Origin of the sequence: Paracidobacterium acidisoli (assembly GCF_003428625.2) — a bacterium.
GTDB classification, from domain to species: domain Bacteria; phylum Acidobacteriota; class Terriglobia; order Terriglobales; family Acidobacteriaceae; genus Paracidobacterium; species Paracidobacterium acidisoli.
In genome coordinates this window covers 459,436-903,810 of record NZ_QVQT02000001.1, presented here as the reverse complement: position 1 = coordinate 903,810, position 444,375 = coordinate 459,436, and the positions used below count along the sequence as shown (strand labels likewise).

Sequence of the window (444,375 nt, the reverse complement as noted above, 5' to 3'; positions counted from 1 at the left end):
CACCCTGCCCGACCGACCAGGCCTCGGATGGGAGCTCGATCAGGACTTCATCCAAAAATACCAAGTCAAATATGAACGGTAGCCGGGACGAAGAAGAAGCATGAATTCCGATCTGCGCTCCATCTCGCGGCAGCAGTGGAATACGATGAGCGCGGGCGCGCTGGCTTTCTTCTTCGATTCCTGGGATGCATTTCTGCTGATCTACGTGCTCAGCGATATTGCGACGGAATTCAAAATTACAATCGCCCGGGCATCGCTGGCCGTGCTGTTTACCTACGCCAGCCGATGGATCGGCGGATTGCTGCTGGGCAGCCTCTCTGCGCGTTATGGACGGAAGAAGAGCCTGCTCTTCGGCATTCTGCTGTGCGGCATCTTCACCATGCTTACCGGCTGCGCCCGCACCTTTCCCATGCTGCTGGGGCTGCGCTTCTGCTTCGGCATAGGGATGGGCGGTCTTTATGCGGCGGCAGGTCCGCTCGTGATGGAGAGCGTGCCGGCTGCGGTGCGCGGCTTTGCGTCGGGCTTTTATATGTTCGGTTTTTATGCGGGAAATGTGATTGCGCCGTGGACCTATTATGCTCTGGAGCCGCATTTCGGGTGGCGCGGGCTGTTTTACTTCGGCGGCGCATCGCTTCTTCTGATTCCGTATGTGCTTTTGACCGTCTTGGAATCGCCGGTATGGGAGGCCCATACGAACCGGCAAAGGCCGGTGCCCGGAGTTTTGAAGAGTGCGCGGCAGCGCCTCTCAATGTGGAGACTGTTTTCTCCTGCATATATCGGCGTCACGCTGGCGCTGCTGACGGTGGAGTTCGGAGTCTTCTTCGATGCTTTCCCGTTTCAGTCGCTGCTGCCGACTTACGTCAAACTGGAGCGGCACTTTCCCATTCATCTGGTCAGCCTTGCCGGCTCGATGATTGGCGCGGGAGCGCTGCTCGGTTCGGTGCTCGGCGGCATCGTCTCCGACCGCATCGGACGCAAGCGAACGTATTCCATCGCGTTTGTGCTGGCCATTATTCCCACGGCGGTCGGCGTACTTGCCCATCAGGCGAGCCTGGTGATTATCGCCAGCTTCATCAATGGGATGATCTTCGGCTCCATGGGCGGGCTGCTGACAGCCTTCGAGAACGAGCATTATCCGATCGATTTGAGAGCCGTAGGCAACGGGCTGCTGCATAATCTTGGAGCATTCGCCGGTTCTGTCGGCACAGTGATTGCCGCCACGCTGCATGCTCGCTTCGGCTATGCAGAGACCATTATGATCATTGCGGCTGCGGGAGCCGGCCTTGGCCTGCTGGGACTAAGCTTCACAAGGGAGACACGTAACGTCTCCCTCGACGATCCTGCCGAGGAGGCCGTGTCACCGTAGACTAGCGCGCGGGAACAGGCTTCGGGAGGATTCTGTGTTCGTGCAACGTCGTCGATAAGGACACCGGAAGAGTGCATGGAAGTATTTGGCAGCTATGACGTGGTGATTGCCGGAGCGGGCGTAAGCGGCACGGTGGCCGCGATTCGCGCTGCGCGGCAGGGCGCGAAGACGCTTCTGATCGAAGGAAGCGGCGTGATCGGAGGCCTTGTCACCGGCGGACGGCTGACGAAGCCGAGCGGCGTCATCAATGGCGGCGTCTTTGCCGAGCTGCTGGCGCGCTGCGCGGATTACGGCGCGGCCGACCGTTCTCTGCGCAGCTCATACTGGGGCGCTTATACCGGCTCCTTCGATGCGGAGACGCTGCAGCGGGTGATTCTTGAGGCCATCGATGAAGCAGGCGTCGAGGTGCTGCTGCGCGCGCAGATTGTCGGCACGGTGATGGAAGACCGCACTCTTCGCGGAGTCGAGATACAGACGAAGAGCGGAAGGAAGCTGGTCTTCGCCAAAGTATCTGTCGATGCGTCGGGAGACGGCGATGTGGCGGCGCTTGCCGGTGCGGAGTTCATGACGGGACGCTCCGCGGATGGCCTGACGCAGCCCATGACTTCCTACATGCGCATCCTCAATGTGGATATTCCGGCGCTGGTGCGGGACTGCCTGGAGCATCGCAGCGATCTGCGGGAGCTGACGCTTCCGGAAGAGGGCGGCGAGCGCAACGAAGACTATGCCATGATCCTGGTGGCGACCGGCTTTGCCGAGCGTATTGAGCAGGCGAAGTGCGAAGGCTTTTCCTGGATCATTCCCCGCAACGACATCACGCTGAAGGCCGGTCTCATTCCCGGCGAGCTGAACGTGAATGTTACCCGCTTTCACGGGAATGCTCTGGACGAGCGTGTTCTGAGCCGCGCCGAAATCGAGATCCGGCGCCAGGCATACTGCGCCTTCGACTTTCTGCGGCAGTATGTGAAGGGATTCGAGCGGTCCGTATTTCTGGAGGTTGCTCCGAAGCTCGGGGTGCGCGAAACGCGCCGCATCCGCGGCCAGTATGTGCTCACCGAAGACGATGTGCGCGGCGGCGCCCGCTTCCGCGATGCTATCGGCCTTTGCAATGCGCCGATCAGCTATCACGATCCCGACGGAGAGAAGGCGGTGATGCAGAGTGTGGGCCCTGGCTACGGGATACCGCTGCGCTGCCTTATTCCGCTGGGCATCGAAGGCCTGTTCGTGGCGGGCCGCTGCATCTCGGTGGATGAAATTGCCTTCGCCTCGACACGTAATGTTCCTGCCTGTGCCAGCACGGGAGAAGCAGCGGGAGCGGCGGCGAGCCTTTGCGCGGCGACAGGCAGCAGCACATCTGCTCCGCCTATCGCTCCCGTGCAGCAGACGCTGCAGCAGGCCGGTGTGGTGCTCGGCACAGCGGAGGATGGCGATCTGGAACGCATCCTCCATCCGGAATCCGAGAACAAAACAGGTTCCTGAGCCGGTTCACTCCATACTCCTGGGCCAGGCGGCCGGTTTGACATGCTTCGAGAGAACAGATTGTAAGCGGGAGATTGAGGTAGATATATTGAAACGCTCGTCATCGAGGCTCTTCGCGTAGTCTGAGCACGCCCTGAATAGATCGCTACACCTGATCGCTGACAAATACCGCACCCATAGGTGTTAAAGGGAACACTCGAACTGCTGTGGTTCGGTTGGTGCAAAGAGCATCGAGTAATCAGATCACGCCACCTGTTTTTTAGAGCCAGAGACGCAATGAATGAAGCGATAGTTCGGGAACCGCTTTATTTTTGGCGAACTCTGCGGTAGATTATTGCTACCTATGGTGCACAAACCATACTCGAGCATCATGCGAGGCTGTTGTTGCCGCGGATCAGTTCCTTCTGTTCCGGTAAGCATGTGTCTTTAGTAGTTCCTCACTCGAGCCGGATTTCCTGACTACAACACACATTTAGCCCCGCGGGACTCCCAGTCATACCTATCCCTGTGACGCCCTGCATTAAGGCTATTTGCGTCTGATTGCCCCAGGCAGCAGTCGTGAGAACTGCCATCGGCCTTATTTCCAAGGAGAAACAGATGATGCTCCGTTTGACGTCCCGTTCATTCCTCATTGTGTCGATCTGCCTGCTTACCCTTCTGCCGGCTGCAATGGCTCAAACCTTTCGCGGTCAAATGACAGGCACCGTCATCGACGCGCAGGGAGCCGTGGTCCCCAATGCTTCAGTAAAGCTGAAGAACCCCGCGACCGAAACCACTCTGGACACCGTCTCAAACGCTGCCGGGATCTTCAATTTTCCCGAGCTGCCGGCAGGCACCTATAACCTGATCGTGACGGTCCCCGGTTTTGAGACCAAAGAGATGGACGATATCACGATCGATGTATCGAAGGTCACTAATGAGGTTGTGAAACTGGCTGTGGGCAGGCAGAACACGGTGGTGCAGGTTAACGCAGATACTCAGACCGTGGACACGACGGCCAGCTCGCTGGTTTCGGTGGTCACTGACCAACAGGTCCAGAACATGCCTATCAACGGCCGCGACTTCACGCAGATGCTCAAGTTCACTCCGGGAGACAACCTGAGCGGATCGGTGAACGGCCAGCGCACGACCAGCATCAACTACCAGATCGACGGCACCGATAACATAGATGCGTGGCAGGATGAGGCCGCTTCCAACGAAGGCGGCGTCGAAAGCGTAGCCGGGGGGTTAGTGCCGATCGATGCGATCGACGAGTTCTCCATGCAGAGCGACGCCGAAGCCGACATGGGACGCAACTCGGGCGCAAACCAGAACATGGTGCTGAAGTCGGGGACCAACCAGATCCACGGCGACGCCTTCTACTACAACCGCAACGAGTTTTTCGCGGCGATCAGCCCAGTGGCCCCGGTGAACTCCCCAAAAGTACCGATCCGCAATAATCAATTCGGTTTTACGCTCGGCGGACCTGTCTGGAAGGATCACACGTTTCTGTTTCTTGCCAGTGAGGCGCAGATTGCCACGGCCGGCAACTCGGATTCCGATACAGTGCTGAACAACGCCTGGGTAACAGCGGGTCAAAATCTCCTGTCGTCCTACGGTCTTACAGCAAACAAGCTTTCGCTGGCGCTCTACCATACGCTTTACCCTGCGGTAGCCAACAATGCCGGGGCCGTGCTCAACAATTGGTTCGCTAACGCACCTGACAATTACAACAGCTACAACAACGTCATCAAGCTGGATCATCACTTTAGCGACAAAGAAACGCTCTCCATAGTTTTCCTCGGCACCACGGGCACGCAGACGGCCGCGACCAGCTCCTACTATCCGGAGTTCTTCCAGACCGCCCCGATGCACATTTTCAACTTCTCGGTCATCCAGGATTCGATTATAAGCAGCCATCTTCTCAATCAGTTGCACCTTGGAACCAGCTACTTCCTGCAGAGATTCAACGACAGGGACCAGAACTTTTATCCGGAGACGGCCGACGGTCTCGATCTCGGGCTGGCCGGCATCCTCGCCGCAGGATCGCCAAAGATCGCCATCGACGGCTTCGATGAGGTTGGCCCATCGGAGCCCGCCGGGCGCACCGACGCCACAGGGCAGCTCTCCGATTCGCTGCAATGGACGAAAGGCAGGCACGCATTCAAGTTTGGCGGCGAATTCCGCCACGGCCAGGTGGACCTGCTGGGCCTGGTCGCCGAAGTCCCGAGGGGCGCATTCACGTTCGATGGAACGCGGGGACCCTGGTCGGGTGAAACGTCGACAGACAACGCTAACTGCATGGCGGCCTTTGGCACGAAATGCAGCGAGCAGGACATCTCATTGGCGGACTTCCTGAATGGGGAGCCCTCGAATCAAACAGCGTCGCAGTTGGTGCAGGGAAACGACGAGCGCACCTACCTGGTGAACACTTTCGATTTTTGGGCACAGGACGATTATCAGGTTATGAAAAAGCTGACGCTGAACTACGGCGTGCGCTACTCATTGCCTGGAGCCGTGTACGACTCCGCGCACGACCTCTACAGCTTTGTGCCGGGCCAGGGTTTTGTTGGCCAGCTCTATAAAGACTACTACGGCGGTTTTGGTCCGCGCCTGGGGTTCGCCTATGCTCCGCGCGCCGACCGCAGCATGGCCATCCGCGGTGCCTTCGGCGTGTTTTACGACGTTCCCCCCATGACCAATATGGTAGAGGGCAGTACGGGAAATGGCGGCGACCTGCTTGTGCAAAACAATCCCGCTGGCCCCCAGCCCGCCTACGTGCTTGACGCTTCGAACGTTCAATGGGAGCAGAATGTGAACCCATTCAGTGGCGCAACGGTGCCGCAGCTCGGCGCCATGGGGGTTCAACCGAACTTTCGAATCCCCTACGCGATGAACTTCAACCTGAATGTGGAGAAACAATTCGGCAGGTCAATGATGGCTACAGTAGGCTATGTGGGGGCGCTGGGTCGCCGCCTGGTGGTTCTTCGAGACCTGAACGAGCCGATCGGCTATAACTTCACGACCAGGAGTTATAAGCGGCCCTACGATTCGGATCTGACCTTCCCCGGCCAGACAATCAGCACCGGGCAGCCGTTTGAGGGCATTAACCAGGTGCAGGCCGCCGCAAACTCGAATTTCAACTCGTTTCAGGCGGTGCTGCGTGAGGCGTACTTTCATGGATTCAGCGGCACGTTCAACTATACCTGGGCCCATTCGCTGGACGATGCCTCTTCCGGCGTGACCCCCATGAACAGCTACAATTTGAACCAGGACTACGGCCCCAGCACCTTTGACATCAGGCAAACATTCACCGGATTCGTCAGCTACACAGTGCCAAAGTTCACCAGCTTCGCGCCCAGGCTGACGCAGGGTTACCAGCTCAATTCCTTGTTCGACTATAATACCGGCACGCCGCTCAGTGTTCTCGTCGGCAAGGACTACAGCCTCACGGATGAAGGCCACGATCGTGTGAGCATCGTCCCTGGCGTTGCCCGTTACCTCGGCAGTACCATTACCACGACCTCCAGCGGCGCGCGCAATTATAACTACCTGAGCAAGGCGGCATACGCCTACCCGGTCTCGGGAGTATCAAGCCCAACGGTCTATGGCGTGTATGGGAACGAACAACGCGATGGCGGCGGTTACGGGCCGAAGTTTGGAGATATCGACTTCTCCATCTTCAAGCACACGCCGATCACCGAGAGGGTGAACAGTGAGTTCCGCGTCGAGATCTTCAATCTTTTCAACCAGCATAACTTCGCCAACCCGTCCGTCTCCAGCTTAGCCAGCGGAACCTTCGGTGAAATTACCAATACCAAAAACGGCTCCGGCGCGCCTGGTATTGGCTATGGCGAACCCTTCAACATTCAGTTCGCGCTGAAGCTCATGTTTTAGAGAGTCTCCCGGTTGCCCGAAGAGCCAGGCCAGATCTCGGCCAGCCGGTGAGATGCTGGATCGGAATCGAAGCCTGGCTAAAGATATTTGAATTTTTTGAAACCACCGGTCTCAGGAGGCCTCAATGCTTATCCGCCGCGGCAGCTTACTGCCCTGCCTCGCCATCCTTTTAGTGCTGGCCGCACCCCTGGGCTTTGCCCAATCCGCCGGAACCATTTCCCTTACGGTAGACGCCACGCAAACCGCGCGCAGGATACTGCACTCGCACCTGGTGATCCCCGTCAGGCCAGGACCGCTGACTCTTTATTACCCGAAGTGGATTCCCGGCGCTCACAGTCCCAGCGGTCCAATCAGCGACCTGACCGGGCTCAGGTTCGCGGCCGATGGAAAAACCATCCCGTGGCGACGCGATTTGCTGGATGTGTTCGCGTTTCACGTCGACGTTCCCGACGGCGCAACGCATCTGGATGCTTCCTTCGACATTATCGCGCCTCGTTCGGCCACGGAGAAGCTCCTGGTGCTGGAGTGGAATGAAGCGCTGCTGTACCCCGCCGGCACGCCGTCCGCGCAGCTCACTTATGACGCCAAACTCATCCTGCCCGAAGGCTGGAAGTACGGCACGGCGCTCCCGGTGGCCAACGAGTCGGGAGATCAAATCACATTTAGTCCCATCTCTCTTAATCTGCTGGTCGACTCGCCCGTGATCGCCGGCCAGTATTATCGCGCTATCGACATCACGCCGCCCGGCGAGCCCATCCATCACGAGATCGATATAGCTGCCGACAGCGAAGCCGCGCTGAACATGAGCCCCGCGATGCAGAAGGAAATGACTAATCTGGTGGCCGAGTCGGGGAAGCTCTTTGGCACGCGGCACTATCGCGACTATCATTTCCTTCTCCACCTGAGTGACCAGGGTGGGAGCGGTGGCCTGGAGCATCATGAATCGCAGGACAGCGGCGCGCCGGAGCGCGCGCTGCTCGGGCCCGATGCCGGTGCGCTGGTGGGCAGGCTGCTGGCTCACGAATTCGTGCACTCCTGGAACGCCAAGTTTCGCCGCCCCGCCGATCTGGCCACGCCCGATTTCGAGAAACCGATGGAGGATGACCTGCTGTGGGTCTACGAGGGGCTCACCGATTATCTCGGTCCTATCCTGGCTGCGCGCAGCGGCCTGTACACGCCGGAGCAGTATCACGAGTATCTGGCCAGTGTCGCCGCCATGCTGGGTCCGGGCCGGCCCGGACGCACCTGGCGCCCATTGCTCGATACCGCTGTGACCGTGGCCGGTGGTGAAGGCGGCCGTGGCGCCAGAGGCTGGACCGCCTGGCGGCGCACCAGTCACGACTATTACGACGAAGGCGGTCTGATCTGGCTTGAAGTGGCCACCATCATTCACGATGTCACGCACGGGCAGAAATCCATCGACGACTTCTGCCACGTTTTTTACGGCGGACCGAACAATGGTCCTCAGCTGAAGACTTATACCTTCGACAGCCTGGTGGAAACGCTCAATCAGGTTGCGCCTTACGATTGGGCAACGTTCTTTCATCAGCATCTTGATTTCACGTCGCCCGATATGCCCGATGGCGGCATTCTGAACGCCGGCTGGAAGGTGGAATTCAACGACAAGCCTCTGCACATGCCAGGCCTGCCGGCCCGCCTTGGCAACCCGGGAGACGTTTATACCATTGGCCTGCAACTTGGCCCCGACGGCACGGTCATGGACTCCGTGGTGAGCGGCCCCGCGTTCAACGCCGGAATCTCGTCGGGAATGAAGGTGGCCGGCGTGAATGGCCGCCTCTATACGCACGATGTGCTTGAAGATGCGATCAGGGCCGCGACAGACTCATCGGCGCCGATCACGCTGCTGGTGATAAACGACGATTACTATCGCACCAGCACGATCGAGTATCACGGTGGCGAGCGCTATCCGCACCTGGTGCGCGATGACGGCAAGCCGGATTATCTGGATGAGTTGATCAGGGCGCACGCGCAGTAAATTCAGAACTGCTCTCGTCTTAGGCTTCAGAGGCGGCCTCTGCAGTACTGTGGGACAGGCATCGGTTTGTTTGTCGCAAAGCACTTTCCTGAGGGGCCACTAAGGCAGCATCGAGATCGAGAGCAATCAGGGACGCGAAAGATATCGGTACCGCAGTTTGTGTTTTGCGCCCCTCCGCATAACGTATGACTATTCCGATTCCGGGGGCGAGGCCAGAGAGTGTGGGATCGCCCGGGACGGAGTTATGGGAAGCTATTAGCCACGATCGGTTTGATCGCACCATTTAAACAGAGAGAGAGTAGCTTTCCAGGCATCTGTAACGGCCGCCTGCGGCTGGAGGAACATGCTGAGACTGCAGATGCCGGTCTGGGACGGGGTGAGATTTGTCAGTCAGAGGCATAGGTTGCAGCGATTACTCTGGACAAGACGTTACCATTGCCCCGGCGCAAGTTTGGTAACTGATCCTGGTTTGAGTGAAATGGCCATAGCCTTTTTGGCCGTCGCGCCGCTCGCGCAGTGAGCCAGAATGAAGTTCACGACTGGGGGGGCTGCCAGACCATGAGGATGGTGATTACAACCCTCCTTGACGATCAGAACGAAATCTCCGCCCAGGGCCATATAGCGTTTGCGGATAATATCGGTATTCTCATAATCTTCACCATTGGAAGGAAATGGAGGCGGAGGGTCGACTACGCCAACCTCTCACCAGGTAACCAGTTCGGGATCGGTTACGCTTTCGGTCCACTAAAATGCGCCGATCTGCGACGGTATTCGTATTGGCTGCTTCGCCGTGCGGTCTCATTCATCGTTTGGAATCACACGATCAGAGATCGGCATCAGGGATCGTCAAAAAGACATCACCAGCTGTGCTCCTCAATTCGTTGCGGGCGCTACACCGCGGGACGTTCCCAATCTTCGCACGAGGATGCGCTCTCCCTGGCTGGTCTCGAACTTCAGCAGAGCGCCCCTCAGCTGCTCGGCCGGGCTGCTGTTCCGATAGAGGCGGACGTCATCGTCCGGGAATGGATTCCGCAGCCGGCAGACGGCTCCGGTATGTGATTCCAGCTCGGCATGCTCTATTTCTCCGTCACGCATGGTGGCCGTGACTGTAAATCCTCCGCGCGCGCGCAGGGTATAACGAGCATTCCATCGCCGCGGCCACGCAGGAAAGAGGTGCAGGACCGGGTCTTCACCGGGAGCAGGAGGATTGCTTTGCAGAAGGGAACGGTGCAGAGCCTCAGCAGCTCGCCCCAGATGCTCCGCATGCAGCGCCTGCGCGCCCTCACCGAGCGTCATGCGGTTTTCGAGCAGCCCCGACTTTTTGTACCAGAGTGAGCGCGGATCAGGCTGCTGTCTCATCTGATTTGGCAACAGAATCTCCACCGCGTCCGCTCGCCCCAAAGAAGCCGCCGCAACGGCGAGCATTGACAGAGTGCCCACCGGCGTCTTCGGATCGAGTCCGTTCCGCAGCAGCTGGTCAAAGGTGGACTGAGCCAGTGCGAAAGCTTCCCGATCCTGGGTCTCGATATTGCAGAGATCGAAGAACCAGATGGGCAGGCTGTTGATGTCCGGCATCCAGCCGGTTGGAGTGCGGTCCGCTTTGACAGCAGGCTTCAGCCCATTCACGAAGATGCGCGGCCCATGGTAATCCTGAGGATGCAGCGCATCCGTATCCGTGCTGGTGGGGAGGGGCGCCAGATGATCCAGAAACTCCCGCCATGTCTGTCTCATCTGTTGATCCGTGTTCAGAATCTCCGCAGCACGCAGCACCGCTGCTGTAACGCTTCGCATCGCGACCATATCTTCAAATGAATCACGGACCCCGAAGACCGGTTCTCCACTGTTGGACGAGTGCATGTGGTACCTGCCGTCTTCCTCTTTCCGGAGATTCGGATAGTTCCGATAGAACTCGACCGCACCACGCAGCACCGGATATGCGCGCTCGCGCAGCCACTCGGAATCGAGTGTGTATTCATAGCGCTGCCAGTAGAGCCACGCGATCTTTGCAGTACTGCTGAACATATGGCTGGTAGGACCGTATGGACCGGAGCCTCGTTCTCGGATCACATACTTCCCGTCCTTCCAGTCACCTACTGCGATCCAGTTCCAGCGGCTGGAGTAAGGATGTTTCCTCTGTGCGAAGTCCATGAACGTATCTGAGCGCTGCTCCCACGGTTTCCGCAAAAGATAAAGCTCCTTCATTTCAGAGGCAAGCTCATCCGGGAGCTGTTCCAGACCGTCGAAATAGCTCGTTTCCGGAATGTAAATGCCGGAGCTTCCCCACTGCTGGCGCGCCGCCTGCTCACATGCATCGAACATGCCCGAATACATCTCGAACGCCGGCTCCATCAGTTCGAATCGACCCGTGGCGGGCAGCGCTGCGTAGTAACAGCTCAGATTCGTAAACCAGTGCTGCGCACCCCACATGCGCAGGTCGCCTCCGGTATTCCAGAGCATGCCGTTGAACTTGGGCGGAAACTTTCCCCGGGATGCCGCCGCCATAAGATAGAGAAAATAATGATAGTTTTGCTGAATAAATTCAGCGGTGCCGTCCTCACTGTGCAGATCTATCGCGCCCTGCGCCCAGAAGTCATGCCACCACTCCTGAGACTGACGTTCAAGCTCTGCAACGCTCTGTGCCGAGACAGCGTCGAGCTGGCGGAAAGCAGCTGACACCGGATTCTCATCAGGGTCCATCGTCGCGGCTGAAACAACCAGGATGGTGACTGATCCGGCTTGGGCCGCAGAGAGACGGATGCCGGTATCGTTAAGGATCTCTGCGTCTGCGGAAGTTGCCTGGAATGCGACCGCCACGGCAGACTTTGCGCAGAAATCCCCTTCACTAAATTCCTGGGTCAGCGCAATGCGGTTGTTGTCCTCGATGAGCTGCGAAGTCGCAATTTGACTGCGATGCGGAACCCGCATCGCGTGCTCTTCCGTCAGAGCTTCTGTCTGCCTGCCGAAGAATTTTGTTTCGTAGCGCAGCATACGCAGCGTTGCGGAAACACGCTGCTCCGAAGCCTGATTCCCATCGATCACGATTGCGAAGGCATCCTGCTCCATACACAGCACGATGCGGATCGATACTCCTGCGCCATCGATCGTAAGCGTTCCGTCATAAACAGAAAGATGCTGGCGGAAGCCGGATTCGGGAAATGGATTGCCCTCGAATTCGATGTCCAGAAAGGCACACCCGCCGCAGTAGTCGTCATGGACCTCAACAAAGCTGTTCGTCCGGCAGTTGTTCGCGTAGACATCGACCCGGTTTATTTGAAGATGCAGCTGGTTGCTGCTCGTCCATACCAGGCTGCCCATTCGCCCGTTCCCCACCGGGATGCCTTCTTCGCTGCGAACCACGGGACGGGAATAAATAAGATCCGAAGCAGAGATCACCCGGCCGAGCTCACTCTCTGGCAGGCTTCGTTCCCGGGGCTTCGTGTTTTCAGCCATCGAAGGCGGTTCGAAACCAAAAGGCTGCGAAGCGATACCGCTCGCGGCGAGCCCGGCAGCTTTCAGGAATATGCGACGAGAGTAGTCCTTCAATTCTGCTCCTTCTGCTTTTGCATGGACAGGATCATCGAGAAAAGATGATTCACTTTTTCCGGCCGGTTCCGAAGGGAGTGGCTGGTCTTCGTCCAGGCGCCTGAACAGGCGCAACCTGCTGGCCGGCGGGTGCGGCGGGCGGCGGCAATGTCGCAATCTCATATTGAGCCAGCGCCAGATCGCTCATCGTGCTCGGCATCACCGGCGGCGCGGCGGGCTTATCGTCAAAACGGAAGGCCGATGTGAAATCACCAAACGCCTCCCTCCGCCAGTCGCTGATGTTAGGCGCCTTCACTCCGGTGACCTTCTCCAGAAGCTGCAGATTGGAAGTATGATCGAAGGGCTCGCTGCAGACCCAGCCTCCTGCCGTCCATGGCGAGACGATGATGCAGGGCACCCGGAACCCGCCGCCGATCGGGAGACCGCCACCGGGTATCCCTGTAGGCGAACTCAGCGTGACAAATTCATCGGGAGTGCCCGGAGGCGGAACCGGCGGCGGAACATGGTCGAACAATCCATCATTCTCGTCATAGACCAGGATGAAGACTGTCTTTGCCCACACCTCCGGGTTAGCCGCGATGGCATCGATTTTGGAGGCGATAAAGCGAGCACCCGCAGCCGGTATGGACTGGGTAGGGTGTTCGTTCTCCGCGATACCTGGATACAGCCAGCTTACGGTCGGCAGGCGATCGCGCAGTGCGTCGTATTCGAACTGCCCCATCGCAACCGGCTGCGTATTTCTATACAGCGGCGAAGTTGCGGGCAGATTCTGAAATGCTTCGAAATACCGGGCGCAGCTCTTCATGCCGTCGTGAAAGTGATAGTGTTTCCAGCTCACGCCGGCTTCGGTAAGGCATTCGGCATACATCTTCCACTTTCGTATCGTGACCTCGTCGCCCAGGATCGGACCACTGCCCATTCCATGGGGATCGATCGTGCCGGTCTCCCAGTACAGGCGATTCGGAGCCGTCGGCCCGAGCATCGAGCAGTGATAGCGGTCGCAGACGGTGAAGGCATTGGCGAGCGCACGATGGAAGGGAATATCCTGCTCCTCGTAATAACCCATCACGATCGGCACATTCTCCTTGTTACGGTCATAGCGGTAGTGGGCGGGAATCCAGTTATCCATCTTCCCCCCATTCCACGACGCGTGCTGTACCAGCCAGCCGTGGCCTGTCGACTCGATATACTGCGCCGAGGTTCTGCGGCTGTCGAGATGGAACGGAAGCAGATAGCCGTCCCGATTGGTATCCGTTGGCTGATAGAAAATGCTGCGGCCATTCGACAGGCGCATCGCCTGCGGATCGGAGAAGCCGGCGACGCCGGACATGGTCCCGAAATAATGATCGAAAGAACGGTTCTCCTGCATAAGCAGGACCACATGCTTAATGTTGCGCAGCGATGGTTGCGCACTCGGCAGCGGCGCGGCAAGGACTTTCTGGATATTGGGCGGCAGCGCCATCATACCCATGGCTGCGCCTGCCGCGCCCAGCACCCGCCGCCGCGTATAGATATTCTTCTGCGGAGAATTTTGCTTCTCGATCATTGGTGATTCGCTCCCTTTACCCGGCCTTTTCATATAAGTAACTTTGGCAATTACATATTCGCCCGGCTCATACCGTGATGAGCGGCCCGCCAGGCTATCTGAACAAAGAAAGATCAATCGCATCGGCCATGGCTTTGTAGCCGGCATCGTTCGGATGTACGTGATCGCCGCTGTCATAGGCCGGGAGCATAGTCTGTGGCGCCTGAGGATCGGCGATCACCTTGTTGAAGTCAACGACTCCGTCGAAAACATGGGAGGTCCGTACCCAGTCGTTGTACTGCTCGAGTACCTGTCGCGCTCGCGACTGGTCGGGGCTGGCGAGCAGCAGCTTCGGAGCAAACGGAAGCAGGGTCGCCCCAAAGACCCTGACTCCGTGCTGGTGCGCCCGGGTGACAAGCTGCGTCGCAGCGAAAATCAGTTCGTCCGCTGTAAGCGTGCTCTCCGGCGAAGTGGGCCTCAGAATCTGCCCGATATCATTGATTCCTTCCAGGTAGATGACATAGCGCACGCCGGGCTGCGCCAGCACATCCCGGTCGAAGCGCTGCAGAGCGCTCGGGCCGTGCCCTTCAAAGAGCACGCGTCCGCCCGATATGCCTTCGTTCAGCACGGAGAGATGAGCAGTCTTCCTGTTGGCATGCAGACGGACAGCAAGATCGTCCGGATAGCGGTGGTTGGCGTCAACAGTCGAACGGGCGCCATCGGTGATCGAATCCCCCAGCGTGACCACCGCCGCGGCATTCTTCTTTCCCGGCTGAACTTCGACACTTTGCAGGAAGCACCACGAGAGCAGCGTGTGGGCATCCTGCAGCTCGCTGCGATCCGCCTCGTTTCCCGCGGCAATATAGGTGGTTGACAGGCCATACTGATGGCATGTCGGATCAGCGACTGTCTGCGACGGAAGATACAGGCTGATGGCAAGGTCGGAAAAGTCTGCGACCGGCATCGGGATCGGATCGCTGAGCACATATGTACCAGCGGGAATCGTGACGGATGGCTGATGACCGAACGTAAGCTGGCGACTGGAGCCAGGCTGCGATTTGCCGCTGCCCGCCGACAGTGTGATGTATGCCGAGCCGATATGCAGAGGCGCCGTTCCGAACTGATTGGTCAGGGTAACGCGAACGGCCGTTCCTCCCAGGGTCAGATGAACCACGTCACGAATGGTGGAGTCGCTGAAAGGCTCCTTTACGCGCATCAGCAGCGGCGAAGCCGCCCAGCTGCCCACCCAGTGATCTTTCCGTTGATCCGCGGCGAAGCAGGCGCAGTTCATAGACAGGAACAGCGCAATCCAAAACAGAATCTTCTTTTTCATCCCGTGACCGTTCAGTTTGTATCTGTGCGTGGTCGCAGAAGAAGACCGGGCCTCACAGGAGTTGTACCTGGTACACCTGTGAAGCCCGGCTTCGCGTGAGAGTTAGAACCGCAGCCTGAGCGCAAACTGCAGAGAGCGAGGGCCTCCCTGCTGATAGAGAGAAGACAGGCCGCCGAGGCTGGCGGAGAGGGTACTCGTTGCCTGCCCCATGATCGAGTTATTGCAGGTAGTTCCTGCAGTGGTAACGCCGCAGGTCGTATTGACGGCGCCGAAAACCGGGTGATTGGCGATGTTGTATGCCTCGGCGCGGAATTCAAGCTCCGACTGCTCGTAGATTGGAAACACACGCTGAATGGCAACGTTCGCCTGGTTCTCTCCAAATCCGCGAAGGAAGTTGCGCGGAGCGTTACCGACTCCAAACTCTTCCGTCGTTACGCTGAAGATCGCCGGGTCGATCTGACGGCCGCCTGGAATTCCGGCCTTGTGCACGTATGGATACTTGCCGTTATAGTTGAGCTCCCCGTTGATAATGTCTCCCGTCACAGGGTCTGTGATGGAGGGACCAGTTGGCTCGTAGGGAAAGGCGGTGCGTGCAACGAACCAGAGATCGGTGTTCCAGTGCCCCAGAACAGCCGCTTCGAAGCGGTTTGGGTAATCCGATGGCAGGTTGTACACAAGAGCTGCGGTGAAGTTGTGGCGCACGTCGAAATTCGAATTTCCGCGCTGCAGAGGGTACAGGGCCGTGTACTCCTCGGTGCTGGCCGAATCGATCGCATGAGACCAGGTATACGACGCCAGCGCCTGCAGGCCATGCGATATCTGCCGCTCGTATTTCGCCTGCAGCGAGCTGTAATTCGAACCCGGACCATTTTCAAACAAATAGGCGTACCCGAATTCCGGATTCACCTTGGCGAGGTTGTATTCCTGGAAGTGAGTGAGATTTCTGCCGTGCGACCCGACATAGCCCATGGTCACTGTCTGTTTAGATCCAAGCGCCTGCTCGATGGTGACATTCCACTGGATCGCAGATGGAGGAACGAGATTGTTCGCGGCATAGAACTCGAGATTGTACGGTGGCGTCGGCGGGTTGGTGATCGGCACGAGGATCTGGCTGGCGCTCAGAGGAAAAACCGTTTTGCCCGTGCTCGTTGCCGATGTTCCCACACCGGTGCCATTTCCGAACATGCTTTCCGGCGCGAGCAGATCGTAAAACAGACCCGCTCCCGCGCGAAGAACCAGTTCGTTGCTCGGCGCGCTGCGAATGGTATATGCCAGTCCTAACCGGGGAGCGAAGTTGGTCCAGGTGGTCTTGTAGGTCGGACCGCCGGGCTTCGACGAAAGCGCCAGAGAAGACGGATCATTGATGTTGCCGGTGTAGGTGTATGCCTGAATCCCGGATACGGATGGCGGCGGGTTGAAATCCCAGCGAAGACCGAGAGAGAGACTGAGCCGTGGCTGGATGCGCCATTCATCCTGCGCGAAAAGGCCCAGGTTCTTGCTGGTCGGATCTACCCGGGGTTCGTTGCTCGCGGTGAAGCTCGGCGTGTTCGAGAGGATGGAATCCGCGGTGGTCCAGCCGTAAGCGACATAAGGACTGCGGGAGATGTTGCCGTTGTTGTAATACGCCGTGGTCTGGCGGTATTCTCCGCCAAATTTGAAGAGATGCCGGCCATGTGTCCAGGTAACGGTCTCCGTGGCGTCCGGCTGAAACTGCTGCGAGCCGAAATTCGTTTGATAAATGCTTACGGTATTCGGCAGTGAAATGTGAACGACACTCTCGCCGCTCAGTAACGGAAGACCCTCCAGCCCCTGGATATTGAGATTGCTGGTGGCGCCGTCGAGCTCGATGGGCATCACGTTAGCCGAGAATACAGCCGGGGAGTACTGAAGCCGCAGTTCATTGGAGATGGAAGCGCCGAAGGTATTGTCCGCTCCCAGTAGGTAGACGCGATCGCGGCCGATGTGCCGCGTCGTGGTAGCATCGCCGCCTGTGTCGGTATTGCTGGTCGCATCGTTATAGCGGGCGAAGACGCGCATCGAGGGCAGGAGCTGATAGTCGATGCGGGCAATGACGGAGTCGAGGACCCCTGTGGACGGAGCTGTCTGAAGGTAAGGCGAGCCTCCCAGTCCGTAATCCACACACTGCGGGTCCTGCGCGGTTGAGCAATTGGGCGCCGGAAACGCGTTGAGTACCGGCTGGAGTGCCGCGGGGGCGTACTTCCGAAGGTTTTCGTATTCGGGCTTCGCGTAGGTCGCGGTGTTAAATGTGCCATTGGACGGAACATAGTAGATGGTTGCCGCCTGAGGCTGAGTCAGGCGCAATCCCTCATATCCGAAGAAGAAGAAGGCGCGATCTTTGCCCGAATACAAATGCGGCACGAAGAGTGGACCGCCCAGTGTGCCGCCAAAATCATTCTGCCGCTCGGCCGGCGTGGGAGTTGGAGCGGTGCTGTAGGTATTGAACCAGTTATTTGCATCAAAGGCCGAGTTGCGAAGATAGTCGTAGAGCGTCCCGTGAAATTCATTGGTGCCCGAACGGGAGCGAAAGCTGACCTGTGCGCCTGGCTGTCTTCCGTATTCCGCCGAATAAGTCGATGTCGAAATACGGAACTCCTCCATGGCATCGATTGGCAGCATGGTCTGCGTTGTTCCGAGCATGGTTGCGCTCTCCAGCATGCCCGCAGATCCGGCTGCGCTGGTATAGCCTGGATTGTTGCTTGCGCTCGCGCCATCGACCATGAAATTGTTCGCATCGGTGCGCATACCGTTGACGCTGTATTCGCCCTGATCATTGGCGGGAGGCGTGCCGGCGCCAATCTGCGGGGTATTCGTAACGACGCCGGGAGAAAGCAGGATCAGGGTCTGAAAGCTTCTCCCGTTCATCGGAATGTTCTGCACAAACTGGCGGTCGATAACGGTACTCACCGCAGCATCTGTCGTATTGATATGGTTGTCTGCGCCGCTTACGGTCACCGTCTCGGAGGCAGAGCCAATGGCCATGTGGAAATTGATCTGCAGGACATCCTGAGTGTGCAGGAACAAGCCTTCTTTCAGGATGGTCCGGAAACCCAGCTTCTCAATCTGCATCCGATACGGTCCCACCGGCAGAGCAGAAAGGCTGTAGCTTCCGGCTTTATTCGTTTCCCCTTCAAACTGCTGATTTGTATCAGTATTGATGGCAGTTACTCGAACGCCCGGAATGAAGGCCTTGGATGAGTCCTGAATAAATCCTGTCAGGCTGGCGTTCCCTGCCTGTGCAAACAAATGACCGGCAAAAAACAAAACGCAGAGTAGGGTGATGGCTGCGCGGCGCATGAAAACTGGTTCCTCCTCGAAAGCACGGATAAGCTCGGCGGTTCTGCCCACTATTACGTGGCGCATTGCGCGATCTGTACCGTGCTCTTCGAAGATGTAACCGAAGCTTTACAGATGAGATCTACGGATGATTGGCCACACGCTGCAGCGATGCATAGAGGAAGGGTTTTCCGGTGGGCCTGTCCGTCTGCTCGTGGGGCTCGATGGTGACGAAAACAGAGTCGAGTCTGGCGAGTTGTTCAGGGCTGTTCACACGAAGCGTCCAGCGCCGGTTCGTTTCGCTGTCCATGTAGAGTATGCCAAGATTGATGGGCTTGCGGTCATTGGGGCTGGTGCGTCCCCAAACCTGAAAGGTGCTGGTGCGCCTCACGCCGGGCTGCCGATCCAGATCGTAGGCATAAAAGATCAACGATTTGGTTTTGGTATAGAAGACGCGGCCGAAAGGTTTTCTGGACTGACCGGTGTCATTTACATCCATGATGTCCGCAATATAGAGATTGCGCGCGCCGATCAGGTCCCGGATGTCTTTGTCGGCAGCGAGATAGTGCTCATCTGTTCCGGAGCGTTTGTTTTGCTCGCTGAGCTGGCCGTTAAGATTGTCGACACTGGTTTCGAGTGATGCCAGATGCACCTGATCCTGCTGATGCTGCGTCCGCAGCGTGTTCAGCTCGTACTGAACGGCCTGGTACATCTTCTCCGCATCGTGCAGCTTACCCGCAGTCACATCCCGCTCCTGCCGGAGAGCAGCCATCTGCGCATCCGACTCGCTCCTGGCTCTGTCCGCAGCAGCAGTCATCTGTATTACGTGCTGCGTGGCACCCTCGGTCTGCGTGCGAAGCGCCTCGATATCATTCTGCTCTGTGGCTGACTGCTGCTCCAGAGCTGCAATCCGGCGATTGTCTGCCAGAATCGTTCCTTCGAGCGTCTGTGTTTCCACTTTCGCTCGGTCCAGAGTAGATTGTGATCGCGCGCTGACTCCCTGCAGACGAGCATTCGCCGAGTGCGTGCCCGCCCAGTATGCTCCCACACCTGCACCGCACACGACACATGCCGCGACCAGACCGCGAGCCCAGGTTCTGTGTGGCACACGCGCTTTACTTACCACGGCGGCTGATGGCGCCGGCTGGGTTCCTTCCGGTTCGGCCGTCTGCATCAGACGCCTCAGAGCAGAGGATTCATCGAACCCATCCGCATCTGCATCCGCATGAACGCCAAACGTCTTCGCGAGAAAAGACATACCATCGGTTGCGACAGCCTGATATTGCTCCAGTGCCTCTCTGCACTCGGCGCAACTCTCCAGATGATCCGTCAGACGCTTTGACTCCGCGGGGCTGAGAACACCAGCGGTCGCCAGAGCGCACAGCTCCTCGTATTGATCGTGCTCCAGTGAGGGTCCGAATCCCATCATGACTGCTTCCTGCCTCTGAGCTTCTCTACGAACGCGTCTTTCCTGAGCTTCTGAAGCCCGCGATAGTAATGATGGCGAACATTTTCGAACGACTCATCCAGACGCGCCGCAATTTCACGAAGATCCAGGTCCTCAAAAAAGAACAGCTCCAGGGTCAGGCGCTGCCGGTCCGAAAGGCTCTGAAAGGCTTCTTTTAACCGCTCCCGGCTGAGCTTTGACGCAAGATCGTCTTCCACATCCTCCGTCCCCGTAAGAGTATCGGATAATGTGCTCACATCTGTACCAGAATAAAAGCTCCGCCGGTGCAGATACTCGCGGCGGTCCAGCGACCGGTGCCAGGCGATCTGAACAATCCACGCTTTCGCGCCGCCCTTTTTCTCATCGAAAAGCTCAGCCCTCTGAAAGAGAAAAAGGAAAACTTCCTGCACCAGATCTTCGGCTTCACCGGCATCGCGCAAAATTCGAAAGCCGATGCTGAAGACCAGCCGTGAATAACGCTGAAACACCTCTGCGAGCGCGTCTCTGTCCCTGCCCTTCAGCGCCGTCAGCAGATTTTCGTCGCTCAGGCACCGGGGTTGGGCACCATCCGGCAGCTCCACGATGCGAAGCTCTTCTCTCGTCCAGAGAAGTGGCACCGGCAGCATTCGTTCTGTGGGATTGCCTGAGGACAATGAGATATCTCGCAACAGCATCGGAAATGCGCCCACTGGAATTTGCGTGAGCGAGTAGAATCAGGTACTCCGACAGCCGCTGAACATGAAATTTACACGGTTCCTGTTAACAGTCGATGACCCGGAATTCCTGAGAATTCATTGGTACAAATGCAGGATCTCGGCCGTATTTAAATGTTTGATCTGTGCATTCGAGAAATGCAACTGGACGAGTGTTCCCGAGACGAACTTGCACCTCAGCCCATTCACGCGCATTCAGTAAGCTGGAAGCTGAAGGTAGTTGCTGTGAAGGCGACACGTTGCCTAAGCGGCACAACGCACGATGATGGTTCCTGCCATTCGTTGTCGGACTTGATCATCCGGGGAATCAACCGATGGTAAACAAACTGGATGTTTTCGCTGGTGCCCACGTGCAGCTAAGAGCCCGATTCGACTCCTGAACTCACTTCGGCTCCGGCGAGCTGAGCTGCAATCCTATGCGCATCGCCTGCGGGCGCTGTTCCTTTTTCATACGGCCGCAAAAGAATCATGTAGACCGCGCCGCATGCCAGAACAATGACGCTGGTCATGATCATTCCGTAGTTCAGATACCACGGATCGGACGGACTTCGGGGCCACATCATATTAATGATGGCCGCAATGCCGTAGGCGAGCGCCGCTATATTGACCGGCCAGCCCCATCCATTCAGCCGGAAGCGTCCCGTCGGCTTCCAGCCTTTGGATCTCGCGATTAAAGCACCCAGAACGACCATCTGGAATGCGACATAAATTCCCGCAGAGCCGAACACAATGATCGTGCGGACTGCATTCTCAAGGAAAAAGCCGATCATCACGATGATGGCAGGGATAAGGCCCGCGATGATCAGAGCCGCGATGGGCATGCGCGTCCGTTCGGAAAGCTTATTCAGGTACCTGCTGCCGACGATCATTCCGTCCCGGCCATAGGAGAACAGAAGGCGGCTTGTCGCTGCCTGCAGGCTCAGAAGGCAGGAGAAGAACGAGATCAGAACGATGGCCATCACGATGCGAACGCCGAGAGGCCCCAGAGCATTGCGCAACACGGTGACGACAGGGTCCGCGTCTTTGCCGGAAATAACGGATGGCATATCGGTAATGGCAAGCAGCAGAGCCAGGGTGACAAAGATGGCTGCGGCTCCTCCTATATAGATCGTCATCCGCATGGCCTTGGGAATGGCAACGCCGGGATTGGGTGTCTCCTCGGCCACATCGCCGCAGGCCTCAAAGCCGTAGTAGCAGAACATGGCCGCGACGCTCGAGGCTACGAAGGCATAGAAGTATGATCCGCTGCCTTCGACATGGAAAGTCTGAAACAAAATCGCAAAGTGCTGATGGCGTGCGAAGAGCAACAGATACGAACCCACGACGATCGCGCCCGCCAGCTCGCACACGAAGCCGATCATGGCAACACGGGCCAGAAGACGGGTGCCGCTGACATTCAGCAGCGTGGTAACGCAAACCATTGCTAACGCGATGAAGATATCTCCGGAGTGCGTCGACCGGATGCCGGCCAGCGCGGCGAGATAAGGAGCGCCACCGACGGCGACGGCTGCAATCGTCGTGCAGAGTGCCCACAGATAGACCCAGCCTGCCATCCATGCCCAGCGCTTGCCCACCAGGCGTCTGGACCATGGATAGATTCCACCGGAGATGGGGAACTGCGAGACGATCTCACCGAAGATCAGACAGACCAGCAACTGGCCGAGACCAACTAATATGTAGTTCCAGAACATGGGCGGCCCACCGCTGGTGACCGCCAGAGCGAATACGCTGTAGACTCCGACAACCGGTGAGAGATAGGTAAATCCGAGAGAGAAGTTCTCCCATACGGTCATCGTTCGCTCAAAGTTCGAGCTGTATCCCAGTGCCTGAAGCTGAGCAGAGTCCTGATCCAGTCTCTGACTGATCGTTTTGTCGGTCATGCACCTTCACCTGAAGAGCGTTTTCATTTTTCTTTGCCGCAGCGCGCCGGAGGGGATGAAGAGCGGGAATCGCGGCGCCGGATGTATCGTCTTTCCCGTTTCTTATCTGTGTGCCGCTCCGGTATTTCCCAGCGAACGAATATATTGCACGGCATCGGCGATCTGCTGCTGTGTCAGGGTTGTCTGAAAAGAGGGCATCTTACCTTTGCCGGCGCTGATGAAGTGAGCCAGGGCCTCGTTCGATTCCTTCCGAATAGCAGGAGATGTGAGATTCGCTGCGCCCAGAGCTTTGCCTGTCGGGCCGCTCGCTGTTCCGTCGTCGTCATGGCACATCGTGCAATTGGCCTTGAATATCTTTTGTCCTTTTGCGGTGTATGCTGTGGAATGCGTTTGTCCATTCGCTGACCAGGATGAAGCCAGAAAGACGAAGCTCGCCGCTATACAAAAAACCGTTACGCGGCAGACTGCGAAGAGTGTGGAAGACCGTTTTCCTGCCATGGTTCTGTCGCCGTTGTTCCTTTCACTGACATCTGTTCCTGTCATGAGCACAAATTATCTGAAGGCGGCGCGTCTCAATACCAGCCGAGCGGCTTCTCATTCAGATTGATGTGAACCTGCTTGGTCTCAAGGTATTGCTCAATGCCGCGTGGGCCGAGCTCACGTCCGATTCCCGACTGCTTATATCCGCCCCACGGGGCCTCAACATAAGTGGGCTGCATGTGGTTGACCCAGATCACGCCCGCGCGGATTTTCTTCAGGACGCGGAATACGCGATAGATATCTCTGGACCACACCGCGGCCGCCAGACCGAAGGGCGTGTCATTTGCAATATGAACTGCATCTTCTTCGTCATCGAAGGGAATGACCGCGGCGACGGGCCCGAAGATCTCTTCCTGCGCGATGCGGGCGCTGTTGCTGACATCGGCGAAGATGGTGGGCTCGATGTAGAAGCCTCGATCGAATCCACTGGCTCTGCCGCCGCCGAGTACCAGCTTTCCCTCCTGTTTGCCCAGCTCCTGATAGGCGCGCACGCGCTCAAACTGCCGCCTGCTCACGAGCGGCCCCATCTTTGTATCACGGGAGAGGGGCGGCCCGAGTCTGATAGTTGCAGCTTTTGCTGTCATGGCTTCGACAAACTTCGAATAGATCGGACGCTGCACGAGGATGCGGCTTCCTGCAGAGCAGACTTCTCCCTGATTGATGAAAACGCCGAACAGAGCCCCATCGACGGCGGCTTCAAAATCTGCGTCGGCGAAAAAGATATTGGGGGATTTTCCACCCAGCTCAAGAGTGACGCGCCGGATGGAGTCTGCGGCAACCTTCAGAATGCCTTTGCCAGTTGCGTTGCTGCCGGTGAAGGAGATCTTGTCGACTTCAGGATGCGCAACGAGAGGAGCGCCTGCATCGGCGCCGAGTCCCGTAACAATGTTGATCGCGCCTGGCGGAAAGCCGATCTCGTTGAAGCTTCGCGCCAGCTCGAGGATGGTGAGCGGCGTCTGCTCCGCAGGCTTCAGCACGCAGGTACAGCCGGCGGCCAAAGCGGGCGCTAGTTTCCATGCCGCCATCAGCAGAGGATAGTTCCAGGGAATAATCTGCGCGACGACGCCGATGGGCTCCGACAGAGAAAGGCTCAGAGCATCGTCGGGAACAGGGTTCACCTGTCCCAGGATTTTGGTGGCAAGGCCGCCATAGTACTCAAAACAGGTCGCAGTGTCAGCGATATCGAACTCTGCCTCGACAACAGGCTTTCCGCTGTTCCGCGCTTCGAGCTGAGCCAGCGATGCAGCGTGCTGCCGGATGGAATCGGCCAGGCGGAAGAGCAGACGCCCGCGCTCCTGTGCGGTGGTTCCCGGCCATGCACCTGAGTCGAAGGCGCTGCGAGCGGCCCGGACCGCGCGATCGACATCGGCAGAGCCGGCGGCTGGTACCTCTGCGATGATTTCTTCCGTGGAGGGATCGTAGACGGGGAATACGCTCGCATCGTGAGCGGGCACAAATTCACCGTCGATAAACATCGCATAACGTTCCATCAATCTTTTACGCCTCCCGAAGAGCAAAGCCGCCGCCGCCTGGTGACTTCGATCCAGACGAAGTCAGAGAGCGCACACCATGCTCCAAAACCCGGTCACCATACAAATTCGGTGGGGTTTACGACCTTACGATAATTAAATCGGGTAAAGCGTACGCCAGTTCCGAAGGCGCCGTCAACAGCTTTTAGAAAGTGGGCGGCGTATTGATCCACAGGACCGTTGCTTCCGTTTTTCCCGGATTGATCCAACGGTGCGGCGTCTTGCTGGCGAAATAGAAGCTGTCGGATGTTTCGAGCTGGTAGACCGTTTCCTGCAGATGGATGGTGAGCTGGCCGGCGATAACATAGATGAATTCTTCGCCGTCGTGCGAATAGAAATCGGGACTGCCGGCCTTGGGAGCAATGCGAAAGATGTGGGGTTCCATCATGATCTTGCCCCATGCAAGGAGTTCCATCCGAACGCCGGCGGTGCCGGAAAGCAGCTTGCGTTCCCTCGGTTTGACGTGGGGAATCGCGGTCTCGTTCGCCGAGGTAAACAGGTCAACAATATTGACCCCATAATGCTGCGCAAGCCTGCGCAGGACACCGATGGAAGCCTGCTCATGGCCGCGTTCGAGGTTGCTGAGGAAGCCGACCGAGATGCCCAGCTCCTGTGCGACCTGCACCAGAGACTGCTCGCTCGATTTACGAAGCCGGCGCAACTGGATACCGAGAGTCACGCTGTCGAGCGAGCTGGTGGGGGATTCGGAGAGAACGCCCTCCTGCTTCAGCTGATGAACGATCGCCTGGGCATTCAGGCCGAGTACCTTGCGCAGATATACGGCGCGCTTCAGTACTCGTATGTCTGCGGGAGTGTAAAGGCGATAGCTGCTGCTGGTTCTGAGAGGGCGGGCAAGTCCAAGCTTTTCCCAGGCCCGAATCATCGATGCGGAAATGCCCAGTAGCTGTGCGGCCTCGCCTACTTTAAAAAGCTTTGAGCCATTCGAATTACCGGGCGCTTTCTTGCCAGAAGAGTGTTCCATTGTTCTTTGTTGCTTCGATTCTTGTCCGCCTCTGCTTCTGATATGACGGGGAATGCAGAGGTTTTGCAGCTTTCTCAGGTTTCCTGAAGGTTATAAACCACAAAGGCCTAGCATACCAGTTCATATCCGGAATGGTCACAATCTCGACAGGCAGTTAAAACTCTCTGTCCACACTCTGGCACAGAGGCTGTGCTGCAGATTCGGTGCTCACATCCATAGGTAGTATTCGCGCATTTCACCGGGCTATGACCCCTGCTCTGCCTGTTCGCCGCCGAAAGCGCTCTTTCTGCCCTGGCTCTGAGGCAGCGTAAAAAAAGCAGCGGGGCAACTCATTTTTCTTCTTGACACAATCGCCGAATGTCACATAGCCTCTCGCATTATCGTATAGAAGTTATCGTAAGGTTTGCTTACTTCAGAGAGTGTGAGGCCGAGAATGACGAAAGCCGTACGTGTTTTTCTGGGTGCGGGCATATCCGTTGCAGCCCTTGTTGGACTTGTGGTTTCGTGCGCGCGAGCGGGGCAGCGATCTGCATCCGACCCGGCAGCCGCGGGAAATGTGACCGCGGAGCGAGTTCTCGATCAGACGGCGGCGAGTCCGGACTGGATGGTTGCGGGAAGAGGTTTTGGAGAGCAGCACTTCAGCCCCTTGAAGCAGATCAACGACCAGAACGTGAACAGCCTCGGCGTGGCATGGTATCTGCCCATCGACAGCGCGATGGGTATGTCATCGGAGCCGATTGAGGTCGATGGAACGCTCTATGTCACTGCGGCCCTCGACATTGTTTATGCGGTGAATGCCTCCACCGGAAAACAGATCTGGAGATTTGATCCAAAGGCTGAACGCGGCGTGAGCACGCAGAACTCCTACGCGGTGAGGGTGAATCGCGGCGTTGCGGTCTGGGAGGGGAAGGTTTATGTCGCGACGGGCGACTGCAGATTGTTTGCCGTGGATGCCGCGAGCGGCAGGCAGTTGTGGGCGTCGCAGGTCTGCGACCCAAAGTGGACGGGCAGCACCGGTGCTCCGCATGTGGCTCGGGGCAAGGTCTTCATTGGTTACAACGGCTCCGATGATGAATCGCGCGGCTCCATCGTCGCATTCGATGCGCAGACCGGCAAGGAAGCGTATCGCTTCTGGACGGTTCCTGGCGATCCCGCGCTGGGGCCGGAGCCGGCGGCGCTGGAGATGGCGCGCAAGACCTGGCAGGGGCCGGAGTACTGGAAGGTCGGTGGCGGAGACGTCTGGGATGCGATTACATATGATCCACAGACAAACCTGATTGTTTTCGGAAATGCCGGCGCGCATGCCGGCGAGGGCACGCGTCAGCACCAGACTCCCGCAGGGGATAAGTTGTACGCCGGCTCGATCGTCGCGATCAACGCCGATACCGGTCAGTACGTATGGCACTACCAGACGAGTGGCAAGTACCATCAGACCGAAAACTTCCACATCATCATCGCCGATCTCGTCATCAACGGACAGAAGCGTCACGTCGCGATGACCGCGCCGAAGAATGGTTTCTTCTATGTGCTCGACGCGACGAACGGAAAGCTGATCAACGGTGGCCCCATGGTGAACACGACCTGGGCGCACTCTCTGGATCTGACGACCGGGCGGCCGGTCGAGGTGACGCCTCCGGCTGGAAGGAAGGAAAACTTCCAGTGGACGGTGCACAACTGGTGGCCGATGAGTTACAGCCCGGATGCAGGCCTCGTCTATGTGCCGATCACGGACAGCCAGGACCCGCATCATGCGAGCACTCCGGACTTTAATACGCATCCCTCGGGGCGGTCCTTCTTCGGCCGTCTGATCGCGTGGGACCCGGTGAAGAACGAAGCGCGCTGGTCGGTGCAGGAGCCGATTGCCGTGAACGGATCACCGGTATCGACGGCGGGCAATCTGGTCTTTCAGGGTGAAGGTACCGGAGAGTTCTCAGCCTACACGGCCGACAGCGGAAAGAAGCTGTGGTCAGTAAAAACGGGCTCCGCGATCGATTCTGTACCGATTACATATAGTGCCGGCGGCGAGCAGTATGTTGTGGTGCCCATCGGCTGGGGGTCGGCGTCCAGAATATTTGGCCCTGCGAGCATGATGGTCACGATGGAGACGAAGTACGGCCCATCCGGACTGATTGCTTTTAAATTAGGCGGCACTGCCGCTCTACCCAATCCCCATATTGTTGTTCCCGAAGTTCCGAAACCGCCTGTTCAGACCTTCAGCAAAGAAGATATCGCCCAGGGCCGCATTCTGGCCGAGTCTCATCTCTGCGAAGGCTGCCATTCTCCGCATCTCGACGGGAGTGGAGCGTGGACAGATCAGGCGAGCGGCGCCGATGGAGATATCCCCGATCTGCGTTATATGCCCGAAAGTGTCCACCAGCAGTGGTACGCCATTGTGATGGCGGGCAGTCACGAAAAGCAGGGCATGCTGGGCTTCGGCGTGAAGGATCTGGAATATCCCCCGGTCACAAAGCTTACGACGAAAGAGGCGGACCAGATTCACGCATACATCATCGACGAAGAGTGGAAGGCATACAACGCACAACATTCCACCGCGAAGCCTGAAGCGAGCGCGAAATAGTTCATCGATGCCAATACCGGCTGGTCGCTCAGGTCGCACGGAGATACGTACTGCAGGCCCCTGTAAGTTTCCTGAGGTCAGGTAAAAGAGGGAGTCGGAATGTCGATAAAACATAACATACGAAATAGATGTACAAGGCTGTCGCATGTAGCACTTACCCTGATTCTGGCAACCCTGTCAGCGAGCGTCTCTATGGCACAGACCAGCACCGGACGGATCATCGGTGTTGTCACCGATACGCAGGAACACGTCATTCCTGGTGCGAGCGTTGCCGCTACCGATGTCGCCACAGGAGCGAAATCGAGTACGACGACCAAGGGAGACGGCTCGTACGAGATTCTCAACCTGCCTATCGGAAGCTACAGCATTCAGATTTCAGCGTCGGGCTTCAGCGATCTGGTGACGAAGCCTGCGCCGCTGAATATCAATCAGGCGCTGCGTATCGACGGCAAGCTGACGGTAGGATCAAGCACCACGACGGTGCATGTGAATACTGTCACCGAGCAGGTAGAGACGGTGAGTCCGACGGTAAGCGGCACAGTAACAGGTGCTCCAATTCAAAACCTGCCGCTCAATGGAAGAAACACACTCTCTCTTGCCACGACCCAGGCGGGCGTTACGCCGACGGAGGGAAAGCCCGGTGCCGCGCTGAGCTTCAGCATCGCAGGCGGACGGACCAACTCGGTCTCCTTCATTCTGGATGGCGGCGTGAACAACGACGTGGAGAGCAACAATGTCGTTGCGAATCCGAACCCGGATGCTGTTGCCGAATTCCGTATTCTGGCGAATAACTACTCCGCGGAATACGGGCGCAACGGAGGCGGAGTCGTTACAGTTGTGACCAAATCGGGCACAAACCAGATGCACGGCAGCCTCTTCGATTTTCTTCGCAACGACGCATTTAATGCGAACGATTTCTTTGACAACCAGAACGGGCAGCCGCGTCCGGTACTCAAGCGCAATCAGTTTGGCGGGACGATCGGCGGCCGCATCGTAAAAGACAAGCTGTTCTATTTCTTCGCTTACCAGGGGCAAAGGCAATCGCAGAAGCTGACCGAACCCGCAGTGACGGTATATACGCCTGCAGAGATCAATGGAGACTTCTCTCAGGCTGCGACGGATGCCAGCGGACAGCCGGCGCCCGATCCAGGGGTGGTATCGTTCCTGCAGTCTCACTCGTACTACCAGCCCGATGCGACGCTGGCATCGCAGGGCATTATCGATCCCACGCGGATTGACGGCATTGCGCATAACTACATTAGTGCCGGGCTGATTCCATCGTCTCCGAGCGGTACGATCTCTCCTCAGGCGGCGGCGCTGGATAACTTTGATGAATACGACGGCAAGGGGACGTGGTATCCCACGCAGAGCGATCACTTCGAGTTCACAGTCGCTTATAACTCCGAAAAGGTGGCCAACCCCTTTCTGGTGACCAATGTCCCTGGGTTCAATGGCGGCACCAACACGGTGAACGGCGCTTTAAATCTGGATTATACGAAGGTATTTACGGCCTCTCTGCTGAATGACGCGCACGGCACGGCGCAGCGGCACCAGTACCTGAACGTCATTCTCAACAACACGCCCTCGCCAACGGCGCTGGGGGTCAACATCAATGTCGATCGCAGCTATGGTCCTCCCATTCTTACCTTCACCAGCGGTATGAATGTGAGTTACAACGCTAACTGGCCGTCGAGCAAGGCGGATAACACCTATGGAGCCTCCGATGTGCTGACGTGGATTGTGAAATCTCACACGCTGAAGTTTGGCGCGGCCTTCAGCAACCTTCAGGAGAATACGGTCTACTCCTACAACGGCAACGGGTCATTCGACTTCGACAGTTATTTCCCGGTCGCATCGGGCAATGATCTGGCGGATTTTCTTCTCGGCGCGCCGGACAATTATATTCAGTCGGCGCGGTCCCCGAACAACGAACACCAGAGCCAGCTCGGGCTCTTTGCTCAGGACGAGTGGAAGGCCACCTCCCGGCTTGTGCTGACACTGGGGCTTCGCTACGACTACACCGAGCCGGAGACCGACACACACGGTTACACCTACAGTGTGATTCCCGGGCTGACGGATTCGTACTTTACTGACATGCCGCTTGGACTCGTGGTTCCCGGAGACAAGGGCGCGCCGAAGGGCTGGTATTTTCCTGATCGTACGGACTTCGCGCCACGGGTTGGATTTGCGTATGACGTATCGGGAAACGGAGCGACGAGCATTCGCGGCGGCTTCGGCAAATTCTATGACATGATCAACGGGACCATGTCCGACTGGGCGAATGGTTATCCGCCATGGTTCGCCTCCGTCAATTTCTTCTTCGTTCCGAATGAGCTCGCGAACGGCCCGAATCAGCTGCTGAGCAATCCTTATCCCTCGGCCTGTTCGAGCCCCGACCCGACAAGCACTTTCTGCGAAGCGCCGCTGGGCATCATCGATCCGTATCCGAGCAAGCCGACACCACGCGGAGCATCGTTTCTGTCGACAGGCGCGAGCTTTCCTTATGGAGGAAGCTACACCTTCGTCAATCCACATATGAAGGTGCCGTATATCTATCAGTACAATCTCACGGTTCAGAAGCAGCTGTCGGATGGTCTTGTGGGGCAGATCGGCTACGCCGGCAATCTGACGCGGCACGAAGAGATATGGGTTGACGATAACCCGATCATGCCGGGCGGTGCGGCAAGGCTGATCAACTCAGAGACGGGTGCTGTCGACAATGTGAATGGATTTGGTCCGTTGATCTCATTCGACAACAAGTCGAACGGGAACTATAACGGCCTGCTTGCAAGCCTCACAAAGTCGACGGGATCGGTGGGAAAGCTGGGTCCGATGTTCTTTACGCTTGCCTATACCTGGTCGCACATGCTGAATAACGGCGCCAGAGACGGCCAGAGCGCGGTGGTTCCTTACTACAATCCAAATCAGTTTTATTCGAATGCAGATTCGGATATGCGCAACCGCTTCGCTTACAGCGGCGGATGGACACCGGCCTTTGATCGTCTCTGGACGGCGGGACCGAAGCTGCTGATGCAGGGCTGGAACTTCTACTACGTGGGTTATGTGCAGTCGGGAACTCCGCTCGACCTGTACTTAAATCCGGCCATCGGATATCCGGCTTCCTCCACTTCGCCGGGGTCATCGGGATATGGAGACTCCGAGCTGGAACGGCCGAATGTCGTATCGCCCAATATCCACTACTTCAACCCGCACCGGTCGCAGACGATCGGCGGCAACACCGGCAACTTTTACTTCAGTCCTTCCGATTTTGCGATCGATCCGTGCATCGCAGCCAACACGTGCCCGCAGGGCTTTTACGGAACGTATCAGCGTAACTCCATGTTTGGTCCTGGCCGCTCTGACATCGACCTTTCTATCGAGAAAGTCATTCCGCTGGCAGGCGATCGAATGAGGCTCACTGCGCGCGCCGAGGCATTCAACGTCGTGAACAATGTGCAGTTCGTGGCGCCGAGTTATCGCTTCCACTCAAGCACTCTGGGGCAGGTTACGCAGACATATGATCCGCGCATTCTGCAGCTGTCATTGCGTATGTCGTTTTGACAGCAGTGCGGGAAAAGATATTCGCACCGGAAAGGATGGTCATGAACGATTCGAAAGGCCCTCGCAGAAAGAAGACAGTAGTTTGTTCGTGCATTCTGATGCTTGCCGCTCTTCTGATTACCGCGAGTGCACAGGCAGAAAAAGCGAAGAGCTGCTCGGCTCCGCCGCCGGACAAAACATATCTGCAGGAAATATGGAGCGGGTGGGAAAAGCTTGATGCCGGCCAGCAAACGAAGTTTTATGCGCAGGGGCCGCATGTGTTCTTTGATGAATCGCCGCTGAAGTACAACAGCTGGGCGGAGTTTCAGGCGGGAGTGAGCGGGATTCTGACTTCCATCAGAAGCGCAAAGTTCAGGGTGAACGATGATGCGGAGATTCATCCGGGCAAAGAGTATGTCTGGGCGACGGCGACGGTGGATCAAGATGCACTGCTCAGCGACGACAAGCACGACATCGCAACATTTCGATGGACGGTGATCTTTGCCTGTGAGCAGAACAAATGGCTGATCGTGCATGAGCATGTCTCCAGGCCAACGCAGTAGCAGCGATTGCCGGAAAGTGAGTCAGAAGCCGTGAGCCTGTTTGGGGAGAAGATTATCCGGATGAGCCAGAACAATTTCAGTATGACGGCTGCCAGAGAAGAGCGAAAAGAATCTCTCACCGACACTGGCCAGGAGATAGAGAGAAAGCTCCGCCTGGCTTCGAAGACGTTTCGCTCCTGGCGGCGAAGTGCTTTGGCCCTGCGTTCCGAAAGACTGCGAAAGGCAGCGGAGATTCTGGACGCGGAGCGAGAGGAAATCGCTCGGATCATGACCCGTGAGATGGGGAAGGTGTTCAGCGCGGCGAAGGATGAGGTCGCGAAGTGTGCCACGGTGTGCCGCTACTACGCGGACAACGGCGCTGGCTTTTTAGCCGATCAACCGATTGCAATGGGCGCTCACGAGGCAGTGGTTCAAATGCTTCCCCTCGGAGCGGTGCTGGGCATCATGCCCTGGAACTATCCCTTCTGGCAGGTATTTCGTTTCGTGGCTCCCACGCTGATGGCAGGCAACGTTGCGCTGCTGAAGCATGCGTCGAATGTTCCAGGTTGTGCGCGGATGATCGAAGACGTCCTGCTGCGGGCGGGCTTTGAGGAGGGCGTCTTTCAGGCGATCTTTGCCGAGCCTTCCATGATCAGCGACATCATTGCCGATGACCGCATTGCGGCAGTTACGCTGACCGGCAGCGAGAAGGCCGGCAGTGCGGTAGCGAGCGCGGCTGGCAGGGCGATCAAGAAGGTGGTGCTCGAGCTGGGCGGCAGCGATCCGTTCATCATCATGCCGTCGGCAAATCTGCAGGACGCAGTCGCGACGGGAGTACGCGCGCGCATGATGAACTGCGGCCAGTCCTGCATTGGAGCGAAGAGATTTCTGATTGCCGAGTCTGTTTACGAGCAGTGTGAGCGGGATATCGTATCGGCGGTGCGGGCGCTGCGTATCGGAGATCCGAACGATAAGGATACGGATATTGGCCCGATGGCGGACAGGCGCTTCGTCGAAGATCTCGATCGCCAGGTACGAGAGGCAATTCAGGCAGGGGCGAGAGCGCTGGCCGGCGGCCGCATAAGCGAAGCGGGCGCAAACTACTATGAGCCGACGGTGCTGGCGGGAATACCGCGTGATGCGCAGGTGGCGCGAGAGGAATTCTTTGGCCCGGTGGCGCTGCTGTATAAGATCACGGACATAGACGACGCTATCGAGCTTGCGAACGACACACCGTTCGGTCTCGGCTCCAGCGTCTGGACGAATGACGCATCCGAGAAGTCTCGCTTTGCTGAAGAGATTGACGCGGGGCTGGTATTCATCAACGCAATGACTTTTTCCGACCCCCGGCTTCCGTTTGGTGGTGTGAAGCGGTCTGGCATGGGGCGTGAGCTCGGAGCCTGGGGCCTTCGCGAATTCGTGAACGTCAAGACAATCTATTGCGGCAATTAGATACACACGGTGACCAATGTCTTCTATATCCCTTGTAACAACGATCCCAGGTCCGCGGTCGCAGGCATTAACGAAGCGGCGTTCACAGGCTGTTCCCCGGTCTGTGGCGCAGATCAATCCAATCTTTGTGAAGCGGGCGCACGGTGCGTTGATTGAGGATGTAGATGGAAATGTGCTGCTGGATTTTGCAGGCGGCATTGGATGCGTCAATGGCGGGCATGCCGATCCTGCCGTCATCGAGGCAATACAGAAGCAGTCGTCTCTCTTTCTGCATACCTGTTTTATGGCTGCGCCGTACGAAAGCTACGTCAGGCTGGCCGAGCGGCTGAATGTGCTGACTCCCGGAAGCTTTCCCAAGCGCACTTTTTTCGTGAACAGCGGCGCAGAGGCCGTCGAGAATGCGGTGAAGATCGCGAGAGAATATACGTCGCGTCCTGCAATCATTTGCTTTGACGATGCGTTTCATGGCCGCACCTATATGGCCATGTCTCTTACGAGCAAGATGAAGCCCTACAAGACAGGTTTTGGGCCCTTTGCGGAAGACGTTTACAGAATTCCTTATCCCAATCCCTATCGTGATGGAGCCTCGATATCTCCGGAGTATTGTGTCGAGCGAACACTGGACACCCTGAACGAGTTATTTGTGAATCGCGTTTCACCGGAGATGGTTGCTGCAATCATCATTGAGCCGGTACTGGGCGAGGGCGGCTTCGTTGTGCCGCCTCCGGCGTTTCTGCCCGAGCTGCGAAGAATCTGCGACGCTCACGGAATTGTCCTTGTTGCGGACGAGATACAGACCGGGTTCGGGCGGACGGGACGGATGTTTGCATGCGAGCACTTCGGACTGGAGCCGGACATTCTGCTGACGGCAAAGAGCATTGCGAGCGGTATGCCGATTGCGGGAATCACCGGGCGGGCTGAGATTATGGATCACTCGATGCCAGGCGCTTTAGGCGGAACGTTTGGCGGGAATCCGCTTGCGTGTGCGGCCGCGCTGGCGACTCTCGATCTCTTCGAGAGAGAACATCTGTGCGAGCGCTCTGTCAGGATCGGAGAAATCTTCAGCGCGCGCGCGAGGCAGTGGCAGGCGCGCTTTTCCTGCGTGGGAGACGTACGTGGTCTGGGAAGTATGCAGGCCATCGAACTGGTCAGAAACCGCAGCCTGAAAGAGCCTGCAACAGAGCTGACGAGAGAGATCACGCGCTATGCCTGCGAGCATGGAGTGATTCTGGTGACTGCCGGCACGCATGGAAACGTAATTCGCCTGCTTGCGCCGCTGGTGATTTCAGAAGGCGAGTTGAACGAAGGGCTGGATGTCATCGAGGCAGCGCTGCATGCGTTCTCTCCCCGCGAGACCGACCCATCGGATCAGCAGATGACCGAAGCCGCTTATGGAGCAGGCAAAGAGAAACATCGCCCAGACTGAAAATACGGTTCTCTTTCTGTCCAGGGAGAGAGCGTTCTCTTCAGGTGTATTCCTGATATCTTCCACAAGCATCGAACACTCTTCCAATGCTCCTCTTCGACCGGAAGCCTGTCGCAGACAATCAACCTGAGTCTCACTGTCCAGTAGTCGGAGACCGTCATGCATTTCCTCCAGGCCGGGAATTTACGGCCTGGAGGGTACTTCCCGCGACAAAATAACGCGGAATGAAGGAGTGGACAGTTTTACTTCGGCGCCCAGAAGGGTTCGCCGCTTCTGACGAGCTGAACGGGAACCTCCGGAGTGATCGATTTGACCCACTGAGCCATTTCGAGCATGCCCTGCTCTTCCGACACGTTGTGGCCCAGCATGATCCATCCTTTTGGAATTCCCAGTGTCGTGGCGTCGAGAACATAAGATGGGCTGTCGAGAAAGCCGTCGGTCTCCTGCTGCTCTCCGCTGATAACGACATCCACGTCGGGGCTGTTGATGGATGGCGTAGCGTAGCCCACGCCGAGATGCAGGCGGCTCACCTTCGCCGCCGGATCACCCACAACACGCAGCGCTCTGTCGCCGAGCCGCTTCTGGCACGTGGACGCCAGCTCGCCGAGTGTGATCGGTGGAAGGTTGAAGTGGTGCGACTGTGGCGCCGTCTCCCACTGGTTTTCGAGTCCCAGGGCGCGTGCGAGACCGACGTAAATAAAATCGGGCCGGCGCGCGTGCATGTGATCGTGCATGCGAAAGATGACAATGTTGTGCTCGCGCATGAAGTCGACCTTGAGCTTATAGGCCGGGTCGCCGCTTACGATCGACAGGTCGTCGCGATCGTTCCAGTACGTGTCCTCGTGCGGGATGAGCATATTGCAGCCTGCCTCGGAGGCGCTTTTGATCGCGTCGTACGAGCAGAACATGGTCGTCGCAATCCCGGTAACAACTGTTTCGGGGCCGCCGAATTTGAAGGTATCGCGGTAGGTCGTACTCCTCCACGGGAAGCCGAGATTGGCTTTGATGCGGGTAACGACTTCGCCAGCAGTCAGCGTGCTCATAAGGTTGGCCTCCAGTACGGATCGCCGACGGGAGCCCATGTCGATGCGACCTCGGGAACGATAGTCTTCAGCCACTGCGCGCAGACCTGCATCCCGGGATTCTCCGAGACGATACGGCCCACAAGGATCAGCGCCTTCTTTCCGCCGAGCGCCACGGTGTCACGCACATACTCAACGGATTCCCACTCGCGCACCTCGCCGGCAATGATCGTGTCCACGCCGGGAAGCGTCGCGATCGACGCCTGAATCGGAGTCGATCCCGGAAGGAATGCGACCTTCCGCACGCGCAGCTTCGAGTCGCCCACGATGCGCATGCCGCCGCGAGAGTTCAGGGATTTCTTCACGTGCGAAACAAGCGCATCCAGTGAGGTTTCAGGGATAGAAACATGTCCTGGATCGCCGGACCCGGCAAACTTCGACCAGCCGAATGCATCGACGAGTCCCTGCGAGTACGGATCGGGAGTGCGCAGGCGCCAGTGATCGGAGAAGCGCCACACGACGAGGTTGTGTTTCCTGAGGAAGTCGTCCTTGGCCGTAAAAACCGGATCTGGCGGAGGCGGAGCAGATGGGGTTTCAGGCGGAGCGCTGCGGCCGGGGCCGCCGAGTCCGAAGGGGCGTCTGACCGGAGGGGTTGGCGTGTCGGCTTTGGAAAAGAATGTCGGCTCGCAGGTGATGATAAGGTTTGCGCCAGTCTTTACCGCATGTCCAAGCACATCGAGCGATGCGAGCGCCGTGGTGACGATACCCGTCACAGGGGTTGAGGGATCGCCGGTCTTGAACGTGTCGACCGTTTCCGAAGTCCAGTCGCCGCCGATGTTCTTCTTGATGCGATCGACGACATCCTGCGCTGTAACCGCGCCGCCGATCGGGCGTGCCATCGCCGCCAGCGGTGTGGCCGCAATGCCGGCCGCCGTAAGCGCGACAAACCTGCGTCGTGAGATCTGGTGCATGAGCTCCTGCTTTCACCGGGTCAGAGGGATAACTGTCACTGGTTCGTGAGCAACAACATAATAATCTCTGCGAAACACGATATTCATAATAAATTTTGCTCTCAAAGTATTTTTCTTACTTCGGAGAATATGGCTCTCACGATTCGATACAGCTTCTTCCATGATGCAACCGGTATCACGAGCGGGTCTCAGTGCTGCGGCTTACAAACCGGCATAAAGTGCCTCGAAAGGCCTAAGCGCCGAACTGCCGAAGATGATGATCGAGATGCTTGTAGCCCATCATGGCCCACTCGTCAGGAGTCATGGAGCCGAAAAAGCTGTGTGGATGCTTCGTACAGCCCTCCCGGCCGTTCGCAGAAAAGCGATCGACCCAGTTCCGCAGGCGCACCTTCTCGTCTGCGAATGGCCGCTCATCCTCTATCAGCAGAATTTTGTCCGTGGGCATATTTTTGCGGACCGGTTCTTCCCCCAGAACCGAACGTTTTGCGAGATGTCCAAAGATGCGCCCGATCCGGCTGCGCGGCGAAGATTTCAATCCGGCTGCCAGCTCCATCCAGGCAGAGCAATGCGCCAGCATCTGCGCGACACTCATCTTTCCCCATCTTCTCTCGCTGTCGGGTCTGAGGCGCTCGATCCGCTCTTTGATTTCATCAACCGTGGTGGCTTCAAAAAGATTCTTCACCGATATACCTCCAGCATGGTTCCGGCAGGCACAGAGCGCGGTCGCTGAATCTGTGCAGGTTGACTCTCTCGGATACTACCGTGCGCGTATTTCTCGTTGTATATAAAAGTGGCCATAGTTAAGGCGGTCGCTTTCCGGATACGCACCGCGGGAGCCGATGCGGACGCGAGCGGCGCAGACATCTCCCGTTCATTGATATGCTTGTTTGCGATTTATGATTTATAGCTGCAGTGCAGGTCACTCTATGGGGAACGAGCACAGGATGAATCAGATCGACTTGAAGAACCGGATCGCCATTGTTACCGGAGCAGGCCAGGGAATTGGATTTGCCATCACCCAGCGGCTGATCCAGTCGGGAGCAACCGTCTCGCTGTGGGATCGCGATCAAAGCGTTCTGGAAAGAGCCATCTCGCAGCTCTCGCCCACCGGCAGCGTTGAGCCCCGAACGATTGACGTGACCGATCCCTCATCGGTCGATCGCGGAGCGCAGGCCGTGGTCGAAAAGTTTGGGCGGGTCGATATTCTGGTGGCCAACGCGGGCATTGCGGGCCCAAACCACACTACGTGGGAATATCCGGTCGAAGACTGGCATCGGGTGATCAACATCAATCTGAACGGCGTATTTCTCTGCTGCCGCGCTGTTCTTCCCCACATGCTTCGTCAGAATTACGGACGCATCGTCAATATCGCATCCATCGCCGGCAAGGAAGGAAATCCAAACGCATCGGCATACAGCGCCTCCAAGGCCGGCGTGATTGCGCTGACAAAATCCCTGGGCAAGGAAACAGCGAAGAGCAACATTGCCGTCAACTGCATCACACCGGCGGCAGCACGCACCGCAATCTTCGATCAGATATCCCAGGAGCACATCGATTACATGCTCGGCAAGATCCCTCGCGGCCGCTTTGTCGAGGTAGATGAAATCGCTGCGATGGTTGCATGGCTCGTGTCCGATGAAAACTCATTCACCACCGGCGCCGTCTTCGATGTAAGCGGAGGCAGAGCGACCTATTAGAATGCCGCGGCTCCGCTTTTCTCCAGCACGCTAAAACTGAATCTTCAGCGCAAACTGCATCTGTCGGGGAGTTCCCGTGCCGACCGGGCCGGCATTGACCACGCTGACGATCTGGCCGAAGGTGCTGGTCGAGGAGTCAGCCAGCGGCAGGCTCCACTGTGCGCGGTTGAACAGATTGAACGCCTCGCCGCGGAACTGTACCTGCGCACGGTCTCCCAGTGGAATCTCGCGCAGCACACCCAGGTCAGCCTGCCACAGGCCGGGTCCGCGGTCGACATTGCGCGGGGTATCGCCGTATTCGGAATCCGGCACAGGCACGAAGGCCGACGCATTGATCCAGTTGAGACGCGTGCGGCCGCCAGCCGGCGTGAGCGAAGTGCCGGCAACGCGATCGGGGCGCTGGCTCGTGGTATATCCCGTAGCGACGGAGCTGCTGGAGCGGTCTTCCGTGATGTTGATCGGCAGACCGGAGCGCGCCGCAACGATGCTCGTGAGCGACCACGATCCGAAGACAGTTCCGGCAAAGCCGGGTGTATTCAGAAAAGCGCGCCCTCGCCCGAAGGGAAGGTCATAGACCGCATTTACATTCAGACCATGACGCACATCGAAATCTCCCGAGGCCCGCTCGCACGAAGGACAGGCAGGGTTCTGCGGAAAGTCGGAATCACCGCCCCCGGCCGCATCCTGATCGATCTCATGTGACAGCGTATAGTTCGCCGAGACGAGCAGCCCGCGTGTAAAGGTGCGTCGCAGGCTGAGAACCACTCCTTCATACGAGCTGCTGTTGCGGTTGCCGCGCCCCTGTATCTGCCCGAAGACGGGGTACGGACGCAGCCCCGTCACCGGATCTTTAAGGTTGATGTAAGTCGTATCGAGCAGGTAGGTTCCTTTGCTGCCCACATACGAGAGCGTGCCGACAACGCTGCCCGGCATCGCCTGCTGAACAGACAGGCCCCACTGCGTGACATACATATCTTTGCGGTTGCGGTCGGCCTCTCGCGCCGCGACAATGCCCGGAACGCTGCTGAGAAAGGGCGTCACCGGATAGCTAAGTCCGGCAATGGAGTTGAGCGAGTACTGTTTGATCTCATTGCTGATCGGGAAGTTCTGATCGTCGAGCTGTCCGTCACCGTGATAGATGCCGAAGCCGCTGCGGATCACGGTTTTATTCGCGAAGCGCGCCGGTGCCCAGGCGATGGAAAGCCGCGGATCGATATCCAGCGTGTTTGGATTGCTGAAGCTCGCGCCGGCCGGGCAAAATCCCTGCGGCCCGCATGTGCTGAATTCGAAGGGAACAGCGCGGCCCAGCATTTCGTGGAAGACGTTATAGAAGGTGTAGCGCACGCCCTGGTTGAGCGTCAGGTTTGGGCGCAGCTTCCACTCATCCTGAATATAGGAGTAGACCTCCGTCTTGCGCAGACCATTCACGGGCAGCTCGGCTGCATAGGTCGCTGAGCTCACCGCGTTGTTCTGAAAAGAAGATGCAGAGCTGAAGGTGATGGTGCCGTTCGGCGTGTTTCCCTGGTTCAGCTGGATGCGCCGCACCTCTACGCCGCTCTTGAGCGTGTGGGTTCCTCGGCTCCATGTCAGGTTATCGATATAGGAAAACGAGTTGCCGACACCGAGTTTGTATTCGTTCCCGGAAAGCGTCGTGAAGCCGGAGACCGAGATGGCATAAGGGGTTTGCAGCACGCTTTGATCCGTGGTGTACACATTGCCGCGGTTGAAGCCGACTTTCGATTCGTTGATCAGGTGCATGGAAAAGACATGCAGAAACTCCGCCTCGCCGTTCACCGGGCGCGAAGTGACAAGCTGCCTGTCATTGAGATAGGTCGAGCTCTCCGCCATCGGCGCGTCGCTCGCGGAAGCATCGAAATTAAATCGCAGGTACGCCGAGTCACTCTCTGTAAAGCGATGATCAAGCCGCAGAACCGCCGAATCCTCATGATCGAGCTGGCGTCCTGAGCCGGTAAACACGGCCACCTGCGGATCGCTCTCCGACTCGATGCTGCCATGTGGATAAGCCCCCAGAATCGGGACCAGCGCGGGGCTGGTCTCCGAGACCTGCGCGCGAAATGAATCGCTCGGCACCAGGCCGGTGAGCGTCTGGCCCAGTACCTGGCGCAGTCCTTCATATGTGGCGAAGTAGAACGTCCGATTGTGGCGAACGGGGCCGCCGAGGCTGCCGCCGAACTGGTTCAGGCGAAATGCCGGTTTGCGTATTCCTGCGGGATCGAGCGGGCTGTGCGCGTCGAAGACATCGTTGCGCAGAAATTCGAAGAGCTCGCCGTGCAGCTCGTTTGTGCCCGTCCGCGAGACTACGGCGATCTGGCCTCCCGGCGTGCTTCCGTCTTCGGCGGTAAACAGCATCGTATCGATGCGAAACTCTTCAATCGCCGCTGTCGGAATCGCCAGCCGCACAAAAGGCTGCTGCGCCTGGTTCACGATATTCGTCGCATCGATGCCGTCGTACGTGAAGTTGTTATCGTCCAGCCCGCGCCCGGCGAAGCGGATGCTGCGCTGATTGCTGCCTCCCGTATCGACTGCGCCCGGAACCAGCGCCGTCAGCGTCGACCAGTTTCTTCCGTTCAGCGGAAGCTGCCGCACCTGCTGCTGCTCGATGCGCGCGCCAAGCGTGTCAGAAGTTCGGTCAAACTGGTCGCCCACGTCGGAGACCTGAACGTGCTCTGCGCCGCCGGAGACCGAAAGCATCACGTCCAGCGTCCGCGTGTGGCCCACCGTCTGCTCCACCGCATCGATCACGTTATCCCGAAAGCCGCGCGCGCTGTAAACCACGCGGTAGAAGCCTATGGGAAGCTCGGCAAGATCATAGGTGCCGCTGGCTGAAGTCGTCGTCGTGAACTGCTGCCCGGTGGCAAGCTGCGTTGCCGTCACCGTCACCCCGGGAATGTTTCGATCCGCGGGGTCTTTTACGGTTCCGGTAAGGCTGGCACGGTCGACCTGCGCAGCGCCACGTCCGGCAAAGCACGTCACAATGACGGCGATCAGAAAAAATATACGACGCGGCATATTGGTCTCTTTATTTACGATCTGTTCTCGTGTCGATTCGCGAAGCAAGTCGCCTGTACCGGGCATGCATGCGCTGCGCAAATCAACTCATGCAAAGATGCTAAGGAATGCTCTGGCCCATTGCGTTACGGACAGATAAAAGCTGTCTCGGTCCACGCTCTGGCCGCAATCCGCTTCAGCCATCATCGTCCTTCGTCGTGGATGGCACCTCCGGCGGAAATAGAACGCGCCGGAGCCTGACTCAAATCTGACTGAGGAAATGTGTTGCGATCCTGCTGTGTTATTGAGCGGGAAGGGAGCTATATTCCGTTGTGGCAGGTTACTCGTCTTCCTGCAGCGCGGCCAGAATCTCTCCTAACTTGATGGCTACATCGGAGACTCGTTCCGCGTTGATGCGGTTTGCTTCCGGCGTTACGCGAAGAATCGGCGCGGAGATGCCGATCGAGCCGATGATCTCCCCGCCCACGCGGATCGGTGCCGCAATGCAGCGCAGGTCCGGCGAAAACTCCGCATCGTCGATGGCGAAGCCCTGCCTGTTGATTACGGAAAGATCTTTGACGATCTCTGCAAGGGTCGACAGCGTGCCTTCTGTATATTTGCGCAGCGGACGCGTGCCGAACAGCTGCTTCAGCTCATGCTCATCCGCGTCGGCCAGCAACGCCTTGCCGTGCGCCGTGCAGTAAAGCGGCAGAAATTCGCCGATACGGCTTGAGACCGCGACCATATGGTTCGCAGCCGCGCAGTCCACGAACAAAGCCTGCTTGCCCTCGCGGATCGCGATGTGCGCTGTCTCCCTGGTCTGCGACGAGAGCTTCTTCAGCTGGTTGCTGGCCACCTTCACCAGCATCTTGTTCCAGTTGTAGTGATGATGAAGAACCCAGATCGTCGATCCGAGAATGTAGTCTTTCCGCCCCGCGGGCATCGCCAGAAATCCACGGCGTTTGAGGGTATGCAAAAGGCGGAATGCCGTGCTGCGATCGATATCCATCAGCTCGGCTACCTGGCCAAGTGAAACAGGGTGTTCGGTTGCCGCGATGGCCTGCAATATGGCAAGCCCCCGGTCCAGACTCTGCACCGTTGCCACCTGTGCGGTTTTTTTCTCAGGCATGTATTTCCCGGATAAAGTCGTACCGTGCTGTCCTGCATCGACGGTATTTTTGTCTGATTACACGGGGATTGTAGCATTTATATGGACTTGCTCAGACTTTATACGAAGCCGCGCGGCCCGGGCGCCTGCCGCAGCAGAGTAAATGGGCCATCGCCGAAAGTGCTCAGGAAGATATGTTCTCTCGGCGAAGACAGCATCCTCTGAACGTGTAACGATCGTTGGCACAAAAGAAAGAAGCACAAAGACGGACCAGGAGAGTGACGAATGCATCCGATTGTGACACCCGCATGGCTGGCGGAACATCTCAGTGATCGTGATCTTGCCGTCTTCGATGCGACCCTTCCGCCGGTCGGAGCCGTACCCCCTGCCGATACTCACGCGCGGTATCTTGCCGGGCACATACCGGGAGCGATCTTTTTCAATATCGAAGAATTGTCGGATCACTCCACATCGCTGCCGCACATGCTCCCCACGCCTGAGAGATTCTCCCTCAGCATGGCGTCTCTTGGCGTCAGCGATGCGATGTCGATCGTCGTCTATGAGCAGGAAGGCATGTTCTCCGCGCCCCGCGCCTGGTGGATGCTGCGCACCTTCGGTGTGCAGCACGTCAGCGTGCTCGATGGCGGGCTGCGTGCGTGGGTGGAAGCCGGTCTTCCCGTGCAGGCCGGCCCTGTCGATCGCGCGCCTGCTGCGTTTCATGCGCGGCTGAACAGCGCCGCGGTGAAAGACTTCTCCGCGATTCAGCAGATGATCACCGAGCATGCACAGATTCTCGACGCGCGTTCCGCGGGCCGCTTCACCGGAGCATCGCCCGAGCCGCGTCCTGGCCTCAGCTCCGGCCACATGCCAGGCGCGGTCAGCACTCCGTATACAGATCTGCTCGAAGCCGGCCGGTTAAAGCCCGCCGCAAAGCTCCGCGAATACTTCTTCTCCAAAGAGGTGAACCTGGAAGAGCCGATCACCACCACCTGCGGCTCCGGAGTCACAGCCGCCGTCGTCGCGCTCGGGCTTCAGCTTGCCGGAGCGAAGTACATCAGCCTGTACGACGGCTCATGGTCTGAATATGCGCAGCATCCCGAAGCAGTGATCGAAAAAGGTGAATAGCTGGGGCAGTATGCTTCTCTCGCAGACCTTATATAAGGTCTGCCCTTCGCGCTCCCATCTTCCTTCGCCGTCACTCATTGTGCAGATCCGTGTCAGTGGAACAGCCCGCTCTCTTTTCCTTCCAGATGGAGAAGATGAGCCTTCGTCTCCAGTCCGCCCGCAAACCCCGTAAGCTTTCCCGACGATCCGATCACGCGATGGCAGGGCACGATGATGGAGATCGGGTTTCTGCCATTCGCCGCTCCCACCGCCCGCGTTGCCTGAGGATTTCCCAGCCGCTTCGCCAGCTGCGCATAGCTTCGCGTCTCGCCGAAGGGAATAGCCAGCAGCGCCTCCCACACATTCTTCTGAAAGGGAGTGCCTCGCATATCCAGTGCAACCGAAAACGTCCTTCGCTTCCCGGCGAAATATTCCTGAAGCTGCCGCTCCGTTTCAAGAAGCACCGGATGCTGCCCATTCTCCTTAAGCTCATCGAGCCGCACCCGGTTCGGCCTGTCGTTCTGCCACAGCACCGCAACCAGCCCCTCGTCGCTCGCCACCAGCTTCAGCTTCCCCACGGGCGATTCCATCGTTTTGTAAGCAAGGCTCATCGGTTCCTCCTCTTTAATTTCACAGGGCTGCATCGCGCTGCGTCCCGCGCGTCAGCGCAATGCCGGCGTCTGGCTTGCTCCCGCGTTTCCGGCGGCGGCCCACAAGTGCTGCGCCGCATAGGCGCGCCACGGCCGCCAGGCCTCAGCGCGAGCCAGAAGATTCGCCGGCGTCGTCTTCTCTCCAACCACGGAAGCCACGCCGCGAAGCAGTCCGATATCCGCGGCCGGGAAGGCATCCATCTCGCGCACTGCGCGAAGAGCGATGTAGTGCGCGGTCCACTCACCGATTCCGCGAATCGCGCGCAGCCGCGTAACCGTCTCTTCAATGCCGCCGAAGGGGCGAAAGAGATTCGCGTCAGCCACCGATGCCTCGGCAACCGCCTTCAGAGCGGTAAGGCGCGCAGCCGGCATCGCCAGTCCGATCGACGAAGCCGAAGCCAGCGCCTTCGCCGCCGGAAAGGTATGAGACAGACCGGAATGGATACGGAATGGCTCCGGCACAGATTGTCCATGCAGGGCGACGAGCTGCCCGGCCAGCTTTCGCGCGGCCACCACGCTGATCTGCTGACCCAGTACCGCGCGGATCGCGGTCTCAAAGCCGTCCCATCCACCCGGCGCCCGCAGCCCCGGCCGCTGCGCCACCAGAGGCGCCAGCGCCGGATCGCGCGACAGATGATCGTCGATCATCCCGATATCCGCTCCCAGATCGAACAGCCGCCGCACCCGCGCAACGATTGCCGGAAGCGCGCGCACATCGGGGAAGCGGATTCTGACTCCAAGGCTCTGCCGGTCCGGCAGGTGCGTCACCTCCACGCTGCCCGCGGCTCCATCCACTTCTATGGCGCGAAGGTAGCGGCTGTCATCCACTACTTCCGTGCCGGGAATCGCCCGTGCCCGCAGAAAGGCGAGCATATTCTCCCAGTCATAGGGCGGGCGATAACGCAGCCGCAGAAGAACATCGTTCCCCGCGCTCTTTGAAGCGCTTTTCCTGCGCAGCGCGCTGGGAGGGCGCTGAAACAGCTCGCGAAAGGTCTCGTTGAATCGCCGCAGGCTGCCGAACCCGGCGGCCATCGCCACCTCCGTCATCGGCATGCTGGTTTCGTGAATCAGCTGCTTTGCGAAAAGCACCCGCCGCGTCTGTGCCACGGAGACAGGCGGCGCTCCCAGATGCTGAAGAAACAGCCGTCGCAGCTGCCGTTCACCCACCCCCAGACGCTCCGCCAGCCTGTCTACGCTGTTTTCGTCCCCATCCAGCGCCCCCTCAGCAATCAGCGCCAGCGCGCGGGAGACGGTATTCGATGTCCCCCGCCACGAGGCCAGGTCCGGAGCCGTCTCCGGACGGCAGCGCAGACAGGGGCGGAAGCCGGCATCCTGTGCCGCCGCCGCCGAGCCGAAAAACGCGCAGTGCTCAAATTTCGCCGTACGCGCCGGGCAGACCGGCCGGCAATAAATTCCGGTCGACGAGACGCCGACGAAGATCAGGCCATCGAAACGGGTGTCCCGGCTCTGCAAAGCGCGATAACAGACTTCACGGCCAGGCAGTTCCATATACGGATTCTCGCACCCGTAAAAGCAGGAAACTCGCGGTTTTCGGACATGGTCATTTATGCCTGTTCAGGCCTGACAGAAGAATCTCTTTTTCGCTCACAGGGTTTGAGGGGTATTACCATCGATCGGCGAATATTACTCCATGATGACGTAACTGAAATCTACCTCTCATCAGGCTGAGCTGGCAGGAGAAATCCGGAGGGATACTGCAGCAAATTGTTGCCTGGCGCTGTGTAGAAACGATACAGTTACCTCGAGAGTGAAAGGCAGTACCATAGTCACCAAAAGTTACACCGGGCTCGAGATCCGGCTCCATGGATTTGTGCTTGGAACAATGACGAGGATGCCAGGATGGGAGAAGATAAGCACACAGGATTGACGGAAGCCGATGAGCTTGCCCGCGATGTAGCGCGGCTTTATTCATGGGCTCATGTGGAAGACAGCCCTTACCGCAGCTTCTCCAGGAATCGAACCCTGCACCGGAAGGCCGCGATATTATCCCCGGAAAGCCTGGAGGTTGCCGAGTCTGCGGCGGCCACGGCGCTGATCGAAGATATTGATCTGCATCATGACCTGCCCGAGACGGGGAAATCCGTTACCCCATCCCCGGTAACTTGTGCAGATTCTGCCGCTTCCGAGGAAAAAGCTCCGGTTGCCCATGCGCATGCTGCATCTCAGCCTGCTCCCGAAAGGCCGCAGCCGCCTGCTGTGCCGGTCTTCTTTTCCGCCGCCGGCATTCATCCGGGCTCCACTCCCGTGCAGGAAAGCCCTCTGGCCGATGGCAGAATCTATCCTCCCGCCATGGCCATTTACTCGCTGGCCGGCGGAGTAGGGAAGACCACGATCTCCGCAAATCTCGGCCGCATTCTTTGCTCTATGGGCGAGCGCGTTCTCCTCGTCGACGCCTCCGGAAGCGGACTTTTACCCTTCTACTTCGGCTCCAGCGATCTTCGCCCCGGCATTCGTACCTTTGTGGACCCCGACGGGCAATACCCGCCGATGCGGGTCGTGGGCGAGACCGATGGAATCTCTTCGGCGTGGCTCGACGATGCCGTTCGCTCCGCCATGCAGTCGGCGCAGCGGGTTGTCTTCGATCTCGGCCCGGCATCGATGAGCATCCTGCCTCAGATTCTCTGCAAATGCAGTGTCCTGCTCGTGCCGCTGCTCACCGATCTGAACTCCATTCTTACGGTTTCGCGGATTGAAGCCTCCGTCAGCGCCATGCTGGCCAAAGGAATGAATGTTCCTCAGCCTGTATATGTCTTCAATCTGTTCAATGAGCAGAGTCCGAGAGACCAGCAGGCGCGGGAGCTGGTCTCCCGCCAGTGCGGAGATCGTCTTTTGCCCGTCACCATTCATTACAGCCAGGAACTGGATGACGCCATCGCCAGCAGAATGACCGCGGCGGATCATGCACCCGATTCGGAAGTCGTAAACGACTACAGCAGACTGGCAGCATGGCTCAGAAGAGTATCGCCCGTCCGCCAGGGAGCGAGATCTGTTCAGCGGTGGATGGAGCGGTGAAACAGGTACTGGAGCAGTGGAATTCTCTTGGAACCCGATCCAGCCTGACAGCGAGCGTCGCCCGCATCCTTGTTTACGGCATTCTCCTCTTTCTGGCATTTGAGTGCGTCACCATCAATTTCAGATGGCCGGAGCAGGGTGTCCTCGGCATCCTCACCATCCTCCTTGCGTATCTCATTCATCGCATCTCCGACTCCGAAGGCGTCACGCTTGCTCTGATGTTTGCCTCCATGCTGGCGACCGCGCGCTATGCCTGGTGGAGAATCTTTACCGTATCGGAGACCATCGCCTCGCAGGGCATCCTGCACATCGGGCTCGTCAACGTTGGATTCATGCTGCTGCTCCTGTCGGCGGAAGCATACGCGTTTGTCGTTCTGTATCTCGGCTACATTCAGACCATCCGTCCGCTCCACCGGCCGCCGATGCCTCTGCCGAAGAATCTTGAGGAATGGCCACATGTCGACGTTCTGATCCCCACCTATAACGAGCCGCTCTCCGTGGTGCGGTCGACGGCCTTTGCCGCGATGAACATCGACTACCCCGAAGACAAGCTCCATGTCTACGTGCTGGACGACGGACGCCGCGACGAGTTCCGCCGATTCTGCGAAGAAGCCGACATCGGCTACATCACCCGGAAAGACAACAAACACGCCAAAGCCGGCAACATCAATCACGCGCTGAAGGTTCTCGATTCGCCCTACGTCGCCATCTTCGACTGCGATCACGTGCCGACGCGCAGCTTTCTGCAGGTCACGCTCGGCTGGTTCCTGAAGGATGCAAAACTGGGCATGCTGCAGACGCCGCACTTCTTCTACTCGCCCGATCCCTTTGAGCGGAATCTGAATCAGTTCATGGTCATTCCGAACGAGGGAGAGCTGTTTTACGGCGTCCTGCAGGACGGGAACGACTTCTGGAACGCGACCTTCTTCTGCGGCTCCTGTGCCGTTCTGCGCCGCACCGCGCTGAATCAGGTCGGCGGAATTGCCACCGAGACAGTTACAGAAGACGCGCACACCTCTCTGCGCATGCAGATGAACGGGTGGAACACGGCATATATCAACATTCCGCAGGCCGCCGGACTGGCCACGGAGAGCCTGTCCAGCCACGTGGGCCAGCGCATCCGGTGGGCGCGCGGCATGGTGCAGGTGCTGCGGACGGACAATCCTCTCTTCGCGCGCGGTCTCAAATGGCCGCAGCGGCTCTGCTACTTCAACGCGATGATCCACTTCTTCTATGCCGTGCCGCGCCTTGTCTTCCTCACCGCGCCGCTGGTGTACATGCTGCTGGGACACATCAATATTCCGGGGCACTGGCTTGCCATTCTGGCCTACGCCATGCCGCATCTTTTTCTGTCCAACATCACCAACTTCCGGATTCAGGGCAAATTCCGGCACTCCTTCTGGAACGAGGTGTATGAGACGGTCCTTGCTCCGTACATTCTGGGGCCCACGGTTCTGGCTCTGGTCAACCCGAAGCTGGGTAAGTTTAATGTCACGGCCAAGGGCGGCATCGTGAACAAGAGCTACTTCGACTCCCGCATCGCCCGTCCGTATGTATTTCTCATCCTTCTGAACGTGCTTGCGCTGCTGATCGCGCCCATCCGCTTCCTCTACTGGGACGCAGGCCATCCCGGAACGGTCGCGATGAACGTCTTCTGGATTCTCTTCAATATGGTCATTATCGGAACGGCAAATGCCGCTGCCTTCGAAGCGCGGCAGGTACGAACCGATGTCCGCATCAATCTGCACATGCCGGTCGAGCTGCGGCTGCCCGACGGCAGAGTCATCTTCGGCGAATCGCAGGACATGTCGCTCGGCGGCTCGCTGATCCGTCTGGAAGAGCCGCTCATTCCCGCTCAGGACTCCCGCATCCAGGTTGTGTATCCTCTGCGACGCCAGCAGGCAGTCTTCCCGGCCATGATCGTGGGCTCGGACGGCCTCGAGCTGCGCATCAAATACGCGCCGCTCTCTCTCGAAGAAGAAGAGCTTCTCACCCTCGTTCTTTACTCCGGCGCCGATACCTGGCTGAGCCGTGGAGAGCACCGCGAGCCCGATCAGCCGCTGCGCAGCTTCGCGCGTCTCGTCCGCCTCTCCGTGCGGGGCGTCGGTTATGCCCTGGGCACGCTGATTCCGCGTAGAAAAGCGACCGGCATGGCCGCCGCCGGTGCAAGGGCCGCGATGGTTCTGTTCGCGGTGCTGCTTGCCGGCGTAACAGCTCTGCGCGCGCAGACGCCTCAGAGTGCGCCCGCACCGGCGATGGCCTCCGGCACCTTTCACTCCACCTTCTCGCTGAAAGATATCGGTATTCCCGAATCCATCGTCTTTCGCGGTGTCGCCGCCTCGCGCAACATTCCGTTTTCGCTGCCGCAGACGGATGTCGCGCAGCAGGCCACTCTGAAGCTGCAGTACGCCTTTTCTCCCGGACTGATCGCGCAGCTCAGCCATCTGAGCGTCTTTCTCAACGGCACGCTGGTGACGACCATTCCTGTTCCTCAGAACACGGGAAACATCCAGAATGAGTTGAACACCACCATCCCTCTGCCGGCCGAGCTGCTGGTGCGCAACAACGTTCTGGCCTTTGAATTTGTCGGCCACTACACCCAGCAGTGCGAAGACCCCGCGAACACCACGCTGTGGGGCCGCGTCGAAGATACGTCGAGCATCGACGTCAGTGGCTCGCTCCTCGCGCTTGGCGACGATCTCAAGCTGCTGCCGCTGCCGTTTTATGACGGCTCCGTCAGCAGTGCCTCCGCCTCCATTCCCTTTGCCTTTGCCGCCGCGCCTGGCCGTCACACGCTTGAGGCCGCCGGTGTCATCGCCTCCTGGTTCGGAGTGCTCGCAAAATCCAGGCCGCTGAGCTTTCCTGTAACCGTCGGCGGCACACTTCCCAGAGGGAACGTCATCCTCTTCGTGGACAATCCGTCCGCGATGCCCGCCGGCCTGAACATCGTGACCGCCGGACCCATCGTGGCCGTGCGTACCAATCCTTCCGATCCCTTTGGAAAGGTCCTCGTCCTTGCCGGAGAAGATCCGGACCAGCTTCTGACCGCGGCCCGCGCCATTGCCATGGGAAATGCGATGCTCCAGGGCAACACCGTCCTGATCAGCGATTTCCAGCTTCCTCCTGCGCGCCAGGCCGACGATGCTCCGCTCTGGCTGCATACGGATCGTGTCTCGTCGCTCTGGGACTACTCGCAGACCGCCGAGCTGCAGAGTGACGGCTCCGGCCCCCTGCCCGTCTACCTGCGTGTGCCGCCGGACATCTATTACGGCGATATGCAGAACCTGCTTCTGCATCTGGATTACCGCTACAACGCCATTTCGCTCGCCAATGCCTCGACCCTTCGTGTCAGCGCCAACGGATCGCTGGCGAACGAGCTGCCGCTGCCGCACCAGAACAACCCGAAGCGGACGCTTTCTTATAACGTCGAGGTTCCGCTGGTCGACATGCGGCCCTTCGCGAACACCTTTCTCTTCAACTTCTACTTCCAGATCGCCAAAATGGGGAACTGCCAGGACACCCCTCCCATCAATCTGCAGGGAGCCATTCTGCGCAGCTCGTTCCTCGATCTTCGCGGCTTCAAGCACTGGGCCGAGATGCCGAACCTGGAGCTCTTTGCCAATGCCGGATTCCCGTTCACCCGCTTCGCCGATCTCTCGCAGACCCGCATCGTTCTGCCCGCCGAACCTGACCCGGCGGAGACCGGGCTTTATCTGGCGCTGCTGGCCTACTTCGGCGAGCAGACCGGTTATCCCGCACTGCGCGTCACCGTTGCCGACCCCACCGGCCTCGCCGCCAACGCTGATTATCTGGTTATCGGCACCCCCGGCGATCAGCCCGCCTTCGCCCAGCTCAATCAGCATCTGCCGGTCGCGATCAAAGAAGACGGCCTCTCGATCAAGGACACCGGCGGCATCTTCTCCGCGATTCGGCATGCCTGGTGGCAGGTCGCGCAGATGCGTCCGAACTGGTGGTGGCGCATGGACGAGTCGAAGGAGCGCGACGGCCTGCTCGAGAGCATCGGCCAGTTTCCGGACGCGCTGCTCGAGGGCATCGAATCTCCCTGGAGCTCCAGCCGCTCCGTCGTGACCATCACTCTCCGCAGCCCGGACTCCGCCGCTCCCTTCGCGGCCGCCTTCTGGAAGTCCTCGATGTCCGGCGACATCGGCCAGTCGGTCAGCGTCCTGCACGGAAGCGAGTTCTCCTCATACCGCCTGGGCGACAAGGTCTATCACGTCGGCCGCCTGCCCTGGTGGTCGTATGTACGTTACTGCCTGCGGGCGTTCCCGTGGCTGATCGTGGTTCTCACCTTCGTTCTCGGCCTCTTCATCGTTCCCTGGGCGAAGATGTGGATCGACCGCCGTTCCCAGGCCCGCTTAAAGGCGCAGCAGATATGAGATCGCTTCTGCTGTCCCTGGCATGGATCGGCCTCCTCGGCGCGCCGCTCGCCCAGGCGCAGAGCGGCTGGCCGTACTGGGATCACTACGCCGCGCGCTTTCTCAACTCGCAGGGCCGTGTCATCGATCCCGACCGCAACTCCATGACCACGTCCGAGGCCCAGAGCTATGCGATGTTCTTTTCTCTGGTCGCCAACGACCGTGACTCCTTCGAGCGGATCGTCAGATGGACCGGGCAGAATCTGGCCGACAACGATCTGGCAAAGAACCTGCCCGCCTGGAGCTGGGGGCATAAGGATGACGGCTCCTGGGGTGTGCTCGATCCCAACTCAGCCGCCGATGCCGATCTCTGGATCGCCTACAGCCTGATCGAGGCAGGAGAGCTGTGGCATCAGCCGGACTACGATAAAACCGGCCGGGCGCTGCTGTCGCTCATCGTGCGTGAGGAAGTCTCGACTATCCCAAATGTCGGCACGGTCCTTCTGCCGGGCCGCACCGGCTTTCATACTGAGGCGGGCCGCTGGATTCTGAACCCGAGCTATCTGCCCCTTCCGCTGCTCACCGCCGCCGATCACTTTGCCCCGGGAGGGCCCTGGCGCCAGATGGCTCAGGCTCTTCCCGGCTGGCTGCAGCAGACAAGTCCTGCAGGCTATGCCATGGATTGGGTAGAATGCGGCGTGAAAAGCTGTTTCCCGGCAGGCGGACCGGCTGGAGGAACAGCGCGTGGCAGCTACGACGCCATACGCGTCTATCTCTGGGCTGGAATGACGGACCGGCAGACACCGGAAGCCGCTCGTCTCGAGAAGGTGTTTGCGCCCGCGTTTCAGTATGTGAAGACGCATCCTGCGCCGCCTGAAATCGTGGCCGCCGACGGCAATGTGGTCAGTGCGTCGGTCCCGGTAAGCTTCTCGGCCGTTTTTATACCTTTTTTCAGAAGTTCCGGAGACCGGGTGACTGTGAGCCGTCTGGAACAAAATGTTTTAGCTCAGTTCGACCCGTCAAGCGGGCTGCTCGGCACTCCGCCACGGTACTACGACCAGAATCTCGCACTCTTTGTCTTTGGCTGGCAGGAACAGAAGTTTCGGTTCGCTCCGGACGGAACACTGAGGGTCCCATGGAAAAAGTAAACCGCAACGTTTGCCGGAAGCTCCTGCTGGCCGTTGTTTCGGCAGGACTGATCCTTCCCTCTGCTTCGCTCTTCGCGCAGGGCCCCGCGGAAAGAATGCTGCTCGACAAAGCGCATTCGCTCGCCACCGGTGGTCACCTCGACATCGCCGTCCAGACCTGGCAGCAGGTGCTGCTCGCCGATCCGAACAATCGCGAAGCCCTGCTTGGCATCGCCAAAGCCGATATGCAGCTCGGCAAAACCGACGAAGCGAAAACCTACCTTGACCGTCTGCGCGCCGCCGGAGGCAATGCCGCCGATATCTCTCAGATCCAGGCCATGCCCAGCCTGAAGACGCAGTCGGCACAGGTCATCGAGGCCGGACGCCTGGCCCAGGCCGGCCGGTATGCCGATGCGATGCGCATCTATCGTAATCTCTTTGGCGACAATCCTCCTGCCGGAAACAACGCCCTCGCCTACTACGACACCGAAGCCGCGATTCCCGAGGAGCGGGCCCGCGCGATCGAAGGGCTGCGCCGGCTGTCGAAGCAGTTTCCCGCCGATTCTTCTTATGCCGTCACCCTGGGCCGCGTCCTGACCTACGACGCCAAGACCCGCACCGAAGGAATCGCCATCCTCCGCCGCTATGACAGCGTGCCCGCCGCGAAAAACGCCCTGCAGCAGGCCGAGGTTTGGAATGCCGGAGCGCAGAACGCCGCAGCGGCGTCCGAAACAGCCGGTGAGCGTGAACCCGCTCCGAAGGTTCCCGCCGGTGATCCGCTGGAGGCTGCGGCTTATCGCAATCTCAACGCCGGCCGCCTCGACGAGGCCAGGCAGCAGTTTCAAAGCCTGCTCGACCGGAAGCCCGGCAACGCCCGCGCTCTCAGCGGCCTCGGCTATATCGCCATGCGCCAGCAGAACTTTGCCTCCGCTGCCGATTACCTCGAGCGCGCTCAGGCAGCCGGAGAAAAAGGACTGGAAGGCGCGATTGGCACGGCTCACTTCTGGCAGAAGATGACGCAGGTCGGTGCCGCCCTGAAAGCCGGCGACACCGCATCGGCGACCGACGGTTATCGGGCCGCTCTTGCTCTCAGGCCTTCGAGCGCGGATGCTCTGGAGGGCCTCGCCGGCGCGCTGACGCAGTCGGGCGATTACGCCGAAGCAGCCGACACCTTTGAGCGAGCCGTACATGCCGCACCTTCGCGCCCGACAGCGTGGCTGGGCCTGTTCCTCGCGCAGTCTTCCGCCGGCAACGCCCAGGCGGCACTCGATGTCAGCGACCGCATGCCCGCCGCCGTTCGCGCGCAGCTCGCCGGCAGCAATCCGGATTATCTGCGCGCCCTCGCGCAGGACGACCTCGCGCTGGGCCGCAAGGCTGACTCCGATCGCGTTATCCAGAAGGCGCTGGCCCTGCCTTTCCCGAACGAAGGCCGTGATATGCCCGTGCAGAAGCAGATGCAGTACGCGGGCCTTCTGCTGACCGCGAAAAAATACGAGCCCGCCATCCGGCTCTACCGCCAGGTGGTCGCGCAGGACCCCGAAAACTCCGGCGCCTGGCTTTCGCTGATCGCCGCTCAGCATCAGACCGGCGACGATGACGGCGCGCTGGCCACCGTGGGCAGCATGCCCCAGTCCGTCTTCGACCAGCAGCAGAACAGCCCCTCCTTCCTCGTGCTCATTGGTTCGATCTACCAGTCGCACCAGGAGTGGAGCCGCGCGCAGAAATACCTTGAAAAAGCGATCTCTCTCCAGCCGCCGGCGCAGTCCGCCATCGAGCTGCAGCTCGCCGATGTCTATTCGGCCGAGGGCGATCAGCAGAAGGCCTCCGTCATCTATCTTCGCGAGATCAACCGGAACCCCGTCAGCCAGCAGGCATGGCGCGGGCTGCTCAATGCGCTGCATTCCATGAACCGTGACCGCGAGGCATTCCGTGAGCTCGCTTCTATGCCGGAATCCGTTCGCCTGCGCCTCGAAGAAGATCCTGCCTACCTGCAGACGCTCGCCTCCATTCAGTCCGGAATCGGCCAGACGCAGACGGCGCTGAAGACCTTTGCGCAGATCGCCCGCATCTACAGCGATCAGAATGCGGACGAGCCGGTCGACACGCAGACTCAGTACGGCTGGCTGCTGCTGAAGGCGGGTGATTATGCAAAGCTCTACACCCTCGTCTCCGGCCTCGCCGGTTTTCCCGACATGACCAACAGCCAGCTCGCGGAGTTTCACCGCCTGTGGAGCACCTGGAGCGTGCAGCAGGCCAATGCTCTGCTGGCCGCCGGAGATCAGCGCCGCGCCCTGGCCATTCTCGTCTCCGCCGCCGAAACCTTCCCCAAAAATCCTGATATCTATAACGCGCTCGCCGCGGTGTATCTCAAGGCCGGACAGCCGAAGCAGGCCGTGGCCATCTACGCCACCTTCGACATGGATCACGCCACGCTGCCGCAGTGCCAGGGAGCCATCGGCGCAGCGCTCGCCGCCCGCGACATGAATCACGCCCAGGCGTGGCTTCAGAGCGCGCTCGACCGCTTCAGAAGCGATCCCACCATTCTGAAGATGGCCGCTCAGTACGAGCAGGCGCGCGGAAACAACGACCGTGCCGCCGCCTATTACCGCGCGGCCCTGCAGGCCATGGGGCCTTCGTCGCCGGCGGATATCTTCATGCAGCCCGGCAATCCCGGCAATCCGGCTCTGCCTGGAAATCAGCCCTCCCCGGGCCAGCGGCTTATGCAGCTTCTGGCTCCGGGTGCGCACGCATCGCGTCTGAGCGAGCCGTCTGAGGGAGCACAGCCCGATCGCAATCTCGACATCTCCTGGCAGAATGCGCCCGAAGCACATGAGCCGACACTGGGTGACTTTGCCCAGTCCGGGCCGGACGCGCAGCCGCTGCGCACCTCCCAGGACCGGGTCTCTTCGCTCAGCGGCTATGCCTCCGAAGATCGTCTCTCCGAAGTTCGTCCCTCCCGGACGAATCCGCAAAGTGCCGGTACCGCCGGCGGCTTCAGCCGCTCCGATGCTCAGGCGCAGCCTGACGATCTCGGGCCTGCGGATGCTTCCGGAATCGAAAGCGCCGACAGCCAAACACGCGCCATGATGCCGGCCGATGAAAGCGGAGCCGATCGCGAAGACGCGCAGCCATCCTACGCGCAGCCCGGAGCTTCGATGCCCGTCGCTTCGATGGATGATATCCCCGCTCCTCCCCGCGCCCGCGCCGTGCAGGACACCGGCAGCGCACACCGCCTGGCCTATATTCCTCTGGAGCGTGACACCGTCTCTTCCTCCGTGGACTACCTCAGGCCGGTCTCCGTCCGCGTGCAGCCCGAGCATCTTCTCACATCGCAGGACAGCACGCCTCTGCCTCTGAGCCGCTCAACCGACGATGCGAACTCCGCCGGCCAGCTTCAGGCCGCCGTCCGCGGCATCAGCGGACAAAATATCAGCGGGCAAAACGGCAATCAGCAGGATGGGCTGCCCGATAATCTTCAGCCCCTGCCCGTGCTGCCTGCGCAGAGCGGCAGCTTCCTGAACGGCTCATCCGCAAACAGCAGCACGCTCTCGTCTGAGCTGCCGCCACTTACCGGTCCCGTCACTCCGGTGAAGCAGCCGAAGACCGAGCGCGAGCAGATTGAAGATCAGCTTGCCGTTCTCCAGGGCGCAGCCAGCGGATGGCTCGGCGGCTCCTCCGGTGTCGACTATCGCAGCGGACAGCCTGGGTATGACCGTCTCGCCATCTACACCGCGCAGATCGAAGGCTCGAACATGCTGGGTCCCGACATACGGACGACGGTGATCGCCCGTCCCGTCATCCTGAACTCCGGCCAGGCGATCAGCAACACAACCTTTCAGGAAGGCACGCTCACCGCAGACAGTGTGCCCTATCTTCAGTCCTCCGCCGGCATTGGTGGAGAGTTCCAGCTGAGAACGCCCTTCTTCGGAGCCAGCATCGGCTATACCCCGCACGGCTTCCTTATTGAAAATGTGACGGGCGGTCTCCTCGTTCATCCTCCGTCCTCGCACTTTACGCTCACCCTTGCGCGCGATCCCATCCTCGATACGCAGCTTTCTTACTCAGGACTGCGCGATCTGGGCAGCCAGTCCGCTACCTATCCTGGCAATGCCTGGGGCGGAGTGATGACCACCGGCGGCGATCTGCAGGTCGCCTTTGGAGACAACCGCTCCGGCTGGTACATCCAGGGCGGAGGCCAGTACATCACCGGTCTGCACGTGCAGGACAATCGCCGCATCGACGGCGATGCCGGTGCCTACTGGGCCGTGTGGCACCGGCCCGAATACGGCAGCCTCAGTCTGGGCATGAACTTCTTCGGCATGCACTACGACCACAACCTCCGCTACTTCACCTATGGGCAGGGCGGATACTTCAGTCCCGCCGCGTACATGCTGGCCGGCATTCCGTTCACCTTCAACGGCCATCGCGGCGTGAAGTTCCATTACCGGCTGACGGGCAGCCTGGGCGTGCAGGCCTTCCAGGAAGACTCGACCCCCTACTATCCGCTCGATCTGGTTCTTCAGACGGAGCGCGGCAACCCCTACTATCCCGAAGCGACGAATGTGGGCGGAAACTACACCCTCGATGCCGAGGGCTCTTACGCCATTGCCGAGCACTGGTACGCGGGCGCCTATCTCGACTTCAACAACAGCCGCGACTACGCCAGCAACAAGGTCGGCTTCTTCGTGCGGTATATGATCCGGCCTCAGCCTGCCAGCGAAGAGACAGGCCCCACCGGTCTCTTCCCCACGCAGGGCTTCCGTCCGCTGCAGGTTCCGTAAGCGCGCAGGCGCAGTGTCTGTTCGAAGCGCACTGCGCCTCAGTGCGACAGGTACACAGGATTGCCGATCAGCAGCCTGTGTCCCGCATCATTGCGCACCTCCAGCCGAATCCACATGTGCGCTGTGCTTCCGGCCACATCGAGGGCCGTCCGCACATCATTCCCGTGGATCGTCATCTCCGGAGTCGCCGGCTGTTCGACGCCATCGGCAATCAGCGCCAGGCGCGCGCCGTCTGCGCCTTTCACATGTACAGAGATGTGGATCGAAGCATTGTCTTTCACTTCCAGAGCATCGCCCATCATCGCCGTGTGGCCGCCCGCTGTGGCGGAGTACTCCAGCAGGCGATCTCTGGTCCCTTCGGTATCGACAAATACATGCCCCGCGCGGATGCCATCCAGAATGGCCGGCGTCGAGAGATTGTCAGCGTAAACGACCGTCGTCGGATAGCCGATGGAGCCCGGTCCCGGAATCGCGATATCGGCGTCGTGATTGTCGCTTCCGCCGATCGCCGTAAGATGGTTTCCCTCGTTCAGCAGCTTCTCCCAGAAGCCCACGCCGCTTCTGGCGCCATCGGCATTGCGCCCGTTCACCACCTCCACCGCCTGGATCAGGTGATAATCCACCGTGGACTCCGGCAGCCATCCGCATCCCATGCAGTTCTCTCCGCTCGGAGCGGCAGGATGATTGATCGAGATGATCCCGCCGAGCCCCGAGACTCTGCGCAGCATCGCATTCAGATTGGGAACCTCATCCGTCCCGATTCTGAAATCGAGAAATCGCGTCGTTCCGAAGAGATTGGCGTGTCCCTGATACGTCGTGATCTCGCGCCCCGGCATCAGCAGAACACGGTCGAAGTACGGCTGCAGCTCGCGCTCGTCGTCGTAATGCGATTCGGTGTTGTGATCGGTGATGGCGATGAAGTCCAGGCCGCGCGCCGCGGCGTCTTCCACGGTGCGAAAGAGCGGGCAGGGAACCATCCGTCCGTTCTGGCTTTTGCATGCGCCGTCGCTGTGCGCCGTGTGCATGTGAAGATCGCCCCGGTACCATCCTGGGCCGGATCGTACGCGGAGCTGCAGCAGCGGGTCGCGCATCTCCTCCGCAACGGAGCGATCGAAATACACCTGTGCGGAAAACTCCGAGACCACGCCCGGCCGGATATTCGGAACGCCGAGCAGGAGTCTCCATCTGCCGGGTGAGATTGGCCCAGGCAGATATGAGGGCGTCGCATCGGCGAGCGAGAGCGTGAACCCGTCCTTATCGCCGCCGCTCCAGCCGCGAAATCCCTCCGGCCCCTGGATACCCATATCCAGAGCGGTGCGCTGTTCCTGTCCGGTATACGAAAAGCGCATGCTGATGCGCACCGTGCCGGCAGGAACGTCGAATGGGATCGACATCAGATGGTGATAGTCGGTGTAGCGAATCGTCTTCCGAAGCACCAGGTCGGGTTTCGCCGCTGTGCCGGATTGCCCCGCTGCGGGCATGCCGAAGCCGAGGCCGGAAAGAAGGATCAGGATCGCAGGAAAGAATCGCAGCATATCGTCGGATAGCAACTCGGAGTGAAGTTATCGGGAAATGGAGGGAGTCACTTACAAAGTAAGCGGGCAAAGTATCCGCAGTAAGAACGGAAAAAGAAAATACATTCTGAAGAGAGTTCGCTTCGCCTGTTCGAAACGATCGGACAGGCGAAGCAGGGTTTTACATCAGCGATCAGAAGACGAAGCGGCCCGCCAGCTGTACGGTACGTCCGCCGCGGTCTGCCGTCAGGTTGCCGAAGTTGGCATTGCCCAGATAGAAGCCCGAAGGGCTGGTGCTTCCGCTGGTCGTCAGAAAGTTGGTGGTGTTGGTTGAGTTATAGGCTTCCATGCGCATCTGGAAGGTCATGCCTTCCCGCAGCGTGAACAGCTTGCCGAGCGAGGCATCGTAATTCCGGAACGCCGGTCCGGCCACCGTATTGCGGCGCAGATCGCCCACCGTGCCGTTGGCGGCCTGTGTAAACGCCTGAATGTTAAACCAGTGAACGGTGTTGTTGTTCGGATCGACCTTGCGGGGGCCGCGGTTGGCGTCCTGGCCGGGCACGGCATCGGGGCGCTGCTCGCAGGTTCCGCAGATAAATCCATTGTGAGCGCTGTCGTAGTTCTGGTTCACGGTGTACCACGGGCCGCTCTCCACGGTCAGAATGCCGCCGGTCTGCCATCCGCCCAGGAAGGCATCCGCCACCCGGTTCAGATTGCTGCCGAAGGCCCTGCCGCGGCCGAAGGGAAGGTCGTACTGAAACGCGGTGACCCAGCGGTCGGCGATATCCCAGTCCGAGTTGCCGTGCTGCAGTGTGAGCTGCTGATACGGGTAGCTGGCGCGTCCGTTATTGCCCACGCTCAGGCCCGAGTTGGTGATGTCGTCGATATCGTGGCTCCATGTATACGCGCTGATCAGCGTCAGTCCATTGCGGAAGTGCCCCTGGAACTTGATGCCGAGCGCGTTGTAGTTGCCCATTCCCTGGTTCGAAGGGCCCTGAATCGGGCTGCCCGCGATCAGGTTCCCGTTCGCGTCCACGCTCGGAAAGGGCTGCCGGTCTGCATACGGAACCGCTCCATCGACAGAAGGAGCGGGAATGTTCCAGTCGTTCGTGACATACATCGCCGTGGTCTTCGATCCCATATAGGAGACATCGAGCGAGCTGTCTTTCGTGACCTGCCGCTGCAGCGTCGCATTCCACTGCTGGAAGTAGGGCGTGCGGAAGCCAGGAGCCATCGCATACAGCGTCGGATCTCCCGGGTTGGTCAGTGCGTAAGACGGGAAGCCCGAATCCATGGTGACGGTATTGACGGTCGCCGGGTTCGAATCAGGCACCGTGAAGGTATCCTCCAGCAGAAACGGCGTGGAGAAGCCGGCGCTCGGCTGTCCGAACGGGCCAAGCTGCTCGGGGCCGAAGTACAGGCCGTAGCCTGCGCGGAAGACCGTATTCGACGTCATCAGATAGCTGAAGCCGAAGCGCGGTCCGAAGTCATGATGATCCGGCTGCACGCCGAAGTAGCGGTTGGAATGCGTGTTGAGGATGAGAATGCCCTTGTTGATCTGTGCCTGCGTCGCCGTCGGGAACGATCCCGTGTAACCGGGAATGTTCAGCACGTGCGTGACCGGGTTGAGCGCGGTTCCGTGGTTATGCGCCTCCCATACCGGCGTGACGTAATCCCAGCGCAGCCCGAAGTTCACGGTGAGCTTCGGTGAGAGCTTGTACGAATCCTCACCGAAGAGCGAGTAGGCGCGGCGCTGGTAGTCGTTGGTGTGAATCGCCGAGATCTGCGCCACCTGCGGCAGGTCCAGCAGAAAATCGGCGTAGGGATTGCCCGTTCCCGGATCGGCAACGCCATCGGTATAGTGCGCCGTGTAATGGCCGTCGAAGTTAAACTGCCCGTTCGGAGCGAAGGAGCTGGCGGAGCTCAGCAGAAAGACCCAGCGGTACATGCCGCCCAGCTTGATGGTGTGCCGTCCGGTGGTCCAGGTCAGCGTATCCGCGCCCTGGTACGTTCCGTTCAGATCCTGCTCCGAATAGCCGCCGCCGAAGCCGCTCAGGTTGCTGTTGGTAAATTGAATGGTGGCCAGGCCGCCGGCAAGACCGCCCTGCAGCGGCACGCCCGAAATGCCGACGCTCTGATTGATGTTCTGGTTTCCGTCTACCGGCGCAGTGATCCAGTTCAGCCGCGTCCAGCCAAAGCGGGCGTCGTTGATCATGTGCTGCCCGAAGATGTGCGTCCAGCCGGCAACCACGCCCTGCGCGCTGGCCGTGTTGCTCACATCGCCGGTAAGAATCGTCCCCGAGAAGAGACCCAGCGCCGGCTCGCTCTGGTGCTGATACTGGTACCGCCCGAAGATCGTATCGTTCGGCGACAGGTGATGGTCGATGCGCACGGCGACGCGATTGTCGTCGTTGCTGATGGGGTCGTTGTGGACGTAATTGAAACTCCCGTTGCCTGAGATATTGGGCTGAGGAATCGCCGCCGCAATCTTCTTCGCGACCGCGCTGATGCGGCCGGACGGAATGGTATTGTTCGCGAACGGCTGATTGGTCATCGGGTCGTAAATAGTCGCACCGCTCACAAAATCCCCGGATGCTTCATTCGCCGTGGGAATGAGTCCCTTATTCTGAGCGCCGGGCGAGCGGTAAGGCTGGCGCTCGAAATCGGCGAAGAAGAAGGTCTTGTCGTGACCGTCGTACATTTTTGGCAGCCATACCGGACCGCCGGCCGATGCGCCGAAGATGTTCTTCGTGTAGTCGGTCTTGCCGATGCTCTGTGCCTTGTTGAAGAAGTCGTTGGTGTTGAAGTCGCTGGTCTGAAAGTACTCGTAGCCCGAGCCGTGAAAGTTGTTGCTGCCCGATTTGGTGATGACGTTGACCACCGCGCCGCCGTCGCGTCCAAACTCCGCGGAGTACGCATTGGTCTCCACCCTGAACTCGGCAATGGCATCGAGCGAGGGCTCGATCGCGAAGGTCCGGCCCTCGTTCACATTCTGGTCATAGCTGTTGTTGTCCGTGCCGTCCAGAACATAGTTGTTCTGGTACTGCGAAACTCCGTTTGCGGCAAATGCGCCGCTCGCCGTATCGCGCGGGCCCGAGGGGGTCGAGTAATTCACGCCGACCGTCAGCACCGCCAGACGATTGAAGTCGCGATCGCTGACCGGAAGATCGTCTTTCAGTACGCCGCTGAGCGTCTGCCCCAGCGCAACGTTCTCGGTCTGCAGCAGCGGAGCCTGCGCCGTGACCACCAGGTTCTCCTTCACATTTCCTACCGCGAGCGAGACAGGTACACGGGTGTTCTGCTGAATCTCGACCACAACGTGGTCCACCACCGCGGTCTCGAATCCCGGCTGCGCCACTGTGACACGATAATCTCCAGGCGGTAACGGAGTAGCGGTCCACGTGCCGATACTGTTGGTGGTGCCGTGCAGATGGGCCTGCGTTCCGTTATTGGTAACATCGACCGCCGCGCTTCCGACCGTCGCCCCTGAAGCGTCGGTTACAGCGATAAGAATGCCTCCAGAATCCTGTTGCGCATACGCGCAGGCACCCGCGACGAGCCATGCACATACAACCCATGCATACCATCGGGGAAATTTTGCTTTGTGAGCTGACACGTTGTTCTCCTTGCTTTTCGTTGTCGAGCGTCCTGGTTGGTTGGGATAAAGATCCGCGGGGCTGCTCTTTTTTTGTGGCTGTTGGCGAGCAGAAACCGCTGTCCGGCAAATTCACCGCATGTTCATACACCGCATTTGTTTGCCTGGACAGCACATCAGGAAGGGGGAAGGCGTCCTGGCGAAACGCCTTCATCATCGGAGGTATGCCACAGCAGCGGAAGGTGTTTTCACCGTGGAGCACGCCCTCCGGCATCCACCGGGGTGGAAAGCCGAGTGTCTAAGCTCCGCAACGGAAGGAATGTCGGCAGGGAATATTTGGCCGATGCGGCAACTACTTTTTAACTGTGTTTAAACCTGTACACGCATAATAAAAAGCGTTCTTACTCGGTTGATTTGTGGCCGGATTCTGATTTTTCCGCATTTTCCGGAAACTTTATCGTCTACCGCAGGTGGAGTATGAGGGTGGCGGCGAGTTCTCCTGCATCACAATTTCCGGCTTCTGTGAACGGCGCGTTGCTGTCCGGCGATGCGCGCTGGCAGCTTGCGCAGCGCGTCGCGGCCAGCGATATCTTTTCCCGCTCCGAATTTCTTCCGAAATTTCTGCTCGATATCTGCGAGCTTTACCTGCTGGGCCGCACCGAAGAAATCAGAGAGCAGCAGATCGGCGTGCGCGTCTTCGGACGCTCACCCGGTTACAACCCGGGCGACGACAACATCGTCCGCAACTATGCGGTTCAGCTTCGCAAACGGTTAAATCTCTACTTCGAGAAGGAAGGGAAGGACGAGCCGTTCCGGATCGAGATTCCACGGGGCGGCTACATCCCTGTCTTTCATGCCCGAAAGACAAAGGAAGAGCCCTCGCCCGTCGTAACCGTAATCTCCGCCGCAAAAGAGCCGGAGACCGCCGCCGAGTCTCATCCCGATCTGCCCATCCCGGCCGCGCCGCGAAGAGCAGACTGGCGCATGTTCCTCGCCGGCCTCGCTATCGGTCTGCTGCTGCTCGGCGCAGCGGCCTTCCGCTGGAAGCTGCAGACCGCGCCGGCAACGGTTCACGCCGCTCCCGCCAATCCTCTCTGGTCCGCGATCTTTGTGCGCGATCGCGACACGTTCATTGTGCCGGCAGACAGCAGCCTCGGCATTCTGCAGAACCTGACCGAAGAGCCCGTCAGCCTGACCAGCTATCTGAGCGGCGAGTACCTCTCGAGCGTTAAGGTAAAGGGGATGGATCTGGGCAACCTCAACGATCTGCGCATCCAGCGCTACACCAGCATGGTGGATCTGAACATCACCTCCAGGCTCTCGCATCTGCCGGAGGTCGTTCCCGATCACCTGATCGTGCGATACGCCCGCGACCTGCGGATGGATGATCTGAAAAACGGCAATGCCATCCTGCTGGGAGCCATCCATACCGACCCGTGGGTTGGCCTGCTGCAAAGCAGCCTGAACTTTAAATTTGTCTGCGGCCGCCGCGTGAACGACTGCTACATCTCCAACGCCCATCCCGCTCAGGGAGAGTCCGCCGCATACCGCACCGATCCGAACGGTCCCTCCCGCGAGACCTATGCCATCGTGGCTCTGCTGCCCAATCTCGACCGCTCCGGATGGATTCTTCTGATCGAAGGCCTGAACATGGCCGGCACAGAAGCCGCGGCAAATATGCTGCTGGACAGCGCAGCGATGCGTCCCATGATCCGGCAGACGATGTCGCGCAACGGCACGCTCCGGCCATTTGAGCTGCTGGTCCGGACAGGCAGCTTCGACGCCGAAGCGCTTCCATCCAGAATCATCGCCTGGCGTTTTGGCGAATAATATCCGGCTCTTTCTACTTTCCATTCCCATTCTGTCTCGTTTTGCGACACACTCCGGCTTTCTTTATCTCTTCTGTATCTGCATTAAGCTGCGCAGCTAAGTTGCAGGTTATAGTTGGAAGATCGAGACAAAGAGAGGCAGCAATCGTCCTCCGGACGCCGCCGCTCTGTCTCGGTCCTCCCCGAATTCTGGTGCCGACCGTGTACCGAAGAGCCGGAGACCTATGCGAAGCGCAGTTGCAGTGACCCACGTTCCCTTTGAAGATTCAGGATCGCTTGAAATCGCGCTGACGCAGGCCGGTTATGCGATCGAAACAGCAGACGCATGTACTGCCGATCTGCGCACTCCATCGCTTGCGAATGCCGATCTGCTGATCGTCCTTGGCGGCCCGATCGGCGTCTATGACGGAGAAGCCTATCCGTTTCTTGATGTGGAGATCGATCTGATCCGTTCGCGCCTTGCGGAAAAGCGTCCGACGCTCGGTATATGCCTTGGCGCTCAGCTCATCGCTGCCGCTGCCGGTGCTGCCGTTTACCCTGGCTCAGAGGGGAAGGAGATCGGCTGGGGGCCAATCCACGCAGGTCCGGATGCCTTGCTCTACCCTGAGTTCGCCGAGCTTCTGGCTCCCGATCTGCATGTTCTGCACTGGCACGGCGACACATTCAGTCTGCCGCCTGGCGCCAGCCATCTCGCCGCGACTGCGCTTTATCCGAACCAGGCCTTCGCCATCGAGCAGCACACGCTTGCCCTGCAGTTTCATCCGGAGGTGACAGTCCGCGGGCTGGAGCGCTGGTACGTGGGCCACGCCTGCGAGCTGGCCGGCGTGGGAATCTGTGTGCCGCAGATTCGTCAGGAGAGCGAAATCTTTGCGCCGGTTCTGGAAGAGGCGGCTCTGCGCTTCTGGAACGGATGGCTGTCGCGGCTGTAACTGCGAGCAGCCATCCCGGCCTGCTCGCAGTCCATATATATCTACCGGCGGATTATCCCCGGCAGGCCTGCTGATAAGGCCGCAGCGCGGTGATGATCTGATCGAGAATCAGCGCCACGGGCGCATTCTCGAGCGATCCCTCGCGCACGCGCTCATACTGCACAGGCAGGTAGGCAGAGAGCAGCGTCTCCGGAATGCGAGCCTGCTCGAGGTTTTCGATCAGACGCGAGACCGAAGCGGCGATCTCCGCATCGTGCCAGTAATAGCGGACGCGGTCGCTGTAGCTGTGGATCAGAAGACGCTCCACGGTGAGCGCATCGCCGTGATAGTGATGCTCCCAGTTCTCCGGATGCGCTTTCATCACCCGCTGCAGCGTCTCTTCAAGATGCGACCTGCGACCTTCGGGAACCGTATATCGTTCGATCGCTTCGAGCGCCAGCAGTGCCTCGCGCATCGCAAACGTCAGCGCGGGGCCGACCTTCAGAATCGCAAAGCCGTCCCGCACCAGTTGCGCATAGGCTTCGGGCTTCTGGTAATCGGTCGAGTGGGCTTCGAAGATCAGCTCCGAATGCCTGCCGAGCAGCGTGCACAGCGTCTGCGCCTTCGCCGCGTCATAATCCACCACATCTTCATGCCCGAACTCGACTCCCGGCTGAACCACCAGAGCGATCACGCGCTTCCACGCGTCGTCGATACCGTCTGCGGAGAAGGCCTCGCGGTGCACAGAGAGCGCTTGTTCTGAGGCTTCGGGGCGCGTGACGGAAACCGACAGTTCTTCTACCGATCCGCCCGGAGTCGGCACCTCTGTACCGATCACATAGCGCAGCCGGTCATGCCCCGCGCTGCCTTCGGCCACCTTTGCCAGCGCCGCCGCGCGCTCTGCAATCACCTCATCCGGAAACGGTACCGGATCGCCTTCGCAGGGCATGCTCGTGTCGAGATGAATCTTGGTGAACCCTGCCTGAACGAAGTCGGCAACCAGGTCGGTCGCATTTTTCATGGCCTCTGCGGCCGGAAGGTGACGCCACGGATGCGGACCGAGATGATCTCCGCCCAGCAGCAGCCGCTCCGTCGGGAAGCCCACACGCTTTGCGATGGATTCGACATACGCGCAGAAATCCTTCGGCTTCATCCCGGTATAGCCGCCGAACTGATTCACCTGGTTGCAGGTCGCCTCGATCAGCAGAGGCTTTTCGTCATCGAGCGCGCTGCGCATCGCTGCTTCCAGCACCCACGGATGCGCGGAGCAGACCGAGTAAATGCCGGGAAACTTACCCTGCGCGCGTTCATGCGCAAGGTCCTTCAGATCGAAACCGGAATAGGTCGTCATACGGAGCTCGTCGCAGTCTTCTCAGTAAATTCCAATAGGCTGAACGACGCGGGTAATAGCGCCGTTAGGGCTTGGCGAGTCGGGCGTAAGTCCCCAGCGCAGGCTGAAGAAAAGCCCGAGCAGCTGCCCGAAGAGCGTATCGACCGCCGGGCGATAGAGGTCGGGAACAGACCAGTGCCCCTCCGGAGCCACGATCTGCGTAGCCTCGGGCTGCGGCAGCGGAGAAGCTCCGCACCCGAGTATGGCAAGCGATGCGCCGGTAAGCTGCTTCCGCTCGATCTCGCGCAGCAGGTCGATCTCATATCTCTGGCGCGTGTTCTGCGTCGACAAAAAGCTGACGAACAGCGTGTCCCTGTCGAGCGCCGCCATCGGTCCGTGACGCAGCCCGAGCGTGGCCTGCCACATCGTCTTGGTTCTGCCTGCGGAAAGCTCCAGCAGCTTCAGCGCCGACTCCATCGCCGTTCCCGTCAGCGTGCCCGATCCGATAAAGCACGCCTGCCGGTACTTCTGCTCTGCAAGATGCGAGGCGGTTTCGGCGGCCACGGGAAGAAACGCGTCGCCCGCAGCGGAGAGGGCTGCGATCACCGGCTCGTATTCTTCCGCTGACCATGCGTGCGCCAGCGCCTGGCCCGCAATCACCATGTTGGTGAACGAGCTGGTCATCGCCAGACCCTGATCGTTCGTCTCCTCTTCGAGCGTGATGCCGAAGCTGTTCGAGCGGCCTTTGATCATCTGGCTCATCTGCCCCGCTGCGTTGCAGGAGACGACAAGATGCGAGATGAGAGGACGCTCGGCAAGCGCGCGCTCCAGTACGGCAACCCCCTCCGGGCTGTCGCCGGAGCGGGAGAAAGAGATCCAGAGATACGGACGGTCTTCGAGAATGTAATCGGAGAAGTTGATCAGCAGGTCCGTGCTCGAAACCGGCGTGACTTCGCACTGCCATTTTTGCCGCAGAAGATGGTGCAGCGAGTGCCCGATGTAGTCCGATGTGCCCGCGCCCACAAGAAACACCGCCGGCCGCTCGCTGCGCGCAGCATTGATTCCTGCCGAGGCAAGAAAGGCGCGTACCTCTTCAAGGCGAGCCCGGATAAGGTTCCACGTACGAAGCCAGGTTGCAGGCTGCTGCGCGATCTCCTGCGGCGTATGAACGACGCCGAGCTTTTCTTTTTCTGCCGCGGTCAGATTCAGTAACGATGTGAGAGGATTCACGCTTTCCAGACTCCTGCTAAAAGTGGGGCCCGACGACCCGGTTCGTTCAAGCAATGCACACGGCCTGCGTAACGCATTCAGGGACGTGCGGTGGATGGTTCCGATTCAAAGGTGCGGACTTCAAACGGCTTCAGGTGCAGCACGACTGTCTTTTCAGCCTGCCAGTGCGCCGCGCTTCCACCCTGCGCCTGGAACGGCTCGCTGACGGTGAAGGAGCTTGCCGCGCCGGCGGGGAGTTCGAGCGCGCTTCTGAGGTTCAGTGAAAAATCCTGCGCGGCATTCGACGGGTTCCGTACCGTGATGATCCAGCCGCTCGGCGCCCACGCTGCCCAGCCGTATGCCTGCAGCCTGCCCGGATCGCCGCCGATCCAGTGCGTGTCTTTCAGAATCGCAGAATGGCTGCGTGACCACTTCGCTGCAAACGCAAGCTCGTTCCAGTCCGCATCGCTTAGCAGAGAAGGAGTGATGTACATTTCCTGCAGCTGCGTTCCGCTTCCAAAATACGATTCGACTTCGTCCGCAAAATCGTGCCCCGGATCGGTGCCGAGGTCCTTCGCCTGCTTCGCATAAATCAGCCCGTGCAGCATCAGCGAGTTCAGCGGAAAGAGCGGACCGCGCTGAACAATGTTCCGGTACGTCTGCTCGTCGCGATAGGTCATCCAGCGCTGCCGTGGCGTGCCCACTCCGTCAAAGGAGTGGTCTTCACCGGAGCGCCAGATCGAGTCGGCGTAAAAGAGCCAGAAGGGCGAAGGATACGTGCCCGTCGTGAGATTGATGAAGATGCCCTTCTTCTCTTCGCGAATGCGGTGAATCAGATGAATGGCGGCGTCGAAGTCGCTGTCGAAGGCCGAGCCCGGAAAGACACGGTCCGCGTTGCCGGTGCCGTCAAACTTGAACTGGTTTACGTTGTAGCGGTCCACCATCTCCAGGCAGGCCTTGGAGAAGTCGCGATAATACTTCGGACCGGAGAGCGCGAATCCATCCTTGATGATCTCGTACCCGTGGCTTCTGCCGAAGGCGACGCGCTCGCGCTTTTGTTCTTCATAACCGCCCCACGGCGAAAACCATACGCCGACACCGGCGTGAATCTCCTCTGCCGCCTTCGCCACATTCGTAAAGCCATCGGGAAAGCCCGGATTAAAGCCCCAGAAGGAGTTTGGATTATCCCATCCGTCGTCAAACAGAAACGAGTCCAGCTCCACATGACGCTTCTCGACAAGCTCACGCCCGAATGCGTGGATGCGGTCGAGCGCGTCCGCCTCGCTGTAGCGGTTCTCAAAGCCGATATCGTACCAGGAGTTGTAATGCAGAAAGGGCTTGTAAGGACGCGGCCGTTCGCTCTCGATGTATGCCAGAAAGGCGCGTCGCATCTGCCCCGGCTGCGCCGTTCCGATCACCGCCGAGTACGTAACGGACTGGTTCGCCTGCAGCGGAAGAACCCGCGTGATGCCCGCCTCAACATGACCGTCTTCGACGCGGCTCCATGAGAGCGGATGCTCGAAGCCGAAGAACATGCGATCGTCCGCGACCGGCGAGCCCTTCACCGATCCGGCGACATGCGCATCCGCATCGTGAAAGTCCAGCAGCCGCACCTCTGTGATGGCAAGATCGTGCGCCGGAGCGTGAATGGTGAGCCGCTCCCGCAGATAGTTGCTTTCAGGGCGTGCCAGCAGGCACCAGTGAAAATCCGCTTCACTCTTCGGATCGTGCAGATCGGCGCAGACAACCTTCTCGTCCGCGCCATCCGGGCTCTCCGCCGCAAAGGGATGCGTCCAGGTCAGACCGGAAGGCTGCAGAACGCTGCCGTCATGCAGCGTGACCGTGAACAGTCGCGGAATCTCGACCGTGCGATGAGCCGCGAGGTTGTCGATCACCAGCTCCGGCCTACCCTGAGAAGCGGCCAGATGCGCGGCCAGCGCTTTGTTGGCCACAGTTGTCTTCGCGGGAGCCTGCCCGAAGCAAAGCGCGGTCGAGAGAAGAGCAGCCGCAGCCACCCGAAGAAGATGCCGCTCAGAAGTGCGCAGCGCAGCACTCATGCTCTGACTGCCTCCGGATGATTGGAAATGGAAGAACGTTTCGCTGCGCGGCTTTGCACGGCTGGAAATCGGTGCTGCCGCAAAAACTCATCCCGCTTTTTGTGATCGCGAAATGCTTCGGTGCCCCCGGACTGCACGGTGGAGAAGGCTCCGGTGATATTGCCTGCCCGCGCGCTCTCTTCAAGAGAGCAGCCGGAGAGCCACGCAGCCAGAAAGCCCGCGTTGAAGCTGTCTCCCGCGCCGATCGTATCCACAGGCTGAACCGTAATGCCGGGAACCTCGATGCGGTCTTTGCCGCTCTGCACCACCGCGCCTTCGCTGCCGCGCTTCACCGCGACGATCGGCACAACAGAGGAGATCTCGGCAAGCGCCTCGTCGAGATTGCTCCGGCGCGTCATGCGGCACAGCTCATCCTTATTCGGCAGCAGAAGGTCGATATAAGGAAGAAGCTGCGGCAGCACGCCGTTCCATTTGTCTTCGGGATCGTCATTCGTATCGAGCGACAGAGTCAGCCCCCGCGACTTCAGCTCGCGGAACAGCTCCGGCAGATCGGCCTGCAGGGCCGGCAGCAGAAACAGTGACGAAAGATGGAAGTGCCGTGCCGAGGCAAGGTACTCAATGTCGAGATCGGCGCGCGTCATCTCGAACATCGTGCCGGGATAGGTGAGAATGTGCCGCTCGCGTCCATGCGCCAGCAGGATGGTCACTCCGGTCTTCGTCTCATTGGTGGCTTTGACGACCTTCGATACATCCGCTCCGCTTTCGGCCAGGCGATCGAGCGCCAGCTGGCCCAGCTCATCCCGTCCAACCCGGGTGATGAATCCCGTCGCCATGCCCAGGCTCGCCAGATTGTGAGCAAGGATCGCCGAGGAGCTGCCCAGCGTGACCTCGAAACCGGTTGCAAGCAGCTCGCGTTCCACCGGAATTTCTTTCTCAAGTCCGTAGAGAACCAGGTCGAGATTGATCTCGCCGGCAATCGTCACGTCAAACGAAAACATCCACCAGGCTCCAGAATGAAACTATCTTCCGCATAATTATCATTTATTACGATATTAAGCAACAAAGATATTAAGCGAAATGCAGTAGGGAAGACGCGCCCTCGGAGCATCTATCCAGCGCATGTATCCTGCGAGCCCTGAATTATAAGGAAGTTTGTGCGCAAAGAAGCAACGCCTCCCGCCTTATCTGTCCCTGATATACGCATTGCGATTAATTTTCTTTCATACAGGGCATTGAAAAAGCGTAATCATACGGAATCAGCACGGAAGGCCGTCTTTTCTTCGATATCCCATCCGCCGGGGCTCCGGAAACCCGCCCGCAGAATCGGGATTGTAACAGCGCCGGACAGGAGACTGCACGAAGAAGATGCACGCCGGGAAGCCGCTCTCATCATCACGAGAGCCATCGCCGCTGCTGCATCATTCGGATCGCCGTGAGCCGCGCGATGGCTGCGCGAGCACTTTTGCCTTTGGATACCTGCGGCCCAAAACCGTGGAATCCTTTCCGCCGTTCGTCTATGATCGTGTCTGCCTGAAAGGCGGCGTATCTCCGCAAGAAGAACGAGGTTGCTCACAGGGTCCATGCGAGGCAAAGCGAAGGTTCAATCCAGCGAAAAGCCGGATATGCTGATCGACGAGCGGCGCCAGCACATTCTGGAACTGATCCAGAAGCAGGGAAGAGTGTTGGTCGGCAGGCTCTCTCAGGAGCTGAAAATATCCCAGATCACCATCCGCAAAGATCTGGATTTCCTCCAGTCCAAAGGGCTGGTGCAGCGCTCCCACGGCGGCGCTCTGCGCATTCAGTCCAGCGCCCTGGTCGACCCCACGCTGCAGGAAAAGCAGAAGCACAACTATGCCGAGAAAGAGCGGATCGCCGCCGCCGCCACAAAGATGGTGGAAGAAGGGCACTGCATCATTCTCGACTCCGGCACGACGACGACCGCAATCGCCCAGGGGCTCAAGCGGTTTAAGCAGCTCACCATCATCACCAATGCGGTGAACATCGCGGCGGAGCTGGCCGGAACCGACTTCGAGGTGATCCTGGTCGGCGGAACACTGCGCAAGAACTCCTTCTCGCTGGTCGGCCCGCTGGCCGAAGACAATCTGGAAGAGATGCACGCCGACATTCTGTTTCTCGGCGTTGACGGATTTGACCTCGAGGTCGGCATCACCACCCCGAATTTCCTCGAATCCCGTGTCAATCGCGCTATGGTGAAGGCCGCGCGCCAGGTCATCGCCGTATGCGATTCAAGCAAATTCAGCCGCCGCAGCCTGTCGCGCATTGTACCGCCGTCGGCCATTCATCACGTCATCACCGATCGCAACCTCCCTCAGGAGACGGCGGACGCCCTGCGCGGCCAGGGAATCGTCCTCACACTCGTCTGAGTCCGCTCTCTATCCATCCCTTCGGGTTATCGAAAGTTTCGTTTCCTTTCAGTTCGTTTGACCGGAGCCTTCAGCGTTCATTACAGTGAGCTCTGCTGATGCTTTTCTACGGAAAGGCTTTCACTCGAAACAGAATGAGGAGAGAATGACTCCGCCGACCGAGCAGGATAAGTTCGTCGCCATGGTGACCGCCAGGGCAGAGGTAACCCTTCCACTGAGCGATTTTCAGCCGCGGTCGATGCTGACGGCGGAGGAGCATGAGATCGGCAAAGCGCGCTTCCCGGTCATCGACTATCACAACCATCTGGACGCAACCGAACCCGATGACGTGCTGCGCGTGATGGACGCCTGCGGCATCGAGCGCATTGTGAACATCACCATGCAGACCGGCGAAGCCGCGCTGCGCATGATCGAAAAATTCCATTCAGCCAGCCCCGAACGCTTCGCAACCATCGGCTGGATGGACTGGTCCGGCGTCGAGAAGACCGATTTCGCCTCCGTCACCTGCGACCGGCTGGAGAGGCTGGTCGAGCGCGGCGCGCAGGGCATCAAGTTCTGGAAGGATCTCGGTCTGATCGTGCGCGACGGCAGCGGCGAGCTGCTGCGCATCGATGACGAGCGTCTCGCGCCGATCTTCGACAAAGCAGCCGAGCTGGGCATTCCAGTCATGTTCCACACCGCCGACCCCGACGCCTTCTTCCTGCCGATCGACGCCCACAACGAGCGTTACGAAGAGCTGGCGGCGCATCCTGACTGGGGATTTCACGGCGCGCACTACTCCAAACAGCAGCTTCTCGACCAGCGCGACCGCGTGATTGCGCGCCATCCGAAGACGGCGTTCGTGGCCGCGCACGTAGCCGAATGCGGTGAAAACCTGGCCCGCGTCACCAGACTGCTCGAGACGTATCCCAATGTGTCGATCGATATCAGCGCGCGCGCATCGGAGCTGGGCCGGCAGCCATATTCGGCGCGAAAGCTCTTTCTGAGATTTCCCGACCGCATCCTCTTCGGCTCCGATCTGCTGCCCGAAGAGCACATGTACCGGCTCTACTTCCGCTTTCTGGAGACGGCGGACGAATACTTCGAGTATCCTTCTCACGCTTCGCGCCAGGGACGGTGGAATATTTATGGTCTCGATTTGCCTGACGACGTGCTGCGCATGGTGTACCGTGAAAATGCTCTCCGCCTGCTGCGCTGAAGAGGCCTTTCAGGCGGGGTAAACGAATAACGGCAGCAGCACCGGTTTCCTCTTTTTCTCATGGCTACTGAGCAATTGACATCAGGCGCCGGCCTCTACGGCCGGTTTGTGATCTTCATCGCCGGTCTGGGCGGACTTCTCTACGGCATCGATGTGGGCATCATCGCCGCGGCGCTGCTCTATCTGAGCAAGACCGTCAACCTGAACCTCGCTCAGACATCGCTGATCGTTGCCGCCGTGCTGGGCGGAAGCATGGTCTCGTCGCCGGTGGCCGGTGTGCTCGCCGACTGGTGCGGGCGAAAGAAGATCATGATCGTCAGCGGCTCGATGTTCGTCGCCAGCGTCGTTCTGATCGTCATCTCACAGGGATTCACCTCGCTCTTCCTCGGCCGTCTGCTGCAGGGTATGAGCGGCGGCGTCATTGCCGTCGTTGTTCCGCTGTATCTTGCCGAATCGCTCGGCGCAAACCGGCGCGGGCAGGGAACCGCCGTCTTCCAGTTCATGCTCACCTTCGGCATCGCGCTGGCGGCCTTCATCGGCTTCTTCTATACGCGGCAGGCTGAGGCGACGATTGCGCATGCCGCCGGTAATCTCGAGCTGATTCGTGCCGCGCAGAATCACGCCTGGCGCGGCATGTTTCTCGCCGTCATCTATCCCGGCCTCCTCTTTTTTGCCGGAGCCTTCTTTCTCACCGAAAGTCCGCGCTGGCTCATGCGCCGCGGCCGTCGTGAAGAGGCTCTGCGCGCTCTCCGCCGCTCCGCCTCTGAGCAGGATGCCGAGCTGGCGCTGCAGGAGATGGCCTCGGCCCCGGATCAGAGCCGGGAAGGGAAGGCCGCCGCCCGCGACGCCGGCTCGCTGCTGAAAAAGAAATACGTTCTCCCCTTCATCCTGGCCTGCATCGTGCTTGCGTTCAATCAGGCGACCGGCATCAACTCCGTCCTCGGCTTTCTCGTCGTCATTCTCCGCCAGGCCGGCATGACCGCCACGCATGCCACGCAGGGCGATGTCGTGGTGAAGCTGCTCAACTGCGTCATGACGCTCGTGGCCGTTGCCCTGGTCGAAAAAAAAGGGCGAACCTTTCTTCTTAAAATCGGCACCGCCGGAATCGTCCTGTCGCTGCTGGCCGGCGGCTTTGTCTTTCTCAGCTTTGAATCGCAGCGAGTCGACGTAAAGAGCCGCATCCAGGCTGCGGAGACCGGCAACCATCTGACCATACCGGTGAACGAGACCACGCTCGGTCCTTCTCCGCAGAAGCAAGCCATGGTGCTGACCGTGCTCTACTCCTACGGCGACGGCGATCACATCGCCACGGTCCTCAACGACAGCCGCGATGCCGCGCTCGACATTCAGCCCGATGCCAAATCCCAGCATGCTCCCCTCACCATTGAGCGGGCATTTTATGGGCCCGTGCCCGCGGAGCGAACCGGCTGGCTCATCACTATATGCCTCGCCATCTTTATCGCGTCGTATGCGGTGGGACCAGGCGTGGTGGTGTGGCTCGCCCTCTCTGAGCTGATGCCGATGCGCATCCGCTCCGTCGGCATGGGCATCGCGCTGCTGCTCAACCAGGGTGTCTCCACGCTGATCGCCGCGGTCTTCCTTCCGGCCGTCGGCAACTACGGATACTTTTCCATGTTCTTCTTCTGGGCCGGCTGCACGGTAATTTACTTCATCACCGCGGCATTCTTCCTGCCCGAGACCAAAGGAAAGACCCTCGAAGAGATCGAAATGTACTTCGAATGAGCTTTGGAAAGTGCCCTTCCGCCAGCACGTTTCTGAAAGCTTTGGCACGTTTCTGAAAGCTCCCTGCCGGTAAAGCATTCATATCGTAAGCAGACGCTGCAAAGCAACACATGTCGCGTGCATCTGCTGCTCTCCGGCCCATCTCCGGGCTCGGTAGTCCGGTTTACCTCCATACCTGAAAACACCGCGAAACACAGCCCTGTGGCATTGCGCGGCCCCCTCCGGCTCCTGCTGGTCCCGGCTTGCGAGACAGCGCAAAAATCTGATTCATTCCTTCCATTTCCCGCTTGACAGCCCCTTTTCCGGGCAATATAAACAGCCCACTGCGAAATAAATAAATAGAAAAAATATTAATTCGTAACATAAGTGCAATTCGCTTTGGAGGCCCTGAATGCGAATACCCGGATGGACCAGATTTCTGCTGGCGGCCGTCGCCATGCTTGCGTTAATTTCACCCGTTTTTGCTCAGTCCATAAATGAGGGAGTGCTGCGCGGCAACGTCAGCGACAGTGCCGGAGCACTGATACCGCGTGCGCGCCTCACCCTGACCGATGTCGCCACGAACGTTGCGCATAATGCGGTCAGTGATGCCAAAGGCGGCTACTCCTTTCGCGCGCTGCCGCCGGCCACCTACAAAATGTTGATTGAAGCGGATGGCTTCGGCCCCGTCGAGCAGGACAACATCACGCTCACGGTCAATCAGCAGGCCACGCTCAATGTCACGCTTCGTCCGGCCACCGTTACCGAGAGCGTCACCGTCAGCACCGTCCCTGTGCTGCTCGACTCAGAAGACGCGACCCTCGGCACCGATGTGGGCAGCAAATATCTGGTGCAGATTCCTCTCGTCGGCCGCGACTCCTTCGGCCTTACCTTTCTGGCCGGCGGCGTAACGGAGACCACAGGCTCCGGCGTCGCCGATTCCTATCCCGCCGGTACCAACTTCGTCTCCAACGGACAGCGCAACGCGACCGCGGAGATTCGCCTCGACGGCAATCTCACCAGCGCTCCGGAACAGGGCGAAGGCGGCACATCGAACGTCTACTACCAGCCCTCGGTGGAAGCGCTCCAGGAGTTCAAGGTTGAGAACAACAGCTTCTCGGCCGAGTACGGCAACAACGGCGGCACGATCGTGAACACGGTGATGAAGTCCGGCACGAACACGCTTCACGGCAGTGCATGGTGGTACGGCCAGCGCTCCGTCTTCGACGCGCGCGACTTCTTCAACTCAGGCCCCGTGCCCGATCACCAGCACGATCAGTACGGCTTTTCGCTCGGCGGGCCCGTCCGCAAAGACCGCACCTTCTTCTTCGTGGATATGGAGATCACCCGCGACCGCAGCCCCGTCAACATTACTGCGACCGTGCCTACGGCTGCCGAGCGCACGGGCGACTTCTCCAATACGATGTCCTACGATGTCAACGGCAATCTGGTTCAGAACCAGATCTTCGATCCGTTCTTCACGCAGCCCGACGGCAGCCGTCCCGCTTATGCCAACAACACCATTCCACAGGGTGAAATCGACCCTGTCGGACAACAGATTCTCAACTATTACCCGAAAGCGGACCTGCCGGGAGATCCGGGCATCGGTACAAATAACTACCGCAATGTGATTCTGTCGGGAGGCAATAACATCCAGTTCGATGCCAAGCTCGATCAGAACTTCAGCAGCCGCTCGCGCATCAATGCACGCTACAGCTATCTGCACAACAATGGCTCCACGCCGTCTCTGTTCTTCGACGACATCTTTAACGACGGTGACTTCTACACCACGGATGTCTACAACGACGGCCTCGAGTACACCTTTACGCCGACGCCGAATACTCTGTGGGTAAGCCACTTCGGCATCGACCGTGTGGCGTCACCGTCCTTCTCCAAGACTCCCGACCCCACATCCTTTGGCTTCCCCTCTTCTCTCGATCAGAACGGCATCTCGCGCATGCCCGCGATTCTGCCGAATTCAAACGGTGACTACTCCCGCTTCACGCCGCTCTTCAGCCAGTGTTGCGTCGACACGAAATTTGCTCATACTCTGCTGAATTACTCCTCGTCCTTCACCTGGACGCCCGGAAAGCACAGCATCAAATTCGGCGGCGAGCAGCGCCTTTTCTATAACAACTTCTTCCAGCCAAACTACCCCACCGGATACTTCAGCTTCGACCCGCTGGTGACCGCGGGCACGCCCTACGACACAGACAACGGCACACAGGGAAACTCCTTCGCAAACATCCTCATCGGCTACGGAGACACCGGCGGAATCAACGTAAGCCGCGCCGTTGCCGACCTCTCCCGCGAGACCGCTTTTTATGTGCAGGACGACTGGAAGATCACCGAAAAGCTCACGCTGAATCTCGGTCTCCGCTACGAGTGGAGCACGCCCTACACCGAACGCCACAATCTGGAACAGTTCAGCGATTTCACCGCGCAGTCAGGCATGTCCGTGCCCACACTCGGCCCCATTCTCGGGTCTACGGTCTTCGCGTCGAATTCGCAGCGCAATATTCCGGTCGATCGCAACAACATCGCGCCGCGCTTCGGCTTCGCTTACGCCGTCAGTGAGAAGACGGTAGTTCGTGGCGGCGCCGGAATCTACTACGGCATGAACGTAGCGACCAACTATCAGTATCCTGGTCCTGCCTTCAGCAGCAGCCCATCGGTCTTCTTCACCAAAAACAACTATGTGACCCGCTACGCCACGCTCGAAAATCCATTCCCCGCCGGCATTGAAGATCCACAGGGAACAAAGTACGGCAAGCTCGCTGAGTGGGGGCTTGGTAACGGCAACAATCTCGATTACGAAAAGGCGCGCAACGCTGAAATCTATCAGTGGAATCTCGGCGTTCAGCAGGCCTTTCCAGGAAAGATCGTTATTGGAATCGATTACTCGGCCAGCCGCAGCACGCATCTTCCGTGGGGCGGTTACTCCAGCACCAGCAATCGTAACTTCATTGCCTCCTCGGTGCGCCGTCAGTACACGAGCGATGAGCTCGCCAATCTCGTCACCAACCCGTTTCAGCCGTACTTCAGCGGAACGTCAGCCATCTTTAACGAGCCTGAATCCCGCTATGGCGACGACCAGATTCCGCAGATTAACCTTCTGCGTCCCTATCCGCAGTTCGACGGGTCCTTCCAGGGATTGCCGAAGCTTGCTGCGCAGACCTGGTATAACTCGCTGCAGGTCCGTTTCCAGAAGCGTGCCGGCAGCTATCTCTCCTTCGAAGGCAACTACACCTGGTCGAAGGCCGAGGATAACTCCTCCACCGGCTTCAATGCCTTCGTCGGAAACCTTGACAGCGGCAATCCGCAGGAGCTCGACAATCTGAAGGCCGAGTGGTCGGTAAGTGCGAACGATGCGACCAATCGGCTGGCCGGAGCTGTTGTCACGCAGCTGCCTGTCGGCCGCGGCCGTCTGATCGGCAGCAACATGAGCCGCTGGCTCGATACGATCGCCGGCGGATGGCAGGGTTCCACGCTCTTTACGTATCAGACGGGCCAGCCTATGCCGATCAGCATGTCGAGTCCGCGTATTGCCGACGGTAACCAGCGGCCCGACGTCGTCTGCTCTCAGGTGCTTACCGGCATCAGCGTGCACCGCGCCGCCTTTACCGATCAGCCATATCTCAATCAGAACTGCTTCGCCGATCCCGGCGATCAGCAGCCCGGCAACGCCCCGCGCTACTTCAGTAATATCCGCGCCGACAGCATCCATAACTTCGATGTCTCGTTCATGAAGAGCATTTCGCTTCCCCGCGAGAGCAATCTTGAGATTCACGCGGACTTCTTCAACTTCACCAATACGCCGCGCTTTGCCTTTCCGGCGTACGACTATGAAGACTCGGCCTTCGGCATTGTAAGCTCCACCGCCGCAGGCTATACGCCGCGCCATACGCAGTTCGGTGTGCGGTATCAGTTCTGATCCGGACGGTCACTCACCGTCTGCACATAGCGAGAGTTCACGATGAAACGTTTAGTTTTCTGGATCACAGGAGCCGTCTGCCTTTTTTCAGCGTGTGGTCTGTCTGGTCAGACCGCGCCCGCATCCACATCCTCCACACCCTCCGCCGAGCAGACATTCGGCGGCCCGGGGCGGGCATGGCTGCAGCATGTTCGCATTGCTGCATGGTCGCTCACGCCGCAGAACGCGGATACCATCGTCAGTCAGGCCGAAGCCGATGGCGTCTACGGCATCGAGGTCGACAATGACATCCCCGGCCGCTATGAAAGCCTGATCCATCCCGAAGAGAAGCTTGAGGCCATACGCCGCGCCGCCGCCGCCGCGCACGCGCACCACAACAAAGCCTATGTCTACATCGCCGGCACCGAGTGCATTACGGCTAATGGAGATGGCCCGCATACCGTTGCGAAGGAGCATCCCGACTGGCTGCAGCGAAAGATCGACGGCCAGCCCGCTGTCTTCGGCAACAAAGCCGCCTTCTGGATCAGAAAGGGCGAGGAAGATGTCTGGGTAAGCCCATACGCTCCCGACTGGCGCAAACTCTACATGCAGCGCATCCGGCAGATCGCCGCTACCGGCATCGATGGAATCTATATCGACATTCCTTACTGGATGACGCACTTCACCGGATGGGAAGACAGCTGGGCCAGCTTCGACGACGCGACCGTCGCAGCCTTCCGCCGCGAGACCGGCCTCGATGCAAGGCATGACGTGCATCTCGGAGACTTCAGCGATCCCGCCTTTCGCAAATGGGTCGACTTCCGCATCCGCACCATCACCGACTTCCTCATCGAGATTCGCGCCAACGCCACGCAGGTCAATCCCAACATCTCCATCATCCCGGAGATCTTTCCCGGCATCGAGGAGTCGGCTCCGCGCGTCGGCTCTGACGTCTATCAGCTCTATGCTCATGTAGACGCCATCGCTCACGAATACGAGTTCGGCGAAGGGGAAGACCACACCGCGGCATCGCGCACGCCCTTTGACTGGATGATGTATCAGGCGGGCATCCGCAGCTTCCGCGCCTTCGCCGGTGATCGTTCCACATGGATTCTGAACTACTCATGGGATGGCGCGCCGCACGTTCAGCCGCACGATGCCATGCTCAATCTCGCCATGTCCGAGCTGATGGCGGGCGCGAATTTCTGGGATGCGAAGGGCCATGTCATGTCCGGCTCGAACGATCCGCCGACACGCCGCGAGATCTTCCACTGGATCGCCGCGCACGACCATACCTTCTTCGATACGCGCACGCCGCTCGGCAATGTCGGCGTCTATTTTTCTGACACGACACGCAACTACGGTCCGAAGGATTTCGTTGCCGCCTATCGGGGTGTCATTCTGTATCTGCTGGAAAACCATATCCAGTTTCAGATCGTCACACCTCGCACCCTGTCGTCATTCCACGGCCCCACTCTTGTCCTGCCCGATGTCCGCTTCATAAGCGATGAAGAATCGGCAGCGTTCCATACCTTCGCACAGAGCGGCCGACTGGTCCTGACCGGAAAGCCCGACGAAAAGCTGCAGGATATTGCCGGAGCGATCCGTCTGCCTGACAGCCCCGAGCGTGCCTATCTCGACGCGGCAAGCAGCCACTTCGATGGCGAGCGCCCTGCCGATGCATCATCTGCGCTGCAGAAGGCCATCGACAATCACTTCGACATCAGCATCGAAGCTCCTCGCACCGTGGTGGGGCATGTCGCCCGTGTCAATAACAAAACGTATGTCTACTTCGCCAACTTCACCGGCCTGCAGGCGGGCGTTAACGCAACCCCGACTCCGCAGACAGAGGTAAGCGTCCTCGTTCCGTCGAGCCTCGGAACAAAGATGCACGTCCTGCCCTTTATGGGAAGCGAGAGCGAAATTACCGGCCGGAAACAGGGTGACGATGTGCGCTTCACGCTGCCTGCTGTGCAGCGCGGCACCGTGGTCTGGCTCGAGCGCTGAACCATTCCCTCATGTCGTTCCCGGCATAAAAAACAACGGCGGTCAGCTCTTCACTGGCCGCCGTTGCGCAATCGGCAGGACGACATAACGCAGTCGTCAGCACATCGCAGGCCGTCTTCTGAATCATCCGACCAACCTGTCCTTCGTCTGCACCGGCAGATCAGGTCTCCATTGCCGAGCGGTTACACTGTTCGGAAGGTATCGCCCGGAGGATCGGCCACTCGATGTTTCGTTCCAGCAGTATCATTCTTTTTCTGTCCATCGCCTCTCTGGCCGTCTACGGACAAAACAGCGGAACGTCCATCGCATCCATCGAATCGCTGATTCGCTCGCAACAATACGAGCCGGCCCTGCAGCAGATACGCTCCGGACTGCGCGCACAGCCCGGAGACTTCCGCCTCTGGACCCTGGAAGGAATCGTCTTTTCGATGGAAGGCAATCGTCCGTCAGCGCTCGATGCCTTCGGCCACGCGCTGAAGATCTCTCCCGAGTATCCCGCGGCCTTAAGGGGCGAGGTGCAGCTCCTGTATGCAGCGCAGGACACGCGCGCCATCCCTCTGCTCGAAAAGATCCTGAAGACTGACCCCGAAGATAAAACAGCGCATGAAATGCTGGGCAGCCTTGAAAGAAAGCAGGGGAACTGCAAAGCTGCCGTCGAGCAGTTCCGTCTCAGCGCCGGAGCCGTCGAAGCGCATCCTGATTCACTGGGAGCTTATGGCGACTGCCTCGTAAAGACAGGACAGACCGATACCGCTGTCGGCGTATTTCAAAAGCTCTCTGCGCTTCTCCCCGGCCAGACCTGGCCGAAGTACGACCTCGCCATCCTGCTGGTGGAAACAAAGCAGAACGACGCAGCCGTGCAAATCATCGAGCCGCTGCTCGCCTCCAGCCCCTCGGACCCCGACATTCTGAGCCTGGCTTCTGAAGCGTATGAGGCGGCCGGCAATACGCCGAAGGCTGTCCAGTTGTTGCGGCAGGCCATCGTCCTCGATCCCGCCAATCCGAATGACTACCTGAACTTCGCCTCGCTCTGCCTCAGCCACAGCTCCTGGCAGGTTGGAATCGACATGCTGAACATCGGTCTTCAGCGGATTCATGGAAACTCGTCCTTATATATCTCGCGCGGGCTGCTTTATGCGCAGATTGCGCAGTATGAGAAAGCCGAGGCCGACTTCAACACGGCGGAGCAGCTCGATTCCGCGCAGAGCCTCAGCGCCTACGCCATCGATCTGGCCGAGATGCAGCAGAACAAAGGGAGTAAGGCGCTGCTGCGGATACGCGCTCAGCTGAAGGCGCATCCTGAAAGCCCCTGGCTGCACTATGTGCTCGCAAGGCTGCTCGATACGGAAGGCCCGGGAGCCACCGCCGCCACTTCGGCGGAAGCGATTCAGTCCGCCCGGCAGGCTGTAAAGCTGAAGCCCGATTTCATCGAAGCAAGAGACTTGCTGGCCAGCCTCTACATGAACGCCGGCAACTATGACCAGGCAATAACAGAGTGCCGCCAGACTCTCCAGTTCGATCCATCCGATGAAAGCGCAATCTATCATCTGCTCATCGCGCTGCGCCGCTCCGCAAACGGCTCGCAGAAGGAAGAGGTACAGACGCTCGTTAAGCGCCTCTCCGCTCTGCAGCAGTCATCGCTGCATAAAGAGATCGAGCGGAACCGCTATAAGCTGGTCGAGCAGAAGACCGCACCCGCTCAGTAAAGTACCCTCCGTACAGGGTGGCCGCGCCGCCGCCATTCGCAGAAGACAGCGCGGCTGTGTATTACGCCTAGGTCTTCAGCGGCCACGTCACGCGGCCGTTGTGGTGATACGCCAGATTGCCAAGCTGGCCGGCCCGCGCGCAGGCCACTCCAGCCTCAACAGGAGCATTCGGGTCCTTGCGTGACCGGATGCACTCGAAAAAATTCTCCATGTGCGTGATCGTTCCGTCGCGATAGCTGTGCGCCTCGACGACCGGATTATCCTTCACTCCTTCGCGATACACCTTAAAGCCGCTGCGGTCGATCTTCAGAGTTGCATCGGTCCCGCGAAACTCCAGACCGCCGTCGTCAATCGATGAGCTCATCATCCCTTCGTAGACCACATCGAACCCCGGATAGCGAAACGCCGCCTGAATCGTGTCCGGGCAGTCCCACTGCTCGAAGATGTACCGGTCGCCCAGCATCTGCGCCTCGCGCGCCTGATCCGATTTCATCGCCCAGTGCACCACGTCGATCCAGTGAGCGAACAGATCCGTCATCGCGCCGCCGCCGAAGTTCCAGAACCACCGCCAGTGATTGTATTTCTCTTCGCTGAACGGCTGGTCCGGAGCCGAGCCCAGCCACTGCTTCCAGTCAAGCTGCTGCACATCGATGGGCTTCGGCACCCAGTTCAGGCTGTAGTTCTGCCACCAGTACGTTCTCACCTGGGTTACGCGGCCCAGGCTCCCGCCCTGCACCAGATCGACCGCATCGCGAAAGTGCGTCCAGCTGCGCTGCTGCATGCCGCACTGCAAAACCTGCTTTCCGGAGCGCACCGCATGCGTGAGCGTCGCGCCTTCTTCGATAGTGTGCGTCACCGGTTTTTCCAGATACACATCTTTGCCCGCGGCCAGCGCGTCCACCGCCATCCGGACATGCCAGTGATCCGGCGCGGCAATGAACACCGCATCGATATCCTGGCCCAGCACCTCGCGGTAATCCAGATGCGTCGTCGCCGTGCCGCCTGAGCGCTCCTTCACTGCATCGCGGTGCGGCGCATACACGTCGCTCACTGCGACAATCTGAAAAGGGCCCGCTTTATCGGCCGCATTCAGCAGGCTGTTCATTCGCCCGCCGGCTCCAATCACTCCAACACGAATCGTGTTATTCGCTCCCAGTACTCTCGTTGAGGCCAGGGCAGTAAGTCCGCCTGCGATGATAAAACTGCGGCGATTGAGCATCGTTGTCACGAGTTACAACCTCATTTCCTGATGAAATCCGGCTGGTGATTGTGAGTTGTTCGCCGGCTCTTTCCGGCGTAATGCCGCATGCCGAAGCAGTGCTGCTGCGGCGCATTTTGCAATCGGAGGCGAATTATACCCGACGAGTAAAGGATTACCAAAAACGGCGTTCTGCCGGGCAGAGGGCAGGATTTCGTGTGTTAGCATTCGCCCCGGAGGCAGTACGGATGAATCGCAGAAAATTTCTGGGCAGTTCGCTCTCAGCCGGAGCAGCCATCGCAGCCGCGCCACGCATCGCCGGAGCATGGCAAACACGCGAGGCGCAGAGCGAAACCTCTCCCCGGCCCGTCATCAAAAAATTGCCGATAGGTGTTTTCAATCCGCCCTTTCGCTCGCTGTCGCTCGATGCAATGCTCGATAAATATGTGAGCCTCGGCGCGGAAGCGGCAGAGATCGGCGCCGGCGGTTATACCGGCACGCCGCAGTGTCCCGTTCCCGAGCTGCTCGCCGATCCCGCGAAGGCGCGCGCGTGGAAGAAAAAATTCGACGACCGCGGCATTCCGATCATGACGATCAGCTGCCACGCCAATGCGCTCCATCCCGACCCGGTAAAAGGCGCGGCCTTCGCGCTGCAGTTTCGCCAGGCCATCCAGCTTGCAGGCATGCTTGAGATTCCCACCGTCGTCGGCTTCTCCGGCTGCCCCGGCGGATCACCCACCGACATCACGCCCACATGGGTTGTCTACGGCTGGCCGCCCGATCACAGCCAGGCGCTCGCATGGCAGTGGAAGGAGCGCGTCATCCCCTACTGGCAGGAGACGGTGAAGTTCGCGCGCGATCATGGCGTGCGCCGCATCGCGCTCGAGATGCACCCGAATTTTGTGGTCTACAATCCGCGCACGCTGCTGCGCCTGCGCGAGGCCGTGGGAGAAGAGATCGGCGCCAACTGCGATCTCAGCCATCTCTTCTGGCAGCAGTGCAATCCCGTGGAAGTCATCCGCTTCCTCGGCAAACAGGGCGCCATCTATCACGCTCACATGAAGGACACGGCCTTCTTCCAGGAGAATGTGGACCGCTTCGGCGTTCTGAACTTCGCCTCCTCCGCGCACGATCAGCAGGGGTCGGAGTTCTTCCGCGCCGTAGGCTACGGCCACGGTGCCAGCCTCTGGAAAGATGTGATCGCGGCCTACATGGAAGTGGGCTACGACGGTATGCTCAGCATCGAAAACGAAGATCATCTGCTGAGCGGAGAAGTCGGCGTAACGCGCTCTCTGGCCGTTCTGAAGAATGTTCGCGAAGAGCTTCTGGCCGGTCAGTTCAATCCCGGCGAGCACGTATAAGCCTCGCCGCATGCCCTCGCTGCCGGTGCAGCCTCCGCTGCGCCGGGGCGGCGGGACTAAAAAGCACGGCATGCTGCGATCCGCGATCGTGCCCGCAGCGGAAGCACAGAATCACCTGCCCGCAATGCCTGGGAAAACGCACATCTTTCGTGGCAGAATGGCGCCGGATGATCCCGTCCACCGGCATGCCCTCTGTATGCTTCCGCGTGTAAACAGCGCCAGCTAAAACGATTAGCTAGACCGTTACAGGTGAATATTCGTTGACACTCGCAACCGGGGGTGCATATAGTGACTATGCCTCGCTGTATGCATTCCGCAAGTCCCGTAAACACAGAGGATAGCGGTTACATCGACTACATAGAAAACGATTACGCAAAAGTTGGAAAACGTTTGCCAGGAGACAGCAAGAATGAGGTGGGTGACACGAACAGCATTAGTCCTGTTGTTTCTCGCAGGGCTTGGAGCATCATCTGCGTTCGCTCAGTTTCTGAGTGGTATTGAAGGCACCGTGCAGGACCCGTCGGGTGCGGCCATCCCCGGCGCCAAAGTAACCGTCACGAATACTCAGATCGGCGTATCGCGAACCATCACAACCAATCAGGCCGGCTACTTCCGCATCGACAGCATCGCCGCCTCCACCTATACCGTTCACATTGAGGCGAACGGCTTCAAAGCCTGGGACCAGAAGGACCTGGCGCTCCAGGTGGGAGAGATTCGCACCATCACGCCGGCTCTCGAAGTCGGCGAGGCGACCACCAGCGTCACGGTAAGCGCCTCCCAGGTCGCGCTCGACCTGGTCACTCCCACGACCGGATCGGTCATCGGATCGGAGACCGTACAGCAGACGCCGCTGCCTGACCAGAACGTCTACGGCCTCGCGTCCCTGACCCCGGGCATGACGGGAACCGCGGTCACCTCCGGCGATAACTACACGAACGAATACGCGATCAACATCAACGCTGCCGGTCTGCGCCAGGAGCAGAACGGATATCAGATCGATGGCGCATACACCAATACGCCATCCCGCGGCGGCGGCACTTCCATCTCGCCGAACCCTGAGATCGTGCAGTCGATCGACATTCGTACCAACGACTTCGATGCCTCGAAGGGAAGAAACGGCGGCGCCACGGTCGACGTGTTCACCAAGTCCGGCACCAACGACTTTCACGGAACCATCGACTACTACTTCCGCAACAACGACCTCGAATCCCGTACTGAGTTTGAGCCGATCGCCGTGCCCGCCTACAGCCGCAACGAGGTGAGCGGCACCTTCGGCGGTCCAGTCATTAAAAACAAGCTCTTCATCTTCGGCGCTATCGATGTGCTCCGCTCCAGCACCACCAGCGCGGGTTCCTACACCGTGGAAACGCAGGACTTCGACAACTGGGCCAAAACCAATCTGCCGAATACCGTTGCAACGCAGGTTCTGACCACTGCTCCACCACTCAACTTCCCGACCAGCGGCTTCAAAACAGTCGCTCAGTATGAGCAGCCCTCCTCTGACGGTGGAACCCCCGGCGCCTTCGCGCCGCCGGCGAATCTCCCCGCGAATCTGAATGTGGTCGGCACCTCCAACATCAGTTACTCCGTGCCCAAGAACGGCTATCAGTGGAGCGTTCGCGGTGACTACTACATCAATCAGAGCGACCGCGTGTATGTCGATGGTCTTCGTACCTACGACACCACCGAAGCCGCAACGCCGCGTCCGGTGCTGAATGCTAATCAGGCAAACAGCTCCGACTTCGTCAATGTCGACTGGACGCATACCTTCTCCGCGCATCTTCTGAACGAAGTGGGTGCGAACATTATCCGCCCATATGGCTCGAATCTGGCCGCCGACTCGATGGCCATTCCTTATATCAACGTCACCGGTCTGCAGGGCTTTTCCAACTGGGGCCCCGGCAATTTCACGCAGTCCACACTGGGCTGGCGTGACGTGATGACGGCGACCATCAAAACGCACACGCTCAAGTTCGGCTTCGAGCAGTTCAATATCCGCGAAAACGACTCGCAGAGCGGCGCGTTTGACCGTCCTACGTATAACTTCAACAGCCTGCTCGATTTCGTCCAGGACAAGGCATTCTCCGCCAGCTCCACACCGGTCAGCCTGCTCACGCACGCCGAGGCCCCCTACAACCGCCGCTATCGCGCGCTGTATACCGGCGTATTTGTTCAGGATGACTGGAAGGTCATTCCGCGCCTTACGCTGAATGCCGGTGTCCGCTATGACACGATGGCGAATTTCTTCTCCATCGAGAGCCCGCAGCTGACAAACTTCAGCTTCGGATCGGGCGCTACCACAGACGAGCAGATCGCGAGTGGCTCCGCCGGTCTGGCGAAGAACAATCATGTTCTCGGTCAGAACGTCTGGGGACTTACACCCCGCATCGGCTTCTCATGGGACGTCTTCGGCACCGGCCGCACCGCGGTGCGTGGCGGCGTCGGCATGTTCTCGGATCAGCCGCCGTACATCCACATCACTGATATCACTGCCGGCAACCTGCCCAACTTCTACACGCCGTCCATCAGCGTGCAGCAGGGGCAAACGCCGGACTTCCAGCTTTGCAGCGCGCCGTCGGGCTTCTCTGAAGTCTGCCCGGTCGTCGACACCAGCAACGTAGTGCTCAACCCCAGCGGCGGAATCGACGGTCAGAAGGCGAGCCTTGGCGGCTACTCTCCCAACTACAAGTTCACCTCCGTCACCGACTGGACGCTCAGCATTCAGCAGGAGCTGCCCGGCGGCTGGGTTGCTGAGCTGAACTACTCCGCCTCCGCGGCGCGTCATCTGCCCGTCTTCAATCAGGACATCAACCGCTTCGCTGGCGATCTGGTCGTCAATAACGGAGCCCTGGCGCGGCTGAATCCGAACTTCGGCCAGATACAGTACGCCACCTCCAACGGCAACTCCATTGGCAACTACGGTACTGCGATGCTGCAGCGCCGCCTCAATCATGGAGTCGCCCTGCGCGGTATCTACACCTTCGGCAAAGCGCTGGACGTGATCAGCCAGTCCGGTTCGCTCGACAGTGGCCAGATCACTCCATCCAGCGGCGCTGCGCAGAACATCATCCAGAATGGCAACCTCTCTGCTCAGCGCGGCCGGGCCGACTTCGACATCCGCCAGCAGTTCTCGGTCGACGGCACATGGACCGTGCCCAATGACTACGGCTCTCGCTGGAAGCGGAACGCCCTCGGCGGATGGCAGTTCGGCGGTGTGTGGATTATGCAGACCGGATTGCCGTTCACGGTATATACCAGCGCGGCCTTCAATCCGATCTATAACTCCTCCGGTCAGGTCATCGGAAATTCCGGCGGCGACTATAACGCGGATGGATCGAACTACGATGTGCCCAATGTTCCCACCTTTGGTTCGCATGTCGGTGGGCAATCCAGAAGAGCCTTCCTCAAGGGAGTATTTCCGGCGTCCGCATTCCCGGTACCCGCGCTCGGAACGGAAGGCGATCTCGGCCGCAATACCTACGACCAGCCGGGATACAACAATGTCGACTTCAACCTCGACAAGTTCTTCCACGTGCCGTGGTTCTTTGGCGAAAAGCTGCAGCTCGAGGGCAAGGGAGAATTCATCAACATCTTCAACCGCGCCAACCTCACCTCAGTTAACTCCGATCTGTCCAGCTCTCTGTTCGGACAGGCCACAAGCCAGCTGCCGCCGCGCCGGATTCAGTTCCACGTACGTGCCAGCTTCTGAGCCCATCCTCTCCTGAAGAGAGAACAGCAAAACGGCCGTCCGATTCTTTCGGGCGGCCGTTTTCATTTTGCGGCGGGCAGCGCTTAAAACAAAATCTCTTCGCGCAGGCTGACGTGTCAGTGCGAAAGCATAAGTATCCCCGTCTGGATCGCAAAGAACGCCGCTTCCGTTCTGTCGCTGACTTCCAGCTTCGAGGTCAGATGATTGATGTGGTTTCGCACCGTGAACTGGCTGATGTGCAGCGCCGCGGCAATCTCTTTGTTGGTGAATCCCTTGGCCACAAAGCCCAGAATCTCCCGCTCCCGCGGGCTCAGGTTGGCTCGCCGCTTTCTGTCTTCCAGGCGCTGGGCAATGCGCCGCGGAAAGCATAATTGGCCCTCGTACACTTCGCGGATCGCCTGCATCAGGTCGTCGCCGGACATATCCTTCAGCAGGTACCCCCTGACGCCGGCCTCCACCGCCTGGTAGATCTCTTCATCGAACTCGAAGCTCGACAGAACCACGATCTTCGTTCCGGGCGAGGACTGCCGCAGAGCGCGAATGGCCTCGATGCCGGACATGCCCGGCATACGCAGATCGAGAAGCACAAGATCGACCGGTGCATGCGACACAAAATCGACCATCGGGCTCGCGCCTGCAAACTCGGCAACGAGGGTCATGTCTTCCTGCCTGCTCAGCATGCTGCTGAGTCCGGCGCGGACGACGGGATGATCGTCGACGATGACGAGTCGAATCGGGGAGGATGCCAGTGCATGGTTCATGAAGTGTGTATCCCTGTTCGCAAAAGATATTTCACCGCTCTTCGCGCGTGCTCCGGAAGAGTAGGACGGGACGACAAATGTGCGGTCACCGTCACCGTCGTGCCCTTTCCGGCTCCGCTCGACAACGCAAACAGAGCGCCAATCCTGTCGGCGCGCTTCGCCATCCCGCAGATTCCGAAGCCCTGATGCTGCGCGTTCAGCTCGAATCCTGAGCCATCGTCTTTTACCAGGAGCGCCACGTCGTCTTTCCCGAAGTGAAGAGAGATATCCATGCGTGTGGCCCCGGCGTGGCGAATCGAGTTGCTGATTGCCTCCTGTCCAATGCGGAAAAACGTATCGGCCACGTTCAGCGGCAGATGGCGCGCCTGGCCGTCGATCGAGGCACGGATCGCGAGCGCTCCACCGTTGCTTAGCCTCTCCGCCTCCCGCCGCAGCGCATCGGCCATGCCGGAGCTCCCGCTGAGGCCGGGGCGCAGCGCCGCAATGCTTCGCTTCGCCTCTTCATGACCTCTCCGTACCATCTCCAGCGCGGTGTCTGCCTGTATGCGAAGCGATTCGCTCAGCCGCAGCTCATCGCGCATCGCCTGCAGCTGAAAGCCGATTCCCGCAAAGCTCTGTGCCAGCGTGTCGTGCATCTCCAGAGCCAGACGCTGGCGCTCTTCAAGAACCGCCCGGTCTCTCCATAACCGCAGGCGGCCGAGCACGAAATGAATCGCAGCAGCCATCAGCAGCACTCCCGCAATCATCAGGAGGATGTGCGGCGCGCTCCACCGGAAGGGAAGTGCGATCACTGCACCGCGGCTCGCCGAAGGCATAGGGGCTCCTGGATGCATCGGGTTCGGAGGTTACCGGCAGCTCGCGGACGGCAGGATTTTGCCGTCTGCTTTTACGCCGCCGTCCATAAATGTACGAATTGCAATTTGCGCAAGAGTTGTTGCGCATTCTGCAAATTGGAACATTTGTACCATTGTGACCCCTTGTTACGCATCCCTATATTCGCTACCGCAAGTAAACCATGAATTCAGTTCTTCATCAGGGAAGTAAACACTTGAAAAAAAAGGATTTTTCCGGATTATCCGTATCACTGAAACAAATTCGGGAGGCAAACATGAAAAATGATAAGGCGGCCGCGCCCGTCCGAAACGGGATCACCGCTCCCGATCGGTCTATGAAGGTTCTGCACTTCTTCCTGTGCATGACCTCCGTCCTGTTACTTATCCTTGCCGGATCATCCGCAGGCGCCCAAACCACCTTTGGCTCCATCCTTGGAACCGTTACCGACCCCAGCGGAGCCGCCGTTCCCGGAACGACCGTGACGCTGACCAACCTCGGTACCGCGGCCACCCAGCAGGTGCAGTCCGACTCCAACGGCAATTATCAGTTCGTGAACCTCATGCCGGACAACTACAGCGTCGACTTCCAAAAGTCCGGATTCACTCGCCTCAAGCGGGATTCGATCACCGTTACCGTGCAGGCCGCGGTTCGCGTCAATGCGCCGCTGCAGGTCGGCAATGTCAGTCAGACTGTGAACGTAACCTCGCAGGCCCCGATGGTCGAAACGCAGCCCGGCTCTCTGAACCAGCTTGTCGAAGGCCAGCGCGTGCAGCAGATGCCGCTCAACGGACGCAACGTGCTCAACCTGCTTGAGCTGGCTCCGGGCGTTATCCCGCAGGGCTCAGTCAGCGGCAACCCTCTGGGCAATCAGTCCAACGGCTCGCTGACCAACAACACCGGCTTCGGCAACTATCAGATCGGCGGCGGCATGGCCAACCAGAGCGCCTTTTATCTCGATGGCGTGCCGCTCAATACCACCTATATCAATAGTCCGGCACTGGTCCCCACGCAGGACGCGGTTCAGGAGTTCCGCGTGGACAGCAACGCGGTCAGCGCCGAGTTCGGCCGCTTCGCCGGCGGTGTTGTCAACATGGCGACGCGCTCCGGTACGGATGCCTTTCACGGCAGCGCCTATGAGTACATCCGCAACCGCGTCCTGAACGCGAATACCTACTTCAACGACCTTGGCCATGTGCCCACGCCGGCCTTCACGCAGAACCAGTACGGCGCCACCATCGGCGGGCCCATCAAACACGAGAAAGTCTTCTTCTTCTTCTCGTGGGAAGGATTTGCCTTCCGCAGAGGCAACCCCATCACCACCACAGTCCCCACGCAGCGCATGAGGAACGGCGACTTCGGCGAAATCTCGTCGCAGATCTACGATCCGACCACAACCTGCGGGGTCTCTGGAGCGCCGGCCTGCCCTCCAGGACAGACCATCCCTCGCCAGCCCTTCGCGGGTAATCAGATTCCGATGGACCGTCTGGACGTTACAGCAAAGCAGTTGATGACCTACTACGGGCTGCCGAATCTGCCCGGTACCATCAACAACTTCGCCACCAATGAAACCATCGGCGGCAATACCAGGCAGTACAACGCTCGTATTGACTGGACGGCCAGCGAAAAGCAGCGCCTCTTTGCCCGCTACACCTGGTGGAGCGGCACCAGCAATCCGGCCGATCCCTTCGGCACCCACTACGGTGGCCTGGCCAGCTACACCGGCAATCAGGATTTCGTCGTCGGCGATACCTATACCTTCAACCCCACCACCATCGGCGACTTCCGCGTCTCCTATGTGCGTGCTACCGACGGTTTTGTTCCGGAGCAGTTCGGCGATCCTCTGGCTCCGTTCGGCCCCAACTGGTCCGCTCTGGCCTCGCAGTTGACCATTCCGGTCACGCCGATCATGTCCATCTCCGGCTTCTTCGGCTTTGGCGGCACCTACAACCGCTCCTTCGTCAACGATTATTCGATCTCCGGCAGCATGACGAAGATCCTCGGACGTCATACGCTCAAGTTCGGTGGCGAGGTGCGGCGCAACGACTGGAACTTCGAGCAGGGCACCAGCTCCGGCGGCAGCTTCAGCTTCGATCCAGGATTCACTGCTGCAAGAAATTCAAACCTGTCCTCCTCAGCTCAGGGAGGATATGCCTTCGCTTCGTTCTTCCTCGGGTATCCGGCCACCGGTACCCTCGCGGGTGTCGCTCCTGTCGATTCGCTCCAGTATTATGGAGCCCTCTACCTGCAGGACACCTTCGCCGTCAATCGCCGTCTGACCATCACCCCGGGCATTCGCTGGGACTGGCCGGAGGGTTCTACCGAGAAGCATGATCGTCTGACCATCCTGCAGCCCAATGCGACCGATCCGCTCGGCGCCGCGGTTGGCCTGCCGCTCAAAGGACAGATCGCGCTGGTCAACAGCTCTGCCTATCCGGACCGCACGCAGCTTGCAGGGCATCACAAGCTCTTTGCTCCTCGTGTGAACGCGGCCTGGTCTCCGAACGACAATCTGTCCATCCGCGCCGGCTACGGTCTCTCCTGGATTCCGCCGGACATGATCAACTACAGCATCTCGCCCTTCCAGTCGCCGGTGAATGCGGCAACCACCTCGATGGTATCTTCCGTCGGCGGCACATCGAGCCTCATCCCGTCGGCTACTCTCAGCAATCCCTTCCCGCAGGGACTGGTTCCAACCATTGGTCACAATCCGGCCGAGCTGAGTGTCTTTGAAGGTCAAAGCGTCTCCTCGCCGATTCCCAATGAACCGTATGGATACGCGCAGCAGTGGAACTTCGAGCTCCAGCAGCAGCTGCCCGACGACTGGGCCTTTGACATCGCCTACGCCGGCTCCAAGGGTACGCATCTCTCCTATTCAACGGTCCAGTTGAATCAGTTGCCGGATGCGGACCTTGCTCAGACGTCGGCTCTTGACCAGCAGGTAACCAATCCCTTTTACGGCCACATCGCCAGTGGTCTGCTCTCTTCGACAACTGTGTCACGAGGGCAGCTTCTGCGTCCGTATCCACAGTTCCAGAACTTCCAGGATACGGCGGGCCAGCGTGGCGGTTCGCACTGGTCTGCGCTCGAAACAAGAATCGTGAAGCGATTCAAAAACGGAGGCGTCCTGCAGGGCTCCTACACCTGGTCCAAGCTCATCAGCAATACCGATACGCTCACCAGCTGGCTTGAAAGCCACGGCACAGCCGGCGTGCAGGACTGGAACAACCTGAAGGGCGAGCAGAGCCTCGCCAGCTTCGATGTGCCCAACCGCGCAGTGATCAGCTATGTGCTCGAGCTGCCCTTCGGACACAACAAGCGCTTCGCCAGTAATGTCGGACCGGTGATGGATCGCGTGATCGGCGGCTGGACGGTGAATGGCATCACCATCCTTCAGTCCGGATTCCCTCTCGGTCTCACCACCGCTACCAACCTTACGGATTCGCAGGGTGGCGGCTCGCGGCCGAACGTAAACGCGGGTGTTCAGAAAAAGATGAACGGCGGTGCCGTGCAGCGCCTGAACAAGTGGTTCAATACGAATGCGTTTGCGCCGCCTCCTCAGTGGCAGTTCGGCAATGAAAGCCGTCTTGACAGCACGCTGCGCGACGACGGAATCGCAAACTACGATTTCACCGTCAGCAAAAATATTCCTCTGGCGGAGCGATTGAACTTCGAATTCAAAACCGAATTCTTCAATCTCTTCAACCGGCAACAGTTTGGCGATCCCAATACGCAGCTGGGCAGTTCCACCTTCGGCATTGTGAGCACCACACTCGGCAATCCTCGCCTCATTCAGTTCAGCGGCCGCCTGACCTTCTGATCGCTTCAGAAGACACGGCCATAGCGCAGTACTCTGGACGCCGGCAACCTCGATCCTTCGGGGAAGCCGGCGTCTCAGCAGCAGCATGAAGTTCCCGCAGCAGCACAATCTCAGATCGTGAGGCGCAGCCCTTGCCCTCTGCAATGGAGCAGTCAATGAGCCCACTCTCCCGGCGTGAGTTTGTCGTGGCAGGAAGCGCCTTTCTCTCTCAGCTCGCCGTCGCGCAGACTCCCCAGCCGAAACTCACCGCAGGAGAGGTCGTCAAACGGATTCAGAAACAGGTGGGAATTCCGTGGCGCGCGACGACGGTGGATGTCATCGTCGCGGGCGATGAAAATACGCCGGTCAATGGAATCGCCTCCGTCATGATGGCCACGCAGGATGTGATCGAGCGGGCTGCCGCCGAAGGAAAGAACATGATCGTTAGTCATGAGACGCCCTTCTACCTGCAGCAGGACAAGACCGACGACATCCAGGGCAATCCTGTTCTGCAGTACAAGCTCGATTTCATCCGGAAGCACAACATGGCCATCTTCCGCTTCCACGATCACTGGCACGCGCGGCATCCCGATGGAATCGCCGCCGGCATGGCGCACGAGCTTGGATGGGATAAGAATGTCGACGACCCCTCCAACCCCAGACGCCTCACCTTTCCCGGCACGCCGCTTGCAAAATTTGCGCAGGAGATGCAGACTCGCCTTCATGCGAGAACCATGCGTGTCGTCGGCGATCCCGGCATGCCCGTCCATCACGTTCAGGCCAGCTGGGGCTATCTGGGCAGGGAGCCAGGTATCGCGATGATCTCCAGGCCCGACGTCGACGTGCTGATCTGCGGAGAAACCCGCGAATGGGAGCTCGTCGAGTTCGCCCGCGACTGCGTCACCGAGGGGCAGAAGAAGGCGCTCATCGTCGTGGGGCATGTTCTCTCCGAACAAGGGGGAATGATTCTCTGCGCCGACTGGCTGAGATCGTTCATCCCCGAAGTGCCCGTCGCCTATATCCCCACGCCTGAACCGTTCTGGAACCCGCAGCACCCCGTCAAAGGCTGATACTTCAATCGGGGATGGCTAAAAAGCGCGACAAACCTCGTCCACCCACCCGTCCCGCCGGCGGAAGAGGCGAAAATACGCCTTCGCATTTGCGAAAGCTGTGGCCCGTCGCCGCCGTCATAGCGCTTCTTCTGCTTGCGGTGCTGTGGGGCTTGAATCATCACCGTCGCGCCGCTTCCGTCGAGGCAGAAAACAGTTATGTCGATCCCGCAGTCTGCATCTCCTGTCACCAGGATGTCGAGCAGACCTTCAGCCATACCGGCATGGGGCGATCCATTCAGAGTCCCTCCGCTGCCGGAGTCATCGAGGATTACCAGCACAAAAACACGCTGTACAACCAGCGCTCCGATACCTGGTACACCATGGTCGAGCGGGACGGATCGTTCTATCAGCGCCGCCACCAGGTCGGTCCCGACGGCAAAGAAGCGAACGTCCTCGAAGAGCGCGTCGATTACGTCATCGGCTCCGGAGATCAGGCGCGCAGCTATCTGCATCGCGATGCCGACGGACGCATCATTCAGCTGCCCGTAAGCTGGTACTCCGAAGAAGGCGGCCACTGGGCCATGACCCCCGGCTACGATCAGCGCGATCAGGAGGACTTCCACGGCGCCATCTCCTACGACTGCATCTTTTGCCACGATGCCTATCCCCGCCCCGCCGTAAGCCGCGACATTCTGGAGAGCGGCGAGCCCATCTTTGAAAAGCCTCTCCCCGAAGGCATCGACTGCCAGCGCTGCCACGGCCCCGGCAAAGCACACGTCGACGCAGCGCGCTCCGACAAATCGACGATCCTTCAGGTGCGCAGCGCCATCGTCAATCCCGCGCGTCTCAGCCGCCAGCGGCAGATGGAAGTCTGCATGGAGTGCCACCTCTCGACCAGCGGCAGCCAGGGAGAGAACGTCAGCCGCCGCTACGATCGCGGCATCTTCTCCTATATTCCCGGCCGGCCGCTCTCCGACTACAAGCTCTACTTCGACCGCGCCGATAACGAGCAGCACAAAAATGACTTCAAGGTCGCCGACGCCGCCTATCGTCTTGTCTTTTCCGCCTGCTATCGCAAAAGCGGCATGACCTGCCTTACCTGCCACAACCCTCATGTCGAGAAGCAGGGCCCGGCGGCCATTCCCGGCTATACAAAAATCTGCGAAAGCTGCCATCAGTCGGTCAAACACACCGTGGCGTTGCCTGCCGGGCAGAACTGCATCTCCTGCCACATGCCGCAACGGCGCGGACAATACGCGGTGAACATCGTGCTGACCGACCACTACATCCAGCGTGAGCGCCCGCAGGGCGATCTCACGGCGCATCTGCAGGAGCCCGAAGAAGGAGCGCAGCCTGCCGAAAAGCTCGCCCTCTTCTACCCCTCCTCGCTGCCGAAGACGCCGAAGAATGCACTGTACCTGGCCGCCGCTCAGGTCGAAAGCAATCCCGGCAACGCGGACAACATCCATGCGCTGCGGACTGCCATCGGGCAGGACAAAACGGCTCCCGCCGAAATTCTCGCCGCGCTCGGCAACGCTTATGCCGCTGACGGAAATGCTTCGGAGGCGGAGCAGTGGCTGGAGCAGGCTCGATCCCGCAAGCCCGCCTCACGGCCCATCGTGAAAGAGCTTGCCGAGGTGCTCTTCACCGAAGGAAAGTATCAGCGCGCCGCGGAAGTCCTGCAGCAGGTGTCGTCCACGCCGCCCTTCGACAGCGCGCTCCTCGCCGATCTCGGCAATGCATACGCCCGCCAGGGCATGCTCGATCAGGCACAGGCCGCGCTTGAGCGCTCCATCGCCATCAATCCTGAAACCGCGCAGGCCTACAATCTGCTCGGTCTCATCTCCATCCAGCGCGGAGACGACGCAAAGGCCGGCGGCTACTTCCGCGAAGCGCTCCTCTATCAGCCCGGCCTCGCCGAAGCCGATGACAATCTTGGAAAGCTGCAGATGGGGAATCAGGACTTCACCGGCGCCGAATATGATCTGAAGCGAGCCATCGCATCCGATCCGAAAGATGCCGACTCGCATCACAGCTACGGTCTGCTGCTGATGCTGAAGAATGCTTACGGCCCTGCCGCCGATCAGATGCGCCAGGCCATCGCGCTCAACCCTGGCGACGCCCTGACCTTCAGCGACCTCGGCGATGCGCTCGCTGCCGGCCGTCAGTATGCGGCATCAGAGCAGGCATACAGAGCGGCGCTGCAGCGTGATCCGAATCTCGCTCAGGCGAACCTCGGTCTGGGAACGCTCCTTCACCAGACCGGAGACGATGCGGACGCGCAAAAGTACTGCCGGCTTGCGTCCGCCAGCTCCGACCCGTCCATTCGCTCCGCAGCACAGCAGTGCATGCACTGAGAGGCGTCAGTAAATGTCGCGCTGATAGCGCTTGTTATCTTTGAGCGCCTGAACGTAGCTCTCAGCGGCCTCTTCCGGCATCTTTCCCTGCGTCTCGATAATGCGGCGCAGCGTCCGGTCCACGTCCTTCGCCATTTTGGAGGCATCGCCGCACACGTAGAGAAAAGCGCCTTCCTCCAGCCATCCCCACAACTGCTGCCCGTTCTGCATCATCAGGTCCTGCACGTAGATCTTCTGCTCCTGATCGCGCGAGAAGGCCGTATCCAGCCGGCTGAGGTGCCCATCCGCCTGCATGCCTTCCAGCTCCTCACGATACAGAAAGTCGGTGGAGGCGCTGCGCTCTCCGAAGAACAGCCAGTTCTTTCCCGTTGCTCCGATCGCGCGCCTCTCATGAAGAAAGGCGCGGAAGGGAGCAATCCCCGTGCCCGGTCCGATCATAATCACTGGAACCTTCGGGTCCTGCGGCAGGCGAAATTTCTTGTTCGCCTGGATGTAAATCGGCAGCCGGTCTCCGATCTCGATGCGGTCGGCCAGCAGCGTGGAGCAGACGCCGCCGCGGTCGCGGTCATGCGCGCGCCAGCGTACGACCGACACCGTCGTATGCACTCGCCCTGGGTGCGCCACCGGACTCGATGAGATCGAATACAGCCGCGGCGTCAGCAGCGACAGCATCTTCACCAGATCCCCCGGCGTCTGCAGCGCGTCGGGGCACTCTCTCAGCAGATCGACCAGATCACGCCCGTGCAGATACTGCTCGAGATCCGTCTGATTCTCCGGAGCCAGCAGCGCCGTCAGCTTCGTGCACTGCGCCGCCGCGGCATACTGCGAAATTATTTTGCGGCTCAGCCGGGAGATAGCGAAACGCCGAAGCAAAGCCTCGTGCAGCGTCATGCTGCCGGCCCTCGGAATCTCCACCATCTCGCTGCCGCTGAACGGCAGCGACGCAAGAACGGCATCCACAAGCCTGGGATGGTTCTGCGGAACCACGCCGCATGCGTCGCCCGCCTCGTACTGAATCGCCGAGTCCTCGATGGCAAAGTCCAGGTGAATCGTCAGCTTGCTTGAAGAAGGATGCGTCAGCGCGCGCTTCTCCGCAAGCGGCGACAGATACGGATTATCCCGCGTATGCGCCGGTCCTGCGGCATGTCCGGCCGTCGCGCCTGGAGCAGGCGTTTCGCCTGTGGCGGCTACAGCCTCGCCACTCGCAGGCATGCCCGGCGGAGACGCCAGCTCGCGAAGCTTCTTCACTGCGGCATCCTTCCATCCCGTGAAGGGAGCATCCACATCCACATCGCTGTCCACGCGGGGCAGAATGCGCGTGCCGCCCAGTGTTTCCAGCTTCGCGTCCAGCTCTTTTCCAAACTGGCAGAAATGCTCATAGTGCGAATCGCCCAGCGCGAGCACGGCATACGAGAGGCCGCCGAGCAGCGGAAAGTGTTCGACGCAAAGCTGCTGGTAAAACGGCTGTGCTGCATCCGGAGCTTCGCCTTCGCCATACGTCGAGACGATAAAGAGTGCGTACGTCTCAGCCGCCAGCGTGGCCGGAACATATCCTTCGAGAGAGCTCATCGAAACCGTGTGGCCCGCGGCCTTCAGTTCCTTCGCCAGTCTGCGCGCAAGGCCCTCAGCCGTTCCTGTCTGCGAGCCGTAGAGCACCGCCAGCCGCAGTGCCTGCGGCGCTTCCGCCGCCGGTGCCGGAGCATAGGAGTAAAGACCGGCAACAAACCCGTTCAGCCAGGCGCGCTGTGCCGGCGTGAACGGTGCATCCTCGGGAATAAAAGGCACAAGTGTCTGCGACATAATTACGCCTGCTCCTCAACAGCCATCAGGTCTTTCAGTTGCTCGATAGGGTGTCTGCGCGTAAACGCGAGAAACGATTCATCTCCCGCGCGCTTTTCAAAAAAGCCCCGGAAGAGTCTTTCCATCAGCGGTGGCAGATCTGCAAAACGAACTGCGGAGATCAGCTCGCGGCCAAGCCCCTGCCGGTCATCGGAGCCGCCGCCGATCAGCACCTGATAACCCTCATCGCCGCCGACCTTCGCGCCCATCAGTCCGATATCGCCGATGTAATGCTGCGCGCATGAGTGCGGGCAACCGGTCACATGCAGATTGACAGGCTGCATGATCGGGAAGAGCTCATCCAGAAAGCCTGCCAGAGCGATCGCATGCGTCTTCGTATCCGTTGCTGCAAAGCGGCAGCCTTTGTTGCCGGTGCAGGCCACCGCTCCTGCCGTAAACGCGCCGGCGGCATCGCTCAGCCCCGCATCCGCAATCGCCTGCCGCGCCGCCTTCAGCCTGTCTGCTGCGATATGCGGCAGAATCAGATTCTGCCAGACGGTAAGACGAATCTCGCCTGAGCCGAAGGTCTCCGCGATCTTCGCTATCGCGCGCATCTGCTCCGCGCTCAGCCTTCCCACCGGCACCGCAACGCCGATATAAAACATTCCCGGCTGCCGCTGCGGATGCACGCCCAGATGCCCCTGCTGATCGACAGCGGCACGCGGCTCGCACTCTGCGAGAGGGAAGCGCAGCAGCGGAAAATCGAGCCGCTTCTCCGTCTCCTCCAGAAATTTCTCCACGCCCCAGCGGTCGATCAGATATTTCAGCCGCGCTTTTTTGCGGTCCGTGCGGTCGCCGTGATTTGTGAACACCCGAATCATCGCCGCCGCAACGGCTACCGTCTGGCCCGGCGTCAGCAGAAGACCGCAGTCTTCCGCGAACTGGCGATGCCCGGTGATGCCGCAAAGCTGCACGCGAAAATAAACGCCCTCCGGAACACTGCGTCCCGGCGGAACACGCGTCGCGATAAAGGCGATGTCGTTGGTGTCCGCCACAATGCTCACCGCGCCGCCGCTGTCGAAGGCCACGTTGAACTTGCGCGGCAGCCCGTAAAGATCGCGTGAGTTAAGAATGTAGAAGTTCAGCGCCTGCGCCAGCGGAGCCACATCGAAAAGCTCATGCGGATCGAGGCCGCTCGTCGGCGTAGCCGTAACGTTGCGGATATTGTCCGCGCCCGTGCCGCGCGAGCTCATGCCCAGGCTCTGCACCGTTGTCAGCACGCGGATTATGTCCTTCGGCTGAAACTCGCGGATCTGCAGGTTGCCGCGTGTGGTGACGTGCGCCTCGCCCGCGCCCCATGCCTCGGCCATATCGGCCAGTCCGCGCATCTGGTGCGCCGTCAGAATGCAGCCCGGCGTCCGCAGCCGCAGCATAAACGAGTCCTGCGCCGGAGCGACATAGAACAGCCCGTGAAATTTAAAGCGAAAAAGATCGGCCGCTTCCGGAAAGCGGTTCTCTTCCGCATGCGCCAGAAGCTTGTCCCACACATCGAGCGGATTCTCTTCGCGCTTCCAGCGCTCTTCCCTGCAAAGGTCCTCGACCGGCGTGCCGAAGTAAGTCTCTTCCTTCGCCGCCGCCTGGTTATCGGCGCCCGAAGCCGCATCGGCCGTAATCAGTCCATTCGCCGTGTGCCCGGCAAAGAAGGTCTGTCCCCGCTTTGCAGCAGCGAGAAGAAATCCATCCAGATACTCCTTCTGTTCGAGCGTGAAAGTGTCCTGTAGCTCTCTGGGAATCGAGTCCGCGGGCGATGCCATGTTGTGTACTCCTCCAGGCGAAGACTGCGTTTGGCCATTCCACAGGCACAGATGTGCAAAGGAAAGGGTGCCGGCCCGGCGTGGGCCTGACGTCCGTATGGCTCGTCCTGGAGCAGTGAAAGAGCAACCGCGCCGCATGGCGCAATCGCTTCAGAGAAATGGCACAGGCGGGGTGCCATGGTACGAAACCGGAGGGGTCGGTGCTTTTGGCAGACCATCCAGAACCGGGATTCCGAGGAGTTTCGTCCCTTCACAGAATACTGTGCCTCGCATTGCGAAAACAAGGGTCTTTGTCTTCGATCTTTGCACCGCCGCATATTTCACGGCCTCCGTTGTCTCAGCCTTTCCATGCGCGGTCTTTATGAATATTGCTTGAAATGTCGAAATGCCTGTGCTATTGCTGTTCGAAAGCAACAGCTCCAAAGGACACCATGCTGTGTCCGCTGTTTGACCCGCAGTGATCTCTTCCGCTCTCCGCTGAGCAGCTTCGACATCGCAGCCTGATCCGGGCTCGCCTCCGACGCCTCTGCGCCTGTGTGTCTTTCAGCACCCGACGCAGCCGAGGCCTGATCGCAGGCCGCAGCTCTTACCTGAGTTTTAACTCGTCCCCGCGCTGTTTCGCAGCCGGGCGTCAGGTGGACGTGTACCCGAAGCACGATGCCATGCGGTGTGCATTCGAAGCATGCATTCAATGTGTATTCGAAACACGACATTCAACGATGAGGAGAAGGAATGTTCAGAAAGTATCGCTTTGCTGTATCTGTAGCTGTTTCGCTGCTCTCCCTGATTTCTGTGCGGACCTCTGCGCGCGCGCAGACGCAGCAGCCGTCATCGGGCACTCTTCCCGTCAGCATCTCCGTGTACGACCGCACCCGTGTCAACGCCTGGCAGTGGTTCGCCGCGCCGCCCGAGACGGAGACCTACGGTTACGCCGAATCTCTCGTTCGTCTCGGCGTCGCCCGGCGCATCCATCACTGGGACTGGCAGCTTGAGCTCTCGCAGCCCGCTGTTCTCGGCCTGCCCGATGATGCCGTCTCGCCCGTCACCGCGCAGGGCCAGCTTGGTCTGGGAGCCACGTATTACGCCTCCAATGCCAGCGATACCGATCCTGCCGCGGCCTTTCTCAAACAGGGATTTCTTCGTTATCACTTCCACGGCGGCGATAAAAACCTTCGCATCGGCCGCTTCGAATTCATCGACGGGCAGGAGACCCATCCGAAAGACGCCACCCTCGCATGGCTGCAGACCAACCGCATCGCGCACCGCCTCATCGGCAACTTCGGATTCTCCAACGCGCAGCGCAGCTTCGACGGTGCCGATGGCCACTATGGCGCAGGCCGCTGGGACATCACCGCCATTGCCGCCCGCGCCGATCAGGGCGTCTTCAACATGAACGGCAATCCCGAGCTGAACGTCGATCTTCAGTACCTCGCCTTCACTCAGACCACGGCCCATCAGCATCTTCTGTGGCGTGCCTTCGCCGTCGGTTATCACGATGGCCGCACCGGCCTCACGAAGACCGACAATCGCGCGCTCGCCGTCCGCGCCGCCGATCACGGCAACATCCGCATCGGCACCTGGGGCGGCAATCTTCTCGCATCCGCGCCCGCTGGCCCCGGCCGTTTCGATTTCCTCTTCTGGGGAGCGCTGCAGAACGGAAGCTGGGGAGCCCTCAGTCACAGCGCAAATGCGGCAGCAGTCGAAGGCGGCTATCAGCTCAGCAGCGTCGCCAGCGCGCCTTGGCTCCGCGGCGGATGGTTCCGCAGCAGCGGCGACAACAACGCGGCCGACAACGAGCACCACACCTTCTTCCAGATTCTTCCCACGCCGCGCATCTACGCCCGCATCCCCTTCTACAACCTGATGAACAGCACCGACGAGTTCGTTCAGATCATCGACAGCCCCTCCAAACGGCTCGCTCTGCGCAGCGATCTGCACTGGCTGCAGCTCACCTCCGGCAACGACCTCTGGTATCAGGGCGGCGGCGCGTACGACAATAAAGTCTTCGGCTACACCGGCCGCCCCGGCAACGGACACACCTCCTTCGCCTCCGTCGCCGATGTCAGCGCCGACTGGCAGGCCGCCAAAGATGTCGCCGTCAACTTCTATTACGCGCACGTCTCGGGCAAAAGCGTGATCGGCAAAATCTACCCCTCCGATCGCGATGCGCAGTACGGCTACGTGGAGCTGGTCTATCAGTGGGGCAGAGCGCAAAAAGTCTCCGCCAACTGATCCGGTCCCGCTCCCATCAAGCGAATCTTCTGTATCTGCCGGACAGACCTGCCTTTCCGGCCGGTTCAGGAGATCCACAAGTCCGCGAGGCAACGTCTCCGCTCTGTGCGCGCTATCAGAAATAGTTATGTGCGCGATAGGCCGCGCAGCATGCTGCGCATTTCCCGTGGCACGCGGCGCAATTTCGGTAAAGAATAGAGAATGGCGTTTGGCAGCTTCAATGGGTTACGGGTTCTGGCGCTCGAGAATCGTCGCGCTGCGGAGATCGAAAAGCTGATCCGCACTTATGGCGGCGAGCCGGTCGTCGCATCCGCTCTGCGCGAGATTCCACTCGAATCGAACCACGAAGCGCTGGAGTTTGCCGGGCGTCTCCTCCACGGCGAATTCGATCTGATCATCTTTATGACCGGCGTCGGCGTCAGGCGGCTCATGGAGATCGTCTCCTCCCGCTACGACCGCGCCCGCATCATCGAATCGCTGCGCCACGTAAAGCTGGCGACGCGCGGCCCCAAGTCCAGCGCCGCCGTGCGTGAAATGGGTCTTCCCGTCGCCGTCACCGCGCCCGAGCCCTGCACCTGGCGCGAGATGATCGACGCTCTCGACGGCGCCTTCGGCCCCTCGCTCGAAGGTCTTCGCGCGGCCGTGCAGGAGTACGGCACTCCGAACCCCGAGCTGCTCGAAGCCCTCACCCGCCATCACGTGCAGTACACGCGTGTCCCGGTCTATCAGTGGGCCCTCCCCGACGACCTCGAGCCGCTGCGGAATTCCATTCGCTCCATCATCGCCGGCCAGCTCGATGTCATCATCTTTCTCACGGCGATTCAGGTCTCCCATCTCTTCCGCGTCGCCGAGCAGATGAACGCCGCCGATGCGCTGCGCGAAGGCATGCGCCGCACCGTCGTGCTCTCCATCGGCCCCAGCACATCGGAAGAGCTTGCGCGCCACGGCGTCGAGCCCGACTTCGAGCCGTCGCACCCCAAGATGGGCTTCCTCATGAATGAGGCATCGGAGTTAGCGGCAAAGCTGCTTGAGGAAAAGCGCGGGCCCGCCCCTCACAGCGCCGTGCTGGCGCGTCTCGACACCGCCGCGCAGGGAAGCCGTCCGGCTCTTGTGCCTTCGCCGCGTGCAGCCTCACCGGCTCCCGCGCCCGCCGCCCCGCGCGACACGGAAGCGGCGCAGCCGCCCGACACACGCCATCTGAGCGCCATTCAGCTCGTACACGATATCGGCCGCCGGATGGCCTCCTCCGATCCGCTGCACGCCGTGCTCAGCCAGATCGTCGGCTTTATTGAAACGCTTCTGAGCTGCGACTCCTGCTTCATCTACGTGCTCGAAGAGAATCAGCTCGTGCTGCGCGGCTCGAAAAATCCCCACCCCGACGTCATCGATCACCTCGGCCTGAAGATCGGGCAGGGAATCACCGGCTGGGTCGCCGAGCACCGGGAGCCGGTCTCCATCGACTCCGGCGCGCTGCGCGATCCGCGCTTTCAGTCCTTCCAGGATCTTCCTGAAGATTCCTTCGAAGCCTTTCTGTCCGTGCCCATCCTCGCCCGCGGCGGCCTCGTCGGCGTCATCAACGTGCAGCATCGCCAGCCGCATCACTACACGCCGTGGGAGGTGCAGACTGTCTCCACCGTCGGCTTCCTGGTCGGCGCCGAAATTGAAATGGCTCGTCTTGAGAGCGAAAAGAACGCGCTCTCCGGTCAGCTTGAATCCCGCAAACTGGTCGAGCGCGCCAAGGGCCTTCTGCAGCGCGATCACAATATCAAGGAAGAAGACGCCTATCGCATGATGCAGAAGGAGAGCCGTCAGCGGCGCAAGAGCATGCGTGAAATCGCCGAGGCCGTCATTCTCAGCGACGAGCTTCGCCGCGCCGCAGCTGTTAAGCCCTCCTGACGCTGCGGTGTCTGCGCTGCCGTGTGCTCGCGCTTACGCTGACGCTGCCTTCTCCACGCGCACCGCGCACTGTTTGTAATTCGGCTCCCGCGAAATGGGATCGAAGATATCCTGCGTCACTTCGTTGATGTTCCATTCGGCAAAGTGGAACGGCACAAAGACCTGACCCGGTGCAATCACCTCGGTCACGCGCAGCTCCACCCTGCGCACCCGCCCGCGTGTCGACACGATATCGACCAGATCGTGCGGCCGCAGCATCAGCCGCTTCGCGTCCACCGGATTCATTTCCAGCCAGGCGCGCGGTGCGATCTGCTCCAGAATCGCAATCGCTCCCGTCTTCGTGCGCGTATGCCAGTGTTCGACCGTTCTGCCGGTATTCAGCACAAATGGATAATCCTGAGAGGGCTGCTCCGGAAACGGCTCCCATTCCGCGCAGATCAGCTTTGCTCTTCCATCCGCCGTCTCAAAGACGCCATCGGTATAAAGCCGCCGCGCAGCCGTCGGCGCCGTGTCTGCGTTCTTCGGGTACGGCCACTGAATGCCGCCGTATGCCTCCATCACCTCATACGTCATGCCGGAGTAGTCGCAGAGCCTTCCCTCCGATACACGCTTCCACTCTTCAAATGCGTCGCGTGGCTCCTTCCATCCAGGAAACAGCTCTTCTCTGCAGCCCAGCTCCCCGGCCAGGCGAAGAAAGATATCGAAGTCGCTCAGCGCCTCACCCGGAGGCGGCACCGCCGCATTCACCTTGCTCACGCGGCGCTCGGAGTTGGTGTACGTGCCTTCCTTTTCGCCCCACGCAGCCGCCGGCAGCACCATATGCGCCAGCACCGTCGTCGGCGTGGGATGAAAGCAATCCTGCACCACAAGAAACTCCAGCTCGCCCAGCGCCTGCTTCAGCACATCGATATTCGGAAACGAGACCAGCGGGTTCGTCGCGATGATCCACAGTGCGCGAATCTTCTTCCGCAGCACCGCGCTGATGATGTCCGGATACGCCAGCCCCCGCTGTGTCGGAATGCGCTCGACGGCCACGCCCCACAGGCTCGCCAGCTCTTCGCGGTCTGTTTCGTTCTCGAACTTGCGGTACCCCGGCAGGCTTGAGGTGAAGCCGGTCTCGCGCGTGCCCATCGCATTGCATTGCCCGGTGATCGAAAACGGCGATCCGCCCACGCGTCCCACGTTGCCCGTCAGCAGCGCGAGGTTATTGATCGCATTCACCGTCTCCGTGCCCTTGGAGCTGTGATTCACGCCCATCGTCCAGCCGATGAAAGCGCCATTCGCTTTGCCGTAAAGGTGCGCCACCCTCTCCAGCAGCTCCGTGCTCAGTCCCGTAATGCCGCTCACGTACTCCGGATCGTACTTATCCAGAAAGCGGCACAGCTCGTCGAAGCCGTTCGTGTGCCGGTCGATATATTCCCGGTCGATCAGCCCGTCCCGGATGAGAATGTGCGCGATGCCGTTGACCAGCGCCAGATCCGACCTCGGCTTTACCGGCAGAAAAATATCGGCCATCATCGCCGTCTTCGAGACACGCGGATCGGCCACAATCAGCGTCTTCTTCGTATTCGCATCCAGATGCTGGCAGAGGATCGGATGATTCTCCGCAATGTTGGCGCCGATCAGCAGAATCACCTCGGCTTTGGTGAAGTCTTCATAAGCGCCCGGAGGCCCGTCGCTGCCGAACGAGCGCTTGTACCCGGAAACCGCCGTCGACATGCAGAGCGTTGTATTGCCGTCGAAATTCGATGTGCCCAGCCCAAGCTGCACCAGCTTGCCCAGCGTGTAAAACTCTTCCGTAACCAGCTGTCCCGTGCTGATGACGCCGATCGCCTGCGGCCCGTACTTCTCCGCAACGCGGCGGAATTCGCCCGCCATCGTGCCCAGCGCCTCCTCCCACGAAATCCGCTCGAGGCCGTTCTTTCCGCGAAGGTGAGGATAGCGCGCGCGATTCTCCGCGTTCAGAACGTAGTGCTCCGCCAGCCCCTTCGGGCACAGCTTGCCGCGATTGACCGAATGGTTCTGATCGCCCCGCGAAGTCACGACCTTGCCCTCGCGCACGCCGATCTGCATCCCGCAGCCCACCGAGCAGTAGCCGCACGTCGTCTTCACCCACGTGTCCGCTACCCTCTGCGCGGAGATGTGCCCCACCGCCGCATCTTTGGCGAACGCATACTTCTCCCGCGCAATATCCAGTCCCAGCAGGCGGCGGATCTTCATGCGGCGTGCCTCCCCCGCAGATAGGGTGCGGCCATATTCTTCGGTACCACGCTCACGAAAAACAGATACCGCCCCAGCAACTCGGCTCCAATCGCCGCTGCCAGGCACGCCGCGCGAATCCACACACTGCCGGAGGCAAAGATCAGCGCGAGCGCAATCGCCGCCAGGCTGCCGAGGCGAAGCGAGAACAGGGAAAGCAGCCGGTGACGAAGCAGATCACCGGAGGCCCGCAGCTCGAAGACCGCCGAATGCCGCAGCCACAGGAACTTCACCACCTGCTGTATCAGCAAAGCCAGCACGCCGCACGTGGCGGCATGAATCAGCGTGTGCCTCGGCTTCGTTGTAAACAGCGACGCCAGCAGCGGCCCGGTAAAAGCGGCGCATAAATAAAACTCGAAGACCGTGTGGATGCTGTTCCACGCCGGCCGCGCCGCCACCACATACAACCGCGCGCTCGCATACACCGCAATCGCTCCCAACGCCGCCGCCGCCACGCCTGTCATCAGGCTCGCCCGCGATCCAATCCACAGCAGCCCGGCGTAAGCGATGGCCGCATTCGCAAAAAGCGAGAAGAAGAGCACCTCGCGGCTCAGCCACGAGCGACGCCACATACTGAGCGCGCGAAAGGCATAGATCGGCCTTCCCAGGTGCAGCGTCGACGCGCCCAGCGCGAAGAGCGCGATCAGCACCACGCCCGCTGCGGGAACGCGCGCGATCGTCGTCCGCGCAATCGACTGCGCAGCCGACATCGACGCAATCGCGCCCACCGCCATCTGCGTAAAGACGGTCATGAAGATCAGCGTCCAGTGCGCATGCTCCGGCTCCACGCGCGAAGTATCCACGCGGCCGATATCGCGCGGCAGCTGGTGCCGTATCGTCACCTTCGTCGTCGAGATGCTGTCATCGGCATTCGGCAGCCCCGGCGCGTTGGCCTGCCCGGCATATTCGCGCCGCCACTCCTCCTGGTTCACGATCTCAATGCGAATCGCCGCTTCCGGACACGACGCCACGCACGCCGGCTCGCGCCCGTCGGTCAGCCGCCCGTAGCACATGTCGCACTTGCCCACCACGCCGCGCTCCGGATTGAACTGCGGCACGCCATAGGAGCAGTTCCACGTGCAGTACTGGCAGCCGATGCAGCGCTCCGCATTGTGCAGCACAATGCCCGTCAGCGGATCTTTCGTGTACGCATTCACCGGGCAGCCGATCATGCATGTCGGCTCAAGACAGTGGTTGCAGCCCATCGAGAGATAGTGACGCATCGTATCCGGATAAACGCCGCCTTCGATCTCGCCCACGCGCCGCCACTGGATCTCCGCCGGATTGCCGTTCTGCTCGTTGCACGCCACCACGCAGCACTTGCAGCCGATGCACTGCGTCATATCCAGGTGAAAGCGGAACTGTTCGCCGGGAAGAGGCATCCTGCCCGGCGTAAGCTGCACGGAAGGCCACGCGTTCTGCGCATCGGTGATCTGCGTCAGCAGAAACTGTTCTCCGGCATCATCTTCTTTTGCCCGGATCAGCAGAGGCAATTCCATATCCCCTCCACGCCTCGAAGGCAGGCGGCGGCACTCGCGTAACAGATGCGCGTGAATGAACGAAAAGTCGGTCCGTCGAAAGCAATCAGCTTTCGGGGCACAGGCTCATCGTGGAGAGATCCAGCCGGCACAGACCTGGTGCCGGCGAAGGAAGGTATTGCGATCATACTGCAGCACGGCCACCCACACAAGAGAACTCTGCGCAGGGCAATGGGTCAGCTGGAAGGGTACGGGCTCCAGCCCCGGAGGGACGATATTTCCGCAAGCTGATCCACCGCCTGCCACAAATGCATCCTCTGCGCGCACGCCGCAATCTTTCCTTGCCACGCAGGCGGCACTGCGATACTCTCGCCTGAACAGCTTCCTGTTTTTCGGCACCATGCCTGTGCCGGTTCTTCTCGCCGTGATCCGCGCGAGAGTTTACGTCGGAAAAAGATTCGCGCCCTGAACGCGCAAGCCTCGAACGAGCATCGGTCGATCCGCTGCGGCTGAGTGTGCCGTCTCATGAAGACATGCGCACGCCCACGCTGCATGAAGACACCGCTGCATGGAACAAACGTTCGCCGTGCCGATGCATGAGCCTCCGTCGCAGCCGCAGCGATGCACACACTGCGCTCGCGCAACAACCCGCTCCATCGGCAGGCCGTTTCAACTCCCTCACTGGAGAAGAGAAGCGATGACTACGCATAAGGTCGAGCAGCTCGTTATTGCAACGCTGGGTTTTTTCTGGTGCTTCCTCATGTGGTTCTCTACCGCCGCATTCAGCCCCGGCATCGCGGCGCATTACCACCTCAGCATCAAATCGCTCGGTCTGCTCGCCAGCTCCGCCATCTGGATGGCTCCCATCGGCCGCATCGCCGCCGGCTGGGCCTCCGACCGCTTCGGCGCGCCGCGCACCTTCGCGCTGCTTCTCGCAGGCTGCGGCCTCATGTCGATCGCTTCGGCATTCACCGTGGACTATCGTCTGCTCTTTGCCGAGCGCATCTTCGTGGCCATCGCCGGCGTTTCCTTCGTCGTCGGCATCCAGCACGTCGCGCAGTGGTTTGATCCTCATGAAATCGGCACCGCCGAAGGACTCTACGCGGGCACAGGCAATGCCGGCGCCGGCATGGGCGCCCTGGTGCTGCCGCGCCTCTTCGGCACGCATTATCAAAGCGCGTTTCTGTGGATGGGCGTCGTCGCTCTCTTCATCGCGGCGCTTTATCTGGTGCGCGGCCGCGCCGCCAAAACCACCGGGCAGCGCGATCTGGTGCGTGGTCGCAGCGGCATGCGCGACACGGCATTCGTATGGAGCCGTTACATCGCCATCGCGCTCATGCTCGCCTACGCCATGTCCTTTGGTCTTGAGATCTCACTCAACGCCTGGCTGCCCGGCTACTTCACGCGCGGCTTCCACGACGCCATCCAGTCCCTCGGCTTCACCGGTGTTGTCGGCCTGCAGATCGCTGCCGGAACCTTCGCCGCGGTCGAATCCTTCACCGCGTCGCTCTTTCGTCCCTTCTCCGGCTTCATGTCCGATCTCTTCCAGCGCAAAGGCTGGACGCCTCTGCCCTTTATCGCGCGCAACCTGCCCTACGCGCCGCGCCTGCACTGGCTGGGCACTTCACTGATCCTCATCACGCTTGCCACCAGCGCTCTGGCCATCGCCGGTCTCTCCGGCTCGCTGCATCTCTCCGTGGCCGTTCTCATCATCATCGGCATCACCATCTCGTGCGGAACCGGCGGCACCTTCGCGCTCGTGCCGCTGCTGTTTCCCGATCGCCCCGGCACCGCTGCCGGATTCATCGGAGGCCTGTCGACAGCAGCCGGCATCGTCTACCCGCTCGTCTTCGCCGGAGGCTCGAACATCCACATCGGCTACCTGCACGTCGCCATGTTTCTCTTCGTGCCCTTCGTGATCTTTTATTTCTGGGCCGCTCGCTGCGAGCGTCATCCCGAAGAGCACGGCCTTCTGACGCGTGTCTTTGCCGCTGACGAAGCCTGACCCGCGGGCCGCAGCACTGCCGCACACCCGAACCGGAAAGAGAGGACCATCATGCATACGGCCGGCTCATCCACCGAACCCGTCGCTCATCAGCCCTGGTACAAATACGGCGTGGCCATCCTGTTTGCTGAGATGGCGATCGCCATCGCCGTCAGCGGCTATGCGCTCTGGCTCACCTTCCACGGTGCGGGCGGCGCGCCGCGCATGCACTGACGCGAAGATCTGCCGCCCGCGTCCGCGCGGCATCGCTCAAAGCTGTGGCGGCAGAGTCGACGGAGGATAGCCCGCCGGATACACCCGCTGCGCCGGAACCACCTTCCACTCGGCAAAGGCCAGCACGTAGAGCATGATGATGCCCACCAGCGGAACAAACATCAGCAGGCTCAGCCACGGCGTAAAGCCGGCCTTTTTCCAGATCATCCAGAAGGGAAGAATCACGATCACGGCGACGATCAGTACAAAGATCGGCATAATCGCCAGCATCGCGGCTGCGGCGTGCATGGCGTTGGCGGCATTCGGGTCCATGGTTCACCTCGGCGGAATCAGTTCCGCCTCAGCTTAGCGAATGCCCGCCGCGAAACAAAGCGAATTCTAGGTAATGTCCTCGGTGTCGAAGGGCGGTCGCACCGCAATGCCGTGTGCCTGGCTCACCAGGTCTTTCACCACGTCTTCTTCCTGCCGCTGCTCGTCGATCGCCGCCGTGATCGCGCGCAGATCTGCCGGTTCTTCGATGCGCTCCAGCAGCACAATGGCATGCGCCTGGGCCACATGGTCGGCGTTCAGACCCTCCGGGGTCTTCGCCTTGATGCCCACATCCGCGGGCTTCAGGTTCAGCAGCTCGGCCACGCGCTCGCGCAGCTCTCCGGCAATCGGGCTGATCTTGGGAGCCGCCAGCACCAGCGTCGTATCGACATTCACAATCTGATACCCCGCCGTCTGTACTTCTTCCAGCGCCACGTTCAGAAAGATGGCCGAATCCGCATCCTTCCAGCGCGGATCGCCCGGCGGAAAGAAGCTTCCGATATCGCCCGCCGAGACCGCTCCAAGCAGCGCATCGGTAATCGCGTGCAGCAGCACGTCTCCGTCCGAGTGGCCGGCCAGTCCCTCCGGGTGATCGATGCTCAGGCCGCCGATCTTCAGCGGCACTCCTGGCCTGAATGCGTGTGAGTCCCAGCCGTATCCGATCCGCATGCTCATAAGTTTGTGTTTGCCTGTTTCAGCTTATCGTGTGCCGGGCCTTCGTGCGCCTCTCACACCTTCACGGCGCGCCGCGACAGATAAAACTCGGCCAGCTCCAGGTCGCCCGGCTGCGTAATCTTGATATTCGACGCCGATCCGGCGATTACCGCCACCTGCGCGCCGGCCCGCTCCACCAGACTGGCTTCGTCCGTGCCGGCAAACTCGTCCTGAGCCGCCTCCGCGAAGGCGCGCTTCAGCAGTCCGCAGCGAAAGCCCTGCGGCGTCTGCGCCTGCACGATATACTCCCGCGGAATCGTCGCCGTGATAATCGCCCCATCGGCCGTGCGCTCCACCTGCTTGATCGTGTCCACAGCGGGCAGGCCCACAATCGCCGCTCCATGCCGTTCCACCGCTTCGATCACCCGGTAAATAATCCCCGGCTCGATCAGCGGACGCACAGCATCATGCACCAGCACAATATCGTCCTCTTCGCAGTCGAGAGAATGCAGCGCATTCGACACGCTCTCCTGCCGCGTATCGCCGCCCTCCACCACGCGCACTTTCTTTGCCAGGCCGTATTCGGCAATCTGTGCCGCCAGCCGTTCTTTTTCCGTCGCCCGCACGGCCACGTACAGCTCTTTTACTTCGGAGATCTGTTCGAAGGCGCGCAGCGCGTGAATCAGAATCGGAACCCCCGCCAGTTCGAGAAACTGCTTGGGTGCCGCAGTGGAATGCCCGGCCGCCATGCGCGTGCCCAGGCCAGCCGCTGGAAGAATGACAAAAACCCGCATAAACAAAGGAGTATACAGCAGAGGAAGCAGCGCATCGACTCGCCCCGCCTCTCCGCGTTTTTAATTCGCGCATGCGGCTCGAAAATCACGCCTGCATATATCAACCGCTGCCGCTTCCGGTACACTGGGCGGCGTCTGTTTCCCCGGAGGTAGGATGCGCCGCTTTTCGCTGACCCTGTTCGCTGTCTCTCTCTGCCTTGCTGCTCTTCCCGCAGCCGCGCAGCGCCGTCCTTCGTCCGCGCTCCTGCCGCCCATGGGCTGGAACAGCTGGGACTCTTACGGTCTCACCGTCACCGAGGCCGAGTTCAAAGACAACGTGCAGTGGCTGCATCAGCACCTCCAGCCGTTCGGCTGGCAATACGTCGTCGTCGATGAAGGCTGGTACCTCACCCATCCGCAGACCTCCGCAACCACCGGCTACGTGCTCTCGCCCGACGGCCGCTACCTTCCCGCCGTGAATCGTTTTCCATCTGCCGCCGCCGGTGGAGACAGCTTCCAGGCGCTGGCCGATTACGTGCACTCCCTCGGCCTCAAATTCGGTATCCACATCATCCGCGGCATCCCCCGCGAAGCCGTCGAGAAAAACCTTCCCATCGCCGACTCCGGCTTTCACGCCGCCGATGCCGCCGATACGTCCGATACATGTGCCTGGAACAAGGACAACTACGGCGTCAAAGACAATGAAGCCGGCCAGGCATATTACGATTCGCTGGCAAAGCTCTACGCCGGTTGGGGCGTCGACTTCCTGAAGGTCGACTGCATCTCCCAGCCTTACCGCGCCGCCGAGATCCACATGGTCAGCGAGGCCCTCCGCAGAACCGGCCGCCCCATCGTGCTCAGCCTCTCGCCCGGCCCCACCCCGCTCGACAGCGCAACCGACGCGCGCCGCTATGCCCAGATGTGGCGCATCTCCGACGACATGTGGGATGTATGGGCGAAAAACCCGGGCGATCACTCCGGCTTCCCTCAGGCGCTCTCCCGCCAGTTCGCCGTGCTCGCCTCCTGGGCCCCTCACATCGGTGATGGCCACTGGCCCGATGCCGACATGCTGCCCATCGGCTACCTCGGCCCGCGCCCCGGATGGGGCACCGCCCGCCAGTCGCGCCTCACGCATGACGAGCAGCGTACCCTCATCACCCTCTGGTCCATTGCCCGCTCGCCGCTGGTCCTCGGCGCCAATCTCACTCGCATCGATCCCTTCACCGAATCCCTGCTCACCAATCCCGAGGTCATCGCCGTCGACCAGCACTCCCTCGCCAACCATCCCGTCCTGCAGACGCCGGACACCGTTGTCTGGACGGCCGATTCCGTCGAGGGCAGCCGCTATGTGGCCGTCTTCAATCTCAGCAACAGCGAAAAGACCCTGGCCTGGAAGTGGAGCGAGCTGAATCTGCCCTCCGGCAGCCATCCCGTCCGCGATCTGTGGCAGAAAAGCGACCTCGGAGCCTCAGAAGAGCTGCACGTAACGCTCGCGCCACACGCCTCGGCTCTCTTTTCCGTCTCCCTGCGCTGACGCCGGATATTCCGGCAGGGAACTCGCGCATTTTCCCCATGCAGGTTTCTGCGTGGAATTCGGGCGCCGACAGTCTAAAATGGCTCACACATGCCCGAGCACAAGCAGATTCGGGCACTGCTGGCTGTTTGCGACCTGCAGGCCGGCAGTGCTCTCCGCGCCCTTTTTCGCGCGCGCGGAGACAGGGCCGAGATCGTCCATCCGGAGGATCTTGCCGCCGAGGTGCGTGCCTCCGTCCCCCATCTCGTCCTGCTGCAGCTCCACGTTCCCGGCGGTCCGCTCGCCGTTCTGCAGCGTGAATTTCCCGACCTTCCCGTCGTCGTCCTCGTTCCTCCTCAGCCGGCCATCGCCTTTTATGCCGCCAAATGCGGCGCTGCTGAGATGCTCACCCTGCCGCTCAATTCCGCAGAGGCTGCGCGCCGTCTCCGCCCCGTTCTCGACGGTCTGAACGAGGGCATGCCCCCTCATGGAGGCAACGGCCGGTACCCGGAATCCGGAAGCCACTCAGGGCAGGCAGAGCAGACCGAAGGCGCCCGGCCAGCCGATATCGAGCGGACCGATGCCGAGCCCGTCCCCACCCTGCCCGGTCTCTTCAGCACCTCGCCCCGCATGGCGGCAGTGCGCTTCACCATCGACCGCGTCGCCTCCACCAGCGCCACCGTGCTCATCCGCGGCGAAAGCGGAGTCGGCAAAGAAGTCGTGGCGCGCACCATCTTCGCCCGCTCCGATCGCAGCCGCCGGCCCTTCGTCAAGGTCAACTGCGCCGCCATTCCCCATGACCTGCTCGAAAGCGAGCTCTTCGGCTACGACGCCGGAGCCTTCACCGGCGCAAACCGCTCCCGGCCCGGCAAATTCGAGCTGGCCAACGGAGGCACCCTCTTCCTCGACGAGATCGCCGAGATGCACCCGGCCCTCCAGGCCAAGCTCCTCCACGTACTGCAGGACGGCGAATTCGCCCGCCTCGGAGCCCGCCGCGACACCGCCGTCGACGTCCGCGTCCTCTGCGCCACCAACAAGCTCCTCGAGCAGCGCATCGGCGAAGGTCTCTTCCGCGAAGACCTCTTCTATCGCATCAACGTCGTCACCATTCACATCCCGCCTCTGCGGGAGCGGCGCGATGAGATTCCCGTTCTGCTGCGCCACTTCATCGAGAAATACGCCGCCGTCTACCGGCGCTGCGTCGTCATTCCCGGCGACGAGGTCATGCAGCAGCTCGCCGCCTACTCCTGGCCCGGCAATATCCGCGAGCTGGAGAACCTCTGCAAGCGCTACGTCATCGTCGGCGACGCCACACAGATCGTCCGCGAGCTGGCCCAGCATCATCTGCGCCGGGGTGCCGTCGAGTCTCCGGCGTCCCCGCCGGTGGACCTCCCCATCCCCGCCGTCGAATCCCTTCCGAATGGCGAGCCGGCCCTCCTGCCCGCTCTCGCCGAACCCTCTCTGCTCGAAATCGGCCGCCGGGCCGCGTGGCAGGCGGAGCGCCAGGCGATTGAGGAGATGCTGGTTGAGACCCGATGGAATCGCCGCGAAGCGGCACGGCGCCTCCGGGTGAGCTATAAGGCGCTTCTGAATAAAATTCAGCAGATCGAGAAAGAAAGTCCCGCCCGCAGTGAGCATTTGGAAGCCTAATGGTGGTATTTACATGCCACATTGGGGACTTCTGTTTACGCCGCTGCGGGTCAAACTCCCCGTTCACTCTGAACCGCTCTCCCGTTTTCGAGAAAAATCAGTGGGATACGAAGCATAAGAAAAATGAGGGCATTCAGGACAACATTTGGCCACTGAGTTGCTTCTTATATTAGCAATACTAGAGGCAACTTCAGACGTTTCACTCCACCATGTTGTGAGTCTTCTCTCAATTGCCGGAGTCCGCAAAAGGCGGATTCTCTTCTCGAATATCCAACGGCTTCCCCTCACCCAATGCCTCTAAAGCTGGCCCGCCGGAAGGCGGGCCTTATGCTTTCTGCCCACCCCTTATCGTTCCCTCCGCAGCTTCATCCGCATCCTCACCGCCCGATACAATACTTCTGCATGCCCACCCCTGCTGCTTCTGAAACCGATCCTTCATCCGGCCTTCCCGACCTTTCCCTTGCCGACCTTTCCCGGATCGACAATCTTCTTACCCAGGCCGGACTCCGCCGCAGCCCCCGCAAACATGCCTCTCTGCAGCCGGACAGGGCTCCGTCCGTCTCCGCGGCGCAGGCCAGCCCGACTCGCCCGGACGAGGATGCGCCATCGCAGGAGCTGCACGCCATCCCCGCCGCACTCGACGTTCTGCAGGTCCCTGCCTGGAGGGAGATCGGCTGGCTCCGTCACGGCTTCAGCACCCGAACCGGCGGCGTGAGCACCGCCTATACCCCGGGCCAGGAGCGCGGCGAGCTCAATCTTGGCTACACCGCCTCCGATCCACCGGAAAATGTCCGTGAGAATCGCCGCTGCTTTGTCGAGGCAGTGACTGGCGGCCCGGCTCTCTCGTCGTCCGCTGCGTCCCCCGTTTCATCTATGGTGACGCTCCGCCAGATCCACTCCCGCCTGGTGCGCGTCGTCGGCCGGGAGGACTGTGCCGGGACCGCGCGCTGGAAGGCCGACGGCATAATGACGAATCAGCCCGGCGTCCTGCTGGCCATTCAGACCGCCGACTGCATCCCGGTGCTCGTTGCCGACATAAAACAGCGCGCCGTCGCCGCCTTTCATGCCGGATGGCGCGGCACCTGGAAGCGCATCGTCGAAGCCGGCGTAGGCCGCATGCGCATGGAGTTCGGCAGCCGCCCCGAAGACCTCGTCGCCGGCATCGGTCCCGGCATCGGCCCCTGCTGCTATGCCGTCGGGGAAGAGGTGCGGGATGCCTTCGAGTCGCAGTTCGTCTATGCCGCCGAGCTCTTCAGCGAAGTCTCCGACTCCGACCCCATCCGCGAAAAGTATCCGCTTCTCTTTCTTACCGCGCGCGCGCCGGGGCACAGCCACCTTGGCCCCTCGCTGCATCTCGATCTGATCGAGGCGAACCGCCGCCAGCTTCTCGACGCGGGCCTCTCCGCGGCAGCCATCTCCGTGACCGGCGAATGCACCAGCTGCCGCAACGACCGCTATTTTTCGTATCGCGCCGAAAGGGGCTTCACCGGCCGGATGCTCTCCGTCATCGGCATCGCCTGACCGGCCGCCGTCTTATCCCAGCGTCCCCGCATTGACCGGCGACAGCTCCCGAAGATGGTTTACCACGCCCGGAATCACCTCCAGCGCGTAGTCGATATCGGCCTCGGTGGTCTGCTTCATCAGGCTGAAGCGCAGGCTGGCCCGCGCCCGCGCCGCCGGCAGACCCATGGCGCTCAGCACGTGCGACGGCTCCGTCGCTCCCGAGGCGCATGCCGAGCCGCCTGAAGTCGCCAGACCCTTCAGGTCCAGCGCAATCACCAGCGCCTCGCCCTCCAGCCGGTCGAAGTAGAGATTGGTCGTGTTGGGAACCCGCGGCTGTGCGCCGCCGTTCACGCCCGACTCCGCCACGCGGGCCAGCACGCCCGCCTCCAGCCGGTCGCGCAGCGTGGCCACGCGCTCCATGCTGCCATTCCCGAGCCCTTCCAGCGCGATCTCCGCCGCCTTGCCCAGCCCCACAATGCCCGCAACGTTCTCCGTTCCGGCGCGGCGCTGCCGCTCATGCGATCCGCCGAAGAGCAGCGGCTCCAGCCGTGTGCCCCGGCGGATATAAAGAATCCCTGTGCCCTGCGGCGCGTGCATCTTGTGGCCGGAGATGCTCAGCAGATGGCAGCCCATCGCTTTTACATCGACCGGAATCTTGCCCGCGGCCTGCACCGCGTCGGTGTGAAAGTACACCTCGGCCTCGGCGGCGATTTTGCCGATATGCTCCACCGGCTGGATCACGCCCGTCTCATTGTTGGCCATCATGATGCTGATCAGCTTCGTCCGCGGCTTCAGCGCGCGGTACACATCGTACGGATCGACGACGCCATCCGGGGAGACCGGCAGAAAGGTCACCTCCACGCCGCGCTCTTCCGCCTTCTCCGCCGCATGCAGAATCGCGTGGTGCTCGATCGACGAGGTAATCAGGTGATCGCCCGGCTTCAGCACGCCGAAGATCGCCATGTTGTCGCTCTCCGTCGCGCACGACGTAAACACGATCTCCGCCGGACGGCAGTTCAGCAGCGCCGCCACCTGCTCGCGGGCGTGCTCCACCGCGGCGCGCGCGTGCTGTCCGTGCTGGTGAATCGAAGAGGCGTTACCGAAGCTGTCGATGAAATAGGGACGCATCGCATCCAGCACCTCCGGCAGCAGAGGCGTGGTGGCATTCGCGTCCATGTAGATGCGGCGCATATCTCTATTTTAAGGGAGGCCGCCCGGCCGCGCTTTTATGCGCCTTCCCCGATCTCATACTCGAACTCGTACGAGTGTTTTCCGTCGGCGATCAGGATCGTGAACCTCCCGCGAATCCCCGTCAGCTCCTCGGTGCCCGAGTCGGGAACCACCGAGATCGCCATCTCCGGCACGCCGCGGTTCATCGTTCCGCTGTGCTGCAGAATGAAGGAGCCTCTCCGTCCCTGCAGCGTTCCCGTCACCAGCTCCATCGCCACGTATCCGGCCGAGCCCTTTACGGCCGTTCCGGCAGCCAGCATCTGGCCCTGGCTCACGCCCTCCAGATCGCCGTAGAGCTGCTTGTCCAGAAGCATGCGCCCCGGCACGCCATACTGGCCGCCGCTCTCCGCGGGCTGAGGAGTTACTTTCACTTCAAACGTTCCGGTCGCGCGAGTCGTCATGGCGGAAGGCCTTTCCTGCAGCGGCAGTCCCGGCCAGAATACAGCCTTCCTGAGCCTTTGTGCCGCCCGGCCCGGAAATCGGTCTTATCTCAGTTCGAATTCGCTTTGTATCAGGGCACGGCTTCAGCCGTGCCATAAGAGAGACAAAATGAGCGCGGCCTCAGCCGCTGAGGGATAGTTTGTTTTCTCCGCATCCGTAAATCGCCGCAAAAACCGGCCGAAAAACAGGGAGCCGGCATTTGCGCCCGCCTCCGCTATCATCGAAGCATATGTGGCGGCCTGTCCCTGCACTTTCTGCGGACCTGTACGAGCTGACCATGGCGGCTGCGTACTGGATGAACGGCATCCATGCCGGCGCGAGCTTTGAGCTCTTCGTCCGCAACATCGGAGAAAACCGGAACTACCTCATCGCCGCCGGCATCGAGCGTGCCCTCCGCTATCTTGAGGAGTTTCACTTCGAGCCCGAAGAGATCGAGTTCCTCCGGCAGCATCCCGCCTTTCGCCAGGTGGACAGCGGATTCTTCGACTACCTCGCCGCGCTCCGCTTCACCGGCGATGTCCGGGCCATGGCCGAGGGCACGCCCTTCTTTGCCGACGAGCCCATCCTGCGCGTCACCGCGCCCGTCATCCAGGCGCAGCTCTTTGAGACCGCGCTGCTCAGTATGGTCGGCTTTGAAACGGCGGTCGCCAGCAAGGCCGCGCGGGTCGTCGAGGCGGCGCAGGGCCATCCGGTCTCCGAATTCGGCAGCCGCCATGCGCATGGAACCGAAGCCGCCCTCTACGCGGCGCGAGCCGCGTATCTCGCCGGCTGCAACGGCACCTCGAACTCTGAAGCGGGCCTCGCCTTCGGCATCCCGGTCACCGGCACCATGGCCCACTCCTACATCATGACCTACAGCGATGAGCTCGAGAGCTTCATCGACTTCTCGCGTGTCATCGGGGAGCGCACCACGCTGCTGCTCGACACCTACGACACCATGCGCGCTCTCGAAAGCATTCTCGTCGCCGGTCTCCATCCCTCCGCCGTCCGCCTCGACAGCGGCGACCGCCTCACCCTGTCGAAGCAGGTCCGTGCCCGCCTCGATCAGGCCGGCCTGCACGACGTAAAGATCGTCGTCACCGGCGAGCTCAACGAGTGGCGCGTCGACGAGCTGCTCCGCGCCGGCGCTCCCATCGACAGCTTCGGAGTCGGCACCGAGATCGCGACCGCGAAGGACGATCCGGCCCTCAGCTGCGTCTACAAGCTCGTGCACATCGACCTCGGCGCCGGTCCGCGCTTCCGTGCCAAGCTCAGCGCGGAGAAGCACACCTGGCCCTCCTGCAAGCAGGTCTACCGCTTTCGCGATGCGCAGGGCCGCCTCGACCACGACGTGCTCGCCTCCGTCAGCGAGGAGATCCCCGGCGGCGAGCCGCTGCTCCGCCACGTCGTCTCCGGCGGACATCTTATCGAGCCGCCTCCGGCGCTCGAAGACCTTCGCGCCCGCTGCTCCGCCATGCGCGCCGAGCTGCCGGATCACCTGCTCCGCCTCGAGCCCGACCACAGCTACCGCGTCGAGGTCACCGGAAAGCTCAAAGCCATGCTCGATCATCTGCGCGAGGCCCAGGGTGTCGCCCGCGTCGCATCCACCGGCTGACCGCTCCACGCTCGTCACCTGAAACATCCGCTTCGTCCCCATCTGATACGCTTCCTGCTGCGGCGGCCCTGCCGCTGCTGAGGAGGTCGTATGCGATGTATGAATCTGCGCCGGCTGCTTCCCGCCGTGCCATGTCTTGCGTTAGCTCTTCTGCTGGCCGTGCCGGCCGCTCTGTCTGCTCAGGCGTCGTCCGCCGGCGAGAGCAAAACCATTGCCCCGGGCGATTCGCTCAACGCTCTTTTGGGCATGCTCGAACACGAGGTGGTCGGCGCAGCCGACGCCATGCCCGCCGACAAATATGACTTCGTTCCGCCCGCCACGCCCGGCGACTTCAAAGGCGTGCGCTCCTTCGGCAGCCAGGTCAAACATCTCGCCGAGTCGAACTATGAGTTCTTCCAGGGATGGGGCATTCCCGGTGCCGCCGATCCCAAAACCATCGAAGCGCTGAAGAGTAAGGAAGACATCATGAGGGCGCTGCGCGATTCTTATGCCTATGCCCACGCGGCCGTCAGCTCCATCACCCCGGAGAACGCCTTTCAGGCGATGCCGGGGCCTCCGAAGGGAAAGGCGACCCGTGTGTCGCTGGCCACCTTCTGCCTCGCCCACTCCATGGATCACTACGGCCAGCTCGTGGAGTATCTGCGCATGAACAGCATCATCCCTCCCGCCAGCCGCTGAGGCAACGGGCTATAGCTGCAAAGCGATTCCGTTCAGAGCTGTGCTGCGCGGCAAAAAACAAGGGCGTCCGTCAGGACGCCCTTCGTGTCTCTGCGCGGAATCCGCGCCTGCTTCTGTCGTCAGCCTCTCTGCGCGATCGGCACGTACTTCGCCGGATACTCCGGTCCGATGTACTCGGCGCGCGGACGGATCAGGCGGTTGTCGTCGAGCTGCTCGATCACATGCGCCGCCCATCCGGCGATGCGGCTGATGGCGAAGATAGGAGTGAAGAGATCGAGATCGATGCCGAGGGTGGTGTAGGTCGAAGCGGAGTAGAAATCCACGTTCGCGTTGAGCTTCTTTTCCGTCTTCACGTACTGCTCGATCTTCTGCGACATGTCGAACCACTTCGTGTTGCCCGAGGCGCGGCTCAGATCCTCAGACATCTTGCGCAGGTGCGTCGCGCGCGGATCTTCCGTGTGATACACACGGTGCCCGAAGCCCGAAATCTTCTTCTTCTGCGCCAGCATCTCGCGCACGTACTCCACCGGATCGGCCCCCGCCTTATCGATGGCGAAGAGCAGCTTCATCACAGCTTCGTTCGCGCCGCCGTGCAGCGGACCCTTCAGCGCTCCGATTGCTCCGGTGATCGCCGAATGCACATCGGAGAGCGTCGCTGCGATCACGCGCGCCGCAAAGGTCGAGGCATTCAGCTCATGGTCGGCGTGCAGAATAAGCGCCACATCGAAGGTGCGCGCCGCCGTCTCGCTCGGCTTCGCGCCGGTGAGCATCCACAGAAAGTTGCCCGCGTGCGAAAGCGACGCATCCGGCTCGATGACCGGCAGGCCCTTGCGGATGCGGTCATACGCGGCAACGACGATCGGAATCTGCGCCGTCAGGTCGAAGGACTTGCGCACATTCGAATCGTGATCGACGGCCGACTCCGCCGGATCGTACGAACTCAGCGCAGAGACTGCGGTACGCAGCGCCTCCATCGGCGAGCAGGTCTTCGGGCAGGAGCGGAGCAGATCGAGAATTTGCGGAGGGATGCGGCGGGACTGGGCAAGCCTTTGTGAAAAGGCGTCGAGTTCAGACTTCGTGGGCAGCGTGCCGTGCCACAGCAGATAAGTCGTCTCCTCGAAAGTCGATTTCTCCGCCAGGTCGTGAATATCGATGCCGCGGTAGGCAAGCACACCCGCATCACCGTCGATCCAGCAGATGCCGGAGTTGGCTGCAACAATTCCTTCAAGTCCTTTGGCCGCTACGGCAGTCGACATATATACCTATTTTCCTCCAGTTTTGTTCTCTTGCACGCACTGTTTCTGAGATGCTCTGAATATTTCGGGGATGCCGAAGCCGGCGCTGCGGCCCAGGTGTTGAGCCCGCGGCCAACGGGCGGTATAGCCGTGGTTTGCGCCGGCTCTGAATCGTTCATAACCGCTGTTCCGGCGCAGAAGGGTGAACTTTGTTTATAGCGTACGCGAAGCAGGCTTGTCATCCGCGCCGCTCTGCGCCTGCATGCGTCTCCGCGCTGTAAGCGCTTTCCGCTGCCCTCAGGCCTGGCCTGTCTCCGCGTCTTTCATTCCATCAAAACGGTTCGCCCGGAAGGCAGAGAGCTCGACCGCCGGCCGCCGCCCGCCGATCAGCTCGCGCACCGCTCTCGCCGTCGCCGGAGCCAGCAGAATGCCGTTCCGGAAATGCCCCGCGGCAACCAGAATCCCCGGAGCCACCCGGTCGATCACCGGCAGCCCGTCCGCCGTGCCCGGCCGCAGCCCCGCCCATGTCTCGACGATCCGCGCCCCGCGCAGCGGCGTCCACAGCGTGGCAGCGCTCGCCAGCAGCGCATCGATCTGCGCCGGAAAGACCTGCTTGTCGAAGCCGAGGTCCTCGACCGTCGCTCCGATCACGTAACGCCCTCCGCCGCGCGGAACAATATAGAGCTCCGGCGTGCGCAGCACGCATCGCAGCTGCACCTCTCCCGGCAGCTCCACCGCGAGCATCTGTCCCTTGCGCGGGGCCACCGGCAGCGAAGCGCCGGCCGAGGTCCCGGGCGATCCCGCCCACGCTCCTGCGGCGTTCACAAAATGCCGCGCCGTCAGCGGTCCGGCCGTGGTCTCCACTACGACGCCATCGCCTCCGCTGTGAACCGCGTTTACGGCAACGCCCTCGTGCAGCTCCACACCCGCGGCCCGCGCCGCCGCCGGCAACGCCTGACCAAGATCGCGCGGATCGAGGCTGTGCTCATCGAGCAGGGTAAAGCTCTGTCCGCCGGTCCTGAGTCCCGGTGCAAGCGCCTCAGCCTCGGCAGCCTTCAGCGCGCGCAGATCGAAGGGCAGATGATCCGTGCCCTGCAGCGTCTGCCGCGTGCGCAGCGGAATCGTCTCTCCCGAAAGCTCTTCGATCCTCGCCAGAAACTCCGGATACAGCGCCAGGCTCAGCAGCGAAAGCTCCCGCAGCGCCGCCGGATTCTCCGGATCGCATCCGGCCAGCATGCCCGCCGCCGCCCACGATGATTCCGACATCGCGGTGCCGCGCTCGAAGACCACCACGTGGAGTCCCGCATCGGCCAGCGCCAGCGCCGTGGCAAGGCCGATAATGCCCGCTCCGGCAATGACAACATCGGCACGCGTCGCAGTTTCGTTTCTCTGGATCACAATTTCTATTCTAAGGGTTTGCCACATGAGCCGCCGTCGCGCTACGCTCTGGCTCACCGGCTGCAGCGTAAAGGCCGGCAAAGACGTCTATCCATCAAATGACCGGGAAAGAAGGGAAGACACGGTATGAGTGACACGCCTGGAAGTGGAGAGCAGCGGAGTTTTTCAGGATTATTTCTGGGCCTTCTCGCGCTCGCGGTGCTTGCAGCCATCGCGGGCCTTGCATGGAGCTATCTGCTCACCGGCCGTCTCACTCACGCCGAAGCGCAGCTGGCCCTCGAGCAGCAGCAGAATCAGAAGCTCGCCTCTGCCGTCGATGAGACGAACGCGCGCCTTCGCGTCACCTCGCAGTCTCTCGGCCTCACCCAGCGTCAGCTCGATGAGCGCGCCTCCGATCTGCTGCGCCGTCAGCAGGCCGATGCCCACCGCCTCGAAAACGAGCAGGCCGCCGCGCAGGCCTCCACGCAGAAGCAGATCAGCTCCGTATCGAGCGATGTAACCGGCGTAAAGACCGATGTCGGCGGCGTGAAGACCGATCTCGGTCAGACCAAAACCGAGCTGCAGACAGCCGAAGCGCAGCTCCAGTCCATGAAGGGCGATATGGGCGTGCAGAGCGGCCTGATCGCGACCAATCACGATGAGCTCGAGATTCTCAAGCACAAGGGCGACCGGAACTACTACGAGTTCACCCTCGACAAAAACCACCGCAAGGCGATCTCGACCGTGGGCCTCGAGCTGAAGAAGGCCGATACGAAGCACAACCGCTACACGCTTGAGGTCTACGCCGACGACAAGAAGATCGAGAAGAAGGACCGCGGCCTGAACGAGCCCGTGCAGTTCTACACCGGCAAGGGCAACATGCTCTATGAGCTGGTCGTGAACAGCATCAACAAGAATCAGGTGCAGGGATACATCGCCACGCCAAAGAATGCGCCAGTGCCCGTCTCGACCTCGGGACAGTAAGGCGAGTAGCGAAGAAGCGGTCAGCTAAAGTCCGGTTAGCTAAAAATCGGTTAGCCGACCGCTTCACCAGCCGCATTCCTCATGGCAAATGCAGAGCAGCGCAATCTAAGAATGAATTGTCATCCCGACCGGAGCATAGCGGAGCGGAGGGATCTGCAGTCGTTGTTCTGCTGACCGGACTTTAGCTGCCCGCTTTTTAGCTGCTTTACCAGCCGCATTCTTCATGGCAAATGCAGAGCAGCCACAATCTAAGAATGAATTGTCATCCCGACCGGAGCGGAACGCAGTGAAGCGCAGCGGAGGGATCTGCAGTCGTTGTTCCACTGACCGGCTCTTAGCTGACCGGTTTTCAGCTAACCGGACTTTAGCTGGCCGTCTTATCGCTGACCGCTTCTCAGCTGACCGCCTCACCAGCTGCTGCCCGTCAGCTTCCGAAAACCGTTCCCGCCGGAGCCTGCATCACCAGGTTCTTCTGGTGCTGAAATTCAACGGAGATCGCAAAGTTCTTACGCTGGTTCCACTGATCCTTCGTGATCGGATAGTGAAAGATCATCTGCCCTTCCACCTGCTGTCCGGGCGTCAGCGTCATATCGCGCAGAATCGGTTCCTTCTTCTGCGGCGCCAGATCGCTGTAGGCGATAAATACTTTCTGAAAGTCCGACCGTCCCGCCGCCGTGCCGTGCTGCACCGAATCGTCCGCCATCGTCACATCGCCTGACATATCGTGCAGAAAGATCGGAATGTCCGCCTGGTTCCGGATGCGCACATCGGCCAGAACGATGACCTCGTCGAACGTATCTTTCTCGCCGTTCAGTCCGCCTATCCCCGATCCCGTCGACAGATCGCGATGAATCGGATACGCGGTGATCGACAGCACCTGCCCCGCGTGCACCGGCGGCTTGTTGTTGATCCACACATACGCCCCGATGGCGAGCACAGCGATCACCATCGCGGCAAGGACAACCACGATCGGGTGGTTTGCGGGGGAGGAGTCGTCAGACATAGCAGAGACTGCATTCTACCGCAGCCCCTGCCTGCCCGCCGCGCCAATTCGCCCCTCCCGTCCATTCGGAATTTTCTCGACAGTGCTCTGCCTCCCCGGCATACTGGCATCCGTTTCAGGACACAATCCCGTGGGAGGGTTCCATGCAGCAGGTTCTCGGCGTTGCCATCGGCATCGCTCTGGTCTGTCTTCTGCTCAGCATCATCGCATCGCATGTGCAGGAAGTAGGCGCCGCCTTCACCGCCCGGCGCGCGGCATCTCTCGAAGTGGCCATTCACGGCATGCTGCAGGACCCCGACCTTCTGGCGAAGTTCTACGGCCATCCGCTGATCCAGAACATCTCCTTTTCTCCGCTGAAGCTTCCCGTCTTTGGCCGCAAAGCGCAGAAGACGCCGAGACCCACCTACATCTCCTCGAAGCTCTTCAGCCGCGTCCTCGCGACCATCATTCAGGAGGCCCGCGATGTGACCGTTGCAGCCACCCAGCCCGCTCCACCCGCTCCGCAGCCCGAGATCGCCGTGGCCGTTGCCGCCGAGGTGGCGGCCGTCGTCGTTGCGAAGGTCCCCGACACCGATGCCGGAAAGGCCGCTGCCGTGGCAAAGGAACATTTGCCGCCCGCTCCGACCTTCGCGCAGCTCATCGCCGCTCTGCCCGACGGCAATCCACTCAAGCAGCGCCTGCGCACCCTCGTCCTCGGCATCGAGCATGACGCAGCGGCCTGCAACCTCGCCGTCGAAGAGTGGTACGACGGCACCATGGACCGCGTGAACGGCCTCTATAAACGCGATACGCAGTGGATTCTGCTCGGCCTCGGCCTCGTTCTCGCCATCGTCTGCAACGCCAACCTCTTCAGCGTCACCTCCACGCTGTGGCGCTCGCAGGCCGCGCGCGACGAGGTGGCCTCGGTGGCGCAGATGTACGCCTGCCCTCCCGAAAAAGCCTGTACCCCTGACGACATCGCCAGTTACACCGCCGCCCGGCAAAGCGTTGAAAACGATCTGAAGTCGCTGCCGATCGGCTATCAGCTCTCCAATGCAAAGCCGTACTGGGACTTCGTTCTGCACGGCAATCCCAAAGATCAGAAGATGGATGTCGGTGCCCACCTGAGCTGGCTGGCCGGAGACTGGTCCTACAAACTCTTCGGCTGGTTTCTTACCGCAATTGCCGTCTCGCTCGGAGCGCCCTTCTGGTTCGACATGCTGAACAAAGTCATCAATCTGCGTTTGAACGGAGCCCAGCCCGCCAAAGCGGACAAGCAGAAGACGCACTGATACCGCGCCCCGTCCTCAGGGGCGCGGGCGCAGCGCAGCCAGAAACGCATCCGCCGGCAGCGTGTTCAGCACGTCTTCCTTCCGCAGCCACGCGCGCCGCAGCTGGCGAATGCCGTAGCGCATCTTCTCCATGTGGCTGGTATGGTGCGAATCGGTATTCACCGCGATTTTGCAGCCCAGCTCCTTCGCCAGGCGCAGATCGCGGTCGCACAGATCCAGCCGGTCCGGATACGCATTGTGCTCGACGGCCACGCCCAGCTCCGACGCTTTGCGCAGCACCGCGGCCACGTTAATTTTGAAGGCCTCGCGGCGCAGCAGCAGCCGCCCCGTCGGATGGCCCAGAATCCGCACATACGGGTTTTCGATTGCGCGGAGCACGCGCTCCGTCATCTGCTCTTCCGGCTGATTGAACAGCGAGTGTACGCTGGCGATCACCACATCCATCTGCGCCAGCACTTCATCCGATAAATCCAGCTCGCCGTCCGCCAGGATATCGACCTCGATGCCCGGAAAAACGCGAATGCGCCCTTCCATCTCCTCATCGACCTCGCGAATGCGGCGAATATGCTCGAGCGCCCGCTCGTCGTCGAGCCCGTTGGTCATCGCCAGATTCTTCGAGTGATCTGTAATCGCGATGTATGCATATCCGCGCGCCAGGCCCGCTTCCGCCATCTCGCGAATGGTGTTGCGCCCGTCCGTGGCATTCGTGTGCATGTGCACATCGCCGCGAATATCTTCCTGCTCGATCAGCGCCGGCAGCCGGTGCGCCTCCGCCGCTTCGATCTCGCCGTTGTTCTCGCGCAGCTCCGGCGGAATCCAGTCCAGATCGAGCGCCGCGTAAATCTCCGTCTCCGTCGCCGCCGCGACCGGCGTGCCGTCGTCGACGCGGGCCAGCGCATACTCGTTCAGCGTGTAGCCATACTTCAGCGCCCGCTGCCGAATCGAGACGTTGTGCATCTTCGATCCCGTGAAGTACTGCAGCGCCGCGCCGTACGACGACTCCGGCAGCAGCCGCACATCCACCTGCAGGCCGTTGCGCAGCAGAAAGCTGACCTTGTTCTGCCCCCTGGCCAGCAGGCTGCTGATCGGCGGATACTGCGCCACATACTCTACTGCGGCTGCGACATTGTTCTCCGCGCACGCCGGCCCCGTGACCAGAATGTCCAGATCGCCCACCGTCTCGCGTCCGCGCCGCAGCGAGCCCGCGGGCGTAAGGATGTCGAGCCCTGGAAACTCGCGCAGATAGGCGATCAGCTTCTCCGCGGCCATCTCTCCATCGTCGATCAGAAAGCGTCCGGAGTTTTTCCTGTATTCCTCGATCCCTTTTTTCAGCTTTTCGATCTGCTTTTCGCCCATGCGCGGCAGGCTCTTCAGCCGGCCTGCGGTAATCGCCGCCTCCAGCTCGTCGATCGAGGCCACCTGCAGCGCCTCCCAGAACAGCGCCACGCTCTTCGGCCCCATCCCCGGCAGCTTCAGCAGGTCCAGCATCGTCGGACGGTACTTCTTCAGCAGCTCATCGCGAATGCCGAAGCTTCCCGTGCGCTCGATCTCCTGAATATTGGCCGCCATGCTCTTGCCGATGCCGGGAATCTCCAGCAGCTTCTTCATGTCGGAGGCGATCTCGCTCAGCTGCAGCGTGGTCGATTCCACCGCCTCAGCGGCGCGCCGGTATGAGCGGATGCGGAAAGAGTCTGCGCCGTCGATCTCCAGCAGATCGGCGGCCTCCGCCAGCAGATTGGTAATCGAGCGATTGTCCATCGCTGCTGATTATGGCATTTTCAGCAGACGGGCGGCGCAGCGCGCCAGGGTGTTTTCAGCGGGAAGACACACAGGTTTGCGGAGATACACAGATCCGGAGAAGGAGATCCCTCAGAAGGAGATCCGCAGAAGGGAACCGGGCTGCTGGCCACAGACACACAACAACAGGGGGAGACCTTGCAGCGGCAGGCTGCGGCCATAGTTATAAAAAGAGCATCTGATCCGGTTCGTGCCGGGCAGTTGTCAGGCGCTTTCGCGAAGTCGCATGACCTGATCTGCCTGAGGGCCCTTTTGTCCCTGAATGATGTCGAACTCGACGTCGTCCCCTTCTTTCAGACTCTTGTATCCGTCGATCTGAATGGCGCTGTAGTGAACGAAAACATCCGGCCCATCATCGCGACCGATAAAACCATATCCCTTCGCGTTGTTGAACCACTTCACCTTGCCTTTGTACTGAGCCACGAGCTCTCGACCTTCCTGTTCAGCAGAGTGCAGTTGGGAGAAAACCAACCTGCCTCTTTTAAAGACGCACCTTCCCTGGCTTTGGTTTCCCCCGAATCGTGGCTCCGGGTCCGTCTTTATCCTGATTTCTGCTTTGCGCCTCTTCAGCCGCGCCGCAGCAGCCGGTCGTAAAGCATCACGGAGACAAGCGTTTTGCCGTCGCGAATCTCTCCCGTATCGATCAGCCGCAGCAGCTCCGAGAGCGGCACAAACTGCAGCTCCAGCGATTCATCCTCTTCCGGCTGCGCCTTGCCCGGCGTCAGCTCTTCGGCCAGAAACACCTGCATCCATTCGCCCAGAAATCCCGGGCTCGCGAAGTACCGCACCAGCTTCGACCACTTCTTCGCGCGGTAGCCGGTCTCCTCCATCAGCTCGCGCTTCGCCGCGGAGAGCCGCTTCTCGCCCTTGTCCATCTTTCCGGCCGGAACCTCATACAGATACTGCCCCGCCGCGTGCCGGAACTGCCGCTCGATCAGAATCAGCGGATCTTTCCTGCTCTTCGAGCTGTCCACTGCCAGAATCACCACCGACCCGTTGTGGCGGATCACGTCGCGCTTTACCTGGTTGCCGTTCGGCTCGCGAATCTCCTCCGAGAGCACGCGAAAGAGCGGCCCGTCATAGGAGACCTTCGACGTCAGCACTTTGGCCTCTTTGCCCGGTCTGACCTTCAGCGTTTTTCTCACCGCAACCGCGGCCGTCTCTGCCTGCTCCGCCTGCTTCTTTTTCTTCGCCATGGAACGTCCTCACGTCTACGCTAACATTCGCCCGCTCTCCTGTTCCGGATACAGCCTGAATCTTTGCCCCCGTCCGCATCTCTCTGCATCTTCGCGCCTGCTCTCAGCATCCGATGGGCACGTGGGAGTCCTCCGCCCTGCATCACAATGAAAAGATCCGTACAGGACCGAAGACAATCATGGTGACCACCCGCGGCAAAGGGCGAAAATCGGACCCGGGCACGTGAGATACTTGCTTGATCCCGGTCCATCATCCTGCAGCACATCGGGAGCTCCCCGAAACGAAACGCCGGAACGGAACGCTGTGCAGACAGATTGTTACCCTATTTCGACCCTGCCGGGACTGAACCGGCTCTTCCTCGACTACACCGCCAGTCGCGAGCCGATGACGCCCTTTTTTCCGGCCAGCCCCTGTGGCCCGCACCAGTCTGCACCCACCCCCGCGCAGCAGCCCGCGCTTCGCGCCGCCGTCGCCGATCTGCTCAGAGAGCAGAATCAGAGCTTCGGAGCCGGCGCAAAGACCTTTGAGAATATCGAGCGTCTCCGTACCGGAACCGGCGCCATCGTCACCGGCCAGCAGGTCACGCTCTTCGGCGGTCCGCTCTTCACGCTGCACAAGATCGCCACCGCCATCCGCAAGGCGCAGGATACGGATTCGGTCCCGGTCTTCTGGCTCGCCAGTGAGGATCACGACCTCGCCGAAGCCGATCACCTCACGCTGCCCTCGCGCCATCAGCTGCACACACTGCGCCTCGAGTCCGGGCACAGCCACGCCGGACAGCCCGTCGGCGGCATCCGCCTCGGTGCCGGCATCGAGGCCGTCCTCGACAAAGCGGCCGAGCTCATCGGCGGCACGCCCGAGTTCGATCTGCTCGCGCAGTGTTACCGCTCCGATGCGACCTTCGCCCGCGCCTTCGCGCAATGGGCCGCCGCCACCTTCGCCGCTTATGGACTGGTGGTTATCGACGCCGCCGACCCCCGCTTCCACGCCCTCGGCGCTCCCGTCTTCCGTCAGGCCATCGAGCAGGCCGCCGCACTCGAGTCCGCGCTGCACATTCGCGATCAGGAGCTCAAAGACCGCGGCTATCATTCCCAGGTTCTGGTCGCGCCCGGCAGCAGCCTCCTCTTCCTCATCGAGGAAGCAAACAACGGTGAAGAAGCCGGCGCGCGCCTCGCGCTGAAGCGGAAGGACGCGCAGATATGGACCGCGGGAAAGCGCCAGTACGAGACCGCCGAGCTGCTCGCCCTGCTCGACCGCGCTCCGCACCGCTTCAGCCCCAACGCCCTTCTGCGCCCCGTCTTTCAGGATTACCTGCTGCCCACCCGCGCCTACATCGGCGGCCCGTCCGAGATCGCCTACTTCGCGCAGTCGCAGGTGCTCTATCAGGCCATCCTCGGCCGCTTCACGCCGATCGTGCCCCGGCTCAGCGCCACGCTCATAGAGCCCGCCGTGGCCACCGTGCTTGCGCAGCACGAGCTCGACCTGCAGCAGATCATCGCGACGCATCCCGACGAGCTGGCCCAGCGCCTCGGCGCGCGCGCCATCCCCATCGAAGGCAAAAAGAAGCTCGCCTCAGCCGGAAACGCGCTCGACGAAGAGCTGACCTCGGTCACCGCCTGGATGCAGTCGCTCGATCATGGCCTGGGCCGCTCGGCTGAGATCGCCGCGCGCAAAATGCGCTATCAGATGAACCGTCTGCGCCGCCTCGCCGCGAACTACCAGCTCCAGAAAGAGAGCAGCATCCGCCGCCACGTCGACGCGCTGTATCTGAACCTCTTTCCGAATCATCATCCGCAGGAGCGGGTCATCGGCGGCGTCGCATACCTCGCCCGCTACGGAGACGCCTTGCTCTCGACCCTCGTCGAGCAGGCCGCGCAGGAGTGTCCCGGCCACAAAGTCATTTATCTCTGATCTCCGCCTGGCATCCGTGCTTTCAAACGTGGGATGCCGGGTGCCCCGCATCTGCCTTCTTTCGGCAGATGCGGGATCGTACTCCCCTTAAACTTTGTCATCCCGACCGAAGCGGAACGGAGTGAAGCGCCGGGTGCCCCATCTTCGCCGCCCGTCTTTGGCGGCTAAGATGGGATAAGAGTTTTGCTTTGTATCATGCGCGGCTTCAGCTCTGGAAGAGAATCAGGCATGCTGCTCCGCATTGCAACGCCGCCCGCCGTGGTGTTACATTCACGCCCTGGAGCCCTGTGCGCGCGACCGCGCCGCAGGCAGCAACCAATATGGCAAACAAAGAGCATCAGACCATCGAAGTCGCATGTCCCGACTGCGGAGCGTCGCTGAAAATCGATCTCGACACCCGGTCCGTCATCGCGCACACCCCCGCTCCGCGCAAGCGCACCTTTGAGGATTTCGAAACCGCCGCCCGCGCCATGCGCGAGCAGGAAGACCGCAAGGAGAGCATCTTCCGCCAGTCCGTCGACGCCGAGAAGAACCGCAACGACCTGCTCGAAAAAAAATTTGCCGAAGCGCTCCGCAAAGCGAAGGAAACTCCGGACGAAGGCAAGCCGCTGCGCGACTTCGATCTCGATTAGGAACTGCACACCGGTGGAAAAGGCGCTGCGGCATCCATCTGCATCTCAACAGAAGAAGAGGAAAATACTGCGATGAGTCTGACCCCCATTCAGCGACAGATCGAGGCAAACCTTCCCGATAACCTCGCCGAGCTCTCCGCCCGGGTTCCCTGGACCAGCGCCTTTGCCGCCGGCACACTCGTCGCCAGCGCCATTCTGCTGCTGCGCGGAAAGAAAAAGCCCGCTCTCGCCGTCGCCGCCGCCGGAACCGTCGTCGCGCTTATTGATAACGCCGACGCCGCCCGCGAGCTGTGGGACAAGCTCCCCGGCTACGTCCGCTCCGGACAGGACATGCTGCTCAAGGTCGAGGATTTTGTCGAGGATCTCAGCAAGCAGGGCAACAAGCTCCGCGAAGTCATCGGCCGCCGATAGCCTCGTGCAGAATGTCGATTTATGAGGGAGTGCGCAGCCGTGTGAAGTTCTCCTTCACTCCCTCGTCGATCTCGTCACGCCATAAGCGAGGGAGCATCTTCAGATGCTCTCACCGGTGGATGCAGTGTACGACAGCTCCACAAAATCATTCCTGTAAGTGGCGACATTCTTCAGATCCCATCTCTCCTCCGGCAGGGAATCGCCGAAGAGCCGGAGTCCGTCACCTAACAGCACTGGGGCTATGGTCAGCCTGATCTCATCCACCAGACCGAGCTCGAGAAAGCGCCGGCACAGCATGGCTCCGCCCACCAGCCAGATGTTTTGAAATCGCGGCGCGAGCTTCACGTCGACGAGCGTTTCGAGATCGCCCGCATAGAACTCGACGCTCTTCCTCGCCGCAGGCCATTCTCTGCTGGTTACCACGACCGTTGGAGTGTCGCCGTATGGCCAGCCCAGCTCAAGAGCGAGTTCATACGTGCGGGAGCCGAGTACATAGCAGTCGATGGTCTGGACGAATGCTGCCGCCTCTTCCTCCGAAACGGAAGCTCCGGCTTCGTAGACGCTTCCACGGTCATCCAGCCAGGAGACGCTGTTGTCCTTCCTCGCGATAAAGCCGTCAAGGCTTGAAACCGCGTGCAGCGTTACGTTTGATCGTGCTGTCTGTCCTTCTCCCGGCCGATGCCTGCGCATAATCGTCACAAGTTCACGAAGTACTGCAGCCAGCGTTCTTCCGGCTTAATTCGTGCGGTCCACCAGATACTGCGCAACCGCCTTCAGCCCGTCCGCCGCCGCGCCGTAGGGCGCAAGCAGCGCGAAGGCCTCTGCGATCAGCCTGTCCGCATGCCGCCGCGACTCCTCGATCCCGAAGACCGCAGGCCACGTCGCCTTGTCGCTGGTCAGGTCCTTGCCGGCCGTCTTGCCCAGGTGCGCCGAATCCTGCGTCACATCCAGAATGTCGTCGACAATCTGAAAGGCCAGTCCCGCCTTGCGTCCGAACTCCGTCAGCCGCTCGGCATCTTCCGCCGTCGCGCCTGCGTATACGCCGCCCGAGACAATGCTCACGCGAATCAGCGCGCCTGTCTTTGCACGGTGAATGGCATCGACCGACTCCGCCGTGGGCCTGCTGTGCTCGCCTTCGAGATCCAGCACCTGGCCGCCGATCATCCCTTCCACCGTCCCCGTGGCATCCGCGATCAGGCGAATAATCTCCACCGCCGCCGGAGCCGCGCAGCGCAGCCGCGCCAGCGTCTGATACGCCAGCGTCTGCAGCGCATCGCCCGCCAGAATCGCGATGGCCTCGCCATACACCACATGGCACGTCGGCTTGCCTCTACGCAGATCGTCGTTGTCCAGCGCCGGCAGATCGTCGTGAATCAGCGAGTAGGTGTGCAGCATCTCGATCGCCGCGCCCAGGTCTTCCATGCCCTCCGGCAGGGTGCGCTCGCCGCGAATCGTGCGCGCCGCCTCCATCGCCAGCACCGGACGCAGCCGCTTCCCGCCGGCAAAGGTGCTGTGCCGCATCGCCTTGTGAATCGACGAGGGAGTCTGCGTATCGGGCGGCAGAAGCCGTGCGAGCGCGTTGTCCGTTCGCTCCACGCCCTCCTGCAGAATTTCTTTCACATCCAGCCGGGTCTGCACTTCGATCATGATACCTGAACCTTTCGCTCTTTCTTCCGGTACGCCGCGGCCAGCAGCAGCACCAGCGCCGCCGTCAGAGACGCGATGCGCCCCGCCCACATATCCGCCGTCGCCCGGTAACGAATCTCGATCCGGTTCTCTCCCGCGGTCAGCGGCAGCGCAATCAAACCATCCTGGCGCGTGGCTGAAGATAAGACGGGCTTCCCGTTCAGAAGGATTCGCCACGCCGGATAGTTCATCCGCCGCAGTACCGCCCACGCCGCCTGCCGCGTCCCGATCGCCAGCGAGATCCGCTCGCTCTGCCAGCGCGCGATGTGAATCGTCGCCGGAACCTCCTCGCGCGCGCTCGCCTGATAGTCCGGATTCACCGCCACCGAGCTGTCCGCCTCTTCCGCATCCGGCGCCGTCAGCACGCGCACCGGCGGCAGCCCCTGCTGAATCGCCTCGTTGTCCACCCCGCGCGGCGTGTACTCATCCGTCCCCTCAACGCCATCGCCGCGCAGCGCCGTCCGCTGCGCCTGCACGCTGTCCTGGTCGTCGCACGGCGACCAGAAAAAGGCCGAGGCCGCCCCCGCCATCAGGCACGCAAAAAGCAGCATCGAGATCGCGCGCAGCGAGATCGCCCGCCGCGTCCGCGCCTCGCCGCGCAGCGTTATCCCGGCCAGCGCCGCAAGCACAACGCCCAGCACCAGCAGCCATCGCCACGGAAACTGCAGAAACTTCAGCTCCGGCGCAAGCCTCCACAGAAAATCGCTGAAAGGGAGCTGAAGAAACGCAATCAGCGCCGATACGACGCAAAGCGGCAGCCACAGCGCTTTGCGCTTCCTCGCCGATCCCCACGCCGCCGCCGTCGTCGCGAGAAGCAGCGCCACCGCAATCCACGACACCGTCCGCAGCACCTGATCGTGATACGCATCCGTCGTGTGGCCGAACAGAAAGCTGTCCTCCACGCGCATGCCGTCGCCGATCGCTCGCGTGATCTCGACCCAGCGCTGCTCCCACATCGCCGGCACAAGATAAAACCCTGCCAGCCCCAGCCCCAGCGGCACCGCGCCCGCGCTGCGCCGTATCAGCCGCAGGCTGCGCTCTTCCGCCGCCGCCGCAATCACCAGCACTGCCAGCGCATAGCAGCCCATCACCGCCGCCGGAGCATCGGTCAGCCACACGCCCGCAATCGACACCGCCAGCGGCAGCAGCGCTGGCTTCCGGCGCAGGCCAAACAGAATCAGCAGCGGAATCCACGCCGCCGCCAGCAGCTCGCCATAAGCGGCCCGCTCATACGCCACGAAAAGCAGATAAGGCTGCAGCACGCACAGACACGCCGCCAGAGCCGCCTGGTCTTCGCTCATCCACTCGCGTGCCATCGCAAAAAAACTTCCGCCCAGCGCCAGCAGCGCGATCCCCGTAAACAGCAGCGGCGCCCACGACCACGGCAGCACCGCTCCCATCAACGTGCCCAGCAGCCACGACAGCGGCGGATAGAAAACGAAGCGCGGCTCGCCCGCTCCGTAATTAGCCGAGGCGTCCCAGTGCGGATACGCCACGCCCTCATGCCAGTGCCGCAGCACCTCAAGCCACGACTGCAGATGAAAATCGAAGTCCTGCCCGCACGACACGCCCCGCCACGCCAGCGGCAGCACCGCAATGCCCACGCACGCCAGCAGCAGCGAGCGCCGCCTGCGCGCCCGGGTCGCCAGGCTCGCCGCCGACGCCGGAAAGCGGAACGAGATCTTCACGGCGTCAGGCGCAGCGTGTGTGTTGCGGTCTTCGCGACCGCGGCATCGCTGAAGGGCAGGGCAAAGGTCGTGCCGTTGTACCAGTATGGCCACTGGTCGCGGTACCACGGGCTCAGCGGGTCTTCCGACTGGCCCACCACCATGTTCTCCGTCGCCCCGTCCACATCGTTCCAGTCGATCGTGAAGCGCTGCGACGGCCCGAAGGTGCGCCCCGCCTGCTTCACCGTCGTCGCATCGCCCGACTGCGGATGCACACCGATGCCGGTCCATCCGCGGAACCACGGCAGCAGCCCGAAGAGCGGCTGCTCCAGCTCCACCGGATGCGCATAGCCGTAGCGCCACCGGCTCAGATCCGCCGGCGCATGCTCTTCGTTCAGCCCCTGGCTCACGGCCGCGGCAAGAAACTCATCCCACGACGCGTACTGTTTCGGGAGCCACGCCGCGGGCTCATGCATCACGATCTGCTCCTGCGCAAACTGGCTCTCTGCCCACTCATACAGCGCCCAGTCGCCGCCCAGCTTCGGCTGCAGCAGCATCGGCCACAGCGCATGCTTCGTCGCCGCCACAATCGCCGCCGGAGCCGAATCGATGCCCACCACTCCATTCCACGTCCGCATCAGATCCGCCGCCTGGCGCAGCCGGCTGTTCGCCTTGCCCGCATGGTCGATCGCATACGCAAACCGCTGCGCAAACTCCTGGTCTACCTCCGAATACACATCGGTCTGCAGCGTCAGCATCTGCTGCGGCGTCAGCTTGTCCTTATCCGAAAGCCACTTCCAGATGCGCTCATTCCGGTACGGGTTCGCCCACTCGAGCGTCAGCGGATACGGATAATCGTCCGGCGTCACCCGCGCATTGGCCGTCGCCAGCAGTCCGTTCGCCGGGTCCAGCGCCGACGGCAGCTTGTCATACGGCACAAAGCCCTGCCACTCATGCTGCGTATCCGCGATCGGCACGCCCGAGATCCCCGTCGGCCGGTTCGGAATAAATCCCACCGCCTGATAGCCGATATGCCCCTGATCGTCGGCGTAAATCACATTCAGCGTGGGAGCCCACCACGTGCTCAGCGCCGCATGAAACTCATTCCAGTTGCCCGCCGTGTTGAGGCCGTAGAGCGGCAGCCCGCTGCTCGCCGGATCATACGCATTCCAGCGCAGCGCCAGCGCGCGCTTTTCATGCGGCACCAGCGCCGAAATAATCGGTCCGTGCGCCGTCCGCGCCACGTCGACCGTCACATCGCGGCCAAAGCGTACATGGATCGTCGAGCTCTCATGCTCGATCGGATGCCAGCTTCCGTCCTGCCCGAGATACTGGTCCTGCTGATTCACCTTCTCGACGTAAATATCCTGCGTGTCGCCGTAGAGCGACGTAAATCCCCACGCGATGTGCTCGTTGTGTCCTGCCACGATAAACGGCAGCCCCGGCACCGTTACGCCCGCCGCATGCAACCCCGGAGCCTCCAGGTCGCTCTCGTACCAGATATCCGGCATCTGGTGCGCCAGGTGCATATCGTTCGACAGCATCGCCTTCCCGCTCGCCGTATGCGCGCCCGAGACGGCCCACTCATTCGATCCCGGAGTACACGAGCGGCACGCATCATGCACGCCCGTCAGCGCCCGCAGCTGCTGCAGATCGGTATCCGGCGCTCCGGGCTGAAGCCCTCCGGTATCCGGCGCTGCAGACGGAAGCCCCTCGCGCAGCATCGTCTGCGACGGGTCCAGCGGAATGTCCGGAACATTCTGCTGCGGCGCCGTCAGATCGGGCTCCGTCTGGGTCGGCGGATGATCGCGCCACGATCCCGTCGGATACAGATCGGCGGCCAGCGTCGGTCCCAGCCTCGCAGTCACCTGTTCGCGCTCCAGCTTCTCCGGCCAGTGCTCGTCCAGCATCTGCACCATGCTCAGCGCCACCAGCATCGAGTCCGACGGCTGCCACGGCTTCGGCTTATACATCAGCAGCCGGAACTCTGCCGGCAGATGATCGCCGTTGTTCTCGATAAACTGATTCACGCCCCGCGCGTAATCCTCCAGCCAGCGCCGGTCGCGCTGGTCCAGCCCCGCCGTCAGCCGCTCCGCCGTCTGGCGAAAGGCCAGAACGCGCTGCATGCGGTCGTGTGCCACCAGCTTCGATCCCAGCAGTTCGGCCGCTTCGCCCGCTGCCATCCGCCGCGCCATATCCATCTGCCACAGCCGGTCCTGCGCCGTAACGTAGCCCTGCGCCTCCAGCAGATCGTCCACGGAAGACGCTTCGATATGCGGAACCCCGTGCGCGTCGCGGCGAACCGTCACCGGGCCCGTCAGCCCTTTCAGGCGAAGCTGTCCATCCACCTGCGGCAGCGCATCGCGCATCGAGCGCTTCAGCCAGAACGCGCCTGCCAGTACGCCCGCGGCCACCGCCAGCACCACCACCACAAGCAGGCCGGCCATGTATCGCAGCCAGGGCCGCCTGCGTTCCTCTTCCACGTCAACCGATCTGCCGAGAGCCATCTTCGGACCATTGTCTCATCGCAGCCCCTGCCCTCTCATGCCTCTCCATCGCTGCCGCCGGACAGCGCAGCACGCCCCTTCGGCCTCCATCCATATCCGGCAAAGGGAGAAACCGTCCTGCGTCCCCACCACGCATACATGGCAAGCATGGCCGCAGCGAGCAGCACAAACACCAGCACGCTGCCCTCCGGACCCGTCGCCCCGCCGCTCCACAGCAGCCCGCCCATCGGATGCTCGCTCAGCAGATGCCCCTGCACCGCCACGCCGCTGTCCGACGTGCCGTAGAAAAACGACTCGCCCCAGTCCCACGCCGCGTGAAAGCCCACCGCCCACCACAGCGAGCCCGTATACCAGAGGCTCAGGCAGAACATCAGCCCCACCGCTCCCGCCGCAAAAAGCCCCACCGGCGACTCGCCCGGATTGTGTCCGTGAAGAAACCCGAACAGGAACGAGAGCCCCAGCGCGCTCCACCAGAAGCCCAGGCCCCGTCCGATCGTGAATTGCAGATAGCCGCGCAGCACCGACTCCTCGAAGATGCCGACCATCAGAAACAGCACGCCCCACTCGGCCCCGTACCGCCACGCCGCCGCTCCATGCAGCAGCTGCCCGTCGAAGCGCAGCCAGCCCAGCTTCCACAGCGTGCCCACCAGCGCCGAGATCGCGGCGAATCCCCACACCACCCCGGAGAAAAACCGTACCGCGCGCGCTTTTCCCTGGTAGCCGTAGTACCCCGGCGCGCGTCCTTCAATCAGCGCCATCACCGAGGTCGGCAGCGCTACCAGCACCACCGACAGGCCCTCCTGGAACAATGCGAACTCCGGCGGCATCGCGCCCTTCGGCGGAGCCTGCGGATGTACCACCAGCCGCACCGCCAGGTTCAGCAGAAATTCCACCGCCAGCAGAACCGCCGCGAACAGCATCGCGCCCCATCCGGCGCGCAGCCCGTTCGGCCCGAAGAAGATCCACTGCGTGCCGCGATCCGGCGGCTCAGGCAGCGGAGAAAGTGGAGGTTTCGCAGAAAGGGAAGAGTGTTCGGCAGATTCGTCCAGAGCCGCCTCCGTTTGGAAGGGAAATGATTTCCGGCTGATTTCGGATACCGGCTGTTCAGCCTGCCTTCAGGATAGTCGTCCGGCCGGTCTTCGTTTTCGCAGTGAGAGGGTGCCCGCAGTAAGATGCCGGGTGCCCCATCCTTCGCGCCGATTTTGGTGCGAAGGATGGGAATGAAAAATCTCAACCCTTTGTCATCCCGGCCGAAGCCGCAGCCGTCAGGCAGCGGCGCAGTGGAGGGATCTGCTTTTTCTTTCCATCTGAAAAGTTCAGGCTGCTCCTATCCGTCTTTCCGGGCACAGGTTGGATCTCAGCCGCGTATCTTCTTCGCAGCCGTGCCAAAGGCCGCCAGAAACGCGTCCACCACCTGCTCCACAAACTCCCGCGGAGCGCGGTCCATCGACCGGTTCGTCACGAAGATGTTCCGGTACACCATCGGGCCCACCAGCAGGGCGATCGAAAGATCGACGCTGAGATCCCCGCGCAGCCTTCTCCGCGCCACGCCGCACTCCAGCAGACGCGACAACCCCTCCCGCTGCCGCTCCACCACGCGCTCGCGCCATGCCTTGCCGAACTCCTGATTGCGCGCCGAGTACGCAATCACATGCGGCATGATGCGGTTCTTCATCTCTCTGCGATGCTCCGCCGGCTGCCACGTCAGCGCGTCGATCAGGTCTTCGCGCAGATCGCCCGAGTTGAACTCCGGCCGCTCCTCGTCCAGTCCGAGCATCCACGACAGCACCTCGAGCGCCAGCCGGTCCTTGTCCGGCCAGTGCTTGTAGATCGTCGCCTTGCTTACGCCCGAGGCTCCGGCAATCGCGTCCATGCTCGTCGCGTCGATGCCCCGCTCCGAGAACAGCTCGAGCGACGCCTCCAGTACCTTGCGGTGAGCCTCCGCGCTGCGCGGCCTTACCATAGTCGGTTTTGCATCTCTGAAACCATTACAGCTGAATCCGCGAGAACAGCCACGCCCCCATGGTCAGAAACACCGCCGCCAGCCCGCACAGCACGGCCACATCCAGCGCATAGGGAAACGCCCACAGACCCGTCAGCACGCCGCGCAGCCCGTCCACTCCGTACGACAGCGGATCGGCGTTCGTGATCCACGTCAGCACCCGCGGCAGGTTCTTCAGCGGATACAGCGCGCCCGACAGAAAGAAGATGGGCATCACCAGAAAGTTCATGATCAGCTGAAAGCCCTGCATGTCCTTGATGATCGATCCGATGCCCGTGCCCAGCGCCGCAAAGACCACCGCGATCATCATCACGAAGACGAACGCCGCCGGCACCGCGATCCAGTGCTGCGGCCGGAAGCCCGCCACCAGGCAGATCACCAGGATCAGCACGCCCTGAATCATCGCCACCGTCGCTCCGCCCAGCGTCCGCCCGATCATGATCTGTATCCGCGGCACCGGAGCCACCAGCGTCTCCTTCAGAAAGCCGAACTGCCGGTCCCACAACATCGCAATGCCGGAAAAGATCGAGCTGAACAGCACCGTCATCCCGATCACGCCCGGAGCCATGAACTGCAGATAGCTCCCCTCGCCTGCCTTCTGAAAGACCGGCCCGAAGCCGAAGCCCAGCGCCAGCAGATACAGCGCCGGCTGCCCCAGCGACACCACAATCTGCACGCGGGAGCGGATATAGCGCTTCATCTCGCGCAGCCACAGAATGTAAATTGCGCCCATGCCTACCGTCCTCTCCACATTTTTGCGAACTGCCGCATCTGGTCCTTCGAGTCCGCGCCCTCGTCGCGCAGCGATTCACCGGTCAGCGCCAGAAACGCCCCTTCCAGCGAGTCGCTTCCCGTCCGTTCCTTCAGCTCCGCCGACGTGCCCTGCGCCACAATCGCGCCGTGGTCCATAATCGCGATCCGGTGCGCCACCCGGTCCGCCTCGTCCATGTAGTGCGTGGTCAGAAAGACCGTCGTCTGCTCCGTCTCGTTCAGGTGCTTCACATGCGTCCAGAGCTGGTTGCGGCTCTGCGGATCGAGCCCCAGCGTCGGCTCGTCCAGAAACAGGATCTTCGGCGTGTGCAGCAGCCCGCGCGCAATCTCCAGCCGCCGCTTCATGCCGCCGGAGAAGGTCTTCGCGTAATCGTTGCGCCGCTCCCACAGCTCGAAGGTGGTCAGCAGCCGCTCGATGCGCTCTGCGCGCACCTTTCGCGGCACGTGATACAGCACCCCGTGCAGCTCCATGTTTTCGTATGCCGTCTGCTCGTTGTCGAGGCTCGGGTCCTGAAAGACGATCCCGAAGCTCTGCCGCGCCTCTTTCTGCTTCACCCACGGGTCCAGCCCGTTCAGGTGAATCGCGCCGCTCGTCGGCCGCAGCAGCGTCGTCAGCATCTTGATGGTGGTGGTCTTTCCCGCGCCGTTCGGCCCCAGAAAGGCGAAGATCTCGCCCTGCTCCACGTCGAACGATATCCCCTTCACCGCGGTGAACTGGTCGAAGGTCTTCGTCAGATTCTCTACCCGGATCACGCATACCTCCCTGTATACGGAACAATGCGTATCTCGAATACTGAACGGTTTAGTTTAGATTGTCAAGAAAGAATGGAAGAACTTTACACGTCGCCATCCCGCAACGTCCCCGGCCGGCTCATCCCTTGACCCGGAAGTCGCCCCGATCGATCCCCTCGCGGATGCGCCGCGCCAGAGCCGCGGCATCGGCCTCGTCGTCGCAGATCTCGTGGCGCGCCGATCCTTCGAACATCGCATAAAAGTCCCGATACGCCCTGTAATCGGAGATCGCTCCCTCCGCCCGCGCGGCCGCCCTCTGTTCGCATACTTCGAGACTCGGCCGCAGCACCACAAAATCCAGCGGAATCTCCTTCAGAATTTTGCGGGCCGTCTCCAGAAAGTCCAGGGGAAAAGAGAAGTCCAGCAGCACCTCGTACCCGCCGCGCGTCAGCGGCACCGACGCCGCCGTCATCGAGCGCATCAGCAGCCGGAACCGCTCGTGGCGCGGCCCCGCATGCGGCTTTGCAAACATCGGCCAGAGCGTATCGCCCTCCAGATAACAGAGCGGCGCCGGAGAGATCGCCACCAGCTCCCGCGCTACCGTGGTCTTGCCCGAACCAATGGGCCCTGAAAGCATCACAACCGACATTGCCACTCTCCTCCGGGCCCGATTGTAGGCGGCAACTCTGACGCGATTGTGAATCGCAGGCCTTCGACAGGGCAGAGCTCTTCATGCATTCCTGGCCAGGATCGCTCACCGGAAAGCGTGCAGGCTGCATGGCAGCAGCTATATGGTGTCGACTTCGGTCACGGCCGTCGTCAGCTTGCCTCCGTATGCCAGTCGAACCAGCTCCCGGATCGACTGCTTCTTCGGCTTCTTCTGCTCGGGATGATTCGTGAACAGCGCCTTGCTCAGATCCTTCGCCGTATCCCACCGTCTCCGGAAGGCCTCATCCATCGCGCCCACGTCGGCGATCTGCGGCGTCTTCACTGTATTGGGAGCCGCAGCGAGAGGCGTCGTGGTGGTCCGATCGACCTTTGTAATCTCCGCGTCGCCGGTGTTGGCGCGTATATAAAGCCCTCCGTCTTTGGCCATCACATGCTCATCCCTCCGCGCCACCGATGCCGAGCTGACGATATGGATATCGACCTTCTCTCTCAGGTGATGCGCCTGATGATCGGCGCAGATCTCGATCCCCACTCTCAGACTGGCGACCGTAAACACGTTGTTCCCGTCTCCGGGAACGAAGATGGCGCCTTCGTCCTCTTCTGCAAGCTCTCCCGCATCCTCCATCTTGTGATACTTCATGATGCGGGTTCCCATGTAGAGATAGGCGGTGTTGTAGGCGGCATCCGCTTTCACCTTGCTCTTCCCGAACATGCCTCCCGAGGAAGGCTTCGGCAGGGTTCTTGCGCCGGTATAGGCGCCATCCAATGCGAGTCTTCGTTCCAGTCGTTCCGACGCTTTGGCATGCGCCTTTTTATCGAGCGGCTTCCTCCACGCCACCGTACCCGGAATCAGGAGCAGATTCGGCAATGACTGGGCGAGAATCGACATCGCGTCGCGCGTCCGGTCTCTCTCGTCCTTCGTCAGGCATCGCTGCGTCAGCGTGCGCTTGAAGTAGTACTCCGGCGCGACAAAGATAAAGAGCGGAGGAATGTTGGTATAGGCAAGGGACGCCTTTGCGTCGTTGTAAAAATCCGTCACGATCCGCGTCATCGTGCTGATCTTCGTGTCGAGCGAGAAGACGCCGGTCACATCCAGAGACTCGCCGGCGCGTGTCGCCTGATTATTGGTTTCAATCTGCCAGGTACCCGCCACCACGGTTCGTTTTGGCATCTTCCGCCTCCCTTGTCTCTGTCCGCATGCCGGAAGAACAACGGCCGTCCCCGGCGCCGGCAATCATGCCGTTAGCCATCTTACAGGTGCATTTTGTGGACAAATGACCGAAACCGTGAACGAATCCGCACTCCTTCCGGAGTTTGTCCCGGTTCCGGAGCCCCGGCATCACCTGCATATCCCGGCCGATGCGCGAGCATGAGCTTCAGACCGATGCAAAATCAACACACCCCTGTTCTGCCTTCATAGTCCCTGAGATCGATCGAGTTCCCGATCTTCAGAGGCACTTCGATCATCATGTTTTTCCATGGAGTGTAAGGAAGAATCTTCCACATCTGATGGCTCAGCCACAGCCGGAAGCGGGTTCGCGGCACAAACCAGTCGACGCCTCCATCGGCAATTCCCTGACACTTCTCCACGAATCTCCGCATCAGGCGCTCATAGCTCTCAAAGGCCACCCGATGGTTCCCGCCGGACTCCGCCAGTTCGCCGGCCAGAACGTAGGCTCCGACGACGGCCATCCCCGTCCCCATCCCCGAGAGCGGCGAGGCGCAGTACGCCGCATCGCCAAGTAAAACGCAGCGGCCCGCCGACCACCGCTTCATCTTCACCTGGCTGACGGAATCGAAATAGAAATCCGGCGCGCTCTCCATCCATTCCAGCAGACGCGGTACCTCCCATCCCTCCCGTCCGAAATGGCTGCGCAGAATCTCCTTCTGCTGCGCGCTGTCGTATCGGGCGCAGCAGAGCGGTTCTGTAGCGAAGAAGAACGATGCCTTCGCCTCCGCCGGATCGCCTCCACTGAAGATGCCGACCTTCCTGCCCGGTGTCCCGTAGTACAGTCCGGCGTGATCGAGATGCAGGTAGTTCGGAATGGTAAAGATGGAAACGTAATATCCCAGGTAACGGACGAAGTCCGCTTCCTCTCCAAACGCGACGGAGCGCACTTTTGAATGCAGTCCGTCCGCGCCGGCTACCAGATCGAACCTGCGCCGCCTGCCGCTCTGAAACAATACATCCACGCCGTCTTCGCTCTCTTCCATCGCGGCAATACTGTCATCGAAGATATATTCGGTCGTCTCCCGCGTGGCTTCGTGAAAAATGTCCGCTAGGTCGCCGCGCAAAATCTCGAGCTCGCCGCTGGTAAACCCATCGGGCATGCTGGCGACCTTGCTGTTGTTCCGGTCGACGATCGTAATGGCGCCGATGCGGGTCTGTTTCCGCTGCACCTCCGGCAGCAGTCCCATCCGTTCCAGCACGCGAAGCGACGCGCCGCGAAAGTCGATTGCGTATCCGCCCGGACGCACCGCCGGCGCGCGTTCCACGATGGTGGGCTGAAATCCGTAGCGATGGAGCCAGAAGGCCAGCGCCGGACCGGCCACGCTCGCGCCTGAGATGAGAATGTTTCCGTTTTTCACTGCGCCTCCCGTATTGAGCGGAGTAGAACAAATGTCTTATACAAATGTACTATACGAACGTCTGATACAAATGTTCCAGGGAGCCGGCTCAGATTTTTATGAACAATCGGGATGCTTTACTGCTGGCAGCGAAGCAATGTCTGCTGGAGAAGGGATATAACCGCACCACCGCCCGGGATATCGCCTCGGCAGCCGGGGTCAGTCTGGCCGCCATCGGCTATCACTTTTCCTCCAAGGAAGCTCTGCTGACGGAAGCTTTGCTGCTCGCGTTCGGCGAATGGGACCAGGATCTTCAGCAAGCGCTGCAGACCGCCATTCCGCCCGGCGTTGCGCCCGCGCAGCGATTTGAAGCCACCTGGGCAAAGATCATCGCCACCTTTGAAACCCATCGCGCGCTGTGGGTCGCCAACTTCGAAATCTTCGCGCAGATGGTGGGCCGGCCGGAGACCCGCGAGGTCATTGCGAGCAAAGTGCACCTCGCGCGCGCTGGTCTGGCGGCGATGTTTCTGAATCAGGACGAAAGCACGATCAGCGAGCAAACCGTGCGAACGATCGGCACCCTCCACCACGTGCTGCTCTCCGGACTCGTTCTTCAGTGGCTCATTGATCCCGCAGGCTCTCTGTCCGCCAAAGACCTGACGGAAGCCCTCTGTGCTACAGCCGAAAGCCTCAGGCCCGGCAGGAAGAGTTCTGAGAAGCGACCCGGGATGCAACCAGGGAACAGGAAGAGAAAAAAAGGTAGTGGGTCAGGTTGAATATTTGGGAAGGGCACGGCCTCAGCCGTGCCATCGAATGCTCCAGCATGCCGAGGCTTCAGCCACTGGGGGATGGTTTGTTTTCTCTGTGTTTCAAACTGACCCACGACGAAAAGAAAGAACGGTAACGCTCCGGTTCTGATAACTGCTCGAATCTCCGCAGACGCTGACCAGTCTGTCTCAGGACGGGCAGACTGAAAAGGCAGGCTGGACAGAACCAGTGTCCGCCGTCAGCCCTAACCCCGCGCCGGATGCCCGCTCAGAATCACCCGCGTCCGCGCCCGTGTCATCCGGATACGGCACCGCACAGGATTCGGTCCCGCGATGCATGCCGTATTGCGCACCTGCAGCCACGCCACCTCATCCGGCCCCGTCAGCATCCACGCCGTCGCGTTGGTCATGTAGTGCACCTGCTCCAGATACCCCGCCGCGTCCAGATCCACATCGGCGGCATTCGCATCCATCTGTTCGCAGATGCCCGGAGGGGGCGGCGCAGCCATCCCCGGCCTCGCCTCCGTCAGCGAGCAGTACTCCTCGTTATGCTCCAGCAGAATCCTCCGGTCCGATCCGGTCAGAAAATACCGCGTCGTCACCGGAGGAATCCGGTATGCCCACTGCCACTGGTACAGGTCCAGTGCAAACTCCGGCGGAAGCTGGCTCATCTCGATCACCTTGTCCTTCGTCCGCACCTGCTTTGAAAACACCGCGACCGTCGGCGTCGGCTCCCCGTTCGTCGGGTGAAAGTAAAACCCTCCCAGGCCGATCCCCGTTTTCATATCGATCCACAGGAACCCGCGCCCCGCCAGGTACGGGCCGCTCGTGCCTGAGAGCGTCACGTAGCGTCCGTCGCGAATCACAACCGGCGCCGGCGAGTGCTCCAGCACCATCTCCAGAGCATCCCAAAGCGGTATATCCCGCCCGTAGTGAAACTCGCAGCCGGGAACGACGCTGTGCATCACTTTTTTGAGCTGCTTATCTTTGATCGCTTTGCCCGACGGCATCCCGGCGAGGGAAGTGAGAAAAGAAAGCTGGTCGGCCGGAAGCGGGTTCTCAAAGATCGAGGGATCAAACGGCGGAGCTTCCTGGCCGGAGTCTGCCTGCCCATCCGGCGGCGGCGGAGCCTGTGTCTGAGGGTTATTCTGCCCGGTCTGTCCCGGTCCATACCCGCCGGCAGAGGCGGACTGCGCCGCAGCGCAGGTCAGAAAGAGTACTGCCAGTAAAGGGGCCCAAAGTCTCTGCAACGGCATGGCTGCCCGCCCTTCATTTTTCCGTCCGGTTCTTGTTTTATTCCGGCTCGCGCGCGTCTTAAAACGACCTTCCCTGGCTCGCATTCTATCGTTGCCCGCTCGAAGCGCGAAGACCCTGCCGTGGAATTTCACAATCGGCTTCCACGCCTCTTCCGCGCTCCCGGAATCGGCGCCGGAGGGGATCGTTTTACCTGTCAAGCTCCAATAGATGGTTCTTTCGTCAAGTGTCTCAAATAAAATGACTTAATGAAGCGGCAATTTGGCATGGAATTTCTGCTGTTTTTCTACAATGGAAGTGGAGGAATCAGCGCTCAGATCATCGGGCCGGGCTTCCTTCCGCAAAGGAGGATCGATACAAAGTGAATCCGGCAGGCACACTCAAAACCTTCCTGGCCCTAAAGATTCAAACTCATATAAATCAAGGAGATAGCTGGGGATAACCGAAGTAATCCTTCGATAATATGTTGAAAGGAAAGGCTTTGCGGGAACCACCCCCCAATAAATTCAAAACCTGAGCTTTTCCCGTCCGCCTCCGCAGCTCTCGGCTTGACACAAAGCTCGCTCCCGGCAATGCTAAAGAATTCCTGAATCAACAATATTGCGGCGGTGGGAGTCTCTACGTTTGAAGGTCCGGGTCTTTTATCACGATAAGTGTTTCGACGGAGCCTGCTCGGCTTCTCTTTTCAGCCGCTTCCATCGCGAGTGCATCCGCCAGGACGCGAGCTACGAGTTCTGGGGCCTGGTCCATCGCGCCGGAGCCCTCTTTAACGAGGCCGACTTCATCGGCGACGAAAACGCCATCGTCGATTTCAAGTACTCCGCCTCGCCGAAGATCACCTGGTGGTTCGATCACCATCTCAGCGCCTTCCTCACCCCGGAAGACCATCAGGACTATCTCCGCGGCATCGCCGACGGCCGCTACGCCGAGCGCCGCTTCTACGATCCCAAATTCATCTCCTGTACCAGCTTCCTCGCAAAGATCGCCTCGACGCACTTCGGCTTCAACGCCGAGCCGGTGAAGGATCTGATCCGCTGGGCCGACATCGTCGACGGCGCGCTCTACGAGAGCCCCGAAGCCGCCGTCGAAATGGCCGCCCCGGCGATGAAACTTACTCTGGTGATTGAATCGACCCAGGACCCGGCCTTCGTGCCGCGCCTCATCCCGCTGCTCACCGAGATGCCTCTCGCCGAGGTCCTGCAGCAGCCCTTCGTGGCCGAGCTGCTGCCCCCTCTGCTCGAGCGCCATCAGCAGGCGCTGTCGCTCATCCGCGAGCGCTCCGAGTCGAAGGATGGAACCATCTACTTCGATATCTCCGACCATCAGCTCGAGGGCTACAACAAGTTCATCCCCTACTACCTCCATCCCGAGGCGACCTACTCCATCGGTCTGTCCAAATCGAGCTTCCGCACCAAGGTGGCCGTCGGCTCGAATCCCTGGACAAAAGCCGATCCGGCGACTATGGTGAACCTCGCCGCGATCTGCGAACGCTGGGGAGGCGGCGGACATGCCCGCGTCGGTGCCATCTCTTTTCCGCCCGACCGCTCCGATGAGGCACGCGCGGCTGCCGTCGAGATCGTTGCAGAGCTGAGAGCGCACAATCCCGAACAGAAGTAGGCCATGCGACTGGCAACGATACTTACGGCGGCGGTATTCATGGCGGCTGGCTGGCAGCCGCTTTCTCATGACGCATGGGTGATCGGCCCGTTCTCCCGTCCCGCTGCCGGAAATCCGGTCATCACGCCTGATAAGGCATCCGTCTTCACCGACCCGATCCGCAAAGCGCCCGTTCACTGGGAGGCGCTGCACACCTTCAACCCGGCAGCCATCGTGCGCGACGGCAAAATCGATGTGCTCTATCGCGCCGAGGACGACACAGGCGCGATGGTGATCGGGATGCACACCTCGCGGCTCGGTCTCGCCGAAAGCTCCGACGGCATTCACTTCACCCGCCTGCCCGAGCCCATCTTCTACCCGGCGAACGACGGCCAGAAGGACCGTGAATGGCCCGGCGGCGTCGAAGATCCGCGCATCGTCGAGTCTCCGGACGGGACCTACGTTCTCACCTACACGCAATGGAATCGCCAGACCACATCCGTCGGCATCGCCACCTCCCGCGATCTGCAGCACTGGACAAAGTACGGCCCCGCTTTTCTGACCGCTGCCGGTGGCAAATACGCGAACCTCAAATACAAATCGGCAGGCATCCTGACCGAAGTGCACGATGGCCGGATGATCGCCGCGCGCCTGAACGGAAAGTACTGGATGTACTGGGGTGAAGGCGCAATCCATCTCGCCACCTCGGACGATCTCATTCACTGGATGCCTGTCGAGGACGCCAGCGGCCAGCCGGTCGAAGTGCTGAAGCCGCGTCCGGGGCATTTCGACAGCACATTTCCCGAGACCGGTCCGCCGCCGGTGCTGACGAAGGCCGGAATCGTGGTGATCTACAACGGCAAGAATGCCGTCGAAGGTGGTGACCCGAATCTCGGCCCGAATGCTTACGCCGCCGGTGAAGCGCTCTTTGACGCGCATGACCCATCGCATCGTCTGGCACAGACCTCGGAGCCGGTTCTGAAACCGGAGCTGCCGTACGAGAAGACGGGACAATACGCCGCCGGAACCACCTTCGCCGAAGGATTGGTGCTCTTCCACGGCCACTGGTTCCTCTACTACGGCTGCGCCGATTCGCTCGTCGCGGTCGTCATGGCAGACGGCAAATCCCTGTAGTCTGTGCTGGTCATCGGACCATCGCATTCGCGCCGATAGTTGTCTGATTTCTGCATCCGCGTGCTGCGCCGTCTCATCCACTGTGTGCGGCGAGCTCCGCCTCGGAGAAGGTTTTATGAACATTGTTTTGTATGGCGCCAGCGGTATGATCGGCAGCCGTGTTTTGACCGAACTCGTGCAGCGTGGTCATAAAGTCACGGCAGTCGTGCGCGATCCTTCGCGTGTGCCTTCAGGCAGCGCGGTAACAGTGGTCAAAGGCGATATGACCGATGCCGCCGATGTGGCGGCAAAGCTGAAGGGCGCGGATGCTGTCATCTCTGCATACAGCCCGGGAGCCGGGACGGAGTCCCTGCTGCTGTCCGCGACCCATGCGCTGATCAATGGGGCGAGACAGGCCGGAGTGAAGCGCGTACTGGTCGTCGGCGGAGCCGGCAGCCTGTTCGTGGCTCCGGGCATTTCACTGATTGACTCCGGTCACCTTCCGGAAGAGTACAAAGCGATCGCCATTGCACATGCCGATGCGCTGGACATTCTTCGCAATGCCGCCTCCGATCTGGAGTGGACTTATCTCAGCCCGGCTGCGTTCATTCAACCCGGAGAACGCACCGGCACGTTCCGTCTGGGCACCGATTCACTGCTTGCCGACGCTCAGGGCAACAGCCGTATTTCCGCCGAGGATTATGCCATCGCACTGGTCGATGAGCTGGAGCACCCTCAGCACATCCGGCAGCGGTTTACCGCTGCGTACTGACACCTGGAAAGCCGCTGCTACACCTTCTCCAGCTCTCGCTGTGAAGGCCACTGCGGCGGCCGCTTCTCCAGAAACGACCGGATACCTTCCTTGAAGTCCTCGGTGGTGCGGGCTTCCGTATTGGCGCGAATCGCCGATTCGATCTCTTCCAGCAGATGATGGTTGGCGTGCTCACTGAGCAGGCGTTTGGTGGCCTGCACCGCGGCCGGGCTGTTGCGCAGCAGACTGTGGGCGAGTGTGCGCGCTTCGCGCATCAGGTCCTGCTCGGGAATCACCCGGGTGAGCAGTCCCCACGCTTCGGCCTCTTCGGCATTCATCAGGCGTCCGGTCATCAGCAGGTCGCGGCAGCGCTTGTCGCCGACCTGCCCGCGCAGAAACGCGGAGACGATGGCCGGGACAAAGCCGATGCGGACCTCGGTATAGCCGAACTTGGCTTCGGGGACCGATAGCGTGAAGTCGCAGATGGTGGCAATGCCCATGCCTCCGGCAATGGCGGCGCCGTTGACGGCGGCGATGGTGGGCTTGGGCGTGTGATAGAGCGTCATCAGCAGGTTCGCCACACGCTCGGAGTCGGTCCGGTGTTCTGCCGTGGTGCGGGCATTGAGGGTTTCCAGGTGATCGAGATCGAGGCCGGCGCAGAAGGCCGATCCGGCGCCGGTGAGAATGATGACGCCGCAGGCCGGACTCTTCCCTGCGGTTTCGAGCGCGTGCGTCAGTTCCTCCATCATCTGCGGGTTCAGGGCGTTCCGTTTGGCGGGCCGGTTGAGGACAATGGTGTGAATGCCGGTATCGGTATGTGCGTGCAGTGTCTGATAGTGGTTCATATCATGTTCGTTCCTGACGAAACTCTGCATCGTACCGCAGTCAGAAGAAACCCACAATCACCGGACGCTCCTTCGCGCAGAACGCGCAGTCGTTGGTACCATGCCGGGGGAGACTGGACGATGGCGGAGAGTGTGACGGCGGCGGCAGAAGACCGGTTTGCCCGGTATCCGAGCCTGCAGGAGCGGGTGGTGCTGGTTACCGGCGGCGGTTCGGGGATCGGCGCGTCGCTGGTGGAGCATTTTGCGCACCAGGGCGCGAAGGTTGCGTTCCTGGATATCGCCAGGGAGGCATCGGAGGCGCTGGCGGCGGGGCTGGCCGGCGAGGTGAGGCATACGCCGCTGTTTCTGCCGTGCGACATTCGGGAGATTGCGGCACTGCAGCGGGCCATCGGCGAGGCCGCGGAGCGGCTGGGGCCGGTGGGCGTGCTGGTGAACAACGCAGCGCGCGACGACCGCCACACGTGGGCCGAGGTCACGCCGGAGTACTGGGACGAGATGATGGCGGTGAATCTGCGCCATCACTTCTTCGCCATCCAGGCGGTGGCGCCGGGCATGAAGGCGCTGGGCGGCGGCTCGATCATCAACCTCAGCTCGATCTCGTGGCTCATTCCCTCGACCGGGCTGCCGGCGTATGTCGCGGCCAAGGCGGCTATCGTGGGCCTGACGCGGACGATGGCGCACGAGCTGGGCGACAGCAACATCCGGGTGAACGCGGTGCTGCCTGGAGGCGTGCTGACCGAACGGCAGCAGAGGCTGTGGCGCACGCCGGAGTACGACCGGAAGATTCTGAACAGCCAGTGCATCCATCGCGATCTTCTGCCCGAGGATGTGGCGCGGCTGGTGCTGTTTCTGGCCGCGGACGACAGCTCGGCGATCACCAACCAGACGCATGTGATCGACGCAGGCTGGATCTGAGCGCTTACTGAACCGGCAGTCCGAACTTCTGCCGGATGGCGGCGGTGGCAGCGAGCAGACCGTCGAGCGGGCGCAGCGGAGGCAGCGCGGCTCCCAGGCGCTCAAGCTCGGCGAGGGCCAGCTCGGTGGCGATGTTGCCGACGAGCGCATCCTGCGCGAAGGGACAGCCGCCGAGGCCGCCGATGGCCATATCGAAGCGGCGGCAGCCGGCGCGGTATGCGGCAGCGATCTTCGCAGCCACGTCCTCGGGTCGGGCGTGAAGATGCACGCCCAGCTCCGTGTCCGGGTCCAGACCGCGGAGCACGGAGCCGGCCAGCTCTTCAATCTGTTGCGGCGTGGCGAGGCCGACGGTGTCGGCGAGCGAGATCTGTGTGATTCCGGAGTCGGTGAGCAGCTCACAGGCGGAGAGAAGCTCGTCGGCGTCCCAGGGATCGTTGTAGGGATTACCGAAGGCCATGGAGATGTAGACGACGGTCTCGAGTCCGGCCTTGTAGGCGGCCTCTCCGATGGTTTCGAGCGCTTCGAGGGATTCTTCGGGGGTCTGGTGCTGATTGCGGCGCAGGAACTCGGGTGAGATGGAGTAGGGAAATCCCAGGGTGGAGACGGCTCCGGTGGCGATGGCGCGCTCGGCTCCCTTTGCATTAACGACGATGCCGATGATGTCGACGTCGTCGGGCGGGTCGAGGTATTCGAGCACCTGCTCGGAGTCGGCCATCTGCGGGATGGCGGCAGGAGAGACGAAGGAGACGGCGTCGATGTGTTTGAAGCCGGTCTCGATGAGGACGCGGAGGTAGTCGGCCTTGACTTCGGCGGGGATGGCTTTGGGCAGTCCCTGCCAGGCATCGCGCGGACATTCGACAAGCTTCATTTATTACGTCCTATGGTTTCTGTAACCTGTTTTGATTCATCATTTTACGAGTGGATTACCATGGTTATCCTCTCGTAAAGTATTGATTTTACTGGAAAAGAGGGTGCGCCGCTTCGATAAGGCTGATTCGTTCTTTTCCATTTCGCTCTCCATCCTCTGAGGATAGCGGATCGGGAGAAATTTCATGCCAGATTTCTGTTTCCGGAAGATGTCTGGAATCAGTGGGTTGCGAGAGTTACTTCATTTCGGGCCTTGACATGCGATCGAGAGAGAAAAAGCGTGTTCCGGCGGCCCCGGGGTTTCTATCGATCTCACTGGCGCGAGACGAGAAACGACTGCAGACCCCTCGACTTCGCTCGGGATGACAAGGGAGGGATTTGGGAAGGCAACCAGGAAAGATCTTTCATTCCCATGTCCGAAAATCCGGACATGGGGCGCCCGGCATTCCCACCTTAGCTGCGCGAAGGTGGGGCACCCGGCAGATTCTCGACTTCGCTCGGGATGACAAAGGGAGGGATTGGGATGGCAACGGGGATTGGGGATGGCAGGGTCGATGCGGCCTAGGGGTTGGCGTGCAGCCAGGCGAGCGAAGCGACCCCGACCACTCCGAAGAGGTGGACGATGCCGGCGGTGAGCAGGGCGGTGACCCAGCCTTTGGAACGGAGGACGAATTTCATGACCAGCCCATAGAGAGGGAACTGGAGGTACATCATGAGCTGCGCGAGAGTGTTGGCGAGCCCGCCGGAGAGGCCGAGCGACGGCTCCCGGAGCAGCAGCACGTAAGGATAGAGGAGTGTGAAGCCGCGGGGGCCTTCGAGCGCGACGATGCTGGCGGCGCGGACGGCGAAGGGCGTGACCAGAATGCCGAGAAGGACGGGCAGCCAGGTGACCAGGCCGGGACCGGATTTCTTTTTCTTTCGGGCAGAGGACTTCCTGCGAGGCTCGGCAGAAGAGGCTGAGGGCATGTGTTGAGGATACCCCGGGAGACGGGCTGCGTGCGGCGGCAACTCCCGGGTTGTTCCATTGGAAGAAGCTATGTAGCTGACGGGTGGGCCGGAATTACTTCCGCTGTGCCGACTCCTCAGGACCGATCGGGCAATTGAGACGTTGACTCGCAGAGGTCTGCAGGCAGGACTCCAGGCGAGGCGCTCCACAGACGCGCCGGCAGTTACGAAGCGGAGGTTCGTAACTGTTTAAATCCGCACCCGCAGGCGGGGTTGAGCGTTAACCATAGGTGAGGGTGGTGCTCTGTCCGACCTCGATAAGATAGCCGTCGGGGTCGCGGATGTAGCAGCGTATCTCGCCGTATTTGGGAATCGGCTCTGTGATGAACTCGGCCCCTCGACCTTTCCATAGTTCATAGCACGCCTGAATATCCGCGACGCGGAGGTTCAGAAAGCTGTTGATGTGATTCGGGTCGGGAACGCTGAGGGTGACGGTCGGCTTGTCCGGTGTGGGCCCTCCCCCGACGTTCAGGATCATCCAGATATTCGCGAGCAGAAGGTAGGCGGGCGCGTTGCCGTCACCCATGCTCAGAATGCGAGCGCCGAAGACCGTTTCGTAGTAGCGGGCCGACCGCTCGATGTCGGTGACGGTGAGAAAGTGCGCGATGCTGATCCCTTCCTTCGGGGGCATCTCATAGCTCTTCTGCTCGATTTGTACGCTGTTCATAGACAACTCCTTTTCCGATACAGAACCCGGCGGTGATGAAACGCCCTGAATCCGTCGTATGGCACCCCGTTTCGTTGCCTCGCGACAACGTGAAGCCGCGAACATCGGTTAAGTCGAATTTGATTGTCCACTCCTGGGAATAGTCAACGGCCCCTCGAATACCTGTCGTTTGCGACAAGATAAGGTTGGATCGGTAACGAGAAACGCGCCTAGCGGAAGTGATGGGCGCTCACCTGCGTCGCTTCCTATAAGACGACTTGTCAATACCATTTCCCCGTTAAAACTGGCGTTGAATGAACTTCTGCTGCAAAGACACAAGCATCTGCTCATTTGGATCATTCCAGTTGTACAGTTCGAAAATCCGTCTTACGATCTTCCGGGCAATAGCTTCAGGATCGGCTCGCAAATCTGAGATGGTTGCTGTTTCTTCAATCTTGAAACATGGCACAACTGTTTGTAAGTCCCCATATAAGAGCACTGTCGGATCAGTGGATATCAGCCTGCGCCCCCGAACGCCTGATGCTTTAACGATCAAATGGACGCTTTCATCGACCGTAAGAAACGACTCAAAGAAACGCCTGGCAAAGAGAAGCCACTCAGTGGTTGCATAGATCAGCCCAATAAACGAGGTGACTTTGTCGTTCGCAAAAGCCTTCCAGTGATCTTCCCAGGCTCCTGAACGCCAGACAACGAGACCACTCTTATACACTCTGAGCGCCTCAGGACTACGCACTCTGTCTTCATCTACCGATTGAGATCCCCCATCGAAGTTCGCCCACCTTGCAGCGCCCACTCTCCCGGCATACGGAAACGTCCACCCACGGAGGTTTATGGCTGATTGCTGCACGAGAGATTGAATCTCTGCAGCGGATTGCATCCTACTTGGGATGTAAGTTCCCGGTCGCATCTCCAGGGTCCAATGGGTCACCTCGCCCGTCAATCCGGGGAATTCTGAAAAGTAATTCTCCGCTTCCTGGAACTCATCCTTGAATTCCTCGCCCGGTTCGGTTGGCCGATTGTATTCGCTCGGCTGAATGATCTGTTTGAATGCTTTCAGCAATTCATCCTGGCGACGTAACAAGCCACGGTTCAGGAGTTCACGCATTTCCTGGGCATCTTCGATTACCTGCGACGTCGCGCGGTCTGTTCTCTTGTACAGTGCGGCCTTCCTGAGAATCATCCTGCGCGAATCGACCGAACTATTGGCATCTCGCGCACAGAGGATCGGAATTTCAGAGAATTCCGGAATGTCTATCACCACGAGCCGCTTTTCGCCGATCTCGATTCGATGTACGTTGGCTGTATGGCGGGGATCGGTGTACTTCTGCACAAAGTTGTTGAACTTTGTTTGATCGAATGATAGAGCCTGCTCTTCGGTGAGCCCTTCGAGAGCGCCGGACTTGTCATCAACGCCAATCAGGATCACCCCGCCATCACGTGTATTTGCAAAGGCCAGAACATCCTTGGTGATCTCGCACTTTTCGTCGTTATTTGCGTCAGACCACGAGAATGCGCACTTATAGTCTAGGTTACGGTTCTCGTTCCCCAACTCGATTAGTTCCTGAATTCTCTCTTTCGAAATCACCTGCCAATAGTAAATCAGGACCGTTGACAACTCCTGCTTCTAAACGCTGATGGCACTTACGCGTTTATCCCGCCACGAGCTGCTGGCCTCCGTCTATGTTGTACGTCGCGTAGAATTCCTTCGCGCGATCGATATCGGAGACAGGGATCACGACGATTTCAAACTTCATGTCGACTTTGGCTACGCCTGCCTCGCCGGCAGCGTTGCTGCTCTGCACTTCAGGGGTCGCATTTGCCATGTTCCTTCCTCCTTTGTGGCCTATAAGGAGCTTCCGCGGAACGCCTTGTTCGCTGAAATTGTTCCGCTGAAAAGTTCATCCGCTTCCTCTTTACTCAGAGAGGTACGAATGACCGGAGCTGACGCGCTTTGCCGGTGATGATGCTCTCGACGCTGATGTCCCGCAACGTGCCTTCTTTACGGGGCGATCCGGGTGAAAAGGTCTTGCCTGGAAGAGATCTCAGGGAATCGGGCCGGCCGATCTCTTTGCCTGGGGCCTGTGCCGCTGAGCTTCATCGACGCGCACGGAAGGCCGAACGCGGCAAGTATATACCCGCGATCCACAGGGAAATCTGTAAATCCATGATGAATCCGGCGGCGTTCCCACGGCATGAAATGGCCTGTGCGGCATCAGTGCAGCTCGGCGCGTATTTCGCGCACTCCGCGTCCAAGCCGCTGGCGCAGGAGCGTCCGTAACGTCGCGCCGTCGGCATAGCCGACCTCGGCTGCAATGGCTTCGATGTTGTGGCCGCTGCGGCGCAGAAGCGACTGAGCGTGCTCCACGCGCAGGTCCTGGAAGTAGGCAAGGGGCGACTTGCCGAGCACCGCATCGCAGCGGCGCTGCAGCGTGCGAGCACTGGTGGCCAGAGCCCTTGCGGCCTGCTGCAGCGAGAAGCCTTCGCGAAGGTGTTCTCTGGACCACCGCTCGAAGCGCAGAATCAGCGGATCGGCCTGCGCCAGATGATTGGGAATGATATAGGGGGCCTGCGAAGAACGTATGTCGGCGAGCAGGTAGCGCGAGACGGTTCCTGCCAGCTCGGGACTGGCCTGCCGTATCAGCCACAGCGCAAGATCGAGATGCCCCATCGCGGCTCCGGCTGTCACGCCCCGGTCGAATGGCACGAGCATCCGGGACTCGTCGAGCCGGACATGGGGGTAACGCTGCCGAAAGAACGGAGCGAGCGACCATGTGGTCGTCGCTTCCTGCTGATCGAGAAGGCCAGCTTCGGCAAGCAGGAAGGTTCCGATACAGGAAGCGCCGATCTGAGCGCCTTTGGCGGTCCACTTCAGCAGCTGAGAGATTGCCTCACGCACGTCGGGCCGGCTGAGAGCAGGCAGCAACGCCGCGGGTGTCGTAGCCCTGAGCGCCGGAACGATGACCCAGTCGGGCCGCAGACCGGGCGTAACAGGCTTCACGGGCACGGTGAGCCCCTGAGCGGTCCGAACCCTTCGCCGGACACCGGCGACCGTCAGGTCGAAGCGAGGCGTTCCGCCGAAGAGCCTGGCGGAAAGAGCGCTGGCGGTTGAGAAGGCGTCGAGCGCTACGGTAAGCCCGGTGTCGAATACTCCATCGAGGGCGAGTACTACAATCCGCATGGCGTAACTGACCTTAAAGTTGGCGTTTACGACTCTCCTATTTTACCCTGCCGGCGGCTAGATTAGTCCTTGTCGGACATCGTGACGATGCGACAAGGAGATGACTCATGAAAGTTATGGCTATTGGAACGCTCGACGCTCCCATGACCCCGGAGCAGCGGCAGGAGATTATGCCGAAGGAAGTGCCTCACACCCTCAGGTTGTATCTCGAGGGTAAGATCGAGCAGTTCTGGTTCCGCGCGGACACCGGGCCGATCTTCCTGATGAACGCTGAATCGGTGGAAGAGGCCAAAGCGATCGTCGATGATATGCCGCTCGTAACCGGCGGCCTGATGAAATATCAACTCTGGCCGGTGGGCCCGCTCGCGCCACTGGGTCTGCTGATCCAGGGCAGGTAGGGCAGCGGTGATCGCGGAAGAATTTTTCTCTGCAGGGCGCTGAAGAAGGAGTGACGGAATTCTGCACGTGGATATCGACACGCGGGCCGGAGCAACAGCATCTCGCCGCTCCGGCCGCTGTCCCGTCTCAGGCAGCTTCCGAAGAGGATACCTTCGGGAAGTCGATGTCCACATCCGCAGCTACATTGAAGTAGTTGGTAAAAACGTTCAGGGCGACATGCGCAATGATCTCCGCGATTTCACCTTCGGAGAATCCGGTATCGCGGACGGCGGAGAGATCGGATTCGCTGACCTGGCCCTTCGTCTCCAGAACGCGCTTCGCAAAGGTCAGAGCTGCCGTGGTTTTCGCGCTGCCGCCGTCGCCTTTGCGGCTAGCAACGATCTGCTCGTGGTTCAGGCCAACCATTCTGCCGATTGCGGTATGCGCCGAGAGGCAGTAGTCGCAGTGGTTTTGCTGCGCCGTGAGCAAGGCAAGCTGTTCGCGGGTTTTGGCGTCGAGCAGGCCATCGGCGAGCGCGCCGCTGAAGCCCAGGTAGGATGCGAGCACTGCCGGTGAGGCCGCCATCACTCTGGTCATATTCGGCACGATACCGAGCCTGCCCTTCACTGCATCGAGCAGTTCTCCGGCGTTTCCGGTGGCGGTGGAGGGATCAACAGCGTGTAAACGGGACATGTCTTTTGCTCCTGAGTGGCCTTTCAGGCCGGATGGGTGGTGCATCTATGTGATTACCGATCGTTCGGTAGGGATTCAGGGAAGTTTTATGCTCTTATGTGAATCCCTGCCGAATGTTCGGCATATATAAAGAGAGAACATCTATGGCACACCGAACCATCAGTGATGAGGCCTTTCTTGCCACGGCGCTGGACCTGTTCCGTACCTACGGATTTGAGGGCGCCAGCCTGAAGCGGCTTGCGGATGCGACGGGCCTTGAAAAGGCGAGCCTTTACTATCGCTACCCGGGCGGTAAGGACGAGATCGCGATGGCTATCGCCAGGGATGTGGTGATCTGGTTCCAGGCCAATGTCTTCGATCCGCTTGCGAGCGGCGGCTCCACGCGGAAGCGTGTTTCCTTTGTAGCCGAGCGGCTGAAGACGTTTTATTCAGGGGGGTCGAAGGCCTGTCTGATGGATGTGCTCTCGATTCCTGGCGGTTCTGAAGAGCTGCAGCTCGCTCTGCGGGGAGCGATGCAGGCCTGGGTGGGAGCCTTTGCGCAGGTGGCGAAGGAGAGCGGTCTGGGGATTGCTGCAGCACGCCTGAGGGCTGAGGAAGCGATCGTCAGGATCGAAGGCTCGCTGATTCTTGCCAGAGTTCTGGGGGACACCGCGGGATTCGAGCGCGTACTGAAGTCATTGCCTGATCTTCTGACCACAGCCTGACGCGTCTCGTACGCATTCGACTGATGCCTGCTGGTAATCAGTCCGATGAGTTCTTGCCACGCAACGTTGACGGCTGCCGGCAATCTACTCCACTAGTTCAGTTTGGTTCTGCGTGGTGGGACTCAACAGTTTCCGCGCTCGAACTGACAACTCACTGGAGGATTCGTCAGGATGTCAAAGCCACTGGAAAATAAGCTCGCTCTCGTCACTGGATCGTCACGAGGCATCGGAGCCGCGATTGCAGCTCGTCTGGCTGCCGAAGGCGCTCACGTTATCGTCAACTATGCCGCAAGCCCGGCCCGCGCCGAGCAGGTGGTGTCAGAAATCGTCAGTGCCGGAGGTCATGCCGAGGCGGTTCAGGCTGACCTGAGCACGGTGGAAGGCACCAAAGCGCTTGCCTCGTCTGTAGACAAGGTCTTCGGCGGCAGGTTTGGCGGACGCCTCGACATTCTCGTCAACAATGCGGGCACCGTGGAGTTTGGGCCGTTCCTCGAATCTTCAGAGAGCTCCTATGACAGGCACTTCAACCTGAACGTGCGCTCGCTGATCGCATTGACCAGAGATCTTGCTCCGCGCATGATCAGGGCGAAATGGGGCCGGATCATCAACATTGGCTCCTGCCTTGGTGAAGCTGCGCCTCTGCCTGGCGTAACACTGTATGTTGCCACCAAGTTTGCGGTGCGGGGCTTCACACGGGCACTTTCGCGCGAGCTTGGCGCTACAGGAGTGACCGTCAATAACGTGCAGCCGGGCGCGATCGATACGGAGCTGAGTCCGGATGATGATGGCCCCGCTGCCCAGATGATGAAAAAGCTGATGAGCGTCGGCCGCTTCGGCCGGACGGAGGAAATTGCATCCGCGGTGGCCTTTATCGCCAGCCCGGAATCGGCATTCATCAACGGCGAAAGCCTGACGGTAGATGGCGGCTGGAACGCGTAATCAGGCGTTGCGTCACGCTCGGGCGTGCCGCATCGATCAGCTCTTCGCGCGGCCGGCTGATTCGAGCAGCTGCCGCGCATCGCTTCGGATAGCTTTGCATTCCTTATCGACGAGCCTGATGAAGCTCTGGAGCGTGGATGGCTGAGAGTCTTTACGCCATGCCAGTATCAGGTCGGCCCGGTAGTCATCGTGCTGCAGGCGAAGGAAGCGAACTCCCGGAGGACGCTGATTCATGGCGCATGCGGGTATCAGTGCGATGCCTTGCCCAGCCGCCACCAGCGTGAACAGCGTCTGCATAAAATCGGCTTCGCTCGCTATTCTGGGGGCGAAGCCTGCCTTTTGGCACATGCCAAGGATCGCATCATAGACAGTGGGAGCGCCGTTGCGCTGAAGAAGAATGAACTGTTCTTCAGACAGGTCTTCGATCTTGAGCTTCCGGCTCGCAAAGCGGTAAGCCGCGTGAACCGCAACCACCAGCGGTTCACGAAGTATCGACTTGACCTCAAGATCAGGAGCGAGCTTCTTTGAGAAAGGCAGCCGCGTGATGCCTGCGTCTATCTCTCGTTGCAGAAACGCGAGCTCCTGCTGAGGGGGATTCATCTCCCGGAGCAAAATCTGAACACCAGGCTGGAGCTCCTTATATTGCTGCACCAGCCGCGGCAAAAAGCCATAGGTGGCCACACTGCAAAAGGCGAGCGTCAATGTTCCAAACTCGCCGCGCGCCGCGCGCCGGGCGGCTTCAGCCGCGTGATCGGCCTGCTGCAGGGTCAGCAGCGTCTGCTTATAGAAGACTTCTCCCTGTGCAGTCAGCCGGACCGTCCTGCCGGAACGCGCGAAGAGTGCGACGCCAAGCTCCTGCTCTAACTGAGTGAGAGTTTTGCTGATCGCCGGCTGAGAGATGTGGAGAAACCGCGAGGCCTCCCGAAAGCCTTTCCGATCGGCCACAGCAACAAAGTAACGCAGATGCCTCAACTCCACTGAAAACCTCTGCGAATCATTCGACCCGCATTATGAATATATTCGAATCGTTCGCCAACGCGGCTATTCGCGCAGATGCCGGCGCGGCAGCCGCACCACTCAAACGGATACCTTTGATTTTTTTGCATTCGCAGCATGCATGTCACGAAATGCTCCTCTGCCAGGTCTTTACTGGTAGATGAGCCTGTTCAGCATCAGCAGCTGCTTCGGGCGATACACTCCTTTCCGGGAAAACCGGCTTTACAGCGTGCTCGATGCGGAGCACGGCGAAAGGATGGGTCATGAAAATCGTAGTGATCGGCGGTAGTGGACTTATCGGATCAAAGCTCGTTCCACAACTTCGTGAACAGGGGCACGAAGCGATCGCGGCATCCCCAAAGTCCGGCGTCAATACGGTGACGGGCGAGGGGCTGGCCGAAGTGCTGAAGGGTGCATCAGTCGTCGTGGACGTATCCAATGCTCCGTCATGGGAAGACGCGGCTGTGATGCATTTCTTTGAGACGTCGACCCGCAATCTCCTCGCCCAGGAAGCGGCCGCAGGCGCGGGGCATCACGTGGCATTGTCCGTCGTGGGAACGGAACGCCTGCTCGAGAGCGGCTACTTCCGCGCCAAGATCGCTCAGGAAAATCTGATCAGGGCTTCCTCCATTCCTTACTCGATCGTTCGCGCGACGCAGTTCTATGAATTCGTGAAAGGCATCGCCGATTTTTCCACCCGGGGCAACGAGGTACACCTGCCGTCTGCACTGATCCAGCCTATGGCCGCGGACGATGTCGCCAGTGCGGTAGGCCGCGTCGCCACGGGCTCACCGGTGAATGGCATTGTGGAAGCAGGGGGACCGCAGCAGTTCCACCTCGATGAACTTATCCGGCGAGGTCTGGCCGCATGGAAGGATCAGCGGAAGGTTGTCGCCGATCCACAGGCGACTTACTACGGCGTGAAGGTGACCGAGCGCGCACTGGTTCCCGAAGACAACGCACGGCTCGGAACGATGCGATTCGACGAATGGCTTGGCCAGACTGCTTAGCTCGAGTCTGTTTAGCCTGGGAACAGTAGGCCGCCAGGGCCGGCGTCGTCATCCGCTCATGACTGGTTGCGCGCCGGCCACGAAATGAATCGCCCGCTGCGGTTGTCGAGTAAATTCCCTAATACGCTTTTGACCGGGCCTGACGGATGACATCCTGTATGGCGTCGGCGATGGCATCCGGCCTTTGCTCGTGCATGCGATGACCTGAACCGGGAACGATTCTGAGCTGACCGAACTTCGACCGGCCGGCAAGGTCAACCTGAAAGTCGTGCCATGCCGCATTCATGGCGTCCACCTGCTGCTGTATCAGCCCTGGAAAGGCAGACAGAGGAGCTTTTTCCGAGCGCTCCAGATCAATGAGCGGAATATCCGCATGCCATGTGAGCTTTTGATGATTCGGAAGAAATCCATTTTCCCGCAGGAATACGGGATTGTTCCAGTTGGGATCGGTCTGCGGGGAGATGGCTGCATCGCGCCACTCCATTTCCTCGTGCGCCGAATCGACGAAGACGAGACCGGCGATTTCGTGCGGGTACTGTTGCTGATAACGCCGCACCAGAATCCCTCCGGCCGAAGCTCCAACGAGCACGAAGGGCTGCTTCAGCTGCGCAGTCAGGAAAAGGCTGTGCATTTCTGAGATGACCTGATCGATGGGATGGAACTGTGGGGGGCCCTGCACGCGGTCGCTGCGTCCGGCGCCCATCGCATCGTAGCTGCACACCCGAATCGATGGAATCACCTTACGCTGCACCTGCGCCCATGAATCGGCCGTGCCAAGGCCTCTGCCGTTTGCCAGAATCACGGTGGGCACTGCATTCGCATCCCCGGAACATTCAAGAAACATGTGACGCCCGTCCGGAAGCTGTACGAGGCTGCCCGATGTTCCGCTTTGAGCAGACGGCTGAGCGCCGGGCTGCTCCTGAGGGCACGCATGGACAACAGGCGTGGCGCCGAGGGTACAGAAGCCGAGCGCAGAACCAATGGTAAGAACGCTTGCCAGAGCAGTGGCCGCAAAAACGAGGCGCAGATGTGCAAGACAGCGAGGCGTCACAAGCGCGATTGTTTCGGCGATAACGTCAAACCAAACTCCAAGAATGGCAGAAAGACCATCCTTCCATGCATCGCTGAGCTGGTCCCGGAAGACCGAGCGTATCTCATCGCCGTATCGAGCCATCAGATCGTCGCTCTGAACGCTCAGAAGGCAATCGAACAGATGGCAATGGAATCGATAGATGCGATTCATTTCTGCTCTCCGATTTTAAGAACCTTCATTCTTCTTGCGAGATCAAGCAGCTGTTGCTGGCGATGAAATTCGGCACCGAGCAGGCGTCTTCCACCTGAAGTCAGGGCGTAGATTCTGCGCCGTTCGTCCCCACTCGACTCTGAGGTCTCACTGATCAGTCCCTGATCCGAGAGTTTCCTGATTGTCGTGTATAAGGTTGCCGGACCGAGGGAAACCGTTCCTCCGGAGAGTTCACGGATGTCCTGCATAATCCGGTAGCCATGCTTATCGGCATCGGCCAATGCGAAAAGAACGAAGAATGATGCCGTCGGCAGCGGCAGATTTTCCAGCAGATCATCGTCGAAGGGGTATTTCCTGATCATGCGGCCAGCCTCTCTATCGAACCATGATATATCTAAAACGGATAGAGTCAAGTCCGATCGGAACTGCCGGCATCCATGCGTAGCCGTAAACACTTCTTCCAACCGCAAACACTTCACCGCAGCGGTGCGTATGCGCAAACCGTCTGCGTCCGCTCATAGGCGGCGACGACTCCGGCGCTTTTTGCTCAGGGAATCTTCTGCACCCATTGACTGCGCCACGCCGGAGCCTCAAAGGGGTCCGCGAAATACTGTGTCTCGTGCGCAACTTTGTCGCCCCTGAACTCCATGATGCTCACGGTGTAAGACGGTTTGCCGTCATAGGTCAGGGTGAATTCGGTGATCCAGAGATCACCACTGCCAAGGATTCGCCGGACAGCAAATCGCTTTTTGCTCGGCTGACCGGCGCGCTGATTCTGTATGTTGCGCCGGCCGCTGGTTCGCTCGCCTGACTGCGGGTAATCGAGCACCGCGTCCTCGTGATAGATGCGGTGCTCCGCTTCAAAATCGTTGGCATCGGACGCCGCCCAATGCTGATCCAGAGCCTCACGTATCTGTTCTTCCTGCATAGACCGCCTCCGGTGTTATCCGGCTTTTATGCCGGTTTCACGCGTGGAATGAAGCCTGGGCTGCCGGTATTCACAACGTCATTGAGCCGCTGCCGGGTCTGAATCCGATTGATCTCGTCCAGCGCGTCTTCGGGAAGAGAAGAGATGCTGAAGTTTTCATGTGCGCGAGCCGCAGATCGCGGCGTGGTGAGAAAAGCGGTGCCTCGCTGCACCGCCCAGGCCAGCAGCACCTGTGCCGGCGTCTTTCCTACTCGCGCCGCAATGGCCGTAATGACGGGATCTTCGAGCGGGCCCGGTCTGGTTCCGTGACCCAGCGGCGCGAAGGCCAAAAATACAATGCCCTTCTCTCTGCAGAAGTCCAGAAGCTCCGTTTCCGGCAGATACGGGTGCGACTCGACCTGGACCACAGCCGGCTTGATCGTTGCCGCTTCATAGACCGGCAACAGTTTATCCAGGGTGATGTCCGACAGTCCGATGGCCCGGCATTTGCCATGGTCCACGAGAGTCTCCATCGCCTTCCAGGTATCGAGCAGCGTCACCCCGCTGTCGTAAAGGACGTTGCCGTTCTGATCGCGCGGGTCCTGATTGTCTCCCGGCTGAAAGGCAAACGGAGTGTGGATGAGGTAGAGATCCAGATAGCTGAGCCTGAGTCTTTCGAGGCTCGCCTCGAATGCCGGTTCGACACGCTCAGGCCGGTGATTGGAGTTCCACAGCTTCGTGGTGACAAAAAGGTCTTCGCGCGCGATTCCTCCGGCGGCAAGGGCCGCCTGCAACGTCTCGCCGACCTCGCGCTCGTTCCCGTATCGCTCCGCACAATCGAAGTGCCGAAATCCGGCCTCCAGCGCGTCCCGGGTCGCAGTGATCGTCACGGCCCGGTCGGGAATGAGAGTACCGAAGCCAACTGCGGGCATATTGCCGCTTTTGTTGTTGAGCGGCATTCTCTTCATGCGAAGCTCAGAAGATTCAGTCATTGGAATACCTCGGCAGTCCTTTGCGTTCCGGATCAGGCCAGAGCCCTGAAGACAGATGCCTCAGCGAGGAAACAGGAGACCTATAAAAGGTATTCCGAAGCACGGCTCCACGTACATGTGTTCTGTTCGCCGTGGATGAGTCCTGTGAAACGCGCTACCGGCAACGGCCTGTGCGGCCAGCATAACCGACCTGGCGGCATTAAACCAGGGAAGCAGCGGGCTCTTTTCGGCGGAGGAGAGCGAAGACGGCGACCAGGGCAGCGGCGAAGGCCGCGCCGGCACCCACGGCGAGCGACCAGCGCGGGCCGAAGCGGTTGGCGACCCAGCCGACGATGGGAGCGCCGATCGTCATTCCCCCGAGTGCAACGCCGACCCGGAGGGCCATCACCCGGCCCCGCATGGAGGGTCCTGTCGAGAGCTGCATGATGCTGTTCGTGCCGTTGGTCAGGGTCAGGGCAGCCGCGCCGCTGAGCGCGAGAGCGGCTGCAAACCACCAGTATCCGGGCGCGAGTGCGGCCAGAGTACAGCCCAGCCCGAAGACACCGGCGCCGATCGACAGAGACGCAAGGCCTGGTCTCTTTCGGCCAGCGGCAAACAACGCTCCCGAGAGCGAGCCCACGGCCATGATGGAGGAGAGCAAACCGAAAGCACGCGCGCCGGAGTGGAAGACATTCACGGCCATCGCAGAGATGAAGATCGGAAAGTTCAGCCCAAAGGTGCCGATCAGAAACAACATGACCAGGATCGCTCTGAGGTCCGGTCTTCTGCGCACATAGCGAAACCCCTCCGCGAATCCGGATGCGGTGCGATGCGCTCTGGCGCTGGTACGCAGCTCAGAGAGACGGAAGAGCGACATGGAGAGCAGCACTGCCGCGAACGAGAGCCCATTGAGAAGGAAGGCCCAGCCGATGCCAACCTTTGCAATCAGCAGGCCTGCAACGGCGGGACCGATCATCTGGGCAGCATTGAACGAGGTGGAGTTCAGTGCGACGGCATTGGGAAGATCTTCATCGCCGACCATCTCCGCAACGAAGGTCTGCCGCACCGGTGCGTCGAGCGCGGCGGCGGAGCCTGACAGGAAGGCGAAGACATACACGTGCCAGAGCCGGATGACGCCTGCGATTGTGAGCACTCCGAGGAGGAGCGCAAGCACGCCCATCGTTGCCTGGGTGAGCATCAGGAGCCTGCGCTGATTGAGGCGGTCCGCAGCCGACCCCGTCCAGGGCAGGAGCAGAAGCTGCGGAGCGAACTGCAGGCCCATGACAATGCCCAGCGCCGACGCATTGTGATGGGTAAGCTGCGTCAGCACAAGCCAGTCCTGTGCGACGCGCTGCATCCAGGTGCCGACGTTGGAGATCAGGCCGCCGACCGTCCATAAGCGGAAGTTGAAGCTTCTCAGAGATCGAAAGGTGCCGGACACTCGATGCTTCACGTACGCGACGGCGTGTTGCCCCCATGGAACTGGCCGAAGTGACGCGCCGAAAAGATGCCGATGAGCAGCGCGCCCAGGCCGAACGGGAGGATATGGGCTGTCGCGCGCGGATCGAAAGCGCCGACGTGCGCGACGAGCAGATAGCCAGCCACCGCGTTGAAGAATCCCCAGACGACGTTGACCGTTGCAGAGGAGAGCCCCTGGCCGGGCGGCTTTGCAAAGGGGCTTTGAAAGGGGCGTCCCATCATGCCCGCGACAAAGTGAGGGACAGCATTCGCGGCAAAAGCGCCTCCAAAGAAATACGACACAAGCCAAAGCCAGTTCATAATGCGGAGCTCCTTCTCTCAAGCAGCGAAATGATTTCCTGTGCGGGCCCTGTCTCTCCGATACGAGGGAAGACGTTTCTGATGCTGTACTCGTGCGCCTCTTCGCGGATATCGGTCATTGCATCGAGTGCGAGGGTTACGTGGAAGCCCTGCTCCCAGGCCTGGCGGGCGGTAGCCTCGACGCCACCCGATGTCACGACTCCGGTCACGACCACCTGGGTAACGCCTCGCTCTCTTAGCCGGCGTTCAAGATCTGTTGTCGCGAAGGCGCCCCAGCTTCCCTTGGTGACGACGATATCGCCCGGTTGCCGATCGAGCTGCGGCAGAAGGTCGGTCCATCCCTCGGAAAACGATATGCTGCTGCGCGGACCCTGTTCCGTCCGGCCCGGCGCTCGTCCTGCCACATTGACCAGTACGACGGGGAGGTTCTTCGCACGGAAAGCATCAATTAACGCGCGCGTCCGGTCGATGACTTCGCCGATGGGAGAGATGAAACTTCCGTTGACGATGCCCTTCTGCAGGTCAATGACGATCAGCGCGGTGTTGAGATCAAGCGTAGTCAGCGGCATCGGCTCTTCTCCTCAGATACAAAGCTGGCATGGGTTAAGAAGCAGGGAAGCAGTGGGCTCAGTCCTCAACGAGCCGCGTAAGCAGTGCGAGTGCGGCCTGAAGCTTCTCCTGCTCCTGAACGGAGAGCTTCTGCGAGATCCTCATGGTGAGCCAGTCCTGTCGCGCGGCCCTGCCCTCCTGAAGCAGCTTCAGGCATCGGGGCGTGAGAGACATCAGCGTCTGGCGTCCGTCGCCTGGGTCAGGTATGCCTCTCACAAGGCCCGACTCCTGCAGCGGAGCGACTACAGCGCTCATGGACTGCGGACGCATGCCTTCCGTTCGCGCGAGGCTTGAAACGGTGGTGGAACCGTCCTGCTCGAGGCGAAGAAGAACGGAGATCTGGGATGGCGTGAGGTCGCCGGGGACCCCATGCTCGCGCAGGCGCAGCTTGATTCTGCGAAAGACTGTGCGCAGCTCGGCAGCAAGCGTCGAAGCGAGCCCGGTTTGCGGAGAAGACTTTGGACCGCTCACCCGATCAATATCTCATATATACAGGTAATCTGTAAAGTTTAACTGTATATATGCCTGGACTGATTTGCGGAGCTCTCGCGCATGCCGGTCTTCTCAGACCAGGCGCTCTTCGCGTTATGCGCTCCCGGTCTGGTCGCGGCGGAAGCGGCGGAGATAGTCGCCGGCGGTGACGCCGAGCACGCGGACGAAGCTGCGGCGCATGGAGTCGGCGGAGCCGAAGCCGCACTCGCCGGCGATCTGCTTGAGGCCGAGGGCGGAGCTGCCGATGAGCTGCTGCGCGGCCTCGACGCGCATGCGCTCGACGAACTGGCCGGGGTTCATCCTTGTTTCGCGCAGGCAGACGCGGGTGAAGTGGCGCGAGCTCATGCTCATGCGCTCGGCGAGTCGGTCGATGGTGAGGTTATCGCGGAGGTGCCCGCGCATCCAGACCTGCAGCTCGCGCAGCGGCTGCGAGGTGATGGCCTGGCGCGAGAGCATGTGGCTGTACTGCGCCTGGCCGCCGGGGCGCACGAGAAACATGACGAGCTGCCGCGCGATGCGAAGGGCCTCTTCGTGTCCGTGATCTTCTTCGACGAGGGCGAGCGAGAGATCGATGCCGGAGGTGATGCCGGCGGAGGTGTAGATGGCTCCGTCCTTCAGAAAGATCGGGTCGGGCCGGACCTTCACGGCGGGATATTCACGGGCGAGGCGGTCGCAGAAGCTCCAGTGCGTGACGGCCTCGCGGCCATCGAGCAGGCCGGCGGCGGCGAGAACGAAGGCTCCGGTACAGATGGAGGCGATGCGGCGTGAGCGGCGGGCAGCCTGGGTGATCCACTGAAGAAGAGCCGGATCGGCGGGGCCGTCTTCAGCGCCGGGACCGCCGGCGATGATGAGCGTGTCGATGGGACCGGTGAGATGCCGCAGCGGGATGGCTTCGGTGAGAGAGAGGCCGCGGCTGGTGCGCAGCGCGTGGCTGTCCTCGGGCGTGGCGACGCGGACCGAATAACCGGGCGCGGAGGCGAAGACCTCGAGCGGGCCGGTGACGTCGAGCACCTGCACGGGAGGGGGGCCGGTGATGACGACCGTACGCATGGCTTTTATTTTACGAACGGCGAGGCGGCATGTTCGATGTCCGAATCTGACGGATTTGTGTCGTGGCGGCAGCGCATGCGGCTGACTAGTGTGAGAGGGGAAGGAGCAAACCATGACAACCGCTTTCACCTCTGCAAACCGGATTCCGGACACGAAACTTGCCCGGGAGGCGACGGAGATTCTTCGCGAGCACTCGACGGAGCTGCTCTACAACCACTCGATGCGCGTCTTTCACTTTGCCTCGACGCAGGGAAGGCAGGCAAAGATGAAGTTCGATGCCGAGCTGCTGTATGTGGGTGCGGCGTTTCATGATCTGGGGCTGATCCGGAAGTTTTCAAGCGAGACAGAGCGCTTTGAAGTGGACGGCGCGAACGCGGCGCGGCAGTTTCTTGCGGCGCACCAGGTGCCGGAGGAGCAGATTCAGACGGTGTGGGAGGCGATTGCGCTGCATACGACACCGGGCGTGACGCAGTATATGCGTCCGGAGGTGGCGCTGCTCTTCAGCGGAGTGGGACTGGATGTGCTGGGCGAGGGATACGATGCATTCCCGGCGGAGGAGCGCGAGGAGATTGTGACGGCGTATCCGCGTATTCACTTTAAGGAAGGCATCGTGAAGGCCTTCTTTGGCGGCTTTGCGCACAAGCCGGGATCGACGTGGGGCACGGTGAAGGCCGATGTGTGCGAGCGGTTCATCGAGGGATACCGGAGCCCAAACTTCTGCGATCTGATTGCGCATTCGCCGTTTGCGGATTCGGCTGTGAGATAGAAGCGGCGACGGCTTTTGTCATGAAGAAGCCGGAGATGGATCTGACGGCTTCTTTGTGCGGAGTCTTTTCGGAGCGGGCGCTGCCGATTTTTCCCGGAACCTCTGAGCCGCTGCTTCCGTATGTTCCGCAGAGGCTTGTTTCATGCAGACTTTGCGGCAGGATATTGCCTACGCGCTTCGCCAGATGCGCCTGTCTCCTGTATTTACGCTGACGGCGATGCTGACGCTGGCGCTCGGCATCGGCGCGACGACGGCGATCTTTTCACTGATCGACACGGTGATGCTGAAGTCGCTGCCGGTGGCTGATCCGTCAAGCCTGTACCGGGTCGGCGAGGGGCGGGACTGCTGCATCGAAGGCAGTCCGCAGGATAACTGGGGGATGTTTTCGTACCCCTTTTATCAGCGGATGAAGGAGAATGCGCCGGAGTTTGCGGAGCTGGCGGCCTTTGAGGCGGGCGGCTATGAGGTGAGCGTGCGGCGCAGCGAGCGCGACCGCATGGCGAAGCCGCTGCGCGGCGAGTTTGTTACCGGAAATTATTTTTCGACCTTCGGCGTGAGCGCGTTCGCGGGACGGACGCTGGCTCCGTCGGATGACGAGGCCTCTTCAGCGCCGGCGGCGATGCTGAGTTATCGCGCATGGCAGCAGGAGTATGGATCGGACCCGGGCGTGGTGGGATCGACGTTCATTCTGAGCGATCATCCATTCACGATTGTGGGCATCACGCCGCCGGGATTTTTCGGCGAGACGCTGCGCAGCGATCCTCCGGAGGTGTATCTGCCGGTGCAGCAGGAGCCGCAGTTCCGCGGAGAGAATTCGCTGCTGCACCGCTTTCCGGCATGGCTGCGCGTGATCGGGCGGCTGAAGCCCGGAGCTTCGCCGAATGCGCTGCCGGGGCGGATGACGAATCTGCTGCGGGCATGGCTGGTGACGGACAGCGGCATGCCTTCGGAGTGGATGTCCGGCGTGAAGGCGCAGCTTTCGAAGCAGACGATTCGGGTGATTCCGGCGGGCGGAGGCGTAGCGGCGATGAAGGCGGATTATGCGGTCAGCCTGCGGATTCTGCTGGCGGTGTGCTGCCTGGTGCTGCTGATTGCGTGCGCCAACATTGCGAACCTGCTGCTGGCCCGCGGAGCTTCGCGGCGGACGCAGACTTCGGTGCGGCTGGCGCTGGGCGCGTCGCGCAGCCGGCTGATACGGCAGTCGCTGACGGAGAGTCTGGTGCTTTCGGTGATGGGCGGCGCGGCGGGTCTGGCGGTCGCGTATGTGGGCGTGAAGGCAGTGGTGGCGCTGGCCTTTCATGGCGCGAAGTATGTGCCGATCGGGGCGGCTCCGTCGCTGCCGGTGCTGGGCTTTGCGTTTGGGCTGTCGCTGGTGACGGGCATGCTGTTCGGAACGGCTCCGGCATGGCTGGCGACGCATGCCGATCCGGCGGAGGCGCTGCGCGGGGCCAACCGCAGCACGCGGGACCGGTCGTCGTTCTCGCAGAAGGCGCTGGTGGTGGTGCAGGCGACGCTGTCGGTGGTGCTGCTGGCGGGCGCGGGCCTGCTGACGCGAAGCCTCGATAAGCTGCAGCATCAGGACTTCGGCTATGCGCTGGATCACAGAGTGACGATCAGCCTGACGGCGCCGTTCTCGACGTATTCGCAGCCCAGGCTGGATGCGATGTATCGCGAGCTGCAGGACCGGCTGACGCACCTGCCGGGCGTGGAGCACGCGGCGCTGGCGCAGTACACGCCGCTCGAGGACAACTGGGGCGAGATCGTCATCCGCCAGGGGCATGGGATGCCGAACATGAACGACGACATCGGCTCGTCGTGGGACCATGTAGGCCCCGGCTATCTGGAGACGCTGGATGAGCGCGTGATCCGCGGGCGAGGGCTCACGGAGGACGACACGGCCTCGACACAGAATGTCGCGGTGGTGAATCAGACCTTTGTGAAGCGGTTCTTCAAGCCGGGCGAAGATCCGATCGGCGCACACTTCGGACTGGATCTGCCGCAGTACAGCAGCACGTATGAGATTGTCGGCGTGGTGCCCGATGCGAAGTATATATGGGGAAATCTGACAGGAAGCGAGCCGCCGCGGCCGCTGTTCTTTGTGGCGCTGGCGCAGCGGGCGCATTACGACAATCCGCTGATGCAGTCGATCGACGACAGCACGCACTACATCGAGGGCGCGGTGCTGCAGGTGCATGGCGGCATGGAAGGGCTGGAGCCGCAGGTGCGGCAGGTGCTGAGCGATATCGATCCGAACCTTACGCTGCTGAGTCTGCAGACGCTGGAAGACCAGGTGGACGGGAACTTCGATCAGCAGCGCGCGGTGGCGCGGATGACGGGCCTGTTCGGAATTCTGGCGCTGATTCTGGCGGCGGTGGGGCTGTATGGCGTGACGGCCTATACGGTGGAGCGGCGGACGAGCGAGATCGGTGTGCGCATGGCGCTGGGAGCGAACCGGGTGAATGTGGTCCGACTGGTGCTGCGCGGGGCGTTTCTGCAGATTCTGGTCGGGCTGCTGATCGGGATTCCGATCTCGATCGGATGCTCGCGGCTGATTGCCTCGCAGCTCTACCAGGTGAAGGGATGGGACCCGCTGGTGCTGGGAGGCGCGGTGCTGGCGCTGGCCGTGTGCGCGCTGATTGCGTCGATCATTCCGGCGCAGCGCGCGGCGTCGATCAATCCGGTAAAGGCGCTGCGGACGGAGTGACGCGAAAAAGCTGTTCGTGATCCCGGAGCGGTACGGCATCATCGCGCAGCAGCCGGCCGACAGAGACGTTCAGCTTACGAGGCTTTGCCGCGAAGCTCCTGCTCGGCGCGGTGCCAGTCCTGCTCGGGCGATCCGTGCTGATGGCCGCGCTCGATCCAGAAGCGGTGGGCGAGCTTTGAAATGTCCTCGTGCGTGACCTCACGCTTTGCTTCCGTCTTTACCAGGACCGGTTTCGATGCTTCCACTACCGGCGCGGTCTTTGCGGCGGTCTTGCGGGGCTTTGCGGGGGCTTTTGCTTTCTTTACTGTCTCTGCCATCGGAGTCTCCTGGGACAAAATGGTTTCAAGGGGCGCCATCGTGCTGGGCCAGCGTTTTTAGAATAGGGAAGAGTTAGCAATTGATAAATAGCAAAAGCGGGCGATGTATCTCCATAGGTACTGTTGGATGCTGTTTGCGAAGACAGTGTTTGATGGCGGGGGGAAGACGAGGGTCGCGGGCTCTCCAGGATTCTGACCAGAACGACTATAATTCTGGTCAGGAGGTGCGGAAGATGGCAGTGTGGCAGGTTCAGGATGCGAAATCGCGGCTGAGCGAAGTGATTGAAGAGGCGCACAGCGAGGGGCCGCAGATCATTACGAAGCATGGCACAGAGCGCGCAGTCCTCCTCTCCATTGCGGATTACCGGGCTCTTACGGCGCACAAGCCCGATCTGCGGGAGTATCTGCTGGGCGGTCCGAAGGTGGACAGCTTTGAGGTGAAGCGCGAGCGCGATACCGGGCGGAAGATCCGCCTGTGAGTGCGCAACGCTATCTGCTGGATACGAATGTGCTGTCGGAGACGCGCCGGAAGCAGGCGGACGAGGGTGTCATGTCGTTCCTGTCCTCGACCGATTCGTCGGCTTTTTACATCAGCGTGCTTACACTCGGAGAGTTGAAAAAGGGAATCGCGCTGAAGCGGCAGTCCGATCCGGATGCGGCGCGGCGGCTGGCAGGATGGGTGGACGGGCTGGAGCAGAGCTTCGCGGACCGCATTCTCGGCATCGATGCTGCTGCGGCCACACACTGGGGCGAGTGGTCGGCACAGCGTCCGCGTCCGGTGATCGATACTCTGCTGGCGGCGACCGCGGTGGCGCACGGGCTTACGCTGGTGACACGCCATATCAGCGACGTGCAGGATCTAAAGGTAAAGGTGCTGAACCCCTGGGCGAAGCAGAAATAAAGGTACCTGCGGGCGGCCTTATGCAGATTTTCTTCGTGCCGCTTTCGGTACGAGACGGATATCGAGATTCATGCCCACGGCTTCCGCGTAGCGCATCAGCGTGCGCATGTTTACATTTTCCGGGCGGCGTTCGGTGCGGCTGAGTTGCGGAGCGCTGGTTCCGATCTTTTCGGCAACCTGAGCCTGTGTCATGCCTTTCCGCCGGCGCTGACTGGCGAGTTCCAGCCCGATGCTGAGTACTCTCGTTTCTTCGTCGTAAGCCTGCTGCACTTTTGGCTTGCGGAGTTCCTGTTTAAGGTAGTTGTCCCATGCAGTCTTCATCTGCTTTTCCCTTCTGTCTGTTTTAGCTTTGCTTTGGCCGAAGATAGTTTATTTAACCTGCTTTCATGTCTGGCCATGCGGTCTCTGCCGACGCGTTTGTCCAGCTCTTCCACGGAGGCAGTGTCTTTTGTGAAACCGTGCAACAGGATGGCTGTCCGGTTTTCATCAAAGAAGTACAGAACCCGGTAACGTGTCTTTCCCATGCGAAGCCGTGCCTCGCGCAGCTTTCCTTCAATCTGGGAGGTGTAGGGATAATCGAGAGTCGGGCCGCCCTTTCGCAAAAGATCGATACGGGCAAGAACTTTACCTCGAACACCTTCCGGCAAACCGTCAAGCCAGTTTCGGACCGGAAAGCTGCCATCTTCCTCTTCAAAGAAATCAATTTTCCATGAAGCGGAAGCATCGCGGCTCATCCGACTATCTTACCAAATTTGATATATGCTGCGCGGCGCGCTTATGTCTGCAGGATGCCGGGATTGAACTTCGGCACGTCGGGGTTGAGGGCGGCGGCTTCGAGGGCGGTCAGCAGGGCTTCTCGGGTTTTGGCAGGGTCAATGATCGCGTCGACCCAGAGGCGAGCAGCGGCGTAGCGGCAGTCGGTCTGCTCTTCGTAGGTGGATTTGATGGAGGCGATGAGCTCCTCTTTTTCCTGGTCGCTTAACTTTTTTCCGTCTCGCTCGAGCTGGCGGAGGCGGATCTCGGCGAGGGTGTTGGCTGCCGAGGCTCCGCTCATGACGGCGTAACGCGCGGTGGGCCACGCGAAGAGGAAGCGCGGGTCGTAGGCCTTGCCGCACATGGCGTAGTTGCCGGCTCCGAACGAGCCGCCGACGATCACCGATATTTTCGGCACGACGGAGTTTGCCACCGCCGTCACCATCTTGGCGCCGGAGCGGATGATGCCGCTCCACTCGGCGTCGCGGCCGACCATGAAGCCGTTCACGTCGTGCAGGAAAATGAGCGGGATCAGGTTCTGGTTGCAGTCGAGGATGAAGCGGGCGGCCTTGTCGGCGCTCTCCGAGTAGATGACGCCGCCGAACTCGATGCGCTTTTCGCCGGTGTGGCTGGTCTGGGGCTGAGGCAGCTTCTGGTTGGCGACGAGGCCGACGGCGAAGCCGCCGATGCGGGCGTAACCGCAGAGCACAGTGCGTCCGTAGTCAGGGCGGTATTCGTCGAACTCGCTGCGATCGACGATGCGGGCGATGACTTCGTGCATGTCGTAGGCGGAGGGTCTGGCCGGATCGGGATCGAGCAGCGCGCAGAGGCCCTCAGCCGCATACTTCGGCGCGTCTTTCACCGCATCGTACGCAGCGCGGTCGAAGGGCGCGCGGCCCTTGTCGCCGATTCTGGAGACGAGCGAGCGCAGGCGGGCGATGCAGAGGTGGTCGTTCGGCTCTTTGAAGTCGACGGTGCCGGAGATTTCGGCGTGCATGGTGGCGCCGCCGAGCTCTTCGGCAGAATATTTTTGCCCGATGGCGGCCTGCACCAGCGCGGGGCCTGCCAGAAAGAGTCCGCTGCCTTCGGTCATGAGGACGTGGTCGGTCATGACGGGCAGATACGCGCCTCCGGCGACGCACATGCCCATGATGGCGGTGATCTGCGGAATGCCCTGCGCGGACATGACGGCGTTGTTGCGGAAGATGCGGCCGAAGTCGTCCTGATCGGGGAAGACGTCCTCCTGCAGGGGCAGAAAGACGCCGGCGGAGTCGACCAGATAGAGCGTGGGGATGCGGTTCTCCATGGCGATGTGCTGCGCGCGAAGAACTTTTTTGGCTGTCATGGGGAAGAAGGCTCCGGCCTTGACGGTGGCATCGTTGGCGACGATCATGCAGAGCCGTCCGGAGACGCGGCCGAGGCCGGTGACGACGCCGGCGGAGGGTGCTCCGCCCCACTCCTCGTACATGCCGAAGGCGGCGAAGAGGGCGAGCTCGAACAACTCTGTATCGGGATCGAGGAGCAGCGCGATACGCTCGCGGGCGGTGAGGCGCTTTTTGCCGTGCTGCGCCTCGATGGCCTTTGTGCCGCCACCCTGGCGAATCTCTGCCTCCTGCGCGCGAATGGCGGCGAGGAGAGCGAGCATGCCCTGGGTGTTGCGGGCAGCGCGGGGCTGAGCGGGATCGAGCGTTGAGGGAAGCTGCGTGTTGAGGGCGGTGGGATCGGCTGCGCTCATAGGAAACTGGTCAGCATAGCACGCGGAGGCGATGGGCGGACGGCGCGGCGCGTGAGCCTGCCCGAATGATCCGCGCAGGTCAGAGATGCGCGGAGATGCTTTTTGCAGGGCGGCTGGTGAGCGAGCGGGGATCGGTCACCATGGCGTCGACCTCGGGCTGCAGCAGCGGAGCGAGCGTGAGCGCGAAGCTGACGGTGAAGTGGCTGGTGTCGCGATAGACGACGGTTCCGTTCTCGTAGGGGCTGCAGGCGAGGCGGTGGCAGAGATCGCTGGTGATGTTCCACCGCTGAACATGGGGAAGGCCCTGGACGGCCTGGCGCTCTGCGGCCTGGATGGGCGCGTCCGCTGTAAGGTCGCGGCGATAGGTGCAGGTGGCGAAGCTGCGGCCGATGCGGGCGGCGCGGGCAAGGCAGGTATCGGGGTCTTCTTCGGGCGCGGGAGGGTCGTGGAGCAGCAGCGTCTGCACGCCGGCGTCGTTGAGCCGCGAGACGGTGGTGCGGAGGCCGCTGCCCCATTCCGGCACGCTGAGGCCTTCGGAGAGATAGAGGGTGGTGTAGTCGGTGAGAATGACCAGCGCGGGGTGCATGGCGGCGATGCGCTTCAGAGCGCTGTCGCGCCAGTCGGAGCACTCGGTGTAGGTCTTGTGCAGGGCCTTGTCGATGATGGGGGTCGAGGAGATGGTGCAGGCCGATTTGGTGAGGGAGACGAGCCGCCAGTGATTTTCATTGGCGATGCGCTCGATGGCAGGAAACCACTGCGCGGCGTGCGAGTCGCCGAAGAGGACGACGGTGGTCTTCGAGGCGGTATCGGCGAAGGAGCAGTCGGGGGAGGCGGAGACGGTATAGGTAAGGTGGCATCCGTCGCTGTAGACGACGGGCAGAGCGGCGATGGTGGCGCTGATGTAGCGGCTGCGCGGCGTCTGCAGATGGTGCCGGAGATACGCGGTTGCGGCGCAGGCGCTGAGCGAGATGCCGGTGACGCAGACCGCCATGGCCAGCGAGCGCCAGGCATGACCCATGAGCGCGGGGTGGAAGCGTATGGGGTTCTCAAGAAGCTGATACGTGAGCGCGGCCATAAGCAGCGAGGCGAGGGCGCAGACGAGACGGTCGGTGAGAGTCAGCGTCCACAGGGCGCTCGAGAGCACGAGCACGGGCCAGTGCCACAGATACCACGAATAGGAGACGCGGCCGAGGAACTGGCTCGCGGGGTTTTCAAGCAGCCAGCGAACGCCCTGCTGCCGGGTGTGGAAGTGGAGAAGGACGGCCGATCCCAGGACGGGAACCAGCGCGGCGAAGCCGGGAAAGCGGGTGGTGGCGGAAAAGACGGCAGAGCCGGCGATGAGCGCCAGCAGGGCCAGCACCGGCAGCGCAGCGCAGATACGGGGATAAACGCGCCGCACGCCGAACTGGGCGAGGCCGCCGATGGCGAACTCCCACGCGCGGGTGGGCGAGGAGAAGAATGCCCAGGGCTGCGCGGTATACGTAAGCCAGAGGCAGGCGGCAAAGGATGCGACGGCGATGGCTCCAAGCAGCAGAGGCAGACGCCGGACGGCCTTGCCGGGCCAGGCGCGGAAGGCGAGCCAGATGACGAGCGGCCAGACGAGGTAGAACTGCTCTTCGACGGCGAGCGACCACATGTGCAGGAAGGGATTGGTCTTTGCGTCGGGGGCCAGATAGTCGGTGGCGTGGTGCGCGAAGTAGATGTTGCAGCTGTAGAGCGCGGCGGTGATGGCCGTTTTGATGATGGGGAGCTGCTCGTACGCGGCGTAGATGAAGTATCCGGCGGCGATGGTGACGAGGATGGTCAGCGAAGCGGCGGGCAGCAGGCGGCGGGCGCGGCGGGCGTAGAACTTTGCGAAGTGAATCCGGCCGGTTTCCGAGGCCTCGCGGATGAGCAGGCCGGTGATGAGGTATCCGGAGATGACAAAGAAGATGTCGACCCCGATGAAGCCGCCGCCCATGAAGGGAACGCGGGCGTGATAGAGGACGACCAGCAGGACGGCTATCCCGCGGAGCCCTTCAATATCTGCACGAAAACCGTCGGAGGGACGATGCGACTGCGAACCTGGCAACAAAGTGTCAGCCCCTGAGGTGAACTGAGAGCATCACGACCGGGGAGGGGAGCGCGGTTCGCGACACGGCCGAAGCCGTGCTCTGGTACGGGTCATTTTAACCCAGTTCCGCCGCCGCGGCGAGAGGATTCAGAGGCTGAGATCCGGGATTCCTCTGAGGCCGAGAGTGTCGGCGTTCTTCTGCATGGCGGCGATGCAGAAGGCGATGTGGTCTTCGAGCGAGACGCCGAGCTCGGCGGCGCCTTTGGTGATGTCGTCGCGGTTGACGCCGCGGGCGAAGGCCTTGTCCTTCATCTTCTTTTTCACGCCGGCGACCTCGACATCGAAGATGGATTTTGTGGGCTTGACGAGGGAGCAGGCGGTGAGGAATCCGGCGAGCTCGTCGCAGGCGAAGAGCGCTTTCGCGAGGTGCGTCTCGCGCGGGACGCCGGAGTATTCGGCGTGGCCGAGGATGGCGGTGTGGATCTCCTCGGGCCAGCCCTGCTCAGCGAGAATGCGCACACCGACAAAGGGATGCTCGTCGAGGCTGGGATGCTTTTCGTAATCGAAGTCGTGAAGCAGAGCGGTGACGGAGTACGTAGTGAGGAGTGCGTCACGCCCTGTTCCGGTGAGCGAGAGAGCGTCGGCCTCGCGCTCGCCGCAGGCGCGAACGCAACTTTCAACGGCGAGCGCGTGTTTAAGAAGACTGGCGGATTGGGTGTGCTCGTTGAGCAGCGCCCAGGCGCGCTCGCGGGTGTAGCCGTCGCTGAGGCTCATGCGTGATTTTGCTCCGTAATGGATATGGTAATGCGGGGTACGGCGATTTTCGGTTTTCTTCGGGTTTTCCTGGCTTTTTTCGGTGAGACTCATCGTTTTCACTTGACAACCAGGGTACCCCGACTGCAAGGTAATACTCAGTTGACGTGAAGAAGCGGGTACAATCCGCCGATTCAGTCAATGGAAGCGCCCGCTCTGGTGCTCCGTTACAACTTATGGCGACTACCTTAGCAACTGTTGAAGCACGCGAGGTACTTCGTTGCGACCACTGCAGTCTGGTGCAGTTCAGAACATCGAATTCGCTCTGCAGACGCTGTCACAAGCCCCTCGAAATGGAAGAGCCTGAGCCGCTGTCTCCGCAGCTGGTGGTGACCCCGCCGCAGAGCGAAGAGAGCGAAGGCATCAACGTGGCGCGCGCGGTGCGCGAGATTCGCCGTGGACGCCGGCTCAGCCAGAGGCAGCTTGCGGGAAGAATGCAGGTGCCCCGCACGTACATCTCGAAGATCGAAAACGGCAAGGCGGTTCCGACGCTCTCGTCGCTCGAGCGGCTGGCGCGCGCGCTTGAAGTGAATATCTGCGAGCTGCTGCGGGATGGCCATAGCCGGAGGGAGCATGAGACGGCGGCGGTGCTGGCCGATCCGTTCCTCGCGGAGATTGTGCCGCTGGTGGCGCAGCTCGATCCCTTTCAGCGCTCGATGTTTCTGAACCAGGTGCGTGAGATGGCGATGGGCCGGAGGCGGCTGGCGTAACACAGCCAGCCAGCGGTCAGCAGCCAGGGATAGAGCGGCCGGCTTCTTTTGCGGAAGAAGCATCTGTGGATGTCTGATCGCCGCGGGGTAAGAAGAAGCTCAGCCCATACAATAGCCGTGGAGAGTCCGTCTCCACGGAGCGAGAATGCGCACCTTCATCCCTGGGGAACATGCTCCCGGCGATATTTATAAGCTGATGATCGGCATGATTGTGCCGCGGCCGATCGCCTTTGTGTCGTCGGTCGATGTGCAGGGCGTGAGAAATCTGGCGCCCTTCAGCTACTTCACCGGATGCAGCACGAATCCGCCGGTGGTGTGCTTCTGCGCGGCGGTGCGCACGGGAGCTCGTCCTCACAAAGACACGCTCGAAAATATTCGCGCCACGGGCGAGTTCGTGGTGAATATCGTCTCGGAAGAGTTCACGGAAAAAATGAATGCCACGTCGGCGGAGGTTGCGCCTGAAGTGGACGAGTTTGCGCTGGCCGGGCTGACGCCGCTGGCCAGCGATCTGGTGAAGCCGGCGCGCGTGGCCGAGAGCCGCATCCACATGGAGTGCCGGCTGCGCGAGGTGGTGGTGGTGAGCGAGCTGCCCGGCGGCGGAAGCCTGGTGCTGGGCGACGTGCTGCGCTTCCACATCGCGGAAGAGGTTCTTCTCGACAGTTACAAGATCGATCCGGAGAAGCTGAAGGCGGTGGGGCGCATGGGCGGGCCGACATTTGTGCGGACGCATGACCGCTTCGATATGAAGCGGCCGTAATCCAGCGGACAGGACGAAGGGTACAGGGCACAGGGCCGTATGAAAGAAATATCCTCTCATTCGCCGGACTGCGTCAGACCAATACCTCGCGGGTTTATGGCTGATACTTCCACAAATCGTTGAGTAAGCCCCGAATCCCTTTGGCGCCATTACCGGTGCCGCCGAAGAGCCACAGATTGCCGGAACGGTCAGTCCAGGTTGCGGCTGAGGAGCGCGAGCCGGGAATGCTGGAGGAGGAGGCGGTGCCGAGGGTTCCGTAGCTTCCGGGCGAGCTCGATTGCGAGCCGCTCACCCACGTCCACTGGCCGTTACTGTACTTCCACAGGTCATCCGGTGAGGTGGTGAAACCCATGCCGCCGAAGAGCCAGAAGTTGCCAGAGCTATCGACCCAGGCGGCTGCGCCGGAGCGGGCTCCTGGTATGTTTGCCGCAGATGCCGTGCCCTGTGTGCCGTAGGCACCGGGCTGATCGGGTTGATCGGAGCCGCCCATCCAGGCCCATTCGCCGTTGCTGAACTTCCAGAGGTCATTCAGCAGATGAACCGTTCCGAAAGACTGGCTGTTGCTTAGGCCACCAAAGAGCCAGAGGTTACCGGAGGCGTCCACCCAGGTAGAGGCGCCCTCACGTCCTCCGGGTACATTTGCAGAGTTTGGAGTACCCTGGGTGCCGTAGACGCCGGGCTGATAGGCTTGATCGGAACCGCCCATCCAGGTCCATTCGCCGTTGCTGAACTTCCAGAGGTCGTTCAGGTAGCCTGAGTTGACGAGGGAGCCATTACCCGTGCCGCCGAAGAGCCAGAAGTTGCCGGAGCTATCGGTCCAGGCAGCGGCTCTCTCACGTCCTCCAGGGAGATTTCCTGCTGCTGCCGTGCCTTTGGTGCCGTAACTGCCCGGAGTTCCGAAGAGCGTGGGTTGAGATCCGCCCATCCAGGTCCACTGGCCGTTGCTGTACCGCCAGAGGTCGTTCAAGTAAGCACTGTATCCTGAGGTATCGAGCCCTAAGCCGCCGAAGAGCCAGAAATTGCCGGAGCTGTCTGTCCAGGTGACCGCGTAGCGGCGTGCGCCGGGGATATTGGCAGGTGCGGCAGTGCCCAGGGTGCCGTAGATGCCGGACTGGTTGGTGGAGTTCGAACCGCCCATCCATGTCCACTGGCCGTTGCTGAATTTCCAGAGATCGTTGAAATACATATCGGATGCGATAGTGGGTTCGGTGGCGCCGCCGAAAAGCCAGAGGTTTCCGGAGGCGTCTGTCCAGGTAGCCGCGCCATAACGGGCGGGCGGAGCATTGGTGGAGGCGGAGACTCCCTGCTGACCATAGGAGCCAGCCTGATTAGCGAGACTGGAGCCGGAGACCCAGGTCCATTGATTGGCTGCTGCCAGCGGTGCCGGAGGATTGGAGCCGGAGCTTCCACAACCCGCGATGAACATGAGGCAGAGGAGAGAAATGGCAGAAGTAGCTCGATGAGTCATCTGCGAAAAATCCTTCAGGTGTGGTGAGCGAGGCAAAAAGAGTCTAGCACTCTGATTTTGAACGCACCTGAGTGATGCTGTTAGCGGAGGTATCGTAGTTTGAACAGGTTCACTTTCAATTACTGCGCAAATTAAAACCGGAACACTATCCCGCGTGAGATGAATTGCGGCTCCGCCAGTGTGCGTGCTACGGTCGATGAGAGGAAGCTACTTGGGTCTGGATACCAGCCGCGTACATCTGCTGCCGCCGGAAGAGATGGCGATCTATCGCCGTCTTGACCCGGAGCGGCTGCCGCATCATGTCGCCATCATCATGGACGGAAACGGACGCTGGGCGGGCAAGCGCAGCCTGAAGCGTTTCCTGGGGCATCAGCAGGGCGCCGAGTCCGTGCAGTACGTGGTCGAGACGGCCTCGCGCATCGGGCTGCCGTGGCTGACACTGTACGCCTTTTCGCTTGAGAACAATCTGCGGCGGCCGAAGTCGGAAGTGAACTTTCTGATGCGGCTGCTGAAGATGTATCTGAACAACAATGTCCGGCGCATGAACGACAACAACGTGCGCATCCAGTACATCGGGCGGACGGACGATCTGCCGGACGAGGTTCGCGAGCGGATGCAGTGGGCGGCGGAGGCGACACAGCGCAATACGGGCACGGTGCTGACGCTGGCGCTGAACTACGGAGCGCGCTCGGAGCTGATGGATGCCTTTCGCGGACTGTGCGCCGAGGTGCAGTCGGGGCAGCTGAAGCTGAACGATGTGACGGAGCAGGATATCCAGCGGCACCTGTACACGGCGCACATGCCGGACCCGGATCTGCTGATCCGGACCTCGGGCGAGATGCGCATCTCGAATTACCTGCTGTGGCAGATCGCGTACACCGAAATCTATGTGACCAGCCGCCTGTGGCCGGACTTCCGCGGCATCCACATGCTGGAGGCGATCGAGGACTACCAGCGGCGCGAGCGGCGTTATGGCGGGCTTGCGGACGGGACCGAGTCGGACGATGTGGCCTCGCTGCCGGCGAATCAGCTCGTAGGCTAGGTGCTGCGGGACTGGTCGTCCCGGCAACTGCGCCTTCAGCGCGTGCTGCGCGCACGGCGGGACGCGCCTTCGGCGCCATTCCCCGCTGATGCAGCCGAAGTCAGGAATGTAAGTCCTTAAATGTGTCATCCCGGCAGGAGTACGCACGGCGGGACGGTTGCGTTTTCACGCTGCCTTCATGCAGCATCTCCGCGCATAACGATCTACTAAGCGAAATGAACGATTTGTCATTTCGCTTTTTCCGCCGCGTCTTTCTCTGCATCGTTCTGCCTGCCGTATGCGCCCTCTGCGCAGCCTGCTCTGCATGGGCCGCGCCGGTGCTGATGATTTCCATCGACGGGCTGAAGCCGGAGTACGTGACGCACGCCGATGAGCATGGGCTGAAGGTTCCCACGCTGCGGCGGTTTCTGACCGAAGGCACGTACGCCGATGGAGTGCAGGCGGTGCTGCCGACGGTGACCTATCCCGACCACACGACGCTGATCACCGGCGTGTGGCCGATCCGGCACGGCATTCTGAACAACCCGCTCTTCGATCCGGAGAGGAAGTTCTCCGGCGCATGGTACTGGTATGCGTCGAGCATTAAGGTACCGACGCTGTGGGATGCGGCGCATGCGGCGGGCATTCGGACGGCGAGCGTGAGCTGGCCGGTGAGCGTGAATGCGACGAGCGTGGACTGGCTGATTCCGGAGTACTGGCGGTCACTGTCGCCGGCGGGCGGCGGGAATCCGCAGGACCGGGAGCTGATGGCGGCGATCTCGCGACCGGATGGCGCGCTGGCGGAGATGGAAAAGCGGCTGGGTCCTTACATGATGGGCAACGAGACGACGCTGGAGGGCGATGCGACGCGCACACGCTTTTCGCTGGATATTCTGCGGCGGGAGAAGCCGGGTTTCATGACGATTCACCTCAGCTCGCTCGATGAGGCGGAGCATCTGACGGGGCCGTTCAGCGAGGAGTCGGACAAAACGCTCGAAGCCATTGACGGGATGGTAAAGGAGCTGATGGATGCGGCGCTCGGGAACGATCCGCAGACGCGGGTGGTGATCGTGTCGGATCACGGCTTCGTGAAGGTGGACCATCTCTTCAATCTGTACATTCCGTTTTTGCAGGCGGGGCTGATCGAGACAGGGAAGGATGCGTACTCGGGCGCGGCGACGGTGACGGCATGGAAGGCGGAGCCCTGGCCGGCGAGCGGACTGGCGGCGATTGTGCTGCACGATCCGGCGGACGCGAAGACGAAGGAGCAGGTGCGGACGCTGCTCGACAGGCTGGCGGCGGACCCGGCGAACGGCATTGCCAGAATTCTGGACGCGGACGAGGTGAAGCGGGACGGAGGGTTTCCGGACGCGGCGTTTGTGCTGGCGATGAAGCCGGGATACGCAATCGGGACCGCGCTTTCCGGCGCTCTGGTGACGGATCATTCGCCGGTGAAGGGCACGCACGGCTATCTGCCGTCGTTTCCGGAGATGCACTCGTCGTTCTTCATGATGGGTGAGGGCGTGGCAAAGGGACGCGACCTGGGAACGATCGACATGCGGCAGATTGCGCCGACGGTGGCGGGGGTTCTGGGCGTGAGCCTGACGGAGGCGAAGCAGCCGGCGCTGCGGATTATGCCCTGACGGCGGGAAACCCCACGCCGAAGATCCGGGTGCTGGCCGCACGGGCAGACGCGCCTTCGGCGCGGGATCAATCTCAGATTTTGTGCTTTCCGATTCCTCGCGCCAAAGGCAGGCGCGAAGGATCGGGCATCTGCGTTGTTATTGTCCGGCGCTGGCGGGGGCGACGAAGACCTGCTCCGGCGCGGTGACTTTAATGGACGGGGCGCTGATCTTCAGCCGCAGCGTCTCCGTCTGCGGCTTGCCGTTGCTCTTCGCGGCGAAGCCCAGCTCGTACTGATTCTGCAGGCGGCGGTTGAGATCGTCGAAGAAGGGCTGGAAGGTGACGGGGTTGCCGAAGCCCTGCCAGTACGGGATGCCGCCGGTGGCCTGGGTGAGCTGGCTGAGAAGGTTCTGACCGCTGTTGTTCGCATACGTGCTGCGGTCGAAGCGGCCTTCGTCGCGCCAGTAGATGGAGTAGACGACGAGGCCGGCGCGGACCGAGTCGGTGATCGCGGCCTGGACGTAGGGGTCCTGCGGATCGTAGCGGCGCTCGTAGTTGTCCACTCCATCGGTGATCATGACGACGATGCGGCGCGCGCTGCGGTCCTGCGAGGGCCAGCGCTTTGCCAGATCGGAGAGGCAGAAGTAGGGGCTGGCGTTTTCTCCGGGTGCTCCGACGGGAATGTGGAGCTCATGGGCAAGCCGCGCGTGATCGGCGGTGAGGGGACCGGCGAAGTCGGCGCGGCCGTTGAGCATGTATGCGATGCCGGCCTTCGCGTCCGGGGGCAGCGCCTGGAGGTAGTTCGCGACCTCATTGAACTGGCGGCTGAGGCTGGTGCGGGCGGAGTCGTCGATGAGGAAGACGAGCTCGAGCGGCGTCTGCGGGCTCTGGAGGCGATCCCAGCCGGTGACGGTGGCGTATTTGCCGTCGACCTGCACTTTGATGTCCTGCTGGGTGATGGCGGGAGTGCTCTCGGCACTTTTGCCGAGGACGGTGACGATGGCGCGCCCCTGACCCTGATTTTCGCTCTGCCCCAGAAAGGTGAGGGGCAACAGCATGACTGCGGCGGCCAGGATGGCCAGGGATCGAGAGAGCTTCATGTTTTCTCCTTCCGCGCGGAACGAGCCGAGGGCGCGCGGCGATGAGTCGTGGGACTCTGTACAGATTTAGACGCGCCGCCGGAAGGAAAGGGCGCATAGGCAGCGGATGAAGAGGGTCAGTCGATTTTGACAAACACCCCAGTGGGCAGAGTGAACGGATGCGGAAGACGTTCGCTCTGCCGGACGCTTAGTATCTTGGCGTAAAGATGCCGAGGCTGGTCGCACAACGATATTCTTCGCCGGCACCCAATACCTTGACTCCTTTTTTATTGACGGGGATCGGGTGATCGATCGGGCAGGCATAGACAGAAACGGAAGTATTCAGACGCAATCCATAGGTGGCAATGGTATCTCCCCAGGCGTGGATAGCTTTTTCGTTCGCGACAGGGCTATGGCCGAAAAACCAGACCAGGTTCACATCTGCAGCGCAGATGCTGTGAAACCAGAGGTCCTGGTTCGTGTCCGAGTACTGGTTCGGTTTCCATTGCGGCTCGATAGTGCCCGGGCATGGGGAGGAGATCGAATTTTTTCCGAAATCGTCACTGTCGCCGATGGCAGTCGGGTTGCCAGCGCCTGCGGCGAAGCCGTAAGTGACCGGCGCCTCCGGAGCCTGCGAGGGCTGTGGCGTGGCTGCGGTATCGCCAGCCGAGGGTATCTGTGATGTGGAAGCGGGGACGAGGCCGGTGGTCCCTGTGCTGTTGCCGCCTCGACTGCCGACCGGTGTGGTCGTGGTTTGGGTTTCAGCCTGCTGACTGCGCTGCTGATGTGCCTGGGTTTGGGCGCGGGCCTCAGCAGCCTGAGCCGCGTTGTTTATTGCCGGCCCTGAGATCGCGGCATTCTCTTCTGCGCCCTGCTGCATGCCCTGATTTACAGCGTCAAGGAGTCCATTCAGGCCGTTCAGGAAACCGCCTCCACCGGATTGCGCTGCCGGGGGTGGAGTGTTCTGCGCTTCTTCCGCTGCGCGTTCGGCAGCAGCTCTGCGCTGTTCTTCCTCTTCCACTCTGCGCCTGGCTGCTTCTGTTTCATTCTCCGCCGTCTGCGCTTCCATCGACTGCACTGCCTGGGATTCGAGATCGGCCGGACTGGAAGATACAGGTGCTGCGCCGGAGCCGCTCAGCTTCGCCAGCGCCTGTGTCTCGAGGTCTGCCTGTTGCGATGTCAGCACCGCAGTTGTAGGCGCCGGGAGGGACTGCGATGCGACGAATGCAGTGTTGAAGCCGAGAGCGGTGATCTGATCGTTCGCGGCTTCAGCCTGCTGCCGAGAGGGAAACGGACCGACGCGCAGACGAATTGCCCGGTCATCGTTCTGAGCTGATCTCGCCGGAGAATATCCATGCTGCTTCAGAGTGGTTTCCGCGTCTTTTGCTTCAGTCTCGGTCAGTACGGCTGTCACCTCGACGAACCATACCGTCTGTTCTCCCTGAACCTGGGGCTGCGCGCCATCTGAAGAAGCAAAGGATGCAACAGCCGGATGCGTTTGAGCTGCGGATATCACGACGATACCCACACTCAGCAGAAGAACCAGGTTGAAGATTCGTTTCACAGGCGGTCTCCGGAAGTGAAGTTAAAACAGCGATGGCGGCTGGTCCTTGTGGCAGAGCACCATCGCGTGAATTAACGCTTTCGCGATCCGCTCAGCCTGATCTTTGGAGTGGAAATATGCAAAGTTCTCATTGCGAGGCAATTTCTCATTTACCGACAGGAGGTGTACGCTGTCCTCTTTCATAATCGACTGCAGCTTTTCATAAGGAGAGCGTCTGATATTGATTCCTTCGCCAGGGTGAATGCTCGGCCGAAGCTCAGAAAACCTTCTTTTCGTGATCCTGGTTCCCTGGCCCGCCCCCTCAGCCATTTCGCTGTATCCCACCTGAGGATCAACAGGGATGGTAATCAGGTTATTAAAAAGCGTTTCGATCGTAATCGACGACTCGGAAACAGACTGTACCACTCCCGTTATTTGATACGAACCGGGAAGAGGCTCGGTAACCTGATACGGAAGGTCTAACTCTTCCCAGATCGCAGAAGATATTGTCACGGAAGCACCGCTGGCAGGGGTGTCTCCGGCGCTGGAGATGCTGATGCTGCGTGGGTCAGTCTTGTCAAGGTGCAGGCTGTAACGCTTTGGATAGTGTGGGTAATCCATATTTCCTGCGGGATTACCCGGACCTGCGACTCTCTTCTCTGTCATCACAAGAGAACAGCCATTCGAAAGCTCGACAGAGCGAGTCCGTACAGGCTTATTTTCGAGTGCGTCATCCTGCGCCAGACCCGTATTGATAAACGCGATGGTTTGTTCCATGGTGGGCCCGGGCGCAGAGGGCGCCGGCGGAGCCTGGGATTGCTGTGCAAAAGTGCAGGTGAAGCCGGAAGCGAGAACGATGAACGTGCAAAGTGTGTTCTTCATAAAAATTCCTCAAAGAGCTTTCAGAGCAGCGACGGAGCTACATCGTTATGGCACAGCATGACCAGACAGATCGGCGATCTCGCGGAACGAGGCGAGAAGAGCTTTAAGGCAGACTACGAACCAGGTCATCGCAGACGTCTCTATGGGGTTTGATCTATAGGGTTTGATCGGGGGGACAAGTGGAGAATAGCGAACTGCGATGAGGAAGACATCCCCCAATTGAGAGGTATTTCATGGTTACCGCGGGCGCTTCCGTTCCGTGACGGTGAGCATTCTTCAGATTTCAGGTCTGCAGGCGACGGACGGGGGAATCGTGCCCGGTTCCGTGTATTCTGACGTTTCATCCATGAAAAGAATCCTGACTGCCGTCATTCTTGTGCCTCTCGTTCTGCTGCTGATCTTCAAGGCGCCGTACCCGCTGCTGATTCTGGCGGTGGCGGCGGTGGCCGAGCTGGCGCTGTGGGAGTATCTGGGGCTGGCCGACGCCAGCGGAGCGAAGACGCCGCGCATTGTGGTGATGGCGGCGATGGCCGTGCAGTTCGCGGGCATCTATTATCTGCCGCTGGACTGGATCGGACCGATTCTGGGCTGCCTGGTGCTGGCGCTGTTTCTGGTGTGCGCCTTCCGCTCGCCGGTTGCGCGGGTGCTGCCGGATACGGCGTACTCGGCCTTCGGGCTGGTGTATATCGGGCTGGCCATGCTGACGCTGCCGCTGCTGTCGGCGCAGGAGAACGGGAAATCGCTGCTGCTGTTTCTCTTCTTCGCGGTGTGGTCGGGCGATATTGCGGCGCTGTACGTGGGGCGGGCCTTCGGGCGCAGAAAGCTGGCTCCGGCGATCAGTCCCAACAAGACATGGGAGGGCGCGGCGGCCTCGGTGCTGGGCAGCGTGGTGGTGACGCTGCTGCTGATTCAGGGCGCGGGCCTGCTGGCGCGGCACGATGTGGAGATCCTGTTCTTTCCGGGGTCGGTGTGGCGCTGGATCGGGCTGTCGGTGCTGCTGAATGTGGCGGCGCAGGTGGGCGATCTGGCGGAGTCGGCGATCAAGCGCGGCGCGGGCGTGAAGGATTCGGGGACGCTGCTGCCGGGCCACGGAGGGATTCTGGACCGCATCGACGCGCTGCTGCTGGCGGCTCCCGTGCTGTGGTACGCTCAGTTAGTGCAGCAGCTGTTTTAGTCTGCTGCAAACTCTGCAAAGCAAAGACTTTCTGCACTTGAAGCACATCGCCATTCTTGGCTCGACCGGGTCTATCGGCCAGAGCACTCTGAGCATCGTCGAGAGCTATCCGGAGCGGTTTGCGGTCGCCTCGCTGGCGGCGGGACGCAACGTGGATGCGGCCTTCGAGCAGTGCCGGCGGTGGCGTCCCCGCGTGGTCTCGATGGCCACCGAGGAGCTGGCTGCAGCGCTCGAAAAGCGGCTGCGTGAGGCCGGGATATCGGGCATTGAAACGGTTCACGGCACCGAGGGCACGGTTCATGCGGCGACGCTGCCCGAGGTGGATTTTGTCGTTTCGGCGATTGTGGGCGTGGCCGGTCTTGAAGCGACCTACGCGGCGGTGCAGGCGGGGAAGACCATCGGCCTGGCGAACAAAGAGGCGATGGTGGCGGCAGGCGAGATTCTGACAGCGGCCGCGCGCGAAAAGAAGGTTGCGCTGCTGCCGATCGACTCCGAGCATAACGCCGTACACCAGTGCATGCGGGCCGGAGATCGGGCCGAGGTGAAGCGGATCTGGCTGACGGCTTCGGGCGGTCCCTTCCGGACGCTGCCGCTGGCCGATTTCGCGCAGATCACGGTCGAACAGGCGCTGAAGCATCCGACGTGGGTGATGGGACGGCGCATAACGATCGATTCGGCGACGATGCTGAACAAGGGCCTCGAAATTATCGAGGCGTGCCGGCTCTTCGATCTGCCGCCGGCAGCGGTGAAGGTGACGGTGCATCCGCAGTCGACGGTGCACTCGCTGGTGGAGTACGTGGACGGCAGCATTCTGGCGCAGATTTCGGTCACCGATATGCGGCTGCCGATACTGTATGCGATGAGCTGGCCGGAGCGGGTCGAGTCGGATCTGACCTTCGATATGACGGCGCTGAAACACCTGGAGTTTGAAGCGCCGGATTTTGAGCGTTTTCCCTGCCTGCGGCTGGCGTATGAGGCGGCGGAGCGGGGCGGCGCGCACGCCATTGCGCTGAATGCGTCGGATGAAATCGCGGTCGAGGCCTTCCTCGAAAGAGTCATTCCGTTCCAGGGCATCCCGCGTACAATTGAAGCAGTACTGCAGGCTACCCCCGAGAGCCATCCGGCGACCATACGGGATGTGCTTGCTCTGGACGAGCAGGCGCGCGAGAGGTCCCGGGAGGTTCTGGCCAGAGCCGGACGCGACTACGCTGCTGCGCACTCAGGCGTCGCCATCCGATCCTGACGCCCGCTTTCTGAGATTTCGACCCCAATATGCCTTTTGCTCTGACTGCTACCGTTTCCATGCTTATCGTGCTCGGCGTTATGGTGCTGGTGCACGAGTTCGGCCACTTTGCCGTAGCCAAGCTCTGCGGCGTTCGCGTGGAAGTGTTTTCGATCGGCTTCGGCACGCGCCTGTTCGGCTTTCGCCGCGGCGACACCGATTACCGGGTGAGCCTGCTGCCGCTGGGCGGCTATGTAAAGATGGCAGGCGAGCTGGGCGGCGACGGCACGATGCCGGTCAGCACCGCCGCGAACCCTCCGGGCATTATGATGCGCGACTCGGGCGACCTGAACGCGCATCCGCGCTGGCAGCGCATCCTGATCGGGCTGGCAGGACCGGCGGCCAACTTTGTGCTGGCCTTTGTGCTGATGGCCGGGCTGTACATGATGCACAACGAGGTCGAGGTCTACCTCTCGAATCCGGCGGTGATGGATTTTGTGCCGCAGGATTCGGCCGCGGCCAAAGCGGGACTGACCTCGGGCGACCGGATCGTGCGCTTCGACAGCGATCATAATCCGACATGGGAAAAGGTTCGCGTGCGCGCCGCGCTCGACGCGAACACGACGGTGCCGGTGACAGTGGAGCGCACGGTGAACGGGCAGACGACGCAGTTCAGCACGATGCTGTTCCTGGCCGATCCGTCGAAGGGACAGGATTTCGAGATCGAGTCGCTGGGTCTGCTGCCACAGGAGCAGCCGGGTCCGCTGCTGATTCACGATGTGACGCCGGGGTATCCGGCGGAGAAGGCCGGGCTGAAGGCCGGCGACGGCATCGTGTCGATCAACGGACAGACGATTCACTCGGTGAGCGCGGTGATGGCCTACCTGCAGCAGGCGGGCAGCAAGCCGGTGAATCTGGTGATCGACCGTGACGGCAAAATACTGCCGGTGACAACCACTCCGATTGAAGGCGACGACGGCGCGGGACACATGGGCTACCGGCTGGGCTTTCATCCCGTGGCGCCTCCGTTCCGCGTGGAACAGCTTCCGCTGCCCGAGGCGGTGAAGCAGTCGGTCACCTACAACGTGCACTATTCGGGATACATCTTCGAGGTGCTGCAGCGGCTGCTGACGCACCGCTCGGATATCCAGCAGCTCAGCGGGCCGATCGGCATTGCGCGCGAAACGGGTGAGGCGGTGACGATGAAGGGCTGGCAGCCGATTATCGGGCTGACGGCACTGATCAGCCTGAACCTCGGCATTATGAACCTGCTGCCGATCCCGATTCTGGATGGCGGGATGATTCTGCTGCTGCTGATTGAAGGCACGCTGCGGCGCGATCTGAAGCAGGAGTTCAAGGAGCGGGTGTATCAGGTGGCGTTCGTAATGCTGATCCTGTTCTTCGCCTTCATCATGTTCAACGATGTGTCGAAGCTGAACCTGTTCTCGAAGCTGAAGCCGTAGCGCGGAGAGATCAGAGGAAATAAAAAGGCCCGTCCTGCGACGGGCCTTTTGCTTTGTGCGAGCGGTCTTCTTCAGGATTCGGAGGGCAGGCAGAGGCTGGAGTAGTCGCGCCCCAGCTCGGCGCAGAGCGCTTCGACGACGATCTCGTGGTCGGCGCGCTCGGTGAGTCCGGAGGTGGTGACGGAGCCGATGACGCCGGAGCCGCTGATGCGGATGGGAAAGCCGCCGCCGTGCGTGGCGAACTCGGTGAGGGAAAGGCCCTGGCGCTCGTGCAGGCTGGTGCCGCGGTTTTTGTGGTCGAGCCCGACGGCGTAAGAGCTGCGGTGAAAGCGCTGCACGACGTTGGCCTTGCGGCGCACCCAGTCCGCGCCTTCGGGGATGGTGCGGGGCAGTGCGGAGTAGAAGAGCGGCTGGCCGAAGCGGCGGATGTCGATGACGAGGGTAAGGTCGCGGGAGAGCGCGAGGTCGCGCAGGCGCGAGCCGAGGCTCCACGCGGTGAGCTCGTTGAAGGAGGAGAACTGCAGCTCGCGCTCCTGGAGGGCGATCCGGGCAAGATCTTCAGCGATGGGCATAGCGGTTTTTCTGACTCCTGAGTGGTTCAGGCCGGCTGGCCGTGCGGCGGGGAAGCGGCGTATCTCCGCTGCCCCGGCCGGAAGGTACTGCAGACGAGTGGCTTTACTGCGGTTTTAGACGAGCGATTTTACTTCGATTCTTCTGTACCAGATCTCGGCGAACTCCAGCTCGATGGCGATCTTTCCGCGCGTGAGCGGAATGAACTGGCCGGGATTCTTCGGATCGGGCTGCTCGAGCTTCGTGACGGAGTTGACGGTTCTGCCGTTGACGATGTGAGCGGAGCGGTCGCCCTGCCAGATGACTTCGATGACGTTCCAGTCATCGAGCTTTTCGAAGTTGCCGTCCTTGATCAGGCGGCCGGTGGCGGGCTCGGGCGGCGCCTGTCCAGGCCGGGTCCGGGGAGTCTCGCTGCTGCCGGCCGGCCAGCCGTTGGGGCTCATGCCGCCGCCGAAGTAGCCGGCGCCATGTCCGGACTGGATGCCGCGGACGCCGTCGATCAGGAAGTAGTCGCCCACGTCGCCTTCCTCGATCTGGCATTCGACGCAGCGGGGCCAGACCTTGTCTTCTCCGACCAGGCCGTAGAGGACGCCGTTGTCGCGCTTGACCTCAAGGCGCGGCGCAAAACGCTTCATGCCCCACTTGCATTCGACGCGAATGTGGACATTTTCAAACTCCTGGTTGGTGGCGAGGTAGCCGGGCTCGGCGGGCTCATTGCCGGCGGTGTTGCCCATGATGTGGAGCATGCCTTCTTCCATCTGCACCATGCCCCTCTGCTGCGCAACGTCTTTGCCGGATTTCTGCAGCATGCTGTACCAGCCGCTCAGATCGCGGTCGTTGAGCAGAGAGATCCATCCGTCGGCTCCGGCGGGAGGCAGCGGAGGCACGGCGGACTGAGCGAAACCGGTGTGGCGCAGAAGAAACGGCGTGGCGACGACGGGAAGGCTTCCTTTCAGAAAAGCGCGACGATTCACAGGCACTCCTTATGTTTTTGTGTGTGTTTTGTACTGCTGAAATTCCTGCATATTGAAAAACGCGGCCCGCTGGGTTTCAGAAGCCCATGATGTTGTAACCACTGTCGACGTAGATGACTTCGCCGGTGATACCGCTGGCGAGATCGGAGGCGAGAAAAGCGGCGGTGCTGCCGACTTCGGACTGCTCGGTGTTGCGATGCAGCGGTGAGCGGTCGATGTGGGCTTTGAGCATGTCGCCGAGTCCGCCGATGCCGCGCGCGGCAAGGGTCTTGATGGGGCCGGCGGAGATGGCGTTGACGCGGATGTTCTTCCTGCCGAGATCGGCGGCCAGGTAGCGGACGGTGGCCTCGAGCCCGGCCTTGGCGACGCCCATGATGTTGTAGTTGGGCACGACCTTTTCGGAGCCGTAATAAGTGAGCGTAACGATGCTGCCGCCATCGGTCATCAGCGGTGCAGCGGCGCGGCTGAGCGCGATGAGCGAGTAGACGCTGACATCGTGCGCGATGCGGAAGTCTTCGCGGGAGGTGAGGTGGAAGTCGTTCTTCAGCGCGTCGGGCGGCGCAAAGCCGATGGAGTGGACGAGAATGTCGAGCTTGCCGTAACGCTCTTTGAACCCGGCGAAGGTCTGATCGATCTCGGCGTCGCTGGAGACGTCGCACTGGAAGGCTTCGGAGCCGGGAAGATCGGCGATCAGGCTGTGGGCTTCCGCCTTCAGGCGCTCGTTCTGGTATCCGATGGCGAGCTTCGCTCCGGCTGCGTGGAGCTTCTGAGCGATTCCCCAGGCGATGCTGCGTTTGTTGGCCAGGCCGAAGACGACGGCGACACGGCCTTCAAGGGTAAGCATGAAAACATTTTCCTCCGGGGATGAGGATAACAGGGTGAAGCAGGTGTGAAGGCGGAGCCGGAGGAAAGGCTATCGTGGATATACTTTAGTATGTATATCCATAGCACAGGAAGGAAGTATGTATGCGTGTAGCGAAGTGGGGAAACAGCCTGGCGGTTCGTCTTCCAGCGGGCGTTGTGGAGGTGCTTGAGCTGAAAGAAGGAGATCAGATCGAAATCCATATCGCGGGGCGAAGAGAGTTTGCGATTGGCCGCGACAACAGCCGTCAGAAGGCCATGGAGCGTATTCGCGCGCTGCGCAGACCGCTGCCTCCGGGCTTTTATTTTGACCGGGAAGCAGCGAACGGACGCTGAGGACTTTCGCGAATGGGCACGAAGGTATTTTTCGATACGAGTGTTCTGATCTATGCGTTTGCACAAAATGATGCGCGCACTGCGGAGGCGGAAAAGCTGCTGGCCGCGGGTGGAAGAATCAGCGTTCAGGTGCTGAACGAGTTTACTGCCGTAGCCCGCAGAAAGCTGGGCATGAGCTGGCGGGAAACGGCAGAGGCACTGGAGGCGGTTCGAGCCCTGTGCGAGCCGGCCGAGCCGCTGACGCTTGGGATTCACCTTGCCGGGCTGCAGATTGCACGGCGCTACCGGGTATCAGATTTACGACGCTCTGGTGATCGCGGCGGCTCTGGAGGCCGGCTGCACGACGCTTTACTCGGAAGATATGCAGGATGGCCAGAAGATCGATGGGCTGACGATCCGGAATCCGTTTGTGTGAGTGGCTGTGCCGGGCAGCGTGGCTGCGCTATTCGCCGACCGGTGTCTTCGCCTGATAGATGGCGGGGTTGAGCGAGGGATCGTTGTACATCTTGAGCTGGCGGTAGAGCTTGAAGCGGCGCTCGCCGGCGAGGGTCTGCTGCCAGAGGCGGTCGAGGCAGGCGGCGAGGTCTCCGCGCTGCATGAGCAGCAGGTTGAGGCGCTCGCGGTTGCGCAGGGCGTGGCCGGCAAGGGCTTCCGGGTGGCCGGCGGCGCGGGCGATCTCCTCCTGGGTATGCCAGATTTTGAGAGCGAGGATGGAGAGCCGGTCGATGATGAGGCCGGGGCTCTCGGAGTGCAGCTCGGCGCCGGGATCGGGAAGCCCGCGCGTCGCAAGCTCTGCGAGCAGCAGCGTGTCGCACGCCTCTGCGAGATCGTTGCGGCGCTGATTGATGCGGTCGATGGAGCGCTTGACCTCGGCGATCTCGTGGTCGGTTGCGCCGGGGGTGCGGGCGCGGTCTTCGGTGTGCCAGAGCTCGAAGTTGGCGAGGTGCTGCGCGATGACGGCGTCGGGGACCGGGCCGCGTGCTTCGCCGGGCAGAGCCGGAGGCTGCCGGTGCCACAGGGCGGTGAAGTGGTCGTGGAGGGCGGCGATTTCCTGTGCGGAGAAGGGATATAAGGGCGCGTCGTTCATCGCAGATCGTCTGTTGTGAGCTTATGGTAGAACTATCGAAACGGAAAAGCGGCCGAAACGGAAAAGCAGCCGCTCAGCCACCGTATATGGCGGCTGATTCCATGGCCGCAGGTTGTACAGGACGGCAGCTCCTGCTGCCCGCAGATCGCAGGACGGCAAAGCTTATGGACGCACATCGCAGCGAGCGCATTCTCTGTCTGACGACCTACGAGAAGGGCCAGGCCTTTCTGCGGCAGGCTGCGGCATTGGGATGCCGCGTGGTTCTGCTGACGCTCGACAAACATCGGAACGGCGACTGGCCGCGCGATGTGCTGGAAGAGATCATCACCATGCCCGAGAGGCTGACGCTGGAACAGATCACCAACACGGTGACGTATCTGGCGCGCTCGCGAAAGTTCGACCGGCTGGTGTCGCTCGACGAGTTCGACATGATGACCATTGCCCATCTGCGCGAGCATATGCGCATTCCGGGCATGGGGCTGACGACGACGGCCTACTTCCGCGACAAGCTGGCGATGCGCTTTCAGGCGCAGCGGGCGGCCACGACCGGCCTGTCGAAGGCGGCGGTGCCGGATTTTACTCCGGTACTGAATTACGACGATCTGCGGGCGTGGATGGAGGCTGTTCCGGCGCCGTGGGTGCTGAAGCCGCGCGCCGAGGCCTCGGCGATCGGGATACGAAAGATTCACGAGCCGGAGCAGCTGTGGCGCACACTCGATGAGCTGGGCGACCGGCAGAGCTTTTACCTGCTGGAGCGGTTTGTGCCCGGCGATATCTTTCACGTCGATGCGATCACCAGCGAGTCGCAGGTGGTGTTCACGACGGTGAGCGGCTATGGGAAGCCTCCGATGCAGGTGATGCATGAGGGCGGCGTCTTCACGACGCGGGTGCTCGACCGGCGCTCGGAGGATGCGGTGTCGCTGGCGGCGATCAATGCGGGGCTGATTCCGGCGATGGGCATGGTGCGCGGCGTGACGCATGCGGAGTACATTCGCGGGACCGACGGGCGCTATTACTTTCTGGAAGTGGCGGCACGCGTGGGCGGCGCCTTCATCGCCGACGTGATCGAGCAGGCGACGGGCGTGAATCTGTGGGCGGAGTGGGCGCGGATCGAGGTCGCGTCGCTGCGCAGCGAGCCGTATGCGCTGCCCGAGCAGAGAGCGCTCTACGCAGGCAGCGTGCTGTGCCTGGCGCGCACGGCGGAGCCGGACACGACGATCTTCGACGCGCCGGAGATCGTGCACCGGATGAAGAAGCACCACCACGCGGGGCTGATCGTGCGCTCGGAGCAGCCGGAGCGGGTGAGAGAGCTGCTGGAGGAGTACAGCCGCAGATTTGCCGAGCTGTATCTGGCGACGGCGCCGGTTCCGGACAAGCCGACGAACTAAGATCAGGGATTAGCCATCAGGGATCAGAGATTAGCTATCGGGGCGCAGGGCACAAGGCTCAGAAATGCTGGGCATCTTCGGCGGTACAAAAGGCAGATGGATTCCATATGGCATCCCAGGTTCGAAGATCGGGATGTGGGGTACCCGTGCCCATCGCTGGTGGCTGATCCCTGATCCCTGCTGTTCGCTGCTCATTCCGGTAAGATGCGAACAGAAAGGGATGTCCATTGAGCTCGGATTCGCTGCAGTTTCCGCATCGCCGCTATAACCCGCTGCGCCGGCAGTGGGTGCTGGTTTCGCCGCACCGCACGCAGAGGCCCTGGCAGGGCGAGGTAAATCCCTCGTCGGGGTTTTCAGGGGTGCACTACGATCCGCAGTGCTATCTGTGCCCGGGCAATACGCGCGCCGGGGGGCATCTTACGCCCCGCTATGAAAGCGTATACATCTTCGATAACGACTATGCGGCGCTGCTGCCGGATTCTCCTGAGCCGGAGGGCGAGCGCTCGCCGCTGCTGGTGGCGGAGCGGGAGCGGGGACGGTGCCGGGTGCTGTGCTTTCATCCCGACCACAGCCTGACGCTGGCGCTGATGGAACCGGAGGCGATACGGCGGGTCGTGGATGCGTGGACGGAGGAGTATGAGCGCCTGGGCGCGGAGAAGGAGATTCGCTATGTGCAGATCTTCGAGAACCGCGGCGCGATGATGGGGGCGAGCAATCCGCACCCGCACGGGCAGATCTGGGCGACCGAGCATATTCCGGATGAGCCGCGCCAGGAGACGGAGTCGCTGCGGGCGTATCGCACAGAGCACGGAAGCTGCCTGCTGTGCGACTACGCGGGCGTGGAGACGCGGGAGGCCTCGCGGATTGTCTGCGAGAACGACGGATTTCTGGCGGTGGTGCCGTGGTGGGCGGTGTGGCCCTTCGAGACACTGGTGCTGGCGAAGCGGCATGCGGGCTCGCTGAAGGAGTTCACGGACGCGGAGCGGACGCAGCTTGCGGACATTCTGAAGCAGCTCACGACGCGGTACGACAATCTCTTCGAGACCAGCTTTCCGTACACGATGGGCTTTCATCAGAGTCCATGCGACGGAGAAGAGCACGGGGAGTGGCACTTTCACGCGCACTTTTATCCGCCCCTGCTGCGCTCGGCGACGGTCCGCAAATTTATGGTGGGATTCGAGATGCTGGGGATGCCGCAGCGGGATATCACGCCCGAGACAGCGGCGGAACGGCTGCGGAATCTCTCACCGGTGCACTTTACGCTGCGCTGAGGCGGGGAGGCATGTGGTGAGCCCGCTGGGACTCGAACCCAGGACCCACGCCTTAAAAGGGCGTTGCTCTACCATCTGAGCTACGAGCTCACATTTTTCTTCCTGTTCCAGGTTAGCACATGGTGAGATGGGAAGGAAATGATGCGGATGCTGTGCAGACCGGCCCTGGGAGCAGCGCTGGTCTGGCTTGTTTTTTCCTGTTGTGTGTTGCGGCTCGCGGCCCAGTCTCCCGTGCCGCAGACGCAGAGCTTTGAAGCGCTGGGGCAGACGCCGGCGGAGCAGGCGGCCTTTTCCGCTCTGGCGGCGCACCGGCTGGCCGAAGCCGAACGGCGCTTCGAGGATCTGCACACCGTCGAGCCATTCAATCCGCGCGTGCTGGCCGGGCTGGGCTATGTACACCTGCAGCAGCAGGATTTTGCCGGCGCGGTGAGCTACTTTACTCAGGCGAAGGCGGATGGCCTCGCGGGTCCGCAGATCGACAGCGCGCTCACCGATGCGCAGTTCGAGGATGCGGTCGACCAGGGGACCGAGGCGTGGAATGCGGGCCGCATGGAGCAGGCGGAGGACCGCCTGCGGGCGGCGCTGGCGCTGCGTCCGAAGAGCGCCGTGGCGCTGCAGTCGCTGGCCGGAGTTTACATGCAGGAAAAGCAGCCGGCGAAGGCGATCCCGGTCTATCAGCGGCTGGTGAGCGTGCTGCCGGATGCGGAGCCGGTGTGGCTTGGGCTGTTTACGGCGCAGGCCGAGGGAGGGAATCCGCGGGACGCCATTGCCACGACGAAGCGGTTTCCCGCGGAGGTGGGTAAGGATCTTGCGACCGATCCGGCGTACCTCCAGAGGCTGACGGCGGCGTATGTGGCTGCCGGGGAAGGATCGCCCGCGGAGGCAACGCCACCGGCTTCTGCGGACAACGGTCACGGCGCAAAGGGCGAGGAGCATCCCGTATCGCATGAGCCGGAGGCTTCAACGGCCAGCGCCGATCATGGCGATGCCGCGAAGAGCGAGGCACCGTCGGCACCGGCTGCGCAGGCACCGGAGACGGAGCGGGAAGCGGCGAAGCCAGCAGAGCCGATAAGCAGTGAGCAAAGGAGCAGTGAGCCGACGACCAGGGAGCAGAGGCCGGCGGCAGGGAGTGAGAACAGTGCGGCGAGCGCGAAGATCGCGCCGCCGCCGCCTGCTCCTCCTGGAGGCGCGGCTGCGCAGGATCACGCGGTCGAGGAGGCAGAAGCCGAACAGGTGATTGCGGAGGAGGGGAGCGGCGCGCAGCTTCACCTTTCCATTTCGTCGGGATCGGTGAAGCGGGTGCGGCCGGCGGAGATTGAGGCAAGGCCGCTCGATGAGACGGGGCTGGTGACAGAGCCGACCGCGCTGTCGCAGCAGATTGCGCAGCGGAGGCTTTTGCGATGGCGGTCGCCGCCGGAAGATCTGCGATTGTCGGATCTGCAGGCCGCAGAGCAGCGAAGTGCAGAGGAGCGGGCGTCAGCTCCGTTTGCGGAGGCGGTGAGCGAAGGGGTTTCGCATCCGCCGGAGGAGAAGATCGCCGCGACGGAGGAAGTGCCGGCGGCGGGAGGGCCTGCTGCTGCTGGTCCTGCTTCCGTTTCCGGGGGGGCGGTTTCCGCGGCTCCGGCTTCTGCGGCGGCGATGGAGGGCGGCAAGCCCGAGCCGGTCATTCGCATAAGAAACCCAAAGGAGGCGGCGGATGCAGAGCTGGCGACGATCGAGGGCAGCTACAGTCCGTGGCTGGGCGGCACGGGGCTGGTGAGTCATCGCGGCGGCACGCCGGGCTTCGACCGGCTTATGGCGACGGAGGCGCCGCTGGAGGCTTCGACGCCGCTGGGCGCGGTGGCGCGCGTGACGCTGATCGTGAAGCCCACATTTCTGGATGCGGGCGCGGGAGCGAGCGCGCCGGTTCTGTCGCCGGGTGTTTCGGAGCGCTTCGGCACGCTGGCTGCGGGAGTGGCTCCGCCGTCACAGAGCGTGGCCGGAGTGGGCGAAGAGGTACAGGTGGCCACGCCGCACTTTGCCGCCGGAGCCGGGTATACTCCGACGGGATTTGCCGTGGGCCATTTCGTGGGCCGTGTGCGCTGGAGACCGGCGGGCGGGCCGCTCACGGTCTCGGCGTATCGGGATTCGGTGCGGGATTCGCAGCTTTCGTATGCGGGCGCGCATGATCCGGGCTCTGCGAGTGCTGGCTCTGCGAGTGCTGGGTCGGTGGGCAGGGTATGGGGCGGCGTGGTGGCCAATGCCGGCGAGGCGGAGCTGCGGATGGGCGATGCGAGCTCCGGTTTTTTCGTCAGCGGCGGAGGACAGTACCTGACCGGCGAGCATGTCGGGAACAACACGCGCATCGGCGGCGAGGCAGGCGCGTGGCACCGGCTGTTCGCGGTTGCGGATACGTCGAGCGTGACGATGGGCCTCCGCGTTTCCGGCATGCACTACGCGCACAATGAGCGCTATTTCACCTGGGGACAGGGTGGATACTTCAGCCCGCAGCGCTATGCTGACGCCAGCGCGCCGGTTACATGGCGAGGGCGCAGGGGAGTGAATCTGCACTATGACCTTACCGGAGCGCCGGGCGTGCAGACCTTTGAGGAAGACGGCGCTCCATACTTTCCGCTGGATGCGGCGCTCGAAAAAGCGGCGGGAAATGCTGCGTATGCGGGGCGAAGCCACACGGGTCTGAGCTACGATTTTCATGGAGAGATGGCATATCGCCTCACCGATCACTGGTACGCGGGCGGCTCCGTCTCGGGGAATAACACGCGCGATTACGACAACCAGACGGTGGGCTTTTTCGTTCGCTTCCTCTTTCGGCCGCAGTATGGGGGCGAGCCGGGGGCGACGGGGCTGTTTCCGGCACAGGGGCTGCGGCCTTTTCTGGTTCCGTGAAAAGGGTTTTCGCGGTGGTCCGTATCGCAGAGCCGTAATGTGCGTCCAAAAAACTGAGTTCTGAAAACCGAGTGACGGAGTCTTCTTGAAATTACGCGTGCTTCTTTGTCTTCTGCTGCTTTCGCTGATCGCAGTCCCCCATTCCGCAGAAGGAGAAGATGGCGGGCAGATCCGGCAGGCCTTCGGCCGGATGTACGATCTGGATTTTGCGGGAGCGCATCGCGATATCGACGCGTGGCAGAAGGTGCACCCGGAAGATCCGATGGGACCGGCGGCGCATGCGGCAGCGTTTCTGTTCACGGAGTTCGACCGCCTCGGGATTCTCGAGACGCAGCTCTTTACGGACGATGACCGCTTCGAGCACAGAAAGAAGCCGAGCCCCGATCCGGAGATCGAGAAGCAGTTTCAGCAGGCCGTGGATGCGACGGACGATCTGGCGCGGAAGGCGCTGGCTAAAAATGCGCACGACATCAACGCGCAGTTTGCGCAGGTGCTTTCGCTGGGGCTGCGCTCCGATTATGCCGCGCTGATCGATAAGCGCGATCTGGCTGCGATTCGTTATACGAAGCAGAGCAGGTTACTTGCGGAGCAGTTACTTCAGGAAGCTCCGGAGCGTTACGACGCCTATCTTGCCGTAGGCATTGAGAACTATCTCAGCGGCATCAAGCCGGCTCCGGTGCGCTGGCTGCTGCAGATGGGCGGAGTGCAGACGGATAAGGCGCAGGGACTGCACGATCTGAGACTCACGGCGGCGCATGGCGATCTGCTTGCGCCCTTTGCACGCCTGCTGCTGGCGGTTGCGGCGCTGCGCGACAGGGACACGGGCCAGGCGTGCAGCCTGCTGGGCGGACTGGCCGCGGAGTTCCCGCAGAATCCGCTGTATCGAAGAGAGTTACAACGGTCACGCTGCTCGGGCTGAGCGGTTACCGCAGGGGCTATCTTCAAAATTTATCTTGTGTAACTGACGCTTATCAAAGTACAACTGGGTTGGCTGCGGTGCCCAGCCCGGGAATGGATACGACGCTCGCGTCACCGGGCAGGCGGCGCGGATATTTCGTGATTGCCCGAGGCCTGCCTTGCTGACCGCTCTGCGCCGTTCCGTGTGCGTCTCCTTTCTGCTGTTTGCGTCTTTTCCCGCACTGGCCGCTCCCACCTGGACGCAACCCACTCCGGAAGAGCTGAAGATGACTGCGGACCCGGCGGCTCCGAATGCCCCTGCGGTGTATCTCTTCCGCGAAGAGACGGTGGACGACAAGCTGCACTTCCACTCGCTGTATGCCCGCATCAAGGTGCTGACGGAAAAGGGCAAGGACTACGCCGACGTGGAGATTCCCTACGAGGCGCACGGCTTCACGATCCGGAATGTGGAGGGGCGCACCATCCACAGCGACGGCACCATTGTGCCGTTTACCGGCAGGCCGATGGATAAGCTGCTGATGAAGTCCGGCGACCGGAAGGTGATGGAAAAGGTCTTCAGCATGCCGGATGTGCAGGTGGGCAGCATTATCGAATACCGCTACGTTCTGGCCTATGACGATAATCTTCTGAGCTCGCCCGAGTGGTATGTGCAGCAGCCGATCTACGTACACAAGGCGCACTATCACTTCATCCCGTTCGATATGAGCGGAAGCCGCTATGTGACGACCCGTGACTCGCAGGGGCATGAGGACGTGGCGAGCCGGCTGCTTTATTTCCAGCACCTGCCTCACGATGCGAAGGTGACGGAGGGCTTTAACGGCTTCGATCTGGCGGTGGACGATATCGAGGCGCTGCCCGATGAGCCGTTCATGCCGCCGATGCACAGCCTGAGCTACCGCGTGCTCTTTTATTACTCGCCGTTCACGGACGGGGTGCAGTACTGGAAGACCGAGGGCAAATATTGGTCGAAGAATGTGGATCACTTTGCGACTCCGTCGGACAAGCTGAAAAGCGCGGTCAGCCAGATGGTGGCTCCCGGCGATACGGACGAGCAGAAGCTGCAGAAGATCTATGCGGCGGTGATGAAGCTCGAGAATACGAGCTTTACCCGCACGCACACGGCAGAAGAGAACAAGGCGGAAGGGCTTCGCGTAAAGACCGCCGACGATATCTGGGAGCAGAAGCGCGGCTACGACGATCAGATTGCGCGGCTGTTTCTGGCTATGGTGCGGGCCGCGGGGATGAAGGCGTATGCCATGGCCGTTACCAACCGCGATGAAAGCCTCTTCAATGCCGGATATCTGAGCTGGCGGCAGATGGACGACGAGATCGTGATCGTGAATGCCGGCGGGAAGGAAGAGTACTTCGACCCGGGGCAGCGTTACTGCGAATTTGGAAAGCTGAGCTGGAAGCATACCGAGACGGCGGGGATTCGCCAGACGGACAACGGCACAGAAATCACCACGACGCCGGGGCTGAGCTACAAGGACAATGCGACACGGCGCTATGCGGATATTCAGCTTGATCCCGATGGCAAGGTGCACGGGGATATCCGCATCCTGTTCGCGGGAGCGCAGGCTCTCCGCTGGCGCCATGCGGCGCTGCGGAATGACGAGGAGGAAGTGAAGAAGGACTTCGAGGACGAACTGCAGCGGGTCGTGCCTCCGGGCATAACAGTGAAGACAGACCATTTTGTCGGGCTGAACGACTACACGACAGCACTGATGGTGATGGCGAACATCAGCGGCACCATGGGGACGGCGACCGGCAAGCGCGTTTTTCTGCCGGGAAGCTTCTTCGAGGCCGGTGAGAAGCCGCGCTTTCCGGAGACGACGCGCGAGACCCCGATCGATCTGAACTATGCATCCGATGTCGCCGATCAGGTCACGATCAAACTGCCTGCCAATATGACGGTCGAGAGCACTCCCCAGGATACCGATATTCCGGTGCAGCAGCTTGCCGATTACGTGGAGAAGTGCCGGATAGCGGGAAACAGCATTAATTATGGGCGCGCCATGCTGATCGGCACCGATCTGTTTTACGCGAAGGAATATACGACGCTGCGGGATTTCTACCAGAAGGCCAGCGCGCACGATCAGGAGCCGCTGGTGCTGAAGGTGGGGCCGATGCCGGTGGCGACCACGGCGACGACTTCGGTGAAGCCGCAATGAAGTACCCCGCGTTCGCGCTTCCGATCGTTCTGCTGCTTCCGTTTGCGGCCGCCCATGCGGCTCCGGACCACGTGCCGGACTGGGTGCAGCAGGCTGTCGATAATCCGGTTACTCTGCCGCGTGCCGAGAAGAATGCGAAGGCGGTGTATCTGCTGGAGGATACGCTGCTCACCGTGGGGCCTGACGGCCACGCCGTGACCCGCTACCGGGCCGTCGTCAAAATTCTGCGTCCGCAGGGGCGCGAGTATGCGCTTCCCGGCGTGAGCTACTCGAAGGATGAGAAGCTGCTTTCGTTCCACGTGTGGAGTATCGGTTCCGACGGGCACCAGTACACCATGAAGGACAAGGAATACCGGGACGTGGGCGAGGAGGGTTACGGGATACTCTACAACGACGAGCGCGCCCGCGTGGCCTCGCCGCCGGGTGCCGATCTGGGCGGCATCGTCGCATGGGAGTCGGAGAGCCAGTTCCCCGGCTATCTGAACGAGGATATGTGGGAGTTTCAGTATCTGATTCCCAAGGTGCATTCGGTCTACGAGATCGACGTGCCGCAGGGATGGCACCAGCGCGCCGTCTGGTTTCATCACGCGGCGGTGCAGCCTGCGGAGATTGCGCCCGGCCACTTCCGCTGGGAGATGCGGGACGTTCCATCGATCGATGTCTCCGATGTTCCGCTGGTTCCGTCTCCGCGCGCGCTGGCGGGACGCATGAGCGTCCATTTCTCGGCCAGCCCCATTCCCGAGGGAGATGCGCTGTGGGCGAGCATCGGCAACTGGTATGAGGGGCTTGCCTCGCCGCGGACCGAGGGGGCGACGGATGTGGCGGCGTCGGCGCGCTCGCTGGCCGGCGACAGCCAGGACTTCATGGCGCGGATTGCGAAGGTCGCGGATTATATGCAGCAGAAGATCCGCTACGTCGGCATCGAGATCGGCGTGGGAAACCTTCAGCCGCATTCCGCCGAAGATGTTTTCAAGAATCAGTATGGCGACTGCAAGGACAAGGCGACATTGCTGGTCTCGATGCTGGACGCGGTGGGAATCCGGGCAACGTGGGTGCTGGTGGATACGCGCCGCGGCTTTGTCGATCCGGGAACGCCCTCGATGTATGGGAACCATGCAATTGCCGCGATCGAGATTCCGAAGGGATACGACAATCCGCGTCTCGAAGCGGTGGTGACGGCGAAGACCGGCAAGCGGTATCTGATCTTCGATCCCACCAATGCGTACGTGCCGATCGGCCAGCTTCCGGTGTATCTGCAGGGCGGCTATGGAACACTGGTGGCGGGGCCGGACAGTCAGGTGATCGAGCTGCCGGTGCTGAAGCCGGATCTGGATGTGACGGACCGCTCCGCGAAGTTCGAGCTGGCGGCGGACGGCACGCTGAAGGGCGACGTGACCGTGGTGCGCAGCGGCCCCTCGTCGGGCGGGTTGCGGCACCGGCTGACGGAGAGCAGCGACAAGGAGCGCACGGAGAGCCTCGAAGGCTCGCTGCGCAATGACTTTTCGACCTTCACGCTCAATTCCGAGGACTTTAAAAACATTCGCAACCTCGACCAGCAGCTCGTGACGCAGTACGACGTGACGGCGCCCGCGTATGCGAAGACGGCGGGCAGTCTGCTGCTGGTGCGGCCGCGCGTGATCGGCTCGGACGCGGAGGGTCTGAACGACGAGGAGCGGGTGTACCCCATCAGCTTCGAGTCGCTGGGCACATGGCGCGACAGCTTCGACGTGAAGATTCCGAGCGGATATGCCGTGGATGAGGTGCCTGATCCGGTCAGCGTGGATATGGGTTTCGCCACCTATCGCAGCGAGGTGAAGGCCGAGGGCGACACTCTGCACTACTCCCGCGAATACGTGCTGAAGAAGCTCGCTCTGAACGCAGACCAGTACGCGCAGCTGAAGAGCCTCGAAGGCAAAATCACGACGGACGAAAACAGCACGGCGGTGCTGAAGAAGAGGGAGTAGGGATCAGGGAACAGGTCGCAGGGCACAGGGCACAGAAAAGCTGAGCCTTCGACGGTCGAAAGGGCAGATGCATTCCAGATCGCACCATGTGTCCGGATATACGGACACGGGGCACCCGCATCCTCGGTGGCTGACAGCAATGGAAAATAAATCGACGAGCTTCAGAGAGGTCGTTCAGCTTTTCTGTGCTCTGCGCCCTGCGACCTGCTCCCTGACAGCTAATCCCCGATCGCTAATAGCTGACAGCTAATCCCTGATCGCTAATGGCTAATCGCTACCCCTGCTTTTTCGCCGCTTCCTGTCTGCGTTCTTTTTCGATCGGGACCACCTGCACGGTGGTCTCGCGCATTTCGGCGAGAAAGCGGTTGATGACCGAGCCGTGCAGCAGAACATCCCAGCGTGAGCGTGCCGACTGTCCGAAGACGACGTGCGAGATGTTTTCCTTCTGGGCGAACTGGATCAGCGCGTCGGCGACTTTGCGGTCCTTGAGCGTGATGACTCTCGCTCCCAGATCGCGCGCCATGCGCTGATACTCTTCGAGGCGCGCAAAGGCCTCGGGATTGCCGTGCCGGTGATCGGTATCCGGCGTCTCCACGTAGACGGCGTACCAGTTGGTGGCGAGGCGGCCGGCGATGCGGGCGCCGACGCGCACCAGCCGCTCCATGCCGATGCGCGAGGAGAGGCAGACCATCACCTTTTCCGGAATGGGCGCCTGTTCGAGGCCCTGGATACGGCGGTACTCGGCTGCGGCGGTGCTGACCTGTTCGGCGGTGGTGCGCAGGGCCAGCTCGCGGAGCATGTTGAGGTTGCCCTTGCGGAAGAAGTTCGCCAGCGCCTGCTCGACCTTTTCGGGAGCGTAGATTTTGCCGCTGCGCAGACGCGTGCGCAGCTCATCGACGGTGACGTCGACGTTGACGACCTCATCGGCGCGCCTGAGCAGGCTGTCGGGAACGGTCTCGCGGATGGTGGTGCTGGCCGAGCGGGAGACGGCGTCGTTCAGCGTCTCGAGGTGCTGGATGTTGACCGCGGTCATCACGCTGATGCCGGCGTCGAGCAGCTCCAGCACATCTTCATACCGCTTGCGGTGGCGCGAGCCGGGAACATTGCTGTGCGCCAGCTCGTCGACGACGCACCATGCGGGCCGGCGGACGAGGATCGCATCGAGATCCATCTCGCGGAGCGTGACGGAGCGGTACTGGATATCCTTCAGCGGAACGAGCTCGAGATCGCCGACCTTCGCGGCGGTCTCAGCGCGCCCGTGCGTTTCGACGAGGCCGACGACGACATCGAAGCCCTGATGGCGCAGCAGGTGAGCGTCTTCCATCATGCGGAAGGTCTTGCCGACGCCGGGCGCGGCGCCGATGTAGATGCGCAGCCGGGCGGGCTCGCCGGATTCGTGGCTGAGGGTGACGGGAGAGCTCATCCTGCCTCCACGGGGTGGCGGCTTTCGCCGGCGGACGCGATGGGGAGGGTGAAGCTGAAGGTGGTGCCGTGGCCAAGGCGGCTTTCCACGGAGACCTGGCCGCCCTGCGACTCCACCAGGCGGCGCACGAGGGCGAGGCCGAGGCCGGTTCCGTCGCGGGAGCCTTCGCTGAAGCGGCCGAAGATGCGGGGAAGGCGCTCGGCTTCAATCCCGCGGCCGTTGTCGCGCACGAAGAACTGAATACGCTCGCTCATTTCGGTGGCGCCGAGGCGGATTTCTCCGCCCGAAGGGGTATAGCGGAGCGCGTTGGTCAGCAGGTTGTCGAGGATGGTGCGAACGGCCCGGCGGTCGGCGCTGACGTAGGCCAGATCGGCGAAGACGCTCAGCTCCAGCTCGATGCTTTTTGTGCGCGCCTCGTCGCGGAAGCGGCTGATGGCGTTCTGCAGGATGTCGGCGGGGCGCAGCTTCTCGGCGCGCATCTCGCGGCGTCCGGTCTCGAGCTCACCCACCTCGATCAGGTCGGCCATCAGGCTGTCGAGCTGCTCGGCTTCAGTCTCCGCGCCCTGCACCAGATCGCACTGCAGAGGGCGCAGATCGCCGGCATGGCCCTTCGCAAGGGCATAGAGCGAAAGACGCAGGCGCTGGAGCGGGTCGCGGAGCTTCTGCGAGGCGACGGTGAGAAAGCGGGTCTTGAAGCGATCGACCTGGGCCAGCTCGGTGACGTCTTCGAGCACGGTGACGGTGCCGAGCAGCTTGCCTTCGCCGTCGCGCATGGGCGTGGTGCGCAGCCGGTAGCTGCGCTCGGCCTGTCCGATGCGCATGGGCAGCAGCGCCGCATCGCCTTCGCCGGTGGACATGCGCTGCATGGAGACCGCGGAGCGGATGGCGCCGAGAATTCTGTCGCCGCCGGGGGTGTTGGCCAGCACCATGCGGTCGGAGGAGCCGTCGCCGAGCAGCTCCATCGCCGCCTGATTGAGCTTGAGGATGTGGCCTTTGGCGTCGGTGACGATGACGGGCTCGAAGATGGAGCGGACGACGGCGTCGCTGAGCTGGAACTCCATCTGGCGGCGGCCGGATTCGGTTTCGCGGAGGTCGCGGAGCCGGACGGCGAGGCGGTTGAGCTCGGTGGCGATGACGCCGAGATCGTCTCTCGACCGCCATTCGATGCGCTGGTGCAGGTCGCCCTGGCCGATGCGCCGGGCGATGCGGGCGGTGTGCTTCAGCGGCACGATGACCAGCGTGAGCATGACGATGGAGATGGCGGTGGCGGCGGCGATGCTGAGTCCGCAGGCGGTGATGAGGCGGGCGCGCAGGCTCTCCTGCTGATCGAGCAGACCGGAGACGGTTTTATTGCGGAGCGCGGTGAGCTGCTCGACATTACGGCGGAGCTGCTGCAGCAGGTCTTCGAGCGCCATGGTCAGCTTTGCCGAGGGCTGCGGAAACTGCGCAAGGGCGGCTTCGTGGCGGCGGCTGAGACCGGCGATATCGACGGAGGGGTCGAGGCGCGAGACGTTTTCCTGGGCCACGCGCAGCAGGCTGCGGGTCATCAGGGCCTGGTCCTGAAGCTGTTTCCGGGTGGCGCTGTCGGCACCGGTCTCGAGACGGGCGGCGATCAGCTCCTCATAGGCAAGGGCGGCGCGCGCGGAGGTCAGAGAGGCGACGGCGGCGTCGGCGCGGTGGACCTGATCGGCCAGATCGGCCAGACGGACGAAGGAGGTACGCACCAGCATACTGACCGCCGTGACCAAAGCGATCAGCAGCAGACACCCCAGGATCAGTCTTTGATAAAGGCTCAGCATCGCGGTCAGGCTGGAAACGGTCCGTCATCTGAGAGTATTTGCGACAGCGGAGCGATGCAAGCCGACGTGGATTTTACGGGGTCCGGTAGCGGCGGAGGATGTCGTCAAGAGCGACGACGCCTTCGAGCACGCTGCGGTTGGCCCGGTTCAGGACGGGCAGCAGCGGCCACCGCGGAAAGTGATGCAGGGCGCTTTCGAGGGGCAGGTCGGGAAAGAGCATGGGTGTGCGGTCCGGCCGGAGCGCGGTGACCAGTGCCGCGGAGGGTGAATGGGCGGCGGCAGCGGCGGTCAGCTCTTCGGCTGTCATGGCGTACCAGGTGCCGTCGGCGAGCTGCACGAGAAAGGCGCTGGCGCGTGATCCGGCGACGAGACGCGAAGCCGCTTCGATGCTGTCGCTTCCCGAGGCGACCGGGACTTCGACGGGGCGCAGCGCGTCTTCGAGGTGCAGGACGAGCTCTTCGCGCTGTTCCTCCATCGAGGGCAGCTCGAGGCCGTCCTGGTGGGTGAAGGTCTCAAAGATGGGCACCGGCTGCAGGCTGCGCGAGAGCAGATAGGCGATAGTGTTGGCGAGGATGACGGGCAGGATGATCGAGTAATTGCCGCTGACCTCGAGCACCATGAAGACCGAGGTGAGGGGAGCACGCAGGAATCCGGCGAAGAGCACGCCCATGCCGACCAGGGAATAGGCTCCGATGGTTCCGGTGAGGTGCGGGAAGAAATGCTTCTCGAAGGTGCCGACGGCGGCGCCGAGCATGGCTCCGATGAAGAGCGTGGGGGCAAACATGCCGCCCGGCGTGCCGCTGGAAAAAGACAGCGTGGTGGCCAGCAGCTTGAGCAGGGTGAGCGCCACGAGAAACTGCCAGACATACTGGCCGTGCATGGCCTGATCGATGACTCCGTAGCCGGAGCCCATGACCTGAGGAAAGCCGAAGTAGCCGATGGCGCCGACCAGCAGGCCGGCGAGAGCGGGCTGGCCGTAACGGGTCCACGGCGGCATGGCGCGCAGGCGAGGGCGCAGAAAGCCGAGGGCCCGGGAGAAGATGGGCGCGAGCAGGCCACCGGCAATGCCGAGGACGGCATAGGCGATCAGCTCCTGCGGATTGCGCAGGCTGACCGAGGGGATGCGGAACATGGGCTCGGCGCCCCAGAACCAGCGGGCGACGACGACGCTGGAGATGGCGGCGAGGACGACGGAGCCGAGGACGGCGGCGCTCCAGTTGCCGATAACCTCTTCGATGACGAAGAGAATGGCGGAGATGGGAGCGTTGAAGGCGGCGGCGAGGCCGGCGGCGGCGCCGATGGGGGCAAACATGCGCAGGCGCTGGCGCGAGAGACGCAGACGGCGGGCGATCATGGACGCGACGCCGGCGCCGATCTGCAGCGACGGGTCTTCGGGGCCGAGCGAGTGGCCGGCGCCGATGGCGATGGCCGAGGTGATGAATTTTCCGATGACGGTGCGGAAGGAGATGTAGCCGTTATAGATATAGAGCGCGGCTTTGGTCTGGTTGACGCCGCTGCCGCGGGCTCCGGGAAAGAACCAGATGACGAGCGCGGCGACGAGCAGTCCGGCGGCGGCAGGCACGAAGAGCAGGCGGAGCTGGCCGGGGTGCGGCGCGGAGCCGAGCGTGAGGATGCCGATCCATTCGATGGCCACGCGGAAGGAGACCACGAGCAGGCCGGAGATGACACCGATGAAGATGGAGAGGACCAGAAAGAGGCGCTCGTCGCGGGTGGGTGCGATGCGGGAGAGATTCACCTCCGCGGCGGCGGGCCGAACGGCCTGCGCATTCGCGCCGGTTGCGGCTCCGCGGCTGGCCTCCTTTATCTCCATGCTGTACTCATCTCTCCCTGCTTATCTCTCCGTGCTCATCTCTTCTGAAGTTCAGTCCTGGTCGTGCGCGACGGGTATCTGCGCCATGCGCAGCAGCAGCGCATCGTCTCCGGCGGGCGCGCCGCAGAGGCCCGCGGTGGCGCGCTCGGTATCGAAAACAAGCTGCATGACAGATTCCTCGAGCTCCGGCTGCTGCTCGAGCTGCAGTGGTTTCGGGCTTGCCGGAAGCTGATGCCAGCGCGTGGTGAGATCGGCCAGCGCCAGCGCATTCTGAGGCTGAGCGGCGGCGCAGGCAGCCATGCGGGCCGAGGCCGTCTTTTTGGCGTAGAGCACACGCTCGGCGCGGGGCCGCATGTTCAGTCCGGGGCCGGGATAAAGGTTGAGCAGACGAACGGAAATATTGAGCATGTCCTGATTGGCGCTGCGCTCGGCTTCCGGCCGTGTGGAGAACTCCGGATGGCCGGTGACGCGCTCCAGCCAGAGCCGCGCGGTCTCATACCGGCTGATCTCGAAGGCGGTGCGGCCGGCTCCTTCGAGCGCGTCGAGGGAGACCGGCTTCCTCCGGGCCACGGCGCTGTAAATGCGGAGGGCGCTTTCGGGGTCCTGTGCCTGTTCGAGCAGCCCGGCGATCTGCAGCTTTATGGCGGGGTCGTCGGGCGCATTGCCGGCAGCGACGAGCAACTGGGTGCGGGCGCGGTCGAAATCATGCCGGCCGATGAGCCAGGCGGCCATTTCAAGGCGCACCTCGCGGCGGCGGGTGTAACCGTCGCCCTGCCAGGTTCCATCGAGGGCAGCTTCGTAATCGCGCTGCGTTTCGGCGCCGCTGTTCTTCTGTTTTGCGGCCAGGCGGGCAAGCTGCAGATTGATGATGCCATCGCCGGGCGCGGCGTCGTGCAGGTTGCTGAAGTAGGCGATCGCTTCCTGGGTGCGTCCGGCGGCGGCGAGCGCGGTGGCGAGCTGAATCTCCATATCGCGGCGGCCGGGAGAGTAGGCGAGGGCCGAGCGCAGGGCGTAGACGGCCTGCACGGGATGGCCCTTCTGCATCTCGGTCTGCCCGCGGGTCAGCCAGCGCTGGGCAAGCTCTTCGCGGTGATGCTCGAAGGAGCGGAAAAAGAACCAGGTGATGACGAAAAGAACCGCGGTAATGGCAAATAAGCTCGCCAGAGAGGCGGTATCGCGGAGGATGAGCCTGCGCTTATCGAGGCGTTCTTCGGGGGAAAGCGCAGGGGTGTGCGCGCTGTTCGCCGGGAGGGGGCTCATCTCCTTTACCTTATCGCTCGCAGGCCGCATCTTCAATTTTTGCCGGATTTGCCGACGCTGCAGGGCTGCTTCCGGATGGATTTCCCCTTCAGGCGCGGCGCGAGCCTGAGGGGTTCTTCGGGCCGCAGAGCTGCTTCGCATCCAAAAATTACAGGATGGTGGAGAATAGAAGAGATGACGGAAGAAAGTGCCGATATCGAACTGCGCGGGAAGGAAGCATCGCTGCGGGCCAGGCTGCGCGAGCTGGAGAGCCTGCTGGTCGCGTACTCCGGAGGGATCGATTCGGCGTATCTGGCGTGGATGGCGCATCAGGTGCTCGGCGACCGGATGCTGGCGGTGATCGCCGACTCGGCCTCGCTCGACCGCAGCCATTATCGCGACGCGGTGGCCTTTGCGGAGGAGCAGGGCATTCCGCTGCGGACGGTCGAGACACGCGAGCTGGAGCAGGAAGCGTATGCGGTGAACGATGCGAATCGCTGCTTTCACTGCAAGGATGAGCTGTTCACGGTTCTGGAAGCGGAGCGCGGGCGGCTGGGCTTTGGGGCCGTGGCCTACGGCTTGAATCTGGACGATAAAAAGGATTTCCGGCCGGGGCAGCGGGCTGCTGTCGGGCATCAGGTTGCGGCTCCGCTGGCCGATGCCGGGCTGACGAAGGCAGAGATTCGCGCGCTGGCGAAAGAGGCGGAGCTGCGGGTATGGGACAAGCCGGCCTCTGCATGTCTTTCCTCGCGTATTGAGTATGGCCGCCGCGTGACGCCGGAGGCGCTGCGCATGGTGGAAGAGGCCGAAGGCGCGCTGCGCGGGCTGGGGCTGCGGAACTTCCGCGTGCGGCATCACGGCAGCGTGGCGCGTATCGAAATCGCGGAGGAGGAGCTGGCGAAGGCGCTGAATGTGTCGTTCTTCCACGATCTTTCGCGGGCGGTGCGGGCTGCGGGCTTCCATTATGTTGCGGTCGACTGCGACGGCTACCGCTCGGGCTCGATGAACGAGCTGCTGCCGCTGGAGGCGCTGACGGCAGCGCCGCGCGCTGGGATGGAGAAGCGATGACGCCGGAGTCGATCCTGCGGCTGCTCGAAGAGGTGTCGTGCGGGCTGACGGCTCCTGCCGATGCCATGCGCCGCATGGCGCATCTGCCCTACGAAGATGCCGGCATCGCCAAAATCGATCATCATCGCTCGCTGCGGCTGGGGCTGCCGGAGGTGATCTACGCGGCGGGAAAGACGCCGGAGCAGGTGGCGGAGATCTTTGTGCGCATGGCGGCCGCGGGCGGCGACGTGATCGCGACCCGCGCCGGTGCCGATGCTTTTGCCGCGGTGCGGGCGCGCGTCCCGGTGGCGGTGTATCACGAGCAGGCACGCATTGTCGGGCTGCGGCAGTCGCGGCCGGCAGAGGATGCCGGACGGATTGCGGTGGTCTGTGCGGGAACGAGCGATCTGCCGGTGGCCGAAGAGGCTGCGGTGACGGCGGAGTATCTGGGGCTGACGGTCGACCGCGTACACGATGTGGGTGTGGCCGGGCTGCACCGGCTGCTGGCGCAGGGCGAAGTGCTGGGCCGGGCGCAGGCGGTGGTGGTGTGCGCGGGCATGGAAGGCGCGCTGCCGAGCGTGGTGGGCGGCCTGGTGGCGGCTCCGGTGATTGCGGTGCCGACCAGCGTGGGCTATGGCGCGGCCTTTGGCGGCGTGGCGGCGCTGCTGGGGATGCTCAACTCCTGCTCGCCGAATGTGGCGGTGGTGAACATCGACAACGGATTCGGCGCGGCGTATGTGGCGGCGATGATAGTGCGCAGCGGATCGCGCAAAGACGCCGGAGATGCGGCGGCCGCCGAGCAGCGGGGATCTCTGGCCAGGCTGTGAGCCGGCCAGATGGAATTATGCCGGAGTGACGGTGGCCTTCGGCTTCTTCGACAGTAAATAGAGCAGCATCATCACGGCGAGCAGCGAGCCCATGCCGGCGAGGCCGAGCACGCGCAGAATGGCGACGGTGTAGCGTCCCTGCGTGGGCGAGTAGCTGCAGCAGTAAAGCAGCACGAGGTCGCTGAGCGTGCCGATGTGCCGGTTGCTCGCTTCCACCAGTGCGAGGCGCACGTCGCGCGGCTGGTAGCTGACGCCGAAGAGATACTTCGACATGCGGCCGTCAGGCGTGGCGATGAGGATGACGCTCGAGTGCGCGTACTGATCCATTTTGCCGTCGGGGCCGGGCACGCGGACGTAGTGGAAGCCGATGGCCTGCGCGAGATCGGTGATGGACTGCTGCGGCCCGGTGAGGAAGTGAACATGCGCGGCGGCATCGGGAGGAGCGTCCATCATGCTGAGGAAATGCTGCTTCTCTTCGGCGGCATCGGCGGGCGTGTCTCCGGGATCGATGCTGGCGACGACCACATCGAATTCACGGCCGGGGTGGAAGCCGGTCTGCGGAAGCGCTGTAGCCATGCCGTGCAGCACCTCAGGGCAGAGCATTTTGCACTTGTAGTACATGAGCGCCATGACGACGGGGCGCTGCGAGAAAAAACTGCCGAGCGTAACGTCGGCGCCGGATTCATCGCGGAAGTGATCGCTGAGCGGCAGTCCGTGATTGAGATTCTGGTCGATTCCCGCATGCTGCAGGTAGGAAGGCTTCTGCTGCGCGGTAGCACCCACGGGGCGGTCGGCGGAGTACTGCAGCGCTCGCGCCGGTGCAGCAAAGAGCGTGGCACAGGCAGCGAGAGCGAAGACGGCAGCAAAGCGGATTCGGATCACGACTCAGGATACGCCTTCGAAGGTTTCCCGCGTCCGAAAGCCGGACGCGGGGCACACATACCGGAGAGGGTTATTCCGGCAGCGGATGCAGGGTGACGGTTTTTCCGGTGCGCGCCGACTCGCGCGCGGCGTCGAGAATCTGCACGACGATCACATTGGTATCGAGCGCGGTGAGATCGCCGTGCGGCTGGATCTGCCCGCGCAGCACGGCGGCGAGGTAGTGCAGGGAGCTGTCTTCGGGCGCGGCCAGAGGCGGCGCGGTGAAGGTGTCTTCCGGAGCACGCTCCGCGAAGCGCTCGCGCACCTCTTTGCCTCCGTTCACGGCGATGGCGTATCCCTTGTTGCCGTACACTTCCATGTCCTTGACGCCGAAGGTCCAGTTCCAGGAGGGCAGGAGCACGGCCTGCGCGCGCGGATAGCGCAGGACGATGGTCGCATCGTCGTCCACACGGGGATAGGTCTGCGGCTTGTCGGTCTGCGCGACCGCGGTGACGCTGATGGGCGCTTCGCCATGCATGAACCAGGTCATCAGATCGGCTCCGTAGCAGCCGAAGTCGTAGAGAGCGCCGGCCCCATTTTCAGCGGGATCGGTGAGCCATTTGAGGAACTCCGGCTGGACGTGGATCTCGGCCGGACCCTGATGGCCGTCGCGCACGATCACCTTGCGGATATCGCCGAGTTTGCCCTGCTGCAGCATGTCATAAATGGCGCGGTTGCTGGAGTACCACGTGGTCTCGTAGTTCACCAGCACCTGAATATGGTGCTCGCGCGCGGCTTTGCGAATGGCCAGCGCATCGTCGACGGAGAGCGTGAGCGGCTTTTCGACCATCACCGCCAGGTTGTGGTCTGCAGCGAACTCGATCACTCTGCGATGCTCGCCGACGGCGGTGTAGACCAGCAGCGCCTGCGGATGCGTGGCGGCGACCATCTTTGCGGGATCGGAGTAGAAGAGGCTGTGATCGAGATGGAACTGATGCTCGTAGCGGTCGCAGAGCGCGGTGTCGGCGTCGGCGATGCCGACCAGCTCCACATCGTGCTGCTTCGGAAACTGACTGAGAAAGCCGGTGATGTGTCCGTGCTCGAGTCCGACGACGGCGACGCGCAGCGGCTGCTGCGCCAGGCACAGTGGCGTGAGGAAGGCGAGCGACAGAAGGGAGAGGCGGCGAAACCAGAGAGCGATCATCGCAAACATGGTAACGCTACCGCAGAGGTTTTGGCCGGAATTTCCGCGCGAAGCGTATTTTCCTGTGACCGGCGCCTGAGGCGCAGAGATGTACCGCGGGGCGTCGGCCCGTTGCCACTCATCTTTCGCAGATGTTAGCTTGGGTATTGGCTTCACTCCACCCCAGTTCGAGGAAATCAGCGCACATGCAGACGAGTTACAACGGGCTTTCTTTGCCTGCCGATGGTCAGGTGATTCAGTACGCAGACGGCAAGTTCAACATTCCCGATCACCCGATCATTCCCTTTATCGAAGGCGACGGCACGGGCCGCGATATCTGGAAGGCCTCGCAGCGCGTCTTCGACGCGGCCGTGGAAAAGGCTTACGGCGGGAAGCGCGCCGTGAAGTGGTTTGAGATTTATGCGGGCGAGAAGGCCTTCCGCGAGTTCAAAACCTGGCTGCCGGATGACTCGGTGAATGCGGCGCGCGATCTGCGCGTCTCGATCAAGGGACCGCTGACGACGCCGGTGGGCGGCGGCATTCGCTCGCTGAATGTGGCGCTGCGCCAGATTCTGGATCTGTATACGTGCGTGCGTCCGGTGAAGTACTACCAGGGCGTGCCCAGCCCGGTGAAGCATCCGGAGAAGCTGGATGTGGTGATCTTCCGCGAGAACACGGAAGACGTCTATGCGGGCATCGAGTTTCAGCAGGGCACTGCGGAAGTGAAGAAGCTGATCGACTTCCTCAACAACGATATGCTGAAGGGCGGCAAAAAGAAGGTGCGCGAGGATTCGGGCGTCGGCATCAAGCCCATCTCGATTACCGGCACGAAGCGGCTGGTGCGGAACGCCATTAAATATGCGGTCGCCAACGCGCGCAAGTCGGTCACGCTGGTGCACAAGGGCAATATTCAGAAGTTCACCGAAGGCGCCTTCCGCGAGTGGGGTTATGAGGTTGCAGTTGCCGAGTTCCGCGCCGATGTGGTGACGGAGTTCGAGAGCTGGGTGCTGGGCAATGTGGAAGCGAACCCCAGCCTGACCGTCGAGCAGAATGCGGCGATGATCGAGCCGGGACTCGAGTTCGGCTCCGAGGACTTCCGCAAGGCATTGTTCGCGCAGGTGAAGGGCGTGCTCGATTCGATCGGCGCGACGCACGGCAACGGACAGTGGAAGAAGAAGGTGCTGATCAACGACCGCATCGCCGATTCGATCTTCCAGCAGGTGATTATCCGGCCGGATGAGTACAGCGTTCTGGCCTGCCCGAACCTCAACGGCGATTACATCTCCGACGCCTGCGCGGCGCAGGTGGGCGGGCTCGGCATTGCGCCGGGTGCGAATATCGGCGACGGCTATGCAGTGTTTGAGGCGACGCACGGCACAGCTCCGAAGTATGCGGACAAGGACGTGATTAATCCGGGATCGGTAATGCTCTCGGGCGTGATGCTCTTTGAGTTCATCGGCTGGAAGGAAGCGGCGAAGCTGATCGAAAGCTCGATGGAGAAGACGATTCAGCAGAAGTTCGTGACCTATGACTTCGAGCGGCAGATGCAGGGCGCGACCAAGGTGAAGACGAGCGAGTTCGCCACCCGCATGATCGAGAACATGTAAAGGGATAGTCATCCGGTACCAGTTGTCAGTCCCCGGTGGTGATTGGCAACTGACCACTGGCAACTGACCACTAAGAACTGAAGACAGAGGAGAAGTATGCGGAAGAAAGTAACGATCGTCGGCGCTGGAAATGTGGGAGCCACGGCGGCTCACTGGATCGCTTCGAAGGAACTGGCCGATGTGGTGCTGATCGATGTGGTGGAAGGTGTGCCGCAGGGCAAGGGCCTCGATCTGCTGGAAGCGATGCCGATCGAGAAGCGCGACGCGCACATTCTCGGCACGAACGATTACGCCGACACGGCAAATTCGGACATCGTGGTGATCACCGCCGGCATTGCCCGCAAGCCGGGCATGAGCCGCGACGATCTGCTGCAGACCAACTACAAGATCATGTCGGACGTGGTCGGCAAGGCCATCGCCGCTTCGCCGGACTGTATTCTGATCATCGTCTCGAACCCGCTGGACGCGATGGCGCAGACCGCGTATCGCCAGGCGAAGTTCAATCGCAACCGGGTGATCGGCATGGCCGGCGTGCTGGATTCGGCGCGCTTCCGGACGTTTATCGCCGAGGAGCTGAAGGTCTCGGTCGAGAACGTGACGGCCTTTGTGCTGGGCGGACACGGCGACACGATGGTGCCGCTGGCCCGCTATTCAACGGTCGCGGGCATTCCCATCACCGAGCTGATTCCGAAGGAGCGGCTGGATGCGATCGTACAGCGCACGCGCGACGGCGGCGCGGAGATTGTGAAGTATCTGAAGACGGGCAGCGCATACTATGCGCCTTCGGCCGCGGCGGTCGAGATGGTCGAGGCCATTCTGAAGGACAAGAAGAAGATTCTGCCCTGCGCGGCTTTTCTCGAAGGCGAATACGGCATCAGCGGCTACTACATCGGCGTTCCCTGCAAGCTGGGCGCGCGCGGACTGGAGCAGATCATCGAGATCAGGCTGACGCCGGAGGAAGAAGCAGCGCTGAAGAAGAGCGCCGAGGCCGTGAAGGAGCTCTGCGCCGTCATCGGCGTATAAACTGCGCGCTCGGCAGTACACGGGACTGGCCGCCCCGGCAACCGCGGGACTGGCCGTCCAGGCGACTGCGCTTCGCGCCAGAACAGAAAGGCCCGCTCGATGGCGGGCCTTTTCTTCATACTGCGATCAGGGTTAGTTCGCCAAAATTTTCTCGATATCCGCGTTTATCCAAAGTCAGCAGGCAATCGGCGCGCAGCAGAGCATGAGCGCCGACCAGAAAATCGGCGATCAGGCGCTTTGTATTTCCGGAGTGTTGCCGCCGCCGGGCGGCATACAGCGCAAATCGTTCCGATGCCAGTTCCCAGATATCCCGCTCCAGCGTCCAGTCAACGGTAATCCGGGTCTTCTCCAGAAATGTATGAATGTCCGCTCTGGTTACTCCCGGATAGGCGTGCAGCTCCGTGTACACAACCGGGCAGATCACCAGGCCTCCCTGGGAGGCAGAATGCCCCAGCGCGTTGATCAGGTCTTTGGCCGTCGATTCTGCGGAGAAGATGGCTGAGATGACATTGCTGTCAATGGCTGTTCTCATTTATCTTCCGGCTCTTCATCCCGTAAGTCACGAATCCAGGCATTGATCTCTTCCCGGCTTTTAAAGTGAGGAAAAGCGCCGAGGTACTCTTCAAACGGGTTCTTCAGAGAGTGCGCCGGACGGAGAATGGTCTGGCCGCCTTCGACCACAAATTCAACCCGGTCACCTTCCTTCAGCCCCAGGCGAACGCGCACCTCCTGGGGAATGGTGACCTGTCCCTTACTGCTGACGCTGCTGGTGAGTGCCATCTTTACTCCTTCCCCCTGAAGTAAGACTACCATTTCTTACTGACATATTATCCGCAACAGAAAGGCCCGCTCGATGGCGGGCCTCTTTTCTTTTCAGATCTGCTCCGATTTTCGTGCGTCCGGTTTTCTGCTCTGCTCAGTGCGTGGCCGTGTGCTGCGGAGCAAGCTGAATGGCCTGGCGCATGGCCTCGATCATACTGCGCTCGTCGGCCTTGCCGGTGCCTGCGATATCGAAGGCGGTGCCGTGGTCGACAGAGGTGCGGATGACGGGAAGGCCGATGGTGATGTTGACGCCCGATTCGAGCCCCAGCACCTTGACCGGTCCGTGCCCCTGATCGTGATACATGGCGATGACCAGATCGAAGTCGCCGCGCTGGGCGCGGAAGAAGAGCGTGTCGGCGGGCAGAGGGCCTTCGACGTTCCAGCCCTTTTTCCGGCAGGCTTCGATGGCGGGAACGATCTTTGTCTCTTCCTCGCCGTAACCGAAGAGGCCGTTTTCGCCGGCGTGCGGATTGATGCCGCAGACGCCGATGCGGGGATCGGGGATTCCGGCCTTCTGCAGAGCGGCGTATCCGCGGGCGATGGTGCGCTCGACGAGGGCGGGCTCGATCCTGGCGATGGCATCGATCAGGCCGATGTGCGTGGTCACGTGCAGCACGCGCATCTTCGGCGTGGTGAGCATCATGGAGACTTCATCGGTGCCGGTGAGCGCGGCCAGCAGCTCGGTATGGCCGGGAAATTTATGACCGCCGGCGTGCAGCGCCTCCTTATTTAAAGGAGCGGTGCAGATGGCGGCGACCTGGCCGCTGAGGGCGAGCTTCGCGGCGGCTTCAATGTAGCGGTAGGCCGCGTCGCCGGCAATGGGCGAGAGCTTTCCCCAGGGAAGGTCCTTCGGAATCAGCTTGAGGTCGATGCAGTCGACAGTGCCGAGGCGGAAGGCGGCCTTTGCGATCTCATCGAGGGCGAGGCTGCGCACTTCGAGATGACTGCCGGCGATGCGTCCGGCTTCGCGGAGGCGCTCGGCATCGCCGATGACCAGGGGGCGGCACTGCTCATACATTTCGGGATGCGCGAGGCACTTCATGATGACCTCGGGGCCGACGCCGGCGGCGTCTCCCATTGTGATGGCGATGATGGGACGTTCCATGATCAGAATCCTCGCGGGTCAGAATCTTCGTGTTGAGCCGGAGTCCGCGGCGTGACGATCGGGCTCGCGCAGAAACCGGAGGCAGTGAAGGAGCGTTTGCGGCGTGCCGAATCCGCCGGCCCTGGTCAGCACCGGCAACGGTCTGTTCCAGCCGTCGGCAAGGGAGAAGGGCAGGCCCGCTTCGACTTCGCCGATGAGGCGCAGGCGCGTGATGCCGAAGGCCTGGAGCACGGCGCGCGCGGTTTCTCCACCCGATGCCACAAGAGCGCCGATGCTTTCCGGGCAGGGCGCGGCCATCTGCGCCAGAGCAGCGCAAAGCGCCTGTCCTCTTTCCTGCGCGATGAGGCGGTCGGCGGCGACGGTGAGGACGACATCTTTGCCGGAGGTGAGGGCGTCGCGCATCGCGGCCTGATGCTCGTGCCACTCCGGAGACTCTGCGCCGCTCAGCAGCGTTTCGGGCGAGACGACGATGGGAAGGACATCGGAAGAGGAGACGAGGGTGCGGACCTGCTCGCGCGAGACCGGAGAGAGGCTGCCCATGACGAAGAGCACGGGACCGGCAAGGGCGGGCCGGTCGATGATGCAGGGTGTGGAGCGGGCCAGGCCTGCGGCCCGCGGCAGATGCCAGGCGAGTCCCGCGGAGCCGGCCCAGATGGTCTGCGTCCCGAGCGCGGTGGAGGCTTCGGCAATGGCGCGCAGATCATCTTCGTCCTCGGCGTCGCAGATGAGCACATCGGCCTTTTCGGCCATCTGCTGCATGTCGACGCGCAGCGTGTCGGGCGCAGAGCGGACAAGGCTGAGCGGGATCACTGCGGGCAGAAGACCGGCGGTCTGCAGCAGCGTGGGGATGTGCGAGAGCGGCGTGACGGGCTCGCGCAGCCAGAGATCGGCCTCCTCGATCGGCCTGCCGTGGAGAAGCTGCCGGCCGTCGCGTGTGGTGCGTCCGTGCGCCGGAAAGGCGGGAGCCAGCACAACAACGACGCGTTTGCCGGTGAGCTCGCGCTGCGTATACAGGGCGGCGGCCAGCTCCACGGCGACGTTGCCGCGCAGGGTGGAGTCGATTTTTTTGAAGAGCAGGCGCTCGCGGCCATAACGGCGTGTGAGCTTTGCTGTTTCGGCAGCGGCTTTTTCGGGAGCGGCGTAGCGCGTGTCACTGTCGACGGAGAGGACGTCGGCCTCGATCTCGTTTTCGATCTCGTCGAGAAGGACGACGGCGCTGAGCCCGTGACTCGAGCAGGCAACGCCGCAGTCGGCGGCGCCGGAGAGATCGTCGGCGATGACCAGCATGCGCTGCATTCAGAGAGCCTCTTCAACGGCTGGGAGCGGCGGGTTGCCGGATGGGCCGCCCCGCGTCCGGCGGTCCCACCATGCGGTGAGCGGCGGCACGAGGAAGGCGGTGACGATGACGCTGGAGGCGACGAGCACCGTTGCCGGTCCGGCGGCCTCGGCGTAGCGGTGATTTGCGGCCGCGACCAGCGCGGGCACGGCGGCGGCGTTTCCTGCAGTGGTGGCGGCGGCGATGCCGGCCGTGCCTTTGCCGCCGATGAGGCGGTCGATGAGGATGAGCAGGGTTCCGGTGACGAGGATGATGGCGATGCCGAGTGCCACGCCGAGCAGGCCTGCCTCCCACACGCGGCGGAGGTCGAGCGTGGCGCCGAGGGCGAAGGCGAAGAAAGGAATCATGACCGGGGCGGCGCTGCCGAGATAATCGCGCAGCTCGGAGTCGAGGTTGCCGAGTATCATGCCGATGGCGAGAGGCAGGATGGCGCCGAGCAGCGTCTGCCAGGGAAAGCTGGACAGACCGGCGACGCCAAGGGTGATCATGGTGAAGAACGGTCCCGACTCCAGCGCCATGACGGAGTAAGACGCTGCCTCTTCGGAGCTGCCGTACTGGCTCATGAGCGCCATGTACAGTCCGCCGTTGGTGTCGTTGACGGCAGCGACCACGGCGAGCGTGGAGACGCCGGCGAACCAGCCTCCGTGAATGGGCTGTACGCCGATGAGGTGTCCCAGCAGAAGACCGGCGAGGATGCCGAGCACGATCTTGGTGCCCATCAGAGCACCGCCGCGGCGGACGACCTCAGGAAGCGAGCGCACGGAGATGGTGCTTCCCATGCACACGTAGAAGACGGCGAGGATGGGAAGCGCGCCGGTGAACAGAGCGCCGGTGAAGGAGCCGAAGAAGGCGGCGGTGCGCGGAGCGAGGGTGGTGATGACGGCTCCGAGGACGAGCGGAACGATCATCATGCCTCCGGGGACATTCTCGATCGCGCGCTTCACTCTGATCTGCATGGTGGGTTTCGGCTCTCTTCGAATCGTATCGTATTGTGGTTCGACCACGGCAGAGGAGCTGAAGAGCAGGCCTGCGCGATCGTCCTTCCGGCAGAAGAAAGGCCCGCGCGGAGCGGGCCTTTGAAGAAGCACTGCGGCCTGTGAATTAAGCGACGCGCTCGATCTGCAGGCTCTGGATCACGACAGGATTACGCGGCTTGTCCTGCGCGGCGGTCGCCACTTTGGAGATTTTGTCGGCGATCTCCTGACCTTCGACCACTTCACCGAAGATGGTGTGCTTGCCGGTGAGCCAGTCGGTCGCGGCGACGGTGATGAAGAACTGCGAGCCGTTGGTGTTGGGTCCGGCATTGGCCATGGCCAGCTTGCCCTTCTTGTCGAAACGGTGCGGAGAGCCCTTGGTCTCGTCCTCGAAGCGATAGCCGGGGCCGCCGAAGCCGGAGCCTGCGGGATCGCCGCCCTGGATCATGAAGTCGGGAATGACGCGGTGAAAGATGGTGGCGTCGTAGAGTTTGTCACTGCTCTTTTTGTTCGTGATGGGGTGCGTCCATTCGCGCGATCCTTCGGCGAGCTCGATGAAGTTGGCGACGGTCTTGGGCGCGTCCTTCTCGAAAAGGCGGACAACGATCTGTCCTTCGCTGGTATTGAAAACGGCATAAGTTCCAGGTTGACGCGACATACAGAGAACTCCTCACGTGTTGGTTGAAGATGAGGTTACTGCTGCGGAGCGGCTTGCGGCGCTGCAGCGGGGGCCTGCGCCGGAGCGGTGGTATCCGCAGGCGGAGGCGGCAGAGGCTGACCAGTTGGAACGATGGTCACTTTTTTGAGAACGACGGGATCGGCCGGCTTGTCGTCGCGGTCGCGCTGGACCTGAGCGATGGACTGGGCGACGAGGATGCCGTGCTGATCGCACTGACCGAAGATGGTGTGCTTCTGATTGAGCCACTCGGTCGGCACTTCGGTGATGAAGAACTGCGAGCCGTTGGTATCGGGGCCGGAGTTGGCCATGGCGAGCCGTCCGGGCACGTCGAAGTTCAGGTCCGGGTTGAGCTCATCCTTAAAGAGGTAGCCGGGATCGCCCATGCCGGTGCCGGTGCGGTCGCCGCCCTGGATCATGAAGTCGGGAATGACGCGGTGAAAGATGGTGCCGTCGTAGAAGGGCTTGCCGTGCACTTTTTCCTTCGTGACGGGATCGGTCCAGTCCTTTGTGCCTTCGGCGAGGCCGATGAAATTGGCGACGGTCTCGGGCGCCTGCTGCGAAAAGAGCTGGCAGGTGATGCGGCCCATGCTGGTGTCGAGAACGGCGGTGGGGCCGGTGGGTTCGGGCGCGGGACGAGCCTGCGGCTGCGCTCCGGGAGCATCGGGCAGGTCCTGACTGGATGCGGGAGTCGATGCGGGGCTGGGCGTTTGGCCGGATGCGGGCGCAGGCGTTGCGGGAGGCGTCTGCGGAGTGGCCGGCTGCTGCGCAGCGGCGGTGAGAGCGAGGCATGTCGTAATGGCAAAGGCCAGGGCGGTGCGTCGTATCGAGATCATTCAAAAGTCCGAAAGGACAGGGTAACGTATGCGCCGTGCCTGGGGCCAGCCGCCGCGAGCGGATGGAGATCCCGAGGCGAGCGAATAAGGTCTGATTATTGCGGCGCGCTTTGCATCTGCTTTGCCACGGCCTGCGCCTGGCGGAAGACGCGGAGGAAATTTCCGCCGAGAATTTTGCGGCAGTCCTGCGCGGAGTAGCCGCGGGCCATGAGCGCTGCGGTGATCTTCGGCAGATCGGCGGCCGAGTCGATGCCCTGAGGAAGCTGTCCGCCGACGCCGTCGAAGTCGGAGCCGAGACCGGCGTGGTCGATGCCTGCCACTTCGGCGATGTGGTCGATGTGATCGATAAGGTCGCTGAAGGGCGGACGCGGAATGCGATTGGCGTATTCGAGCTCGATTTTTTCGAGATCACGGTACGTGACCTCTTTACCTTCGGCTTTGTACCGGTCCCGGAGCGTCTGCTTTGCCTTGTCCACCTGCGGCTGCTGCGCGAGTAAAGCGTTGCGATAAGCCTGGCTGAGAAAGGCCGAGTAGAAGTTCACCTGAATGACTCCGCCGCTTTTGGCGACGGCGCGAAGCATCTCGTCGGTCATGTTGCGCGGCGCGTCGCAGAGCGCGCGGGCGCAGGAGTGAGAGGCGATGACGGGAGCTTTCGAGGTGGCGATGACGGCCCAGAAGGTATCGTCGGCGGCGTGGGAGATGTCGACCATCATGCCGAGGCGGTTCATCTCGCGCACCACCTCTTTGCCGAAGGGCGTGAGCCCGTCGGGAGTGTGCGGCACACCGGGCCTGCCTTCATCGCCGGAGGAGTTGGCCCAGTCGATGGAGTTCGACCAGGTGAGCGTCATGTAGCGCACGCCGAGGCGGTAGTAGTCGCGGAGCAGGCCAAGGCTGTTCTCGATGGAGTGGCCGCCTTCGATGCCCATGAGCGCGGCGAGTTTGTGCTCGCGGTGCGCGGCGTAAATGCCGGCGGGTGAGAAGGCCATGCGCATTTTGCCGGGATGCTTTGCGGCCTGCTGGTAAACGGCATCGATGAGCGCAAGGGTGCGGTGCGCCTCCTGCCCCTTGCAGAGGTCGGGCCGGACCCAGATGGCGAAGAACTCGGCGGCAAGGTTGCCCTGCTTTGCCGAAGCGAAGTTAAAGTCGCCGCCATGGAGAGGATCGGCGAGGTCGTAGTGCTCGTCGACGAGGCGCTGCGTGGTGTCAGCGTGCGTGTCGATGACGATGGCGCTGTTGTGCACCGCTTCCGGAGAGAGATGAGAGCGTGTATGCGTCACGGAGGGAACCTTTGCAGAGGTCTGTGTGGATTGCTTCGCGATGTGCGGAAGCATGGTGGCGGGCAACGGAACAGGACAGTGAGCAGGCGAGAAGGAGCAGCGCCGGCAAGGGGATTGTAACAACGGAAGGCTCGATTTCACGGAGGATCGCTGCCGGGCGGCGGGCAAATCTTTCTGGCGAAGGGCAGGTCTTTCTGGTATTGTCCGGAGCACCTCGTTTTTCGCTGATCCGAAGTTTTCACACTCTCATTTTCGGAGCACGCACCGTGGCCCTGATCGAACACAGACAGGTGGCCGCCAACGGCATCACCTTTCACGTAGCTGTGTCGGGACCGCAGAGCGCACCGCAGATTCTGTGCCTGCACGGCTATCCGGAAGGGTGGATGAGCTGGCGGCATGTGATGGAGCTGATGCCGGAGTGCCGCATCTACGCGCCGGATCTGCGTGGGTTTCCCGGATCGAGTTATCCAAAGAGCGGCTATGACGTCTTCACGCTGACCGACGATGTGAAGGCGCTGATCGAAGCGCTGGGCATACAGGGCGCGCTGCTGATGACGCACGACTGGGGCGGCGCGATCGGATGGCTCTTTGCGCATCGCTTCTCGCCGATGATTCGCAGGCTGGTGGTGGTGAACTGCACGCATCCCAGGACGCTGGTGCGCGCCGCGTTCACGCTGGAGGACTGGCAGATCTTTCGCATTCCGTGGGTGCTGCCGTATCAGGTGCCGTATCTGCCGGAGTGGTTTATGACGACAGGCATCGGGCGAAAGGCGCTGCGCTGGTCCTTCACCGTGCGGGAAGGGCAGCCGGGAACGATGGACCGCGCGCTGGTGGATGAGATTGTGGCGCGCTTTCAGCGTCCGCGCGATATACACGGGCCGGTGGAGTACTACCGGCAGTTTTTCCAGTCGCTCATTTTTCCTTCGCGGCACAGACGGCTGTATGACCTGTATAAGACGCCGATCACTACGCCGGTAACGCTGGTGTGGGGCATGGAGGACGGCGCGCTGCCGTCGGCGGTGTCGATCAAAAGCTTTAACGACGCGGGCTGCGAGGGAGACTGGCGTCCGCTGCCGGGAGTGGGACACTTCGTCGATCTGGAGGCGTGGGTGAAGCTGGTGGATGAGATCCGGCGCGTGTACCGGGCATGAACAGGAGCGGCGAAGACGGAATGCGCTGCGCTGCTGAAAACAAGCCTGCCGTAAGCGGTATAAATGCGAATGCCCGCTCTCAGGAGAGAACGGGCATTCCGCAAATTGGCTGCAGCGCCGGGTTGATCGACCGGCTTATGGCTTTGAAGAGAGGCTCCAGTCGGTGACGGGACGCACGGTGCGCACATCGTCATCGCGCTTCTTCCAGCTGGCGCGGATGTAGTCGCGGTTCATGACGGAGATGACCTCGAGAGGAATCTCCTTGGGGCAGGCGCCGGTGCACTCGCCGATATTGGTGCAGCTGCCGAAGGGCTCGGTGTTCAGCTGCGCCACCATGCCGCGGGCGCGGCGATCCTGCTCAGGCTTGCCCTGGGGCAGAATGCCGAGGTGGGCGATCTTGGCACCGGTAAAGAGCGCGGCTGACGCGTTGGGGCAGGCGGCGACGCAGGCTCCGCAGCCGATGCAGGCGGCGGCGTCCATGGCGCGGTCGGAGGTGTCTTTGCCGATGAGGTGCGTGTTGCCGTCGGTCGCATTGCCGGTGGAGATGGAGACGTATCCGCCGGAGGCGATGATGCGGTCGAAGGCGCGGCGGTCGACGACGAGATCCTTGATCTGCGGGAAGGCCTTTGCACGCCACGGCTCGATGACCAGCTCCTGCCCATCCTTAAAGTGGCGCATGGTGAGCTGGCAGACGGTGGTGGCGCGCTCCGGACCGTGAGCGACGCCGTTGATCATGAAGCCGCAGGAGCCGCAGATGCCTTCACGGCAGTCGTGCTCGAAGGCAACCGGTTCCTCGCCCTTTTCGATGAGCGTTTCGTTCAGCACATCGAGGCACTCGAGCATGGACATCTCGGGATTGACGTCGTTCATCGTGTAGGTGACGAACTGTCCCTTGTCGTTTCTGCTCTTCTGGCGCCAGATTTTGAGAGTCAATTTCATAACTTATCCAATCTCTGCCGGGCTGCTTAATTTCAATTCCTGCCGGATTATTTATAGCTTCTCTGGCTGGGGTGAACGTAGTCGAACTCAAGCGGCTCCTTTATCAGCTCAGGAGCGTTGCCGGGTCCGCGATATCCCCATGCGGCGACGTAGGAGTAGTGCTCGTCGTCGCGCTGCGCCTCGCCTTCCGCGGTCTGATACTCCTCGCGGAAGTGGCCGCCGCAGGACTCGTTGCGCTCGAGGGCATCAATGCACATCAACTCGCCGAGCTCGAAGAAGTCGGCCACGCGGCCGGCCTTTTCGAGGCTCTGGTTGAGATCGTCGCCCGAGCCGGGCACATTGACGTTCTGCCAGAACTCCTCGCGCAGGGCGCGGATCTGACCGATGGCTTTTTTGAGACCCTCGGCCGTGCGCGACATGCCGCACTCGTCCCACATGATCTTTCCAAGCTCGCGATGGAAGGAATCGACCGTGCGGTGGCCTTTGATCGAGAGCAGCTTATCGGTGATCTGTCTTACGGAGGCGACGGCGGCCTGCGCTTCGGGGTGCGAGGCATCGGCCTTTGGGAATTTGTTGGTCGCGAGGTAGTTGCCGATGGTGTAGGGAATGACGAAGTAGCCATCGGAGAGTCCCTGCATGAGCGCGCTGGCTCCCAGGCGGTTGGCGCCGTGGTCGGAGAAGTTGGCTTCGCCGAGGACGAAGAGGCCGGGGATGGTGCTCTGCAGGTGATAGTCGACCCAGAGGCCGCCCATGGTGTAGTGGATGGCGGGGTAGATGCGCATCGGCACCTTGTACGGGTCTTCGTCGGTGATGCGCTGGTACATGTCGAAGAGGTTGCCGTAGCGCTCGCTGATGACGTGCCTGCCGAGCCGTTTGATGGCGTCGGAGAAGTCGAGGTAAACACCGAGGCCGGTCTCGCCCACGCCGCGGCCTTCGTCGCAGACAGCCTTGGCGTTGCGTGACGCCACATCGCGCGGAACAAGATTGCCGAAGCTGGGATAACGGCGCTCGAGATAGTAGTCGCGCTCGGACTCAGGAATCTGATCGGGCGAGCGCTTGTCGCCCTTTTTCACCGGTACCCAGATGCGTCCGTCGTTGCGCAGCGACTCGGACATGAGCGTGAGCTTGGACTGGTAGTCGCCGGAGACGGGGATGCAGGTGGGGTGAATCTGCGTATAGCAGGGATTGGCGAAGAGCGCGCCGCGCCTGTGCGCGCGCCAGCTTGCGGTGACGTTCGATCCCTTGGCGTTGGTCGAGAGATAGTAGACGTTGCCGTAGCCGCCGGTGCCGAGAATGACCGCATCCGCGATGTGGACATCGAGCTCGCCGGTGATGAGGTTGCGCGTGACGATGCCGCGCGCTCTGCCGTCGATGACGATGAGGTCGAGCATCTCCGTGCGCGGATACATGGTGACGGTGCCTTCGTGCACCTGGCGCTCGAGGGCCTGATAAGCGCCGAGCAGCAGCTGCTGGCCTGTCTGTCCGCGGGCGTAGAAGGTGCGCGAGACCTGCGCGCCGCCGAAGGAGCGATTGGTGAGCGCGCCGCCGTATTCGCGGGCGAAGGGAACGCCCTGGGCCACGCACTGGTCGATGATGCTGACGCTGATCTCGGCGAGGCGGTAAACGTTGGCCTCGCGGGCGCGGAAGTCGCCGCCCTTCACCGTGTCGTAGAAGAGGCGATAGACGCTGTCGCCGTCGTTCTGATAGTTTTTGGCGGCGTTGATGCCGCCCTGTGCGGCGATGGAGTGGGCGCGGCGCGGCGAATCCTGAAAGCAGAAGCACCTGACGTTGTAGCCGAGCTCACCGAGGGTGGCCGCGGCCGATCCGCCGGCAAGTCCGGAGCCGACGACGATGATCGAATGACGGCGCTTGTTGGCGGGGTTGACCAGCTTGAGGTCGAAGCGTGTGCGCTGCCACGCGGTTTCAATCGGTCCGGAGGGTAGTTTCGAGTCGAGTGTCATTTACTTTACCAGCCCCAGCAGAACGCTTATCGGAATGGAAATGTAGCCAAGGGTGATGAGCAGCGCGATGATGAGCGCAGCTTTCTTCAGCAGCGGCGTGTGCCGCGGATGGTTGTATCCGATGGACTGGAAGGCGCTCCAGATGCCGTGGCGCAGATGCAGGCCAAGCAGGCTGACGGCGAAGATGTACCAGACCGAAACCCACCAGACCTGGAAGCCGGCGACGACGTTGTGGTACACATCGCCCTCAATGAACTGCGATCCCGGATGGATATAGCCGGCGGTGAACTGCAGCAGGTGAAAGATGATGAAGACGAGCACGATAGGCCCGCTCCAGTACATGGTGCGCGAGGCATAGGACGAGTTGATGGCCTGCTTGCGCGAATAGCCGACCGGCCGCGCCGCCTTGTTGCGCAGCGCCAGCTGCACGGTCGCCGTGATATGCAGGATCACGCTGGCGATCAGCACAACGCGGACAACCCAGAGGATCTCTCCGATGCTGTGCAGAAAGTGTCCGTAGGCGTTGAGCTTGTCCGGGCCTTCGAAGATCTGCAGGTTGCCTGCGACGTGGCCGATGATGAACAGGAACATGATGGCGCCGGTGACTGCCATCACGGCCTTCTTGCCGTTGGTCGACTGCCAGAAGCCCGGCGCCCGATTCTGGTCCGCGGTCACTGCCGTGGATGCGCTCACAGTCGCACCCCCCGGATATCTGATCGGATATCAACTGATGGAATCGTACGCACGCTGGTTCCTCGCCTTCGCGACCTGGTGAATCGCAGGGAAGGCTGGTTATGTGCCCGCGCGAAGGAGACCCGGCCGGTTGTCCGGACCCTGGCGGTGCAGGACTGAGGTGATCGCAGCCGGCACCAGGCAGACTGCATGGATCGCTCTTGCTGAAGCGCTGGAAGTGTCAAGATTCATTATTGGTTCTGAAACGAATCATCGTCAAGAAAGCTGCAGCAGAATGGGTTGGCATGCAGCGGCAATTTTCCGGAAACGGTTCCGAAAACCGAGGGCGGCGGCGATTTTCGCGCCTGTGGAAAACTCGTGGCAACAGCCCTGGAACTGGTGCATACAGGCCCGGGCAGAGATGAACAGGGCGTGAATCCGATATGAAAAGTGCGCTGCTCCCGCCAGATACCACTTTTGGTGCAGCTTCCTGCCGGACGGCGGAGGACAAGCGAATGACAGCGCAGGCATACGATTTTGCTCTGTTCCGTATACCGGTGCGCTTTTTTCATGTCATGGAAACGACCGCGTCATTGCTGGACGAAATGCATATCGAGTGACCCTGGAACGGATTCCAGAGAACCCGTTAGGAATGCACGAAAAACACAAAATGAATGAAAGGTCAAGTTTCCGGGGAGGGGAATTTAGTCGAGAAACAAGTTGTTGCCATAAATGAAAGGTAAAAACCCTTTGTTTCCTGTGCTTTGCGGAGTACTCTTGAAGTGAGCGCAGCCGCGCTCTGGAGCCTTTCATGAGCCTTTCCGCCCGCAACCTGTTCCTGTCCGCCTCCCTCCTCATCCTTAGCACCGGAGCCTATGCTGCCGTTCCTATGGGAGGTGGTGCACCGACGCCGAAACTGCCGCCATCTTTTGCCGCTGTGCCGATGGGCGGTGGAGCACCAACCCCGAAGCTCCCGCCGAGCTATACTGCTGATCCGTCCTACGCCGCCGTCCCAATGGGTGGTGGAGCGCCGTCTCCGAAGCTGCCGCCGAGCTATGCCGCTGTGCCGATGGGTGGCGGAGCACCGTCTCCGAAGCTGCCTCCAGCTATGACTGCATAGCACTTTAGGTGCAGGAGAAACTACCCTGAGCTATCGCTGTGGAAAGGTAAGATAGTTACGGGATGCAGCTCTCTCTTCTTGATCGGGCGTTGTGGGCGGCGGGTTTCCTCGGAAACGCCGCCGTGCTCCTCGTGCTGTTCTTTCGCGGCAGGTGGAAGCAGTTTCCGGTGTTTACCGCCCTGGTCGGTTTTGAGATCGTCGTTTTCGATATTGTCCTTTACTTCGTCTACCGTTTTTGCAGCTCCGGTATTTACGCAGGGGCTTACTGGTCGTCTTCCATCCTCGACCTTGTTCTGCAGCTGGCGCTGGTTTTTGAGATCGCCCGCAATGTTCTGAAGCCGACCGGCACCTGGGTGCAGGACGCACGGCGGCTTTTCATTATCGTGGGCCTGGCTGGCGCAGTCGTTGCGGTGCTTGTGGTGTGGCTGGTTAATCCGACCGTTCCGCACACTTTGGGCTCGTGGATCTCCCGGGCTAACCTCTTTTCCATCATGCTGACGTGCGAGCTTTTTCTGGCGATGCGGCTCGCTTCGACCCAGCTTGGCCTGGTGTGGCGTAACTACGTGATGAGCCTGGGGCAGGGATTTGCCGCCTGGGCGGTGGTGGCGCTATTGGTGGAAGCGGCTCACAGCTATTTTGGCCAGACCTGGCATTACGATGCTCTGGAACATATCCGGCTGGTCGCCTATGATCTGGCTGCAGTTTACTGGGCAATAATTTTCTGGCTTCCTGAGCCGGAAAGTCGTACACTGTCTCCCGATATGCAGAACTACCTTCGTAGCCTGCATCAGCAAACGCAGTTTGGATTGCGCGCCGTAAGCGGTCCCAGGAATCACAACACTTAAAGGTTGGATTTATGTCGATAGTGGCTCTGGGTGTGTTTGTAGCACTGGTTGTTGCCGGGTTCCTCTATACGCAGATTGCGAGCCAGAAGCTTCGCTCTGCGACGTGGGATGGACTGGCAGCTCGTATTGTCCCTGTCCCGTTTTCGGGCATCTCGATCGTTGCCATGGATAACCTGCAGCCAGGCCAGAACCAGATTGAGCTGGAGCCGGGCGACATGTGGCAGCTGGTCGGCGGCAAACAGGGCCTCGACAGCATGTACAAAAACGCCGAAGTGCTGATTCAGCTTGCTGCCTGGGTGCAGCGCTGGAACTATGAAGAGGCGGCTATCGTGTCGGAGAGAATCCGCCGGGATGCGGTGCAGCTCCGCCGCTCCATTCGCCGTATTCGCTTCAGCATGCTGCTGCAGCGCAAGCCGATTCGCATTCCGTTCTACATTCACGAGGCGGCAACGGCATACCATCTGATGTCGCAGAGACTGCTGGCCCTTTATCAGGGCAGCCACAGCGGACTTTATCCCCGTCTGGCAGAGTCCCTGAACTACGCGTAAGCAGACCACAGCTTTACATCTTCTCGTTTTGCTCAGCCATCGCGGCGATCAGCGCTGAAAAAGCGCGTCCCCGGTGGCTGAAGCCGTTTTTGGCCGCAGGATCGATTTCCGCCATCGTTTTGTGAAGCTCGGGCAGCCAGAAGAGCGGATCGTAGCCGAATCCACCGTCTCCCCGGGGTGCGGTGAGAATGCTGCCTTCTACAGCGCCTTCTCCGATCGCCAGGACTTCCCCGCCGCGGGCCACGGCAAGGACGCAGCGGTAGCGGGCGGTGCGGACTTCAGCGGCGATGTTCTTCATCTGTTCGAGCAGGTAAAGATTGTTGCGCTCGTCGAGCGTGGCGACGCCTGCGGGGGAAAAACCGGCATCGGCGGCATAACGCGCGGAGCGGACGCCGGGATGCCCGGAGAGCGCGTCGACCTCGAGACCGGAATCGTCGGCAAGCACCAGAAGATCGGGCGCGAAGCGGCTGTAGTATGCCGCCTTGAGCCGCGCGTTGCCTTCGAAGGTGGGCTGGTCTTCTTCCGGCGCGGGGATATCGCGGAGTCCGGGGAGCGGCTCGATGCGGATACCGCTGTGGCCGGCCGCGGCGGAGAAGTCGCGCAGCTTTCCGGCGCTGGTGGTGGCTGCGTTGAGAATGGAAGGCATCCCTCTCAGCTTATCGCGCCGCCTTCCGGTCGTAAGCGAGCGGGCACTCTTCGCACTTCGGAGTGGGGCCGCAGTACCGCTTGCCGGTCTCGACGATCAGCGCATGAAATTCGTTGTAGTGCGTGAGCCGCTCGCGTGGTGTGTCCTGGGCAAAGGCGGAGACGGCGAGCGACTGAATCGCAGGATACTTTGCCTTCTCCGGCAACAGGCCGTGGCGCGTGACGATGCGGCGTAGGTATTCGTCGACGACCATGGCCGGATGGCCGAACGCATAGAGAAGGATGGCGTCGGCGGTCTCCGGTCCAACGCCGGGCAGCGCGAGCAGCTTTGCGCGGATGATGGCCGTCGGCTCGGCGGCAAGCGCCTCGAGGCTGCCGTTGTACTCGGCGATCAGAAACGCAGCGAAGGATTTGATGGAGGCGGCCTTGCGCGTCATATAGCCGGAGGGACGGATCAGCGAGCGCAGCTCCTCTTCGGAGAGGGCGTGGATGGCCTCGATGGACTGCTTTCCATGCGCGAGAAGGCCGCGAGCGTCGAGATTCGCAAGCGATCGCTCCACGCTCTTCCATGAAGTGCTCTGCGTAAGGTATGCGCCGATCACGACCTCGAGAGGCGTCTTCGCCGGCCACCAGGCCTGCGGCCCCCAGAGCTGCAGAAGACGGTCATACATGCGGCGCAGGCGGCGAGCAGCCGAAGCGGCCGGAAGAGCAGGCGGCTCAGATTCCGGAAATCGCAGCGGGGATCGCGATGCAGACGCTCGAGCCATACAGATGATTGTAAGAAACCGGCGGCGGCCGCGGCGCAGGAAGGCAAAAGCCTCAGTCCGATTTCATGCTTCCGGGCGCGTGTCAGAAAGAGGCCAGGATTTATCGGGAGCGGGAGCGCGGCTCAGGGCTGGTTGCGGCGAGGGCTGTCGTGAGCGGGCAGAGGCGCTGAGGGAAGATGCGCGAGCTGCGATACGGCCTGCGCCTGGGCCTGAGTCTGTGGCTGGACTGGAGGCTGAGGCTGCGTCTGGGTTTGTGTGGCCGGGGACGCAGACGGCGTGCCGCTGATGCGCGGCAGAACGATGATATCGACGCGGCGGTTGACGGCGCGGCCCTCCGGCGTGGCATTGCTGGCGACGGGATGGAACTCCGCATAGCCCGAGGCGGAGAGACGCTGCGGCGCGATGGTATGGCGCAGAATGAAGAAGCGGGCCAGCTCGCTGGCGCGCGCCGTCGAGAGCTCCCAGTTGGAGTCGAACTGCGCGGTGTGGATGGGCACGTTGTCGGTGTGTCCCTCGATGCGGATGTCCCACGGACTGGCGGCGAGCACTTCAGCGATCTGATCGAGACTGGACTGCGAGGAGCGGTGCGGCACCGCCGATCCGCTGTCATAGAAGCCTGCCTCGCGCAGTGAGATCACGAGTCCCTCGCGCCCGATGCGCAGCGCGACGATATGCGTGGCGATCTGGTTGGAGAGCCGGTCCGCGAGCTTTCTGCGTATCCGCTCGAAGTCTTCGAGCGCGCGCGGCGAGGCGGCCAGATCGTCTCCGAGGATGATGTTGACCGGCATCACGGACTGATCCGGGGTCTTTGTCGCCTTTCCGTCGGGCGTCTTCGACGAGGACGCGGGGAAGAGGCCGAGCACCTGAAAGGCGGAGTGGATGGCCTGGGAGATCTGCGCCTGCTTCTTCTGATCGGCCCGCGAGCTGGCGTAGAGCACGACAAAGAAGGCGAAGAGCAGCGTGATGAAGTCGGCATAGGAGACCAGCCAGCGCTCATGCCCCGGATTGTGTCCGCGCCTGCGCCGCCTCATGCCGGTTTGCTCTCCTCTTTGCCTTTGGCGCGCGGCGAGGTCAGAAAGCTCTCCAGCTTCACCTCGAGAATGCGCGGGTTCATTCCTTCGAGGATGGAGACGATGCCTTCGAGCATCATGTGCCGCACGAACTGCTCTTCATGGATGCGGTGCTTCAGCTTGCCGGCGACGGGAAGAAAGAAGAGATTGGCCGAGGCCACGCCGTAGATGGTGGCGACGAAGGCCACGGCGATGCCCTTGCCCACTTCGTCGATGTGATCGAGGTGCTGCATGACCTGGATCAGCCCCATCACGGCGCCGAGAATGCCGATGGTGGGGGCGAAGCCTCCGGCGGATTCAAAGACGGCGGGAATCTTCTCCTCGATCTCGGTGTGGTTGTCCATCTCGAGCTCCATGATGCGGCGCAGCTCGGCGGGCTCGGTGCCGTCGACGGCCAGCATGACGGCCTGGCGGAGAAAAGGATCTTCGATGGTGGACAGATCCTGATCGAGCGAGACGATGCCGCTGCGCCGCGCCTTGTTGGCGAAGCGCACGATCTGCTGCAGCGTGGCCTCGCCGCTGTCTTTGCCGTGAAAGAAGATGCGCACCAGCCGCCGGCATGCGGCCAGCACCGTCCGCAGAGGGAACTGCAGCATCACCGCGCCGAGGGTGCCTCCGAAGACGATCATGGCCGCGGTGGGCTGCAGAATCTGGCCGATGTGGCCGCCCTCAAGCAACAGGCCGGCCAGAATACCGACAAGCGCCAGCAGAATGCCTCCAAGACTTGCTGTATCCATGCCTTTCTCTCTCCGAATACTGACGAACTTCTTTCGAGCTTTCCAAACTGTCCCGGACTTCTTCACAGCCCTCTGCTGCGAATCCTGTCCTGCGTAATCACTGTGGTGTGGCGCCGGCTACGAATCGGAGCGGCGGCGCTGGGCCGCGGCGGAGCCGGACTCCATCTCCTCGTCCTGCTCTGCGCCGGCCTCGGCGACCGCCTGGATGGCCGAGACCGGAGCCATCCACCATGCGGCGGCGGGGGAAAGCTTTGCGGCCTCGCTCAGCAGCCGCGCGCGCCATGCGATGGTGCGGCTCACGACCTCGTCGCAGCTTTCGAGCACGACAATCTTTTCCCCGTTGATGAGTGTGATCGTCGTATCCGGTGCGGATTCGACATAGCGAATCAGATCGCTGTTGACGACCAGCGGGTTTCCGTTGAGCCGCGCTACCTGAATCATGCGGTGGCTGCCTCCCTGTGGTGGGCTTATCGGCGGTACAGCGGAAAGGTTGACGAAGAAGGCTGCGACAGGGCTATGGAGCCGGCGTGGGCAGAGGGGGCACGCACGTTGCATGCCAAACCGGGAGGGCGCCGGTAAAGCGCCTGTGGAGGCTGCCGATGAAGGCAGTGGGCAACGTGGTTCCTGTCAAAGCGGTGACCCGGTACGGAGCAGCGCGCTTTTGTACCGGTCAGGCACCCGGAAGAAGGAGCCCGGAACAAACACCGGAAATCAAACGAAACGAGGAACGGAAGATATGTCTTTGGGTGTCCTGAACAATATCGCAGCGGTCTACGCTTCCAACAATCTCAACAACACGCAGCTCGGCCTGCAGAACACGCTCGAGCAGCTCTCCTCCGGACAGCGCATCAACTCCGGCGCCGACGATGCCGCGGGCCTCTCGCTGGCCGACGGTCTTACCGCTTCCTCGACCGCGCTGACGCAGTCGACCAACAACGCCGATGAGGGCGTGGACTTTCTGCAGGTGGCCGACGGAGCGCTGTCGCAGATCACCAGCCTGCTGAACCGCGCCGTCACGCTGTCGACCGAAGCCGGCAACGGCACGCTGAACAGCGATCAGATCACGGCGGCCAATGCCGAGTATCTGAACATCCAGACCGAGATCACCGACATCAGCACCGATACGGAGTACAACGGTCTGAATGTCTTCACGAAGGCGGCCAATGTCTATACCTCCGACGGCACGCTGAGCCAGTCGTATGACACCACGGCTCTGGGCGCAACCGCTGCGGCGACCCTGGGTCTGACCGCAGCCGGCTTCACCACCAGCGCGGAGGCGCAGACCGAAGAAGGCCTGATCACGACGGCGATTGCCACCGTGGCGGCTTCACGCGGCACGGCCGGTGCGGACATCAACCAGCTGCAGGCCGTCTCGAATGTCGAGAGCACGGAGTCGACCAACACCATGTCGGCCGAAAACGACGTGATCGCGACCAACTACGCAACCGCAACCTCCAACCTCTCGAAGTTCGAGATCCTCAACCAGGCAGGCATCAGCGCTCTGGCCCAGGCCAACAGCGCACAGCAGGAAGTCACGAAGCTCCTGCAGTAACCGGAAGTTACCGGGCTCCCGCAGTAACCGGGAGCGGCAAGGCAAAGGCAGGGAGGCTAAACGGCCTCTCTGCCTTTCTGTTTTTCCGCCTTTCTGCATTTTGCTGAGGATTCGCTAAGAATCGGAAGTCTCTTTCCGGTCCGCCGACTGCAGGCTGAGCACAGCAGAGGGAGCGCCATTCAAGGTTTTCCGCGATGGCGACGATAGAGCAGCTATGGGAATTGTCGGAATCTCGTTTGGCAGCCCGACCAGCGGTCAGGGTTTTGATGTCAGCTCCACCGTCAGTCAGATGGTGACCAACCTGCAGTCCATCGAGACGCCGTGGAAGAATCAGCTCAGCCTGCTGGAATCGCAGGACAGCGCGGTGAGCAGCATCGGCAGCGATATCAGCACGCTCTCGAACGCGCTCCAGTCGCTCACCGACTTCGAGGGCGTGCTCTCCGGTAAGCAGGGCTCCAGCTCCGACAACAGTGTGCTGGAGCTCTCTTCCGCGTCGAGCAATGCCGTGGCCGGGACGCACACGGTAGTGGTGACCTCGCTGGCTGAGACCTCTTCGTTTGTAAGCACGACGCTGCCGACTGCCAGCGCAGGCGATACGCTCTCCGGGCAGCTGACGGTCACGGTGAACGGAAACACGCAGACCATCGACGCCGGCGGCGACACGCTGAGCACGCTGGCCAGCGCCATCAACGGCGGCAACTATGGATTTTCGGCCAACGTGATTACGGACTCCTCCGGCTCGCGGCTGTCGCTGGTCAGCGGCACCAGCGGCGTGGCGGGCGATCTGAGCGTGAGCAGCACGGTCGAGGACGGCACCAGCTCCACAGCGATCAGCTTCACGCAGTCGCAGCCGGGCGCGGATGCGCAGCTGACGGTCGACGGCGCCTCGTTCAGCAGCGCTTCCAACACGGTGACGACGGCGATTCAGGGCGTCACCTTTCAGCTGCTCAGCGCCGCGCCGAGCGAAACGGTGCAGGTGGAGATCACCAACGATAACTCCGCGGTCGAGACGGCGGTGAGCACCTTTGTGAGCGCCTACAACACGGTGCTGCAGGATCTGAACCAGCAGGAGGGCGACGACGCCAGCGGCAACCCCGAGCCGCTGTACGGCAACTCGCTGACGGCCACGCTGCAGGAGGACATCGAGCAGGCGCTGGACTTTACTCAGACCAGCGGAGCGATCACCTCGATTACCCAGCTCGGCATCAGCGTCAACGACGACGGCACGCTCTCGCTCGATACCGACACGCTGAACAGCGAGCTGAACAGCAATTACAGCGACGTGGTCAATTTCTTCGAGCCGAGCGGGTCGTTCACCTCCTTTGGCGGGAACCTTTCGACCGTGATCAGCAACATCGGAAACAATGCTCCGAGCGGGCTGGTCTATGAGTTCCTGCAGCAGAATTCGACGGAAGAGTCGACGCTGAACGCGGAGATCAGCAACGAAAACGTCTCGATCAGCGCACAGCAGTCGCAGCTGACCACGGAGCTGAACCTGGCGAATTACACGCTGACCGAGATTCCGCAGCAGCTCGATAACATCAACGAGATTTACAGCGCCATCACCGGCTACAACGAGAACGGCAACAACTGATCCCGATGGAGAACAGCAGCTATCAGCAGAAGAGTGTCGCGGGAATGAACCAGGTAGAGCTGGTGGTGGCGCTCTACGACGGCATGGTCCGGTTTCTTTTTCGCGGCGTGCGGGCCATCGAAGAGGGCAATGTGCGTGAGAGGCGCATCGCCATGAAGCGGACCCTGGATATTCTCATGCATCTGCAGTCGCGGCTGCGGATGGAGGTGGGAGGACCGGCGCAATCGCTCTCAGAGTTTTACGCGGTGATCTTTGCGCTCTGTCTCGAAGGGTCGCGTCTGGCTTCGGCCGAACGGCTGCTCGAAGCGATCAGGTGTATCCGCAATGTCCGCGAGGCATGGCAGCAGGTGGCGCAGGACCCGGAGGTGCGCAGACAGTTCGCACAGCCGCCGCCGCCGCGCCCGGCGGTGCCGGTCCTCGTTCCGGTGGAGTCCGGCGTCGAAGCGGCGGAGTCTTCCGCCTGGACGGCATAAAGCATGTTCCGAATCCGGCTCCGGTGCGTATCTCCGCAGCGAATCAGCTGGTGACGGCGAGCTCTTCCTCGAGAAGCTGCTTCTGCCAGAGATCGGCGTAGTAGCCGTCTCGCTCCAGCAGCTCTTCGTGTGTGCCCAGCTCGGCGATTTTGCCGTGGACCAGCACTGCGATCTGATCGGCGTGGCGCACGGTCGAGACGCGGTGCGAGATCAGAATCGTGGTTCGGCCCACCATTAGCCGGCGCAGCTCTTCGAGAATCTGTTCCTCGGTCCAGGTGTCGACGCTGGCGAGCGCGTCGTCGAGGATGAGGATGCGCGGGTTGCGCAGCAGGGCGCGGGCCAGCGCGCTGCGCTGCTTCTGTCCGCCGGAGAGGGTGAGACCGCGCTCGCCGACCCGGGTCTCGAAGCCTTCGGGAAAGAGCTCGAACTCTTCACGGATGTGCGCGGCCTGCGCCGCGTCGAGAATCTGCTGCATCGCCGCGTTCGGCACGCCGAAGGCGATGTTGTCGCGGATGGTCTGGCTGAAGAGAAAGGTCTCCTGCGGAACGAAGCCGATGGCGGCGCGGAGCGTGTCGAGCGGATAGCGGTCTGCGGGAATGCCGTCGACGAGCACGGTGCCGGAGGGCGCGTCGTAAAGGCGCGGAATGAGGCTGACCAGCGTCGATTTTCCCGCTCCGGTCGGGCCGACCAGCGCGAGGCTGCTGCCGGCGGGGATGCGAAGGGAGATGCCCTGCAGCACCTCGGCGCCGCGATGATCGCCGGCCACGCTGGCATCGTAGGCGAAGTGCAGATTGCGGAATTCGATCTCGCCGTGAATCGGCTGCCGATCGAGCGAGGCGTCGGCGCTGTGGTCGTCGATGGTCGGCTCCTGAATGAGCAGCTCGTGAATGCGCGTGACCGATGCGGTGCCGCGCTCGAAGAGATTGACCACCCAGCCCAGCGCAATGATCGGCCAGGTGAGCATGATCATGTAAGTGGTAAACGCGACGAAGTCGCCGACGGAGATGCGGTGGGTGAGCACCTCATGGCCGCCGACGAGCAGAGCGATGACCATCGCGAGGCCGAGAATGAATTCGAGCGTGGGCCACAGCATGCCCATTAGCTGCACGAGGCGCAGACCGCGGCGAATGTACTCTTTATTGGATTTTTCAAAGGCCGCGATCTGCGCCTCTTCCTGGGCGAAGGCGCGGACGAGGCGTGCTCCGGAGAAGTTCTCCTGCGCCTGGGCGGAGATGTCGGAGAACATGGCCTGGATGCGCTCGAAGCGCTCATGGATTTTGCGGCCCATGGCCTGCACGAGAATACTGGCCAGCGGCAGCGGAGCCAGCGCCGTCAGCGTAAGAAAGGGGCTGATGCGCAGCAGGAAGTAGAGCGCTCCGGCGGAGAAGAGAATGGTGTTGGCGCTGTACATGATGGCCGGACCGAGCAGCATGCGCACGGCGCTGAGGTCGTTCGTCATGCGGGCCATGATGTCGCCGGTGCGGTTGCGCTGGTAGTACTCGGGCGGCTGCTTTTCAAGCTGGCGGAAGAGATCGTTGCGCAGATCGAACTCGATGTCGCGCGAGATGCCGATCAGAATCCAGCGGGTAAGGAAGAGAAAGACGCCTTTGGAGGCGGAGATGGCGACGAGCAGCGCGGCGTAGAAGAGGATTTTCTTTTGCGTGACGCCGGAGTTGAGATCGTCGATGGCGGCGCGAATGACCCAGGGAAAGGCAACCCAGATCGCATTGCTGAGAACGATGGAGATGCCGCCCTGCACGTAGCTGCGCCGATAGCGGCGCATATAGGGAAGCAGCGGTTTCAGTTTGGCAAGCATCGTTCCGTGTGTCCTCAGGTAGAGCTTCGCAGAAGCAGATAGCCGCCTGCCAGCGCAAAGAGCAGGTCGGGTGACCAGGCGGCCAGAAAGGCCGGTAGTAAATTGACGTTGCCCATGGCCTCGAAGATTCCGGAACAGACCCAGTATGCGACGGCGAGACCGATGGCGACGGCCACACCGGTGAGCGAGCCGCGCTTGCCCATGGAGATGGCGAAGGGGATGGCCAGCACGGCCATCACCAGCGTGATGAGCGGATAGGCGATCTTGTGATTGAGCTGCACGCGCAGGCGCATGGTGTCGAAGCCGCTCTGGCGCAGGTCCTGGATGTAGCGCCGCAGCTCGCTGAAGCTCATCTCGGTGGACTGCAGCGTCTCCTTTTTAAAGTACTGCGGCTGCTCCTGGATCTCAGGGAAGGTGCTGACGGCGAAGGGGCGGTAGTCCTGCACCTCGTCTCCGGTAAAGGTTCGGGTCCAGCCGTCTTCAAAGACCCAGGTGTTCACGCGCGGCTCCCAGTGCGCGGTCGCGGCGAAGATGCGCCGGGAGAGGGTGAAGCTGTTCGCGTTGAACTCAAAGACGGTCACGTTGCCGAAGGTGTCGCTGTCGGAGTCGAAGTACTCGTAGTAAAAGATGCGGCCGGGCTTTCCCGGTTGCTGGCGTCCGAAGATCCACTTCTGGCCGGGGTGCTCAAAGGTCTGGGCGGGCTTGCCCTTGATGATGTTGCGCAGCGCCTCCTGCCGGCGGTTGGCTTTGGGCAGATACAGCTCGTCGAACATGAAGAGCGAGGTCGCGAGGACGGCGGCGATGACCAGAACCGGCACGACGATGCGGTAGAGGCTGATGCCGGTGGCCTTCATGGCGGTCAGCTCGCTGGTGCGGTTCATGATGCCGAAGACCACGAGCACGGCGATGAGCACGCTGAGCGGCGTGATCAGGTAGATCATGCTGGGGGTGAGGTTGATGAGGTAGTCGCCGACGGTCACGAGCGGCGTGCGGTTGCGGATGATGTCGCCGAGCAGCTCGAAGAAGGTGAAGACCAGCATCAGCATCACGAAGGTGGAGAGCACCAGCGCGAAGGTAGCCAGAAACTGGCGGATGACGTACTCGTCCAGAATGAGCGGGAAGCGTCCGCGGGTGACGCGGACGCGCTCCGGCTGCGCGGGCGCGGCGACGGTGGCTTCGTCCTGCCTGGCGCGGACCCGGAACCAGCTTCCGGCAGAGTTGATGGCGGTCAGCATCGAGCCGCCGGTCGACATCTCACGCAGGAGAAGAATGCCGAAGGTGGCGAAGAGAATATTCGCCATCCAGACACCGGCGCCGACGGGGATCTTGTTCTGCCGGGCGAGAGCGGTTCCGGTGGAGGAGAGAAAGTAATAGATAAAGACAAGAGCGATGGTGAGCACGAAGCCCGCGCTCTTGCCGCCGCGCTTCGAGGAGAGACCCAGCGGCACGGCGACCAGCATCAGCACCAGGCAGGCGGCGGGGTAGGAGAAGCGATTGTTCAGCTCGATGAGGTACGGCTTGCCCCCTTTGCGGTGGGAGCGCTCGAGCAGCTCGCTGTTCGACATGGCGAGAATCGGCTTATCGCTGCGGCCCAGATGCACGTCTTCCTGCGAGCCGGCCTGCAGCGGCAGGTCGGTCTGCGCGAAGGTGGAGACCTCATAATCGTTGGGCCGCGTGGCGTCCATCTGATGCTCGGTGCCGTCGCGCAGACGCATGGTTACGGTCTGGTTCGGCCCGTCGATGACGGTGGCGCGGTCGGCGGTGGTGATCTTTGGAGCGGAGGGATTGGAGAGGTCGGCGAGAAAGATCTGGTGCCACTGCGCCGCGCCCGCGGCGGCGCGCACGTCCTGCACATAGAGGACGTAGTTCTTGAAGTCCTCGTAAAAGACGTGCGGCTGCACCTCGTACGAAGCCTGCGCATTGGCCAGCGAGGTCTCGAGGCGGATCATGGCTTCAGAGGACTTCGGCGCGAAGTACAGCGTATTGGCAAGACCGACGCCCCAGGCCGCAACGGCAACCAGACCGACGATGCCGACGAAGCGCCAGACGCCGATGCCGGAGGCGCGCATGGCCGTGATTTCGCTGTCGGCGGCGAGACGGCTGAGCCCGAGCAGAATGCCGACCAGCACGGACATGGGAATCGTGACCGTGAAGAAGTTCGGCATCATCAGCGCGAAGATCTCGAGCACGCTGCCCAGCGAGGCGCTGTTGCGCACCACCAGCTCCAGCAGGTGGCCGAGATCGCGCATGAAGAGCACGAAGGTGAAGAGCACGCCGCCGATCAGCGCGTGCGAGAGCACTTCTCTGAGGATGTACCGGGTAAGAATCCGCACTGACTTCAGTCCAGCTTTCAGTTTAACGTGCCGGAGCGATCCGCGGGCGGGAAGCCGGAGCCCTCAGCGGGCGTGCTTATAGACCAGATCGAGCAGCTCGCCGTACATGGCCTCGGCGCTTTCGGGGCCGCGGCGGATGGCGTCGGTGGCGCAGTGCTTCAGGTGGTTTTCCAGCAGCTGACGGCTGACGCCGCGCAGCGCCTCCTGCACGGAGGAGATCTGCACGAGCACGTCGGCGCAGTAGCGCTCCTCATCGACCATCTTCTCGAGGCCGCGAATCTGTCCTTCGATACGCGCCAGACGGCGAGAGACCGCGGCCTTGATGCCGGGATCGACACCGACGGCGCGGCGGCCCTGTACCGGACAGGCGCATGGGTCGGACGCGGCCGCAGGTTTGGCGGGCGAGTTTGTCGAGCGGGGGGTGGTCCGTGTGGTCATTGGGGCTCAAAGCTCCTGAGGCGCAGACTGTTGGATAACACACTGACGGAGCTGAGCGCCATGGCGGCGGCGGCGATGGCCGGGCTCAGCAGGATTCCAAAGGCGGGCCAGAGCACACCGGCGGCGACGGGGATGCCGACGACGTTGTAGCCGAGGGCCCAGCCCAGGTTCTGCCGCATGACGCGCACGGCCTGGCGGGCGAGCAGCAGCGCGCGCACCATCTGCAGCGGCTCTCCGCTGAGCAGGATGGCGTCGCCGGCCTCGCGGGCCAGATCGGCTCCGGTGCCGACGGCGATGCCGGCATCGGCCTGGGCGAGCGCGGCGGCGTCGTTGATGCCGTCGCCGATCATGGCGACGCGCCGGCCGGAGCTTTGCAGCTCGCGAATCTTTTCAAGCTTCTGATCGGGGAGCAGTCCGGCGAAGACCTCGTCAATGCCTGCCGAGGCGGCGACCGTGAGCGCCGCGTCGCGGGTATCGCCGGTGAGCATGACGACGCGCAGGCCCATTTTTTGCAGCTTTGCGACGGCTTCGGCAGCGTCGGGACGAAGCGTGTCTCTTGCTTCGATGGAGCCAAGGTACCGGCCATCCTGGCAGACGAAGACGCGGGTGGCTCCGGGAGTTGTTCCCTGCATCGTTGCGGGAGTGCCGGCGGTTTCCGGAATTTCCGCGCCGAGCTCGCGGGCAAAGGCGGCGTTGCCCGCCGCGACCTGATGACCGTCTGTGAAGCCGTGGACGCCGCGGCCGGGAGCTGCGGTCACGTTCTGAACGGAGGGAAGCGTGAGGCGGCGCTCGAGGGCCGCCTGCACGATGGCTTTCGCGATGGGATGCTCGGAGCGCTGTTCGATGGCCGCAGCCGCCGTCAGCAGATCGGCTTCGCTCACTCCGGCAGCGGGATACAGCGCGGTCACCCCGGGTTTGCCGAGGGTGATGGTTCCGGTCTTGTCGAAGACGACGGTATCGACGCGCGCCAGCCGCTCCAGACTTTCCCCGCCCTTGAAGAGCACGCCAAGCTGCGCTCCGCGGCCTACGGCGACGGTAAGCGCGGCGGGCACGGCGAGACCCATGGCGCAGGGGCAGGCGATGACGAGCACGGTGATGGCCACGGCCAGGGCGCGGGCGGCGTCGGCTCCGGTATGTGCGGCGGGGAAGATCATCCACACGGCGAAGGTGAGCGCGGCGAGCCCGAGCACGATGGGCACGAAGACGGCGCTGACGCGGTCGGCGAGCTGCTGCATGGGCGCCTTCGAGGACTGCGCCTGCTCCATCAGGCGCATCATCTGCCCGAGCACGCTGTCGGCGCCGATCGAGGTGGCGCGGTATTCGAGCGCGCCCTCGTAGTTGAGCGAGCCGCCGATGACGCGGTCGCCCGGAGCGCGCAGCACAGGCGTCGATTCGCCGGTGATCAGCGACTCGTCGACCGAGGTGCTGCCGGAGAGGATGAGGCCGTCGACCGGAATGCGATCGCCGGGGCGCACGATGACGATGTCTCCGGGAACCACCTCGGCCAGCGGCAGCTCAACCTCGCGGCCATCGCGCAGCACGCGGGCCGATTGCGCCTCGAGCTTCATCAGCGCATGCAGGGCATCGAGCGTGCGGCGTTTGGCGCGTGCGTCGAGCCACTGCCCGATCAGCAGAAAGCCGAGGATCAGCAGAACGGAGTCGTAATAGGAGCCGGCGGCGAGGCTGTGCCGGTGAAAGTATCCGGGGGCGAGCGTGGCTGCGGCGGAGTAGACAAAGGCCGCTCCGGTACCGAGCGCCACCAGCGTGTTCATGTTGGTGCTGCGATGCAGTGCGGCACGCCAGGCGCGGCTGTAGATGAGTCCGCCGGCCCAGACCATAAGGACCGTGGTGATGGTGAGCGTTATGAAGTCGAGCGCTCGCTCCGGCAGCCACGCCGCGAAGGGCGTCCTGTGCATGCCTGCGGCCATGACCGCCGCGCCGGCGACGAGCGTGGCGATGGCCTTCCATTTGAGGGAAGGCTCCTCGGAGTGCTCGTGCCCATGGCTCGCAGCGGATGCGTTTTCCCTGGGAAGATCGGCCTCATAGCCGGCTTCGCGCACGGCTTCGATGAGCTTTTGCGGCGGTGCGACGGAGGGATCGAAGACGACGCGGGCCGAATGCGTCATGAGACTGACGCTGGCCTCGCGCACGCCCGGCGTCTCACGCAGCGCCCGCTCCACATGCGTCTGGCAGGCGGCGCAGGTCATGCCGGAGACCGGCAGGATGAGCGCCTCTTCCTTCCCCGCAGTTTTTTCGGCAATCGCCATGAGACCGATCCCTTCCGGTTGTGTGATTTCGGCTGCGCTTTTACTGTTCGACGAAGGCGGCGTATCCGGCCCTTTCGACGGCCTTTACGATCTCCGCGGCTGGCCGGTGTTCCGAGGCTTCCACACGGGCTGCGCCGATGCGAACCTCTTCCACCTTTACCCCTTCCACCCTTTCCAGCGCCTGGGTGACGCGGCGCACACAGGCTCCGCAGTGCATGTTTTCGATTCGCAGCGTAACTTCCTTCATATACCCCCACCCCCTATATTGAGTATAGATGACGGGAGCGTGCAAAAGGACTCAGCGAGGGGATTTGATGGGAGATCTTCCGGATTATTCGGCTTCGGGCAGAAAGCGGTAGCCGACTCCGCGCACGGTCTGCAGATATTTCGGAGAGGCGGGCTCGTCTTCGAGGTAGCGGCGCAGGCGCACGATGAAGTTATCGATGGCGCGGGTGTCGGTGTCTTCGTGCACGTGCCAGACCTGCTCGAGCAGCTCTTTGCGGGAGACGATACGCCCGCGGTTCTGCACGAGATAGCGGAGCAGATCGGCTTCCATCAGAGTGAGATGGACGACGCGCTCGTGAGCGTGCAGCTCGAGGGAGTCGAAGTCGATGCGGCGTCCGGCGAAGAGGAAGTCTCCCGGCTCGGCGGTCTCCTGCGGCAGGGAAGCGCTGTCTGCGGGGCTCTCCGCCGCGTGCGGCACAGCATGCCAGGACATGCGCCGCAGCAGGCCGTTGAGGCGGGCGAGCAGCACGGAGAGATCGAAGGGCTTGGGCAGGTAGTCGTCTGCGCCCGACTCAAAGCCGAGCACCACGTCTTCGGGACGGCTGCGGGCGGTGAGTAAAAGGATGGGGATGAAGTTCTCCTGAGCGCGCAGCTCGGCGGCGACTTCAAAGCCGCTTTTGCCGGGAAGCATCACGTCGAGAAGGACAGCGTCGTAGTGCTCGCCGCTGTTCAGCGCCGCCAGCGCGGATTCGCCATCGTTTTCGACCTGCGCCTCGTAGCCTTCGGCCTGCAGGTTGAAGAGCAGCCCCTGGGCCAGATGCGCTTCGTCTTCGACGATGAGAATTTTTTCCATAGCGCGGCTTACCGCTTCTCCTTGTTTGCAGTCTGCACCAGCAGGCGGGGAAGCTGCAGGCCGACGGTGGCGCCGCGCCCCTCGCCGGCGCTTTCGGCAAAGGCATCGCCGCCGTGCTGGCGCGCGATGGTGCGCACCAGAAAGAGTCCGAGGCCGGTGCCCTTGGTGCGCAGCACGCTGCGGGTGGGCACGCGGTAAAAGCGGCGGAAGATGCGGCGCAGATGCGCGGGCGGAATGCCGATGCCCTGATCGGTGACGCTGATGCGCACCCAGGTGTCGTGCTCGAGGCGCAGACTGACCTGCGCTTCGAGCTTTTCCGGTGAATACTTGACGGCGTTTCCCAGCAGATTCATCAGCGCGGTCTGCAGATCGTCGGGGTCGCCGCGCACCACCAGCGGCCGGGCAGGGCCTTCGCTGTGGAGGGTGATGGAAGCAGGGTCGAGATGATAGCGGGTGATGGCGGTGCGCACGCACTCTTCGGTGAGGGCATGCATATCGACGGCGATGCGGATCTGCGATCGGGAGCGCTGCCCTACTTCACCGGCTTTGAGCACCTGCTCGACGGTGGCCAGCAGGCGGTCGCTGTCGGCCAGCATGGTGCGGTAGAACTCTTCGCGCGTTTCCTCGCTGACCTGGCGGCGCTGCAGGGTTTCGAGATAAAGGCGAATGGAGGTGATGGGCGTCTTCAGCTCGTGCGTGACGGCATTGATGAAGCTGTCGTGGCGTTCGTTGCGGCGGACCTCGCGCACCAGAAAGATGGTATTGAGCACCAGACCCACAATGAGCAGGATGAAGAAGGGGATGCCGAGGGCCAGCGGCGCGAGCCTGCGCCAGTTGAGCACCACCCAGCCCACGTTCAGCGCGATGGCCACGCCCACCAGGCAGACGCCGAGCAGGATGAACAGGATCATGTTCCGTCTTCGGCCGGTGATGCGCATGAGCGTCGCTGTGGTCAGGGAATGAAATATACCCCATGCCCGGGCGGACATGGGGTACTCGATTTTCTCAGCTATGGAGGGGTTCAGGCTACCCCGGCAGGCTTTGGGTTACTCGGGTCGTACTGCGCAACGCGGACGTCGCGGGCGAGGCCGACACGCTTGAGCAGCCAGATGCCGTAGTAGTTCACGTCCACCTCATACCAGCGCAGGCCGTGCCGCGCGGAGACCGGGTGCGCGTGATGGTTGTTGTGCCAGCCTTCGCCGCCGGTGAGCAGCGCCACCCACCAGCTGTTGCGGGAGTGATCGCGGGTCGGGAAGCGGCGCGATCCCCACATGTGGGTCGCGGAGTTGACCAGCCAGGTGGCATGCAGGCCGAGCGTGACGCGCAGGAAGACGCCCCACATCACGGCGGACCAGCCGCCGATGGCCAGCAGCAGGAGCCCGGAGATGGCGAGAGGAATCCAGTGATACTTGCTGAGCCAGACGTAGAATCTGTCCTTCGCGAGGTCGGGAGCGTAGCGCGACATCAGCGTGGTCTCGGCATTCAGGGAGACGCCGCAGATGATCCAGCCGATGTGCGCCCACCAGCCGCCCTCGGTCGGCGTGTGCGGGTCGCCTTCATGATCGGAGAGCTGGTGATGGATGCGGTGCATGCCGACCCAGAAGATGGGCCCGCCCTCGAGCGACAGCGTGGCGCCCACCGTCATGATGTACTCCAGCCATTTGGGCACGTGATAGCCGCGGTGGGTGAGCAGACGGTGATAGCACATGCCGATGCCGATGTTGGACGCGAAGACCCAGAGAATGGCGGAGAGGATCAGCGCCTTCCAGGTGAACATGAACAGCGCCGCGATGGCCCCGACATGAAAGACGACCATAAAGAAGGTGGTGATGAAGCTGACGCTGCCGCTCTGCGCTTTGCGCCCCAGCGTGGGCATAGCCTTTGCCGAAGCTCGGCTGCCTGCGCTGTGCGCGGCGGGCTGTTCAGCGGTATCGGCGACGGAGGTGGTTTCAAGCAGTTCAACGGGCATGGGTGGGCAGGTCCTTGTGCGGGGGATCTCTCTTTTAAAACCCTAACAGTTGGGGTGGCGGCGCACGTGTAACACTTTTGTAAGCCGGAGGAACACCGCCCGGAACGGCCCCGAAAGCGCGAAATGACCCCGGAAATGCCGGATTTTGCCCGAAGGCGAGCATGCGGTGGAGAGATTTTTTCCCCGGAAGAATCGCGGAGCGCCGGCCTTTACATTCTGATAATGTGCTGCACGGAAGATGGAGATGATGAATCTGCGGCAACTGGCTCTCCTCCTTGTCCCTGCCTGCGCGACCCTGTGCCTGGCGCAGTCCATTCCTTTGCCCACCAGCAAGCAGATTCTGCCGCCGGTTCCAGGATCGCCGCAGCAGATGAACAGTCTGCCGATGCACGCGGCCTGGTCGCCCGATCATCGCTGGCTGGCGCTGATCAACGCCGGTTACGGCACGGCTGAGTCGAGCTACCAGCAGTCGATCGCGGTGCTCGATGCCTCGACGGGAAAGCTGACGGACAATCCCGATGCGCGCACGCTGGTGAATGCGCCGCAGACGATGTACTCCGGCGTCGCCTTCTCGACCGATGGCCGCCACCTGTATGCGAGCTTCGATTCGCTTTCGAGCCCCAACGGCGGGGACGCCGGCCATACGGGCAACGCGATTGCGGTATACGGCTTTTCCGATGGCGTGCTGACGCCGGAGCGCCTGATTCCGATTCCGCTGCAGCATCTGGAGGCCGGCCGCACGCAGAAGCACGGAGCGGACCAGATGGGGACGGACACGGCGATTCCGGTGCCGACCGGCCTCGCGGTGCTGAAGGATGACTCCGGCGCGGAGAAGATCCTGGTCGCCGATGAGTTCTCCGACGATGTGCTGCTCGTCGACGCCGCTTCGGGGAAGATCGACAAGCGCTTCGACCTGGCCCGCGGTCCGGTTGTGCCGTCGGAGTATCCCATCGCCGTGCTGGCTGCGCGGGATGGCCGCCACGCGTATGTCGCGCTGTGGAACGGCTCGGCGGTGGCGGAGCTCGACCTGCGCACGGGCAAAGTCGCCGGCCGGATTGCGCTGATGCCTCCGGCGCACGATGTCGATCCCAGCTCGCACCCGGTCGATATGGTCTTCAGCCCGGATGAAAAGCATATCTATGTGGCGCTGGCCAATCGCGACGCGGTCGCGGCCATCCGGCTGGACGGCGAAACGATGCGGCTTGCGGGCATCTTCGATACGCGCCTGCCGGGGCAGACCTTCTTTGGAGCGATGCCGGACGCGGTCGCTGTCTCGCCGGACGGACGTATGCTGTATGCCGCCAACTCCGGCTCCGATGCCGTGGCGGTCTTTCACGTTCCGGTGGACCTTGCAGTGAAGAAGCCGGTCTTTGCCGAAGGGTTTATTCCCACGGAGTGGTATCCGACAGCGGTGGCTGTGAACGGCGATCATCTGTATGTAGCGACGGCAAAGTCGCGCAGCACCGGGCCGAACGCCGCACCGCAGCCTCCTCCGGCGCATCCGGTAGCCGGGCATTCCGACCGCCTGCATCGTCCGCACACCTACATCGCCACGCTGCTGCATGGCTCGCTGGCCTCGATCGATCTGAGCGCGGCGGAGGGCGATCTGAAGGAGCTGACGCGCCAGACGGTCGCCAGCAACATGATGAACGCGGCGCAGAAGCACATCGAGTTTGAGAGCGGCGGCCATCCGATTCATCACGTGATCTACATCATCAAAGAGAACCGCACCTACGATCAGATCTTCGGCGATCTGAAGGAGGGGGACGGCGACGCGTCGCTGACGATGTACGGGCGCGACATGACGCCCAACCTGCACAAGCTGGCCGAGCAGTTCGGCGTGCTGGATAACTTCTACGACTCCGGCGAAGTTTCAGGCGACGGGCACGTCTGGTCGACGGCCGCCATCACCAGCGATTACACGGAGCGCGACTGGCAGCAGGCCTATCGCGGCCGCGAGCGCACGTATGACTTTGAGGGAGTGGTCGAAAACGGCTATCCGCTACTCGAGCACATTCCCGATATCGATGAGCCGGCCAGCGGTTATCTGTGGACCGACCTGGCGCGCCACGGCAAATCGCTCTATCACTTCGGTGAATTCATCTCGACAAAGTTCTGCGACGATTCCGGCGAGGCTCCAAAGACGCCGTCGCCGCTGCAGGGCACGCCGGAGCCGACGCACTTCTGCCCGCACCCGTTCATTCATACGGGCGAGGCGATTCCGGCCAATTACGGCGGAGGCGTCAGCAAATATCCCTGGCCGATTCCGCTGATCTATAAGAATGTCGCGACCAAGCCGGAGCTCGAAGGCCACTTCGATCCGCAGTATCCGGACTTCAACCTGAGCTTTCCCGATCAGCTTCGCGTCAATGAGTTTCTCAGCTACTTCCGGCGCTGGGTTGCGGACCGCCAGGAGGGCCACGACACGATGCCGGCCTTCGTGATGCTGCGCCTGCCGAACGATCACACGGCCGGAACCCGTCCGGGCTCGCCGACACCGGAGGCCTCGGTCTCCGACAACGATCTGGCGGTAGGCCGCGCCGTCGACGCCATCTCGCACAGCGCTTACTGGGACGACACAGCCTTCTTCGTCCTGGAAGACGACGCGCAGGCGGGAGCCGACCACGTGGATGCGCATCGCTCGATCGCTCTGGTGATCAGCAAGTACTCTCCGCGCGCGGAGCAGCCGGTGGTGGATCACCACTTCTACACGACGGTGAGCGTGCTGCGCACCATGGAAGACCTGCTGGGCGTGCCACCGATGAACAACAACGACGCCTTTGCGCCGCTGATTGCGCCGCTCTTCGGCGGAGCAGGGAATCAGCCGGCCTTCGACGCCGACTACCGCAACCGCGATAACGGCCTGATCTACACGGCGAACACGCCGCGCTCGCCGGGGGCGAAGGAGTCGAGCCGCATGGACTTCACGCATGAAGACCGCGCGCCGACGCAGAAGCTCAACGTCATTCTGTGGAAGGATGCGATGGGTGATAAGCCGGTGCCGGCGATGCTGCTGCATCCCGCCGACCGCGGCAGCAAAGACCGCGACGATGACGACTGAGCTGCGGTGAGTGACAGGAAGAAGCGCAGATCCCGGCCGCGATGGCCGGGATTTCTTTTCAGGAGACGATGCCGCCGGAAAGCTCCGGCGAGATGCGCATCCGGACCGGCTCCGCCGCCGGGCGGGAGGGTATATCGGACGCCGGCGCCTCGGTTATCTCGGGCGGTGAGTAGACGCGGATGCAGTTTTTGCCGCTGAGCTTGGCGTTCGCGAGGGCTCGCTCGGCCTCGCGCAGCACCACAAGCGGAGAGCGTCCACGGCTGCCGGCGATGCCGATGCTGGCCGTCAGCGTGGCCAGATCGCGCTGCACGGGGAAGGGCTTCTTCAGCACGGCATGGGTGATGCGCTTCGCCATCTGCTGCGCGTCGGCGGTGGTGCAGCCGGGCAGGGCGACAAGAAACTCATCTTCGCCGCAGCGGCCGACCAGATCGTAGCTGCGCAGGAAGCGGCGGAAGCGGGCGCCCAGCTCCTGCAGCACGCGGTCGCCGGATTCGTAGCCGAAGTCCAGGTTGATCTGCGAAAAGCCGTCGAGGTCGAGAAGCATCATCGCCAGAGGCGTCTTCATGCGCTGGGCGCGGTCGGTCTCGCGGAAGAGCAGGCTCAGCATGGCCTCGCGGTTCCATGTGCCGGTGAGGTTGTCGTGCGTGGCGTGAAAGCGGACCGAAGCGGCCTCGCGCTGCAGCTGGCTCATCAGCGCCTGTACCCGCTCAGCCACGCGCATGCGCACCCGCAGGTCGATCTCGTCGACGGGCTTGAGCAGAAAGTCGTCGGCTCCGGCGTCGGTGGCGGTGCGCACCGCGCCCAGGTCGACCGATTCGCTCATCAGCATGGCCCAGGTGCTGCGCTGCTCCTCGCGGCGGCGCAGCTCGCTCAGAATCTCGATTCCGCCCATGGAGGGCAGGTCGATATCGAGCAGCGCGATGCGGGGGGGCTGCTCGCCGTTCAGACGCCGCAGGGCGTCCATGCCGTCGGAGATCACTTCCACCGGGCACTGCATCGAATCAAGAAGAGCGGAAAGAAGGTGGACAGTTTCGGCATCGGCGGAGGCGATCAGTACGTCGGGCGGGGTTTCGGGCAGCATAAGAGTTATCCAATAAATCCTGTGGAACTTATCGGATAGCCGTTAAAAATCTTTAAGAGCCGGGCAGGAGCTTTTACTAAGAGCTCCAGGGCAGGATACAGACCGGAAGATGACCAGTAACCAGTTTGCTAAGTCAAACGATCAGGCCGTTACTGCATGGGCCGGTAGCTGGGCTACGCTTACCTTTCTCTTTTCTATGGAAAAAGCTGGAAGGGATGGGCTGCGAAGTTTTGGACGGCATGAAACCGACAACAAATTTTTTACAAAGAAAGCGTAATCCATTTAAATTGCATCTACACTGACAACACCGTAAGTAAGCCAGTATCCGCGGCAAAGCTTCTGTTCCTTCCCGAAAGCATCGGCAGCAGGCTCTTCCGCGGAGTATTTGAACGAACAGCCAGTCGCAACTCTCACCTCAGGAGAAAGCGATGATTCCCTCGGTCAAGACCCTGCATGCCCGGCCGACTCATCTGCCCCCCGTACGGATGATCGCCGAAGCTTCCATTCTGTTTTGCCCCCATTGCCTGCATGTGGTCGGCACGTTTCGCACTAAAAAGGAGAAGACACGGCTGCAGTCCTGCCATGTCTGTGAAGAGAAGCGGATGTCGCAGGCGCCGTCCGCCCCGATTCCGTACAGTTAGACGCTAAATCGATTCAAAGACTGAATGCATGGAAGGCGGAGACGAGGGATACGTGTATCTTTCGTCGTTGAGCCGGCGTGGGCCGTTCTCTGCCTTGCCGGCGGCTTCGCCTTTTCGTGATCTCCCGGCCACACGTTACCCATGGGGGAAGAATCGGCGGCCAGGGACAACTCCGGCGCAGAGTATGGATTCCCAGCGGGCAGACAGGGAGCCTTATCATGAAGCTCCCGAATACTTTCCGCGAGGATGAACGTATGAAAGCCAGTCTTCCCCTGTATGCCGCAGCGATCCTTACTCTCACTACCCTTTCCGCTCCCGCATGGACACAGACAGCCTCTGCCGGCGCTCAGACGCAGGGCTCGGCTGCGGCCGGCGCAGGTCAGACGGGTGCTTCGGCGTCGACGGCTGCCGAAGAATCGACCCAGGTCTCAGCCGAGCTGACGAAGAAGATCGACACTAAGAACGCGAAGGTGGGCGACGAGGTCGCCGCCCGCACCACCAATTCGACGCGGCTGTCGGACGGCACGAGGCTGCCGCGGGGTTCGCGGCTGATCGGGAAGGTGACCGAAGTCCAGGCGAAGGAGGGCCGTCACGGGGCCTCCCATCTGGCCTTCGCATTCGACCATGCCGTGATGCATGACGGACGTCAGATTCCGGTGCATGCCATGCTGACCTCGCTGTCGGTCCCGACGGTGGCAGCTTCCGCCGAGGGCTCCGATGACGGGATGGGCTCGGGCAGCAGCGAGATGGCGGGTGGCAGCATGCGCGGAGCCGGACGGATGGGCGGCGGCAGTGGCGGCGCGCTGGGCGGAGCGGCTCACGCTACGGGTGGTCTGGTGTCGAATACCGCCGGAGCGGCGGGCTCGACCGCTGATGGGGCGCTGCAGACCACGGCCGGAGCGGCCGACAGCGGCCTGCGTGCCACGGGAGCAGCAGCGGGATCGGCGGCGGGCAGCGCAGGGTCGACGACGGCTTTGGGTCTGAACCGGATTCCGGTCGGCAATCTGCCGGGGGTGACCTTCAGCAGCGGGGCCGGTGCCGGCTCGACCACGGCGCTCGATGCCTCGGGGCGGAATATCGACCTAGAAAGCGGCTCGCAGATGACGCTTAACCTGTCGGCGGCGGCGAATTAAAAGACAGTACAGGCGGAGCGCAGGAGAGGGTCGTCACCTGCGCTTCAGCGCCTCCAGCTCATCGAGTGTGCGCGGCCAGTCGGAGCCGAGCAGGCGCGAGAGGCTGCGGTCGGCGAGCACTTTTCCTCCGGTCTGGCACTGCGCGCAGTAATTCGTCTCATTGTCGGCGTAGCGGATGCGCTGGATCGGCTGGCCGCAGCGCGGGCAGGGCTGGCCATAGCGGCCGTGCGCGGCCATCTCTTTGCGAAATGCGGTGACCTTCTCGGGAAAGGCGCTCTGCGCTTCATCGCCCAGGAGGTCGATCCAGAGCTGCAGCGTCTCGCGTGTGGCGTCATAGAGGCGCTGCCACTCCTCCGCTTTCAATTTATGGGTCAGGGTGACGGGAGACATCTGCGCGGCGTGCAGAATCTCGTCGGAGTAGGCGTTGCCGATGCCGCTGAGCAGACGCGGATCGGTGAGCGCGCGCTTGAGGGTGCGGTTTTCCGCGGTGAGCGCGGAGCGGAAGCTGTCGAGGCTGGCGGTGAAGACGTTGATGCCGCCGGGATCGACGGAGGCCAGCGCGTCCTCGCCCTGCAGAACGTGCAGTGAGGCGCGGCGCTTCGTTCCTGCCTCGGTGAGTACCAGCGAGCCGTCAGCGAAATCGAAGGCGGCGAGGCTCTGCCGCCCGGCCAGCTTCGCGCCGGGAGTGCGCCAGTGCAGGCGTCCGGCGATCATGAGGTGCAGCACGAGCCAGAGATCGCCGTCGAGGCCGATGGCGATGCGTTTGCCGATGCGGCGCAGCTCCCGCACGGAGCGGCCTTCGGCATCGGTTACCGGCGGCTGCGCGGTGCGCAGCAGGGTGATGCCGGCGATGCGCACATGTTCCAGACGCTTTCCGACAATGCGCGGCGCAAGCGCGGTGAGATAAGCGGAGATATCGGGCAGCTCCGGCATGAGTATCAGCGTGCACGCGCGGAGAAGTTTGCGCAACCGGTGCTTTGGCCTGCCGGCGCGGCGCATCTTACACTCGCAGGAGTGACCTCTCCGCAGAAGTTTCCTTCTCTTTATCCGATTCTCGATGCGCAGCTCGCACTTCCTCGCGACGGCGGCCGGCGTGAGTCTTTGCGCCGTCTGATGCAGGAGCTGGCCGATGCCGGCGTGGAGCTGCTGCAGTACCGCAACAAGCAGGACTCCGATGCCGAGGTGCTGGAAGAGGCGCTGGCGATGCGCGAGGCCGCGCCGGCGGCGATGCGGCTGATCCTGAACGACCGTGCGATGCTGCTGCAGCAGACACGCTTCGATGGCGTTCATGTGGGTCAGGAGGATATGACCCCTGCAGCGGTGAGGAGCATGGCCGGTGCGCAATGTATCGTGGGCGTCTCCACACACAGCGAGGAGCAGCTGCTCCAGGCCGATGCGGAGCCGGTGGACTATATCGCCATCGGCCCGGTCTTTGCGACGGGAAGCAAGCTGAATCCCGATCCTGTGGTCGGTCTTGAAGGGGTGCGGCTGGCGCGCAGGCTGACGGCGAAGCCGCTGGTGGCGATTGGCGGCATCACGCTCGAGAATGCGGCGTCGGTGCGGGAGGCGGGCGCTGATTCGGTTGCCGTGATCTCCGCTGTCTTTTCCGCCGGGAACTCCGCGGCCGAACAGGCGCGCGCGTTTTTGCGAAGACTGCGCTGAATTTCCTGCGCATTACGGGCAGCAAAGACAATAGTTCGGCAACGAACTCGAAAAAACGAATCCGCGCCGTTCGGGCTGCCGGAGAGCGCAGATTTCCAGGTAGAATTTGCGAGGTTGCAATCTGGTCGCAGAAGGAGAGGGATTTGGCTTTGCAGCGTCGTGATTTTCTGAAGACCGCAGGGAGCGCATGCGCGCTCGGTCTGGCTCCCCGGCTTGTACAGGGGATGACCCAGGCGCAGGAGCAGGTGGAGCGCGCGACACGCGCGATGCCGCTGCCGCGTATCAAAGACATCAGCGTGATCGAATGCGAGCCGGCCGGCTCGCGGCTCACAGTGGTGAAGATCACAACCGATCAGGATGGCCTGTACGGCTATGGCTGCGCGACCTTCACGCAGCGCGCCGATCTGGTGAAGCCGGCGGTCGAGAAGTATCTCAAGCCGTTTCTGCTGGGTAAGACGACGGACCGCATCGAGGACATCTGGCAGTCCTGCTATGACAGCTCGTACTGGCGAAACGGGCCGGTGCTGAACAACGCGCTGAGCGGCATCGATCAGGCGCTGTGGGATATCAAGGGCCGCCAGGCGGGCATGCCGGTGTATCAGCTTGCGGGCGGCAAGTGCCGCGAGGCGGTGGACGCGTATGCGCACGCCGACGGCGCCGAATATGCTGAGGTAATCGACAACGCGAAGAAGTTCATGGCCCAGGGCTTTCGCAATGTGCGCGTGCAGGTGGGGGTTCCGGGCATGGCGGGCTATGGCGCGCAGCACGGCGAAGATCACACGCTGAAGCCGCTGCACAACAAGCCGCTGTTCGAGCCCGCCTATGCCATGCGGCGCGGGCTGAAGCTGCTGGAGACTGCGCGTAAGGAGCTGGGCGAAGAGGTCAATCTGCTTCACGATATGCACGAGCGCCTGACGCCGAACGAGGCGGTGATGTTCTGCAAGGAGGCGGAGCAGTACAACATGTTCTTCCTCGAAGATCCGCTCTCGCCGGAGGACCTGGGATACTTTCAGCAGATCCGGCAGAACTGCGCGACGCCGATTGCGATGGGCGAGCTCTTCAACAGTCCGCACGAGTGGCAGCCGCTGATCGAAGGCCGGCTGATCGATTACATCCGCGTGCATCTCTCCGAAGCGGGCGGCTTTACGCCGTCGCGCAAGATCGCGATTCTCGCCGAGATGTATGGCGTGAAGACGGCGTGGCACGGTCCGGGCGATGTCTCTCCGGTGGGGCACATGGCCAATGTGACGCTGGATATTGTCAGCTACAACTTCGGCATTCAGGAGTACACGCCTTTCAACGAGACGACGCAGGAGATCTTCCGCGGCTGCCCGGTTCTGAAGAACGGATACCTGTGGGTGAACGAAAAGCCGGGGTGGGGCATCGAGATCGACGAACAGGCCGCGGCGAAGTATCCCTTCAGACAGAGCGCGAACGGACTGAACGGCGGATGGGGTGAGATCCGGAAGCTGGACGGCACGGTGATCAAGCAGTAGCTGCGTTTCCAGCCGGAGAGGGTCTGCGTTTATGCGGCGCGGACCCTCTCGGCGAATTGTTTCCCAGGGCGGAAAGTTGTGCCGGAATCGGACTGGATCGGGGAAATCGAAGCGTGGTTTGTCCCGTCAAAAGAAGAATGCGGAGCGAACCGGCGGACCGCAAAACGGCGATGGCAAATCGCTGGGTTTTCGAGTAGAACAAAGGGACAGTGACGTCCACGGAAACCACCGTACAGGCTCCAAAACCGGGTACCCCGCGTCTGGTGGCGAGTCTCGGGCTCTTCAGTTCCACGGCCATTGTGATGGGCTCGATGATCGGGTCCGGAATCTTCCTGGTCTCCGCCGATATCGGGCGGACGGTCGGCTCGCCGGCGCTGCTGATCGGGGCATGGCTGGTAGCCACGGTGATGACCATGATCGGCGCGCTGAGTTACGGCGAGCTGGCGGCGATGATGCCGCACGCAGGCGGTCAGTATATCTACCTGCGCGAGGCGCTGGGACGCCTGTGGGGCTTTCTCTTCGGATGGACGCTCTTTCTGGTGATCCAGACGGGCACGATTGCGGCGGTTGCCGTGGGCTTCGGCAAGTTTCTCGGCGTCTTCTTTCCGGCGATCTCTTCGACGCACTGGATCTGGCATATCGGGCATATCCCCGCGCTGGCCGTGGGGCCGATGGTGCTCGGCAATATGGATATCGGCCTGAACACGCAGAATCTGACGGCGATGGCCGTGATTCTGGTGCTGATGGTGGTGAACGTCTTCGGCCTGAAGCTGGGCGCGCTGGTGCAGAACGTATTCACCACGGCAAAGACGGCGGCGCTGCTGGGGCTGGTCGGCTTCGGGCTGCTGCTGGGACGCAACGCGGCGGCGATCCACGCGAACTTCGGCGCGAGCTTCTGGCATGGCGCATCGCTGCATACGCTGCACGCGGTGCAGGTGGGCATGGGAGGGCCGATCACGATGGTCGGCCTTTTTACCGTGCTGGCCGTGGTGCAGACCGGATCGCTCTTCTCCGCCGATGCGTGGAACAACGTGACCTACACGGCGGGCGAGGTGCGGAATCCGCGGCGGAATCTGCCGCTGTCGCTGGTGCTGGGAACAGGGCTGGTGATGACGCTCTATATCCTGGCGAACGTCGTCTATCTGCTGGCGCTGCCGCTGCACGGCGATCCGCATGGAGCGACCGCATTTGTCCGCGGCATACAGTTCGCCTCGGAGGATCGCGTGGCCACGGCTGCGCTGCAGCAGGTCTTCTCGCATGGCGGCGCGTATCTGATGGCGGGGGCGATTCTGATCTCGACCTTCGGATGCGCCAACGGGCTCACGCTGGCCGGGGCGCGCGTCTATTACGCGATGAGCCGCGACGGGCTGTTCTTTCGCGCCGCGGGGCGGCTGCATCCGAAGCACAACACGCCGGTGGCGGCGCTGGTGGTGCAGGGGCTGTGGACGTGCGTGCTCTGCCTCTCCGGCTCCTACAGCCAGCTGCTCGACTACATCATCTGCGTGGAGCTGATCTTTTACAGCCTCACCATCGCGAGCCTGTTTGTGCTGCGGGTGAAGCGGCCAAATGCCGAGCGGCCTTACAAGGCGTTCGGGTATCCTGTGCTGCCGGCGATCTATATAGTGATGGCGGCGTGGATCTGTATCGTACTATTGCGCTATAAACCGCAGTACACATGGCCTGGAATTCTGATTGTGCTGCTGGGGATACCGGTGTTTGCGATCTGGTCCCGGCGGAGCCGCGCGGAGAACTCGCTCTGAATTTGTCTCTGAGAGGAAGTGCCTGATCGATGGCTAAACTTTTTGCGGTAAAACCTCTTTCCGTCGTGCAGAAGGAAGCCAGCGATGAAGGCGAGCACACGCTCAAACGCTCGCTCGGCCCGATCAATCTGATCACCCTTGGCGTCGGCGCCATCATCGGCGCGGGCATCTTCGTGCTCACCGGCACGGCCGCGGCGCAGTTCGCCGGGCCCGCCATCGTGATCTCGTTCATCATTGCCGGCACCGGCTGCGTTTTTGCCGGTCTCTGCTATGCGGAGTTCGCCGCGATGATTCCGATTGCCGGCAGCGCCTACACCTACGGCTACACGACGCTCGGCGAGCTGGTCGCCTGGATTATCGGCTGGGCGCTCTGCCTCGAATATGCCTTCGGCGCGGCCACCGTCGCCGTCGGCTGGAGCGGCTACGTGAGCAGTCTGCTGGGCTTCTTCGGTGTCCGGCTTCCATTCAATCCGACGCCGTCGGTCACGCTTGCTCTCTGGGGGCATCCGTTCTCGGCAAAGGTCGATATCTTCGCGCTTGCGGCCATTATCGTGGTGAGCACGATTCTGGTGATCGGCGTGCGCGAGTCGGCCAACTTCAACAGCGCCGCCGTGATCATCAAGGTCTCGGTCGTCTTTATCTTTATCGGCCTCGCCATCTCGTTTGCCTTCGGCCACTGGCACATCATGATGGCCAACTGGCATCCGTTCATTCCGAAGAACCAGGGCCACTTCGGCGCGTTCGGATGGTCGGGCATCATGCGCGGCGCGAGCGTGGTCTTCTTCGCCTACATCGGCTTCGACGCCGTCTCGACGGCGGCGCAGGAGTCGCGGAACCCGCAGCGCGATCTGCCCTTCGGCATTCTGGGCTCGCTCGTTCTCTGCACGCTCCTCTACATCATCGTCGCCGGACTGCTCACCGGGCTGAAGCCTTATTCGACGCTGAATACGGCGGCTCCGGTGGCGGACGGCGCGGCGGCCATCGGCGCCACCTGGGGCGTGTGCATGATCGACCTTGGCGCCATCGCCGGTCTTGCCTCCGTCATGCTGGTCATGATTCTGGGACAGACGCGCGTTCTCTACACTATGTCGAAGGACGGGCTGCTGCCTCCCTGGGTCGGCCGCATTCATCCGCGCTTCCGCACGCCGTGGCTGGTTACGATTGCGGTCGGCATCCTCGTCGCCTTCCTGGCCGCGTTCTTCAACATCTCGTTTCTGGGCGAGCTGGTCAGCCTCGGCACGCTGCTTGCCTTCGCCATCGTCTGCCTGGGCGTGTGGGTGATGCGCGTGCGGCAGCCCGATATTCCGCGTCCCTTCCGCACACCGTGGGTGCCGTTCGTGCCGCTGGCCGGCATTCTGATTTCGCTGTCGCTGATGGTCTCGACCGACACGCCCGCGAAGGTCGGCTTCACCAGCTGGCTGGTGATCGGTCTCATCATCTACTTCAGCTACTCGGTGAAGCACAGCAAGGTGCGCCAGCTTCCCACGGCGACGGCGAGCCGCCGATAGCGTCTGCGCTGATGGAAAAAGGCCCTCCCGCGGGAGGGCCTTTGCGTTCATTCGTGTCATTGATGCGCGTGGCTTTTATGCGTGACGTGCGAGGCGGCCTTCCATCGCGGCCTTTACCTGTGGCCACTCTTCACTGATAACGCTGAACCAGACGCTGTGGCGGATACTTCCATCGGGCTGAATGACGCTGTTGCGCAGCGTGCCCTCGTACGTTGCGCCCATCGCGCGCATGGCGTTCTGCGACTGCAGATTGAGGTGATGGGTTTTGAGGCCGACGCGCATCGCGCCCATTACCTCGAAGGCATATGTCATCTGCAGGTACTTCGCTTCGGCATTGATGCCGGTGCGCTGCACCTCGGGATCGATCCAGGTGCTGCCCAGCTCGAGGATGCGGTTGGCCCGGTCGATGTCCATGAAGCGCGTAGAGCCGACATAACGGTTGTGGCGTTTGCTCCACGTGATCCAGGGCATGGCTCTGCCGGCGTTCGCGTCCGCGAGTGCCTTTTCGATCCACCGGCGCAGATCGTCTTCGGTTTCGACGTGAAGCGGCATCCAGCGCCAGATCTCGGGATGGAAGGCGATGGCGGCCAGAGCCGGCAGGTGCTCGATGCGGAGCGGCTCGAGCCGCACCAGACTGCCTTCGAGGGTGACGGGCGCAACGGACATCAGAGGGCGATCGGGCATCTCAGAGAGTGTAATGAATCGGGGAGTGTAATGAATCGGCCCGGCAATCCACCGCGTCCGAGGGTTTTCCGAGCGCGGACCGGTGCGGCTGCGTTCTGTAGACAGGGCAGGTATGCCCGGAGCGCAGGGAAGAATTCTCCATGCGGTTTCGGAGCAGCGCTTCGGAGCAGAGGAGTAGACTTTGCATATGAGGTTTCTCATCCGAGCCTCGCTGGTGTGTGCGGTTGCCATGCTGATCTCTGTGCCCGGCGCTATGGCGCAGCGCGGCGCTGGTGGTTCCGGCAGTCATGGCGGAGGCGGAGGACATGCGGTGGGCGGCGGCTTTGCCGGGCACCCCGCGGGAGGCGGTTTCGCCGGTCGTCCTCTGAACAGCGGCGGATTTTCAACAGCGCCTCGCGCCTTTCTCCCGCCCGGATCATTTTCCAGGTCATTCTCCGGATCATTTCCTGTGAACCGCAGCGCATCTTCCTGGGGACAGCCCGGCCTCACCTCGCAGCGGCTGAATGCCTTTACGACTCCATATTTCGGACGCAGCAGGCCTGCGAGCGGAGCTGCGTGGTCCCGCACGGCAAACGGCTTCCATAACGGAAACGGATACGGAGACGGACACGCGCGCGGCGATCACCGCTACCGGTATCGCAGCCCGTACCGGGGCTATGGATACGGCGGCGCGGTCGGGCTGGTTCCGTGGGAGGTGGGTTATCCGGACTTCATGGGATACGGCGACCAGGAGTATGACGACTCCGGCTCCGCGTCCGCAGAGGCGGCTCCCGATCAGAACGGTTCTGCCGAAGCGCCCGAAGGATACAGCAATCAGCCGTATGAGGAGAGCGATGCCCGGCAGGATTACGCGCCCCCTCCGGAGTACGCGCCTCAGGAGCGTTTGTCTCAGACCAGCCAGCCGGCTCCCATAGCCGAGCCGACGCTGACGGTCGTCTTTCGCGACGGACATACCCAGGAAATTCGTAATTACGCGCTGACGCCGACGACGCTGATCGTGCTCGATGAAGCGGCGGCCGGACGCCAGCAGCGTATCTCTCTTGACCAGGTTGACCTGCAGGCCACTGAACAGTCGGCGCGGCAGGCCGGTCTGGAGTTTCGTCCGCCCTCGGCTTAGCTGCGTGCCGGGGCGGCTGCAATATGCCTGCTTCCTCCCGATTTGCATCATCGATTGCAACGGAACCGTTATAGACTGGACGAACTTTGATCTGTGCTCCTCCCCCGGCGCCTGAAACACGGCACGTTTGCAGTACCCCTGTGCCCGCAAGGACCTGATGGGGAGGCGAACCTTCAGGCTGCATCAACCGCTCCGGCAGAAGCGCCGGCGCGCCGGGACGGAGCATACTCTATGTCTCAATCCACCGACTCGATCGAGGTGAACCCAGTGCTGACATCGGAAGAAGTCGGCCAGTTAATGGAAGACAGCGGCAAGCCGGCGGAGACGCTGATGCAGGTGGTGAAGCTGATCGCCCGCCGCTTTCAGACCGATGTGTGCTCGATTTATCTGCTGGAGCCGGACCGGGCCAACATGGTGCTGGCGGCGACGGTCGGCCTGCGCGCCTCCTGTATCGGCACGCTGCGCATGCTGCTCAGCGAAGGTCTGGCCGGCCTGGTCGCCGAGCAGGTTCGTCCGGTGGCAGCCGAGGAGGCGCGGACGCATCCGCGCTTCAAATACTTCGAGCAGTCGGGTGAAGACGACTACCGCTCCTTTCTGGGCGTGCCGCTGATCGACCGCGGCGTGCTGCAGGGCGTGCTGGTGGTGCAGACCATCGAGGCGCGCAGCTTCCGCGACGACGAGGTGCGCAGGCTGGCCGAGGCCGCCGGACAGGTGGCGGCGGTGGTGAGCGAGGCGCGGACGCTTGACCGCTTCATCGCTCCGGTGCAGGAGCGCCTCTGGTCGCTGGCCCGCAATCTGTGGTGGAGCTGGGACAACGAGACGGCATCGCTCTTTCTCGATCTGAATCCGACGCGCTGGCGCGAGCTGAATCACAACCCCATTGCGCTGCTGAACGAGATGCCGCTGGCGACGATCGAGCAGCGCGCCAATGAGCTGGTGCTGCACAGCCGCATCAATTATGCCTACCGGCGCAAGCGCGAGTATCTGAAGGCCGACCGCAGCTGGGGCGCGACACATGCGGGCGTGCTGCGCGCGCATCCGGTCGCGTACTTCTCGGCCGAGTTCGGCATTCACGAATCGCTGCCGGTTTACTCAGGCGGCCTCGGCGTGCTGGCGGGCGATCACATCAAGAGCGCCTCCGATCTCGATATTCCGCTGATCGCCATCGGCCTGTTTTACGGCCAGGGCTACTTCCGGCAGTGGCTGGACAAGACCGGCTGGCAGCACGAGGACTATATCGAGACCGACACCAGCCAGCTTGCCATCGAGCCGGCGATCGGCACGAACGGCGAAGTGGTGACGGTCCAGATCGAGACGCGCCGCAATCCCATTCGCGCCCGCGTGTGGCGGCTGAAGGTGGGCCGCATCGTGCTGCTGCTGCTCGATTCGAATGTGGAGGGCAACGCTCCGGAAGACCGCGAGCTGACCTCGCGTCTCTACGGCGGCGACCGGCGGGTGCGTATTCGCCAGGAGCTGCTGCTCGGGATCGGCGGCTTCCGCGCGCTGAAGGCGATGGGCGTATCGCCCGGCGTGCTGCACCTGAATGAGGGGCACAGCGGCTTTGTTCTGCTCGAGGCGATTCTGACGCGAATGCGCGAAGAGGGAACCAACTTTCAGGCGACGGCTCCGCACATCGCGCGCGAGGCGGTGTTTACCACGCACACGCCGGTTCCGGCAGGGCACGACCGCTTCCATCCGGATCTGATCGAGGAGCATCTGGGGCCGCTGCGCGAATCGCTCGGACTTTCGCACGATCAGCTGATGGCTCTGGGACGCGAGAATCCGTCGAACCACTCAGAAGAGTTCTGCATGACGGTGCTGGGGCTGAAGCTCTCGCGCCGCGCCAATGCCGTCTCCGCGCTGCACGGCGAGGTCTCGCGCGAGATGTGGACGGTGCTGTATCCCGGCAAACCGGAAGACGAGGTGCCGATCGGCCACGTGACCAACGGCGTGCACGTGCCGACGTGGCTGGCTCCGCAGATGGCGCGGCTGTACGAGCGGCATCTGGGCGCGAACTGGCAGGCGCACAGCGGCGAGGCCCGCACATGGGAGGGCATTGAAGACGTCGACGACGGCGAGCTGTGGGAGACGCACTTCGCGCTGAAGGCGCAGATGCTGGAGTTCGTGCGGCAGCGCGCGATGGAACAGGCCGAGCGGCGCGGCGAGGCCCGCGACGCGGTGCTGCGGCTGGGCCGCGTGCTGAGCCCCGATGCGCTGACGATCGGCTTTGCGCGCCGCTTCGCAACCTACAAGCGCGCCAACCTGATCCTCTCCGACATCGAGCGGCTGGCGACGATGGTGAACGATCCCAAGCGTCCGGTGCAGTTCGTCTTTGCCGGCAAGGCGCATCCACAGGACGAGCCGGGCAAGCGTGTGCTGCAGCAGGTGGCGCAGCTGATGCACGACAGCCAGTTCGCGGACCGCTTCGTCTTCGTCGAAGACTACGACATCAACGTGGGCCGCCGCTTCGTGCAGGGCGTGGACGTGTGGCTGAATAATCCGCGGCGTCCGCTGGAGGCTTCGGGCACGTCGGGCCAGAAGGTGGTGCTGAACGGCGGGCTGAACCTCTCGGTGCTCGACGGCTGGTGGGCCGAGGCCTACGACGGGCTGAACGGATTCGCCATCGGCACCGGGCGCACGCACCTCAACATGGATGTGCACGACAGCCGCGACAGCGACGATCTGTATCGCGTGCTGCGCGAAGAGGTGATTCCGCTGTACTACCAGCGCGACGCGGACGGCCTGCCGCGCGGCTGGATCAAACGCATGAAGCGGACCATCCGCACGCTGGGCTGGCGCTTCAACGCCGACCGCATGGTGATGGACTACACGCAGAAGTGCTATATTCCGGCGGCCGGAGGCACATCGAGCAACATGCGCAGAGGCTGAGCCTGCGCGTATGCCGGATCTTCAGAGGAGCTGGGGCGTGGAGCGGGTCGCGGCGCTGGCCATGGTGCGCGACGGCAGATAGACGCGGATGCTTGCGCCCTGCAGGCCATTGACGGAGCCGTTGCCGATGCGGATGGCGCCGCCATGCTTCTGCACGATGCCCATGCTGACCCAGAGGCCGAGGCCGGTTCCGTCTTCTCCCTTGGTGGTGTAGAAGGGCTGGAAGAGCTTCTGGCTCGCGCTCTCTGAAATTCCCGGACCGCTGTCGGTGACTTCGACGATGGCTCCGGCGCCGTGCAGCTCTTCAGCCGGCGCCTCTTCCATGTGAATGTGAATGCGCCCGTCGTGGCCCGCGGCCTCGGCGGCATTGAGGATGATGTTGGTGAAGACCTGGCGCAGCTCGGCCGGGAAGCCCTCGACATGGAGCGAGGCGAAGGTGCTCTTTTCCACCGTGATGCCCAGTTGTTTCAGCCTGCGGTCGAGCAGCAGCAGCACGCCGTCGATGAGGTCGCTGAGGTCGACCTGAACGGGCGCGTTCGGCTCGCGATACAGGCTCAGCATGGTGCGGCTGATCTGCATGGTGCGGGAGACCTCCTGCTGCGCGAGCTTCAGGTACTCGGCGCGCTTTGCGGCGTCGGACTCGCCGGAGAGCAGGAAGTGCAGGTTGGCGACCGAGTCGAGCGGATTGTGAATCTCATGCGCGATGCTGGCGGCCAGGCGTCCGGCCACGGCCAGCTTTTCCGAGGCGATGAGCGCGGCTTCCGAGCGGCGCGCTTCGGTGACATCGCGAAAGACCAGTACGATGCCCGTCAGGCGGCCATCGGCATCGAGAATGGGAGCGGCGCTGTCGTCGATCACGTATTCAGCGCCGTCTCTGGAGATGAGCGCCGTGTGGTTGGCGAGGCCCACCACGGTGCGCAGGCGCAGCACCTTTTCGACGGGATTTTCGCAGCGCTCACGGGTGGTCTCATTGATGATGTAAAAGACCTCGTGAAGCGGCTCTCCCTGAGCGTCATCCACATCCCATCCGGTCAGGGTCTCGGCGATGGCGTTCATGAAGTTCACGCGGCCTTCGATATCGCAGGCGATGACGGCATCGCCGATGGATTCGAGCGTGGTCCGGAACCACTGCCGGCTTTCGGCGGCCTCTTCGGTCCGCTGGTCGGCCTCTTCGAGCGCGCGGTTGTAGCTGCGCGACATATTGCGGATGCGGCCGCGCGTGAAGAAGCCGAGGAACACGCCGACGAGGATGGCGGAGATAAGAATGGCCAGGAACTCTTCGTGCTCGCGGCGGTGCACCAGGGCCGACCGTCTGCGCCGCTGGTGCTCCTGGATCATCCGCATGTCGTTCAGGCCGGAGCGGAGGTGGTCCATCAGCTGCTTGCCGCGCAGGTTCAGATCGTGGTCGTTGGCGGCGCCCGCTTTACCGGCGAGGATCGGCTCGGCAAAGCCCAGCCACAGACTGTACCGATCGTGTACCTGAACGAGGGCCGCGCGCTGCTCCGCATCGCTGCCGATCAGGCGATCGAGGCTGCTGAAGGCCGATTCGATCTGCGGTGCCGCGGCATGGTACGGCGTGAGCATCACCGGATCGTTGGTCAGCTGGAAGCCGCGCAGGCCGGTCTCCTGGTCGACGACCAGGACGGACAGCGTTTGTATCTGGTCGGTGATGTCGTCGCTGTGGTCGAGCCACATCTGCGCTTTGTCCGTGTTCCAGATCTGTCCGAGGACAAATCCGGCCAGGAGCAGAAGGGTCAGAATCGGAACAAAGAGAGTCTCGCGGAGAATGCGGCGGAACTCATGCAGGTTCACCGAGGGCCCCCCTGTCGACGCGCGCCTGGCTGGCTGTCAGCATCTGTCCCACACGGGCCAGAAAATCGGAGGGCTCTCCCCCCTTGAGCAGCGTCAGATCTGCCAGCGCCGTGGTATCGGAGGGCAGGTTGATATAGGCCGAAAGCAGCATGATGGGAATCTGCGGCCGCTCGCTGCGCATGATCGCGGCGACTTTACCGCCGTCCATCCCCGGCATATAGAAGTCGAGGATGACCGCATCGATGGCCTGATCCAGAAAAAGAGAGATGCCCGACTGGCCGTCGAGCGCCGTCAGAACCCGATAACCGGCGCGCTCCAGCACCGCCTTGCGGATCTGGAGGCCAAGGGCCTCATCATCGATGCAGAGTATCGTCAAATCCGTGGACACGAGAACCAGCTACCCGTTCAGCTGTGTGATCTGAACCTACCGCCCCGCAAGCCGTGCAGCGAAGATGGACGAAGTATAGCATCTGGATTCTTCAGGTGTTAGCCGTCTTGCCGGTCCCGGTTTCGGCTGCGGGAGACCGCCAAAGCCGGACCGGTGAGACCGGTACCGGCCTGCGGAATTTACACAGCTTTTGCATTCTCTTTGCCTTTCCGGTGTAGCCTGATGGCATTAAGGCAATCTCCGGGCCGGAATCCCCTCCGGCTGTGGGACGAGGAAAAGACGGTTGAGCCAGACGGTATTTGTTCTTGAAGATGATGCGGATATAGCCCGCCTTATGCAGCATCACCTGGAGGCGGCTGGATTTCCCGCCCGCATCTATGGCACCCCTACCAACATCGTTGCCGATGCCGAGCGCCAGCCGCCTGCGCTGTTCCTGCTGGACATCATGGTTCCCGGCGGCGACGGCCTCGATGTCTGCCGGAGGCTGCGCAATCATCCGGCGCTGAGCACGATTCCGATCATCTTCGTGACCGCGCGCGCGGGCGAAAACGACCGGGTGCTGGGGCTGGAGCTGGGCGCCGACGATTACATCACCAAGCCCTTTGCGCCGCGTGAGCTGCTGGCCCGCGTCAAGGCGGTCCTGCGCCGCTTCGAGCGGCCCTCCACGCCGTCGCTGATCAGCTTTGAAGACGTGGAGATCGATGCCAGCGCCATGCAGCTGCGGGTGCGCGGCGACCTGACCACGACCACCGCGACCGAATTCCGGCTGCTCGATTACCTGGCGCGGCACCCGGGCCGGGTCTTCAGCCGCGACCACCTGCTGGATGCGGTCTGGGGCGATGCACGCTTCGTAACCCCCCGGTCCGTCGACGTTTATGTACGGCGCATCCGTGAGAAAATCGAGGCAGATCCGGAGAATCCGCGCTATCTGAAGACGGTGCGCGGCGCCGGTTACCGGTTCGAGATTCCGCGGACGGCGTAAGCGGCAGCAAACGAAAGACGTGGAACGGACTTCGGCGGAAGTCCCGTTCCTTCGGCGGCCGGAATGCGTGGCCAGCCCACGCGTGGTGACCAGGATACGCATGTGACGGGCAGATTCTTCTTCAGGCTGTTGTTCTCCTTTGTCCTGGTACTGTGCATCGGCACGGTCCTCCTCGATTTGTTCCTGCTGCGCGTCACGGCCGGCTCGCACGGCTATCTGCTGCTGGTTTCGCTGGCTTCGGTCGTGATTGCGACGCTGCTGGCCGCCTTCTTCGCGCAGCAGCTCTCGCGCCGCATGGAGCGGATCGCCGACTTCGCCAGCCGGATCGCGGCCGGAGATTTTTCGGCCCGCATCGCTCCGGTCGACGACCGGCACGAAAACCTGGACGAGATCTCGGAGGCGGCGCACGCGCTTGACGCGACGGCCGATCGCCTCGAACAGAGCTTCCATGCGCTTGAGAGCAAACAGCGCGAGCTGGCCGCTCTGCTCGACAGCATGCAGGAGGCCGTGGTCGCCGTAAATGCCTCAGGACATGTGAGCTGGTCCAACACCGTGATGCAGCGCTTCGCTCCCGGCGCGGTGCGCGAAGGGCGTCCGCTGGTGCACATCATTCGCGATCCCGATGTGCTGACCTGCGTGCAGACTGCGCTCAAGAGCCGTGAGATATGCAGCGGCAGGGCCACCTCGATGGTGCCGGGCAGGATCTTCGAGGTCAGCGCAGCCCCCACGCCGGGCGGCGGCGCCGTGGCCGTGCTGCACGATGTGACCGAAGTGGATCGCGTGGAAAAGACGCGGCGCGATTTTATCGCCAACGTCTCGCATGAGCTGAGAACGCCGCTCACCTCGATCTCCGGATACGTGGAGACGCTGCTCGAAGACATTGTGGAGCTGCCGGAGAATGCCCGGGAGTTTCTCTCCATCATTCTGAAAAACGCGAAGCGCATGAACCGCCTGACGGAGGACCTGCTGGCCCTGGCCAGCGTGGAATCCGGCGAATACAAGCTGCGCCTGCAGCGCGTGCGGGCCTCGGCGCTGGTCTCGGATGCGATCGAGTCGCTGGCCGGCATGGTGGTCGATTCCGGCGTCCTGCTGGTCGAGGGCAGCGTCACCACGGAATGGGTGATGGCCGATGTGGACGCGATGACCCAGGTCTTCGGCAACCTGATCGAAAACGCTATGAAGTACGGCGGAGCCGGCGGCCGGGTGCGGGTTGGAGCGCGTCTGCTGGAGGGCTCGGTCGAGTTTTATGTGCAGGATTTTGGACCCGGCATCCCGTCGGAGCATCTCGACCGCATCTTCGAGCGGTTTTACCGGGTGGATAAAGCGCGCTCGCGGGAGTCGGGCGGTACCGGCCTGGGGCTGGCAATCGTCAAGCACGTGCTGATGGCGCATGGCGGAGCGATCCGCGCGGAGAGCGAGCTGGGCGCGGGCGCAACCTTCCTGTTTACTTTGCCGTGCGCGTCGCCGCCCGCAGTGCCGGGCGAAGGAGAACCGGCGGGGAAAACGGCAGCGAAGCAGGAGCGTCCTGCGGCCGCTGAGACCGATCCGGAGATTGCAGAGCACAAAAAGTAAGCGGCATCGCGACAGGCGAAAAATTTGGTGGAAAATTTCCGCAAAGGCTTCGCAAGTCTATATTTTTCAGATAGTTATTAATACGTCCAGGGGCAGATTTTCCTCGCTTTTCACCTTTTCGTAATGCCTTGTTAACACTCCGGACGGAAGATTTTTCAAGTACTTCTGAGGGGGAAAACAGTGAAAAAAAGTGTTCTTTTATCGACGGCGCTGCTCGCCTGCGTCGCATCGGCTGGATTTGCGCAGAAGATCAACGGAGCCGGAGCGACCTTTCCGGCGCCGATCTACAGCAAGTGGTTCATTGAGTACAGCAATTCGCACCAGGGCGTGCAGATCAACTATCAGGCAATCGGATCGGGCGGCGGCATTCGCCAGGTGACCGCGCAGACCGTGGATTTCGGCGCGAGCGACGGTCCGATGACCGATCAGCAGCTTGCTGAATCGAAGGTAAAGCTGATGCACATCCCGACGGTGCTGGGCGCCGTTGTGCCGATCTACAACCTGCCCGGCGTGGGCTCCGACCTGAAGTTCTCTCCCGATGTTCTGGCCGATATCTTTGAGGGCAAAATCGGCAACTGGAGCGATGCGCGCATCGCGAAGGACAACCCGGGCGTGAAGCTGCCCAATCAGGACATCATCGTGGTACACCGTTCCGACGGCAGCGGCACCACCTATATCTTCACCGACTATCTGTCGAAGGTCAGCCCTTCGTGGAAGAGCAGCGTCGGCGTCGGCACCTCGCCGCAGTGGCCGAAGGGAATCGGCGCCTCGGGTAACCCCGGTGTCGCGGGCAACGTCCGCACGATGCCTGGCGCCATCGGCTATGTGGAGCTGATCTACGCTCTGCAGAACAAAATCGCCTTCGGCCAGGTGCGGAATGCAGCCGGCAAGTGGGTCAAGGCGAGCATCGACGGCGTGACCGAAGCGGCGGCCAGCGTGAAGACGATGCCGGCAGACTTCCGCGTCTCGATCACGAATGCTCCGGGCGCGAATGCCTACCCGATCTCCAGCTTTACCTGGCTGCTGATCCCGATAAAGGCGCAGGATGCTTCCAAGGGTAAGGTGATCAAGGACTTCCTTTACTGGATGCTGGATCACGGCGAAGGCGAAGTGACCTCGCTCGACTACGCTCCGCTGCCCAAGTCGGTCTCCGACAAGGTGCGCGTGGCGATCGGAAAGCTGCAGTAAGTCCTCGGAAACCGGGCGCGGCCGAAGCAGGCTGCGTCCGGAATTTCCGGAATTCAGAGCCGAAACTCCTCCGCAATGCTGCTCGTAATCCCCTGATTTTTCATTGCGTTTAACGTGGCGTTCAAAAAGCGCGTATAGGGTTAAAGGTTGTGAGTCTACGTATTCAGGAGCGAGTGCCGCAGCCCTCGGCTTCAGCGGAGGGGTCTGTGACTGTGCCGCCGGCGGATAAGCCATCGGAAGCGCGGACCTGGCTGACAAGCCGGGGAAACTCTTCACTGTCGGACCGGGCGTTCCGCTGGCTGATGCTGCTCTGTGCACTGAGCATCTTCGGCATCGTCGCGCTGATCGCGACGTCGCTGGTGCAGGGATCGAAGCTCACGCTTGGCCTCTTCGGCTGGAAGTTCTTCCTGAGCAGCGGCTGGGACCCGATCAACGGTAACTTCGGCGCATTGCCCTTCATCTACGGCACGCTGGTGACTTCCGCGGTTTCGCTGGTAATCGCCGTTCCGCTCGCGGTGGGCGTGGCCATCTTTATCACGGAGATGTGCCCGAAGATGCTGCGCGGACCTCTGGCCTTTCTGACCGAGCTGCTGGCGGCGATTCCGAGCGTGGTGTACGGGCTCTGGGGCGTGTTTGTGCTGGTTCCGCTTCTGCGCCAGTACGTCAACCCGGCATTGATGAAGACTCTCGGCTGGACGGGACTCTTTCAGGGGCCGAACCTCGGCATCGGCATGTTTGCCGCGGGCGTCATTCTCGCCATCATGATTCTGCCCATCATCTCTTCTCTGACCCGCGAGGTGATGATCGCCGTGCCGTATACGCAGCGCGAAGCAGTGCTGGCGCTGGGCGCGACCCGGTGGGAGATGATCCGCATGGGTGTTCTGCGCAATGCGCGCATCGGCATCGTTGGGTCGGTGATTCTGGGCCTTGGGCGTGCGCTGGGAGAAACCATGGCGGTGACCATGGTCATCGGCAACTCGGCCGCCTCCATTTCAAAGTCGCTGCTGGCGCCGGGCTACAGCATGGCCAGCGTGATCGCCAACGAGTTCAGCGAAGCGACCAGCGATACGCATACTTCGGCGCTGATCGAGATAGGCCTGGCGCTGTTTATCATTACGATCCTTGTGAACGCTCTGGCGCGTCTGCTGGTCTGGGCGGTAACGCGCGGCGCGCCGCCTCGCGTGGCTTAAACGGCAAAAGGAAACAGAGAGATGCCCAACGAGTACCGAGTGAGCACGGCCAACCGCATGCGCCGCATGGCAACGAACCATCTTGCCTCGGGCCTTGCTGTTCTCAGCACGATTCTGGTCGTTGCCCCGCTGGTGGCGATCTTCGGGTATCTGCTCTTTAAGGGAGCGAGCTCGCTCAACCTGGCCTTTTTCACGAAGACTCCGGCTCCGGAGGGCGCGACCGGCGGCGGCATGGCGAACGCCATCGTCGGCTCCGGCATTCTGCTGGCTGTTGCCAGCGCGATCGGCGTGCCGGTCGGTATCGCGGCCGGTATCTTTCTTGCGGAGTTCGGCCGAGGCGGAAAGCTGGCGAACCTGGTTCGCTTCACCGCCGACGTGCTGAACGGAGTGCCCTCGATCGTGATGGGCATCGCCATGTATGCCCTGATCGTCGCCCGCCAGAAGCACTATTCGGCGCTGGCCGGCGGCGTGGCCCTGGGGATCATGATGATTCCCACCATCACCCGCACCTCCGAAGAGATGCTGCTGATGGTGCCGCACGCGATCCGTGAAGCGGCGCTCGGACTGGGCGTGCCCAACTGGCGCTCGGTGCTCTCGATTACGTTACGAACGGCTTCCCCCGGCGTGATCACCGGCTGCATGCTGGCCTTTGCCCGCATCGCAGGCGAAACGGCTCCGCTGCTGTTTACGGCGCTTGGCTCCCAGTTCTGGAGCGTGGACGTGAACCAGCCGATTGCCGCACTGCCGCTGCAGATTTATGTCTATGCAGCGTCGCCGTATGAGGATCAGATCCGCCAGGCATGGGCCGGCGCTCTGGTGCTGATCGTTCTGATTGTGGGCGCCGTATCACTGGTGCGCTATGTAACCACACGCGGTGTGCTGAAAGGGGCAAGCTAAGGTGGGTGTCGGCATCGAAGTCAGGAACCTGAACGCCTGGTATGGAGCCAACCATACGCTGCAGGATATTAACCTGCACATTCCCGCAAACCAGGCGACGGCGCTCATCGGTCCCTCCGGTTGCGGCAAATCGACCTTCGTGCGCTGCCTCAACCGGATGCACGAGACCAATCCCATCGCCAAAGTCACCGGATCGGTGCGCATCGGCGAAATTGACATTTACAGCGATGCTTCGCCGGTCGAGATCCGCCGCCGCATCGGTATGGTCTTTCAGCGTCCGAACCCCTTTCCGACCATGTCCATTTACGACAACGTCGCCTCCGGCCTGCGGCTGAACGGCTTCCGCAACCGGCGCGTGCTGGACGAGGTGGTCGAGCGCTCGCTGATCCACGCCGCGCTGTGGGATGAGGTGAAGGGCGATCTGAAGAAGAAATCGGGCGCGAGCCTCTCCGGCGGCCAGCAGCAGCGTCTGTGCATTGCGCGCGCGCTTGCCGTCGATCCGGAGGTGCTGCTGATGGATGAGCCGGCGTCGGCGCTCGATCCCGTCTCCACCTCGAAGATCGAGGATCTGATCTTCCAGCTGAAGGCGCAGTACACCATCGTCATCGTGACGCACAACATGCAGCAGGCCGCTCGTGTGGCAGAGCGCACCGGATTCTTCCTGAATGGAAAACTTGTCGAGTTTGATTCGACCCACAAGATATTCACAAATCCGGGAGACAAGAGGACGGAAGATTACATCACGGGCAGGTTTGGATAATGCGACTCAGATTCCGGCAAAGCCTCGATGACCTGAAGGAAAAGCTGCTGGTGATGGCCGGTATGGCAGAACAGGCGATTCAGCGCGCGATTGAAGCCTATCGCGTCCGCGATACTTCCATCTGTGACCTGGTCGATCGCGGCGAGCTGGCCATCAACCGCCTGGAGCGCGAGATCGACCAGATGGCGCTCGACCTGCTCGCGATGGAGCAGCCGATGGCCATCGACCTGCGCTTCATCCTTGCCGTAATCAAGATCAACGCGGACCTGGAGCGTGTGGGCGATGCGGCCCGCAGCATCAGCGACCGCGTGCGCGAGCTGCAGGCCTTCCCGGTGGCCGATCTGCCGATCGATATTCCGCGCATGGCCAGCCTCGCCGGCTCCATGGTGCGCAAGGCGCTGCAGGCCTTTATCGAAGCCGACGCCCAGACCGCCGAAACCGTGCTGTCGATGGATGACAGCGTGGACAAGCTGAACGGAGCCGCGCATTACACGCTGCTGACGCTGATGAAGAAGGAGCCGAATCTGACTCCGCAGGCGCTGAATGCGCTGATGATCTCGCGCAGCCTGGAGCGTGTGGCCGATCACGCGACGAATATCTCCGAAGACGTCATCTTCTGGGTGCGCGGCGCCGATGTCCGCCACAAGATGGGCGAGAAACCGGCGACCGAGAAGACCGGCACGCGGAGCTGACTCCTGCCGAGCTAGCCTTCGGCGTCCGGGTCCCACCAGTCCAGCACGGCGATCTGCGGATAGCAGAGCCCCAGCCGCAGCGGCGTTTCTCCGCCGTGGATCGCGCGCAGAACCCGTCCATAGGCCAGAAGCTGAGGCGCATACAGCGCACGCTCCGCGCGCACGAAGGATTCGCGCTGTGCGGCGGAGCTCGTGGACGGAGCGCTGGTCTTGTAATCGATCACCCAGAGATACTCCGATCCCTGAGTCAGAGGCCGCTCCCCCGCGCGGAAGATGCGGTCGGCGCGCAGCGTGCGCAGCACACCCTCGGCCATGCCGGTCCACGATGCCTCCGACTGCGCCCCGGCGTGCGGCTCGAGCGTCCAGCGGCAGACGGGATCGGCGGCGCAGGCCAGCAGCATATATGTCACCGTCTCTGTTGCATTCTGAAGCGTGTCTTCAGACAGCGCCGCGGCACGCAGCAGCGATGCGGCGTGCCTGCGGATGAGGCCGGCATCCGGCGATCCGGCAGCCAGCCGCGGACCGAGCCGCTGCAGCAGAGCGTGAACCGTTTCGCCGAGGATGCGCGCGAGGCGCGAGCCCTCGGGGCGCCGCCATGCGGCCTCTTCACCGACGGCCTCGATATGTGTGCCGAGTACAGTTACATTTTCTCCGCGAGGGTGAAGATCGATCCTCGAAGAAAGACGGCGCAGCGTAAGCGGCTTCGCCGGGGCCGCGGCGGCGGCCAGCTGAACGATACCCGGAAGCGGGACAACACCGGGAACCGGGGCCGGATCAGGGAAGGCCAGCAGATTATCGGGCTGTCTTTGCGCGGCGGAGAGAAACTCCGCTTCGAGAGCCGGCCATGCAGACTGGAGCAGGCTGTCCGCCGTCTCCGGCTTCACGCCCGAGCCGTTTACCGCGGCTGTGCCCAGCAGGTGCAGCTCCCGGCGGGCGCGCGTACAGGCGACGTAAAAGAGCCGCCTGCGCTCTTCATCGAAGCGGATCTGCCGTTGTCTGCGCACCCACCGGTAAAGCGGATGCGTGTCCTCGCCGCGCAGTCCGATCGGCGCGACGAGAAACTCGTCTTCCTCGTCGTAAGGGCTGATGCGCTCGAGCGAGCAGATGAGCGGCTGCGCGTCCGAGCCCGAGCCGCGATCGAGCCCAGGCACGATGACGGCATCGAAGCCGAGCCCCTTCGCTCTGTGAATCGTCATCAGCTGCACGCCGCAGCGCTCGCTGACGGCGGGATCGGGCTGTGCGAAGAGCTTCTCCAGCTCTGCTTCGAAATCTCCGGAGAGCAGATCGGCTCCGCCCGGAGCGGCTGCGTCGAGCAGAGAGAAGAAGACCTGCGTGTTCTCGTACGATACGGCGTCGATACAGGCAGGGCCGCCGAGGGTGCGCCACGTCCGCTCGATCCATGACGTGAAGGAAGGCGACTGCGACTGGCGCCAGCGGAGCCACGATGCCTGACGCATCACGTCGAGGATATGGCCGGCGCGCCGCCGTCCTTCTTCTGTCAGCAGCGGCAGATGCCGCTCGATGAGATCCGGCATGGGGGTGCGCTTCCATTGCGGATCGTCTTTGCCGGTGAGCGTGTGCAGCTCTTCGAGCGTAAGCCCGCACCAGGGCGCGCGCAGCACCGACAGCCATGCGGTGCGATCCATGGGGTGCAGCAGAGCGCGGGCGAGCGACAGCAGATCGCGCAGCTCCTGGCGCTCGGCCAGCTTCTCGATATCGACGGCGCGAAAGGGAATGCCGCGATGACGCAGCAGCGGCACGAGCTGCGCCAGATGGCTGCGTCCGCGCACAAGAACGGCGACGCGATACTCGCCGCCGGAGGCGCGGGCGTCTTCGATGGCCGGCAGATGGCGCTCGATGATCTCGACGACCTGCTCCGCTTCCTGCTCGCGGGCTCTCTGCCGGTCGGCTTCGGTGACTGCTCTGTCCGGTGCGCCGATGATCTGCGGATGCACATGCACGGCGGCGGGCTCAGTGGCTTCCACGGAAGCCTGTGAGGGCGAGAAGGGAACGGCCGCCGACCCGGGAACGGCCTCGCCGTCGAAGACCTGCCCGAAGATCTCGTTGAGCGGACCGGTGAGGCCCGCGTGCGAGCGGAAGTTGACGAGAAGGCGGACCGGCTCACAGGCGATGGCTTCCTCGTTTCCGATACCGCGCCGCTGCACCTGCGTAAAGAGCTCGACCTCGGCCTGGCGGAACATGTAGATCGACTGCATGGGATCGCCGACGAGGAAGCAGGTGCGTCCGTCGCCCGGCTCCCAGGCAGAGAGCAGCGTCGAGATCAGCTCGTGCTGACGGCGCGAGGTGTCCTGAAACTCATCGACCAGAAGGTGGCGCAGGTTGCCGCTGAGGGCGAGCAGACGGTCGGGATTGCTCTGCCGCAGCACGTGCAGCGCGTCGAGGCTGACCTCGGTGAAGTCGACGGTATTACGCTCGGCGAAGAGCACGCGCAGCTCGGCGATGGCGTGCCGCAGCGTGAGAAAGAGACGCTGCAGCGTGGTCCATTGCTCTTCGCTGTAACGCGCGGGAGGAAGCCTGCGGACGGCGCGCAGCGCGTCGAGCAGATCGGGCATCTGTGCGAGGCGGCCGAGGAGGAACGTCATGGCTTCCTTGCGCTGCTTTTTTTCCGAGCCCGCGGCTCCCGGAGGAAAGCCCTCCGGCGCCTGCACGCGCTTTCTCCACTGATCGCTTTCCGTCAGCAGGAAGTTGCAGATGCAGAGCCAGTGGTCGACGGGAAGCGCTTCCGCTGCGGGCAGCGTTTTCAGCTCGGCCAGCAGAGCGACGCGCTCGTTCTGGTTTTCGCATGCGTAGCGCGCCAGATCGAGCAGCTCGCGCACGAGGAAGGCATCGGAGGTCAGCAGCTCATGCGCTCTGCTGAGAACGCGGTTGACCTCACGGCGAAAGGGAAGCTCGAGATGAGAGCGGACGAAATCCCAGTCGATCTCCCCCGCCAGCGGAAAGGCGTGCTGCCACTGGTCGCGCTGCGCCAGCATATCGGCAAGCAGCCGCTCGCAATCAGCCAGATTGTTGTCGCGAAGGCGCAGCAGATGAGCGACGGCTTCGCTGAGCGCGGCGTTGTCTCCGCCCAGGCGCCCGAGGGTTCGCCGCGCCGCCAGAGCATAGAGAGGACCGGAGTCTTCGGTGGGCTGCAGATGGCCGCCCAGCCGCGCCAGCAGCGGCTGATCGTGCGCGATGCGCAGACAGAGCGAATCGATGGTCTCGATGATGAGGCGATGCGGCTGTTCGAGAATCCGCCAGCCACGGCGGCAGGCGTGGTCGAGCGCGGCCCGCGCCAGATCGATGCGTTCCGCATCTTCGGGTCTGCCGCTGCGCAGACCGGCGGCGGTTTCCAGATCGGAGAGAATGCGCGAGCGCATCTCGGCGGTGGCCGCGCGGGTAAAGGTGATGGCGAGAATCTCCTCCGGCTCATTCACGACGGCCAGAAGTCTGAGGAAGCGCCGCGTGAGCAGATCGGTTTTGCCGGAGCCGGCGGGAGCCTGCACGATGACCGATTTCGCGATGTCGAGCGCCGTGTCGCGCTGGTCCTGATCGGCGGGCAGAGAAGAGAAGAGGTCAGGCATTCTCATCGCGGTCCTCCACTTCCTCGCCGTCCTCATCTTCGCCGGGGTCGCGCTCCGATTCGGCGATGCGGCAGAGTCCGGGCAGCGGACAGTACAGGCACACTTTGCTGTCGCGCGGATCGACCGAGGCTTCTCCGCGCAGAAAGTCTTCGGCCAGATGGCGCAGCGCCTCTTCCCAGCCGTCGCGCATGGCCTCGGTATACGGCTCCTTCATCATGGTGGAGGTGGCTTTCAGCGTTGCATCGAGGCGTTCGGCTGCGTTGCGCACGCGCCCCTGAAAGCCGGTTTTGCCGGCGCGGATCTGAGCGAAGAGCAGGCCGCTGACGTGCGGCACATTACCGTAGACGGCATAAAGAGGCAGCTGCGGCTCTTCGGGCCGCTCGCCGCGCCACGCAGCCGCGGAGACCTCGCCGGTCTTGTAGTCGATCAGCAGCCGGCTGTCGTCGGGCAGGCGGTCGATGCGGTCCGCGCGCAGGTTAAGCCGCAGATCGCCCACATGCACGTCATGCAGCTTCTGCTCGCAGGCTTCCACGGTAAAAGGCTGACGCCGCGCTTCGATCTGCAGCCACTCCTCAAGACGCATGTGCAGGCGCTGCTGCTCTGAGATGAGGTAGGCCTGCATCCATGAGTCATCGGAGGCACTGCTGACCAGAGGAGCAAAGGCGGCAGCGATGTGGAGGTCGAGTATTGCGTCGAGGCGGTTCTGTGCGAAAGCGGCGAGCAGATCGTCGTGGGTGCGCAGGGAATCCGGCTCCGAGCCGGACCAGAGGCGGCGCATCACATCGTGCAGCAGATTGCCGCGCTGTGCTGCGGACAGGCCCCACTCGTGGCTCTTCCATGCCTCGGCGCGCAGGCGTTTGGTGGCAAATGCCTGGAAGGGGCATGCGGCCTGGCTGCGCAGCACCTCGGAGCCGCCGGCGGTCTTCTCCTGCGGCCAGGGAAGCGTGCCGGAGGTGTCCGCGATCTCTTCGAGCGCGGCGGCATGGTGCACCTCTTCCGCCGGCCACAGATCGGCGGCAAACAGCGGCATGGTTCCGGGAGCAAAGAGCGCGGCAATCACCGGCGAGGGGCGCAGGTCGCCGTCTTTGTCGCGCTGCGGATAGCTGAAGACGATCTGCGCGGCGCTGGCCAGCAAGCGGCGGGTGATGATCTGCGCCAGCTCCGGATCGGTCTCCGGCGCGGCGTGCGGCATGCCGTACTGCCGCTGCACGGCGAGGGGCAGAAGCGGATGCGGGCGTCCGCGCATCGGCCAGCTGCTCTCGTCGGCGCCCAGAAACCAGACGGCGTCGAACTGCTGTCCTGAAGCCTCGAGCGGCCCCATGATCTGCACCGGAGCATTGCGCGACTCGGGCGCGAAGATGGTCTCCTCTGCCTGGCGGCCGAGCAGCCGCAGAAACGCGTCACAGCGCATGCGTGTGCCGTCGTAGTCGAGCAGAGCGACCTCATCGAGCAGATGCTCCCAGCGCTTCAGCGCCTGGAACTGCACGGAGTCGGCCGGGCGCGGGCCGGGCCAGCCCGCAGTGCGCAGCAGATGCTGCGCCAGCTCCGTCCACGTGGCGGGAGCGCGCTCCTGGCTTTGCAGCTGGTTCGCCGCCGCGGCCTGGACAAGCTCGTTCAGCCGCGTGCGAACAGGAGCGAGCGCCGGATACTTCGCCAGGGGAAGCATGCGCGCGTACCGTTCGAGCGAAAGCTCCGGCGAGGGCAGAGGCGAGTTGCGCAGCTCCGCATCGAAGCGCGCCAGCGAAAGCAGCGCTGTCTCCTCGGCCACGAACCCTGAGAGCATCAGCCAGGAGATCTCTTCTTCGCGCAGCGGACCGGCGGCCCAGTGCAGCAGCAGCGATGCGGCGCGGATGACGGGAGTCTGCGCCAGAGGGCGTCCGAGCGAGAACTCGAAGGGCATCGCCGCCGGATCGGCGAGGATGTCTTCGCTCTGCGGCATCAGCATGTGGCGAAAGATGCGCTCCATCTCGCCGCGCACCGCGTCGATGCTGGTGACGATGATGCCGATGCGCGGCGTCCGCCCGGCCGTCTGCAGCAGATCGCGCGTCCACTGCGCACAGGCGTGGATTTCGCTGCGCCGGTCTGCGGCGGTGACCCACAACTGCCGCGTGGCCGGGGATTCAGGCGCGAGCTCCCGCACGCGAAGGCCGCGCGCGGTGAGCGCCGTCAGCAGCCGCTGCCGGGCGGGCCGCATGCGGTCGAAGCCGGCCAGCACGATCTCTTCGGGAAGCGGCAGTCCGTCGAGCGCAGCGGCGAGGCGCGATTCCAGATGGCTCTCACTGATCCAGCTCCGCCTGCGGCATTCGTCGTCGAAGGCCGCTGCCCACAGGCGGAAGTGTTCGGCGTCGGCCTGTTCCCAGGCGGTGTTCCGGCTGCGGTGCGCCTCGTACTGGCCCAGCAGCTGCCAGGCCTGCTGCGCCAGCGCCGCCATGCTCTCCGGCGAGACGACCAGCGCGGCGTCCTCGCCCTGCATGCGCTTCCACAGCATGTTTTCCTGCAGGGCAGAGAGCAGCAGCGGAGCCTCCGGATGCAGAAAGCTGTACTCGCGCCACAGGTGGCGCAGCCACGTCTTCCAGTCGAAGATGGCGGGCGTCGGCCAGGCATCGCGTCCGCGGGCATGCTGCTCTTCGGCAAAGTCCAGATGCAGTGCGCGGGCCGCGCGCGGGCCGGCGGCGATGACCGCGGCACCCCGTTCCAGCGCATCGAGGATGACCGCGGGCATCTGCATGGGAGTCGATATCCTCAAGTGTAAACTGACAGGTGGCATCCTATCCGGTACGGCTGCTGGCCGCATGCGCCCTGAGTTTCCCGCTGCTTCTTGCGGGTTGCCGTCATTCTTCTTCCGCGCCGCAGAGCGCGCAGTCCGTCTCCGGCATGAAGCAGTATCACGTGCGCGGCATTGTCGTCTCGACCGATCCGTCGACGGGCGAGGTGATGCTCGATACCGATGCGATCCCCGGCTTTATGGAAGCGATGACGATGCCGTACAAGCTGAGGCAGCCGGACGTGCTCAGCGAGCTGCATCCGGGAGACACGCTGACGGCGACGCTGCTGGTTCCCTCCGATCCAGCCTCGAACCAGGAGGCGCTGCTCGACGAGATCGACGTGATCGCGCAGCGGCAGCCGGATTACAAACCGGCGGCGCAGTTTCATCCGCTCAATGCGGGCGATGCGGTTCCGGATTTTAAACTGCTCAACCAGAATGGCCGCACTATCCATCTCGGCGAGTTTCACGGCAAGGTGCTGCTGGTGACCTTCATCTACACGCGCTGCCCGCTGCCGGCATACTGCATCCGCATGAGCCGCAACTTCGCGCAGATCGACAAGGCGCTCGCCGCCGATCCGAAGCTGTATGCGGGTACGCATCTGCTGAGCGTGAGCTTCGATCCGGAGAACGACACGCCGAAGGTGCTGCGCAGCTATGGCAGCGGATATATCGGCAGCGATGCGGAAAAGGCCTTCCGGCACTGGGACTTTGCCGCTCCGCCGCAGCCGGAGCTGGCGAAGGTGCTGCAGTTTTTCGATGTAGGCGTAACGCCGGAGAAGGATCACACCATCACGCATTCGCTTTCGACGGTGGTGATTGCGCCGGATGGAAAAGTCTACAAGTGGTATCCAACCAACGACTGGACGCCGGACCAGGTGCTCGGCGACGTCAGACAACTCATATCAGGACAGGCTCACGGATGATTGCGATAGTGATGGGTGTAACGGGATCGGGGAAGACCACAGTGGCCAACGCGCTGGTGGCGCTGACGGGCTGGCACTTCGCCGAGGGAGATGACTTTCACAGCGAAGCCAACAAGAAGAAGATGCATGCCGGCATTCCGCTCAATGACGAGGACCGCGAGCCGTGGCTCGAAAGTTTGCATCAGGTGCTGCTGGGCTGGCATCAAAAGGGCGAAAGCGGAGTCATGACCTGCTCCGCGCTGAAGCAGTCGTACCGCGACACGCTCTCTGCCGGGCTTCCGCAGGGTTCGTATCACTTCGTGCTGCTGGAGGCGCCGGTTGCGGTTCTGGAGGAACACCTGGCCAACCGGAAAGGGCACTATATGAATCCCGGACTGCTGCAGAGCCAGCTCGATACGCTGGAAGAGCCAAAGGACGCGATCCGCGTCAATGCGACGCATACGCCCGAGGAGCTGGCGCGGGAGATTCTGAGCCGGATCGAGGCGGCAAAGCACTGACGGACCATTGTTTTGCGGGTCCGGTATGGATCGCACTTTGAATGCTGCGGTATTGACCGTACTGCTTATGCCCTATTCTGTTAACGAGGCACATTCTGCATGGCAAAACTGACGATCGTCTTTGGTCTGATTCTGATTCTCCTTGGTATTTTCGGCTACGTGGGCACGGGCAGCCAGCACCCCACGGCGCTGATTCCGGCCTACTTCGGCATCGCTCTGGGTATTCTCGGCGGTCTGGCGATCACAAATAACGCAAAGCGGCGCATGCTGATCATGCACATCGCCGTCACCATCGGCCTGCTCGGCTTTCTGGGCACGGCAAAGAGCATTTACGACTACTTCCGCATGACGGTCGAGCATGTGGAGTTTCCTTTTCCCGCTGCGGTCGAGGCGAAGACGGCGATGGCCGTCATTCTGCTGCTGTATGTGCTGCTGTGCGTCCGCTCGTTTATTCAGGCGCGCCGGGCGAGGGCATAGGCCAGAGCCAGCCATGCGGATGAGCACGATGTCGGCGAAGTCAGAGCGCTCCACGTCTTCCCGCGGAGCTATTCGCGCCGCGGCCGGAGACACGCCGAAGAAGAAGCCGGATCTCCGCAAGGTGATGCCCGAGATCTGGCGGCTGATTCGTCCACGCCGCTGGCTGCTGCTCTTCGGACTGGCGCTGATGGCGATCAATCGCGGCGCCGGGCTCATTCTGCCGCTCTCCACCAAATTTCTGATCGACCGCGTGCTCGGCCCGCATGGCACCCCCGGCCTGCTGATCAGGCTGGTAATCGTCGTATTCTCGGCGACCGCGGTGCAGGCCGTCACTTCGTTCTCGCTCACGCAGCTGCTCTCGAAGGAGGCGCAGCGCATGATCGCCGATCTGCGCAAGCAGGTGCAGCAGCACATAGGCAGGCTGGCGGTCAGCTTTTACGACGCCAACCGTACCGGCGTGCTCGTCTCGCGGATCATGAGCGATGTGGAAGGCGTGCGGAACCTGATCGGGACCGGACTGGTGGAGTTTGTAGGCGGGCTGCTGACGGCCGTGCTGGCCTTCTTCTTTCTGCTGCACAGCAGCCGCAATATGACGCTGATCGTCTTCTCCGTCATCGCGGCCTTTGTCTTCATTCTGCAGAAAGCCTTCAAGACCATCCGCCCCATCTTCCGCGAGCGTGGAAAGATCACGGCCGAGGTTACGGGCCGTCTGACGGAATCGCTCGGCGGCGTGCGCGTCGTCAAGGGCTATCACGCGGAGCATCGCGAGGCGGGTGTCTTTGCGGGCGGAGTGCACCGGCTGCTGGACAACGTGATGCGCTCGCTCACCGCAACCAGCCTGATGTCGCTGGCCGCGACCACGGTGCTGGGCATCGTCGGCGGCCTGGTCATGCTGATCGGCGGGCACGAGGTCATCGGGCACCGCATGACGACGGGCGGCTACTTTCAGTACACGATGCTGCTGGCCTACATGATCGCGCCGGTCTTCCAGATCGTGAACATCGGCACGCAGCTTACCGAAGCCGTCGCGGGCCTGGACCGCACGATGGAGATTCTGAGCGAGAAGGACGAGTTCGGCGATCCGGCGCGCGTCAACGTGCTGCGCGAGATTCACGGCGAAGTGCGCTTCGAGGATGTGCACTTTGCCTACGAGCCGGACAAGCCGGTGCTGCACGGCATCTCGTTCGAGGCGCGTCCCGGCACGGTGACGGCGCTGGTGGGCTCATCGGGCTCGGGCAAATCGACGATTATCAGCCTCATCTGCGCCTTTCACACGCCCGACCCGGGCCGCGTGCTGGTCGACGGCATCGACTTGGCCACGGTGCAGCTCGACAGCTATCGCAGCCAGCTTGGCGTGGTGCTGCAGGAGTCGTTCCTCTTCGACGGCACGATCCGCGAGAACGTGATGTTTTCGCTTCCCGATGCGACCGAAGAGCAGTTTCTCTCCGCCTGCCAGATCGCGCGTGTCGATGAGTTCGCCGAGCGTTTTCCGGAAGGCTATGACACGATCGTCGGCGAGCGCGGCGTAAAGCTTTCCGGCGGGCAGCGCCAGCGGCTTTCGATCGCCCGCGCCATTCTTGCCGATCCGCGCATCCTCATCCTCGACGAGGCCACCTCATCGCTCGACTCCGAATCGGAGGCGATGATTCAGCAGGGGCTCAGCTACCTGATGCAGGGCCGCACCACCTTCGTGATCGCGCACCGCCTCTCGACGATTCGCCGCGCCGATCAGATTCTGGTGATCGAAGGCGGGCGCATCATGGAGCGCGGCACGCACGAAAGCCTCTACGCGCTGGGCGGCCGCTATTACGATCTCTACACGCGCCAGCATGGGCTGGAGACGAATCTCTTCCTCGCTCCCGGCGAGGGCGATACGGTCGAAGAGACGGCAAAGTAACGGCGCGGCGGCTGCGCTTCTTTGCATGACGCCCGCATGAAGAGATCGATCTTTACCGCCGCCGACACGAAGCGAAGCGCGCTTCCGCTCTAAGATGTGGCCAGAGCCGCAGGAGGGCTGTGCGTGCGGGCCGTCATTCTCATTCGCATTCTGGTGGGCTGGGTCTTCGTTGCAGAAGGCGTGCAGAAGCTGCTTTTTCCGCAGACGCTCGGAGCGGGCCGCTTTGCAAAGATCGGTATTCCTGCGCCGCACTTCACCGCGCCCTTTGTCGGCATCGTCGAAATTGTCTTTGGCGTGCTGGTTCTGATCGGCCTCTTCACGCGACTCGCCGCGATTCCGCTGCTGGTCGTCATTCTGACGGCGATCGCGACCACGAAGATTCCCATGCTGGTGCATCAGGGCATCTGGCCCATGCTGCATGAGGCGCGCACAGACTTCAGCATGCTGCTCGGCCTGCTCTTTCTGCTCTTCAGCGGAGCCGGCGCGTATTCGCTCGACGCAAAGCGCGTCCGCAAAACGCAGAGCCCCGCTGCACTGCGCAGCAGGGCCTGATCCAAAGAACTACTGCGCCGCGGCCTGGAGCGTAGCCGTCGCGCGCTGAATGGCCTGGGTCAGCACGGCGAGCTGCGCCGCTGCCCGCGCGCTGTCCTTCGCGTCAATCGCCTCGTTCACTCCGGGAATCACGACGGCGGCATAGCCCGTGTACTCACCCGGAGCGTAGATCGTGTGTTTGTACCACGGACGGTTCGGCAGCCCCTGCTCGGAGAGAAAATCCCCCTCCACCTGACGAAGCTTTGCGTTGAATGCAGCCATATCCGCGCCGGGATGGTCCTGCTTCTGCCTCACCAGACCGGCGGCGGCGATGAACTGCTGCACGGCGGCCCCGGCGGCGCTGAAGTCGAGTCCGGCGACATTATTGTTTGCGGCCGATTTCTGCGCCGCGTCCAGGTAGTCGGCGATCTCTTTTCCGTAAGTCACGTAGTCGTAAGGCAGCACGTCGGCGTCGGCCATGTGCAGCACTTCGAGTCCGAAGACACGCGCCATCTCCTGCTCGTAAACGAAGGTGGGGTCGGCGTTCAACGTGAACCAGGCAAAGTCATCGAAGACGGAGTGATAGACGCCGTAGGGCCCGCTCGATCCCACGTCGGTCGAAGGCACGCCGAGGTGCTGAATGAAGGGCGTGTAGTCGGAGCCGCTGCCGAGATCGCCCACCTCGACATCGCCTGCCGCGCCTGCGGCAGCGCCGTTGTTGCTGTGCGTGGAGCTTCCGTTGCCGCTTCTGTGGTGCTCTTCGTTCTCGTCTGACTTCTTCCACGCGTCGTAGACCGTGCCGCCCTTCGGGCTCGGCACCTCCTTCGTGACATTGCGGATAAACTCCTTCAGCGAAGGCACGGCCGCAGCCTCGAAGTTCGGTCCGGCGACACCGACATCGGTATTGAAGTACGCCACGGCGTGCTCCAGCTCCTTCGCGTGGTCTTCGGCCCATTCGGTCGAGCCGATCAGCCCTTCTTCCTCAGCGTCCCAGCTGCAGAAGAGAATGCTGCGCTTGGGCTTCCAGCCCTGCTGCAGCAGCGCTCCCAGTCCGTGCACGGCCTCGAGCATGGCCGCCGTGCCGCTGTTGGGATCGACCGCGCCATAGACCCACGCGTCGCGATGATTGCCCGCGATCACCCACTCATCGGGAAATTCCGTGCCTTTGACTCTGCCGATCACGTCCCAGATAGTGCGGTATTTGTAATCCATTTTGAGCACCATGTGTACCTTCACGCCGGGGCCGACGTGATAGGTGAAGGGCAGAGCGCCCTGCCAGCCATGAGGCACATCGGGGCCGGTCAGGTGTTCGAGAATCGGCGCCGCATCGTGGTAGGAAAGCGGCTCAGAGGGGATCTTCGGAAGGTTCGGTGCATTCTGCGGAGAAAGCCGCTCGGAGGCCGGCAGATCAGGCCGCGAGGCTACCCCGGGGGTGAGCGCATCGCCGGGATACTTAAAGAGATACTGCACCGCGCCGCGCTGCACCGAGGTGGCCGGACGGTACGGTCCATGCGGATACATATCGCCGCGGAAGTAGCCGTCGTCGGCGGGGTCGGAGTAGATGAGAACTCCGGCGGCGCCATACTGCTGCGCGATGTAGACCTTTACGCCGCGAAAGTTGGCGCCATAGCGCACCAGAACGATCTTGCCGCGCACATCGATGCCCATGTCGGTGAGTTTTTTAAAGTCTTCGGGGCGTCCATAGTTCGCGTAGACCACCTCCGCCGTGACATCTCCCGACGGAGACGAGCCGTTGAAGGCGGGCGTGACACGCGAATCGCTCTGATAAGGATCGTCGTCCACGTGCTCCGGCACGGGACCCTTCATCAGCTCAGCGCCATTGGAGCCGAAGGCCTCTACGCTGACCGAAATTGGCATATTCAGCCACGCCTTATAGGGAACGATGCTGGTTTCGAGGCCGGCTGCTTTGAATTTGCCCGCCACGTACTCCGCTGTTTTGTAGTCTTCGGGCGAGGCCGCAATGTGCGGCTCGGCGGTCAGGGTTTTCAGCTCTTCACCGGCCAGCTTTGCATCCGGAATGGCCAGGAAGCTCTGGTCGATCTTTGCCTGCCGCGCGAAATTCCGGTAGCCGGGAAGGCTGGACGGCATGGTGGCGGTTTGCGCGGGCAGCAGAACGGCGGCAAGCGCGAAAGATGCGCACAGCACAGGAACGCGATTCAGGATCAAAGGACCGCTCCTCGAAGAGAAACGAGTACGACTTCGTGAAGAAGCCAGATTAACAGAGACGTAATCCGAGGGCGGTAAAGGGGGAACGAGAAAAGGGCGCAGCAGACCGGGGGGAGTCTGTCTGCGCCGGAACGGCGAATCCTGATCAGACGACGGGCTGCGTGCAGTGGGAGCAGCGCTTCGCAGCCACGGGAATATCGCTGAGGCACTCCGGGCACGACTTCGTGGTCGGCGGAGCGGCCTGCGAGGGGCGGAACCTGCGCAGCAGCGCGTTCAGCGGCAAAACGACGAAGAAGTATACGGTTGCGGCGATAAGCAGGAACGAAATGAGCGCATTCAGGAAATCGCCGTATTTGATTTTGCCGCCGTGAACGGTGAGCACCAGATACGAAAAATCAGGCTTCTGCACGATGGCTGCAATCAGCGGAGTGATGATGTCGGCCACCAGCGCGGTAACGATGGCGCCGAAGGCGGCTCCAATCACCACGGCTACTGCAAGGTCCACTACGTTGCCACGGAGAATAAAATCGCGAAACCCCTTTAGCATGCAAATCTCCCTTCCTGTGACAAAATCGCCGTAAGAGCAGGGCTGCCGCTTCCTGCCCAATCCGGTCTGGCTCATCCTAACCTGGTTTTGCCCCTGCCGCCTTGCGCTCTTTGATCCATCCCTGGGCTGAGGAGATGGCCAGCCGCCGTCTTTTCGCCGCCTGGCGCAAATCCTGGCCGTTGGGTATCCTTCGTCCGGAGGCGGCAGTGAAGAAGGTTTTTGAAAATGCAGATGCGGCAGTCGCCGATATTCCCGACGGCGCGACCCTTATGCTGGGCGGCTTCGGCCTGTGCGGTATTCCTGAGAACCTGATCGCCGCCCTGGTGCGCCGCGGCGTCAAAGGGCTGCGCACCATCAGCAACAACATGGGCGTGGACGGCTTCGGCATGGGCCTGATGCTGGAGGCCGGCATGATCGCCGCGCACACCGGCAGCTACGTGGGCGAAAACAAGCGGCTGGAAGAGATGGTGATTCAGGGAAAGATCGACCTGACGCTGATTCCGCAGGGCACTCTGGCCGAGCGCATCCGCGCGGGCGGCGCCGGCATTCCGGCCTTTTACACGCCGGCCGGGGTCGGAACCCTGGTCGCCGACGGGAAGGAGACGCGCGAGTTCGACGGGCATCCCTATCTGATGGAGCGCTGGCTGCGCGCCGACTTTGCCCTGATCAAAGCCTGGAAGGGAGATACGGCCGGCAACCTCATCTACCGCCGGACGGCGCGTAACTTTAACCCGATGATGGCGACGGCGGCGAAGATCACGATTGCTGAGGTGGAAGAGATCGTCGCGCCGGGCGAGATCGATCCCGATCACGTGATTACGCCGGGAATATACGTCCAGCGCATCCTTCGCGGGGAGACGTATCTGAAGCGCATCGAGCGCCGCACGGTACGATCCGCGGCAGCAGGCTGAGGCCGGGACAACGCAGGCCGATTGGGCTCAGTGCTGGTTCGGCGTGTTCATCTGCTGCCGGATCTGCTGCTGCATCTGGTCGCACAGGTCGCGATAGCGGCGGACGAAGCGGAAGTCGGCGAACAGCGTTGCGCCCGCCACCAGGATGCAGGCAAAGAGAAACCACCGCTGCCGCGATGCCTTGAACTTATTCATCTGCCGGAAGCAGATGGAGATGAGAAAGGCGGCGAGGGTGGCGAGGATGGTCAGCGGCGCCAGGCGGGTGCAGTCGACCCCTTTGGAGTGCAGCATGATCCAGCCCGAGGCAATGGGCAGGCCGAGAGCGACCGCGGCGGTGCTGAGAATACGGGGAGGAAGTCCGAACATGCGGCGGCTATCCTGCCATTTCTTTCAGGCCAGGACTGATCTTCAGCGCAGCTTCGGTTGCGCGCTGCACCTGTTCCACGGTTATGCCGGGAGTGATCTCTTCGAGCACCAGGCCCTGCGGCGTGACTTTGATCCACGCCAGCTCGGTCGCAATCGTATCCACGACGCGCAGGCCGGTGAAGGGCAGTGAACAGTGCTTCAGAATCTTCGGGCTGCCGTCTTTCGTGGTGTGCTCCATCGCGACGATCACGCGTCGTGCTGACGCCACCAGGTCCATGGCGCCGCCCATGCCCTTGACCATCTTTCCGGGGATCATCCAGTTGGAGAGGTTGCCTTCCTCGTCGACTTCCATCGCTCCCAGAATGCTCAGATCGATGTGGCCGCCGCGGATCATGCCAAATGAATCGGCGCTGGAGAAGCAGGAGGTTCCGGGGAGCTCGGAGACCGTCTCCTTGCCGGCATTGATCAGGTCCGGATCTTCCGTTCCCGCCTCGGGATAGGGCCCCACGCCGAGCATGCCGTTCTCCGACTGCAGCACGACCTCGATGCCGGGAGGGACATGGTTGGCTACCAGTGTCGGCATGCCGATGCCGAGATTGACGTAATAGCCGTCGCGCAGCTCGCGGGCCACGCGCCGCACAATCCGCTCGCGTTTTTCGGCATCACGCTGCTTCGCGGCCGCCCGGGCTTCAGCATCCTGCCCCGAATTGGATACAGTGGAAGTTGTCATTTCCGCTCACCCCCATGCCCTTTGCAGTTTTCAATATACGGAGAAAATCACTGGTACGGGCAACGGGTGTGGTCATTGCCAGCATAACGATGGCCTTCCTCTTCTCCGGATTTCCCAACATTCACCCCTCGCTCCTGCTTCTGATCCCCACAGTGCTGGTCTTTTACGGCACCTGGGAGACTGCGCGGTGCCTGCGCCTGCGCTGGAGCTTCTATCACGGAGGAGTGATGCTGCTGCTTTACATGGACGTCATGGCCATCGTCATGATCCTCTTTCTGCTGCTGTACCCGTATGCCGGCTGGCTGGAGAGAACGTAGCCTCAGCCGTTGACCGCTGCCGCCTGCAGACGCGCGAGCGATTCCTCATAGGGCTGCCGCAGAATGCCGAATTCTGTGATGATCGCCGTGACATATTTTGCCGGAGTCACGTCGAAGGCCGGATTGACGATGCCGACGCCATGAGGCGTGAGCTGGCGTCCGGCATGGTGGGTGACCTCGGTGTGCGGCCGCTCTTCAATCGGAATATCGTCTCCATGCGGAGTATCGAGGTCGATCGTCGACAGCGGGGCCGCAACATAAAACGGAATGCGGTGCTCCTTCGCGAGCACCGCTACGCCGTAGGTTCCGATCTTGTTGGCCACATCGCCGTTGGCGGCGATCCGGTCGGCTCCAACGATCACGGCGCCGATCTTTCCCTGACGCATCAGGCTGGCGGCCATGTTGTCGCAGAGCACCGTAGTGGGGATGCCGTCATGCATCAGCTCCCATGCGGTGAGGCGCGCTCCCTGCAGAAAGGGCCGCGTCTCATCGGCATAGACATGAATATCGTGTCCGCGCTCCACGGCCGCGCGAATGACGCCGAGCGCGGTGCCATAGCCGCAGGTGGCCAGCGCGCCCGCATTGCAGTGCGTCAGCACGCCGCCGCTTTGGGGCAGCAGATCGGCGCCGTGCGCGCCCATGGCGCGGCATGCGGCGATATCCTCGTCATACATCCGCTGCGCTTCCTCGATCAGCGCCGAGCGAATGCCGTCGAGCGTAATGCCGGGCCGGGCCGCGAGCCGGGAAAAAGTCGTTTTCATGCGATCAATCGCCCAGAAAAGATTCACTGCAGTGGGGCGCGTGTTCGCCATGACATCGCACATGATGTCGAACTCGTCGGATAATGCGGCGATTGTAGCGGCAGTGCTCTTCTTTACGCCCAGTGCGAGGCCCATAGCGGCGGAAACGCCGATGGCCGGAGCGCCGCGCACCACCATCGTGGTGATCACATCGGCGACATCACGATAGGTCGCAGCCAGCACATACTCTTCTTCGAGCGGCAGCCGCGTCTGATCGACGAAGCTCACTCCCTCATCTGTCCATTTCAGGGTTGGAATCATGCTACGGACAGTGTAACGTTTGAGAGACTAATTTTCCTGATGGGTTGCGTGAACCGGCAGAGACTCTCTGCGGTCACGGTTTCTGCCTTCTTTGCAGCAGGGTGAAATTCACAATAAAACGGAAGCAAGACTGCATCCGGCAATGGAAAAAATTGTCGAGACAGTGTCCAAATCAGAGTAAGCGCATCTGTTATTGAAGCATTTCTTTGGGCCAGGCATCCGTGGAAATCCAGAGAGGCGTCCTCCCCCAGGGAAGATCCTTGTTTCCTCAGGCGCGGACATATTGATCAGGAAGAATGACTCAAAAGAAGCTGCAGTGTCCCAAATGTGAAGAAGTGGAACTGACCAGGGTAGCGCGTCGGGGATTCCTTCAGGAATTCATTTATCCCCGTTTCGGACTTTTTCCCTGGGAGTGCGGGCAATGCAGGCAGGTATTTCTCATGAAAGCCCGTGGGAAAAGTTACCGGCGCACCCGCTCGAAGAAAGAAGAGCTGACGGAGAAGAACTGACGACAGCTCTGTAAAGCAGGCTGCCTTCGATGCGCACGGAGGCAGAGACAGGCCAGACTGGAGATAAAACAGAGGAGCCGCTCTTCCATCCGGGGAGAGCGGCTCTTTTCATGCGTGGGCATATCTGCGGAGCGGGTTAGTAGCCGTTCTGTCACTCTGCAGCATCAGGAGAACTGCTTTAGTAGCGCCAGCGTCCGGGAATCCAGGCATAGCCGCCGGGCCGTGCATCCCAGTGGCCGGGAATCCAGACAGCGCCCGGACGGGGCGGCCGATCCCAGCGTCCGTGAACCCAGGTATACCGATGACCATCCCAGCGGTGATAGCCGTCAATCCAGACATAGCCGCGCCGCTCATGTTCGTGATGCTCCACGATCGGCGGGGGAGGCGCGACCCTGACGATGATCTGAGCAAATGCCGCGCTTGTGCTGAGAACAGCAGCAGCGACGGTCATCAGCAGAAATTTCTTCATATGTTGAAGCTCCTTTCGCATACAACAGACCCGAATTTTCCCGGCACCACATTGTATGGGATGCCAGGGTACGGGAAAGTGAACACGCATTCCGGACCGGGGTTGCGATGCTTTCGGGACAGCTTCCTGGAGTCGCGATTCGAAGCCGGGCGGAATCAGCCGTCTGCGGGCTGCTCCGGAGCTTCTTCAGCGATGGCCAGAGCGAGACGCGCATGCAGACGGCGGCTGAAATCCACCGGCAGCTCGAAGACGCGATCGTCGGCCATCAGGATGATCACGTTGCGCGTCGAGTCGAGCACGGCCGAGCAGATCTCGCAGGTTTCGAGGTGGTGCTCCACGTCGGCGCGCACCTCGGGAGAGAGCGAGCCGTCGATGTATTCGGAGATGCGGTCCCACACGTGCCTGCAGTTCAGGACCATGGCCACCTCCAGCGCGAGCGTCGCTCCGGTTTGATGGCTGCGCGCAGCTTTGGAACGAGAATCTTCTGCAGCATCAGCCTTGCGCGGTGCAGGCGAACCTTGACCAGGGAGATGGAGATCCCCAGAGCCTGCGCCGTTTCGCTGACGTTCATCTCTTCCATATCGCGGAGGATCACGACCTCGCGAAAGGTCTCGGGCAGCGAGGCGATGGCCTCCTGCAGCAGCAGGCGAATCTCGCCGCGCTCCAGCGCAGCCAGCGGCACCTCGCGCCAGTCGGTCAGAACGGCGGGCGTCACCTCCGCGCCGTCTTCTGTTCTTTCGTCGAGCGAGTCGGTGAGCGCGCTTTTGCTTCTGCGCAGCCGCAGCCGGGCCTCATTCAGCGTGATGGCGGTAAGCCAGGTGCCGAACTTCGATTCGCCGCGAAAGCTGGCCAGCTTGCGATAGGCGCGCAGGACGGCCTCCTGCACAATGTCTTCCGCCTCCGCCTCGTTCTTCACGACGGAAAACGCCGTCAGATAAATCCGCCGCTCATAGGGGCGGATCAGATCGTGAAACCTGTCGCGCTCGCCGGCAAGGATGGAGGCGATCAGCTCCGTCTCAGGATGGCCCGCGACCAGCCCCATGCTGGAATCAGTCATCATCATCGAAGAGACAGCAGCACGACGGGAGAATCTCCCTTCGGCGCTGTCAGTTTCTGCTCCTGTGTGCGAGCCAGTAGTCGAGCGAGAAGAAGCCGGCGCCAAAGATCAGCACGATCAGCGCCGCAAACAGAAAGGTAAACGGATCGGCCTCGTAGAACTTGCCGGGATCGCTCAGAAAGCTGAGCAGGGCGTCGCGGTCCGCCGTGAGATAGGCCATCACCATATTGACGGTCAGCACCAGACCGGTCACGCGGGTGAGCAGCCCAAGCACCAGCAGAATGCCGCCCGCCAGCTCGATGGTGCCGACAAAGGCCGCGGTGAAGTGCGGGAAGGGAAGTCCCAGGCTCGCGAAGAAGCTGGTGACGCGCGTCAGGTGTCCCAGGTGCCCGATGCCGGTCTGAATGAACTGCCATCCCCAGTAAAGGCGCACAAAGAGCAGAAACGGAGAGCGCAGCTTCGCCGTTGCGCTGAGGAAGCTGCAGTACCAGCACGAGATTTTGCCGGCAAATCCCGAACGGTCCGATGCGGCTGTGGAGGAAGACGAACTGCCCATGAGACGTACCTTTCTCTGCTTCGCGAAGAGGCGCCGCTTATTTTGTAAACCAGCCGAGCACGGCCCAGGTGGAAAAGGCCTGCTGCAGGAAGGAGCTGCGCTCCTCTTCGGGAATCTCGCTGCCCGTGAAGGCGTAGTCGAGCGCTTCGCCGAGCGGTCTGCCGTTCAGCAGCGATTCGAGCAGGCGATACTCCTCCCGCTGCAGCCGCTTGTAATACACGGAGTTCTGATGACGATGAACGGCCAGCCAGATCTGTTCCGGAGCCACGGCCGCCACACGCCGGACGTGCTTCCGTCTGCGCGCAATGCTGGCGTTGTTGCTCGATGAGTCGCTGCTGCCGTCTTCATTGCGCAGATCGATCAGCAGATCGTCCACCGGATACTGCAGAGAAAGCAGGCGCAGATACGGCTGCAGGCGGAGCTGCGAGTTTTCGTTGATCGCGATCAGCTCATCTTCGTTCAGCAATGGATCGGCCGCCGAGTCGAAGGCCTCGATGTGCGCCCACTCCAGCCGCGCCATGTCGAGCGCGAGCACGGTGTGCGGCGCGGTCATCTCCGGATGAGCGCCGAGCCAGGCTTCGAGGTGCGATCCGAGGTTGCGCAGCGTGAAGGACTCCGAAGGACGCTCGGTGAGGTAAGCGCGCATCAGCGCATCGAACTTCGCTCGGCCCACGATGGCGAGCAGGCCGGGGAAGTCGTCCTCGAAGGAGTCGTAGAGCCGGAACCAGTACTGGCGGTTGTAAATCTCCAGCCGCTCGAAGGAGGTGAGCCGGTCATTCGGCTTAATGAAGCTCTCGGCTTCAGCGTTGTTGAGTTTACCGTCGCTCCGGCGGCGCGGCATCGTTTCGGCTTTGGTCAGAGGGTGCATCACCGCCGCGGCCATGCGGCGCTGAATATCGAGCAGCTGGCTCATCGCGCGGCTCCCTGCAGCTCAGGCTGCGCCGCATCGGCCTTTGCTTTCGGAGTGACGGCCTGCAGAAATTCATTCGCCTTCAGCGCTTCGTCATGTACTTCGTCAAAGCTGGGAATCCTGTCGTCCCACTCGAGCAGAGTGGCGGTCGGGCCGCAGCGCTCGATGGCGCGGGCATAGAGCTTCCACACCGCAGGCAGCACGGGATGATCGTGCGTGTCGAGGATGTACTTCTCGAATTTGCTGTGTCCGGCGATGTGAATCTGCGCGACGCGCTCGGCCGGAACGTGGTTCACATACGTGAACGGATCGAAGCTGTGATTCTGCGAGGAGACGTAGATGTTGTTCACGTCGAGCAGGATGCCGCAGTCGGCGGCCTCAACCACTTCGGTCAGAAACTCCCACTCCGTCATCTCTGAGACATGAAACTCGGCGTAGCTGGAGACATTCTCGACGACGACCGGAACTTCGGTGAAATCCTGCACCTGGCGGATCTTCTCTGCCGTCACCTTCACCGCCTCCCATGTATAGGGCATGGGCAGAAGGTCGTGCGTGTAGCGTCCGTCGACCGATCCCCAGCAGAGATGGTCGCTCAGCCACGGCGTCTTCGTGCGCCGCACAAGCTGCTTCAGGCGCTTCAGGTGTTCGCGGTTCAGCGGATCGGCGGAGCCGAAGTACATCGAGACGCCGTGCTGCACGACGCGATACTGCTCAAGAATCCTGTCGAGTATTTCGAGCGGCCGTCCGCCATCGATCATGTAGTTTTCCGAGATGATCTCAAACCAGTCCACGACCGGCTTTCTCGAGAGAATGTGCTGATAGTGTGGAACGCGAAGACCGATTCCGACACCGTACTCGGTAAAACCGTTGAAGCGATTTGCAGGCACAGCAGACCTCGCAGGCGGGATTCGAAAGGGCCACGATGGGCTGTGACCCTTTCTGAAAGGAGTGAACTACAGGAACATCCGAACTACGAAGGCATCTTGGAGCCGTCAGTGGCGCAGCCGCCCTTGCCCTTGCAGCTGTTCTTGCCCTTGCAGCCATTGTCACTGCTCTTGCAGCCGCCCTGGCCTTTGCAATCGTTTTGGCCTTTACAGGCATGCTTGGCTTTCTTGGCCATGAGCGAAGCGCTGCCGAACGACGCTTTGCCCGCCGTGACCGCCGTGGTGGTGCTGGCGGAGGTGGTTGCTGCCTGGGTCATGGTCACGCCACTGAACAGACCAGATACCGCTGCGGCAACCATCAGGGTCTTCATCGAATATTTCATGTTGGTCATTCCTCCATGTATTTGCAGATCCAGAACCATGCGCTCTCGCGCCCGGCGGGAGACCTGCGTCTACTGCATCAGAGTGCAGCAGCGCAGATAAGGTTACAGCAGACCCGGCGCAAATTTCGCCCGCTGTACAAGAGATTTTTTTCGCATACTGAACAGATCCGAAAGGCGGTTGCAGCCGTTCTTGAGAAGGCGTACCTACCTTCAACCCGGTGTACGCAATTGACTGGTAGCTGGCGGAGCAGCCCCCTGCTGTTCCGCCCTTTTTTTGATTGCGCATCGCCACGCGCTGTCCGATTTCAGACAGTGTCCGCTTTTAAATCAGCGCAAACGCCACGAGCGTGTTGCCTGTAACATCTTCCGCTGCTTCCACCTGCCCGTTCAGCCGCGATTCGAGATCATCGCAGTCCAGATGCACTTCGCAGGCGGCAATCTCCGCGTCCGTTGCTCCCGTAAAGCACAGCTCGCACACGCCAATGCCCTCTGCGGTGCGAAGCGCCGGGCCAAAGACACGGCACGTGACCGGCCGCGCCGCATACAGATCGCATAATCCTGTCGCCGGATCGAGCGCCGCGCAGGGCTCGTCATTCGCAAAGTCCTCGAACTCTTCCGCACGCGCCTCGTCAAGAATGCCGGACTTCGCATCTCCTGGAAACGACGAGGTGTAACGCCTGACGAAATCCCGAGCGCGAAGCCGCACGGCGTTTGCCCGCTCCGAATCGGAGTGTTCAAGTTCGGACAGTCCCTGCCGCAGACGCGCCGCATCAAGCCGGCTGATGGCGAAGACGCCGACACAGCACTGCGTGCATCCGGGACGGCACTTCAGCCAGTGCCCGGCCCGGCGCGCCGCATCGGCTGCGGCCGCGTCCACAATCTGCACCAGCCGGCGGTCTTCTGAAGGAAGCATGTCTCCAAGGATAACGAAGCGGATCGCGGTGCGCAGAGGGCACAGGGAGTACATGAATAGGGCGTAATTTGCCGGCGCTATGCTTGCCTTACGGCCGGAAACGTTTCTCGTATCTGAATTCAGTCAGGGAGTTTACCGTTTGGATTTGCAGCGGATCGTCTGGAGAAGTCTTCTGATCCTGCTGGTGCTGATCTTTGCGCGGCAGTTTGCCTCAGCCCAGGATAACTACGAGATTCAGGTCTACGGCGCCGATACGGTCGCTCCGAAGAGCACGATGGTCGAGCTGCACAGCAACTTCACCGCGGATGGCTCAAAGCCTCTGCCCGGCTCGATCTATGCGGCCGACCGGCTCTATCCCACGAACCATGCCGAGCATGAAACCATCGAAATTACCAACGGCATCAACAACTGGTCAGAGGTGGGCTTCTACATCTTTACCAGCGAGCGCAGCGGCCAGGGGTTGCAGTGGGTGGGCGATCACATCCGTCCGCGCGTGCGCGCTCCTGACAGCTGGCACTGGCCGGTGGGCGCAAGCCTCTCGATCGAGTTCGGCTACCAGCGGCGCGTCTTTGCGACCGATACCTGGACGCTGGAGATTCGCCCCATCGTCGACAAGCAGATCGGGCGCTGGTATCTGGCATTCAATCCGGCGCTCGACCGGTCCTTTCACGGGCAGAGCGTAAACCAGGGCGTGACCTTCGCGCCGAATGCCAAGGTCAGCTACGACTTCAACAAGTACATCTCCGGCGGCCTTGAGTATTATGCGGATTACGGAAAGCTCTTCGATCCCGACACGCTGCACAATCAGCAGCAGCAGTTTTTTCCGGCGATCGACCTGAATGTTTCGCCGAAGTGGGAGATCAACTTCGGCGTGGGCGTCGGTCCCACCGCGGGTACCGATCACTTCATCGTCAAAGGGATTCTGGGACGCCGCTTCGACTGGACGCACCATCGCGCCGGCAGCTCCGACAGCATGTGAGGATGACAGGATGAATCGCCGCCGTTTCCTTCAGCTTGCCGGAGCCGCGCTGGCCGCGGACCGTTTTGCCGTGCCCGCAGTTGCGGCAGATCGTCCTGCCGTAGACGTGGCCAATGCGCCTGCCGATCTTCATCTTGAGATTGCGCCGCTGGCGCTGGAGATCGCTCCCGGCAAAGTGGTGCATACCGTCGCCTACAACGGCCGCGTGCCTGGGCCGCTGATTCGCTGGCCCGAGGGCAAGCCCATCGCTGTCGACGTGACCAATCGCAGCGATTCGCCGGAGATCGTGCACTGGCATGGCCAGTGGCTTACATCGCAGATGGACGGCGCCATGGAAGAGGGCTCGCCGATGATCGCTGCCGGCGCGACGCTGCGCTATGCGTTCACGCCGCAGCCGGCCGGCTTCCGCTGGTATCACACGCATACCTATGCCGGACACGATCTGAAGAAGGGTCTGTACAGCGGCCAGTTCGGCTGCTTTTATGTCGAGCCGCGGGAGAATCCGGGCGCATACGATCAGGAGATCTTTCTTACCCTGCACGACTGGAACGCATACATGGGCGGAGGCGCGGACGCATCGATGGATGCGGCCTACGACTACTCCACCATCAATGACCGCATGCTCGGCCACGGCGATCCGATCCGCGTGCGCGCGGGCCAGCGCGTGCTGTTTCACGTGCTGAATGCCAGCGCCACGGTGACACACTGGCTTGCGCTCGCGGGGCATGCGTGCACGGTGATTGCAGCGGACGGCAATGCTGTGCCGCGTCCGGCAACGATGCCCGCGGTGCGTCTTGCTCCCGCCGAGCGGCTGGATATTCTTGTCACGATGAACCGCCCCGGCGTCTGGATCTTCGGCGAGACGCGCAGCGAAATCCGCAAAGCCGGCATGGGCATCGTCATCGAGTACGAAGGGCAGCAGGGCGTGCCGCGCTGGATCGAGCCTCCGGAGACCGAGTGGGACTATCGGCGCTTTGCCATGCCTTCCGCGTCCTCAGTGACTCCCGACGAGCGCATCCCGCTTCTCTTCGAGTCGAAGTTTGAGGGTCACGGTGAATTCGACGCGTGGACGATCAACGGCAAATCGTGGCCGAAGACGGATGCGGTGACGCTCGTGACCGGCAAACGCTACCGTCTGGTGATGACGAACAAGAGCACCGACGACCACCCGGTGCACCTGCATCGTCACACCTTCGAAGTGGCCGGTCTCGGCGGCAAACCGCTCTCAGGACTGCGCAAGGATGTGGTAGTGGTCGATGCCAATACGACGGCAGAGATCGACTTCACGGCCTCGCATCCGGGGCCGACGCTCTTTCATTGCCATCAGCAGACGCACATGGATTTCGGATTCATGATGTTATTTCGTTATGCCTGAAAACCGGACGACCGGCGAGCTGATTTCAATTCATCCCACAGACCGCGTCTTTGTGCTCACCGGCGCGGGCGTGAGCGCGGAGAGCGGCATTCCCACCTTTCGCGACAATGGCGGACTCTGGCATGGCTATCGCGTGGAAGAGGTGGCAACGCCCGAGGCGTGGGAAGAAGACGCGGAACGCGTGTGGCACTTTTACAGCATGCGCCGCCGCGATGCTCAGGCCGCACAGCCGAATCCCGCGCATCGCGCTCTCGCGGAGCTGGAGCATGCGATCGGCGATCGCTTTTTTCTCTGCACGCAGAACGTCGACAACCTGCATGAGCGTGCCGGTTCGGAGCGGCTGCTGCACATGCACGGCGAGCTCTTCCGCTCGCGCTGCGAGTTTCACGATCCGGTGCAGGGATCGGCAGGGTTCTCCTGCGCGCAGCCTCCCTTTGCCGACGAAACGCTGTACGAGTCCGCAGCGTCCTTTGCCCGCTGCGCCTGCGGCGGACGCATCCGCCCGCATATCGTCTGGTTCGGCGAGGTTCCGCTGGAGATGGACCGCATCACCGCGGAGATCGACCGCTGCACCGTGATGCTGGTCGTCGGCACGTCGGGGAATGTCTATCCCGCCGCAAATTTCGTTCACTGGGCGGCGAGGCGCAACACGGCTGCACCGGGCAGCGTGCGAGCGTATTACATCGGCCCGGAGGCTCCGCTGAACGCTCCCGCATTCACGCGGGTGGTATTGGGCAAGGCCGGCGAGGTGCTGCCGGGAATCTTTCGTCTGACAGAGTAGCCCGGTCCGTCCGGCTGTTTCCGGCTCGGATTGCGCCCGTCGCATCGCAGTGCTTTTCACGCCGGTTTCGTTTCATCTTTATTCGTTGTGGTTTATTACCGTGGATTTTCCGGTGCTGCAGTCCTCCACAGGCCGTCTCGGATAAACTGCGAGCGCCGCATTTTGTTGTGAGTAAAGGTGTACTGCGGGCACGCATCTGCCGGAGAGATCAGAATGATTGCGCAGACGGAAATCAATGCTTTTATGACGCTGGTGCGCCGCGACAATACCGGAAATACCGGCTGGACACGCAGCCGCAGCTCTCTGCGTCACACGCTCAGCGCGATTGAGGCTTACAATCGCACGCCTACCCTGGCGAACTTCAATTACATCGAAACCTGCATCGGGCAGATTCCCGGGGCGAAGCAGACGCAGTATGCAGCCGCTCTGGCGCGGCTTCAGACCACGCTGCAGGCTGAGAAGATCATTGCGCAGGATCATGAGCTGCTGGAGCGCCTGTCGGAAAATACCTTTCGTGTAAATTCAGGCCTCAGCGAGTACACCAAATCCTTCGGCGAGCTCTTCACCGGAAAGCTGCGTGATCTGGGCCGGGGCGATATCTGGCTCGATGGAGGGTCAGGCGAAGCGAAGGCCATGATCGAGTATCTGGAAGGTGGCGGCCGCGGCTCATGCGTCGCCACCGGATATGAAATTCCTTCTCAGGCCCGGGTCGCAGTACGTGATGCGGAGGAGGAGTATGAGGGGCAGTTTCATTACGTCCGGGGAAAATATTTTTCCGACATCACGGACAGAGAGCTTGGCGCGGGAGATGGAGAGTTCGATCTGATTACCGATCTGAACGGCGTGCTGTATTACACCAAGACCTTTGAAGAGGATCTGACGCGCTATCTCCAGCTTCTGAAGGTAGGAGGATTGCTCTTCTGTACCGCCGTTCACATCGAGATCGCGATGGAGCATGCGGAGGGTCATGATGCGCGGCGTACTACGGCCTTTGCCCGCTGGGCCAGCAACATCAAAGGTGTGACCATGAAAGTGTATAAAAAGACCGGCGCCTGCATTTTCGAGAAAACCTCGTTGAAGATCAAGCTCCCCGAGCTGGCCGTCGATCTTTACGAAACCCGCGCTTCGCAGAACGATCCTCTTCGCCGCTACACCTGCAATCACACTCTGCCCAAGGAAGTCGAGTTTTTGTAGAGATCGCCCGCTTGCCAATTCCGGCATCTGCTCGGTAGTGTAGAGAGTTTTGTCGAGCAGGAGGTCCGATGCCGCTCTCCGGTCTGCAGTATCAGTCGGGTTTTGGAAACGAGTTCGCCACCGAAGCTGTGGCCGGTGCGCTGCCGCACGGACAGAACGCGCCGCAGCGATCGCCGCTCAGCCTGTATACCGAGCAGATCAGCGGATCGCCCTTTACCGCGCCGCGCCCGGTGAACCGGCGCACCTGGACGTATCGCATTCGCCCCTCTGTGACGCACAGGCCCTTCGAGGAGATTCCCGCGAAGCTGATGCGCAGCGGCCCGTTTACCGAAGCGCCCACGCCGCCCAACCAGATGCGCTGGGACCCCATCCCCATTCCCTCTGAGCCGGCCGATTTCATCGACGGCATCGTGACCCTCGGCGGCGGCGGCGATCCGGCGCTGCAGACCGGCGTGGGCATTCATGTTTATGCCTGCAACGCTTCCATGCGCAACCGCTGTTTTTATAACGCTGACGGCGAGATGCTGATCGTTCCGCAGGACGGCGCGCTCACGCTGCACACGGAGCTCGGCGTTCTGGTCGCTGCGCCGGGGGAAATCGTCGTGATTCCGCGCGGCATAAAGATGCGCGTGGAGATCGACACGCCATACGCTCGCGGATACATCTGCGAAAATTATGGCCTGCCGTTTCGCCTGCCTGATCTGGGGCCGATCGGCGCGAACGGGCTGGCCAATGCGCGAGACTTTCTTGCGCCCGTTGCCGCGTATGAAGACCGCGACGGGGGCTTTCGCATCATAGGAAAATTTCTCGGCAGACTCTGGTCAGCGGAGATCGACCACTCACCGCTCGATGTCGTCGCCTGGCACGGCAACTATGCGCCGTACAAATACGATCTGAAGAGCTTCAACTGCATCAACTCGGTCAGCTTCGATCATCCCGATCCCTCGATCTACACCGTGCTGACTGCGCCTTCCGCCGTTGCCGGCACCGCCAACGTGGACTTTGTGATCTTTCCGCCGCGCTGGCTCGTCGCCGAGCATACCTTCCGCCCGCCGTGGTTTCACCGCAACATGATGAATGAGTTCATGGGGCTTATCTTCGGCCAGTACGACGCCAAGGCCGAAGGCTTTGTGCCAGGCGGCGCCAGCCTGCACAACTGCATGTCCGGCCACGGGCCCGATGCGGAGACATGGGAGCGGGCCAGCCACGCCGAGCTGAAGCCGCAGTATCTGAGCGATACGCTGGCTTTTATGTTCGAGACTCAGCTCGCCGTGCGTCCCACGAAATTCGCGCTCGAAACCAAAATCCTGCAGCATGAATACTACGAGTGCTGGCAGGGGCTGAAAAAGCACTTTAAAGCGCCGCAATAATTTGCAACCGATGCAGATACAAATAAGCTGGGTGGACTCCGCCAACGATCCCTCCACGGATTTTCCGCTGGAGAATCTGCCCTTCGGTGTCTTTCGCGCCGAAGCTGGACCGCGCATCGGTGTGGCCATCGGCGACTGCGTTCTCGATCTGCGCGCCGCCGCCGGTGCAGGCCTGCTGGATGGTCTGCCGCCGCGGCTGACCGATGCCTGCCGGGCTCCGGTGCTCAATCCGCTCATGGAGCAGGGGCGCGCCGCCGCTTCCGCGCTGCGCCGCCGTCTCACGGAGCTTCTTGCAGAGAAAAGCCGCGACCGGGCGAAGATCGAGCCGCTGCTTCTGCCGCAGAGCGGCATCGAGATGCTGCTGCCCGCGTCCATCGGCGACTATACGGACTTTTACGCATCCATTCACCACGCGACGAACGTGGGCCGCCTCTTTCGCGCCGACGATCCGCTGCTGCCGAATTACAAACATCTGCCCATCGGCTATCACGGTCGCGCCTCGTCGATCGTGGTCAGCGGAACGCCGGTGCAGCGTCCGCATGGCCAGAGAAAGTCTGCCGACTGTGATGCTCCGGTCGATGGTCTAGTCTTTGGGCCCACCTCCATGCTCGACTACGAGCTGGAGGCCGGTTTCTTTATCGGCGCGGGCAATGTGCTTGGCGAGCCGGTTCCTCTTGCGCAGGCGGAAGATCATATCTTCGGCTTCTGCCTGCTGAACGACTGGTCGGCACGGGATATGCAGTCATGGGAGTATCAGCCGCTCGGCCCGTTTCTTGCGAAGAGCTTCGCCACGACGATCTCGCCCTGGGTGGTCACTCTCGACGCGCTTCAGCCCTTCCGTCTCCCACCGGCTCCCAGGCCCAAAGGCGATCCCGAGCCGCTGCCATATCTTGTGGCAGCAGGGAACCAGGTCTCCGGCGCGATCGATCTTCATCTCGAAGTCTTTCTGCAGACGGAGAGGATGCGAAGAGAAGGGCACACCGGAGTGCGTCTCAGCCGCAGCCATCTCCGCGACCTTTACTGGACGCCTGCGCAGATGCTCGCGCACCACACCAGCAACGGGTGCAATCTGCGCTCCGGCGACCTGCTCGCAACCGGAACCGTCTCGGGGCCGGAGCCCGAGGCGCTCGGCAGCCTGCTTGAGATTACACGCCGCGGCGCGGAGCCGCTGCAGCTTCCCGATGGCGAAAGCCGCGCATTTCTCGAAGATGGAGATGAGGTGATTCTGCGCGGCTGGTGCGAGCGCGAAGGCCTTCGCCGCATCGGCTTCGGCGAGTGCCGCGGGCGGATTCTGCCCGCCCGCTGAAGAAGTGCAGAGGCGTCAGACGGCGACGCTGCTGCGCAATGTTTCGAGGCGCTTCATCACATCGCGAACGGATGCTTCCGCTGTGGTGAAGGTGACGAATTCGCGGTCGGCTACGCCGCCCATGGGAATCCCCGGCTTGCGATAATTCATTCCGCTTTCGACCGGCTCATCCAGCGCGATGTGCAGCTCCTGCGCTCCGGTGCCGCGGGCGATATCGAGAATATTCGCGAGAGTGATGCCGCAGCCCGGCATTACGCGGATGCGGTCTCCGGCCTGCTCTGTCATGCTGCGCACCACGGGGATGGCATCAGCGACGGAGGATTTTCCGCCTGAGGTCAGCACGCGTGCCGCACCGGCCGCGATGACGGCCTCCAGCGCCTCCGGCAAATCGCGCGTGACATCGATGGCGCGATGAAAGGTCACGGGCAGCGGCGCGGCGAGCGCGGCCAGCACCCGCGTGCGCTTCACATCGACTGTGCCGTCGGGCTTCAGCAGACCCAGAACGATGCCGTCGGCGCCGAGCTCTTTTGCCATAGTGATATCGTGCCGCATCGCGTCGAACTCGGCATCGGAGTAAAGAAAATCGCCGCCGCGTGGACGGACCATCACGCTGATTCCGATGGTCAGGCGTTCGCGTGCGGCGCGAATGGTTCCTGCGCTGGGCGTGGTGCCGCCCTCCAGCAGATTGGCGCACAGCTCCACGCGCTGCGCGCCGCCGCGCTCGGCAGCCACGGCGGATTCGACCGACTCCAGACAGATTTCAAGCAGAGGAAGAGAAGACATGCTTCTATTTTGCCCGTTTAAACTCCACGCAGTCGCGTCCGGAGCAGAGGCGGTATGTTCCCGGCGCCGCAGTGGGAAGAATCAGCAGCGGGCGAGGCCGCTTCATCTGATCGTCGTGCGTCGATGGGGTGGTGAGCAGATCGTGCGCACCCACATCCATCACATTGAACCTGTTGCCCGTGAGGAATCCCACACCGTAGATGCCGGCCGGCAGCGGATGGCCGCCGATGCTCAGCGGCGCTTCGGTGATGAAGTATGCCTGATACTTTTCTTTCACGCCGCTCGAATAACCGGAGTTATCCACGAGCGTTACAAGCGTGTAGAGATTGTCGGCATAATGCACGCCGCCGGAGTTGCGCAGCTGCGTCGAGGCCGATTGCCCGGCGAAGAAGACCGCATCGGGCAGCAGCTTCGTTGTTTCCATGACCGACAGAATCGTTCCGGATGAAGACTGTGCAGACAGCGGCAGCACGCTGGCAAACAGCGCGGCGAGAAGGACGAAAAGCACGGTACGGCGGCGCAGCATCTCTTGCATAGGTTTTTTCCCCGTTCAGAACAACGCCTCGCAGTATACAGCTTCGCGGCAGCGCGGGCGCTCAGGAGGCGGACGCAGAATCATTGCAAAGCGGGAAGATGCCCCGGCATCGTCTCGTTCTTCCGCGCGAAGTAAAACTGTGCAGCGAAGGGCAGAGCTTACGTTTCCGAAGCGGCCCTTCCGTGCCTGCTTCCGCTGAGAATGAAGAGCAGAATCATCGCCAGCGCCGCAAGCGGCACAGCGAAGGCCGTTCGCAGAGAGCCTGTGCCGGTGGAGACCAGGCCCATGGTCCACGGCAGAATGGCGCCACCGCATCCGCATGCGGCAAAGACCCATCCCACGTGCCGGGATGAGCCGGAGCGGGCGAACAGGCGCGATGTCAGCAGCGGAAAGACAGGGCCGCAGCCGAGCCCGGCCACGGCGACCGCGACAAAGACGACCGCTGTGCCGTGACGCAGCAGCAACAGAAGCGTTCCGGCGGCAGCGAGCATGGTTGCGGGCAGCAGAATGGCGGCTTCGGAGACCTTCCGCAGCAGCTCGGAGGCGATTCCGCGGCTGGCGACCAGCATCAGCCAGAAGGTCAGCGCGGCAAGGCTGGCGCGCGCAGCGGGGATGCCGAGAAACCGGTGCGAGTATTCGGTGATCCAGCCGCCAATGCTGTTTTCTGTGCCGACGTACAAAAACAGAATGACGGCGAAGATCAGAAAGAAGTAAATCGGCGGCTCAGCCTGTTTGCCGGTCTGATGCTGCTCTGCATCGGCCGATACGTTCGGCTCCGCTTCCTTCATGCGTAGCAAAGGAAGTAAGCGGACGCTGACGAATGCCAGCATGACTGCAAGGAACAACAGAAGCGGGCGCATCTGCTGCAGGCGCTCGGCTAACCCGATCAGTGGAGGGCAGACGACGGCTCCCACGGCCCAGAAAAAATTCGCGCGGGTCAGCAGTCTGCCGCGCCGGTCTGCGTCCGTCGAACCGACAAGCAGATTGGTCGCTGTAAGCGACAGGCCCAGCCCCATGCCGAGCAACGCAAAGGCAGCGATCGCGACGGCGTAGCCGGCAAAGGCCAGTGTCGCCATCCCCGCTGCCACCAGTGCATAGCCGGCCACGAGGCTGAGGCGTACGCGCCAGGGCGTGACGATGGAAGTCAGCGTCGTTCCGAAAAACTGCGCGGCGAAGAGCAGGCCCGCCTGAGAGTCGGCGATGTGCCACCGCTCGCTCATGCCCGGAAGCGCCGGCCCCAGCAGAACGGTCACAAGACCGGTGAGCGCGAATCCGCCAAACATGGTGACGAGGGGAAGATCCATGGGCCGGGAACGATCTGCAGTCACAGAAATCGGCGCCTCTCCTCTGTCGCTTCGCCGTGCGGGCGTCTTCCGGTGCAGGGCTTCGGCTCCGCCTGTGCCGGAGAAGCAGCAATCGCGCGCCCTCTACCTTTGCCGCATGCGTTTGACATTCGGCGGTATCGTCGATTCGCGAATGATGAGCTCGGGAACAATGGCAATCTGCTCCGGATAATCCTTCTGCCCGCGCAGCCGCTGCAACAGAATGCGCGTCGCGGTATTGCCCATGCTGTTCAGCGGCTGACGGATCGTGGTCAGGCTGGGATTGTGATACGCCGCGCCCTGAATGTCATCGAAGCCGACGATCGAAATATCCTCCGGCACGCGCAGGCCGTGATCGCGCAGTGCGCGAATTGCGCCGATAGCCGCGATATCGTTGAACGAAACCAGCGCGGTGAACGAACGCTTATGGTTCAGCAGTTGCTGAATCACCGGGTAGCCGAGCTCCGGCGAGGAGACGTTCACTTCGAGGCGAATCACCAGATCCGGATGCACCTCCAGCTCCAGCTCCTTTGCCACCGCCATCAGGCTCTTCCACCGGTCGTCGGAGTCGGAGCTGAAGGTCTGCCCGCGCATGAACGCGATCTGCCGGTGACCGAGCTGCCACAGATGGCGCAGAGCGAGCTCTGCGGCGCGGCGGTGATCGAGAACGATGTTGGTGACGCCTTCGATCTTTCTGTGGCCTGCAACCGCTACGACCGGCAGCGGCAGAGCATGCTGCAGCGCCGTGTCGATCGCGATAAAGCCCTCGACCGAGCGGTCCATCAGCATGCGCGGATACTCCTCGATCAGGTCCGCCTTGCGGCGATGGCTGGCAGTGAAATAAAAGTAACCTTCCTCGATCAGCACTTCCTCGATGCCGTTCATCACCAGCACGGAATAGCCGTCGCTCAGCTCGGGAACCAGCACGCCGATCGAAAAGCTCTGCCGACGGCGCAGTGAGCGCGCATAGAAACTGGGACGGTAGTCGAATTTTTTTGCCGCCGCCAAAACGCGATCCCGCGTCTCCTGCGGAATCGATCGCACTCCGGGCGCGTTGTTCAGCACCAGGGAGATAGTCGCGGGAGAGAGATCGAGGTAGTCGCCCAGCGTTTTGAGACTAATCGGACGGCCGGGAAGGAAGATATCCTTCCCGCTGCTATCCCTCGCAGAATCTTTGCGCTTAGCTGGCATAGCCCGATCTTCCGGTGGAGGCAGTGCGGAGATACCAGGTCATCCGGACCGGTATCCACTTTATAACCAGGGTTGATAATTCGGATTTCTTCATAGCATTGGGTATACCGGGCTGCTGCTAAAACGGTTTTTCTCTCTGAAAAAACCACTTGACAATCCAAAACTCCGTGTTGCTAAATGACAACCGCAGTCCGAAATGACTGCGCGTGTTACCTAATCAAACGTTTTAGCGAAGCACCTATAAAAAGCTTCGTATAACTGGTTTTTCTTCAGATGCTTTGCGGCAGAAAACGCCGCATCTGCACTATGCCGGATCGACAGAGGATCTGGCAACTGCGCGGTCTTTTTGCCGCGCGGAAAGCTTTGTCGCAGCAGGTATCCCGGAAAGAGGATTCCGCATGCGGTGGAAGCGGTAAGTAGTTTTTTAAGGAGACGCATTTGATCAGTACAGCCTTAGGGAGTTCCCTCCTTTTGTGCTGTGTTCCGCTTCGCCGTCAGGCGAAGCTGGCATACAGTGGCATCGCCGGAGTTGTTTCCCGCGGTACTTCCTTCCTGTCTCACTTCCCCGGGACAGGGTATGCGGCTCGTTTCCCAAATCACATTGTATTTCGGCAGCTTCGTGCCCCTGGCATGAGCTGTTCGATCGAACCACCGGCGATTGTGGCGGAAGCTGTTTGTTGATTCCGGCGACGTCAACCGGCATGCGCTGTTCGTTCCGCATTTCGTTCATGTACCGGACAAATTGCGAGTGAGGAAGGCTCAGGCCGGCAAAGGTGGGACAAAGTTGTTCTTTCTAAGGAGAGGCTCTATGAGACTTGCCAGATACGCATTTGGCGCGATCCTGGTCGCTCTGTTGTGCCTGACCGGCACGATGGCCCGAGCGCAGGAGAACGCGGAACTGTCAGGCGCGGTCAGCGATCCCACCGGCGCCGTGGTGCCCGGTGCAAAGGTGACGCTCACCAACCCCAGCACGGGCGAGGCCCGTACCGCGTTGACCAATAACGCCGGCCTTTATGATTTTCCGGCGCTGCACATCGGTTCCTATGATCTTCAGGTCGCAGCCCCGGGCTTTGAAAACTACACCAAAACCGGCATCGTGATGAACGTGGCGGCGACGGTGCGCGAAGACGTAACCCTGACCGTGGGCGCTGCCGGCACCACCGTGACCGTTCAGGCCGAAGCGCTGCACCTGCAATCGGAGACTAACGAAGTCAGCACGCTGATCACCGGCCAGCAGATGACCGACCTTGCGACCAACGGCCGCAACATGGTGTCGCTCACGACGCTGGGCACGGGTGTTTCCGCGATGCTGCCATCATTCAACGGGGTTACGGCGCAGGGCAGCACTTTCAGCATCAGCTTTAACGGCATGCGTCCGGGCCATAACAACTGGCTGATCGACGGCGGCGAAGTGTACGACCGCGGCAGCGGCGGCAAAGTCGATGTGATGCCTTCACCGGATGTGCTGGCTGAATTCCAGACACTGGACAGCAACTACGCACCGGACTACGGCATCTCCTCCGGCGGCACGGTCACCATGGTGCTCAAGTCCGGCTCGCATGATTTTCACGGCGGCCTCTGGGAGTTCAACCGTAACGACGCCTTCGACGCGAACGCCTACTTTACGAACCTGAACCACCAGGCAACACCGGAACTACGTCTCAACATCTTCGGCGGCGAGATCGGTGGTCCGGTCTGGATTCCTCACGTCTACAACAGCGACCGCAAAAAGACCTTCTTCTTCTGGAGCGAAGAGTGGCGCAAGTACATTCAGGGTGCGAACCCGACTGTGACCAGCACCGTTCCGGCCGGTGATTTCCCGGTCTCCGGGACAGATCTTGCCTATTCGGCATATAACGACAAGCCATTTTCACCGTCACAGATCGGAACGATTTGTAATGCAGATGTGGCTGCGCCGCCCTGCGTTCCGAAAGAGTTCGCTCCCAACGGCACGAGATTAGTGAATCACGACCAGATAATGAAGTTCGAAAATATGGGGCTTACCCCTGGAGAACCTTTTCCAGGCAATCTAATTAACAACAAATTCATTGATTCGAATGCAATTCTCTTCATGGGAACCGGTGCGATTCCAAAACCGAATTCAGGAATCGCCTCGTATATCGCATCGCCCAAGCAGCCTACCTACGTGCGTGAGGACGTTGTCCGCATCGACCATAACATCAACGAAAAAATGCACTTGATGGGCCACTGGATTCACGATCAGATGTCGCAGACCTACTATCCGGATATGTGGGGCAACGACAGTTATGTAACCACCGGAGACGTCTTTGCCAACCCGTCATGGGGCTCGGTCATCAAGCTGACGCAGGCACTGTCACCCACTCTGCTGAATGAAACCGCTCTTAATGTGAACGGCAACACGATCGGTATTACCCCGACCGGTATCTATCAGCAGCCTTCCGGCTGGTCACAGCAGGGCTTTTTCCCGGGGGCTAACAATACGGATACCCGCATGCCCTCGATCGACCTCGGTGCGCCGCTCGGCACCAACTGGACGATCAATTACTGGCCCTGGCATAACTCTTTCCTGAATTATCAGCTTCGCGATGATGTTTCGTGGAATAAGGGAAAGCACGCCTTCAAGTTTGGCTTCTCTTATATGCGCGACGACAAAAACCAGCAGCAGCAGGCGGATACGCAGGGAGACTATACCTTCGGCACCGATTACACCGGCGATTCTTATCTGAACTTCCTGCTTGGATTTGCAGACAAGTTTCAGCAGCTTCAGATACTGGATACAGACCACTGGCTGAACAATACTTATTCCTTCTACGGAATGGATAACTGGCACGTCACGCCTCGTCTGACGCTGAACCTCGGCGTGCGTTACGACGGTCTGCCGCACGTGTACGAGAAATTCAATCGCACGGCCAACTTTGTTCCTTCAACCTATAATTCAGCCGACACAGCGGCTCTGGATCCCAGCGGTGCCATACTTGCCACCAGCCCTGGGCTCGGTAATCCAACCAATGCTCCGCAACCGTTCTATCTGAATGGCATACAGCTTCCCGGCAAGAACGGGTTCGATCGCGGGCTCGTGAAAAACTCTTACAACACGATCCAGCCTCGCATTGGCTTTGCGCTTGACCTTTTCGGAACAGGCAAAACGGTCGTTCGCGGCGGCTTCGGAATGTTCTTCGAGCGTGTTCAGGGCAATGATGTATACGGCTCCGACACAAACCCGCCGTATGCCTATCAGCCCACGTCGAATGCCATATATTTCTCGAACCCGAGCACAAGCCTTGCAACCGGCGCGGCGGCCGCAACGCCGATCCTGCCGGCAAGTATCAATGCTCTTGCGTATTACTACCCGAATCCGGGAACGGTGCAGTACAGCCTCGGTGTCCAGCACCAGCTGGCTCCTTCGGTGGTCGCTCTGTTCCAGTACGTGGGTACGAGCGGCTGGAACCAGGACGATCAGCGTCAGATCAACACGCTGCCGCTGACCAATGGCACCTCTACTCCATATGCTGACCGTCAGGCTGTGCAGGGCGGCGCGAATGCCAACCTGTATCGAATCTTCCGCGGCTTTGCGAGCATTCAGACGGATGAGAATGCCACAAATTTCAGCTACAACTCGCTGCAGACCGCTTTGCGTATGGAAAACAAGCATGGCCTGACACTGCAGCTCTCCTATACCTGGTCGCATGAGATCGATATCCGCAGCGACGACCTCAACGGCACGGTATCGAACCCCTTCGATCTGAGATATGACCGTGGATCAGGCACGCTTGATCGGCGCAATATCTTCAGTGCCAATTATGTCTATAAGGTGCCGTTCTTTATGCATGCAAGCAATGCATTTGAGCACACCTTCCTCGGTGGATGGGAGCTCTCCGGTGTCACGACGGCACAGTCCGGCGTGCCCCAGACCATTACCTACAACGGATCGGACACACTGGGTCTGGGCGGTGGAACCACCAACCGTCCGAATCTGGTCGCAGGGGTTTCAGGACCGAAGACGCAGAAAGCATGGTTTAACACGGCTGCGTATGCAGATCCTGTCGCCCCCTGGTCCGGCGGTCCGAACAACGGTTTTGGAAACGCCGGCAAGGATAACGTTGTCGGTCCTGGTCTCTTCAACTGGAATGTCAGCGTCTTCAAATCCTTCGCGCTGACCTCCCATGAAGGGCCGCGGATCGAGATTCGCGTTGAATCCTTCAACACCTTCAACCATACCCAGTTTCAGAATCTGGATCTGGCAAGCCACGATGCCAACTTCGGGCAGGTTACGAGCGCTTACGATGCGCGTACTCTGCAGTTCGGTGGAAAGTTCCTCTTCTAAACGCAGCGCAAACCAGCAGCGCGGTGGGTGTATCCTGCCGCGCTGTTTTCTTTTTGCTTTGGCTTCGGGCCGGCACGATCTTCAGGTACATTGCATGTTGGGTGCGGCACCCGCCAAACAACCCGTCATCGCCGCGCCGCAGGGATCTGCTTCATGAGCCGAGCCAGGGCGATCTGTATTCCCGTTCTCTTCTGTCTGTTCCTGCTCATCCCGGGGCTTCCTCTGCAGCCATCTGATAACGCCGCAGCGCAGACACCAACCGACGTTCAGCGCTCCGGCGGTCAGAACCAGGCCGGACTTCGTCCAGATCTTCGTCCAGGATATGCCGGAGACGCTGCCTGCGCTTCCTGCCATAGAGACCAGAGTCTGTCTTATCTGCATACCGCGCACCACCTCACTTCGCAGCTGCCGAATGCCGAATCCCTTCCCGGATCGTTCACGCCCGGCTCGAATGTTCTGACCATCGTCGATGCTGCGAGCAGTGCGAATCATGAGGGTCTGTACTTCACGATGGAAAAGAAGGACGACGGCTATTACGAAACGGCGACCGGCATCTTCACTTCCGGCACAAAGACGCGCAGCGAGAAGATCGGCATCGTGACCGGTTCGGGAGTGCGCGGGCAGACCTATCTGTACTGGAGAGGCGACGAGTTGTTTGAGCTGCCGATCAGCTACTGGACGAACGGGCACCAGTGGATCAACAGTCCCGGATACAGGGACGGATCTGCCGATTACTCGCGGCCCATTTTGCAGGGCTGTCTGGAGTGCCATGCATCCTATATTCGCGCTCTGACGCCCAGCCTCTGGACCAATCGCTTCGATCCGGCGAGCTTCGAGCCGGGCATTTCCTGCGAGAGCTGCCATGGTCCGGGCGTCGAGCATATTCGGCGCGAGGTCGCGGGCTCGGCGCGCAGGGAAGGGCCGGCGATTCTCAACCCGGCGAAGTTTTCCCGCGATCGCCAGGTCGATCTGTGCTCTCTGTGTCACAGCGGCCTGGCGCGCAACGAGCTCGCGCCGGCATTTTCCTATGTGCCTGGGCAGCCCCTCGACCGTTACTTCCAGCAACTGGCGGCTCCGGCGGCGGAGCACCCGGATGTGCACGGCAATCAGGCGGGCCTGCTGAAGCGAAGCAAATGTTATCTCTCGTCGCCCGGCATGACCTGTTCCACCTGTCATGACGAGCATGCGCCGGAGCGGGCTGCCGCATCCTACTCCAGCCGGTGCCTGACCTGCCACCAATGGAAGAGCTGCCGCATGTCCACAAAGCTGGGGCACAAAATTACGGACAACTGTATCGACTGCCATATGCCTCTCGAGCCGACCGCGGCTATCGCGTCAGAGACCGCCGGCAGAGTGGTTCGCGGGATCATGCGAAACCACTGGATACGCGTGTATTCCGGAACGGAGCATCCATGATGGACAGGGCTTCGTCCGCTGCCTTAAAAGATCTCCGGATGGCCGCTTGCCACGGATTCGTCGACGCATCTACCGTAGGCAGTAAAGCCATCCATCCGCCGAAGGGGAGGAATACGTGAGGTTGTTTTGCCGGGCAGGGCTGCTCCTGTCGTTTGTGTGGATGGCTGCCGGTCTTTCTTTCCTTCATGCTCAGGGTCCGGCTCGGAATCAGGCGCAGAGCCGTGAGAGCCTGCAGGCGCTGCAGCTGGAGCAGCAGGGGCGCTTTGCCGAAGCGGAGCAGGCGTGGCAGCAGATCACTGTGCAGAATCCGCGCAGCGTGCAGGCCTGGGCGCAGCTGGGACTGGTTCGCGCGCGTCTCGAGGAGTATCCCTCTGCGATCCCGGCCTACGAACACGCTCTGAAGCTCGATCCGAAGCTGCCGGGCCTGCAGCTCGATCTGGGACTGGCTTACTTCAAAACCGGGAAATTCCGCGAAGCCGTCCTTCCTCTTCGGGCCGCCGCTACTGAAAAGCCGGATGATGCCGGTCTGAAGACTCTGCTGGGCATGAGCTATTTCGGATCGGCGCAGTACCGCGAGGCGGTTCCTTATCTGCAGGCGTCGGTGAAGGCGTCGCCGGAGAATCTGCAGCTCCGCGGCGTGCTGGCGCAGAGCTGCCTTTATGACAAGCAGTACGACTGTACGCTCGAACAATATAAGCAGATCATCACCGTCGACCCTGATTCGGTGCAGGCGCACATGCTCGCCGGCGAGGCGTTTGACGGCCTTCACCGCACCCTCGAAGCCATCTCCGAGTTCGAGCAGGCGGTAAAGGCCTCGCCCAAAGAGCCGAATGTCCACTTTGGCCTGGGATACCTTCTCTGGACCCAGCGTCATTATGAGGAGGCGGCGCAGCAGTTCCAGCAGGAGCTGGAGAACGATCCGACGCATGCCCAGGCGATGGCCTACCTTGGGGATGCGCAGATCAGGCTCGGCGAGAATGACGCCGCCCGCGCCACTCTCGAAAAGGCTGTGAAGCTTCCGGACACGGTTCGCATCGTCTGGCTTGATCTCGGCATTCTTCATGCCGCCGATCAGCAGAACGACGAAGCTGTGGCCGATTTCCTTCACGCCATCGAGATGGATCCGAGCGAGGTGGACGCGCACTGGCGTCTGGCGCGCCTTTATCAGTCGATGGGCAAAAAGGCCGAAGCTCAGGCCGAATTTGCGAAGGCCAGAAAGCTGCACGAGGAGACAGATGAAGGGCTGGTTCGCCGGATGAGCGGCGGCCACGCCGCGCCTCCTCCCCAGCCGCAGCAGTAAAGACCCCCCGTCCAAACGACCGCGCCTCTCAGTGCCGGACCTGTCCGTAACCGTGGGTCTGTCCATAAACGGACACCGCATTCCGCAAATGGCCAGGGCAGGCCCTTTCTCTGCCGGGAACCTGGATGCAATCCTGTGCGTACTCAATACTTTGCGGCGTGTCAGATTTGGCTCGCCGTTTGCAACAGGAGACAGCGATGGATATCTCCCGGCCTGATATTAAGAAGAAGAAGCTTCGCCGCCAGATCGTGATCGGCGTTGTCGCGGTGCTGGTGGTGGCTGCCGCCGCCGCCGCGGTTCTGCGGCTCAAGCCCGCCGCCCCCAGCGTTGACTCGAGCACCATCTGGCCCGACACGGTCAGGCGCGGCCCGCTGGTCGTGCAGGTGCGCGGCCTGGGAACGCTGGTTCCGCGCGAAGACAGTATCGAGCTCATTCCTGCGCAGACCGATGCGACCGTCGTGCGCATTCGCGTGCTGCCGGGCACAAAGGTGACGCCGGATACGATCCTGATGGATCTGACCGATCCGCAGCTTGAGCAGGAGCTGCTCAGCGCGCAGCTTGCGCTGAAGGGCGCGGAGGCCGATTACAAGAGCCTGCAGGCCACGCTGCAAAGCACGCTGATGGACAAGAAGGCGGCAGATGCCGCCGTCACCGCCAATTACACCCAGGACCAGTTGCAGGCACAGACCAATAAGCAGCTCTATGATCTAGGCGTGATCTCCGGTCTCGTGTACAGCCAGTCCAAGAGCACGGCCGAGCAGTTGACCACCCAGCACCAGATCAGCCAGCAGCAGCTTGACGTGAATCAGAGGGCGATCGAGGTGCAGCTTGCCTCGCAGCAGGCCAAGATCGATCAGGCCAAGGCGCAGCTTGCACTCTATGAGAAGCAGTCGCAGGCGCTGCAGGTGCGAGCCGGCATCTCCGGAGCGCTGGCGCCGCTGACCACGCCGGTGCAGGTGGGCCAGCACGTCACGGCGGGAACCTCCGTGGCCGAGGTGATCCAGCTCGACAAGCTGAAGGCCGCTCTGCAGATCGCCGAGACCCAGGCGCACGATATTCAGCTTGGCCAGCCGGCGGAGGTTGACACCCACAACGGCATCGTTCCCGGACATGTGACCAGAATTGATCCCGCGGTTGTGAACGGAACGCGCACCGTTGACGTAACACTGGATGGACCCTTGCCTCCCGGAGCGGTGCCGCAGCTGAGTGTGGATGGAACGGTCGATCAGGAGCGGCTGCAGAATGTTCTGTATGTCGGGCGTCCGGCCTTCGGAAATCCGGACAGCACGATCAGCCTCTTCCGGATCGATCCGGACGGAAAAACTGCGACCCGTGTGCAGGTGAAGGTGGGCAAGGCGTCGGTAACGCAGATTCAGATTCTGGACGGCCTGAAGGAAGGCGACCGCGTCATCCTTTCGGACATGTCGCGATATGACAACACGGACAAGGTTCGGCTCGACTGAACAGCGGCCGCACCGAAGTGAGGAGCAGAGAGCATGGTCGACAATGCACAGCCACTGATCGAAATTGAAGGCCTCACCAAGGTCTTCTACACCGACGAGATCGAAACACACGCGCTTTCCGGGATTCACCTGACCATCAATAAAGGAGAGTACGTCGCGATGTCGGGCCCGTCGGGCTGCGGCAAATCGACGCTGCTCTCGATCATCGGCCTGCTCGATACCCCGACCGGCGGACGCTATCAGCTCAACGGCCATCCGGTCGAGAACCTGAACTTCTCGCAGCGCTCGCGCATCCGCAATCAGGAGATCGGCTTCATCTTCCAGAGCTTCAACCTGATCGGCGATCTCACCGTGTATGAGAATGTCGAGCTGCCGCTGACCTACCGCAGCGGCATGACGGCTGCCGAACGCCGCCGCCGCGTGCAGGAGTCGCTCGAGCGGGTCAGCATGGCGCACCGCATGAAGCACTATCCCTCACAGCTCTCCGGCGGTCAGCAGCAGCGTGTGGCCGTGGCCCGCGCCCTGGCCGGATCGCCCTCGATCCTGCTGGCCGACGAGCCGACCGGTAACCTCGATTCGCGCAACGGCGAAGCTGTCATGGAGCTGCTGCAGAATCTGCACCGCGACGGCGCGACCATCTGCATGGTGACGCACGATCCCCGCTTTGCGCGGCACGCCGAGCGCAATGTCCACCTCTTCGACGGCAAAGTGGTCGCCGAGGGCGAGGAGATGGCCCAGGTTCTCGAAGCCCGCTAAGGGGACTGGTCGTCCGGACATACGCGCTTTGCGCCATTCCTGCTCTCTCGCGTTGCCTGGTATCGAACAGGGTGGGAAAAACGGGAAACAGCGGTCAGGACTGACGGAGGAGCGCAGCCTCTTCCGCCCGCGCGGAAGACTGTGCACCGGCAGCATCAGGAAGCAGGAAAAAGGCGATGATTCAGTTACGAAGCGTCGAACGCAGCTACAAAACGGGAGCGGGACAGACCTGGGTGCTGCGCCGCATTCACCTGGATATCCGTGATGGAGACTTTCTCACCATCATGGGTCCGTCGGGGGCGGGGAAGTCGTCGCTGCTGAATGTGCTGGCTCTGCTCGACGATCAGTGGCTCGGCGAGTACTGGTTCAAAGACGAAGCCGTGCACCGCATGAACCGTAAACAGCGCGCCGAGCTGGCCAAGCGCAATGTCGGCATGGTCTTTCAGAGCTATCACCTGCTCGACGACCTGACCGTGCAGGAGAATATCGACCTGCCGCTCTCCTATAAAAATATGCCGCGCTCCGAGCGTCAGGGCCTGGTCGCCGATACGCTCGACCGCTTCAACATCGTCGGCAAGAAGGATCTCTACCCCTCGCAGCTCTCCGGCGGACAACAGCAGCTTGTCGGCATTGCCCGCGCCGTCATCCACAAGCCGCTGCTGCTGCTCGCCGACGAGCCCACCGGCAATCTGCATTCCTCTCAGGCAAAGGAGATCATGGAGTTGTTCCGCGAACTCAACCAGCAGGGCACGACCATTGTTCAGGTGACTCACTCCGACACGAATGCCGCCTACAGCAGCCGTGTCATCGAGGTTCGCGACGGCTGGATGGTCAGCGATACGGCCAATCCGGAGCTCAGCGTCGGGCCGGAGGTGAGTGCATCGTGAGCTCCTTCCGTATCCATGAGCGCCTCTGCGCCGCGGTCCTTTGCGGATTGCTTGCCCCGTATGGTTTTGGACAGACGCAGCAGCCTGCGAACAATACTCCTTCCCCCAGCGCGCCGGCTCCGGAGCAGACGCAGACGGCTCCCACCATCGCGCAGCAGGCCCAGCAGGAGCAGCAGTTCTCTCTGGGAGCGCATCAGCAGTTTCAGATCGCTTTGCCCCATTCGCGCAATCCGTTTGCGGCGTATATGCCCAGCACCGTGCCGCCGCTGGATCTGACGAATTCGCCGCGTCTGCAGGGTCTGATACGGGACGGAAAGCTTTACCTTTCGCTGCGCGATGCCATTGCGCTGGCGCTTGAGAACAATCTCGACCTCGCCTACTTCCGCTACAACCTGCCCATCGCCCAGACCGATCTGCTGCGCACCAAAGCCGGCGGCGCCGCCAACGGTGTCAACACCAGCATTGCGCAGGGCACGCAGGGCGGTTTCAGCTCTTCGGGAACCGGCAGCGGCGGCGGCTCGAGCAGCGGCGTGACCGCGGCCGGCGCCGGAGGCCTCGTCACCTCGACCCTCGGCAATGGCGCGCCTATCAATTCCTTCGATCCGCAGCTCTCCGTGCAGGGCTTCGTCGATCACACCACGCTGACCCAGGTGAATACGATTCAGTACGGCGTGCCGATTCTGAAGCAGAACACCATCGAGCTGGCCTCCAGCTACTCGCAGGCCTTCTCGCTCGGCACCAGCTTCAATGTGACCGACTACGGCGTTCGCCAGACCACGAACAGCATCTACAACATCCTCAGCCCGGAGCTCACGACCAACTTCAACCTCACCATCAATCAGCCGCTGCTGCAGGGCTTCGGCCTCGGCACCAACGAGCGCTTCATGCACATCGCCAAAAAGAACATTCAGCTCACCGATCTCGGCTTCAAGGCGCAGGTGATCGCCACCATCACCCAGGTGGAGAACATCTACTGGGATCTCGTGAACGCTTATCAGGACGCCCAGATCAAGGAGCGCTCGCTGGCCTACGCCAACGAGACGCTCTCCGACGATCAGAAACAGTTTCAGTTACAGAATGTTCCGGCCATGCAGGTGATGAAGGATCAGGCTGCCGTCGCCACCAGCGAAGGCGACCTGACCGTCGCCCGGGCCACGCTCCGGCTCAACGAGCTGCTCATCAAGAACGCGCTCACCAAGACCATCGAAGATCCTGCCCTCGCGGAGATGCCGGTCGTTCCGCTCGACCTTACCGGCGCTTCCGATCCCAATGCCGACAAGCCGGTCAACGTGCTTATTACGGACGCGGAGAAGAATCGCCCCGACGTCTCCGAAGACCAGATCGCCATGCAGATTGCGCAGGACAACCTGAGGACGATCAAGAACGAGCTGCTGCCGCGCCTTTCACTCTACGGGCAGTTTATCGGTGCCGGCTTCGGCGGCCAGCTCAACCCGGTCTGCGCGCTGAATACGGAGTGCACCACGACCCTCCCCTCGGGTTTTTCCGGAGCCTTCCAGAATACTTTTAACTACTCCTCGCCCGAGTATCAGGTCGGCTTCTCGCTGAACGTGACTCTGCGCAACCGCGTCGCCAAGGCCGACCAGTTCCGCGCCGTGCTCGACTACCGCCAGAAGGAGCTGACCTTCGAGCAGCAGAAGAAGAGCATTCTGCTCGATGTCCGCAACTCGCAGTACGCGCTGCAGCAGGCGCAGGCCCGTGTTACCGCGGCGGAGCAGGCCCGCGATCTTGCCCAGAAGACCTTCGACATCTCCAAACAGGAGCAGAAGCTCGGAGCCATGTCCAGCTACGACACGCTGACCTCCGAGCAGGCCCTCGCCATTGCGGAGTCCGCTGTCTTTGTCGCGCAGAGCGCCTTTGAGAAGGCCAAGGTCGACATCGACCGCGCCACGGGCGAGACGCTCGACCGCATGGGCATCTCCATCGACGACGCAAAATCGGGCGTCGTAACGCATCTTCAACCGTAGAATTCGAGGTATAGCCTATGGCCACTGCCTCACAAACCGGAAGCGCCGCCGCCGCGGCCGAGTTTCGTCCCGCGCCCTGCATCCTCATCGCCGACGATCAGCCGCCGATCCTCGATGCGCTCGAGCTGCTGCTCGAGCCGCAGGGATACCGCATCGAAAAGGCGCGGTCGCCGTTCATGGTGCTGGAGGCGATGAAGTCGGGCTTCTACGATGCTCTGCTCATCGACCTTAACTACACCCGCGACACCACCTCGGGCCAGGAGGGCCTCGATCTGCTCAGCCAGATCAAGTCTCTCGACAGCCAGGTGCCGGTGATCGTGATGACCGCGTGGGCCAATGTCGAGCTGGCCGTCGAGGCGATGCGCCGCGGCGCCCGCGACTTTATCCAGAAGCCCTGGGACAATGCCCGGCTGCTGACCATCCTGCGCACGCAGGTCGACCTGTACCACGCCGTGCGGCGGGCGCAGCGGCTGGAGGCGGAAAACCGCCTGCTGCGCGCCGAAGGGCTGCCCGAGATGATCGCCAGCGCGGCCGCCATGCAGCCGGTGCTGGCCACCATCGCGCGCATCGGACCCTCCGACGCCAACGTGCTGATCACCGGCGAGCATGGAACCGGCAAGGAAGTGGTGGCGCAGACGCTGCATGCGCTCTCTTCGCGCGCCTCGCGGTCGCTGGTCGCCGTCAACACCGGCGCGCTGCCGGAGGGTACCTTCGAGAGCGAGCTCTTCGGCCATGTGAAAGGCGCCTTCACCGACGCTCGCACCGAGCGCATCGGGCGCTTCGAGCTGGCCGACGGCGGCACGCTCTTTCTCGACGAGATCGCCAACGTTCCTCCGCGCCAGCAGGCCCGGCTGCTGCGCGTGCTTGAATCCGGCGAGATGGAGCGCGTCGGCTCCTCCAAAACCCGCCGCGTCGATGTGCGCGTGCTCTCGGCCACCAATGCCGACCTCCGCTCCGAGGTCGAGGCGCAGCGCTTTCGCGCCGATCTTCTCTTCCGGCTCAATACCGTCGAGATCCATCTGCCGCCGCTGCGCGAGCGCCGCGAAGATATTCCGGCCCTGGCCGCGCACTTTCTCTCGCGGTATGCGCAGCGCTACCGCAAACCGGTGCAGGGCATCGAGACCGGAGCCATTCACGCTATGCTGCAGCACTCCTGGCCGGGCAATGTCCGCGAGCTCGACCACACCATCGAGCGCGCCGTGCTCATGGCCCGCTCCAGCCAGATCGAGGTGGCGGATCTCGGCCTCAGCCAGACTCGCGCCTTCGGCCCGGCCGGAGGCACAGGAACCGGTCCGGGGCTCGAGGAGATGAGCCTTGAATCCGTTGAGAGTATCCTCATCCGCAAGGCCCTGACGCGCTGCAACGGCAACGTGAGTCAGGCGGCCGAGGCCCTCGGTTTAAGCCGGGGCGCCCTCTACCGGCGGATGGAAAAATATGGCATCTAGGCCGACGGCCAGCGGCAAAGGGAATCGGAAACGCGCCGGTGAAAGCCTCTCCTTCGAGGCCAGGTTCCGCGTTCTGTGCACGCTGCTGGCTCTGCCCATCTTCGGCCTCACCGCGGCTCTGCTGGTTCTGCTGCACGTCTCCACCGGCCCGATGGTCGCCATCCTGATCATTCTGCTGCTGGCCCTTCTGCTTGCGCTCTCTTCGTTCATGGAGCAGACCGTCCGGCCCCTGCAGACGCTGGCCAACGTCGTCGCCTCGCTGCGCGAGGGCGATTACTCCTTCCGCGCGCGCGGAGCCGGCCGCGAAGACGCTCTCGGCGAGCTGTCGAGCGAGGTCAACGTGCTGGCCGACGCCCTGCAGGCCCAGCGCCTCAGCGGCCTTGAGGCCGCCACGCTCTTCCGCCGCGTCATCGCCGAGCTGGACGCGCCGGTGCTGGCCTTCGATCAGGGCTGCCGGCTGCGTCTGCTGAATCCGGCCGCGGAGCGCGTCTTTGCGCTCATCTCCGCCCGCGATCTTGGCCGCCGCGCCGACGAGCTGGGCCTCTCGCGACTGCTGGAACAGCCCGACGAAGGCGTTCTGCAGCTCGAGTCGCAGGGGCAGACGGGCCGCTGGATGATCCGCCGCAGCGCCTTTCGCCAGCGCGGCATGCCGCACATTCTGCTGCTGCTCTCCGATGTCAGCGCCGCCCTGCGCGAAGAGGAGCGGCTGGCGTGGCGGCGTCTGATCCGCGTCATCGGCCACGAGATCAGCAATTCGCTCACCCCGATCAAATCCATCGCCGGCAGCCTGCTCTACCGTCTCGACTCCCCATCGGCCGGTCCGGTCTCCGCCGATCTCGCCCGCGGCCTCAGCGTCATCGAGAGCCGCGCCGAATCGCTCAACCGCTTCGTGCAGGCCTATCGTCAGCTTGCGCAGCTGCCCTCGCCGGTCATCCGCCAGGTGCCGCTGGCTCCGCTGCTGGAGCGCGTGGCCCGGCTGGAGACGCGGCTTGACGTCGAGCTGCTGCCCTCGCCGCCGGTCAGCCTGTTTGCCGATGCCGATCAGCTGGAGCAGCTGCTCATCAATCTGGTCAAGAACGCCGTGGAAGCCGCCATGCACGAGGCCGACGAGCCATCGCCGTCAGCGGCCGCGCATGCTCCGAAGGTGCGCATGCGCAGTATGCAGCAGGGAGATTTCGCTTCGATCCTCATTGAGGACAACGGCCCGGGACTCGCCAATCCCGCGAATCTCTTCGTGCCCTTCTACACTACGAAAAAATCCGGCACCGGCGTAGGTCTGGCGCTGGCCCGTCAGATCGCCGAGGCCCACGGCGGCACGCTGGTGCTGCGCAACCGCACCGACGCGCCCGGCTGCCAGGCCGAAGTGCGCATTCCCGTCGCCTCCCAGCCTTTTGAGCCGTCTTTACAGCCGTCTTCGGTACGTTCGTTTGAGCCGGCGCGAACACCCTGACGCCGCTCTGCTTTAGGATGAAGGAACAGCCCTCAGAACACAGAGCCAACAGGGAGCAGAAAGCTTGTCGATCAAAGTAGCGATTCTGGGATTCGGGACCGTCGGCAGTTCCGTGGCCCGCATCTTGTGCGATCTGAAGCCGCAGGGCGTCGAGCTGACGCATATCTTTAACCGCTCCGTGGCGCGCAAGCGTGCCGAGTGGGTGCCTTCGACGGTGACCTGGACGGAGAGCTTTGACGAAGTGCTGGCCTCCGACGCAAATGTGATCGTCGAGCTGGTCGGCGGCCTCGACCCTGCCGGAGAGTGGGTGCGCCGCGCCCTTGAAGCAGGGAAGTCCGCCGTCACCGGCAACAAGAAGCTCATTGCGCAGCACGGGGTGGAGCTGGACCGCATCGCCCGCGCTCACGGTGCCAGCCTCTTCTACGGCGCGGCCGTGGCCGGAGGCATTCCCGTTATTCCCGGCCTGCAGCATGGCCTGGCCGGCGACCAGGTGACGCGCCTCGAGGGCATTCTCAACGGAACCTGCAACTACATTCTGAGCCGCATGGAAGAGGGCGCGCAGTTTGCCGACGTTCTGAAGGACGCGCAGTCGCTCGGTTACGCCGAAGCCAATCCCAGCGAGGATGTCGACGGCTACGATGCGCGGGCCAAGCTGGTGATTCTTTCCCGCATCGCTCTGCGCGCCGATCTCGCCGTCGAGGATATTCCAGTTCGCACCATCACCAGCATCGCCGCCATCGACTTTGAATACGCCGGCGAGCTGAGCTGCACCATCCGCCAGATCTCCCGCGCCGAAACCCGCGGCGGCGCGCTGCTGGCGACCGTTGGGCCGATGCTGGTGCCGAAAAACTCTCCGCTGGCGTGGTCGCGCGGCACGGAGAACATGGTTCTGGTGGGCGGAAAATACGGCGGCGACGTCGTCTTCTCCGGGCACGGCGCGGGCGGCCATCCCACCGCAGTTGCCGTCGTCTCCGATCTCATCACGCTCGCGCACGGATCGGGCAACATCGACCTGCCCAGCCGCAAAGCCGAGGTGAGCGGCGAGTTCCTGCTCCGCCACTACATCCGTTTCGTCGTGAAGGACCGCCCCGGCATCGTCGGCGAGATAGCCGGAGCGCTGGCTGGCGAGCAGATCAACATTCACGCGCTCTTTCAGCGGCCCGGCTTCGGCAAAGACAGCCTGCCCTTCGTCGTGACCGTCGAGCCCTGCACGAACTCCGCGCTCAAGCGGGCTCTGGCGAAGATCTCCTCTGCCGAATGGCTGGCCGAGCCGCCGCTCGACCTGCAGATTCTGGAGCCGGAAGAGCCTCTGAAGTAAGGGCGCAGAAACAGAGCGCAGTACTCAGGGCACAGAGCACAGGAAAAACAAAAGCGTCACCCGTGAAGGTGGCGCTTCTCTTTTTGTATCGGTTCACAAAAATAAATCACAAGATCGCGCATCCATCCACAGATGCGTACGTCCAATTCTGCGCTCTGCGCCCTATTTCAATTGTGTCCCAGGATCGGATGCGGCTCGTAGGGCTCTTCCAGTGTCTTCACTTCCTCTTCCGTCAGCTTCAGATCGAGCGACTTCAGCGCGTCTTCCAGATGGTGCGGCTTGCTTGCGCCGATGATGGGCGAGGTGATCTCAGGCTTGCCCAGCATCCACGCCAGCGCCACCTGCGCGTTGCTCACGCCGCGCTTCTTCGCGATCTCCGTGATCCGCTCCACCACCGTGAAGTCCGAGTCGCGGTAGTAGAGGCCCTGCGCGAAGTCATCGGTTTTGGCGCGCACAGTTTCTCCGCGGTCCTGCCGTGAGCGGTTGCCGGCGACAAAGCCCCGCGCCAGCGGGCTCCACGGAATCAGCCCGATCTTCTCCTGTTTGCACAGCGGAATCATCTCCCGCTCTTCTTCGCGGTACACCAGGTTGTAATGGTTCTGCATGGTCGCGAAGCGCGCCAGTCCGCGCGTCTCCGAAACATGCAGCATGCTGTGGAACTGCCAGGCGTACATCGAGGATGCGCCGATATAGAGCGCCTTGCCGGCGCGCACCACTTCGTCCAGCGCTTCCATCGTCTCTTCGATCGGCGTGGTGGTATCGAAGCGGTGAATCTGATAGAGATCGACATAATCCAGGCCCAGGCGCCGCAGGCTCGCGTCAATCGCATGCCGGATGTGCTTGCGCGAAAGCCCGCGCTGGTTCGGGTCCGGCCCCATTGCCTGATAGACCTTCGTCGCAACGACGATGCGGTTGCGCTCGACGCCGAACTCCTTCAGCGCGCGGCCCAGGATCTCCTCGCTCACGCCCTCGGAGTAGATATCGGCCGTGTCGAAAAAATTGATGCCCGCATCCAGCGCCATCCGGATGAACGGTTTGCTCTCCTCTTCCTCCAGAACCCACTCGCGCCATTTCTTCGAGCCATAGGTCATCATGCCCAGGCACAGGCGGGAGACTTTCAGACCAGTCGAACCGAGATTAACGAACTGCATTGCTCCTCCGGTGATTGCGGATATTTGTTGGACGATCCGACCATGCGGAAAGGCGCGATTGCACGGCGGCCTCTCCACGCAGCCCGCACAGAAAGCATAAACGAAAGCGATTTTCTGCAGGCAAATGCGGCCCCGCGCTCCATCCTGTACAGTGACAGTCACATTCTTTGCAGAGGAAACCATGAGCGAGATCTCCGTTTCTCCCAACCCCGCGCTGAGCACCCAGGAGGTCGTCGACCTCACCCGCAGGCTGAACTACGGCACCTGGCGCTATCAAAGAGACTGGAACCCGCTGCACATCGCCGATGCGGAGGGTTGCTACATCATCGACGGCAACGGCAAACGCTATCTCGACCTCTCGGCGCAGCTCATGTGCGTCAACCTCGGCCACAAAAATCCAGTGGTGGTGGAATCGATTGCCGAGCAGGCCCGCCGCCTGCCTTACATCGCTCCCGGCCACACGACAGAAGTGCGCGCCCAGCTCAGCCGCATGCTGCTCGATGTGATGCCGGAGGGTCTGACGAAGTTCTTCTTCGCCACGTCAGGTACCGAGGCCAATGAAGCGGCCTTCAAGATCGCGCGCCTGTCGACCGGCAAGAGCAAAATCATCTCGCGCTACCGCTCCTATCACGGCGCCACGATGGCCTCAATGGGCGCGACCGGAGATCCGCGCCGCTGGCCCGCCGAGCCGTCGGTGAAAGGCCAGGGCTTTCTTTTTGCGCCGGAGGTGAACTGCTACAAGTGCCCCATCAAACACACGTATCCTCAGTGCGGCATCGCCTGCGCCGACTATCTCGAGCACATGATCGAGAACGAGAGCGACGTTGCCGCGGTCATCGTTGAGCCCGTCGTCGGCACTAACGGCGTTCTTGTGCCTCCTGCCGAGTATCTTCCAAAGCTGCTCGAAATCTGCAGACGCCATAACGTGCTCCTCATCGCCGATGAGGTGATGAGCGGCTGGGGACGCACCGGCTCCTGGTTTGCCGTCGACAACTGGGGCGTGAAGCCCGATATTCTCGTGACCGCGAAGGGCATTACGTCAGCCTATGTACCGCTCGGCGTCTGCGCCACCACCGCCAAAGTCGCGGCGCACTTCGACGATCATCTCTTCGCGCATGGGCACACGTATGAGGCGCATCCCATCACGCTCTATCCCGCCATCGCCACTATTCAGGAGATGCAGCGCCTCGATCTCGTCAACCGCGCCCGCAGCATGGGCGAATATCTGGGTCCGAAGCTTCGCGCGCTGAAGGACAGGCATCCCTCCATCGGCGAAGTGCGCGGCCTCGGCCTCTTCTGGGCCGTCGAGCTGGTGAAGGATCACGTCAGCAAAGCCCCGCTCAACACCCGGCAGGAGAAGATGGACGGCAAACCGCTGGTCGTCGATCGCGTTGCCGCCGATATGATGAAGCGCGGTGTCTCCGTCGTCGCCTGGATCAGCCACTTCGTCATCGCGCCGCCGCTCATCGTCGAGAAGGCCGATCTCGACTTCGCCGTCGAGGTGCTCGATGCCTCGCTGTCGATTGCCGATGAGGCGGTTGCGGGATAAAGAGGCTAAGGCGAGAGGACTTCCGGCGCAGGACAGCGCCGCTGCGTCAGTACTCGATCTTTATCGGGCTCTCCAGCCACGTCTGAAAGCTCTCCCACGCCTCGTCGCCCAGCAGGCGCTCGGAGGGAATCTGTCTTGCCGCGGGGGGCAGCCTCAGCTCGCGATACAGAAGGGCGTCGTGGAACTCCGCGCGCGCCGCATCCTCGGAGGAGTTGCCGTAGTAAATCGCGTCGAGCCGCGCCCAGTAAATCGCGCCAAGGCACATCGGGCAGGGCTCACAGCTCGTGTAAATCTCACAGCCCTGCAGATGAAACACATGCAGCGCCGCGCACGCGTTGCGAATCGCATTCACCTCGCCATGCGCCGTCGGATCGTTTGTCCGCGTTACCGTGTTCACGCCTTCGCCGACGATCTCGCCGTTCCTGACAATGATCGCCGCAAAGGGACCGCCTGCTCCGGAGCGCACATTTTCCGTAGCCAGCGCGATGGCGCGCCGCATCAGTTCGGGATTGGCCTTCGGCGGCATGCTGTCTGTTCTTTCGATGCAAAAGTGAGAGCATCGACAGTATGGCACAGGCATCCGCGGCGCAAAGAGCATCGGCCTGCGAACACGCGCGCGATTGCCGTGCATGACGCATTCGCGCATCGGCCTGCGAAAATAAGGTGACGCCGGAACGATCACCACGGAGCACCATGAGCCGAATCACGACGCACGTTCTCGACCTTACCAGCGGACGCCCCGCCGCGCATGTTGCCGTGCGCCTTCACCGCTATCTCGGCGGCAGATGGCGCGTCGTGGCCGCTCGCCGTACCGATGAGGAGGGCCGCATTGCCGACCTTCTGCCCGCAGGCGAAGCGCCCGAGCCAGGCTTCTACCGGCTGCGCTTCGGAACCAGCGGATACTATCGCGGCAAAGGGCTCGAAACCTTTCACCCCTTCGTCGATGTCACCTTTCAGATTCGCAGCGCCGGCGAGCACTATCATGTGCCGCTGCAGATCACGCCGCACGGCTACTCCACGTACAGAGGGAACTGAGGCTGCTCTCTCCATCGCGGCCTCGCCATGCGATGGATTGCTCTGCGGCTGAATGCTATGGCTGCATCTCCCGCTCAGGCAGCGCCAGCAGAATCAGGATCAGCGCCACGACCGCGAACATGCGGAATGCAGCCTCCTGGCCGTTCCAGATCTTCGACTGCCACATCAGAAACCACTCCGCGCCCACCGTCAGAAAGGCGACCAGCCACATCAGCAGGCTCAGCGTCAGAGCGCATACGGCCGGGCGCTTGGCGCGCTCGAAGACTTCGCTCGGCTTGCGAATCGCACGCAGCAGCTGCACGTATCCCACCCAGCAGAGGATGGTCGTCAGAATCTCCCAGGCGATGATGCCGTCATAGAAGATCTTCTGCGCCAGCACCGGATGAATCGCGCGCCACATGCCGTGATTGCCGGGAAAGGTCGAGTCCATCAGCAGCACGTGATGCACAAATTCGTAATTCGAGCTGTAGTCGGTCAGGTTGTTGAAGACGACCAGCGTGTAGAAGAGCCCGATGGCGGCGATCAGAAGCACTTTGGCAAGGCGAAGGGTCATCGTTTTCTTTGGATCTCTGAAGACAATTTGTGATGGCGGCAGGCACACGGCAGCCCGTACGTCTCAGAACAGACGCAGCCCTGGCCAGAGTAACCCTCCGTCCCTGCCAAAAGCGACAGAAATGAGCCCGGTATCCCGCTTTCGGTGCGCGGATGGTGCTGCACACTACCGTCCGGTTTTCCGGAAGAGAATCTTCCTTCCAGCCGTCACAAAAACGGTGTTTTTTTCTTGGGATGTGCCTGCGTTTGCGCTATTCTCTGCTGATAGTCCACGTCGACCCGGCTTTTCCGTTCCCGAAGCCGCGCTGTTCCAGAACTGAAAATCACAGACTGCAGATGCAGCAGCATGGATCTCTATCGCTGCACGCAGAGTCGTCTTTTTTTTTCACCGATCTGCAGGGAGGCCGGATACAGATGTTTCAGCGGTTCAGTCGAGTTCTCTTCAGCGCAGCCTTTCTCTTCAGCATCCATATTCTGTTCGGCCCGGCAGGATTTGCCCAGCAGACTCTCGGCGGAATTACCGGCGCGGTGACCGACGCCACCGGCGGAGCTCTGCCCGATACAGCCGTTACAGCGGTCAGCGACCAGACCCGGCTCACCCGCAAAGCAACGTCGAATGCCAGCGGCACGTATGAGTTCGTGAACCTGCCCATCGGCACCTACTCCGTAACCTTCGTGCACGATGGCTTTGACACGCAGCAGATTCCGTCGCTGCTTGTGCAGGCGGATCGAACCGCGACCCTCAATGTCACGCTTCGGGTCGGGCAGGTCAGCACGTCGGTGACGGTGGAGGCTACGCCGCTGCTCAACGCCGTCGATACCACCAACGGCTATGTGCTCGACAAGGCGCAGATTGACGCGGTGCCGCTGGCGACGGGCAGCTTTACCGGGCTGGCGATTCTGTCGCCCGGCGTGAACGCCGAGCTGGGCGGCGGCACGGGCGTGAACAGCGGCCTCGGCAACGCGCCCATCTGGGCCAACGGCCAGCGCGATACCTCGAACAGCGTTCTGCTCAATGGCGTCGACGCCAGTAACTTCTTCAACGGAAAGACCACCAGCCAGGTGCAGTCGGCCCGCGTCGTTCTCGATACCGGCAGCGGCAACTCCAGCGCCGGCGTCGAGCAGAGCGCCTCCTCGGTCTATCTTTCCATCGGCAACGCCATTCCCACGCCCGCGCCGGAGACAGTGCAGGAGGTCCGCGTCAACGCTTCGATGTACGACGCGCAGCAGGGCTCGGCCAGCGGCGCTCATATTGACATGAGCACGATCTCCGGCGGCAACAACTGGCACGGCAGCCTCTATGGCCATCGCGGCACAAGCTGGCTCAACGCAGCGCCCTTCTTCTTCAAGAACAATACCGGTATTCCCGACGAAGACAAAAATCCGCAGCTGCATCGCTACGTCGCCGGCGGAACCTTTTCCGGTCCGATCATCCGCAACAAACTTTTCGGCTTCGTCGCCTACCAGCACATGCATGTCTCCGATCAGGAGACGGGCGACACGCTCATCGCTGTTCCTCCCGGCCTGAACGATACCAACCGCACGGCGGATGGACTGGCCACGCTGGTGAACAACAACTGGAGCGATACCGACAACACGAATGGTTTTACGGTCAGCTCCGCCGACTGGTCCAACAACCCTCTGGGCCTTGCGCTCTTTCAGGCAAAGCTGCCCAACGGCCAGTGGCTCATCCCGAACGATAACCACCACGTGCCCGACGCGCTGTCACCGTCGAATGCATTCGAGACCGGAACCTCCTACTTCACGGTCGATCAGGCCATTGCCAACCTTGACTGGAACACCACCGCGACCGATCAGATCAGTCTGAAATATTACTATCAGCACGATCCCAACAGCACTCCGTATGCAACGTCCAATGTGCCCGGATTCACCGAGCATCTCGACGCGGGCTCGCAGGTCTTCTCCGTTACTAACATTCAGACGCTGAGCTCCAGCTTCAGTCTGACGGAGACGCTGGGCTTCATTCGCGAGAAGGCATACAGCACCAACGATCAGCTCTGGGCGCCGGGACAGGCCGGCACTCCAGCCGCCGACATGACCTCGAGCTTCGGCTCCTATTTCCCAGGCATCACGATCGTCGACATTCTGGGCGCTTACGGCTCCAGCCTCGGTCTGCCGCAGCAGTCGCTCAGCATCGGACCCTCCACCACCAATCAGAGCGCCTACACGGGCATGTTTCAGAACCGTATTCAGCCCTCGGCCAACGCGATCTGGACCAAAGGCGCGCACTCGCTTACCTTCGGCGGAAGCTGGTCGTACACACAGCTGAACATTCGCGATCTGCGCACGGGCAAGGGCCTGGTAGCCACGCCCGATCTCTCCACCTACGCCATGAACTGGGTGACGCCGTACACGACCGACGGATTTGTCGCGACGACCTTTCTTCAGGGCAACGCGAACCGCTACTACCGCGCCAACACCAGCGGCCTCTATCTGCAGGACAAGTATCAGATTCGCCCGAACCTCAGCATCACTGCCGGTATTCGTTATGACTGGAATGGCGGCCTGACGGAAAAATACGGCAACCTGTTTAACTTCGATCCGTCGCAGTACAGCTACGACGCGGGCTCCGACGCGATCACCAAACCGGGCCTCATCATCGCCGGCAACAATCGCAACGGAACCTCCGGGGTAAGCAACACGACGCTCACCGGACGCCAGTGGGGCATTGCGCCGCGGCTTGGCTTCGCGTGGCAGCCGTCGATGCTCCACAACAAGCTCGTCGTTCGCGGCGGCACCGGCATGTACTACGACCGCGGCGAGCTCTACACCTATCTCTCGCCCGGATACGCCGCCGGCGAGGTCGCAGGCGGTCCCTTCGGCGTGAGCCAGACGCCGCCGTTTGTCACCGGACAGGGCTGCCCGTACACTGCCTCGCCCTACGGCAACACGAGCTTTCTGTACAACTACTACATTCCGATCTGCGGTCTTACTCCGTTCAAGCCCGTCGATGGCAGCCAGCTCGACTACAATCTGTCGAACCCGTGGGGCATGACGCGCTCGGCTCCGCCCTCCAATCCGAAGGCCTCGGATCTGATCAACTATCTTCCGGACGCCGCCGGCATCATCGCCGGTGCCGAGCCCTTTACCCTCGGCAATTACAACCGCACGAACAAGCTGCCCTACTCCATCAACTTCACGCTCGATCTGCAGTGGCAGCCGCGCAACGATCTGATGGTGGAGCTGGGCTACGTCGGCAATCTTGGACGCCACCAGGTCATTCCTGTGCCCTTCAACCAGGCGCACATCGCTGCTCCGGGGAATCCGACCCATCCGGGCGGCGTGGCGCAGCAGTCCTTCAGCTACGGCTACACCGTGCTCGATCCGAATACCTTCTTCCCGGTCTGCGTGAATCTCAATCCGAGCTGCAGCTACGGCACCATGCAGGAGAACTATGAGGGCGGCAACGTCGATCTTCGCGTTCCGTACATCGGCTATTCGTCCGAGTCCGAGTCGTACACCGCTGCCGGCATCTCCGCATACCACGCGCTGCAGGCGCACGTGGAAAAGCGGCTCAGCCACGGCATCCAGGCAGGCGTCTCCTATACGTATTCCCACGCGACCGACGAGCAGAGCGCCCTTGGCCTCTTCTATAACGGCAGCAACCCGCTCAACCTGCGCAGCGGCTATGGATCGGCGGACTTCGACCGCACCCATGTGCTCAACTTCACCTACGGCTTCTCGCTCCCGAAGCTCTTCAGCGAAAGCACGCTCCAGGGCAAGCTGATCAACGACTGGTCGCTCAACGGCCTGGCCATCATCCAGAGCGGCCAGCCCTACAGCGTGATCGATTACTCGGGCGCGGTGGGCAGCATCTACTACAGCACCTTCAACGGCATCACCAACCCCATCGTTCCCCTCGCGCCCGGCTGCACCGCGAAGTCAGCGCTCACCGGGCATTCCGGCGCGTTCTACAGGGACAGCGATCCAAACAGCGCCGCGCTGAAGTCTTCGTGCTTCACACTGCCTCTGCTGGCTTCCGGCTCGAATGGCGTGCCTGCGGGCGACATCTACGAAACCGGCTTCACCAGCGGCCAGCGCAATATCTTCCGCCAGGCCTTCCAGAAGCGCGCCGACGCCTCGCTGGTGAAGACGCTGCGCATTCGCGACCGCTATGCACTGCGGTATACCTTCGACGTCTACAACCTCACCAACACCAGCAGCTTCGATATCCCCGGCGATGACGTCACGCAGAATGCCGGCTACAACAACGTGCCGACGCTGAATGCGTATCAGGCCGCTGCTCCTCCACAGGGAGCCTGCACCAACCCAGGCAGCTTTAATGCTTCCGATTACTTCTACAGTTGTCCCACCGGCCTCGGCATCGTGAAGCACACCATCGGCGCGCCGCGGCAGATTCAGATGTCGCTGCACCTCAGCTTCTGATCGAGTCATCGCAAATCCACCGGAGAGGCGGTCCTGAGCCGCCTCTTTGCTTACTGCGGCCGGTGCACTGAATACAATCACTCCATGCACCTCAACCTGAGTCCAGTGCAGGATTTTCTTGCTCGTGCGCAGCAGCCCGGCTTCGACCTCGTGGCGCAGATGCGCGCCGCTCTCTCCCGCGCCAACGGAAACCGCAGCCGAAACACCTACATTGTGCTCGACCCTGCGTGGACGCTTGCCGAAGCCGTGCGGCAGCAGCAGCGTTTTGCCGCGCAGGAGAGCAAACCCGCGCTTTACGGGCTCCCCGTCTCGCTCAAAGACTGTTTCGATCTCGAAGGCTTCGTCACCAGCAGCGGCTCGAAGTTTTACGCGGAGCACAATCGCCCCGCATCGGCCGACTCCGCCATCGCAGCCCGTCTGCGTCGTCGGGGCGCCATCATCACCGGCAAGACGCATCTCCACCAGCTTGCCTACGGCATCACCGGAGAAAACCGCGACTACGGCAACTGCCTTCAGCCGGCCGATCCCGCGCTTCTTACCGGAGGCTCATCGAGCGGCGCCGTAGCCTCCATTCAGGAGGGCTCGGCGCTGGCGGCCATCGGCACCGATACCGGCGGCTCCGTCCGCGTGCCCGCTGCGCTCTGCGGCCTCTCCGGCTATCGCTCTTCGCTGGGCGTTGCCGACTGGCGCGGCGGTGCGCACCTGGCTCCTGTCTTCGACACCATCGGCTGGCTCTTCCGCGATCTTCGCGATGCGCCGCTTCTTGCTGAAGCGCTCTTCGATCTTCCGCCGCAGACCAGACAGGAAAGGGAAGAGATCGTCATCGGTGTTCTCGATGGCCCTCTGCTCGAAGACTGCGATTCCGCGGCTCTTCGCTCCTTCCGGGCCTGGCAGGAACGGCTCGTGGAATTCGGCGGCAAAGATTCGATGCCGAAGGTGCGCCTCGAACCATTTGTCCCCGCATTCTGGCTCGATGCGCGGGAGATCTACGCTCCATTGCAGGCTGCCGAGGCAGCGCAGCAGCACGCGGGCTTTTACGCCCACTTCGAACCGATTATCGCCGAGCGGCTTGCGTGGGGAGCCTCGCTTCGCGAGGATGAAATACGCGGATTCGCTCTGCGCCATCAGGCCTTCTGTACAGCAATGGCCGCGCTCTTCGACCGCTTCGACTTTCTGCTCGCACCCGCAACGCCGGTCAGCCGGCTCGACGCAGGCCGGGATCAGTCGGAGGCCCGTGCGCGTATTCTCCGCCACACTACGCCGGCCAGCCTCGCCGGACTTCCCTCCGTTGTTCTGCCATCGTCTGACAGCGGCCTGCAGCTTCTGGCTGCGCACAACGACGATCGCCGTCTGCTGCGCTTTGCCGCTCGTGCCGGAGAACGGCTTGCTGCCGAAGGGAGCTGAGTCCTCATCTGTTGCGTGATCTTCCGCCGCTTTCCATGTGGAACTATGCCGGCGGAAGCGTACCGCAATGCAGCACGGCCATCTCTGCCTGCGAAGAGCCCTTCGCTGACAGTAAAATCATCCTGCTCCGGCAGAAACCTTTATTGCTTCACGAACCCGCATCACCCTTCAGGAGATTTCGAGAATGAGACGTTTTGTACTCGCCGCTGCTGCCATCCTGGCTCTGGCCCTTCCGGGCTCCGCGCAAACCTCTACCCAGCCCCAGGTCTTTACCTCGCATGACATGAACCAGCAGCTGACAGGGCTGGTTGCGAAGGCCAAAGCCGCGGGCATCAGCGGCACCATTCTCGGAGATTACGGCACGCATATCGTGCAGCTTTCGGTGCGCACGAAGGATGGCCAGGTGGAGATTCACGCTCACTACAGCGATGTGATGATCGTGACCGAAGGCCATGCCACGCTGATCACAGGCGGTACTGTGGTCGATCCTCACCCCGGAGCCAACGGCGAGACGCGCGGCAAAAGCATTACCGGAGGCAAATCGCAGGTCGTCCATGTCGGCGATATCCTGCAGATCCCCGCCGGTGTGCCGCATCAGCTGCTCGTTCCCGCGGGAACCACCTATACATCCATCGTGATCAAGGTGCGTCAGTAGCGGCAGCTATGCGCCGTAGTGGCGCGCGAAGGGCGAGACGACCGGAGATCGCTTCCGGTCGCGCAGGCCGATCGTGGCGGAGATTTCGCGGCAGCAGCGCAGCAGGTGCTCCGCGATCTCCGGCACGCTCTGCGCCGTGATCCGCGAGGCCGGTCCGGAGATGCTCACCGCCGCAATCGGGTACCGGCTTTCGTTGAAGATGGGAGCGCCCACGCAGCGAACGCCGACCTCGATCTCCTCATCGTCGATCGCGTAGCCGCGGCGGCGCACTCGCTCCAGAGACTTCAGCAGCGCTTCCTTCGACCCCAGCGTCTTCGGCGTGTAGCGCACAAAGCGGATCTTCGAAATGATCTCTTCGATCGCTTCCGGAGGCTGAAAGGCGAGCATCGCCTTGCCCATCGCGGTGCAGTAGACGGGGTTCGAGGCGCCGATCTTCGAGCCCATCCAGATGCGGCGGTTCGGTTCCACCTTGTCCAGATACACAACCTTCGTCTTCTGCAGCACGCTCAGGTGAACCGTCTCCGACACCTGCGACGAGAGCTTGCGGAAGAACGGATGGACGCGCGCCCGCAGATCGATCTGCTCGACGGCGCGGTTTCCCAGCTCGTAAAGTTTCAGTCCCAGCCGGAAGCGGTTTTCCTGGGTGCGCTCGATGAGCGCGCTGCGCTCCAGCACCATCAGAGAGCGGTGCGCCGTGCTCTTGTGCAGGTGCATCTTCTGGCAGATCTCGGCCAGGCTCAGCGGGGTATCGCTCTCGCCCAGCATCTCCAGCACGGCAACGGCGCGATCGAGACTGTGCAGCTGATAAGGGCCATCTGTTTTTGCCACCGCTGCCGGCAGCGGCAGGCCGGTGGACGAACTGATCACGGTTGCCATGGAAGTGTCCTCTGATCGCGGGATTTGCTGTGCCTGTTTCCAGAACCAGTGTTCGGGCGCGTATGGCTTCGCAACCAGGAGGGGGCACTTTGCGGTACGCCGTATCGCTATACGAACTATTGGAATGAATTTTTCCCGCTGAAAGAATGGGTTGTCAACGTGCGCGTTCCGCAGCACGCAACAAATCGCCATTTCATCCCTCATTGCGGTATGCAGGCCGCAGCCGATCTAACGCTTCTTCCAGGCTGCGATAATCTCCAGGTATTTTCTCGCGGTCTCGGTAATGACCTCCGGCTTCCCTTCGGCAATGGCTGCGGGATTCACCAGATCGGTGCCCACGCCAAGCGCCCGCGCGCCGGCCTTCAGGAAATCCTGCGCCGTCTGCACGGTCACTCCGCCGGTCGGAATCAGCTTCAGCTCGGGAAAGGGCGCAAGCAGCGCCCTGAGATACGAAGCTCCTCCCATGGCGGAGCAGGGAAAGATCTTCACGTAATCCGCGCCCATTTTCCACGCGGTGATGACTTCTGTCGGCGTCAGCGAGCCGGGAATGGAGACCTTGCCCATCTCCTTCGTCTTTGCCACCACCTCCGGGTGCAGGCTCGGGCTGACGACAAATTCGGCTCCCGCGTGAATGGTCGCCTCCGTCTGCGCCGCGTCCGTCACCGTGCCGGAGCCGAGCAGCACTTTGCTTCCGTATTTCTGTTTCAGGTCGCGGAGCAGATCAACCGCTCCGGGCACGGTCATCGTGACTTCGATCACCGTTACGCCGCCTGCAACCATGGCATCCACCAGCGCATGTCCCAGCTCCGCTGAAGGCGCGCGCAGAACCGGAATGAGTCCGGCCTGTTCAATCTGCTGCTTTATGTTCTCTGTCATCGTTTCGTCTCTGAATGTTGTCTCTGAAAAAGGTAAGAAGATCCAGGGAGGCGTTCTTCGGTCCGGTTGTGCGCTTTCTGCGGAGTGCCGCTTCTAGCGGGCGATACGCGCCGAGCCGCCCTTCATCACACGCTCCACCTCTGGCAGCGTGGCCATGCTGGTGTCGCCCGGAGTGGTCATCGCCAGCGCGCCATGCGCAACGCCGCACTGCACCGCCCACTCTACCGGCTTCTCCTTCAGCATTCCATAAATCAGTCCGGAGGCGAAGGAGTCGCCGCCGCCCACTCTGTCGAGTATCTCGATATCCCTCTGCGGCACGTGGACGACCTGATTCTGATAGACGGCCATCGCGCCCCATGCGTTGTTCGTCGCGGTGGGCGCCGTGCGCAGCGTGGTGGCGACCAGCTTCAGGTTGGGGTACGCCTCCATCACATCGCGCAGCATCTGCTCGTAGCTGGCCACAGGCAGCTCCGTGAAGTCCTCGCTCACGCCTTTGAGCGAGATGCCCAGCATGGCCGAGAAGTCTTCTTCATTACCGAACAGCACGTCGACCTTGCGCACCAGCTCGCGGTTGACCTCCTGCGCCTTGGCCTTGCCGCCGATGCTCTTCCACAGCGAGTCGCGATAGTTCAGATCGAACGAGACGATGGTGCCGTGCTTCCGCGCCGCGTCCATAGCCTCGGCCGCTGCGCCGGGCGTCGTCTCCGACAGCGCGGCATAGATGCCTCCGGTATGAAACCAGCGCGCTCCCTGCGCGCCGAAGATCTCTTCCCAGTCGAAGTCGCCGCTCTTTGTCTGCGAGATCGCCGTGTGCCCGCGATCCGAGCAGCCGGCCGCGGCGCGCACTCCAAATCCGCGCTCCGTAAAGTTGAGGCCGTTGCGGACCGTGCGGCCGACGCCGTCATACGGCGCCCAGCGCACCATCGACGTATCCACGCCGCCCTGCAGCATCATGTCTTCCACCAGACGGCCCACCGGATTGTCGGCAAGCGCGGTGACGATGGCGGTTCGCAGGCCGAAGCAGCGCCGCAGACCCCGGGCCACGTTGTATTCTCCGCCGCCCTCCCAGACGCGAAATTCACGCGCGGTATGGATGCGGCCTTCACCCGGATCGAGTCGCAGCATCACTTCGCCCAGGCTGATACAGTCCCAGCGGTACGGCTCGGTCTTCAACACAATTGCTTGGCTCATTCGTTTTTATTCCAGTCGATGCAGGGGTCAGTCAAAGGATACGCCGCCTGGGAGATATCTCGTATAGCGGTACGCATGGCCTTCTATGTGGGACACGGTTGTTGATTCTCCTGAATCCCGTTCCCGCATGTCAAGCGGCCGTCTTTCAGGGAGAGACGCATGGAGCACAGGCCAAAAGACCTCCTGCCGCGGGGATTGCCGGCGCGATGACATTCTGCTTCAGAGTGATTTCCGCTGCGAAGATGCGGAGAGGCTTCCTGCTTCCGGCGCAGCGCTGAGACCCGCCTGCAGGCCGGGCTTTTACGCGGCCAGCGTCTTTCTCGGGTGATATCCGCGCACGGCAAAGTACAGCACGAAGAAGTAGCAGGCCAGCGGCACGAAGAAGGCGACGCGGATGTTCGTCACGTCTGAGATGCGCCCCATCAGAAACGGGCAGATCGCTCCGCCCAGAATGGACATCACCAGCATCGACGAGCCGCGCTTGGTCGCCGCGCCCAGATGCCGGATGCTCAGCGCAAAGATGGTCGGGTACATGATGGAGTGGAAGAAGCCGAGCAGGACGATCCCGGCCAGCGCCAGCGGCCCGTGCAGGAAGAGCACCAGGGAGACCATGGCGATCGAGCCCACGGCATACGCCGCCAGCATCGAGGCCGGCCGCAGCCGCTTCATCAGTCCGGCGCCGCTGAAGCGTCCGATCATGAACCCTACCAGGTGAAGCGTCAGATAATGCGAGGCGCTCGCGTCCGAGGTGCCGGGGTGCGTGTACTGTACGAAGCGAATGATGAAGCTCAGCACGCACTCCTGCGCGCCGACATAGCAGAACTGGGCGACCACGCCCTTCCACAGATGCGGAAAATGCAGAACGCTCGGTTCGGTCGAGCCGTCCTCGGGCCTCTCTTCCGCGATCTTCGGCAGATGCGCGATGCAGAAGAGCACCGCCATGACCACGAAGATGGCCACGATGACGATGTAGGGTCCGCGTACCGCATCGGTCTCGGTCGCTGCCGCGAGCGGATGCGTCGCCGCGGCTGACGAATGCGAGAGAATGAACGCCGATCCAACCAGAGGAGTGATGACCGCTCCCACGGCATTAAACGACTGCGCCAGGTTCAGCCGCTGCTCGGAGGACTCCGGCGGTCCCAGAAACGTGACATAGGGATTCGCGGAGACCTCGAGAAACGACTGGCCGCAGGCCATGATGAACAGCCCGGTCAGAAAGACGGCATAGATGTGAATCGACGCAGCGGGAATGAAGAGGAAGGCTCCGGCTGCGCAGATCAGCAGGCCGAGAACGATGCCGCGCTGATAGCCGATGCGCTCCATCAGCCGGCCCGCCGGCCATGCGGCGAGGAAGTAACCGCCGAAGAAGGCGACCTGAATGTAGGAAGACTGCGTGTCCGTAAGATTGAAGGCACGCTTCAGGTGAGGGATGAGAATGTCGTTCAGGTTGACTCCCACCGCCCACAGCAGGAAGAGAGTCGTTACCAGCACCAGCGGCCAGATATACCGGCGCTCTGTCAGCGGAACGGAAGCTCTCCCCCCGGAAGGGGCGGCGGAAGAAATGCTCATCGCGGAATTACTCTCCGGCAACGACCGGGTTCGTCAGCTTTCCCAGTCCTTCGATTTCAATGGTGACGGTCTCGCCGGGGCGCAGCCAGCGCTGCGGGTTGCGTCCCAGTCCCACGCCCGCAGGCGTGCCGGTGCTGATGATATCTCCCGGCTCCAGCGCCGTGATCGAGGAGAGATACGCGATCAGCTCGGGAGCCTTGAAGATCAGCTCGCGCGTGTTCGATTTCTGCAGCGTCTCTCCGTCGATCGAGAGCTGGATGGAAAGCTCATGAGGATCGGCGATCTCGTCTTTGGTCACAATCGCCGGGCCGATCGGGCAGAAGGTGTCGAAGCTCTTGCCCATCGTCCACTGCGAGGTGGAAAGCTGAATGTCGCGCGCGCTCACGTCATTCAGAATGGTGTACCCGAATACGTGGTCCTGCCATTTGTCCGGAGAAATATGTTTGCCGCGCTTTCCGATGACGAGCGCGAACTCCGCTTCGTAATCCGGCTGCTTCGACAGCGAGGGAAGGCGAATCGGCTCGCCGGGATTCGCAATGGCCGCCGTGAGCTTGAGAAAGACCGTCGGAAGCTTCGGAATCTCCATCTTCGATTCGATCGCGTGATCGCGATAGTTCAGCCCGATGCAGAAGATGCGGGGAGGGCTCTGGAGCGGCGCCAGCAGCGTGACGCTCTCTGCCGGAATCCAGTGCGCGGCGGCCTTCTCTGCGCTTTCCACCTTTGCCAGCGCCTCGGCTCCGCCCTGAATCACCTCTGCGAGGCTGCCGAAGCCTGAGAGATCGAGAATGCCTTTATCCGTCAAAAGGCCGGGGCGGCTGTTCTGGCCGCCTTCACGAAAGGTAATGAACTTCATCTACTTTCTCCACACCCGTCCATCGGGAAAGCTGTAATCCTGCAGCGTCTTCGAATATATCTCACTGCTGTATCCGGGCTGTTCCGGCAGCAGATAGTGGGCGTTGCGAATGCGCACCGGATCGATGAAATGCTCGTGCAGGTGATCCACAAATTCAGTCACGCGGTTTTCGAGCGTCGCCGAAGCCCGCAGGTAGTCGAAGGCCGAAAGGTGCTGCACATATTCGCAGAGCCCCACGCCGCCGGCATGCGGGCAGACGGGGACGCCGAACTTCGCCGCCATCAGAATCACGGCAAGGTTTTCATTCACTCCGGCCAGGCGGCAGCTGTCGATCTGGCATACGTCCAGCGCCTCGGCCTGCATGAACTGCTTGAACATGATGCGGTTCTGGCAGTGCTCGCCGGTTGCGATCCGCACCTCGGGAACCTCGCGGCGGATGCGGGCATGGCCCAGCACATCGTCCGGACTGGTCGGCTCTTCCATCCACCAGGGATTCACCTCGGCCAGCTCGCGCGTGCGCACAATCGCCTCTTCGATGCCCCATTTCTGGTTCGCGTCCATCATCAGCCTGCGGTTCGGGCCGATCTTCGAGCGCATCAGCCGCGCCCGCCGCAGATCGTCCGGCGGATTGCCGCCCACCTTGAGCTTGAAGTGCGTCCATCCTTCGGCAAGCGCCTGGTCGCAGAGCATCGAGATCTTTTCATCGCTGAAGCCGAACCAGCCCGCCGAAGTGGTGTAGGCCGGGTAGCCGGTCTTCTGCAGCTGCGCGAGACGGTCTTCCATGCCCGCCCGGCGCGCGCGCAGCAGCTCGATAGCCTCTTCGCGGCTCAGCGCATCGCTGATATAGCGAAAGTCGACGGCGCCGGCAATCTGCTCCGGCTCCATGTCGGCCAGCAGCTTCCACAGCGGCTTGCCCTCGCTGCGCGCATAGAGGTCCCAGATGGCGTTCAGCAGCGCCGCCGTGGCGAGGTGAATCACACCCTTCTCGGGGCCGAGCCAGCGGAACTGCGTTTCTCCGGTCAGCACTTCGCTGAAGGCGGCAAAGTTGTCGGTGATGGAGCAGAGGGTGCGGCCCTTTGCAAATCCCGCGAGATAGCGCAGCGCCTCCACGCACAGCTCGGTGCCGCGGCCCAGGGTAAAGGTCAGCCCAAAGCCGCGCAGCCCGTGATTTGTCTCCAGAATGCAGTATGCCGCCGAATAGTCGGGGTCTTTGTTTACGGCGTCCGATCCGATGTGCTCGCGCGAAGTGGGAAAGCGCAGATCGATTACGCGAAAATCGGTAATCTTCAGTTCACTCAATGCCGAAAATGCTCCTGTCTGTCAGTCGAAAATGATCGTTAAGCCGATCATGCGCTGCTGAATTTTCATCGTCTTCTGAACCGCATCGGGCCTTCAGAAGTGTTCTAATTTGTCCGCATGCTAATTTCAAGATCAAAATTCAAGTTTAATAGATGAAACACGAAAACCGGCCCGTGCTTTGGACAACTATCTGCGTCCGGTGCTGCGTCCGCCATGCTGTGCAGTTTCTTTGAATATTTGACCACAACGGATTCCGGACAATGGGATGATCGGCCAGGAGGCGCGGAAAGTCCCCTCGCCGGCGGGATATTCTGAACTGTCGGAAGCGCCGTCTCAGGGCGGCCGTCAATCACGCAGACAGAGGGAGAAGCATGCATTATCGAACGCTGGGTAAAACGGGATGGAAGGTGAGCGATGTGGCCTGCGGGCTGTGGGGCATGAGCGGATGGAGCGGCTCCGATGACGCCGAATCGCTCGCCTCTCTGCAGCTTGCCGCCGATCTGGGCTGCAATTTTTTCGATACCGCCTGGGGATACGGCGAAGGGCACAGCGACCAGCTTCTCGGCAAAATCATCGCCGCCAATCCGGGAAAGCGGCTTTATGCGGCCTCCAAAATTCCTCCATTGAACCGTAAATGGCCGGCCCTCTTCAGCTACGACTACAGCGAAGCCTTTCCGCCGGAGCACGTCTTCACCTTCGCCGACAAAATCCGCCGCGCGCTCGGCGTCGATACCATCGATCTGCTGCAGTTCCACGTGTGGAACGACTCCTGGACCGAGAGGCCGGAGTTTCGCAGCACCGTCGAGAAGCTGAAGCATGACGGAATCATTCATAGCTTTGGGCTCAGCCTCAATCGCTGGGAGCCGGCGAACGGTATCGCCGCCATCCGCACCGGACTCGTCGATACGGTGCAGGTAATTTACAACGTGCTCGACCAGAACCCCGAGGATGAGCTCTTCCCGGCCTGCCTCGAACACAACGTCGGTGTCATTGCCCGTGTGCCGCTCGACGAGGGATCGCTGGGAGGCAAGCTGACCCGCGATACGGTCTTTCCTCCGAATGATTTCCGGTCAAAATACTTCAGCCCGGAGAATCTGAATACCACCCTCGACCGTGTGGACCGCCTCGCTGCGGATCTTCCTTCGGGTATGACGCTTCCGGAGGCAGCCATCCGGTACATCCTCTCGCACCCCGCGGTCAGCACGCTGATCGCCGGTATGCGCAAAGAGCAGCACGTGCGCCAGAACCTGGCCCTCAGCGATGCAGGCGGCCTCGATGCCGCGCTCCTGTCGAAGCTGAAGGCCCATCGCTGGGAGCGAACGTTCACGGGACTGTAGAGCGATCCGGCTTCCTGCGCGCTGTTTCATGAAGGGGGGCCGGTCCCGCGGAACGGGAGTCAGGATTGACATCGATCGCATGCATCTCATAGCGTCAGTGCATTGAAAAAGATCGCTGACAGCGGTTACATCAGGCGTTTTTAAAGATTTCACAATTTTATTTCGGATGCTTATGACTCATTCCACCGCGCCCGCTTCATCGTTGCTTCTCGATAAAACCGCAGTCATCACCGGTGGCGCCAGCGGCATCGGCTTGTCCATCGCTCAGCTCTTCGCCGCGAGCGGCGCTCACGTACACATTGTGGACCGCAACCTCCAGGACGCCGCCGTCGCTGCCGCAACGATCTCCGCTGCGGGCGGCAGGGCAGAGGCCTGGTCGTGTGACGTGCAGGATCACTCCCTGGTCGGACGGGTCTTCTGCGAGATTGCCGCGAAGGGGCGCATCGACATCCTCGTCAACAATGCCGGCATCGCGCACGTCGGCAAGCTCTCCACCACTTCGGAAGAGGATTTCGATCGCGTGATCGGCGTGAACGTGAAGGGCGCGTATAACTGCCTGCACGCCGCCATCGGCCACATGGTCGCGCAGAATGGCGGAGTCATCCTGAACCTTGCGTCGATTGCGGCCATTGCCGGTATCGCGGACCGCTTCGCCTACTCCACCAGCAAGGGCGCCATTCTCGCCATGACCTATTCGGTGGCGAAGGACTATCTCCCGCAGAAGATTCGCTGCAACGCCATCTCCCCGGCCCGCGTGCATACGCCCTTTGTCGATGGATTCGTCGCAAAGAACTATCCCGGCCGCGAAGAGGAGATGTTCGCGAAGCTCGCGGAGTCGCAGCCCATCGGTCGCATGGCTACTCCCGATGAAGTGGCGCGGCTGGCGCTCTATCTCTGCTCCGACGATGCGTCGTTCATCACCGGAATGAACTATCCTCTCGATGGCGGATACATGAACCTGCGCGGCTGATCGAAGGGCTGTGCGCCTCAGCGCATGGCCTGGCCGATCCACTGGAGCAGCAGGTGCGGAGCGCAGCCCAGCAGCACCACCAGCGCTGCCATCACGCACAGCACCGCGCGATGCAGCAGCGGCGTATGGATCGCTTCCGCCGCATCGGCCTCCGGCTGCACGACGTAGATCTGCTTCAGCACCCGCAGGTAGTAGTAAAGAGACACGGCGCTGGTGGCGATGGCCAGCAGCACCAGCCACAGCAGCTCACCTGAGCCGGCGCGGAAGGCCTCGACGAAGACGTAGAACTTGCCGAAGAACCCCGCCAGGGGTGGAATCCCGGCCAGCGAGAGCAGAAAGACAAACATGCAGAAGGAGAGCACCGGAGCCCTGCGGCTCAGCCCGCCAAGGCTTTTCAGCTCATCCACGCCCTCTGCTTCCAGCGCCCCCAGCACGCCGAAGGCGCCCATCGCCGCCAGCGCATAGGTCAGTACGTAATAGATCAGCGCTTCGAGGCTCTGCTGCGTATGCGCCGCGAGCCCCAGCAGCATGTATCCCGCATGGCCGATCGCCGAATACGCCAGCAGCCGGCGCACGCTGGTCTGCGCAATGGCGGCGAGATTGCCCAGCAGCATCGACACCGCCGCCACGATGGCAATGACCATTACCCATCCGGAGGAGTAGCTCTGCCAGCCCGCGCTGCCGGCTGCGCCAGCGAGGCCCAGCATCATCACCTGCGCAAAGATGAAGAAGCTGGCAATCTTGGAGCTCGATGCAATAAAGGCGGCGCTCGGCGTGGGCGCGCCCTGATACGCATCGGGAGCCCACAGATGGAAGGGCGCAGCAGCAACCTTGAAGCCGAAGCCGATCACCACCATCACGATGGCCGCCAGCAGCAGCGGATCGAGCGCCGGACCGCCGAGTGCGGCAGCGATCTGCATCAGGTTGATCGAGCCCGTGAGGCCGTACAGCAGGCTCATGCCGAAGAGCAGGAATCCGGCCGACATGCCGCCGAAGAGAAAGTATTTCAGCGCCGCTTCCGCCGACGCGCGGCTGCGCTTGCTGAAGCCGGTGAGGATGTACAGCGAGAGGCTCAGAAACTCCAGCGAGATGAAGATCAGCAGCAGGTTCTGCGTGCCCGCCAGAAACATCATCGCCACGGTCGCAAACAGAATCAGGCTGAGGTACTCGCCCACGTGGCGGGTAAACTGCGACGAGACCGAGAGCAGAACGGCGAGGATGGCGAAGGCCGCGAGCGCCATCTGGATCAGCCGGGTCAGCGGATTTGCCACCATCATGCCGTCGAAGAGAGTCTGCTGTCCGCTCGCGCAGGCCAGCAGAAGCATCGCCGCGACGCAGCCGCAGCAGGCCGTCAGTGCGCCTGCGAGAAAGCGCGTCGACTGCGCTCTGCGCCGCAGCACCGTCAGATCGAGCGTCAGCGTCAGGAACGCGCCCAGAGCCAGAGCGATCTGCGGCAGCGTCAGCCGCAGCAGCGCGAAGTAGCTCACGCCGCTCATCGCCACACCGCCTTATGCAGCCCGGCAAAGAGCGGTGAGTTGAGGCTGGGCAGAATCAGATCGACCAGCAGCCGCGGATAAAGCCCGATCACCAGCGTGGCGGTCATCAGCAGCAGCGCGCCCAGTTTTTCGGGAAGCGTGACCGGCGGCAGCGGATGAGCCTCCGCAGCCGGCGCCGCTTCGCCGAAGAAGGCCTTCTGCAGCGCCCTCCAGGTGAAGGCGATGCCGACCAGAATGCCCACTCCGGCCAGCATGGCAAAGGCGGGGAAGGCCCTCCATGCGCCGATCAGTATCTGAAGCTCGGCGATAAAGCCGCTGAAGCCCGGCAGCCCAATGGACGCCATCGCGGCCACAATGAACGTCACCGCCGCAAAGGGAAGAGAGCGGCTCAGCCGCATTGTTTCGAGCTCATTCAGGTTGCGTGTGTGCGTCCGGTCGTAGATCATGCGCCCGACCACGGCAAACAGCAGCCCCGCAATCACGCCGTGCGAAAACATCTGCAGCACCGCGCCGTCCAGGCCGATCAGGTTCAGCGTCATCAGCCCCAGCAGCACAAAGCCCATGTGGCTTACGCTCGAGTAGCCGATGACGAACTTGAAGTCCTTCTGCACCAGCGCGACGGTTGCGCCGTACAGAATGCCGATCAGCGCCATCAGAGCAAAGACATCGCGCCACGAGCCGAATCCGAGGACGTGAAATCCCCAGGGATCGAGCCCCTGCGGAAAGAGCATCATCGCCACGCGCAGGCAGCCGTACGCGCCCAGCTTCATCACCACGCCGGCCAGCAGCATCGAAGCCGCGGTCGGCGCAGCCACGTGCCCGGTCGGCGCCCAGGTGTGGAAGGGCCACAGGCCGGCAAGAATCGCGAAGCCCACAAAGACCAGCGGAAACGCCCACATCTGAAAGTGCACCGGGAAGGGATAGCGCGCCAGCTCGGCCAGGTTCATCGTCGTCGCGCCCGCGGTGACGAAGGCGGCGATCATGCCGGCCAGCACCATCGCGCTGCCCACAAAGGAATACAGCGCCAGCTTCATCGCCGCGTACTCGCGCCGCGTCGAGCCCCAGATCGCAATCAGAAAATACTTCGGAATGATCGCGATCTCGTAGAAGATGAAGAGCAGGAAGAGATCGAAGCTCAGAAATACGCCGTACACGCCGCCGATCAGCGCCAGATAGAGCGCGAAGAACTCCTGCACGCGCCGCTCGATATTCCACGAGAAGAGAATGCCGGCAATGGCTGCGATCCCGGTCAGCAGCAGCAGCGTGAGACTGATGCCGTCGATCGCCAGATGATATTCGATGCCGAGCTGCGGAATCCACCGCGCATCGGCCACCGTCATCAGCTCGCCCGCGCGATACTGCATCGCCGCCGCCAGAGTGATCCCGAAGCCCGCGAGCGCGCACAGCAGAGCGATCCATCTCGCCGGCCGCGCGTTTTCCCGGGGCACGGCCATCACGGCCGCCGCGCCGAGAAACGAAATGTAAATCGTCCAGGCGAGCATCGGTTAAAACCTCAGTTGCGACACAAGCTGCAGCGCCGTGCCGTTGACCAGGCTGAGAATCAGTTGCGGATACACACCCAGCACCAGCATCAGTGCCAGCGCCGGCAGCAGAAGCGCCCGCTCCGCCGTCGTCAGATCGGGGAAGGCCGCCCACCTCTCAGACAGCGGACCGGAGAAGACCTTCTGCAGAATCGTCAGAAGAAAGACCGCCGTCATCAGCAGCCCGAGCACGGATATCGACGCGGCGCGCGGCGTCAGCGGAAAGCTGCCCTTAAAGATCAGAAACTCTCCCGGAAACCCGTTCAGCCCCGGCAGCCCGAGCGAAGAGAAGAGCGCGATGCCCATCAGTCCGCAGAAGACCGGCGCAGCCTTTCGCAGTCCGCCAAAGTCATCCAGGCCGCGCAGCCCGCCGCTGCGGCGCTCCAGCAGCGCGACAAACCAGAACAGCGCCGCCGCCGTCAGTCCGTGATTAAACATCTGCAGCAGCACGCCGTTCATCGCCGCGGCCTTCTCTGCCGCCAGCGCTGTGTTTGCTCCGGTCACGCGCAGCACCGCGCAGATACCCAGCAGGCAGTAGCCGAGATGATTGATCGACGAATAGGCGAAGATGCGCTTCAGATCGGTCTGCGCCCATGCCGCAAAGGCCGGAAGCACAATGCTCGCCACCGCCAGCCACAGCAGCGGCGTCTGCAGATGCTGCATCTGCGCCGGAAAGATCGGCAGCAGCACGCGCAGAAATCCGTACAGCCCCATCTTCGACATCGCGCCGGTCAGCAGCATGGTCGTGCTCGAAGGTGCTTCGGCATAGGCCGAGGGGAGCCAGGTATGAAACGGCACGACCGGCACTTTGACCGCGAAGCCAAGGAAGGCTCCGCAGCAGATGAGCGCTGCGATCTCATCGCCGCTCCAGCCCGGCCAGTGCAGGTTCTGCGCCAGCAGACCGGAGAGCTGTCCATTGCGGGCCAGCCCGGCCAGGTCGATGAAGTCGAAGCTGCCCGTCGCCAGAAAGAGCAGCAGAAAGGCCAGCAGCAGCGCTACGCTGCCCACCATCGTGTAGAGGAAAAACTGTGTTGCCGCGCGCGCCCGCGCCGGACCACCCCACAGCCGCACCAGAAAAAAAGCCGGAATCAGGCTCAGCTCCCAGAAGAGAAACCAGTGCACGAAATTCAGCGCGGTAAATGTGCCGAAGAGGCCCGCTTCCAGAAACAGCACCAGCGCGTAATAGAGCGCGCCATGCTCTTCGTTCTTCCACGAGGCGGCGATCGACATCAGCACCACGATGGCCGACAGCGCCAGCATCAGCAGGCCCAGCCCGTCCGCGCCTACGTGGTACTCAAGGCCCAGAGCAGGCAGCCACGCATGCCGCTCCTGAAACTGCAGGATGCCGGAGGCGGGACTGAAGCTGTGCCACAGCGCAATCGTCAGCAGCAGCGCCGCGCCGCCGAATGCGGCTGATATCCACCGCGCTGCCCGCGCCGATCGCGTGATGAGCGCAGCCACACCGCCCGCCAGCGGCAGCAGAGTCAGCAGCGTGATCCAGGGAGCTCCGCTCATCCTCTGCGGCTCCACAGCAGCAGCACCATCAGCACAGCCAGCGCGATGCCGACCGTACGCAGATAGCGCTGCACCTGGCCGTTCTGCAGCATCGAGAAAAACCGTCCGCTGCCCGATACGCCGCGGCAGCTTTCGTCGAAGCCGGCATTCACCACATAGCTGTCGACCGATGCGTCAAACCACCCGCAGGCCCGCACCGTCCAGGCCACAAGCTGCACCACGCCATTCCAGACCCGGCGGTCCAGCCAGTCCGACAACACGGCACCCCATCGCGCCAGGCGAATGATCGTCCAGGAATAGAACTCATCGACGTACAGCCGGTTCTGCAGTGCGTGAAAAATACCGGGCTGCGCGCGCTCCAGCACATCCGGCGCGTCGGCATCCTCGACCGGCTTCCGTCCATAGAGCCACCACCCCAGCGCCAGCCCCGCAATCACGATCAGAGAAGACGCGAGCATCAGCGGCAGAATGCCGTTCTCTGCGAATCGCCTGAAGTCGAGCGACAGCGGCTCGCCGCCGAGAAACGAAGCGAACCACGGCCATGCCGGTGTGCCGGCGAATCCGAGCAGCACGGCGAAGACGGCAAGAATCGTCAGCGGGACGGTCATCACCGCGGGGCTCTCATGCGGTTTGCTGGCAGCGTGCGCGGCGTGGTCATGTCCATGCGCGTGCTGCGCATCTGCCGTGTGTGCGGCCCCCGAACGGTATCGTCCGAAGAAGACGTAGCAGACCTGCCGCGTCATATAAAACGCCGTCAGCAGCGCGCCAAAGGCTCCGAGGTAAAACGGGCCCTGCGAGATGCTCCATCCATGCGCCGCGTGCAGAATCTCGTCCTTGCTCCAGAAGCCGGCAAAGAGCGGAAAGCCGCACAGTGCCAGCATGCCTGCCGCATAGGTCGCAAAGGTGACCGGCATCCACCGGCGCAATCCGCCCATGCGGCGGATATCCTGCTCATCGCTGCAGCCGTGAATCACCGATCCCGCGCCGAGAAAGAGCAGCGCCTTGAAGAAGGCGTGCGTGATCAGGTGAAACATGCCCACGGCAACGCCGCCCACGCCCAGCCCCAGCATCATGTATCCAAGCTGCGAGACGGTGGAGTAAGCAAGAATGCGCTTGATATCGTTCTGCGCGACGGCGATCAGCGCCGCAAATACCGCGGTGATCGCGCCCACCCACGCAATCACCTGCAGCGCCGTCGTGGCTGCTGAAGCCGCATCGGGCAGCGACGCGCTCATGAGGGGATAGGTCCGCGCCACCAGGAAGACGCCCGCCGCCACCATCGTCGCCGCGTGAATCAGCGCGCTTACCGGGGTCGGGCCCTCCATCGCGTCAGGCAGCCATACATGCAGCGGAACCTGGCCGGATTTCCCCACCGCGCCGCAGAAGATCAGCAGTCCGATGGCCGTCGACACCGCCATACCGATGCTCGTTGTCTGCGCCGTCAGCAGACTCAGCGCACCGTGCTCCATGCATCCGGCGCCATGGTCATAAAACAGCAGCGTGCCCGTCTGTCCATACAGCCACACCATCCCCAGCAGCAGGCCAAGGTCGCCGATGCGGGTAGTGATGAAGGCCTTCTTCGCCGCCGCCGCCGCCGATGGCCGCTGATACCAGAAGCCGATCAGCAGGTACGACGTCAGTCCCACGATCTCCCAGCACATGAACAGCAGCAGCAGGCTGTTCGCGATCACCACGCCCAGCATCGCTCCCGAAAACAGCGAGAGGAAGCAGAAGAAGCGCGTGAAGTTCTCGTCGTGGGCCATATATCCCACACTGAAGAGGAAGATCAGCAGGCCGACAAAGGTGACCATCACCAGCATCACCGCCGTCAGCGGATCGAGCACCCAGCCCAGGCTGACCCACTCCGCGCCGAACTGCATCCAGCGAAAGTTAAAGACCTGCCGCGCCGGCTCCGCGAGCGTATGCGCAAAGGCGCACAGCGCGAGCAGAAGCGAAAGGCTCATCGAGCCGATCGCCAGCCCCGCCGACATCGCACGCCGCCGCTGCGGCAGCAGCGCGCTGATCCCCGCCGCCAGCGTCGGCAGCGCGGGAATCAGCCACAGGTTGCGAAGAATCCATGCCATGCGTGTACCGGTCTATCCCCTCAGCTCGTCCATTTCCTGCACATCGGTTGTCTTTGTATGGCGATAGATCGCGATGATCAGCGCCAGACCTACAGCGGCCTCAGCCGCGGCCACGGCAATGGAGAAGATCACGAACAGCATTCCGGTCAGCGCTTCAGAGTGCGGTCCGTATCTCCAGAAGGCGATGAAGTTGAGGTTGGCGGCATTCAGCATCAGCTCGATGCCGATCAGTACAAGGATGGCGCTGCGCCGCGTCAGCGCGCCGCCAAGGCCAATGGCGAACAGCAGAGAAGAGACGAGAAGGCAGCCGGTCAGCGGAGTCATTGCGCCTCAGGCTTCTCCTCGAGGGCGAGAATCACCGCGCCGATCAGCGCCGCCGTCAGCATCAGCCCCATCACCTCGAGCGGCAGCACATAGCGGCGCATCAGCGCATCGCCGATCTGCTGCATGGCGGCCTGCGGCGCAACCTGTGTCATGGTAGCTGCCGGCGCGGACAATGTCGGGCTGTGAAGCACCACCCAGGCCAGCACCGCGAAGACCGCTGCGGCTGTCGCCACGCCTCCGGCCAGCGCAGAGAATCGGCCCTGCCGAGACGAATCCATCTGCGATGCGATCTCCGCGCCCCGCGTCAGCAGCACCGCAAAGACGATCAGGATCGCCACCGCGCCCACATACACCAGAATCTGCGCGAGGCCCACGAACTGCGCGCCCAGGTTCAGGTAGAGTCCCGCCAGCCCGGCCAGCGCCACCGTCAGCGCCAGCACACAGTGCACCAGCCTGTGCAGGGTCATCGCGGCAACCGCTCCACCGAGCGTCAGCAACGCGAGAATGAGGAAGGAAAGGCTCATCGTTAAGCGCTACAAGACTACATGATTCTCAGCGCTTCCAGCAGTCGGCGCCATCACGGCTCACTCTGCAAAGCGGTACGTCCGTTTCCCGATCTTTTTCCCCTGCAGCAGGCCGCGCCCCAGCAGAACATAGGGCACCGCAATCATGACAAAGCAAACGATCCAGCGAAGGACTCCATGCGGAAGAAAGCGCCACACGCCGGCCGAGACCATCACCAGCAGCGCCATCGGCAGCATAAATTTCCACGCGAAGTTCATCAGCTGATCCATGCGCAGACGCGGCAGCGTGCCGCGCATCCAGATGAACACCGCAATCAGCGCCAGCAGCTTCGCGAAAAACCATATCCACGACGGAATCCACGTCAGAAACGAAAACGGCGCGGACCATCCGCCGAGAAACAGCGTGATGCCGAGGCCGCTGATGGCGAACATGCCGAGATACTCGCCCAGAAAGAACAGCGCAAACTTAAAGCCCGAGTACTCCGTGTAATATCCGGCGATGATCTCCGACTCGCCCTCGGGCAGATCGAAGGGCGAGCGGTTCGTCTCCGCCGTGGCCGCGATCATAAACAGCAGAAACCCCGCCAGGCCCCACGGCGTCAGCACATACCAGTGCGGCCAGATGCCGGAGTATCCGGCCTGCCTGCCGGCGATCTCCACCGTCGACAGCGATCCCGCCGCCATAATCACCGCGAGCGACGAGAGAATCAGCGGCACCTCATAGCTGATCATCTGCGCGATCGCGCGCATCGCGCCCAGCAGCGAATATTTGTTGTGGCTCGACCATCCCGCCATGAACACGGCAAGCTCGGCTACCGCGCCCACGGCAAAGAAATAAAGCACGCCCGCATCGAGATTCACCGCGGCCATATTGCGGCCCACCGGCAGCACCGCATAGGCCAGAAACGACGCGGCCACCAGCAGCAGCGGAGCCATAAAATGGACGGCCTTGTCCGCCGTGCGCGGAACCACATCTTCCTTCGTCAGCGATTTAATGCCGTCCGCCAGCGGCTGCAGCAGCCCAAACGGCCCCACGCGATTCGGTCCGTAGCGGTTCTGCATCCGTCCCAGACCCTTGCGCTCGAGCACCGTCGTGAAGGCAAAGAGAGCGGGGAAGAGTGCGAGGATCGCGACCACCGAGAGCAGCGAAGAGACGACCGGCTGCGCCGCCGCCGGCACATACCCCACCAGCCAGTGCTTCAGCATGACGAAGATCTGATCGAGCTGCTGCACCGGCGCCTGGGTCATGCTTTGGCCTGCATCTCTGCCTCAGCCGGCTTTGCCTTCGCCGCCACTTTGGCCTTCTCTTCGTCCAGGCGCGCGTCGGTCTCGCCGGCCTCGGTGGGATGGATCGAGTGGTAGTACTCGTTCGTCTTTGCCAGCTCTGCCTTCGTCCACAGCAGGCCGCCGAAGCGATCATCGGTGCTCAGCTCAAACTGCGTGTCCATGCGGATCGCCTCGAAGGGGCAGACCTCGACGCAGATCTGGCAGCTCATGCAGACGGAAACGTCAATGTCGAAGACCGCCGGATAAAACTGCTGCTTGCCCACATAATCCGGCTTCTTGTCTTTGCTCTTTTCAATATGGATGCAGCGCGGCGGGCACTCTTTCTCGCAGATCTGGCAGGCCACGCAGCGCAGCCCCTTTTCCGCGTCGTCGCCGTCGTAGATCAGAAACGGGAAATTCCGCGCCGCCTCCGCCTGCGGCAGCCGCTCTTCGGGATACTCGACGGTGGTCAGGCGCTCCTCGTCGACAAAACTTCCCAGGAAGTTTCGCGCCGTCTCCGCCAGCCCTTTTACGATGCCTTCACCCAGCATGCGATTCGCCTTTAGCTTTTCCTGAGCCCTGAGCCCTGAGCCCTGAGCCCTGTCCTACCGGTCCACTTCACCCATCACAATATCCACGCTGCCCAGAATGACGACGACATCCGCCACATTGCGTCCCAGGCACATATCTTCCAGCACCGTCAGATTGATCATGCTCGGCGGCCGCACCTTATAACGATAAGGATTCGTCGAGCCATCGCTGATCAGGAAAAATCCCAGCTCGCCCTTCGGTCCTTCGATGCGGCCGTATGCTTCGCCCGCTTTAGGACGCAGCCCGCGCAGCCGGGTCTTCGGATCGATAATCGGGCCCTCCGGAATGGCGGCCAGCGCCTGCTCCAGAATCTTCACCGACTCGCGCATCTCCAGCAGCCGGATCATATAGCGGTCGTACACATCGCCGTGATCGCCCAGCGGCACGCGGAATGTGAAGCGGTCGTAGATGCCGTAGCGGTCCACTTTGCGCAGGTCGTAATTCACGCCGCTGGCGCGCAGCATCGGTCCGGTGATGCCGGCATTCACGGCCAGTTCTGCCGAAAGCGCGCCCACGCCCTGCGTGCGCGCCATCAGAATCTCGTTGCCGGTCAGCAGCTGTTCGTACTCGTCCAGAAACTGCGGAAACGAGGAGGCAATGTTCTGCGCAGCCTCAAGCCATTCTGAAGAACAGTCCACGCGCACGCCGCCAAAGCGCATGTAGTTGCACATCATGCGCGCGCCGGTCAGCGACTCGAACAGATCGAGAATCTTTTCGCGCTCGCGAAAGGCATACATCAGCGGTGTGCCGCTCGCGCCCATATCCTGCAGCAGAAAGCCGATCAGCGAGGCGTGGTTCTGCAGCCGCGTCAGCTCGGCCGTAATCACGCGGATGTACTCCGCCCGCTCCGGCACCGGAATGCCGGCCAGCTTCTCGACGGCCAGCGCGTAGCCCCAGTTGTTGGTCATCGAGCACAGATAATCCAGCCGGTCGGTGTAGGGAATCGCCGCAAGGTAGCTCGCCTTCTCGGCGATCTTCTCGTGGTTGCGGTGCAGATAGCCGAAGACCGGCTTCAGCCGGGTGACGCGCTCCCCGTCCAGCCGCACGTCCATGCGAAAGACGCCGTGCGTCGATGGATGATGCGGCCCCATCGAGATTTCGAGCAGCTCGCCTTCGACGCCGCGCGCTGACTCTTCTTCTTCGAGCACTACCCTGGTGACCATCGCACTCATTTCGCAACGGCCTCCACATCGTCCTCTGCAGGAGGCACATAGTCCTTCCGCATCGGATAATCCGCAAATCCCTCCCACATCAGAATCCGGCGCAGGTCCGGATGCCCTTCAAACACGATGCCGTACAGGTCGAAGGCCTCGCGCTCCTGAAACTCCGCGCTCCGCCACACCGGCGTCAGCGAGGGAAGACGCGCATCGCCGCCGCGGTTAACCGTGCGCATCCGCAGCACCACCGGCCCATGCTTCTTCTCGATGGAAAAGAGGTGATAGACCGCTTCCAGAAAGCCGGGAATCATGGTCTTCCGCGTCTCCTCCACATCCTGCTCCTGCGCTTCGCCCTCCGGTGTGGTGACGGTCTTCTTCACCTTCACCTTTTCGGTGATCTCGCGATCCGGCCAGTCCACGCCGGAGACGCATGAGCAGAAGTCCAGCCGCAGCGCCATGTCGTCACGCAGAAAAGCAGCCACATTCACCGCATGCTCGTGGTCGATCAGCAGGGAATGCTGCGCCGACGGGCTTTCGTTGCGAAGGATCTCCGCGCGGCAGCCGGGAACGGCTGCTTCCATCGCTGCTTTGATCTCCTCCACGCTGATCGCCTGCGTCATTGCCCAAGAATCCTCAGCGGGTGAAAGACGTCGGGATTCTGCGCCGGCTCCAGCCCATGCTCGCCGAACTCCGGAACCGGAAACTCGCTCGGCTCATTGGCCTTCAGGTGGCGCGGCCGCTCCTCGCCCGTCAGCTGCTGCGCGTCGATCTTCTTCTGCAGGGTGATGAAGGCGTGCATCAGCGCCTCCGGTCTCGGCGGGCAGCCGGGAATATGCACGTCGACCGGAATATAGCGGTCAATGCCTTTCAGCACGTTGTAGCCGTCGCGAAAGGGACCGCCCGAGATTGCGCACGCGCCCATTGCGATCACGTACTTCGGCTCCGGCATCTGGTTGTAGAGCCGGACCACCTGCGGCGCCATCTTCTTCGTCACCGTGCCCGAGACGATCATCAGGTCCGCCTGCCGCGGAGAGGCGCGAAAGACCTCCGCGCCGAACCGCGCCAGATCGTAGCGGGCCATCGTCGTCGCAATCATCTCGATCGCGCAGCAGGCCAGGCCGAAGGTCAGCGGCCACACGGAGTTCTTCCGCCCCCAGTTGTAAAGCTCCTCGAAGGTCGTCGTGAAGATTCCGTGTTTGCTCAGCTCGATCTTCAGTTCCTGGTCCATATAACCTCTGCCGGCGGCCTGCCCGCCGCAACACGAGTGTCTTTTCTGACCTTTGCGCCCTGAGCCCTGTAGCCTGTCTTCACGCCCACGTCAGCACGCCCTTCTGCCAGGCCCATATCAGTCCTTCCACCAGCAGCAGCAGAAAGACCAGCATGGCGATGCACGCGCCCGCCGAAAGTCTGGTAAACGACACCGCAAAGGGCAGCAGAAAGACCGCCTCGACGTCGAAAATCAGAAAGACGATCGCGTACAGATAGTAAGACGCGTGAAAGCGAACCCACGCATCGCCCTCAGACTCCAGCCCGCATTCATAAATGGAATTCTTGTCGGGACCGGGCTTGCGCGGCGAGAACTTCTTCGACCAAAGCCAGGCCAGCGCCAGCGGGGCGGTACCAAAGGCCAGCGCGCCAAACAGAAGAAGAACAATGGTCATCCAGGGGTTGTCAGCAACCACCATCAGCCGGTTTGCTCCCATGACTCAGAGAGTGCTCAGAATGCGCTTTCCGCGGAACACACTATCCTCGCACACCTTCCGGACGCGTGCACAGGGGAAGCGTGGGGAAGAGAGATTTCCATGCAATCGAAACCGGCGGCGCATGAAACAGGCGGAGCCGGGCCGGCTCAGCGCATCGGCATCATCATCATTTTGCCGGCCGTCTCCTCGTGCGCCACCCGCACAATGTGCGGCGTAAGAATGATGACCAGCTCGGTGGTGTCGACCGTATCGTCCTTGTTGGTGGCATCGTGCAGCCCGGGAATATCGCTCAGCCCCGGAATGCCGCTGATCTCCAGCGACTCCGTTTTGGAGATGGAGCTGGCCACCATGGCGCTGTCTCCCGGCTTCAGCGAGACGATGCCCTGGTACTGGCGGTTGTCCAGCACGGGAAGATTGTTGATCGTCGTGCCTTCGAGCGAATCGAGCTTCAGGCTCAGGTTCATCGAGACATCGTGGTCTCCCTCGACGTGCGGCTTGACCGTCAGCGTGAGTCCCAGGTCCTGGTACTGCACCTGGGGAATGATCGGGTTGCTCGAAGAGCCCAGGGTGGAGCTGCCGCCCAGCCCCAGGCTCGACAGCAGGCTTGAGCCCAGCCCGGACGACAGGCTGGAGCCGGAAAGGCTGGAATAGCTCGACGTGATGATCGGATACCGCTCGCCGCTCTTGATCGTCGCCTCTTCCTGGTCCTGCACTCTGAGCTGCAGCTGGTCGATCGACCGCACCTCTGAGGCGTTCAGCAGCAGGTTGGCGCTGGCGCTGTTCACCTGAACGCCGGTCAGCGTCAGCCCTCCGCCAAAGGTCGCAAAGGGATTGTTGAAGACCGTGCCCGTCAGCGCGCCGGCGGCGATCAGTGCCGCGACAATGGCCTCCGTATCGCCCGCGTTGGCCAGCCCGCTTGAGATAATCTCCTGCACCAGGCTCGAATTGCTGGCCAGAATGCCGTTCAGCTCCGACGGAATATTGAAGACCGTCGTCGAATTCGGCAGGAGCACGCCGATATTCTTCTCGTGCGAGCGGTCGATCTCGAAGATGCGGACATCGACGCTGACCTCGCTGCGGCCGGCCAGCAGCTCGGTGTAGGTCTGGTTCAGCGCGTCCAGTGTGGCGGCGGGCGCGCGGATCGTCATGGTCCCCAGGCTGGCCTGCACCTGGCCGTGCTCCGCGCCGAAGACATTGCGCGCCACATTGCCCATCTCATTCAGCTCGGTCGAGGTCAGGCCCGGAAAATAAACCGTCTCCATCGCCTGCGACTCATATTTGTCGCGATTTTCCTTCGTGTCCGCCGCCACAATCACGTGCACCGGATCGAGCGGAGCCATAAAGGTGCCGGTTGCGAGGCTCAGCGCTTTGGCCGCCTGGGCGTAGACGACATCGTCCAGATCGAAGCGCACGACTCTGCTTTTGACCGAAGGATCGAGCGACGCCTGAATGCCATAGGCATTCAGCACCTGCCGGATCAGGCTCTGCTCGTCGGTGCGCACGTGAAAGCTGCGCCTTGCCGGCTCGGGAGACAGAAGGACCGGCGGAGCAGCCTCGTTGTCCTTTTCCTTAAATTCCGGCGTTACCGACGCCGCGGCCTCGTCGGCCAGCTCATTCACGTGCTGCATCACCACCGGATTTCCCGGATCGAGCTTCACCGCTTCGGCAAGAGCGGCACGCGCCTGGTCGGTGTGTCCCATCAGCCGCGCCCGGCTGGCCTTCTCCACCATCTGCGTCACGACAAACTGCCGCGCAATCTCCGCCGACAGAGGGTAGCGCTCGTTGACCGGGTCCAGCTCGTGCGCGCGAAGAAAATCCTTCTCCGCCGTCTGCGGATCGTTCCGCGTGATGGCCTGGGTGCCGTCGCGAAAGATCTTCTCCGCCTCGTGACGGTTGTGCCGCGAGATCTTCAGCGGCTTCTCCGCTTTTGCCTGCGTGGTTTTGGCCGGTGCCGTTGCGGAAGCGGCGGGCTGCGTCTGCGACCAAAGGCTCGCGCCCAGCACCGCCGTGCAGGGAACCAGAGCCAGATGCCGCCGCCAGTGCTTCATAAACTTACTGTGCCGCTGCCGTCCCCTGCAGCAGTGCCTCGAGTGTCGTGGTGCAGACCTCCGGCCGGTACGCCATGAGCTGATCGAAGCTCGGATGCCCGGTCGCCACGGCGATCGTCGGCAGCCCGTTGGCGCGCGCGGCCGTGATATCGGCTGGCGTGTCGCCCACCACGCAGACGGTGGCGCCGTTGCCGGCCAGAAGGCGAGCTTCGTTCACGGCGTGCGCAATCATCTCCGCCCGCACCTCGAAGCGGTCGCTGAATCCTCCAAAGCGGAACCACTCCCGCAGCCCTGCCGTTTCGATCTTCATCCAGCCGATCGACTCCAGATTTCCCGTGGCCACGCCCAGCAACGCTCCTTTGGCCGCCAGATGCGCCAGCGCCGCTTCCACGCCCGGCATCGTCGCCAGGGTGATCTCGCTGCGGCGTGCCGCAACGTTGCTGCGCATTGCGTCCAGCACCTCTTCCAGCATCGGCCGCCACGCCGTATCGTTCAGCTTCGCCAGCACAAATGCGTCGCGCAGAATTCCCGGATCGGTATTGCCTTGCAGCACCACGCCCTCCAGCGACAGCTCATACCCCATCACCCGGCGCACGCTCTCCCCAAACGAGTCCACGTGAATGCGGTCCCGGCAGCGCAGCAGCGTGCCGTCGATGTCGAAGAGATAGGCGTCGAACCCGTCCCAGCGAAAGCCCTCCTGAACATAGACGCGCGGCTCGGCAGCCCCGCTCGGGGAGCCGAATGGGCCGGCGGTGGGTGCCGTGCCGGAAGAGACGGAGTTTTCCTCTGGAATGGTCGATGCCAATGCCGAAATCTGCCTTTCCTGCGAGAGTCCTCTTTCAGACTAAAGCAGGAGCGGCATCTCCAGCGACCCCGGAATGTGCAGCCGGACTCTCGGACGTCAGCCCTGGCGGACGTTCTGCTTGATCTCGAAGGCGACGCGCTCGCTGCGCGAAGGACGCTTGAGCCCCATGCGGATATGCGACGGATCGATCTCGAGCTCGGCCATGGTGCGGCTGAGCGTGTTGCGGTGCATGCCCAGCTCCTTCGCCGCCTTGCACTGGTTTCCTTTGTGATTGACCAGCACCTCCAGCAGGAAGCGCCGTTTGAACTCACGTACGGCTTCGTTGTACGTAATCCCGCCGATATGCATCTGGGTCACAAGGTTTTCCAGTTCACGTTTCACGGATGACCTCTCCATCGTGCTCGGGTCCTGCCCGATCGTTGAATCTTCGTTTGCTTACTGCAACAGCCTGGGAAAATTATGCCGGCGGCCGCAGCCACTCCGGCTGAGCACTGCGAATCGTTTCCACACCCTTCTGTATCCGCTCGCCGAGATCGGAAGGGGTAACCATTGTCGTCTGGCGCGCCATCGATAAAAAATACGGAGCCAGACGTGAGCTCTGAAACCATGTGGTCTTTGGCCAGAATGCCGCCGCGACCATCACTGCCAGGGTGACCAGCAGACACCCCTTCACAAATCCGAAGGCCGCGCCGGCCAGCCGGTCGGCCCATCCCAGTCCGATCGAGCGCACCGACCATCGCACGATCCGTCCTGCCAGCGCCGCCACGATCATCACTCCGATCGCGATCAGCAAAAAAGCCACCGCCTCGGCGGCGGGCAATGAATGTATCCAACCCGCAACCCAGGGTAAAAGTTTCTCGTAATTCCAGCTTGCCAGCAGCAGCCCCAGCACGACGCCCGCCAGGGAAAAGACTTCCACGATCAGTCCTGTCTTGGCCGCCGACAGCACCGACACCAGCACGACAATTGCAATCAACCAGTCGGCCAGCGCCATTATCTGTTCACTGTCTGTACGGCCTTTCCTTTAACCGCCAGCGCTTCAAATGCCTGCAGATACTTTCTTCGCGTCTGCTCCACCACATCGTCCGGCAGAGCGGGCGCCGGCGCCTGCTTGTTCCAGTGAATGCTCTCGAGATAGTCGCGCACGAACTGTTTGTCGAATGAGGGCTGCGCCTGTCCGGGACGGTAGCCTTCCCTGTCCCAGTAGCGCGACGAATCCGGCGTCAGCACCTCATCGGCCAGCACAATGCCTTCCGCCGTCGTGCCGAACTCGAACTTGGTATCGGCCAGCAGCAGGCCCTGATCGTTCGCATGCTCCGCGGCCCTGCGATAAATCGCGAGGCTCAGCGCGCGCAGCCGTTCTGCATCTTCCGCGCCCACCAGCTCGATCATATGGTCGAAGGAGATATTCTCGTCGTGCTTTCCGTGCAGGCTCTTCGATGCGGGCGTGAAGATCGGCTCCGGCAGCTCTTCGCCTTCGCGCAGTCCCGGCGCAATCGGAATACCGCAGACCTTTCCCGTGGCCAGATAATCCTTCCAGCCCGATCCCGCCAGATAGCCGCGCACCACGCACTCCACCGGAAACATCTGCGCGCGCTTCACCAGCATCGAGCGCCCTTCGAGCTGCTCGCGGTACGGCTGCATCGCCTCCGGATAATCCTCCACCCTGGCGGAGATCAGATGATTCGGCACGATCTCTTCGAGAAAATCGAACCAGAAAAGAGACATCTGGGTCAGAATCTTTCCCTTGTCCGGGATGCCGCTGCCGAGTACATGGTCAAAAGCCGAGATGCGGTCCGTCGCCACCAGCAGAAGGTGCTCGCCGGCGAGATAGATATCGCGCACCTTGCCGCGTGCGTAAAGAACAAGATCGCTGAAGTTCGTCTGGAGGAGAGCCTTCAATTTCGGGGAGCCTTCCTGAAGTGTCGCTGAATTCCGATTCTGCGATTCCCGGCGCGCTTTGTCAACGCGTCGTTAACATCGCTGAAACACAGTGTTCACGCGGCATAAATCGCAGGGAAGGTTCCTGTCAAGGGCAAACCAAAAAGAAGAGAGAAGGATGTCTCTTTCGACAGCAAAGATGGTTACCAGCGAATACTTGACGGACGAAGAGCCGTGCGAGTACTCAGCACGGCTCTTCCGCTGTCGTGAAATTTTTCCTGCGCTTATGCGCTGGCGCGCACGAGGGTGCGGTCCGGCGTGCGCTCCTGGCCGCCCAGGCGCACGCTGACCACCTTCGATACGCCGGGCTCCTGCATGGTGACGCCGTAGATCAGATCCGCCGCCGTCATCATGCGCTTCGAGTGCGTCACCATCACGAACTGCGTATCCTCGGCCATCGAGCGCAGCATATCGGCGAGCCGTCCCACGTTCGTCTCGTCGAGCGGCGCGTCGACCTCGTCCAGCACGCAGAAGGGGCTCGGCTGGTACTGGAAGATGCCCATCAGCAGCGACAGAGCCGTGAGCGCCTTCTCGCCGCCCGAGAGCAGGAAGACGTTCTGCAGCTTCTTGCCCGGCGGCTGCGCCACGATGTCGATGCCGCTGTCGGCGGTGTTCTCCTGGTCGGTGAGCCGCATGAACGCCTGGCCTCCGCCGAAGAGCCTGCCGAACGTCGCGCTGAAGTTCTCGTTGATGCGTGCAAAGGCTTCGTCGAATTTGGTGCGCGAGATCTCGTCGATCTCTTTGATCGTCGCCTGCGTGTTCTCGATCGAATCCAGCAGATCCTTCCGCTGTGTTTCCAGGAACTCGTGACGCTGCGCCGTCTCCTTGTACTCTTCGAGCGCCATCATGTTCACCGGACCCATCGCCTCGAGCTTTTTCTTCATCTCGCGGCAGGCCTCGTCCTCGTTCGACAGCGCTTCGCCCTCGATGCGCGGCAGCTCCGTCTCCGCCCGCAGCAGATTCGCTTCGATGCCCAGATCGCTCACGCAGCTCTCTTCAATGTGCGTCAGCTCCGCAGCGAGCCGCGCCGAGCTGGTGCTGCGCTCGCTCCGCGTATCGCGCATCGAGTCGGTTTCAGCGCGCAGCGCTTTCAGCGACTGCTCCGCCTCGGCAAGCTGCACGCGCAGCGCTGCCGCTTCCCCGGCCCACTGCGCCGCTTCCTTCAGCGCCTGCTCGCGCACTGCGCCCAGCTGCTCGCGATTGACGGCAAGCTGTTCGTTCTCTCGCGTGCGCTGCTCCTTCTCGGCAAAGGCCGCGGCCAGCTGCTGCCCGATCTGCGCCACTCTCCGCTCCAGATCGCCGTACATGCGGTCGATACGCGCAAAGGCCGCCTCCGCGCCGCGCCGCCGCTCTTCGAGGCCGGCCAGCTCCGCCGAAACCTGCGCCGCCTCCTGCTGCGCCGCATCGCGTCTCTGCCGCAGCTCTTCCACCTGCTGCTGCAGCGCTACCAGAGAGGCCTCCGCCGCGGCGTGCTGCTCTTCGAGGCGTGCCGCCTCGTCGCGCTTCTGCTCGATGAAGCTCTGCTTCGCCGTGCGCGCATCCCTGTTGCGCTCGCTCTGCAGCGTCCACTCCTGCAGGCGCCGCTCCAGCCGCTGTGCCTCGGAATCCATCTGCCGCAGCGCCGCGCTCTGGGTCGCGCTCTCGCGCTCGGCGTTGCGCCGTTCCTCGCTCTTTCCGTCGAGTGAGCGCGTCAGCTCGGCCAGCGTCCGCGAAAGGGAAGCGGCCGTCATCTCCGCCTGGCCCAGCTCTTTCTCCACGTGATCGAGCTTGCTCTGCGTCTCGCGCAGCTCGCGCTTCAGCGCCAGCGGACCTTCCGTGCTCGGCTTGCCGCCGGTGACCGTGACGTTGTGGAAGCACTCGCCCGACGGAGCAAGAAAGAAGGCGTTCGGATTCTCAAGCGCCAGCCCCCGCGCCGTATCCGAGTCCGGAGTGACATAGCCGTCGCGCAGCTTGGGCAGAATCACTTCGAGCGATTTGCCGAAGCCGTCCAGCACACGGATGCAGTCCTTCAGTCGCACCACGCCCTGCTGCTGTTCATAGCCGGTAGCTGCGGCATTGGCCGCAAAGGAAAACTTCGCCTGCGAGTCTTCCGGATGCACCAGGAAGGTCGCGCGTCCGTCGACATCGGACTTCAGCAGCCGCATGCCCTCATGCGCCGCATCCCAGCTCTTCACCACGATGTAGTTCAGCTCATCGCGCAGAAACTCGTCGACGACGCTCTCATACTGCCCGTTCACTTCCAGAAAGTCAGCCAGAGTGCCCACCGGCTTCAGTCCGCCGCCCAGCGAGTTCGAGCGGAAGAGCTTCCGCACCGTATCGGTCGAGTAGCTGTGCTCGCGGATCAGCGCTTCGAGCGAGTTCCTGCGCCCGGTCAGCGTCGCCTGCTCGGCGCGCAGCTGATCGCCGCGCCGCTTCGCTTCCGTCTCCTCGTTGCGCTTCGTTGCAATCTCCGCGCGCAGGCCGCTGATCTCCGACTCCAGCCGCCGCAGCGTTTCGGTGACCGACTCGAAGCTCATCGAGACCTGGCCGCGCTCCGCGCCCAGAGCCTCCAGATCGCGCCGCGCCGCATTGCTCTCGACCGCCAGCCGCTCCGCCTCGCGCTCCAGCGACGCCAGCGACTCTTCGCCCTGAGCAATCTGGTTCCGCGCCTGTCCGGTCTGCGACAGCACCTGCATCGCCTGCCGGCGTCCGGCCTCGGCGCGCTGCTCCTGCGCGCTGACGGCGCTCGCCGCCTCGCGCATGGTTTGCTGCTTTGCCTGCGCCTGCTCGCGGAAGCTGGCCGCCTCGGCCGCCGCATTCTCAAGAAAGCTGCGCTGCCCGTCGCGCTCCGCCGTCAGGCTCTGCAGGTGCTGCTTCGCCTGTTCCAGCTCGGCCTGCGCCGCCGCCGCCCGCGCTTCGAGATCGGCGATGCGCTCCTGGTTGGCGTTCTGCCGCGAGGCAGCCCGCTCCAGCTCGACCGCGCTCTGGTTGGCGCGCGTCTCCGCATCTTTCCGCTGTGCGTCGAGCCCGTATCCGCGCTCCACGCCCGTCGAATGCTCGCCGTCGAGCTGTTCGATCTTCTGGCTGTGCTCGTCGATCTTTCCCGTCAGCCCGGCAATCTGCGCCGTGAGCGATGCCTGCTCGGCATCCATCTGCGATACCTTGCTCGCCAGCACAACTTTGAGCCGCGCCCGCATCTCGTCGCGCAGCGCGCCGTAGCGCTCGGCCTTCGCCGCCTGGCGCTTCAGCGACCCCATCTGCCGCGTCACTTCCTCGAAGATGTCGTTCACGCGCGCCAGATTCTGCTTCGCCTGCTCGAGCCGCAGCTCCGCCAGCCGCTTCTTCGTCTTGAAGCGCGTAATGCCCGCCGCCTCTTCGATAATGGCGCGGCGGTCGTGCGGCTTCGAGCTCAGCAGCTGCCCGATCCGCTCCTGTCCGATGATCGCGTACGACTCCGGCCCCAGGCCGGTGCCCATGAAGATGTCCTGAATGTCGCGCAGACGGCAGAGCCTGCCGTTCAGCAGGTACTCGCTGTCTCCGGTGCGGAAGAGCCGCCGCGTCACGACGATCTCGCCCTGCTGCGGCGTCTTCTGAAACCTGCGCCGCCGGATCTTCAGCACTACATTCCCCGGAGCGCTCTGCGCCGCCTCCGTTGGAGCGGCTTCGCTGTTCGCCGCTGCTGCCTCAGCCGCAGCCGCATCGCCCCCCGCGGGAGCCGCAGGCGCATCGCCCTCGATCACCTGTCCCGGCTGCGAGTCGGCAATAATCTCCTCGACCTCGGCCGCTCTCTCCGCCTTCAGCTTTTCCTCGTCCCAGTCCGGGTTCAGTTCGTTTTCAATCACGACCTCGGGGCCTTCCAGCAGCGGACCTCCCTGGTACGCCTCCGGGTCGATCAGCGTGATCGACACCTCGGCCATGCCCAGCGGCTTGCGGTCGCGGGTTCCGGCAAAGATCACGTCCTCCATCTTGCCGCCGCGCAGGCTCTTCGCGCTTTGCTCGCCCAGCACCCAGGTCACGCCGTCCAGAATGTTCGACTTACCGCACCCGTTCGGGCCCACCACCACGGCCATACCCTGGCCGGGCAGCGTTACTTCGGTGCGGTCGCAAAACGACTTAAAGCCGAGAATCTGGATTTTTTTAAGCTTCAGCATGCGGATTGAACTCCTGAACGAAGGGGAAAGAGGGGCAAAATTGGATGAAACTGAGCCATCCTCAGTGAAAACTGTAGCCCCGGGTACCCGGTGGGTCAACATCCTCACCCCAACATCTTGTGGATAAGGCGTCCCAAACCCAACTATTAGACACAGAGTGCGTCTCAGCGGCTAAAAAGGGCGCTCTGCATCCGAAAAGGGGCCGAAGGGCACACTGCTGACACTGCCTGCAGGTTGTCGCGGGGAATCACCAGATGTCCTTTACGCTAGTCCCGCCCGCTGCCGCTGACAAGTGAAAATACGGCGAGGGAGGAACCATTCCCGGTACCTCATCCCGGTACCCTGGCGGCCCGCTCTGCGAGGGAGCATCGAGCGCTTTCAGCTCTGCTACCGTGGTTCTGCATGAAATCGCTGGCCATTGCCGGAGACCGCGCTCAACTGCTGGCCCGCATTGCCGAACTCTGCCCCGCCGACCGCGCCTGCTGGGGGCGGATGAACGCCTGGCAGATGGTGCGGCATCTCACGGAGGCCATCCGCGTGCCTCTTGGCGAAAAAGAGGTGAGCGAGGCCACCGGTCTGTTCCAGCGCACGCTGCTGAAGTGGGGCGCTCTCTGGGCGCCGTCGCCATGGCCGAAGGGCGTGCCGACCATGCCGGAGCTCGATCAGTGCCGCCTCGGCGCCGAGACGGGCGACTTCGAGCTCACGCGCAGCGATCTCCTCGCTCTGATCTCCCGGCTCTGCGAGGCCGGGATCGAAGGCCGCCGCCATCCATACTTTGGGGCGATGACGCGCCATGAGTGGCTGCGCTGGGGCTATCTGCACACCGATCACCATCTGCGCCAGTTCGGCCGGTAACCTGCCGTACACCCTGCGTTGATTTCGATCCGATATCGTTAAGCCGTGCGGCGCGGCCTCGCCGCCGAGGGTCCGATCATGCCGAAAGCGCTTCGCGCCGTTCTTCCCGTTCTGCTTGCCGCTATCGTCTTCGCTCCCGCGCTGCGAGCCGCCGCTTCGTCTGCTCCGTCAGGCGAGGGAAGCGATCTCCGCCTTGTCATCGTGCTCGGGCGGCACGGGGTGCGTGCTCCCATCGGCAGCGAGATCCGCGACAACGCCTACAACGCCGATCCCTGGCCGCAGTGGCCGGTCGCGCCCGGCGTGCTCACCGCGCATGGAGCTACGCTTCTCCGCTATATGGGCGCGTATTACCGGCAGGCATATCGCGGACTGCTCGGCGACTCGTCGGTCTGCGCTCCGGAGGCGTTCTACATCGCCGCGAACAATGCGCAGCGCACCCTCGCGACCGCGCAGGCCATTGCAGAAGGCCTTGCGCCCGGCTGCGCGCTCGATATTCACTCTCATCCCAAAGGCGAGGCCGATCCGCTCTTCAATCCCGGAGCCTTTGTCGCGCACCAGGACCGCGCTCTGGCCGCTGCCGCCATCTCCGGACGCCTCGGTGGCCACCCCGAATGGTGGCCGCACTCCTATCAGCGCTCGCTCGAAGAGCTGGAGCAGATCCTCTCCGCGGGCCGTCCGCCCGCACCCGGCAAAAAATCGCTCCTCGATGCGCCTCAAACTGCTCCCTCGACGATGGGCGGCGATCTCTTCGCCATGCAGACGCCCGTCTCCGCCGGCGCCGACTTCGCCGAGCACTTTCTGCTGCAGTACACCGAAGGCATGCCCATGTCGCAGGTGGGATGGGGCCGCGTTTCGCGTCCGGTGCTCGACGACCTGATGGGCATGAACACGCGCTATCACGACTTCGTGCTGCGCACGCCGTATCTTGCCCAGGTGGGAGCGTCGCATCTGGCCGATCACATCGACCGCACTCTGCGCCAGGCGGCGGCAGGGCAGCCCGTCGATGGCGCGCTCGGCTCGCCCGCGGAGAAGTTTGTCTTTCTCTCCGGTCACGATTCGAATGAGACATGGCTCGGCGGTCTGCTGCGCCTCAACTGGCTTTTGCCCGACCAGCCCTTCGACGCCACGCCGCCGGGCAGCGCTCTGGTCTTCGAGCTGCACCAGCCTCCGCATGCCGAGCCGTATGTTCGTGCGTACTTCATCAGCGCCACGCTCGATCAGATGCGCAACGCCGTTCCCCTCACCGAAGCGCAGCCGCCGTCTGTCGCGCCGATCTTCATCCCAGGCTGCAGCCGCGCTGAGCCGGGTTATCCCTGCCCGCTCTCCGGCTTTCACCGCATGGTCGGGCAGGCCATCGATCCGGCCTTCACAAAGTAATCGGCAGGGGCTTCACAAAGCATCTGCATGCACAGGCTGGAGGCGGCGCCCGGATCTTCGGACGTGGGTTGCACCTTCATCCCGTGAATATCCGCTGCCCGTTTTTCCGCTGACCGCTTTTCTGCTGGCCGGCTTTTCGCTGACCGCTTCTTAGCTGCTTTTTACACTGTCTCTATGCCTTCCTGGTGGGCCGCACCAGCACCTCGCTCACAAACGACTGAGGCGACTGGGTCACCAGCATGGCGACGACGTGCGCAATGTCGACGGGCTGTATCTTCCGCTCTCCATGCTCCGCAGCTCCGCCTCCGAACTTCGTGTTGACCGATCCCGGAGCCACCACCGACACGCGAATGCCATACTCGCGCAGCTCTTCGGCTACCGAATAGGTCAGCCCGTTCAGTCCCCACTTCGACGCCGCATAGGCCGCGCCGTTCTTCAGCGGATTGTGTCCCGCCAGCGAGGAAATATTCACGATATGCCCGCTGCGGGCCGCGATCATCAGCGGCGCGAAGGCCCGAATCGTCAGGTAAGGGCCGCGCAGGTTCGTGCTCATCACCGTCTCCCAGTCCTCCGGAGCCATCTCGTGCAGCGGCCTTCCGATCTTCCCGACGCCGGCATTGTTCACCAGAATGTCGCAGCGTCCATACCGCTGCCGCACCATCTCGGCCAGTGCGGCGATGGAGCTCTCCTTCTGCAGATCGGCAGCGGCCGCCTCCGCCTCTCCGCCTGCGGCCGTAATCGAGCCGCGGACCCGGTTAAGATCTTCGACGCTGCGCGCCGCCAGCACCACGGCCGCGCCCATCGAGGCCAGCCTCTGCGCGATGGCTTCGCCGATGCCGCGTCCCGCTCCGGTCACCACCGCGACCTGTCCCTTCAGTTCTCCCATGAAAATCTGCCCATCCTTTCATTTCAGATGCTGCACACGGAATTTCGCTTTGTCCGGTCCCGCCGTGTGAAAATCAAATACATTGAAATCTCGTAAAACAATGGCCTGTTATGAGTTTTTTCACGAGCCGTCCGTGGTTTAACTTGTCATCGAAGCCACCGATTTTTATAATCCAGCATCATCGCTGGGTGTGACAGGGATTGAGGGTTGTGCTGCTGAATTCTGTGCTGCCGCCTGTCTGTGCATGCTAAAGATGGAAAAGGAATCTCCCCAGGAGCGTTGAATGAAGAAGGTCGTCTTTGCTTCCCTGCTGGCTGTTGCCTCCAGCTCGCTTTGCTGCCTGCCTGTCCTGGCTCAGGGTCAGAGTCAGGGTGCGCAGCCTAATCAAATCACGATTAAGGATCCGGCCGAGTACAACGCTTATTCTGCCGCTATCAGCCAGTCCGATCCCACGCAGAAGGCCGCTGCCATTGAGCAGTTCCTGACGCAGTACCCCAACAGCGTTGTGAAAACCGAGATGCTCGAGCAGCTCGTCGCCGCCTACCAGGGAGCCAACAACGCCCCCAAGGTCCTCGATGCGGCCCAGCGCCTCCTGCAGGTCGATCCCAACGATCTTCGCGCTCTCATCGCCGTTGTTTATCTGGAGCATGCACAGGCTAAAGGTAACCAGCAGCTGCTTGACGACGCTTCGGCCAAGGCCCAGCAGGGGCTCAATGTGCAGAAGCCCGCAAGCATGACGGATGCCGATTTCCAGAAGATCATGGATCTTGCCAAGCCGACCTTCTACAACGCCGTCGGCTCCGACGATGCGGCGAAGAAGGATTACAAGGGCGCCATCGCCGCCTATACCTCTGAGCTGAAGTCCTACAAGGACCCCGCGCAGACCACCAGCGGCACCGGCCTCCTCGATACCTACTACCTCGGCAACGCCTACCTCCAGCAGGACCCGAAGGACCTCGTCAACGGCATCTGGTTCCTCACCCGCGCCGCGCAGTATGCTCCGGCGCCCTTCAAGGACAACATCGAGAAGGCAGCCGAGTACTGGTACAACAAGTACCACGGCGCCATGGATGGATTTCCCGCCATCCAGCAGCTTGCGCATGATAACCTCTTCCCGCCGGACAGCTACAAGCCGGTGCCCGCGCCGCCGCCGCCGTCTCCGCAGGATCTGGCGCATAACGCCGTCACCAGCACGCCGGATCTGAACACGCTCGCCCTCGCCGACAAGGAGTTCATCCTCTCCAACGGCACACCGGACGATGCGCAGAAGGTCTGGGCGGTTCTGCAGGGCAAGACCGCCGAGGTGCCGGGCGTGGTCGTCTCCGCGACCGCCGATTCGGTGCAGATTGCCGTCTCGCAGGATGCGCAGCAGTCGCAGAAGGCGGACTTCACCGTCAACATGAAGACCCCGCTCAAGGAAGTGCCTGCGCAGGGAGCCAAGGTGACCTACATCGCCACCTTTGATTCCTACACGCAGAATCCTCCGATGATCATCCTCAAGGACGGTGCGCTGAAGCCGGAGAAGAAAGCCCCGGTCCACCACACCGCCGCCCGCCGCCGCTCGGGTATGTAAGGAAAACAGCAGCAGAGAAAGGGGGCAGCCGCTATGGCTGCCCTTTTTTACGAAGCGTGCAGGCGCTTTCTGTAAACTGAAGCCAGAATGAGGATTCCTCCCTGTCTTCTTCCGGCATGTGCAGTGCTCCTCGCCTTCACGGCGCAGGGCTTTTCCCAGCAGAATCATTTCGTGGCCCAGACCGAAGGCGGTTCCGGCGGGCTTCGCTCCCCGCTCCGCTACTTCTCGCTGATTCATCACGCGCCGGATGCGGTGGACCCCTCCGATGCCGCCATTCTGAGCCGCCGCCATCGCGACATCTCTGAGGAAGCGGCCTTCTACGGTTACGATCTCTCCTCGGGAAACTGGAAGTGGGATCAGGCGCTCTGTCCTCAGCTTCCCGGCACGATTCTTTTGCACTACTCCAGCGCGCAGCCGAACGGAAGAGAGTCGCTCTTTACCGTGCTCGTCCCGCGTGACGGCGGACGCATCCGCATTGTGCCGGTCTACTACCACAACGCCACGCCGTGGCATGCCGCCGTCAAAAGAGACCGGAACTTCGATGTCTTCAACTCTCTCGTTCCGGCGGAGACCGCAAAGAAGAGCGCGGACCCGGAAGGCGACTGGCTCTCGCTTGCCGCCTGCTACGTTGAAATGGTGGGAGGCGAGCCGAACATTCCCAACGAGCCCAGTCTCGTGCCGGAGACGCTGCTGGCTCCGCAGCCGACCATCGAGGTTTCAGTCTCCGATCGCACGCGGCACATTCTCTTCACCGATCGCGATGCCGACAATCAGTACATCATCTGGAGCGTTGTGCTCAGCGGCGAGGGAAAGGTGATCGCCGCGCAGAGCCAGACCTATGCCGCGTACGTGGCGAAGATCAGCAACCCTCCTGCGCCTGTGGCGACCATGCGCCACCCGAAGCCCGTTCCGCACTAAACAGGAGGGAGCTTTGTTCCGCAGCCGCGTTCGCCGTGCGGCCGGCACCGGCGCAACGGAGTACTGGTTCATTTTCAAAATGGATCAGTACTGCAGCGGGGTCTGTCTGAACGGTTAGTCCCTGTATGATGACATTCGAAGCAGTAAATTCTCAGGAGAAACAGGCAATGCGAGTTGGACTACTGACGGGCGGCGGAGACTGCCCTGGTCTGAACGCCGTGATTCATGCGGTCGTGAAGAAGGGAATCAACCATTACGGAGACGAGTTCGTCGGCTTTCTCGAAGGCTGGCGCGGTGTAATCGAAAACAACACCACGCCGCTCACGCTCGAGAAGGTGGACGGCATCCTCACCCTCGGCGGCACCATTCTGCGCACCTCGCGTACCAACGTCCGCAAGATCGAAGGCGGCATCGAGAAGTGCATCGCCACGCTCAAGGCCAATAAAATCGACGCTCTGATCGCCATCGGCGGCGACGACACCCAGTCGGTGACCAATGCCCTCGTGCAGGCCGGCTTCCCCGGCGTCGGCGTCCCCAAGACCATCGACAACGACCTCAACGGAACCGATGTCACCTTCGGCTTCGACACCGCCGTCTCCATCGCCACCGAGGCCGTGGACCGCCTTCACACCACAGCCGAGGCCCACAACCGCGTCATCGTCTGCGAAGTCATGGGCCGCGATGCCGGCTGGATCGCGCTGACCGCCGGCGTCGCCGGCAACGCGCACGTTGTGCTCGTGCCCGAGAAGCCCATCGACATCGACCACGTCTGCGCGCTGCTGAAGTACAACCACGACCACGGCAAAAAGTACGGCATCGTCGTCGTGGCAGAGGGCGCGAAGATCCCCGGCGCCGGTCAGGCCACCCTTGGCGGCAAGGTCGATTCCTTCGGCCACGCCCGCCTCAGCGGCATCGGCCAGGCGCTCGCCGAGCTGATCGAAGAGAAGACCTGCTACGAGACCCGCTCCGTCAACCTGGGCCACACCCAGCGCGGCGGCACGCCGACGGCCTACGACCGCATGCTCTCCACCCGCTACGGTCTTGCAGCCATCGATCTCGTTCACGAGGGCGCCTTCGGCCGTCTGGTGGTTCTGCACGGCACGAAGATCGAAAGCATTCCGCTGGCTGAGGCCATCTCGAAGAACCGTCAGCTCGATGAAAGCTTCTTCGCCATCATCGACGGTCTTGAGCCGAAAATCTAGGACTCAGGTCGCAGAGCACAGGGCTCAGGGATGAGTGAACAGGGATGAGCAATTAGAAAAAAACGCCACCGATATCGGTGGCGTTTTATTTTGCGGATTTGAGATATCGGTGGTTTTCTAATCTCTGATGGCTGATCCCTGATGGCTCATCCCTGTTTTTTACGCGCTCGCCTGCTGCAGCACCTCGTCGCGTACCTGGCGGTCGTGCCGCGCCTCCGCCTTTGTGGACGGAAGCGCGACAGCAAGTACGTCGCCGATGTAGCTGGCGTAGTGGATATTGACTCCGGCAATCTGCTCCGGCATCAGATCTTCCTCCACGTTCAGCCGGTTCTCGGCGGGCAGGATCACGTCCTTTACCCCGGCGCGCTTGGCCGCAAGGAACTTCTCCTTGATGCCGCCCACCGGAAGCACGTTCCCGCTCAGCGTGATCTCGCCGGTCATCGCCGTCAGCGGATGCACCGGCTTATCCGTCAGCAGCGAGACCAGAGCCGTCGCCATGGTTACGCCCGCCGAAGGCCCGTCCTTGGGAATCGCCCCCGCCGGCACGTGAATGTGGATATCGATATCCTTCATGAAATCCTCATCCAGCCCCAGCGACGTCGCATTCGAGCGGACCCACGTCAGCGCCGCCTGCATCGACTCCTGCATCACCTCGCCGATCTGCCCGGTCATCGTGAAGCCGCCCTTGCCCTTCATGCGGTTGGCTTCGATGAAGAGCACGTCGCCGCCCGCCGGTGTCCAGGCCAGTCCCACGGCCACGCCTGCGCGCCTGGTGCGCTCCGCCAGCTCGGTATCGACGCGCACCTTGATGCCGCCCAGAAACTCGTGGATCACCTCGTTCGTGATCGTCAGCGTCTCCGTCGCACCCTCGGCGATGCGCCGCGCCTGCTTGCGGCAGATCGTCCCAATCAGCTGTTCGAGCTTACGCACGCCTGCTTCGCGTGTGTAGTGCCGCACGATGTAGCCGATCGAGTCCTGCGGAAAGTCGATATTCTCCGCCCTGATCCCGTTCTCCCTGATCTGGCGCGGGATCAGATACCGGAAGGCGATGTGCGTCTTCTCCTCTTCCGTGTACCCCTGCAGATCGATGATCTCCATACGATCGCGCAGCGGCTCCGGAATCGGATCGAGCATATTCGCCGTGCAGATGAACAGCACCTTCGACAGATCGAACGGCTGATCGAGATAGTTGTCGCGGAACGTGTTGTTCTGCTCCGGGTCCAGAATCTCGAGCAGCGCCGACGCCGGATCGCCGCGGAAATCCCGTCCCAGCTTGTCGATCTCGTCCAGCATAAAGACCGGATCGTTTGTGCCCGCTCTGCGCAGGTTCTGGATGATCTGCCCCGGCAGCGCGCCGATGTAGGTTCTCCGGTGTCCGCGCAGCTCGGCCTCGTCGTGCATGCCGCCCAGCGAGATGCGCCGGAACTCCCGGCTCAGCGCCCGCGCCACGGAGCGTCCCAGCGAGGTCTTGCCCACACCCGGAGGTCCGACAAAGCAGAGGATCGGCCCCTTCATGTCCGGCTTCAGCCGGCGCACGGAGAGGTAATCGAGGATACGGTCCTTGACCTTTTTCAGGTCGTAGTGGTCCTCGTCCAGGATCTCCTTCGCCTTCGCGATATCGACCGCGCTGCCCGAAGACTTCGCCCACGGCAGCACGGCCAGCCACTCGATGTAGTTGCGCGTCAGCGAGTAGTCGGCGGCCATGGGAGACATCCGCGAAAGCCGGCTCAGCTCCTTCATCGCCTCTTTCTTCGTCTCCTCCGGCATGCCGGCGGCTTCGAGCTTCTGGCGCAGCTCGTCGATATCCTTCTGGCTCTCGTCCTGCTCGCCCAGCTCCTTCTGAATGGCCTTGAGCTGCTCGCGCAGGTAGTAGTCGCGCTGCGACTGCTGCACCTGGTCCTGTACCTCGGACTGGATCTTGTTGCGCAGCTGCTGCACCTCCAGCTCCTTCACCAGGTGCTGGTTGATCCGTTCAAGGCGCGCGGTAATGTCCGCCGTCTCCAGCAGCTCCTGCTTGTCCTGCGTCGCCAGGAAGGGAAGCGACGAGGCAATGAAGTCGACCAGCCGCCCCGGCTCGTCGATGTTCATGGCGATCGTCTGCAGCTCGTCCGACAGCGTGGGAGAAGCGGTCACGATCTGCTGAAACTGCGAAAGCACGTTCCGCTGCAGCGCTTCGGTCTCAGGATTCTGCTGCGGCTCCACATCCTCGACCGGCTCGACGGCAGCGGTCATGAAAGGCTCGGTCTGCGAAAACTCGCCGAGCTTCACCCGCTCCGTGCCTTCCGTAAACACGAAGAGGCTCTGGTTGGGCATCTTCACGACCTTGTGAATGGTCGCAAGGGTGCCGTAGGCGTGCAGATCGGCGGGCCTGGGCGTGTCCAGGCGGGCATCGCGCTGCGCCACCACCACGATGGTCTTTTCCTCGCCCAGGGACTGAATCAGTTGAATGGAGCTCTCCCGGCCTACTGTCAGCGGCAGAACAGCATGCGGGAACAATACGGTGTCACGAACCGGAAGAACCGGCAGAACCTTACTCCGCTCGCGCTCTTCGCGCTGCCGTGGGTCGCCCGGTTCAATGATGCTGATGAAATCGCTAGCCATGAGTGTCCTTATATCAAATAACCAGCTATTGGATACAGCAGATAGATAAAAAGTCGCATCGGAAAAAACGATAAAAATTAAGCCATTTTTATCAATAACTTACAAAGAATCCAGGCGCATCCCGCAGAAGGCAGCCATCCGGTCGGCACTCCGGCAGGCATCCGTCACAGCCCTGACTCAGGGCCTCTCCCATTTGGATGCGCGGCCGAAAGAGAAGAGACGGCGGTCCAGTGTTCATATCGGCAGACGTTGTGGCGAAATCAACGGCGCCGCCCGAAGTAACAAAAGCCCGGAAAACAAAGCCACGTGGATGAATCTCAGACAGCGCCTGCGGCGGCACGGTAGCGCCCCAGCTCCCGCACCATGGAACAGTGACTGGCCAGCAGCTTCAGCGGAGCATCAGCCGCCTCCGGGTCGGAGAGCTGATAGTCGGCGTAAAAGACATACTCCCACGGCCGTCCCGGTACGGGACGCGATTCCAGCTTGATCAGGTTCGTACCCTGCGAGGCAAAGACCTCGAGCGCCGCCACCAGCGTTCCCGGACGGTTCTCCACGGCGAAGGCGAGGCTGACCTTGTCGGGATGCGCATCGGGCTGCAGCCGGTCCCGTCTCCGGATCAGAAAGAAGCGCGTGTAGTTCTCCGGATCGTCTTCGATCCCCGACAGCACGATCTCGCCGCCATACTGGCTGGCAGCTTGCGCGCTGGCGATGGCTGCCATGCTGCGGTCGCCTGCTTCCATCATCTGCTTCACGCTGCCGGCTGTGTCGTAAAACGGCGTGGCCGTGATCTTTGAGTGCTCTTCGAAGAAGCGTCGGCACTGCGCCAGCGCCACCGGATGCGAGCTTACCCGCCGGATATCTCCGAGCGTCGAGCCGGGAAGGGCGATGAGGTTATGCCGGATGCGCAGAAGCGATTCGCGCTCGATCGCGACCGTGTGCCGGAGCAGCAGGTCGAAGTGTTCGGAGACAGAGCCGGCGAGCGAATTCTCGATGGGGATAACCGCGCCCTCCACTTCGCCTCGCTCGACCGCGGCAAATACCTCCGCGGAAAGAGAGCAGGGAAGAATGGTTGCCTGCGGATTCATCTTTAATGCGGCTTCGTGGCTGAAGGAGCCGAGTTCTCCCTGAATGGCAATCGACATGGATTCAATGGGCTTACTGAAAAATTTTACCGTGCGGCAACCAGAAGCGGTCAAAGAGGCACCTTACCACATCGTCAGGGTGCAGACAGAACAGAAACAGAAGGAGAGAAAAGAAATGCTTTGGACGCTTTTTGTCATTCTGTTGATTGCGTGGTTGGTTGGGTTGATCGGGTTTCACATCGTCGCGTGGTATATCCATGTGCTGCTCGTCGTCGCGCTGGTTGTGCTGATCATTCAGCTGATCACCGGTCGCAGATCGGTCGTGTGATCGCAGGCGCGCTCACCGGTATCCGGCAGAGAAGCGCGAAAGGAAGAGGGCCTGATGGTCTCAGGGTTGCTTCGCGCAATCGCTGAGCCACAGGTCCGTAAACCTCAACGTTTGTCCAAACAGTTGTGCCATCCCAGGGAGATGTAACCCATGAACAAGGATCAGGTAAGTGGAAAAGTCGATGATCAGGTAAGTGGAAAAGTCGATCAGGTAAGCGGACGCGTAAAGCAGAAGGTGGGCGAGGCCGTTGGAAATCAGAAGATGGCGAATGAAGGCGTGGCCGACCAGGTGAAAGGCGCCGCAAAAGAGACCTGGGGAAATGTGAAGGATGCTGTCCGGAGCGAAGCGGATGATGCGCGCCATGAGCATGAGCGGCATGCGAATGAGGCTCGCGAAAACATCGTCGACCGCACGAAGGACGCAAAGGATCACGTGAACGAAAAGATTGACGAGCACAAAGAGCGAGAGCACATACGGCGCTCCGCCTGAAACTCCTCCCCCCGCAACACTCCATGGAAAGGCTCGCAATGTATGTTGCGAGCCTTCTTTTTCGCATGCTTCAGCGCATGCCGCGATGAAAGAGCAGATCGGCTGCGACAAACAAAAAGAAGACCACGGAAATCACGCCGTTCATCGTGAAGAAGGCCGCGTTCAGCCGGCGCATGTCAGCCGGCGAGACGATCATATGCTCGTAGAGCAGCAGCAGCGCCACAATGCCGATGCCGATCCATGCCACGCTGCCCAGGTGAAACAGAATCACCAGCCACGCCAGCAGCCCGATCATCGCAATGTGCAGTACGCGCGCCAGCCGGAAGGCCGCGGCGACTCCAAAGCTCGACGGCACGCTGAACAGCCCCACCGCCCGGTCGTGCTCCGCATCCTGGCAGGAGTAAAGCAGATCGAAGCCCGCCACCCACAGCAGCACCGCGACGGTCAGAATCAGCACCCGCGGATCGAGCGAGCCGCGCACGGCGATCCACGCTGCCGAGGGCGCAATGCCCAGCGCCAGCCCCAGAACGAAGTGGGAGAGCTGCGTAAACCGCTTGGTCCACGAGTACAGCAGAATGATGGCCAGAGCCAGCGGAGACAGCAGCAGCGTCATGCGGTTCAGCTGCGCAGCCGCCAGAATGAAGACCGCCGACATCACGATGGTGAAGCCCGCGGCAAAGCCGCGCGAGAGCTGCCCGGCGGGAATGGCGCGCATCTTCGTGCGCGGGTTGTCGGCATCGAGCTTCGCATCGGCCAGGCGGTTAAAGGACATCGCCGCCGAGCGCGCCGTCACCATGCACACGATGATCCACAGCACCTTCGATGTGCCCGGCCATCCATGCGCGGCCAGCATGGCTCCGGTCAGCGCGAAGGGAAGCGCGAAGACGGAGTGCTCCCACTTGATCATCTCCAGCGTAATGCCGATACTGCGCAGCAAAGACATATACATCCAGTGTAGCGGTCGATGCCCGCTTTCGAGAGCGGCAGACAGCAGAAAGCCCGGCCAGCATGCTGACCGGGCCTCTGCCGCGTCGAAAGGGAAGCCGGCAGTTATTTCTTCTCGGGCTGATTGCCTGCGACATTCAGCTGGTTGCTGACGTGGAAGACGCCGGGCACGGAATTGGCGCGGATACCGGCAGCATCCTTATCCGCCTGGCTGTCCACTTCGCCATAGAGCGTCACATTGCCGTTCTGCACCGAGATGCGGATCGGCTTGCCCGGGTCCATGGCGTACTTGTTCAGCGAGGGGAATCCGTACACGGAGCGGAAGACAGCAATGCGCGTGCGATCGTCCATCGGCGAAACGGGGTCGACCTGAATATCGTTGACCACATCCTTTACGCCTTTGGTGTTCGACGCCACCGCGACCGCCGAGTCCGCGTCCACAGGACCGTAGGCGTGGCCGCTGAGTGTGACCACACCGTTGCTGACGCTGACGCCGATCGCATTGAACGCTGTGGTGCCGTAGCCCACGCGGTCATATTCAATCGCCCTGAGCAGCTTCTGATGCAGCTCCTGATCGGAGACTTCCGGGCCTGCGATCTGAATATCGTTCTCGACTGCCTTGATGCCTTTGATGCGGTGAATTTTGTGATCGGCCTGTTCTTTCAGATCAAAGACATCGACAGAGCCGCTGAGCGTAGCTACGCCGTTCTGGACAGAAACCTGAACATTCTTCATCTTCGAGCCGTTCAGGGCTTTCTGCGCGGAAGCCTGTAACTGGCTGTCGCTTTGCCCGAAGGCTGCAGAAACTCCCAGCGAAAGAACGGCGGCCAGTAGCGGTACAAAGAACTTTCTTTTCATCGTAATCATTCTCCCCGGCTGCCAGCTTCACCATACATACTGCCTGCATACTTGCTGAAGACAGCCTATCTATCTGCTAAAGACACATTTTCCCCTGGTTTGGATGCACGATGTTGAAGAATCCATATCCCGGTAATGAGGGACAGGCGTGAAGATACCATAAACAGGCCACAACGTGGAACACAGGAGAAAGTAATCAGCGATAACGTCGATGTAGCTTAAAAATAAGGCTGAATACTCCGGACTCATCCCGCACCGCCAGCACGGAAAGGTTTTCCGTAAGACGAAACTCTCCCTGAATAAGCTGCTCGGCGGTGGAGTTCACGTTCGTCGCATAAGTCAGCGTCGCGTTCTTCGAGACCTGCTGCTCGACCGTGATGCGCGCCGTGGCGTTGCCGGTTCCGCTTACGAAGGTCGGATCGATCTTCACGCTGCCCCCGCCGAAGAGCTTCTGAATGCGGCTGCTGACCGTCGCATTCAGCGCGCCGCCCAGCAGCGCATCGGCGGTGGAGTTCACTCCGGCCGACTGCTGCTCCGAGCTGTAGATCTGCTGCTCTTCCTGCGTGCGCCCCATCGCCAGCAGCGAGAAAATATCCTGCTCGGAGAGCGGCGGCTCCGACCGGAAGGTCGGCGTCGGATGCGAAGCGGTTCCGTGCAGACCGATGGTGATGTCGTAATCCTCCACGTGCGCCATGGCGTCGAGGTCGATCACCGGATCGATGCGGATGGGATTGCTGAAGTAAATGTCGCCGTGCTGCAGCTCATACCTCGTTCCGGCGAAGGTCGCGCTTCCCTCCGTAATCGTTACGCGGCCGAGGATGGAGGGCTGCGCAATCGTGCCGCGTATCCGCAGATCCACATCGCCCGCCAGCTTGGCGTACGAGTTCTGAAAGTCGAGCGACGGCGCGGAGGTAATGTGAATATCCAGACGGATTCTGTTCGTCGGCGTATCCGGATTCGTCGGAAGCGAAACGGTTCCCGTCGCTGAGCTGAGGGCCGCGAGATCGAGCTGCTGGCTGATCGAAAAGCGCGTCACCGTCGCCGAGCCGCTCAGCAGCATGCTGCTCTGCGTGCCCTGCAGCCGCAGTTTGATATCCGCCGCCGACGTCACGCCCTGCGGATAGCGGATGCGCACATCGTGAGCGGTCGCGGTCAGATCGCCATAAAGGCCATGCTGATAGGTGAGGAATCCGCCCACTTTGATCAGACCGCCGCCGCTATATGCCGTCACATCCTTAAAGTCCAGCCGGTCCTGATCGAAGGCCAGCACCCCGTTCATGCGGCTCAGGCCGTTGGTATACCCCTCAAGCGAGATGTTCACGTTCGTGAACTTTACCTGGCCGGTCAGGCTGGGGTCCGCTGCCGTGCCCGCCGCGTTGACATTGAAATCGATGCGGCCCGATGAGATCAGATCGGTGTCGAGCGTCTGAGCCAGCGTCATGCTGATCGATCCGTTCGCATGGCCGTGCAGCGCGCGCGCTTCGTCGAATAATCCGAGCGATCCCTGTGCGTGAAGATTCGTATCTTCGCCCGTGATGTGTACCGGGTCAAGGTGCGCCACGCCGTTCGTCAGTCTCACGTGCACAGGCCCGTCGCTCTGCAGCGGAACATTTTCGAGCGCCACGGAGAACTGGCTGATCAATGCATCGCCGTCCAGCTGGCGCGGGTGCTGCAGCGGCCCGTGAACGTTGAAGGTCGCGCCGATCGACGAATGCCCCACGATGCCGTTCATGTTGAACGCACGAAGAATCGGGTCCACATCGAACTGCGCCACCGTCAGCTTCGCCTGCGTCTCCAGATCGCCGTAGAGCTCCGTCTGTCCGCTCGCCTCGATCACCGCCGAGTTCAGGTGCGCCGTCATCTTCAGCAGCAGCAGGCGATTTTGCGTGTGCGCGTCGGCGTCGATATAGCCCGTAGCCGCGCCCGCCATATTGATGCCCGTAACGTGCAGCGTGGCATCGACCGCAGGCGCCTGCGGTGTGCCGTTGCCGTGCGCGTTAAAGGCCAGCACGCCGCTGATCGGATACTTCGCACTCTTCAGCCGGTTCATCTTCGCCAGATCGAAGCCGCTTCCCTGGGTCGCGAACTGGAAGCTGTTCGATGCGATGTTGTATCCGCCGCCGCCGGTCAGCTTTCCGCCATCCTGCAGAAAGACCAGATGGCCGATATCGATCTCCTCTCCTGCGATGTGCAGATCGGCGTTGAGGCTGTGGTACGGCTCGTCGTAAATCGCTCCGCCCGCGACCGAGAGATGGCCGCTTCCACTCAGATGGTCCAGCTCGCCGGTGGCATGTGCCTCCATGCTGACCGTTCCGGAGACGGGCAGATTCTCTCCGGCGGCATGGAGCAGATCGCCCGCGGCGGCGTTCTGCACCTGCACCTCAGCCTGCAGATGCGAATGCTCGTCCCACGTCGTCAGTCTCCGTCCGACGTGATGCGACGCCAGCTCTCCCGACACCGTGATCTTCGAGCTGCCGCGCAGCAGAATCGCCGACTGCACGGTGATCTGATCGGGAGAGTATTCGCCTTCCGCCGTCAGCTCATCGAAGTGGAGCGTCGGCGCTTCCTCACTCACCGGCTCCGCGGCCTCGGCCTTCTCTGCATCGGCAGATTTTTTCAGAACGGGCAGAACAGCATTGAAATCCGTGGCGTGTACCTTGCCCTGGATATCTGGCTCGGCAAGGCTGCCGGAAAAGGTTCCTTCAAACTGTGCGCTGCCGTGCAGCTCCGCGGGAACGACTTTGATTCCCTGTTTGCCATTGGCCGAGACGCCCAGATCGGTGAGCGTCTTATCGAACTCGCCCAGATTGCTCGTCTCGAGCTGAACCCGCACCTCCGAAGCAGCCTCCAGCGGATATACGCCCAGCACTCCGGCGATGTTCACCCGCGAGGCCGCCGTCTGCACGGCCAGCTCGCGGATATTCACCTTGCCGGTCCTCTGCTGGTACTGCGCGTTGACCGTTCCATACAGCGGAGACTGAGCGGTCTCGCGCTGCGGATGCAGGGGATTCAGGCTCACGGCAGCGGTGACGACCAGGCTCGATGCGTCGCCCTTCCACTGCGCGCCCGCGTCGCCGGTCGCCGCCGCATCGAAGCCCAGATCGCGATAGCCTGCCGGAGCGACCGCGGAAAGAATGGTGGTGAGCGGCATCCGCAGCACTTTTACCTTGATCAGCCCCTGCTGCTCCGTCGAGCTGTCCCACTGCAGCAGATGCAGCTCTCCCTGCACTGCGCCTCCGCCGGCCAGGACGACCCGCAGATGCGGCAGCGACAGCTCATCCTGCGTGAAGTGAAGATCCGTCTGCACCTGCGCGCCCGAGGCATGAACATCGCTGGTGCGGTACGACGCATTGGTTACGCCGGCATTGCCGTCGATCGACCAGGTGCTCTTGTCTCCATGCCCCTGAATCTTCAGCTGGGCAACGCCCTCACCCAGTCCTGGAACCTCCGTGAGCGCGGCCACCTCGCGAATATCGACCGTCCCTGCGGCCTGCATCTCCCACTGCGGATGCGCGAAGTCGTGCAGCGTGCCGGAGACCGTCAGCAGCGACGAGCCGCTCTGCAGCCGCAGCGAGTTCAGCTTCGCGGCATTCCTGGAGAGATCCGCCTGCACATCGAGCCGGGAGTGCACCGCAGGCTGCCGTCCTCGCTGCGTGGTAATGTCCTCTGCCTCAATCGTGCCGAGATAATGATCGGTGAGCGGCGACCATGTAACCACCGCGCCGAGATTGTTCGCCGACAGGTTGAAAGGAATGGCCTGCTGATTCAGCAGAAGGATTCCGTTGCGCACCTCGGTGCGATCGATCGCGAGGCGGAAGAGCTCATCGATCGCCGAGCCGTTGCTCTCGGCCGGATGCGCCGGATGCGGCTGGTTCGTCGAGCCGTCGGGGTAGACGATCAGGTGAAAGACCGGATGGTCTGCTTCAAGGGAGTTCAGCCCGATCTCCGCGCGGAAGAAGGAGATGATCTTTACGCGGACGAACAGGCGGTCAATGTGGGCATAGGGCACTTCATTGAACCCCTCCAGCCCGTGAATCGTCAGGTTGTCGGCCTCGAACTCGAGGTGCAGCAGGTTCCAGCGAAAGCCTTCGAGCTGCACCCATCCGCCGGTCGTCTGTTCCAGCTTTGCCACCACCGCATGGCGAATGCGGCCCTCAAAGGCCGGAGTACTTGCATACCAGAGCGCCGCGCCGATGACGGCGACGATGATCAGCGCGATCACCAGGCATACGCGCCACACATGCCGCCACGGGCTGCGCGTAACGGCATCCGCCGCACCGGGGGAGTCAGGCCTGGTGCTCATCAGTTGTCGTCTCCATCGGAGCTGCTGCCCGCCGCCGCATAGGCGGGGTCCACGATCTGCACGTTGCCTTCATCGCGCAGGCTCTTCAGCCAGTCCTGCAGCAGGCTGCTGACCTCCTGCTGCAGCAATACCTCCTGAATGCGCGGCGCCACTGCATTCAGCGCGGGAGCCGGCTGGCCGGCCTTCTGCAGAGCCGGCAGCAGCGTCTTCCGATAGTAGTCCTCCACCTGTTCGTTCGAGATGCGAATACCCGTCCGGAAGCGCACGTCGATAAAGTGCAGGATCGCGAGCCGCTCGCTCCAGCGATCGCTCACCTCCTGCTCCATAAGACCGTGGGCGGCAAGAAACGCCTTCCATCCCGCTTCTGTTTCGCAGTGATACTTCGGGCACTCCGGAAGCTGCTTCTTCAGATCGTCCAGAGCCTTCGCCACCTTCGCGCTGTCCGTCGCAGTGGGCTGCTGCTGGTCTTTCATCTGGTCCAGAATCAGAGAGCGGTCGATCAGCCTGCGCAGAGCGCGCTGGGCCGTGTTCTGACCGGGCAGTATCCGCACCGGCTCCAGAACCGCAAAGCGCATCTCCTGATTCACGTCGCTCTGCAGCAGCACATCCCCGTGAATCAGCGCTTCCACCTTGTCGAGCACTACAGGCTGCATCGCGGCATGCTCGCTTCCGCTGTCTGCAGGCTGCTGCGCTCGCGCCCGAAGGCACGGCGCACCCGGCAGCAGAAGGCACATCGCCGTAATGGTCAGCAGCGGCTTCATCAGAAGGATTGTCCTATGCTGAAGAAAAAGTTGAAATGCCCCGCCTGCCCCACGTGCGGGCAGTTTGCCGTCTGGCCCGGCGGGGGCAGCTCACCGTTGCACGTTGAATACGTGAGCACGACCGGATAAATCGGCGGATTCAGGTTATAGCTGAAGTCCAGCCGCAGCGGGCCGATCGGCGTGTGATATCGCGCGCCGAGTCCGACCGCATGAGAAAAGTTGTTGAAGTCGCAGGTCCCCGTGGCATTCGTGCTGGAAGAGCGCGAGACCCTGGTCTGATCGTCATACGACGTGTCTTTACATGTGTAGCTGTGCGGCTGCTTCGTGCGCAGAAAGCTCGGCCAGATATCCGACGAGTTGTTGAAGGCGTTCCCCATGTCGTGGAACAGGACGAGTCCCAGCGCGTTGCCGAAGAAGGGCAGCACCGGGTTGGGAAAGCGAAGCTCCGTCTGATTGATGAAGACGCCCGCGCCGCCGATCGGGAAGCCGGTGACCGAATCGCGCGGCCCGGCGGAGTTCAGCGGGAAGCCGCGCAGCGACTCGGCGCCGCCCGCATACAGACGCTCCGGCAGAGGAATGGCCTCGTACGAGCCGTTTCCGAAGGAGCGCTCAAAACCAAAGCGCGTATTCCTCGCCAGGACATAATCTTTTTTGCTGCCCAGCGCGTAATACGAGGAGTTGGTCCAGTCGAAGCGGTTGAAATCCGCCTCGGAGGCGAACTTCCGCTCGGCCACAAACTCCTGAATGCTGTTGTAGGTGCCCGCATGCGCATCCAGCGGCTGAGGCCGCCGCGTATCGCGCACCCAGGTGATTTCAGGCCCGCCGATGCGCACAGGCTCGGAGAGCAGAGGAATCTCGTTCGGAGCCACCTGCACCGTATTCGCATCGACCTTCACCCGCCGGTAGGTGAACTGATAAATGAAGGTGTTTGCGCGATTGCGCCGCTGCGTGAACCGCACATTGCCTTCCAGCCGCGATGCGGCATACGTCGTCAGGTCCTGCGCGTTGGTGTAGCCGCCGCTGAGTGAAAAGTCGAGGGTCTGCAGATCGAAGACATGCGGCCAGGAGTAGACCATGGTCGCAATCTTCTCGAGCGAGCCATACACCGTGCGCAGATTGATCGACTGGTCCCGCCCTCCCAGGTTAATGCGCGATGCGTCCAGCTCCACCAGCGCGCTGGCTCCGGTATTGCCGTTGGGGTTGCACGCATTCGGATTGAGCCCAAGCTGAATCAGCGTGACCTCATTGCAGTTCGTCTGCGGATTGCCGGTCTGTGCCTGAAAGCCGACGCCGTAGCTGACGTTCCAGCGCTTTGCTTCGCGGAACTGCAGCAGCACGTTCTTCTCCTGCTCCTCGCCGTTCGGATTCTGCACCGCCGTCGTGACCTCGTTGAACAGGGTCAGATCGTACAGGCGGCGCTGCGTCTCCAGCAGCTCCGTCTGGTTCAGCGGCTCGCCCGGATGAAGCAGGATGCGGTTCTGCACGGTGGAAGGCCGCGTGTAGTGCAGGCCCGAGATCAGCAGCCGCCGCACAAAAAGCTGCTCGCCTTCGGTCACATGAAGCTGCACGTCGATCAGGTTCGGATCTTTCTGCGAGATATCCTGCTTCACCGTCACCTGCGCATGGTCGTAGCCGTGGCGCAGGTAGTAGCCGAGAATCGCGTCGCGGTCGGCGGCGATATTCGACAGCGAATACGGCTGGCCCGACTGCGTGCTCAGCAGCGCCTCCAGCTCTTTCACGTCGATCTTCTGCTCGCCGGTGATCTGGTAGGCTTCGATCTTCTGCTGGGCGCCTTCCTGGATGACGTAATGCACGGCCAGATGCCCGGACTTTTTCGACCCGCTCCCCGCCGTCGTCTCCTTTACCTGCGGCGTCACCTCCACATGGGTAAATCCGTTGCTCTGGTAGAGCCCTTTGATCGCATTCACATCGCCGGTTTCGAGCGCCTGGCTGTACAGCCCGTGCCGCTCAAACAGCGACGTGGCATGAACATTCAGCCGCGGCGTAATAATGTCGCTGCTGAAGTAGTGATTGCCCGCGATCGTAACCGAATCCACCTGAAACTCTTCGCCCAGCGTCACGTTATAGGTGATCGTGTCGATGCCGCTCACCGATGTCCGGTGCCGGTCCACCTTCACCCGGAAGTAGCCCCTGCGCTGGAAGTAATCGCGAACGCGGCGCGTGCCCTCGTTCAGCAGATCCTCATCGATACTTCCTTCCTCATACACCGGCACCAGGTTTCTGATCTTTCCACTGCTCAGCTTCGCGCCATTCACCCGAATCCGGATCACCGGCCCCTGATTCGCCGTAAATTTATAGTTCAGATGGTTCGCCGTCTGCTGATAGGTCTTCGACTGCATCGCCAGATCGGCCTCCAGCCTCTCCTTCTTCTGATACTGTTTGCGCAGCCCGGCCAGCGCGCGGCTCACCGTATCGCGGTTGACCTTCGATCCCTCCTTCAGCCTGCCCTTTTTCCGGAAGGTCTTCAGATCCATGCCGCGGTCGCCCTCCGTCTGCACATCGCCCACGCGGGCCTGTTTGCCGGTATGCACCTGAAACTGCACATTGACCTGCGAGTTGGCCGCATCGTCGGTGGCGCGGCTCGCGACGGTGCCCTGGTAGAAGCCGTTTTCCTCGAGCGTCTGCTTCAGATCGGAGTCCGCCTGGCTGAGCTTCGTGTCGTTAAAGGCCGTGCCGGCCGAAAGCCGCGCCGCATAACGAAGCTGGTTGCTCAGCCGGTCTCCCTTCACGCCCTGAATCGTCACCTGGCCGATGAATTCGGCCGGCGTTCCGTTAAAAATCAGCGTGATCTGATTTCCCTGGCGTGTGCCCTCCACCACAATGCTCTTGTAGCGGCCTGTGGCAAACAGGTTCCGCAGGCTGTCGCGAACCTTGGTGGGATCGAGCGGCATGCCCGGCTGCTGGGCAAGCTGGCCGGGCAGAGGATCGAGTATCGCGCGGTCGACGCCCTCAAAGCGGATATCCGCGACCGTCAGCCCCGACCAGCCCTGCAGGCTGTCATGGCCGTTTCCGGTGGCCGCCTGCGCGGAGGATGCCGGGACCGCGGCTGCCTGAGGCTGGCCTTTCGCGGCCTGAACCTGCGCTCCGGCGCTGAAAACGCACGCAAAAGCCAGCAATCCGAGCCTGGTGCCGCGAAGACAATATCCTGGTGTCCTGAAAGAAACCAAAAAATTCCCCGTGCCTGAACGTTTGCCTGCAACCAGTGAGATGCGAATGCCAGGGGCGGGTCTTTTGTCCCTCGTCCGCACCGGAAATGCAACAACTTTCTATACTACTGAGAGATGGTCACTGAGTCTCACGTTGTGCAGGAGAGGTATTCCCGGCAGATTCTCTTTCCGGGTATCGGTATTGAGGGGCAGCAGAAGCTCCGGCACTCCCATGTCGCCCTGGTGGGGGTGGGAGCCACCGGAGCCGCCGCCGCCAGCCTGCTCGCCCGTGCCGGCGTGGGCCGCCTGACGCTCATCGACCGCGACTTTGTCGAGGAGAGCAACCTGCAGCGCCAGGTGCTCTTCGACGAACAGGACGCCCGCGAGGCGCTGCCCAAGGCCGAAGCCGCCCGCCGGAAGATCGCCCTCTTCAACAGCGAGGTCCAGGTCGAATCCTGTATCGCCGACCTCGTTCCGGCCAATATTCACGACCTGCTTCGCGATGCCGATCTGGTGCTCGACGCCACCGATAACTTCCAGACGCGCTATCTGCTCAACGACTACGCCGTGGAGCAGGGCAAGCCCTGGATCTATGCCGCCGCCATCGGCGCCTACGCCGTCACCATGAACATCCTGCCCGGCGAAACCGCCTGTCTCGCCTGTATCTTCCCCGAGCCCCCCGGCGGCGCGGTCGAGACCTGCGACACTGCCGGCATCCTGAACACAGCCGTCAATCTCGCCGCCTCCATCGAAGTCACCGAGGCGCTCAAGCTGCTCACCGGCGCGCGCGACCGGCTCCGCCGCTCGCTCGTCTCCTGCGATCTCTGGACGAATGAGTGGTCCGAAATATCCGCCGCCCGCCCCCGCGCCGGCTGCCAGGTCTGCGGTCGGCGCGACTTCGTTCACCTGCGCGGCGAGGGCCGGCCGCACATCACCCTCTGCGGGCGCAACTCCGTCCAGATCCACGAGCACGCCCGCCCCATCGACTTTGCCGAGATGGAAGCGCGCCTTCGCCCGCATGGAACCGTGCGCCGTAACAGCCTGCTGCTGCGCTTCGACCGCGGTGAGCACACCATCACCCTCTTCGCCGATGGACGAGCCATCATTCAGGGCACCACCGACGTGATGCTGGCGCGCAGCCTCTACGCCCGCTTCATCGGCTCGTAAACCGGTTCGGATACAGGAAGGAAAAAGGACAGGGGTAAAAAGCAAGGCCCGCCGGAGCGGGCCTTTGTCTTTGCGCCGAAGGCGCGTATCGCTGGACGCGCAGTCCTCAGAACTGGTTCCAGAGGAACTGGTTGTAGACCTCGTGGTGGAACTGCACTTCCGAGGGCTTGACGTAGGTGCCCAGCAGACGCGGGCAGCGGTCGGCCGAGGCCTGCTTCAGGTCGGCATAGCGGGCCTTGACGTCCTCACCCAGCAGCGTCGAGGTCCAGTTTGCCGTGCGAAAGTTATCCAGCGCCGTGTAGATGTTGTCCGGCAGATACCGCTCCGCCTGGCGCAGGTTCTTGATCTTCGACAGATCGCCGTGCAGGCCGGACTTGAAGATCGAGTACAGCACCAGATAAGGATTCGCGTCCGGAGCCACCGAGCGCACTTCCACGCGCGACGACTTCTCGTTGCCGATCGGAATGCGCACCATCGAGCCGCGATCCACGGCCGAGGCCTTGATCTGGTTCGGAGCCTCGAAGTGCGGATCGAGACGGCGATACGCGTTCACGCTCGGATTCAGCAGCAGGCAGATGTCGTTGCCGTGCGTCAGAATGCGGTCGACGAACTTCCACGCAAAGGCCGACAGCTTCTCTTCGCCCTTCGGCTCCCAGAAGATGTTCCTGCCGTTTTTGCTGATCGAGATGTTGGTGTGCATGCCGCTGCCGTTCACGCCCACCACCGGCTTGGGCAGGAACGATGCCGTCATGCCCATCCGCGTCGCCACCTGGCGGCAGATCAGCTTGTAGATCTGGATCTGGTCGGCGGCGGCCACGACTTCGCCATAACCGTAGTTGATCTCGAACTGCGACGGCGCGACCTCGGGATGGTCCTTCTCGTTTTCGAAGCCCATCGCGCGCTGCACTTCCGCCGTGGTGTCGATGAAGGTGCGCAGCGGATCGCCCGGCAGGGAGTGGTAGTAGCCGCCCGTGTTCACGTAATCGAAGCGGCCCGTCTCCGGGAAGCGCCGTTCCGCGTCCACGCCGTTGAACAGGAAGCCTTCGATCTCGTTGGCGGCATTCAGCGTGTAGCCCTGCTCGTCGAACAGCTGCTGCGCAAAGCCCTTCAGCACGCCGCGCACATCGCCCGTGTAGGGCGTGCCGTTCTTGTCGATCACTTCACCGAAGACCAGCACCTTGCCGGAGCCGAAGATGTCGGCGGGCGCGAAGTAGAACGCGCTCCAGTCGATGCCGAGGCGAAGATCGCTCTCGCGCTGCGCGGTAAAGCCGCGGATCGACGAGCCGTCGAAGGTGAGGTTGTCATAGCTCTTCACCAGAAACTTCTTGTCGTAGTCCAGCATGTGCAGGCGGCCTTCGAGGTCGCTGAACAGCACCGTGACGGCCTTGATGCCTTTCTGATCCGTCAGATACTTCAGCCGTTCTTCACGGACCACATCTGCCGGTACGCGCCTCCTGCGCTGATCTTTTGCCTGAAGATTGAGTTCCTCCAGCTCTTCGTACGAGAGCGCCAGGAAATTACGAAGTTCGGTCGACATGCTTCTCCTCTGAATAGATTTCGATAGGGTTTCGGGCGCAACGTCATCCCGCATATCCGCGACCACTCGCGGTTTCCTGAAACGCGGCATTTTCCGGAGATAACGGCTGCATTTCAGAGTATCGCCTGGTCCGCCGGCGTGTCTCTATATAGAAAAAACTGATACTTCCCATTGCAGACCGTTATCGACCCTGCCGGTCAAAACTCTGCAATGGGTCACCGTCAGGTAAATCTGAAGCCTGCTCCGCGCTTACGGGCCATCCGGGCGCAGAGAATACGCGCCCGCCTGCCTGCCGGATTCTTCTGAATGGGTCTTCCGGCGGATCGGGACTGCCTCCCGCGCCGCTTACTTCAACAGAGCGGCCAGAACCGTCTCCGCATTCGGCTGGGAGCTCCTGAGATACTCGCTCACCCGTTTGCGCTCCTCCGGAGTCAGCACAGGGATCAGGGCCAGAACGCGCCGCAGCGTGACCGCGACGTCATCCACGTAATTCATCATGCGAATTGCTTCACCGGAAAGTGGCATCGTTGCTCAAACATCCTTTCTGCACCCATTGTCGTCTGTCGGTGCTCTATTGGCAAAATGAGCCGCCGTCCGGGTAGTGTCTCAGTTTGCATTCGCTTTGTATCAGGGCACGACTTCAGTCGTGCCGGAACAAGCGAACAATAAGCCGGGCTTCAGCCCCTGCAGCACTCCTTTTCAAACTGAGACGAATATCCCCGTCAGCTCTGCTGTGCGGAAACGGCCGTCGGGGCAGTGAGTGCGCTTTCCGCAGCCTGCGCCGTCATCACCAGGCCGAAGATGCGGTCTTCCTCCAGAACGTCGGGCAGCATCTGCCGGGCCAGGGTGCAGAATAAGGGACGCAGACCGGGCGGATTCTCCGGCTGCGGCGCGGCCGCGGTCTCGCTCCGCTGGGTGCTCTGCTGCGGATCTTTCTGCTTCAGCACCACGAACCGCACCGGTCCCGCGTCCGGCCGGTTATTGGGTGAGCCGGCGCGCATCGCCGCCCACTTCTCGCGGAACTGGTTGCCGAGCGCCACCTGATCGGTCTCCGCGTTCACCAGCACGGCAAACTTTTCCGACGCGATGTGGTTCACCACGAATCCGATCTCCCAGTTCAGCCCGCTGCGCGCCGGGGCGTAGGCCGTCGCATCGATAATCACCACATCGGCCAGCGCGAAGAGCCGCATCACTCCGTGGCGCCAGCTTGCATCGGTGCACAGAAAGAGCTGCTGCGGATAGCCGCCCGACAGATATGAGACCCCCGTCAGATCCTTTTCCCCCGGAGGCAGAGGCGCCGTCGGCGCAGCGGCAAGCCGCTCGTCGAAGGCCTGGGGATTCAGCAGCAGCTCTGACGAAACCGCCTTCTTCACGCTGAGGCTGAAGGTGTGGTGGAAGCTGATGTCCTGCGGGCTGCCGAGAAAGTAGACCGGCCCGAAGCGCCGCCATCCGCTTTTGAGCTTGCTCACAAGATTGTTCGACGAAAAGAAATTGTAGAGATAAAGGATGTGCTGCGGCCTCTGCCCCAGAATGTTTCCTGTGGCCAGCACCTGCGGCTGATAGGCATACGGAAGCGCCGGCAGCTCTTCCTGCAGGTAAACATCCAGCCGCATGGGCGGAGCCGCCTTCGCGGGACCGGCATCGTCGGCCGCATCGGCCTCCGGAGCGGGCAGCGCAGTGCCTTTGGCCCGCATCGCCCGTGCGATGCGCCTGTTCTGTATCCCCCGCAGCAGGGTCAGCACAAGGAGGGCGAGGATCGCCGCGCCGAAGGCTCCCACCAGGATCGCCGAAAAATGCTCCTCCGCGCTCCAGTAGCTCGAGGCAAAGGCTCCCGTCATCGCGATCAGCAGGATGCCGGCAACGGCCGACTCCAGCGGAGAAAGCTCCCGCGACGCCGTCCGCCCGCTTCTGACATTCCGGAAGGCCTTGAGAGCCGTTACCACAGCCACGCCCGCTATGGCGGCCAGCGCAAAGGCGATCGATCTTCCGTTATCGGCCTGGGAGGCGAGCCAGGCGAAGATGCCGAAAACGAGCGCGCATAACAGCATCACCGGTCCCAGCCAGCGCGCCGGCAGCTCTTTTTCTCCCGCCGCTGCCAGCGGCGAAAGCACCGGCTCGATCACGTCGTCTGGACCAAAGCTGCGCAAGCTGTTCTCCGGGGATATCGCTGAACACTATAGCACCGGCTTCGGCGATTCCCGAAGATTACCGGTTTGCGGGCACTGCGCCGCAGGGCAGCGGGATTATCGCAGCGGTCTGCCGATCTCCCAGTGGTGGCCGAAGGGATCGGCGACACGCCCCACGCGCCACCGGTAGGGCTGATCCTCCACCGGCCACACGACGGTCGCGCCCGCCGCCACAGCCTGGGCAAAGACCGCATCGGGATCGTCGACCACCATCACCAGGCGAACCGTGCTGCCGCCCAGCATCTCCGGGCTGAAGTTCGCATGCTCCGGAGACTCGTCCGCCAGCCAGAACTCAGCTCCGTGCACCGAAAGCTGCGCCACGACCGCCTCACCGTCTCCGCCGATGCGGAAGAGCTCTTCGGCATCGAACGCGGCCTTGTAGAACGCGACGGCCCGCGCGCCGTTCCGCACCGAAAGCATCGGCGCGATCGTGGCTTTGGAAGTGGCTCCGATCGTGGCTCCGGAAGCGGTTTGCGATTCATCCGTCATCTCATTCTCCCTTGTCTGTGCATGTGCCAAAAACCGATTGACTTGCTTCGGAACAAAGGCTAGCCTTCACGAAACTGCCCCTTCCGGTGTTCATGAAAGGTACGCTATGAACCGCCGAAGTTTTCTTGGCTTATCTCTGGCCACAGGTTTTGATCGTCTCCTGAACGCTCAGCAATGTGTTCCCCTCGCTCCGGGCGTTTTTGGATGTCACGCACAGCTTTCATTTCCCAGCGTCGTGCTTGCAGCCACTCTCCAGCAGTGTCCCGAATGGTGCTGGGCTGCTTCGATTTCGATGGTCTTCAAGTTCTTCGGCCATCCGCTCGATCAGAAAACCATCGTCGCCCGGAAGTATCACAGTCTGGTATGCATGTCGGCTCTCTCCGCATCGCAGATTGCCTCCGATCTGAGTGACAGCTGGACCGATGATAACGGCGACGATTTTTCCTCTGAACTCACCGCCGCATACGACTTCCGTGCCGGAGTTCTGGCAATCGATAACGCAATTATCGTCAATGAGCTGCTGAACGGGCGCCCGCTGCTTTACTGCAACACGCAGCATGCAATGGTCGTCTGCGCCGCCGATTACCGGCCAGGCCCCGTCGAACCGGCAATTGATGGAATCGCTGTTATGGACCCCTGGCCTTATTCGCCGCGTATCCATCCTCTTTCTCCGCCGGAAATGATTCCTGCGCACATGGGAGGACAGATGACCTTTCTCGCCTCCGTCGACATTACCGATGGCTGAAATCACGGAAGCCCGGCACCGAATCAAATCCCGATTTTTTTTGCCGGGCACGATTGCGCCGGCATCTGTTTATGAGCAGGCCGAAATATATGCGCAAAGCTGTCCGCGCCGGTGCGGAATCAGGGCTTATCAACCGGTAAAGCCAGCCCTGACTGCGGCTGCCCGATTGCCGATGTGCCCAGCATAATCGTTTGTTTCAGCTGCGCCACCTGCTGCTTCAGCGTCTGTGATCCCGGGGTGACCGGCAAATTCGCCATGAGCCGTTCGGCGCTCTCGATATGCTGGCTCGCCAGAGGCAGATTGTGCAGGGAAGCCTCAGAGGTGGCCCACTGCGACTCGGTGTAAACATTGGTGGAAGTCTGCGTATATTGGTCGTAGCCTGGGTACTTCGCAAAAATGTCCAGTGCTTCCTGGTACTTCACTCGCCCCGCTTCCGGATGACCGGTAAGAAATTCCAGGTTAGCGGTCGAGCGGATCGCGCCGATCTCATCATTGAAGTCGGTGGCATTGTCGGCGGCTAATTTTAAAAACTTCCTTGCGCCCTCCAGGTTGTACGAATTCTGCAGGGCGATCGCGACCGCGTAATATTCTGTCGCGGATACCGTCCCTTTGGGCAGGTGCTCTTCCAGCTCGGCAGCTTGTCTCGAAAGCAGTGCATTCTCTTCATTGATGAGCGAGCCCGCGATATTGATCGCGGTTTGATCCGGTGCAAATCGCTTCGCCGCTTCCAGATTTTCTTTGGGCAATGCAGCCAGCCGCTGCAGCAGACCGCGCAGTTCCTGACGCTCGCTCTGTATATCCTGCAGGTTCGCCCGATGATACGAAACAAAGGTTGAGCCGAACGAGAATGCCAGCGCGAGAAAAGAGATGATCGTGGAAGCATCTCTGTACCAGACCTTTTTCTGGGTCATTACTGTGATCTGCAGCGCATCGATTTCCTGCTTCATCGAGCGAATCGTGGCGTTCAGGTCATCCCTGCCCGATACATCGTCGGGATTCGGCTCCCCTGGGACTTCTGAATATTCGTTCATTCTTACCCCCTGAAAACCAGAGAGGCTCTGCAGGGAAGGTACAAGCAGAGAACAGATCGCCTCATGACGTCTGGAAATGCCGGAAACTTTAGCATCATTCCTGCAGGAAGGCAACGATCATCGTCGTGCTTCAGCTGTTGAAATTATGGAACCCGTCGCTTCGTGACGGCTCGGACACTTCAGGCCCGTTCTCTGCCTGGAAGAACATAATCCGGCTCTTGATAAGCGGCCGGCATAAAGTGTGTTTGGCTTTTGGCCGCCGGCCTCAGATGCCCTCGCCCATGCTGACGTAGGGATTGCTGGCCGAAAGCTCGCTGCGATACTGTTCCCGCTCTTCCTCTTCCGTGGCCAGCGACCGTACCGAATCCAGCTCCCGCGCCGTCTGTTCCAGCTGGCCGTCCAGGCAATCCACGCGCGCCCGCAGCCGCTTCACTTCCTCGGCCAGCGATTTGATCACGCCCGACAGCGGGTCCTTGATCTGCGCCGGATCGGTGATCAGCACCCGCTTGCCGTCCTGATAGATCACGTGCGCCGGCACGCCCACGGCGGTCGAGTCCGGAGGCACATCCTGCAGCACCACCGAGCCCGCGCCCACCCGCGAGTTCTCGCCCACCGTGATGTTGCCCAGAATGTTCGCGTTGTTGCCCACAAAGACGCGGTCGCGCAGCGTGGGATGCCGCTTGCCCCGCTCGTTGCCGGTGCCGCCCAGCGTCACGCCCTGGTAGAGCGTCACATCGTCGCCCACAATCGCCGTCTCGCCGATCACCACGCCCATGCCGTGATCGATCAGCAGCCGCCGCCCCAGCTCGGCTCCCGGATGAATCTCGACGCCCGTACAGAACCGCGCCATCTGCGACAGCACGCGCGCCGCCAGCTTCCAGTTGGCCGTCCACAGCCGGTGACTTATCCGGTGCACCCACACCGCCCACAGCCCCGGATAGCACAGCACCACCATCGCCCGCGACGTGGCCGCCGGATCGCGGGCGAGGACCGAGTCGATATCTTCGCGAACAGAAGCCCGGAAGCTCATCTTCATCTGAAAACAGCCGCTACGCCTTGACCGGAGCCTCGATCGCCACCGCCGTCATGGCCTGCGCCTTCGTTCGCTGATTCTCGAAGAGAATCGTCGAAAGGTACCGCTCGCCAAAGTCCGGCAGCACAGCCACGATCAGCTTGCCTTCGTTCTCCGGACGCTTCGCCACCTCAACCGCGGCCTGCACCGCAGCGCCCGACGAGATACCCACCAGCAGACCCTCTTCCACAGGCAGACGCCGCGCCATGGCGACGGCTTCATCATTCGAGACCTGTACCACCTCATCGATCAGATCGGTCCGCAGAATCTTCGGAATGAATCCCGCGCCCAGTCCCTGAATCTTGTGCGGCCCCGGCTTGCCGCCGGAGAGCACCGCGCTGTCCGTCGGTTCCACGGCGATGGCTTTGAAGCTCGCCTTGCGCGGCTTGATATACTCGGCCACGCCGGTCAGCGTGCCGCCCGTGCCCACGCCCGAGATCAGAATGTCCACCTGGCCGTCCGTATCGTTCCAGATCTCCGGACCGGTGGTGCGCAGGTGAATCGCCGGGTTCGCCGGATTCTCGAACTGCTGCAGAATATAGCCGTTCGGCGTCTCGGCCAGAATCTGCTTCGCCTTTGCGATCGCCCCGTTCATGCCGTTCGGCCCCGGCGTCAGGATCAGCTCCGCTCCGTAGGCCAGCAGCAGCATGCGGCGCTCAAGACTCATCGTCTCCGGCATGATCAGAATCAGCCGGTAGCCCTTGACCGCGGCGACGAAGGCCAGGCCGATGCCGGTGTTGCCGCTGGTAGGCTCGATCAGCACGGTTTTGCCGGGCGTGATCTTTCCTTCCTGTTCGGCGGCCTCGATCATGGCGAAGCCGATGCGATCCTTCACGCTGGCGGCGGGGTTCGCGCTTTCAAGCTTCACGGCCACCCGGGCCTTCGCTCCATCGGTGACGCGGTTAAGCTGGACAAGCGGCGTATTGCCGATCAGTTCCGTAACGCTGGCTGCAATATTCATTAAGACGTTCTCCTGCGTGTTCCCACCCATACTATAAGCGCTCTGTTCACTTTGTGTTACGCCCTCTTTCAGCCTCCGAGCTTCAGCAGCGCGGCGGCGGAGTGCAGACGCCGCTCCAGATGCCGCTCGAGCGCCTGCAGCGCGAAGCGGCGCAGATCGGTGGCGCGGCCGGCCGGCCACTCTTCGGCGGCAAAGGCGGCGATCGGCGACCGGAAGATCCGCAGCGCCAGCTGCTGCGATTCAGGAGAGAGCGCCCGCCCGGCCGGATGCCTGTGCCGCGCGCAGACCAGGCCGTCGGCCTCGCTGTGAAAGTACGCGGGCTCGCTGTGAAAGAGTTCTCCATCGGCTGCGCATCGGGTCAGGTCCGGCATCCATCCCATCAGCCGCGTCATCCACAGCGAAAAATACGTGACCGGCATCCAGACGCGCCCCGGCAGCGTCTGCTCCAGCGCCGCCAGAACCAGCCGGAAGACGGCATCGTGCGGATCGTGATCGGGCATCGCCTCTTCCAGCACCTCGGCAAAGAAGGCCAGCGCCGCGGCGCGCTCGTAATTCACCGGCTGGGTAAGCGGCGAGGCCAGCACCTCGCAGGAATCGAGCCGCACCAGCTCCTGCTTCGGCTTCTCCACGTAGCTGGCCAGCACGTGCGTCATCGGCTCCAGCGCGCCGCCGAAGCGCCGCCGCGACTTTGCCGCCGACTTCGCCACGCCCCGCAGGCGCCCCTGATCCCGCGTGAAAAGCGAGACGATCTGATCGGCCTCATGAATGGGCCAGGTGCGGAGAACGATGGCTTCGGCCTGATGCGCGATCACTGTGGCTCAGAATACCAGGCAACGGCGCGCAGCACGAGTGACGCGCAGAGTCGCGGCAGACGCCGCTCACCCCGTAGACTGTTGGAAGCCTCATGAGATCGATCGTTTTCCCTCTCTGCTGGTCTCTTTTTGTTCTTTCTGCCGCAGCGCAGCAGAGCTCTTCCTCTTCGCCCTCGCTTCCCACGGTGGAGTCCACCACCACCGTTCTCGGCAGTCCTGAGCCGGTCACGCAGGGCGAGTCGCCGCGTGTCGTCGTCGTCATGGACACGCAGCAGCACCGCCTGGCCTTCCAGGATATCGAGGACTATCTGCGCACCGATTCCTCGGTCGACATCCAGCAGCGCAGCCCCGGCGGTGTGCAGTCCGACATCTCGATCCGCGGCTCCTCCTTCGAGCAGACGCTGGTGCTGGTCAACGGCCTGCGCATCAACGACGCCGAGACCTCGCACTTCAATCTCGATCTGCCCGTGCCTCTGCCCGCCATCTCCGCCATCGACGTGCTGCACGGCGCGGGGTCGGCTCTTTACGGGTCAGACGCGCTCGGCGGCGTGGTGGACTTCGTGACCGCCGCGCCCGAGGCCACCTCGCTGCGGCTCACCGCCGGCGCAGGCAGCTTCGGCGAGAACCAGCAGTCGTTCCTCGCGAGCTGGCTGGGCCACCATGCCAGTGAAGTCCTCGCCGGAAGCCGCGACTTCTCCACCGGCTTCATCGCCGACCGCGACTACCGCACCGCGAGCGGCAGCTCCGAGACGCGCCTCGACTCACGCCTCGGCAAAACCGACATTCTGCTCGCCGGCGACGACCGGCCCTACGGCGCGGCGCAGTTTTACGGCAACTACAACTCGTGGGAGCGCACCAAAGCATGGTTCGCTTCGCTGAGCCAGCAGCTCGGCGACGAGACCCAGGCCGCTGTTGCCTACCGCCGCCACTCCGACATCTTCGTGCTCTTCCGCGACGATCCCTCCTATTACAAAAACCAGCACATCGATGAAAGCTGGGAGGGAGCCATCCGTCGCCGGCAGAGCCTCTTTCACGACACGACGCTCTACTATGGCCTCGAAGCCGACACCGATCAGATCCGGAGCACCAGCCTCGGCGAGCATGGCCGCAATCGCGGAGCGGGTTACGCCGACGTCGACGTGCGCGTGGCGCAGCGCGGAACCATCTCCGCCGGCCTGCGCGAGGAAGTGCTGAGCGGTGGCGGAGGCCGTTCGGTGCTGAACCCATCGCTCGCGGGCAGTCTGTGGGTGCATCCCAGGGTCAAGCTGCGCGGCTCCATCGGTTACGGCTTTCGCCTGCCCACCTATGTCGACCTCTACTACAGCGATCCATCCACGATCGGTAATCCAAACCTGAAGCCTGAATCGGCGTGGAGCTACGACGGCGGCATCGACTGGTATCCGAGTGACCACGCGGCGGCCTCGCTGACCGTCTTCTATTCCCGGCAGCACAACGCCATCGACTACGTGAAGGCCGCGCCGTCCGATCCGTGGCAGGCCAGCAACCTGGTGGGGCTGCGCTTTACCGGCGTCGAAGGCTCGCTGTTCTGGAGGCTCACCGCGAATCAGCAGGTGAAGCTTGCCTGGACATGGATCTCCGGCGCGCAGGACGCTCTGCACGGCCTCATCTCGGAGTACGTCTTCAACTATCCGGTCAACAACGCCACCTTCGAGTGGACCAGTCACCTGAAGCCGGGCCTGCTGGTGCGCTCGCGCACCGGCATCACCGAGCGTTATCAGCAGGACCCCTGTCCGGTGTGGGATCTCTCCGTCGCGCGCGAGGCCGGGCGCATCCATCCTTTTTTGCAGATGATGAACCTGAGCAACACCGGCTATCAGGAGATCGCCGGCGTTCCCATGCCGGGACGCAGCTTCACCGGCGGCATCGAGCTCGATCTCTCGCGGCGCTCGAAGTAATTGCGGCAGGCACAAACGGCGGGGACGTTTCTTCCCGCGCCGTCTGTGTGTGAGGACGCTGCCGGTCAGCGGGCGCGCTGCATGTACTGCGCATCCACCTTCAGTGCATCCATGATCGGAGTCTGAAACTCCTCCTGCTCGACGAAGCAGTGGCGGATATGCGCATACTTCGCCGCTGCGGCGAAGATGGGCGCGTAATCGATCGAGCCCGCTCCCAGTTCCACCGAAGGCGGCTTGTTGTCTTTGAAGTCCTTCACGTGCAGCATGACCATCCGCGAGCCGTGGCGCTTCAGGTAATCGACAGGGCTCTGTCCGCCGACGACCACCCATCCGCAGTCCAGCTCGAAGCTCACCTTCGCCGGATCGGTATGCTTCAGCAGCTCGTCATACGGAAGCACGCCGTCGATGGCTCCGAACTCGGCCATGTGATTGTGATACGCGAAGTGCATGCCCGCCGCGCGAATCTTCTCTCCAACCTGGTTGAACTGATCGGCATTCCAGCGCCAGTCGTCCAGGCTCAGCGGCGCCCGCCCTGCGCCGGGCTGCTTATGCATCGGCGACGAGCAGACGATGTATGCAAGCCCCAGCGCCCTGCCGTACTCGATGATCGAGTCAAGCTGCGGCTGCAGCGTGCCCAGCGGATAATGCGCGCTCACGCAGCGCAGCCCCGCCGCCTGCATTGAGGCCTTCACCGAATCGGCAGAGCGGTTGTAGAAGCCCGCCGCTTCCACCTCGCGATAGCCGAGCGCAGCCAGTTGTTTCAGCGTTCCGTCAAAATCGTTCGGCAGCAGCGTGCGCACCGAATAAAGCTGCAGGCTGACGGGAAGGCCGAGCGCGGAGGCGCGGCCCTGGCGGCTGAGAAAGAGCGCGGCAGCAGCAACCGCCGTGGCCGAACCAAGAAAGGTGCGTCGGGTAACAGGCATCCGGTATCTCCTGAAGGTTTTCTCAAAGAACGTCTCGACAGCGTTTCTGAATCCGCGCCAAATTATACGCAAGCGCGGAGATGCGCCGTGAGCCGTACGCCGTCCTGTGAAGCGCGGCCCGCGTGCGGCGCTCCTTCGGCTCCGGCAGCCGTGAACCGCACCGGCGTCGCTCCGCCTTGTTTTTCTGCGGAGAATTTCATACTCGGAGCGCGCAAAACCGGGGTACGATGCTGCAGCCTTTCTTTGCACTGACATTCCATTTCATTTTTTTTGCCGAGGAGATTCAACCATGATGTCTCAGGCGCACATCACCCCCGAGACCCCGATGGGGGCGAATCTGGTGGAAGGCGGCGGTGCCACGTTTCGCGTATGGGCTCCGCGTGCCACGGCCGTCTATCTGAACGGAACCTTTGCCGGCGTCGCGAGGGCCGGCGAGACCGACGATCTGCTGATGGTGAAGGACGCGAACGGATACTGGACCGGCTTTCTTGCCGAGGCGCAGAACGGCGATCTCTATAACTTCCAGGTCGTCGGCGCCGGGTCGTCCGGTCTCAAACGCGACCCCTATGCGCGTGCGATGGGCACCGACCAGCTCTTTCCGGATTGCAGCTGCGTCATCCGTCCCGCATCGGCGTATCCCTGGCACGACGCGCAGTTCGTGACGCCCGATTTCAGCGACATGATCGTCTATCAGCTCCATATCGGAACCTATGCGATCGTCAAACCGGGCGTGGCCTCCACCTTTCTCGACGTGATCGGGAAGATCGAGTACATGGTGTCGCTCGGCGTGAATGTGCTGCAGCCGCTGCCTATCGATGAAATCGAGAACGGTCCCTCGATGGGCTACAACGGCGGAGATTATTTCTCGCCGGACTTTCCTTACGTCGTCTACGACCCGGCTGCGCTGGCGGAATATCTGCCCATGGTCAACAATCTGCTCGCGGCGAAGGGCTGCGAACCGCTGCAGCTCGACGATCTCAGCTCCGGACCGGCACAGCTGAAGGCGCTGGTCGATCTGTGCCATGTGTACGGAATCGCGGTCGTCTTCGATGTGGTGTACAACCACGCCGGCGGCTTCTTCGGCGACGATCATGCGTTGTACTTCTGGGATCGCGCAGTCGACAACGGCGACAACAACCAGAGCCTCTACTTCACCGATCAGGGGCTTGCCGGAGGCCTGTCCTTCGCGCTGTGGAACGACGACGTCCGCCAGTTCGTCATCAACAACGCGCGCTTCTGTCTCGAAGAGCTGCACGGCGACGGCTTCCGCTACGACGAGATCAGCGAGCTGCTGGTCATGAACGGCTCCTCGGGCTGGAGCTTCTGCCAGGACCTTACCGGCACCGTGCGCTTTGTGAAGCCGAAGGCGCTGCAGAACGCCGAGTACTGGCCGTCGGAGTATACGGCTTCGTCTCCGCAGATCGTCACGGCGGTAGCCTCGGACGGCACCGGCTTCGATACGCTGCAGCACGACGGTCTGCGCAGCGCTCTGCGGGGCGCAGTGCAGCAGGCCTCGACCGGAGCGGACGCGGCCATCGACCTCGACAGCGTAGCCCGTGCGCTCTATCCCGCCGGCTTCGCGCACGCGTGGCAGACGGTGCCCTGTGTGGAGAACCACGATCTGGTGGCCGAGGCGCGCGACCCGCGCATGCCCGTCCTCGCCGACTCCTCGAATCCGGAGTCGTGGTACGCGCGCAGCCGCTCACGCTGGGCGACGGCAGTTCTGCTCGCCTCTCCGGGCATTCCGCAGCTCTTCATGGGCCAGGAGTTCCTCGAGAGCAAACAGTGGAGCTGCGACCCCGAATCGAGCAATCTGATCTCCTGGGCATGGCTCACGCCCGGTGCCGATACGGTGCGCGCCGACCACTTTCGCTTTACGCAGGATGCGATCCGCCTGCGCCACAGCCAGCCCGCGCTGCGAACCGACAATGTGAATGCCTTCCACGTTCACGATCAGAATCGCGTGATCGCCTTCCATCGCTGGATCGAAGGTGCCGGACGCGACGTCATCGTGGTGGCGAGCCTCGCCGAGACCACCTGGTACGGTTATCAGATCGGATTTCCATTTGCCGGATCATGGCTCGAGGTCTTCAACAGCGATGTCTACGACAACTGGGTCAATCCGGTCGTCGCCGGCAACGGCGGAGCGATCGTCGCATCCGGAGCGCCGCTGCACGGCTTCTCCGCTTCGGCCGCCATCGTGATTCCCGCAAACGGAGTGGTGGTGTTTGCGCGCGACGCCGGTGACTGAAGCGGAAGATTCTTCAGTCGAACGGACGATGCGATGCAAAACAGGACACTCTCCGTGCGCTGAAAAACTTTTTCCACTCGTGAATGAAAAATTGTGGATGAAGCCGAGCGCTTTTATCCATCGTGCAGTTACAATTCACCGGGGGCTGAAGGTCCACGGCTGAAGCCGCCGAACTATTTTCCAGGCTAAAGGGAAAGACGGAAGCGAAAATGGCCATGCTGCGAAGCGTGTCCAGGGTGCTCCGGCCGGCACCAAAGCTGCAGGAGAAATGCCTTATTCCTGAGAGTTTCCTGTTTCGTTTTCGTTTCGTTTGGATGCTGATTGTTGTTTTCATCGTAGTCGTACTTACGACTCCTTTTCTTCTTGGCCAGTCGCAGGAAAAGGGTCAGGAAAAAAGTCAGGACCAGAGCCTGGAGCAGGAGCCGGCAAAGGTCGTCATCCTTCCCGTGCCCGCCGCTCCCAGACCGTCAGCGTATCCCGCCTGGGGTCCGTGCCCCGCCGCATCCGCCATCGCCGCCAGTCCCACGCGGCCTAACTTCGACCTGCCCGCCTCCACCACGCAGTGCGGCATGCTCGAAGTCGACTACGGATGGGCCATTCAGCCGATGGGCAACGGCAGCACGCAGAATCTGATCAACGGCAGCTTCCGCTACGGCGTAACGCCGCGCCTCGATCTTCGCTGGGGCTCGGGAAGCTACATCGTGCAGACCGGCGCTGCGCCAACGAATGGAATCGGCGACCAGTGGTTTGGCGCGCGCTACCGCTTTCATGAGCAGGCGCGCATCACGCCGGCCTTCGCTGTCATGTATAACATCAAGGCGCCGACGGCCAGTCCCGCGAAGGGCCTCGGCTCCGGCTATGTGGATCACAGCTTCCTCTTCATCGCCAGCCGGGACGTGAAGAAGTATCACTTCGACTTCAATACCGTGGGCACGATGGCCGGCGGCGCGAAGGGGTATGACGGAGGTGTGCAGTTCGGTCTCGCGCTCTGGCGGCCGGTGAGTGCAAAGCTTGCCTTTGTCGTTGAAAGCTACGGAGGCACGCAGCCTGCCACGCCGGACCGCTTCGGAGCCGCGGTCGCCGGCGCCACGTACAACGTAACCTCGCGCCTGGTTCTGGATGCGGCTTACTACCGCACGTATACGGCAGGCTCGCCGCGCCAGCAGTTCACCTCCGGCTTCACATATACGATGGGCTCGCCGCACCAGGCAATCCGCGCCATGCGCTGAGCGCAATCGTGAAGCCGGGGCAGATGCAGCAGAAAAGGGCCTGAGCACAGAAGCAAAAAGGGCATCCGTTGCGGATGCCCTTCTCGTTTCGGTTAAGCCTTCGACTACGGGAGGTAGTAACGAAGGGAGGTTTCGAAGATGTTGTCGGTGCCCTTGGCGCCGCCATCGGGATTCAGAGGGCCACCCGTACCGGACCAGAGATCGCGGCGGATGTAGCTGTACTGAATGCCCTGACGGAGACGGCCCATCGAACCATCGTAGAAGTTATACCAGTAACCGGAGCTGAACTCCTGGACGTCCTTGTTGTTGCCTTTGCAGTTGCCGGTTGCGCTGGGAGTATAGCTGCCCGCAGGAAGACCTTCGGTATTGCAGCCGCTCATGTCGGCAGAGTAGAGGCCGTAGCCCGATTTGCCGCCATTCAGGAGGTCACGGCCCACGTAATCTCCGCCATAGTTGAAATAAAGGCTAAGGCGCTTCGTGGGACTCGCTTCCAGGGTGCTGAGCGCGGAGAACGTGTGCAGCAGAGACATCTGACCATCCGAGCGGAAGGTCAAATCCGCGATGGTCGAATCGCCCATGCGGCCCACGCCGTCGCCCCACAGACCCTTCAGGCCAACCGAGAGCTTTTTGTGAGCCAGAGGCACACGGAAGCCGCCGCCGATGCCGCCGCCAACTGTGGAGTCGTTATAGGCTCCCGCGGCGGTTGTGCTGCTCGGATAAACGCGGTTCTGAAAGAAGCGGGCTACACCGAAGAGCTCATAGTGTCCCCAGCCTGGCTCGAAGGCGACCTTGGCGACCATCTCCGGGGCAAGGTTGTAGGAGTAGTTTGACTGGTTGTCATAGAGGCCGCCCGTATCGCCAGCCTGTCCCAGAAATTGGTTGGTTGGGCTGCTGCCGCCAGGAAGCGCCTGATCGTTTTCCGCCGCAGCGCCGATCCAGACTTTGTTGCCGAAGTCTTTGCTGACACGGAAGCCATACTGGCGATTCCATACGAAGCCGGCGGTGTACTGCGGATCGATGACGCCGGGAAGGATTTCCGTTCCGTTATCCAGACCGTGTGTGGTTTCCGTCGTCAGGGACCACATCTGTCCGCCGGTGAAGGTCCAGCCGTTGTGCAGCGCGGCCTGCGCCCAGAGCTGGCGCTGACGAATCACGTAGCTGTTCGACTGGTTGTTGTTCGAGGTGACGCCGGCGCCAAGCCAGTCCATCTCGTAATAGCCGGTCAGCGTGGCATTGCCGGCGTGGCCGACGGCCTTGATGACAAGACGCGACTGACGGCCTGAACCGTAGAACTCGCTTAACTGCGCCTGCCCGGAGTTCTCCAGTGGAATGGCGGTGAAATGGGTGTTGATGTCGTCGCCGGTGGCCGCGCTGCGCCACACGGTCGCGGCTTCAATGAAGCTGCCCGTCGGAGAGATCGTGACGCCCTTGAAGTGGATCGCATCCGGGTGCTCGATCGCCTTCTTCACGGATGCCTGCTGTTCCTGGAGAGTTCCGACGATCGAGGTCGTATTCGATTTGAGATCGGAGACAGAGTCCTTCAGGCTGGAAACGGCGGCGGAGTTGTCGGAGAGCTGCTGCTGTTCCTGTGAGGCGGCCTGTTGCGCCTGCTGTGCCGCAGTCTGGGCCTGCGAAGCGGCCTGCTGCGCCTGCTGGAGCTGCGCATCGCGGTCGGAAAGCTGCTGCTTCAGCGTATCGATCTGGCCGTGCTGTTCGTTCAGCTCATTCCGCAATTCTTCGATCTGTGACTCCACGGAAGGCTTTTTTTCGACGACACGGTGATGCGTACGCTTTGCAGTGGCTTTGTGCGCCGTACTGCCTGCGGAGTCCGCCGTGCTCTGCGCATAGCCGACGGCGACCGTCGATGCCAGCAGCAGGGTGGCAAACACCTTAAGATTTGTATTCATTTGGCCTCTCTATACCTGAGTTACGGTTATTAATACGAATGCGAAATTGACTCAGTGAAGAGCGCGGTGAGCAGATCGGGAAACGACACCGTAGGGGAAAAGACGGGCCGAACCAAAACGAACAAACCATCGCCCGCTGGTATCGTCGCAACCGCCTGTGAATATTCCGCGAATTTCCCGTGAATGTCTGGGGAAAAGAGGCTTTCCTATGTTTAAATCTTCCGCAATCAGCAGCTTAGGGAAGCTCCCGAAACGGCCCGCCCCGTATAACCCTATGCGGGATCTCAGTGCCTCGCGGGCTGTTTTGATGCGCTGATAAGGTTGGCGAGCAGGCGGTATGCGCCGGGCACAGCTTCAGGCAGCTGCCGGTATACGGCGAAGGACAGATAGATATAGGTGCCCCGGCCTTCATGGGCAACCAGCAGACCGCCGCGCTGCGGGTCCTGGCCCGGATCGTGCGTCTCCGTCAGCGGCGTGTACTGCGAAGCCCACGAGCTCAGGAAAGAATGGCCGCGTTCTTCGACCCAGTTGTCGAAGTCGGCTGCAGTAATGTGGTTGGGCCATGCAAAGAGTGGGCTGGCCGGGTCGAGCAGCGTGACCGGGTCGTGCTCGTTGACCACCTTCTCCGGATTGCGCCCGAGCGTCAGCGGGTACGGAGCAGGGAATTCGTTGCTCTGGTACTGCACCAGCATCGTGCCGCCGTTGTGAACGTACTCCATCAGCCGATGGCTGGCGGCAAACAGCTCCGGCCGCGAGGAGTAGGCGCGGATGCCGACGACAATGGCGTCGTAGTGGCTCAGATCGCCCGACGCCAGCTCGGCATCGGTCAGCAGATGGACGGGCACGCCGATCGCGCTCAGCGCCTCGGGAACATCGTCTCCGGTGCCCATCACATAGCCCACGCGGATTCCCGGCGCCGTCTTTACGTCGACAGCGCGCAGCCGGTACGTTGCCGGGCGGTACAGATAATATGGCTTCAGGCCAGGGTAGCCGACCGTATCCACTGCCTCGGAGAAGTCGTAGTTGCCGGTGTGAGCGACCGCCTGGATCGGCCAGGCCTTCTCATCGAGCGCCGTGGGATGCAGCGTGAAGGTGACCGCCTGCGCGGCTCCGGAGGCCAGATGAAAGCGCGCCTCAGCAGGATCGGAGGTCCAGCCCTGAGGCAGGTTCAGGTGTACGTCGCCGTCCGTATTGTCCTGCTCGTTGTTGCGCACCGTCACCGTGAGCGGAACAGGCGCATTCTCCTGTGCCTCAGGAACGACTCCGGCCGACGCTGCAAAGCTGACCGAAAGCTGCGGCAGCACCGCCAGCGGCTGATAGACGCCGCCGATCCCGTGTACCCGGTGTACCGTCTGCACCACCTGCCCAAGGCGGATCGTCGCGCCCTGATAGTGGAACTCCGCCCACCCCGCCAGCGGCCACGGACCGAAGGGCAGGTTAAGCAGCTTCGGATCGCCGATGTCGTAATACGGCTGCGAAAAATCGGGCCGGGTGAAGTAAGGCCGCGTCAGCTGCGCGTTGTGCGGGACTTCGACATGAAAGACCGCATCGCCCGAGAGGCTGAAAGCCGTATCGAGGCCCGGCGAGCCGATGCGGGTGACCGGCCAGTGGTCGCCGTCAGGATTCTCGAGCCATGTGCGCGCCAGCTGCAGCCCTTCGGGCGATGGCCCCCAGGGCTCGGCTGCGGTCACATGCACGCGCACGTCGATCTGTGAGCCGGGGCTCACCGTCGTGGGCATCTCTGCCGGAGACGACGGAAAGCCGGTGGTCGCGCCGATATCGGTGCGCGGCGTCACCAGCGCGTTGACCTCGAGGCCCAGCGCTTCGGCGAGCGCCGTGTTGAACTGCGCCAGCTTGATCGTCAGCTCATGCACGATATTCGTCTTGTCCGGCGCGCTCAGGCTGCTGCCGTTCACCGTGGCGATCAGCTGCTGCGTCAGCCTGTATCCGGCTGCGAGATCGGGCGCGATCTTTGCCGGAGCCGAAGGGCTGTAAGCCGCAGTCGCTGCGGCCACGTGCTGATGAATCTCGTTCAGCGCCGCAACCAGAGAGGCCGTATCGCCCGAGTGCGCCAGGCTCGCGATGCCCGCCAGCGAAGTATCGATGCCGTCGAAGAAGGAGCTCTCCTTCTCCGTAGTGGGAACCAGCGATCCATAGCGGTGATACGAGACGGTGAAGGGCCCGGGCAGCAGCGGCGTGCCTCCGCCGTACTGCGACTTCTGCATGCTCCAGCCTTCGCGCGCGATCTGCAGATACGATTCGCCGAGCAGAGGGTCCCGGGTACCTTCCGGAATCTCGATATTCGCCGTGGGCACGGTATCGCTCCACTGCTTATCGACGTAGTTATAGAAGCGGACCGGCGCCCACTTGTTCGTCGCGTAGTCGAAGATGCCCTTCGGCCCGATCGAGAAGCCCGGAACGCGCTCGTAGACCTTCAGCGGCGACCACGGCAGCAGTCCGGCCGCAATCTGATCGGGGAAGACACTGGGATCGCCCGCGGCTTTGAATGCCTCCTGCGCCATCTCACCCGAGACCTGATGGTGCCCGTGCCCGTCGGTGATGTTGCCGGTAAAGACCGAGGTCAGCACCAGCGGCCGATAGAGGCGAATGGCGTGCACCACGTCATAGAGCACGCGGTCGTGGCCCCACTGCTGGTGCGCCTCTTCGATGGTCTTCGAGAAGCCGTAATCGGCGACGCGGGAGAAGTACTGTTCCGTGCCGGAGTACTGATCGGCGAGCAGCAGCTCGTTGGTGCGAATCAGCCCCAGCGCGTCGTAGCTGTCGGCGGACATCGCGTTCTGGCCGCCCTCTCCGCGCGTCAGCGTAAGAATCGCGGTCCGCGTGCCGAGACCGCGCGACTCCAGCGCGAGCATGCCGCCGTCTTCATCATCGGGATGAGCGACGATCATCATCAGGCTGGCGCGGCTGTCGAGCTTGCGCAGTGTCTGCGCCAGGCCGTCCGCGCCGCGATCCTCGGGCAGCGTCTGTGCATCGGGCGAAGCGGCGATCTGCGTGCGCCACGGAACCACCTGCGCGTGCAGAGCGGAGGAAGCAGCCACCGGGCAGGCAAGCAGAAGCGCTGCCGCTACAATGCGCTCTCGAATGAGAGAGGTCGCCCGTTCACGAAAGGGAACAGTGAGTCCGGCTTCCTGATGGGTGTACGCCGGATTGCCGCAAATGTCGGATAGGTGTCTCACGTCTCTCCTGCTCATCAGGGGCCTGCCACCTCGGCCGCAGCGGCCTGCGCGGTCCGCGTCTGCGTGGAGATCAGCTTCTTCCGCCTGCTGACCCAGCGGGAGCGCATGCGGTTGATGGGGCGGTCATAAAACTTCCAGATGGCCGTGGAGACTGCGAGAACCGCGATCAGCGAAAGGGCCATGGTGATGAGACGGTGCAGAACCCCGCCAGGATGAGTGGCGATCCACGCGACGGCCGTGCCGTGAAGCAGATAGAACTCGTAGGAAAGATCGGCAAACATGCCGTCGAGGGCGAAGCCTTTCTGCGTGGTGGTGTAGATGGCATAGGGAGCCATGAAGAGTGCCAGAATAACGTTGGCGTGCGGTGCCCAGTCGGAGAACGGTCCTGGATGTGCTCCAGCCAGCAGGACACTTTTAAAAGGCGAAACCACAATCAGGAAAATGACAAGCGCGGTGCCCCCCGCAGATATTACAGCCACACGCCCGGAGGGGCGCCAGTCGGTGGAGGCCGCAGCCATTCCGACGAGAAAGAAGAGTGTGTAATTCACGGCGCTGACGGGATTGTGCAGATACACCGACGCCAGAGAAACGGCGGCCGCCACGAGGAGAATCCAGCCGATGGATACCCGTCGCCAGGCGAGCAGCGCCGCCAGCAGCGGAGCGACGAGATAAAACTGCATCTCGACGTCAAGCGACCAGGCAGCATCGATCGGTTTCACGGGCAGTGTGCCATAGCCGAAGATAAAGAGGTTGGACACAATGAAGTGGAACGGGCTGGTCGCATTCCAGGCAGCGCCCAGAGTTCCGTTGATGTACAGGAACAGGAGCGTGAGCAGAGAAATGAGCGCAAAGACCGGCAGCAGCCGCCATGCCCGCGAAACCAGATAGGTCAGATAAGGCCGCCGCGTCGCGGCATATCTTCCGCGATACATTTTGTAAATCCAGTATCCGCTCAGGCAAAAAAAGATATAGACCGCACAGATGCCTATTGCAAAACGCGTGGTATGGTGCACGAAGACCAGCAGCGCGAGAAATAAGCGGAACAGGCCGGGGCCCGTAATTTTTTTTAGCATGTTGTGCCGGGACGTGAGGATGGTGAAACTTCATTATAGCCAGGGCAGCGGGTGTCTCCTCGGCCGGGAATGCGCGGCGAAAACCGGGATGAATGCACCTCCTGTACGAAAAGCAGGGCCGGTATGACGGCACCGGCGCCGGAGCTCGAGCGCAGAATCGGCCTGGGCAGCGGCATCACGCTGAACATGATCAACATGATCGGCGTGGGCCCCTTCATCACGCTGCCGCTGGTCGTCGCAGCCATGAGCGGTGTCGGCGGCGGCTGGGCAGCCGGATGGGGCGCGCTCGCCGGATGGACGCTCGGTGCTCTGATCGCCGTCTGCGACGGGCTCGTATGGTCCGAGCTGGGCGCGGCCATGCCCGAGGCCGGCGGCTCCTATACCTATCTGCGCGAAATCTACGGCAGCCGCGGCGCGGGCCACCTCATCTCGTTCCTCTATATCTGGCAGCTCGGCTTCAGCGCGCCGTTGTCCATCGCCTCAGGCTGCATCGGCTTCGCGGAGTACGCGGCCTTCCTCGTTCCCGGCCTCAACGGCATGGTGCCGGGACTGCCGGTGCGCCGAACCAGCGTGCTCGCCGCCTGCGTGTGCCTGTTCATCGTCATGCTCCTCTACCGCAACCTGTCGCAGATTGCGCGCATGGCCTGGGTGCTGTGGGGCGGAGTCATGTTCACCATGGGCGTGGTGCTGGTGGCGGGCTACACGCATTTTCATCCTGAGCTCTTCCGCCTGCCGCCGCACGCCTTCGCCCTCTCTCCCGGATTCTTCGCCGGTCTCGGCGCCGCGACACTGCTCGCTACTTACGATTACTGGGGCTACTACAACGTGTGTCTGCTCGGCGGCGAGATGCGCGACCCCGGCCGCACCATTCCGCGCGCCGTGCTGCTCTCGATCTTCGCCGTCGCGCTGCTCTATCTGGCGATGAACGTCAGCGTTCTGGGCGTGATTCCCGCCGGGCAGATGAGCCGCACCGCCGTGGCCGACATGGTCGCCCGCACCCTCGGCACACACGCCGCCGCCGCCGTTGCCGCGCTCATTATGTGGACGGCCTTCGCCTCGGTCTTCGCGTTGCTGCTCGGCTACTCGCGCGTGCCCTATGCCGCGGCGCTCGACGGCAATTACTTCCGCGCCTTCGCGCACGTCCACCCGAAGCACAGGTTTCCCGATGTCTCGCTGCTCGCTCTCGGGGTTGTGGCCGCCGTCTTCTGCTTCTTTACGCTCGCGCAGGTCATCGCCGCGCTGGTGGTGATCCGCATTCTGCTGCAGTACGTGCTGCAGCAGATCGGCGTGATTCTTCTGCGCATGCGGCGGCCGGAGATGCCGCGCCCCTTCCGCATCTGGCTCTACCCGCTGCCTCCGCTGGCCGCGCTCGCAGGCTTCCTGTTTATCCTGGTCTCGCGTCATGAGGCGCAGCGCGAATTCCTCTACGCGGTCGTCGTCGCAGCCGCAGGCGGCCTGCTGTACCTCATCCGCGCGCGCCGGCGCAGCGAATGGCCGTTCGCGCAGTGGGAAACCGGGCCACGCTGAAACAGCAGTCTGTTGCTGCTCTTACTTCTTTTGCGGAGCCTCGATCTCGTCGAAGGTCAGGTTCCCGGCGCTGCTGCCCGTCTCCTGCTTCCACTGATCGAAGAGGCGTCCATAGCTGAGCGTCATCAGCGCGGAGGGATCGAGGCGCAGCCGCTTCGCCGTGGCGTCGATCCACTCCGGCGGGCCTTCCAGCTCGGCAAAGATGCCGATCGGCGTTTCGTCCAGAACGCAGTGGCCCGTATGGTCGGCGTACTCCGTGCGCCATTTTTCGTAGGCGAAGGAGGGAAGGTATCCAAGCTGCGAGAAGATCGTGCCGATCGCCTCGCCGTCGTCCACCACAGTCTCCGTCTCCACGCGGCTTTTGTGCCGCGCCGCCGGATCGTGGTTGTCGGGCAGGCGCTTGTGCGTGACGATCCAGCGGTCGCCGTACTGCCGGACGCGCAGGATCGCCTGCTGCGCGCGCAGTCTGCGGTCGCGCGTATCGAAGAGCACATTGCGCTCAAAGGTGCGTGGCGTAACCTCGCGGAAGCCGATCTCGCGGAGCGTGCTCTCGAGCGCCCGTATATCGGCGACGCGGAACTTCACCTCGACTTCCATCGCGCTCATGCCACAAGTATACGAGCCGCCTCTGCCGGAATCGGGCGATGAGCATGGATAATGAAAGTCTGGATCAGCACAGGATGGCCCACCCATGAAAACCGTGCGTCTTCGTGTGGACGCGCAGGCGCCCGGAAGCAGCGAATCCGCGGCCTCGATCGCCCAGGCGGCGGAGATTCTGCGCCGCGGCGGCACCGTCGCCTTTCCCACCGAAACCGTCTACGGGCTGGGCGCGAATGCGCTGCGCGCCGAAGCCGTTGCGAAGATCTTCGCCGCCAAGCAGCGTCCCTCCTGGGACCCGCTCATCGTTCACGTCGACGGGCCGGAGATGCTCGCGCGTGTCGCCGCCGAAGTGCCCGGGAGCGCACGTCGTCTCATAGACGCCTTCTGGCCCGGCCCTCTCACGCTGCTGCTGCCCAGGCATGCCGGTATTCCGGATGCCGTGACCGCCGGACGCCCGCGCGTGGGCGTGCGCATGCCGCAGCATCCCGTCGCTCATGCGCTCATCCGCGCCGCCGGCCTGCCCCTCGCCGCGCCCAGCGCAAACACCTTCGGACGCACCAGCCCTACTCTGGCCGAGCACGTCCTGCAGGACCTCGACGGCCGCATCGACGCCATTCTCGACTCCGGCGAGACCACGCACGGTCTCGAATCGACCGTGATCGATGTCTGTGAAGAGCCGTGCATCGTCTACCGTCCCGGCGTCATCACCCTCGAGCAGATACAGGCCGTGATCCCCTCTGCCGTCATGTTCTTCGAGGCCGCCACCGTGCAGGCCGCCGAGCCCGCTTCGCTGCCGTCGCCCGGCGTCGGCATCCGCCATTACGCGCCCCGGGCGCGGCTGGTGCTGGTGCAGGGCGAAGGCGAATCGCAGAAGAGAGCGTTTCTCGATGCCGTGCGGCAAGCCGAAGCATCCCACGAGCGCGTCGGACTCATGCTGCCCGATGCCTTTGAGAGCGCGGCCATCGGCGAATCGGCAGCGGTATGGCGATGGGGAAAGTGGAGCGATGCCGGGGAGCTGGCGCAGCGGCTCTTTGCCGGGCTCCGCTGGCTCGACGGCGCGGGCGCGTCGGTGATCGTCTGCCCGCTGCCGCCCGCTCAGGGCATCGGCGCGGCCATCGGCGACCGGCTCAGAAAAGCAGCGCGCAGCAGTTAAAAGGAAGTGCGGTTTTCGCCCGCCTTATAGAGATATTTGATGCCCGCCTTGTAGATCAGCGTGCGGGTGCTGTTGCGCACCTTGATGGCATTGCGGTCGTACCACTCGATATAGCCTTCGATCGTCTCTCCGTCCTCAAGAACGAAGACCATCTGCGTCTGTGCCTGCATCTGTTTCTGAAAGTAGAAGGCCTCCGCGTGCGAGGCTTCGAGCGACGAAGGCGTCTGCAGCATCGCAGCGTGGTGCGCGAGCACCGGATCGTTGCGGCGGCTGAAGCTGCGGTCCTGCAGGGCGCGGGCCGGCAGCGTGGGACGAATCAGCTTGCGCGGTCCCATAATGTTGGCGTCGATTTCGGTCACACGCGGCGTCGTGCCGGAATCCGGCCCGGAGGCTGCCGCAGCGGCGGGTGCCGGCGTCTCCGCGGAAGCAGGAGGTATGGGCCGCGCACTGCGCGCAGCGCCTTTGGCGTTCGCCGTACGCGGTTCCGGAGCGGTCTCGGAGCGCACCGGGTACGCACCGGTATCCGGTAAATGAGATGGGTTCGCCATAGCCCTCAGTGAGAGATTCTGCCAGCGTTAGATGCGGGGAAAAGCATCCGCGACGTACGGCAGATCACTTGTTTTTGGTTTGCTTGCAGCTATCGTACCCCAGCCCTGTGCGGCGCGCCAGAAAAAGCGCAGGCAGGGGGATCAGCGCACCAGCTGGGTGGCAAAGGAATCGAGCGCCAGCGAGCGCAGCAGGTTGCGGCGCATCCCCGATTCCACCGCCTGCGCCCCGCGCGCCGCCGCCTCGATCCAGGCCAGTGTTACGCCGTCGGCCAGCGCCGCCAGCTCCTTCTGCAGATCGATATTGCGCACCAGGTGTGGCGCACCCTCCCGCAGCAGCAGCAGGTCTTCGAGCAGCGCATGAAAGGCGCGCAGCAGCCCCGCCGTCTTTTCCTGGCCCTCGGCTCCGGCGCGGTAGGTCTCCGTCATGCGAAAAAGCGTGGAGTAGTCGGGCTCGCGGGTAGCGTTGCGCAGAATCACCAGAGCGTCTGCGCGGCTGGCCAGGTATCCGGCCAGATCGAAGCTCAGTGCCCGCCCCACAGCGCCCTCCGCAAGCCGCGCAATCAGCGCCCGCTCCGCCGGCTTCCAGTCCGTGCGCCGCTGCGCCAGCAGCGCCTCGATCTCTTCGAGCGGAATCGCACCCAGGCGGAACGTGCTGGCGCGGGAGCGGATCGTGGGCAGCAGCTCACCCGGGTTTTCCGTCAGCAGCAGAATGCTTGCATGCTCCGGCGGCTCTTCCAGCACCTTCAGCAGCGAGTTCGCCGCCTCCTTCATAAACGCGGAGCTGGTGAAGATATAAAAAGCCCGCCTTGCCTGCGCCGGAATGCGGTAAATCTCGCGGATCAGCGTGCGCACCTGGCCCAGCTTGATCAGCAGCTGCGGCGGATCGGGAGGAATCACCAGCACATCCGGATGCGTCTGCACCAGAATGCGCGTCTCTTTCTTATCGACCTCGCGCAGCTCATCGCGAGCGGCAAGGGCTTCGTCGACGCGGGCGTTCAGGTCCGCCGCCTGGCCAATCCGCTCGCAGTTCGAGCAGACGCCGCAGAAGTCCGGCAGGCCATCGGTTTCCGCGGGGCTGAGGCAGTTGGCCGCCTGCGCCAGCATGATCGCCAGCGTGTACTTTCCCGCGCCCCGCGGCCCGGCCAGAATCAGCGAATGAGGCAGCCGGTCTGCCGCAAGCGCCTCGCGCAGATGCCGCACCGTCGCTTCGTTCCCGAGAAAATCGGCGAATCCCACCCGTTCAGACTAAAGCATTTCCCGCAGGCCGGCATTTTCCCGCATACAGGAGGAGAGCCCCTGTCAGCGCGGCCCTTCCGCCTGCTCCGGCATCATGCGGATGCCGTACTTCGGCCGCAGCGTGATCTTCGGCTGCAGCTCGATCCGCTGTTCCGGAACCAGGCGCAGCCGCCACCGCTGCGCAATCGTCGCGAGGATCAGCACGCCCTCCATCCACGCAAAGGGCTCGCCGATGCACTGCCGCGCTCCCGCGCCGAAAGGGAAGTAGACGAAGCGCGAGCGCCGCGCCTTCCGCTCGGGCGTAAAGCGCTCCGGATCGAAGCGCAGCGGATCGGGAAAGTGATCCGCGCTGCGCTGGATGAGGTACTGGCTGAAGAAGAAGTAGGTTCCGGCGGGAAAGCGGTATGGCCCCAGCTCGATCTCTCGCACCGCCTGCCGTCCCATCGCCCACGCCGGCGGATAAAGCCGCATCGCCTCAGCCAGCACCATCTCCGTGTACTTCAGGCGGGGCAGATCGTCGAGCGTGGGCAGCCGCCCTTTCAGCACAGCTTCGATTTCGGCATGCAGCTTCGCTTCGGCTTCGGGATTTTCCGCCAGCAGCTTCCATGTCCACGTCAGCGCATTGGCGACGGTTTCATATCCGGCCAGAAAGATCGTCAGCACCTCGTCACGCAGCTGCTCGTCGGTCATGCCCGCGTGGTCTGCTTCATCGTCGCGCGCGCGCAGCAGCATCGAGAGCAGATCCCCGCGGTCGACGCCGTCCGCGCGATGCTGCGCAATGATGCGGTAGACCACCTTGTCAAGCCTGCGCCGGGCGCGGCGAAAGCGCATCAGGCCCGGGATCGGCCAGTGCAGATAGGCTTCGGCGCGGGGCAGCACGACCAGGTAGTTGTACAGGTCCATGATCGCGTTCACCTCGTCGTTGATGCGCTGCACATCGCCCGTCACATCGGTGTTCAGCAGCGTGCGCGCCACAATCTGCAGCGTGAGCCGCATCATCTCGGCGAAGGCGTCGATCTCCGTGCCCGGCTGCCACGCATCGCGCATCGCCGCGGCCCGCTCCACCATCACCGCGCCATAGGCCTGAATGCGCTGCCGGTGAAAGGCCGGCGCGGCAATGCGGCGCTGCCGCTTATGGAACTCCCCTTCGCTCGTAATCAGTCCTTCGCCCAGCAGGATCTTCATGCGCCGCTGCGTCCGCTCCTTGATGAAGCTCTGCGCCTGGCTGACGAGAATCTCCTGGATAAACTCCGGCTCGCTGACCAGAATGATGTCACTGCTCAGCAGCCGGTAATGCGCCATGCGGCCGTACGTGGCGGAGAGATATTCAAAGAGGCGGATCGGATCGCCGGGCCGGAAAAAACGTCGCGCCAGGTAGTACGGGAGGTTGCGCTTCAGCCCGGGCGGAAAGCGATAGCCGTTCCGCTCCACGACCGTCCATTGCCGTTCTGTTTCCACCTGTGCTGCCATGCGGGTCCATCGGGCGGAGAGATTTGCGCAGAGCGTTATGACCGCAGCCGCAGCCGCTCTGCCGTCACTTTTACGATGCGCTCATGAATCGCTTCAATGCCGGCATCGCCATCGATTACCACCACACGCAAAGCATCCCGCTCCGCGATCTCGCGATACTTGTCGAAGACCCGGCGGTAGAAGCGCTCATCCTCGCTCTCGAAGCGGCCTTCGTCTTTGCCTTCTTCTGCGCTGCGGTCGTTGCGCCGCCGCGCCCGGGCCAGCGACCGGTCGAAGTCCGGCAGCAGCAGAATCGTCAGGTCGGGATCGAGCCCTCCGCACATCACCGCATGCATGCTGCGGACCACCTCGCTGCCCAGCTCGCGGCCGCCGCCCTGATACGCCTCGGTCGAATCGGTGTACCGGTCGCAGAGAACGATCTTTCCCGCATCGAGCGCCGGACGAATCACCTCGTCCAGGCACTGCGCCCGGTCTGAGAACATCAGCCCCAGCTCCGCCATCGGAGCGATCTTCTCCGTGCGCGAATCGAGCAGCACCGCGCGCACCTTATCGCCCAGCCGCGTGCCGCCCGGCTGCCGCGTGATCACCATCGGCTCGCCGCGGCCCTCCAGCCATGTCGCCAGCCGGCGAAGCTGCGTCGTCTTTCCGGAGCCATCCAGTCCCTCAAAAGTCAGAAAGAATCCGCGGGGCATGCGCTTGAGTGTAGCAGGCTGTTTACCTCATCGCGTCGCGCACTGCGCCGCAGATCTTCACTGCGCCGCAGATCATCGTTCGAAAGTGGACGCCACGCAAACAAAGCCGGAAAGCAGAGTGCGCATACAGACCGCTCCCGATACACTGAATCTTCGCATTTCCGCAGGAGGAAGCCGCTTGAAGCTGCTCTTTTTCTCTGGTCTGTTCATCGCATCCGCTCTGACCGCCATTCTCCCTGCCGTCGCTCAATCCTCCACACCCATTCATGTAACCGTCGATGTGACCGATGCTCCGCGCAAAATTCTGCACGCGCGCCTCACCATTCCGGTCACGCCTGGACCGCTGACCCTGCTGTACGCGAAGTGGATTCCCGGCGAGCACAGCCCCGACGGCCCCATCGACGATCTCGCCGGCCTCGTCTTCACCGCCAACGGGCAGGAGATCCCCTGGGTGCGCGACGACGTGAACATGTACGCCTTTCACCTCACCGTGCCGCAGGGCGTCACCATGCTCGACGCGAAGTGCGATTTTCTGGCGACCGCCGCCGCTACAGGATTCTCCGCCGGCGCCTCCACCAGCGCCAGCCTCGCCGTTCTCAGCTGGAATGAGGTGGTGCTTTATCCCTCCGGTCATCAGTCCGCAGACATCTCCGTCGAGCCAGCCGTGACGCTGCCCGCGGGCTGGCAGTACGGCACCGCTCTGACAAAGACCAGTCAGGACGGCAGCACCATTCACTTCGCCGCCGTGTCGCTCGAGCAGCTCGTCGATTCGCCGCTGCTCACCGGCCGCTACTTTAAAGAGTTTCCGCTCGCGCCCGAGATCACGCCGAAGCACTACCTCGATATCGCCGCCGACGGCCCGGAAGATCTGCGCCTCAGCAGCAGCACGCTCGATGCCTTCAGCAATCTGATCCGCGAAACCGGAGCGCTCTACAAATCGCGGCACTACGACAGCTATCACTTCCTCGTCACCGCCAGCGATCAGGTATCGCACTTCGGCCTCGAACACCATCAGTCGAGTGATGACCGCGTGCCCGAGAAGACCTTCGTCGACGACAATCTCCAGCTGCTCTCAGCCGATCTGCTGCCGCATGAGTTCACCCACTCCTGGAACGGCAAATACCGCCGCCCCGCCGGCCTCGCCACCGGCAACTACGAAGACCCCATGAAGGGCAATCTTCTCTGGGTCTATGAAGGGCTCACGCAGTACTACGGCGACGTGCTCGCCGCGCGCAGCAAAATCGAAACGCCCTCCGAATACCGCGACGCGCTGGCCAGCAGCGCCGCCACGCTCGACTACCGCCCCGGCCGCACCTGGCGCGATCTGCAGGACACCGCGACCGCCGCGCAGACGCTCTACGAAGCCAGCCCGCAATGGGACAACTGGCGCCGCAACGTCGATTATTATCCCGAGGGCGAGCTGGTCTGGCTCGACGTCGACACCAGCATTCGCCGTCTGACGAACGACAAAAAAAGCCTCAACGATTTCGCGGCGCGCTTCCTCGGCCTCGGCGGCAACACGCAGCCGAAGGTCGTGCCCTACACCTTCGACGACATCGTCGCGAACCTCAACGCCGTTGTGCCGTACGACTGGGCGGGCTTTCTGCGCCAGCGGCTCACCAGCAAGTCACCGCACGCTCCGCTCGACGGCATCGAGCACGGCGGATACCGCCTCGTTTACACCGATCAGCCCAGCGAATACACGCAGGCCCGCGCCGCCGGCCTCGGCGAAAGCCAGGCGTGGTGGGCCATCGGCATCAACGTCTCCAACGACGGCCACATCGATGACGTGCTGATGGGCTCCGTCTCCGACAAGTCCGGCCTCGGTCCCGGCATGCAGATCATCGCCGTGAACGGACGCCAGTTCAGCCCGCAGCTGCTCGGCGATGCCATCACCGGTGCGAAGGGAAGCAAGACGCCGATCGAGCTCATCGTCGTCAACACCGGCTATTACAAAATCGTCCATCTGGACTATTACGACGGCCTGCGCTTCCCGCACCTCGAGCGCGTCGACGGAACTCCCGACCTGCTCGACGAGATCATCGCGCCGCTCACCGGCAAAGAGCAGGCGCCTGCCAAAAACTGATCGCGTGCCTTTGTGGAGCAGGGCACCGCTCCACAGCATCAGGCCTGCGGCCTTCCTATACCTGTCCTGGTCCTACTCTGTTTTCCCGCACTGCTTTTCTCCCGCGACCTCGCCGCATTGGCCGTCGAGAAAAAGGTCAGCACCGTCTGCAGCTCTTCTTCTGAAAACTCCCCGAGAATCATGTGGAACTGCCCCTCGACCGCGTCGTAGTTCGACGTGACCTTCTTCCGTTTCGCCGGAATCCAGTCGACCAGCACGCTGCGCCGGTCTGCGGGATTAGGCAGGCGCCGGATATAGCCGCTCTTTTCCAGACGGTCCAGAACCACCGTCACGCCGCCCGTCGTTAATCCGCTGCACTGTGCCAGAGTGCCTGGCGTCAACGGCCCCAGCAGCTCCAGCAGATTCAGAAACTGCAGATCCGTCGGATGCATGTTCAGCTTGTCTGCCACTCTCTGGCTGAACAGGCTGGCGCCGGCAATGAACAGACGGACCGAGCGGGTGAGATCGGCAAAGAGGCGGGCGCGGTTTTCATTTGACAAAGGAGCCATGGATGCTTATTAGTAAAGTATCTTATTAAATAAGATATATTCCGATTGAGGTAATGCGATGGAAAAAGCATACAGGGGAATGGGCATGGAAGGCTCCATCGCCCGCTGGTACGAGAAAACTACCCGTAAGGATATGAATCAGTTCCGCCTGCTCGCCGAACGGATCGCCACGATGCTGCCCGCCGGCGGTGACATTCTCGAAGTCGCTCCCGGGCCGGGTTTTCTCTCGATCGAGCTGGCAAAGGGGAATCGCTTTCGCGTCACCGGTCTCGATATCAGCCGCACCTTCGTCGATCTTGCCCGCCGCAACGCGGAAGAGCTGGGTGTCGGCGTGCGTTTCGAGCAGGGCAATGCGTCGAAGATGCCCTTCCCGGAAAAGAGCTTCGATTTCCTCATCTGCCGCGCCGCCTTCAAGAACTTCTCCGATCCCATCGGCGCGCTGCAGGAGATGCACCGCGTCCTGAAGCCGGGCGGCCGCGCTCTCATCATCGATCTGCGCCGCGACACGTCCATGTCTGAGATCGCAAAGTACGTCGACGGCCTCGGTGTCTCCGCACTCAATCGTCTCTTTATGAAGTTCGTCTTCCGTTTCAGTCTGCTGAAGCGCGCTTACACCATGCTGGAGTTCGAGCGCATGCTGGCGAGGATTCCCTTCCGAAACACGGAGATTCGTCCCGAGCCGGTAGGCATGGAAATCTGGTTTGAGCGCTGAGAGGCTCGCGTCTGGCCGTCTCAGCTGCCGAGCGGCGGCAGCATGTCGGACGCTCCCAGCAGAAAGATCACGCCGATGGCGAAGCTGTACGCTGCGCCCGCCATCGCAACCCAGCGGTAGAGGTGCGGGCGATGCAGCCCCAGGCCGAAGATGCCGCCAAGCGAGGCGGTCATCAGCGTGTTCATCGCGACCAGGCCGAGAGCAAAGGCAAGCAGCCCCAGAAAGCCCTTGCCCGTGCCGCCCAGGCTCGCCGCCAGCAGAAACAGCATGAGCTGGCTCGGCGTCTCCGCGCCCAGCCCGTGCAGCACGCCGATGCCGAAGACCGTTCCGCCGTTGTAGTTCCAGGCAAAGGGCGCGGGGCGCGGTGTCTCCGGATGGAACAGCTTCGTCGCGCGCCACCATACGTACTGGCAGCCTTCGATCAGGATCGCCCAGCGGCTCTGCATCGCAATGTGGGAGTGGCTGTGCGCCCGCCGCGCCAGGCTCGCGACCACGCCGATGCCCAGAACGATGAGCGTGGCGCCGATCAGCCGCTCGGTCCATGCGTCGAGCCGCGCCGGCAGCGGAATATGCAGCAGAATCACCATCGCGCCCAGCGCAACCACGGTGAACGCATGCCCCAGCGCATAGGTCACGCCGAGGCGCATGCCCTGCTTCCAGGATCGCTGCACAGCGGTAATGTCGGAGATGGCCGCCAGATGATCGTAGTCGAAGCCGTGGCGCAGCCCGAGTACGGCGCAGGAAAAGAGCGCTAGTTCCAGCTTCCAGTTCATTGCGTTGCTTTCACCTGCCGCGGGGCCCTCAGTGAAAGTCGATTGTACGCCGCTGCCCGTTCAGCCCGTCAGCTTCACAAGCTGCTCGGCTTCGACGCGTGGCCCGAGGATCGAGACGCGGGGAAGCTGGCCGCGCGCCATCGCTACCTCGTCGCACTTGTACAGGCGCGGGCAGTTCTGGCAGTCCTTGAAGATCTTGTCCGGCAATGCGGCGCGGTCTTCCACCTCGCGAAATCCATAGCGGAAGAAGAAGTCGGGAATGCGTGTGAACAGGCACACGCAGCCCACGCCGTGATCTTCGGCCTCGGCCAGCAGCGCCTGCAGCAGCGCGCCGCCCGCGCCGTGGCCTTTGGCTTCGGGCTTCACCACAATCGACCGCACCTCGACCAGATGCGGCCCGTAGAAGTGCAGCGCGCCGCAGCCCAGAAAGACTCCGGCCTCGCTCTCGGCGATGGTGAAGTCGCGAATGTTCTCGCAGATCTCGGCGAAGGCGCGATGCAGCAGCGTCCCGTCGTGGGACAGGCTGTTGACCAGCTCATAGATATTCGTCGCGTCGTAGAGGCGCGCTTTACGCACCTGCATGGGTCGTTTCAACCTCTTGGATAACTGATGTTTCTTTGAGCGTTTCGATGCGCCGCTCCGCATCGGCCAGAGCCGCCTTCACGCGATGCCGCGCCGTGCCGCCGGTTACATCGTGGCAGTCCAGCGTGGCTTCGAGCGTGATTGCCGCGAAGAAGTCGCCTTCAAACTCGGGACCGAACTGCTTCAGCTCTTCGAGGGAAAGGTCATTCAGCTCGCGGCCGCTGTCGAGACCGTAGCGCACGGCGTTGCCGATCTTCTCATGCGCCTTGCGGAAGGGAACTCCCTTGTGCACGAGATACGTCGCCGCCGCCATGGCGTTCAGATAGCCCGCCTCGCACGCGGCGCGCATGCGGTCGGCGCGGAACTTCACCGCCCGCGTAAAGGGCGCCAGCACCTGCAGCATCCGGTCGGCCTCCACGGCGGCTGCAAAGACCGGCTCCTGCGTCTCCTGCATGTCTTTGTTGTAGGCCAGCGGCAGGCCCTTCACCAGCAGCGTCACCCACTGCGCTGCGCCGTTGATGCGGCCCACCTTGGCGCGCACCAGCTCGGTCAGGTCCGGATTCTTCTTCTGCGGCATCGCGCTCGATCCCGTGGAGAAAGCCTCCGGCAGCTCCACAAAACCGAACTCCGCCGTCGCGAAGAGCGTGATCTCTTCGGCAAAGCGGCTCGCGTGCAGAGCCACCATCGTCAGCGCCTGCAGAAACTCTATGACGAAGTCGCGGTCGCTGGTGGCGTCCATGCTGTTCGCCGTAGGAGCAGTAAAGTCCAGCGCCGACGCGGCAATGCCGCGGTCCAGCGCCAGCGTTGCGCCTGCCACCGCGCCTGAGCCCAGCGGGCAATAATTCAGCCGCTTCGCGCAGTCGTCCAGCCGCGAAACATCGCGCAGCAGCATCTCCACATACGCCAGCAGCCAGTGCGCCACTAGTACAGGCTCGGCGCGCTGCAGATGCGTATACGACGGCATCACCGCCTCGCCGGCAGCTTTCGCCTGCGACACCAGCGCCTCAGCCCACGCTCCCAGGCGGGAGACCAGCAGAGCGATGCTCTCCCGCACGTAGAGCCGCAGGTCGGTCGCGATCTGTTCGTTGCGGCTGCGGCCGGTATGCAGCTTCAGCCCCAGGTCCCCGATCCGTTCCGTCAGGTTCAGCTCGACGAAGTGATGAATATCCTCCGCCTGCGCATTGCCGCTGATCGCTTCCGGCTGCTCCGCGTAATGCGCCGCAATCGCCGCGAGCGAGCTGGTGATCTGCTCGCACTCGCCTGCGGTCAGCACGCCAGCCGCCCTCAGCGCCTCGGCGTGCGCCGCGCTGGCAGCCGTCTCCTGCGGGAGAAGCTGCCAGTCGAAGCGCAGCGAACGCTGCCAGTGGTCAAAGAACGAATCGAGCGGCTCGCGAAAGCGGCCTGCCCACATCTTCACTTGACGGCCTCTTTCTTCTGCGCAAGCAGCCGGGCGCGGGTCCGCGCCGGCAGGCCGAGGATCTGGATGAAGCCCTTCGCGTCCTTCTGGTCGTAGCTGTCGCCCATCGTGAACGAAGACAGCTCATTCGAGAAGAGCGAGAACTCGCTTTTGCGCGAGACGACGCTCACGTTGCCCTTGTAGAGCGCCAGCTTCACCGAGCCCGTCACGTTCTGCTGCGTGTTGTCGACAAAGGCGTCGAAGGCCTCGCGCAGCGGCGTGAACCACAGGCCGTTGTAGACGATGTCCGCATAGCGCAGCCCCACGTGCTGCTTGTAGTGCAGCACGTCGCGGTCCAGCGCCAGCGTCTCGATCTCATGGTGCGCCAGCACGATCAGCGTGCCGCCCGGCGTCTCGTAAATGCCGCGGGACTTCATGCCGACAAAGCGGTTCTCCACCAGATCGATGCGGCCCACGCCGTTGCGCGCGGCAATCTCATTCAGCAGGTCAATCAGCTGAACCGGATCTAATTTCATGCCGTCGACGGAGACGGGCACGCCCTTCTCGAAGCCGATCTCGACCACCTCTTCGCGGTCGGGAGCCTCCTGCGGGCTCTTCGTCCACACCCAGGTAGTCGGCAGCGGAGCGCTGCCCGCATCTTCCAGCTCGCCGCCCTCATGGCTCAGATGCCACAGGTTGCGGTCGCGCGAGTAGATCTTGGCGCGGCTTGCCGCCACGGGAATCCCATGCGCTTCGGCGTAATCGAGGCAGTCCTCACGCGACTTCAGCGTCCACTCCCGCCACGGCGCGATCACCTTCAGCTCCGGAGCAAGCGCCTGATACGCGTGCTCGAAGCGTACCTGGTCGTTGCCCTTGCCGGTGCAGCCGTGCGCCACAAACTCCGCGCCCTCTTCAAGCGCCACTTCTATCTGCGCCTTCGCAATCACCGGACGCGCAATCGAGGTGCCGAGCAGATATTTGTTCTCGTAGATCGCGCCGGCCTTCACCGTGGGGAAGATGTAGTCCTTCACGAACTCTTCGCGCAGATCGCGCACCACGGCCTTCTTCGCGCCTGTGTCGTATGCCTTGGCGATCACGGCGTCAATGTCCTCGCCCTGTCCCACATCGGCGATCACGGCGATCACATCGAGTCCATAATTTTCATTCAGCCACGGGATGATGATCGATGTATCGAGTCCACCCGAATACGCCAGCGCTACTTTCTTTGCCATCTCTTCAGACTCCGGGAGCGGTCACACGCTCGGTAAAACTGCCACCTGCAACACACCGGCCGTTCACAGCACAGCCGGCAAACAAAATCGGGAGATTCTCGTTCCGCGCCTTCAGCCCTGCGCTCTCAGCCCTGCCTTCGCTCCGCCCAGCAGCAACAGCAGCAGCGCCTTCTGCGCGTGCATGCGGTTCTCCGCCTGGTCGAAGACGGCCGACTGCGGTCCGTCGAGCACCGCGTCCGTCACCTCCGCGTTGCGATGCGCAGGCAGGCAGTGCATAAAGACCGCGTGCGGCGCGGCGTGCGACATCAGCGTCTCGTTCACCTGGTACGGCTTGAAGATCGGCGCGCGCTTCGTCGCCTCATGCTCGAAGCCCATGCTGGTGCACACATCGGTGTAGACCGCATCGGCATCGGTTACAGCAGCCACCGGATCGCTCACCAGCGTGATATCCGAGCCCGTCACGTTGGCAATCGCCCGCGCCTGCGCCACCACATCCGCCTTGGGCGCATAATTCTTCGGTGTGCCGATCGTGCAGTGCGCGCCCAGCTGCGCCGCCATCAGCATCAGCGAATGGCAGACGTTGTTGCCGTCGCCCACATAGGTAAACTTCAGCCCGCGCACCGAGCCGAAGCGCTGCTCCAGCGTAAGAAAATCGGCCATCGCCTGGCAGGGATGCTCGAGGTCGCTGAGCGCGTTGATCACCGGCACCGAGGCATACTGCGCCATCTCCGTGATCGTCTCGTGCGCATAGGTGCGCAGCACAATGATCGAGACCCAGCGCTCGAGGTTGCGCGCGATATCGGCAAGCGACTCGCGCTCGCCGAGCGGCGACTGCGTCTGATCGACAAAGATCGCCGATCCGCCCAGCGAATTGATCGCCGTCTCGAAGGTCAGCCGCGTCCGCAGCGAGGCCTTCTCGAAGAACATCACCATCTGCTTCGCATCGAGCGCCCAGCGGTAACGCTCCGGATGCGCTTTGAGAGCGTGAGCCAGCTCCATCACCGCCGCGACTTCCGTGGGGGAGAAGTCCGAGATGGAGCACAGATCGCGGCCGGCCAGCGACTCGTATGCGCTGATGCCGGGGACGAGATCGTTGATTGCCACTGTTTTACTAGCCAATCTGTTTGCCTTCCGCAATCTGAGCAGCGCCGGCTTCGCCGTCCGTCTGCCCGGTAAGAATTTCGTCGAGGGCTTCGGCAAGCACGTCAACGTGCGCTTTGCCCAGAATGTACGGCGGCAGAAAACGCAGCACCGTCTCGCTGGTGCGATTGACGATGATGCGCCGCTTCAGCAGCTCGTTCAGCGCCTCCTTTGCCAGCTCGGCCGTGTTCAGCTCAATCGCCAGCATCAGGCCCAGGCCGCGCACATCGAGCACGCTGTCGTGCTTCTTCGCCAGCTGCTCGAGACGGCCTTTAAAATATGTGCCGATCTCGGTTACATGATCCAGTACCTGCTCGTTCTCGAAGGTGTCGAGAACGGCCAGCGCCACGGCGCAGGCCAGCGGCCCGCCGCCAAAGGTGGTTCCGTGCATGCCCGGATGAATGGCGCGCGCCGCTTCATTGGTGCAGAGCACCGCGCCCAGCGGAAGGCCGCCTGCAATGGGCTTGGCCAGCGTCGCCACGTCCGGCTGCACGCCGTAATGCTGATAGGCAAACCACTTGCCGGTGCGTCCGAAGCCCGCCTGAATCTCATCGGCGATCAGCAGCGCGCCGGTTGACTGCGTCAGCTCGCGCGCCGTCGCCAGAAACTCCTTCGATACGGGCCGAATCCCGCCCTCGCCCTGAATCGCTTCGAGCACAATCGCGCAGACATCGGTCGAGAACTTCGCCTTCAGGTCCTCCACGTCATTGAAGCGGACAAACTCCACGCCCGGCATCACCGGATCGAACGGCTCGCGGTACTTCGCCTTGTGCGTCGCGGCCACGGAGCCCATCGTGCGGCCGTGAAAGCTGTTTTCGAGCGCCAGAAACTTCGTGCCCAGTGTCGCGCCCTCGCTGCGCCGCACACCGGCATAAGCGCGCGCCAGCTTGAGCGCGGCTTCCATCGCCTCGGTGCCGCTGTTGCAGAAGAAGGCGCGGTCCATCCCGCCGGCCTTCGTCAGGCGCTCTGCCAGCTTTGCCTGTCCCTCGTGATAGAAGAGGTTCGACAGGTGAATCAGCCGGCTGCTCTGCTGCGCAATCGCCGTCTCGATCGCCGGATGCGCATAGCCCAGCGCATTCACGCCGATGCCGCTCAGCAGATCCAGATAACGCTCGCCGTTCTCGTCGATGAGGTACACGCCTTCGCCGCGAACAAACAAAATCGGATTGCGCTCGTATGTCGCCAGCAGCAGCTCTGCTTCCGCTGCTTTCACTTCTTCCAGATTCATTCTGCTTGTCTCCCTGTGCTCTGAGCCCTGTTTCAAGCCACCATCACTTCCGTGCCGTGCGTCACGCGCGAGCTGCAAAGATCGGGCAGCACCGCCGCCACCTCTGCAGGTAAGATGCGCACGCGTTTTACGCCGTTCAGCAGCGCCTCGCGGCAGGCGCTCAGCTTCGGCAGCATGCCGCCGGTAATAACCTCGGTCTTCCTCAGCATCTCGATCTGATCGACGCTCAGCCAGCGCATCACTTCGCCGTCGGCTCCGCGCACGCCCGGCACATCGGTCAGAAAGACCAGAGCGTCGGCATGGCAGGCGCCCGCGCAGGCCGCGGCCATCTCATCGGCGTTCACGTTGTAGTACTCGCCGTCATAGCCGAGGGCAATGCTCGAGATCACCGGCACCGCGCCCATCTTCCAGATCGCCTCCAGCCAGCGCGGATCGGAGGCCACGATCTCGCCGACGAAGCCGAGATCCGGCGCCGTCCTCTTCTTGCGCGCGCGGAAGATCAGCCCATCGCCGCCCGACAGCCCGACCGCGGACTGTCCATGCGCTCCGAGCGCCGCGACCAGCGATTTGTTCACCCGTCCGGCCAGCACCATCAGCGCCGCGTCGCGTGTCTCGGCATCGGTCACGCGCAGGCCCGCGATGAACTCGCTCTGCTTGCCCATCTGCTTCAGCGTGCGCGTCAGCTGCACGCCGCCGCCGTGGACCAGCGCCACGCTGTTGCCGTCCTTCACCAGCTCGGCAATGGCCAGCGCACACTGGTGCAGCAGTTCAGCATTTTCGAGGGTCGCTCCTCCGAGCTTGACGACATATCTCATATGGAATTCTCCTGGGGCGTCCTTTACAGAAGTCCCTCTTCTTCTTTCCATCCGCACATCAGGTTCACGTTCTGCACCGCCTGTCCGGCAGCGCCCTTCAGCAGATTGTCCAGGCACGAGACAATCACGCATCGGCGTCCGCCGCGGTCCAGGTGAAAGCCGATATCGCAGTAGCTGGTCCGCACCGAGTACTGAATCTGCGGCAGCTGACCGGCAGCGAAGATCCTCACCAGCGGACTCTGCGCAAAGAAGCTGCGATACAGCGCTTCCACCTCATCGGCCTTCTTCGGCTCTTTGAACCAGACATAAATGGTGGACATGATTCCGCGCGGAATCGGCAGCAGGTGCGGCGTGAAGATCACCTGCTCCGCTTCCAGATCGAGCTGCTCCAGCAGCTCGCCCGTATGCCGGTGCCCGAAGACGCCGTAAGCCGACAGATTGTCTGCCGCGGACATAAAGTGCGTCTTCGCCGTCGGCGCCTTGCCCGCGCCCGATACGCCGGACTTCGAATCGCTGACGATACCCCGGCTCAGATCGACCCATCCCGCTTCGACCAGCGGCTTCAGCGGCAGAATCACCGAGGTCGCATAGCATCCCGGGTTCGCCACCAGAGCCGCGTCGCGAATCTCGTCGCGGTACAGCTCCGGCATGCCGTAGACGCTCTTTGCCTGTGCGGCCGCCGCCACCGGCGATCCGTCGTCCTCAAACTTATAGACCGCGCGGTTCGACGCCTCCCGCAGCCGCCACGCGCCGCTCAGGTCCACCACGCGAATGCCGCGCTCCAGCGCTTGCGGAGCCCACGCCCGCGACTGCTCATGGGGCGTCGCCAGCAGCAGCAGGCTGACGCCGCGCTCGGCCAGCAGGTCCCAGGAGAATGGTTCGACCTGCAGCCCCTCCGGCCCCATGCCGGTGCCGTTGTTGTCCATCAGCTGCGGATGCAGCGCCGCCAGCGGCTCCCGCGTGCTTTCGGCGCGTCCGAGGAAGAGCGGTGCCTTTCCTTTGAGCTGCGGATGATGCAGCAGCAGCCGCGCCAGCTCCGCGCCGGCATAGCCGCTCACTCCCATGACTGCGATTTGTGCCGAATCTCCCATTCCGTCCCCGAACTGTTTTTCTGAGCGCTGCGCCCTGATCTCTGTGGCCAGTCCTAGCCGATCATCTCTTCCAGACGCTCGCGCAGCAGGGAAGCGCGCTTCTGGTCCGGACAGATGATCAGCACCGTGTCGTCTCCGGCGATGGTGCCCACCACCTCCGGTATATCTTCATCGTCGATGGCCAGCGCCACCGGCTGCGCGCTGCCCGCCGTCGTCACCAGCACCAGCTGGTTCAGCGCCTGCTTCACCTTCAGGCCAAACTGTCCAAGCACATCGTTAATGGACGGCGCGCGGTCGTCTTCGTCATCCGTGTGCGCGCCGTTGCCGTTCGGAAACGCATATCCGTCCGGACCTTTATAGAGATGCAGCTCGTGAATATCCCGGGAGAGCGTGGCCTGGGTCACATCGAAGCCGCGCCGGATGAGCTTGCGCCGCAGCTCATCCTGGCTGCCGATCGCCGCCGTCGCCACCAGTTCCCGGATCGCATTGTGCCGTTCTGTCTTGCTCAAGCCAAATAAATCGCGGCCCCTGAACCTTCAGGCCGCGCCTCTGTATATAAAATGCCGCGCATCGGAATTCGGATGCATAAAAATACAATTCAATGTATAAATATACAGAGGGCGATTGTCAACGCCTGTGGATGGTTTTTAACGTAATCCTGATCTGCTTCCGGCGGTCGGAAATTCCGCATCGCCCTATAAATTTTATTTTTGTCGCTCGTAATGCCCTGCAGGAGACCTTATATTTAGCTATGGGAACGAGAAACTGTGCTGCACCGGCCATGTCGTCCGGCGGCTCCCGGCCCACTCTGTATGACCCGCGCTTTGAGCACGAGTCCTGCGGTGTCGGTTTTGTCGCCACACTCGACAACACCCCGTCACATGACATTCTCGCGAAGGCGTTAACCGCCCTTTCGCGCCTTGCCCACCGCGGCGCAGTCGCGGCCGATGGCAAGTCCAGTGACGGCATCGGCATTACCACGGCTGTTCCCCGGGAATTTCTGCTGGCTTCGGCCGGTATTACGCTCGCTGCGGAGAAGCCCTTTGCCGTGGGCATGGTCTTTTTCCCCTCTGAGACGGGCGAATCGCACAGTGAGCTCGAAGAGGCGCTGAAGGCGCAGAGCTTTACCATTCTGGGCTGGCGCGACGTGCCCACCCGGCCCGGCATTCTGGGCGAGATCGCGCTGGCCAGCCTGCCCGTGATCCGCCAGGTCCTGCTTACCTCGGACGATGCCGAGGCCGTGAACCGGCGTCTTTACCTGGCCCGCAAGCAGTTCGAGCGCAGCGGCGCAAGAGGTTACGTTTGTTCACTTTCCAGCTCAATCCTCATCTATAAGGCGATGTGCGCCGGCCGCCTGCTCGCGGAGTTTTTCCCCGATCTGGCCCACCCCGCCTTCACCACGCCCTTTGCGCTCTTTCACCAGCGCTACGCGACCAACGTCGCCCCCTCCTGGGATCGCGCCCAGCCCTTCCGCCTGATCGCGCACAACGGCGAGATCAACACCGTATGGGGCAATCGCGCCCGCATCGACGCCCGCGCCTCGCGCTTTCCCGAGGAGCTGAAGCCGATCTTCACCCCCTCCGGCTCCGACTCGACCAGCCTCGACGAAGCCGTCGAGCTGCTCGCCCACAACGGCCGCACCATCGCCGAATCCGTCCGCCTGCTGATGCCTCCGGCCAGCATGAAGAAGCAGTCTGCCTTCTTCACCTATAACGAGGACTCGGTCGACACCTGGGACGGCCCGGCCGCGCTCTCCTTCACGGATGGGCGTCTCATCGGCGCCGCCCTCGACCGCAACGGCCTCCGGCCCTGTCGATTCTTCCTGACGGAGAGCAATCTGGTCGTCGTCGGCTCCGAGGCCGGCTTGGTCGACCTCGACCCGGAAGAGATTGTGCACAGCGGCCGCCTCGGCCCCGGCCAGATGTTGGTCGCCGACCTCAAGGTCCACAAGCTCTACGAAAACGACGAGCTGATGGAGATCTTCGACAACGCCGCACCCGACTACGAGCAGCTTCTCGAAGAGACGACGCTGGCCTCCGAGCCCGTCCCTCCCACGCTCGATCCCGCGGAGATCGCCCGCCTGCAGCTCGGCTTCGGCTACACCCGCGAAGACGTGAACATGATCCTGAAACCGATGGCCGCCGACGGCAAGGACGCCATCTGGTCGATGGGCGACGACACGCCGCTCGCGCCGCTGGCGCGCACGCCCCGGCCCGTCTACGCCTTCTTCCGCCAGCGCTTCGCTCAGGTCACCAATCCGCCGATTGATTCGCTGCGCGAAGCCATTGTGGTGCAGCTGCACACGCGCCTCGGCCCGTGGCCGCACATGCTCGACAAGCGCGCGCATCTGCCCGGCCTCTCGCTTTCGTCTCCGTATCTCTCGCTGGCGCAGATTGAAAACCTGCGCAACCGGCGTCACGGCCTGGCCGACGAGCTGGCCCTCGCCGTGCTCGAGTGCGTCTTCAGCCCCGGCTGCAGCCTGCTCACGGCGCTCGACGATCTCTGCGCCAAAGCCGTCGAGCTGGTGCGCGGCGGAGCCTCCATTCTGCTGCTCACCGACCGCGGCTGCGGTGAGCAGAGCATTCCCGTGCCGATGGCGCTGGCCACCGGTGCCGTTCACCAGGCGCTCATCCGCGCCGGCGAGCGCACCCGCGTCGGTCTGGCCGTCGAGGCCGGCGACTGCCGCGACCTGCATCATGGAGCGGTCCTGCTCGGCATGGGCGCGGGAGCCATCTGCCCCTGGCTGGCGCTTGAAACCGCCCGCTCGCAGAATCCGGAGAAGGGTGAAGAGAATCTGCTGCACGCCTTCGATCTCGGCCTGGCCAAGATCATGTCGAAGATGGGCATCTCGGTGGCCGACAGCTACCGCAGCGCGCATCTCTTCGACTGCATCGGCCTCAGCAGCGAGGTCGTCGAGCGCTGCTTTGCCGGCACGCCCGTTCCTATCGGCGGCATCGGCTTCGCCGAGCTCGAAGCGACGCTTCGCGAGCTGTGGAGCGGCGGCTTCCCGTCCACGTCTGTCTCCGACTCCGTGGAAGAGGGCGGAGCCACCGCCACCGCGACGGTGACCAAAGACCTGCCTGACTACGGATGGGTCCGCTTCCGCAAGGCCGACAAGTCCGAGCCGCATTCCTGGCAGCCGCAGACCGTCCGTCTGCTGCAGACCATCACCGGGGCCACCAAAACGGCCGTCGCCGTGGCCGACCCCGTCCAGGCCTGGGCTGCCTTCAGCACACAGGCGGCGGAGAAGACTCCGGCCGTGCTGCGTGAGCTGCTGGAGATTCGTCCCGCGGCCTCGCCTCTGCCTGTCGATCAGATCGAGCCCGTCTCCTCCATCGTGAAGCGCTTCATCGCCTCCGCCATGTCGCTCGGCTCGCTCTCTCCCGAGGCGCACCAGACGATCACCGCGGCGATGAACATGCTCGGCGCCCGCTCCAACACCGGCGAGGGCGGCGAAGATCCCGCCGTCTACCAGCCCGGCGTCGATCTGCCGCTCAACGGCGTGCCCACCCCCTCATACCTGCTCAACAACAAGGTCAAGCAGGTGGCCTCGGCCCGCTTCGGCGTCACCGCGCAGTACCTCATGCACGCCGAGGAGATCGAGATCAAGATCGCGCAGGGCTCCAAGCCCGGCGAAGGCGGACAGCTTCCCGGCCACAAGGTCACGGAGCTGATCGCCCGCCTGCGCCACGCGCAACCCGGCGTGCAGCTCATCAGCCCTCCTCCGCACCACGACATCTACTCGATCGAAGACCTCGCGCAGCTCATCTTCGATCTGCGCCGCGTCAACCCGAAGGCCGCCATCGGCGTCAAGCTGGTGTCGGAGTGGGGCGTCGGCACCGTCGCTGCGGGCGTCGCCAAGGCCTACGCCGACTACATCGTCATCGCCGGCCACTCCGGTGGAACCGGAGCCTCGCCGCTGTCGAGCATCAAGTACGCCGGCAGCCCGTGGGAGCTCGGCCTGGCGGAGGCCCAGCAGGTGCTCATCCAGAACGGTCTGCGCGGCCGCGTGCGTCTGCGCACCGACGGCGGTCTGCGCACGGCCCGCGATATCGTTGTCGCGGCGCTGCTCGGCGCGGACGAGTTCGCCTTCGGCACCTCGGTGCTGGTGGCCCTGGGCTGCGACATGGCCCGCCAGTGCCACCTCAACACCTGCCCTACGGGCATTGCCACGCAGCGTCCTGACCTGCGCGCCAAATTCCGCGGCAAGCCGGAGCATCTGGTCCGCTTCTTCGAGGGTCTGGCGGCCGATATCCAGGCGCTGCTTGCCGAGCTTGGCCTGCCTTCGCTCGAAGCCGCCATCGGACGCACCGACCTGCTCGAACAGGTGCGCTTCGACGGCTCCCTCGATCTGGGGTCGATGCTCGCCGCTCCGGCAGACGGCATCACCCGCTGGCAGGGGCAGCAGAATCTGCGCCCCGAAGAGCATCCGCTCCTCGATGACGAGTGGCAGGAGGCGGCGCTGGCTGCTTACAAATCGGGCGAGTCGTTCATCGTCGACAGCCTCATCTCGAACGAAGACCGCACCTTCGGCGCGCGTCTCTCCGGCGACCTGGCCATGCTGCAGACCGCCGGCATTCACTCCGACGCGCCGCTCAGCTTCCGTCTCACCGGCGTTGCCGGGCAGTCCTTCGGAGCCTTCACGGTGGCGCCGGTGCAGCTTACTCTGAAGGGCATGGCCAACGACTTCGTCGGCAAAGGCCTCTCCGGCGGCGAGCTGATCCTGCGCGGACAGGGCCGCGCCGCGCTCCAGTCCGAGCTGCACGTCATCCTCGGCAACGTCGCGCTGTATGGAGCCACCAGCGGTGCGCTCTTTGCCGCGGGCCGCGCCGGCGAGCGCTTCGCCGTCCGCAACTCGGGCGCGCTGGCCATCGTCGAGGGCGTGGGCGACCACGGCTGCGAGTACATGACCGGCGGTCTCGCGGTCATCCTCGGTTCCACCGGCATCAACTTCGGAGCAGGCATGACCGGCGGTCTGGCGTGGGTCTTCGACGAGGACGGCAGCTTCCTCGGCGATCCGCTCTACCACTCCGGCTTCCTGAAGCCTGAGCGGTATGCCGATCTCGATGCCGAGGCGCAGGAGAGCATTCGTGGTCTGGTGCAGCTGCACGCGGAAAAGACCGCGAGCACCCGCGCTTACAACCTGCTCGCTCACTGGGACGCTCTGGCGCCGAACTTCGTCCGCCTGACTCCAAAGCCGCAGGTGTAAAAAACAGGGCTCAGAGAACAGGGCACAGAAAAACAAAGCCCGTTCCGGCTTCCTCCCGGGACGGGCTTTTTCTTACCCATTTGTCATCCCGACCGAAGCAGCCGCCGTCAGGCGGCTACGCAGCGGAGGGATCTGCTTTACCCGGCTTTGCGCGCTTCCATCTCATCCTCCGGCTCCGGTGCAGTATCGGGAGCATGTTCAAGGAATGCCGTCAGCCGGCCGCCATTGGCGCCCTGCGCTCTCTGCTGAAAGAACAGTGCCGCTGTCTCGACTGTGCCCACTTTTTCCGCGACCGCAGCGGCAATCCACTGGTTCAGGGAGACGCCGTCTTCCTTTGCCAGGCGCTGGGCGGCCTTCTTGATCGAAAGCGGAAGCTTCAGGGGATATGTTGCCTTGCTCATGATCGAATTCTCCTCAGGACATCCTGCGGCGTCAGAACTTCCAGCCGAAAGCGGGCCGCCGCGGATTGTGGCTTCAACTCTGCGACGCTCCGTTCTCCGCATAAAACGCCGCAATCTCCGCCGCATACTTCTCATTCACCACGCGCCGCTTGAGCTTCAGACTCGGCGTCAGCTCGCCGGAGTCGATCGTCCACTCGTCCGGCACCAGTCGAAACCGCTTGATCGTCTCGAAGTTGGCCAGGCTTGCGTTGATGCGGTCGATCAGCGCCTCATACTCCGCCACCACCTGCGGATCTGCTACCAGATCGCGCCGCGTCGCCGCCGCAATACCGCGCTCCTTCGCCCAGCCTTCGAGGGCGGGGAAGTTGGGCGCGATCAGCACCGAAGCAAATTTGTGTTTGTCGCCCACCAGCGCCGCCTGCGCCACCAGATAACTGGACTTGAGCCGGTTCTCGATCGGAGCCGGCGCGATGAACTTCCCGCCTGAAGTCTTGATCAGCTCCTTCTTGCGGTCCGTGATGTAAAGGAAGCCATCGGCGTCGATATGCCCGATATCCCCGGTGCGAAACCATCCCTCGGCGTCGAACGATTCCGCCGTTGCCGCGGCCTGCTGCCAGTATCCGCGAAAGATGCTCGGCCCGCGCAACAGCAGCTCGCCGTCTTCGGCCACGCGGCACTCCACATTCGGCAGCAGCCTGCCCACCGATCCAATGCGGTACGCCTTCGGCGTATTGAGCGCCACCACCGGCGAGGTCTCCGTCAGTCCATAGCCCTCCAGAATACGCATGCCCGCATCCGCAAACCAGCCCGCCGTATCCATGCCCAGCGGCGCGCCTCCGGCGATAAAGTAGCGCACGCGCCCGCCGAAGCCCGCGCGAATCTTGCTGTAGACCAGCTTGTTGGCCAGCTTCCAGCCGATCGAGGAAGGCTCGTCTCCGGCCCCGATCGTGTCGCGATGCTTCTTTCCCGTCTTCAGCGCCCATGCAAAGATGCGTGCTTTGGTCGGCGACTGCGCCGCGGCCCGCCGCTCCGCCTCCTGGCGAACCTTCTCGTACACGCGCGGCACGGCGACGAGAATCGTCGGCCGGATCGCTGCGAAGGCTCCCGGCAGCTTGTCGATCGTCGAGCAGTAGGCGACTGCGGCGTGCTGCGCAAAGAGCGCGTAATCCAGGTGCCGCGCCGTCACATGCGAGAGCGGCAGAAACGAGATGCACGAGTCCTGCATCGTAAAGCCGAACTCCGCCGTCGAATAATTCAGATTGCACGCGATATTGCCGTGCGTCAGCATCACGCCCTTCGGCTCGCCCGTTGTGCCCGAGGTATAGATCAGCGTCGCCAGATCGCCCGGCTTCACGTCGTAGGCGGCGCGGTCGAAGTCGGCATCGCGCTCCGCTCCGCGCGCGTCGGCGCCCTCGACCAGCGACGAAAAGTGAACCGCATCGGGAGTGCCCGCCTCATCCATCATCACAATGCGCTCGAGCGCCATGCGTGTGCCGGCGGCGGCCATATCCTGCCGCGCCTTCGCGATCTTCTCGTACTGCGCTTTGGTCGAAACAAAGATCACCCGCGTGCCGGAGTCGGCCAGCAGCACGCCGATCTGCTCCGGCGTCAGCGTGGGATAGATAGGCACATCGATGACGCCCAGCGCCAGACAGGCAAAGTCCGCGACGGCCCACTCCCAGCGGTTCTCCGAGAGAATGGCCACGCGGTCGCCTTTCACCAGGCCCCACGCCGTCAGCGATTCCGCCACAGCGCGCACCCGCTGATACACCTGCGCGGCAGAGATCGGCCGCCATTGTCCGGAAGCATCGAGCCACACCATGGCATCCGCGCGGTTTCCGGCGGCAAGCGTAAAGAAGACGTCATTCAGGGTTTTCAAAGCCAGCATCGCGCGACTACTCTACCGGAGCCGGAGCGGCGGCGCAAGGCAGCCTCCCGGCTCATCGCGCTATTCGTCGCGCAGCGTCGTTGCCGGATCGATCGCCGCAATGCGCAGCGTCGGCGCCATCGCGGCAATCAGCGTGACCGACGCCAGCGCCAGTACGACAACAAGAAGGATGGGCAGGTCATACACGCCCACGCCATAGAGCACGCTGCGCATCGCCCGCAGCGCGCCCGCGCACAGCATCAGCCCCAGAACCAGTCCCAGCGCCGAGGCCCGCACGCCAGGCATTCCAATGTGGATCATCGCCTGGCGCGCCGTTGATCCCAGCGCCATGCGCAGACCGATCTCCCGCGTCTTCTGTGCCACGATATTCGCCACCAGCGCAAAAATTCCAACCGCGCTCAGCAGCAGAGCCAGCGCCGCCAGCACGCTTAGCATCGCCACCTCGCTGCGCTGCGCCGCCAGCGTCTTCGCCAGCAGATCGCGCATGCTGTAAAAGCCGGAGAAGGGAAGATCGGGATCGGTGCCGGCCAGCGCGTGCTGCATCTGCTCCGTCAGCCCGGTCACCGGCCCTCCCGTGCGCACGATCCAGCTCGGCTGAAACCAGTCGTGTACCACCGCCAGCAGAGAAGCCTGCACCTGCGTGGCCGGAATATATACCGTCTTCTCATCGGTCAGCGGTGCAACCGCATCGATGCCCGGAGCCATGGCCACATCGCCCACGACCCCGACGATCCGGGCATCCTTGTTCAGGATCTGACCCACCGGATTCGCTCCATGAAAGTAGCTGCGCGCAAAGGCCTGGTTGATGACGATGACGTGCTGCGTGTTCGGCCCGTCCGCCGTAGTGAACGCGCGGCCGGTGAGAATCGGAATGCCGAGCGTATCGAAATAGCCGGGCGTCACGTAAACCTCATCGGCGATCGCGGTCTGCCCGGTCTCTTTGCCGCTGAAGGTGATCCCCGCCATAATGAGCGAGCGCTCGTACGGCAGGCTCAGCCCGGCAGCGGCCTTTTCCACGCCTGGAATCCTGCGCATCGCTTCCGTGCTTTCCTCCAGCAGCTTCTGGAACGCGACCGGATCGTGATAGCGAAGATTGTTGAGAGAGGCGGTCGCCGTCATCACCCCACTGGGATCGAAGCCCGGCGGCAGCGTCTGCAGATGGATCAGCGTGCGGATCAGCAGCCCCGACGCAGCCAGCAGCACCACCGTCAGCGCGACCTCGCCGGCAATCAGCGTCTGGCGCAGCCTCAGGTGCTCGCCGCCCGTCGCCGTCCGGCTTCCCATTGCCGCGCGCAGATCGAAGCGGCGCGTTACCAGCGCCGGCAGCATGCCGAAGAGCACGCTCGTCAGCACGGAAACCAGCAGCGTGAAGGCCAGAACATGCCCGTCCAGAGGAACGCTCTTGACCGGCAGCAGATGCTCCGGCAGCAGCCGCAGCAGCCCCCGTACCGCGAGAAGGCCGATGCCGATCCCCGCCGCTCCGCCGGCCGCGGCCAGCAGAATATTTTCGATCCAGAGCTGCCGTTCGATCTGCCAGCGCGAAGCGCCCAGAGCCAGACGCGTGGCAATCTCCGGCGTCCGCCGCAGAACGCGCACCAGCGTCAGTCCGGCCAGATTGGCGCAGGCGATCAGCAGAATAAAGCCCGCCGCCAGCATCAGCCCCATCACCTGCGGACGCAGCGTCACCGTCTCTCCGCGCTGCAGCGGAACGGTATGGTACGACACCTGCGCCCCCGCATTGTCTTCGAGCTCGTAGCGGTTAGTGCGCTGCGCCCAGGCATGGTCGATCTCGGCATCGGCCTGCTGCCAGGTGAATCCGTCGCGAAGCCGCACAATGTCGATAAAGTTCGTGCCGCCGCCTTCGCCTGTGCGGCTGGCCTGCAGCGGCAGGTACAGGTCCGCGTTTTGCGGTGTCTCCGCGCCCTGCGGAAGCACGCCCACCACGGTATACGGCTCGCCCTTGATGAGAATGACCCGACCTGCGATGCCCGCATTCGCGCCGAACATGGTGCGCCACAGGCCGTAGCTCAGAATCGCGGCCTTCGGTCCGTGCGGAAGATCTTCCGTACCGGTGAAATTCCGCCCGAAGATCGGATGAATCCCCAGCACATCGAGGTAGTGTGCGGAGATGCGCGACGCATGCAGAAACTCGACATGCGTGCCGGACTGCAGATTCACGCCCGACGGCCGGATGCCGGAGATGCCCGGAAGCAGCGCCGGTACCTGATCGCGCAGCAGCTCCCACTGCTCGCCGTTGATGTGGTGCCGCTCATCCCACGAGCTCGATCCGGTCACATGCGTAAAGATCGTGCCCAGCCGCTCCGGATGCGGATAAGGCAGATCCGTCAGCATGAGCGCATTCACGACGGAAAAGATGGCGGTGTTCGCGCCGATGGAAAGCGCCAGCGTCAGCACGACCGTGAGAGTGAAGCCGGAATTGCGTCTCATCTGCCGCAGCCCGTAGCGCACATCCTGCCCGAGCAGCTCCAGCCGCGCGCCCGCGCGATGGTCGCGCACCGCCTGCTTCACCTGCTCCGCGCCGCCCATCTCGGCAAGCGCCATTCGCCGCGCCTCCTGTGCGGACATGCCGGCGGCGATGCGCTCGTCGGTCAGCAGATCCACATAAGCGCGAACCTCATCGTCCAGCTCAGCCTCGACCGCCTCTTTGCGGAAGAGGTTGCGCAGAGCGCTTCGCATGCGGGACCAGAATCTCATCGTCTGCACCTCCAGATAACCGTCAGCGCAATGGACCGTCTAAGTCGCTTTCAGGGCATTTGTCATCGCGACGGCTACTTTTGCCCACTGCTCCTTTTCGACTTCGAGCTGAGCCTTTCCCGTCTTCGTCAGCCTGTAGAACCGGGCGCGCCGATTGTTCTCCGACTCGCCCCACAGCGAGCTCAGCCAGCCCGCCTCCTCCATACGGTGCAGCGCCGGAAAGAGCGAGCCCGGCTTCACGCAGAACGTCCCCTGCGTCATCTGCTCGATGCGCCGCGAGATGCCCAGGCCGTGCAGCTCTCCCGTGCTCAGCGCTTTCAGAATGAGCAGATCGAGGGTGCCCTGCAGAAGATTGGTGGGTTGAGAGCTCATCGCGTTGCACCTATAGAGAAGCTATATGAGTGTGTCTCCGCTTCCTGTAGATTGTCAATACGAGAAGCGAAAGAATGCTGCCGCATCCTGCAGGCCCTCTCCGGCAGCGCTGCAACGCGCAGCGAAGACACGCAGGTAAAATAGAGCTGTCATCTCCCGGAGGATCGATTGGCCGAGTTGTCCGCTGCACTGCCTGCTGTGCCTCTTACACTTGAAGGCGCAAGCGTTCTGCATCAGATGTTTCGCTTCGACTGGGCCGCCTGGCGCCTTATCAGCGCGGAAGAGCGTGCCGGCATCCTTGCCGAAGTCACCGCGCTGCTGGCTCCGCTCGAAAAAGCCACCGCCGGAGACCACCCCGCGCAGAGCGCCGTCTTCGCGCAGCTCGGCCACAAGGGCGATCTCATGCTGGTCCACTTCCGTGACTCGATCGCGCAGCTCGCGGCGGTCGAGCGTGATCTGGCGCGCACCGCCTTTGGAAGCTTCCTCACCGCACAACACTCGTATCTCTCGGTCGTCGAGCTGGGCCTGTATGAATCCTCGAACAAAACTTATGCCGCACTGGCCGAAGAGGGCATCGAGCAGTACTCCGAGGAGTGGAACCGCCGCCTGCAGGAGGTCATCGGCCGTCAGTCGGCGGCCATGTCCAGCCGTCTCTTTCCGGCCATCCCCGACGCGAAGTACCTCTGCTTCTATCCCATGGACCGCCGCCGGGGCGAGCAGCTCAACTGGTACACCGTCTCCATGACCGAGCGTCAGCGTATGATGCATGACCACGGCATGATCGGCCGCCGCTACGCAGGCGAGGTGCGGCAGATCATCACCGGCTCCATCGGCTACGACGACTGGGAGTGGGGTGTCGATCTCTTCTCCGACAACCAGAACATCTTTAAGAAGCTCATCTACGAGATGCGCTTCGACGAAGCCAGCGCGCTCTACGCTCTCTTCGGCGCATTCTATGTCGGCGTGCGTCTGCCCGTGAGCGAGCTCGCCGCGTGGCTGGCCGTCGACACAGGAAAGTAGTCCATCATGAAAGTCTTCCTCACCGGGGCCACCGGATTCGTCGGCAGTCATGTGGCCCGCGAGCTGGCCGCGCAGGGCGCGGAGCTGCGCCTGCTGGTGCGGAAGACCAGCAGCCTCGCTAACCTTGAAGGGCTGAACGCGGAGACCGTCACCGGCGATCTGCTCGATCCGGAATCGCTGCGCGCCGGCATCCGCGGCTGCGATGCGGTGATGCACGTCGCCGCCGACTACCGCCTCTGGGTGCGCGATCCGCAGACCATGTATAAGGCGAATGTCGACGGCACCCGCGAGCTGCTGCGCATCGCCCGCGAAGAGGGTGTGCG

General features: G+C 62.0%; 353 protein-coding genes, 1 tRNA gene and 2 pseudogenes (1 of these 356 only partly in view). 148 read left to right on the top strand and 208 right to left on the bottom strand.

Going from position 1 to position 444,375, the window contains the following annotated elements; all coding sequences use genetic code 11:
• Positions 1–100 precede the first annotated feature (100 nt).
• The 4 genes from D0Y96_RS03765 to D0Y96_RS03750 all read left to right on the top strand — a co-directional run bounded on the left by D0Y96_RS03765 (position 101) and on the right by D0Y96_RS03750 (position 8,717).
• Positions 101–1,366: an MFS transporter gene (locus D0Y96_RS03765; RefSeq protein ID WP_117297965.1), complete on the top strand. Its 1,266-nt coding sequence runs from the start codon at positions 101–103 to the stop codon at positions 1,364–1,366.
• Positions 1,367–1,441: 75 nt separating this feature from the next.
• A complete protein-coding gene (locus tag D0Y96_RS03760) occupies positions 1,442–2,845 on the top strand; it encodes an FAD-dependent oxidoreductase (RefSeq protein ID WP_117297964.1) in 1,404 nt (467 codons plus the stop codon).
• A gap of 597 nt (positions 2,846–3,442) precedes the next feature.
• Positions 3,443–6,721 carry a carboxypeptidase-like regulatory domain-containing protein gene (locus D0Y96_RS03755; RefSeq protein WP_252263408.1) on the top strand — a complete coding sequence of 1,093 codons (3,279 nt, stop codon included), beginning with the start codon at positions 3,443–3,445 and terminating at the stop codon, positions 6,719–6,721.
• Positions 6,722–6,845: 124 nt separating this feature from the next.
• Entirely contained in the window at positions 6,846–8,717 is a 1,872-nt protein-coding gene (locus D0Y96_RS03750) for a M61 family metallopeptidase (RefSeq protein ID WP_117297963.1), read from the top strand.
• A gap of 873 nt (positions 8,718–9,590) precedes the next feature.
• On the opposite strand, the gene D0Y96_RS03745 is transcribed toward D0Y96_RS03750, so the two are convergent.
• From D0Y96_RS03745 to D0Y96_RS03700, 11 genes and pseudogenes are all read right to left on the bottom strand, one after another.
• On the bottom strand, positions 9,591–12,167 hold the full coding sequence (locus D0Y96_RS03745; RefSeq protein WP_286676365.1) for a glycosyl hydrolase family 95 catalytic domain-containing protein: 2,577 nt from the start codon (positions 12,165–12,167) through the stop codon (positions 9,591–9,593).
• A 142-nt stretch (positions 12,168–12,309) separates the two neighbouring features.
• Positions 12,310–13,806 carry an alkaline phosphatase family protein gene (locus D0Y96_RS03740; RefSeq protein ID WP_117297960.1) on the bottom strand — a complete coding sequence of 499 codons (1,497 nt, stop codon included), beginning with the start codon at positions 13,804–13,806 and terminating at the stop codon, positions 12,310–12,312.
• A 94-nt stretch (positions 13,807–13,900) separates the two neighbouring features.
• On the bottom strand, positions 13,901–15,118 hold the full coding sequence (locus D0Y96_RS03735) for an SGNH/GDSL hydrolase family protein (RefSeq protein WP_252263407.1): 1,218 nt from the start codon (positions 15,116–15,118) through the stop codon (positions 13,901–13,903).
• 102 nt (positions 15,119–15,220) lie between these two features.
• Positions 15,221–18,118 (bottom strand): TonB-dependent receptor domain-containing protein, encoded by a 2,898-nt coding sequence (locus tag D0Y96_RS03730; RefSeq protein WP_252263406.1) that lies wholly within the window; start codon positions 18,116–18,118, stop codon positions 15,221–15,223.
• A 57-nt stretch (positions 18,119–18,175) separates the two neighbouring features.
• Positions 18,176–18,433: pseudogene (locus D0Y96_RS20665) on the bottom strand (carboxypeptidase-like regulatory domain-containing protein); the annotation flags it as partial.
• 121 nt (positions 18,434–18,554) lie between these two features.
• Positions 18,555–19,841, bottom strand: a complete 1,287-nt coding sequence (locus D0Y96_RS03725) for a zf-HC2 domain-containing protein (protein ID WP_117297958.1) — start codon at positions 19,839–19,841, stop codon at positions 18,555–18,557.
• The gene (locus D0Y96_RS03720) at positions 19,838–20,485 is read right to left on the bottom strand and encodes an RNA polymerase sigma factor (protein WP_158562167.1); all 648 of its coding nucleotides are present in this window, start codon (positions 20,483–20,485) and stop codon (positions 19,838–19,840) included. Before D0Y96_RS03720 ends, D0Y96_RS03725 begins: the two co-directional genes overlap by 4 nt.
• 443 nt (positions 20,486–20,928) lie before the next feature.
• Positions 20,929–22,452 (bottom strand): APC family permease, encoded by a 1,524-nt coding sequence (locus D0Y96_RS03715; RefSeq protein ID WP_117297956.1) that lies wholly within the window; start codon positions 22,450–22,452, stop codon positions 20,929–20,931.
• Positions 22,453–22,554: 102 nt separating this feature from the next.
• Positions 22,555–22,950 (bottom strand): c-type cytochrome, encoded by a 396-nt coding sequence (locus tag D0Y96_RS20660; RefSeq protein ID WP_158562165.1) that lies wholly within the window; start codon positions 22,948–22,950, stop codon positions 22,555–22,557.
• Between the two features lie 74 nt (positions 22,951–23,024).
• Positions 23,025–24,482, bottom strand: coding sequence for an aldehyde dehydrogenase family protein (locus tag D0Y96_RS03705; RefSeq protein WP_117297954.1), 1,458 nt, complete (start codon positions 24,480–24,482; stop codon positions 23,025–23,027).
• A 184-nt stretch (positions 24,483–24,666) separates the two neighbouring features.
• Entirely contained in the window at positions 24,667–25,503 is an 837-nt protein-coding gene (locus D0Y96_RS03700; protein WP_117297953.1) for a cupin domain-containing protein, read from the bottom strand.
• 556 nt (positions 25,504–26,059) lie between these two features.
• On the opposite strand from D0Y96_RS03700, the gene D0Y96_RS03695 reads away from it, so the two are divergent.
• From D0Y96_RS03695 to gabT, 5 genes are all read left to right on the top strand, one after another.
• Positions 26,060–28,081, top strand: coding sequence for an outer membrane protein assembly factor BamB family protein (locus tag D0Y96_RS03695; protein WP_215601606.1), 2,022 nt, complete (start codon positions 26,060–26,062; stop codon positions 28,079–28,081).
• 192 nt (positions 28,082–28,273) lie between these two features.
• Positions 28,274–31,642 (top strand): TonB-dependent receptor, encoded by a 3,369-nt coding sequence (locus D0Y96_RS03690; RefSeq protein ID WP_158562164.1) that lies wholly within the window; start codon positions 28,274–28,276, stop codon positions 31,640–31,642.
• Positions 31,643–31,683: 41 nt separating this feature from the next.
• On the top strand, positions 31,684–32,184 hold the full coding sequence (locus D0Y96_RS03685; RefSeq protein ID WP_158562162.1) for a nuclear transport factor 2 family protein: 501 nt from the start codon (positions 31,684–31,686) through the stop codon (positions 32,182–32,184).
• 81 nt (positions 32,185–32,265) lie between these two features.
• Entirely contained in the window at positions 32,266–33,615 is a 1,350-nt protein-coding gene (locus D0Y96_RS03680) for an NAD-dependent succinate-semialdehyde dehydrogenase (RefSeq protein ID WP_199480174.1), read from the top strand.
• A 16-nt stretch (positions 33,616–33,631) separates the two neighbouring features.
• On the top strand, positions 33,632–35,041 hold the full coding sequence (gabT, locus tag D0Y96_RS03675; RefSeq protein WP_117297948.1) for a 4-aminobutyrate--2-oxoglutarate transaminase: 1,410 nt from the start codon (positions 33,632–33,634) through the stop codon (positions 35,039–35,041).
• Positions 35,042–35,283: 242 nt separating this feature from the next.
• Here the strand turns inward: gabT and D0Y96_RS03670 are convergent, their stop codons facing one another.
• The 3 genes from D0Y96_RS03670 to D0Y96_RS03660 form a co-directional block, all read right to left on the bottom strand.
• Positions 35,284–36,084, bottom strand: coding sequence for a Nif3-like dinuclear metal center hexameric protein (locus D0Y96_RS03670; protein WP_158562161.1), 801 nt, complete (start codon positions 36,082–36,084; stop codon positions 35,284–35,286).
• The gene (locus D0Y96_RS03665) at positions 36,081–37,034 is read right to left on the bottom strand and encodes a Nif3-like dinuclear metal center hexameric protein (protein ID WP_117297946.1); all 954 of its coding nucleotides are present in this window, start codon (positions 37,032–37,034) and stop codon (positions 36,081–36,083) included. The genes D0Y96_RS03670 and D0Y96_RS03665 overlap by 4 nt, the downstream gene beginning before the upstream one ends.
• Positions 37,035–37,266: 232 nt before the next feature.
• On the bottom strand, positions 37,267–37,716 hold the full coding sequence (locus tag D0Y96_RS03660) for a DUF1569 domain-containing protein (protein ID WP_117297945.1): 450 nt from the start codon (positions 37,714–37,716) through the stop codon (positions 37,267–37,269).
• 262 nt (positions 37,717–37,978) lie between these two features.
• On the opposite strand from D0Y96_RS03660, the gene D0Y96_RS03655 reads away from it, so the two are divergent.
• Entirely contained in the window at positions 37,979–38,731 is a 753-nt protein-coding gene (locus D0Y96_RS03655) for an SDR family NAD(P)-dependent oxidoreductase (RefSeq protein ID WP_117298039.1), read from the top strand.
• 30 nt (positions 38,732–38,761) lie between these two features.
• On the opposite strand, the gene D0Y96_RS03650 is transcribed toward D0Y96_RS03655, so the two are convergent.
• Both D0Y96_RS03650 and D0Y96_RS03645 read right to left on the bottom strand, forming a co-directional pair.
• Positions 38,762–41,761: a TonB-dependent receptor gene (locus tag D0Y96_RS03650; RefSeq protein WP_158562159.1), complete on the bottom strand. Its 3,000-nt coding sequence runs from the start codon at positions 41,759–41,761 to the stop codon at positions 38,762–38,764.
• A 319-nt stretch (positions 41,762–42,080) separates the two neighbouring features.
• Entirely contained in the window at positions 42,081–42,869 is a 789-nt protein-coding gene (locus D0Y96_RS03645) for an IclR family transcriptional regulator (protein ID WP_117297943.1), read from the bottom strand.
• 264 nt (positions 42,870–43,133) lie between these two features.
• On the opposite strand from D0Y96_RS03645, the gene sseA reads away from it, so the two are divergent.
• Positions 43,134–43,973 (top strand): 3-mercaptopyruvate sulfurtransferase, encoded by an 840-nt coding sequence (gene sseA, locus D0Y96_RS03640; protein ID WP_117297942.1) that lies wholly within the window; start codon positions 43,134–43,136, stop codon positions 43,971–43,973.
• Positions 43,974–44,065: 92 nt separating this feature from the next.
• Here the strand turns inward: sseA and D0Y96_RS03635 are convergent, their stop codons facing one another.
• Together D0Y96_RS03635 and D0Y96_RS03630 are read right to left on the bottom strand one after the other, a co-directional pair.
• Complete coding sequence (locus tag D0Y96_RS03635; protein WP_117297941.1) at positions 44,066–44,563, bottom strand: methylated-DNA--[protein]-cysteine S-methyltransferase; 498 nt, start codon at positions 44,561–44,563, stop codon at positions 44,066–44,068.
• Between the two features lie 51 nt (positions 44,564–44,614).
• Positions 44,615–46,111: a DNA-3-methyladenine glycosylase 2 gene (locus tag D0Y96_RS03630; protein WP_117297940.1), complete on the bottom strand. Its 1,497-nt coding sequence runs from the start codon at positions 46,109–46,111 to the stop codon at positions 44,615–44,617.
• A gap of 351 nt (positions 46,112–46,462) precedes the next feature.
• Here D0Y96_RS03630 and D0Y96_RS20655 point away from each other — a divergent pair, with 351 nt between their 5' ends.
• From D0Y96_RS20655 to D0Y96_RS03610, 4 genes are read left to right on the top strand one after another with little or no spacing between them, the layout of a single operon-like run.
• Complete coding sequence (locus tag D0Y96_RS20655; RefSeq protein ID WP_117297939.1) at positions 46,463–47,635, top strand: cellulose synthase operon protein YhjQ/BcsQ; 1,173 nt, start codon at positions 46,463–46,465, stop codon at positions 47,633–47,635.
• Entirely contained in the window at positions 47,569–52,032 is a 4,464-nt protein-coding gene (gene bcsA, locus D0Y96_RS03620) for a UDP-forming cellulose synthase catalytic subunit (protein ID WP_117297938.1), read from the top strand. The genes D0Y96_RS20655 and bcsA overlap by 67 nt, the downstream gene beginning before the upstream one ends.
• Positions 52,029–53,159, top strand: coding sequence for a cellulose synthase complex periplasmic endoglucanase BcsZ (gene bcsZ / locus D0Y96_RS03615; RefSeq protein ID WP_117297937.1), 1,131 nt, complete (start codon positions 52,029–52,031; stop codon positions 53,157–53,159). Before bcsA ends, bcsZ begins: the two co-directional genes overlap by 4 nt.
• Positions 53,147–57,919, top strand: a complete 4,773-nt coding sequence (locus D0Y96_RS03610; protein WP_117297936.1) for a cellulose synthase subunit BcsC-related outer membrane protein — start codon at positions 53,147–53,149, stop codon at positions 57,917–57,919. Before bcsZ ends, D0Y96_RS03610 begins: the two co-directional genes overlap by 13 nt.
• Positions 57,920–57,957: 38 nt before the next feature.
• On the opposite strand, the gene D0Y96_RS03605 is transcribed toward D0Y96_RS03610, so the two are convergent.
• Together D0Y96_RS03605 and D0Y96_RS03600 are read right to left on the bottom strand one after the other, a co-directional pair.
• Positions 57,958–59,454 (bottom strand): CehA/McbA family metallohydrolase, encoded by a 1,497-nt coding sequence (locus D0Y96_RS03605; protein ID WP_117297935.1) that lies wholly within the window; start codon positions 59,452–59,454, stop codon positions 57,958–57,960.
• A gap of 172 nt (positions 59,455–59,626) precedes the next feature.
• Positions 59,627–63,049 (bottom strand): TonB-dependent receptor, encoded by a 3,423-nt coding sequence (locus D0Y96_RS03600; protein WP_158562157.1) that lies wholly within the window; start codon positions 63,047–63,049, stop codon positions 59,627–59,629.
• Positions 63,050–63,511: 462 nt separating this feature from the next.
• Here D0Y96_RS03600 and D0Y96_RS03595 point away from each other — a divergent pair, with 462 nt between their 5' ends.
• Together D0Y96_RS03595 and D0Y96_RS03590 are read left to right on the top strand one after the other, a co-directional pair.
• Positions 63,512–64,858, top strand: a complete 1,347-nt coding sequence (locus tag D0Y96_RS03595) for a hypothetical protein (protein ID WP_147324897.1) — start codon at positions 63,512–63,514, stop codon at positions 64,856–64,858.
• 223 nt (positions 64,859–65,081) lie between these two features.
• The gene (locus tag D0Y96_RS03590; protein WP_117297932.1) at positions 65,082–65,786 is read left to right on the top strand and encodes a glutamine amidotransferase; all 705 of its coding nucleotides are present in this window, start codon (positions 65,082–65,084) and stop codon (positions 65,784–65,786) included.
• Between the two features lie 52 nt (positions 65,787–65,838).
• Here D0Y96_RS03590 and D0Y96_RS03585 read toward each other — a convergent pair whose 3' ends face one another.
• The 4 genes from D0Y96_RS03585 to D0Y96_RS03570 all read right to left on the bottom strand — a co-directional run bounded on the left by D0Y96_RS03585 (position 65,839) and on the right by D0Y96_RS03570 (position 71,359).
• Positions 65,839–67,116, bottom strand: coding sequence for a D-tagatose-bisphosphate aldolase, class II, non-catalytic subunit (locus D0Y96_RS03585; protein WP_117297931.1), 1,278 nt, complete (start codon positions 67,114–67,116; stop codon positions 65,839–65,841).
• A gap of 21 nt (positions 67,117–67,137) precedes the next feature.
• On the bottom strand, positions 67,138–68,325 hold the full coding sequence (locus D0Y96_RS03580) for an SIS domain-containing protein (protein WP_117297930.1): 1,188 nt from the start codon (positions 68,323–68,325) through the stop codon (positions 67,138–67,140).
• Between the two features lie 77 nt (positions 68,326–68,402).
• On the bottom strand, positions 68,403–70,361 hold the full coding sequence (locus tag D0Y96_RS03575) for an alpha-galactosidase (protein ID WP_117297929.1): 1,959 nt from the start codon (positions 70,359–70,361) through the stop codon (positions 68,403–68,405).
• Positions 70,358–71,359 carry a carbohydrate kinase family protein gene (locus tag D0Y96_RS03570; protein WP_117297928.1) on the bottom strand — a complete coding sequence of 334 codons (1,002 nt, stop codon included), beginning with the start codon at positions 71,357–71,359 and terminating at the stop codon, positions 70,358–70,360. The genes D0Y96_RS03575 and D0Y96_RS03570 overlap by 4 nt, the downstream gene beginning before the upstream one ends.
• A gap of 582 nt (positions 71,360–71,941) precedes the next feature.
• Between D0Y96_RS03570 and agaR the strand changes: the two genes are divergently transcribed.
• The 6 genes from agaR (at position 71,942) to D0Y96_RS03540 (ending at position 83,291) form a co-directional block, all read left to right on the top strand.
• Positions 71,942–72,745 carry a transcriptional repressor AgaR gene (agaR, locus tag D0Y96_RS03565; RefSeq protein WP_117297927.1) on the top strand — a complete coding sequence of 268 codons (804 nt, stop codon included), beginning with the start codon at positions 71,942–71,944 and terminating at the stop codon, positions 72,743–72,745.
• Between the two features lie 145 nt (positions 72,746–72,890).
• Positions 72,891–73,943: an amidohydrolase family protein gene (locus D0Y96_RS03560; protein ID WP_117297926.1), complete on the top strand. Its 1,053-nt coding sequence runs from the start codon at positions 72,891–72,893 to the stop codon at positions 73,941–73,943.
• A 75-nt stretch (positions 73,944–74,018) separates the two neighbouring features.
• Complete coding sequence (locus D0Y96_RS03555; RefSeq protein ID WP_252263404.1) at positions 74,019–75,686, top strand: MFS transporter; 1,668 nt, start codon at positions 74,019–74,021, stop codon at positions 75,684–75,686.
• Positions 75,687–76,077: 391 nt separating this feature from the next.
• Positions 76,078–79,599: a TonB-dependent receptor gene (locus D0Y96_RS03550; protein WP_252263403.1), complete on the top strand. Its 3,522-nt coding sequence runs from the start codon at positions 76,078–76,080 to the stop codon at positions 79,597–79,599.
• Positions 79,600–79,641: 42 nt separating this feature from the next.
• On the top strand, positions 79,642–81,585 hold the full coding sequence (locus D0Y96_RS03545; protein ID WP_199480162.1) for a glycoside hydrolase family protein: 1,944 nt from the start codon (positions 79,642–79,644) through the stop codon (positions 81,583–81,585).
• A gap of 224 nt (positions 81,586–81,809) precedes the next feature.
• On the top strand, positions 81,810–83,291 hold the full coding sequence (locus D0Y96_RS03540) for a tetratricopeptide repeat protein (RefSeq protein ID WP_117297924.1): 1,482 nt from the start codon (positions 81,810–81,812) through the stop codon (positions 83,289–83,291).
• Between the two features lie 67 nt (positions 83,292–83,358).
• Here the strand turns inward: D0Y96_RS03540 and D0Y96_RS03535 are convergent, their stop codons facing one another.
• Entirely contained in the window at positions 83,359–84,510 is a 1,152-nt protein-coding gene (locus D0Y96_RS03535) for a Gfo/Idh/MocA family protein (protein WP_117297923.1), read from the bottom strand.
• 227 nt (positions 84,511–84,737) lie between these two features.
• Between D0Y96_RS03535 and D0Y96_RS03530 the strand changes: the two genes are divergently transcribed.
• The gene (locus tag D0Y96_RS03530; protein WP_199480161.1) at positions 84,738–85,850 is read left to right on the top strand and encodes a sugar phosphate isomerase/epimerase family protein; all 1,113 of its coding nucleotides are present in this window, start codon (positions 84,738–84,740) and stop codon (positions 85,848–85,850) included.
• A gap of 409 nt (positions 85,851–86,259) precedes the next feature.
• Complete coding sequence (locus tag D0Y96_RS03525; protein WP_117297921.1) at positions 86,260–89,559, top strand: TonB-dependent receptor; 3,300 nt, start codon at positions 86,260–86,262, stop codon at positions 89,557–89,559.
• Between the two features lie 116 nt (positions 89,560–89,675).
• Here D0Y96_RS03525 and D0Y96_RS03520 read toward each other — a convergent pair whose 3' ends face one another.
• Positions 89,676–90,320: a response regulator gene (locus tag D0Y96_RS03520; protein WP_117297920.1), complete on the bottom strand. Its 645-nt coding sequence runs from the start codon at positions 90,318–90,320 to the stop codon at positions 89,676–89,678.
• Entirely contained in the window at positions 90,317–91,135 is an 819-nt protein-coding gene (locus D0Y96_RS03515; RefSeq protein ID WP_158562155.1) for a sensor histidine kinase, read from the bottom strand. Before D0Y96_RS03515 ends, D0Y96_RS03520 begins: the two co-directional genes overlap by 4 nt.
• Positions 91,136–91,428: 293 nt before the next feature.
• Between D0Y96_RS03515 and D0Y96_RS03510 the strand changes: the two genes are divergently transcribed.
• The 3 genes from D0Y96_RS03510 to D0Y96_RS03500 all read left to right on the top strand — a co-directional run bounded on the left by D0Y96_RS03510 (position 91,429) and on the right by D0Y96_RS03500 (position 98,359).
• Complete coding sequence (locus D0Y96_RS03510) at positions 91,429–94,971, top strand: TonB-dependent receptor domain-containing protein (RefSeq protein ID WP_158562154.1); 3,543 nt, start codon at positions 91,429–91,431, stop codon at positions 94,969–94,971.
• A 155-nt stretch (positions 94,972–95,126) separates the two neighbouring features.
• Positions 95,127–96,020 (top strand): Nif3-like dinuclear metal center hexameric protein, encoded by an 894-nt coding sequence (locus D0Y96_RS03505; protein ID WP_117297917.1) that lies wholly within the window; start codon positions 95,127–95,129, stop codon positions 96,018–96,020.
• A 14-nt stretch (positions 96,021–96,034) separates the two neighbouring features.
• A complete protein-coding gene (locus D0Y96_RS03500) occupies positions 96,035–98,359 on the top strand; it encodes a tetratricopeptide repeat protein (protein WP_117297916.1) in 2,325 nt (774 codons plus the stop codon).
• 6 nt (positions 98,360–98,365) lie between these two features.
• Here D0Y96_RS03500 and D0Y96_RS03495 read toward each other — a convergent pair whose 3' ends face one another.
• Together D0Y96_RS03495 and D0Y96_RS03490 are read right to left on the bottom strand one after the other, a co-directional pair.
• A complete protein-coding gene (locus D0Y96_RS03495; RefSeq protein ID WP_117297915.1) occupies positions 98,366–100,159 on the bottom strand; it encodes a sulfite reductase subunit alpha in 1,794 nt (597 codons plus the stop codon).
• 2 nt (positions 100,160–100,161) lie between these two features.
• Positions 100,162–101,952: a NirA family protein gene (locus tag D0Y96_RS03490; protein WP_117297914.1), complete on the bottom strand. Its 1,791-nt coding sequence runs from the start codon at positions 101,950–101,952 to the stop codon at positions 100,162–100,164.
• Between the two features lie 732 nt (positions 101,953–102,684).
• Between D0Y96_RS03490 and D0Y96_RS03485 the strand changes: the two genes are divergently transcribed.
• Positions 102,685–104,184, top strand: a complete 1,500-nt coding sequence (locus tag D0Y96_RS03485; protein WP_117297913.1) for an alginate export family protein — start codon at positions 102,685–102,687, stop codon at positions 104,182–104,184.
• Positions 104,185–104,385: 201 nt separating this feature from the next.
• Entirely contained in the window at positions 104,386–106,080 is a 1,695-nt protein-coding gene (locus tag D0Y96_RS03480; protein ID WP_117297912.1) for a uroporphyrinogen-III synthase, read from the top strand.
• 33 nt (positions 106,081–106,113) lie between these two features.
• Here the strand turns inward: D0Y96_RS03480 and D0Y96_RS03475 are convergent, their stop codons facing one another.
• Together D0Y96_RS03475 and D0Y96_RS03470 are read right to left on the bottom strand one after the other, a co-directional pair.
• Positions 106,114–108,300 (bottom strand): molybdopterin oxidoreductase family protein, encoded by a 2,187-nt coding sequence (locus D0Y96_RS03475; RefSeq protein ID WP_117297911.1) that lies wholly within the window; start codon positions 108,298–108,300, stop codon positions 106,114–106,116.
• On the bottom strand, positions 108,297–109,838 hold the full coding sequence (locus D0Y96_RS03470) for a DmsC/YnfH family molybdoenzyme membrane anchor subunit (protein ID WP_117297910.1): 1,542 nt from the start codon (positions 109,836–109,838) through the stop codon (positions 108,297–108,299). Before D0Y96_RS03470 ends, D0Y96_RS03475 begins: the two co-directional genes overlap by 4 nt.
• A gap of 676 nt (positions 109,839–110,514) precedes the next feature.
• Between D0Y96_RS03470 and D0Y96_RS03465 the strand changes: the two genes are divergently transcribed.
• Together D0Y96_RS03465 and D0Y96_RS03460 are read left to right on the top strand one after the other, a co-directional pair.
• Positions 110,515–111,822: an MFS transporter gene (locus tag D0Y96_RS03465; RefSeq protein WP_117297909.1), complete on the top strand. Its 1,308-nt coding sequence runs from the start codon at positions 110,515–110,517 to the stop codon at positions 111,820–111,822.
• A 51-nt stretch (positions 111,823–111,873) separates the two neighbouring features.
• Positions 111,874–112,035, top strand: a complete 162-nt coding sequence (locus D0Y96_RS03460; RefSeq protein WP_158562153.1) for an MHYT domain-containing protein — start codon at positions 111,874–111,876, stop codon at positions 112,033–112,035.
• A gap of 36 nt (positions 112,036–112,071) precedes the next feature.
• On the opposite strand, the gene D0Y96_RS03455 is transcribed toward D0Y96_RS03460, so the two are convergent.
• The 3 genes from D0Y96_RS03455 to ispD all read right to left on the bottom strand — a co-directional run bounded on the left by D0Y96_RS03455 (position 112,072) and on the right by ispD (position 113,792).
• Positions 112,072–112,347, bottom strand: coding sequence for a hypothetical protein (locus D0Y96_RS03455; RefSeq protein WP_199480160.1), 276 nt, complete (start codon positions 112,345–112,347; stop codon positions 112,072–112,074).
• A gap of 66 nt (positions 112,348–112,413) precedes the next feature.
• Entirely contained in the window at positions 112,414–113,019 is a 606-nt protein-coding gene (gene ispF, locus D0Y96_RS03450) for a 2-C-methyl-D-erythritol 2,4-cyclodiphosphate synthase (protein WP_117297908.1), read from the bottom strand.
• Positions 113,020–113,072: 53 nt separating this feature from the next.
• Positions 113,073–113,792 carry a 2-C-methyl-D-erythritol 4-phosphate cytidylyltransferase gene (gene ispD, locus D0Y96_RS03445; protein ID WP_117298035.1) on the bottom strand — a complete coding sequence of 240 codons (720 nt, stop codon included), beginning with the start codon at positions 113,790–113,792 and terminating at the stop codon, positions 113,073–113,075.
• 154 nt (positions 113,793–113,946) lie between these two features.
• On the opposite strand from ispD, the gene D0Y96_RS03440 reads away from it, so the two are divergent.
• The 3 genes from D0Y96_RS03440 to pgeF all read left to right on the top strand — a co-directional run bounded on the left by D0Y96_RS03440 (position 113,947) and on the right by pgeF (position 118,455).
• On the top strand, positions 113,947–115,305 hold the full coding sequence (locus D0Y96_RS03440; protein ID WP_117297907.1) for a glycoside hydrolase family 27 protein: 1,359 nt from the start codon (positions 113,947–113,949) through the stop codon (positions 115,303–115,305).
• 90 nt (positions 115,306–115,395) lie between these two features.
• On the top strand, positions 115,396–116,934 hold the full coding sequence (locus D0Y96_RS03435; RefSeq protein WP_117297906.1) for a sigma-54 interaction domain-containing protein: 1,539 nt from the start codon (positions 115,396–115,398) through the stop codon (positions 116,932–116,934).
• Positions 116,935–117,336: 402 nt separating this feature from the next.
• Positions 117,337–118,455: a peptidoglycan editing factor PgeF gene (gene pgeF / locus D0Y96_RS03430; RefSeq protein ID WP_117297905.1), complete on the top strand. Its 1,119-nt coding sequence runs from the start codon at positions 117,337–117,339 to the stop codon at positions 118,453–118,455.
• Positions 118,456–118,467: 12 nt separating this feature from the next.
• Here the strand turns inward: pgeF and D0Y96_RS03425 are convergent, their stop codons facing one another.
• Positions 118,468–119,628 (bottom strand): cysteine desulfurase family protein, encoded by a 1,161-nt coding sequence (locus tag D0Y96_RS03425; RefSeq protein ID WP_117297904.1) that lies wholly within the window; start codon positions 119,626–119,628, stop codon positions 118,468–118,470.
• Positions 119,629–119,663: 35 nt separating this feature from the next.
• Positions 119,664–120,068: a DUF3224 domain-containing protein gene (locus tag D0Y96_RS03420; protein WP_117297903.1), complete on the bottom strand. Its 405-nt coding sequence runs from the start codon at positions 120,066–120,068 to the stop codon at positions 119,664–119,666.
• A 269-nt stretch (positions 120,069–120,337) separates the two neighbouring features.
• Here D0Y96_RS03420 and D0Y96_RS03415 point away from each other — a divergent pair, with 269 nt between their 5' ends.
• The gene (locus D0Y96_RS03415; protein WP_117297902.1) at positions 120,338–121,702 is read left to right on the top strand and encodes a nicotinate phosphoribosyltransferase; all 1,365 of its coding nucleotides are present in this window, start codon (positions 120,338–120,340) and stop codon (positions 121,700–121,702) included.
• Between the two features lie 99 nt (positions 121,703–121,801).
• Positions 121,802–122,380 carry a DinB family protein gene (locus tag D0Y96_RS03410; protein ID WP_158562152.1) on the top strand — a complete coding sequence of 193 codons (579 nt, stop codon included), beginning with the start codon at positions 121,802–121,804 and terminating at the stop codon, positions 122,378–122,380.
• A 119-nt stretch (positions 122,381–122,499) separates the two neighbouring features.
• Here D0Y96_RS03410 and D0Y96_RS03405 read toward each other — a convergent pair whose 3' ends face one another.
• Positions 122,500–123,636, bottom strand: coding sequence for a citrate synthase (locus tag D0Y96_RS03405; protein ID WP_117297900.1), 1,137 nt, complete (start codon positions 123,634–123,636; stop codon positions 122,500–122,502).
• A gap of 276 nt (positions 123,637–123,912) precedes the next feature.
• Positions 123,913–125,013, bottom strand: a complete 1,101-nt coding sequence (locus tag D0Y96_RS03400; protein ID WP_350448956.1) for an NAD(P)/FAD-dependent oxidoreductase — start codon at positions 125,011–125,013, stop codon at positions 123,913–123,915.
• 126 nt (positions 125,014–125,139) lie between these two features.
• Here D0Y96_RS03400 and D0Y96_RS03395 point away from each other — a divergent pair, with 126 nt between their 5' ends.
• Positions 125,140–125,976 carry a hypothetical protein gene (locus D0Y96_RS03395; RefSeq protein WP_117297898.1) on the top strand — a complete coding sequence of 279 codons (837 nt, stop codon included), beginning with the start codon at positions 125,140–125,142 and terminating at the stop codon, positions 125,974–125,976.
• Between the two features lie 424 nt (positions 125,977–126,400).
• Here D0Y96_RS03395 and D0Y96_RS03390 read toward each other — a convergent pair whose 3' ends face one another.
• Positions 126,401–126,979 carry a hypothetical protein gene (locus D0Y96_RS03390; RefSeq protein WP_117297897.1) on the bottom strand — a complete coding sequence of 193 codons (579 nt, stop codon included), beginning with the start codon at positions 126,977–126,979 and terminating at the stop codon, positions 126,401–126,403.
• Between the two features lie 143 nt (positions 126,980–127,122).
• Here D0Y96_RS03390 and D0Y96_RS03385 point away from each other — a divergent pair, with 143 nt between their 5' ends.
• The gene (locus D0Y96_RS03385) at positions 127,123–128,250 is read left to right on the top strand and encodes a hypothetical protein (protein WP_117297896.1); all 1,128 of its coding nucleotides are present in this window, start codon (positions 127,123–127,125) and stop codon (positions 128,248–128,250) included.
• A 15-nt stretch (positions 128,251–128,265) separates the two neighbouring features.
• Here D0Y96_RS03385 and polX read toward each other — a convergent pair whose 3' ends face one another.
• The 3 genes from polX to D0Y96_RS03370 all read right to left on the bottom strand — a co-directional run bounded on the left by polX (position 128,266) and on the right by D0Y96_RS03370 (position 131,243).
• Entirely contained in the window at positions 128,266–130,008 is a 1,743-nt protein-coding gene (gene polX / locus D0Y96_RS03380) for a DNA polymerase/3'-5' exonuclease PolX (protein WP_117297895.1), read from the bottom strand.
• 243 nt (positions 130,009–130,251) lie between these two features.
• Positions 130,252–130,470, bottom strand: coding sequence for a cold shock domain-containing protein (locus tag D0Y96_RS03375; RefSeq protein WP_117297894.1), 219 nt, complete (start codon positions 130,468–130,470; stop codon positions 130,252–130,254).
• 143 nt (positions 130,471–130,613) lie between these two features.
• Positions 130,614–131,243, bottom strand: a complete 630-nt coding sequence (locus D0Y96_RS03370; protein WP_117297893.1) for an NUDIX hydrolase — start codon at positions 131,241–131,243, stop codon at positions 130,614–130,616.
• 304 nt (positions 131,244–131,547) lie between these two features.
• Between D0Y96_RS03370 and bshC the strand changes: the two genes are divergently transcribed.
• The 3 genes from bshC to D0Y96_RS03355 all read left to right on the top strand — a co-directional run bounded on the left by bshC (position 131,548) and on the right by D0Y96_RS03355 (position 134,198).
• On the top strand, positions 131,548–133,155 hold the full coding sequence (gene bshC, locus D0Y96_RS03365) for a bacillithiol biosynthesis cysteine-adding enzyme BshC (protein ID WP_117297892.1): 1,608 nt from the start codon (positions 131,548–131,550) through the stop codon (positions 133,153–133,155).
• Positions 133,156–133,475: 320 nt separating this feature from the next.
• Positions 133,476–133,787 carry a hypothetical protein gene (locus D0Y96_RS03360; RefSeq protein ID WP_117297891.1) on the top strand — a complete coding sequence of 104 codons (312 nt, stop codon included), beginning with the start codon at positions 133,476–133,478 and terminating at the stop codon, positions 133,785–133,787.
• A 72-nt stretch (positions 133,788–133,859) separates the two neighbouring features.
• Positions 133,860–134,198, top strand: coding sequence for a hypothetical protein (locus tag D0Y96_RS03355; RefSeq protein WP_117297890.1), 339 nt, complete (start codon positions 133,860–133,862; stop codon positions 134,196–134,198).
• Between the two features lie 99 nt (positions 134,199–134,297).
• Here D0Y96_RS03355 and D0Y96_RS03350 read toward each other — a convergent pair whose 3' ends face one another.
• The 11 genes from D0Y96_RS03350 to D0Y96_RS03300 form a co-directional block, all read right to left on the bottom strand.
• A complete protein-coding gene (locus D0Y96_RS03350) occupies positions 134,298–134,888 on the bottom strand; it encodes a dihydrofolate reductase family protein (RefSeq protein ID WP_117298034.1) in 591 nt (196 codons plus the stop codon).
• Positions 134,889–134,933: 45 nt separating this feature from the next.
• The gene (locus tag D0Y96_RS03345) at positions 134,934–135,845 is read right to left on the bottom strand and encodes a polyprenyl synthetase family protein (protein ID WP_117297889.1); all 912 of its coding nucleotides are present in this window, start codon (positions 135,843–135,845) and stop codon (positions 134,934–134,936) included.
• Positions 135,842–137,572 (bottom strand): 6-pyruvoyl-tetrahydropterin synthase-related protein, encoded by a 1,731-nt coding sequence (locus tag D0Y96_RS03340; protein ID WP_117297888.1) that lies wholly within the window; start codon positions 137,570–137,572, stop codon positions 135,842–135,844. Before D0Y96_RS03340 ends, D0Y96_RS03345 begins: the two co-directional genes overlap by 4 nt.
• Complete coding sequence (locus tag D0Y96_RS03335) at positions 137,569–140,058, bottom strand: penicillin acylase family protein (protein WP_117297887.1); 2,490 nt, start codon at positions 140,056–140,058, stop codon at positions 137,569–137,571. Before D0Y96_RS03335 ends, D0Y96_RS03340 begins: the two co-directional genes overlap by 4 nt.
• A gap of 35 nt (positions 140,059–140,093) precedes the next feature.
• Positions 140,094–140,978 (bottom strand): CPBP family intramembrane glutamic endopeptidase, encoded by an 885-nt coding sequence (locus D0Y96_RS03330; protein ID WP_199480159.1) that lies wholly within the window; start codon positions 140,976–140,978, stop codon positions 140,094–140,096.
• 437 nt (positions 140,979–141,415) lie between these two features.
• Positions 141,416–142,021: a TetR/AcrR family transcriptional regulator gene (locus tag D0Y96_RS03325; RefSeq protein WP_117297886.1), complete on the bottom strand. Its 606-nt coding sequence runs from the start codon at positions 142,019–142,021 to the stop codon at positions 141,416–141,418.
• Positions 142,022–142,046: 25 nt separating this feature from the next.
• Positions 142,047–142,793: an ABC transporter permease gene (locus D0Y96_RS03320; protein ID WP_117297885.1), complete on the bottom strand. Its 747-nt coding sequence runs from the start codon at positions 142,791–142,793 to the stop codon at positions 142,047–142,049.
• A gap of 2 nt (positions 142,794–142,795) precedes the next feature.
• Positions 142,796–143,584: an ABC transporter ATP-binding protein gene (locus tag D0Y96_RS03315; RefSeq protein WP_117297884.1), complete on the bottom strand. Its 789-nt coding sequence runs from the start codon at positions 143,582–143,584 to the stop codon at positions 142,796–142,798.
• A 118-nt stretch (positions 143,585–143,702) separates the two neighbouring features.
• Complete coding sequence (locus D0Y96_RS03310) at positions 143,703–144,212, bottom strand: P-loop nucleotide/nucleoside kinase family protein (protein ID WP_117297883.1); 510 nt, start codon at positions 144,210–144,212, stop codon at positions 143,703–143,705.
• A 138-nt stretch (positions 144,213–144,350) separates the two neighbouring features.
• Complete coding sequence (locus tag D0Y96_RS03305; RefSeq protein ID WP_147324896.1) at positions 144,351–145,403, bottom strand: carbon-nitrogen hydrolase family protein; 1,053 nt, start codon at positions 145,401–145,403, stop codon at positions 144,351–144,353.
• A 221-nt stretch (positions 145,404–145,624) separates the two neighbouring features.
• Positions 145,625–146,821 carry an FAD-dependent monooxygenase gene (locus D0Y96_RS03300; protein ID WP_117297881.1) on the bottom strand — a complete coding sequence of 399 codons (1,197 nt, stop codon included), beginning with the start codon at positions 146,819–146,821 and terminating at the stop codon, positions 145,625–145,627.
• Positions 146,822–146,919: 98 nt separating this feature from the next.
• Between D0Y96_RS03300 and D0Y96_RS03295 the strand changes: the two genes are divergently transcribed.
• The gene (locus tag D0Y96_RS03295; protein WP_117297880.1) at positions 146,920–147,576 is read left to right on the top strand and encodes a TetR/AcrR family transcriptional regulator; all 657 of its coding nucleotides are present in this window, start codon (positions 146,920–146,922) and stop codon (positions 147,574–147,576) included.
• Positions 147,577–147,812: 236 nt separating this feature from the next.
• Here D0Y96_RS03295 and D0Y96_RS03290 read toward each other — a convergent pair whose 3' ends face one another.
• Positions 147,813–148,823 (bottom strand): hypothetical protein, encoded by a 1,011-nt coding sequence (locus D0Y96_RS03290; RefSeq protein WP_117297879.1) that lies wholly within the window; start codon positions 148,821–148,823, stop codon positions 147,813–147,815.
• A gap of 622 nt (positions 148,824–149,445) precedes the next feature.
• Here D0Y96_RS03290 and D0Y96_RS03285 point away from each other — a divergent pair.
• The 3 genes from D0Y96_RS03285 to D0Y96_RS03275 all read left to right on the top strand — a co-directional run bounded on the left by D0Y96_RS03285 (position 149,446) and on the right by D0Y96_RS03275 (position 152,302).
• Complete coding sequence (locus D0Y96_RS03285) at positions 149,446–150,438, top strand: phosphoesterase (protein WP_117297878.1); 993 nt, start codon at positions 149,446–149,448, stop codon at positions 150,436–150,438.
• Between the two features lie 3 nt (positions 150,439–150,441).
• Positions 150,442–151,551 carry a glycoside hydrolase family 130 protein gene (locus tag D0Y96_RS03280; protein WP_117297877.1) on the top strand — a complete coding sequence of 370 codons (1,110 nt, stop codon included), beginning with the start codon at positions 150,442–150,444 and terminating at the stop codon, positions 151,549–151,551.
• 115 nt (positions 151,552–151,666) lie between these two features.
• On the top strand, positions 151,667–152,302 hold the full coding sequence (locus D0Y96_RS03275) for an NAD(P)-dependent oxidoreductase (RefSeq protein WP_117297876.1): 636 nt from the start codon (positions 151,667–151,669) through the stop codon (positions 152,300–152,302).
• Positions 152,303–152,319: 17 nt separating this feature from the next.
• Here D0Y96_RS03275 and D0Y96_RS03270 read toward each other — a convergent pair whose 3' ends face one another.
• Complete coding sequence (locus tag D0Y96_RS03270; protein ID WP_117297875.1) at positions 152,320–153,126, bottom strand: enoyl-CoA hydratase/isomerase family protein; 807 nt, start codon at positions 153,124–153,126, stop codon at positions 152,320–152,322.
• A gap of 120 nt (positions 153,127–153,246) precedes the next feature.
• Here D0Y96_RS03270 and D0Y96_RS03265 point away from each other — a divergent pair, with 120 nt between their 5' ends.
• Positions 153,247–154,041 (top strand): SDR family NAD(P)-dependent oxidoreductase, encoded by a 795-nt coding sequence (locus D0Y96_RS03265; protein ID WP_117297874.1) that lies wholly within the window; start codon positions 153,247–153,249, stop codon positions 154,039–154,041.
• Positions 154,042–154,045: 4 nt separating this feature from the next.
• Here D0Y96_RS03265 and D0Y96_RS03260 read toward each other — a convergent pair whose 3' ends face one another.
• The 6 genes from D0Y96_RS03260 to D0Y96_RS03235 all read right to left on the bottom strand — a co-directional run bounded on the left by D0Y96_RS03260 (position 154,046) and on the right by D0Y96_RS03235 (position 159,758).
• Positions 154,046–154,909, bottom strand: coding sequence for a hydroxymethylglutaryl-CoA lyase-like TIM-barrel protein (locus D0Y96_RS03260; protein WP_117297873.1), 864 nt, complete (start codon positions 154,907–154,909; stop codon positions 154,046–154,048).
• A gap of 560 nt (positions 154,910–155,469) precedes the next feature.
• Positions 155,470–155,874 carry a hypothetical protein gene (locus tag D0Y96_RS03255; protein ID WP_117297872.1) on the bottom strand — a complete coding sequence of 135 codons (405 nt, stop codon included), beginning with the start codon at positions 155,872–155,874 and terminating at the stop codon, positions 155,470–155,472.
• Positions 155,875–156,133: 259 nt separating this feature from the next.
• Entirely contained in the window at positions 156,134–156,580 is a 447-nt protein-coding gene (locus D0Y96_RS03250; RefSeq protein ID WP_117297871.1) for a VOC family protein, read from the bottom strand.
• A 277-nt stretch (positions 156,581–156,857) separates the two neighbouring features.
• Entirely contained in the window at positions 156,858–158,195 is a 1,338-nt protein-coding gene (locus D0Y96_RS03245) for an AlbA family DNA-binding domain-containing protein (RefSeq protein ID WP_117297870.1), read from the bottom strand.
• 34 nt (positions 158,196–158,229) lie between these two features.
• Positions 158,230–158,403 (bottom strand): VOC family protein, encoded by a 174-nt coding sequence (locus D0Y96_RS03240; protein ID WP_199480158.1) that lies wholly within the window; start codon positions 158,401–158,403, stop codon positions 158,230–158,232.
• 389 nt (positions 158,404–158,792) lie between these two features.
• On the bottom strand, positions 158,793–159,758 hold the full coding sequence (locus D0Y96_RS03235) for a GlxA family transcriptional regulator (RefSeq protein ID WP_117297869.1): 966 nt from the start codon (positions 159,756–159,758) through the stop codon (positions 158,793–158,795).
• A gap of 116 nt (positions 159,759–159,874) precedes the next feature.
• On the opposite strand from D0Y96_RS03235, the gene D0Y96_RS03230 reads away from it, so the two are divergent.
• The gene (locus tag D0Y96_RS03230) at positions 159,875–160,156 is read left to right on the top strand and encodes a YciI family protein (protein WP_199480157.1); all 282 of its coding nucleotides are present in this window, start codon (positions 159,875–159,877) and stop codon (positions 160,154–160,156) included.
• A 127-nt stretch (positions 160,157–160,283) separates the two neighbouring features.
• Here D0Y96_RS03230 and D0Y96_RS03225 read toward each other — a convergent pair whose 3' ends face one another.
• Positions 160,284–160,829: a carboxymuconolactone decarboxylase family protein gene (locus D0Y96_RS03225; RefSeq protein ID WP_117297867.1), complete on the bottom strand. Its 546-nt coding sequence runs from the start codon at positions 160,827–160,829 to the stop codon at positions 160,284–160,286.
• A gap of 143 nt (positions 160,830–160,972) precedes the next feature.
• Here D0Y96_RS03225 and D0Y96_RS03220 point away from each other — a divergent pair, with 143 nt between their 5' ends.
• The gene (locus D0Y96_RS03220; RefSeq protein WP_117297866.1) at positions 160,973–161,533 is read left to right on the top strand and encodes a TetR/AcrR family transcriptional regulator; all 561 of its coding nucleotides are present in this window, start codon (positions 160,973–160,975) and stop codon (positions 161,531–161,533) included.
• A 171-nt stretch (positions 161,534–161,704) separates the two neighbouring features.
• Positions 161,705–162,472, top strand: coding sequence for an SDR family NAD(P)-dependent oxidoreductase (locus D0Y96_RS03215; protein ID WP_117297865.1), 768 nt, complete (start codon positions 161,705–161,707; stop codon positions 162,470–162,472).
• Between the two features lie 36 nt (positions 162,473–162,508).
• Here the strand turns inward: D0Y96_RS03215 and D0Y96_RS03210 are convergent, their stop codons facing one another.
• Positions 162,509–163,450, bottom strand: a complete 942-nt coding sequence (locus tag D0Y96_RS03210) for a LysR family transcriptional regulator (protein ID WP_117297864.1) — start codon at positions 163,448–163,450, stop codon at positions 162,509–162,511.
• Positions 163,451–163,731: 281 nt separating this feature from the next.
• Here D0Y96_RS03210 and D0Y96_RS03205 point away from each other — a divergent pair, with 281 nt between their 5' ends.
• A complete protein-coding gene (locus tag D0Y96_RS03205) occupies positions 163,732–164,478 on the top strand; it encodes an SDR family oxidoreductase (protein WP_117298033.1) in 747 nt (248 codons plus the stop codon).
• Positions 164,479–164,596: 118 nt separating this feature from the next.
• Here the strand turns inward: D0Y96_RS03205 and D0Y96_RS03200 are convergent, their stop codons facing one another.
• The 9 genes from D0Y96_RS03200 to D0Y96_RS03160 form a co-directional block, all read right to left on the bottom strand.
• Positions 164,597–165,721: an alpha/beta fold hydrolase gene (locus tag D0Y96_RS03200; RefSeq protein ID WP_117297863.1), complete on the bottom strand. Its 1,125-nt coding sequence runs from the start codon at positions 165,719–165,721 to the stop codon at positions 164,597–164,599.
• Positions 165,718–166,083, bottom strand: a complete 366-nt coding sequence (locus D0Y96_RS03195; protein WP_117297862.1) for a PadR family transcriptional regulator — start codon at positions 166,081–166,083, stop codon at positions 165,718–165,720. Before D0Y96_RS03195 ends, D0Y96_RS03200 begins: the two co-directional genes overlap by 4 nt.
• Before the next feature lie 185 nt (positions 166,084–166,268).
• On the bottom strand, positions 166,269–166,649 hold the full coding sequence (locus D0Y96_RS03190; protein WP_117297861.1) for a nuclear transport factor 2 family protein: 381 nt from the start codon (positions 166,647–166,649) through the stop codon (positions 166,269–166,271).
• Between the two features lie 26 nt (positions 166,650–166,675).
• Positions 166,676–167,596, bottom strand: coding sequence for an aldo/keto reductase (locus D0Y96_RS03185; protein ID WP_252263401.1), 921 nt, complete (start codon positions 167,594–167,596; stop codon positions 166,676–166,678).
• 223 nt (positions 167,597–167,819) lie between these two features.
• Positions 167,820–169,052 carry an MFS transporter gene (locus D0Y96_RS03180; protein ID WP_117297859.1) on the bottom strand — a complete coding sequence of 411 codons (1,233 nt, stop codon included), beginning with the start codon at positions 169,050–169,052 and terminating at the stop codon, positions 167,820–167,822.
• The gene (locus D0Y96_RS03175; RefSeq protein ID WP_117297858.1) at positions 169,049–169,378 is read right to left on the bottom strand and encodes a hypothetical protein; all 330 of its coding nucleotides are present in this window, start codon (positions 169,376–169,378) and stop codon (positions 169,049–169,051) included. The genes D0Y96_RS03180 and D0Y96_RS03175 overlap by 4 nt, the downstream gene beginning before the upstream one ends.
• On the bottom strand, positions 169,375–169,947 hold the full coding sequence (locus D0Y96_RS03170; protein ID WP_117297857.1) for an isochorismatase family protein: 573 nt from the start codon (positions 169,945–169,947) through the stop codon (positions 169,375–169,377). The genes D0Y96_RS03175 and D0Y96_RS03170 overlap by 4 nt, the downstream gene beginning before the upstream one ends.
• A 58-nt stretch (positions 169,948–170,005) precedes the next feature.
• The gene (locus tag D0Y96_RS03165) at positions 170,006–170,458 is read right to left on the bottom strand and encodes a MarR family winged helix-turn-helix transcriptional regulator (protein ID WP_117297856.1); all 453 of its coding nucleotides are present in this window, start codon (positions 170,456–170,458) and stop codon (positions 170,006–170,008) included.
• A 114-nt stretch (positions 170,459–170,572) separates the two neighbouring features.
• Positions 170,573–171,529, bottom strand: coding sequence for a GlxA family transcriptional regulator (locus tag D0Y96_RS03160; RefSeq protein WP_117297855.1), 957 nt, complete (start codon positions 171,527–171,529; stop codon positions 170,573–170,575).
• A 112-nt stretch (positions 171,530–171,641) separates the two neighbouring features.
• Between D0Y96_RS03160 and D0Y96_RS03155 the strand changes: the two genes are divergently transcribed.
• Positions 171,642–172,295, top strand: coding sequence for an HD domain-containing protein (locus tag D0Y96_RS03155; protein WP_117297854.1), 654 nt, complete (start codon positions 171,642–171,644; stop codon positions 172,293–172,295).
• A 142-nt stretch (positions 172,296–172,437) separates the two neighbouring features.
• Positions 172,438–174,999 carry an ABC transporter permease gene (locus tag D0Y96_RS03150; protein ID WP_117297853.1) on the top strand — a complete coding sequence of 854 codons (2,562 nt, stop codon included), beginning with the start codon at positions 172,438–172,440 and terminating at the stop codon, positions 174,997–174,999.
• Positions 175,000–175,073: 74 nt separating this feature from the next.
• Here the strand turns inward: D0Y96_RS03150 and D0Y96_RS03145 are convergent, their stop codons facing one another.
• Positions 175,074–175,316, bottom strand: a complete 243-nt coding sequence (locus D0Y96_RS03145) for a DUF2934 domain-containing protein (protein WP_158562151.1) — start codon at positions 175,314–175,316, stop codon at positions 175,074–175,076.
• Between the two features lie 233 nt (positions 175,317–175,549).
• On the opposite strand from D0Y96_RS03145, the gene D0Y96_RS03140 reads away from it, so the two are divergent.
• Together D0Y96_RS03140 and D0Y96_RS03135 are read left to right on the top strand one after the other, a co-directional pair.
• On the top strand, positions 175,550–175,795 hold the full coding sequence (locus D0Y96_RS03140; RefSeq protein ID WP_117297851.1) for a type II toxin-antitoxin system Phd/YefM family antitoxin: 246 nt from the start codon (positions 175,550–175,552) through the stop codon (positions 175,793–175,795).
• The gene (locus tag D0Y96_RS03135) at positions 175,792–176,217 is read left to right on the top strand and encodes a type II toxin-antitoxin system VapC family toxin (protein WP_117297850.1); all 426 of its coding nucleotides are present in this window, start codon (positions 175,792–175,794) and stop codon (positions 176,215–176,217) included. Before D0Y96_RS03140 ends, D0Y96_RS03135 begins: the two co-directional genes overlap by 4 nt.
• An 18-nt stretch (positions 176,218–176,235) precedes the next feature.
• On the opposite strand, the gene D0Y96_RS03130 is transcribed toward D0Y96_RS03135, so the two are convergent.
• From D0Y96_RS03130 to D0Y96_RS03110, 5 genes are all read right to left on the bottom strand, one after another.
• On the bottom strand, positions 176,236–176,538 hold the full coding sequence (locus tag D0Y96_RS03130) for a helix-turn-helix domain-containing protein (RefSeq protein WP_117297849.1): 303 nt from the start codon (positions 176,536–176,538) through the stop codon (positions 176,236–176,238).
• The gene (locus D0Y96_RS03125) at positions 176,535–176,951 is read right to left on the bottom strand and encodes a type II toxin-antitoxin system RelE/ParE family toxin (protein WP_117297848.1); all 417 of its coding nucleotides are present in this window, start codon (positions 176,949–176,951) and stop codon (positions 176,535–176,537) included. The genes D0Y96_RS03130 and D0Y96_RS03125 overlap by 4 nt, the downstream gene beginning before the upstream one ends.
• Before the next feature lie 41 nt (positions 176,952–176,992).
• Positions 176,993–178,705, bottom strand: a complete 1,713-nt coding sequence (locus D0Y96_RS03120; protein WP_117297847.1) for an acyl-CoA carboxylase subunit beta — start codon at positions 178,703–178,705, stop codon at positions 176,993–176,995.
• A 79-nt stretch (positions 178,706–178,784) separates the two neighbouring features.
• Positions 178,785–180,779 carry an acyltransferase family protein gene (locus D0Y96_RS03115; RefSeq protein WP_117297846.1) on the bottom strand — a complete coding sequence of 665 codons (1,995 nt, stop codon included), beginning with the start codon at positions 180,777–180,779 and terminating at the stop codon, positions 178,785–178,787.
• A gap of 126 nt (positions 180,780–180,905) precedes the next feature.
• Positions 180,906–181,532: an HAD family hydrolase gene (locus D0Y96_RS03110; RefSeq protein WP_117298032.1), complete on the bottom strand. Its 627-nt coding sequence runs from the start codon at positions 181,530–181,532 to the stop codon at positions 180,906–180,908.
• Positions 181,533–181,864: 332 nt separating this feature from the next.
• Here D0Y96_RS03110 and D0Y96_RS03105 point away from each other — a divergent pair, with 332 nt between their 5' ends.
• Both D0Y96_RS03105 and D0Y96_RS03100 read left to right on the top strand, forming a co-directional pair.
• Positions 181,865–182,281 carry a helix-turn-helix domain-containing protein gene (locus tag D0Y96_RS03105; protein WP_252263400.1) on the top strand — a complete coding sequence of 139 codons (417 nt, stop codon included), beginning with the start codon at positions 181,865–181,867 and terminating at the stop codon, positions 182,279–182,281.
• A 145-nt stretch (positions 182,282–182,426) separates the two neighbouring features.
• Positions 182,427–183,038, top strand: coding sequence for a flavin reductase family protein (locus D0Y96_RS03100; protein ID WP_117297844.1), 612 nt, complete (start codon positions 182,427–182,429; stop codon positions 183,036–183,038).
• Between the two features lie 94 nt (positions 183,039–183,132).
• Here D0Y96_RS03100 and D0Y96_RS03095 read toward each other — a convergent pair whose 3' ends face one another.
• Positions 183,133–184,506: a tRNA wybutosine-synthesizing protein 4 beta-propeller domain-containing protein gene (locus tag D0Y96_RS03095; RefSeq protein ID WP_117297843.1), complete on the bottom strand. Its 1,374-nt coding sequence runs from the start codon at positions 184,504–184,506 to the stop codon at positions 183,133–183,135.
• A gap of 256 nt (positions 184,507–184,762) precedes the next feature.
• Here D0Y96_RS03095 and uppS point away from each other — a divergent pair, with 256 nt between their 5' ends.
• Both uppS and D0Y96_RS03085 read left to right on the top strand, forming a co-directional pair.
• Positions 184,763–185,548, top strand: a complete 786-nt coding sequence (gene uppS, locus D0Y96_RS03090; RefSeq protein ID WP_117298031.1) for an undecaprenyl pyrophosphate synthase — start codon at positions 184,763–184,765, stop codon at positions 185,546–185,548.
• 224 nt (positions 185,549–185,772) lie between these two features.
• Entirely contained in the window at positions 185,773–187,170 is a 1,398-nt protein-coding gene (locus D0Y96_RS03085) for an alkaline phosphatase family protein (protein WP_199480156.1), read from the top strand.
• A 138-nt stretch (positions 187,171–187,308) separates the two neighbouring features.
• On the opposite strand, the gene D0Y96_RS03080 is transcribed toward D0Y96_RS03085, so the two are convergent.
• From D0Y96_RS03080 to D0Y96_RS03070, 3 genes are all read right to left on the bottom strand, one after another.
• Positions 187,309–188,250: a vWA domain-containing protein gene (locus D0Y96_RS03080; RefSeq protein ID WP_117297841.1), complete on the bottom strand. Its 942-nt coding sequence runs from the start codon at positions 188,248–188,250 to the stop codon at positions 187,309–187,311.
• A gap of 187 nt (positions 188,251–188,437) precedes the next feature.
• Positions 188,438–189,793, bottom strand: coding sequence for an SPOR domain-containing protein (locus D0Y96_RS03075; protein ID WP_117297840.1), 1,356 nt, complete (start codon positions 189,791–189,793; stop codon positions 188,438–188,440).
• A gap of 21 nt (positions 189,794–189,814) precedes the next feature.
• Positions 189,815–190,654, bottom strand: coding sequence for a hypothetical protein (locus D0Y96_RS03070; protein ID WP_117297839.1), 840 nt, complete (start codon positions 190,652–190,654; stop codon positions 189,815–189,817).
• Positions 190,655–191,000: 346 nt separating this feature from the next.
• Between D0Y96_RS03070 and D0Y96_RS03065 the strand changes: the two genes are divergently transcribed.
• Genes D0Y96_RS03065 through rseP form a run of 3 tightly spaced genes read left to right on the top strand, consistent with a single transcriptional unit; the run spans position 191,001 to position 194,513 of the window.
• A complete protein-coding gene (locus D0Y96_RS03065) occupies positions 191,001–191,828 on the top strand; it encodes a phosphatidate cytidylyltransferase (RefSeq protein WP_117298030.1) in 828 nt (275 codons plus the stop codon).
• 37 nt (positions 191,829–191,865) lie between these two features.
• Positions 191,866–193,071: a 1-deoxy-D-xylulose-5-phosphate reductoisomerase gene (locus D0Y96_RS03060; protein WP_117297838.1), complete on the top strand. Its 1,206-nt coding sequence runs from the start codon at positions 191,866–191,868 to the stop codon at positions 193,069–193,071.
• Between the two features lie 29 nt (positions 193,072–193,100).
• A complete protein-coding gene (gene rseP, locus D0Y96_RS03055; protein ID WP_117297837.1) occupies positions 193,101–194,513 on the top strand; it encodes an RIP metalloprotease RseP in 1,413 nt (470 codons plus the stop codon).
• 71 nt (positions 194,514–194,584) lie between these two features.
• Here the strand turns inward: rseP and D0Y96_RS03050 are convergent, their stop codons facing one another.
• The 3 genes from D0Y96_RS03050 to D0Y96_RS03040 all read right to left on the bottom strand — a co-directional run bounded on the left by D0Y96_RS03050 (position 194,585) and on the right by D0Y96_RS03040 (position 196,901).
• Complete coding sequence (locus tag D0Y96_RS03050) at positions 194,585–195,085, bottom strand: heme-degrading domain-containing protein (protein WP_117297836.1); 501 nt, start codon at positions 195,083–195,085, stop codon at positions 194,585–194,587.
• Positions 195,086–195,199: 114 nt separating this feature from the next.
• Entirely contained in the window at positions 195,200–196,057 is an 858-nt protein-coding gene (locus D0Y96_RS03045; protein WP_158562150.1) for a 3-keto-disaccharide hydrolase, read from the bottom strand.
• A 76-nt stretch (positions 196,058–196,133) separates the two neighbouring features.
• Entirely contained in the window at positions 196,134–196,901 is a 768-nt protein-coding gene (locus tag D0Y96_RS03040; RefSeq protein WP_117297834.1) for an enoyl-ACP reductase FabI, read from the bottom strand.
• A gap of 122 nt (positions 196,902–197,023) precedes the next feature.
• On the opposite strand from D0Y96_RS03040, the gene D0Y96_RS03035 reads away from it, so the two are divergent.
• The 3 genes and pseudogenes from D0Y96_RS03035 (at position 197,024) to D0Y96_RS20335 (ending at position 197,669) form a co-directional block, all read left to right on the top strand.
• Positions 197,024–197,254, top strand: a complete 231-nt coding sequence (locus D0Y96_RS03035; RefSeq protein WP_117297833.1) for an AbrB/MazE/SpoVT family DNA-binding domain-containing protein — start codon at positions 197,024–197,026, stop codon at positions 197,252–197,254.
• Between the two features lie 12 nt (positions 197,255–197,266).
• A pseudogene (locus D0Y96_RS20650) lies at positions 197,267–197,482 on the top strand (PIN domain-containing protein); the annotation flags it as partial.
• 43 nt (positions 197,483–197,525) lie between these two features.
• Positions 197,526–197,669, top strand: coding sequence for a PIN domain-containing protein (locus D0Y96_RS20335; protein ID WP_252263399.1), 144 nt, complete (start codon positions 197,526–197,528; stop codon positions 197,667–197,669).
• A gap of 27 nt (positions 197,670–197,696) precedes the next feature.
• Here the strand turns inward: D0Y96_RS20335 and D0Y96_RS03025 are convergent, their stop codons facing one another.
• Positions 197,697–198,341 carry a DUF4254 domain-containing protein gene (locus tag D0Y96_RS03025; RefSeq protein ID WP_117297832.1) on the bottom strand — a complete coding sequence of 215 codons (645 nt, stop codon included), beginning with the start codon at positions 198,339–198,341 and terminating at the stop codon, positions 197,697–197,699.
• Positions 198,342–198,505: 164 nt separating this feature from the next.
• Here D0Y96_RS03025 and D0Y96_RS03020 point away from each other — a divergent pair, with 164 nt between their 5' ends.
• Together D0Y96_RS03020 and D0Y96_RS03015 are read left to right on the top strand one after the other, a co-directional pair.
• Positions 198,506–199,729, top strand: a complete 1,224-nt coding sequence (locus D0Y96_RS03020; RefSeq protein ID WP_117297831.1) for an ATP-grasp domain-containing protein — start codon at positions 198,506–198,508, stop codon at positions 199,727–199,729.
• A 227-nt stretch (positions 199,730–199,956) separates the two neighbouring features.
• The gene (locus D0Y96_RS03015) at positions 199,957–201,000 is read left to right on the top strand and encodes a UDP-glucose--hexose-1-phosphate uridylyltransferase (protein WP_117297830.1); all 1,044 of its coding nucleotides are present in this window, start codon (positions 199,957–199,959) and stop codon (positions 200,998–201,000) included.
• 14 nt (positions 201,001–201,014) lie between these two features.
• On the opposite strand, the gene D0Y96_RS03010 is transcribed toward D0Y96_RS03015, so the two are convergent.
• Positions 201,015–201,090: transfer RNA gene (locus D0Y96_RS03010), tRNA-Lys, on the bottom strand.
• A 48-nt stretch (positions 201,091–201,138) separates the two neighbouring features.
• Between D0Y96_RS03010 and D0Y96_RS03005 the strand changes: the two genes are divergently transcribed.
• The 4 genes from D0Y96_RS03005 (at position 201,139) to D0Y96_RS02990 (ending at position 208,939) form a co-directional block, all read left to right on the top strand.
• Positions 201,139–203,886 carry a cellulose synthase subunit BcsC-related outer membrane protein gene (locus D0Y96_RS03005; RefSeq protein ID WP_117297829.1) on the top strand — a complete coding sequence of 916 codons (2,748 nt, stop codon included), beginning with the start codon at positions 201,139–201,141 and terminating at the stop codon, positions 203,884–203,886.
• Between the two features lie 85 nt (positions 203,887–203,971).
• Positions 203,972–204,805, top strand: a complete 834-nt coding sequence (locus D0Y96_RS03000; protein WP_117297828.1) for a hypothetical protein — start codon at positions 203,972–203,974, stop codon at positions 204,803–204,805.
• 157 nt (positions 204,806–204,962) lie between these two features.
• On the top strand, positions 204,963–206,975 hold the full coding sequence (locus D0Y96_RS02995; protein ID WP_117297827.1) for a DUF3858 domain-containing protein: 2,013 nt from the start codon (positions 204,963–204,965) through the stop codon (positions 206,973–206,975).
• A complete protein-coding gene (locus D0Y96_RS02990; protein ID WP_117297826.1) occupies positions 206,972–208,939 on the top strand; it encodes a DUF3857 domain-containing transglutaminase family protein in 1,968 nt (655 codons plus the stop codon). Before D0Y96_RS02995 ends, D0Y96_RS02990 begins: the two co-directional genes overlap by 4 nt.
• Before the next feature lie 274 nt (positions 208,940–209,213).
• On the opposite strand, the gene D0Y96_RS02985 is transcribed toward D0Y96_RS02990, so the two are convergent.
• From D0Y96_RS02985 to D0Y96_RS02970, 4 genes are all read right to left on the bottom strand, one after another.
• Entirely contained in the window at positions 209,214–210,362 is a 1,149-nt protein-coding gene (locus tag D0Y96_RS02985; protein ID WP_117297825.1) for a universal stress protein, read from the bottom strand.
• The gene (locus D0Y96_RS02980; RefSeq protein ID WP_117297824.1) at positions 210,359–212,161 is read right to left on the bottom strand and encodes a sensor histidine kinase; all 1,803 of its coding nucleotides are present in this window, start codon (positions 212,159–212,161) and stop codon (positions 210,359–210,361) included. Before D0Y96_RS02980 ends, D0Y96_RS02985 begins: the two co-directional genes overlap by 4 nt.
• Positions 212,162–212,234: 73 nt before the next feature.
• Positions 212,235–213,992 (bottom strand): chloride channel protein, encoded by a 1,758-nt coding sequence (locus D0Y96_RS02975; protein ID WP_117297823.1) that lies wholly within the window; start codon positions 213,990–213,992, stop codon positions 212,235–212,237.
• Between the two features lie 51 nt (positions 213,993–214,043).
• Positions 214,044–215,252: a tetratricopeptide repeat protein gene (locus tag D0Y96_RS02970; protein WP_158562149.1), complete on the bottom strand. Its 1,209-nt coding sequence runs from the start codon at positions 215,250–215,252 to the stop codon at positions 214,044–214,046.
• A 174-nt stretch (positions 215,253–215,426) separates the two neighbouring features.
• Here D0Y96_RS02970 and larE point away from each other — a divergent pair, with 174 nt between their 5' ends.
• Together larE and larB are read left to right on the top strand one after the other, a co-directional pair.
• Positions 215,427–216,299: an ATP-dependent sacrificial sulfur transferase LarE gene (larE, locus tag D0Y96_RS02965; RefSeq protein ID WP_117297821.1), complete on the top strand. Its 873-nt coding sequence runs from the start codon at positions 215,427–215,429 to the stop codon at positions 216,297–216,299.
• On the top strand, positions 216,296–217,105 hold the full coding sequence (larB, locus tag D0Y96_RS02960) for a nickel pincer cofactor biosynthesis protein LarB (protein WP_117297820.1): 810 nt from the start codon (positions 216,296–216,298) through the stop codon (positions 217,103–217,105). The genes larE and larB overlap by 4 nt, the downstream gene beginning before the upstream one ends.
• Before the next feature lie 15 nt (positions 217,106–217,120).
• On the opposite strand, the gene D0Y96_RS02955 is transcribed toward larB, so the two are convergent.
• Together D0Y96_RS02955 and D0Y96_RS02950 are read right to left on the bottom strand one after the other, a co-directional pair.
• Positions 217,121–217,987 carry an SCO family protein gene (locus D0Y96_RS02955; protein ID WP_117297819.1) on the bottom strand — a complete coding sequence of 289 codons (867 nt, stop codon included), beginning with the start codon at positions 217,985–217,987 and terminating at the stop codon, positions 217,121–217,123.
• Between the two features lie 70 nt (positions 217,988–218,057).
• On the bottom strand, positions 218,058–219,179 hold the full coding sequence (locus D0Y96_RS02950) for a Gfo/Idh/MocA family protein (RefSeq protein WP_252263398.1): 1,122 nt from the start codon (positions 219,177–219,179) through the stop codon (positions 218,058–218,060).
• 176 nt (positions 219,180–219,355) lie between these two features.
• Here D0Y96_RS02950 and D0Y96_RS02945 point away from each other — a divergent pair, with 176 nt between their 5' ends.
• On the top strand, positions 219,356–220,756 hold the full coding sequence (locus tag D0Y96_RS02945; protein ID WP_117297818.1) for an NADP-dependent isocitrate dehydrogenase: 1,401 nt from the start codon (positions 219,356–219,358) through the stop codon (positions 220,754–220,756).
• Positions 220,757–220,852: 96 nt separating this feature from the next.
• Complete coding sequence (gene mdh / locus D0Y96_RS02940) at positions 220,853–221,779, top strand: malate dehydrogenase (RefSeq protein ID WP_117297817.1); 927 nt, start codon at positions 220,853–220,855, stop codon at positions 221,777–221,779.
• 115 nt (positions 221,780–221,894) lie between these two features.
• On the opposite strand, the gene D0Y96_RS02935 is transcribed toward mdh, so the two are convergent.
• The 8 genes from D0Y96_RS02935 to D0Y96_RS02900 all read right to left on the bottom strand — a co-directional run bounded on the left by D0Y96_RS02935 (position 221,895) and on the right by D0Y96_RS02900 (position 228,805).
• Positions 221,895–222,311, bottom strand: a complete 417-nt coding sequence (locus tag D0Y96_RS02935; RefSeq protein WP_117297816.1) for a type II toxin-antitoxin system VapC family toxin — start codon at positions 222,309–222,311, stop codon at positions 221,895–221,897.
• Positions 222,308–222,559 (bottom strand): AbrB/MazE/SpoVT family DNA-binding domain-containing protein, encoded by a 252-nt coding sequence (locus D0Y96_RS02930; RefSeq protein ID WP_117297815.1) that lies wholly within the window; start codon positions 222,557–222,559, stop codon positions 222,308–222,310. Before D0Y96_RS02930 ends, D0Y96_RS02935 begins: the two co-directional genes overlap by 4 nt.
• 136 nt (positions 222,560–222,695) lie before the next feature.
• Entirely contained in the window at positions 222,696–223,706 is a 1,011-nt protein-coding gene (pdxA, locus tag D0Y96_RS02925; RefSeq protein ID WP_199480154.1) for a 4-hydroxythreonine-4-phosphate dehydrogenase PdxA, read from the bottom strand.
• An 18-nt stretch (positions 223,707–223,724) separates the two neighbouring features.
• Positions 223,725–225,002 (bottom strand): four-carbon acid sugar kinase family protein, encoded by a 1,278-nt coding sequence (locus D0Y96_RS02920; protein WP_117297813.1) that lies wholly within the window; start codon positions 225,000–225,002, stop codon positions 223,725–223,727.
• Complete coding sequence (locus D0Y96_RS02915) at positions 225,003–225,998, bottom strand: 2-keto-3-deoxygluconate permease (protein ID WP_117297812.1); 996 nt, start codon at positions 225,996–225,998, stop codon at positions 225,003–225,005.
• A gap of 145 nt (positions 225,999–226,143) precedes the next feature.
• The gene (locus D0Y96_RS02910; RefSeq protein ID WP_117297811.1) at positions 226,144–226,674 is read right to left on the bottom strand and encodes a peptidylprolyl isomerase; all 531 of its coding nucleotides are present in this window, start codon (positions 226,672–226,674) and stop codon (positions 226,144–226,146) included.
• A gap of 35 nt (positions 226,675–226,709) precedes the next feature.
• A complete protein-coding gene (locus tag D0Y96_RS02905; RefSeq protein WP_117297810.1) occupies positions 226,710–227,528 on the bottom strand; it encodes a peptidylprolyl isomerase in 819 nt (272 codons plus the stop codon).
• Between the two features lie 95 nt (positions 227,529–227,623).
• The gene (locus D0Y96_RS02900) at positions 227,624–228,805 is read right to left on the bottom strand and encodes a dipeptidase (RefSeq protein ID WP_350448955.1); all 1,182 of its coding nucleotides are present in this window, start codon (positions 228,803–228,805) and stop codon (positions 227,624–227,626) included.
• 266 nt (positions 228,806–229,071) lie between these two features.
• Here D0Y96_RS02900 and D0Y96_RS02895 point away from each other — a divergent pair, with 266 nt between their 5' ends.
• Positions 229,072–229,956, top strand: coding sequence for an alpha/beta fold hydrolase (locus D0Y96_RS02895; protein ID WP_117297809.1), 885 nt, complete (start codon positions 229,072–229,074; stop codon positions 229,954–229,956).
• Positions 229,957–230,091: 135 nt separating this feature from the next.
• Here the strand turns inward: D0Y96_RS02895 and D0Y96_RS02890 are convergent, their stop codons facing one another.
• From D0Y96_RS02890 to D0Y96_RS02880, 3 genes are read right to left on the bottom strand one after another with little or no spacing between them, the layout of a single operon-like run.
• Positions 230,092–230,895, bottom strand: a complete 804-nt coding sequence (locus tag D0Y96_RS02890) for a succinate dehydrogenase/fumarate reductase iron-sulfur subunit (RefSeq protein WP_117297808.1) — start codon at positions 230,893–230,895, stop codon at positions 230,092–230,094.
• Positions 230,896–230,942: 47 nt separating this feature from the next.
• The gene (locus D0Y96_RS02885) at positions 230,943–232,856 is read right to left on the bottom strand and encodes a fumarate reductase/succinate dehydrogenase flavoprotein subunit (protein ID WP_117297807.1); all 1,914 of its coding nucleotides are present in this window, start codon (positions 232,854–232,856) and stop codon (positions 230,943–230,945) included.
• On the bottom strand, positions 232,857–233,549 hold the full coding sequence (locus D0Y96_RS02880; protein ID WP_350448954.1) for a succinate dehydrogenase cytochrome b subunit: 693 nt from the start codon (positions 233,547–233,549) through the stop codon (positions 232,857–232,859).
• A 422-nt stretch (positions 233,550–233,971) separates the two neighbouring features.
• Between D0Y96_RS02880 and D0Y96_RS02875 the strand changes: the two genes are divergently transcribed.
• The 4 genes from D0Y96_RS02875 to D0Y96_RS02860 all read left to right on the top strand — a co-directional run bounded on the left by D0Y96_RS02875 (position 233,972) and on the right by D0Y96_RS02860 (position 236,041).
• Positions 233,972–234,148, top strand: coding sequence for a hypothetical protein (locus D0Y96_RS02875; RefSeq protein ID WP_158562148.1), 177 nt, complete (start codon positions 233,972–233,974; stop codon positions 234,146–234,148).
• Positions 234,149–234,339: 191 nt separating this feature from the next.
• A complete protein-coding gene (locus tag D0Y96_RS02870; protein ID WP_147324895.1) occupies positions 234,340–234,648 on the top strand; it encodes a hypothetical protein in 309 nt (102 codons plus the stop codon).
• A gap of 62 nt (positions 234,649–234,710) precedes the next feature.
• Entirely contained in the window at positions 234,711–235,493 is a 783-nt protein-coding gene (locus D0Y96_RS02865) for a hypothetical protein (protein WP_117297806.1), read from the top strand.
• A gap of 11 nt (positions 235,494–235,504) precedes the next feature.
• Positions 235,505–236,041 (top strand): hypothetical protein, encoded by a 537-nt coding sequence (locus D0Y96_RS02860; protein ID WP_117297805.1) that lies wholly within the window; start codon positions 235,505–235,507, stop codon positions 236,039–236,041.
• Between the two features lie 13 nt (positions 236,042–236,054).
• On the opposite strand, the gene D0Y96_RS02855 is transcribed toward D0Y96_RS02860, so the two are convergent.
• The 5 genes from D0Y96_RS02855 to D0Y96_RS02835 all read right to left on the bottom strand — a co-directional run bounded on the left by D0Y96_RS02855 (position 236,055) and on the right by D0Y96_RS02835 (position 239,701).
• Entirely contained in the window at positions 236,055–236,687 is a 633-nt protein-coding gene (locus D0Y96_RS02855) for a non-canonical purine NTP pyrophosphatase (protein ID WP_117297804.1), read from the bottom strand.
• A gap of 10 nt (positions 236,688–236,697) precedes the next feature.
• Positions 236,698–237,357 carry an endonuclease III domain-containing protein gene (locus tag D0Y96_RS02850; protein WP_252263397.1) on the bottom strand — a complete coding sequence of 220 codons (660 nt, stop codon included), beginning with the start codon at positions 237,355–237,357 and terminating at the stop codon, positions 236,698–236,700.
• 218 nt (positions 237,358–237,575) lie between these two features.
• A complete protein-coding gene (locus D0Y96_RS02845) occupies positions 237,576–238,484 on the bottom strand; it encodes a flagellar motor protein MotB (protein ID WP_117297802.1) in 909 nt (302 codons plus the stop codon).
• Positions 238,481–239,260, bottom strand: coding sequence for a flagellar motor protein (locus D0Y96_RS02840; RefSeq protein ID WP_117297801.1), 780 nt, complete (start codon positions 239,258–239,260; stop codon positions 238,481–238,483). The genes D0Y96_RS02845 and D0Y96_RS02840 overlap by 4 nt, the downstream gene beginning before the upstream one ends.
• A 117-nt stretch (positions 239,261–239,377) precedes the next feature.
• On the bottom strand, positions 239,378–239,701 hold the full coding sequence (locus D0Y96_RS02835) for a flagellar FlbD family protein (RefSeq protein ID WP_117297800.1): 324 nt from the start codon (positions 239,699–239,701) through the stop codon (positions 239,378–239,380).
• A 295-nt stretch (positions 239,702–239,996) separates the two neighbouring features.
• On the opposite strand from D0Y96_RS02835, the gene D0Y96_RS02830 reads away from it, so the two are divergent.
• The 3 genes from D0Y96_RS02830 (at position 239,997) to D0Y96_RS02820 (ending at position 242,879) form a co-directional block, all read left to right on the top strand.
• Positions 239,997–240,812 (top strand): flagellin, encoded by an 816-nt coding sequence (locus tag D0Y96_RS02830; RefSeq protein ID WP_117297799.1) that lies wholly within the window; start codon positions 239,997–239,999, stop codon positions 240,810–240,812.
• A gap of 214 nt (positions 240,813–241,026) precedes the next feature.
• Positions 241,027–242,406: a flagellar filament capping protein FliD gene (gene fliD / locus D0Y96_RS02825; RefSeq protein ID WP_117297798.1), complete on the top strand. Its 1,380-nt coding sequence runs from the start codon at positions 241,027–241,029 to the stop codon at positions 242,404–242,406.
• 5 nt (positions 242,407–242,411) lie between these two features.
• Positions 242,412–242,879 (top strand): flagellar export chaperone FliS, encoded by a 468-nt coding sequence (locus D0Y96_RS02820; RefSeq protein WP_117297797.1) that lies wholly within the window; start codon positions 242,412–242,414, stop codon positions 242,877–242,879.
• A gap of 43 nt (positions 242,880–242,922) precedes the next feature.
• Here D0Y96_RS02820 and D0Y96_RS02815 read toward each other — a convergent pair whose 3' ends face one another.
• The 8 genes from D0Y96_RS02815 to D0Y96_RS02780 all read right to left on the bottom strand — a co-directional run bounded on the left by D0Y96_RS02815 (position 242,923) and on the right by D0Y96_RS02780 (position 252,780).
• A complete protein-coding gene (locus D0Y96_RS02815) occupies positions 242,923–244,695 on the bottom strand; it encodes an ABC transporter ATP-binding protein (protein WP_117297796.1) in 1,773 nt (590 codons plus the stop codon).
• A gap of 14 nt (positions 244,696–244,709) precedes the next feature.
• Entirely contained in the window at positions 244,710–247,028 is a 2,319-nt protein-coding gene (gene lptG / locus D0Y96_RS02810) for an LPS export ABC transporter permease LptG (RefSeq protein WP_117297795.1), read from the bottom strand.
• Positions 247,029–247,091: 63 nt separating this feature from the next.
• Entirely contained in the window at positions 247,092–247,466 is a 375-nt protein-coding gene (locus D0Y96_RS20565) for a metal-sensitive transcriptional regulator (protein WP_117297794.1), read from the bottom strand.
• Positions 247,463–249,733 carry a heavy metal translocating P-type ATPase gene (locus D0Y96_RS02800; protein ID WP_117297793.1) on the bottom strand — a complete coding sequence of 757 codons (2,271 nt, stop codon included), beginning with the start codon at positions 249,731–249,733 and terminating at the stop codon, positions 247,463–247,465. Before D0Y96_RS02800 ends, D0Y96_RS20565 begins: the two co-directional genes overlap by 4 nt.
• Before the next feature lie 40 nt (positions 249,734–249,773).
• Positions 249,774–249,980, bottom strand: coding sequence for a heavy-metal-associated domain-containing protein (locus tag D0Y96_RS02795; RefSeq protein WP_117298026.1), 207 nt, complete (start codon positions 249,978–249,980; stop codon positions 249,774–249,776).
• A gap of 84 nt (positions 249,981–250,064) precedes the next feature.
• Positions 250,065–250,811 carry a response regulator transcription factor gene (locus D0Y96_RS02790; protein WP_117297792.1) on the bottom strand — a complete coding sequence of 249 codons (747 nt, stop codon included), beginning with the start codon at positions 250,809–250,811 and terminating at the stop codon, positions 250,065–250,067.
• An 8-nt stretch (positions 250,812–250,819) separates the two neighbouring features.
• A complete protein-coding gene (locus D0Y96_RS02785) occupies positions 250,820–251,722 on the bottom strand; it encodes a sensor histidine kinase (RefSeq protein ID WP_252263396.1) in 903 nt (300 codons plus the stop codon).
• A gap of 110 nt (positions 251,723–251,832) precedes the next feature.
• Positions 251,833–252,780 carry an acyl-CoA desaturase gene (locus D0Y96_RS02780; protein ID WP_117297791.1) on the bottom strand — a complete coding sequence of 316 codons (948 nt, stop codon included), beginning with the start codon at positions 252,778–252,780 and terminating at the stop codon, positions 251,833–251,835.
• A 244-nt stretch (positions 252,781–253,024) separates the two neighbouring features.
• Here D0Y96_RS02780 and D0Y96_RS02775 point away from each other — a divergent pair, with 244 nt between their 5' ends.
• Complete coding sequence (locus D0Y96_RS02775; protein WP_252263395.1) at positions 253,025–255,841, top strand: beta-propeller fold lactonase family protein; 2,817 nt, start codon at positions 253,025–253,027, stop codon at positions 255,839–255,841.
• A gap of 58 nt (positions 255,842–255,899) precedes the next feature.
• Here D0Y96_RS02775 and D0Y96_RS02770 read toward each other — a convergent pair whose 3' ends face one another.
• Complete coding sequence (locus D0Y96_RS02770) at positions 255,900–256,922, bottom strand: GGDEF domain-containing response regulator (protein WP_117297789.1); 1,023 nt, start codon at positions 256,920–256,922, stop codon at positions 255,900–255,902.
• Positions 256,923–257,350: 428 nt separating this feature from the next.
• Between D0Y96_RS02770 and D0Y96_RS02765 the strand changes: the two genes are divergently transcribed.
• Together D0Y96_RS02765 and D0Y96_RS02760 are read left to right on the top strand one after the other, a co-directional pair.
• On the top strand, positions 257,351–257,563 hold the full coding sequence (locus tag D0Y96_RS02765) for a hypothetical protein (RefSeq protein WP_117297788.1): 213 nt from the start codon (positions 257,351–257,353) through the stop codon (positions 257,561–257,563).
• A 254-nt stretch (positions 257,564–257,817) separates the two neighbouring features.
• Complete coding sequence (locus D0Y96_RS02760; protein WP_147324894.1) at positions 257,818–258,696, top strand: hypothetical protein; 879 nt, start codon at positions 257,818–257,820, stop codon at positions 258,694–258,696.
• A gap of 33 nt (positions 258,697–258,729) precedes the next feature.
• Here the strand turns inward: D0Y96_RS02760 and D0Y96_RS02755 are convergent, their stop codons facing one another.
• Positions 258,730–259,665 (bottom strand): Fpg/Nei family DNA glycosylase, encoded by a 936-nt coding sequence (locus tag D0Y96_RS02755; RefSeq protein WP_252263394.1) that lies wholly within the window; start codon positions 259,663–259,665, stop codon positions 258,730–258,732.
• A gap of 3 nt (positions 259,666–259,668) precedes the next feature.
• Here D0Y96_RS02755 and thiE point away from each other — a divergent pair, with 3 nt between their 5' ends.
• The 4 genes from thiE (at position 259,669) to D0Y96_RS02735 (ending at position 265,122) form a co-directional block, all read left to right on the top strand.
• Positions 259,669–260,358 (top strand): thiamine phosphate synthase, encoded by a 690-nt coding sequence (gene thiE / locus D0Y96_RS02750; protein ID WP_158562146.1) that lies wholly within the window; start codon positions 259,669–259,671, stop codon positions 260,356–260,358.
• Between the two features lie 143 nt (positions 260,359–260,501).
• Positions 260,502–261,854: an enolase C-terminal domain-like protein gene (locus D0Y96_RS02745; protein WP_117297785.1), complete on the top strand. Its 1,353-nt coding sequence runs from the start codon at positions 260,502–260,504 to the stop codon at positions 261,852–261,854.
• A gap of 209 nt (positions 261,855–262,063) precedes the next feature.
• Positions 262,064–263,614 (top strand): APC family permease, encoded by a 1,551-nt coding sequence (locus tag D0Y96_RS02740; RefSeq protein ID WP_434090765.1) that lies wholly within the window; start codon positions 262,064–262,066, stop codon positions 263,612–263,614.
• A 29-nt stretch (positions 263,615–263,643) separates the two neighbouring features.
• Complete coding sequence (locus D0Y96_RS02735) at positions 263,644–265,122, top strand: amino acid permease (RefSeq protein ID WP_117297784.1); 1,479 nt, start codon at positions 263,644–263,646, stop codon at positions 265,120–265,122.
• A 75-nt stretch (positions 265,123–265,197) separates the two neighbouring features.
• Here the strand turns inward: D0Y96_RS02735 and D0Y96_RS02730 are convergent, their stop codons facing one another.
• A complete protein-coding gene (locus D0Y96_RS02730) occupies positions 265,198–265,788 on the bottom strand; it encodes a GNAT family N-acetyltransferase (RefSeq protein ID WP_158562144.1) in 591 nt (196 codons plus the stop codon).
• Between the two features lie 205 nt (positions 265,789–265,993).
• Here D0Y96_RS02730 and D0Y96_RS02725 point away from each other — a divergent pair, with 205 nt between their 5' ends.
• Positions 265,994–266,923, top strand: coding sequence for a hypothetical protein (locus D0Y96_RS02725; RefSeq protein WP_147324893.1), 930 nt, complete (start codon positions 265,994–265,996; stop codon positions 266,921–266,923).
• 231 nt (positions 266,924–267,154) lie between these two features.
• Complete coding sequence (glgP, locus tag D0Y96_RS02720) at positions 267,155–269,812, top strand: alpha-glucan family phosphorylase (protein ID WP_199480153.1); 2,658 nt, start codon at positions 267,155–267,157, stop codon at positions 269,810–269,812.
• Positions 269,813–269,833: 21 nt separating this feature from the next.
• On the opposite strand, the gene D0Y96_RS02715 is transcribed toward glgP, so the two are convergent.
• Together D0Y96_RS02715 and D0Y96_RS02710 are read right to left on the bottom strand one after the other, a co-directional pair.
• Positions 269,834–271,624 (bottom strand): CHASE3 domain-containing protein, encoded by a 1,791-nt coding sequence (locus D0Y96_RS02715; RefSeq protein ID WP_117297781.1) that lies wholly within the window; start codon positions 271,622–271,624, stop codon positions 269,834–269,836.
• Positions 271,611–272,012 carry a response regulator gene (locus D0Y96_RS02710; protein WP_117297780.1) on the bottom strand — a complete coding sequence of 134 codons (402 nt, stop codon included), beginning with the start codon at positions 272,010–272,012 and terminating at the stop codon, positions 271,611–271,613. The genes D0Y96_RS02715 and D0Y96_RS02710 overlap by 14 nt, the downstream gene beginning before the upstream one ends.
• A 283-nt stretch (positions 272,013–272,295) precedes the next feature.
• On the opposite strand from D0Y96_RS02710, the gene D0Y96_RS02705 reads away from it, so the two are divergent.
• The 7 genes from D0Y96_RS02705 (at position 272,296) to phoU (ending at position 279,293) form a co-directional block, all read left to right on the top strand.
• A complete protein-coding gene (locus tag D0Y96_RS02705; RefSeq protein WP_117297779.1) occupies positions 272,296–272,994 on the top strand; it encodes a winged helix-turn-helix domain-containing protein in 699 nt (232 codons plus the stop codon).
• A 129-nt stretch (positions 272,995–273,123) separates the two neighbouring features.
• A complete protein-coding gene (locus tag D0Y96_RS02700) occupies positions 273,124–274,566 on the top strand; it encodes an ATP-binding protein (RefSeq protein WP_252263393.1) in 1,443 nt (480 codons plus the stop codon).
• 180 nt (positions 274,567–274,746) lie between these two features.
• A complete protein-coding gene (gene pstS / locus D0Y96_RS02695; RefSeq protein ID WP_117297777.1) occupies positions 274,747–275,754 on the top strand; it encodes a phosphate ABC transporter substrate-binding protein PstS in 1,008 nt (335 codons plus the stop codon).
• Positions 275,755–275,960: 206 nt separating this feature from the next.
• Positions 275,961–276,944: a phosphate ABC transporter permease subunit PstC gene (gene pstC / locus D0Y96_RS02690; protein WP_350448953.1), complete on the top strand. Its 984-nt coding sequence runs from the start codon at positions 275,961–275,963 to the stop codon at positions 276,942–276,944.
• Between the two features lie 21 nt (positions 276,945–276,965).
• The gene (gene pstA / locus D0Y96_RS02685; protein WP_117297776.1) at positions 276,966–277,841 is read left to right on the top strand and encodes a phosphate ABC transporter permease PstA; all 876 of its coding nucleotides are present in this window, start codon (positions 276,966–276,968) and stop codon (positions 277,839–277,841) included.
• A 1-nt stretch (position 277,842) separates the two neighbouring features.
• Complete coding sequence (gene pstB / locus D0Y96_RS02680) at positions 277,843–278,601, top strand: phosphate ABC transporter ATP-binding protein PstB (protein WP_117297775.1); 759 nt, start codon at positions 277,843–277,845, stop codon at positions 278,599–278,601.
• A complete protein-coding gene (gene phoU / locus D0Y96_RS02675; RefSeq protein WP_117297774.1) occupies positions 278,601–279,293 on the top strand; it encodes a phosphate signaling complex protein PhoU in 693 nt (230 codons plus the stop codon). Before pstB ends, phoU begins: the two co-directional genes overlap by 1 nt.
• A gap of 11 nt (positions 279,294–279,304) precedes the next feature.
• Here phoU and D0Y96_RS02670 read toward each other — a convergent pair whose 3' ends face one another.
• Together D0Y96_RS02670 and D0Y96_RS02665 are read right to left on the bottom strand one after the other, a co-directional pair.
• Complete coding sequence (locus D0Y96_RS02670) at positions 279,305–282,880, bottom strand: UvrD-helicase domain-containing protein (RefSeq protein WP_158562142.1); 3,576 nt, start codon at positions 282,878–282,880, stop codon at positions 279,305–279,307.
• Positions 282,867–285,602, bottom strand: a complete 2,736-nt coding sequence (locus tag D0Y96_RS02665; protein ID WP_158562140.1) for a PD-(D/E)XK nuclease family protein — start codon at positions 285,600–285,602, stop codon at positions 282,867–282,869. Before D0Y96_RS02665 ends, D0Y96_RS02670 begins: the two co-directional genes overlap by 14 nt.
• 32 nt (positions 285,603–285,634) lie before the next feature.
• Between D0Y96_RS02665 and D0Y96_RS02660 the strand changes: the two genes are divergently transcribed.
• The 5 genes from D0Y96_RS02660 to D0Y96_RS02640 all read left to right on the top strand — a co-directional run bounded on the left by D0Y96_RS02660 (position 285,635) and on the right by D0Y96_RS02640 (position 289,987).
• The gene (locus D0Y96_RS02660; RefSeq protein ID WP_350448952.1) at positions 285,635–286,564 is read left to right on the top strand and encodes an SCO family protein; all 930 of its coding nucleotides are present in this window, start codon (positions 285,635–285,637) and stop codon (positions 286,562–286,564) included.
• Positions 286,561–287,061 (top strand): gluconokinase, encoded by a 501-nt coding sequence (locus D0Y96_RS02655; protein WP_117297770.1) that lies wholly within the window; start codon positions 286,561–286,563, stop codon positions 287,059–287,061. The genes D0Y96_RS02660 and D0Y96_RS02655 overlap by 4 nt, the downstream gene beginning before the upstream one ends.
• 99 nt (positions 287,062–287,160) lie before the next feature.
• On the top strand, positions 287,161–287,538 hold the full coding sequence (locus D0Y96_RS02650) for a hypothetical protein (protein ID WP_117297769.1): 378 nt from the start codon (positions 287,161–287,163) through the stop codon (positions 287,536–287,538).
• Between the two features lie 28 nt (positions 287,539–287,566).
• Complete coding sequence (locus D0Y96_RS02645) at positions 287,567–289,435, top strand: ABC transporter ATP-binding protein (RefSeq protein ID WP_252263392.1); 1,869 nt, start codon at positions 287,567–287,569, stop codon at positions 289,433–289,435.
• Between the two features lie 96 nt (positions 289,436–289,531).
• Entirely contained in the window at positions 289,532–289,987 is a 456-nt protein-coding gene (locus D0Y96_RS02640) for a DoxX family protein (RefSeq protein WP_117297767.1), read from the top strand.
• Between the two features lie 9 nt (positions 289,988–289,996).
• Here the strand turns inward: D0Y96_RS02640 and D0Y96_RS02635 are convergent, their stop codons facing one another.
• Together D0Y96_RS02635 and mscL are read right to left on the bottom strand one after the other, a co-directional pair.
• Positions 289,997–292,153 carry a M28 family metallopeptidase gene (locus D0Y96_RS02635; protein ID WP_252263391.1) on the bottom strand — a complete coding sequence of 719 codons (2,157 nt, stop codon included), beginning with the start codon at positions 292,151–292,153 and terminating at the stop codon, positions 289,997–289,999.
• Positions 292,154–292,298: 145 nt separating this feature from the next.
• Positions 292,299–292,700 (bottom strand): large conductance mechanosensitive channel protein MscL, encoded by a 402-nt coding sequence (mscL, locus tag D0Y96_RS02630; protein WP_117297766.1) that lies wholly within the window; start codon positions 292,698–292,700, stop codon positions 292,299–292,301.
• A gap of 206 nt (positions 292,701–292,906) precedes the next feature.
• Between mscL and D0Y96_RS02625 the strand changes: the two genes are divergently transcribed.
• Positions 292,907–293,611 carry a CoA transferase subunit A gene (locus D0Y96_RS02625; protein WP_199480152.1) on the top strand — a complete coding sequence of 235 codons (705 nt, stop codon included), beginning with the start codon at positions 292,907–292,909 and terminating at the stop codon, positions 293,609–293,611.
• A gap of 27 nt (positions 293,612–293,638) precedes the next feature.
• On the opposite strand, the gene D0Y96_RS02620 is transcribed toward D0Y96_RS02625, so the two are convergent.
• Both D0Y96_RS02620 and D0Y96_RS02615 read right to left on the bottom strand, forming a co-directional pair.
• Positions 293,639–293,977: a hypothetical protein gene (locus D0Y96_RS02620; RefSeq protein WP_117297764.1), complete on the bottom strand. Its 339-nt coding sequence runs from the start codon at positions 293,975–293,977 to the stop codon at positions 293,639–293,641.
• Between the two features lie 7 nt (positions 293,978–293,984).
• Positions 293,985–294,707 (bottom strand): CoA transferase subunit B, encoded by a 723-nt coding sequence (locus D0Y96_RS02615; protein WP_117297763.1) that lies wholly within the window; start codon positions 294,705–294,707, stop codon positions 293,985–293,987.
• A gap of 14 nt (positions 294,708–294,721) precedes the next feature.
• Between D0Y96_RS02615 and D0Y96_RS02610 the strand changes: the two genes are divergently transcribed.
• Positions 294,722–295,024, top strand: a complete 303-nt coding sequence (locus tag D0Y96_RS02610; protein ID WP_117297762.1) for a permease — start codon at positions 294,722–294,724, stop codon at positions 295,022–295,024.
• A 2-nt stretch (positions 295,025–295,026) separates the two neighbouring features.
• Here the strand turns inward: D0Y96_RS02610 and mtnA are convergent, their stop codons facing one another.
• The 9 genes from mtnA to D0Y96_RS02565 all read right to left on the bottom strand — a co-directional run bounded on the left by mtnA (position 295,027) and on the right by D0Y96_RS02565 (position 301,766).
• Positions 295,027–296,085, bottom strand: coding sequence for an S-methyl-5-thioribose-1-phosphate isomerase (gene mtnA, locus D0Y96_RS02605; RefSeq protein WP_117297761.1), 1,059 nt, complete (start codon positions 296,083–296,085; stop codon positions 295,027–295,029).
• Between the two features lie 687 nt (positions 296,086–296,772).
• On the bottom strand, positions 296,773–297,063 hold the full coding sequence (locus D0Y96_RS02600; RefSeq protein ID WP_117297759.1) for a YXWGXW repeat-containing protein: 291 nt from the start codon (positions 297,061–297,063) through the stop codon (positions 296,773–296,775).
• 155 nt (positions 297,064–297,218) lie between these two features.
• The gene (locus tag D0Y96_RS02595) at positions 297,219–297,482 is read right to left on the bottom strand and encodes an anti-sigma factor family protein (protein WP_117297758.1); all 264 of its coding nucleotides are present in this window, start codon (positions 297,480–297,482) and stop codon (positions 297,219–297,221) included.
• Positions 297,473–298,105: a sigma-70 family RNA polymerase sigma factor gene (locus tag D0Y96_RS02590; RefSeq protein WP_252263390.1), complete on the bottom strand. Its 633-nt coding sequence runs from the start codon at positions 298,103–298,105 to the stop codon at positions 297,473–297,475. Before D0Y96_RS02590 ends, D0Y96_RS02595 begins: the two co-directional genes overlap by 10 nt.
• Before the next feature lie 64 nt (positions 298,106–298,169).
• Complete coding sequence (locus D0Y96_RS02585; protein ID WP_117297757.1) at positions 298,170–298,676, bottom strand: DoxX family protein; 507 nt, start codon at positions 298,674–298,676, stop codon at positions 298,170–298,172.
• Positions 298,677–298,713: 37 nt separating this feature from the next.
• Positions 298,714–299,589, bottom strand: a complete 876-nt coding sequence (locus D0Y96_RS02580; RefSeq protein ID WP_117297756.1) for an HvfC/BufC family peptide modification chaperone — start codon at positions 299,587–299,589, stop codon at positions 298,714–298,716.
• Positions 299,586–300,473, bottom strand: coding sequence for an MNIO family bufferin maturase (gene bufB, locus D0Y96_RS02575; protein ID WP_117297755.1), 888 nt, complete (start codon positions 300,471–300,473; stop codon positions 299,586–299,588). Before bufB ends, D0Y96_RS02580 begins: the two co-directional genes overlap by 4 nt.
• A gap of 83 nt (positions 300,474–300,556) precedes the next feature.
• Complete coding sequence (locus D0Y96_RS02570) at positions 300,557–300,862, bottom strand: hypothetical protein (protein ID WP_158562138.1); 306 nt, start codon at positions 300,860–300,862, stop codon at positions 300,557–300,559.
• Positions 300,863–301,175: 313 nt separating this feature from the next.
• Entirely contained in the window at positions 301,176–301,766 is a 591-nt protein-coding gene (locus D0Y96_RS02565) for a YkgJ family cysteine cluster protein (protein ID WP_117298018.1), read from the bottom strand.
• 139 nt (positions 301,767–301,905) lie between these two features.
• Here D0Y96_RS02565 and D0Y96_RS02560 point away from each other — a divergent pair, with 139 nt between their 5' ends.
• The 6 genes from D0Y96_RS02560 to fahA all read left to right on the top strand — a co-directional run bounded on the left by D0Y96_RS02560 (position 301,906) and on the right by fahA (position 308,771).
• Positions 301,906–302,745, top strand: a complete 840-nt coding sequence (locus tag D0Y96_RS02560; protein ID WP_252263389.1) for a hypothetical protein — start codon at positions 301,906–301,908, stop codon at positions 302,743–302,745.
• A gap of 10 nt (positions 302,746–302,755) precedes the next feature.
• Positions 302,756–304,120 carry a multicopper oxidase family protein gene (locus D0Y96_RS02555; RefSeq protein ID WP_117297752.1) on the top strand — a complete coding sequence of 455 codons (1,365 nt, stop codon included), beginning with the start codon at positions 302,756–302,758 and terminating at the stop codon, positions 304,118–304,120.
• Positions 304,113–304,901, top strand: coding sequence for an SIR2 family NAD-dependent protein deacylase (locus tag D0Y96_RS02550; RefSeq protein WP_117297751.1), 789 nt, complete (start codon positions 304,113–304,115; stop codon positions 304,899–304,901). Before D0Y96_RS02555 ends, D0Y96_RS02550 begins: the two co-directional genes overlap by 8 nt.
• A gap of 213 nt (positions 304,902–305,114) precedes the next feature.
• Positions 305,115–306,095, top strand: a complete 981-nt coding sequence (locus tag D0Y96_RS02545; protein WP_117297750.1) for a class I SAM-dependent methyltransferase — start codon at positions 305,115–305,117, stop codon at positions 306,093–306,095.
• Between the two features lie 68 nt (positions 306,096–306,163).
• On the top strand, positions 306,164–307,465 hold the full coding sequence (hmgA, locus tag D0Y96_RS02540; protein ID WP_117297749.1) for a homogentisate 1,2-dioxygenase: 1,302 nt from the start codon (positions 306,164–306,166) through the stop codon (positions 307,463–307,465).
• Between the two features lie 10 nt (positions 307,466–307,475).
• The gene (gene fahA / locus D0Y96_RS02535) at positions 307,476–308,771 is read left to right on the top strand and encodes a fumarylacetoacetase (protein WP_117297748.1); all 1,296 of its coding nucleotides are present in this window, start codon (positions 307,476–307,478) and stop codon (positions 308,769–308,771) included.
• A 15-nt stretch (positions 308,772–308,786) separates the two neighbouring features.
• Here the strand turns inward: fahA and D0Y96_RS02530 are convergent, their stop codons facing one another.
• The 5 genes from D0Y96_RS02530 to D0Y96_RS02510 form a co-directional block, all read right to left on the bottom strand.
• Positions 308,787–309,554: a copper homeostasis protein CutC gene (locus tag D0Y96_RS02530; RefSeq protein WP_117297747.1), complete on the bottom strand. Its 768-nt coding sequence runs from the start codon at positions 309,552–309,554 to the stop codon at positions 308,787–308,789.
• 4 nt (positions 309,555–309,558) lie between these two features.
• Positions 309,559–310,089, bottom strand: coding sequence for a hypothetical protein (locus tag D0Y96_RS02525; RefSeq protein ID WP_252263388.1), 531 nt, complete (start codon positions 310,087–310,089; stop codon positions 309,559–309,561).
• 158 nt (positions 310,090–310,247) lie between these two features.
• Positions 310,248–311,393, bottom strand: a complete 1,146-nt coding sequence (locus tag D0Y96_RS02520) for an MFS transporter (RefSeq protein WP_117297746.1) — start codon at positions 311,391–311,393, stop codon at positions 310,248–310,250.
• 123 nt (positions 311,394–311,516) lie between these two features.
• Positions 311,517–312,602: a LacI family DNA-binding transcriptional regulator gene (locus tag D0Y96_RS02515; RefSeq protein WP_117297745.1), complete on the bottom strand. Its 1,086-nt coding sequence runs from the start codon at positions 312,600–312,602 to the stop codon at positions 311,517–311,519.
• 213 nt (positions 312,603–312,815) lie between these two features.
• Positions 312,816–313,040, bottom strand: coding sequence for a hypothetical protein (locus tag D0Y96_RS02510; protein WP_147324892.1), 225 nt, complete (start codon positions 313,038–313,040; stop codon positions 312,816–312,818).
• 370 nt (positions 313,041–313,410) lie between these two features.
• On the opposite strand from D0Y96_RS02510, the gene D0Y96_RS02505 reads away from it, so the two are divergent.
• The 10 genes from D0Y96_RS02505 (at position 313,411) to D0Y96_RS02460 (ending at position 328,928) form a co-directional block, all read left to right on the top strand.
• Entirely contained in the window at positions 313,411–316,908 is a 3,498-nt protein-coding gene (locus D0Y96_RS02505; RefSeq protein WP_117297744.1) for a carboxypeptidase-like regulatory domain-containing protein, read from the top strand.
• A gap of 153 nt (positions 316,909–317,061) precedes the next feature.
• Entirely contained in the window at positions 317,062–318,324 is a 1,263-nt protein-coding gene (locus D0Y96_RS02500; RefSeq protein ID WP_117297743.1) for a multiheme c-type cytochrome, read from the top strand.
• Positions 318,325–318,439: 115 nt separating this feature from the next.
• The gene (locus D0Y96_RS02495) at positions 318,440–319,624 is read left to right on the top strand and encodes a tetratricopeptide repeat protein (RefSeq protein WP_147324891.1); all 1,185 of its coding nucleotides are present in this window, start codon (positions 318,440–318,442) and stop codon (positions 319,622–319,624) included.
• Positions 319,625–319,821: 197 nt separating this feature from the next.
• Positions 319,822–321,087, top strand: a complete 1,266-nt coding sequence (locus tag D0Y96_RS02490; RefSeq protein ID WP_117297741.1) for an efflux RND transporter periplasmic adaptor subunit — start codon at positions 319,822–319,824, stop codon at positions 321,085–321,087.
• A gap of 33 nt (positions 321,088–321,120) precedes the next feature.
• Positions 321,121–321,843, top strand: coding sequence for an ABC transporter ATP-binding protein (locus tag D0Y96_RS02485; protein WP_117297740.1), 723 nt, complete (start codon positions 321,121–321,123; stop codon positions 321,841–321,843).
• Positions 321,844–322,019: 176 nt separating this feature from the next.
• Positions 322,020–322,730 carry an ABC transporter ATP-binding protein gene (locus D0Y96_RS02480; protein ID WP_117297739.1) on the top strand — a complete coding sequence of 237 codons (711 nt, stop codon included), beginning with the start codon at positions 322,020–322,022 and terminating at the stop codon, positions 322,728–322,730.
• Positions 322,727–324,715, top strand: coding sequence for a TolC family protein (locus tag D0Y96_RS02475; protein ID WP_350448951.1), 1,989 nt, complete (start codon positions 322,727–322,729; stop codon positions 324,713–324,715). Before D0Y96_RS02480 ends, D0Y96_RS02475 begins: the two co-directional genes overlap by 4 nt.
• 17 nt (positions 324,716–324,732) lie before the next feature.
• The gene (locus D0Y96_RS02470; RefSeq protein WP_117297738.1) at positions 324,733–326,160 is read left to right on the top strand and encodes a sigma-54-dependent transcriptional regulator; all 1,428 of its coding nucleotides are present in this window, start codon (positions 324,733–324,735) and stop codon (positions 326,158–326,160) included.
• Complete coding sequence (locus D0Y96_RS02465) at positions 326,150–327,610, top strand: sensor histidine kinase (protein ID WP_117297737.1); 1,461 nt, start codon at positions 326,150–326,152, stop codon at positions 327,608–327,610. Before D0Y96_RS02470 ends, D0Y96_RS02465 begins: the two co-directional genes overlap by 11 nt.
• A gap of 64 nt (positions 327,611–327,674) precedes the next feature.
• A complete protein-coding gene (locus tag D0Y96_RS02460; RefSeq protein WP_117297736.1) occupies positions 327,675–328,928 on the top strand; it encodes a homoserine dehydrogenase in 1,254 nt (417 codons plus the stop codon).
• A 167-nt stretch (positions 328,929–329,095) separates the two neighbouring features.
• On the opposite strand, the gene D0Y96_RS02455 is transcribed toward D0Y96_RS02460, so the two are convergent.
• Positions 329,096–330,079, bottom strand: coding sequence for an aldo/keto reductase (locus D0Y96_RS02455; RefSeq protein ID WP_117297735.1), 984 nt, complete (start codon positions 330,077–330,079; stop codon positions 329,096–329,098).
• A gap of 181 nt (positions 330,080–330,260) precedes the next feature.
• Here D0Y96_RS02455 and D0Y96_RS02450 point away from each other — a divergent pair, with 181 nt between their 5' ends.
• Positions 330,261–331,628 carry an aminotransferase family protein gene (locus D0Y96_RS02450; protein ID WP_117297734.1) on the top strand — a complete coding sequence of 456 codons (1,368 nt, stop codon included), beginning with the start codon at positions 330,261–330,263 and terminating at the stop codon, positions 331,626–331,628.
• A gap of 46 nt (positions 331,629–331,674) precedes the next feature.
• Here the strand turns inward: D0Y96_RS02450 and D0Y96_RS02445 are convergent, their stop codons facing one another.
• Positions 331,675–332,154, bottom strand: coding sequence for a nucleoside deaminase (locus D0Y96_RS02445; RefSeq protein ID WP_117297733.1), 480 nt, complete (start codon positions 332,152–332,154; stop codon positions 331,675–331,677).
• Between the two features lie 167 nt (positions 332,155–332,321).
• On the opposite strand from D0Y96_RS02445, the gene uraH reads away from it, so the two are divergent.
• Positions 332,322–332,663, top strand: a complete 342-nt coding sequence (uraH, locus tag D0Y96_RS02440) for a hydroxyisourate hydrolase (RefSeq protein ID WP_117297732.1) — start codon at positions 332,322–332,324, stop codon at positions 332,661–332,663.
• 55 nt (positions 332,664–332,718) lie between these two features.
• On the opposite strand, the gene D0Y96_RS02435 is transcribed toward uraH, so the two are convergent.
• Positions 332,719–333,216: a DUF2165 family protein gene (locus D0Y96_RS02435; RefSeq protein ID WP_117297731.1), complete on the bottom strand. Its 498-nt coding sequence runs from the start codon at positions 333,214–333,216 to the stop codon at positions 332,719–332,721.
• A 413-nt stretch (positions 333,217–333,629) separates the two neighbouring features.
• On the opposite strand from D0Y96_RS02435, the gene D0Y96_RS02430 reads away from it, so the two are divergent.
• The 3 genes from D0Y96_RS02430 (at position 333,630) to D0Y96_RS02420 (ending at position 339,681) form a co-directional block, all read left to right on the top strand.
• A complete protein-coding gene (locus D0Y96_RS02430) occupies positions 333,630–337,622 on the top strand; it encodes a TonB-dependent receptor (RefSeq protein ID WP_117298014.1) in 3,993 nt (1,330 codons plus the stop codon).
• 84 nt (positions 337,623–337,706) lie between these two features.
• Complete coding sequence (locus D0Y96_RS02425; RefSeq protein ID WP_117297730.1) at positions 337,707–339,026, top strand: amidase; 1,320 nt, start codon at positions 337,707–337,709, stop codon at positions 339,024–339,026.
• Between the two features lie 184 nt (positions 339,027–339,210).
• On the top strand, positions 339,211–339,681 hold the full coding sequence (locus D0Y96_RS02420; RefSeq protein ID WP_117297729.1) for a cupin domain-containing protein: 471 nt from the start codon (positions 339,211–339,213) through the stop codon (positions 339,679–339,681).
• Positions 339,682–339,687: 6 nt separating this feature from the next.
• Here D0Y96_RS02420 and D0Y96_RS02415 read toward each other — a convergent pair whose 3' ends face one another.
• The 6 genes from D0Y96_RS02415 to D0Y96_RS02390 all read right to left on the bottom strand — a co-directional run bounded on the left by D0Y96_RS02415 (position 339,688) and on the right by D0Y96_RS02390 (position 346,345).
• The gene (locus D0Y96_RS02415; RefSeq protein WP_158562136.1) at positions 339,688–340,557 is read right to left on the bottom strand and encodes an IclR family transcriptional regulator; all 870 of its coding nucleotides are present in this window, start codon (positions 340,555–340,557) and stop codon (positions 339,688–339,690) included.
• 228 nt (positions 340,558–340,785) lie between these two features.
• Positions 340,786–341,433 (bottom strand): bifunctional 4-hydroxy-2-oxoglutarate aldolase/2-dehydro-3-deoxy-phosphogluconate aldolase, encoded by a 648-nt coding sequence (locus D0Y96_RS02410; RefSeq protein WP_117297727.1) that lies wholly within the window; start codon positions 341,431–341,433, stop codon positions 340,786–340,788.
• A gap of 93 nt (positions 341,434–341,526) precedes the next feature.
• Positions 341,527–342,624 carry a sugar kinase gene (locus D0Y96_RS02405; protein WP_117297726.1) on the bottom strand — a complete coding sequence of 366 codons (1,098 nt, stop codon included), beginning with the start codon at positions 342,622–342,624 and terminating at the stop codon, positions 341,527–341,529.
• A gap of 300 nt (positions 342,625–342,924) precedes the next feature.
• Positions 342,925–344,193 (bottom strand): L-fucose:H+ symporter permease, encoded by a 1,269-nt coding sequence (gene fucP / locus D0Y96_RS02400; protein ID WP_117297725.1) that lies wholly within the window; start codon positions 344,191–344,193, stop codon positions 342,925–342,927.
• Positions 344,194–344,200: 7 nt separating this feature from the next.
• Positions 344,201–345,046 (bottom strand): fumarylacetoacetate hydrolase family protein, encoded by an 846-nt coding sequence (locus tag D0Y96_RS02395; protein WP_117297724.1) that lies wholly within the window; start codon positions 345,044–345,046, stop codon positions 344,201–344,203.
• Entirely contained in the window at positions 345,047–346,345 is a 1,299-nt protein-coding gene (locus D0Y96_RS02390; protein ID WP_117297723.1) for an enolase C-terminal domain-like protein, read from the bottom strand.
• Between the two features lie 371 nt (positions 346,346–346,716).
• On the opposite strand from D0Y96_RS02390, the gene D0Y96_RS02385 reads away from it, so the two are divergent.
• On the top strand, positions 346,717–347,682 hold the full coding sequence (locus D0Y96_RS02385; protein WP_117297722.1) for an aldo/keto reductase: 966 nt from the start codon (positions 346,717–346,719) through the stop codon (positions 347,680–347,682).
• A 172-nt stretch (positions 347,683–347,854) separates the two neighbouring features.
• On the top strand, positions 347,855–348,652 hold the full coding sequence (locus D0Y96_RS02380) for an SDR family NAD(P)-dependent oxidoreductase (protein WP_117298013.1): 798 nt from the start codon (positions 347,855–347,857) through the stop codon (positions 348,650–348,652).
• A 17-nt stretch (positions 348,653–348,669) separates the two neighbouring features.
• Here D0Y96_RS02380 and D0Y96_RS02375 read toward each other — a convergent pair whose 3' ends face one another.
• The 18 genes from D0Y96_RS02375 to smc form a co-directional block, all read right to left on the bottom strand.
• The gene (locus tag D0Y96_RS02375) at positions 348,670–350,148 is read right to left on the bottom strand and encodes an NADH-quinone oxidoreductase subunit N (RefSeq protein WP_117297721.1); all 1,479 of its coding nucleotides are present in this window, start codon (positions 350,146–350,148) and stop codon (positions 348,670–348,672) included.
• Positions 350,145–351,650, bottom strand: coding sequence for a complex I subunit 4 family protein (locus D0Y96_RS02370; protein ID WP_117297720.1), 1,506 nt, complete (start codon positions 351,648–351,650; stop codon positions 350,145–350,147). Before D0Y96_RS02370 ends, D0Y96_RS02375 begins: the two co-directional genes overlap by 4 nt.
• A gap of 3 nt (positions 351,651–351,653) precedes the next feature.
• Positions 351,654–353,204 carry a complex I subunit 4 family protein gene (locus D0Y96_RS02365; protein WP_117297719.1) on the bottom strand — a complete coding sequence of 517 codons (1,551 nt, stop codon included), beginning with the start codon at positions 353,202–353,204 and terminating at the stop codon, positions 351,654–351,656.
• Positions 353,201–355,288 (bottom strand): NADH-quinone oxidoreductase subunit L, encoded by a 2,088-nt coding sequence (gene nuoL / locus D0Y96_RS02360; protein WP_117297718.1) that lies wholly within the window; start codon positions 355,286–355,288, stop codon positions 353,201–353,203. The genes D0Y96_RS02365 and nuoL overlap by 4 nt, the downstream gene beginning before the upstream one ends.
• A 12-nt stretch (positions 355,289–355,300) precedes the next feature.
• Positions 355,301–355,612 (bottom strand): NADH-quinone oxidoreductase subunit NuoK, encoded by a 312-nt coding sequence (gene nuoK, locus D0Y96_RS02355; protein ID WP_117297717.1) that lies wholly within the window; start codon positions 355,610–355,612, stop codon positions 355,301–355,303.
• Complete coding sequence (locus tag D0Y96_RS02350) at positions 355,609–356,136, bottom strand: NADH-quinone oxidoreductase subunit J family protein (RefSeq protein ID WP_117297716.1); 528 nt, start codon at positions 356,134–356,136, stop codon at positions 355,609–355,611. The genes nuoK and D0Y96_RS02350 overlap by 4 nt, the downstream gene beginning before the upstream one ends.
• Before the next feature lie 60 nt (positions 356,137–356,196).
• Positions 356,197–357,384, bottom strand: coding sequence for an NADH-quinone oxidoreductase subunit NuoH (gene nuoH, locus D0Y96_RS02345; protein WP_199480151.1), 1,188 nt, complete (start codon positions 357,382–357,384; stop codon positions 356,197–356,199).
• Entirely contained in the window at positions 357,381–357,953 is a 573-nt protein-coding gene (locus D0Y96_RS02340; RefSeq protein ID WP_117297715.1) for a 4Fe-4S dicluster domain-containing protein, read from the bottom strand. The genes nuoH and D0Y96_RS02340 overlap by 4 nt, the downstream gene beginning before the upstream one ends.
• A 54-nt stretch (positions 357,954–358,007) precedes the next feature.
• A complete protein-coding gene (locus D0Y96_RS02335) occupies positions 358,008–359,165 on the bottom strand; it encodes an NADH-quinone oxidoreductase subunit D (RefSeq protein WP_286676364.1) in 1,158 nt (385 codons plus the stop codon).
• Positions 359,162–359,770, bottom strand: coding sequence for an NADH-quinone oxidoreductase subunit C (locus D0Y96_RS02330; protein WP_199480150.1), 609 nt, complete (start codon positions 359,768–359,770; stop codon positions 359,162–359,164). Before D0Y96_RS02330 ends, D0Y96_RS02335 begins: the two co-directional genes overlap by 4 nt.
• Positions 359,767–360,378: an NADH-quinone oxidoreductase subunit B gene (locus D0Y96_RS02325; RefSeq protein ID WP_117297713.1), complete on the bottom strand. Its 612-nt coding sequence runs from the start codon at positions 360,376–360,378 to the stop codon at positions 359,767–359,769. The genes D0Y96_RS02330 and D0Y96_RS02325 overlap by 4 nt, the downstream gene beginning before the upstream one ends.
• A gap of 79 nt (positions 360,379–360,457) precedes the next feature.
• Positions 360,458–360,853, bottom strand: coding sequence for an NADH-quinone oxidoreductase subunit A (locus tag D0Y96_RS02320; protein WP_252263387.1), 396 nt, complete (start codon positions 360,851–360,853; stop codon positions 360,458–360,460).
• A 146-nt stretch (positions 360,854–360,999) separates the two neighbouring features.
• Entirely contained in the window at positions 361,000–362,901 is a 1,902-nt protein-coding gene (locus tag D0Y96_RS02315; RefSeq protein WP_117297712.1) for a type II secretion system protein GspD, read from the bottom strand.
• A 4-nt stretch (positions 362,902–362,905) separates the two neighbouring features.
• Positions 362,906–363,706 carry an HAD family hydrolase gene (locus D0Y96_RS02310; RefSeq protein WP_252263386.1) on the bottom strand — a complete coding sequence of 267 codons (801 nt, stop codon included), beginning with the start codon at positions 363,704–363,706 and terminating at the stop codon, positions 362,906–362,908.
• A 96-nt stretch (positions 363,707–363,802) separates the two neighbouring features.
• The gene (locus tag D0Y96_RS02305) at positions 363,803–364,087 is read right to left on the bottom strand and encodes a helix-turn-helix domain-containing protein (protein ID WP_117298008.1); all 285 of its coding nucleotides are present in this window, start codon (positions 364,085–364,087) and stop codon (positions 363,803–363,805) included.
• 76 nt (positions 364,088–364,163) lie between these two features.
• Entirely contained in the window at positions 364,164–364,700 is a 537-nt protein-coding gene (locus tag D0Y96_RS02300) for a CvpA family protein (protein ID WP_117297711.1), read from the bottom strand.
• Positions 364,700–365,608 carry a phosphoribosylaminoimidazolesuccinocarboxamide synthase gene (locus D0Y96_RS02295; RefSeq protein ID WP_117297710.1) on the bottom strand — a complete coding sequence of 303 codons (909 nt, stop codon included), beginning with the start codon at positions 365,606–365,608 and terminating at the stop codon, positions 364,700–364,702. Before D0Y96_RS02295 ends, D0Y96_RS02300 begins: the two co-directional genes overlap by 1 nt.
• Positions 365,609–365,871: 263 nt before the next feature.
• Positions 365,872–369,777: a chromosome segregation protein SMC gene (gene smc / locus D0Y96_RS02290; RefSeq protein ID WP_117297709.1), complete on the bottom strand. Its 3,906-nt coding sequence runs from the start codon at positions 369,775–369,777 to the stop codon at positions 365,872–365,874.
• Between the two features lie 402 nt (positions 369,778–370,179).
• Between smc and D0Y96_RS02285 the strand changes: the two genes are divergently transcribed.
• Together D0Y96_RS02285 and D0Y96_RS02280 are read left to right on the top strand one after the other, a co-directional pair.
• Positions 370,180–370,632 carry a DUF1569 domain-containing protein gene (locus tag D0Y96_RS02285; RefSeq protein ID WP_117297708.1) on the top strand — a complete coding sequence of 151 codons (453 nt, stop codon included), beginning with the start codon at positions 370,180–370,182 and terminating at the stop codon, positions 370,630–370,632.
• Between the two features lie 78 nt (positions 370,633–370,710).
• A complete protein-coding gene (locus D0Y96_RS02280) occupies positions 370,711–372,009 on the top strand; it encodes a histidine-type phosphatase (RefSeq protein WP_147324890.1) in 1,299 nt (432 codons plus the stop codon).
• Between the two features lie 172 nt (positions 372,010–372,181).
• Here the strand turns inward: D0Y96_RS02280 and D0Y96_RS02275 are convergent, their stop codons facing one another.
• Complete coding sequence (locus tag D0Y96_RS02275; RefSeq protein WP_117297706.1) at positions 372,182–372,895, bottom strand: SDR family oxidoreductase; 714 nt, start codon at positions 372,893–372,895, stop codon at positions 372,182–372,184.
• A 283-nt stretch (positions 372,896–373,178) separates the two neighbouring features.
• On the opposite strand from D0Y96_RS02275, the gene D0Y96_RS02270 reads away from it, so the two are divergent.
• From D0Y96_RS02270 to D0Y96_RS02260, 3 genes are all read left to right on the top strand, one after another.
• Positions 373,179–374,468, top strand: coding sequence for a tetratricopeptide repeat protein (locus D0Y96_RS02270; protein WP_117297705.1), 1,290 nt, complete (start codon positions 373,179–373,181; stop codon positions 374,466–374,468).
• A 171-nt stretch (positions 374,469–374,639) separates the two neighbouring features.
• Entirely contained in the window at positions 374,640–375,386 is a 747-nt protein-coding gene (locus tag D0Y96_RS02265; protein WP_147324889.1) for a hypothetical protein, read from the top strand.
• 167 nt (positions 375,387–375,553) lie between these two features.
• The gene (locus tag D0Y96_RS02260; protein WP_117297703.1) at positions 375,554–376,588 is read left to right on the top strand and encodes a 6-phosphofructokinase; all 1,035 of its coding nucleotides are present in this window, start codon (positions 375,554–375,556) and stop codon (positions 376,586–376,588) included.
• A gap of 159 nt (positions 376,589–376,747) precedes the next feature.
• Here the strand turns inward: D0Y96_RS02260 and lon are convergent, their stop codons facing one another.
• Together lon and D0Y96_RS02250 are read right to left on the bottom strand one after the other, a co-directional pair.
• Positions 376,748–379,189: an endopeptidase La gene (lon, locus tag D0Y96_RS02255; protein ID WP_117297702.1), complete on the bottom strand. Its 2,442-nt coding sequence runs from the start codon at positions 379,187–379,189 to the stop codon at positions 376,748–376,750.
• A 317-nt stretch (positions 379,190–379,506) separates the two neighbouring features.
• Positions 379,507–380,331 carry a prephenate dehydratase gene (locus D0Y96_RS02250; protein WP_117297701.1) on the bottom strand — a complete coding sequence of 275 codons (825 nt, stop codon included), beginning with the start codon at positions 380,329–380,331 and terminating at the stop codon, positions 379,507–379,509.
• Between D0Y96_RS02250 and D0Y96_RS20325 the strand changes: the two genes are divergently transcribed.
• Positions 380,318–380,599 (top strand): lmo0937 family membrane protein, encoded by a 282-nt coding sequence (locus tag D0Y96_RS20325; protein WP_252263385.1) that lies wholly within the window; start codon positions 380,318–380,320, stop codon positions 380,597–380,599. The genes D0Y96_RS02250 and D0Y96_RS20325 overlap by 14 nt on opposite strands.
• 150 nt (positions 380,600–380,749) lie before the next feature.
• Positions 380,750–381,088 (top strand): CsbD family protein, encoded by a 339-nt coding sequence (locus tag D0Y96_RS02240; RefSeq protein WP_117297700.1) that lies wholly within the window; start codon positions 380,750–380,752, stop codon positions 381,086–381,088.
• A gap of 70 nt (positions 381,089–381,158) precedes the next feature.
• Here the strand turns inward: D0Y96_RS02240 and D0Y96_RS02235 are convergent, their stop codons facing one another.
• The 5 genes from D0Y96_RS02235 to D0Y96_RS02215 all read right to left on the bottom strand — a co-directional run bounded on the left by D0Y96_RS02235 (position 381,159) and on the right by D0Y96_RS02215 (position 391,143).
• The gene (locus D0Y96_RS02235) at positions 381,159–382,031 is read right to left on the bottom strand and encodes a UbiA-like polyprenyltransferase (RefSeq protein WP_117298006.1); all 873 of its coding nucleotides are present in this window, start codon (positions 382,029–382,031) and stop codon (positions 381,159–381,161) included.
• 107 nt (positions 382,032–382,138) lie between these two features.
• Complete coding sequence (locus tag D0Y96_RS02230; protein WP_117297699.1) at positions 382,139–382,891, bottom strand: BON domain-containing protein; 753 nt, start codon at positions 382,889–382,891, stop codon at positions 382,139–382,141.
• A 196-nt stretch (positions 382,892–383,087) separates the two neighbouring features.
• Positions 383,088–387,194 carry a translocation/assembly module TamB domain-containing protein gene (locus D0Y96_RS02225; RefSeq protein ID WP_117297698.1) on the bottom strand — a complete coding sequence of 1,369 codons (4,107 nt, stop codon included), beginning with the start codon at positions 387,192–387,194 and terminating at the stop codon, positions 383,088–383,090.
• Entirely contained in the window at positions 387,194–387,955 is a 762-nt protein-coding gene (locus D0Y96_RS02220) for a peptidylprolyl isomerase (protein ID WP_117297697.1), read from the bottom strand. The genes D0Y96_RS02225 and D0Y96_RS02220 overlap by 1 nt, the downstream gene beginning before the upstream one ends.
• Positions 387,955–391,143 (bottom strand): POTRA domain-containing protein, encoded by a 3,189-nt coding sequence (locus D0Y96_RS02215; protein ID WP_215601605.1) that lies wholly within the window; start codon positions 391,141–391,143, stop codon positions 387,955–387,957. Before D0Y96_RS02215 ends, D0Y96_RS02220 begins: the two co-directional genes overlap by 1 nt.
• Positions 391,144–391,257: 114 nt before the next feature.
• Here D0Y96_RS02215 and D0Y96_RS02210 point away from each other — a divergent pair, with 114 nt between their 5' ends.
• A complete protein-coding gene (locus D0Y96_RS02210; RefSeq protein WP_117297695.1) occupies positions 391,258–392,289 on the top strand; it encodes a ThiF family adenylyltransferase in 1,032 nt (343 codons plus the stop codon).
• Positions 392,290–392,395: 106 nt separating this feature from the next.
• Here D0Y96_RS02210 and D0Y96_RS02205 read toward each other — a convergent pair whose 3' ends face one another.
• The 4 genes from D0Y96_RS02205 to D0Y96_RS02190 form a co-directional block, all read right to left on the bottom strand.
• Positions 392,396–393,826 (bottom strand): glutamine synthetase family protein, encoded by a 1,431-nt coding sequence (locus D0Y96_RS02205; RefSeq protein WP_117297694.1) that lies wholly within the window; start codon positions 393,824–393,826, stop codon positions 392,396–392,398.
• Positions 393,827–394,171: 345 nt separating this feature from the next.
• Positions 394,172–394,351, bottom strand: a complete 180-nt coding sequence (locus D0Y96_RS02200) for a hypothetical protein (RefSeq protein WP_117297693.1) — start codon at positions 394,349–394,351, stop codon at positions 394,172–394,174.
• Positions 394,352–394,548: 197 nt separating this feature from the next.
• Positions 394,549–395,973, bottom strand: coding sequence for a hypothetical protein (locus tag D0Y96_RS02195; protein WP_117297692.1), 1,425 nt, complete (start codon positions 395,971–395,973; stop codon positions 394,549–394,551).
• A gap of 96 nt (positions 395,974–396,069) precedes the next feature.
• Positions 396,070–396,501 (bottom strand): VOC family protein, encoded by a 432-nt coding sequence (locus D0Y96_RS02190; protein WP_117297691.1) that lies wholly within the window; start codon positions 396,499–396,501, stop codon positions 396,070–396,072.
• Between the two features lie 292 nt (positions 396,502–396,793).
• Here D0Y96_RS02190 and D0Y96_RS02185 point away from each other — a divergent pair, with 292 nt between their 5' ends.
• Entirely contained in the window at positions 396,794–397,246 is a 453-nt protein-coding gene (locus tag D0Y96_RS02185) for a hypothetical protein (RefSeq protein WP_252263384.1), read from the top strand.
• Between the two features lie 119 nt (positions 397,247–397,365).
• Here the strand turns inward: D0Y96_RS02185 and D0Y96_RS02180 are convergent, their stop codons facing one another.
• The 4 genes from D0Y96_RS02180 to recO form a co-directional block, all read right to left on the bottom strand.
• Positions 397,366–398,277 carry a hypothetical protein gene (locus D0Y96_RS02180; protein WP_117297689.1) on the bottom strand — a complete coding sequence of 304 codons (912 nt, stop codon included), beginning with the start codon at positions 398,275–398,277 and terminating at the stop codon, positions 397,366–397,368.
• Between the two features lie 265 nt (positions 398,278–398,542).
• Entirely contained in the window at positions 398,543–399,307 is a 765-nt protein-coding gene (cysE, locus tag D0Y96_RS02175) for a serine O-acetyltransferase (protein ID WP_117298005.1), read from the bottom strand.
• Between the two features lie 19 nt (positions 399,308–399,326).
• The gene (cysK, locus tag D0Y96_RS02170; protein WP_117297688.1) at positions 399,327–400,310 is read right to left on the bottom strand and encodes a cysteine synthase A; all 984 of its coding nucleotides are present in this window, start codon (positions 400,308–400,310) and stop codon (positions 399,327–399,329) included.
• Between the two features lie 68 nt (positions 400,311–400,378).
• Complete coding sequence (gene recO, locus D0Y96_RS02165) at positions 400,379–401,122, bottom strand: DNA repair protein RecO (protein WP_117297687.1); 744 nt, start codon at positions 401,120–401,122, stop codon at positions 400,379–400,381.
• Positions 401,123–401,214: 92 nt separating this feature from the next.
• On the opposite strand from recO, the gene D0Y96_RS02160 reads away from it, so the two are divergent.
• Complete coding sequence (locus D0Y96_RS02160; protein WP_117297686.1) at positions 401,215–403,038, top strand: TonB-dependent receptor plug domain-containing protein; 1,824 nt, start codon at positions 401,215–401,217, stop codon at positions 403,036–403,038.
• 65 nt (positions 403,039–403,103) lie between these two features.
• On the opposite strand, the gene D0Y96_RS02155 is transcribed toward D0Y96_RS02160, so the two are convergent.
• Positions 403,104–403,961, bottom strand: coding sequence for a sugar phosphate isomerase/epimerase family protein (locus D0Y96_RS02155; RefSeq protein WP_117297685.1), 858 nt, complete (start codon positions 403,959–403,961; stop codon positions 403,104–403,106).
• Between the two features lie 289 nt (positions 403,962–404,250).
• Between D0Y96_RS02155 and D0Y96_RS02150 the strand changes: the two genes are divergently transcribed.
• Positions 404,251–406,212: an alpha amylase C-terminal domain-containing protein gene (locus tag D0Y96_RS02150; RefSeq protein WP_117297683.1), complete on the top strand. Its 1,962-nt coding sequence runs from the start codon at positions 404,251–404,253 to the stop codon at positions 406,210–406,212.
• 314 nt (positions 406,213–406,526) lie between these two features.
• A complete protein-coding gene (locus D0Y96_RS02145) occupies positions 406,527–407,441 on the top strand; it encodes a transporter (RefSeq protein ID WP_117297682.1) in 915 nt (304 codons plus the stop codon).
• 104 nt (positions 407,442–407,545) lie between these two features.
• On the opposite strand, the gene D0Y96_RS02140 is transcribed toward D0Y96_RS02145, so the two are convergent.
• The 3 genes from D0Y96_RS02140 to D0Y96_RS02130 form a co-directional block, all read right to left on the bottom strand.
• On the bottom strand, positions 407,546–409,348 hold the full coding sequence (locus D0Y96_RS02140) for a hypothetical protein (protein WP_117297681.1): 1,803 nt from the start codon (positions 409,346–409,348) through the stop codon (positions 407,546–407,548).
• 284 nt (positions 409,349–409,632) lie between these two features.
• Positions 409,633–412,545, bottom strand: coding sequence for a PIG-L family deacetylase (locus D0Y96_RS02135; RefSeq protein ID WP_199480149.1), 2,913 nt, complete (start codon positions 412,543–412,545; stop codon positions 409,633–409,635).
• 14 nt (positions 412,546–412,559) lie between these two features.
• A complete protein-coding gene (locus D0Y96_RS02130) occupies positions 412,560–413,618 on the bottom strand; it encodes an acyltransferase family protein (RefSeq protein WP_117297679.1) in 1,059 nt (352 codons plus the stop codon).
• A 123-nt stretch (positions 413,619–413,741) separates the two neighbouring features.
• Between D0Y96_RS02130 and D0Y96_RS02125 the strand changes: the two genes are divergently transcribed.
• Complete coding sequence (locus tag D0Y96_RS02125) at positions 413,742–415,145, top strand: APC family permease (RefSeq protein WP_252263383.1); 1,404 nt, start codon at positions 413,742–413,744, stop codon at positions 415,143–415,145.
• A gap of 21 nt (positions 415,146–415,166) precedes the next feature.
• On the opposite strand, the gene D0Y96_RS02120 is transcribed toward D0Y96_RS02125, so the two are convergent.
• A complete protein-coding gene (locus D0Y96_RS02120; RefSeq protein WP_117297677.1) occupies positions 415,167–415,751 on the bottom strand; it encodes a class IV adenylate cyclase in 585 nt (194 codons plus the stop codon).
• An 85-nt stretch (positions 415,752–415,836) separates the two neighbouring features.
• On the opposite strand from D0Y96_RS02120, the gene D0Y96_RS02115 reads away from it, so the two are divergent.
• Entirely contained in the window at positions 415,837–416,898 is a 1,062-nt protein-coding gene (locus D0Y96_RS02115; protein ID WP_117297676.1) for an L-threonylcarbamoyladenylate synthase, read from the top strand.
• Here D0Y96_RS02115 and D0Y96_RS02110 read toward each other — a convergent pair.
• The 4 genes from D0Y96_RS02110 to tmk form a co-directional block, all read right to left on the bottom strand.
• Positions 416,895–417,446: a hypothetical protein gene (locus D0Y96_RS02110; RefSeq protein ID WP_117297675.1), complete on the bottom strand. Its 552-nt coding sequence runs from the start codon at positions 417,444–417,446 to the stop codon at positions 416,895–416,897. The two genes, D0Y96_RS02115 and D0Y96_RS02110, sit on opposite strands and share 4 nt — an antisense overlap.
• 141 nt (positions 417,447–417,587) lie before the next feature.
• Positions 417,588–418,682, bottom strand: a complete 1,095-nt coding sequence (locus tag D0Y96_RS02105; RefSeq protein WP_117297674.1) for a DNA polymerase III subunit — start codon at positions 418,680–418,682, stop codon at positions 417,588–417,590.
• A gap of 63 nt (positions 418,683–418,745) precedes the next feature.
• A complete protein-coding gene (locus tag D0Y96_RS02100) occupies positions 418,746–420,152 on the bottom strand; it encodes a cytochrome P450 (RefSeq protein WP_117297673.1) in 1,407 nt (468 codons plus the stop codon).
• Positions 420,153–420,187: 35 nt separating this feature from the next.
• Positions 420,188–420,844, bottom strand: coding sequence for a dTMP kinase (gene tmk / locus D0Y96_RS02095; RefSeq protein WP_117297672.1), 657 nt, complete (start codon positions 420,842–420,844; stop codon positions 420,188–420,190).
• A 178-nt stretch (positions 420,845–421,022) separates the two neighbouring features.
• Between tmk and D0Y96_RS02090 the strand changes: the two genes are divergently transcribed.
• The gene (locus tag D0Y96_RS02090) at positions 421,023–422,930 is read left to right on the top strand and encodes a M61 family metallopeptidase (RefSeq protein WP_350448950.1); all 1,908 of its coding nucleotides are present in this window, start codon (positions 421,023–421,025) and stop codon (positions 422,928–422,930) included.
• A 38-nt stretch (positions 422,931–422,968) separates the two neighbouring features.
• Here the strand turns inward: D0Y96_RS02090 and D0Y96_RS02085 are convergent, their stop codons facing one another.
• A complete protein-coding gene (locus D0Y96_RS02085; RefSeq protein WP_117297670.1) occupies positions 422,969–423,478 on the bottom strand; it encodes a MarR family winged helix-turn-helix transcriptional regulator in 510 nt (169 codons plus the stop codon).
• 58 nt (positions 423,479–423,536) lie between these two features.
• Here D0Y96_RS02085 and D0Y96_RS02080 point away from each other — a divergent pair, with 58 nt between their 5' ends.
• A complete protein-coding gene (locus D0Y96_RS02080) occupies positions 423,537–424,190 on the top strand; it encodes a class I SAM-dependent methyltransferase (protein WP_199480148.1) in 654 nt (217 codons plus the stop codon).
• A gap of 20 nt (positions 424,191–424,210) precedes the next feature.
• On the opposite strand, the gene D0Y96_RS02075 is transcribed toward D0Y96_RS02080, so the two are convergent.
• The 9 genes from D0Y96_RS02075 to D0Y96_RS02035 form a co-directional block, all read right to left on the bottom strand.
• Positions 424,211–424,963: a hypothetical protein gene (locus tag D0Y96_RS02075; protein ID WP_117297669.1), complete on the bottom strand. Its 753-nt coding sequence runs from the start codon at positions 424,961–424,963 to the stop codon at positions 424,211–424,213.
• Between the two features lie 60 nt (positions 424,964–425,023).
• Positions 425,024–425,545 carry a GNAT family N-acetyltransferase gene (locus D0Y96_RS02070; RefSeq protein ID WP_117297668.1) on the bottom strand — a complete coding sequence of 174 codons (522 nt, stop codon included), beginning with the start codon at positions 425,543–425,545 and terminating at the stop codon, positions 425,024–425,026.
• Positions 425,532–426,962: an argininosuccinate lyase gene (gene argH, locus D0Y96_RS02065; RefSeq protein WP_350448949.1), complete on the bottom strand. Its 1,431-nt coding sequence runs from the start codon at positions 426,960–426,962 to the stop codon at positions 425,532–425,534. Before argH ends, D0Y96_RS02070 begins: the two co-directional genes overlap by 14 nt.
• On the bottom strand, positions 426,959–428,173 hold the full coding sequence (locus tag D0Y96_RS02060; protein ID WP_117297666.1) for an argininosuccinate synthase: 1,215 nt from the start codon (positions 428,171–428,173) through the stop codon (positions 426,959–426,961). Before D0Y96_RS02060 ends, argH begins: the two co-directional genes overlap by 4 nt.
• 111 nt (positions 428,174–428,284) lie before the next feature.
• Positions 428,285–429,292, bottom strand: coding sequence for an ornithine carbamoyltransferase (gene argF, locus D0Y96_RS02055; protein WP_252263382.1), 1,008 nt, complete (start codon positions 429,290–429,292; stop codon positions 428,285–428,287).
• The gene (locus D0Y96_RS02050) at positions 429,285–430,541 is read right to left on the bottom strand and encodes an aspartate aminotransferase family protein (RefSeq protein ID WP_117297664.1); all 1,257 of its coding nucleotides are present in this window, start codon (positions 430,539–430,541) and stop codon (positions 429,285–429,287) included. Before D0Y96_RS02050 ends, argF begins: the two co-directional genes overlap by 8 nt.
• A gap of 32 nt (positions 430,542–430,573) precedes the next feature.
• Positions 430,574–431,356 (bottom strand): acetylglutamate kinase, encoded by a 783-nt coding sequence (gene argB / locus D0Y96_RS02045; RefSeq protein WP_117297663.1) that lies wholly within the window; start codon positions 431,354–431,356, stop codon positions 430,574–430,576.
• A 23-nt stretch (positions 431,357–431,379) separates the two neighbouring features.
• Positions 431,380–432,447, bottom strand: a complete 1,068-nt coding sequence (gene argC / locus D0Y96_RS02040; protein WP_117297662.1) for an N-acetyl-gamma-glutamyl-phosphate reductase — start codon at positions 432,445–432,447, stop codon at positions 431,380–431,382.
• Positions 432,448–432,500: 53 nt separating this feature from the next.
• The gene (locus D0Y96_RS02035; protein WP_117297661.1) at positions 432,501–432,956 is read right to left on the bottom strand and encodes an arginine repressor; all 456 of its coding nucleotides are present in this window, start codon (positions 432,954–432,956) and stop codon (positions 432,501–432,503) included.
• Between the two features lie 242 nt (positions 432,957–433,198).
• On the opposite strand from D0Y96_RS02035, the gene gltB reads away from it, so the two are divergent.
• Complete coding sequence (gene gltB, locus D0Y96_RS02030; RefSeq protein WP_117297660.1) at positions 433,199–437,656, top strand: glutamate synthase large subunit; 4,458 nt, start codon at positions 433,199–433,201, stop codon at positions 437,654–437,656.
• Between the two features lie 137 nt (positions 437,657–437,793).
• Here the strand turns inward: gltB and D0Y96_RS02025 are convergent, their stop codons facing one another.
• The 4 genes from D0Y96_RS02025 to D0Y96_RS02010 all read right to left on the bottom strand — a co-directional run bounded on the left by D0Y96_RS02025 (position 437,794) and on the right by D0Y96_RS02010 (position 443,032).
• A complete protein-coding gene (locus D0Y96_RS02025) occupies positions 437,794–438,057 on the bottom strand; it encodes a pilus assembly protein HicB (RefSeq protein ID WP_117297659.1) in 264 nt (87 codons plus the stop codon).
• A 73-nt stretch (positions 438,058–438,130) separates the two neighbouring features.
• The gene (locus D0Y96_RS02020; RefSeq protein ID WP_117297658.1) at positions 438,131–439,945 is read right to left on the bottom strand and encodes an AMP-dependent synthetase/ligase; all 1,815 of its coding nucleotides are present in this window, start codon (positions 439,943–439,945) and stop codon (positions 438,131–438,133) included.
• A 60-nt stretch (positions 439,946–440,005) separates the two neighbouring features.
• Positions 440,006–442,660 carry an ADOP family duplicated permease gene (locus tag D0Y96_RS02015; RefSeq protein WP_117297657.1) on the bottom strand — a complete coding sequence of 885 codons (2,655 nt, stop codon included), beginning with the start codon at positions 442,658–442,660 and terminating at the stop codon, positions 440,006–440,008.
• Positions 442,661–442,699: 39 nt separating this feature from the next.
• Positions 442,700–443,032 (bottom strand): PadR family transcriptional regulator, encoded by a 333-nt coding sequence (locus D0Y96_RS02010; RefSeq protein ID WP_117297656.1) that lies wholly within the window; start codon positions 443,030–443,032, stop codon positions 442,700–442,702.
• Between the two features lie 168 nt (positions 443,033–443,200).
• Here D0Y96_RS02010 and hemQ point away from each other — a divergent pair, with 168 nt between their 5' ends.
• Complete coding sequence (gene hemQ / locus D0Y96_RS02005; protein ID WP_252263381.1) at positions 443,201–444,052, top strand: hydrogen peroxide-dependent heme synthase; 852 nt, start codon at positions 443,201–443,203, stop codon at positions 444,050–444,052.
• 6 nt (positions 444,053–444,058) lie between these two features.
• Positions 444,059–444,375, top strand: the beginning of a protein-coding gene (hpnA, locus tag D0Y96_RS02000) for a hopanoid-associated sugar epimerase (protein ID WP_117297654.1). 685 nt of this gene lie beyond the right edge of the window; only the first 317 of its 1,002 coding nucleotides appear in the window; it begins with the start codon at positions 444,059–444,061; its stop codon lies beyond the right edge, outside the window.

Excerpts from the sequence above, each read along its gene's own strand:
- D0Y96_RS03765 (WP_117297965.1), top strand. The coding sequence starts at position 101 with ATGAATTCCGATCTGCGCTCCATCTCGCGGCAGCAGTGGAATACGATG.
- D0Y96_RS03760 (WP_117297964.1), top strand. The coding sequence starts at position 1,442 with ATGGAAGTATTTGGCAGCTATGACGTGGTGATTGCCGGAGCGGGCGTA.
- D0Y96_RS03755 (WP_252263408.1), top strand. The coding sequence starts at position 3,443 with ATGATGCTCCGTTTGACGTCCCGTTCATTCCTCATTGTGTCGATCTGC.
- D0Y96_RS03750 (WP_117297963.1), top strand. The coding sequence starts at position 6,846 with ATGCTTATCCGCCGCGGCAGCTTACTGCCCTGCCTCGCCATCCTTTTA.
- D0Y96_RS03745 (WP_286676365.1), bottom strand. The coding sequence starts at position 12,167 with ATGGCTGAAAACACGAAGCCCCGGGAACGAAGCCTGCCAGAGAGTGAG.
- D0Y96_RS03740 (WP_117297960.1), bottom strand. The coding sequence starts at position 13,806 with ATGATCGAGAAGCAAAATTCTCCGCAGAAGAATATCTATACGCGGCGG.
- D0Y96_RS03735 (WP_252263407.1), bottom strand. The coding sequence starts at position 15,118 with ATGAAAAAGAAGATTCTGTTTTGGATTGCGCTGTTCCTGTCTATGAAC.
- D0Y96_RS03730 (WP_252263406.1), bottom strand. The coding sequence starts at position 18,118 with ATGGCCATTGGCTCTGCCTCCGAGACGGTGACCGTAAGCGGCGCAGAC.
- D0Y96_RS03725 (WP_117297958.1), bottom strand. The coding sequence starts at position 19,841 with ATGATGGGATTCGGACCCTCACTGGAGCACGATCAATACGAGGAGCTG.
- D0Y96_RS03720 (WP_158562167.1), bottom strand. The coding sequence starts at position 20,485 with ATGCTGCCGGTGCCACTTCTCTGGACGAGAGAAGAGCTTCGCATCGTG.
- D0Y96_RS03715 (WP_117297956.1), bottom strand. The coding sequence starts at position 22,452 with ATGACCGACAAAACGATCAGTCAGAGACTGGATCAGGACTCTGCTCAG.
- D0Y96_RS20660 (WP_158562165.1), bottom strand. The coding sequence starts at position 22,950 with ATGGCAGGAAAACGGTCTTCCACACTCTTCGCAGTCTGCCGCGTAACG.
- D0Y96_RS03705 (WP_117297954.1), bottom strand. The coding sequence starts at position 24,482 with ATGGAACGTTATGCGATGTTTATCGACGGTGAATTTGTGCCCGCTCAC.
- D0Y96_RS03700 (WP_117297953.1), bottom strand. The coding sequence starts at position 25,503 with ATGGAACACTCTTCTGGCAAGAAAGCGCCCGGTAATTCGAATGGCTCA.
- D0Y96_RS03690 (WP_158562164.1), top strand. The coding sequence starts at position 28,274 with ATGGCACAGACCAGCACCGGACGGATCATCGGTGTTGTCACCGATACG.
- D0Y96_RS03685 (WP_158562162.1), top strand. The coding sequence starts at position 31,684 with ATGAACGATTCGAAAGGCCCTCGCAGAAAGAAGACAGTAGTTTGTTCG.
- D0Y96_RS03680 (WP_199480174.1), top strand. The coding sequence starts at position 32,266 with ATGACGGCTGCCAGAGAAGAGCGAAAAGAATCTCTCACCGACACTGGC.
- gabT (WP_117297948.1), top strand. The coding sequence starts at position 33,632 with ATGTCTTCTATATCCCTTGTAACAACGATCCCAGGTCCGCGGTCGCAG.
- D0Y96_RS03670 (WP_158562161.1), bottom strand. The coding sequence starts at position 36,084 with ATGAGCACGCTGACTGCTGGCGAAGTCGTTACCCGCATCAAAGCCAAT.
- D0Y96_RS03665 (WP_117297946.1), bottom strand. The coding sequence starts at position 37,034 with ATGCACCAGATCTCACGACGCAGGTTTGTCGCGCTTACGGCGGCCGGC.
- D0Y96_RS03655 (WP_117298039.1), top strand. The coding sequence starts at position 37,979 with ATGAATCAGATCGACTTGAAGAACCGGATCGCCATTGTTACCGGAGCA.
- D0Y96_RS03650 (WP_158562159.1), bottom strand. The coding sequence starts at position 41,761 with ATGCCGCGTCGTATATTTTTTCTGATCGCCGTCATTGTGACGTGCTTT.
- D0Y96_RS03645 (WP_117297943.1), bottom strand. The coding sequence starts at position 42,869 with ATGCCTGAGAAAAAAACCGCACAGGTGGCAACGGTGCAGAGTCTGGAC.
- sseA (WP_117297942.1), top strand. The coding sequence starts at position 43,134 with ATGCATCCGATTGTGACACCCGCATGGCTGGCGGAACATCTCAGTGAT.
- D0Y96_RS03635 (WP_117297941.1), bottom strand. The coding sequence starts at position 44,563 with ATGAGCCTTGCTTACAAAACGATGGAATCGCCCGTGGGGAAGCTGAAG.
- D0Y96_RS03630 (WP_117297940.1), bottom strand. The coding sequence starts at position 46,111 with ATGGAACTGCCTGGCCGTGAAGTCTGTTATCGCGCTTTGCAGAGCCGG.
- D0Y96_RS20655 (WP_117297939.1), top strand. The coding sequence starts at position 46,463 with ATGGGAGAAGATAAGCACACAGGATTGACGGAAGCCGATGAGCTTGCC.
- bcsA (WP_117297938.1), top strand. The coding sequence starts at position 47,569 with ATGGCTCAGAAGAGTATCGCCCGTCCGCCAGGGAGCGAGATCTGTTCA.
- bcsZ (WP_117297937.1), top strand. The coding sequence starts at position 52,029 with ATGAGATCGCTTCTGCTGTCCCTGGCATGGATCGGCCTCCTCGGCGCG.
- D0Y96_RS03610 (WP_117297936.1), top strand. The coding sequence starts at position 53,147 with ATGGAAAAAGTAAACCGCAACGTTTGCCGGAAGCTCCTGCTGGCCGTT.
- D0Y96_RS03605 (WP_117297935.1), bottom strand. The coding sequence starts at position 59,454 with ATGCTGCGATTCTTTCCTGCGATCCTGATCCTTCTTTCCGGCCTCGGC.
- D0Y96_RS03590 (WP_117297932.1), top strand. The coding sequence starts at position 65,082 with ATGCGAAGCGCAGTTGCAGTGACCCACGTTCCCTTTGAAGATTCAGGA.
- D0Y96_RS03585 (WP_117297931.1), bottom strand. The coding sequence starts at position 67,116 with ATGACGACCTATTCCGGTTTCGATCTGAAGGACCTTGCGCATGAACGC.
- D0Y96_RS03575 (WP_117297929.1), bottom strand. The coding sequence starts at position 70,361 with ATGAGTGCTGCGCTGCGCACTTCTGAGCGGCATCTTCTTCGGGTGGCT.
- D0Y96_RS03570 (WP_117297928.1), bottom strand. The coding sequence starts at position 71,359 with ATGTTTTCGTTTGACGTGACGATTGCCGGCGAGATCAATCTCGACCTG.
- agaR (WP_117297927.1), top strand. The coding sequence starts at position 71,942 with ATGCGAGGCAAAGCGAAGGTTCAATCCAGCGAAAAGCCGGATATGCTG.
- D0Y96_RS03560 (WP_117297926.1), top strand. The coding sequence starts at position 72,891 with ATGACTCCGCCGACCGAGCAGGATAAGTTCGTCGCCATGGTGACCGCC.
- D0Y96_RS03550 (WP_252263403.1), top strand. The coding sequence starts at position 76,078 with ATGCGAATACCCGGATGGACCAGATTTCTGCTGGCGGCCGTCGCCATG.
- D0Y96_RS03545 (WP_199480162.1), top strand. The coding sequence starts at position 79,642 with ATGAAACGTTTAGTTTTCTGGATCACAGGAGCCGTCTGCCTTTTTTCA.
- D0Y96_RS03540 (WP_117297924.1), top strand. The coding sequence starts at position 81,810 with ATGTTTCGTTCCAGCAGTATCATTCTTTTTCTGTCCATCGCCTCTCTG.
- D0Y96_RS03535 (WP_117297923.1), bottom strand. The coding sequence starts at position 84,510 with ATGCTCAATCGCCGCAGTTTTATCATCGCAGGCGGACTTACTGCCCTG.
- D0Y96_RS03530 (WP_199480161.1), top strand. The coding sequence starts at position 84,738 with ATGAATCGCAGAAAATTTCTGGGCAGTTCGCTCTCAGCCGGAGCAGCC.
- D0Y96_RS03525 (WP_117297921.1), top strand. The coding sequence starts at position 86,260 with ATGAGGTGGGTGACACGAACAGCATTAGTCCTGTTGTTTCTCGCAGGG.
- D0Y96_RS03520 (WP_117297920.1), bottom strand. The coding sequence starts at position 90,320 with ATGAACCATGCACTGGCATCCTCCCCGATTCGACTCGTCATCGTCGAC.
- D0Y96_RS03515 (WP_158562155.1), bottom strand. The coding sequence starts at position 91,135 with ATGCCTTCGGCGAGCCGCGGTGCAGTGATCGCACTTCCCTTCCGGTGG.
- D0Y96_RS03510 (WP_158562154.1), top strand. The coding sequence starts at position 91,429 with ATGAAAAATGATAAGGCGGCCGCGCCCGTCCGAAACGGGATCACCGCT.
- D0Y96_RS03505 (WP_117297917.1), top strand. The coding sequence starts at position 95,127 with ATGAGCCCACTCTCCCGGCGTGAGTTTGTCGTGGCAGGAAGCGCCTTT.
- D0Y96_RS03500 (WP_117297916.1), top strand. The coding sequence starts at position 96,035 with ATGGCTAAAAAGCGCGACAAACCTCGTCCACCCACCCGTCCCGCCGGC.
- D0Y96_RS03495 (WP_117297915.1), bottom strand. The coding sequence starts at position 100,159 with ATGTCGCAGACACTTGTGCCTTTTATTCCCGAGGATGCACCGTTCACG.
- D0Y96_RS03490 (WP_117297914.1), bottom strand. The coding sequence starts at position 101,952 with ATGGCATCGCCCGCGGACTCGATTCCCAGAGAGCTACAGGACACTTTC.
- D0Y96_RS03485 (WP_117297913.1), top strand. The coding sequence starts at position 102,685 with ATGTTCAGAAAGTATCGCTTTGCTGTATCTGTAGCTGTTTCGCTGCTC.
- D0Y96_RS03480 (WP_117297912.1), top strand. The coding sequence starts at position 104,386 with ATGGCGTTTGGCAGCTTCAATGGGTTACGGGTTCTGGCGCTCGAGAAT.
- D0Y96_RS03475 (WP_117297911.1), bottom strand. The coding sequence starts at position 108,300 with ATGAAGATCCGCCGCCTGCTGGGACTGGATATTGCGCGGGAGAAGTAT.
- D0Y96_RS03470 (WP_117297910.1), bottom strand. The coding sequence starts at position 109,838 with ATGGAATTGCCTCTGCTGATCCGGGCAAAAGAAGATGATGCCGGAGAA.
- D0Y96_RS03465 (WP_117297909.1), top strand. The coding sequence starts at position 110,515 with ATGACTACGCATAAGGTCGAGCAGCTCGTTATTGCAACGCTGGGTTTT.
- D0Y96_RS03460 (WP_158562153.1), top strand. The coding sequence starts at position 111,874 with ATGCATACGGCCGGCTCATCCACCGAACCCGTCGCTCATCAGCCCTGG.
- D0Y96_RS03455 (WP_199480160.1), bottom strand. The coding sequence starts at position 112,347 with ATGGACCCGAATGCCGCCAACGCCATGCACGCCGCAGCCGCGATGCTG.
- ispF (WP_117297908.1), bottom strand. The coding sequence starts at position 113,019 with ATGAGCATGCGGATCGGATACGGCTGGGACTCACACGCATTCAGGCCA.
- ispD (WP_117298035.1), bottom strand. The coding sequence starts at position 113,792 with ATGCGGGTTTTTGTCATTCTTCCAGCGGCTGGCCTGGGCACGCGCATG.
- D0Y96_RS03440 (WP_117297907.1), top strand. The coding sequence starts at position 113,947 with ATGCGCCGCTTTTCGCTGACCCTGTTCGCTGTCTCTCTCTGCCTTGCT.
- D0Y96_RS03435 (WP_117297906.1), top strand. The coding sequence starts at position 115,396 with ATGCCCGAGCACAAGCAGATTCGGGCACTGCTGGCTGTTTGCGACCTG.
- pgeF (WP_117297905.1), top strand. The coding sequence starts at position 117,337 with ATGCCCACCCCTGCTGCTTCTGAAACCGATCCTTCATCCGGCCTTCCC.
- D0Y96_RS03425 (WP_117297904.1), bottom strand. The coding sequence starts at position 119,628 with ATGCGCCGCATCTACATGGACGCGAATGCCACCACGCCTCTGCTGCCG.
- D0Y96_RS03420 (WP_117297903.1), bottom strand. The coding sequence starts at position 120,068 with ATGACGACTCGCGCGACCGGAACGTTTGAAGTGAAAGTAACTCCTCAG.
- D0Y96_RS03415 (WP_117297902.1), top strand. The coding sequence starts at position 120,338 with ATGTGGCGGCCTGTCCCTGCACTTTCTGCGGACCTGTACGAGCTGACC.
- D0Y96_RS03410 (WP_158562152.1), top strand. The coding sequence starts at position 121,802 with ATGAATCTGCGCCGGCTGCTTCCCGCCGTGCCATGTCTTGCGTTAGCT.
- D0Y96_RS03405 (WP_117297900.1), bottom strand. The coding sequence starts at position 123,636 with ATGTCGACTGCCGTAGCGGCCAAAGGACTTGAAGGAATTGTTGCAGCC.
- D0Y96_RS03395 (WP_117297898.1), top strand. The coding sequence starts at position 125,140 with ATGAGTGACACGCCTGGAAGTGGAGAGCAGCGGAGTTTTTCAGGATTA.
- D0Y96_RS03390 (WP_117297897.1), bottom strand. The coding sequence starts at position 126,979 with ATGTCTGACGACTCCTCCCCCGCAAACCACCCGATCGTGGTTGTCCTT.
- D0Y96_RS03385 (WP_117297896.1), top strand. The coding sequence starts at position 127,123 with ATGCAGCAGGTTCTCGGCGTTGCCATCGGCATCGCTCTGGTCTGTCTT.
- polX (WP_117297895.1), bottom strand. The coding sequence starts at position 130,008 with ATGGACAATCGCTCGATTACCAATCTGCTGGCGGAGGCCGCCGATCTG.
- D0Y96_RS03370 (WP_117297893.1), bottom strand. The coding sequence starts at position 131,243 with ATGGCGAAGAAAAAGAAGCAGGCGGAGCAGGCAGAGACGGCCGCGGTT.
- D0Y96_RS03360 (WP_117297891.1), top strand. The coding sequence starts at position 133,476 with ATGGCAAACAAAGAGCATCAGACCATCGAAGTCGCATGTCCCGACTGC.
- D0Y96_RS03355 (WP_117297890.1), top strand. The coding sequence starts at position 133,860 with ATGAGTCTGACCCCCATTCAGCGACAGATCGAGGCAAACCTTCCCGAT.
- D0Y96_RS03350 (WP_117298034.1), bottom strand. The coding sequence starts at position 134,888 with ATGCGCAGGCATCGGCCGGGAGAAGGACAGACAGCACGATCAAACGTA.
- D0Y96_RS03345 (WP_117297889.1), bottom strand. The coding sequence starts at position 135,845 with ATGATCGAAGTGCAGACCCGGCTGGATGTGAAAGAAATTCTGCAGGAG.
- D0Y96_RS03335 (WP_117297887.1), bottom strand. The coding sequence starts at position 140,058 with ATGGCTCTCGGCAGATCGGTTGACGTGGAAGAGGAACGCAGGCGGCCC.
- D0Y96_RS03330 (WP_199480159.1), bottom strand. The coding sequence starts at position 140,978 with ATGCTGTTCGCGGCGGTTCTGCTGGCGGTGGAATTTCTGCTGAACCTG.
- D0Y96_RS03325 (WP_117297886.1), bottom strand. The coding sequence starts at position 142,021 with ATGGTAAGGCCGCGCAGCGCGGAGGCTCACCGCAAGGTACTGGAGGCG.
- D0Y96_RS03320 (WP_117297885.1), bottom strand. The coding sequence starts at position 142,793 with ATGGGCGCAATTTACATTCTGTGGCTGCGCGAGATGAAGCGCTATATC.
- D0Y96_RS03310 (WP_117297883.1), bottom strand. The coding sequence starts at position 144,212 with ATGTCGGTTGTGATGCTTTCAGGGCCCATTGGTTCGGGCAAGACCACG.
- D0Y96_RS03305 (WP_147324896.1), bottom strand. The coding sequence starts at position 145,403 with ATGCCAAAACGAACCGTGGTGGCGGGTACCTGGCAGATTGAAACCAAT.
- D0Y96_RS03295 (WP_117297880.1), top strand. The coding sequence starts at position 146,920 with ATGAACAATCGGGATGCTTTACTGCTGGCAGCGAAGCAATGTCTGCTG.
- D0Y96_RS03290 (WP_117297879.1), bottom strand. The coding sequence starts at position 148,823 with ATGCCGTTGCAGAGACTTTGGGCCCCTTTACTGGCAGTACTCTTTCTG.
- D0Y96_RS03280 (WP_117297877.1), top strand. The coding sequence starts at position 150,442 with ATGCGACTGGCAACGATACTTACGGCGGCGGTATTCATGGCGGCTGGC.
- D0Y96_RS03275 (WP_117297876.1), top strand. The coding sequence starts at position 151,667 with ATGAACATTGTTTTGTATGGCGCCAGCGGTATGATCGGCAGCCGTGTT.
- D0Y96_RS03270 (WP_117297875.1), bottom strand. The coding sequence starts at position 153,126 with ATGAACCACTATCAGACACTGCACGCACATACCGATACCGGCATTCAC.
- D0Y96_RS03265 (WP_117297874.1), top strand. The coding sequence starts at position 153,247 with ATGGCGGAGAGTGTGACGGCGGCGGCAGAAGACCGGTTTGCCCGGTAT.
- D0Y96_RS03260 (WP_117297873.1), bottom strand. The coding sequence starts at position 154,909 with ATGAAGCTTGTCGAATGTCCGCGCGATGCCTGGCAGGGACTGCCCAAA.
- D0Y96_RS03255 (WP_117297872.1), bottom strand. The coding sequence starts at position 155,874 with ATGCCCTCAGCCTCTTCTGCCGAGCCTCGCAGGAAGTCCTCTGCCCGA.
- D0Y96_RS03250 (WP_117297871.1), bottom strand. The coding sequence starts at position 156,580 with ATGAACAGCGTACAAATCGAGCAGAAGAGCTATGAGATGCCCCCGAAG.
- D0Y96_RS03240 (WP_199480158.1), bottom strand. The coding sequence starts at position 158,403 with ATGGCAAATGCGACCCCTGAAGTGCAGAGCAGCAACGCTGCCGGCGAG.
- D0Y96_RS03235 (WP_117297869.1), bottom strand. The coding sequence starts at position 159,758 with ATGCGGATTGTAGTACTCGCCCTCGATGGAGTATTCGACACCGGGCTT.
- D0Y96_RS03230 (WP_199480157.1), top strand. The coding sequence starts at position 159,875 with ATGGCTATTGGAACGCTCGACGCTCCCATGACCCCGGAGCAGCGGCAG.
- D0Y96_RS03225 (WP_117297867.1), bottom strand. The coding sequence starts at position 160,829 with ATGTCCCGTTTACACGCTGTTGATCCCTCCACCGCCACCGGAAACGCC.
- D0Y96_RS03220 (WP_117297866.1), top strand. The coding sequence starts at position 160,973 with ATGGCACACCGAACCATCAGTGATGAGGCCTTTCTTGCCACGGCGCTG.
- D0Y96_RS03215 (WP_117297865.1), top strand. The coding sequence starts at position 161,705 with ATGTCAAAGCCACTGGAAAATAAGCTCGCTCTCGTCACTGGATCGTCA.
- D0Y96_RS03205 (WP_117298033.1), top strand. The coding sequence starts at position 163,732 with ATGAAAATCGTAGTGATCGGCGGTAGTGGACTTATCGGATCAAAGCTC.
- D0Y96_RS03200 (WP_117297863.1), bottom strand. The coding sequence starts at position 165,721 with ATGAATCGCATCTATCGATTCCATTGCCATCTGTTCGATTGCCTTCTG.
- D0Y96_RS03195 (WP_117297862.1), bottom strand. The coding sequence starts at position 166,083 with ATGATCAGGAAATACCCCTTCGACGATGATCTGCTGGAAAATCTGCCG.
- D0Y96_RS03190 (WP_117297861.1), bottom strand. The coding sequence starts at position 166,649 with ATGCAGGAAGAACAGATACGTGAGGCTCTGGATCAGCATTGGGCGGCG.
- D0Y96_RS03185 (WP_252263401.1), bottom strand. The coding sequence starts at position 167,596 with ATGAAGAGAATGCCGCTCAACAACAAAAGCGGCAATATGCCCGCAGTT.
- D0Y96_RS03175 (WP_117297858.1), bottom strand. The coding sequence starts at position 169,378 with ATGAACTGGCTTTGGCTTGTGTCGTATTTCTTTGGAGGCGCTTTTGCC.
- D0Y96_RS03170 (WP_117297857.1), bottom strand. The coding sequence starts at position 169,947 with ATGCCGCTGACTACGCTTGATCTCAACACCGCGCTGATCGTCATTGAC.
- D0Y96_RS03160 (WP_117297855.1), bottom strand. The coding sequence starts at position 171,529 with ATGCGTACGGTCGTCATCACCGGCCCCCCTCCCGTGCAGGTGCTCGAC.
- D0Y96_RS03155 (WP_117297854.1), top strand. The coding sequence starts at position 171,642 with ATGACAACCGCTTTCACCTCTGCAAACCGGATTCCGGACACGAAACTT.
- D0Y96_RS03150 (WP_117297853.1), top strand. The coding sequence starts at position 172,438 with ATGCAGACTTTGCGGCAGGATATTGCCTACGCGCTTCGCCAGATGCGC.
- D0Y96_RS03145 (WP_158562151.1), bottom strand. The coding sequence starts at position 175,316 with ATGGCAGAGACAGTAAAGAAAGCAAAAGCCCCCGCAAAGCCCCGCAAG.
- D0Y96_RS03140 (WP_117297851.1), top strand. The coding sequence starts at position 175,550 with ATGGCAGTGTGGCAGGTTCAGGATGCGAAATCGCGGCTGAGCGAAGTG.
- D0Y96_RS03130 (WP_117297849.1), bottom strand. The coding sequence starts at position 176,538 with ATGAAGACTGCATGGGACAACTACCTTAAACAGGAACTCCGCAAGCCA.
- D0Y96_RS03125 (WP_117297848.1), bottom strand. The coding sequence starts at position 176,951 with ATGAGCCGCGATGCTTCCGCTTCATGGAAAATTGATTTCTTTGAAGAG.
- D0Y96_RS03120 (WP_117297847.1), bottom strand. The coding sequence starts at position 178,705 with ATGAGCGCAGCCGATCCCACCGCCCTCAACACGCAGCTTCCCTCAACG.
- D0Y96_RS03110 (WP_117298032.1), bottom strand. The coding sequence starts at position 181,532 with ATGAGCCTCAGCGACGGCTACACCCGCGAGCGCGCCTGGGCGCTGCTC.
- D0Y96_RS03105 (WP_252263400.1), top strand. The coding sequence starts at position 181,865 with ATGGAAGAGCCTGAGCCGCTGTCTCCGCAGCTGGTGGTGACCCCGCCG.
- D0Y96_RS03100 (WP_117297844.1), top strand. The coding sequence starts at position 182,427 with ATGCGCACCTTCATCCCTGGGGAACATGCTCCCGGCGATATTTATAAG.
- D0Y96_RS03095 (WP_117297843.1), bottom strand. The coding sequence starts at position 184,506 with ATGACTCATCGAGCTACTTCTGCCATTTCTCTCCTCTGCCTCATGTTC.
- uppS (WP_117298031.1), top strand. The coding sequence starts at position 184,763 with ATGGCGATCTATCGCCGTCTTGACCCGGAGCGGCTGCCGCATCATGTC.
- D0Y96_RS03080 (WP_117297841.1), bottom strand. The coding sequence starts at position 188,250 with ATGAAGCTCTCTCGATCCCTGGCCATCCTGGCCGCCGCAGTCATGCTG.
- D0Y96_RS03070 (WP_117297839.1), bottom strand. The coding sequence starts at position 190,654 with ATGAAGAACACACTTTGCACGTTCATCGTTCTCGCTTCCGGCTTCACC.
- D0Y96_RS03065 (WP_117298030.1), top strand. The coding sequence starts at position 191,001 with ATGAAAAGAATCCTGACTGCCGTCATTCTTGTGCCTCTCGTTCTGCTG.
- rseP (WP_117297837.1), top strand. The coding sequence starts at position 193,101 with ATGCCTTTTGCTCTGACTGCTACCGTTTCCATGCTTATCGTGCTCGGC.
- D0Y96_RS03050 (WP_117297836.1), bottom strand. The coding sequence starts at position 195,085 with ATGCCCATCGCTGAAGATCTTGCCCGGATCGCCCTCCAGGAGCGCGAG.
- D0Y96_RS03040 (WP_117297834.1), bottom strand. The coding sequence starts at position 196,901 with ATGCTTACCCTTGAAGGCCGTGTCGCCGTCGTCTTCGGCCTGGCCAAC.
- D0Y96_RS03035 (WP_117297833.1), top strand. The coding sequence starts at position 197,024 with ATGCGTGTAGCGAAGTGGGGAAACAGCCTGGCGGTTCGTCTTCCAGCG.
- D0Y96_RS03025 (WP_117297832.1), bottom strand. The coding sequence starts at position 198,341 with ATGAACGACGCGCCCTTATATCCCTTCTCCGCACAGGAAATCGCCGCC.
- D0Y96_RS03020 (WP_117297831.1), top strand. The coding sequence starts at position 198,506 with ATGGACGCACATCGCAGCGAGCGCATTCTCTGTCTGACGACCTACGAG.
- D0Y96_RS03005 (WP_117297829.1), top strand. The coding sequence starts at position 201,139 with ATGATGCGGATGCTGTGCAGACCGGCCCTGGGAGCAGCGCTGGTCTGG.
- D0Y96_RS02990 (WP_117297826.1), top strand. The coding sequence starts at position 206,972 with ATGAAGTACCCCGCGTTCGCGCTTCCGATCGTTCTGCTGCTTCCGTTT.
- D0Y96_RS02985 (WP_117297825.1), bottom strand. The coding sequence starts at position 210,362 with ATGAGCTCTCCCGTCACCCTCAGCCACGAATCCGGCGAGCCCGCCCGG.
- D0Y96_RS02980 (WP_117297824.1), bottom strand. The coding sequence starts at position 212,161 with ATGCTGAGCCTTTATCAAAGACTGATCCTGGGGTGTCTGCTGCTGATC.
- D0Y96_RS02975 (WP_117297823.1), bottom strand. The coding sequence starts at position 213,992 with ATGGAGATAAAGGAGGCCAGCCGCGGAGCCGCAACCGGCGCGAATGCG.
- D0Y96_RS02970 (WP_158562149.1), bottom strand. The coding sequence starts at position 215,252 with ATGAGCCCCCTCCCGGCGAACAGCGCGCACACCCCTGCGCTTTCCCCC.
- larE (WP_117297821.1), top strand. The coding sequence starts at position 215,427 with ATGACGGAAGAAAGTGCCGATATCGAACTGCGCGGGAAGGAAGCATCG.
- larB (WP_117297820.1), top strand. The coding sequence starts at position 216,296 with ATGACGCCGGAGTCGATCCTGCGGCTGCTCGAAGAGGTGTCGTGCGGG.
- D0Y96_RS02950 (WP_252263398.1), bottom strand. The coding sequence starts at position 219,179 with ATGTTTGCGATGATCGCTCTCTGGTTTCGCCGCCTCTCCCTTCTGTCG.
- D0Y96_RS02945 (WP_117297818.1), top strand. The coding sequence starts at position 219,356 with ATGCAGACGAGTTACAACGGGCTTTCTTTGCCTGCCGATGGTCAGGTG.
- mdh (WP_117297817.1), top strand. The coding sequence starts at position 220,853 with ATGCGGAAGAAAGTAACGATCGTCGGCGCTGGAAATGTGGGAGCCACG.
- D0Y96_RS02935 (WP_117297816.1), bottom strand. The coding sequence starts at position 222,311 with ATGAGAACAGCCATTGACAGCAATGTCATCTCAGCCATCTTCTCCGCA.
- D0Y96_RS02930 (WP_117297815.1), bottom strand. The coding sequence starts at position 222,559 with ATGGCACTCACCAGCAGCGTCAGCAGTAAGGGACAGGTCACCATTCCC.
- pdxA (WP_199480154.1), bottom strand. The coding sequence starts at position 223,706 with ATGGAACGTCCCATCATCGCCATCACAATGGGAGACGCCGCCGGCGTC.
- D0Y96_RS02920 (WP_117297813.1), bottom strand. The coding sequence starts at position 225,002 with ATGCAGCGCATGCTGGTCATCGCCGACGATCTCTCCGGCGCCGCCGAC.
- D0Y96_RS02915 (WP_117297812.1), bottom strand. The coding sequence starts at position 225,998 with ATGCAGATCAGAGTGAAGCGCGCGATCGAGAATGTCCCCGGAGGCATG.
- D0Y96_RS02910 (WP_117297811.1), bottom strand. The coding sequence starts at position 226,674 with ATGTCGCGTCAACCTGGAACTTATGCCGTTTTCAATACCAGCGAAGGA.
- D0Y96_RS02905 (WP_117297810.1), bottom strand. The coding sequence starts at position 227,528 with ATGATCTCGATACGACGCACCGCCCTGGCCTTTGCCATTACGACATGC.
- D0Y96_RS02890 (WP_117297808.1), bottom strand. The coding sequence starts at position 230,895 with ATGAAATTGACTCTCAAAATCTGGCGCCAGAAGAGCAGAAACGACAAG.
- D0Y96_RS02885 (WP_117297807.1), bottom strand. The coding sequence starts at position 232,856 with ATGACACTCGACTCGAAACTACCCTCCGGACCGATTGAAACCGCGTGG.
- D0Y96_RS02875 (WP_158562148.1), top strand. The coding sequence starts at position 233,972 with ATGAAAAGTGCGCTGCTCCCGCCAGATACCACTTTTGGTGCAGCTTCC.
- D0Y96_RS02870 (WP_147324895.1), top strand. The coding sequence starts at position 234,340 with ATGAGCCTTTCCGCCCGCAACCTGTTCCTGTCCGCCTCCCTCCTCATC.
- D0Y96_RS02865 (WP_117297806.1), top strand. The coding sequence starts at position 234,711 with ATGCAGCTCTCTCTTCTTGATCGGGCGTTGTGGGCGGCGGGTTTCCTC.
- D0Y96_RS02860 (WP_117297805.1), top strand. The coding sequence starts at position 235,505 with ATGTCGATAGTGGCTCTGGGTGTGTTTGTAGCACTGGTTGTTGCCGGG.
- D0Y96_RS02855 (WP_117297804.1), bottom strand. The coding sequence starts at position 236,687 with ATGCCTTCCATTCTCAACGCAGCCACCACCAGCGCCGGAAAGCTGCGC.
- D0Y96_RS02850 (WP_252263397.1), bottom strand. The coding sequence starts at position 237,357 with ATGTATGACCGTCTTCTGCAGCTCTGGGGGCCGCAGGCCTGGTGGCCG.
- D0Y96_RS02845 (WP_117297802.1), bottom strand. The coding sequence starts at position 238,484 with ATGAGGCGGCGCAGGCGCGGACACAATCCGGGGCATGAGCGCTGGCTG.
- D0Y96_RS02840 (WP_117297801.1), bottom strand. The coding sequence starts at position 239,260 with ATGGATACAGCAAGTCTTGGAGGCATTCTGCTGGCGCTTGTCGGTATT.
- D0Y96_RS02835 (WP_117297800.1), bottom strand. The coding sequence starts at position 239,701 with ATGATTCAGGTAGCGCGGCTCAACGGAAACCCGCTGGTCGTCAACAGC.
- D0Y96_RS02830 (WP_117297799.1), top strand. The coding sequence starts at position 239,997 with ATGTCTTTGGGTGTCCTGAACAATATCGCAGCGGTCTACGCTTCCAAC.
- fliD (WP_117297798.1), top strand. The coding sequence starts at position 241,027 with ATGGGAATTGTCGGAATCTCGTTTGGCAGCCCGACCAGCGGTCAGGGT.
- D0Y96_RS02820 (WP_117297797.1), top strand. The coding sequence starts at position 242,412 with ATGGAGAACAGCAGCTATCAGCAGAAGAGTGTCGCGGGAATGAACCAG.
- D0Y96_RS02815 (WP_117297796.1), bottom strand. The coding sequence starts at position 244,695 with ATGCTTGCCAAACTGAAACCGCTGCTTCCCTATATGCGCCGCTATCGG.
- D0Y96_RS20565 (WP_117297794.1), bottom strand. The coding sequence starts at position 247,466 with ATGACCACACGGACCACCCCCCGCTCGACAAACTCGCCCGCCAAACCT.
- D0Y96_RS02800 (WP_117297793.1), bottom strand. The coding sequence starts at position 249,733 with ATGGCGATTGCCGAAAAAACTGCGGGGAAGGAAGAGGCGCTCATCCTG.
- D0Y96_RS02795 (WP_117298026.1), bottom strand. The coding sequence starts at position 249,980 with ATGAAGGAAGTTACGCTGCGAATCGAAAACATGCACTGCGGAGCCTGT.
- D0Y96_RS02790 (WP_117297792.1), bottom strand. The coding sequence starts at position 250,811 with ATGGAAAAAATTCTCATCGTCGAAGACGAAGCGCATCTGGCCCAGGGG.
- D0Y96_RS02785 (WP_252263396.1), bottom strand. The coding sequence starts at position 251,722 with ATGATCCTGTTCATCCTGCTCGGCGTCTGCCTGGTGGGCGTGGCCATC.
- D0Y96_RS02780 (WP_117297791.1), bottom strand. The coding sequence starts at position 252,780 with ATGCCCGTTGAACTGCTTGAAACCACCTCCGTCGCCGATACCGCTGAA.
- D0Y96_RS02775 (WP_252263395.1), top strand. The coding sequence starts at position 253,025 with ATGATGAATCTGCGGCAACTGGCTCTCCTCCTTGTCCCTGCCTGCGCG.
- D0Y96_RS02770 (WP_117297789.1), bottom strand. The coding sequence starts at position 256,922 with ATGCTGCCCGAAACCCCGCCCGACGTACTGATCGCCTCCGCCGATGCC.
- D0Y96_RS02765 (WP_117297788.1), top strand. The coding sequence starts at position 257,351 with ATGATTCCCTCGGTCAAGACCCTGCATGCCCGGCCGACTCATCTGCCC.
- D0Y96_RS02760 (WP_147324894.1), top strand. The coding sequence starts at position 257,818 with ATGAAAGCCAGTCTTCCCCTGTATGCCGCAGCGATCCTTACTCTCACT.
- D0Y96_RS02735 (WP_117297784.1), top strand. The coding sequence starts at position 263,644 with ATGGCTAAACTTTTTGCGGTAAAACCTCTTTCCGTCGTGCAGAAGGAA.
- D0Y96_RS02730 (WP_158562144.1), bottom strand. The coding sequence starts at position 265,788 with ATGTCCGTTGCGCCCGTCACCCTCGAAGGCAGTCTGGTGCGGCTCGAG.
- D0Y96_RS02725 (WP_147324893.1), top strand. The coding sequence starts at position 265,994 with ATGAGGTTTCTCATCCGAGCCTCGCTGGTGTGTGCGGTTGCCATGCTG.
- glgP (WP_199480153.1), top strand. The coding sequence starts at position 267,155 with ATGTCTCAATCCACCGACTCGATCGAGGTGAACCCAGTGCTGACATCG.
- pstA (WP_117297776.1), top strand. The coding sequence starts at position 276,966 with ATGCCCAACGAGTACCGAGTGAGCACGGCCAACCGCATGCGCCGCATG.
- phoU (WP_117297774.1), top strand. The coding sequence starts at position 278,601 with ATGCGACTCAGATTCCGGCAAAGCCTCGATGACCTGAAGGAAAAGCTG.
- D0Y96_RS02670 (WP_158562142.1), bottom strand. The coding sequence starts at position 282,880 with ATGAGAATGCCTGACCTCTTCTCTTCTCTGCCCGCCGATCAGGACCAG.
- D0Y96_RS02665 (WP_158562140.1), bottom strand. The coding sequence starts at position 285,602 with ATGCAGATGCCCGCGGTCATCCTCGATGCGCTGGAACGGGGTGCCGCG.
- D0Y96_RS02655 (WP_117297770.1), top strand. The coding sequence starts at position 286,561 with ATGATTGCGATAGTGATGGGTGTAACGGGATCGGGGAAGACCACAGTG.
- D0Y96_RS02650 (WP_117297769.1), top strand. The coding sequence starts at position 287,161 with ATGGCAAAACTGACGATCGTCTTTGGTCTGATTCTGATTCTCCTTGGT.
- D0Y96_RS02645 (WP_252263392.1), top strand. The coding sequence starts at position 287,567 with ATGTCGGCGAAGTCAGAGCGCTCCACGTCTTCCCGCGGAGCTATTCGC.
- mscL (WP_117297766.1), bottom strand. The coding sequence starts at position 292,700 with ATGCTAAAGGGGTTTCGCGATTTTATTCTCCGTGGCAACGTAGTGGAC.
- D0Y96_RS02620 (WP_117297764.1), bottom strand. The coding sequence starts at position 293,977 with ATGTTCGGACTTCCTCCCCGTATTCTCAGCACCGCCGCGGTCGCTCTC.
- D0Y96_RS02615 (WP_117297763.1), bottom strand. The coding sequence starts at position 294,707 with ATGACAACTTCCACTGTATCCAATTCGGGGCAGGATGCTGAAGCCCGG.
- D0Y96_RS02610 (WP_117297762.1), top strand. The coding sequence starts at position 294,722 with ATGCCCTTTGCAGTTTTCAATATACGGAGAAAATCACTGGTACGGGCA.
- mtnA (WP_117297761.1), bottom strand. The coding sequence starts at position 296,085 with ATGATTCCAACCCTGAAATGGACAGATGAGGGAGTGAGCTTCGTCGAT.
- D0Y96_RS02600 (WP_117297759.1), bottom strand. The coding sequence starts at position 297,063 with ATGAAGAAATTTCTGCTGATGACCGTCGCTGCTGCTGTTCTCAGCACA.
- D0Y96_RS02595 (WP_117297758.1), bottom strand. The coding sequence starts at position 297,482 with ATGGTCCTGAACTGCAGGCACGTGTGGGACCGCATCTCCGAATACATC.
- D0Y96_RS02590 (WP_252263390.1), bottom strand. The coding sequence starts at position 298,105 with ATGGGGCTGGTCGCGGGCCATCCTGAGACGGAGCTGATCGCCTCCATC.
- D0Y96_RS02585 (WP_117297757.1), bottom strand. The coding sequence starts at position 298,676 with ATGGGCAGTTCGTCTTCCTCCACAGCCGCATCGGACCGTTCGGGATTT.
- D0Y96_RS02580 (WP_117297756.1), bottom strand. The coding sequence starts at position 299,589 with ATGAGCCAGCTGCTCGATATTCAGCGCCGCATGGCCGCGGCGGTGATG.
- D0Y96_RS02570 (WP_158562138.1), bottom strand. The coding sequence starts at position 300,862 with ATGACCAACATGAAATATTCGATGAAGACCCTGATGGTTGCCGCAGCG.
- D0Y96_RS02565 (WP_117298018.1), bottom strand. The coding sequence starts at position 301,766 with ATGCTTCCTTCAGAAGACCGCCGGCTGGTGCAGATTGTGGACGCGGCC.
- D0Y96_RS02555 (WP_117297752.1), top strand. The coding sequence starts at position 302,756 with ATGAATCGCCGCCGTTTCCTTCAGCTTGCCGGAGCCGCGCTGGCCGCG.
- D0Y96_RS02550 (WP_117297751.1), top strand. The coding sequence starts at position 304,113 with ATGCCTGAAAACCGGACGACCGGCGAGCTGATTTCAATTCATCCCACA.
- D0Y96_RS02545 (WP_117297750.1), top strand. The coding sequence starts at position 305,115 with ATGATTGCGCAGACGGAAATCAATGCTTTTATGACGCTGGTGCGCCGC.
- hmgA (WP_117297749.1), top strand. The coding sequence starts at position 306,164 with ATGCCGCTCTCCGGTCTGCAGTATCAGTCGGGTTTTGGAAACGAGTTC.
- fahA (WP_117297748.1), top strand. The coding sequence starts at position 307,476 with ATGCAGATACAAATAAGCTGGGTGGACTCCGCCAACGATCCCTCCACG.
- D0Y96_RS02530 (WP_117297747.1), bottom strand. The coding sequence starts at position 309,554 with ATGTCTTCTCTTCCTCTGCTTGAAATCTGTCTGGAGTCGGTCGAATCC.
- D0Y96_RS02525 (WP_252263388.1), bottom strand. The coding sequence starts at position 310,089 with ATGCAAGAGATGCTGCGCCGCCGTACCGTGCTTTTCGTCCTTCTCGCC.
- D0Y96_RS02520 (WP_117297746.1), bottom strand. The coding sequence starts at position 311,393 with ATGGATCTTCCCCTCGTCACCATGTTTGGCGGATTCGCGCTCACCGGT.
- D0Y96_RS02515 (WP_117297745.1), bottom strand. The coding sequence starts at position 312,602 with ATGCCAGCTAAGCGCAAAGATTCTGCGAGGGATAGCAGCGGGAAGGAT.
- D0Y96_RS02510 (WP_147324892.1), bottom strand. The coding sequence starts at position 313,040 with ATGCGTCTCCTTAAAAAACTACTTACCGCTTCCACCGCATGCGGAATC.
- D0Y96_RS02505 (WP_117297744.1), top strand. The coding sequence starts at position 313,411 with ATGAGACTTGCCAGATACGCATTTGGCGCGATCCTGGTCGCTCTGTTG.
- D0Y96_RS02500 (WP_117297743.1), top strand. The coding sequence starts at position 317,062 with ATGAGCCGAGCCAGGGCGATCTGTATTCCCGTTCTCTTCTGTCTGTTC.
- D0Y96_RS02490 (WP_117297741.1), top strand. The coding sequence starts at position 319,822 with ATGGATATCTCCCGGCCTGATATTAAGAAGAAGAAGCTTCGCCGCCAG.
- D0Y96_RS02485 (WP_117297740.1), top strand. The coding sequence starts at position 321,121 with ATGGTCGACAATGCACAGCCACTGATCGAAATTGAAGGCCTCACCAAG.
- D0Y96_RS02480 (WP_117297739.1), top strand. The coding sequence starts at position 322,020 with ATGATTCAGTTACGAAGCGTCGAACGCAGCTACAAAACGGGAGCGGGA.
- D0Y96_RS02470 (WP_117297738.1), top strand. The coding sequence starts at position 324,733 with ATGGCCACTGCCTCACAAACCGGAAGCGCCGCCGCCGCGGCCGAGTTT.
- D0Y96_RS02465 (WP_117297737.1), top strand. The coding sequence starts at position 326,150 with ATGGCATCTAGGCCGACGGCCAGCGGCAAAGGGAATCGGAAACGCGCC.
- D0Y96_RS02455 (WP_117297735.1), bottom strand. The coding sequence starts at position 330,079 with ATGCAGTTCGTTAATCTCGGTTCGACTGGTCTGAAAGTCTCCCGCCTG.
- D0Y96_RS02450 (WP_117297734.1), top strand. The coding sequence starts at position 330,261 with ATGAGCGAGATCTCCGTTTCTCCCAACCCCGCGCTGAGCACCCAGGAG.
- D0Y96_RS02445 (WP_117297733.1), bottom strand. The coding sequence starts at position 332,154 with ATGCCGCCGAAGGCCAATCCCGAACTGATGCGGCGCGCCATCGCGCTG.
- uraH (WP_117297732.1), top strand. The coding sequence starts at position 332,322 with ATGAGCCGAATCACGACGCACGTTCTCGACCTTACCAGCGGACGCCCC.
- D0Y96_RS02435 (WP_117297731.1), bottom strand. The coding sequence starts at position 333,216 with ATGACCCTTCGCCTTGCCAAAGTGCTTCTGATCGCCGCCATCGGGCTC.
- D0Y96_RS02430 (WP_117298014.1), top strand. The coding sequence starts at position 333,630 with ATGTTTCAGCGGTTCAGTCGAGTTCTCTTCAGCGCAGCCTTTCTCTTC.
- D0Y96_RS02425 (WP_117297730.1), top strand. The coding sequence starts at position 337,707 with ATGCACCTCAACCTGAGTCCAGTGCAGGATTTTCTTGCTCGTGCGCAG.
- D0Y96_RS02420 (WP_117297729.1), top strand. The coding sequence starts at position 339,211 with ATGAGACGTTTTGTACTCGCCGCTGCTGCCATCCTGGCTCTGGCCCTT.
- D0Y96_RS02415 (WP_158562136.1), bottom strand. The coding sequence starts at position 340,557 with ATGGCAACCGTGATCAGTTCGTCCACCGGCCTGCCGCTGCCGGCAGCG.
- D0Y96_RS02410 (WP_117297727.1), bottom strand. The coding sequence starts at position 341,433 with ATGACAGAGAACATAAAGCAGCAGATTGAACAGGCCGGACTCATTCCG.
- D0Y96_RS02405 (WP_117297726.1), bottom strand. The coding sequence starts at position 342,624 with ATGAGCCAAGCAATTGTGTTGAAGACCGAGCCGTACCGCTGGGACTGT.
- fucP (WP_117297725.1), bottom strand. The coding sequence starts at position 344,193 with ATGAGCATTTCTTCCGCCGCCCCTTCCGGGGGGAGAGCTTCCGTTCCG.
- D0Y96_RS02395 (WP_117297724.1), bottom strand. The coding sequence starts at position 345,046 with ATGAAGTTCATTACCTTTCGTGAAGGCGGCCAGAACAGCCGCCCCGGC.
- D0Y96_RS02385 (WP_117297722.1), top strand. The coding sequence starts at position 346,717 with ATGCATTATCGAACGCTGGGTAAAACGGGATGGAAGGTGAGCGATGTG.
- D0Y96_RS02380 (WP_117298013.1), top strand. The coding sequence starts at position 347,855 with ATGACTCATTCCACCGCGCCCGCTTCATCGTTGCTTCTCGATAAAACC.
- D0Y96_RS02375 (WP_117297721.1), bottom strand. The coding sequence starts at position 350,148 with ATGAGCGGCGTGAGCTACTTCGCGCTGCTGCGGCTGACGCTGCCGCAG.
- D0Y96_RS02370 (WP_117297720.1), bottom strand. The coding sequence starts at position 351,650 with ATGCTCGCCTGGACGATTTACATTTCGTTTCTCGGCGCGGCGGCCGTG.
- D0Y96_RS02365 (WP_117297719.1), bottom strand. The coding sequence starts at position 353,204 with ATGAGCGGAGCTCCCTGGATCACGCTGCTGACTCTGCTGCCGCTGGCG.
- nuoL (WP_117297718.1), bottom strand. The coding sequence starts at position 355,288 with ATGGCATGGATTCTTCGCAACCTGTGGCTGATTCCCGCGCTGCCGACG.
- nuoK (WP_117297717.1), bottom strand. The coding sequence starts at position 355,612 with ATGACTCCGCTGACCGGCTGCCTTCTCGTCTCTTCTCTGCTGTTCGCC.
- D0Y96_RS02350 (WP_117297716.1), bottom strand. The coding sequence starts at position 356,136 with ATGAGCCTTTCCTTCCTCATTCTCGCGTTGCTGACGCTCGGTGGAGCG.
- nuoH (WP_199480151.1), bottom strand. The coding sequence starts at position 357,384 with ATGACCCAGGCGCCGGTGCAGCAGCTCGATCAGATCTTCGTCATGCTG.
- D0Y96_RS02340 (WP_117297715.1), bottom strand. The coding sequence starts at position 357,953 with ATGCTGGGTGAAGGCATCGTAAAAGGGCTGGCGGAGACGGCGCGAAAC.
- D0Y96_RS02335 (WP_286676364.1), bottom strand. The coding sequence starts at position 359,165 with ATGAGTGCGATGGTCACCAGGGTAGTGCTCGAAGAAGAAGAGTCAGCG.
- D0Y96_RS02330 (WP_199480150.1), bottom strand. The coding sequence starts at position 359,770 with ATGACGCAGGCGATCAGCGTGGAGGAGATCAAAGCAGCGATGGAAGCA.
- D0Y96_RS02325 (WP_117297713.1), bottom strand. The coding sequence starts at position 360,378 with ATGGACCAGGAACTGAAGATCGAGCTGAGCAAACACGGAATCTTCACG.
- D0Y96_RS02320 (WP_252263387.1), bottom strand. The coding sequence starts at position 360,853 with ATGGGAGCAAACCGGCTGATGGTGGTTGCTGACAACCCCTGGATGACC.
- D0Y96_RS02315 (WP_117297712.1), bottom strand. The coding sequence starts at position 362,901 with ATGAAGCACTGGCGGCGGCATCTGGCTCTGGTTCCCTGCACGGCGGTG.
- D0Y96_RS02300 (WP_117297711.1), bottom strand. The coding sequence starts at position 364,700 with ATGGCGCTGGCCGACTGGTTGATTGCAATTGTCGTGCTGGTGTCGGTG.
- smc (WP_117297709.1), bottom strand. The coding sequence starts at position 369,777 with ATGCTGAAGCTTAAAAAAATCCAGATTCTCGGCTTTAAGTCGTTTTGC.
- D0Y96_RS02285 (WP_117297708.1), top strand. The coding sequence starts at position 370,180 with ATGAAATCGCTGGCCATTGCCGGAGACCGCGCTCAACTGCTGGCCCGC.
- D0Y96_RS02280 (WP_147324890.1), top strand. The coding sequence starts at position 370,711 with ATGCCGAAAGCGCTTCGCGCCGTTCTTCCCGTTCTGCTTGCCGCTATC.
- D0Y96_RS02275 (WP_117297706.1), bottom strand. The coding sequence starts at position 372,895 with ATGGGAGAACTGAAGGGACAGGTCGCGGTGGTGACCGGAGCGGGACGC.
- D0Y96_RS02270 (WP_117297705.1), top strand. The coding sequence starts at position 373,179 with ATGAAGAAGGTCGTCTTTGCTTCCCTGCTGGCTGTTGCCTCCAGCTCG.
- D0Y96_RS02260 (WP_117297703.1), top strand. The coding sequence starts at position 375,554 with ATGCGAGTTGGACTACTGACGGGCGGCGGAGACTGCCCTGGTCTGAAC.
- lon (WP_117297702.1), bottom strand. The coding sequence starts at position 379,189 with ATGGCTAGCGATTTCATCAGCATCATTGAACCGGGCGACCCACGGCAG.
- D0Y96_RS20325 (WP_252263385.1), top strand. The coding sequence starts at position 380,318 with ATGGCAATCGACATGGATTCAATGGGCTTACTGAAAAATTTTACCGTG.
- D0Y96_RS02250 (WP_117297701.1), bottom strand. The coding sequence starts at position 380,331 with ATGTCGATTGCCATTCAGGGAGAACTCGGCTCCTTCAGCCACGAAGCC.
- D0Y96_RS02240 (WP_117297700.1), top strand. The coding sequence starts at position 380,750 with ATGAACAAGGATCAGGTAAGTGGAAAAGTCGATGATCAGGTAAGTGGA.
- D0Y96_RS02235 (WP_117298006.1), bottom strand. The coding sequence starts at position 382,031 with ATGTCTTTGCTGCGCAGTATCGGCATTACGCTGGAGATGATCAAGTGG.
- D0Y96_RS02230 (WP_117297699.1), bottom strand. The coding sequence starts at position 382,891 with ATGAAAAGAAAGTTCTTTGTACCGCTACTGGCCGCCGTTCTTTCGCTG.
- D0Y96_RS02225 (WP_117297698.1), bottom strand. The coding sequence starts at position 387,194 with ATGAGCACCAGGCCTGACTCCCCCGGTGCGGCGGATGCCGTTACGCGC.
- D0Y96_RS02220 (WP_117297697.1), bottom strand. The coding sequence starts at position 387,955 with ATGAAGCCGCTGCTGACCATTACGGCGATGTGCCTTCTGCTGCCGGGT.
- D0Y96_RS02210 (WP_117297695.1), top strand. The coding sequence starts at position 391,258 with ATGGTCACTGAGTCTCACGTTGTGCAGGAGAGGTATTCCCGGCAGATT.
- D0Y96_RS02205 (WP_117297694.1), bottom strand. The coding sequence starts at position 393,826 with ATGTCGACCGAACTTCGTAATTTCCTGGCGCTCTCGTACGAAGAGCTG.
- D0Y96_RS02200 (WP_117297693.1), bottom strand. The coding sequence starts at position 394,351 with ATGCCACTTTCCGGTGAAGCAATTCGCATGATGAATTACGTGGATGAC.
- D0Y96_RS02190 (WP_117297691.1), bottom strand. The coding sequence starts at position 396,501 with ATGACGGATGAATCGCAAACCGCTTCCGGAGCCACGATCGGAGCCACT.
- D0Y96_RS02185 (WP_252263384.1), top strand. The coding sequence starts at position 396,794 with ATGGTCTTCAAGTTCTTCGGCCATCCGCTCGATCAGAAAACCATCGTC.
- D0Y96_RS02180 (WP_117297689.1), bottom strand. The coding sequence starts at position 398,277 with ATGAACGAATATTCAGAAGTCCCAGGGGAGCCGAATCCCGACGATGTA.
- cysE (WP_117298005.1), bottom strand. The coding sequence starts at position 399,307 with ATGAGCTTCCGGGCTTCTGTTCGCGAAGATATCGACTCGGTCCTCGCC.
- cysK (WP_117297688.1), bottom strand. The coding sequence starts at position 400,310 with ATGAATATTGCAGCCAGCGTTACGGAACTGATCGGCAATACGCCGCTT.
- D0Y96_RS02160 (WP_117297686.1), top strand. The coding sequence starts at position 401,215 with ATGAGATCGATCGTTTTCCCTCTCTGCTGGTCTCTTTTTGTTCTTTCT.
- D0Y96_RS02155 (WP_117297685.1), bottom strand. The coding sequence starts at position 403,961 with ATGCCTGTTACCCGACGCACCTTTCTTGGTTCGGCCACGGCGGTTGCT.
- D0Y96_RS02150 (WP_117297683.1), top strand. The coding sequence starts at position 404,251 with ATGATGTCTCAGGCGCACATCACCCCCGAGACCCCGATGGGGGCGAAT.
- D0Y96_RS02145 (WP_117297682.1), top strand. The coding sequence starts at position 406,527 with ATGCTGATTGTTGTTTTCATCGTAGTCGTACTTACGACTCCTTTTCTT.
- D0Y96_RS02140 (WP_117297681.1), bottom strand. The coding sequence starts at position 409,348 with ATGAATACAAATCTTAAGGTGTTTGCCACCCTGCTGCTGGCATCGACG.
- D0Y96_RS02130 (WP_117297679.1), bottom strand. The coding sequence starts at position 413,618 with ATGCTAAAAAAAATTACGGGCCCCGGCCTGTTCCGCTTATTTCTCGCG.
- D0Y96_RS02125 (WP_252263383.1), top strand. The coding sequence starts at position 413,742 with ATGACGGCACCGGCGCCGGAGCTCGAGCGCAGAATCGGCCTGGGCAGC.
- D0Y96_RS02120 (WP_117297677.1), bottom strand. The coding sequence starts at position 415,751 with ATGAGCGCGATGGAAGTCGAGGTGAAGTTCCGCGTCGCCGATATACGG.
- D0Y96_RS02115 (WP_117297676.1), top strand. The coding sequence starts at position 415,837 with ATGAAAACCGTGCGTCTTCGTGTGGACGCGCAGGCGCCCGGAAGCAGC.
- D0Y96_RS02110 (WP_117297675.1), bottom strand. The coding sequence starts at position 417,446 with ATGGCGAACCCATCTCATTTACCGGATACCGGTGCGTACCCGGTGCGC.
- D0Y96_RS02100 (WP_117297673.1), bottom strand. The coding sequence starts at position 420,152 with ATGGCAGCACAGGTGGAAACAGAACGGCAATGGACGGTCGTGGAGCGG.
- tmk (WP_117297672.1), bottom strand. The coding sequence starts at position 420,844 with ATGCCCCGCGGATTCTTTCTGACTTTTGAGGGACTGGATGGCTCCGGA.
- D0Y96_RS02085 (WP_117297670.1), bottom strand. The coding sequence starts at position 423,478 with ATGGCTCCTTTGTCAAATGAAAACCGCGCCCGCCTCTTTGCCGATCTC.
- D0Y96_RS02080 (WP_199480148.1), top strand. The coding sequence starts at position 423,537 with ATGGAAAAAGCATACAGGGGAATGGGCATGGAAGGCTCCATCGCCCGC.
- D0Y96_RS02075 (WP_117297669.1), bottom strand. The coding sequence starts at position 424,963 with ATGAACTGGAAGCTGGAACTAGCGCTCTTTTCCTGCGCCGTACTCGGG.
- D0Y96_RS02070 (WP_117297668.1), bottom strand. The coding sequence starts at position 425,545 with ATGCAGGTGCGTAAAGCGCGCCTCTACGACGCGACGAATATCTATGAG.
- D0Y96_RS02060 (WP_117297666.1), bottom strand. The coding sequence starts at position 428,173 with ATGGCAAAGAAAGTAGCGCTGGCGTATTCGGGTGGACTCGATACATCG.
- D0Y96_RS02050 (WP_117297664.1), bottom strand. The coding sequence starts at position 430,541 with ATGAATCTGGAAGAAGTGAAAGCAGCGGAAGCAGAGCTGCTGCTGGCG.
- argB (WP_117297663.1), bottom strand. The coding sequence starts at position 431,356 with ATGAGATATGTCGTCAAGCTCGGAGGAGCGACCCTCGAAAATGCTGAA.
- argC (WP_117297662.1), bottom strand. The coding sequence starts at position 432,447 with ATGGGAGATTCGGCACAAATCGCAGTCATGGGAGTGAGCGGCTATGCC.
- gltB (WP_117297660.1), top strand. The coding sequence starts at position 433,199 with ATGGGAACGAGAAACTGTGCTGCACCGGCCATGTCGTCCGGCGGCTCC.
- D0Y96_RS02025 (WP_117297659.1), bottom strand. The coding sequence starts at position 438,057 with ATGAGCAAGGCAACATATCCCCTGAAGCTTCCGCTTTCGATCAAGAAG.
- D0Y96_RS02020 (WP_117297658.1), bottom strand. The coding sequence starts at position 439,945 with ATGCTGGCTTTGAAAACCCTGAATGACGTCTTCTTTACGCTTGCCGCC.
- D0Y96_RS02015 (WP_117297657.1), bottom strand. The coding sequence starts at position 442,660 with ATGAGATTCTGGTCCCGCATGCGAAGCGCTCTGCGCAACCTCTTCCGC.
- D0Y96_RS02010 (WP_117297656.1), bottom strand. The coding sequence starts at position 443,032 with ATGAGCTCTCAACCCACCAATCTTCTGCAGGGCACCCTCGATCTGCTC.